Raw genomic sequence first — 452534 nt, forward strand, 5'->3', positions numbered from 1 at the left:
CCCCGAATACTCGACGACCTCAGCAAGTTCCTGAAGGTCGAGCCGCACGCGTTCCGGTTCAGCCGGGCCACGCTCACCGAGTACGGCAACATCGCCAGCGCCGTCGTCCTGGACGCGCTGCGCCGGCTGTTCGACGACGGGGGTGCCGAGCACCGGGCGCGCGGGCTGCTGGCCGGGTTCGGGCCGGGCATCACCGCCGAGATGACCGTCGGCCGCTGGGTCGGCCGGGACCAGGAGGGGCGATGACCGACGAGACGCTCACCGGGACCCCGCCCCCGGTCCGGCAGTGGCCGGCCACCGACCTCGCGGGCACCGACTTCGACCCGGTGCTGACCGAGCTGATGAACGAGGGCCCGGTCACCCGCATCCAACTGCCCAACGGCGAGGGCTGGGCGTGGCTGGTCACCCGGTACGACGACGTACGCATGGTGACCAACGACCCGCGCTTCGGCCGGGAAGCCGTGATGGACAAGCAGGTCACCCGGCTCGCCCCGCACTTCATCCCGGACCGGGGCGCGGTCGGCTTCCTCGACCCGCCCGACCACACCCGGCTGCGCCGCTCGGTGGCCGCCGCGTTCACCGCCAAGGGTGTGGAGCGGGTCCGGGAGCGGTCCCGGGCCATGCTGGAGGAGCTGGTGGACGAACTCCTCCAGGACGGGCCGCCGGCCGACCTCACCGGCGCGGTGCTCAGCCCGTTCCCCATCGCGGTGATCTGCGAGCTGATGGGCGTACCGGCCGCCGACCGGCACTCCATGCACGACTGGACGCAGCTCATCCTGTCCTCCGCGCACGGCAAGGAGGTCAGCGAGCGGGCCAAGCGCGAGATGAGCGCCTACTTCACCGACCTCATCGGGCACGGCGCGCACAGCCCCGAGGGCTCGGTGTGCGCGCTGCTGAGCGAGGCCGTGGACCGGGACGAGATCACGCTTGTGGAGGCGGTCGGCCTCGCCGTGCTGCTGCAGATCGGCGGCGAGGCGGTCACCAACAACAGCGGGCAGATGTTCTATCTGCTGCTGACCCGGCCGGAGTTGATGGAGCGGCTGCGCTCGGACCGGGAGATCCGGCCGAGGGCGATCGACGAGCTGCTGCGGTACATCCCGCACCGCAACGCGGTCGGCCTCTCCCGGATCGCGCTGGAGGACGTGGAGATCAGGGGCGTCCGCATCCGTGCGGGCGACGCGGTCTACAACTCCTACCTGTCCGCCAATCGCGACCCGGAGGTGTTCCCCGACCCGGACACCATCGACGTCGAGCGCAGCCCCAACCCGCACGTGGCGTTCGGCTTCGGCCCGCACTACTGTCCGGGCGGGATGCTCGCCCGGCTGGAGTCCGAGCTGCTGGTGGACGTCCTGCTGGACCAGGTGCCGGGGCTGAAGCTCGCGGTGCCGCCGGAGGAAGTCCCCTTCCGCAAGGGCGCGTTGATCCGGGGGCCCGAGTCCCTGCCGGTGACCTGGTGAACCGGTCATGACGACGACCGAGGGACTGCTCGTGCCGCCGGGACACGGCCGGGTCGTGGCGACGGCCGCCCAGCGGGTCACGTTCAAGGTCACCGGCACCCACTCGCGAACGGCCTCCACCTTCGAGGTGGAGGTCCCGCCGGGCTTCGACGTGGGCGCCCATGTGCACACGCGCAGCGAGGAGTTGTTCTACGTCCTGGACGGAGAACTCGACGTCCTCGCCTTCGAGCCCCGTGTCCGTACGCCCGACAACTGGCAGAAGTGGGAGTCGAGTTCGGGCACCAGAGTGGTACGGGCGACGCCGGGCACGGTCATCGTCGTGCCGCCCGGCTGCCCCCACGCCTTCGCCAACCCCACCGACACCCCGGCCCGCATGTTCTTCCAGGCCGCTCCCCCACCGGACCACGAACGCTACTTCGAGGAGCTGCTGGAGATCCTGGACGCGGGCGGCCCCCCGGACCACAAGGCAATAGAGGAGCTGAGAAGACGCTACGACATAGAGCAACTCACACCGTTGAAACACCGGTGAGAGTCGTGCCTTTCAGGGGCGCGGGGAACTGCGCGACCAGCCACGACGAACCGTGAGCCCGCAAAGCACCCCCGCGCCCCCCGGCGTTACCGAATGGGCACCCCGGCCAAGGTACGAGCAATCACCAGCCGCTGAATCTCGCTGGTCCCCTCAAAGATCGTGTAGATCGCCGCGTCCCGGTGCATCCGCTCCACGGGGTACTCCCGCGTGTACCCGTTCCCCCCGAGGATCTGGATCGCCTGCCCGGTGACCTTCTTCGCCGTCTCGGAGGCGAACAGCTTCGACATGGACCCCTCGGCCGCGGTGAACGGCTTCCCGTTGACCGCCATCCAGGAAGCCCGCCACACGAGCAACCGGGCCGCGTCGATGGAGGTCCGCATGTCGGCTAGCTGGAACGCGACCCCCTGGTTGTCCACGATGGGCCGCCCGAACTGCTCCCGGGTCACGGCGTAGTCGAGGGCGACCTCATAGGCGGCCCGGGCCGTACCCACCGCCATGGCCCCGACGGCAGGCCGGGACGCCTCGAACGTGGCCATCGCCGCGTTCTTGACCCGCTCACCACTGCGGGCACGCTCCCGCGCCCGCGCCAGCCGCTCGTCCAGCTTCTCCTTGCCGCCGAGCAGGCAGGACCCGGGCACCCGCACGTTCTCCAGGACGACCTCGGCGGTGTGCGAGGCGCGGATGCCGTGCTTCTTGAACTTCTGGCCCTGGCTGAGGCCGGGCGTGCCGGGCGGGACGATGAAGGAGGCGTGGCCCTTGGACCCCAGCTCCGGGTCGACCACGGCGACGACGACATGGACGCCCGCGATACCGCCGTTGGTGGCCCAGGTCTTGGTGCCGTTCAGCACCCACTCGTCCTTGGCCTCGTCGTACACCGCACGCGTGCGCATGGAGGCCACGTCGGAGCCGGCGTCGGGCTCGGAGGAGCAGAAGGCGGCGACCTTGACGTCGTTCACATCGCCGTACATCTGGGGGATCCAGGTGCCGATCTGCTCCTCGGTGCCGTTGGCGAGGACGCCCACGGCCGCGAGGCCGGTGCCGACGATGGAGAGGGCGATGCCCGCGTCCCCCCAGAACAGCTCCTCCATGACCATCGGTATGCCGAGGCCGGTGGGGTCGAAGTACTGCTGGGCGTAGAAGTCGAGGGAGTAGACGCCGATCTTGGCGGCCTCCTGGATGACCGGCCAGGGAGTCTCCTCACGCTCGTCCCATTCGGCGGCTGCGGGGCGGATCACATCGGCGGCGAAGCCGTGCAGCCAGTCCCGGACCTCCTGCTGTTCGTCGTTGAGCTCCATGGTGAACTCGGCCATGTCCCCTCCAGCGGCGGCGCGTACGATGTTACTAGCGGTAACCGAAGTATGTTACCGACCGGTAGGTGAAGTCAACTCCGGATGACGGCTCGGCATCCCGTTCGAGGGCAGGCCCGCGGTGAGTGTTAGTTTGCGCAGGCGTCACCGAATCAGCACGGGTGGGGAGACCACATGGACACCACACAGCGGACCGATCAGCAGCGGTCCGCCGACCGACGACGGCGGGAGCTGCTGGAGGCCGCCGACCGGGTGGTGCTGCGCGACGGCCCGCAGGCGTCGATGAACGCCATCGCCGCGGAGGCGGGCATCACCAAGCCCATCCTCTACCGCCACTTCGGCGACAAGGGCGGTCTCTACGCGGCCCTCGCCATGCGGCACACCGACGCCCTGCTCGACTCGCTGCGCGCCGCGCTGGACGCTCCGGCCGACCGCCGGGAGCGGGTGGAGTCCACGCTCGACACCTACCTCGCCGCCATCGAGGCCCGCCCGCAGGTGTACCGGTTCCTGATGCACCCCTCCGAGGGCGGCCAGGGCGGCGACCAGGGCTTCGACGTCGGCAAGCACAGCGCCCCGCTGCTGCGCCGGATGGGCGAGGACCTGGCGCAGGTCATCGAGGAGCGGGTGGACCTCGGTCCGGGCAGCCAGCAGCTGGCCCGGGTCTGGGGGCACGGGATCGTCGGCATGATGCACGCCGCCGGGGACTGGTGGCTGGGCGAGCGCCCCTGCTCGCGGGCCGAACTGGTGCGCTCGCTGGCCGACTTGCTCTGGGGGCGGCTCGCGGCCGCCGGTGACCGCGTGGGCGGTCCGGGCTTCTGACCCGCCCGCCTCACCGGTGCCAGGGAGCCTTGCTCACCTGGCGGTCGAGCTTGCGCCGGCGGCGGCCCGTCACGCGGTCGGCGTAGACCGTGCCGGCCAGATGGTCGCACTCGTGCTGGAGGCAGCGGGCGAAGAACCCGGTGCCGTCGACGGTGACCGGCTCCCCCGTCATCGTGAAGCCCTCGACCACCACGTGGTCGTACCGTTCCGTGCCCGCCTCCAGGCCCGGCAGCGAGAGACAGCCCTCGGGGCCCAGGAACTCCAGCCCGTCGGCGGTCACCAGGCGGGGATTGACCACATGGCCCAGGTGGCGGACCTCGTCGTCGTCCGGGCAGTCGTATACGAACACCCGCAGGTCCACGCCGATCTGGTTGGCGGCCAGGCCCACCCCCTCGTGGGCGTACATGGTGGCGAACAAGTCCGCCACCAGCTCCGCGAGTTCCGGGCCGAAGTCGGTGACGTCCCCGCAGGGTGCGTGCAGCACGGGGTCGCCGAGGAGGGTGAGAGGCCGGACGCGCCCGTGGGCACCCGGTATCGAGCGGTGTCGCATGGCGGCAAGGGTACGGTTCGTTCGGCCCGCGCCGAACGCGCGAGGGCGGGCCGGGCGGACCGGGATTCGGGTGTGCGAACGGTTCTCGATAGGCTGAGGCCCCCACCACGCTGCCGGATGGCCCCAGGCGCGGCGCGTACGCAAGGAGGATCGAGGACTGATGGCAGGCAACTCGGACCCGCTCTCGCCGCGGGCCAAGCTGGCCGTGACCGCGGGCAAGGCGGTCGCGGCGGCATCGCGCGCCGCGGGACGCGGCAGCGGGTCGGTGATCGGCGGAAAGGTCGCCCTGCGGCTCGACCCCGACCTGCTCGCCCGGCTCGCCACCCACCTGGACGTGGTCCTGGTGTCGGCGACCAACGGCAAGACCACCACCACCCGGCTGATCGCGGAGGCCCTGCGCGCCGCCGGTCCGGTGGTGTCCAACGCGCTCGGCGCCAACATGCCGGCCGGCATCACCTCCGCCCTCGCGGGCGGCTCGGACGCCAAGTTCGGCGTCATCGAGGTCGACGAGAAGTACCTGGCCGGTGTGGCACGTGACACCAGCCCCAAGTGCATCGCGCTGCTGAACCTCTCCCGCGACCAGCTGGACCGCGCGGCCGAGACCCGGATGCTCGCGGAGAACTGGCGCGAGGGCCTGTCCGGCTCCAAGGCCGTCGTCGTCGCCAACTGCGACGACCCGCTGGTGGTGTGGGCGGCCTCGTCCTCCCCCAACGTGGTCTGGGTCGCGGCCGGCCAGATGTGGAAGGACGACGCCTGGTCCTGCCCGTCCTGCGGCGGTGTGATGCAGCGGCCCGGCGACGACTGGTTCTGCGGCGAGTGCGGCTTCCGCCGTCCGACGCCGAGCTGGGCGCTCTCCGGCGACCACGTCCTCGACCCGCACGGCTCGGCCTGGCCGATCCACCTCCAGCTGCCGGGCCGCGCCAACAAGGCGAACGCGGCCAGCTCGGCCGCCGTCGCCGCCGTGTTCGGGGTGCCGCCGCAGGTGGCCCTGGAGCGCATGTACCAGGTGCAGGCGGTCGCCGGACGCTACGACGTGGTCCAGTTCCAGAACCGCGACCTGCGTCTGCTGCTGGCGAAGAACCCGGCCGGCTGGCTGGAGACCTTCTCCCTGATCGACCCGCCGCCCACCCCGGTGATCCTCTCCGTGAACGCGCGCGGGGCGGACGGCACCGACACCTCCTGGCTGTGGGACGTGGACTACACCCGGCTCACCGGCCACCCGATCTTCGTCGTCGGTGACCGGAAGCTGGACCTCGCCGTCCGCCTGGAAGTGGCGAACCAGCACTTCCAGGTGTGCGAGAACCTCGACGAGGCCGTGGCCGCGGCCCCGCCGGGCCGTATCGAGGTCATCGCCAACTACACCGCGTTCCAGGACCTGCGCCGCCGCGTCGGCAACTGAGCCAGAAGGGCGAACACCTCCCCATGAGCGACAACCAACTGCGGCTGGTGTGGATCTATCCCGACCTGCTGAGCACCTACGGCGACCAGGGCAACGCCCTCGTCGTGGAGCGCCGGGCGCGTCAGCGCGGCCTCGACGTGGCCCGTCTCGACGTGCGCAGCGACCAGCCGATCCCGACCTCGGGCGACATCTACCTGATCGGCGGCGGTGAGGACCGTCCGCAGCGGCTGGCGGCCGAGCGGCTGCGCCGCGACGGGCACCTCCAGCGTGCGGTGGAGAACGGCGCGATCGTGTTCTCCGTGTGCGCCGGCTACCAGATCCTCGGCCACGAGTTCATCAACGACCTCGGCCAGCGCGAGCCGGGCCTCGGCCTGCTCGACGTGATGTCGACGCGCGGCGAGGGCGAGCGGTGCGTGGGCGATGTGCTCGGCGACATCGACCCGCGCCTCGGTCTGCCTCCGCTGACCGGGTTCGAGAACCACCAGGGCGTCACCCATCTGGGCCCGACCGCCCGCGCCTTCGCCCAGGTGACCATGGGCCGGGGCAACGGCACCGGCGACGGCACCGAAGGCGCGTACAACGGCACCGTGTTCGGCACGTACATGCACGGCCCCGTGCTGGCCCGTAACCCGCAGATCGCGGACCTGCTGCTGAAGCTGGCGCTGGACGTCAACGCCCTGCCGCCGATCGACGACCGCTGGTACGAGGCGCTGCGCGACGAGCGCATCGCGGCGGCGCAGCAGCCGGCCTGATCGGCACATACAACCGCATGTCAGTACACCCGTCAGGCGGGCCCGTGAGCTTTCGCGGGCCCGCCTGACGCGTCGTCCGCTCACCTGTGCGGGTGCGTCCAGCAGGCGGACGCCCGCTGGGTGAGGGGCCCCTGCCGCCGGTAGTCTGGCCGGGAACCCGCCGGACAACGTGGTCCGGCCTCCCGGCCCACGTCGAGAAGGTAATTCGGGCTATGCGCATTGGTGTCCTCACCTCCGGCGGCGACTGCCCCGGCCTGAACGCCGTCATCCGGTCGGTCGTGCACCGAGCCGTCGTCGACCACGGCGACGAGGTCATCGGCTTCCGCGACGGCTGGAAGGGCCTGCTGGAGTGCGACTGGCTGAAGCTCGACCTGGACGCCGTCAGCGGCATCCTGGCGCGCGGCGGCACGATCCTCGGCTCCTCCCGCGTCCGTCCGGAGCACCTGCGCGGCGGGGTGGAGCGGGTCAAGGGCCATGTCGAGGAACTCGGGCTCGACGCGATCATCCCGATCGGCGGTGAGGGCACGCTGAAGGCGGCCCGCCTGCTGTCGGACAGCGGGCTGCCCATCGTGGGCGTGCCCAAGACCATCGACAACGACATCTCGGCGACCGACGTCACCTTCGGTTTCGACACGGCCGTGGGCGTCGCCACCGAGGCGCTTGACCGGCTGAAGACCACCGCCGAGTCCCACCAGCGGGTGCTCATCGTGGAGGTCATGGGCCGCCACACCGGCTGGATAGCGCTGAACTCGGGCACGGCGGCCGGCGCGCACGCCATCGTCGTCCCCGAACGGCCCTTCGACATCGACGAGTTGACCCGCCGCGTCGGTGCCCGGTTCGAGGCGGGCAAGCGGTTCGCCATCGTGGTGGCCGCCGAGGGCGCCAAGCCACGCGCCGGTTCGATGGAGTTCGACGAGGGCGGCCGGGACATCTACGGCCACGAGCGCTTCGCCGGGATCGCCCGCCAGCTCTCCGTCGAGCTGGAGCAGCGCCTCGGCAAGGAGGCCCGGCCGGTGATCCTCGGTCATGTGCAGCGCGGCGGCACCCCGACGGCGTACGACAGGGTGCTGGCGACCCGGTTCGGCTGGCACGCGGTGGAGGCGGTGCACCGCGAGGAGTTCGGCCGGATGACCGCGTTGCACGGCACGGACATCGTGATGGTGCCGCTGGCCGAGGCGGTCAGCACCCTGAAGACGGTCCCGCCGGAGCGGTACGCCGAGGCGGAGTGCGTGCTGTAGGGACGCGCGGGGCCGAGCGGACCCCGCTCACGGGCGGGCGCGTGGGCGCCCGTACCCTGAGTGCGGACAGAAACCGCTCAACCCCCACGAACCAGGAGCCGCCGGATGGACCACAGCGGGCACGGCATGATGCCGGATCTGCCGCCGTTCACGCTGGGACGGGGGCTTCAGTGGTCGGCGGACCCCTTCTTCCTGATCGCCTGCCTGGCCGGGCTCGCCCTGTACGGCTGGGGGGTGCTGCGGCTGCGGCGGCGCGGGGACGCGTGGCCGGTCTCGCGCACCCTGTCGTACGTCGTCGGTGTGCTGACCATCGCCCTGGTGATGTGCACCCGGCTGAACGACTACGGCATGGTCATGTTCAGCGTGCACATGGTGCAGCACATGGTGATCAGCATGCTGTCGCCGATCCTGGTCCTGCTGGGCGCGCCGGTGACGCTGGCCCTGCGGGCGCTGCCGACGGCGGGGCGGGGCCGCAAGGGGCCGCGTGAGCTGCTGCTGGCGCTGCTGCACAGCCGGTACATGCGGTTCATCACGCATCCGGCGTTCACGATCCCGCTGTTCATCGCGAGCCTGTACGCGCTGTACTTCTCGCCGGTCTTCGACTTCCTGATGGGGTCCCGGGCCGGGCACATCGCCATGATGGTGCACTTCCTGGCGGTGGGCGTGGTGTTCTTCTGGCCGATCATCGGCGTCGACCCGGGCCCGCACCGGCCGAACCATCTGATGCGGATGCTGGAGCTGTTCGCGGGCATGCCGTTCCACGCCTTCTTCGGCATCGCGCTGATGATGGCGTCCGAGCCGATGGTGGAGACCTTCAGGAACCCGCCCGCCTCGCTCGGCATCGACGCCCTCTCCGACCAGGGCGCGGCCGGCGGTATCGCGTGGGCGTTCAGCGAGATCCCGTCGGTGCTGGTGCTGATCGCGCTGCTGTTCCAGTGGTACCGCTCCGAGCAGCGGCAGGCCCGGCGCACGGACCGGGCGGCGGACCGCAACGGCGACCAGGAGCTGGAGGCGTACAACGCCTATCTGGCCTCGCTGAGCGCGCGCGAGGGCTGATCGCGCGCGGACCGGCTCGGCCATCGGAGTGCCGGTGGCGGCGGAACCGGGGCACGATGGTGGTGGACGGACCACTAGGAGGGTGCCGCGATGCCGGGTTCCATGCGAGGTTCCAGCAAGGCGGACGGTTCCACCAGGGCGATGGGGGCGCTGACCGTGGGCGGTCTGGTCGTCGTCACCGCGTACACGGTCGCGCTCGGCGGCAACGGCTGGCTGTGGTTCGGCTGGGTGGTGCTGGGGCTGCTGACGGTTGCGCTGGCGGTCACGCAGAGGTGATTACAGTGGCCGGGTGAACAGCAGGGCCGCGTCCTTCGACGACCTCGACCGCAAGATCATCACCGCGCTGATGGCGAACGCCCGCAGCAGCTTCGCCGAGATCGGCGCGGCCGTCGGGCTGTCGGCCACGGCGGTCAAGCGGCGGGTCGACCGGCTGCGGGAGACCGGGGTGATCACCGGGTTCACGGCGACCGTCAAGCCCTCCGCGCTCGGCTGGCGCACCGAGGCGTACGTCGAGGTCTACTGCGAGGGCGCCGCCCCGCCCCGGCGGCTCGCGGAGGTGGTCAGCAACCATCCGGAGATCACGGCGGCGATGACGGTGACCGGGGGCGCGGACGCCCTGCTGCACGTACGGGCACGGGACGTGGAGCACTTCGAGGAGGTGCTGGAGCGCATCCGCGCCGAGCCGTTCATCCGGAAGACGATCAGCGTGATGGTGCTGTCCCACCTCCTCCCGGAGAGCCCCGAGGCGGGCGCCACCCAGGCCGCCCCCGAGTGATCGCCGGTCAAACCCGCCGAACGCGCAGGTCTCGTGCGTTCCCACCGGCGGATGCGCAGCGATCCTGCGCGAGCACGCAGCTTTTGTCGCTTGTCGTGCCTCGGCCGGAGTTTCTACCGTGGTGTCACGCCCCTGAGTAACACACTGGAAAGCGGAGGAAACCCTCTGTGGCCGATACCCGTGTGCAGCGCCCCCGGCGCTTTCTGGTCTGCGAACCCAGGCACTTCACCGTGCAGTACGCGATCAACCCCTGGATGCGTCCCGACGCCCCCGTGGACGCCGCTCTCGCCCGGTCCCAGTGGCAGGCGCTGATCGACGCCTACCGCGCCCACGGGCACACCGTGGACGCCGTCGACCCGGTGCCCGGCCTGCCCGACATGGTCTTCGCGGCCAACGCCGCCTTCGTGGTCGGCGGCCGCGTCTTCGGCTCGCTGTTCCACGCCCCGGAGCGCCGCCCGGAGTCGCTCCACTACGACTCCTGGTTCAAGACGGCGGGGTACGACGTGTACCGCCCGCTGGCGGTGACCGAGGGCGAGGGCGACCTGGTGTGGACCGGCCGGTACGTGCTGGCCGGCACCGGGTTCCGCACCACTCCCGACGCCCACCGCGAGGCGCAGGAGTTCTTCGGCCACCCGGTGATCACGCTGACCCTGGTGGACCCGTACTTCTACCACCTGGACACGGCGCTGTTCGTGCTCGACGACGACAACGTCGCCTACTACCCGGAAGCCTTCTCGGCGGACAGCCGCGAGGTGCTCCGGCGGCTGTACCCGGACGCGGTGCTCGCCACCCGTGACGACGCGCTGGCCTTCGGCCTGAACTCCGTGTCCGACGGACGGCACGTCTTCATCGCCCCCCAGGCCGAGGTGCTCGCCGAGCGCCTGGCGACACACGGCTACGACCCCGTGCCCGTCGATCTGTCGGAGCTGCACAAGGCAGGCGGCGGCATCAAGTGCTGCACTCAGGAGATCCGCTCATGACCGCACCCGCGCACGCGCGCACGTCCGCCGACCTGATCCGGGCGGAGGAGCCGGTGCTCGCGCACAACTACCACCCGCTGCCCGTCGTCGTGGCACGGGCCGAGGGCGCCTGGGTGGAGGACGTCGAGGGCCGCCGGTACCTCGACATGCTGGCGGGCTACTCGGCCCTCAACTTCGGCCACCGCCACCCGGCGCTGATCCAGGCCGCGCACGACCAGCTCGACCGGCTGACCCTGACCTCCCGCGCCTTCCACAACGACCGGCTGGCCGAGTTCGCCGAGCGCCTCGCCGCGCTGGCCGGTCTGGACATGGTGCTGCCCATGAACACCGGCGCGGAGGCGGTGGAGAGCGGCATCAAGGTGGCCCGCAAGTGGGCGTACGACGTGAAGGGCGTCCCCGACGGGCAGGCCACGATCGTGGTCGCGGCGGACAACTTCCACGGCCGGACGACGACCATCGTCAGTTTCTCCACCGACGAGTCGGCGCGGGCGGGCTTCGGCCCCTTCACGCCCGGCTTCCGGATCGTGCCGTACAACGACCTGGCCGCGCTGGAGGAGGCGGTCGACGAGACCACGGCCGCGGTGCTGATCGAGCCCATCCAGGGCGAGGCCGGGGTGATCATCCCGGACGCGGGCTATCTGACCGGGGTGAGGGAGCTGACCCGGCGCAAGGGGTGCCTGTTCATCGCGGACGAGATCCAGTCCGGGCTCGGCCGCACCGGGCGCACCCTGGCCGTCGAGCACGAGTCGGTGGTGCCGGACGTGCTGCTGCTGGGCAAGGCGCTGGGCGGCGGCATCGTGCCGGTCTCGGCGGTGGTGGCCCGGCGCGAGGTGATGGGCGTACTGGGTCCGGGCGAGCACGGCTCCACCTTCGGCGGCAACCCGCTGGCGGCCGCGGTCGGCACGGCGGTGGTGGAGCTGCTGGAGACGGGTGAGTTCCAGCGCCGGGCCGACGAGCTGGGGGTGGTCCTGCGCGAGGGTCTCGACGCACTGCGCGGTCACGGGGTGACCGGCTTCCGGGCGCGTGGCCTGTGGGCGGGCGTGGACGTGGACCCGGCGCTGGGCAGCGGCCGGGAGATCAGCGAGCGGCTGATGCGCGAGGGCATCCTGGTCAAGGACACCCACGGCTCCACGATCCGGCTCGCTCCCCCGCTGACGGTGACGGCCGACGAGCTGCGCTCCGCGCTGGGCACGCTGGAGAAGGTGCTGGGGCAGGCGGGCTGAGGCCCTGCGGGCGGGGCCGGTGTCATCACCGGCCCCGCCCCTTCGCTCACTTGGCGCCGAGCAGGACCTTCATCTGCTTGATCTCGGCGCTCTGCGCGGCGATCACGTCGTCCGCCATCCTGACGGCCCGGCTGTCCCGGCCCTTGGCCCTCTCCGTCTGCGCCATCCGCACGGCGCCCTGGTGGTGGACGACCATCAGGGTCAGGAACTTCCTGTCGAAGTCCGCGCCGGTGCTCTTCTCCAGTGCCGTCATGTCGTCGGCGCTCATCATCCCGGACATGCCCGCCATGCCGCCGTGGCGCGAGTGGTCCATGCCGGCCATCGGGGGCTCCTCGCCCCAGGACTTCAGCCAGCCGGTCATGGTGCGGATCTCCGGGTCCTGTGCCTTCTCGATCCGGGCGGCGAGCGCCTTCACCTCGGCGGAGGCGGCGTGGCCGGGGGCGAGCCGGGCCATCTCCAGGGCCTGCTGGTGGTGCGGGATCATGCCCTGCGCGAAGGTGACGTCCTGGGCGTTGTGGGCGCCGGCCGTGGCCGACGCGGCCGGGGCGCCGTGGGCCACGTGGGTGCCGGAGTGCTGCTCCCCGCCGCAGGCGGCGAGGAGGACGACGGCGGAGAGGGTGGCGGCGCCGAGCGCGGCACGGCGGATCGCGTGGGAGGTGGTCATGGTTGAACTCCTGCTGGCGAAAGGTGATTTGGGCACACGTGGAAACGGCCGCACGCGGTGGGCGGGCGGGCGTGGATGCCTCTAGATCCGCAGGAGTTGGAGTTCGGCCAGGGAAGGCGGTGCGCGGGCGCCGTCGGGGGCGGTGGCGGCACGGGTGCGGGGGTCGCCGCAGGGCTCGGTCACGCCGGCCGGGCCCGCGAGGGGCTCCGGCAGCTCGGGTCCGTCGCTCACGGCGCCGGAGGCGCAGGACGGGTCGGCGTGATGGAGCTGGTGGCCGCCGCAGTGCCCGTCGGGGCAGTCGCCGGGCGCGTCGATGACGGCGCCCGCGTGGACGGTGTGGGTGTGCTCCGGGTGCCCGGTGCCGCCGGCCGGGGCCAGCGCGTGCATGCCGAGCAGCCCGACCAGCACCGCGAGCACGAGCAGCGCGGGCGAGCGCCGGTGGGGCGGTCGCGGGGGGCGCTGGTGTGCGGTGCCGGGCATGCCGGTCATCCTACGAGTGCCTCTCGCGCCCGCCGCGACGGGACTCGCCGCTCAGCTCCTGGCGGGCCCCCGGTGCCGGGGCTCGTGGTTGCGGGCCACGATCGAGGCGTTCAGGCAGGTGGCGTACGCGCACCAGGCCGCGTACGGCAACAGGATGACGGCCGCCTTGCGGTCCGTGCGGGCGACGCGGCTGAGGAGGCGGATGTTGCTCGCGTCCAGCAGGAGGGTGCCCGCGAGACCGGCGAGCGGGCTGCGGAGCCGGAAGAAGAGGTTGCTCCAGCCGGCGTTCAGGGCGAGGTTGGCGGCGAACTCACCGGCCAGCGCCTTGCGTCGGGGCCCGCGAGCCTCGTTCAGGACGCGGCCGCCCGCCACGGCGATCGAGGCGTACAGCGGGGTCCAGACCGCGCCGAAGGCCCAGGGTGGCGGCTGCCAGTCGGGGGTGTTCAGCTCGCGGTACCAGCGGGCGTCCGGCCGCGTGGCCCGCGCGCCCGCGACCGCCGTCGCCGTCACGGCTCCGGCGCAGAGCGCGTAGGGCACCCAGCGGTGGCGGGGCGCGCCCTGGACGGCGGTGGGGTCCAGCGGGACGGCGGGGGCGCGGTCGGCCTTGGCCCCGGCACTCCGGGCGCCCCGGTCACCCTTGGCCCACGCGGCACTCCCGCCACCCTTGGCCGGCGCGGCACTCCCGCCACCGTTGCCTTCACCACTCCGCTCGGCTGTGCCCTCACCCTCGGTCATGTCCTCCCCGCTACCCCGCTCCCCCCGCGCCACGCTGCCCCGAAAGGGCCGGTCGCCCACTCCCACGACACCCCGGCCGCTGAGCCGGAACAGCAGCACCAGGGACGGCACGATCAGCAGGCCGGCCACGATGGCGACGCCGACCACCACGGCCAGGCTGGCGTTCGGTGCGGCGGCCTCGGTGATGGAGAGGTGGGTGCCCAGGAGGTACGGCGTCTGGGCCACGCCCCAGCCGACGATGACCAGCGCGACCGCGCCGGCCGCCGCGACCCGGGTGCCCACCGTCCGCTTGGCCCACAGCAGGGCCAGCCCGACCAGACCGCCGACGGCGGCGAGGACCACCAGGGGCAGCGCCGGTCCGCTCAGGCGGTCGAAGAGGCGCGGCGAGTCGGCCTGGAGGACGAAGATGCCGGCGATGCTGACCGCACCGGTGACCGCGCCGGCGGCGATCGCCCGGTCGCGGTAGTACCGGTAGAGCTTGTCGTCGTCGCGGTGCAGCGCCTCCACGGTCAGATAGGTGGCGGCGACGTAGGAGCAGGCCAGGACGGCGAGGATGCCGCCGAGGATGCTGGAGGGGTTGACCCAGCTGGACACCGCGTCGCCGTTGCCCGCCGTGGGGACGCGGCCGGAGGCCAGGCCGCCCGCGATGGCGCCGAAGCAGTACGGCGTCAGGACCGAGGACACCGCGAAGGCGGCGCCGTACAGGCGCTGCTCCTCGGTGCGGACGGTGGCCTTGCGGAAGGCGAAGCCGGCGCCGCGCAGCACGATGCCGAGCAGGGCGAGGAGCAGCGGGATGTACAGGGTGGTGGTGATGGCGGCGAAGGCGGAGGGGAAGCCGGTCCACAGGACGACGAGGCAGTAGATCAGCCAGGTGTGGTTGGCCTCCCAGACCGGGGCGAGGGAGACGTCGATCAGATGGCGTGGCTCGCGCCCGCGTTTGGCGCCGCCCGCGATCAGGTCCCAGAAGCCCGCGCCGAAGTCCGCACCGCCGAGCACCGCGTAGGCGACGACGCCGATGAAGAGGAATACCGCGACCAGCTCGGCCATTTACAGCACCTTCCCCTCGGAGCGCTCACGCCGGGCGCCGGAGGCGTCGTCGGGACCGTAGGGCACGGGGACGTTCTCGTCGCCCTGTCTGCGCCAGCGGCGTTTCATCGAGAGCAGCACCCAGATGGCTCCGGTGCCGACCGCCAGATAGAGCACGAGCACCGCCGCGAAGGTGGGCCAGAGGTTGCCCTGGGTGGTCACCGCGTCTCTGGTGCGCAGGAGGCCAACGACGATCCACGGCTGGCGGCCGACCTCGGTGACCACCCAGCCGCTCTCCAGGCTGAGGATGGAGACGATGCCGCACAGGGAGGCGGCGCCCAGGAACCAGCGGTTGGTCTGCAGGGTGTTCCGGCGCTTCCACCACACCCAGACGAACCAGGCGGCGACGGCCAGCATCAGCATGGAGGTGCCGACCATGATGTCGAACGCCCAGTGCACGATGTTGACCTGGGCGGTGGTGGGTCTGATGTCGGCCGGGACGGCGTTCAGCCCCTGGATGCGGGTCGAGGGTTTGAATCCGGCCAGGATGGAGGCCACCCAGGGCACCGAGATGCCGTAGCGCACCTCGCCGTCGATGAGCACGCCGCCGAGGGTCTCGGGGACGTGGGTGCCGGTGGTGGGCAGCAGCTCGATGGCGGCGAACTTGGCGGGCTCGCTGTCGAAGACCTGGCGGGCGATGGTGTCGCCTACGAAGATCTGCACCGGCAGCGCGACGGCGGCGGTGATGAAGCTGATCAGGAAGCCCAGTTTCTGGTAGTGGCCGCGCCGGCCCCGGATCATGCCGACCGCGTAGACGCTGGCCACCACGAATCCGGCCACGATGTAGGCGGCGAGCAGCATGTGCCAGAACTGGAGCCAGAAGGCGTTGTTGAAGAAGACCTCGCCGGGCCGGACGTCGACCACCTTGCCGCCCCGCATGGTGATGCCGCCGGGCTGGTTCATCCAGCTGTTGGCGGCGATGACGGCGCCCGCTCCCCCGATGCTGGCCAGCGCCACCGGCACGCCCGACCAGAAGTGGGCCCAGGGGCGCATCCGGTCCCAGCCGTAGATGTAGATGGCCACGAAGATGGCCTCCAGGAAGAAGAACAGGCCCTCGATGGCGAACGGGAACCCGAACGCGGCCCCGTAGGTCCCCATCAGCCCCGGCCAGAGCAGACCCAGCTCGAAGGACAGGACCGTTCCGGTGATGGCGCCGACCGCGAAGAGCACGGCGGCCACCTTGGACCAGCGCCGGGCCAGCACCAGAGCGGCCTCGTCACCCTTGCGCAGCCCCCGGTAGTTGGCGATGAGCATCAGGGAGGTCAGCGCCACTCCGAAGGGCACCAGGATGATGTGGAACCCCAGCGTGAAGGCCATCTGTTCCCGGGCGGGCAGGAGCTGGTCCGGCTCCGCGGCTGCGGCCAGGAGCATGGGGTACCTGGCCAGGTCGACCGTCAGCATGGACGGGCCCTCCTCTTCGCAGGTTCAGCCGCTCTTGGACTGATTTGCCTTTATTTCGCCCAATGTAACGGCTGCGGATGCAGCGTGTTCTCGCCTGTGGACAGAGCCGCTTCCGCGAATTCGCCGCGTGCGGAGCATGAGCCCGGTGTCCGGCGGTAACAGGTGTCTGCACAGTCCGCTGCGAGCGAGGGGGAGCCGTTGTTCTACCACTTGCTGAAGTACGTGCTGCTGGGCCCGGTACTCAGACTGGTCTTCCGTCCCCGCATCGAGGGCTTGGACCATGTACCGGAGTCGGGCGCGGCGATCATCGCCGGGAACCATCTCTCATTCTCCGACCACTTCCTGATGCCCGCCATCCTGAAGCGGCGGATCACCTTCCTCGCCAAGGCGGAGTACTTCACCGGGCCGGGGCTCAAGGGCCGGCTGACGGCGTTCTTCTTCAGAAGCGCGGGACAGATCCCGGTGGACCGCTCGGGCAAGGAGGCCGGGCAGGCGGCCGTCCGCGAGGGCCTGAAGGTCCTGGGCCGGGGCGAGCTGCTGGGGATCTACCCGGAGGGCACCCGCTCGCACGACGGGCGGCTGTACAAGGGGAAGGTCGGCGTCGCGGTGATGGCGCTCAAGGCCGGGGTCCCGGTCGTGCCCTGCGCCATGATCGGCACCTTCGAGGCCCAGCCGCCCGGCCGGAAGATCCCCAAGCTGCGCCCGATCACGATCCGGTTCGGCGAGCCGCTGGAGTTCTCCCGCTACGCGGGGATGGAGGACGAGAAGGCGGTCCTGCGGGCCGTCACCGACGAGATCATGTACGCCGTGCTGGCACTGTCGGGCCAGGAGTACGTGGACCGCTACGCCGCTGAGGTGAAGGCGGAGGCGGAGGCGGCGAAGACCCGCCGGTTCGCCCGGCGGCACTGAGCCGCTGGGCCGCTGTGCCCGCTGGGCCGCGCGGTGACGCCGGAAGGGGCGGCCGGAGATCTCCGGCCGCCCCTTCCTCAGCGCTCCCGGCCGTTACGGCTTGGGCGTGGCGTGCGGTGCGCAGCTGACGTCGGAGCTGTCCAGCTCGCCGGTCAGCAGGTACGCGTCGACGCGCTCGTTGACGCACGGGTTGACCAGGCCGGTGACGCCGTGGGAGCCGGCGCCCTCCTCGGTGATCAGACGCGAGCCCTTGAACCGCTGGTGCAGCGAGACGGCGCCCTCGTAGGGGGTGGCCGCGTCACGGGTGGACTGCACGATCAGGACCGGCGGCAGACCCTTGTGGGTGCCGACCTCGACCGGGTTCTGCTGCTTGGCGGGCCAGGTGGCACACGGCAGGTTCATCCAGGCGTTGGCCCAGGTCATGAACGGGTAGTCCTTGTTGAGCCGGGTGTTGTCCCGGTCCCACTTCTGCCAGCTGGTGGGCCACTTGGCGTCGGCGCACTCGACGGCGGTGTAGACCGCGTTGCCGTTCTCCGCGGAGATGTTGCCCGCGGTGTCCGACAGGTCGGGCGCGGCCGCGTCCACGAGGGCCTGGGTGTCACCGGCGACGTACTTGCTGAACGCCGTGGCGACCGGCACCCACGAGGAGTCGTAGTACGGCGCGCTCTGGAAGAAGGAGATCAGCTCGGCCGGGCCGACGACCCCGCCGAGCGGGCTCTTCGCGGCGGTGGCGCGCAGCTTGAGCCACTGCTCCTGCACGGCGGCGCGAGTGGTGCCGAGGTGGAAGGCGGCGTCGTTGGCGGCGACCCAGTACTGCCAGTCCTTCCAGCGGCGCTCGAAGGCGATGTCCTGGTTCAGGTTGGCCTGGTACCAGATGTTCTCGCGCGCCGGGTCGACGACGCTGTCCACGATCATCCGGCGGATGTGGCCCGGGAAGAGCGTGCCGTAGACGGCGCCGAGGTAGGTGCCGTAGGAGACGCCCAGGTAGTTGAGCTTCTTCTCGCCGAGCGCGGCCCGGATGACGTCCAGGTCGCGGGCGGTGTTCGGCGTGGTCATGTGCGGCAGCATGGCGCCGCTGTGCTCGGCGCAGCCCTCGGCGTACTCGCGGGCGAGCTTGCGCTGGGCGCGCTTGTCGGCCTCGTCGCGGGGCACCGGGTCGGCCTTGGGCGCTTTGACGAACTCCTGCGGGTCGACGCAGGAGATGGGGGCCGAGTGGCCGACGCCGCGCGGGTCGAAGCCCACGAAGTCGTACGCCTTGGCGGTGTTGGTCCACAGCGCGCTCTTGGTGGTGACCCGGCGCGGGAAGCGCAGGCCGGAGCCACCGGGGCCGCCGGGGTTGTAGATGAGGGCGCCCTGGCGCTCCTGCTTGGTGCCGGTGTTGCCGATGCGGTCGACGGCGAGCTTGATCTGCTTGCCGTTCGGCTTGGCGTAGTCCAGCGGCACGGAGACCCAGCCGCACTGGATGGGCTTCTCCAGCCCCCAGTCGGCGGGGCAGTCCTGCCAGTCGATGCCGGCCTTGGTGGCGCGGGCCGCGGCCGCGGCGGCGCCGAGGGCCTCGCGGTCCTGGCCCCGGCTGCTGTCGGCGCTGGCCGCGGGCGCGGTCACCGCGCCGGCTATCAGCGTGGCGGTGACGAGCGCGCCGGCCGAACTGAGCGCCAGCAGACGGCTCTTCGGTTTGTTCTCCCTCAAGGGGTCCCCTCCCCGTGACTTCACTGCGAGTGGTCAGGCGGGGAATCCTCTCGGCTGTGAGCCGTCTGAGAACAGGGTTGGCCGTCCTTCTTTACCAATCCGATAAACGGATGGTCATTTCCGATCGGCGGTCAGTAGCGCCAGCGCCTCGTCCAGGCGGCGACGCAGGGCGAGCGCGTCGGGCGCCACGGCACTGACGAGGACCCCGGGCCCGGCGAGCGGCATCAGGGCGGTGCCCTCTCCCAGCATCCGGGCCTCCGCTGCCCCTTGCTGCAACTCTGGCGCCACGAGGACCAGTTGCCCGACCGCACGATGGCCCCCGAGCACCGCCGGCCCGTCCCAGCCGCCCGGTGCTCCGGGGCCGCAGCTCAGCTCCTGGTCGAGCAGCGTGGTGCCCGCGAGGCGGACGGTGAGCCTGCTGGTGAGCCGGCCCGGCTCCTCCCCGGCCCGCCCGAGCACCTGCTCCTCGCGCAGCAACAGCCGCGCGCCGGAGTCGAGTTCGACGCGGGTGGTGACGTGCAGGTCGCTGCCCCGGGCCGAGATGAGCTGTTCGGGCAGCCAGTGCAGCTCGCCCCCGGCGGCCACGTCGAGCCGTACGTCGTAGCGGGCCTCACCCTTGGCCTGGCCGGGCAGCGCGAGGGTGGCGGCGGCCGAGCCGAGGTGCAGCCGGGCACCCTCCCCCGCGCTCGCCTCGACGGAGAAGCGGTCGCCGCCGAGCGGGCCGCTCATCGCGCCGACCAGCAGGACGCGGGCCTCGGTGCCGTGGGCGCGGGTGCGGCGCGGGGCGAGAGGGCCGTCGCCGTCCAGCACCGGGAGGGCGGTGCCGCCCCGGCCGTCCGCGCGGGCCTCGATCCGGGTGCGGGCGCGGACGCCGGTCGCGGTCACGCCGTCCACGCGGCGAGCCGCTCGCGCACCCAGCCGGCCACCTCGCCGACCCCGTTCTCGACGCGCAACGTCTGGAAGACGACCGGGAGTTCGGCCCGCTGCGCCTTGGCGTCGGCGGCCATCCGGGCGAGGTCGGAGCCGACGTAGGGGGCGAGGTCGGTCTTGTTGACCACGAGCAGGTCGGCGGTGGTGACGCCGGGGCCGCCCTTGCGCGGGATGTCGTCACCGCCGGCCACGTCGATCACGAAGATCTGGGCGTCCACCAGGCCCTTGGAGAAGGTCGCGGTGAGGTTGTCGCCGCCGGACTCCACCAGGATCAGGTCGAGCGGGCCGACGGCGTCCTCCAGGTCCTCCACTGCTTCGAGGTTGGCGGAGATGTCGTCGCGGATCGCGGTGTGCGGGCAGGCGCCGGTCTCCACGGCCGTGATCCGCTCGGGCGGCAACACGGCCTCGCGGAGCAGGAATTCGGCGTCCTCGCGGGTGTAGATGTCGTTGGTGACGACGGCGAGGGAGAGTTGGTCGCGCAGCGCCCGGCACAGCGCGGCGACGGTCGCGGTCTTCCCCGAGCCGACCGGGCCGCCGAGCCCGATGCGCAGGGCACGCCGGCTGCCGTCGGGGCGGCGCGCGTCGGCGCTGACGGCCGCCGGGCCGGTGTGGGTGTGGTCGAGATGCATGTGCGACTCCAAGTGCTTCTGGTGCGGGGCCTCTAGGAGGCGAAGAGGCGGACCGGCCAGGCCGCGTGGGCCTGTGCGCCGATCTCCAGCAGGGGTGCGGACGCGGCGGGCAGGGCGTCCACCCCCTCGGTCCGTGCGCGCCGGGCGGCCTCCACGGCGCGGTCCGCCACCCGGTCCAGCTCGGGTGCCAGCCGGGCGAGGACGCCGGTGGCGTCGAACGGGTCGAGGCTGAGCAGCCGTACGGAGGCGGTCGCGGGGCCGCTCACGCTCTCGTACAGCGCGCAGTACGCGGCGTCCAGGGGTTCGAGACCGGCCGCTCGGGCGGTGAGGCCCAGGACGACGGGCTGATGGGCACCTTTGGGGAACTCCCGCGTCAGCGCGTCCAGTTCGGCTGACGGCCAGGTGGCGCGGGCCGCCCGTACCAGCTGGCGGCCCAGCCGCCGGGCGGCGCTGCGCAGGGCGGGTGACGGGGTGCGGGCGTCGGCGGCCGCGTCCAACTCCCGTGCGGGGATGCCGAGTACGGCCGCGGCCGCGAGGGAGGCGGCGACCAGGCCGGTGGTGTGCAGTCGGCCCTGGCAGAAGTGCTCCAGGGTCGCGGCGTCGGTGATGCGGCCCGCCTTGACCGCGGCCTCCGCCCCGCCGGAGTGGGCGTGCCCTCCGGCGGGGAAGCGGCCGTCGGCCAGGACGAGCAGGGCGGCTCGTGACATCAGCGGCATCAGAAGAGGAAGTAGCGCTGGGCCATGGGCAGTTCGGCCGCCGGTACCGCCTCGACCAGCTCTCCGTCGATGTGCACGGCGAAGCTGTCCGGGTCGATCCGTACGTCCGGCATGGCGTCGTTCTCGCGCAGGTCGGCCTTGGTGACCGCGCGGGTGGACTGGATCGCCACGAACTCCTTGCCCAGAGCCAGCCGTTCGGGCAGACCGTCCTCGATCGCCAACGGGGAGACGAAGTTGACCGAGTTGGCGGCCGGGGCCCGGCCGATCGCGCCGAACATCGGGCGGGGCAGGATCGGTTGCGGGGTGGGGATGGAGGCGTTGGCGTCGCCCATCTGCGCGTAGGCGATCTGGCCGCCCTTGAGCACGAGCAGCGGCTTGACCCCGAAGAACGCCGGTTCCCACAGCACGAGGTCGGCCAGCTTGCCGGTCTCGACCGAGCCGATCTCGGTGGCGAGGCCCTGGGCGAGCGCCGGGTTGATCGTGTACTTGGCGACATAGCGCCGTACCCGGTGGTTGTCGGCGCGTCCGTCTCCCGAGAGGGCGCCCCGGCGGCCCTTCATGACGTGGGCGGTCTGCCAGGTGCGCAGGATGACCTCGCCGACGCGGCCCATGGCCTGGGAGTCGGAGGAGATGATCGAGATCGCGCCGAGGTCGTGGAGGATGTCCTCCGCACCGATCGTGGACGGCCGGATGCGGGACTCGGCGAAGGCGAGGTCCTCGGGGACGGCCGGGTTGAGGTGGTGGCAGACCATCAGCATGTCGAGGTGTTCCTCGGCGGTGTTGACGGTGAACGGCCGGGTCGGATTGGTCGAGCTGGGCAGCACGTTGGGCTGCGAGACCACGGTCATGATGTCCGGCGCGTGCCCGCCCCCGGCGCCCTCGGTGTGGTACGAGTGGATGCCCCGCCCGGCGATGGCGGCGAGGGTGTCGCCGACGAACCCGGCCTCGTTGAGCGTGTCGGTGTGGATGGCCACCTGGATGCCGGTGCGGTCGGCGACGGTGAGGGCCGCGTCGATGACGGCCGGGGTGGAGCCCCAGTCCTCGTGCAGCTTCAGCCCGACGGCGCCGCCCCTGATCTGGGACAGCATCGCCTCCTGCGAGACGGTGTTGCCCTTGCCGAGGAAGCCGACGTTGACCGGGTGCGCCTCCATCGCCTCCAGCATCCGGGCGAGGTGCCAGGGGCCCGGGGTGACGGTGGTGGCCTTGGAGCCCTCGGCCGGGCCGGTGCCGCCGCCGACCAGGGTGGTGACCCCGGAGGACAGCGCCTCTTCGGCGATCTGCGGGCAGATGAAGTGCACATGGGCGTCGATGGCGCCGGCCGTGAGGATGCGGCCGTTGCCCGCGATGACCTCGGTCTCTGGGCCGATGACGAGGTCGGGGTGGACGCCGTCCATGGTGTCGGGGTTGCCGGCCTTGCCGATGCCGGTGATCCGGCCGTCCCGGATGCCGACGTCGGCCTTGATCACGCCCCAGTGGTCCACGACGACCACCCCGGTGATCACGGTGTCCGGGGTGCCCTCGGCGCGGGTGGCGCGGGACTGGCCCATGGACTCGCGGATGACCTTGCCGCCGCCGAACACCGCCTCGTCACCGGAGGCACCGGGGCCGCCGGAGCGGTCCTCCTCGATCTCGATGAGCAGATCGGTGTCGGCGAGCCGGATGCGGTCGCCGGTGGTGGGGCCGAACAGGTCGGCGTAGGCGGCGCGGGAGATCTCAGGCATCGAGGGCACCTCCGGTCTCGCCGCGCAGTCCGGGCACGATCCGGGCGCCGCCGAGGGGGACGAGTTCGACCTCGACGGGGATGCCGGGCTCGAAGCGGACGGCCGTGCCGGCGGCGATGTTCAGCCGCCTGCCGTGCGCGGCGGAGCGGTCGAAGTCCAGGCCGGGGTTGGCCTCGGCGAAGTGGTAGTGGGAGCCGACCTGGACGGGCCGGTCGGCGGCGTTGAGGACGGTGAGCCGGATGGCCTCGCGTCCCTGGTTGTAGACGACCGGGCCGTCCGCGAACAGCACCTCTCCGGGAATCATCGCGGGCCCCCTCAGACGATCGGCTCGTGCACGGTGACCAGCTTGGTGCCGTCCGGGAAGGTGGCCTCCACCTGGACGTCGTGGATCATCTCGGGGATGCCGTCCATCACGTCGTCGCGGGTCAGCACCTTGCGGCCGGAGGACATCAGCTCGGCGACGGTCCGGCCGTCGCGGGCGCCCTCCAGGATGTGCGACGTGATGAGCGCGACCGCCTCCGGGTGATTGAGCTTCACTCCACGGGCCCGGCGCCGTTCGGCCACGTCGGCCGCCACATGGATCAGCAGTCGCTCTTGCTCGTGCGGGGTCAGTTGCACGTCCCACCTCACAGTCCTCGCTCCGGACCGTGCGGGGCCCGGTTGCCGCAGCCACGGCTCGGGGCCGGCTCGTCCGCAAAACCCCTGGTGGCGTGGGAGCGAAGGCTAGTTCGCCGGCGTTTCGGCGACGTTAACCGGCGACCGCCCGGCGCGCCCCGGCCGTCAGCCGGTACCGGGCCGCCGGTGCTCGGCGGCGATCCCGAACCACTGCCGCTCCTGCGGCGGGGAGGCGGAGACCTCGCGGACCCCGGAGACGGAGCTGATCACCTGCTCGTCCCGCTCGGCCTCCTGGGCGTCGAGCGCCTCCAGACGCGCCAGGTCGGCGGCGGAGACCAGCGCGACGAGCGGCTTGCCGTGCCGGGTCACCACGACCCGCTCATTGCCGTAGACCACCCGGTTGATCAGGTCGGCGAGCTCAGCCCTGGCTTGCGTCACCGGAATCTCGTAGGCCATGACCCCATTCTAACGTCACGTACGTCCTGTACATTTTTTACAGAAGCGGGGCCGGCCATGGTCCCGCCGCTCAGGAGGGGTGTGCCATGACCCGACCGAACGCCCGATACGTCCTGCCCGAGTTCACCGAGCGCGACGGAGGCGTCCGCCGCACGCTCGACCCGTACGCCAAGCTGTTCGAGCACCGGATCGTGCTGCTGGGCACGCCGTTGGACGACACGGCGGCCACGGATGTCATCGCGCAGCTCATGCAGCTCGAACACGCCGCCCCGGACCGGGACATCACGCTGTACCTGAACTGCCCCGGCGGCGACTTCCACGCCATGACGGCGGTGTACGACACGATGCGCTACGTCGGCTGCGACGTGGAGACCTACTGCCTGGGCCAGACCGTCTCGGTGGCCGCCGTGCTGCTCGCGGCCGGGACGCCCGGCAAGCGGTTCGCGCTGCCCGGCTCGCGGGTGGTGCTGCGCCAGCCGGAGCTGGCCGAGCCGATTCAGGGGCAGCCGAGCGATCTGGCGATCAAGGCGGCGGAGCTGGTCCGGGCGCGGGAGCTGATGGAGGAGCTGCTCGTCCGGCACACCGGACGGGACGCCGCCACCGTCCACGCCGACCTGGAGCGCGAGCGGGTGCTGGACGCCACCGGCGCCTTGGAGCACGGACTGGTCGACGGGATCGTGGGCGCCCGTGAGAACGTCCCCGGCGCCCGGTGAGCCGGCCGTGCTGCCGGAGGAGCTGCCGCCGCTGCCCGCGCTGACCCGGGCCGAGGGCGAGCTGATCGACCGTTACCTGGAGGCGGCCGACCTGCTGGGCCGCATCAACCCGGCCCGGCACGGCGACACGTACCGGGCACTCAGGGCCGCGCAGGCGCTGGCGCGCACGGCGGCCGCGCTCCGCGACGCGCTCGCACTGATGCACGCACGGGGCGAACGGGAGCTGTACGGGGGCACGCTGGCACACGCCCTGCGGGTGCTGGACGGCGAACGCCGGACCGCGCGCGTCGCGCTCCCGCCCGATGCCGTCGACTGAGCCGGACACCGCCATGGGCCGGACGGGGCCCGGCGTGTCGTCCGCCGAGCCGAAACGGGCCGAACGTGCTACCGCCGACCGGTGTATCTCCGGGCCCGTTTCCGGGCCCGCCGAGTTGCGCGCGACGCGCCCGGCGGGCCACGGCGCGGAGATCGAAGCCCAGGTCCGGGGCTGTGAAGTGGAACTGACGGCGCCTCGGACAGGCCTCTGTCCACCCGAACGGGTGAGTGGTGAGTAACACCACAAACCCCCGGTTCCATTGGGATTTTCGGACAGGAGTGGGCCAAGATCCCTGTCTGACGACAAGACCCCGCCACAACGGCGGGGCGCATCCGGGCGGACGCCGAGTCCTGCCGCCGCCTGGATGACCGGTCGACAGAAGTGCATCGGCAGGAGTGGAGGACCCGAGCAAGACGGGTCGCCGGGACGGATGTCCGCGAGACGCGGACGATCGTGCCGAGCAGCCCTTGGGGTGAAGCCGTGGTGACACGGCCGGGCAACTTCGCCAGCCCGAATCCGACAGGTCATCCTTCACAGGCGGCTGACGAAGGGTTGCGCATGACTGCGCTCAATCGTGTCCCGTCGCTGATGGCCCGCGCCGGTACGGCCTCCGCCCTCACCCTGGCCGCCGTCGGCGGGTCCATCATGGTGCCGGGGCTGGCCACCGACGCCTCCGCCGCCACCACCGCGTCGAAGGCACTGAAGGTCGCGGCGTCCAAGAAGGGCGCCCCCTACCGCTACGGAGCCACCGGGCCGGGCCGGTTCGACTGCTCGGGCCTGACGCTGTACTCGTTCAAGAAGGCCGGCAAGAAGCTGCCACGCACGGCGGCGCAGCAGTACAACAAGACGCACCACATCTCCTCGGGCCACCGCAAGGCCGGTGACCTGGTCTTCTTCCACTCGGGTTCCAGCGTCTACCACGTCGGCATCTACGCCGGTAAGGGCAAGATCTGGCACGCGCCGAAGACCGGGGACGTGGTGCGGCTCCAGAAGATCTGGACCAAGAGCGTGTGGTACGGCCGGGTCAACTAGCCACGGCGGCCGGGAACGGTCTTCACGGGCGTGTACGCGCCCCGGGGGCCGTTCCCGCCACTCAGCGGGCCGGAGAGGGCTCCGGGCGGGCCGTGGCGGGCCTCGGCTGGCTCGGCACGCACCAGGGCAGCTCGACGAAGACCGTCTTGCCGCCCTCGCGGGTCGGCCGGACCCGCAGCTTGCCGCCGCACTCGACGGTGAGACACCGGATGATGGCCATGCCGCGCCCGTTGTCCTGGGCGACGGCGGCCGGGAGTCTCTTCGGCAGCCGGGGATGGCTGTCCGTAACCCCGATGAGCAGCAGCTCGTCCCGGGCCAGTACGACGTCCACGGTGAAGGTGGGCGACTGGCCCAGGGTGTGCTGGACCGCGTTGGTGGCCAGCTCGGAGACGATGAGGCGCACGGTGTCGGTGACCTCGTCGTCCGCCGGGAGCCCCCAGCTCGCCAGCGTGCCCACCACGTACGACCTGGCCGTGCGGACCGAGGCTGGATCGCTCGGCAGCGTGACGGATGCTTCCAGATGGTCTGCCATGGCGAAGTCGTCCCTTTCCCACGGGGCGGCCCGCCGACCTTCCACGGGCCGCGCGACGACGCGGGGCGGAGGCTTCGGGCACGGTCCCGCTCTGGTGCCTGCACGTCAGCCTGCCATCACGGAAGCGGTCCGGTGAACCAACCCCCCAGATACGCGGACATCTGTCGCTCAACGGGGTGAACTCTGCGACGCGAGACCGTATTTGGCGGGGTTTTTCCCACCCTTCAGCAGGGCCGAACGGCGGTGACGACCCTTACCGCCCGTTCGATGTCCGCCTCCGACAGATCCGCGCGGGCGGTCAGCCGGAGCCGGGAGACCCCGTCCGGGACGGACGGCGGGCGGAAGCAGCCGACCGACAGCCCCTCCGCCCGGCAGTCGGCGGCCCAGCGCACGGCCGCGTCGGGGGACGGCGCCCGTACCGAGACCACGGCCGCGTCCGGGCGTACGGCCGCCAGGCCCTCGGCGGTCAGCCGGGCGTGCAGTTCGGCGGCGACCGCGCGGACGCGCGCCGGGCGCTCGGGTTCGCGCCGGAGCAGGCGCAGCGCGGCGAGCGCGGCCCCCGCGGCGGCGGGGGCGAGCCCGGTGTCGAAGATGAACGTCCGCGCGGTGTTGACCAGATGGCCGATCACCCGCGCCGGGCCCAGCACCACCCCGCCCTGGCTGCCCAGCGACTTGGACAGCGTGGCCGTGGCCACCACGTCGCCCGCGCCCGCGAGCCCGGCCGCGTGGACCGCGCCCCGGCCGCCCTCCCCCAGCACACCGAGGCCGTGGGCGTCGTCCACGACCAGTCCGGCCCGGTGTTCCCGGCAGGCGCCGGCCAGCCGAGCGAGGGGCGCCGCGTCGCCGTCGACGGAGAACACCGTGTCCGACAGGGCGATGGCCTCCCCCTGATGGGCCGCCAGTGCCTTGGCCACGGCCTCCGGATCGGCGTGCCCGACGACCTGGGTGGTGCCGCGCGCCAGACGGCAGCCGTCGATCAGGGAGGCGTGGTTGCCCGCGTCGGAGACGATCAGCGAGCCGTGCGGGCCGAGCGCGGTGACGGCGGCGAGGTTGGCCGCGTAGCCGGAGGACAGTACGAGGGCCGCCTCGAAGCCGCAGAAGTCGGCGAGTTCGGTCTCCAGGCGGGCGTGCAGCTCGGTGGTGCCGGTGACCAGCCGGGAGCCGGTGGCGCCGCCGCCCCAGGTCCGGGCGGCCCCGGCCGCGCCCTCCACGACCTCCGGGTGGCGGGCCAGGCCCAGGTAGTCGTTGCTCGCCAGGTCCAGCAGGGGCGAGTCGGCGGGCCGGGGGCGCAGGGTCCTGAGGAGTCCGGCGCGGCGGCGCGCCTCGGCCTGCTCGTCGATCCAGCCGAACGCCATGGCTCCTCCGGGGGCTTGCTCTGCCGGACGCTTGTGCGGACAACAGATTTGTAGACAACAGACAGACACTAGCGGCGCGGAGAGCCGCCCATGGTGTGGCAATACCCACACGGTGAACCTCGGTCGTTGTGCGAAGTCTCCTTGGCCGCGAGCGGTCGGGTAGGACAGGATCAGGCCCCATGGACCTGCTGAACACGCTGGTGGACAAGGGACTGCGGCGCGAGACGCCGACGCGCGAGGAAGCGCTCGCCGTGCTCGCCACCTCCGACGACGACCTGCTCGATGTGGTGGCCGCGGCCGGCAAGGTGCGGCGGCACTGGTTCGGCCGCAGGGTGAAGCTCAACTATCTGGTGAACCTCAAGTCGGGCCTGTGCCCGGAGGACTGCTCCTACTGCTCGCAGCGGCTGGGCTCCACGGCGGGCATCCTCAAGTACACCTGGCTCAAGCCCGACCAGGCGTCCGAGGCGGCCGCCGCCGGGCTGGCCGGGGGCGCCAAGCGGGTGTGCCTGGTGGCGTCCGGGCGCGGGCCCACCGACCGGGACGTGGACCGGGTCTCCGACACGATCAAGGCCATCAAGGACCGACACGAGGACGTCGAGGTGTGCGCCTGCCTCGGCCTGCTCTCCGACGGCCAGGCGGAGCGGCTGCGCGCGGCGGGCGCCGACGCCTACAACCACAACCTCAACACCTCCGAGGCGACCTACGGCGACATCACCACCACCCACACGTACGCCGACCGGGTGGACACGGTGCACAAGGCGCACGCGGCCGGTCTCTCCGCCTGCTCGGGGCTGATCGCGGGCATGGGTGAGCGCGACGAGGACCTGGTGGACGTGGTGTTCGCGCTGCGCGAGCTGGACCCGGACTCCGTTCCGGTGAACTTCCTGATCCCGTTCGAGGGCACCCCGCTGGCCAAGGAGTGGAACCTCACCCCGCAGCGCTGCGTGCGCATCCTGGCGATGGTCCGCTTCGTCTGCCCGGACGTGGAGGTGCGGATCGCGGGCGGCCGTGAGGTGCATCTGCGCTCGCTCCAGCCGCTCGCGCTGCACCTGGCCAACTCGATCTTCCTCGGGGACTACCTGACCAGCGAGGGCCAGGCGGGCAAGGCCGACCTGGAGATGATCGCGGACGCCGGGTTCGAGGTGGAGGGCGCGGACGAGGTGACGCTGCCGGAGCACCGTGCGGCGGCCGGCCCGGGCGGGTGCGGGTCGCACGCGGCGGCGGGCGGGTGCGGGTCGGAGGGGGAACCGGCCGGCGGCGGTGTGTGCGGTACGGCCGAGGCTTCCGCGCCTGCCTCTGCCGAGCCGCGCACCGATCTGGTCGCCGTGCGCCGCCGGGGTGCCGGGACGGACCTCGCGCCCAATGCCTGACCCGGGTACGGCCGAGCTGCTGGAGCTGGACCGGCGGCATGTGTGGCATCCGTACGGTCCGATGCCGGGCCGGAGCGAACCGCTCGTCGTGGAGTCGGCGAGCGGGGTCCGGCTGCGGCTGGCGGACGGCGCGGAGCTGGTGGACGGGATGTCGTCCTGGTGGTCGGCGATCCACGGGTACCGGCACCCGGTGCTCGACGAGGCCGCGCGCGAGCAGTTGGGGCGGATGAGCCATGTGATGTTCGGCGGGCTCACGCACGAGCCCGCCGTACGGCTGGCGAAGCTCCTTGTCGACATGTCGCCCGAGGGTCTTGAGCACGTCTTCCTCGCGGACTCCGGGTCGGTGTCCGTCGAGGTGGCCGTCAAGATGTGCCTCCAGTACTGGCGTTCGCTCGGCCGTCCCGGCAAGCGGCGCCTGCTGACCTGGCGCGGCGGCTACCACGGCGACACCTGGCACCCCATGTCGGTCTGCGACCCGGAGGGCGGCATGCACGGGCTGTGGTCCGGCGCGCTGCCCCGCCAGGTCTTCGTGGACGCGCCGCCAGCCGCCTACGAGGAGGCGTACGCGGAGCATCTGCGGTCCATGATCGAGCGGCACGCGGACGAACTGGCCGCGGTGATCGTGGAGCCGGTGGTGCAGGGCGCGGGCGGGATGCGGTTCCACTCCCCCGCGTATCTGCGGGTGCTCCGGGAGGCGTGCGACGCGCACGACGTGCTGCTGGTGTTCGACGAGATCGCCACCGGCTTCGGGCGCACCGGCGCGCTGTTCGCGGCGGAGCACGCCGCCGTCTCGCCCGATGTGATGTGCGTGGGCAAGGCGCTGACCGGCGGTTACCTCACGCTGGCGGCGACCTTGTGCACCGCGCGGGTGGCCGACGGGATCTCGCGCGGCGAGGTGCCGGTGCTCGCGCACGGGCCGACCTTCATGGGCAACCCGCTGGCCGCGCACGTGGCGTGTGCCTCCCTCGGACTGCTGCTCGGGCAGGACTGGCGGGGCGAGGTCAAGCGGATCGAGGCCGGCCTGCGGGAGGGTCTCGCCGGGGCCTCGGAGCTGCCCGGCGTGCGGGACGTGCGCGTGCTGGGCGCCATCGGGGTGGTCCAGCTCGATCACGAGGTGGACATGGCGGCCGCGACGCGGGCCGCCGTGCGGGAGGGCGTGTGGCTGCGCCCCTTCCGTGATCTGGTCTACACGATGCCGCCGTACGTCACGGACGACGCGGACGTGGCACGGATCGCGCGCGCGGTGTGCGGCGCGGCGCGGGAGGGATGACATGCCGGTACTGGTGATCACGGGCACGGGCACGGAGATCGGCAAGACGATGGTGACGGCCGCCGTGGCGGCCTCCGCCCTCGCGGCCGGCCGCTCGGTGGCCGTCCTGAAGCCCGCGCAGACGGGCGTACGTCCGAACGAGCGCGGTGACGCCGACGAGGTGGGCCGTCTGGCGGGCCCGGTCACGGCCCGCGAACTGGCGCGCTATCCCGACCCGTTGGCCCCGGCGACGGCCGCCCGCCGCTCCGGCCTGCCGCCGGTGCATCCCCAGGACGTGGCGGAAGCGGCCGCGAAGCTCGCCACCGACCACGACCTCGTGCTGGTGGAGGGCGCGGGCGGTCTCCTGGTCCGCTTCGACCCGGCGGGCGGCACCCTGGCCGACGCGGCGGCCCTCCTGAACGCCCCGGTCCTCCTGGTCGCCCCGGCCGGCCTGGGCACCCTGAACGCGACGGAACTGACGGCCCGCGAACTGAAGCGCCGCGCACTGGAGTTGACCGGCGTGGTGATCGGCTCCTGGCCCCCCTCCCCCGACCTCGCCACCCGCTGCAACGTCACCGACCTCCCCGAGGTCGCCGGAGCCCCCCTCCTCGGCGCCCTCCCCCAGGGCACCGGCACCCTGCCCCCCGCGGACTTCCGCACCCAGGCCCCGTCCTGGCTGTCCCCCCGCCTGTGGGGGACGTGGGACGCGGACGGGTTCCGGGCGCGGGAAGGGGTGGGGTAGGCGTGTGAACCAGTCGCCCGACCGGCCCCAGGGTGTTTCAGACGTAGATCAAGGTCGTGCGGTGGGTTCCACGGCGAACCGGTCGGACCAGTCGTTCAGATGATGTTGAAGCCTCGGGCGGCGTCATAGATGTCGGCGTCCACGACGTAGATGACTCGTGTGGTCACGACGAAATGGACCATGGCTCCGTCCAGCCAGCTGGAACGAGTGAGGTCGTCGTTCGAGAAGGCGCGGTGGGTGGAAGCGCCGTAGGGGTCGTCGGTGACCCGATCGACGAGGCGCTTCAGGGTCCGGCGATCATCGGGCGGGAGGTAGTCGCGGAGCCGGGCCGCCCGCTCGGTGAACTCAACACGGCGCTTCATGATGGCCGGAGTGTAGGTCGACGTGCACGATGCGGTCATCGGATTTTCGAAGGAGAGTGTTGAGAGTGGGGACTCGGAGTAGATGATCGACGCGTAGATCGTGCGACGCAGCCGCGACTTCTGGGCCGCCGAGGAATAGGCGTACAGGAAAGGCCACTGCGGTCCGTCGAAGCCGCTGGGCAGCCAGCCCACCTGTCGGGCCAGGCCATTGCCGATACCGAAGACCCCGGCCGCCATGCCCACGGTGTTCAGCGTCTGTCCGGGCGAGAGGATGAGGTCCGTCGAGACGGGCACGGCCCGACTGCTCGCGGAGTTCACGGATGACGAGACCGTCGATGTCACGGCTGGGGTGGTACCGGTACTGCTCGCACACAGCGTTGATCCACGCGACCAGTTCCTTGCGTCCCTCACCCGCGATGAAGGCGTCGAGGCTGCGCGGTCCGGCATTACAGGCCGGAGGGTGGCCGCCCGCTCCTTCGCCGGCAGCCGGGGCGTGCTGGATGAGCCGTATGAATCGTGGGCCGGAGGGACTGAGGAAGAGCGGAAGCGTGGCTCCCGAGAGAGCGAACGCCGCCCCATGGTTGCACCCGGCACGAATAATCCACTTCGCGATCTCGAACCCCCCGCCGTCGGCATGACGCCTGGCGGCTGTCAGCGTGCCCACGGGGTTCCAATAGGCGACCTGACGAGGATTGGCCGTCCGTGACTGGACCGCCGCCGCAGTCACGGAACCTGCGGTCCCGCAACCACTCGTCGCGCGTGATCACACGGATGAAGCCCTGATCGACGCAGCGGATGGACTCCTTGGGAGTGATCCGGCTGAACTGCCTGATCAGGACACTGGACGGCGCCCACAGGTTGAGCGGCTGACTCAGGGCCACGAGATGGCGAAGATCCCGACATCCGCCCTCTCCGTAATCGCTGATGTGGCAGAACGCGGGAAATATGGCGCCCGGGGGCTCAGTCACGCTGCATCCGTGGCTCCACCGATTGCCGAACATCGTTTCAGGTGTGGTTCGGGTCACACTAGGCTCGGGCGTGGCCGAGGAGTCGGGATGTCGAGGCGTTGGGGAGTGCATCTTGTTCACATCTGCTGCTCAGGACGCGCCGGGTGCGGTGCCGGGCCGGGGGACGGTGGCGCGGGCCCGGGGGCTGACCAAGGCGTACGGGACCGGGGAGACGGCCGTGGTCGCGCTGGACTCGGTGGACGTGGACATCGCGCGCGGGCGGTTCACCGCCGTGATGGGACCCTCCGGGTCGGGCAAGTCGACGCTGATGCACTGCCTGGCCGGGCTGGACACGGTCTCGGCCGGGCAGGTGTGGCTCGGGGACACCGAGATCACGGGGCTGAAGGACGGCGAGCTGACCAGGCTGCGCCGGGACCGGATCGGGTTCGTCTTCCAGTCGTTCAATCTGATCCCCACCCTGACGGCGGCGGAGAACATCACCCTGCCGATGGACATCGCGGGCCGTAAGCCCGAGCCCGGCTGGGTGGACCAGGTGATCGACAGTCTGGGGCTGCGGGACCGGCTCGGGCACCGTCCGGCCCAGTTGTCCGGCGGCCAGCAGCAGCGCGTGGCGTGTGCGCGGGCGCTGGCCTCGCGGCCGGAGCTGATCTTCGCGGACGAGCCCACCGGCAACCTGGACTCCCGCTCGGGTCTGGAGGTGCTGGGCTTCCTGCGCAGCGCGGTGGACGACCTCGGGCAGAGCGTGGTCATGGTGACGCACGATCCCGGCGCGGCCGCCCACTCCGACCTGGTGCTCTTCCTGGGCGACGGCCGGATCGTGGACCGGATGGAGCGGCCCACGGCGGACACCGTACTGGAGCGGATGAAGGCGTTCGACGTGGTGCGGGGCCGGCTCGGGGACGACGCCGTGGCGCGGGAGGACTGAACCCCCGTGCTCAAGGCGACCCTGAGAAGTTTTCTCGCGCACAAGGGGCGGCTGGCGCTCTCCGCGCTGGCCGTCGTGCTGTCCGTGGCCTTCGTCTCGGGAAGCCTGATCTTCTCCGACACGGTGACCCGTACCTTCGACCGGCTGTTCGCCTCCACGGCGGCGGACGTGACGGTCGGCCCGAAGCAGGACCTGCGCTCTCCGGTGCCGGGCGGCGCCACGCAGACGGTGCCCGCCGACCTCGCGGGCCGGGTGGCGAAGGCCCCCGGTGTCGCGTCGGCGCACGCGGACGTGTCGGTGCAGAACGTCACGGTGATCGACAGCCGGAACCGGTCCGTCGGCCCGACCACCGGCGCCCCGACGATCGCCACCTCCTGGTATCTGACCGACCGCAGCCCGGTGGAGCTGACCTCGGGTCACGCCCCGCGCGGCGCGGAACAGGCGCTGCTGGACGCGGACACCGCGAGCAAGAAGCACGTGGGCATCGGCGACACCCTGATCGTGCAGGCCCAGCCGGGCACCTTCCGGGTACGGGTCGTCGGCATCGCCACCTTCCGCACCACGAACCCCGGCGCCGCCCTGGTCTTCCTGGACCAGGCCACCGCCGGCGAGCAGCTGCTGGGCTCGGCGAAGAAGGCCACCGCCATCTCGGTGGAGGCCGCGCCGGGCGTCACCGACCCGGAGCTGAAGACCCGGGTCGCCGACGCGATCGGCAGCGGCGGCTACGAGCTGCGGACCGCCGCCGAACAGGCCAAGTCGGCGGCGGCGAACCTCGGCGGCTTCCTCGACGTGATCAAGTACGTGATGCTGGGCTTCGCCGGGATCGCGGTGCTCGTCGGCATCTTCCTGATCGTCAACACCTTCGCCATGCTGATCGCCCAGCGCACCCGTGAACTCGGCCTGCTGCGAGCGCTGGGCGCGGACCGCCGCCAGGTCAGGCGCTCGGTGCTGCTGGAGGCGCTGCTGCTCGGCGTGGTCGGCTCCACGCTGGGCCTCGCGGCCGGGATCGGGATGGCGTACGGGCTGATCCGGCTGATGAGCCTGTTCGGGATGAACCTGAAGGCCACCGAGATGGTGATCGGCTGGGGCACCCCGGTCGCGGCGTACGTGGTCGGGGTGGGCGTCACCTTCGTCGCCGCGTACCTCCCGGCGCGGCGGGCCGCGACGGTGTCGCCGATGGCGGCGCTGTCGGACGCGGAGATCGCCGGGGTGGACAAGCCGCTGACGGGGCGGGCCATCGCGGGCGGGGTCATGGGCGTGGCCGGGGCGGCGGCGCTGGCCGGCTGCGTGGCGGCGACGAAGGCGGCGCCGGCGGCCGCGCTGCTGGGGCTCGGCGTGGTGCTGACGCTGATCGCGATGGTGATCGCCGGGCCACTGCTGGTGCGGCCGGTGATCCGGGTGCTGGGCGGCGCGTTCCCGGCCCTGTTCGGTTCGGTGGGCCGGATGAGCCAGCGCAACGCGCTGCGCAACCCGCGCCGTACGGGGGCCACGGCGGCGGCGCTGATGGTGGGCCTCGCGCTGGTCGGCGGGATGTCGGTGGCGAGCGCCTCGATGTCGGCCTCGTTCGACCGGCAGATCGACCGCACCCTGGGGGCGGACTTCATCGTGCAGAGCGCCAACTTCACCCCGTTCAGCGCCGATGTACGGCGCACGGTGGAGGGCACACGGGGTGTCGGGCTCGTCGTACCGCAGCGGATCACCCCGCTCGCGGTGCGGATGCCGGACGGCAGGCGGGTGCGGACGGCCGCCTCCGCCTACGGCCCGGGGCTGGACGACGTCGTGCACCTCACCTACGCGAGCGGCGGCACCTCGGCCGCGCTGGCGGACGGCAGACTGGCGATGGACGCCAAGTTCGCGCAAGGGCACGGGGCGCGGATGGGCAGCACCCTCCCCGTCGAGTTCCCCGGCGGCAAGGTGGCCCGGCTGACCGTCGGCGCGCTCACCAACCTGGAGTCGCCGGAGGGCTTCGGCACGCAGGGCGGCATCTTCCTGGGCCTCGGCACGGAGGAGAAGTACGTACCCGGCGGCCAGGACTCGGTGCTCTACGTCAACGCCGCGCCCGGCACCGACGCGGCGCGACTGCGGGCCGGACTCACGAAGTCGCTCAAGGCGTACCCGCAGCTCCAGGTCCGCGACCAGGCCGACTACAAGAAGCTGGTGCACGACCAGATCTCGGTGCTGCTGTACCTGGTGTACGCGCTGCTGGGGCTGGCGATCGTGATCGCGGTGCTCGGGGTGGTCAACACCCTGGCGCTGTCGGTGGTGGAGCGCACCCGGGAGATCGGGCTGCTGCGGGCGATCGGGCTGAGCCGGCGGCAGCTGCGCCGGATGATCCGGCTGGAGTCGGTGGTGATCGCGGTGTTCGGCGCGGTTCTCGGGCTGGCGCTGGGGCTGGTGTGGGGCGTGTGCGGTCAGCAGGTGCTGGCGCTGCGCGGGATGAAGGATCTACAGGTGCCCTGGGGCACCATCGTCGCCGTGATGATCGGGTCGGCGGTGGTGGGCGTGGTCGCGGCGCTGCTTCCCGCGCTGCGGGCCTCGCGGATGAACGTCCTGGCGGCCATCGCCCACGAGTGAGGGCCCGGTCGGGTGGCGCGTTTCCCCGTGGCACGGCACGGTATAGATGGTCCGTACCGTGTGAACTGCAAGGGGGCGCGTCCCGGCGCGGACTTCGGGCTCGCTCGCGGGCCCGCGCGTCTTCAAGGCCCGACCCGGCCTGCCACTCAGGTACCGCGTCCCCCAGCCGGAAAAGGGATGCGCCATGACGACCAACACCAGCGAAGGACAGGTCGGCTTCGCCGATCTCGACCTGGCCCCCGAGATCCAGCGGGCGCTGACCGCGCTCGGCTACGAGGAGCCCACCCCGATCCAGCAGGAGGCCATTCCGCCGCTGCTGGCGGGCAACGACCTGCTGGGGCAGGCGGCCACCGGTACGGGCAAGACCGCCGCGTTCGCGCTGCCGGTGATCCAGCGCATCGCCGCCGAGGGCAAGGGCAAGGGGCCCCGGGCGCTGGTGCTGGTGCCGACCCGCGAACTGGCCATCCAGGTCTCGGAGGCCGTGCACCGCTACGGCACCGACCTCGGCGTCCGCGTGCTGCCGGTCTACGGCGGCCAGCCCATCGGGCGCCAGCTGCGCGAACTGCAGCGCGGGGTGGACGTGGTGGTGGCGACGCCGGGCCGGGCGCTGGACCACATCGCGCGCGGCACGCTGCCCCTGGACGGCCTGCGCACGGTCGTGCTGGACGAGGCCGACGAGATGCTCGACATGGGCTTCGCCGAGGACATCGACTCGATCCTGGAGAACGTGCCCTCGGATCGGCAGACGGTGCTGTTCTCGGCGACGATGCCCTCGCGGATCGACTCCATGGCGCGCAAGCACCTGAGCGACCCGGTGCGGGTGCGGATCGAGCGGGAGGCCCCGGCGCCCGGTGAGGCGCCGCGCATCCGGGAGTCGGCGTACATCGTGGGGCGGGCGCAGAAGGCGGCGGCGCTGGGGCGGCTGCTGGACGTGGAGTCGCCGGAGGCGGCGATCGTGTTCTGCCGCACCCGTGACCAGGTCGACCAGCTCTCCGAGACCCTGAACGGCCGCGGCTACCGCGCCGAGGCGCTGCACGGCGGGCTGAGCCAGGAGCAGCGGGACCGGGTGATGGGCCGGCTGCGCGGCGGCACGGCGGACCTGCTGGTCGCTACCGATGTCGCGGCGCGCGGCATCGACGTCGAGCACCTCACGCATGTGATCAATTACGACGTGCCCTCGGCGCCGGAGTCGTACGTGCACCGCATCGGCCGGGTCGGGCGCGCGGGCCGGGAGGGTGTGGCGATCACGCTCGCGGAGCCCCGCGAGTCCCGGATGCTCAAGGCGATCGAGCGGGCGACCGGCCGGAAGGTGCCGCTGGAGAAGGTGCCGTCGGTCGCGGACCTGCGGGCCAGGCGGCTGGAGCTGACGCGGGCCGCGCTGCACGAGAGCCTGCTGGAGGACGAGGACCTGGAGCGGTTCCGGGTGGTGGTGGAGACCCTCGGGGACGAGTTCGACGTGATGGACGTGGCGCTGGCGGCGGTGAAGCTGGCCCACGAGTCGGGCGGCGCGGCCTTCGACGAGGAGGAGATCCCCGAGCTGGCGCCCAGGGACCGCGACCGCGGCGACCGGGGCCGGGGCGGTGACCGCGACCGGGGCCAGCGCGGCCGGCCGCGCGGCCGCACCTCGCCCGGCATGACCCGCCTCTTCGTCGGCGCCGGACGCAGCGCGGGCGTACGGCCGCAGGACCTCGTAGGCGCCATCGCCGGCGAGACCCGGCTCAGCGGCCGCGACATCGGCGCCATCGAGATCGCCGACCGCTTCTCCCTGGTCGAGGTCCCCGAGGAGGCGGCGGACGACGTGGTCCGCGCGATGCGCGGCGCCAACGTCAAGGGCCGCCGCGCCCAGGTACGCCGAGAGCGCGACCAGTCCCGCTGACGGGGGGAGTCCGGCCGGGTCTCACCTGCCGGACAGTCCATGGCCGGGTGGCCGGGCGTTCTGCTTGGCTCCCATCATGAGTGATCCGGGCATCCGTCACGCCGTTCCCGCCGACATCGACGCCGTGCTGGCATTCTGGGCCGAGGCCGCCGAGGGGACGAGCATCAGCGACGACCACGCCGGGGTGGCCCGGCTTATCGAGCGCGACCCGGAGGCCCTGCTCCTGGCGGAGCTGGACGGGATGCTGGTCGGCACGGTCATCGCGGGCTTCGACGGCTGGCGGTGCTCGGCCTACCGGCTCGCGGTGCACCCGGGCCACCGGCGGCGAGGGATCTCGCGGGCGCTGCTGGCGGCTGCCGAGGCCCGGTTCGCGGCGCTGGGCGGGCGCCGGGTGGACGCGATGGTGCTGGTGCGCAACGAGAGCGCGCACCATGCCTGGAACGCGGCGGGATACGGGCCGGAGGAGAAGTGGCGTCGCTGGGTCAAGCCGCTGGACGGATGATCCCTTGGGGGACGCTTTGCTGATCCTTTACCATTGGGGTGGCACCTCGGCACTCGATGAAAGGTTGTGAGCGTCCACCCATGGGCGAGCCTCCCGGTCCGCGTCACCGACATCGCGCGGTCCTCCCCGTCCTGACCGATCCTGGGACGGAGGTGACCCGATGACCGAAGTGCTCCTCCTGTTGGTGGCGATCCTGCTCTCGCTCGCCTGTGGCGCCTTCGTGGCGGCCGAGTTCTCGCTGACCACGGTCGAGCGCGGCGAACTCGAACGGGCCGCCGCACGCGGTGAGACCGGCGCCCCGGGCGCGCTGAAGGCCGTACGCAACCTCACCTTCCAGCTCTCCGGCGCGCAGCTCGGCATCACCGTGACCAACCTGGTCGTCGGCATGCTGGCCGAGCCGTCCATCGCGGCGCTGCTCTCCGGGCCGTTCCGGGCGATGGGCCTGTCCGACGCGACGGCCCGCTCGGCCGCGCTGGTGCTGGGCACCGCCCTGTCGACGGTGTTCCTGATGGTCGTCGGCGAACTGGTGCCGAAGAACTGGGCGATCTCCTCGCCGCTGGCCGTGGCCAAGCGGGTGGGCACCCCGCAGCGCTGGTTCAGCCTGGCCTTCCGCCCCTTCATCACCCACCTCAACAACACCGCCAACCGGGTCGTGCGCCGTTTCGGCCTGGAGCCCGCCGAGGAGCTGGCGTCCGCGCGCGGCCCGCAGGAGCTGGTGGCGCTCGCCCGGCACTCCGCGAAGGCGGGCGCGCTGGAGCCGGACACCGCCGAGCTGTTCGTGCGGACGCTGAACCTGGCGGACCTGACGGCGGAGAACGTGATGACCCCGCGCGTCCAGGTCGTCGCCCTCGACACCCTCGCCACCTGCGAGGACGTGGCGAACGCGACACGGGCCACCGGCCTGTCCCGCTTCCCGGTCTACCGGGGCAGCCTGGACGCGGTCGTCGGCGTCGCCCATATCAAGGACGTACTGGCGCTGCCCGCCGAGGACCGCCCGGTCCGCTCGGTCACCCAGATCATGCGCGACCCTCTGCTGGTCCCGGAGTCCCTGACCGTGGACCGCCTGCTGGACCGGCTGTCCGGCCGGCGCACCATGGCCGTCGTCATAGACGAGTACGGCGGCACGGCGGGCGTGGCCACGCTGGAGGACATCGTCGAGGAGGTCGTCGGCGAGGTCCGCGACGAGCACGACCCGCACGAGACCCCCGACCTGGCCCCGGCCGGCACCGACGACCAGGGCCGCGCCCTGTACTCGGCGGACGGCGCGGCCCGCACCGACCAGCTGGCACGGGTGGGCCTGAGGGTGCCCGACGGCCCGTACGAGACGCTGGCCGGGCTGGTCGCCACCGAGCTGGGCCGCATCCCCGAGGTCGGCGACAGCGTGGACGCCGACGGCTGGCGTCTGGACGTGGTGGACGCCTCCGGGCACCGGGCCGCGCGGGTGCTGCTGCACGCGCCGGCCGGGGGGACGCACGGCAGGCACGCCGACGAGTCGACGGAGAGGGCCCGATGACCGCCGTACAGATCCTGATCGGTCTGGCGACCCTGGTCGTCAACGCCTTCTTCGTGGGAGCGGAGTTCGCGCTGATCTCGGTGCGCCGCTCGCAGGTGGAGCCGCTGGCCATGGAGGGCGACAAGCGGGCCCGGCGGGTGCTGTGGGGGCTGGAGCACGTGTCGGCGCTGCTGGCGGCCGCGCAGCTCGGCATCACGCTGTGCACACTGGTCCTCGGTGTGGTCGCGGAACCGGCCATCGCGCATCTGCTGGAGCCGGTGTTCCACGCGATGGGCGTGCCCTCGGGCGCCGGGCACGCGGTGTCGTTCGTGATCGCGCTGTCCCTGGCCACGTATCTGCACATGCTGCTGGGCGAGATGGTGCCGAAGAACATCGCGCTGGCCGAGCCGGTGCGCACCGCGCTGCTGCTCGGGCCGCCGCTGGTGGCGCTGGCCCGTGCGCTGCGCCCGGCGATCTTCACCATCAACGCCTTCGCCAACGGCCTGCTGAAGCTGCTGCGGGTGGAGGCCAAGGACGAGGTGTCCGCGACCTTCACCGACACCGAGCTGGCCGAGATCGTCAAGGACGCCACCGAGGCGGGCCTGATCGACGACCGGGCGCAGGAGCGCCTGCACGACGCGCTGGAGCTGGGCAGCCGCCCGGTCCGGGACGTGGTGGTGCCGCTGGAGCGGGTGGTCTACACGAGCGTCGGGGTCACCCCGGAGCAGCTGGAGCGGCTGTCGGCGGAGTCCGGGTTCTCCCGGTTCCCGGTGGTGGACGTGGGGCGCCGGATCGTGGGCTATCTGCATGTGAAGGACGCGCTGGACGCCTCCCCGCGCGATGTGCCGTTCCGGCTGCGCGACATGCGGCCGATCGCACGGGTGCGGGAGTCCTCCCCGCTGGACGACGTGCTCACCGCGATGCGCGGCAGCCGTACGCATGTGGCGGCGGTGATCGGCGCGGACGGCAAGCTGGCCGGTCTTGTGACGATGGAGGACGTGCTGCGGGAGCTGTTCGGGCAGCCCGCCTGAGGAGTGCGCGGGGCGGGAACGGGGTGACCGACCGGTGGGTATGGCGCCGGGTTACCATCTCTGTCGCCATGCAGACGAATTCCACACCTCCCGCGTACACCAGCCTCGTCGCCGTGGGCGACTCCTTCACCGAGGGCATGTCGGACCTGCTGCCCGACGGCTCCTACCGGGGCTGGGCGGACCTGCTCGCGGCCCGGATGGCCGCCCGCACGCCCGGCTTCCGGTACGCCAACCTGGCGGTGCGCGGCAAGCTGATCCAGCAGATCGTGGACGAGCAGGTCCCGCTCGCGGCCGCGATGCGCCCCGACGTGATCACGCTGGTCGGCGGGCTCAACGACACCCTGCGCCCCAAGTGCGACATGGTCCGGGTGCGGGACCTGCTGACCGAGGCCGTGGAAGGGCTGGCGCCGCACTGCGAGCGGCTGGTGCTGATGCGCAGCCCCGGCCGCCAGGGCCCGGTGCTGGACCGGTTCCGGCCGCGCATGGAGGAGCTGTTCGCCTGCGTGGACGAGCTGGCCGCCAAGCACGACGCGGTCGTGGTCGACCTGTACGGCGCGCCCTCGCTGGGCGACCCGCGCCTGTGGGACGTGGACCGGCTGCACCTCACCCACGAGGGACACCGCAGGGTGGCGGAGGCGGTCTGGCAGGAGCTGGGCCACGACGCGGAGGACGCCGAGTGGCGCACCCCCATGGCGGCCACCCCGCCGCCCGGCTGGGGAGCGCGCCGGGTCGCCGACGTCCGCTTCACCCGGCAGTACCTGCTCCCCTGGATAGCCCGCCGCCTCACCGGCCGCTCCTCCGGCGACGGCCTCCCGGCCAAGCGCCCGGACCTCCTGCCGTACGAACTGACGCAGGAGGACCGGGCGTAGCACCGGTCACCCCACCGGTGAGTCGGCACCCTCCAGGGGGACGCCCAGCCGGCCGGCGACGGATGTGAGGGCCGGGCCCAGCGGGAGGGCGACCCGGGCGCGGGCGTGGACGTCGCCCCGGGTGGGGGCCAGGTTGACGACGAGCACCGGCTTCCCGGCCTCGGCCGCCTGGCGTACGAAGCGGAGGCCGGACATGACCGTCAGCGAGGAGCCCAGTACCAGCAGGGTGGCCGCCTCGCGGACCAGGGCGCGGCAGTGCGCGACCCGGGCGGGCGGGACGGACTCGCCGAAGAAGACCACGTCCGGCTTGAGAATGCCGCCGCAGACCGTGCAGGGCACCACTCGGAAGTCGCCGACCTGGTCGTCGGTGAGGTCGGCGTCGCCGTCCGGGTTGATGCCGGCGGCCACCGGGTCGAACCCCGGGTTCGCCTCCTCCAGGCGCGCGGCGAGGTCGCGGCGGGCGGAGAGGTCGCCGCAGGAGAGGCAGACGACGCGGTCGAGGCTGCCGTGGAGTTCCACCACGTCCTCGCTGCCGGCCGCCTGGTGCAGCCCGTCGACGTTCTGGGTGATCACGCCGGAGAGCAGGCCGTGCCGCCCGAACGCGGCGACCGCCCGGTGCCCGGCGTTGGGGCGGGCCCGGCCGAAGGTGCGCCAGCCCAGGTGGCTGCGGGCCCAGTACCGGCGCCGGGCCTGCGCCCCGCCGGTGAAGTCCTGGTAGGTCATCGGGGTGTGCCGGCTCAGGCTGCCGCCCTCGCCCCGGTAGTCGGGGATGCCGGACTCGGTGGAGATGCCCGCCCCGCTGAGGACGAGCACCCCGCCCGCGCCCAGCGCCTCGGCGACCGGCTCCGGGTCGGTGATGCCCGGCGGCAGATCTCCGCTCGGGGTCCAGCTCAACGTAGGACGCATGCGCATACTGCAAGAGTAGGGAACGCGCCTTCGATGCCCCGGCCGCGTGCCTTGTAGCTTCCTCCGAGTCACCCCACGGCGCTGGCCTGCACGAATCGCCAGTACACTCCGTACACGTGACTTCAGCGCCCGCCAAGCCCCGCATCCCCAACGTCCTCGCCGGACGGTACGCCTCCGCCGAGCTCGCCACGCTCTGGTCGCCCGAGCAGAAGGTGAGGCTGGAGCGGCAGCTCTGGCTCGCCGTGCTGCGCGCCCAGAAGGACCTGGGCATCGAGGTGCCGGACGAGGCGATCGCCGACTACGAGCGCGTCCTCGACACCGTGGACCTGGCCTCCATCGCCGAGCGCGAGAAGGTCACCCGGCACGACGTGAAGGCGCGGATCGAGGAGTTCAACGACCTCGCCGGGCATGAGCACGTCCACAAGGGCATGACCTCGCGCGACCTCACCGAGAACGTCGAGCAGCTCCAGATCCGGCTCTCCCTGGAGCTGGTCCGCGACCGCACGGTGGCCGTGCTGGCCCGCCTGGGCCGGCTGTCCGGCGAGTACGCCGAGCTGGTCATGGCCGGACGCTCGCACAACGTAGCCGCGCAGGCCACCACCCTGGGCAAGCGCTTCGCCACCGCCGCCGACGAGCTGCTGGTGGCCTACGGCCGGGTCGACGAGCTGCTGGGCCGCTATCCGCTGCGCGGCATCAAGGGCCCGGTCGGCACCGCGCAGGACATGCTGGACCTGCTGGGCGGGGACGCGGCCAAGCTGGCCGAGCTGGAGCAGCGCATCGCCCACCACCTGGGCTTCGGCCAGGCGTTCACCTCGGTCGGCCAGGTCTACCCCCGCTCGCTGGACTACGAGGTCGTCACCGCGCTGGTGCAGCTGGCGGCGGCGCCGTCCTCGCTGGCCAAGACGGTCCGGCTGATGGCCGGGCACGAGCTGGTCACCGAGGGCTTCAAGCCGGGCCAGGTCGGCTCGTCCGCGATGCCGCACAAGATGAACACCCGCTCCTGCGAGCGCGTCAACGGCCTGATGGTGATCCTGCGCGGCTACGCCTCGATGACCGGCGAGCTGGCTGGCGACCAGTGGAACGAGGGCGACGTGTCCTGCTCGGTGGTGCGCCGGGTCGCGCTGCCGGACGCGTTCTTCGCGCTGGACGGCCTGCTGGAGACGTTCCTGACCGTGCTGGACGAGTTCGGCGCCTTCCCGGCCGTCGTCGCCCGCGAGCTGGACCGCTACCTGCCGTTCCTCGCCACCACCAAGGTGCTGATGGGCGCGGTGCGCGCGGGCGTGGGCCGCGAGGTCGCGCACGAGGCGATCAAGGAGAACGCGGTGGCGACCGCGCTCGCCATGCGGGAGCAGGGTGCCGAGCGCAACGACCTGCTGGACAAGCTCGCCGCCGACGACCGCCTGCCGCTGGACCGGGAGCAGCTGGCCGCGCTGATGGCCGACAAGCTGTCCTTCACCGGCGCGGCCGCCGACCAGGTCGGCGTGGTCGTGGGCCGGATCGAGGAGATCGCCAAGCAGCGCCCGGAGGCGGCCGGTTACACCCCCGGAGCGATCCTCTGACCTCCCTCAGCCAGGCGGAACTGGAGGCCGCCCGCGACCGCCTCGTCCCCGACGTGCTCGCGGACGGCCTCCATGTCCTGTTCTGCGGCATCAACCCGGGCCTGATGTCGGCGGCCACCGGCCACCACTTCGCCCGCCCCGGCAACCGCTTCTGGCCGGTGCTGCACCGCTCCGGCTTCACCCCACGCCAACTGAAACCCGCCGAGGAACGCGAGCTGCTCTCCTACGGCCTCGGCATCACCAACGTGGTGTCCAGGGCATCGGCCCGCGCCGATGAGCTGTCGCCCGAGGAGTACGTCGAGGGCGGCCGGGTGCTCGCCGCCAAGGTGGAGCGCTACGCCCCCCGCTGGCTGGCCGTGGTCGGCGTGACCGCGTACCGGGCCGCCTTCGGTGACCGCAAGGCCCAAGTCGGCCCCCAGGAGCGCACGTTCGGCGACACCCGGGTCTGGGCCCTCCCCAACCCGAGCGGCCTGAACGCCCACTGGACGGTGACGAGCATGGCGGAGGAGTACGCGCGGCTGCGCGAGGCGGCGGCCGACTAGGTCGTGTCCGGAAAGTGGCGCCGTCTGCCCGGAGGGCAGGGCTCGCGGCGTCTGGTGCGTGCGCTCGCAAGGCGTCTGGTGCGTGCGCTCGCAAGGCGGAGGGTCGTCCTCGTACTGGGCGTACGAGGACGATCCCGGCAACGCCGCTGGGGGTCCCCCCTGCTCGCAGAGCTTGGGGGAACGTGCCAGGCGTCGCGAGCCAGGCGGGACTTTCCGGACACGGCCTAGGGCGGGGCCGTACGGGTGACCGTGGCCAGGAGGCGTATCGCGTCGGCCTCGTCGCGGTCGGCCACGCCGACGGCGAGCCACACGTCCTCCGCCTGCCACACGTCGAGTTCGTCGGTGCGGAGGCAGAGGGTGGCCCAGGGCTCGGGTATCTCCTCGCCTCGGGCGAGGCGGAGGCGGAGGGTGAGCTGGGCCCAGGGGGGTGACTCGCCCCAGCGGGTGCCGAGGTGCTGGGCCATCGCGTCGCGCAGGGCGTGGAGGTCGTCCGTGGACGGCCTCGGCCCGTGGCCGGGGTCCAGTTCCACGGTGTGGTGAGCGGCCCCGCCCGGCGGGAGGTCCCGCGCGCGGAGCCGGTCGATGGCGGCGAGGTGCCGTGCGACGACGTCCATGTGTTCCAGTAAAGCGCCCGGCACTGACAATTGGCGGCGCGTCAGGCGTCCCGCCGCCGCACGCACCAGGCGCCCGCGCCCAGCGCCGCCGCCGCCCACAGCGCGCTCACCGCGAGCCCGGCCCAGGGGCCGAGCGGGCCCTCGGAGGCGCTGTGCAGGGCGAGTTGGCCCGCCCGGTCGGGCAGGTAGTCGGCGGCGCCCGAGTCGAGGTCTCCGACGACGAAGGACACGGTCAGCAGGAACGGGATCAGCAGCCCGAGCGTGCCGACCCCGCTGCGCAGCACGGCCGCGAGTCCGGCGGCCAGCAGCGCCATCAGCGTCAGGTACAGCGCGCAGCCGGCCACCCCGCGCAGCCCCTCCGCCCAGGTGAGCCCCGCCGGCCCTCTGCCCACCGCCAGCGTCACCAGCCCGGTCGGCAGCGCCACCGCGAGCACCGGCAGCGCGACGGCGACGCTCTTCGCGGCGAACCACCGCGTCCGGTCCGGCACCGAGGCGAGCGTCAGCCGCAGCGCACCGCCCCGGTACTCGCCGGACACCGCCAGCGCGCCGAAGACCACGGCGGCGACCTGGCCGAGGCTGACGCCGAAGAACACCGAGAACAGCGGGTCGGAACGGTCGGCCTGGGCCGCGGTGACCGCCGAGAAGGCCACGGTGACGGCGAACACCGCCGCCAGCGCGCCGAGCAGCGACCGCAGCGTCCGGATCTTGATCCACTCGGCGTGCAGTACGGGAACGAACGACATGGTCAGACCTCCTGTGGCTGTGCGGTGAACTCGGCCTCGCCGGCCGTCAGATCGAGGTACGCCTCCTCCAGGCTCGCGTCCTGGAGCGCGAGTTCGAGCACCGGCAGCCCCTCTTCGGCCAGCAGCCGCCCGGCTTCCTCCACGCGCGCGTGCCGCACGGTCCAGGTGCCGTCCGCCGCGCGGTCCCCCTCGTACCCGTGCCGGGTGAGGAGTGCCCCGAGCGCGTCGGCGTCGGTGCTGCGGACCCGGACCCGGGGGCGCACGCGGGCGTCGATGAAGTCCCGTACCGGGGTGTCGGCGAGGAGGCGGCCCCGGCCGAGGACGACGAGGTGGTCCGCGAAGGCGCCCGTCTCCCCCATCAGATGGCTGGAGACCAGGACCGTACGGCCTTCCGCCGCGAGCCCGCGCAGCAGGGTGCGGACCCAGACGATGCCCTCGGGGTCGAGCCCGTTGGCGGGTTCGTCGAGCAGGATCACCTCGGGGTCGCCGAGCAGGGCCGCGGCGATGCCGAGCCGCTGGCGCATGCCGAGGGAGAAGGTCCGCACCCGGCGCCGGGCCACGGGGGCGAGGCCGGTCCGCTCCAGCACCTCGCCGACGCGGGTGACGGGAAGGCGGTTGCTCACCGCGAGGGCCAGCAGATGGTCGTGGGCGGTGCGGGAGCCGTGGGCGGCACGGGCGTCCAGGAGGGCGCCCACCCGGCGCAGCGGATCGCGGAGCGCGGCGTAGGGGCGGCCGTCGAGGGTGGCGGTGCCGGAGGTGGGGCGGTCCAGGCCGAGGACGAGGCGCATGGTGGTGGACTTGCCCGCGCCGTTGGGGCCGAGGAAGCCGGTCACCCGGCCGGGGCGGACGGTGAGGGTCAGGCGGTCGACGGCGCGTCTGCCGCCGTACTCCTTGGTGAGGTCGCGGAGTTCGATGCTGGTCATGGCACGAGCCTCGCCGGGCGGGCGGGCGCGCGCCTCCCCCGCGAGCGTTGACCCGCTCCCCCGCGCGGGGGAGGCCGTGCACGGGGCACGGCTGCCAGGATGGCCGCATGATCCGGTTCCTGCGCCCGCTGCTGCGCGGGACGACGTACACACGGCTGCTGCATCTGTGGCTGCCCATGCTGAGCGTGGCGTTCTGGATGTTCATCGACCCGCGCACCCCGTGGGCGCCCGCGCTGTTCCTCGTCCCGCTCGCGCTGATCCCGGCCGTGCGGCGGGGCGAGGGCGTGCAGGCGCGGCTGCTGCTGACGCCCGGCGAGCCGGAGCCCGGCATCTCCGAGGAGCCCGCGCGGAGTTGGCGGGACCGGGGGCGCACGCTGCTCTGGCTGGAGCTGCGGATGGTGCTCGGCCTGATCGCCATGTTCGCCTCGGTACGGTTGCCGATCCTCACCGTCGACCTGGCGGAGGGCGCGTGGGGGCAACCGCCCTCCTTCGCCCCGCACCGGGCGTACGCCCTGCTGGCGCCACTTCCCCTCGTCGCGCTGTACGGCGTGGTGCTCGGGCTCGGCGCGTTGGTCACCCGGTGTGCGCGGCGGCTGCTGGGTCCGTCGGCGGCCGAGCGGCTGGCGGCGCTGGAGGAGCGGACCGAGCAGCTTCTCGAACGGACCCGGATCGCACGGGAGTTGCACGACTCGATCGGGCACGCCCTGACCGTGGCCGTGGTGCAGGCGGGGGCCGCGCGGGCGGCCGGGGACCCGGAGTTCACCGGGCGGGCGCTGACCGCCATCGAGGAGACGGGCCGAGCCGCGCTGGAGGACCTGGAGCGGGTGCTCGGGGTGCTGCGCGAGGCGGAACGGCCGGCGAGCGCCCGTCCGACGCTGGCGGACGCGGACCGCCTGCTGGAGTCGGCGCGGGCCTCCGGCGCGGAGGTCGACTTCCGGGCCACCGGCGCGGTGGAGTCCCTCCCCGGCCCGGTGTCGCGCGAGGGCTACCGCATCCTCCAGGAGTCCCTGACGAACGTCCTGCGGCACGCGGGCGCGGTGCCGGTGCGGGTACGGGTGTCGGCCGACGTCCGCCAACTCGTCCTGGAGATAAGCAATCCGCTCCCGACGGAACTCCCCCGGACCGACGGCGGCAGCGGCCTGCGCGGGATACGCGAGCGCGCCGCCCTCCTCGGCGGCACCGCCCGCACCGGACCGGAGGCGGGCACCTGGCTCGTACGGGCCGAGCTTCCCCTGAGCTGATCTACGCTGGCCGGATGCCGGTCACCGTACTGCTCGTCGACGACGAACCCCTGGTCCGTGCCGGTCTGCGGGCCGTGCTGGCGGCGCAGCCCGACATCGAGGTGGCCGGGGAGGCGGCCGACGGCGCCGCCGTCATCCCGCTGGTGCGGAGCCTGCGGCCGGACGTGGTGGCGATGGACGTCCGGATGCCGCTGCTGGACGGCATCGAGGCGACCCGCGCGGTCCTGCGTACGGTCGCTGATCCGCCGAAGATCCTGGTGGTCACCACCTTCGAGGACGACGAGTACGTCTACGAGGCGCTGCGCGCGGGGGCGGACGGGTTCCTGCTGAAGCGGTCCCGCCCGGAGGAGATCGTGCACGCGGTACGGCTGGTCGCGGCGGGCGACTCGCTGCTGTTCCCGGCGTCGGTACGGCAGTTGGCGGCCCGGTACGGGACCGGTCGGGTGGGCGCCGAGCCGCTGGCGGGGGCGCGGCTGACCGGGCGGGAGGCGGAGGTGCTGCGGCTGATGGCACGGGGGCTGACCAACGCGGAGATCGCCGCCGGGCTGGTCGTCGGGGCGGAGACGGTGAAGTCGCATGTGAGCGCCGTACTCGCCAAGTTGGGTGCGCGGGACCGTACCCAGGCGGTGATCGCGGCCTACGAGTCGGGGTTCGTCGCGCCCCGGTGACCGCCCGGCCCTCGCCGGGGTGGTCCGGGCCGAGTACGATCCGCCCCACATACGCCCGCGAGCTGGGAGGACGGACCGTGGGGCAGTTGACCGGTGGTGATCCCTCGCTGCTGCGGAGGATCAATTCCGCGGTGGTGCTGCGCGCGCTGCGCGACACCGACTGCGCGACGCTCACGGAGATCACCCGGGCCACCGGGCTGTCCCGGCCGACCGTCGAGGGGGTCGTGGAGGGCCTGGCCGAGGCGGGTCTGGTGGTGGAGCGGGCGGCCGAGGAGGGCACCGCCCGCCGTCAGGGGCGGCCCGCGCGCCGGTTCCGGTTCCGGGCCGAGGCGGGGCATTTGCTGGGTCTGGAGATCGGCGCGCACCGGGTGGTCGCGGTCGTCGCCGACCTGGACGGCCGGGTGCTGGGCACGCAGACCCGGGACGTCGACGAGAAGGCGCCGGCCGACGAGCGGCTGGAGCGGCTGCGCGGCACGGTCGCCGAGCTGCTGCGCCGTACCGGCGTCCCACGGGGCTCGCTGCGCGCGGTCGGCGTCGGTACGCCGGGCATCGTGGAGGCCGACGGAACGGTTCGCCTGGGCACCGCGCTGCCCCAGTGGACCGGGCTCCACCTGGGCGAGCGGCTGAGCCGCTCCTTCCGGTGCCCGGTGCTGGTGGAGAACGACGCCAACGTGGCCGCCGTGGCCGAGCACTGGCAGGGCGCCGCCAAGGACACCGACGACGTGGTCTTCGTGCTGGCCGGCTTGAGTCCGGGCGCGGGCTCGCTGATCGGTGGCCGGCTGCACCGGGGGCACGGCGGGGCGGCCGGGGAGATCGGCGCGCTGCATCTGCTGGGCCGGGAGGCGACCCCGGAGGCCCTGCTGTCCACCACGGACGAGCCGCTGCCGCCGCTGGACGAGCAGGCGGTGACCGAGGTCTTCGCGCTGGCCCGGGAGGGCGACGGCTCGGCGCTGGCGGCGGTGGAGCGGTTCATCCAGCGGCTGGTGCACGACGTGGCCGCGCTGGTGCTGGCGCTCGACCCGGAGCTGGTGGTGGTCGGCGGCTGGGCGGCCGGCCTGGACGGCGTCCTCGACCCCCTCCGCCGCGAACTGGCCCGCTACTGCCTGCGCCCCCCGGCCGTCGCCCTGTCCCTGCTGGGCGAGGCGGTGGTGGCCACGGGCGCGCTGCGGCTGGCGCTGGACCATGTGGAACGGCAGCTGTTCGCGGTCGAGGGCGCCGTGGGGTCGTAGGGCCCCCACGGCGGGCGCCCACATGCCGAGCGCCCCGGTGGGGTTCCGGGGCGCGGCGGGGGTGCGGTGTTCTCAGGAGGCGCGGCGTTCCGGGTCGTGGTGTATCTCCACGTCCGGGGTGTCGCCGAAGGTGAGGCGGCAGGTGTCGGCGCGGTAGGTGGCCACGCCGAGCGCGGCGGTGCGGCCCCGGACGGTGAACCGGGTGGTGACGACGAGGACGGGCGAGCCGGGCAGCCGGTCGAGTTCCTTCGCGTCCTCCGCGCCGGCCGAGCCCAGCTCCACCGCGCGGTCCTGCCGGTCGAGTTCGAGCCGCTGGAGTTCGCGCAGCACCGCGCGGGCGCGGGCCGGCCCGGAGGGCGCGTCGATCGCGCTCAGGTCGGGCACCGAGGCGGCCGGGATGTACAGCAGCTCGGTGGCGACGCGCCGGCCCTGCGACATCCGGAACCGGCGGACGAGGTGCACCTCGTCGGTGCCGGTGTCCAGGGCGGCCGCGACCGGGGCGGGCGGTACGGCGCGCTCGCAGTCCATCGGCTGCCAGGCGTCGTCACCGGTGCCGGGCCAGGTCTGCCGGCCGGTGCCGAGGGCGACACCGACACGCGGCGGGGCGACGGTCGTGCCGACCCCCCGGCGGCGCTGCAGCCGTCCCTCCAGCTCGAGTTGCTCCAGCGCCTGCCGGAGCGTGGCGCGGGCGACGCCGAAGCGGGCGGCGAGATCGCGTTCGTTCGGCAGGATCTCGCCCACCGAGAACTCGGAGTCCAGTGCCTCGCTCAGTACGGTTTTGAGGTGCAAGTACTTCGGCTCCGGCACCGTTTCCAGTTGCGTGGTCCCCACCCTGTCCTCCGCAAGTGCCGTGCTCCGGCGGTTTTGGCGCCCTTGTTTATTAAAGGTTGTTGCAGTTCTTTGCGACCATAGGGCGGCCCTGATGCTTGGTCAAGACCAATTGTCCCATCCCTGCCCACTCGCCCGGCGCCCTGGTGACCGAGCGTTCACATGGAGTTCGCGAGGACGCGCAGCTTGTCGGGGTTGCGGATGATGTAGACCGCGCTGATCGCGCCGTCGGTGATGCCGAGCTGGAAGAGGGTGTCCGGCCGGCCCTCGGACAGCACGAGCACCGCGACACCGCCGTTCACCTCGATGTACCGCGACGTCATGCCGGGCAGCAGGTTCTTCGTGGACACCCCGGCCAGGAAGCGCGCCACCTTGTCCGCGGTGAACAGCACCCGCACCGGAGCCTTGGCCTTGCCGCCGCTGTCGCCGACCAGCCGCGCGTCGGGCGCGAGCAGCGACATCAGCCCGTCGAGGTCACCCTCCGTGGCCGCCGCGAGGAACCGCTCGGTCAGTCTCCGACGCTGGGCGGGGTCCACGTCGTAGCGCGGCCGGCGCTCCTCCACGTGTCTGCGGGCCCGCCCGGCCAGCTGCCGTACGGCCGGTTCGCTCCGTTCCAGCAGCTCCGCGATCTCGGCGTACGGATAGCCGAACGCCTCCCGCAGCACGAACACCGCGCGCTCCAGCGGGGACAGCGACTCCAGTACGACGAGGACCGCCACGGACACGGAGTCGGCGAGCAGCGCCCGGTCGGCGGTGTCCGGGACGGTGTCGCCGAAATCGGTGGTGTAGGGCTCGGGCAGCCAGGGCCCGACGTACGCCTCGCCGCGCGTCTTGACCTGGCGGAGCCGGTCCAGGGCCAGCCGGGTGGTGACGCGGACCAGATAGGCGCGGGGTTCGCGGACCTCGGCGCGATCGGCGCGGGACCAGCGCAGCCAGGCGTCCTGCACCACGTCCTCGGCGTCGGCGACGCGGCCCAGCATGCGGTAGGCGACGCCGGCCAGCAGCGGCCGGTTCTCTTCGAAGACATCGATCGCGGTCTCGGTCGTCACGGTCTCCATCCCATCCCTTCACACCCGCCGGTGTCCAGACGAATTCGGTCGTTCCTGGCGCGTTGTGGAGCCCGGCGGGGCGGCGCCGGAGAAGGCGGCCCGAGTTCCGCGACACGGCACGAAGGGCTACCCGCCGGTAGCAATTGCTGACAAGCTGTCTACGGCGTCCGTCAGCAGCCGTATCGAGGAGCTTCGTATGTCCGCCACCGTCTCCTTCAAGGTTCCCGCCCCGGCCGGGACGAGGGATGTGACCGTCTCGTACCAGCGGGTGGGGCGGGGTGATCCGCTGGTGCTGCTGCACGGCATCGGGCACCACCGGCAGGCGTGGGACCCGGTGGTCGACATCCTGGCGACCGAGCGTGAGGTGATCGCCGTGGATCTGCCCGGTTTCGGCGCCTCCCCGGACCTGCCCGCCGGCCTCGCCCACGATCTGCCGACGATCAACTCCGTGCTGGCCGCGCTGTTCGAGGCGCTGGACCTGGACCGCCCGCACGTGGCCGGGAACTCCCTCGGCGGGCTGCTCGCGCTGGAGCTGGGCCGGGAGAAGTCCGTACGGTCGGTGACCGCGCTGGCCCCGGCCGGGTTCTGGACCGAGGCCGAGCGGCGGTACGCCTTCGGGGTGCTGCTCACCATGCGCGGGCTGGCCCAGCGGCTGCCGCTGCCGGTGGTGGAGCGGATGTCCCGCAGCGCGGTCGGCCGCACCGCGCTGACCAGCACCATCTACCGGCGTCCCGCTCGCCGGGCCCCGGAGGCGGTGGTCGCGGAGACGCTGGCGCTGGCCGGGGCCTCCGCGTTCGAGGCGACGCTGCACACCGGCACCACGGTGCGGTTCACCGACCCGCTGCCGGGTGTTCCGGTCACCGTGGCCTGGGGCGCGCACGACCGGATTCTGCTGCGCCGCCAGGGGGTGCGCGCCAAGCGGATCATCCCGCACGCCCGGCTGGTACGACTGCCGGGCTGCGGGCACGTCCCGATGAACGACGACCCGGCGCTCGTCGCCCGCGTCATCCTCGACGGCAGCAGCCGCCCGGCCGGTCTCTGACGTCCCGTAACCTGAACGGCGTGTCGCGCACCGGCGTCATCCCCCGGCGCGCGGCACGCCAACTGCCGTGCCCAGCAGCGCCTTTGACGGGTCGTCCGTCGATGGTAGAAAGTGCGACGAACTCGGGCACAACCACGCTTTACCCATCGGTCACAGAGCGTTCGTGATCACGCAACACCACTCCTGCACAGTGGCCGCATGACTGCGGACCTCTCTCGAACGAACCCGAAATCGACCCGGACCCGGCACGGGCGTCCCGTGCACCACTGGCGGCGGGACCTCGTCGAACTCGCGGCCCTGTTCACGGCCGTCGCGGTGGCCGACGCGGTGGCGAACCTGATCGGGCACGGCCCCGACGGTCCCGCCCTGCTGCTGATCTCGGCACTCGCCCTGGCCGCGACGGCCGGGTTCCACACCTGGTGGGCCCGGCGCCATGTGCACGCACCGCCCACCGGTGAGGCAGGCGATACCGGCGCCCGGCCGAGCGCGTCCGCGCACCCGGCCGGGCCGTCCGCGCAAGGGGGACCCGGTGCCCTGTGGCGGATGCGGACGACCGTGCGGGACGAACCCGGCTCGCTGGCCGCGCTGTGCACGGCGCTGGCCACGCACCGGGTCGACATCCTGAGCCTCCAGACCCATCCGCTGGCCGACGGCACGGTGGACGAGTTCCTGCTGCGGGCCCCGGACGCCCTGACGGCGGCCGAACTGACCCGGGTCATCGCGGAGTCGGGCGGCAGCTCCACCTGGACCGAGCGGGCCGACGCCCACGATCTGGTCGACGCCCCCACCCGCGTCCTCGGCCTCGCCACCCGCACCGCGCTGGACGCGGCCGAACTCCCGCTGGCACTGCGACAGTTGCTCGGCCGCTGCACGATCCGTTCGCTGCCCGCCGGCACGGGCGGCGAACCGGTGCCCGCCGAAGGGGTGTTGGAGGACACCGTGCTGCGGCTGCGGGCGCCGGGCGGAGGCGTGCTGAGTGTGGAGCGGCCGTATCTGCCCTTCACTCCGACCGAGTTCGCGCGGGCGCGGGCGCTGGTGGAGCTGGACAGCCGCCTCGGCCCGCGCATCCCGCGCACGCATGACACGCTGACGCTGCCCGAGGGCAACGCGATCACCGTGCGCCGGGTCGACACCGGCGACCTGGACGCGGCGCGGGCGATGCACGAACGCTGCTCGGACCGCACCCTGGACCTGCGCTACCACGGGCCGGTGCGCGACGCCGACCGCTACCTGAACCATCTGCTGAGCCCCCGCTTCGGCCGCACCCTGGCCGCGCAGACCGCCTCGGGCCGCCTGGTCGGCCTCGGCCATCTGCTCTGGGACGGCGAGGAGACCGAGGTCGCCCTGCTGGTCGAGGACGACTGGCAGCGGCGCGGTGTCGGCGCGGAACTGCTGGAGCGGCTGGTGCGGATGGCCGTGGAGGCGGGCTGCGCGAGCGTGTACGCGGTGACCCGGTCCGCCAACACCGGCATGGTCGCGGCGATGCGCGGACTCGGGCTGCCGTTGGACTATCAGGTCGAGGAGGGCACCCTCGTGATCACCGCCCGCCTGGCCCCGGCCCGCTCCCGCACCGCGCGGAAGAGCGACGGCGAGCAGCTCCGGATCTGATCCCCCGGCACGGCGGACGGCCCGGCGGTGACCGGCCGCCGGGCCGTCGTCATGGGAACTACCGCCCTACAGAGTTCAGTTGACGGCCTCGTGCAGCGGAACCGGCACCCGGGCCCGCTCCCCCAGCGCGCCGGACAGGTCGGCCCACAGGTCCTCGCTGTCCTCAAGGCCGACCGAGAGCCGCAGCAGCCGGTCGCCCACCCCGGCGTCGTGCCGGTCGGCGGTGTCCACGATGCGGTGGCTGATGGACGCCGGGTGCTGGATGAGGGTGTCGACGCTGCCCAGGCTGACCGCCGGGGTGATCAGCCGGACCCGGGAGATCACCTCGTGCGGGTCGCCGTGCACCTCGAAGGCGACCATCGCGCCGCCCAGCTTCGGGTAGTGGACGCGGGCCACGCGCGCGTCGCCCGCGAGCCTGCGGGCCAGCTCGCCGGCGGTCGCGGAGGCCGCCCGGACCCGGACCGGCAGCGTGGCGAGGCCGCGCAGCAGCAGATAGCCGGCCAGCGGATGGAGCACCCCGCCGGTGGCGAACCGTATCAGCCGCAGCTGCCCCGCGAACTCCTCGTCGCAGGCCACCACTCCGGCCATCACGTCGCCGTGGCCGCCGAGGTACTTGGTGGCGCTGTGCAGCACCAGCCGGGCACCGTGCTCGGCGGGGCGTTGCAGTACGGGCGTGGCGAAGGTGTTGTCGACGAGCAGCGGCACCGTCCCGCAGGAGTGGGCGACGGCCCGGATGTCGACCTCGGCGAGGGTGGGGTTGGCCGGGGACTCGACCAGCACGAGGCCGGTGTCGGGGCGCAGCGCGTCCGTGATCCCGGCCGGGTCGGTCCAGGTGACCTCGGTGCCCAGCAGCCCGGCGGTCAGCAGGTGGTCGCTGCATCCGTACAGCGGCCGGACGGCGACCACATGGCGCAGGCCGGCGGCCGACCGGGCGAGCAGCACGGCGCTGAGCGCGGCCATGCCGCTGGCGAACGCGACGGCGGACTCGGTGCCTTCGAGGCGGGCGAGGCCGGTCTCGAAGCGGGCCACGGTCGGGTTGCCGAGCCGGGCGTAGACGGGCGGCCCCTCGGGGAGGATGCCCTCGGCCGCGAAGGCGTCGATGCGGGCGGCCTCGTCCCGGCTGTCGTGGGAGGGGTAGGTGGTGGAGAGGTCGATGGGCGGGGTGTGCAGGCCCTGTGCGGTCAGGCCCTCCCGCCCGGCGTGCACGGCCTCGGTGGCCAGTGCCCTGCGTACGGTGTCGGCGGCGCCGTTGCTGCTCGATTCCATGCCCGAAGGGTGAACACCGGACGGGTTCAGGGGGCGGAAGGCCGTGTTACGTTCGGCCGATGGACGCCTCCGTCGTACTGGACCCGGTGGATCTGCAGCTGCTCCGGCTGCTGCAGAACGACGCCCGGACCACGTACCGCGATCTGGCCGCGCGGGTGGGGGTGGCGCCGTCGACCTGTCTGGACCGGGTGGCCCGACTGCGCCGGTCGGGCGTGATCCTCGGCCATCAGCTCCGGCTGGACCCGGCGAAACTGGGCCGGGGATTGCAGGCGCTGCTGTCGGTGCAGGTCAGGCCGCACCGGCGGGAGCTGGTCGGGCCGTTCGTGGAGCGGGTGCGGGCGCTGCCGGAGGCGCGGACGGTGTTCCACCTGACCGGCCCGGACGACTATCTGGTGCATGTGGCGGTCGCCGACATGGCCGACCTCCAGCGGCTGGTGCTGGACGAGTTCACCTCGCGACGTGAAGTGGCGCGGGTCGAGACCCGGTTGATCTTCCAGCAGTGGGAGTGCGGGCCGTTGTTGCCGCCGGGTCATGCCGAGAGCTGAAATCGCCGGTGCACGGGTGACGCGGACGGGCCTCTGGTATCAGGATGGGCGCCATGTCCGACACCAAGAGCTTGCTGCCCCGTCAGGTCGCCGACGCCTATGTGGACGACCTTCTGGCCCTCGACCCGGTCACCGGTACGTACCTCGGCGTGCGGGAGAGTTCCAGCCGGTTGCCCGACTACTCCCCCGCCGGCCAGGAGGCGCTGGCCGCCCTGGCGCGTACGACGCTGGCCCGGCTGGACGAGGCCGAGCGCCTGCCCGGCGCGGACAGTGACGCCGAGCGCCGCTGCGGGCGGCTGCTGCGGGAGCGGCTGACCGCCGAACTGGCCATGCACGACGCGCACGAACACCTGCGCGCGGTCGGCAACATGCACACGCCGGGCCACGCGGTGCGGGACATCTTCTCGGTGACCCCGCAGGAGACCGAGGAGGACTGGGCGGCCCTCGCCGAGCGGCTGCGCGCGGTCCCGGCGGCCTACGAGGGCTACCGCGCCTCCCTCGCCCTGGGCCTGGAGCGCGGCCTGTACGCGGCGCCCCGGCCGACGGCCACGTTCGTCGAGCAGCTCACCGAGTGGGCGGACACCGGCGAGGGACGCGGCTGGTTCGAGGACTTCGCCTCGGCCGGCCCCGAGTCGCTGCGCGCCGAGCTGGACGAGGCGGCGCGCGCGGCGACCGCCTCGGTGGCCTCCCTGCGCGACTGGATGCGGGACGTGTACGCCCCGGCCGTCGCGGACGCCCCGAACACGGTGGGCCGTGAGCGCTACGCCCGTGGCGCCCGTTACTTCAACGGCACCGACCTGGACCTGGACGAGGCGTACGCGTACGGCTGGGCGGAGTTCCACCGGCTGCTCGGCGAGATGGAGAAGGAGGCGCAGAAGGTGCTGCCGGGCGCGGAGACGCCCTGGGTGGCGCTGGCGCACCTGGACCAGCACGGCCGGCACATCGAGGGCGTGGACGAGGTCCGGGAGTGGCTCCAGGGCCTGATGGACCGGGCCATCGCGGACCTGGACGGCACTCACTTCGAACTCGCCGAGCGGGTACGGCGGGTGGAGTCCCGTATCGCCCCGCCGGGCGGCGCGGCGGCCCCGTACTACACGGGTCCCTCGGAGGACTTCTCCCGGCCGGGCCGGACCTGGCTGCCGACGATGGGCGAGACCCGGTTCCCGGTGTACGACCTGGTGTCCACCTGGTACCACGAGGGCGTGCCCGGCCACCACCTCCAGATCGCGCAGTGGGCGCACGTCGCGGAGAACCTGTCCCGCTACCAGGCCACGGTCGGCATGGTCAGCGCCAACGCCGAGGGCTGGGCGCTGTACGCGGAGCGGCTGATGGACGAGCTGGGCTATCTCACGGACGCGGAGGAGCGGCTCGGTTATCTGGACGCGCAGATGATGCGCGCGGTCCGGGTGATCATCGACATCGGCATGCACCTGGAGCTGGAGATCCCTGCGGACTCGCCGTTCCACCCAGGTGAGCGGTGGACGCCGGAGCTGGCGGAGGAGTTCTTCCGGGCGCACAGCAGCCGCCCGGCGGACTTCGTGGTGAGCGAGCTGACCCGCTATCTGACGATGCCGGGCCAGGCGATCGGCTACAAGCTGGGCGAGCGCGCCTGGCTGCTGGGCCGGGAGCGGGCGCGGGAGCGGCACGGCGACTCCTTCGACCCGAAGGCGTGGCACATGGCCGCGCTGTCCCAGGGTTCGCTGGGCCTGGACGACCTGCTGGACGAGCTGTCCCGGCTCTGACTGGGCCGTACGGCCCTGCCCGGGTGGCGTGGCCCCCGTACCGGCTGCTTGCTGGTGCGGGGGCCGTCGCACGGTGGAGGTGGGCCGCTCATGCAGCGCAAGGGGCCGGACCGCAGGGCGCTGGAGACGCCCAGGGCGGCCGGGCTGGCCGGGGTGGTGTTCGCGCTGCTGCTGGCGGCGACCATCGTGCTGATGCGGCTCGGCATCCCCGAGGGCGTCGAGGCGGTCGGCGCCGGCGGGTTCACGGACTCCGCCCGGCGGGACGCGGTACGGGCGGCGCTGGCGCTGATCCCGTTCGCCGGCATCTTCTTCCTGTGGTTCCTGGGCGCGGTGCGCGCGCACGTGGGTGACGTGGAGGACCGGTTCCTGGCGACCGTGCTGCTGGGCAGCGGGCTGGTCTTCACCGCGACCATGTTCGGCGCGGCCGCCGCCGCGACGGCGGTGCTGGCCGTGGCCCACCCCGCGGGCAGCGCGCCCTCGCTCACCGCCTGGGACTTCGGCCGGCATCTCGCGTACACGCTGATGACGGACTACGCGATGCGGATGGCGGCCGTCTTCGTGTCGTCCATGTCGGTGATCGGCAAGCGGATGGGCGTGCTGCCGCGCTGGCTGACGGCGGTGGGCGCGGTGACCGCGCTGCTGCTGCTCTTCGTCTCCTCCAACGTGCCCTGGGCGGAACTGGTCTTCCCCGCCTGGTCGCTGCTGCTGAGCGCGCACATCCTGCTGGTCAGCGGGCGCCGGCGGCGGGTGACCCTGACCTGACCGGCTCACCCGTTCGGCGCGTCCCGGCGCGCGGCCCGGCCACCGGCGCCCCGATGCTTGCGGTCGGGGGACGACCGGAGCGGACCACCGGAAAGGGCGCAGCGTCGATGCGGATCGTCGTCGATCTCAACAAGTGCCAGGGATACGCCCAGTGCGCGTTCCTCGCCCCCGACGTGTTCACCATGCACGGCGAGGAGGCGCTGCTGTACAACCCGCTCGCCGCCGAGGAGCACCGGGACGCGGTGGCCCGCGCGGCCGCCGCCTGCCCGGTGCAGGCGATCACGGTGGAGGGTCTGCACGAGGGCGCGCCCGTCGAGCCCGTGCAGGTCTTCACCGGTGCCCCCTGGGAGCCGCGCGATGGCCGCTGACTACGTGGACTGGCTGCGCCGCGAGGGCCGCATCGTCATCGTCGGCGCCTCGCTGGCCGGGCTCCGGGCGGCCGAGACGCTGCGCGAGGAGGGCTTCACCGGCTCCCTCACCCTGATCGGCGACGAGCCGTACGACCCGTACGACCGGCCGCCGCTGTCCAAGTCGGTGCTGCTGGGCAAGGCGTCCCCGCGCCACACCGAGCTGCCCCGGCGCCGGCATCTGGACGCCGAGTGGCGGCTCGGGGTGCCGGCGGCCGGGCTGGACCTGACGGGCAAGCGGGTGCTGCTCGCCGACGGCGAGGAGGTGGAGTACGACCGGCTGTTGATCGCCACCGGGGTGCGCGCCCGCCCCTGGCCGGTGGCGGAGGAGGCCGAGCTGGACGGCGTCTTCGTGCTGCGCACCCGGGACGACGCGGTCGCCCTCACCGAGCGGCTGCGGGCCGGGGCGAAGCGGGTGGTGGTGATCGGGGCCGGGTTCGCCGGGTCCGAAGTGGCCTCCGCCTGCCGGGAGATGGGCATGGAGGTCACCGTCGCGGAGCGCGCGGGGGCCCCGCTGGTGGGCGCGCTCGGCGGGGTGGTCGGGGCGGTCGCCGCCGACCTCCAGCTGGAGAACGGCGTCGACCTGCGCACCCATGTCACGGTGACCGCGCTGGAGGGCGATCCGATGGGCCGGGTCCGGTCGGTGCACCTGTCCGACGAGAGCGTGGTCGAGGCCGACGTGGTGGTGGTCTCGCTGGGGTCGCTGCGCAACACCGAGTGGCTGACCGGCTCGGGGCTGGGCGCGGGGCCGCGCGGCATCGCGAGCGACGCGGGCTGCCGGGCGTTCGACTTCCGGGGGATCGTCACGGACGACGTGTTCGTCGCCGGTGACGTGGCCCGCTCCCCGCACGCGCTGTTCGGCTACCAGTTCCTGTCGCTGGAGCACTGGGGCAACGCGGTGGCGCAGGCGGAGACGGCCGCGCACAACATGATCTGCCCCGCCTCCGACCGGCGCCCGCACATGTGGATGCCCGCCTTCTGGTCCTCGCAGTTCGGGGTGAACATCAAGTCGGTGGGCGTGCCGCCCATGGGCGACGAGCTGATGATCATCCAGGGGTCCACGGCCGAGCGCCGGTTCGTCGGCGTGTACGGGTACAAGGGCCGCATCGTGGCCGGCGTGACCTTCGACAACGCCCGCTGGCTGGAGTACTGCCAGCGGCAGATCGAGCAGGGGGCGCCCTTCCCGGTGGAGTACCCGACGATGGACCGGCGCCCCGAGGGACGCAAGGCGGTCCCGGCTGACTTCCCCGACCCGGCCCTGCCGACCCACGGCCCGACCGTGACCCTCAGCGGTTACTCACCGGCCGACCGCCGGCTGGTCTTCACCCCCGGCCACCACTGACCGCCGTCCGGCCCCGCCGCCCTGCCGCACCGACGCCCCAAGGACCTGCCATGACCGAACCCTCGCTGGTGGCCCGGATCACCGACTTCGCCAACCGCGCCGACCCCTACCCGCTCTACGCCGAGCTGCGCCGCACCCCGGTGCTGCACGAGGAGGCGGACGCCCCGTACGTCATCTCCTCGTACTGGGACATCGAGAGCCTGCTGCACGACCCCCGGATCAGCTCGGACGCGGCGAACCTGGCGGCGGCGGGCGCGGACGAGCTGAACCAGGCGGAGAACACCGGGCTGCCGCCGTCGTTCATCCGGCTGGACCCGCCGGAGCACGACCGGCTGCGGCGCATCGCCAACAGCGCGTTCGGGCCGCCGCACGAGCCGCGCCGGATCGACGACATGCGGGACGAGCTGCACCGCATCGTCGCCGAGCTGATCGACGGGCTCGCGGGCGAGACCGAGATCGACCTCGTGGACCAGTTCGCCTACCCCTTCCCGGTGACGGTGATCTGCCGGCTGCTCGGGGTGCCCCGCGAGGACGAGCCCCGGTTCCGTTCCTGGGTGGACCCGCTGGTGGCGAGCCTGGACCCGGAGACCCGGCAGGGCGCGGACCCCGAGTTCGTGCGGAAGGCGCAGGAGGCGCGCACCCAGCTCGGCATGTACCTGGCCGGACTGGTGGAGGAGCGCGCCAAGGACCCGCGCGACGACATGCTCTCCGACCTGGCCGCCGGGAAGGGCCCGGACGGCGCGATGACCATGATGGAGGTGCTCAGCACGGCCGTCCTGCTGCTGATCGCCGGTCATGAGACGACGGTCAACCTGATCGCCAACGGCATGCTCACCCTGCTGCGCCACCCCGAGTACCTCCGGCGGCTGCGCGAGGAGCCGGAGCTGGCGGTGAACATCGTGGAGGAGCTGCTGCGTTACGAGCCTCCCGTGCAGCTCGTGCCGCAGCGCACCTGCATCACCGACATCGAGGTGCGCGGGGTGACGATCCCCAAGGGCTCCCGGATCTGGCTGATGCTCGCGGCGGGCAACCGGGACCCGGAGCGCTTCAAGGACCCGGACCGGTTCGACCCCGACCGGGACGATCTCCAGCACCTCGGCTTCGGCAGCGGTATCCACTCCTGCTTCGGCGCGCCCATGGCCCGGCTGGAGGCGCAGATCGCGCTGGCCGAGCTGGCGCGGCGGCTGGAGAACCCCCGGCTGGTGGCGGACCCGCCGCCGTACCGGCCGAACGCGGTGCTGCGCGGGCCGCGCCATCTGCCGCTCGCCATCGACGGCGTGGTGGCCTGACCGCTCAGACCCCGCGCGGCCGCAGGGACGACCCGGTGCGGTCCTTCACCACCTCCAGCTGGGCGTGGATACGGCGGCGCAGGTCGCCGACGTGGCTGACGATGCCGACGCTGCGGTCCCGTTCGCGCAGCGAGTCCAGCACGTCGAGAACCTCGTCGAGGGTCTGGTCGTCCAGGCTGCCGAAGCCCTCGTCGATGAAGAGGGTGTCGAGCCGGACCCCGCCCGCCTCGTCGGTGACCACGTCGGCGAGGCCCAGGGCGAGCGCGAGCGAGGCGAAGAAGGTCTCGCCGCCGGACAGGGTCGCGGTGTCCCGCTCCCGGCCGGTCCACGCGTCCACGACATGCAGCCCGAGCCCGCTGCGTCCGCGTCCGCTGCGGTCGTCGGAGTGGACGAGGGTGTAGCGCCCGGCGGACATCAGCCTCAGGCGCGCGGTCGCGGCGGCGGCGACCTGTTCGAGGCGGGCGGCCAGGACGTACGACTCCAGGCGCATCCGGCGTTCGTTGTCCGCGCTGGTGCCGGCCGCGAGGGCGGCGAGGCGGGCCACCCGGTCGTACTCCTCGCGCAGCGGGGCGAGGCGGCGGGCGCCGTCCTCGGCGCGGGCGGAGAGCCGGTCCAGCTCGGTGGTGCGACGGGCGGCCTCGTCACGGGCGGAAGCCGCTTCCCGCAGCCGCCGCTCGGCCCCGGCGGCACGCTCCCCCGCCCCGGCGAGGTCGGCGGGCGCCTGCCGGGAGGCGGCCACCGTCTCGGGCTCGGCGAGGACGGCGCGCACGGCGGACTCCTCCGACTGCCTTTCGTCCAGGCGGTGTTGGAGAGCGCGATGGGTGGCGGGGTCGAGCAGGGCCTCGGCCGCCGCGCCCGGGGTGTCGAAGCCGGCGCGGTAGGCGGCGTCGGCGAGGCGGGCATCGGCGTCCTTCAGGCGGACGGCCGTCTCCTCGGCCGTGCGGGCGGCGTCGGCGGCCTCGGTGAGCACGGCCGCGAGCCGCTCCAGCTGGCCGGCGCGGGCGGCGACACTCTCGGCGGTTCCGCGCGCCCGCGTCAACTCGGCTTCCAGGGTGGCCTGTTCACGGTCGAGGGTGTCGCGCCGGGTGAGCCGGGCGGCGGCCCGCACGGCGGACTGCTGGCGCGCCTGGAGGCGCTCCTCGCGCTCGCCCTCGGCCCGGCGCAGCTCCTCGTGCGCCGCGTGCAGGGCGGAGGCATCCCTGCGGGCCTGCTCGAACTCCCGCTCCAGTTCGGAGACTTCGGCGGCGATGCGGTCGGCGGGGGTGTCCCCCACCTCGGCGGTGACGGCGTCCAGCGCGGCTTGCAGCTCGGTCGTCCGGCGCTCCAGCGTGCCGTGCTCCCGCTCGGCCTCCTGATGCGCGTCGAAAGCGCGCTGCTCGGCGTCCCGGTCCACGTGTCCGGCGTCCTTGCGGGCCGGGGCGGGGTGCTCGGTGGCCCCGCAGACGGCACAGGGGGCGCCGTCGGTGAGGTGGGCGGCCAGCTCGGCGGCGATGCCGGACAGGCGCTGTTCCTTCAGGTCGAGCCATTCTCCGCGCAGCTTCTGCGCGCGCTGCCCGGCATCCAGCGCCTGGCGTGCGGCTGCCGTGACCTCCGAGGTCAGCCGGTCGCGGCGGCGGGCCGTGTCGAGCCGTCGGCGGGCGGGGTCGCGCCGGGCGGCGAGGGCCTCGGCGCGGGAGGCGGCCTCCTGGGCGGAGTCGATACGGGCCTGGAGGGCGGCGCGGGCGGGCTCCCAGCCGTCGAGCCAGGTGTCGGCCTCGCGCGCGGTGTCCTCGTCGGCGCGCTCCTCGCGGTCGAGCCCGGAGCGCTCGGCGAGCAGTTCGGTGAGCCGGTGCTCGGCGCGGCGGGCGGAGGTGAGGGAGCCCAGTTCCTCGGCGGCCCGGCGGGCGGCGGCCGCGAGACCGGGGGCGCCGGAGTCGGCCTGGTCCTCGGGCAGGGCGCGCCGGGCGTTCTCCTCCTCCAGGGCGGCCCGCCGGTGCGCGTTCTCCGCGTCCTCGCGCAGTTCCAGCGCGGGCGCCACGGTCTCGGCCTTGCGGCCGCGCTCCATGCGGGCCCGCGTCTCCTCGTACTCCTCCGCCCGCTCCGCGAGGCGCGCCGCGCGGGTCTGGGCCTCGGTGAACCGGTGCTGGAGCCGGGCGAGTTCGCGGGACTCGGCCAGTTCGGCCTGGGCGCGGGTGTGGGCGGACTCGGCGGCGGTGAGCCCGCAGTGGGCGACGGTGAGGCGTTCGCGGGCGGTGCTGCGGGCGACGGCCGCCGCCGCGAGGACGGCGCCGGCGAGCCCCGGATCACCGGCCGCGAGGTCGGGCAGCTCCATGGCGTCTCCGGCCACCTGCTGCATGCGGTGGGCGTCGGTGAGCAGGGCCGAGTCGCCCTCGCGCACCCGTGCCTCGGTGGCGCGCCTGCGTTCCGCGAGCCGCTTCTCCACGTCGGCGAAGCGCTGGGTGTCGAAGAGGCGGCCGAGCAGCTTGCCGCGCGCCTCGGCGTCGGCGCGCAGGAAGCGGGCGAAGTCCCCCTGGGGCAGCAGAACGACCTGGCAGAACTGCTCGCGGCTCATGCCGAGGAGCTGGGTGATCTCCTCGCCGATCTCGTTGTGCGAGCGGCTGAGGTCCTTCCAGGCGCCGCGCACGGCGTCGTACTCGCGCAGCCAGGTCTGGGCCTTGTCGACGGTGGTTCCCTGGCGGTTGCCCTTCTTGGGGCGCTCCCACGGGGGCTGCCGGGTGATCTCCAGCCGCCGTCCGGCGACGGTGAGTTCGAGCCGGACCTCGGTGCGGGTGCCCGGTTCGGCGTGGTCGCTGCGCAGGTGGGTGCCCTGGCCGCCCTGGCGGGCGCCGGGGACGGAGCCGTAGAGGGCGTAGCAGACGGCGTCCAGGACGGAGGTCTTCCCGGCGCCGGTCGGGCCGTGCAGCAGGAAGAGTCCGGCGGTGGAGAGCGCGTCGAAGTCGACGCTCTGGGCGGCGCCGAAGGGGCCGAAGGCGGTGATGTCGAGCCGGTGCAGCCTCATCGGGCGACCTCCCGCACCGCGTCGGTCGCGCGTACGGCGTCGAAGGCGTCGCGCAGCACCTCGGTCTCCCGCGCGTCGGGGGCGGCGCCGCGCACATGGGCGACGAAGTCCTCCGCGATCTGCTGGTCGCTGCGTCCGGCGAGGCGCCGGGCGTAGGACACGGCCGGGTCGTCCGGGGCGCGGTCGGGGGCGAAGACCAGGCTGAGGGTGTGCGGGAAGCGGGCGGCGATCCGGGCCATGGGGTCGGCGGGCCGGACGGCGTCGGTGAGGGTGGCCTCGACCCAGGCGTCCTCGTGGCGGCTCAGCGCGGGGTCGGCGAGCAGTTCCTCCAGCGTGCCCCGCAGGCGGGCCAGCGGGCGCGGCACCGGACAGTCGAGGCGCTCGGCGGTGACCGTGCCCCCGGCGTCCAGGTCGACGAGCCACATGCTCTTGCGGTGGCCGGCCTCGGAGAAGGAGTAGGCGAGCGGGGAGCCGGAGTAGCGGACGCGCTCACTGATCCGCTGGCAGCTGTGCAGATGGCCGAGGGCGACGTAGTCGACGCCGGCGAAGACCCCGGCGGGTACGGCGGCCACTCCGCCGACGGTGATGTCCCGTTCGCTGTCGCTGGCCTCGCCGCCGGTGACGAAGGCGTGCGCGAGGACGACGGAGCGGGTGCCGGGGGCGCGGCCGGCGAGGTCGGCGCGCACCCGGTCCATGGCGGCGGCGAGCACGCTCTCGTGTCCGGCCTTCGGTACGGCGAACTCGTCCTTGACCAGGGCGGGTTCGAGGTAGGGAAGCCCGTAGAAGGCGACGTCTCCGTGGTCGTCGGCGAGGACGACCGGGGTGCCGACGGCGGCCGGGTCGGTGCGCAGGTGGATGCCCGCGCGGTCGATGAGTCCGGCGCCTACGCCGAGCCGGCGTGCCGAGTCGTGGTTGCCGGAGATCATCACGGTGGGCACGCCCAGCTCGGCGAGCCGGTGCAGGGCGTCGTCGAACAGCTCGACCGCGGCCAGCGGGGGCACCGCGCGGTCGTACACGTCTCCCGACACCACGACGGCGTCCACGGCCTGCTCGCGCACGGTGGCGACGAGGTGACCGATGAACTCGGTCTGGGCGCCGAGCATGTTCACCCGGTGGAAGGCCCGGCCGAGATGCCAGTCGGAGGTGTGCAGGAGTCTCATGGACCCCGAGACTAACGGCAGGGTCGGACAACGCGCCCCGGTCACTTCGGATTTGGACGTTATGCCCGATTAGCCTGGTTCAGGCGTCTCCGTACGCCTCGCCGCCCAGCTCCAGGCCCGCCGAGCCGGCCGTGGCGTCCGCCAGCCAGCCCCGGAAGGCGTCGACGTCGGCGTCCGGCAGGGCGATGTCGATGGCGACCGCCTCGGCGTAGCGGACGTCGCGGACCTCGCGGCCGGTGGCGCGGAGGTCGTTCTGCACCTTGCCCGCGCGCTGGTGGTCGACGGTGACCGTGGCCAGCCGGTAGCGGCGCCGGGTGCGGGTGCCGACCGCGTCCAGCGCCTCCCCGACCGAGCCGCCGTAGGCGCGGATCAGGCCGCCCGCGCCGAGCTTCACCCCGCCGTAGTACCGGGTGACGACGGCGACCACGTACCGCATGTCGCGGCGCAGCAGCATCTGGAGCATGGGTACTCCGGCGGTGCCGCCGGGTTCGCCGTCGTCACTGGCCTTCTGGGCGGAGGCGTCGGCGCCGATGACGTACGCCCAGCAGTTGTGCGTGGCGTCGGCGTGCTCCTTGCGGACCCCGGCGATGAACTCCTGCGCCTCCCGCTCGGTGGCGGCCGGGGCGAGCGCGCACAGGAAGCGGGAGCGGTTGATCTCGGTCTCGTGCACACCCGCGCGGGCCACTGTGCGGTACTCGTCCTGCATCCCGCCAGCCTATGCGGAGCGCCGCGGGCGCCGGTGCCCGGTGTGCGGGGGAGGATGCGGGGCAGACGCGCTCAGCGATCAGGCGGCCCGCGCGGTGGGCCGCGGGCAAGGAGGCAGCAGCGTATGACCAGCGTCCCCGTGCAGCCCGCGGACCCCGGCGGCCCCGCTCCGGACTCCGTGCGGGCCCGCTGCCGAGGCTGGCTGCTGGAGGGCCTGAGCGAGCGGACCGCCCGCCACCCGGGGCCGCACCGCACCCCGCGCCCGGCCCAGGAGGGCCACCGCTGGTGGCGGGTGATGTGCCTGACCGGCGTCGACTACTTCTCCACGCTCGGCTACCAGCCCGGCATCGCCGCACTCGCGGCCGGCGCCCTCTCCCCGCTGGCCACCCTGGTGCTGATCGCGCTGACCCTGTTCGGCGCGCTCCCGGTGTACCGCAGGGTGGCGCGGGAGAGCCCGCACGGCGAGGGCTCGATCGCCATGCTGGAGCGGCTGCTGTCCTGGTGGTCGGCGAAGATCCTGGTGCTGGTGCTGCTGGGGTTCGCCGCCACCGACTTCATGATCACCATGACGCTGTCCTCGGCGGACGCGGCGGCGCATGTGATGGAGAACCCGTTCGCCCCGCACTGGATCCGGGGCGAGGGTGTCTGGATCACCCTGGTCCTGCTCGGGCTGCTCGGCGCGGTCTTCCTGAAGGGCTTCCAGGAGGCGATCGGGATCGCCGTCGTCCTGGTCGCCGCCTACCTCGCGCTCAATGTGGTGGTCCTCGCCGTCTGCGCCTACCAGATCCTCACCCACCCGGTGCGGATCGAGGACTGGACACATCTGATGACGGTGGAGCACTCCTCCCCGCTCGCCATGGTCGGCGTGGCCCTGCTGGTGTTCCCCAAGCTCGCGCTCGGCATGTCCGGGTTCGAGACCGGCGTGGCGGTGATGCCGCAGATCAAGGGCGGCGCCCAGGACACCTACGAGAACCCGGCGGGCCGTATCCGGGGCGCCCGCAAGCTGCTCACCACGGCCGCGCTGATCATGAGCTGCCTGCTGCTGCTCTCCAGCCTGGCGACGACGATCCTGATCCCGGAGAAGGACTTCAAGACCGGCGGCCCGGCCAACGGACGCGCCCTCGCCTACCTCGCCCACCAGTACCTCGGGGAGATCTTCGGCACGGTCTACGACCTGTCGACCATCACCATCCTGTGGTTCGCGGGCGCCTCCGCGATGGCCGGACTGCTCAATCTGGTCCCGCGCTATCTGCCCCGCTACGGCATGGCCCCGGAGTGGGCGCGCGCGGTGCGGCCGCTGGTGCTGGTGTTCCTGGTGGCGGCCGTGCTGATCACCCTGTGGTTCCACGCCGGCGTGGACGAGCAGAGCGGGGCGTACGCGACCGGCGTGCTGGTGCTGATGCTGTCCGCCGCCTTCGCCTCCACGGTCGCGGTGTACCGGCGCGGGCACCGGGCGGCCACGCTCGGCTTCGGCACGATCACCGCCGTCTTCGCCTACACCCTGGTCGCCAATGTCATCGAGCGGCCCGACGGCATCAAGATCGCGTCCATCTTCATCGTGCTGATCCTGCTGACCTCGTTCAGCTCCCGCGTGCACCGTGCCTTCGAACTCCGCGCCACCGAAGTGGTGTTCGACGAGGCCGCGCTGCGCATCATCGACCAGGCCGCCGAGCACGGCCCGCTCCAGCTCATCGCCAACGAGCCGCAGGAGCACAGCAAACGGGAGTACCGGGAGAAGGAGCGCGAGCAGCGCGAGCACACCCGGCTCCCCAAGGGCGCCTCGGTGGTGTTCCTGGAGGTGTTCGTGCGGGACTCCTCCGACTTCAGCGCCGAGATTGCCGTCCACGGCGACGAGAAGCACGGGGTACGGCGGCTGCGCGCGGACGGGCCGACGGTGCCGAACACCATCGCGGCCGTCCTGCTGGCCCTGCGCGACCGCACCGGCAAGGTTCCGCACGTCTACTTCAGCTGGACCGAGGGCAACCCGATCGGCCACCTGCTCCAGTTCCTGGTCTTCGGCAACGGCGAGGCGGCCCCGGTCACCCGCGAGGTGCTGCGCCGCGCGGAACCGGACCCGGAGCGCAGGCCCTGGGTGCACGTGGGCTGAAGCGTCAGCCGGGGTTCCCCAGCTCCCCCGCCAGGTCCAGGGCGAGGAGGCGGTCGGCGTAGAGGAAGGTCTCGAAGCGGGCGCCGTCGGGGAGGTCCGGGGCGTACGCCACGTCCCGGAGGACCGCGAGGACGCCGGGCAGGTCGAGGTCGTCGTCCCAGGCCGCGCGCAGCCGGGACCGCACCTCGTCCGGCACCGGGCGCGAGGGCTGGTTCGCCCAGCGGGCCACCCCCGTGCGCCACTCGGCGGCGGTCCGCGCGGCCTCCTCCAGCGCGGCCGCGTCCAGTGCGGCGGGCTCGCCGCGCGGGACGGAGAGCAGGGCCAGGCGCAGGGCACCGGGGTCGGCCAGCAGCCCCGGCACGTCCTCCCCGCCCCCGTCCCACCCGGCCGGGGCGACGGCGACCACCACTCCGGCGCCGGGCGGCTCCTCGGTCGCGGCCCGTACATGCACCACCTGGGCCTCCCCCAGGCCGGACGCCACGTCCCGGCTGTCCTCGAAGGGGCGGATGCTCAACGCGGCTGCCGCCGTGCCGAGTTCGGCCTGTTCCCGGGGTGCGGTGAGCATGGTCCAGACGGGGGTGCCGCCCAGCTCCAGCGCGCGGACGAGGAGGTCGGCGGTGAGCAGCACGCGCAGCGCCGTCAGGTCGAGGCCGCCCGCGTGGACCTCCACACGGGTCAGGCCCCGGCGGGCGGGGGTGGCGGGGACGGGCTCTCCGGTCCGGGCGTCGAGGATGCGCAGCACGCAGCGAGCGTAGGCGCGTGAAGGCCCGGACGCAGCACCTTGTGCCGATTCCGGACAGCGTGGCGGGCAAGCGGGGGAATCGGCGGGCCGCACCGGTCGTTGTCCCCACGGCACAGTTCCCGCGCTTGGAGGAGGCCGCCGTGTACGGCGACGAGGCGACGATCCGCACCATCCTGACCGGTCTCGGCGACACCTGGGCGGTGGTCGGCCTCTCGAACAACCGGGACCGCGCCGCCTACGGGGTCGCCGAGGTGCTGCGCCGGTACGGCAAGCGGGTGGTGCCGGTGCACCCGAAGGCGGAGCCGGTCGGGGGCGAGCAGGGGTACGCGAGCCTCGCCGACATCCCGTTCGACGTGGACGTGGTCGACGTGTTCGTCAACAGCGAGCTGGCCGGCGCGGTCGCCGACGAGGCGGTGGCCAAGGGCGCCCGCGCGGTCTGGTTCCAGCTCGGCGTGGTGGACGAGGCGGCGTACGAGCGGACGCGGGCGGCGGGGCTGGAGATGGTGATGGACGCCTGCCCCGCCATCGAGATCCCCCGCCTCGGCTAGATGCCCAGCCCCTCGATCACGACCGCGCCGGGGATCTCCGCGAACGCCTTGCCGGGGACCAGGAGTTTGCCGCGTCGGCGGCCGCTGCCGACCAGGGCATAGGACAGGTCCAGCACGGCCGGGTCGACCAACAGCGGCCAGGCGGCGGGGAGTCCGAGCGGGGTGATGCCGCCGTACTCCATGCCGGTCTCGCCGGTCGCCAGGTCCATCGGGGCGAACGACGCCTTGCGGGCGCCCAGTTGGCGGCGGACCGTGCCGTTGACGTCGACCTTGGTCCGGGACAGCACCAGGCAGGCGGCGAGCGTGGTCTCGCCGCCGCGCTTGCCCGCGACCACCACGCAGTTGGCGCTCAGCTCGGGCAGGTCGGCGCCGTAGTGCTGGACGAACACGGCGGTGTCCGCGAGGTCCGGATCGGTGTCGACGTAGAGGATCTGCTCGGCGGGGACGGACCCCTGCCAGTTCCGTACCGCCTCCGCCACCGGTGCGGTCAGCTCGGCGAGGGCCTCGGGGGCGGGTACGGCGTTGTCGAAGTCTCCGATGGGGGCGCGCATGGCGGCACCGTAACAGCCGTCGTCCGGCGCCCTTCAGCGCACCGGCGGCACGGAGACCGCCATCACCATCCGCGTCGGTACGTCACCCTCGTTGCCGTAGGTGTGCGGGGCGTCGGCCTCGAAGGTGACGCTCGCCCCGGCGGGGACCGCGTGCCGTACCCCGTCGACCTCCAGGGTGAGTTCACCGGCGGTGACGTGGACCAGCTCGACCGTGCCGGAGGGGTGCGGGTCGGCGCTGCTGTGCTCGCCCGGCATCAGGTTCCAGTCCCACAGCTCCAGCGGGCCGGGCGCCTCGGTGCCGGCCAGCAGCCGGTTGTAGCTGCCGCCCTCGGTGTGCCAGAGCCGGACCGCCTGGTCGGCGGGGACGACCCGGACGCGCGGGCCCTGCTCGTAGTCGAGCAGCGTGGTGACGCTGATCCCGAGCGCGTCGCCGATCTTGACGACGGTGCCGATGCTGGGGTTGGTGCGGGCCTGCTCGATCTGGATGAGCATGCCCCGGCTGACCCCGGCGCGGGCGGCCAGCGTGTCCAGCGTGAAGCCGCGCTCGGTGCGCCAGCGGCGGACGTTGCGCGCCAGGGACTGGGTCAGCAGGTCGAGGTCCGCCACATCACGTCCATTGCAGGTCACATCGAGGGTCACAGAGACCACGGGGGCCACAGGGACCTCCGGGGCCACGGGAAGGAATGACCGGATCAGGTGCACGGGACCCCCGCGCGCCGCACCCGGCCGTGCACCGCACTGTACTGCGCGGTCCGCCACGGAGCACGGCCCGCTCAGCCCTCCGCGTCCAGCTTGGCGAGCTGTTCCACCTGCTCCTCGTCGAGCGCGGCCAGCGCGCCCAGTTGCGCGCCGGTGACGCCGGCCGGGGGCGGTACCGGGGCGGGGGTGCGCAGCGGGGGCTGCCAGCCCTCCTCGGGCGTCCAGCGCCGTACGACCCGGGCGGGCGCCCCGGCGACCACCGCGTGGTCGGGGACCGTGCCGCGCACCACCGCGCCGGCCGCGACCACCACGTTCCGGCCGATCCGGGCGCCGGGCAGGATCACCGCGCCGGTGCCGATCCAGCAGCCGGGGCCGATCTCCACGGGCTCCATCCGGGGCCACTGGCGGCCGATGGGCTCGTGCGGGTCGTCGTAGGAGTGGTTGGTGGAGGTGACGTAGACGTACGGGCCGAAGTAGCAGTCGCGGCCGATGGTGACCGTGGTGTCCGCGATGACGTGGCTGCCCCGGCCGAGGACCACGCCGTCGCCGATGCGCAGGATCGGGTCCGGGCCGAGGTCGAGGTCGGGCATGAGACCGGCGGTGAGGGTGACCTGCTCGCCGATGATGCAGTGCGAGCCGAGCGTGATCCAGGGCTCCCCGAAGACCGTGCCGAGCGGGAAGGCGAGCCGGGTGGCCTCGCCGATCGCGCCGAACCGGAACCGGCCGGGCTGCCCGGCGGTGACCGCGCCCCGGCGCTGCGCCCAGCCCCACACGGCATGGACGGCACGCTGGGCGAGCCCCTGCCGCCAGGAGGTGAACGTGTTCTCGGGCTTCGGCACCCGCCCACGTTACTCAGCGGTCACTCACCCCGAGGCGCCGGACGCCTGTGATCTTCACCCCATCCGGCCGGCCCCGCGATGCCCTACCGTGCGCGGGGAGACCGCCCGGCGCGGTCCGGCCCGATTGGGTGAAGAGCACAGCCGCCCGGCAGAGAGACGGTGGACACGGATGACACACACGGCCCTGATCGTGGGGATCGGCGGCAGGGAACCGGCGATCGACCCGGAGGCGTTCGTCGCCCCCAACGCCACGGTGATCGGCGACGTGACCCTGCGGGCGGGGGCGAGCGTCTGGTACGGGGCCGTGGTGCGCGGTGACGTGGAGCGGATCACCGTCGGCGCGGACGCCAACATCCAGGACAACGTCACCCTGCACGCCGACCCCGGCTTCCCGCTGACGGTCGGTGAGCGCGTCTCCGTCGGCCACAACGCGGTGGTGCACGGCGCCACGGTCGAGGACGACTGCCTGATCGGCATGGGCGCGACCGTGCTGAACGGCGCGGTGATCGGCGCCGGTTCCCTGGTCGCCGCCCAGGCCCTCGTCCCGCAGGGCATGGTCGTGCCGCCGGGTTCGCTGGTGGCGGGCGTCCCGGCGAAGGTTCGCCGGGAGCTGTCGGAGGAGGAGCGGCAGGGCGTCACCCTGAACGGCACGCTGTACGCGGACCTGGCGAAGACGCACCGGGCCGTGCACGAGTAGGAGCGGCGCGGAGGCCGGCCCCTAGCGGGTGTCTTGTCGGTCAGGCCGGATGAGGGAGCGGTGTCTGGTGCCGTGCGTCGCAAGGCGGAGGAGGGAGTCGATGCGGAGCATCGGGGACCGACGACAACACGGCGAGGTGCGGTGCCAGCCGCCACGAGCCCGGCGTGATCGACAAGCGCCCCCTACGCCTGGTCGGCGCCGACCGGCTCGGCCTCGGGGGCCTCTTCCGTCGACTCCTCGCGCTGCGAGCGGCGCTTCATGATCACGAAGGAGCCGAGGCCGACGACGATCGCGGCGACCAGCGCCATCCAGGAGAACCGCTTGAGCCAGTCCTCCGCGACCATGCCGACGTAGTAGACGACGGCCGTGGTGCCGCCCGCCCAGACGACACCGCCGAGCACGTTGGCGATGAGGAACTTCCAGTACGGCATGCGCAGGACGCCCGCGAGGGGTCCGGCGAAGATGCGGAGCAGGGCGATGAAGCGGCCGACGAAGACCGCCCACATGCCCCACTTCTCGAAGGACCGCTCGGCGGTGGCGACATGGGCCTCGCCGAAGTGGCGCGGGAACTTCCGCCCCAGCCAGGTCAGCAGCGGGCGCCCGCCCTTGCGGCCGATCGCGTAGCCGATGGAGTCGCCGATCACCGCGCCGGCCGTGGCGCAGGCGCCGAGGACGACGGGGTCGATCCCGGTGTGCTGGGAGGACATGAGCGCGGCCGAGACGAGGACTATCTCGCCGGGCAGCGGGATGCCGAGGCTCTCCAGCCCGATCACCAGGCCCACCAGGGCGTAGACGGCTACGGCGGGCACCGAGTCGAGCCATTCCTGCACGTGCACCGCGGTTCCTCCCGGTCGCTCATCGCACCCTGCCGGGCGCGCCGCAGAGGCACACCCCCTGGGAAGGCTACCCGGTCCCCGCGAACCCCCGACGGCCACGGCCGCGTGGCCGGACCCGGTGCTCGGTGTCCGGCTGCGGCGGATCGTGCCGGCGCACTGGGACGAGGACCACACCGGTGCGGCGGCCGAACCGGCCGCCCGGCACGGAGCCGAGGTCGTCGCGCACCGGCTGGAGGCGCCGGTGATCCGGGGCGAGGCGGCCGGGGCGTCGCCGGTGCCGACGGGGTTCGAGATCCCGATCCGGGCCCGCGTCCCGGCCAACGGCTCCGCCGTGCCGGGTGGGCCGGGAGGCGGCCGGACGGCGCTGGGCTGGAGTTCGGCGGCGGGGCGGTGGTGGTCGCGGTGCCCGGCCACACGGGCGGGCCGGACGCGGTCGCCGACGTCGGCCGGACAACCCTGGGCGTCTTCCACACCGACCGCGCGCGGGCCGTCGCGTCGCTGCACCGGTCGTCCACGGCGCGGCGGCGGCTCTGCGGGCGGCGGCCGCCGCGACACGGTGAGGGGGGTCAGCCGTTGGGCCGCAGGGTCCAGACGACGGTCATCTCGCCGGAGACGGCACCGTCCTCGCGCTGGATGGTGATGGCGACCGGGAACTCGGGGCGGCTGCCCGCGTCCAGCTCCGCGACGACCTCGGCGGCCGGGCGGCCCAGGGTGGCGGTGGCGGTGACCGGGCCGAGGGCGAGCTTCTTGTAGTCGATCTCGGCGCGCACCGCGAGCGGCACCGCCCGTGAGAGCTGCTCGCCGAAGGCGGTCAGCACGATGGCGCCGCTCGCGGACTCGGCCAGCGTGAACATGGCGCCGGCGTGCGGGCCGCCCAGGTGGTTGTGGTAGTCGGACTGGTCCGGCAGCCGGAGCACCGCGCGCTCGGGGGTGACCTCGATGAACTCCAGGTTCAGGGTCCGCACCATCGGCACCGCGGCGGCCAGCATGTCGCCCATGGAGGCGCTCTCAACTGTCATGACCGTGATGTTACCGACGGGTAGCGACCCTGACCAGCCCCGCTCCGTCCCGTTTCGGTACGCCCCTGACGAGGGACGGTGACCGAAACGTGTCCCGTGGCGCATTAGGGTTCAGGCCATGTGGCCAGGAGAGCAGCCGCCAGGGGGCGCGCAGAACCCGCAGGACAACCCGTATCAGCAGCCGGGTTACCAGCAGCCGAATCCGTATCAGCAGCCCGGATTCCAGCAGTACCCGCAGCCGAACCCGTACGGGCAGCAGCCGCAGTGGGGTCCGCCCACGCAGCCGCCGCACAAGCCGGGCGGGAGCAAGCGGGTCAAGGTCGTCGCCATCGTGTCGGCCCTCGCGGTCGTCGTCACGGCCGGGGTGACGGGGTATCTGGTGCTCGGCTCCAAGGACGACGGGCACGACGAGGCCAAGGGCGGGAAGAAGTCCAGCCAGTCGCCGACGCCCGAACCGACGGTGAGTTCCTCGGCGTCTGACGACAACCCGCGGGGCGGGGGCGCGGAGAAGCCGGTCGTCGCGGGCTGGAAGGTCGTCGTCAACCCGAAGTTCGGCACCGCGTTCGACGTGCCGCCGGAGTGGCAGCTCGAGTCCACGGACACGTCCTACTTCATGGAGGACCACGCGGACGACGACAAGCTGATCACCTCGGTGTCCGCGCCCGCCGTCTACAAGTCCAAGTGGTGCACGGACGACAGCGACAAGGACGGCCGCACGGAGGACACCTCGCTCGCCGTCGCCGGCACGCGCGGTGAGAGCGGCGCGAAGAGCCCGGAGCAGGCCGCCGTGATGCGGGTGCCGTGGTACGTGTACGGCGGCTACACCCAGCCGGACAAGAAGAGCCTCACGTACGACAAGAAGGCCAAGCCCTACACCACGTCCTCGGGCGTCAAGGGCGCCTACACGTGGGCGCGTTCGTCGGGCAGCCCCCAGAAGGGCAAGTGCGCGAGCGACGGCAAGGCGATCTCCTTCGCCTTCCGCAACTCCGCCCAGGACATCGTGTCGTTCGACCTCTACGGCGCCAAGGGCGTGAAGGAGGAGGTCGACACGGCGACCATCATGAAGATCCTGTCCTCCGTTCGCCTGCACGGCGACCCCACGGAGAGCTGACGGGCGGCGGTAATCCGGGGTGGCGGTACCGGGGTCACCCTGCCATGGTCGGCGGGTGACCCCGGACTCCTCCTCTTGGGTCTGGTGGCGGCGGCCCGCACCCTGCCGCTGGTGGTGTTCCTGCACATCGGCGACGCGGTCGCGGACCGCTTACCCCGGCACCGGGGCGGGGCCCTGGTGCCGCGACCGGGCCCGGCTGGGTGCTCACGCTGGACGCGGCCTGCTCCGCCCTCACCGGTGCGTGCCGGGCACTCCTCGACATCGGCCATATCCCGCCCCGCGAACCGGGTGCCAGGCACCGGGCTGCCGCCCGATCTCCGCGACGGCTGGGCCCAGTTCATCAGGCGGCCCTGGCTCTGGGGCATCGTGCCGCGCACTCCCACCGGCGCCGAGAGCTTCGTGGAAGGGCAACCGGTCGAAAGTCAATAGCACCTAACGGCTAGTCATTTATGACCAGGGTCGGGATGCTGTGCGGAGCGTCGATCCGGCCGTGCTCGCGCACCCGTCGAAAGGCAGCACGCATGTCTTCCGCACCCTCACCCGAGTCCTCCGATCCACGCCGCGCCCCCGAGCGCAGACCGCCGGCCCCCTGGTGGGTCATCATGCTGTCGCTCACCATCGCGACGGGGGCGTACGTCCTGCTGGTCCTGGTCGGAAAACAGGACGGCGCGGCCACTGCCGGCTCTCTCGCCGCCCTGCTGACGGGTGTCCTGGCCGCGCTGTCGGCCCTCGGACGCGAGAAGTAGCGCGGCGGGCGGCCTCGCGGCGCGTGCCTCAGCCGATGCCGAAGGCGCCGTCCGGGGGTTCGGGGGACGGGACGGCGTCGGCGTCGGAGAGGGGGCGGGCCGTACCGATGAACTTGGCTAGTGCCGGGCCGTGTTCGACCCGTGCCGGGAAGGCGTCGGCTGCTGTCCGGCGGGTCAGGGCCGGGGTGTTCAGGGGAGCCTGGGAGGCGAGGAGGATCGCGTTGCCGAAGCGGCGGCCTCGTAGGACCGCGGGTTCGGCGATCAGGGCCAGGTGCTCGAACAGGGCGGTGAAATTGGCCAGTTGGGAGCGGAGGAAGGTGAAGGGGGCCGCGTCGGCCAGGTTGGCCAGGTAGAGGCCGCCCGGGCGGAGTACGCGTTCCGCTTCTCGGGCGTAGTCGACGGACGTGAGGTGGGCCGGGACGCGGGAGCCGCCGAAGACGTCCGCGACCAGAACGTCGGCGCTGTCGGCGGGGGCCGCCTCCAGCCAGGCCCGTGCGTCGGCGGCGTGGGTGGTGATGCCGGAGGCGGGCGCCAGCGGGAGGTGTTCGGTGATCAGGTCCAGAAGGCCCTGGTCGGCCTCGATCACGTCCTGCCGGGAGCCGGGCCGGGTCGCGGCGACGTACCGGGGCAGGGTGAGCGCTCCCCCGCCCAGGTGGAGCACGTCCAGCGCCCGGCCGGGCTCCGCCGCCATGTCGAGGGCGTGCCCGAGCCGTCGCGCGTACTCGAACTCCAGGTGCTCCGGCTCGTCCAGGTCGACGTAGGACTGCGGAGCCCCGTCGACGGTGAGCAGCCAGGCCCGGTCCCGGTCGACGTCGGGCATCAGCTTGGCGGTGCCGTGGTCGACGGCCCTGCTCACGGGTATCGGTTCGCTCACCGGGCCATTGTCTCCGGTGAGCCGGGGTGCGCGGAGCCACGCCCCGCGCACCCCGTACCGCTCAGCCGACCGAGGTGACCGTCCCCGCGCCCACGGTCCGCCCGCCCTCGCGGATGGCGAACCCGAGCCCCGGCTCCAGCGGTACCTCCCGGTCCAGTTCCACGGTCATCTCCACCGTCTCGCCGGGCCGGGCGATCCCCGCCGCGCCGAGGTCGACGTCCCCGGCCACGTCGGCGGTGCGGAGGTAGAACTGCGGCCGGTACCCCGTGGACAACGGCGTGCTGCGGCCGCCCTCGGCCCCGGCGAGCACGTACACCCGCGCGGTGAACCGCCGGCCCGGCACCACACTCCCCGGCGCCGCGACGACGTGCCCGCGCCGGACCGCGTCACGCGGCACCCCGCGCAGCAGGACCGCCACGTTGTCCCCGGCCTGCGCCTCCGGCATCGGCCTGCCGAAGGTCTCCAGCCCGGTGACCACACTGTGCACGCCCGCCCCGAGCACCTCCACCCGGTCCCCCACGCGCAGCCTGCCCCGCTCGACCGCGCCGGTGACGACGGTCCCGCGCCCGGTGATGGTGAGCACGTTCTCCACCGGGAGCAGGAACGGCGCGTCGAGGTACCGCTCGGGCATCGGCACATAGGTGTCGACCGCGTCGAGCAGCGCCTCCACGGACGCGGTCCAACGCGGTTCGCCCGCCAGCGCCTTGAGCCCGGAGACCCGTACGACGGGTACCGACTCCCCCGGATACCCCTGGGCCGTGAGCAGTTCGCGCACCTCCAGCTCGACCAGGTCGGCCAGCTCCTCGTCCCCCGCGTCGGCCTTGTTGAGCGCGACCACCAGATGGTCGACCCCCACCTGCCGGGCGAGCAGCACGTGTTCGGCGGTCTGCGGCATGATCCCGTCCAGCGCGGAGACGACCAGGATCGCGCCGTCGAGCTGGGCGGCGCCGGTGATCATGTTCTTGACGTAGTCCGCGTGGCCGGGCATGTCGACGTGGGCGTAGTGCCGGGTGTCCGTCTCGTACTCGACGTGCGCGATGTTGATGGTGATGCCGCGCGCCGCCTCCTCCGGGGCCCGGTCGATGCGGTCGAAGGGGACGAACGTGCCGGTGCCGCGCTCGGCGAGCACCTTGGTGATGGCGGCGGTCAGGGTGGTCTTGCCGTGGTCGACGTGGCCCATGGTGCCGATGTTCAGGTGCGGCTTGGTGCGCACGTATGCCGTCTTGGGCATGGCTGTCCCTCGTGGTGTGGGTGCTGCGTGAAGAGCGCTGGGACCCCTGGAACCCGCCGACCCTCCCCTCGCGGGGTCCGCCGGACTTTCCGGAGAGGGTCAGCTTCGGGCGCCGTCGACGGCTGCCACGAGGACGAGGACGGCAGCCTTCGGCGCGTCCGCGAGGGCGGAGGCTGCGAGGAAGGCGTACCGGAACATGACGCAGATCATGGCGGACGCGTCGTCCCACGTCGAACGGTTTTCCGCGCCCTGCGGAGCGTCAACGGCCGTGGACCATACGCCGATCACACCCCCCGGTCGGTTACTGTCGCCGAATGCCCGATGCCACCACCCGCTCTGGGGGCACCGCCACGGCCGTCCCCCCGCTCGTAGTCCTGAGGCCGACCCCAGCCGTGCCCCTCACGCCCGTCACCCCCGCCGGTCCCGCCGTACGCGCGTGGCCGTCCGCGTATCTCCGTCTCGGCCTGCTGCTCACCCTGCTCGCTGCCGCCGCGAGCGCCGTCCTGGTCTTCGACCCGCAGCGCCTGCTCACCGAGGGCTGGCCGCCCCAGCTCGGCGGGTTCGCGGCGGCCGGGGTCTTCGCGCTGGCGTACGGGCTGTGCACGGTGGCGTTCGTCCCGCGCCCCCTGCTCAACCTGGCGGCGGGCGCGCTGTTCGGCTCGGCGCTGGGGCTGACCTCGGCGCTGGCGGGCACGGTGCTGGGCGCCGGGCTGGCGTTCGGGCTCGGGCGGGCGCTGGGGCAGGACGCGCTCCGTCCGCTGCTGCGCGGACGCTGGCTGAAGGCGGCGGACGGGCAGCTGAGCCGGCACGGGTTCCGCTCGATGCTCGCGGCCCGGCTGTTCCCTGGCGTCCCCTTCTGGGCGGCCAACTACTGCGCGGCCGTCTCCCGGATGCGCACACTGCCGTTCCTGCTCGCCACGGCGCTGGGCTCGATCCCGAACACGGCCGCGTACGCCGTCGCCGGGGCCCGCGCCTCCACGCCGACCTCCCCCGCCTTCCTGATCGCGCTGGCCGTGATCGGGCTGCCCGCGCTGGCCGGTACGGTGCTGGCCTGGCGCAAGCGCCACCACCTGCGCGCACGTTGACGCCACCGCCCGGTCCGCCCTGGTACATGCCCCGGCCTCCCGGCGTTCATGACCATCGCATGACCAACCCCCTGTGAAGGCTTTGCCGTCGGCGCCCGCTACGCTGCCCTGCGTCGCATGATCACCCCTACGCTCCCCAGCGCTTGGACGCCACACCTCCATGTCTTGGTTCGAATCCCTCGTCCTCGGACTCGTCCAGGGACTCACCGAGTTCCTGCCCGTCTCCTCCAGCGCGCATCTGCGGCTGACCGCGGCCTTCTCCGGCTGGCAGGACCCCGGCGCGGCCTTCACCGCGATCACGCAGATCGGTACGGAGGCGGCGGTCCTCATCTACTTCCGCAAGGACATCGGGCGGATCGTCTCGTCCTGGTTCCGCTCGCTGTTCGACAAGTCGATGCGAGGCGACCACGACGCGCAGATGGGCTGGCTGGTGATCGTCGGCTCGATCCCGATCGGCGTGCTCGGTGTGACGCTGAAGGACCAGATCGAGGGGCCCTTCCGTGACCTCCGGATCACCGCGACGATGCTGATCGTGGTCGGCGTGATCATAGGCATCGCCGACCGGCTGGCGGCCCGCGACGAGTCCGGCGGCCGGCACCGCAGCCCCAAGCAGCGCAAGACCCTCAAGGACCTCGGCATCCGGGACGGCCTGATCTTCGGCCTCTGCCAGGCGTGCGCCCTGATCCCGGGTGTCTCCCGCTCCGGCGCCACCATCAGCGGCGGCCTCTTCATGGGCTACCGGCGCGAGGACGCCGCCCGCTACTCCTTCCTCCTCGCCATCCCGGCCGTCCTCGCCTCCGGCGTCTTCGAGGTGAAGCACTCCCTGGGCGAGGACAGCGCGGTCGCCTGGGGCCCGACCCTCTTCGCCACGGCCATCGCCTTCGCCTCCGGCTACGCGGTGATCGCCTGGTTCATGAAGTGGATCTCCAACAAGAGCTTCATGCCCTTCGTCTACTACCGCGTCGCCCTCGGCATCATCATCATCGCCCTTGTCACCGCGGGCGTCCTGAGCCCGCACGCGGCGGAGTCGGCGGGCTGAGCCACCTCATGCCGGGCCGGTGAACTCGGCCTGCCTCTACGCGCCCAGGTGAGCCAGCAGCCCCTCCGGCGCCGGGTACGGCGACTCCTGCGGCAGCAACGCGCGCGCCTCCGCCGTCCGCCCGGACCGTACCGCGCCGTGGATCTCCCGGGCCAGCGGGGTCACGTCCCGGATGCCCACGATCCACTCGTCGGCATACCGCGCGGCCGCCTCCCCGGTGAGCCCGAGCTGGAGGGAGCGGTGGGGCAGGGGGTTGAGGCCCAGGTCCCGCTCCGGGTCCCACTGCACCCGCGCCGGTGCCTCGCGGAGGGCGCGCTTGAAGTCGGCCGGGGTGCCGTGCAGCGCGGGGACGTGGTGGGAGAGGCAGGCGTTGCGCAGCGCCCACTCGAAGCCGGCGCGCGTGATGTCGACGGCGAGGACGGTCTCCTGGCCCTCCTTGGTCCCCCACCCACAGCGGTACATCATCCAGAGGAACGACGGCTTGATCCACGTCATCCGGGACCGGCTCCACGCGGCGGGGAAGCGCCCCTCGCGGGCTGCCGGGACGCCGATCCCGGGCCGGTACGCCTGGTACACGGTGAGCGTGGTGGGCGTGTGGGCCGCGCGGACGCGGAACTTCGGTTCGGGGGCGGTGGCTTGGTCGATCATGGGACCAGATTCGGCCACCCGCAGCCCACCCCGCCACCGAATATCCCCCTGTTCCGGAGCGCAGGAGACGCGCACACTGGTGGTGTGGGCCCTGGGGAGGGAGAGTCCGGATGAGGAGTACGAGGTCGCTCGGCCGGCTGCTGGACTCCCCGTGGCCACGCTCCGGCGCCGCCGCTTTCGCGGGCACGCTGCCGGTGCTCGCGTTCCCGGCGCCCGCGCTGTGGTGGTTCGCCTATGTGGCGCTCGTCCCGTGGATCGCGCTGGCCCGCACCGCGCCGACCGCGCGCCGGGCCGCGCTCGACGGCTGGTGCGGCGGGCTCGGGTTCATGGTGGCCGTGCACCACTGGCTGCTGCCGAGCCTGCATGTGTTCATCTTCCTGATAGCCGCCCTGCTGGGCGCGCTCTGGGCCCCCTGGGGCCTGCTGGTACGCCGGCTCCTGGGCGGCACGCCTTCCCCCGCCCGCGCCTTCGCCGCCCTGCTCGTACTGCCCTCAACCTGGCTGGCGGTGGAACTGGTCCGTTCCTGGCAGGGTCTCGGCGGGCCCTGGGGCATGCTCGGCTCCACCCAGTGGCAGGTCGGACCGGCGCTGCGCCTCGCCTCGGTGGGCGGGGTCTGGCTGCTCAGCTTCCTGGTGGTCGCCGTCAACGTGGCGCTTGCGGTGCTGATATCGGTCCCCGCCTCCCGCGTCCCCGCCGTCGCCTCCCTGCTCGCCACCGCCGCCGCGACGAGCGCCGCGTACGCCTGGGCCCCGCGCGCGGACGTGGACGGGCGGACGCGGATCGCGGTCGTCCAGCCGGGCGTGCACAACGGCTCGGAGCAGCGGTTCGCGCGGGAGGAGACGCTGACCCGGCAGTTGGCGGGCCGGGACGTGGACCTGATCGTCTGGGGCGAGAGCAGCGTCGGCCACGACCTGGGCGACCGGCCCGACCTGGCCCGCGCCATCGCCGCCCTGTCCCGGGAGACCGGCGCCGACATCCTGGTGAACGTCGACGCCCGCCGCTCCGACCGCCCCGGCATCTACAAGAGTTCGGTCCTGATCGGCCCCGACGGCCCCACCGGCGACCGGTACGACAAGATGCGGCTTGTTCCGTTCGGGGAGTACATACCGGCCCGCGCGCTGCTCGGCTGGGCCACCTCGGTCGGCAAGGCGGCGGGCGAGGACCGGCACCGGGGCTCGGAGCAGGTCGTGATGCGCGCCGGGCACCTGAGGATCGGCCCGCTGATCTGCTTCGAGACCGCGTTCCCCGACATGGGCCGCCACCTCACCGAGGACGGCGCGGACGTCCTCCTCGGCCAGTCCGCCACCTCGTCCTTCCAGCACAGCTGGGCCCCCGAGCAGCACGCCTCGCTGGCCGCGCTCCGGGCCGCCGAGACCGGCCGCCCGATGGTGCACGCCACCTTGACCGGCGTCTCGGCGGTCTACGGCCCGGACGGCGAGCGCGTCGGCCCCTGGCTCGGCACCGGCGCGAGCGCCGCCCGCGTGTACGACGTCCCGCTGGCGCACGGAGTCACGCCGTACGTGCGATACGGCGACTGGCCGGTGCACGGCGCACTACTGGTGCTGGCGGTGCTCGGGGTGACGGAGGGCGTGCGGGCGCTCAGGCCGCGCCGGACGGGTCCTGAGCCGCTCGTACCACGCGCTCGCACAGCTCGTGGGTCGCCAGCGCGTCCCGTGCGCTGAGCGGTTCGCCCGCGCGGACGGCGTCGAGGAAGGTGAGGACGGCGCCCTCGATGCCGCGCTGCCGGGACACCGGGACCCAGTCGCCCCGGCGGCGCACGGTGGGCTGGCCCCTGTGGTCGATCACCTCGGCGAGGTTGATCACCTGGCGCTTGGTGTCCTGCCCGGAGACCTCCAGGATCTCCTCGGCCGATCCGCTGAGCCGGTTCATCACCCCGAGCGCGGTGAAGCCGTCGCCGGAGAGCTGGAGCACGACATGCTGCAGCAGGCCGCCCTCGGTACGGGCCCGCACCGTGACGTCGTCCACCGGGCCGGGCACCAGGAAGCGCAGGGTGTCCACGACGTGGATGAAGTCGTCCAGGATCATCGGGCGCGGTTCCTCGGGGAGGCCGACCCGGTTCTTCTGGAGCAGGATCAGGTCGCGCGGGTGCTCCAGGAGCTGCGCGTAGCCGGGGGCGTACCGCCGGTTGAAGCCGACGAACAACGGCACGTCCTGGCGTTCGGCCAGCTCCACCAGCTTCTGGGAGTCGGTGAGTTCGTAGGCGAGCGGCTTGTCGACGTAGGTGGGGACGCCCGCTTCCAGGAGCCGGGTGACGATCTCCGGGTGGACGGCGGTGGGCGCGTGCACGAAGGCCGCGTCGAGTCCGGCGTCCAGCAGCGAGTCCAGCGTCTCGTGCCGCTGTCCGGCGGGCAGGTGCAGCGAGTCGCCCACGGCGGTGAGGGTGGCGGGGGTGCGGGTCTGGAGGTGGAGGTCGATTCCGGGCTGGGTGCCGAGGACCGGCAGATACGCCTTCCGCGCGATGTCACCGAGTCCGATGCAGCCGACCTTCACCTGTGTTCTCCCTCGCCCTGTCCCGCGTTCTCGTCCTCGGAAGCATACGGCGGGCCCCGGCCGCGGGAGTTGCTCCGGGGCGGGCCCGGCCGCCGGGCGCGCGTCAGCCTGCGTCCGCGCCACGCCCTCCCCGTGGGGCGAGACATCACTCGTGTGGGGCATCGCGGGCACGTCGGAGGTGGAGGGCGGGCGAAGGGGTGCGCAGAGTGGGCGGGTGGATCGAACTTCGTCTGCCGCGGCGCTGCTGGTGGCCGTCACGACTCTGACCGGGTGTATGACCGTGCACGGGCCGGCGGTGCCCGCCTCGGGGCCGGGCGGCCCGCCCTCGCGGGCGGCGGCGGCCCGGCCGGACGGGAGCGCGCTGCCCCGCATGGACCCGGAGCCGGGCCGGGAGGCGCTGGAGCGGACCGGCCCCTCGCCCAGCCCCGGGACACCGCACCGCTCGGCGCCCGCCGCCGTGCCCGAACCCCGGCGCGCCCCCGTCGTCCCCGCCCCGCGCCGGGCGTACCCGGAGCGGCCCCGCACCGACACCCCGCACGCGCCCCGCGCGGTGCCGCAGATCCCGAACGTGTGCGCACTGGGCAAGAAGTACGGCGGCTGGCCCAAGAACAGCCCCCAGTCGACGATCTGCGAGCGGGCGTACGGGCGTTAGCGCTCCGGCCGCTGTCTCGGTGGTCCCCAGCCGTCGCCCTCCGGGGGGCCGGTGTCGGGGAGGCGGAGTTCCAGGCGGGTGATGGCGGCCCGGACGCCGGTGCCGTAGCCGTCGTCGGACAGGGTGTCGGCGGCGCGGCGGGCGCGGCGCAGATGGGTGCGGGCGGCGTCGGCCCGGTCCAGCTTGAGGTAGTCGGCCGCGAGGCTGAGGTGCAGCGAGGGGTAGAAGCCGCGCACGCTCGCGGGGTCGGCGCCGGGGCGGCCGTCGGTCAGCTCGTCGGCCGCCGACAACGCCCGGAGGTCCCAGGCGAGTTCGTCCGCCGGGTCGTCCTGGGTGTCGGCCAGGTAGTGGGCGAGGGTGCAGCGGTGCAGCGCGTCGCCGGACTCCGCCGCCTCCGCCCACAGCTCCAGCAGCCGGCGCCGGGCCTCCTCGCGGTCGCCGCCCCGGTGCAGCATGACGATCTGCCCGATCCGGGTGAGCAGGGCATCGGGCGCCGTCTGCTCCTGTCGCTCCGCCACCGCGCCCTCCGGAACCCGTCATCCGGCCGCTCGTCGGCCGTCCGCCCACGACGCTAACCGCAGCCGGCGGCGATACCGGGCAGGCGGCCCCGAACGGAACGCTGAGACCGCCTGGCCGGTCCCCGGTCAGCCCAGGTCGGGCACGCGCCAGTCGATCGGCTCGTGGCCCTGGGCGGCGACGGCCTCGTTGATCTGGGTGAAGGGGCGCGAGCCGAAGAACTTCTTCGCGGACAACGGCGAGGGGTGCGCGCCCTTGACCACCACGTGCCGCTTCTCGTCGATCAGCGGCAGCTTCTTCTGGGCGTAGTTGCCCCACAGCACGAACACCGCCGGGTCGGGACGGGAGGCCACCGCGCGGATCACCGCGTCCGTGAACTTCTCCCAGCCCTTGCCCTTGTGCGAGTTGGCCTCGCCGGCGCGGACGGTGAGCACCGCGTTGAGCAGCAGGACGCCCTGTTCGGCCCACGGCATCAGATAGCCGTTGTCCGGGACGGGGAGGTCCAGCTCCTCGCGCATCTCCTTGTAGATGTTCCGCAGCGAGGGCGGGGTCTTCACCCCGGGCCGCACCGAGAAGCACAGGCCGTGCCCCTGCCCCTCGCCGTGGTACGGGTCCTGGCCGAGCACGAGCACCTTGACCTTGTCGTACGGCGTCGCGTCGAGCGCCGCGAAGACCTCCTCGCGCGGCGGGTAGACGGGACCCTTCGCCCGCTCCTCCTCGACGAACTCCGTCAGCTCCTTGAAGTACGGCTGCTGGAGCTCGTCGCCCAGAACGCCCTGCCAGGACTCGGGCAGCATGGCGATGTCGGTCACGTCGGTCCCTCACGGTCGGCGGTCACTTTCCCAGGCTTCAGAACCTACAGGCGACCACTGACAACGCCGACGGCAGGCCGCTCACCAGCTGGTCTTCCGGGTCAGCTCCCACATCATCATGATCGTCGACGGGTCGAGGGCGCGCTCGCCGCCGGAGAGGTCCTCGCTCGCGGCGATGTACTGGCGTCCCTGCCACAGCGGGATCAGCCGGGCGTCGTCCACCATGATCCGCTGAGCGGCCGTCAGGTCCTTCACCACCTCGGCCCGGTTGCCCTGCGCCCGCGACCGGGGCAGCAGCTCACCGGTGATCTTCTTGCTGACGTACGGGGTGCCGAGCGCGTTGTGCTCGCCGACGAACGGCGCGATGAAGTTGTCCGCGTCGGGGAAGTCCGGGAACCAGCCCCGGCCGAACACCGGGTACTCCCCCTTCTGGTAGCCGGTGACATAGGTCTTCCAGGGGCGGGCGCGCAGGGTGATGGTGAACAGCCCGGAGTCCTCAAGCTGCCGCTTCAGTTCCCGGAACATCACGCCGGTCTCGGAGCCGTAGCGGTCGGAGGTGTACCAGAAGGTGAGCGGCACCCGCTGCTTGACGCCCGCCTCGGCGAGGATCGCGCGGGCCTTGCCGGCGCTGGGTTCGCCGAAGGTGTCGAAGTAGGAGGTGGTGTGGCCGGTGAGGCCCTTGGGGACCATCGAGTACAGCGGTTCGACGGTGTCCCGGTACACCTTGTGCACGATGGCACCCCGGTCCACGACCTGGGCGACGGCCTTGCGCACGGCGGGGTTCCCGGCCCAGCGGTCCTTGGGGTTGAACACCAGGTAGCTGATGTCGGTGCCGGTGCCGTCGACCAGTTGCAGCCCGGCCGGGGACTGCTGCTGGAGGGTGAGGATGTCCGCCGCGGCCAGTCCCCGGTAGGTGACGTCGATCCGCTTGTCGCGCAGCGCCTTGACCATCGCGGCGGAGTCCTGGAAGTACCGGATGGTCACCGCCTTGTTCTCCCGCTTGGCGAAGCCCTCGTACCGGTCGTTGCGCACCAGCACGGCCTCCTTGTCCTCCTCGTAGGACTCCAGCCGGTACGGGCCGGAGCCGTGCACGTCCTTGTCGGTGCGCAGGGAGCTCGGGGGGTACTCGCGCGGGTCGACGATGGACATGGCGGGGGTGGCGAGCACGAACGGGAAGGTGGCGTCGGGCTTCTTGAGGTGGAAGACGACCTCCCGGGTGCCCTGGGTCTCCACCCGGTCCAGCCCCTCCAGCAGTCCGGCGGGGCCGCTCGGCGCGTTGATGGTGCGGATGCGGTCGATGGAGTGCCGTACGGCCTCGGCGTCGAGCGGGTGGCCGTCGGCGAACTCCAGCCCGGCGCGCAGCCGGCAGCGGTAGGTGCGGCTGGTGGAGTCGGTGAAGGCGCAGGTCTCGGCGGCGTCCGGCTGGGGCGTGGTCGCGCCGTTCGGGTAGGCCAGGAGGGTCTGGTAGACGTTGCGGAACAGTTCCCAGGAGCCGTCCCAGGCGCCCGCCGGGTCCAGGGTGCTCGGCGCGCTGGTCGTCCCCACCACGATCGGGCTGCTGTCGTCCGGGCCGCCGTCGGAGAGCAGTCCGCAGCCGGGCAGCAGGGTGATGAGGGAGGTCAGGGACACGGCCGCCGCGACCCTGCGCCGGACTCTGTTCCGCTTGAACACGCGCTCGCTCCTCGATCCGCCGTACCAAGGTCGGCAGACCATACCGCAGCAGCGGACCTCTCGAACCTCCCCTGAAACATGGGTTGTTGATCGATTTTCGATGACTACGTTGTCATGTGCCGGGCCCGCCCCGGAACGCGGACGGGCGCCGCTCCCGCGAAGGGGAACGGCGCCCGTGGCGGCGCGGGCCGGGCGGGGTCAGCCCACCCCGGCGTTGAGGAGGATGCCACCGTCCACGACGAGCGTCTGACCGGTGACCCAGTCGGACTGCGCGGAGGTGAGGAAGGCCGCGGCCCCGCCGATGTCGGAGGGGACGCCGAGCCGGCCGAGCGGGTAGGCGGCGGCCGCCTCCTCCTCCCGGCCCTCGAACAGGGCCTCGGCGAACTTGGTCTTCACGACCGCCGGGGCGATCGCGTTGACCCGCACCTTGGGCGCGAACTCGTGCGCGAGCTGCTGGGTCAGGTTGATCATCGCGGCCTTGCTCACGCCGTACGCGCCGATGAACGGCGAGGGCGCGAGGCCGGCGACGGAGGCGATGTTGACGATCGCGCCGCCGTTCTCCCGCTGCCAGGCGTGCCAGGTCTTCTGGGCGAAGCCGAGCGCCGAGATCACGTTGGTCTCGAAGACCTTGCGGGCCACGTCCAGGTCGACGTCGGCGATGGGGCCGAAGACCGGGTTGGTGCCCGCGTTGTTGACCAGGTAGTCGACGCGGCCGAACGCCTCCATGGCGCGTTCGACGGCCTCGGTCTGGTGGGCGAGGTCGTGGGCCTTGCCGGCGACGCCGATGACGCGGTCGGCACCGAGACGCTCGACGGCCTCCTTCAGCGCCTCCTCGTTGCGGCCGGTGATGACCACGCGGTCGCCGCGTGCCAGCAGGGCCTCGGCGACGCCGTAGCCGATACCCCGGCTGGCGCCCGTGACGAGCGCGGCCTTGCCGGAGAGTGCGGGGAGTTCAGTCATGTCCGTGTGCTCCAGGGTTGCTCGGGTCGGACCGGCTAGTCGAGCGGTCCGCCCGCGACGTACAGCACCTGGCCGGAGACGAAGCCGGCCGCCTCGCCGGTGAAGAAGGCGATGGCGTTGGCGATGTCCTCGGGCTCGCCGACGCGCTGGACCGGGATCTGGGTGGCGGCGGCCTTCTTGAAGTCGTCGAAGCCCATGCCCACGCGGTCGGCGGTGGCCTTGGTCATCTCGGTGGCGATGAAGCCCGGGGCGACGGCGTTGGCGGTGATGCCGAACTTGCCCAGCTCGATGGCGAGGGTCTTGGTGAAGCCCTGCAGACCCGCCTTGGCGGCGGAGTAGTTGGCCTGGCCGCGGTTGCCGAGCGCCGAGGAGGAGGACAGGTTGACGACCCGGCCGAAGCCCGCGTCCACCATGTGCTTCTGCACGGCCTTGGTCATCAGGAACGAGCCGCGCAGGTGCACGCCGAGCACGGTGTCCCAGTCGGACACGCTCATCTTGAACAGCAGGTTGTCGCGGAGCACACCGGCGTTGTTGACCAAGATGGTGGGCGCGCCGAGCTCCTCCGCGATCCGCGCGACGGCGGCCTCGACCTGCGCCTCGTCGGAGACGTCGGCGCCGACCGCGAGGGCCTTGCCGCCCGCCGAGGTGATCTTCTCGACGGTGTCCTTGCAGGCGGCCTCGTCCAGGTCGACGACGGCGACGGCGTGACCCTCGGCGGCCAGCCGGACGGCGGTGGCGGCGCCGATACCGCGCGCCGCGCCGGTGACTACCGCGACCCGCTGTTCAGTGGTGGACATTGCTGCTTCTCCTCGCCCTTGAGAGAACCCGGCCGGTCCGGACCGGACCCGCCGTGCGGTGAGCGACCGCTTAGTACCTTCAGCACCCGTGACGCTAGAAGCCCTGGCACCCGGTGTCAACGGGACACCGGGCGGTGTGATCCATTACCTCACCAGGAGGTCCAGCAGACGCTCCGTCTCGGCCACCGGGTCGGCGGTCAGCCCGGTGTGCACCGGTCCGGGGCGCACGACGGTGGAACGGGGCGCGATCAGCCAGCGGAACCGCCGCCCGGCGTCGTCACCGGCCGCCTGCCCGGCCTCCTCACCGCCCGCGCAGATCCGCTCCACCGCGCCGAGCGCGGCCCGCACCCCGGCGACGTCCGCGTCCGGGTCGAGCGCGAGCAGCCGCGCCTCGTCCAGGTGGGTGCGGGCGCCGACGTAACCCCGGGCACGGCAGTAGACGAGCACGCCCGCGTTGATCCGCTCGCCGCGCTCGACGCGGGGGACGACCCGCAGCAGGGCGTACTCGTAGACCTCGCGGTCGCCGCCCTGGCCGCCCCGGATGATGTGGCGCTCGACCACACTTCCGGCCATGTGGATGTGGTGCTCGCTCACTTGCTCTCCTTGAGACCCTCGATGCGTTCATGGACGGTGCCCGCGCGGGCGAGCAGCGGGCGCGCGTAGGCCCGGCGCAGGTCGTCGGGGGTGTCGAAGCCGGGTTCGTCGGCCAGCCAGGCGTCGGGGATCTGGGCGGTGACCTCGGCGAGCAGGTCCTCGGTGACCAGGGGGGCCAGGTCGGCAGCGGCGGCGGTGACGTCGGGGGCGAAGCGGGCGAGGGCGTGGTCGGCCGCGCCGTAGGGCCGGGCGGCGGAGGCGTCCACGGAGGGCCAGTTGTGGTGCCAGATCATGGTGGCGCCGTGGTCGATGAGCCACAGCCCGCCGCCCTGGACCAGGAGGTTGGGGTTGCGCCAGGAGCGGTCCACGTTGTTGACCAGCGCGTCGAACCAGACGATCCGGCCCGCCTCCTGGGCGTCGACCGCGAAGGCGAGCGGGTCGTAGCCGAGGGCGCCGGAGAGGAAGTCCATGCCGAGGTTGGCGCCCCCGCTGGCGCGCAGCAGGTCCTGCACCTGCCGTTCGGGTTCGCCCAGTCCGAGCACGGGGTCGAGGCCGACGGTCACCAGCCGGGGCACCCGGAAACCGAGGCGCCGGGCGAGTTCGCCGCAGACGACCTCGGCGACCAGGGTCTTGCGGCCCTGCCCGGCACCGGTGAACTTCAGGACGTAGAGCCCGAGATCGTCGGCCTCGACGAGCCCCGGCAGCGAGCCGCCCTCACGCAGCGGCGTGACGAACCGGGTGGCGGTGACTTCGGTCAGCATTCGCCCAGGCTATCGCGCGTACGACGGCCTTCCCGGGCCCCTGTTCCGGCCGCGCGGACGGCGTCGGCCGGGTGCCGCCGGGCGCAGGACGGCGCGTTCCGCGACGGTCGCGCCCCCTACCTCGGCCCGGCCCGCCGCCCCTACGATCGGCGACGCCCCCTTCCGGCCGTAAGGAGCACCATGGCGACACCGCCCTTCGAAGCCCCGCACCGGCTGAACCCCTCCGGCGGCTGCCCGCACGCCGACAACGCCCGGCTGCTGGCCCTCGGCGCGGTGGCGCCCGTCGAACTGCCGGGCGGGATCGAGGGGATGGCCGTACTGGGCCACGACGCGCTGCGCGAGTTCCTCCAGCATCCCGAAGTCGCCAAGGACGTACGGCACTTCAAGGCGCTGCACGAGGGACGGATCGCGCCGGGCTGGCCGCTGCTGACGTTCGCCACCGTGCGCGGGATGACCACGGCCGACGGAGCGGATCACCGGCGGCTGCGCTCCCTGGTCAGCCGGGCCTTCACCCCGCGCCGGGTGGACGGACTCCGGCCGCGCGTCGAGGAGTTGACCGACGCGCTGCTGGACGGCCTCGCGGCGGCGGACGGCGTGGTCGACCTCCGGCAGCGCTTCGCCCTCCCGCTGCCGATGGGCGTCATCTGTGAACTCCTCGGCGTGGACGAGCGGTTCCGCGACCGGCTGCACCGGCTCAGCAATCAGGTGGTGGCGACCGACATCGGCCCGGAGGCCGCGCTCGCCGCAAACCGCGAACTCGTCGCCGTGCTGGGTGAGACAGCCATGAGCAGGGCCGCGCACCCCGGCGACGACCTGACCAGTGCCCTCATCGCCGCCCGCGACGAGGGCGGCGACCGGCTCGGACAGGAGGAGCTGATCGGCACGATGGTCCTGCTGATCGTGGCCGGGCACGAGACCACCCTGAACCTGATCACCAACGCCGTGCGGGCCCTGTGCGCCCACCGCGACCAGCTCGCCCTGGTCCGCTCCGGGGCCGCGAGCTGGGCCGACGTGGTGGAGGAGATCCTGCGCTGGGACTCACCGGTGAGCTACTTCCCGTTCCGCTACCCGGTACGGGACCTCGACGTCGACGGTACGACGATCCCGGCGGGCACCCCGGTCCTGGCCGGCTACTCCGCCGCCGGACGCGACAGGGCGGCGCACGGCCCGGACGCCGACCGCTTCGACGTGACCCGCCCGGCCCGCGCCGACGCGGTGCGCCATCTGTCGCTGGGGCATGGCGCCCACTACTGCCTGGGCGCTCCGCTGGCCCGACTGGAGGCGACGGTCGCACTGGAGCGGCTGTTCGCCCGGTTCCCGGACCTCGAACTCGCCTTGCCGGAGCAGGACTTGCCGCGTCACGCCAGCTTCGTGGGCAACAGTGTGCGGGAGTTGCCGGTCCGCCTCAGCGCTCCGGTGCCGCCTGGAGGGACGGCAGGGTGAGGTGCCACCACTCGGCCAGGCGGGCGGTGATGGTGGCGGTGCCCTCCAGCGCCTCGGTCAGCGAGCAGAGGCCGAAGAAGGCGCGCACCAGGGCGCGGGCGGTGGGGGCGGGCCGGATGTGCGGGGCCAGCTGGCCGGTGGCGCGGGCCTGGGCCAGCAGGCGGGTGGTGGCGGCGGTCCAGAGGGCGAACGGGTCCGGCAGCGTGGCGTTGATGACCTCGCGCTCCGCCCACAGCCTGGCGCCCCCGCGCGTCACGGGGTCCTCGGCGAGGGCCTTGGCGATGTCGTAGCTCAGCGCGACGAGCCGGTCCATCGGCGGGACCTTGTCGTTCGTATACCGGTCGGTGAGTTCGGGCCAGGTGGCGAAACGATCCTGGACGACCGCGAGGGCGATGCCCTCCTTGCTCGCGTAGTGGAAGTACACGGCACCGCTCGTCCGCCCCGACCTGCTGCTTATGTCGTTGACGCTGGTGCCCGCGTACCCGCGTTCGGCGAAGAGGGAGGCGGCTGCCTCCAGGAGTGAGCGGCGCGTTGCCCTGGCGCGTTCCTGCAACGTCCCGTCCACCCTCGCTCAACGTTCCCGACGCCGAAGAATCTAGTGCGCCCGCGTGCGCCGGGAGCAAGCGGCAACCACACTCGCGCGGTAATTGCGCTTTTCTTTCGAGGATGAACGCTGGCGAGTGGTAAAGGGTGCGCAACCCCACCGTTTCGGTGCTTCGCCGGCGGAACGGCGGCCTCCGTGCATCGGGGGCGGGCCTGACGTGATTGCTCCTCAACTGTGCTTTCGCACAATGCCGTTGAAGGACCCGGTGACCTCACCCGCCTCTGGCCGCCCTGGGTGCACATACACCCCGAAACCCCCCACCGTCGATAACTCTTTGTAGTCATTTCCTCACTCTGGGCACGCAAATAACGTAGCCGCCACGATGTTTCCGTTTCCCGAGCTATGCCGGGAATGCCCGTTACAGGGAGGTCATTGTGTCCACCACGGGCCATCATCTGCTGGGCTGGTCCCCCAGGGCCGTCGTCTTCGACTGCGACGGCACGCTGATGGACAGCGAACGCCACTGGCAGGAGGCCCGGGTCCGGGCCTTCCGGGGCTTCGGCCTCCAGGCTCCGCCCGGCTTCGCCGACCAGGCCAAGGGGGTGCACTACGCCGACTGCGGGCGGCTGATGGCCGAGGCGGTGCACAAACCGGAGCTGACCCCCGACCTGACGGCGGCCCTCCTGCACCACTTCCTCGACCTCGTCGCGGACGACCCGGTGACGATGCCGGGCGCCGTCGAACTCGTCCGGCTGCTCTCCGGGAGGCTCCCCCTCGCCGTGGCCAGCAACTGCCCCTCGGAGGTGGTGGAGGCGAGCCTCGAACGGGCCGGTCTGCGCGCCCACTTCGAGCACATCGTGGTCCCCTCCGCGACCCCGGCCGGCGACACCGGCACCGTCCGCCCCAAGCCGTGGCCGGACGTGTACGAGACGGCGGCGAAGCTGTGCGGAGTGGGCGCGGAGGAGGCGCTGGCCGTCGAGGACTCGCTGACCGGCGTGGAGTCGGCCCGCCGTGCCCGGCTGCGCGTCCTGGGCGTCGGCCCCCGGCCGGACGGGGACGACGTCCACCGGGCCGACCTGTGGGTAACGGCCCTGCACACACCGGAGTTGCTGGCCTGGGTGCACACCTGGGCACCGCTCGCCGGGAGTTGAGCCGGGCCCGGCGCTTACGCCGTCCTCATGCCCCGGCGGCGAGGATCGGGGCCGTCGGTGAACGTCAGGTGCCACGGGGCCGTACCCCTGGACGGATCAAGAACGTTCACCCCGGCGGAAGGAAACGCCCCATGACCAGCGCAACGCCCCGACCCACCGCCGGACCGGACCGGCGTACCGTGATCGCGGCGGCGGGAGCGGCCGGCCTCACCGTGGCGCTGGCCGCGTGCGGTTCGGGAGACGACGGCGGCTCGGACGCGGCCGGCTCCGGTTCCGCCGGGGACTCCCTCGCCAGGACGGCCGACATCCCCGAGGGCGGCGGCAAGATCTTCAAGGACGCGGGCGTGGTGGTCACCCAGCCCAGCGCGGGCACGTACAAGGCGTTCTCCGCCAAGTGCACGCACCAGGGCTGCGCGGTGGGGAGCGTCGCCGACGGGGTGATCGTCTGCCCGTGTCACAACAGCCACTTCTCGGTGGCGGACGGCAGCGTGAAACAGGGGCCGGCCACGGCTCCGCTGCCGGAGCAGAAGATCAGCGTGTCCGGCGACGAGATCAAGCTGGCCTGACCGGAAAGGGGGGGGGCCGCATGACCGTCACGCAGCAGCGCCGGGGCCGGAAGATCATGATGACCCCGGGTGAGCTGGACGAGTTCCTGACCAGTCAGCGCACCTGCCGGGTGGCGACCGTCTCGGCGGACGGCACCCCGCACGTGAGCGCGCTGTGGTTCGTCTGGGACGGCACCTCGCTGTGGCTCTACTCCGTGGTGCGCAGCAGGCGTTGGACCCAGCTCCGGCACGACGCGCGGGTGGCCGTGGTCGTCGACTCCGGTGAGGAGTACGACCAGTTGCGCGGGGCGGAGCTGTCCGGGCGGGTGGAGTTCGTGGGCGAGGTGCCGCGCACCGGGGAACTGTGCGCCGAACTCGACACGGCGGAGACGCTGTTCGCGCGGAAGAACTTCGGCATGGACGAGATGCCGCACGACGGCCGGCACGCCTGGGCCCGGCTGACCCCGGAGAAGGTCGTGTCCTGGGACTTCCGCAAACTCAGCGGGCGTTGAGGAGTCAGCCGAGCCGCGCGGCCGCCGCGCGCAGGGCGTCCACGGCGGCCCGGATCGAGGGCCGCCGGTCGGCGTCCGCGCGCCACAGCACGTAGACGTGCCGCCGTACCCGCTGCTTGAGCGGGACCAGGGCGACACCGGGCGGGACGGGGTCGCGGCCCAGCAGGGGCGCGATGCAGACCCCGAGTCCGGCGGCGACCAGGGCCAGTTGGGTGTGGGTCTCGCCCGCGCGGTGGCCGACGAGGGGTTCGACGCCCTTGGAGCGCAGGGTGAACAGCAGCCACTCGTGGCAGAACTCCCCCTCGCCCCAGGTGATCCACTCGTCCCCGGCGAACTCCGCGAGGTCGACCTCGTCCCGGCCCGCCAGCGGGTGCCCGGCGGGCAGGGCGACCTCGGCGGGGTCGTCCAGCAGGGGTTCCTTGACCAGGCCGTCCGGCACCGGCATCGGCTTGTTGTACCAGTCGAGGACGACCGCGAGGTCCAGGTCGCCGCGCGCGACCCCGGCGACGCCGAGTTCCGGCTCCAGTTCGCAGGAGCGGAGCCGCAGGGCGGGGTGCCGGGTCCGCAGGTCGGCGAGCGCGGCCGGGAAGAGGCCGCGGGCGGCGGTGGGGAACGCGGACATCCTCAGCTCCCCGGCGACCTGGCCCCGGTGTGCCTCCAGGTCGGACTGGGCCAGCTCGACCTGGGAGAGGATGCGGGCCGCGTGCTCGGACAGCAGGCGTCCGGCGTCGGTGAGGCGTACGCCGCGCCCGTTCTTGGCGAGCAGCCGCTGTCCGGCCTCGCGCTCCAGCTTGCCGAGCTGCTGGGACACCGCGGAGGTGGTCACGTGCAGCGCCTCGGCGGCGGCGCTCACCGAGCCGTGCCGGGCGAAGGCGTGCAGGGTGCGCAGGCGCTCCAGGTTCAACATGTAAGCGATCCTAAACGGTACCGCGCTTACATTCTCGATTGTGCTACGAAGTTGCGTCCAGCATCTTTGACGGCATGAGCACGGTCATCCCGCCCCGGACCCCGTCCCCCGCCGCCACTTCCGCCCCGGCCCCCGCGCGCCCGCCCCGCCTGCTCGACTGGCGGCTGCGCTTCGGTCTGCTGTCCCTGATCTGGGGCTTCAGCTTCCTCCTGATCAAGGTCGGCACCGACGCCTACGCTCCCTTCCAAGTCACCCTGGGCCGCCTGCTGTTCGGCACGCTGGTGCTCGTGGCGGCCATGGCCGTGAAGCGCGAGCGGCTGCCGCGCGGCGCACGCACCTGGGCCCATCTGACGGTCGCCGCGTTCTTCCTGAACGCCCTGCCCTTCTCCCTCTTCGCCTTCGCCGAGCTGACGATCCCCTCCACGCTGGCCGGCATCTGCAACGCCACCTCCCCGCTGTGGGGCATGGCCTTCTCCCTGGTCGCCCTCTCCGAGGACCGCCCCACCCGCATCCGCGTCGCCGGACTCGGCCTCGGCTTCCTCGGCGTGCTGACGGTGCTCGGCGCCTGGCAGGGCTTCCACGGCCTGGACGCCCGGGGCACCGCCCTGGCGCTCCTCGCCTCCCTGAGCTACCCGGTCGGCTGGATCTACGTCCGCCGCACCCTGGCCGGCACGACCGACTCCCACCTCTCGATGACGGGGGCGCAGCTCCTCCTCGCCACCCTGCAACTCGCCCTGGTCACACCGCTGTTCACCTCTGTCCCCATGAGCTTCCCGGTGGTGCCCCTGCTGGCGATCGCCGCGCTGGGCGCCCTCGGCACCGGCGTGGCGATGCTCATCCAGTACGGCCTCGTCGCCGAGGTCGGCCCCACCACGGCCCAGATGGTCACCTACTTCGTCCCGGTCATCGCCACGGTCGCCGGAGTGACCATCCTCGGCGAGTCCCTCCGCTGGACCACCCCGGTGGGCGCGGCGATCGTCATCGCGGGTGCGGCGCTGACGCAGGTCAGGCGCAAGGGCTGACCCCCGTCACCGCGGCGCCTACCCGTACGACCGCGCCAGAGAGGGCCGTACCGCCGCCGCCACCGCGTCGGCCAGCGGGGCGATGTCCGCCTCGGCCAACGGGGAGACTGTGATGCGGATCGCGGGCGGGGAGTCCAGGCGGAAGCGGGCGCCGGGGGCCACGGCCCAGCCGGACTGGAGGAGGCGGGCGACGGCGCCGGTCTCGTCGGGGACCGGGACCCAGACGTTCATGCCGCTGCGGCCGCAGGCCGTGACGCCGCGCTCGGCGAGGGCGTCGAGCAGCCGCCCACGGCGCGTGCTGTAGGACGCGGCCGCCTCGGGGCCCACCGCGCTGTCGGCCCAGAGGCGGGCCACGGCGCGCTGGAGCAGATGGCTCACCCAGCCGGGACCGAGCCGCTGGCGTCCGCGCACCAGGTCGACGGTGCGGGTGTCCCCGGCGAGGACGGCGAGCCGGAGGTCGGGGCCGTAGGTCTTGGAGACGGAGCGGACGAAGGCCCAGTGCGGGGTGGCGCCCGCCAGGGGGTGGGCCGGGAGGTCGACGAAGCCGTGGCCGTGGTCGTCCTCGATCAGCACGGTGCCGGGGTGCTCGCGCAGCACGGCACGCAGTTCACGGGCGCGGCCGGCGCTCACCGAGGCGCCGGTGGGGTTCTGGGCGCGGGTGGTGACGAGCAGCGCGCGGGCACCGGCGCGCAGGGCGGCGTCCAGCTCGGCGGGCAGCGGGCCCTCGTCGTCCACGCCGACGGGGACGGGCCGCAGCCCGAGCGCCGGGATCAGGTCCAGCACGCTCCCCCAGCCGGGGTCCTCCACGGCGACCGCGTCGCCGGGGCGCAGATGCGCGGCGAGGACACGCTCGATGGCGTCGAGCGAGCCCGAGGTGAGGGTGAGCGGCCCGGCGGGGACGCCGTCCGCGTCCAGCGCGGAGCGGGCGGCGCGGACGAGGTCCGGGTCGGCCGGGTCGTCGCCGTAGAGCGCCGGGGCGCGGTCCGCGCGGGCGGCGGCTTCCGCGAACGCCGGGCCGAGGGCGGGGAGCAGCGCCGGGTCGGGGTTGCCGGTGGACAGGTCGCGCGCGCCCTCGGGCACGTCGAGACGCAGTTCGTCGCGGCCGGTGGTGGCGGGCTTGGGGCGGACCCTGCTGCCCCGGCGGCCGGCGGTCTCGATCACCCCGCGCTCGCGCAGGGTGCGGTAGGCGGCCGCGACCGTATTGGGATTGACGTCGAGCCGGGCCGCCAACTCCCGCATGGGCGGCAGCGATTGCCCCGGCAGCAGCTCGCCCGAGCCGACCGCGTGTTCGACGCTGGCCGCGATCTCCGCTGCGCCACGCCCCTGAATCGGATACTCTCCTAGCACAAACATAATTATGCACTAGTGCAATCCAGCAGTCCAGGGAGGGCCGCCATGCAGGGCACCGGACAGGCAGCGCCGCAGGCCGACTACGCACCGACCGACCGCACCGTGCCCACCAGGGCCCCGCAGCGGGCGTCGTACGACCGGGAAACGGTGCACGCGATCCTCGACGAGGGCTACCTCTGCCACCTCGGCTTCGTCCGCGACGGCGCCCCCGTGGTGCTGCCCACGCTGTACGGCCGGGTCGGCGAGCGGCTGTACGTGCACGGGTCGACGGGGTCGCGCCCGCTGCGGATGACCGGCGCCGCCGATCCGGGGCTCCCGGTGTGCCTGACGGTCACCCATGTCGACGGGCTGGTGCTGGCCCGCTCCGCCTTCCACCACTCGATCAACTACCGCTCGGTGGTGGTGCACGGCGTAGCCCACGAGGTCACCGACCCCGAGGAACGCCGGGTCGCGCTGGACGCCATAGTGGATCAGGTGGTGCCGGGCCGCTCGGCCGACTCCCGCCCCGCCAACCGCAAGGAACTGGCGGCGACCGCCGTGATCCGGCTGGACCTGGAGGAGGTCTCGGCCAAGGCCCGCACCGGCGGCGTCGGCGACGAGCCGGAGGACCTCACCCTGCCGTACTGGGCCGGAGTCGTCCCCGTACAGAAGACCTACGCGGCCCCGCTCGCCGACCCCGACCTGGCACCCGGCACCGAACTGCCGGGCTACCTCACCGAGTTGACGAAGTGATCCCCTAGGCCGTGTCCGGAAAGTCCCGCCTGGCTCGCGACGCCTGGCACGTTCCCCCAAGCTCTGCGAGCAGGGGGGACCCCCAGCGGCGTTGTCGGGATCGTCCTCGTACGCCCAGTACGAGGACGACCCTCCGCCTTGCGAGCGCACGCACCAGACGCCGCGAGCCCTGCCCTCCGGGCAAACGGCGCCACTTTCCGGACACGACCTAGGCGGCGGTCCCCCGCGCCGACAGCTCCCGTTCCGCACCGCCCTCCGCGGCCGGGGCGGGGGTACCCCCGGCCGGCGCCGAGGACTGCGCGATGAACGCCCCGAGGAGGACGACCGCGCCGCCGGCCACCTGGGGCAGCGACAGATGCTCGCCGAGCAGTACCCAGGCCAGCACCGTGGCGATGACCGCCTCCAGGCACGCGACGACCCCGGCGACCTGCGGCGACAGCCGCCGTACCGACAGCACCCCGGTGACGTAGGCGGCGACCGTGGCCACGAGCACGATCCAGACGAGCAGCGCGAGCGCGGGCACCGGGGTGCCGTCGAGGTGCGCGGTGCCGGTCAGCACCGAGCGGTCCATGGTCCAGGGCCGCGCGACGAGGGTGAGCACGGCGGCGCCGACCAGCAGGCCGTACGCGATCACGCCGAGCGGATCGGGGGCCCGCTCCCCCGCGTCGCCGCCCGAGTCGGACAGGACGAAGTAGCCGACCTGGCAGCAGGCGGCCCCGAGCGCGAGCAAGAGGCCGAGCGCGTCGAAGCGCAGCCCGGACCACACCTCGACCACGCAGGCGAGCCCGCCGGCCGCGAGGACCACACCGAGCGCGGCCGCCCTGGTCACCGGCCGCCGCTGCACGAACCGCACCCAGCCCAGCACCAGCGCCGGGGCCAGATACTCGATCAGCAGCGCGACCCCGACCGGGATACGGGAGAGCGCGGCGAAGTAGCACGCCTGCACCCCGGCCACCGCGAGCAGCCCGAACCCGGCGAGCAGCGCCGGGCGGTGCCGGAGCAGCGCGCGGTGCCGTACGGCGAGGGGCAGCATCACCAGGGCGGCGCCGGTCGCCCGGAGCCAGACGACGTGCAGCGGGTCCAGGCCCGCCTCGATCAGCGGCTTGGCCGCGACTCCCGACCCGCCGAAGGCCAGGGCCGAGACCAGCGCGAGGCCCAGGCCGGCGCTCCGGCCGCTCCCACTGTTTCCGGACGTACGCACGCGCACATGATGACAGGCGATGACATGAGCTTCACCCCTGTTGACACCTGTCTCAGCAGGTGGACGAGGCTCAGCCGCCCGCTCCGCGCGGCGCCTTCCCGGCGGCCAGGACGCCCGCCGGGATTCCGGCGTGCTCCAGCACCTCGACGGCGCGGGAGCGCGGGTCGGTGGCCAGGGCGGCGAGCAGATCGAGGCCGCCGGCGTGGTGCCCGCCCCGGCGCGTTGCGCGGCGCCGGGCCTCCCGCATGGCCTCGGCCGCGAGGGGCGACCAGCGCTCGGGCCCCTCGAAGGTGCCGTCGCCCCGCACGGGTCTGGGCACGGCACCCGGTGTGCCGCCGCCCTCCGCCACCCGTTGCCAGCCGAGCCCGTAGCCGATACTGCGCTGCACCAAGTAGCCGAGCAGCCGGATCAGTTGGGGGCCGATGGCGGAGCGGGCCTCGGGGTCCGCGTCCAGGAGCGAGTGCAGCAGGTGGGCGGTGTCGATCTGCCGGTCGCCGTCCCGCACGGCGCGGCGGCGCGCACCGGCGACGACCGCGGCGAGCGTCGCGTCGAGTCCGGTGTCGTCCGGAGCGCCGGCGCCGCCCTCGTCGGGTGCGGTCCGACCGGCTGTACGGGGTTCCACGCTCCCACCCCATCAGTCACGGCGGTCCCTTCACATCCGCGAGCAGAACCATTCGCGCGTCCCACGCAGAGTGGAGACCGGCGTACGCCGTCTCCTCCTCACGGATGAGGCCGCGCCTCCCTTCCCGGGGGCGCGCCGGGTCCGTGACGCGCTCCGGCGCAACCACACGGCTCCCCCACACGTCTCACATGAAGTGGAGGAAGGATGCCCGTGCTGGCTGGTCGGCCTGCCGGCGGTCGACGGCAAGCAGTACGTCTACCGGGTGTACGCCCCGGGGGACGCACTGCCCGCCGACCTGTTCTGGGACGCCTGGCACTGCCACGACGAGGGCCCCTTCCCCCGGGCGTGGGACCTGTTCGACGCGGCGGTGATACGCCGGGTGCCGGCGGCCTGAGCCCCGGCACTCGCCGGCCAGGGCTCAGTCCTCGTCGGCGAGGATGAGGTACAGCTTCTTGCGGGCGTCGTTGAGGACGGCCAGCGCCTTCTCCCGCTGCTCCTTGGTGCCGGTCTTCCAGACCTGCCCGAAGGCTTCCATCAGACCGGACCCGGCCTGACGGATCTCGCTGAGCGCCTCCCAGTCGACACCTCGCGTGGCTTCCTCCCAGGGGGCGTCCGGCCCCTCCTCGGCGGCGGTACGGCCGGCCTCGGTGAGCGCGAACAGCTTCTTGCCGCCCTCGCTCGCGCTGGCGATCAGGCTCTCGTCCTCCAGCAGCTGCAGCGTGGGGTAGACCGAGCCGGGGCTCGGCTTCCACGCGCCGCCACTGCGCTCGGCGATCTCCTGGATCATCTCGTAGCCGTGCATCGGGCGGTCCTTGAGCAACGCCAGGATCGAGGCCCGCACGTCACCGCGCCGCGCCCTCCCCCTCGGCCCACCGCGCCCACGACCACCCCCGAACCCGGGCCCGCCGAACATCGGCCCGCCGAACCCAGGTCCCCCCGGCCCGAAGGGCCCGAACGCCCCCCGCTCCCCCTCGAACCCCGGCCGACCATGCCCACCCGGACCGGCACCCCAGTGCCCTCGGTGAAATCCATGACCGTGCATGACGATCACTCCGTTCTGTCGTCGATCCATCACATCCGATCGCGTTCCTTACGCGACACGTCAACGATATATCGCTAACTCACTCACCGACAAGCCCCTCGGCGAAGAAAGGGACCGGTGGCCACCGGCAGGTGGACCGGAGGCGGAGGGCGCGGGCGGCTCCGCCTACGCTGGCGAGGTGACTGACGAACAGGAGCGGGTGCGGCCGTCGGGAGTGTGGGCCACGGCGGTGGGGGTGGCCAAGGTGCGGGCGCTGGAGAGCGAGCGGGAGAACGCCCTGTTCCGCGACCCGCTGGCACGGGCCTTCGCCACCGCCGGTGGCCTGTGGCCCTCCTCGCCGCCGCCGCACGACGACGAGGCCGCGCGCCGCCGCCGGCTGGCCGTGTCGTTCTCCATCGTCATCAGGACCAAGTTCCTCGACGACCTGTTGGAGGAGGCCTCCGCGTCCGGAGTCCGGCAGGTCGTGCTGCTCGGCGCCGGCATGGACAGCCGGGCCTTCCGGATCGACTGGCCCGAGGGCACCCGGCTGTTCGAGGTCGACACCGCCACACCCCTGGACTTCAAGGCTTCGGTGCTGCGCCAGGAGGGCGCCGTCCCACGCTGCGAGCGGATCACCGTCGCGGTGGATCTGCGCGAGGACTGGCCGGAGGCGCTGGCCGCCGCGGGGCACGACCCGGCGGCGCCGACCGTGTGGATCGCCGAGGGACTGCTGATCTATCTGCCCGAGGACGCGGTGGAACTGCTGCTGGCCCGGATCGGCGCGCGGTCGGCGGCAGGCAGCCGGATGGGGCTGACACTGGGCTCGCGTGGCGTGATCGAGCGCTTCGGTGCGGACGCGGTGCCGGGGTCGGCCGCCTCCCTGTGGGTCTCGGAGATGCCCGACGACCCGGTGGGCTGGCTGGCCGGGCACGGCTGGAAGGCCGACAGCCACACCCTGCGCGAGCGCGCTGCCGCCTACGGCCGCCCGATCACCACCCCGCCGCAGCGCGAGGAACGTCCCGGCGGACTCGTCTCGGCCGTCCGCGGGTAGAGCGCCTCACCGAAGCGCCGGCACACGACACCGGGAAACGCGCTGGCCGCCCTTCGCCGCACCGGCATACGATCCCCCGCATGACGACACGTCTGGTGCAGATCTCGATGAAGGCCGCGGACAAGTCGGCGCTCGGGCGGTTCTGGGCGGAGGCGCTCGGGTGGGAGGTCACAGGGGACACGGCCGACGAGACGAATGTCGAGCCCGGGGGCGTCACGTACCCCTCCCCCGAGGCCGTCTGCATCGACGTGCTCACCGTCCCGGTCCCCAAGACGGTGAAGAACCGCGTCCATCTCGACCTCGCCACCACCTCCGAGGCCCACCAGGCGGAACTGGTGTCCCGGCTGCGGGAGTTGGGTGCCACGCCCGTCGACATCGGCCAGGGCGACGTCCCCTGGACCGTCCTCGCAGACCCGGAGGGCAACGAGTTCTGCGTGCTGGAGCCCCGGGAGCTGTACCGGGACACCGGCCCCGTGGCCGCGGTGGTCGTCGACTGCGCGGACCCGCGCGCCATGGCCCGGTTCTGGGGCGAGGCGATGGACTGGAACGTGCACGAGGTCACCGACGACGTCGCCCGCCTCCGCTCCGCCAAGGCCGTCGGCCCCTACCTGGAGTTCATCCGCACCCCGGACGCGAAGACCGGCCTGAACCGCGTCCACTTCGACCTCCGCCCCTACCCCGGCGACGACCAGGCCGCCGAGGCCGCCCGCCTCCGCGCGCTGGGCGCCACCGACCTCGACTTCGGCCAGGGCGACGTCTCCTGGACCGTCCTCACCGACCCGGAGGGCAACGAGTTCTGCCTGCTGGTCCCGCTGTAGTGCGCACCGCCTGACCATCCACCGCCGGGAGACCCCGGCCGACGACCAGCGGGACGGACCCACCCCATGACCACCCTTGATCCCAAGGCCGACCTGCTCCGCTATCTGCGGTCCGCCCGGGAAGCACTGCTCTGGAAGCTCGACGGGCTCTCGGAGTACGACGCCCGGCGCCCCCTCACCCCGACCGGCACCAACCTGCTGGGGCTGGTGAAGCACGCGGCCGGGGTCGAACTGGGGTATCTCGGGGACACCTTCGGACGGCCCTCGGCCGAGCCGTTGCCGTGGCTCGCGGAGGGCGCCGAGGTCAACGCGGACATGTGGGCCGGCGCCGAGGAGTCGCGCGCGGACATCGTGGAGCTGTACCGGCGCGCCTGGGCGCACGCGGACGCGACGATCGAGGCGCTCCCGCTGGACACCGTCGGCCGGGTGCCCTGGTGGCCGAGCGGCCGGGACGAGATGACCCTGCACCACGCCGTCGTACGCGTCCTCGCCGACACCCAGCGGCACGCCGGGCACGCGGACATCGTCCGGGAACTGGTGGACGGCGCGACCGGGATGGACCGGGAGAACACCAGCATGCCGTCGGACGACCCCGTCTGGTGGGTGGTGCACCGGGCACGCGTGGAGCGCGCGGCGCGGGACGCGTGACCCGTCGCGTACCGGCCCGCCCGGCGTTTGCCAGAATGGCAGCGGCCCGCAGGTGAGGGCCGCCGCCGAAGTGTGAGGAACGAGCAGCATGACCGACCTGGCCCCCACGCCGCAGCAGATGGAGATCGCCCGCGAGCTCCAGGTGCCCGAGTCCTTCGACGCGGAGCGGGAGATCGAGCGCCGGACCGCCTTCCTCGCCGAGCGCCTGACCTCCACGGGCCTGCGTTCCCTGGTGCTCGGGATCAGCGGCGGGGTGGACTCGACCACGGCGGGCCGCCTGTGCCAGCTCGCCGTCGAGCGGGCCCGCGCGGCCGGCCACGAGGCGACCTTCTACGCGATGCGGCTGCCGTACGGCGTCCAGGCCGACGAGGCCGACGCCCAGCTCGCGCTCGGCTTCATCCGCCCCGACCGCACCCTGACCGTCGACATCCGCCCCGCGAGCGACGCCGCGCTGGACGCGGTCGTGGCCGGCGGCATCGACTTCCGCGACGCGCACCACCAGGACTTCGTGCAGGGCAACATCAAGGCCCGCCAGCGCATGATCGCCCAGTACGCGGTGGCCGGCGCCCAGGACGGCCTGGTCGTCGGCACCGACCACGCGGCGGAGGCGGTCTCCGGCTTCTTCACCAAGTACGGCGACGGCGCGGCCGACGTCGTCCCCCTCACCGGCCTCACCAAGCGCCGGGTCCGCGCGGTGGCCGAGGCCCTCGGCGCCCCCGCCGAGCTGATCTGGAAGACCCCCACCGCCGACCTCGAGACCCTCGACCCCGGCAAGGCCGACGAGACCGCCCTCGGCGTCACCTACGACGACATCGACGACCTCCTGGAAGGCAAGCCGGTCTCCGACCCCGCCTACACCACGATCGTCACCCGCTACCGGCACACCGAACACAAGCGGCAGCTCCCGCTGGCTCCCTAGGCCGTGTCCGGAAAGTCCCGCCTGGCCAAGGCCACTCCCGCTCAACTGGCCTTGGCCGCAGGGACGTCGGACCGCCTAGGGTCTGCGCATGCGCATCCGAATCGTCGACGCCTTCGCCGACCGCCCCTTCACCGGGAACCCCGCCGGGGTCCTGCTCCTGGACGACCCGTTCCCGGACGACGACTGGCTCCAGCGGGTGGCCGCCGAGGTCAACCACTCCGAGACGGCCTTCGCCCACCGGCTGCCCGAGGGCGGGGAAGCGGACTGGGCGCTGCGGTGGTTCACCCCGGTCACGGAGGTGGCGATGTGCGGGCACGCCACGCTGGCCACCGCGCACGTGCTGTACGCCACCGGCACCCATGAGGGCCTCGTACGGTTCGCCACCCGCAGCGGGGTCGTCATCGCGACGCCGCACGAGGACGGGGAGATCACGCTGGACTTCCCCACCGCCCCGCTGACCGAGGTCGCGGCCCCGGCGGGGCTCGCCGACGCGCTGGGCGCGGAGCCGGTGGCCGTGTTCGACACCGGGCCGGACGTCGGTGACCTGCTGGTGGAACTGGCCGACGAGAAGACCGTGCTGGAGCTGACCCCGGACCACCGGGAACTCGGCGGCTGCTCCAGCCGGGGCGTGATCGTGACCGCCCGCGCCGAGGACCCCACCCTGGGCTCGGACTACGTCTCCCGCTGCTTCTTCCCCAACGTCGGCATCGACGAGGACCCGGTGACCGGCAGCGCCCACACCGCGCTCGCCCCCTACTGGTCCGCCCGCCTGGACCGCGACGACCTCACCGGCCTCCAGGCGTCCCGCCGCACCGGCCTGATCCACACCGGCCTGCGCGGCACCCGAACCCTCCTCCGGGGCCGCGCGGTCACCGTCATCGACGGCGAACTCCTCGCCTAGTTCAGGGAGTCGGCAGCCAGCCCACCTTGCCCGCCAGCAGCGCGTACCCCACGAAGGCGCCGATGTCGAGCAAGGAGTGGGCGACGACCAGCGGGCCGACGCGGCCCCAGCGGCGGTAGAGCCAGACGAAGACCACGCCCATCACCAGGTTGCCGATGAAGCCGCCGATGCCCTGGTAGAGGTGGTACGAGCCCCGCAGGACCGCGCTGGCCACCAGCGCGGTCCCCGGGCTCCAGCCCAACTGGCCCAGCCTGCGCAGCAGATAGCCGACGACGATGACCTCTTCGAGCACCGCGTTCTGCACCGCGGACAGCACCAGCACCGGGTACTTCCACCACACGTCGGGCAGCGCCTCGGGCACCACGGTGAGGTTGAAGCCGAGTCCGCGTGCCGCCAGGTAGAAGGCGATCCCGGTACTGCCGATCACGGCGGCGACGGCGGCACCCCGTGCCAGGTCGGACCAGGGCCGCCCCCGGTCGAAGCCGATCACGCGCAGGCTCTCGCCCTCCCGGCACAGCAGATACGCGACCAGCACCACCGGCACCAGCGCGGACGCGATCCCGAACAGCTGCCAGGCCAGGTCGAGCCAGGGCCGGCCGGGCGCGGCCGAGGCGTTGAGCGTGGCCGCCTGGTCCTTGAGCCCTCCGGGCTTGGTGACCGAGCCGATGAAGCTGATGAGCGCGGACACCCCGCTCGCCCCGAGCGAGAGCGCCAGCACGATCAGCGTCTCGTCCCGCAGCATCCGCCGGGAGGGCTGCTGCCATGCCATGGACTCGGCCACCGGTTCCGCCTCCACCCGCGTTCCGGGCGCCGGGCGGCTCGACCTGCCCCCGCGCGCCTGCGTTCGGGCAAAGGATCGCAGAAGGACCCGGCCCACCCGCGCACCGGGTGGCACACGGCACGGCCGCACGCGGAGACCCGCGTACGGCCGTGCCCGCGAAAGCGTCCTCAGCCCAGCGGCACCGGCTCCGGCAGCCCCACCGGCCAGGTGTGCACCGGTTCCCCGGCGTGCATCAGCTCGGCGTACCGGCGCGTCGTCGCGGCGAGCGCCTCCTGACGGCTGTGTCCCTTCTCCAGCGCCCGGTGGAAGGTGGCCGCCTGCCAAGAGGCGCCGTTGACCCGCTTGCGGCACCGCTCCTCGATGACCCCGAGGTAGAAGTCCCGGTCGGCCGCCTCGATCCCCCACGCGTCCAGCCCCGCGGCGGCCATGGGAAGCAGCTCGTCGCGGACCAGGGTGACCGCGTCGACCTCGGCCGTACCGCCGTAGCGGCCGCGCCGGGGCCAGGTGAAGCGGGCGTCGATGCCGTACCGGCAGGCCGCGTCGAAGTTGGCCTCGGCGGCCTCGAAGGGCAGCCGGGACCATACCGGGCGGGACTCCTCGGCGAGCGCGCGCACCAGCCCGTAGTAGAAGGCCGCGTTGGCGATCACGTCGGTGATGGTGGGCCCGGCGGGCAGCACCCGGTTCTCCACCCGGAGGTGGGGTACGCCGTCGGCGATGTCGTAGACGGGACGGTTCCAGCGGTACACCGTGCCGTTGTGCAGGACCAGTTCGGCCAGCTTGGGCACACCGCCGGCGTCGATGATCTCCAGCGGCTCCTCGTCGTCGCAGATCGGCAGCAGGGGCGCGAAGTAGCGCAGGTTCTCCTCGAACAGGTCGAGGGCGCCAGTGATCCACCGCTCGCCGAACCAGGTGCGCGGCCGCACGCCCTGGGCCTGGAGCTCGGGCGGGCGGGTGTCGGTGGCCTGGAGGAAGAGCGGCGGCCGGGACTCGCGCCACAGCTCGTGCCCGAACAGGAACGGCGAGTTGGCGCCGACCGCGATCTGCGCGGCCGAGGCCGCCTGCGCCGCGTTCCACACGTCGGCGAACCGGTCGGGCGTCACCTGGAGATGGAGCTGCACGGAGGTGCAGGCCGCCTCGGGGACGATGGAGCGCGACGTGCAGCGCAGATGCTCCACGCCCTCGATGTCGAGCCGGAAGTCCTCACCGCGCGCGGCCACGATCTGGTCGTTGAGGAGGGCGTACCGGTCCACCTCGGAGAGGTTGGACGAGACCAGGTCGTCCCGGCCGAGCGTGGGCAGGATGCCGGTCATCACGATTCCGGCGTCCACCTCGCCCGCCTTGCGGTCGGCGTAGGCGAGGGAGGTGCGCAGCTCCTCCGCGAGCCGGTCGAATACCCGGTCGCCCAGCCGATGTGGGGCTATGTTGACCTCCAGATTGAACATGGCGAGCTCGGTCTGGAAATCGCGGCTGGCGATCCGCTCCAGTACCTCGCCGTTCAGCATTCTCGGCATACCGTCGGGGCCGGCGAGATTCAATTCGATCTCCAGTCCCATCAGGTTCTTGGGACGGTCGAACCGTTTCTCGGCCAGCAGCCGCTCCAGTCCCGCCAGGCACTTCTGGAGCTTTTCGCGGTAGCGCTGGCGATCGGACAGGTCGAACGGGCCTGCCACGACCTTCTCCCCCATGGAAGTGTCCCTCCTCGGATGGGCGGCCCGAGGGTCCGGCCGCCGGGGCTCCCGGATCGGTTGGGATGATGCCCAGCGGAAGCGATCGATAACGCCGCATCCGGCCTCGCCGCCCATTATTCTGACGGAAGTGTCCTGCGGCACATTCACGAGGCATGCCGCATCACGCATCTTCGGGTGCCCTGATCGCCTCGTGAAAAACGCCGACGACAATCGGCCGACCGCGTGAGCCGGGTCCGGCGAGGTCAGCGGACACCCGCGGCCGGGAAATCGGGATGTTCAACACGTATCCGCGACCGGATATCGCCTTGCCCCAACCGGTGGAATCGGATAGCCGAAACAACCGGTGAACACGTGTCGTATAAACTTCGCCCACAGGGCCGAAGGATGGTGCCTCGGTACCGGTTTCTGACGCGTTCTTGCCGCATTCCCGGCCGTCGGTCGACGACCGGCTGATCTCCGTCGCACTCGCGTCCGCTCCGGACCTCCGCCGCCCCCGGCCCTCCACCTGTGAGCAGACAGTGCCGTCCGCCCCGCCCCACCCTCCTCGCGCCGCCGCGCCTGTCGAACGAGAGGCGACCCACCATGCCGCTGTACGTGCCCCCCGCGCCCGCGCCCGCACTGCACTCCGTCCTCACGGCCCTCGGTTCCCCCACCGCGGTCCGTGAGGCGCGCACCCCCACCCTGCGTGCCGCGCAGGGTCCGGTCACGCCCGAACTCCCGCTCGCCCTGCACGTGCTGGACCACATCACCCCCGAGGGCCTGTCCGCGACGCGACTGACGGGCTGGCGGTTCGTCATCCGGGCCGGCGACCGTCCGGTGGCGGCGGCCGACACCGTGCTCACCCCGGACGGCTGGGCCTTCTCGCACTTCTTCGAGGGCCCCTACGTCCCGTCCACCGAGCGCGCGCTCCAGCAGGCCGAGGCGCTGCTCCAGCCCTACCAGCCGCGCCTGCTGTCGGTGCCGGGTCTGTACATGCTCACCCTGTGGCTGCACGGCGACCCGACGGCCGACCCGGCCGAGGGCCACCCCGAGGCCACCGACCTCCTGGTGCCGCTCGCCCCGGCTCCGCCCGGCATCCGGGCCCACCGGCCCCACCGGGTCTCGGAGTTGCTGCCGGTGCTGACCCATCGTGCGACTCCCGTGCCCCTTCTCGGCTCACCCGCCTGACCGGACCCCTCGCGTACCCCGCTTCCCGGCGCGGAAGCGGGGTACGGGCTTTTCTCCGGGTACGCCGGATTCCTGCCCGGGACGCGCGCATTCCCGTGAGCCCCACACATTTCGCTCGTGCGAGTAATTGCCCGCTCCTACGAGCGAATAGCCGCTACTCCCCCAAGTGGACTAGCCCTTTCCGGTCACACCGAACCACCCAAAGGGACAGTGCGGTTGGATTGAACCGTCCGCGAGAGTGACGCGTCATGAACGAGTAAGGAGCGGTGCTGCGAAATCCCTGCGGAACGACGCCCAGCGGGCAACACTGGATTCCGACCGATGTTTCACCACGGGGGACGGACATGACCACGACAAAGCGAGAGATCCCGCCCATGTGCCAGCATCAACCGACCTGCCCGCCAGCCGAGTCCGCCGACCGCGAGTCGGCCCGTCTCGTGGCGCACCACCCGGAACAGGGGTGGAGTCTGCTGTGCAACGGCGTTCTGCTCTTCGAGGACACCGGTGAGCTGCTGCCCGACGGCCGGGTCATCGCCCCCCACCGCCCGCTCGGCGCGCTCATGACCGCCGCCTGAGCAGCGCCCGAGGCGGTCCCACGAGGCCGCCCGACGAACAGAGGGGCCGGACGCACACACGGTGCGCACCGGCCCCGACGCGCGTCCGGAGCCGGTGCAGGGGGCGCCGGCTGGTCGAATCGGCCGGACGGGGGTGGGATGGAACCAGGATGCGCGAGCGGTCCCTCCCCGAGGAGCGTGAAGTGATGTCCGGTTACGACGCCCCCTTGGCCAGCCGGGTGGTCGTCGGTGTGAGCGGCTCCCTGGGCAGCGTCACGGTCCTGCGCCGGGCCACCGCGCTCGCCCACCGGCTCGCGGCCGAGCTGTGGCCGGTACTGGCCTGGACGCCGCCCGGCGGCGATCCGACCGGCCGGCGCTCCCCCGTCGCTGACCCGCTGACCGGGGAGTGGCAGCGGCTGGCGGAACACCGGCTGACCTCCCTGCTCGACGACCTCTTCGGCGAGGTGGGCCCCGGCCTCCCGCTGCACGCGGTGATCGTGCGCGGCACCCCGGGCCGGGCGCTGCTGGCGGTCGCGGACCGCGAGGACGACCTGCTGGTGGTCGGCGCGGGCCGCCGGGGGCTGCGCCGGGCCTTCTCCGGCCGGGTCTCCCGGCAGTGCCTCGCCCACGCGCGCTGCCCTGTGCTCGCGGTGCCGCCCTCCCCGCTGGAGTCCGACCTCACGGCCGTGCACCGGCGCAACGCCTGGCACTGGCGCATGGACATCCGCGGCCTCTGACCTCCCGTGCGCCGGCCTCCCGAGCGCTGGGCTGCGGACCGCTCCCGCGCGAGGCAGCATGGACACCGTGCGGACGACCGCCCGACGATCTTCCCCGAGATGACGCTCGGTGTCCGCTCCCGGAGCCCCGACCCCCTCTCCCCCGGCGCCGTCCGCACACCGCGCCCCATGTCCACGCAGGCTCCGGGCCTTCACTTATCGGTGCGTCAGCAGCCTCCGTCGGCCCATTCTTAACGCAGGATTGACGCCTCCCCAGCCGCTAATCAATGGGGTGAGCATCACTCTCCGCATACGCTGGTCCGGCTGTCCGCGCGACCGCGGGCAGTGATCGTCAGGCAGCCGAGCCGCACCACCTGGAGCACGCCGATGGCCACGACCGAGCACCCTCCCAGCCGTCTGCGCGGCTGGATGCTGCAGGGGCTCTCCGACATGGGCAAGCGGGGTGGTCTGACCGGTCCGCACGCCGAGCCGAAACCCCCGCACCAGGGCCAGCGCTGGTGGCGGGTGATGTGCCTGACCGGTGTCGACTACTTCTCCACCCTCGGCTACCAGCCCGGCATCGCGGCCCTGGCGGCCGGTCTGCTCTCCCCGCTGGCGACCATCGTGCTGATCGTCGTCACCCTGGCGGGCGCCCTCCCGGTGTACCGGCGGGTGGCGCAGGAGAGCCCGCACGGGCAGGGCTCGATCGCCATGCTGGAGCGGCTGCTGTCCTTCTGGAAGGGCAAGCTGTTCGTGCTGACCCTGCTGGGGTTCGCGGCCACCGACTTCCTGATCACCATCACCCTCTCCGCCGCCGACGCCTCCACCCACCTGGTGGAGAACCCGCATCTGACCAGCACACTGGGCGGCCACCAGATGCTCATCACGCTGATCCTGGTGGCGCTGCTCGGCGCGGTCTTCCTCAAGGGCTTCCTGGAGGCCATGGGCGTCGCGGTCGCCCTGGTCGGCATCTACCTCGCGCTCAACGTCGTCGTGGTGATCACCGGTCTGTGGCACGTGCTGACCGCCGAGCACGTGGTCACCGACTGGGCCGACGCCCTGACGGTCCAGCACGGCAACGTCTTCGTGATGATCGGCGTGGCCCTGATCGTCTTCCCCAAGCTCGCCCTCGGCCTGTCCGGCTTCGAGACCGGGGTCGCCGTGATGCCGCACGTCCAGGGCGAGGACGGGGACACCGAGGAACGCCCGGCGGGCCGTATCCGGGACACCAAGAAGCTGCTCACCACCGCCGCCGTGATCATGAGCTGCTTCCTGATCACCACCAGCTTCATCACCACGCTGCTCATCCCGGCCGCCGAGTTCAAGCCCGGCGGCCAGGCCAACGGCCGCGCTCTCGCCTTCCTCGCCCACGAATACCTGGGCAACGCCTTCGGCACGGTGTACGACGTCTCGACCATCGCCATCCTGTGGTTCGCGGGCGCCTCCGCCATGGCCGGCCTGCTCAACCTGATGCCCCGCTACCTCCCCCGGTACGGCATGGCCCCGCACTGGGCCCGCGCGGTGCGGCCGATGGTCATCGTCTTCATCCTGATCGCCTTCCTGGTCACCTGGCTGTTCGACGCCAACGTGGACAAGCAGGGCGGTGCCTACGCGACCGGTGTGCTGGTGCTGATCAGCTCGGCCGCCATCGCGGTGACCATCGCCGCCCGCAAGGCCGGCCAGCGCGGCTGGACCATCGGCTTCGGCGTCATCTCCGCCGTGTTCCTGTACACCACGGTCGCCAACGTCATCGAGCGCCCGGACGGCGTGAAGATCGGCGCCTGCTTCATCGCGGGCATCATGCTGGTCTCGCTGCTCTCCCGGCTGGCCCGCTCCTTCGAGCTGCGGGTGACCAGCGTGGCGATGGACCCGATGGCGGAACGGTTCGTCCGGGACATGGCCAGCCGGAAGATCCGGTTCATCGCCAACGAGCCCGACAACCGCGACCGGGCCGAGTACCGCGACAAGATCGAGCAGATCCGTACCGACAACGACATGCCCGAGCAGGAGGACTTCGTCTTCGTCGAGGTCACGGTGGGCGACCCCTCGGAGTTCGAGACGTGTCTGACGGTGCGCGGCGAGGTGCTGCACAACCGCTACCGGGTGCTGACGGTGGAGTCCTCCTCCATCCCCAACGGTCTCGCCGCCCTGCTGCTGCACGTACGGGACCTGACCGGGCGTACGCCGCACATCTTCTTCGAGTGGACCGAGGGCAACCCGTTCGCCAACTTCCTGCGCTTCTTCCTCTTCGGCCAGGGCGAGGTCGCCCCGGTCACCCGCGAGGTGCTGCGCGAGGCGGAGCCGGACCGGGCCCGCCGCCCCCGCGTGCACACCGGTTGACCCGTCCGGAGCCCGCCCCGGTGCCCGGCCGCCGATCTCTCGATTTATGGTGACCAGCATGCAGTCCTACACGATCGGCCAGGCAGCCCGGCTCCTCGGCGTGAGCCCCGACACCGCCCGCCGCTGGGCCGACGCCGGCCGGATGGCCACCCACCGGGACGAGTCCGGGCGGCGGCTGATCGCCGGCCAGGACCTGGCCGCGTTCTCCGTCGAGCTGGCCCAGGGGGGCGGGACGGCAGAGGAGGAGACGTCGGTCACCTCCGTGCGCAACGCGTTCCCCGGCATCGTCACCGCCATCAAGCTCGGCGACGTGGCCGCCCAGGTGGAGATCCAGGCGGGGCCGCACCGGCTGGTCTCGCTGCTGACCCGCGAGGCGGTCGACGAACTCGGCCTTGAGGTCGGCATGGAGGCCACCGCGCGCGTGAAGTCGACCAACGTGCACATCGACCGCTACTGAGCGCGGGCGCCGGCGGCCCGTCAGCTCGCCGCGAGCGTCGCCCGGTCGGACGGGACGGGGGCAGCGGCGCCGAAGTGGTAGTCCCCGTCGACCCGGATACCGGTGATCCCGCTGATGTGCCGGGCGCCGCACCGGTCCTGCGGCAGCACCAGCTGCGGTCCGGCCGCGTCCAGCGGCGTCCCGTCGATCGTGACGGCGAGCAGTACGGGGGCGTCCGCGAAGTCCGGGTCGATCTCCGCCCAGCTCAGCACCGCCCGATGGCCGTCGGTGCCGGTAACGGAAATGAGAAATCTCAGCCGGTCCTTGCGCCGCACCGGATCGAATCCCGGTCCCGCGTCCGTCAGTACGTGATACAGCCGCCCCCCGGGCACCTCTGGACAAACGCATATGCCAGCCTCCGATAACAACTACGCGGCTCATGCGACATGACTCCTGACTTACGTCTGGCAAATGCGGCAGTATCATCGGCCTCGTGGCCGATCCCCGGCCCCCTGGAAGGGCGCGAGCGCGTTGTTCCGCCGAGACGAGGAGTGGAAAACCGTGATGACCCGTTCCGCACGCCGGACCCGCCGGATGCTGCCGCTGGCCGGTGTGGGAGTCGCCGCCCTGCTGGCCCTCAGCGCCTGCTCCAGCTCCGACGGATCGACGCCCGCCAAGGCCGACAGCTCCGGCTCCGCCTCCCCCAAGCTGTCCGGCACGGTCACCGTGTTCGCGGCCGCCTCCCTCAAGGAGAGCTTCACGACGCTGGGCAGGCAGTTCGAGCAGCAGCACCCCGGCACCAAGGTCGCCTTCAACTTCGGTGGCAGTGACACCCTCGCCGCCAGCATCACCAGCGGCGCCCCGGCCGACGTGTTCGCCGCCGCCAGCCCCAAGACCATGGCGATCGTCACCGACAAGAAGGACACGGCGAGCGCCCCGTCGACCTTCGCCCGCAACCAGCTCGAGATCGCCACCCTGCCGGGCAACCCCGACAAGGTCGCCTCGCTGAAGGACCTGACCGACCCCGAGCTCAAGGTCGTCCTCTGCGACAAGACCGTGCCGTGCGGCGCGGCCGCGCAGAAGGTGCTCGACGCCGGCGGCATCAAGGTCACCCCGGTCTCCTACGAGCAGGACGTCAAGGCCGCCCTGAACAAGGTGGAGCTGAAGGAGGCCGACGCGTCCCTCGTCTACAAGACCGACGTGAAGTCCGCCGCCGGCAAGGTCCAGGGCGTGGAGTTCCCCGAGTCCAAGGACGCGATCAACGACTACCCGATCGCCCCGCTGAAGAACTCGAAGAACGCCGACGCGGCCGCCGCCTTCATCGCACTGGTCAAGTCCGCCGACGGCCAGAAGGTGCTGGCCCAGGCCGGCTTCCTCAAGCCGTGACCGAGTTGAAGCAGCCCGCCGCGGCCCGTCCCGGCAAGGGCGGGCCGCGGCGCCCGCGTGTCCGCGCCGCCCGCCGCGGCGTGCCGCTGCCGCTGCTGGTGCCGGGCCTGCTCGCCATGGCGTTCCTGCTGGTGCCGCTGCTCGCCCTGCTGGTCCGCGCCCCCTGGCGCAGCCTGCCGTCCCAGCTGGCCAGCACCGAGGTCTGGCAGGCGCTCCAGCTCTCCCTGATCAGCGCGACCGCGGCCACCGCCGTCGCCCTGGTGCTCGGCGTGCCGCTGGCCTGGCTGCTGGCCCGTACGGAGTTCCCCGGCCGGGGCCTGGTGCGGGCGCTGGTGACCCTGCCGCTGGTGCTGCCCCCGGTCGTCGGCGGTGTCGCGCTGCTGCTGGCCCTGGGCCGCAACGGCATCGTCGGCAAGTCGCTGGACGCCTGGTTCGGGATCACCCTGCCGTTCACCACCGCCGGTGTGGTCGTCGCGGAGGCGTTCGTCGCCATGCCGTTCCTCGTCATCAGCGTCGAGGGCACCCTGCGCGCGGCCGACCCGCGCTACGAGGAGGCGGCCACCACGCTCGGCGCGTCCCGCTTCACCGCGTTCCGCCGGGTGACCCTGCCGCTGATCGCGCCCGGCATCGCCGCCGGCGCCGTGCTGGCGTGGGCCCGCGCGCTCGGTGAGTTCGGGGCCACGATCACCTTCGCGGGCAACTTCCCGGGCCGTACCCAGACCATGCCGCTCGCGGTCTACCTCGCCCTCCAGAACGACCCGGAGGCCGCCATCGCCCTCAGCCTGATCCTTCTGGCCGTGTCCATCGCGGTACTGGCGGGCCTGCGGGACCGGTGGATGACGGGAGCGTGACGGTGCCGCGAGGATGGAAGACACCGACCACGCCGGCGCCGACGGAGGACGACCGCCCCATGACCGACATCGACGCGCCCCCCGCCCTGGCGAAGGCGGCGGACCAACAGGGTCTCGACGCCCGTCTCGTGGTCGACCGGGGCACCTTCCGGCTGGACGTGTCCCTGCGCGCGGCCCCCGGTGACGTCGTCGCGCTGCTCGGCCCGAACGGCGCGGGCAAGACCACCGCGCTGCGCGCCCTCGCGGGCCTCGTCCCGCTCGCCGAGGGTCATCTGCGGCTGGACGGCACCGCGCTGGAGCGCATCCCGCCGGAGAAGCGCCCGGTCGGTGTGGTCTTCCAGGACTATCTCCTCTTCCCGCATCTGACCGCGCTGGACAACGTGGCCTTCGGGCCGCGCTGCCACGGCACCGGCAAGGCCGAGGCCCGCGCCCAGGCCGCCACCTGGCTGGAGCGGATGGGCCTGGCCGACCACGCGGGCGCCAAGCCCCGCCGGCTGTCCGGCGGTCAGGCCCAGCGGGTCGCGCTGGCCAGGGCGCTTGCCACCCGGCCCCGGCTGCTGCTCCTGGACGAGCCGCTCGCCGCGCTGGACGCCCGTACCCGCCTGGAGGTCCGCTCGCAGCTCAGGCGGCATCTCACGGAGTTCGAGGCGGTCGCCGTCCTGGTGACGCACGATCCGCTGGACGCGATGGTGCTCGCGGACCGGCTGGTGGTGGTCGAGCACGGCCAGGTGGTGCAGGAGGGCATGCCCACCGAGATCGCCCGGCATCCCCGTACCGACTACATCGCCCAGCTGGTCGGCCTCAACCTCTACCGCGGCGAGGCGGACGGGCACGCGGTACGGCTGGAGGGCGGGCCGTCGATCACCACCACCGAGGAACTGTCGGGGCCCGTGTTCGTGGCGTTCCCGCCGGTGGCCGTCACCCTGTTCCGGGACCGGCCGACCGGGGCGAGCGCCCGCAATCTGTGGCGCTGCGAGGTGGCCGGTCTGGAGACGCACGGCGACCAGATCCGCGCCGACCTGACCGGGGAGATCCGGCTCGCCGCCGACCTCACCACGGCGGCCGCCGCCGAGCTGGACCTGCACACCGGCGCACCGGTCTGGGCGACCGTCAAGGCGACGCAGACCCACGCATACCCGGCATAGCACCGCTCAGCCACTACGGTGTGGCCCCATGAGCATGAGCATGCGCAACCAGCTTCCCGGCACCGTCACGGCGGTCCATCCCGGCGAGGTCATGGCGACGGTCAAGATCCGGCTGGCCGGCGGTCAGCAGCTGACCGCGGCCATCACCGAGGAGGCCACGAAGGAACTCCGGCTGGCCGAGGGCACCCCCGTGCACGCCCTGGTGAAGGCGACCGAGGTGTCCCTGGCCACCGAGCCGGTCGACCACATCTCGATCCGCAACCAGCTCGCGGGCACGATCAGCGAGATCACCATGGGCACGGCGATGGCCTCGGTGAAGGTCGCGGTGCCGGGCGCGGAGGTCACGTCGGCCATCACCCACGAGTCGGCGGCCGAACTGAAGCTGGCGGAGGGCGACTCCGTGGTGGCGCTGATCAAGTCCACCGAGGTCTCGCTGGCCACGGCCTGAGCGGACACGAGGAAGGCCCCCCGCCCGGACCAGGGCAGGGGGCCTTCTCCCTCATCTCCGCGCTCAGTCCTCGTACGCGTCCAGCGGCGGGCAGGAGCAGACCAGGTTGCGGTCGCCGAACGCCTGGTCGATACGGCGCACCGGCGGCCAGTACTTGTCGGCGGCCGAGACACCGGCCGGGAAGACGGCCTCCTCGCGGCTGTACGCGTGCGTCCAGTCGCCGCCCAGCGCGGCCGCGGTGTGCGGGGCGCCGCGCAGCGGGTTGTCCTCGGCCGGCCAGACACCGGAGGCGACCTTCTCGATCTCCGCGCGGATGGCGATCATCGCGTCGCAGAACCGGTCCAGCTCGCCCAGGTCCTCGGACTCGGTCGGCTCGATCATCAGCGTGCCGGCCACCGGGAAGGACATGGTCGGCGCGTGGAAGCCGTAGTCGATCAGGCGCTTGGCCACGTCGTCCACGCTGACGCCGGTCGCCTTGGTCAGCGGACGCAGGTCGATGATGCACTCGTGCGCGACCAGGCCGCCGGGGCCGGTGTAGAGCACCGGGAAGTGCGGCTCCAGGCGCTTGGCGATGTAGTTGGCGGAGAGCACGGCCACCTGGGTGGCGCGCTTGAGTCCCTCGCCGCCCATCAGGCGGACGTACGCCCAGGAGATGGGCAGGATGCCCGCGCTGCCCCAGGGCGCCGCCGAGATCGGGCCGACGCCCGTCTCCGGACCGGCCGCGGGCTGCATCGGGTGGTTGGGCAGGTACGGCGCCAGGTGGGCGCGCACGCCGACCGGGCCGACGCCGGGGCCGCCGCCGCCGTGCGGGATGCAGAACGTCTTGTGCAGGTTCAGGTGGGAGACGTCGCCGCCGAAGTGGCCCGGCTTGGCGAGGCCCACCAGGGCGTTGAGGTTGGCGCCGTCCACGTAGACCTGGCCGCCCGCGTCGTGCACCTGGGCGCAGATGTCGGCGACGTGCTCCTCGAAGACGCCGTGCGTCGACGGGTAGGTGATCATCAGCACGGACAGCTCGTCCCGGTGCTGCTCGATCTTGGCGCGCAGGTCCTCGACGTCGATCTCGCCGTCCCCGGCGGTCTTCACGACGACGACCTTCATGCCGGCCATGACCGCGCTCGCCGCGTTGGTGCCGTGCGCGGAGGACGGGATGAGGCAGACCGTGCGCTGCGCGTCGCCGTTGGCCCGGTGGTAGGCGCGTACGGCGAGGAGTCCGGCCAGCTCGCCCTGGGACCCGGCGTTGGGCTGGAGGGAGACCTTGTCGTACCCGGTGACCTCGGCGAGCCGGTCCTCCAGCTCGCGGATGAGGGTGAGGTAGCCCTCGGCCTGCTCGGCGGGGGCGAAGGGGTGCAGCGCGCCGAACTCGGGCCAGGTGACCGGCTCCATCTCGGTGGTCGCGTTCAGCTTCATGGTGCAGGAGCCGAGCGGGATCATGCCCCGGTCGAGTGCGTAGTCGCGGTCGGACAGCTTGCGCAGGTAGCGCAGCATGGCCGTCTCGGAGCGGTGCTCGTGGAAGACGGGGTGGGTCAGGTAGTCGTCGGTGCGCAGCAGCGCCTCGGGGAGCGTGTCCTCGGCCGACCCGTCGAGCGCCACGATGTCGCCCTCGACGCCGAAGGCGGCGAAGACGGCCTCGACCTGGGCGCGGTTGGTGGTCTCGTCGCAGGCCAGCGAGACGTGGTCGGCGTCGACGAGGCGCAGGTTGACCCCGCCCTCGCGGGCGGCGGCGACGACATCGGCGGCCCTGCCGGGCACGCGTGCGGTGAGCGTGTCGAAGTAGGCGCCGTGCACGATCTCGACACCGCCGGCGCGCAGGCCCCCGGCGAGGATCGTGGCGTAGCGGTGGGTGCGGCGGGCGATGGTGCGCAGGCCGTCGGGGCCGTGGTAGACGGCGTACATGCCGGCCATGACGGCGAGCAGCACCTGGGCGGTGCAGATGTTGCTGGTGGCCTTCTCGCGGCGGATGTGCTGCTCGCGGGTCTGGAGCGCGAGGCGGTAGGCGCGGTGCCCGTCGGCGTCGACGGACACGCCGACCAGGCGGCCGGGCAGGCTGCGGGCGAACTTCTCGTGCACCGCCATGTAGCCGGCGTGCGGCCCGCCGAAGCCCATGGGGACGCCGAAGCGCTGGGTGGTGCCGATGGCGATGTCCGCGCCCAGCTCGCCGGGCGAGGTGAGCAGGGTGAGCGCGAGCAGGTCGGCGGCGACGGTGACGAGGGCGCCGAGACCGTGCGCCTGCTCGACGACCGGCTTCAGGTCGCGCACGGCACCGGAGGCGCCGGGGTACTGGAGCAGGACGCCGGTGATGTCGCGCTCGGCGATGTCCGCCGGGATGCCGTCGCTCAGGTCGGCGACGACGACCTCGACACCGGCCGGCTCGGCACGGGTCTCGATGACGGCGATGGTCTGCGGCAGGGTGTCCGCGTCGACCAGGAAGAGGCCCTTCTTGTTCTTGCCCATGCGCCGGGACAGCGCCATCGCCTCGGCGGCGGCGGTCCCCTCGTCCAGCAGGGAGGCACCGGAGGTGGGCAGCCCGGTGAGGTCGGCGACCATGGTCTGGAAGTTCAGCAGGGCCTCCAGCCGGCCCTGGGAGATCTCCGGCTGGTACGGCGTGTAGGCCGTGTACCAGGCGGGGTTCTCCATGACGTTGCGCAGGATGACCGGCGGGGTGAAGGTGCCGTGGTAGCCCAGGCCGATCATGGAGCCGAGGACCTGGTTGTGGTCGGCGAGACCGCGCAGCTCGGCGATCACCTCGGCCTCGGTGCGGGCACCGGGCAGGTCGAGCGCGTCGGCGTTCTTGATCACGTCCGGCACCGCGGCGGCGGTCAGCTCGTCCAGGGAGCCGTAGCCGACCTGCGCGAGCATCTTGGCCTGCGCCTCCTGGTCGGGCCCGATGTGGCGCTGCTCGAAGGGGATGCCTGCTTCGAGTTCGGCGAGCGGAATGCGAGGGGCGGTCATGTGCGGAGGCCTCCTGGTCTGACGCGACCTGCGAGGGGCACCACGGCTCGGGTGCCCACCGGCCTCCCCCTCTGTCATCTCGTACCTGAGAGCTTCACCGGGGGTTTCGCGGACCCCGGCTTGCACCGTCGGTGAGGGCGGGAGCCGTGACGCCCGCCCTGCTTTCCAGAGTGACCTCGTCCGTGCGGTACGGGGGCCTGAGAGATTCCGGGGAGGAGTTGCTCCTTCGGCGCCTCCGAATGGCTCGGAGGACTCTCCCGCACGGGGTCAGCAGCCGACTTCAGCCTACCAGCGGGGTCCTGAGCGCGGCGTTCGAGTGGCCGCCCGGCTGATTCTGCTCTTTTGTAGTGCTTACGGATGAGTTGCGACCATGTGGAGGGAGAGGGATCGTGCAGATTGACATCGATCCGCGCAGCCTGATCGGCCGCAAGGCGTTCGACCGCGCCGGCACCAAGATCGGCACCATAGACGAGGTGTACCTCGACGACGCGACCGGAGTCCCGGAGTGGGCGGCGGTGCGCACCGGCCTCTTCTCCCGCGACGCGTTCGTCCCGCTGGAGCCCAGCGAACTGGTCGACGGCGCCCTCCGCGTCCCCTTCGAGCGCGCCCTCATCAGGGACGCCCCCGACTTCGGCGTGGGCCGCCATCTCTCCCCCGAGCAGGAACTCCAGCTCTACCACCACTACGGGCTCGACGTGGGCCCCTCCGCCAGGCCGACCCCGGACCGCGACTTCGGCAAGCTCGCGGGCACCGAGGAGTCCTGAGCCCCCTCTCATCCCCTCATACCCTCAGCCCCTCATCCCGTCCTCCGTCTCCCCTTCCACGGCCGCCTCCACCTGGGCCACCAGCGGGAGCGGGTCGGCCGGTTCCAGCCCGGCCTCGTCGGACCGGAACGTCCGTACCCGGCCCGGCGCGGAGAGCGGGGTCTCGAACCGCACGGTGACCCGCCCGAGTCCGCTGCCCTGCACCCACCCGTGCCCGTACTCCGGGTGCCGCACGTCCTGGCCCGCCCGCCACTCCGGCGCGGCGGGCTCGGGCCTCTCCGGGCCGAAGTCGGGGACGCCCTCCTCCGGTGTCTCCTCGGCCGGCTCCCCCGCCGCCTGGGCGAACAGGTCCTCCTGGGTGTAGTCGGCGAGCCCCGACACGCCGACGCCCAGCAGCCGCACCCCGCCCGTGGTGTCGACGGAGTCCAGCAGCCGCGCGGCCGCCTCCCGGATGACCGTGGGGTCGTCCGTGGGGCCCCGGAGCGTCTCGGAGCGGGTCAGGGTGGAGAAGTCGTACCGCCGCACCTTGAGGACGATGGTGCGCCCGGAGAGCCCGGCGCCGCGCAGCCGCCGTACACACCGGTCGGCGAGTCTGCGGACCTCCAGGCCGATGCGGAGCCGGTCGTGGATGTCGACGGCGTAGGTGTCCTCCACCGACACCGACTTGGCCTCGCGCTCGGCCACCACCGGCCGGTCGTCGCGGGCCAGCGCCATCGCGTACAGCGCGTGTCCGTGGGCCTTGCCGAGCAGCCGGACCAGTTCGTCCTCGCCCGCCTCGGACAGGTCCAGCACGGTGGTGATCCCGGCGCGCCGCAGGTGGTCGCCGGTGGCGGGGCCGACACCGGGCAGGGTGCGCACCGGCATCGGGGACAGCAGGGCGCGCTCGGTGCCGGGTTCGATGAGGACCAGGCCGTCGGGCTTGGCCCGCTCCGAGGCGATCTTGGCCAGCATCTTGGAGGCGGCGAGCCCCACCGAACCGGTCAGCCCCGTGACCGCCCGGATGTCGGCGCGCAGCCGGGCCCCGGCCTCCCGCGCCGACGCCTCGTCCCGGGCGGCGTCGCCGGCCTCCAGGTCCACGAACGCCTCGTCCAGGCTCAGCGGCTCCACCAGCGGGGACAACTGCCGCAGCAGCGCCATCACCTGGTCGCTGATCGACCGGTACAGCGCGAAACGCGGCGTGAGGTACGCGGCGTTCGGCGCGAGCCGCCGGGCCTGCGCGGTGGGCATCGCCGAGTGCACCCCGAACACCCGCGCCTCGTACGACGCGGTGGCCACCACTCCGCGCGGCCCGATCCCGCCCACCACCACGGCCTTGCCGCGCAGGCTCGGCTTGGACGCCTGCTCCACCGAGGCGAAGAAGGCGTCCATGTCGAGATGGAGGATGGTGGGCGCGTTTCTCACAGGTCCGATGCTGCACCACGCCACTGACAACGGCTCCCACGCGGGGACACCCTATGGAAAACGGTGCCGGCGGGTCTCAGACGGCCCGGTTGCGCCGCCGCGCCAGTTCGTCGGCCGGGTTGTGCCCGATCAGCGTCTCGCCGGTGTCGACGCGCTCGCCGTGCAGCTGGGACAGGGCGCTCTCCACGTCCCGCCAGACCACGCCGACGGCGATCCCGAAGATGCCCTGGCCGCCCTGGAGCAGCGCGTGGACCTCGTCCGGGGAGGTGCACTCGTAGACCATGGCGCCGTCGCTCATCAGGGTCATGCGCTCCAGGTCCTGGAACCCGCGCTCCCTGAGGTGCTGCACGGCGGAGCGGATGTTCTGGAGCGAGACCCCGGTGTCCAGGAACCGCTTGACGATCTTCAGCACGACCACGTCGCGGAAGCTGTACAGCCGCTGGGTGCCCGATCCGTGCGCGGGCCGCACACTGGGCTCGACCAGTCCCGTACGGGCCCAGTAGTCGAGCTGCCGGTAGGTGATCCCGGCGGCCGCACAGGCCGTGGGACCGCGGTATCCGATCTCCTCGGACGTCATGGCCGCCGCCCCTTCACCGTCAGGCACCACCGTCGGGCGCTGCGGAGCGTGATCGGCCACGCCGCCGAGCTGTGGGTGTCCCCCGCCCGGCCGAAACCGTGCGCTCGGGGGAAGGTACGGGCCGCTGTCCCCAAAACCGTGTCCGGGGGCACCCCCAGCCGTACCGTCGCCGCTCATCCTCACGCCGACCTCCGTCCTTGACCTGCCTTGTCGACGGTAGGCAGTCACCAGGGGCGCGTCAACGATCGCCACACTCGGCACGCCGAGTGATAATCACCCTGAGAGTGGTTTCTCGTGTCCCACCGCGGGGAAAGGCTAGCCGAATGCGCTCGCGGAGAGGCGTAGGACGCTCTCACGGGACGTTGGCATGTGCCCTCGCGCGGCGTCACTGGCTGCTGGTGCCGAAGTCCTCGGGCGAGATCTGGTCGAGGAACTCGCGGAACTTCTCCACCTCGTCCTCCTGCTCGTCCGGGATGGCGATGCCCGCGTCGTCGAGCACCCCGTCACTGCCGTAGATCGGCGTGCCGGTGCGCAGGGCGAGCGCTATGGCGTCGGACGGCCGCGCGCTCACCTCGACCCCGCTGGCGAACACCAGCTCCGCGTAGAAGACACCCTCTCGCAGATCGGTGATGCGTACTTCGGTCAGCTCCTGGCCGACCGCCTCCAGCACGTCCTTGAACAGGTCGTGCGTCAGCGGACGCGCGGGAGCCATGCCCTGCTGGGCGAAGGCGATCGCGGTCGCCTCCCCCGGCCCGATCCAGATGGGGAGGTAGCGGTCGCCTCCCACTTCGCGCAGGAGCACGATCGGTTGGTTGGAGGGCATTTCGACCCGGACACCTACGACATCGAGCTCGTTCACACAGCAACCCTAGGCCGTGCCCGGGACGTTTGGGTAGTCGGGCCGGGAACAGGTGGGCGATCCGGCGCAAGCCGACCGGGTCGGGGCACTCCGCCCGTCAGGGCAGCCGCACGCCGAGCGCGGCCTTCACGAGCGCCGAGTGCAGCTTCATGGTGAGCGCCGCCAGCTCCTTGGTACGAGTCTCCGCGAGCGTCCTGGTCTGCGGGTTGCGGTGCCGCTTCAGGGGGGCGACGACCTGGTCGACCAGGCCCGCCTCGCGCTCGGCGGCCGCCTTCATCACCCGCAGATGCCGGGGCTCGATGCCGAACCGGCCCAGTTCGGCCACCAGCGCGGCCACGGTGACGGCCTCGGCGTCGTACACGCCGTCCGCCAGGGGGGTCAGGAGCCCGTACGACTCCCACTCGCGAAGTTCGGCCTCGTCGATGTCGGCCGCGGCCAGCAGTTCGCCCCGGCCGATGCGGGCGACCGTGGACCGCTCGGCCTCCTCGGGTCCGGCGTCGCCGCTGCGCTGCCGGCCGACCACGGGCAGGGGGGCGGCCTCGCCCCGTTCCATGGCGTCCAGATGCTCCCGGATCACCTTGAGCGGCAGATAGTGGTCCCGCTGCATCCTGAGGACATGGCCGAGGCGCTCCACGTCACGGGGGCTGAACTTGCGGTACCCCGAGGGGGTCCGCTGCGGCTCGATGAGCCCCTCCGACTCCAGGAAGCGGATCTTGGAGATGGAGACTTCGGGGAACTCGTCGCGCAGCACGTTCAGCACCGTGCCGATGCTCATCAGCCCACTGTCCCTGGCGGCGGTACCGCTTCCGGCACCGCCGCTCGGTGTTTGAAGCATGGACCTTCCCTGGGGTTCCCCCGGACGGGCGCCCGGGGGTGGGTCAGACTCCTTGCCGGCTCGCGTAGAAGACCAGCCGGTACTTGCCGATCTGCACCTCGTCACCGTTGGCCAGCGCCACCTGGTCGATCCGCTCGCGGTTGACGTAGGTGCCGTTGAGGCTGCCGACGTCGGCCACCGTGAAGGAACCGTCGGGCGAGCGGCGGAACTCCACATGGCTGCGGGAGACCGTCACGTCGTCCAGGAAGATGTCGCTCTGCGGGTGACGCCCCGCCGTGGTCAGGTCGCTGTCCAGGAGGAAGCGGCTGCCGGAGTTCGGACCCCGGCGGACCACCAGCAGCGCCGAGCCGACGGGCAGCGCGTCGACCGCCGCCTGCGCCTCGGGCGACAGCATCGGCATCGCCGTCTGACCGGTGACCTCCGAGTCGTACGCCTCGATGCCCGAGATGGAGATCGTGGACGTGGTCTCCGACGGACGCTCCGGCGCCACACCGGGACGCAAGGGCGCGCCGCAGTGGGAGCAGAAACGGGCGTTCTCCGCGTTGCGGTTCCCGCACCTCGTACACACCAGGGCCGACATGGACGGAGCCTCCTGCCGCGACGGTTGCCCGAAACCTATGCCGCCGCCCTGGCCAGGGTCAACGGACGCCGCGCCCTGTCCCCCGGAAGTGCCACCGCCCGGACCAGCCACCTGGTCCCGGAACAGCGGACGCTGCCCTTCCTCGTCGGGCTGTGCGCGATGACGGGCCGTCGCGTTCTCGTTGCCCTCTCGCGCGCTCTTGCCGAACAACTTCCCAAACAACTTCACGGGCGATTCCCCTTGACCGAAACAGACCCGCCCGTGGGGCAGGACGAACCCAGAATGCCTACACCGACCGATCCGGACATCTTCACAACGTCCGTATCCACTCGACAGTTTCCACCACGCACCACCTCTTCGGTGCGGCGACCCCCCGCAACCTCATGCCCCCGCCCGACGCCGCGCATGCACCGCCGGTTCACCGCGAGGACGACCGAGCGTAGTCAGGCAGCTTCGCTTGCCGCAAGGCATCCACGACGATCTTGTCCGAGCGCTCCACACTCACCGTGGCCTGCTCCTTCTCCAAGCTCTGCACCACGCCTCCAGGGATGTTCAACGCCGGTTCGAGGTCCTGCGGCTTGCCGATGACCTTGAAACGATACGGGGCGTTGATCTTGTTCCCGTCGACCGCGACGCTACCGTCGGTGTCCGAGAAGTACGTGTTCGCCACCACGCGCACCCCGTTGACCTCCATCGCCTCGGCACCGGCCGCGCGCAGCTCCTGGATCGCGTCGAGCAGCATGTCGGACTCGACGGCTCCCTTCGGATCCTGGACGGTCATGGTGATGCCGGGACCGGTGGCGCCCACGGTGCCCGCGAGTATGCCGAGTTGGCGCTCCTTCTCGGCGGTCTGCTTGCGCGCCTCCGCTGCCTGGTCCGAGCTGCTCTGCAACTCCTGACGCTGCTTCTCCAGTCCCTGCTTCTCGTCCTCAAGACGCTGAGTACGGTCGTCCAGTTCATCGAGGATGCGGACCAGATCCTCCTGGCGGGCCCCGCGCAGCGCGCTGTCGCCGTCGCTGTTGGAGGCCACCTGCACGGCCAGGCCGAAACCGAGCCCGAACAGCAGCAGGGCCACGATGAGTTGGGCCCGGGTCAGCCGGGGCGGCCAGAGACCGTCGATCAGCCGCTGACGCCCGGTGAGCCGCGGCGGGGCCGGCTGCTCCGACACGGGCTCGTCGGCGGGGGCGGGCGCGGGCTCCGGGGCCGGCCGGGGCGTGGGGGCCTGCGGCGGCAGCTCCGCGGGGAGCTCCTTGCGCAGCCCGTTCTCCGGCCGCTCCTCCTGGTCGCTCTGGTCGCTCATCGCGCTCACGCCCGGAAGACGTGGCGCCGGATCGCCGCCGCGTTGGAGAAGATCCGGATGCCCAGGACCACGACGACACCGGTGGACAACTGCGCGCCCACGCCCAGCTCGTCGCCGAGGAACACGATCAGCGCGGCCACGACCACGTTGGACAGGAACGACACCACGAAGACCTTGTCGTCGAAGATGCCGTCGAGCATCGCCCGCAGCCCGCCGAACACGGCGTCCAGCGCCGCCACGACGGCGATGGGCAGATACGGCTCGACGACCGCCGGAACCTCGGGCCGGACCAATAGTCCGGCCACCACTCCCACGATGAGGCCCAGTACGGCGATCACGATGTGCCCTTCTCAGTCTTCTCGGCCTGCTCGGCGCTCGGCTGTGCTGTTCGTACGATCACACTCGGTGCGGCGGGCAACCGGACGTCGCCCTCCGCGGAGATGGCGGTGCGGATACCGAAGTTGTCCTGGAGCGCGTGCAGATACAGCCCGTCGGCGCTGTTCTGGAACGCCGTGCTCAGCTTCCGCCCGTCCCCCACCGCCAGCACCGTGTACGGCGGTACCAGCGGCCTGTTGTCGACCAGTATCGCGTCACCCGCGGCCCGGATCGCGGACAGGGCGGTCAGCCGCTGCCCGTTGATGGACACCGCCTCCGCGCCGGACGCCCACAGCCCGTTGACCACGCGCTGCATGTCCCGGTCGCGCACCCGCCCGGTGTCGGAGAAGCCGGCGGACTCACGAGGGTTGGTGCCGTCTCCCCCGGTGCTCGCCTCCTTGGCGTCGTTCACCACGAGCTTCACCCCGGGCCCGTGCACCGCGGTGGCGCCCGACAGCAGACTCACCAGGTCCGCCTTGCTGCCCCCGGTCTGCCTGAGCGCGGCCCGCTGCCGTGCGCCGACGTCCTCACGCAGCCGGTCGACGCCGCTCTCCAGCTTGTCGGCGGCGGCGGTCTCCCGGTCGATGCGGTCGATCAGCTCCTGGCGCTCCTTGGCCACCACGGGAGCCGTGACATGCGCCTGCGACGCCCCGACGGTCACCACGAGCGCCGCGAGCACGAGGCCGCCCGCGAGGCCCAGCTTGGCGCGGAGGGTCTTGGGCAGCCCGCCCTCACCCAGGGACTTCCGGCGCGCGGCGGCCTCGGCGTACCCGTCGTCGAGGCTGTGGTCCATCACGTTGGTGATCAACGACATGGAGGCGTCCGGACGCCTCGGCCGCGCGGGGCTGCTCCGAACGGGGGGTTGCTGCGGCATGCCGCACATCGTCGCATGCCGCGAGCGGTGCCTTCGAACGAGCCCCACAGGCCTGCCGGGCAGCACCCCCGGTGGGGACGCTGCCCGGCGGATTCAGAGCCTCGCGGGGATCAGCGGCCGGCGCTGTCCACCACGGCCGACCACTCGTCCAGCAGGGCCTGCGCGGAGGCGTCGTCGGGGCCCTCCGCCCACAGGTGGGTGACCGCCTCGGCCGGGTCGGGCAGGACCATCACCCAGCGGCCGTCGCTCTCCACGACCCGCACGCCGTCCGTGGTGTCCACGGACCGGTCGCCGGCCGCCTCGACCACGCTGCGCATGACCAGACCCTTGACCGCCCACGGCGTCGCCAGGTCCCGCTTGAGCACATGGGCCCGCGGAATCCGGGCGTCGATCTGGCTCAGCGTGAGCTGCGTCCGCGCCACCAGCCCGATCAGCCGCACGAACGCCGCCGTGCCGTCGTAGACGCTGCTGAACTCGGGGACGATGAAGCCGCCCATGCCGTCGCCGCCGAAGATGGTCTCCTCCTCGCCGCCGACCCGCGTGAGGTCGTCGGGCGAGGTGGTCGTCCACTCCACCTGGGTGCCGTGGTACGCGGCCACCTGCTCCGCGATCCGGGTCGTGGTCACCGGCAGCGCCACCCGCCCGCTGCGCCGCTCGGCGGCGACCAGGTCGAGCATCACCAGCAGCGCCCGGTCGTCCTCGATGATGCTGCCCTTCTCGTCCACGAGCGACAGCCGCTCGCCGACGGGGTCGAACCGCACACCGAACGCCGCCCCGGAGGACGCCACGATCTCGCCGAGCCGCTCCAGGCCCTTGCGCCGCATCTCGGGGGTCTCGGTGGGCCGGGACTCGTCCAGACCGGGGTTGATGGTCAGCGAGTCCACGCCGAGCTTGCCGAGCAGGCTGGGCAGCACCAGGCCGGCGCTGCCGTTGGAGGCGTCGACGACGACCTTCAGCCCGGACTCGGCGATCCCGCTCGTGTCCACGTTCCGCAGCAGCGAGCCGGTGTACGAGTCGTAGACGCTCGACGGGAAGTACAGGTCACCGATCTCGCCCGGGAACGCCCGCCGGTACTCCTGGCGCGCGAACACCCGGTCCAGCTTGCGCTGGCTGCCCTGGGAGAGGTCGGCGCCCTTGGCGTCGAAGAACATGATGTCCACGGAGTCCGGCACACCCGGCGAGGTCCGGATCATGATGCCGCCGGAGCTGCCGCGCGCGGTCTGCTGCCGGGCCACGGGCAGCGGCACGTTCTCCAGGTCGCGCACGTCGATCGCGCTCGCCTGGAGCGCCGAGATCACCGCGCGCTTGAGCGCACGGGCGCCTCGGGAGTGGTCACGGGCCGTGGTGACCGTGGTGCCCTTCTTCAGGGTGGTGGCGTACGCGCCGGCCAGCCGTACGGCCAGCTCCGGCGTGATCTCCACGTTCAGGATGCCGGTGACCCCGCGCGCCCCGAAGAGGTGCGCCTGGCCCCGGGACTCCCAGATGACCGACGTGTTGACGAAGGCGCCGGCCTCGACGGTCTTGAACGGGTACACCCGGACGTTGCCCTGGATGATCGACTCCTCGCCGATCAGGCACTCGTCACCGATGACCGCGCCGTCCTCGATCCGCGCGGCCCGCATGATGTCGGTGTTCTTGCCGACCACGCAGCCGCGGAGATTGCTCTGCTGTCCGACGTACACGTTGTCCGCGACGACGGCCTTGTGCAGGAAGGCGCCGCTCTTGACGACCACGTTGGAGCCGATGACGGAGTGCTCGCGGATCTCCGCGCCCGCCTCGACCTTGGCGTAGTCACCGATGTAGAGCGGGCCGCGCAGCACCGCGTCGGGGTGCACCTCGGCACCCTCGGCGACCCAGACGCCGGGCGAGATCTCGAACCCGTCGATGTCGACGTCGACCTTGCCCTCGAGCACGTCGGCCTGGGCCTTCACATAGCTCTCGTGGGTGCCCACGTCCTCCCAGTAGCCCTCGGCGATGTAGCCGTAGATGGGCTTGCCCTCCTTCATCAACTGGGGGAAGACATCTCCGGACCAGTCGACGGGGACATCGGGATCGACGTAGTCGAACACCTCGGGCTCCATCACATAGATGCCCGTGTTCACCGTGTCGGAGAAGACCTGGCCCCAGGTCGGCTTCTCGAGGAAGCGCTCGACCTTGCCCTCCTCGTCCACGATGGTGATGCCGAACTCCAGCGGATTGGGGACCCGGGTCAGGCAGACCGTGACCAGGGCTCCCTTCTCCTTGTGGAAGTTGATCAGCTCGGTGAGGTCGAAGTCGGTCAGAGCGTCACCGGAAATGACGAGGAAGGCGTCGTCCTTGAGCGCGTCCTCGGCGTTCTTGACGCTTCCGGCGGTACCGAGTGGCTTCTCCTCATTGGCATACGTGAGCTCCATGCCGAGTTCCTCGCCGTCACCGAAGTAGTTCTTGACGAGAGACGCCAGGAACTGCACGGTGACCACGGTCTCGTTGAGCCCATGCTTTTTGAGCAACCTGAGCACGTGCTCCATGATCGGGCGGTTCGCCACGGGCAGGAGCGGCTTGGGCATGCTAGAGGTCATGGGGCGCAGGCGCGTGCCTTCGCCTCCGGCCATCACGACGGCCTTCATGTCGGAAGCGTCCTCCTCGAAGAGACGACGGTCTAGCCGACTTCACCCGTCCAGATTGTCCCGCACTTTTACGTCGCGGGCCATCGAAGCGTCACGTCGTGGACGATCGCGGAGTTCCGTCGGCCAACGAGTCCGCGCGCACCAGACGGCGGACCTGGACCATATAAAGCACTCCTGCCCACCAATACAGGGTTGTACCCCATCCGGCGAACGCCCATCCGAAAACAGCGGCGAGTGACGCGATCCAACCGCTTCCGTCGCTGAGCAGCAGCAACGGGAAGGCATACATCAGGTTGAAGGTGGCCGCCTTCCCGAGGAAGTTCACCTGGGGCGGCGGATAGCCGTGCCGGCGGAGGATGCCGACCATCACCAGCAGAACCAGTTCCCGGGCCAGCAGCAGCGCGGTCAGCCACAGCGGCAGGATCTCCCGCCAGGTGAGGCCGAGGAGCGTGGAAAGGACATAGAGCCGGTCGGCGGCCGGATCGAGAAGCCGGCCGAGGCTGCTGACCTGATTCCAGCGCCGGGCGAGCTTGCCGTCCAGATAGTCGCTGACTCCGCTCAGCGCCAGGACCAGGAGAGCCCAGCCATCACTCTTGGGACCCCCGAACTCCGGCCGGAGGATCAGCCACAGGAACAGCGGGACTCCGGCGAGCCGGGCCATGCTGAGGATGTTGGGGATGGTGAGGACCCGGTCCGTCTGGACGCGGGTCTCCTGGACCTCCACCCGGAAGCCTCCTGTACGAAAAGTGGCGACAATGCACCCTGACCCTACCGCAACGCAAAAAAGCTCCGGCTCTCGGGCTGTATGCCCAAGAGCCGGAGCTGTAAAAGGAGTTCGGCGGCGTCCTACTCTCCCACAGGGTCCCCCCTGCAGTACCATCGGCGCTGTGAGGCTTAGCTTCCGGGTTCGGAATGTAACCGGGCGTTTCCCTCACGCTATGACCACCGAAACACTATGAAACTTTAACCGTCATGTGTGGCACATGAGGCTGTTCGTGGTTTCAGAACCAACACAGTGGACGCGAGCAACTGAGGACAAGCCCTCGGCCTATTAGTACCAGTCAACTCCACCCGTTACCAGGCTTCCATATCTGGCCTATCAACCCAGTCGTCTACTGGGAGCCTTACCCTCTCAAGGAGGTGGGAATACTCATCTCGAAGCAGGCTTCCCGCTTAGATGCTTTCAGCGGTTATCCCTCCCGAACGTAGCCAACCAGCCATGCCCTTGGCAGGACAACTGGCACACCAGAGGTTCGTCCGTCCCGGTCCTCTCGTACTAGGGACAGCCCTTCTCAATATTCCTACGCGCACAGCGGATAGGGACCGAACTGTCTCACGACGTTCTAAACCCAGCTCGCGTACCGCTTTAATGGGCGAACAGCCCAACCCTTGGGACCGACTCCAGCCCCAGGATGCGACGAGCCGACATCGAGGTGCCAAACCATCCCGTCGATATGGACTCTTGGGGAAGATCAGCCTGTTATCCCCGGGGTACCTTTTATCCGTTGAGCGACGGCGCTTCCACAAGCCACCGCCGGATCACTAGTCCCGACTTTCGTCCCTGCTCGACCCGTCGGTCTCACAGTCAAGCTCCCTTGTGCACTTACACTCAACACCTGATTGCCAACCAGGCTGAGGGAACCTTTGGGCGCCTCCGTTACTCTTTAGGAGGCAACCGCCCCAGTTAAACTACCCATCAGACACTGTCCCTGATCCGGATCACGGACCCAGGTTAGACATCCAGCACGACCAGACTGGTATTTCAACGACGACTCCACACACACTGGCGTGCATGCTTCAAAGTCTCCCAGCTATCCTACACAAGCCGAACCGAACACCAATATCAAACTGTAGTAAAGGTCCCGGGGTCTTTCCGTCCTGCTGCGCGAAACGAGCATCTTTACTCGTAGTGCAATTTCACCGGGCCTATGGTTGAGACAGTCGAGAAGTCGTTACGCCATTCGTGCAGGTCGGAACTTACCCGACAAGGAATTTCGCTACCTTAGGATGGTTATAGTTACCACCGCCGTTTACTGGCGCTTAAGTTCTCAGCTTCGCCACCCCGAAGAGTGACTAACCGGTCCCCTTAACGTTCCAGCACCGGGCAGGCGTCAGTCCGTATACATCGCCTTACGGCTTCGCACGGACCTGTGTTTTTAGTAAACAGTCGCTTCTCGCTGGTCTCTGCGGCCACCCCCAGCTCACGGAGTAAATCCGATCACCAGTGATGGCCCCCCTTCTCCCGAAGTTACGGGGGCATTTTGCCGAGTTCCTTAACCATAGTTCACCCGAACGCCTCGGTATTCTCTACCTGACCACCTGAGTCGGTTTAGGGTACGGGCCGCCATGAAACTCGCTAGAGGCTTTTCTCGACAGCATAGGATCATCCACTTCACCACAATCGGCTCGGCATCAGGTCTCACCCTTAATGTGTGACGGATTTGCCTATCACACGGGCTACACCCTTACCCCAGGACAACCACCGCCTGGGCTGGACTACCTTCCTGCGTCACCCCATCACTCACCTACTAACCGCTTGGGCCGGCGGCTCCACCACTTTCCATTCCCCGAAGGGTCCGGAACGGCTTCACGGCCTTAGCATCACGATGCTCGATGTTTGACGCTTCACAGCGGGTACCGGAATATCAACCGGTTATCCATCGACTACGCCTGTCGGCCTCGCCTTAGGTCCCGACTTACCCTGGGCAGATCAGCTTGACCCAGGAACCCTTAGTCAATCGGCGCAAACGTTTCTCACGTTTGTATCGCTACTCATGCCTGCATTCTCACTCGTGAACCGTCCACAACTCGCTTCCGCGGCTGCTTCACCCGGCACACGACGCTCCCCTACCCATCCATACAGGCGTTGGCCCTATTGTATGAATGACACGACTTCGGCGGTACGCTTGAGCCCCGCTACATTGTCGGCGCGGAATCACTAGACCAGTGAGCTATTACGCACTCTTTCAAGGGTGGCTGCTTCTAAGCCAACCTCCTGGTTGTCTCTGCGACTCCACATCCTTTCCCACTTAGCGTACGCTTAGGGGCCTTAGTCGATGCTCTGGGCTGTTTCCCTCTCGACCATGGAGCTTATCCCCCACAGTCTCACTGCCGTGCTCTCACTTACCGGCATTCGGAGTTTGGCTAAGGTCAGTAACCCGGTAGGGCCCATCGCCTATCCAGTGCTCTACCTCCGGCAAGAAACACACGACGCTGCACCTAAATGCATTTCGGGGAGAACCAGCTATCACGGAGTTTGATTGGCCTTTCACCCCTAACCACAGGTCATCCCCCAGGTTTTCAACCCTGGTGGGTTCGGTCCTCCACGAAGTCTTACCTCCGCTTCAACCTGCCCATGGCTAGATCACTCCGCTTCGGGTCTTGAGCGCGCTACTGAATCGCCCTATTCGGACTCGCTTTCGCTACGGCTTCCCCACACGGGTTAACCTCGCAACACACCGCAAACTCGCAGGCTCATTCTTCAAAAGGCACGCAGTCACGACGCACTGAGTAAACTCAATGCGCGACGCTCCCACGGCTTGTAGGCACACGGTTTCAGGTACTATTTCACTCCGCTCCCGCGGTACTTTTCACCATTCCCTCACGGTACTATCCGCTATCGGTCACCAGGGAATATTTAGGCTTAGCGGGTGGTCCCGCCAGATTCACACGGGATTTCTCGGGCCCCGTGCTACTTGGGTGTCTCTCAAACGAGCCGCTGATGTTTCGACTACGGGGGTCTTACCCTCTACGCCGGACCTTTCGCATGTCCTTCGCCTACATCAACGGTTTCTGACTCGTCCTGTCGCCGGCAGACGACAGAAGAGAGATCCCACAACCCCGCACACGCAACCCCTGCCGGGTCTCACACGTATACGGTTTGGCCTCATCCGGTTTCGCTCGCCACTACTCCCGGAATCACGGTTGTTTTCTCTTCCTGAGGGTACTGAGATGTTTCACTTCCCCTCGTTCCCTCCACACTGCCTATGTGTTCAGCAGCGGGTGACAGCCCATGACGACTGCCGGGTTTCCCCATTCGGAAACCCCCGGATCAAAGCCTGGTTGACGGCTCCCCGGGGACTATCGTGGCCTCCCACGTCCTTCATCGGTTCCTGGTGCCAAGGCATCCACCGTGCGCCCTTAAAAACTTGGCCACAGATGCTCGCGTCCACTGTGCAGTTCTCAAACAACGACCAGCCACCCATCACCCCACCAGACAAGCTAGTGAGTGCACTGGGGCCGGCGAATGAGGGGATTCATTCCCTCAGACACCCAACAGCGTGCCCGACACCCTTCCCCGCTTCCATCCATTCCACGCCGAAGCAGTACTAGGAGAAAGTCAGTGAAGTGTGCCGAATAGTCAACGTTCCACCCATGAGCAACCAGCATCGAACATTCGCCGATGTACTGGCCTCTGGACCGCTAGGCGGCCTAGAAGTGCTCCTTAGAAAGGAGGTGATCCAGCCGCACCTTCCGGTACGGCTACCTTGTTACGACTTCGTCCCAATCGCCAGTCCCACCTTCGACAGCTCCCTCCCACAAGGGGTTGGGCCACCGGCTTCGGGTGTTACCGACTTTCGTGACGTGACGGGCGGTGTGTACAAGGCCCGGGAACGTATTCACCGCAGCAATGCTGATCTGCGATTACTAGCAACTCCGACTTCATGGGGTCGAGTTGCAGACCCCAATCCGAACTGAGACAGGCTTTTTGAGATTCGCTCCACCTCACGGTTTCGCAGCTCATTGTACCTGCCATTGTAGCACGTGTGCAGCCCAAGACATAAGGGGCATGATGACTTGACGTCGTCCCCACCTTCCTCCGAGTTGACCCCGGCAGTCTCCTGTGAGTCCCCATCACCCCGAAGGGCATGCTGGCAACACAGAACAAGGGTTGCGCTCGTTGCGGGACTTAACCCAACATCTCACGACACGAGCTGACGACAGCCATGCACCACCTGTACACCGACCACAAGGGGGGCACCATCTCTGATGCTTTCCGGTGTATGTCAAGCCTTGGTAAGGTTCTTCGCGTTGCGTCGAATTAAGCCACATGCTCCGCTGCTTGTGCGGGCCCCCGTCAATTCCTTTGAGTTTTAGCCTTGCGGCCGTACTCCCCAGGCGGGGCACTTAATGCGTTAGCTGCGGCACCGACGACGTGGAATGTCGCCAACACCTAGTGCCCACCGTTTACGGCGTGGACTACCAGGGTATCTAATCCTGTTCGCTCCCCACGCTTTCGCTCCTCAGCGTCAGTAATGGCCCAGAGATCCGCCTTCGCCACCGGTGTTCCTCCTGATATCTGCGCATTTCACCGCTACACCAGGAATTCCGATCTCCCCTACCACACTCTAGCTAGCCCGTATCGACTGCAGACCCGAGGTTAAGCCTCGGGCTTTCACAATCGACGTGACAAGCCGCCTACGAGCTCTTTACGCCCAATAATTCCGGACAACGCTTGCGCCCTACGTATTACCGCGGCTGCTGGCACGTAGTTAGCCGGCGCTTCTTCTGCAGGTACCGTCACTTTCGCTTCTTCCCTGCTGAAAGAGGTTTACAACCCGAAGGCCGTCATCCCTCACGCGGCGTCGCTGCATCAGGCTTTCGCCCATTGTGCAATATTCCCCACTGCTGCCTCCCGTAGGAGTCTGGGCCGTGTCTCAGTCCCAGTGTGGCCGGTCGCCCTCTCAGGCCGGCTACCCGTCGTCGCCTTGGTGAGCCATTACCTCACCAACAAGCTGATAGGCCGCGGGCTCATCCTTCACCGCCGGAGCTTTTAACCGCAGACCATGCGATCCGCAGTGTTATCCGGTATTAGACCCCGTTTCCAGGGCTTGTCCCAGAGTGAAGGGCAGATTGCCCACGTGTTACTCACCCGTTCGCCACTAATCCCCACCGAAGTGGTTCATCGTTCGACTTGCATGTGTTAAGCACGCCGCCAGCGTTCGTCCTGAGCCAGGATCAAACTCTCCGTGAATGTTTACTCGGCCAGTAAATTAATACAGCCGGTCGACACACACGAGAGCGGAACCATCGGAGGAATAGTCCGACGGTTCACAGCGTCCTCGCTGTGTTTTTTCAAAGGAACCTCGTCCCAGTCAGTGACTGGAGACGGGGTTATCAACATATCTGGCGTTGACTTTTAGCACGCTGTTGAGTTCTCAAGGAACGGTCGCTTCCTTTGTACTCACCCTCTCGGGCTTTCCTCCGGGCTTCCCTTCGGTGTTTCCGACTCTATCAGATCTTTTTCCGATCCGATTTCCTCGGTGCTTTCCAGGTTTTCACTCCGGCGTTTCCGCTTCGGTGTTTCCCTTTCCGGCGGTCCAAACTCTAGCAGGGTTTTTCCGTGTCCCTGACCAGTCGTTCGCAAGCATGCGAGAACTGATCCCGAGATAGGATCTGACGAGTTTGGGTGCTGCCGAGGGTGAGCGCGCTGTCGCGCAGCCCGGTCTCAGGCAGGACGATGACTGTACACAAGTCCCGGCGACGACGCAAACCCCCGAGGATGGTGGTCTAGACCACTAGCTGCTAACTTCTCTGGGGAACCGCCACCTACCCCACTCATCGGGAGGCCCCCCATGACCAACGTGACGTCCCCCCTCGCCGGACGCGCCATCGGACTGGCCAACGTGCCCGATCCGGTCTTCTCCGGGGCCATGGTGGGCCCCGGTACCGCGATCGACCCGGTACGTGAGCCCTCCGAGGTCGTGTCCCCCGTGGACGGCGTCGTGGTCTCCCTGCACCCGCACGCGTTCGTCGTGGTCGACGAGAGCGGGCACGGTGTGCTCGTGCACCTCGGCATCGACACGGTCCAGCTCAACGGCGAGGGCTTCGAGCTGCTCGTGAACAAGGGGGACACCGTCGCGCGCGGCCAGGCCGTCGTGCGCTGGGACCCGGCCGCGGTCGAGACCGCCGGCAAGTCCCCCATCTGTCCCGTCGTCGCGCTCGAGGCCACGGCCGAGTCCCTCGCCGAGCTGCGCGAGAGCGGTGACGTGAAGACCGGCGACAGCCTCTTCTCCTGGTCCTGATCTCCTTGTCCTGACGGCTCGGCCGTCCTACGGCATGTACGACAACCAACGCGGCGGCGGGGGCCGCCGCATTAGCGGAGACGGTGAGATGGAGACAACGCTGCGAGGCGTCGGTGTGAGCCACGGTGTGGCGATCGGCGAGGTCAGGCACATGGGCACGGCGGTGCTCGAGCCGCCGGCCAAGCAGATCCCGGCGCAGGACGCGGAGCGCGAGCAGGGCCGTGCCCGGCAGGCCGTGGACGCCGTGGCCGCCGATCTGACGGCGCGCGGCAACCTGGCCGGCGGCGAGGCGCAGGCCGTGCTGGAGGCCCAGGCCCTGATGGCCCAGGACCCCGAGCTGATGTCCGACGTGGAGCGGCGGATCGCCGTGGGCAGCACCGCCGAGCGCGCGGTGTACGACGCGTTCGCGGCGTACCGGGAGCTGCTGGCCAACGCCGGTGAGTACCTGGCGGGGCGGGTCGCCGATCTGGACGACGTGCGCAACCGCATCGTGGCGCGGCTGCTCGGTGTGCCGATGCCGGGTGTGCCGGACAGCGACCACCCCTATGTACTGGTGGCCCGTGACCTGGCTCCCGCCGACACCGCGCTGCTGGACCCGGCGCTGGTGCTGGGCTTCGTGACCGAGGAGGGCGGGCCGACCAGCCACAGCGCCATCCTGGCGCGGGCGCTCGGGGTGCCGGCCGTGGTCGCGCTGCCCGGCGCCGGTGAGCTGCCGGAGGGCACGGTCATCGCGGTGGACGGCAGCTCGGGCGACATCTTCGTGAACCCGACGGGTGAGACGACGGCCCGGCTGGAGTCGGCCGCCGCCGAGCGGAAGGCCGCGCTGGCCGCGTCGAGCGGTCCCGGTGTGACGGCGGACGGGCACAAGGTGCCGCTGCTGGCCAACATCGGCGGACCCGCGGACGTGCCGGCCGCGCTGGAGGCCGGGGCCGAGGGTGTGGGTCTGTTCCGTACCGAGTTCCTGTTCCTGGACGACAGCAAGAACGCGCCGTCCGAGGAGAAGCAGGTGACGGCCTACCGGCAGGTGCTGGAGGCGTTCCCCGAGGGCCGGGTCGTGGTGCGGGTGCTCGACGCGGGCGCGGACAAGCCGCTGGAGTTCCTGACGCCGGCGGACGAGCCGAACCCGGCGCTCGGTGTGCGGGGGCTGCGGACGCTGCTGGACCACCCGGAGGTGCTGCGGACGCAGCTGACCGCGCTGGCGAAGGCCGCCGAGGGTCTGCCGGTGCACCTGGAGGTCATGGCCCCCATGGTGGCGGACCGTGCCGACGCCAAGGCGTTCGCGGACGCCTGCCGGGAGGCGGGGCTGCACGCCAAGTACGGCGCGATGGTGGAGATCCCGTCGGCCGCGCTGCGGGCGCGGTCGATCCTGCGGGAGGTCGAGTTCCTGTCGCTGGGCACGAACGACCTGGCGCAGTACACGTTCGCGGCGGACCGCCAGGTGGGTGCGGTGTCGCGGCTCCAGGACCCGTGGCAGCCCGCGCTGCTCGACCTGGTCGCGCTGTCCGCCGAGGCGGCGCGGGCCGAGGGCAAGAGCTGCGGGGTGTGCGGTGAGGCCGCGTCCGACCCGCTGCTGGCGTGTGTGCTGACGGGTCTGGGTGTCACCTCCTTGTCGATGGGTGCGGCGTCGATCCCGTATGTGCGGGCGACGCTGGCGAAGCACACGCTGGCGCAGTGCGAGCGGGCCGCGGCGGCGGCGCGTACGGCGGACAGTGCGGACGAGGCGCGGGCGGCGGCTCAGGCGGTGCTGTCCGGCGAGTAGCCGGTTCCCGCGCGCACGTGAGCGCTTGTGGTCAGGGGCGTCCCATCCTTCGGGTGGGACGCCCCTGGCGCGTTCTCAGTGGTGGTGTCCCCGGTTCTCCTGGTCGCCGTCCGTGAGGTCGGGGGCGGCGCGGTAGTCGACGCCTGATTCGGGGGCGATGAGGTCGCCGGTGTCGATGTCGGTGCAGTAGGCGTCGAAGACCTCGGAGGCGGTGAGTGGCTGGAGGTGTCCGGCGCGCAGGCGCCAGCCGTGGACCCGGTCGGGGCGGTCGGGGGCGCTGACGCGGATGACGAGGCCGCCGGGGCTGCGGGTGGCGAGGCCGAGGGCGAGGACGCTGGTGAATTCGAGGGTTTCGGCCTGGTCGGGTTCGGCGGTGCCGTCCGCGTCCGCGTCGGCGTGGAGGACCGCGACGAGGGTTTCGGGTGGTCCGGCGACGCTGCACACGAGGTGCTGGGCGCCGGGTGGCGCGGTCTCCAGGACGCGGGCGAGGAGGGCGGAGGCGCGGATGAAGGCGGCGCGGCCGATGTCCTCGCCGCAGGTGGCGCAGGGGCCGAGGCGGGTCAGGAGGGTGGTGGCGTACTCCCAGGTGGCCTGGCGGACGGCTTCGCCGACGAGGGCGGGCAGGAGTGCGGTGAGGGGTTCGCCCTCGTAGGGGATGGTGGGGCCGAGGGCGGCGAGTTCGGCGGTGAAGCGGCCTCGGCTGGCGGGGGCTTCGGGGTCGATGCCGGTGGCGGTGCAGAACTCGGCGTACTCGTCGGGGTCGAAGAGGGCGAGCGCGGTGTGACTGCCTTGCGCGGCGCGGGTTTTGAGGACGGCTTCCATCTGGCGCAGGTAGGTGGTGTGGTCGTCGAAGGTGAAGCTGCGGTAGCGCCGCATGGCGTGGAAGTCGTGTTCGTCGGTGAGCAGGCCGACGGTGCCCGCGATCTCGCGGCGCAGGACGCGTCGCATGGTCTGGTGGTCGGTGCGTGCCATGGTGTTCCCCCGTGGTGTGCGCTGTCGATCAGTGCTCACTCACCGTAACCGGGGGCACTGACAACGGGGTCGGGCGGAGCCGGTCGCGGATCAGGCGGTGCTGGATTCCGCAGGTCAGGGCGATGGCGGTGCCGAAGACGGTCCAGCCGAGGGGGCCGAGGGTGAGGGCGGCGGTGACGGCGAGGGGGCCGAGCGAGCGCTGTGCGGCCTGGGCGAGGCCGTGGACGCCGAGGTAGGCGCCCTGGGCGTCGTCGGGGGCGAGGGCGACGGAGAGTTCCCAGGAGACGGTGGCGTGCAGCATCTCGGCGAGGGTGAAGAGGGTCGCGGAGGCGGTGAGCAGGCAGGTCGCGCGGACCGGGTCTCCGGTGGCGGAGAGGGTCATGGTGAGGCCGCCCAGGGCGAAGAGGGCGGAGAGCGGGACGAGGAGCCGGCGGCACGCCTCGGTGGTGGTGCCGAAGCGGGCGAGCGGCACCTGGAAGGCGACGACCAGCACGCTGTTGAGCACGGCCAGCAGGGGTGCGAGGCCGTGCGGGATGCCCGGGGTGTGGGCGATCCAGAGCGGCAGGCCGATCTTGAAGTAGGTGTCGTCGAGGAAGAGCACGGTCTCGGTGCCGACGTAGGCGAGGTAGGTGCGGTCGCGCCAGGGGGTGCGGGGGCGGGTGGCCGGGGCGCCCTCGGCGGTGGCGGCGACGCGGCTCGCGGAGGGGGGTTCGGCGCAGGTGAGGGTGAGGAGGGCGACGAGGACGAAGGAGAGCGCGTCGCCGGTGAGGAGCCAGCGGTAGGCGGTGGTGGTGCCGAGGGTGAGGGCGGCGGCCGCGGCGAGGCCGCCGAGGGCCCAGCCGGCGTTGGCGGCGGTGCGGTTGACGGCCTGGTAGCGGACGCGGTCGGGTCCGGCGACGCGGGTGGCGTAGAGCTTGGTGAGGATGCTGGCGGCGCGGTCGCCGAGGGCGCCGAGCGCGGAGTAGGCGACGAGCAGGCCGTAGTGGTCGGTGGTGAGGAGGGCGAAGGAGGCGACGGCGCGCAGGAGTTGGAGTGCGATCAGGACGTGGGTGAGCCGGAAGCGGTCGGCGAGGCGGCCGCCGAGGGGGGCGCCCGCGATGCCGAGGGCGCCGGCGACGGCGGCGAGGGTGCCGACCTGGGCGGCGGAGAGGTGGGAGACGTAGGTGAAGTACAGGACCGAGACGGAGGCCCACAGGCCGCTGCCGATGCGGTCGAGGAGGGTGACGGCGAGCATCCGGCGTCCGTCGCGGCCTCCCGGGACGCGTGCTCGGTGGTTGGCTGCGCCGGGCTTCGCGGCCACGGTTCCCCCTTGCCTCGATGTATGTACTGATACATAATCAGCTACGTGGCAACACAATATGAGATCAGCGGTACGACCGCCAAGGGGATTACGCGATCCGTCGAACAGGGCGTGTCCGAGGGCGGGTTGGCGCCCGGGGCGGCGCTGCCTCCGGTGCGGCGGCTCGCGGAGGGGCTGGGGGTGAGTCCGGGCACCGTGGCCACGGCGTACAAGGAGCTGCGGCGGCGCGGGATCGTGGTGACCCTCGGCCGGGGCGGGACGGTCGTGGCACAGGCCCCTTCGGTGGCGTCCCGGCGCCCGCCCAAGGTGCCGGAGGGCCTGCGGGACCTGGCCGGCGGGCACCCCGATCCGGCGCTGCTGCCCGCACTGGTGCCCCCCTCGCGCCTCTCCCCCGGGGTCCGCTCGCACCGCTCCAGTCCCCGGCTCGCGCGGCTGGAGGACGCGGTGCGCGAGTGGATGGGCGCGGACGGGGTGCCGGTGGAGCATGTGACGTTCGCGCACGGGGCGCTGGACTTCGTCGGCCGGGTGCTCTCGGCCGAGCTGCGGCCGGGGGACGCGGTGGCGATGGAGGACCCCGGATATCACCATCTGCTGGACCTCGTCGCGGCGTTGGGTCTGCGCGCGGTGCCGGTCGCGGTGGACGGCGAGGGCATGCGCCCGGAGGAGCTGCGGGGCGCCCTGCGCGCCGGGGTGCGCGCGGTGGTGCTCAGTCCACGGGCGCAGAACCCGTTCGGCGGGGCCTTCTCGGCAGCGCGCCGGGACGCGCTGGCCGAGGTGCTGCGGGAGACGCCGGAGGTGCTGGTGGTGGAGAACGACCACGCCTCCGACATCGCCGGCGCACCCCTGTACTCGCTGGCCACGGCGGGTCTGGCCCGCTGGGCGCACGTCCGCACGGTGAGCAAGTTCCTCGGCACCGACCTGCGGTGGGCGGCGGCCGCCTGCGACCCGGTGACGCTGGCCCGGCACGACGGGCGGCTGCTGCTGACCTCGGGCTGGGTCAGTCATCTGCTCCAGGAGACGGTGTACGGCCTGCTCACGGACCCGGACACCGGCGCGCTGGTGGCACGCGCGCGTGCGGAGTACGCGCTGCGCCGGACCGCGCTGGCCCGGGAGCTGGGAGAGCGGGGCGTCCCGGCGCACTGCGGGAGCGGGATGAACCTCTGGGTGCCGGTGCGGGACGAGTCGGCCGTGGTGAACGGGCTGCGGTCGCGCGGCTGGTGGGTCGCGGCCGGGGCCCGGTTCCGGCTGGCGTCGGCGCCGGGGGTGCGGATCACGACGACGGATCTCGACGCGGTGGAGGCGGCGCGGCTGGCCTCGGACTTCGCGGCCGTGCTGGGCGAGTCCGAGGCCACCTACGGGGGCTGAGGCGGGGTCAGGCGCGTTTGCGGGCGAGCTGCTCGTAGAAGCCGAGCAGGGTCAGGTCGTCGATGGAGCCGGGGTTGACCGCCTTCTCCAGCGGGGTGCCCTGGAGGAGGCGTTTGACCGGGACCTCGATGCGCTTGCCGGTGAGGGTGTGCGGGACGCCGGGGACCTCGATGATCTCGTCCGGGACGTGCCGGGGCGAGAGCTGCTCCCGGATGGCCTTCTTGACGCGGTCCCGCAGGGCGTCGTTCAGTTCGGCGCCGGGGGCGAGGTGGACGAAGAGGGGCATCCAGTAGCCGCCGTCGAGCTGTTCGACGCCGATGACCAGGGATTCCTTGATCTCCGGGAGGCGCTCGACGACCTCGTAGATGTCGGCGGAGCCCATGCGGACGCCCTGGCGGTTGAGGGTGGAGTCGGAGCGGCCGTGGATGATCACCGAGCCGCGTGAGGTGACGGTGATCCAGTCGCCGTGCCGCCACACGCCGGGGTAGGTGTCGAAGTAGCTCTCGCGGTACCGGCTGCCGTCGGGGTCGTTCCAGAAGCGGATCGGCATGGACGGCATGGGGTTGGTGACGACCAGCTCGCCCACCTCGTCCACCAGCGGCTCGCCGCCCGGGTCCCAGGACTGGAGGTCGGTGCCGAGGCCGGGGGCCTGGAGTTCGCCGGTGTACACGGGCAGGGTGGGGACGGCTCCGGCGAAGCAGGAGCAGACGTCGGTGCCGCCGCTGACGGAGGCGATCCACAGGTCCTCACGGACCTCGTCGTGCAGCCAGCGGAAGCCGTCCGGGGGCAGCGGGGAGCCGGTGGTGGCGACGCACTGGACGGTGGAGAGGTCGAAGTCGCGGGACGGGTGGACGCCCGCCTTCCGGCAGGCCATGACATAGGCGGCCGAGGTGCCGCAGAGGGTGGTGCCGGTGCGTTCGGCGACGCGCCACTGGGCGCCGGTGTCGGGGTAGCCGGGGCTGCCGTCGTACAGGACGATCGTGGTGCCGGTGAGCAGGCCGGAGACGAGGAAGTTCCACATCATCCAGCCGGTCGAGGTGTACCAGAAGAAACGGTCCTCCGGGCCCAGGTCGCAGTGCAGGCCGAGCTGCTTGAGGTGCTCGACGAGGATGCCGCCCTGGGACTGCACGATCGCCTTGGGCAGGCCGGTGGTGCCGGAGGAGTACAGCACCCACAGCGGGTGTTCGAAGGGGACCTGTTCGAAGACCGGCTCGGTGTCGCCGGCTGTCAGCTCCGCCCAGTCGAGGGCGCCCTCGGGGGTGTCGGTGCCGAGCAGCGGGATGTGCACGACCGCGCGCAGGGTGGGCAGTTCGCGGCGGAGTTCGGCGACGGTCTCGCGGCGGTCGTGCTCCTTGCCGCCGTAGCGGTAGCCGTCGACGGTGAACAGGACGACCGGCTCGACCTGCTGGAAGCGGTCCAGGACGCTGCGGGCGCCGAAGTCCGGGGCGCAGGAGGTCCACACCGCGCCGACGGCGGCGGTGGCGAGCAGGGCGACGACCGCCTCGGGGATGTTGGGCAGGTAGCCGCTGACCCGGTCGCCGGGGCGGACGCCGAGACCGCGCAGGTGGGCGGCGAGCGCGCCGACCTGGCGGCGCAGCTCGGCCCAGGTCACCGGGCGGGGCTCGTGGGTCTCGTCGACGTACAGCAGGGCGGGCTCGTCGGCGCGGTCTGCGGCGGCGCGCAGGGCGTGCTCGGCGTAGTTGAGGGTGGCGCCGGGGAACCATGCGGCGCCGGGCATGGCGCGGTCGCCGAGCACGCGCGCGTAGGGCGTGGCGAAGCGGACGTCGAACCACCGGGTGACGGCCGTCCAGAAGTCCTCCGGCTCGGCGACGGACCACTGGTGCAGCGCCGGGTAGCCGCCCTCGGCGGGGGCGCCGTGGTGCTCGGCGGCCCATGCCTGGAACCGGGTGATGCGGGCACGGGCGATCCGCTCGTCGGTGGGCTGCCAGAGCGGCTGCGGATGCTCGGTGGACATGATGCGGCTCCCGGACTGTACGCGTCGTTGCGTCGTCCGCACACGGCTGAGGAGTGCGCGGGACAGGGCTGACAGGGACGATGCCATGTGATCGACTTCGGCACCAGGGCACGCCCCCACATGGTGCGTGTGTCAACGATGTGGTCCCACCACGGTGAACGGCAGTTGAACGGCACACGCGCGTGGCGCGCACAGTGACAGGGTGAGCAGCATGAACGGTCGTGACCTGGTGCGTTCGTGGGACGGGGTCGGCGCGGGGCGCGCCACGCGGGGGATGCGGGCGGTGCGGGCCGCCTGGCACCGCAGGCGCAGCGACGCCGTGGGGCTGCCGCCCAGGGGCGCGGAGCGGGCGCGGGTGCCGGGTGAGCTGCGGGAGGCGGAGCCGGGGCCCGGCGGCGGGGTCATCCGGTTCGCGCGTTCGGAGCTTCGGATCGTGGTGGCGGTCGGCGGGGCGGTGTTCCTCGGCTGGGACGGGGCGGGTCCGGAGCCGTCGTACGCGCTCGCCGGCGGGACGCCCGAGGCAGATCCCCGGGTGGTGCTGGAGCCGGACAAGGACGGCGGCTGGCAGGTGGTGGCCGAGCGGGTGACCGTCGTGGTGTCCCGGCACGGCGCGGTGGAGATCCGTACGCCCGGTGGTCTCGTGCTGCGCCGGGAGCTGCCGCCGCGCTGGTGGGAGCCGCTGGGCGGGGGTGCGGCGCGCTGGACGCAGCGGGCGGAGGTGGCGGCGGACGCCCGGTTCTTCGGGCTGGGCGGGCGGACCTCGGGGCCTCGGCTGCGCGACGGCGCGTACCGGCTGTGGAACGGGGCGACACCCGTGGCGATACCGGTACAGCTCGTGGTGGCGGACGCCGCGGCGCATCTGGTGTTCCACGACACGCCCTGGGACGGGACGGTCGTCCTGCGGGAGGGCGAGGAGGGCGCCGGTTCCGGGCACGACCGGGCCGGGCGCTGCGAGATACGCATGGACGGGGGTCCGCTGCGCTCCTGGGTGATCGTGGGCATCCCCGCGCGCGTGCTCGGTGCCTGGGCGGCGCTGACCGGCGCGCCCGCGCTGCCGCCCGCCTGGGCGCTGGGGCACCAGCACGCACGGGACTTCACCGGCGAGCAGGAGATACGCGCGATCGTCGCCGGATACCAGGAGCGCGATCTCCCCCTGGACGCCGTGCACCTGGACGCCGGCCACCACGACGTGGGGCGCCCCTTCAGCGTCGACCAGGACCGTTTCCCCAAGCTGCCGGTGCTCGCGGAGGAAATGCGCCGGGACGGGGTGCGGCTGGTGTCGGCCGTGGACGCGGCGGTGCGGGTGATGCCGGGCGACCCGGTGTACGAGGGCGGCTCGGCCGTGGACGCGTTCGTGCGGGACGCGTCGGGGCGGACGGTACGGGGTGAGGGGCGGGCCGGTGAGGCGGTGTTCCCGGACTTCACGCACGCGCGGGCGCGCGCTTGGTGGGGCGGGCTCTACGAGGAGCGGCTGGAGCAGGGGTTCGCCGGGTTCTGGCACGGCGCCCACGAGCCCTCCGCGCGGGACGCGTTCGGCGAGCCGCCCCTGCCCCGCTCGGCCCGGCACGCCCTGGAGGGGGCCGGCGGCGACCATCGGGAGGCGCACAACCTGGACGCCCTGTGCATGGCACGCGCCGCGTACGAGGGGCTGAGCGAACTCGCGCCCGAGGAGCGGCCCTTCGTGCTCTCCCGGTCCGGCTGGGCCGGCACCCAGCGGTACGGCGGCATCTGGCCGGGCGACATGGGGACGGGCTGGCCGGCGCTCCGGGCGTCGCTGTCGCTGGTGCTGGGGCTGGGTCTGTGCGGGGTGCCGTACACGGGGACGGATGTCGGCGGGTCCGGCGGTGATGTGTCGCCGGAGCTGTATCTGCGGTGGTTCCAGCTCGGCTCGTATCTGCCGCTGTTCCGTACGCGCACGAGCGCGCGTGCGGGGCGGGAGCCGTGGGAGTTCGGGGCGGAGGTGCTGGGGCACGCGCGCGTGGCGCTGCTCGAACGGCGGCGCCTGGTGCCGTACTTCGTGACGCTGGCGCACCTGGCCCGGTGGACGGGGGCGCCCGCCGTGCGGCCGCTGTGGTGGGGGGCACCGGAGGACCGGGCGCTGCGGGACTGCGAGGACGCGTTCCTGCTGGGTGACAGCCTGCTGGTGGCGCCCGTACTGGACCCCGGCGCCGAGCGGCGGGCGGTGCGGCTTCCTCGGGGGCGCTGGTACGACACGGTGACGGAGCGGGCGTACGAGGGGCCGGGGCAGGTGCTGGTGGAGGCTCCCCGGGGGCGGATTCCGGTGCTCGCGCGCGCGGGTGCCGTCGTGCCGGTGCGGGGTGCGGACGGCGCGCTGGAGCTGGAGGTGTGGGCGCCCGCGCCGGGGCGGGCCGGGGGCGCTCTGGTGGTGCCCGACACCGGGGGGATCGAGCGGTACGTGACCCGCTGGGACGGGACCCGCGTGGTCGTCACCCGGGAGACGGACGGCGCCCCCGCCGAGCCGTCCCGGCCGGTGCGGGTACGGGGGCTCGGCGGGGCCGCCACCGGTCAGTAGCGGCCCTCGAACCAGGCGCGGACGGCCAGGGTGTGCAGCGGGAAGGCGAGTTCCTCCGGGCCGCGCAGCAGATGCCAGCCCTCGGTCTCGTCGGTGGCGGCGGAGGGCGGGAGCGCGTCGGCGGGGCGTTCGGGGAGGAGTCCGAAGAGGAGCAGATGGCCGTCGGGCGAGCTCATGGCGTCCACCAGCCGCAGGTCGCGGGCGTCGGCCTCGATGCCGGTCTCCTCGCGCAGTTCGCGGACGGCGGCGTGCTTCCAGTCCTCGCGGTCGTCGACGAACCCGCCGGGCAGCGCGACCCCGCCGAGCTGCGGGGCGACGGTCCGGGTGATGACGACCAGGGCGGCGCCGTGGGTGTCGTACACGGGCTGGAGCACGACGGCCACCGGCAGGGGGTTGCGGTAGGCGGTGGTGCCGCAGGCGGGGCAGGTGCGCGGCCAGCCGGTGACGCCGTCCCCGTAGGGGGCCCCGCAGCTCGAACAGTGGGAACCGGGACCGGAGTTGGCGGCCGGCTGCTGAATCTCGGACACGCGCGGACTGTATCCGATGACGGCGGGCGTGTCGCGGGGTGCCGGTGGGACGGGTGGGGCGGGGCGCCCGGTGGGTCAGGTGGCGAGGGCGCGGCGGCGTTCGGCGGCCAAATCCATGGCGTGCTGGACGACGCCGATCAGGACGGCCTTGACCGACTCCCGGTCGCGGGCGTCGGTCAGCAGCACCGGCACGTCCGGGTCGAGGTCGAGCGCCTTGCGGACCGACTCCGCCGGGTAACGGGCGGCCCCCTCGAAGCAGTTGACGCCGACCACGAAGGGGATGGACCGGCGCTCGAAGTAGTCGACGGCGGCGAAGCAGTCCTCCAGGCGCCGGGTGTCGGCGAGGACGACCGCGCCGAGCGCGCCCTCGGACAGCTCGTCCCACATGAACCAGAAGCGCTCCTGGCCGGGCGTGCCGAACAGATAGAGCACGAGGTCGGCGCGGAGGGTGATGCGGCCGAAGTCCATGGCCACGGTGGTGGTGCGCTTGCCCTCGACGCCATCGGTGTCGTCGACGGGGCGTCCGGCCTCGGTCAGCACCTCCTCGGTGCGCAGCGGCCGGATCTCGCTGACCGCGCCGACCATGGTGGTCTTGCCGACGCCGAACCCTCCGGCCACCAGGATCTTGAGCGTGACGGGCTCGACGGGGGGCTTGCCGCGTTCAGCTCGTCGCTCGAAGACCATCGCTCGCTTCTCCTGCTCGGTGGGGATCGGTGGGGATCGGTGGGTCGGGTGTGGGCGTGGATGTCAGTGTCGGGCGGGGTCGTCCGGTGGCGTGCCGTAGCCGCCGCCACCAGGGGTTTCGACGACGAGTACGTCTCCGGGCGCGACCTCGGCCGAGCCGCTGGCGCCCAGGTCGGTGACCGTGCCGTCGGCGTGCTCGACCCGGTTGGCGCCGAGGGCGCCGGGTGCGCCGCCCGCCATACCGTACGGGGGGACGCGGCGGTGCTGGGAGAGGGCGGAGACGGTCATCGGTTCCAGGAAGCGGATGCGGCGCACCGCGCCGTCCCCGCCCCGCTGCCGTCCGGCGCCGCCACTCCCCCGCCGTACCGCGAACTCGTCCAGCCGGACGGGCAGTCGCCACTCCAGCACCTCGGGGTCGGTGAGGCGGGAGTTGGTCATATGGGTCTGCACCACATCGGCGCCCGGAAAGGTGTCGCCCGCACCCGAACCGGAGGCGATCGTCTCGTAGTACTGGTGGTCGTCGTTGCCGAAGGTGACGTTGTTCATCGTGCCGGAGCCCTCGGCCTGGACGCCGAGCGCGGCGTAGAGGGCGCCGGTGATGGCCTGGGAGGTCTCCACATTGCCCGCGACCACGGCGGCGGGCGCCTCGGGGGCGAGCATCGAGCCGGGCGGTACGACGATGTCGAGGGGGCGCAGGCAGCCGTCATTGAGTGGGATGTCGTCGGCGACCAGGGTGCGGAAGACGTACAGCACGGCCGCGTGGACGACGGCTGAGGGGGCGTTGAAGTTGGTGCCGAGCTGGGCGGAGGTGCCGGTGAAGTCGACGGTGGCCCGGCGCGCGGCCCGGTCGACCCGCACCTGGACCCGGATGACGGCGCCCGAGTCGGTCTCGTAGGCGTACTCCCCGTCGTCCAGGGCGTCGATGACGCGCCGGACGGATTCCTCGGCGTTGTCCTGGACGTGCCGCATGTACGCCTGGACCACGTCGAGGCCGAACTCCTCGGTCATGCGGCCCAGTTCGTCGGCGCCCTTGCGGTTGGCGGCGATCTGGGCGCGCAGGTCGGCGAGGTTGGTGGCGGGGTTGCGCGAGGGGTGGGGGGCGTCGGTGAGCAGGCGCCGGGTCTCCTCCTCGCGCAGGCGGCCGTCCTCGGTGAGCAGCCAGTTGTCGAAGAGGACGCCCTCCTCCTCGATGGTGCGACTGCCCGCCGGCATGGAGCCGGGGGCGATGCCGCCGATCTCGGCGTGGTGTCCGCGCGAGGCGACATGGAAGAGGATCTCGGGGTCACCGGGCCCGCCGCCGAACACCGGGGTGATCACGGTGACGTCGGGCAGGTGGGTGCCGCCGTGGTACGGGTCGTTGACGGCGTAGCTGTCGCCGGGCCGCATCCGCGCACCCCGGCGGCGGACGACCTCCTTGACGCTGGTGCCCATGGAACCCAGGTGGACGGGGATGTGCGGGGCGTTGGCCACCAGATTGCCGTCCGGGTCGAACAGGGCGCAGGAGAAGTCCAGGCGTTCCTTGATGTTGACCGACTGGGCGGTGGACTCCAGCTGGGCGCCCATCTGCTCGGCGACGGACATGAAGAGGTTGTTGAAGACCTCCAGCAGGACCGGGTCGACTTCCGTGTCGGGCCGGGAACTCTCCGTGACGACCGTCCGTTCCATCACCAGATGTCCGTGGTCGTTCGCGGTGGCCTGCCAGCCCTCGTCGACGACGGTCGTGGTGCCGGCCTCGGTGACGATCGCGGGGCCGGTGACGGTGTGGCCGGGCGGCAGGGACTCCCGGCGGTGCAGGGGGACGTCGCGCCAGGCGCCGCCGGTGTGCAGGCGGACGGCGTCGGGTGCGGCGGGGGTGCCTTCGTACGGGGCGAGGGCGGAGAGATCGGGGGGCGGGGTGAGGCCGGTGGCTTCCACGGAGAGGGCTTCGACGACGATGTCGCGGTCCAGGGTGAAGGAGTAGGTGGCGCGGTGTCGTTCTTCGAAGGCGCGCCGCATGGCATCGGGTGCGGTGAGGTCGACGGTGAGGGTGGTGTCGGTGCCGTCGTAGCGGAGCTGGGCGCGGCGGGCGGTGCGGACGCGGTTCTCCGGCACGTGCTCGGCGCGGAGTTCGGCGCGGGCGGCGGCCTCCAGCGCGTCGGCGGTGTCGCGGACGCCGGGCATCGCCGCCTCGGTGAGGGGTGCCTCGACGGACTGCTCGCGCATCGCGGTGGTGTCGGCGAGGCCGATGCCGAGCGCGGAGAGGACACCGGCCATGGGCGGCACCAGGACGGTGCGGATGCCGAGGGCGTCGGCGACCTTGCAGGCGTGCTGGCCCCCGGCGCCGCCGAAGGTGGTGAGGGCGTAGCGGGTGACGTCGTGGCCCTGCTGGACGGAGATCCGCTTGATCGCGCCGGCGATGCCGGCGACCGCGATGCGCAGGTATCCCTCGGCCACCTGTTCCGGGGTGCGGTCGTCGCCGGTGGCCGCCCGGATCTCGCGAGCGAGCGCGGCGAAGCCGTCGCGGACGGCGGTGGTGTCCAGCGGCTGGTCGCCACCCGGGCCGAACACGGCCGGGAAGCGGGCGGGCTGGATGCGGCCGAGCATGACGTTGGCGTCGGTGACGGTGAGCGGGCCGCCCGCGCGGTAGCAGGCCGGGCCTGGGTCGGCTCCGGCCGAGTCGGGGCCCACCCGGTAGCGGGAGCCGTCGAAGTGGAGGACGGAGCCGCCGCCCGCGGCGACGGTGTGGATGTCCAGCATGGGGGCGCGCAGCCGGACGCCCGCGATCCGGGTGGTGAAGACGCGCTCGTACTCCCCGGCGAAGTGCGAGACGTCGGTGGAGGTGCCGCCCATGTCGAAGCCGATGACGCGGTGGTGTCCGGCCAGTTCCGACATGCGGGCCATGCCGACGATGCCCCCGGCGGGCCCGGACAGCACGGCGTCCTTGCCGCGGAACTGCCCGGCCTCGGTGAGCCCGCCGTTGGACTGCATGAACATCAGCCGCACGTCCCGCAGTTCGTCGGCGACGTGCCGGACGTAGCGGTGCAGCACGGGCGAGAGGTAGGCGTCGACCACGGCGGTGTCCCCGCGCGGGACCAGCTTCATCAGCGGGCTGACCTCGCTGGACAGGGAGATCTGCGGGAAGCCGATCCGCTCGGCCAGCTCGCCGACGGCCCGCTCGTGGCCGGGGTGGAGGTGGCTGTGCAGACAGACGACGGCGACCGCGCGGATGCCGTCCTCGTGGGCCCGGCGCAGCTCGCCCTCCAGGGCGGCCAGGTCGGGGGCGCGCAGTTCGGTGCCGTCGGCGGCGATCCGCTCGTCCACCTCGATCACGCGCTCGTAGAGCTGCTCGGGCAGTTCGATGTGGCGGGCGAAGATGTCCGGGCGGTTCTGGTACGCGATCCGCAGGGCGTCGCGAAAGCCGCGGGTGATCACCAGCAGGGCGCGCTCGCCCTTGCGCTCCAGCAGCGCGTTGGTGGCGACGGTGGTGCCCATCCTGACCGCCTCGACGGGCTCGCCGGAGCCGTCGAGGAGCGCGCGGACGCCCGCCACGGCCGCGTCGGCGTACCGGGCGGGGTGGTCGGAGAGCAGCTTGCGGGTGAGCAGGGCGCCGTCGGGGCGGCGCGCGACGATGTCCGTGAAGGTGCCGCCCCGGTCGACCCAGAACTCCCAGCCTGTCACGTCACTACCCCACTTCCGCGCTGGTCACAGCGCCCGGAGGCCGTCGATCACGTCGCGCAGAATACTCTCGTCCGGCAGCTCGGCCGGGGGCACCGGGCGCGTCACATGGACGAGTTCGGCGTGCACGAGGTCCCCGATGAGGACGCGTACGACTCCTACGGGCAGATCGAGTCCGGCGGCGAGTTCGGCGACCGACTGCGGTTCGTCCCGGCAGAGGCCGACGATCTCCACATGCTCCGGCGCCAGCGTCGGATCGTCCTCGGGGTCGCCGGCGTCCGGTTCGGTGACGACGACCGCGATCAGGTCGAGGACGTGCTGGCCGGGGCTGCTGGTGCGGCCACGGGTCATGGCGTACGGGCGGACCACAGGACCCGCCTCGTCGTCGAACCAGTGGCCGCCGCTTCTCTGACCCTCTCCGCTCATGTCGTCCGACTACCCGCCTACGGGCGGCTCGCTGCGCGGGGCGCTGCCCAGATGGACGCCGACCCGCTTGACCAGCAGCGTCATCTCGTAGGCGACCTGGCCGACGTCGGAGTCGGCGTCGGAGAACACGGCGAGGCAGCTTCCGTCGCCGGCGGCGGTGACGAAGAGGAAGGCGTCGTCCAGCTCGACCACGGTCTGCCGGACGTTGCCCGCCTCGAAGTGGCGGCCCACCCCCTTGGCGAGGCTGTGGAAGCCCGATGCCACGGCGGCCAGGTGCTCGCTGTCCTCCCTGGTCAGGTCGGTGGACACGCCCATGGCCAGGCCGTCGCCGGACAGGACGACGGCCTTGCGGATGCTGGCGACCCGGTCGACCAGGTCGTCGAGGAGCCAGTTCAGCTCCTTCTTCTTGTTCTTCTTGCTGTCCGTGTGGCCGGTCGCGTTCGGTGCGGTCATCGACCGTCTCCCTCAGTCGTTCCTTGTGCTGTGCCGCTGTGGGCTCGGTCGCCCTCAGCGTTCTCCTCACGGCCGCGCTCCCAGCCGCGCTGGAGCGACGCCATCCGCGAGCGCACCTCGTCGGCGTCGCGTACGGCGGGCTCGAAGGTGTTCTCGGGGCGCCGGTCGGGCTCGCGCCTCAGCTGCGGCGCCAGGTTGGCCTGGCGGACACGCTTGGGCAGCGGGGCGGTGCCGTCGGGCGCCGGGTCGGCGGGGGCGGGGGCCGCGTGGGCGGCCGCCGCGCTGATCGGGTCGGGGGTGTCCGGGCCGGTCCGGGTCCGGCGCGGCAGCTCCGGGGGCAGCGCCTCGGCCTCGGCGGGCGGGGCCTCGGGCCGGTCCGCGGTGGCGGTGCGGGCGGTCCTCGGCGTGGGACGCCGGCCGGAGTCGCCCCGGCGGCGGGTGGGCAGCGGCGGGGGGCCGTCGGCCTCGGCGCCGAAGGGTTCGCCCTGCGCGGCGACGGGCTCGCCGTGCGAGCTGACCAGCTTCGGCGGCTCGCGCCGGGGCGGCGGGACGAGCCCGGCCGGGTCGTGGACGTCGGCGGGGGCGAGGCTGCGGGCGCGGAAGATGCCGCCGAGTTCGCTGTCCTCCTCCGCCAGCACGCTCGGGAACTCCTCGGCGGGAGCGTCCAGGGCCGGGCGGTCCACGCCGGCGCCCGGCTCGGCCGGTTCGTCGCGTTCCACGGGCCGGGCGGTGCCGCGTTCCCTGGTCCGCTGGGTCTCCTTGGAGAGGTCGCCGAGCCGGATGCCGATGCCGTTGGTGTCGGGGGCGTCGTCGGTGAGCAGCGCGTCGGGGATGAGGACGACGGCCGTGGTGCCGCCGTAGGGGGACGGCTGGAGCGAGACGCGTACGTGCTGGCGGCGGGCGAGGCGGCTGACCACGAACAGGCCGAGCCGGTCGGTGTCGGACAGCTCGAACTCGGGGGTCTCGGCGAGCCGCAGGTTGGCGTCGAGCAGCGCCTCGGCGGTCATGCCGAGGCCCCGGTCGTGGATCTCCAGCGCGAAGCCGTTGGCGACCCGTTCCCCCACCACGTGCACATTGGTGTGCGGGGGCGAGAACAGCGTGGCGTTCTCCAGCAGTTCGGCCACGAGGTGGGTGAGGTCGGAGACGGCGGGGCCGATGACGGCGACGCGGGGCAGCCGCCGTACCTCCACGCGCTCGTAGTCCTCCACCTCGGCGACGGAGGCGCGGACGACGTCCATCAGCCGGACCGGGCGGCGCCACTGGCGGGAGGGGGCGGCGCCGGAGAGGATCACCAGGCCCTCGGCGTGGCGGCGCATGCGGGTGGTGAGGTGGTCCAGCCGGAAGAGGTCCGCGAGTTCGTCGGTGTCCTCGGTGCGGCGCTCCATGGTGTCCAGCAGGGTGAGCTGCTTGTGCAGCAGCACCTGGCTGCGGCGGGCGAGGTTGACGAACACCTCGGAGACCCCGGCGCGCAGCTCGGACTGCTTCACGGCGGCCTCGACGGCGGCCCGCTGGAGGGTGTTGAGGGCGCGGCCGACCTCGCCGATCTCGTTCTGGTCGTACTCGGGCCGGGGCACCTCGCTCTCCACGTCGACCGGTTCGCCCGCGGAGAGGCGGCGCATCACGTGGGGCAGCCGGACGGCGGACGCCTCGTGGGCCTCGGTCCGCAGCCGCTTGAGGTCGCGGATGAGGCGGCGGCCGACACGCACGGACAGCACGAGGGACACGAGGAGGGCCGCGAGGCCGAGGACGCCGGCGACGGCGGCCTGGGCGATGACGCCGTAGGTGACGGGCCGTACCCGGTCGCGGAAGCGGGCGCCGGCCTGGTCGTCCATGGTGCCGAGGTCTTCCAGGACGCCTCCGGCGACGGCGTGCCAGCTCGCGGTGGTGACACCGCGCGGGATGCCGGCGCCGGTGTCGATGACCTCGCGCTCGGCCGCCCGCAGGGGCGCGGTCGTGGCGTTGCGCCAGTAGCTCTCGTAGCGGTCGCGTTCCGGCGCGGGCAGCAGCGGGAGGCTGACGTCGTAGAGGAGGGTGCGCTGGGCGACGAGGTCGGAGACCTCGCGGGCCTCCTCTCGGGAGAGGCTGCCGACCACCAGGGCGGAGCCGAGGATGGCGTCCTCGCGGGAGAGGAGTTCCCGGGCGCGGCCGGTGTTGACGAGGGCTCCGGCCTGCTTGTCCATCTCCACGTCGTCGACGCCGTCGACCGCGGCGACCAGCGCGTAGCAGGGGTCGACCAGGCGGTTGTAGAGGTCGAGGGCGCCGTCGCGGGTGAGGGTGCGCTCCTCGACGCTGCGGCGCAGGGACTCCAGGCCGCCGAGGGCGTCGAGGGCGGTGGTGAGGCGTTCGCCGTCCTCGCCGCGCAGCGCGTCGCGGGTCTTGGGGTTCCGGGCGTTGGCGCGGAGGCCGGCCAGGGCGCGGTCGGTGGCGGTGCGGGAGCGGTGCAGCTCGGCGAGGGCGTCGGCGGCGCGCGGGTCGGCGAGGTAGACCAGGCTCTGCCGGCGCTCGTGCTGCAGGTCGCGGACGGTGTCCTCGGTGGGGTGGCCGATTTCCTTCACGGCGCGTGAGACGCGCAGCGACCGGGCGACCTCACTTCCCGTCAGCACGGTGGCGAAGGCCCAGACGACGGTCAGGGCCACCAGCGGCACGAGAAGCAGCGCCACGATCTTCCGGCGGATCGACTTCCCGCGAAACCGCATGGCCTCCCCCAGCTCGACCCCTCACCCGGGGTACGTGTGTCCGACTTGGAACGGCGCGAGCCTACTACCGCCCCGGAGGTGTCTCTAAGACACGTCTGATGCGTGAACTCCCTTGCGTTGGACGGTAGATGGCGAGTTGTCCGGGCATTGGGGGAGATTGCGGCCGTGACGGGAGGGGTCCAGGGGAAGCGGGCCGAAACAGTACGGACACCGGTTGGCTGGAAATTTTCACAAGTCGGGAATCTTCGCGGCGCCCGGTTCGTCGTTCACTTGGGGAGACGGGGAGGGAATCGGCCACACCAGCCGCATCCTTCACCCCGGCCGCGTAAAACAGCGCAAGCCGGGCAGCCACTGGGGAGTCGGGGCCTTCGGGTTCCGGGGCGAGCGGCGGGCCGGCGGTGGGGAGAGTGACACGGTGATGGGCACGGCTGAGCGGCGCGATGCGCCCGAGGCGGGCGCGGCGGAGCGCCCGGCGCGGATTCCGGACCAGGTGGGTCCGGAGCGCGGGACACCGGCGCGTACGCCGGGTGGGGAGAGAGCCGGGCGGCAGCGGGCGGCGTACCGGCCGCTGTGGGTGGAGGAACCGTCGCGGCGGCGCCGGATGGCCGACCCGGTGCGTACGGCGGCGGTGCGGGCCGTGCTGATCATCGCGGTGACGCTGATCCAGGCGATGGTGGCGTTCCTGTGCACGCTCGCCGGCTCCTGGGCGGCGTTCCCGATGGTGATCAGCAGCGTGGCGAGCACGGTGGTGGCGACCTGGGCGGTCGTCGACGTCTGGGTGACCCGCCAGGTCTGGAACCAGCGGTACGGAGTGGTCTCCGAGCCCAGCAGCACGGCCCGGCAGCTCCGCCGGGAGCGCCGGGTGGCCCGGCGGCGGGAGCGCACCGCGCGGCGCGACCAGGAGCGGATAGCCAGGCGGGCCGGCACGAAGCGGCTGTCCCACCCTTAAGATCCCGGGTGCCCCGCGCGGGCTCATGTCGTGGCGGTCTCGACCGCCCTGCCGAGTTCGCGCCGGGCGCGGGTGAAGGGCCGGGGCCGGTCCACCGCGAGTACGGCGACGGTGGTGCCGTCGCGTTCGTAGCGGGCCAGGAAGCCGTCGTCGCCCGGCCCTTCGTCCAGGAGTTCGCCCTCGGTGACGCGGACGGTGTCCCCCGGCCGGTACCGGCCCGCGAACTGGATGCGGGACCCGTACTGGTCGGACCAGAAGTAGGGCACCGGGTGCGGGGTGGCGAGGGTGCGCCCGGCGAGCAGGTTGGTGACGGCGGCGCGGGGCTGCTCGGTGGCCGAGGTCCAGTGCTCGGCGCGTACGCCGCCCACGCGGGCCACATCGCCGACGGCGACCACCTGGGGCGACGCGGTCACGCACCCCTCGTCGCAGAGCACGCCGTCGCCGAGGGCGAGCGTGGAGCCCGCCAGCCAGGCGGTGTTCGGGACGGCGCCGATCCCGGCGATCACGATGTCCGCGCTCAGGGTGTGGCCGTCGGCCAGGTCCACGGCCGTGGCCGGCCCGGTCCGCCGCAGGCCGGTGACCCCGGTCCCGGTGCGGAACCGTACGCCGGCCCGGCGGTGCAGTGTGGCGCACACGGCGGCCATCTGCGGGCCGAGTTGGGGCAGCAGGGGCAGCGGGGCGGCTTCGAGCACGGTGACGTCGTGGCCGAGGGCGGCGCAGGACGCGGCGGTCTCGGCGCCGATGAAGCCCCCTCCGATCACGACGACCTGCTGCGGGCCCTCGGTGAGCCGGGCGCGCAGGGCGCGGGCGTCGTCCAGGGTGCGCAGGGTGTGGGCGCCGGGAAGCGGCCGGGCCTTCGCGCCGGTGGCGATGACCAGGCCGTCCGTGGCCAGGGTGCGGCCGTCCTCCAGCAGGACGGTGCGGGCGGCGGTGTCGAGGCCCCGGGCGCGGACGCCGAGCAGCCATTCGGCGTCGAGGCCGGCCCGCTCCTCGGCGTCCGTCAGGGCGAGCCGGTCCTCGTCCGCGCGGCCGGTCAGGAAGTCCTTGGAGAGCGGCGGGCGGTCGTAGGGCGGGTGCGGTTCGTCGCCGACGACGACCAGCCGGCCGTCGTACCCCTGCGCGCGCAGCTCGCGTGCGGCGTACAGCCCGGCGAGGGAGGCGCCGACGATGGTCACGGTCCTCATGTGCGTGACTCCTTGTCCGCGGGGGCGCGTTCAGGCGGCCGTTCCCTCGCGCACCGTGACATGGACGTGGATCACGCCCTCCTCCACGGTGACGAGGTGGGTGCGCAGGGCGTGCCGGGCCGGGAGGCAGGTCGGGACGCCGGTGCGCAGGTCGAACGCGGCGGCGTGCAGCGGGCATTCGATCAGACAGCCCTCCAGCCAGCCCTCGGAGAGCGAGGCGTCCTGGTGGGTGCAGGTGTCGTCGACGGCGTAGAGCGAGCCGTCGTCGGTGCGGAACACGGCGATCGGCGGGGCGGTGTCGACCCGGACGGATTCGCCCTCGGGGAGGTCTTCCTGACGGCAGACGGGGATCACGGGGGCCTCCTCTCGGTCCGGGACGCTCGGTCCGGACCGGGCAGGTGCAGACGGCGGGATGCGAGGGTGCGAAGGTGCAAGGGGCTGAAGGCACGGCGGACCGGGCAGGTCCAAGTGATCCGCACCCCTTCCGGGATACGAACGCTTCGGTAACATGATGTTCCGCATGGCGCACCAACATGCGCTGTGCGCAACAGAATCCGCGCGGGGAGGCCGTCGCGTCAAGGGCTTCCCGCAGACACGGCCCGAACCGGGCCGGCAGATGGTGGGAGTCGAGCCATGAGCCGTACGCAGAAGCGGTCCGACCGCGGCGACGAGACCAGGGCGGACGACGATTCCCCGGAGCGGAACAGAGGTCGCGGCACGGCCGGTTCCGTGCAGTCGGTGGACCGGGCCGTGAGCGTGCTGGAGATCCTCGCCCGGCACGGCGAGGCGGGCGTCACCGAGATCGCCGACGAACTGGACGTGCACAAGTCCACCGCGTTCCGGCTGCTCGGTGTCCTGGAGAACCGGGGCCTGGTCGGCCAGGCCAGCGACCGCGGCAAGTACTTCCTGGGCGCCGGGGTGCTGCGCCTGGCCGGAGCGGCGGCGGTCCGCCTCGACGTCTCCCAGGAGGGCGTCCCGGTCTGCCGCGAGGCCGCCGACGAACTCGGCGAGACGGTGAACATCGCGGTGCTGGACGACGACGCCGCCGTCAATGTCATGCAGGCCCGCGGCACCGCCTCCGTCACCGCGCAGAACTGGCTCGGCCGGCGCACCCCGCTGCACGCCACCTCCAGCGGCAAGGTGCTGCTCGCGCACATGCCGCCCGCCCTGCGCGAGGGGTTCCTCGCCCGGCCGCTGCACCGGTTCACCGAGCGCACGGTCACCGGCGCGGCCCTGCTGCGGACCGAGCTGGACTCGGTGGTGGAGCGCGGTTACGCCCTGACCACCGACGAGCTGGAGCTGGGACTGGCGGCCGCCGCCGCGCCGATCCGGGCGCACGACGGCAAGGTCATCGCGGCGATCAGCGTCTCCGGGCCGGTGTACCGGCTGGGCCCGGAGCGGCTGCCGGTGGTGGCGAAGCGGATGGCGGCGGCGGGCGAGGAACTGTCCCGGCGGATGGGCTACGGCTTCTGACGGAGGGCCGGGCGGACGTTCGGCGGAGCGTGTGTCCGGGGGGTTTCGACGGCCCCGGCTCGTTTTACCAAGGGTTGACACGTACCTCTTGACGGTGCTGTCACGGCGTTCTCACTATGTTCCTCACCACGCAACCCATCGTGCGATGCGCAACAGCAGAGGCATTGGCCGGAGCCCGGCCTCCCCCATCCCCACCCGTGCAAGGAGGGGCATGTCCGCAACGCCCGAAGACCGTCCGCACCCGTCCCCCGAGACCCCTCCGCGCGTCGTCGTCATCGGCGCGGGGATCGTCGGCTGCTGTCTCGCCGACGAGCTGACCGCACGCGGCTGGACGGACGTCACCGTCCTCGAACAGGGCCCGCTGCCCGCCCCCGGCGGCTCCACCTCGCACGCGCCGGGGCTCGTCTTCCGGACAAGCCCGTCCCGGACGCTGACCGAGTTCGCCCGGTACACCGTGGAGAAGTTCGGCTCGCTCCGCCACGACGGTGTCCCCTGCTTCGAGCCGGTCGGCGGCCTGGAGCTGGCCACCACCCCCGAGCGCCTCGCCGACCTGCACCGCAGGGCCGGGCTCGCCGCCGCCTGGGGCGTGCGCGGCGAGGTGGTGAACGCCGCCCGCTGCAAGGAACTCTGGCCGCTGCTCGACGAGTCGGTGGTGCTGGGCGGCTTCCACACCCCGGAGGACGGCGTGGCCCGCGCGGTGGCCGCCTGCCGTGCCCAGCTCGACCGGGCCACCACGCGCGGCGCCCGCTTCCTCGACCGGCACACCGTCACCGGTATCGAGCGGGCGGACGGCCGGGTCACCGGAGTCGTCACCGACCGGGGCGTCTTCCCGGCCGACCATGTCGTGTCGGCGGCGGGCTTCTGGGGGCCGGTGATCGGCCGGATGGCCGGGGTCGGCGTGCCGTTGCAGCCGCTGGCGCACCAGTACGCGCGCACCGGCCCGCTGCCCGAGCTGAGCGGGGCCGCCGCCGAGGCGACCCTGCCCATCCTGCGCTTCCAGGACGCGGACCTGTACTTCCGGGAGCACCACGACCGGATCGGCATCGGCTCGTACGCGCACCGGCCGCTGCCCGTGGACCCGTTCGGTGTGCCGGGGTACGAGGAGGCGCGGCGACGGGGGATGGAGATGCCGTCCTCGTACCCCTTCACGGAGGAGGACTGGGCGCCCAGCTGGGCGGATGCCCGGCGGCTGGTGCCGGCGTTGCGCGCGGCGGAGGTGGAGAGCGGGTTCAACGGGGTGTTCTCGTTCACCCCGGACGGCATGCCGCTGCTCGGGGAGGCCCGTGAACTGCGCGGTTTCTGGCTGGCCGAGGCGGTGTGGGTCACGCACTCGGCGGGTGTGGCCAGGGCGGTGGCCGAATGGATGGTCGACGGCCGTCCGTCGATCGACGTGCACGACTGCGATGTCGCGCGATTCGAGGAAGCGCAGCGTTCACCCGCGTACGTCCGTGAACGCGGTTCACAGCAGTTCGTCGAGGTGTACGACGTCACGCACCCCCTCCAGCCGATGGAGCAGCCCCGCCCGCTGCGTGTCAGCCCCTTCCACGCCCGGCAGGAGCAGCTCGGCGCCTTCTTCCTGGAGGGCGGCGGCTGGGAGCGCCCCCACTGGTACGAGGCGAACGCCCCGCTGGTGGCCACCCTCGACGACGACCTGCCCGAGCGCGACCCCTGGTCGGCCCGCTACTGGTCCCCCGTCGCCGCCGCCGAGGCCCGTGCCACCCGCGAGCGTGTCGCCCTGTACGACATGACCCCGCTGCGCCGTCTGGAGGTCACCGGCCCCGGCGCCCTGGACTTCCTCGACCGCATGACCACCAACAAGCTCCGCAAGAAGCCCGGCGCGGTCACGTACGCCCTCCTCCTGGACGAGGCCGGCGGCATCCGCTCCGACCTCACCGTGGCCCGCCTCGCCGAGGACCACTTCCAGATCGGCGCCAACTCCCCCGCCGACCTCGACCACCTCCTCCGGCACGCCCCCGCCGAGGTGCACGTCCGGGACATCACCTGCGGTACCTGCTGCGTCGGCGTCTGGGGCCCGCTGGCCCGCGCCCTGGTGCAGCCGCTCACCGGGGACGACTTCTCCCACGAGGGCTTCGGCTACTTCCGGGCCAAGCGCGCCCACATCGGCCATGTCCCCGTCACCGCCCTGCGCCTGAGCTACGTCGGCGAGCTGGGCTGGGAGCTGTACACCACCGCCGACCTGGGCCTCCGGCTCTGGGACACGCTCTGGGAGGCGGGCCGGGAGCTGGGGGTGATCGCGGCCGGGCGCTCCGCCTTCAACTCGCTGAGGCTGGAGAAGGGCTACCGTGCCTGGGGCACCGACATGACCACCGAGCACACCCCGGCCGAGGCCGGCGTCGGCTTCGCCGTCCGGATGGACAAGGGCGACTTCGTGGGCCGCGACGCCCTGCGCGCCCGCCCCGAGCCCACCCGCCGGCTGACCCCGCTGCTGCTGGACGACCCGGCCGCCGTGGTACTCGGCAGCGAACCGGTGTCGGTGGACGGCACGACGGCTGGCTACGTGACCAGCGCGGCCTACGGCTACACGCTGGGCCGGTGCGTCGCCTACGCGTGGCTCCCGGCCGGCCTCGCCCCCGGCACCGGCGTGCACATCGCGTACTTCGGCGAGAAGGTCCCCGCGACCGTATCCGAGGAGCCGCTGTACGACCCGGGGATGACCCGTATCCGCCGCTGACAGCCGGCCCGGAACCACCTCAGGAGGTCCGACAGAAGTGTCCCCCACCTACGACGTGATCGTCATCGGCCTGGGCGGCATGGGCAGCGCCGCCGCCCACCACCTCTCCGCACGCGGGGCCCGCGTGCTCGGGCTGGAGAAGTTCGGCCCGGTGCACAACCGGGGCTCCAGCCACGGCGGTTCCCGTATCACCCGGCAGTCCTACTTCGAGGACCCGGCCTACGTCCCCCTGCTGCTGCGGGCCTACGAGCTGTACGAGGAGCTGGAGCGGGCCACCGGCCGGGAGGTGTCCGTCCTGTGCGGCGGCGCGATGGCCGGCCGGCCCGACTCCCGTACCGTCTCCGGCTCGCTGCGCTCGGCCACCGAGTGGGACCTGCCCCACGAGCTGCTGGACGCCAAGGAGATCCGGCGCCGCTTCCCCACCCTCACCCCGGCCGACGACGAGGTGGCCCTGTTCGAGGCGAAGGCGGGGCTGCTGCGCCCGGAGAACATGGTCGCCGCCCACCTCCAGCTGGCCACCCGGCAGGGCGCGGAGCTGCGCTTCGAGGAGCCGGTGGTGCGCTGGGAGCCGTACCGGGACGGGGTGCGCGTGCACACCGGCGAGAACACGTACACCGCCGGGCAGTTGGTGATCTGCCCCGGCGCCTGGGCACCCCGGCTGCTCGCGGACGTCGGGGTGCCGATCACCGTGGAGCGGCAGGTCATGTACTGGTTCCAGCCGACCGGCGGCACCGGGCCGTTCGAGCCTAAGCGGCACCCGGTGTACATCTGGGAGGACGCGGGCGGCGTCCAGGTGTACGGCTTCCCGGCCATCGACGGGCCGGAGAAGGGCGCCAAGGTCGCGTTCTTCCGCAAGGGGCAGGACACCACGCCGGAGACCATCGACCGGACGGTGCACCCGCACGAGGTCCGGGCCATGGCGGACCACATGGCCGGGCTGATCCCCGACCTGCCCGGCACCTTCCTGAAGGCCGCCACCTGCATGTACTCCACCACCCCGGACGAGCACTTCGTCATCGCCCGGCATCCGGCGCACCCGGAGTCGACCACCGTGGCCTGCGGTTTCTCCGGGCACGGCTTCAAGTTCGTGCCGGTGGTCGGCGAGATCCTGGCCGACCTCGCGCTGACCGGCTCCACCGCGCACCCGACCGGCCTGTTCGACCCCGCCCGCTTCGACCCCGCCCGCCCGACCGCCCCGGCAGCCCGAGGAGCCCAGCCATGACGACGACCCCGGTCTCCCCCAGCCTGATCGCCACTCTCCCCGGCCGCTACTACACCGACCCCGAGGTCTTCCGGCGCGAGCAGGAGGCGCTGCTGGAGTCGATGTGGTTCTGCGCGGTGCGCGGCGCCGACCTGGACCGGCCCGGCGCCTTCCGTACGGTCCAGGTCGGCCGGGAGAGCGTGCTGGTCACCCGCGACCGCACCGGCGCGCTGCGGGCCTTCCTCAACGTCTGCCGGCACCGGGGCGCCCGGCTGTGCACCGAGGAGTCCGGCGAGGTCCGCCGCAGCCTGCAATGCCCGTACCACGCCTGGACGTACGGGCTCGACGGCAAGCTGGTCGCCGCGCCCGACCTGACGAAGATGCCGGACGTGGACCGGGACCGGTACGGGCTGGTCAAGGTGGCCCTGCGGGAGTGGCTGGGCTACGCCTGGGTGTGCCTCGCCGACGAGCCGCCGTCCTTCGAGGAGACCGTCCAGCACGCGGCCGTGGAGCGCCTCGGCGACCCGGCGGCCATCGAGCACTACGGCACCGAGCGCCTGGCCCTCGGCAAGCGGGTCACCTACGACGTGCGGGCCAACTGGAAGCTGATCGTCGAGAACTTCATGGAGTGCTACCACTGCGCCACCATCCACCCCGAACTCACCGAGGTGCTCCCGGAGTTCGCGGACGGCTACGCGGCCCAGTACTACGTCGGCCACGGCGCGGAGTTCGGCGCGGGCGTGGCGGGCTTCACGGTGGACGGCAGCGCGGGCTTCGGCCGGCTCCCGGAGGTGGCCGAGGAGCAGGACCGGCGCTACTACGCCATCACGGTCCGGCCCAACGTGTTCGTCAACCTCGTCCCCGACCACGTCATCCTGCACCGCATGTTCCCGCTGGCCGAGGACCGCACGGTGGTGGAGTGCGACTGGCTGTACGCGCCGGAGGTGGTGGCGTCCGGGGCCGACGTGTCGAAGTCGGCGGAGCTGTTCCACCGGGTCAACGTCCAGGACTTCGCGGCGTGCGAGCGGACCCAGCCCGCGATGTCCTCGCGCGCCTATCGCGGGGGCGGGGTGCTGGTGCCGACCGAGCACCACATCGGGGCGTTCCATGGATGGCTGCTGGAGAAGCTGGGCGAACAGGCTCCGTGAGCGCCGAAGCGGGGTAGGACACGGCCGCTCCCGTTTCCCTCTGCCCCCAGGAGTCACACCGATGACCAAGGCAGTACCGCCGTCCGGCACGCACGGGCACGACGACAGCGAACTCGCGGAGTTCGGGTACCGGCCCGAACTCAAGCGCACGCTGGGCAACTTCCACACCTTCGCCGCCGGGATCAGCTACATCTCGATCCTGACCGGCACCTTCCAGCTGTTCTACTTCGGCTACGGCAGCGGCGGCCCCGCGTACTGGTGGTCGTGGCCGATGGTGTTCGTGGGCCAGTTCGCGGTGGCCCTCTGTTTCGCGGAGCTGGCGGCCCGCCATCCGGTGGCGGGCTCGGTCTACAACTGGTCCAAGCGGATCGGCAATCCGCACCTGGGCTGGCTGGCCGGGTGGATGATGCTGGTCGCGTCCATCGTGTCGATCGCGGCGGTGGCGCTCGCCTACCAGCTCACGCTGCCGCAGATATCGTCCGTCTTCCAGTTCGTCGGCGACGGCACCGGCACCTACGACGTGGCGACCAACGCGGTGGTACTCGCGACCGTGTTGATCCTGTTCACCACGCTGGTCAACGCCTTCGGGGTGAAGCTGATGGCCAGGATCAACACCGCGGGGGTGTTCATCGAGCTGGTCGCCAGTGTGGTGCTGATCGTCATGCTGGCCGTCCACATCACCCGTGGCCCGCGGGTCGTGCTGGAGACCAACGGCACGGGCGCGGGCCACGGCGCGGGTTACCTCGGCGCGTTCCTGGTGGCGTCGCTGGCGTCCGCCTACGTGATGTACGGCTTCGACACCGCCGCCTCGCTGGGCGAGGAGTCGCTCAACCCGTCCCGGAACGCGCCCCGCGCCATCCTGCGGGCGATCATCGCCTCGTTCGTGCTGGGCGGTCTGGTGCTGCTGCTGGCGCTGATGAGCGTCTCCAGCCTCAAGGGCGACAAGCTGTCCACGGACGGGCTCCAGTACGTGGTGCTGGACGTGCTCGGGCCGACGGCCGGCAAGGGGATGCTGTGGTGCGTGCTGATCGCGGTCACGGTGTGCGCGCTGGCCGTGCACACGGCGGCGATCCGGCTGGCGTTCGCCATGGCGCGGGACAACAACCTGCCCGCGTCCTCGGTGCTGGCCCGGGTGAGCCCGCGCTTCAGGACGCCGGTGGTGCCGGCCGTGGTGATCGGGGTGCTGGCGCTGGCGATCCTGGTGGTCAACATCCGCCAGCCGCAGATCTTCACCGTGGTGACCAGCATCGGCATCATCATGATCTACCTGGCCTACCTCGGGGTGACCGCGCCGATGCTGGTGGCGCGGCTGCGCGGCCGGTGGACCCCGGCCGGGGAGGGGCGGTTCTCGCTGGGCCGCTGGGGACTCGTCGTCAACGTGGTCGCGGTGGTGTGGGGCGCGGGGATGACGCTCAACCTGATCTGGCCGCGCCCGGCGGTGTACAACGCGAGCGCGCCCTACCACTGGTATCTGCGGTGGGGCGCGGTGCTGTTCGTCGCGGTGATCGCGGGCGGCGGCTTCGCGTACTACTGGTTCGTCCAGCGGCACCGGACGGGGGTGCTGGCGGAACACCGGCTGGAGGTCCCGGCGGAGACCTCCGAGCCGACGCCGACGTCAGACTGAGGACACCCCCGCCGACGGCCGCTTGTACATCCGGGTCGCGGTGATCTCGCTGCGCACCCCGGCCCCGTCCCCGTCCTGCCGCTGCTGCGGCAGGCCCGGCCGCAGGTGCTCCTCCACGCTGATGTACTTCAGCCCGGCCCGGAGGTCGGCGTCGTTGCGCAGCCGGATGACCAGCGGGAACTCGGCGAGCGCGGTGGTGTCGAACAGGCCGGTGGTGTACAGCAGCTGGACGCCGAGCGCGTCGGAGACGGCCCGTTGCAGCTCCAGCAGGTACGTCGCGTTGGCGCGGCCGATGGGGTTGTCCAGGAACAGCGTGCCGGCGTGCCGGTGCTTGTCGCGGCCCCGGTCGTTGGAGCGCAGCGCGGCCATCGTGCAGTACAGCGCGATGGCGGCGGTGAGCAGCTGGCCGCCGGAGAACACGTCGCCCATCTGGCCGACGGGCACCCGCTCGGCGCGCAGCACCGCGTCCGGCTTGAGGATCTCCACCGCGACGCCCTTGGGCCGGAGCGCGGCGGCGACGCCGCGCAGCAGCAGGGACATGCCGTCCCGGCGAAGGTCGGAGTTCTTCTTGACGGCGGCGCTGGTGGCCTCGTCGATGACCTCGCCGAGCCGCTCGGTGAGGGTGGCCTGGTCGGGCTCCTCGAAGCGGATACGGAGGAATTCCTGCCCGGACCACTCGCCGAGCCCCTCGGGCAGCCGGGAGAGCCGCTGGGCGGAGCGGAGGGTGGCGAGGGAGGACTCGACCAGGCCGCGCAGCCGGTCCACGATCGAGTCGCGGTTGCGCTCCAGCTGGGCCAGCTCGTCGGTGAGGACGCGCAGCCGGGGCGCGAAGGCGTCGGCCCACTTCTGGGCGTGCTCGGGCAGCGCGGCGGCGGGCAGTTCGCGGATCTGCTGCCGGGCCGGGGTGCGGACCTGCTCGTAGCGGGTGGAGTTGGCGTGCCGGACCAGGATGTCGCTGGCCTCGCGGACGGCGGTGTCGGCGGCGGAGAGGTCGGCGGCGCAGCCGCGCAGCGAGCGGCGGGCCTCGGCGGCGGACTGCCGGGCCTCCTCCAGGGTGCCGGGGTAGGGCTCGGGGTCCTCCGCCCGCTCGTCCCCCTCGTCCTGGGCGGACGGTTCGCGCAGCAGGTCGCGGAGCATCGCCGCGATCTCGTCGAAGCCGCCCGCGCCGTCCTCGGCGGTGCGGTGCGCGTGCTGGAGTTCGGCGTGCGCGTCGCGCGCCTCGGTCAACGCCTCGGTGCGGGTGGCGAGTTCGGTGGTGGCGGTGCGCAGCAGGGTCTGGGCGTGCTCGGCGTCGCGCGGCCGGTGGTCCTCGGGCAGCTCGGTGTGCGCGTCGTCGCCGTCCTCGGGGGCGTGCCGCTCGGCCTCGCCGCGCAGCCGGCCGAGCTGTTCGCTCGCCGTGGACAGTCGGGTCTCCAGCAGCTGCACCAGTTCCTCGGCGCGGGCGGCGGCCGCCTGCCGGGAGGGGCCGTCGGAGCCGTCGGGCGACTGGAGGAGCTGTTCGGCGCGGGTGCGGACCTTGTTGCTGAGCCGGTCCAGGTCGGCGCGAGCGGCGCTCTCGTCGCTCTCCGCGCGGGCCTGTTCGGCGCGCAGGTCGGCGCCGACGCCGACCTTCTCGTAGACCTGGGACGCGGCCCGGTACGCCTCGCGCAGTGCGGGCAGGGAAGCCTTCGGGGCGCCGTCCTCCGACTCGGGCACGTCGTCGGGAGCGCCCGCGATCTCGGCGCGCTCGGCGCGCAGGGCGCGGGCGGTGCGGCGGGCGTCGTCGGCGCCGCGCTGGGTGGCGCGCCGGTCCTCGTCGGCGGCGCGGGCGCGTTCCAGGCAGGACTGGGTACGGGCCTCGGACTCGGCGGCGTCGTCGGCGAGTTCGCGGAGCTTGACCTGCCAGGTGGCGCGTTCGCGCAGCCGGTGCGCGAGTCCGGCGAGGGCGTCGGCGACCCGGCTGGCGCGCTGGGCGGCCTCCTGGCGTTCGTCGCGCAGCCGGGTGGCCTCGGCGGCGGTCTCCTCGGCCTCAACGCGGGCGGTGCGGACCTCGGTGAGTTCGGCCTCGGTCTCGTCGGCGAAGGCGCGGGCCTCCTCGGCGCCGGCGGCGAGTTCGACGATCCGGCCGGCCGGGCAGCCGGTGCGCCAGGAGGCGAGCCGGGCGGCGAGTTCGCGGTCCTTGCCGAGGCGGGCGGCGAGCGCCCTGATCTCGTCGTCGCGTTCGGTGGCCCGTGCGCGCAGGGCCTGGCGTTCCTCGTCGGCGGCGTGTTCGTCGTGCATGGCCGGGTTCGGCGGCACGAGAAAGACGTCGGTGGGCTGGGCCTCGGCGGCGGGGGCCGGGGCGAGCAGGGCGGCGGCGGTGCCGACGGCGACGGCGGAGCGGGGCAGCAGGGCGGCCTCGCCGAGGGCCTCGCGGGCGCGGGCGTGGGTGGCGGGGTCGGTGATGATCACACCGTCGACCAGTTCGGGGCGGGTGGCGAGCACGCGCGCGTGGTCGGCGGGGTCGACGGCCTGGGCGAGGTAGCGCCAGCCGGGGAGCGCGGGGATGCCGTGCTCGCCCAGGTACTCCACGGTGGCCAGCACGTCGGGGCCGGGCGGCAGCAGGCCGCCGTCGCCGAGCGCGGAGAGGATGCGGGTGTCGTCGGCGGCAGCGGTGCGCAGGTCGAACAGGGTGCGCTCGGCGGCGGTCACCGCGTCGTCCAGGAGGCCGCGCAGCTCGTCGGCGTAGCGGTCGAGTTCCTCGGCGGTGAGCGGGCCCCCGTCGGCGCTGTCGCGTACCGGCTCACCGGAGTCGGAGCCGTCGCGCGGCGCCGGGATGGCCGAGCGCGCGGCACCGGCGGCGGGCAGGCTGAGCAGTTCCGCGAGGCGCTCTTCGGCGGCCAGGGCCTCCGCGAGGCGGCGCTCGGCCTCGTGGGCGCGTTCGGCGGCGGTGGCCGCGTCGGCCGCGCGGGCGGCGGTGAGTTCGGCGCGGGACTCGGCGGCGGCCGTCTCACGGGCGTGCTCGACGGCCGCGCGGGCCGCCTCGCGGGCGGTGTCCCAGGCGGCGACGGCCGTCTTCTCGGCGTCGCTGGCGGCGAGCGCGGCCCGCGCGGGGTCGGCGTCGGGGGCGGTGTCGTCCAGCCAGCCCGCGCGGACGGCCTCGGCGGTCTCCTGCTCGACCTCGGTGAGGCGCTGGCGCAGATGCCCGATCTCGCTGCGGGCCCGCTGGGCGTCGGTGGCGGCGGCGGTGGAGTCGCGGTACGCGGCGTCGCTGACCTCCTGGAGCGCGGCGGAGCGCTCCTCCTCCTCGTTGGCCAGCGCCTCGGCGTTCCCGGCGGCCGCGTGCAGGGCGCGTACGAGGTCGACGGCGGCCTTGGCGCGGGCGGCGAGCGCGGGCGCGGCGTCCCGCTCGGCCTCCTGGATGGCGGCGGAGACGCGGGCGACCCGGTCGGCGGCGGCGCGGTGGCGCAGCACGGCCTCGGCGGCCTGCCAGGCGGCGTACAGGGTCCGGGCGTCGGCCAGCTCGCGCTTCTGCCCGGCGGCGGCCTTCTCGGCGGCGGCGAGTGCCAACGAGGCGTGCCGGTAGGCGAGTTCGGCCGCGATCAGCGCGCTGCGCTCGCGGGCGCCCTCGGAGTGGGTGACGGTGTCGACGGCGGCCGTGACCCGCTGCGCGAGGTCGGTGGCGCGGACCCGCTCGCGCACGGCCCGCGCGGACAGCCGCCGGGCCAGGGTGCGGGTACGGCGCTCGGCACCGGTGTGCACGTCCCGCGCGCGGGTGCGGGCGTCGGCGGCCTCCACGATGCGGCCGAGCAGGTCGACCGAGCCGGCCGTGAAGTCCCGTTCGGCGATGAGTTCGGCGCGGCGGCCCAGCTTGTTGCCGAAGCCGCCGACGAGGTCGGCCAGCCCGTCGGTGTCGCGGGTGTCGGTGACGGCACGCAGCAGCAGGTCGGTGAAGTCGGAGTCCTTCTTGACCGCGAAGAGGCCGGCCGCCTCGCCCTCGTCGGCGTTCATCTCCCGCTGGTAGCGGAAGAGTTCGGGGTCCAGGCCCAGGTCGCCGAGGTGCTCGGTCCAGCGCTCGTGGGTCTCCTCCCAGTGCGCCTCCAGGTGCGGGTAGTTCTTGCCCGCCTCGGTGAGGGCGTCCCGGAAGCCCTTCATGGTGCGCCGGCGGCCCTGCGCCCCGGAGGCGCCCTCCACCAGCGGCCGTACGGCGGTGGACTCCGCGACCGGCAGGTTGTCCAGGCTCAGCCCCGGGCCGGGCCGGAACGAGTACCAGGCTTCGGCGAACTTGCGCGGGTCGTTGGAGACCTGGCGCCCGCGCCACTCGCTGACCTTGCCGACGACCACGCACTCGCCGGTCTGCACGTGCTGCCACTCCAGCGCGACATGCCCGCAGTCGTCGGCGAGCAGGAACTTGCGCAGCACGCCGGAGCTGGCGCCGCCCAGGGTGTTGCGGTGGCCGGGCAGCATCACCGAGAAGATCAGCTTCAGCAGGACGGACTTGCCGCCGCCGTTCTCCAGGAACAGCACCCCGGCGGGCGCGGGCCGGCGCGGCGGGCCGACCGGCTCCTCCTCGAAGAACTCCGCCTGCGTGGGCGCCGGATCGGGCACGGGGGCGCCCACGCCGCGCATGTCGAGCACGGTGTCGGCGTAGCGCGCGCCGGCGGGCCCGATGGAGTAGAGGCGGACGCGGGACAGCTCGTACATGGCGGACTCTCGTGAGGGCTTCGGAGAAGGTGCGGGCGGGTCAGGAGTGGAAGGGCAGTCCGGCGTCGGCGACCAGGTCGAGGTCGTCGGTGTCCTCGGCGGGCAGCAGGCTGGCGGTGCCGCCGGTCTCGGTCACCACGCCCAGCTCCAGCAGTTCGCTGAGCGCGGCGCCGCCCGCCATGTCCCGCACCTGCAACTGGTAGCGGGCGGTGGTGCGGTAGGTGCCGCCGTGGTCGTCGCCGGTGCGCTGGAGGAACCCGGACTCGGTGAGGAAGCCGAGCGCCTTGGCGACGATGCCGGTGGTGGAGGCGGCCGGGCGCCGGGCGTCCTTGGTGGCGCCGGTGGCGCTGCGCCGGGCCCAGATCCGCCAGGCGGCCTCCAGACCGGGGGCGTCGGTCACCGGGTCGGTGTTCTCCCCGGACTCCTCGGCCCGCTCCTCCAGCCTGCGGCACGCCTGCCGTACGAAGGCGTCCACGCCGTTGACGGTGACGCGCCCGATGTAGGAGTCGTCGGCCAGGTCCTCGGGCCGGGGGAACGCCAGCGCGGCCACGGCCAGATGGGCCAGTCCGTGCAGGAAGCGGTCGGCGGAGTCGGCGGTGGTACGGCGGGCGTAGTCGCCCATCCGCACCGCGAACACCGAGTCCTCGGCGGCCGTCACGGCCATCCCGGCCCGCGCCGACACCTCCAGCACCACGAGCCCGAGCCCGGTCGCCACGGCGTCGGCCAGCCGCGCGAACGCCCCGTCCTCCCGGTACCGCCGCAGCAGCTCGGTGTACTCCTGGTCCCGCGCGGGCTGCAGCTTGGGCTGCAGTCCGAAGGCGACCAGCCGCGCCGCGTCGGCGGCGTCGGCAGGGGTAACGGCCGGCGCCGCAGCCGGCGCTTCGGCGTCACTCCACTCGACGTGCTCGGTCACGACGCAAACTCCTTGAACTCGAACCTTGAAGTCATCCTGCGACCGCCCGGTCGCTGGCCATCCCCACCGCGTCCAACAACGCGGTCCCCACGATCAGATCCGCCCCGCCGAAGTCGGGATCATCCAGCTCAGTACCGTCATCGACAGCGAACAACAGCTTCTCCTCGCCCTGCCGATAAGCGGTCCCCACAGCGGGACTGGCAGCGTGAATAGCCATCAGCGCGACCAGATACGCCAGCTCGAACCCCTCAGCGGCCCGAGCCTCCGCCAGCAGCCCCGACAACCTCCGGGGAGCGTCGGCCGGCAGATCCAGCAAAGCCCGAGCGGCAGCGACCTGCTCCTCCGAGAACCGGCTGTCGTCCGGCGTCGCGATCAGATCCGGCTCCGGCATCTCCGCACCCAGGTGCTCCCGCTCGACCGGCGGCGTCAGCAAGATGTCGACCAGGTCAGCCACCCGCACCGACACCGGCGTACGCAACCCCACCCCGCTGCCGAAGAACGCGTCGGTGACCCGGATCGCCTGCTGGAGGGGCAACGGCAGTGTGGGCGCGACCAGATGCCCGTACAGGTCGAGCCCGGAGGTCCCCGTGGGGGTGGCGAACGCCTGCCGGTCCTGCTCCGCGCGGAACAGCGGGCCCGCCTCCAGCAGCCGGGACTGGAGCTGGGTGTGGCGCCGGATGCAGTCCTTGACGATGTCGACCAGCTCGGCGGCGCGGCGCTTGTGCTCCGGCTCCTCCGTCTCGTCGCGGGCCTTGCGGATGTTGGTGAGGATCGCGTTCTCGTGGCGGTAGCGGTCGGCCACGTGGTCCAGCGCCTCGGCGATCATGTCGGGCACGGAGTTGAGCCAGTCGACCGCGCGGACGTTGCGCCGGGTGGCGTCCAGGGCGCGGCGCAGGGTCTCGGAGTACTGCACGGTGCGGTAGCGGGCCTGCTCGGCGGCGAGCTGGGCGTCGGCCAGCCGGCCCCGGTTGATCAGCACCTCCAGCTTGACCTCGGCGGCGATCTGGGCGCTGGTGACGTCGGTGTCGAGGGCGCCGACGAGGACGTTGACCGCCTCGTCGGTGGTCCGCAGGTACACCGTGCCACCGGGTCCGGGGACCTCTTCGATCAGCTTGAAGTCGTAGTCGCGGCGGACATAGCTGCCGTCGGAGGCGAAGGTTCCGTACACCGCGCGGAAGCCCCGGTCGGCGCTGCCGACGTTGATCAGGTTCTCCAGCACCCAGCGCGCCACCCGCTCGTGCTCGGCGGTGGTGCGGTGGGGGGCCTGGGCGGCGATGCGCGGGACGAGCCGGGCGACGATCTGCTCGTGGTCGGCGCCGGTGTCGAAGTCCATGTTGAGCGTGACGAGGTCGATGGCGGCGAGCGCCACCTCGGCCATGCCGTACGTCGAGTACTCACCGGCCAGGTTGGCCTTGCGGGCGTCCAGGTCGTGCAGCGGGGCCGTGCACGCGAGCGCGCGCAGCCGCCGCGCCAGCCCCTCGTCGGCGGCCGGGCCCGGCGCGGGGCGCGGCGCCGCGCTGAGCTGGGGCGGAACGCGGTCCGTCGGTGCAGGCGAAGTCACGGTGCACAGATTAGGTCCTCGGTCCGACAACCACCCAAACGGTGTGGAAGCGACGGCCGTCACAGCGGCACGAGACGCCCCTGACCGGGGGGCGTCTCACTGCCCGTCGACCCGGTGGCGGTAGACCTCCAGCACCCGTTCGAGGGAGTCGGCGAGATAGGTCGACAGCAGTTCCTCCGCCCCGGTCCGGTCGCCGGCGCGCAGGGCGTCGAGGATCTGGCGGTTGCGGGCGAGGTAGGGCTCGTGGAGGCGGCGCGGGTGGTCCACGTGGTGGAAGGCGAGCCGGAGTTCGGCGAAGACGCTGCGCATCAGCTCGTCGGTGCGCTCACTGCGGGCCAGCGCGACCAGTTCCCGGTGGAAGTGGAAGTTGGCCGTCCCCAGCGATTTCCAGTCACTTTCCCGCGCCGCCGACTCCCCCTCGGCGACGGCTCCGGCGAGCCGGTCGAGGGCGTACGGGGGCTCACCGAGGCCGCGTACGACGGCGCACTCGACCAGGGCGCGGGTGCGGTAGATGTCCTCGACGTCGGCGACACTCAGCACCCGGACGAAGACGCCCCGGTTGAGTTCGTGGACGAGCAGCCTTTCGTGGGTGAGCAGCCGGAACGCCTCGCGCAGGGTGTTGCGTGACACCCCGAGGGCGCCGCCGATGCTGTCCTCCGACAGCCGGGTGCCTGGCGGGAAATAGCCCTCCGCGATCCGGCTCCGGAGGATGTCGGAGACCCGCTCGGCGGTGCTGGTGCGGCCCAGGAGGGCGCGGTCGTCGGCCAGTTGACCCCACTGCTCTGCCATGCCCGGAATTCAACCGCAGTGCCGGGGACGAGACAACGTACCCATTGAAGGATCGTTGAACAATCCTCTACGGTGCTCGGCACAGCTCACCGAACCGCACCCCCCTCACGCTTCTGCGAGGTGCCGCCCATGAGCACGACTCCCCCGCCCTGGCTGACCGCCATCCCGATCCAAAACGCCCGTGAAGAAGGCCCGTCGGGCTGGTTCCGCGCCCTCGGCCCGCGCGGCCGCCGCGCCTTCGCCGGGGCCTTCGGGGGCTATGCCCTCGACTCCTACGACTACTTCACGCTGCCGCTGACCATGGTCGCGCTGGCCGCGTACTTCCACCTCGACAGCGGCCAGACCGGGCTGTTCACCACGGTCACGCTGGTGGTGTCCGCCGTCGGCGGCGCCCTGGCGGGCATGGTCGCGGACCGCATCGGCCGCGTGCGGGCCCTGATGATCACCGTTGTCACCTACGCGGTGTTCACGGTCGCCTGCGGCTTCGCCCCCACCTACGAGACGCTGCTCGTCTTCCGCGCCCTCCAGGGGCTGGGGTTCGGCGGCGAGTGGGCGGTCGGGGCGATCCTGGTCGCCGAGTACGCGAGCGCGCGGCACCGGGGGCGCACCCTCGGCGTGGTGCAGAGTTCCTGGGCGGTCGGCTGGGGTCTGGCCGTGCTCGTCTACACGCTGGTGTTCTCCTTCGTCGGCGAGGACCTGGCCTGGCGGGTGCTGTTCTGGACCGGCGCGCTGCCCGCGCTGCTGGTGGTGTGGCTGCGCCGCCGGGTGCACGACGCGCCGCAGGCCGCGGCGGCCCGCGAACACAGCCCGGAGCGCGGCTCGTTCGCGGCCATCTTCCGGCCGGGCACGGCGCGGGAGCCGGGCCTGCTGCGCATCACGCTCTTCGCCAGCCTGCTCTCCGCCGGGGTCCAGGGCGGCTACTACACGCTGGCCACCTGGGTGCCGACGTATCTGAAGACCGAGCGCGGCCTGTCCGTCGTCGGCACCGGCGGCTATCTGGCGCTGCTGATCTCCGGGGCCTTCCTCGGCTATCTGGCGGGCGGCCACCTCACCGACAAGCTGGGCCGGCGCCGCACCATCTGGCTGTTCGCGCTGCTGTCGGCGGTCTGTGTGCTGGCCTACGCCAACATCCCGCCCGGCGCGGGCACCCTGCTGCTGGTGCTGGGCTTCCCGCTCGGCTTCTGCATGTCGGCCATCTTCAGCGGCTTCGGCTCCTACCTGAGCGAGCTGTACCCGACGCCGGTGCGCGGTACGGGACAGGGCTTCACGTACAACACCGGGCGCGCGGTGGGCGCGGTCTTCCCGACCCTGGTGGGCTTCCTGGCCGACAGCTGGGGCGTCGGCGCCGCGCTGGCCTTCGGCGCGGCGGGCTACGGGCTGGCGGCGCTGGCGCTGTTCGGGCTGCCGGAGACGCGCGGCCGTGACCTGGTGTGACCCGCCCGTGTCGAGTGATCCGCGTACTGAAGGAGGTCCGCACCCGATGACCATGACCGGACCGGTCGATCTCAACGCCGACCTGGGCGAGGGCTTCGGCCGCTGGCAATTGACCGACGACGAGGGGCTGCTGTCCGTCGTCACCAGCGCCAACGTGGCCTGCGGCTTCCACGCCGGGGACGCGGCCACCATGCGCCGGGTGTGCGAACTGGCCGCCGCGCGCGGGGTGGTGGTCGGCGCCCAGGTCTCCTACCGCGACCTCGCCGGTTTCGGCCGGCGCGCGATGGACGTGCCGTCCGCCGAGCTGACGGCAGAAGTCGCCTATCAGATCGGCGCGTTGGAGGTGTTCGCCCGCGCGGCGGGCGCCCGCGTGGCCTACGTCAAGCCGCACGGCGCGCTCTACAACCGGGCCGTACGGGACGAGGAGCAGGCCCGCGCGGTGGTGGACGGGGTGCTCCTGGCCGGGGCCCGGCTGCCGGTGCTGGGGCTGCCCGGCTCGCGGCTGCTGGAGGCGGCGGAGAAGGCGGGCCTGCGCGCGGTGCCGGAGGCGTTCGCGGACCGCGCCTACACCGACGAGGGCACGCTCGTGCCGCGCGACCGGGAGAGTGCCGTGGTCAGCGACCCGGAGACGGTGGTGGAACGCTCGCTGGACCTGGCCCGCTCCGGCGAGGTGACCGCGCTCTCCGGCGCCCGTATCCGGGTGCGGGCCCGCTCCCTGTGCCTGCACGGCGACACCCCCGGCGCGGTCGAGCTGGCCCGGCGGGTGCGTGCCCGGCTGGCCTCGGCGGGCGTGCCGGTGGAGGCGTTCGCATGAGGGCGCTGCCGGTGGGCGCGCACGCCCTGCTGGTGGAGGCCGACTCCGCCGAGCAGGCGCGCGCCCTGCACGCGGAGCTGCTGCGCCGGCGCGCGGCGGGCTCGCTGTCCGCCCGCGAGATCGTCCCGGCGGCCCGCACGGTCCTGCTGGACGGCGTGGACGACCCGGTACGCCGGGCCGCCGAACTCACCGCCACCGAGCCACCGCCCGCCCCCGAGACCACCTCCGCCCCGGTCGAACTCCCGGTGCACTACGACGGACCCGACCTCGCGGAAGTCGCCGCGCACTGGGGCGTGTCCGTACGCGAGGTGGCCGAGATCCACGCCGGTACGGAGTTCACGGTGGCCTTCTGCGGCTTCGCCCCCGGCTTCGGCTACCTCACCGGCCTGCCGGAGCACCGCTACGTGCCGCGCCGCTCCACCCCGCGCACGGCGGTCCCGGCCGGGTCGGTCGCGCTGGCCGGGCCGTACACCGGGGTGTATCCGCGTGCGTCGCCGGGCGGCTGGCAGCTGATCGGCCGTACGGACGCCGTGCTGTGGGACACCGCGCGGGAACCGGCCGCCCTGCTGGCGCCGGGTACGCGGGTGCGCTTCACCCCGGTGGGGGCGGCGTGACGGACCGAGCGCTGGTGGTGGTGCGGGCGGGCGCGCTGACGACCGTGCAGGACCGGGGGCGGCCCGGCCACGCCCACCTGGGCGTCCCCCGCTCCGGCGCCCTCGACCCGCCCGCCGCCGCGCTCGTCAACCGCCTGGTCGGCAACTCCCCGGACGCGGCGGTGCTGGAGACGACGCTCGACGGCTGTGCGGTGCGGGCCCGTTCGGCGGTCACCGTCGCGGTGGGCGGGGCTCCCTGCCCGGTGAGGGTGGGCGGCCGCCCGGCACCTTGGGGCGCACCGGTCCGGGTGGCCTCCGGCGAGGTGCTTCAGGTGGGGACGGCGGTCGCGGGGGTGCGGTCGTACGTGGCGGTCTCGGGCGGGGTCGCGGTGGAGCCGGTGCTCGGCAGCCGGGCCACGGACCTGCTGTCCGGCCTGGGCCCGGCGCCGCTCACCGACGGCACCGTGCTCCCGCTGGGCCCGCCCACCGCCGCCCCGGCCCGCCTGGACATCGCCCCGCAGCCGGCGCCCCCGGCCGGGCTGGTGCTCCGGGTGACGCTGGGGCCGCGCGCGGACTGGTTCACGCCTCGGGCCCTCGGAGAGCTGACGAGCCGTACGTACCGCGTCTCGCCCGCGAGCAACCGCATCGGGCTGCGCACGGAGGGACCCGCGCTGGAGCGGGCGCGGGCGGGCGAACTGCCCAGCGAGGGCATGGTGTGGGGGGCGGTCCAGGTCCCGCCGGACGGCCTGCCCCTGATCTTCCTGGCCGACCATCCCACGACCGGCGGCTACCCGGTCGTGGCGGTGGTCCACCCGGCGGACCTGCCGGGCGCGGCCCAGGCGAGGCCGGGGACACCGCTGCGCTTCGTAGCCGTACGAGGGACCCGCCGGTGAGCCGACGGGCCCCCTCGGCTCACAGCGTCTGCGGGTCCTGTTCGAAGCGGCTGCGGACCGCCGTCTGGACCTCGTCCTCCTCGGCGGGGTCGGCGGCCAGGCGGCGGAGGCGCTCGACGACGCGGGCGTCGCCGGTCTCGGCGTGGCGGGCGGCCAGTTCGCGGGTGGTCTCCTCGCAGTCCCAGAGGCACTCGACGGCGAACCCGGCGGCGAAGGAGGGGTCGGTGGCCGCGAGGGCGCGGGCCGCGCGGCCGCGCAGATGGGAGGAGGCCGTCTCCCGGTAGATGTGGCGCAGTACGGGCGCCGCGCAGGCGATGCCCAGGCGTCCGGCGCCGTCGACCAGGGTCCACAGGGTCGGCGCGTCGGGGCCCTCACCGCGTACGGCCTCGCGCAGGGCGCCGAGGACGAGGTCGCCGTCCTGTGCGCCGCCCCGGCAGGCCAGCACGCGCCCGGCGGCGGCGCCGAGCACGTCGGGCCGCTGGGCCCAGCGGCGGGCCCGCTCCACGGCGGCCGGGGTGCGCATCCGCTCGAAGGCGTCGAGCGCGGCGTCCACCACCACGCCGGGGCCGTCCGCGACGGCGGCCTCGACCAGGTCGAGGGTCTCCGGCGCCCCGCTGTCGGCGAGGTAGCGCAGGGCGGTGCAGCGGGCGCCGTCGGTGCCGGAGCGGGCGGCGGCCAGGATCTCCGGCCGGTCCTCGGGCGCGGCGACGGCGACCAGACAGCGGGCGGCGGGGACATGGAGGGCGGCGCCGCGCTCCAGGCCCTGCTGGGCCCACTCGAAGACGGCGTCCACGCTCCAGCCGGGGCGGGGCCCGGTGGGCCGCATCTGCCGCTGCCAGCGGTCGAAGCTGCCGGCCTCACTGGCGGCGCGCACCCGCGCGGAGACGGATTCACGCGGGTCGTCGGCCCACAGGCGCCAGGGCCGGGGTTCGAAGGCGTCGCGTACGGCGGTGGCGAGTTCGGCCTCGCCGGCCGGGTCGGTGCCGAAGCGGGCCAGCACGGGGGCGGCGAGGGCGCGCAGGCCCGCGTCGTCGTCGCGCAGGGCCAGCTCGTCCAGCGCCCAGGCCCAGTTGGCGCCCTGGGCGGCGTACCGGCGCAGCAGGGCGAGCGCGTCGAGCCTGCCGTAGGAGGCGAGGTGGCCGAGGACGGCGAGGGCGAGCCCGGTGCGGGACTCCTCGGTGTCCAGGGCGTCCTCGGGGTCGAGGAGGTGGGCCTCGATGGCGTCCAGGCCGCCGTTGAGGTCGAGGTAGAGGCGGGCGTAGTAGAGGGAGCGGTTCTCCACCTGCCAGTCGTGGCGGGGGTCGTGGAGGACGCAGTGGTCGAGGGCCTGGAGCGCCTCGGCGCGGGGGGCGGTGAGCGCGTGCAGGGTGCCGTCGCCCCGGCCCCGCTGGAGCAGGCCGAGCAGGGTACCGCTGGGCGCTATGACCGGATCGAACATGGGAAACAGCCTCACATCAAGCGTCGACGCAACCGGGGACCACTCATCACCTGGCCGCGTGACACAACGTCGGAGCGCCCGCCGTCTCTTGCTTGCTGCTGCCCATTTCTCTCTGCCTCTCGTCGGGGCCCCTTGCGGGCCGCTTCACGGCCCGCGTGGCGCGGCATCTCCCGCCCGGCCATCACGTCCGTGAATCACGTCGTCATGATGACCCGCGGTTTGTGCCGCCGCGACCGTATTTACGGCGGTCCCCCTCCGCCTCCCCCCGTCGATCTCCGCCCCTGAAGGGGACGGCTGCCGAAGTGTCAGTGCGCGCCGAACAGTTCCAGCAGTTCGGCCTTGCCGAACATGCGGGCGGTGTCGATCGCCGAGGGCGTGCCCGCGGCCGGGTCGGCGCCGCCGTCGAGCAGCGCCTGGATGACCGCCGCCTCGCCCTTGAACACGGCTCCGGCGAGCGGGGACTGCCCCCGGTCGTTGATCCGGTCCGGGTCGGCGCCGCGCTGGAGCAGCGCCCGTACGGCGTCGGCGTGCCCGTGGTACGCGGCGAGCATCAGCAGGCAGTCGCCGCGGTCGTTGGTGAGCCCGACCGGGACGCCCGCGTCGACGTAGGCGACCAGTTCCTCGGTCCGGCCCTGCCTGGCCAGGTCGAAGATCTTGGTCGCCAGCTCCACGACCTGCGGGTCGGGGGCTTCGCTCATCGGCCGGACCGCCTCTCATGACTTCCGTTCGGGTGAATCGCCAGCGTACTGGCTCGCGCACCGGCGCGGGCGCTCTGCCCGGCCGGGTGACCGACGGCTCCACCACTCGTGGGAAAAACGGCGAATTTCACCCACTTGCACCTTTTATCGTATGGATACATTCTGTGATCCTGGAAGTACTCATGGTGACTGTCCCCCCTTCGACACCAGGAGGTCCCAAATGATCCTCTCCATGTCCGGCGTGGTCCTGCTCGGCATCATCGTCTTCCTGTTCTTCCGCAAGGACGGGCTCAAGGGGTCGCACGCCGTCGTGTCGGCGCTGTTCGGCTTCTACCTGGCGAGCACGGCCATCGCGCCCAGCATCAAGGCCGGCGGCGAGAGCCTGGCGAGCCTCCTCGGCGGCATCAAGTTCTGACCGCGCCCCTCCCCCGAGGCCACGCGGACCGGCGGGTCCCGTCCGAGGGGGAGTCTCCCCACGCCCGTACCCACCTCCAGGAGACAGCAGTGGCCCGGCGCCCACTCCCCCGCATTCTGAGCAAGGACAGCGCGCAGCTCGCCCGCACCCAGCTCGCCCGGAGCCGGGAGCTGGCCCGGACGGCGGCCGACAGCGCCACGGACGTCCTCCACCCGCTGATCACCATCTCGCGCGGCCTGCGCCGGCTGGCCCTGGCCGGCCGGGCAAAGGTGGTGGCCACCCCCAAGGACAAGCGGGGCCCGCTGCTGTTCCTGGCGGCCGCCGTGGTCATGGCCGTCGCGCTCATGCCGTACGGCCCGCTGCTGGCCGCCGTGTCCCTGATGGTCGCGGCGGCCTGGTACGGCCGCGACCACGCCCCGGCCGCGCCCGAGGGCCCCGACACGGCACGGGCCGAACGGCTCCAGTCGCTCTACGAGGCGCTGGTGCCGTCCTTCTCCACCGCCGACGACCCGGCACCGCTGTACGCGCACGGCGGCGCCTGGGACGCGGTCCTCACGGAGCACGAGTTCGACGAGAGCGGCCGGCTGGAGCACGTCGTCATCCGCTACCCGGCGTACTTCCCGGACGGCGACCCGGAGTCCCGCGCGCGGGTCGAGCGGCTGCTGACCGCGAAGGCGGGGCGCGGCCGGGAGTACCGCTTCGCCTGGGAGGAGGAGGGCAACCGGCTCACGCTGAGCGTCCTGGCCGCCCTGCCCACCGGCATCACCGCCCAGCACTTCGTCACCGCGCCCGGTGAGACGGTGCTCGGCTTCACCGACCCCGACGAGGTCCAGCGCACTCTCCCGCTCTCCTACGGCGAGGAGACGTGCGACGTGCCTCCGGTGGTCTGGCGCACCGGGAGCCGCTCGCCGGAGCCGCATCTGCTGGTCATGGGCCAGCCGGGCAGCGGCTCGTCCACGCTGCTGCGCTCCATCGCCCTCCAGGCGCTGCGGCACGGCGACGTGATGATCGTGGACGGCGGCGGCACCGGCGAGTACTCCTGCCTGATCGGCCGGGAGGGCGTGCTCGCCGTGGAGTGCGCGCCGGCCGGGGCGGTGTCGGGTCTGGAGTGGGCCGCGCAGGAGACCGAGCGGCGGCTCCTCGCGGTCAACCAGGCCCGGCAGGCGGGCGGTCCGCCGCCGGAGGACACCACACGTCCCCTGTGGGTCCTCCTGGACCGCCCGACCGTCTTCACCCACCTCGCGGAGGCGGAGCACCGCACCGACCCCCAGGCCCTGCTCCAGGTCCCGCTGCGGCACGGGCGGGCGGCCGGGGTGACGGTGGTGGTCGCCGAGCAGTTCGACAGCGCGGACACCCTCAGCGAGGCGATCGGCCAGCACACCCGCGCCCGGGTGGTCCTCGGCCCGGCCTCCCCGCAGCAGGTCACCGCCTTCCTGGGCGCCCCGCCGCCCACCACCCCGCCGGACCGGACCCCGCCCGGCCGCGGCTACGCCCGCCTGGGCTCCGGCCCGGTCCACCGTCTCCAGGTCCCGGCCACCCCGGACCCCTACGACGAGGCGACCCCGGAACCGGAGCGCAAGGCGGTGCTGTCCCTCCTGCCCGAGCGCACCACCCCGGCGGAATCGGAGCCGACCCGCTCGCTGGAGGTCGTCTCCCCGGCGGACGCCGTCCCGGCGGACCGAGCCTGAACCCCCACACACGCCGGACCCCGCCCACGCGAAGGTGCCCGCTCCGACCCCTCGGAGCGGGCACCTTCTTGTGGGCGAACTCGAGCACGAACCCGCAGGTTCACGCCACGAACGCCCCCGACGCCTCCCCGCCCCCGGTGACCCCCGACTCCACCAGCCGCGCGGCCGACGCCAGCCGGGACGCCGCCTCGTCGGCCACCGCGCCGCCCACGGTGAACGGCAGCCGCAGGTATCCCTCGAAGGCGCCGTCCACGCCGAAGCGCGGGCCGGAGGGGACGCGGACGCCGACCCGCTCGCCCACCTCGGCGAGGCGGGAGCCGGAGAGGCCGCCGGCCCGGACCCAGAGGGTGAGGCCGCCGGAGGGCACGTCGTACTCCCAGTCGGGCAGCTCGCGGCGGAGCGCGGCGAGCAGGTCGTCGCGGTTGTCGCGGGCCTGGGAACGGCGGAGCGCCACCGCCTGCTCCCAGCCGCCGCTGGTGAACAGCCAGTGCACGGCGAGCTGTTCGAGCACCGGGGTGCCGAGGTCGGCGTAGGCGCGCGCGGCGACCAGGCTGCGGATGACGTCCGGGGCGGCCCGCACCCAGCCGATGCGCATCCCGGCCCAGAACGCCTTGCTCGCCGAGCCGACGGTGATGACGGTCGAACCGGCCGGGTCGAAGCCGCACATCGGGCGGGGCATGTTCCGGCCCAGCTCCTCCTCGAACCACAGCTCGCTCATCGTCTCGTCGGCGACCAGCACGGTCCCGGCCGCGCGGGCGGCATCCACCAGCCGGCGCCGCTGGTCCTCGTCGGCCAGCGCGCCCGTGGGGTTGTGGAAGTCGGCGACGACGTAGGCGAGCCGGGGCGCGGCCTCCCGGAAGACCTGGCGCCAGCGGTCGAGGTCCCAGCCGCCGAGCCCCTCGGCCATGGCGACCGGGACGAGCCGGGCGCCCGCCTCCCGCATGAGCTGGAGGATGTTGGCGTAGGACGGCGACTCGACGGCGATCCGCTCGCCCCGGCCCGCGAAGAGGTGGCAGATGGCGTCGATGGCGCCCATCGCACCGGTGGTCACCATGATCTGCTCGGGCATGGTCGGGATGCCCTGCGCGGTGTACCGCTCGGCGATCGTCGCGCGCAGCGCGGGCAGCCCGGCCGGGTAGTCGCCGTGGGTGTGGGCGTAGGGCGGGAGGTCCTCCAGCGCGCCGGAGACGGCACGGGTGAGCCAGGGCTCGGGCGCCGGGAGGGCCGCGCAGCCCAGGTCGATCATGGAGCCGAGCGCCTCGGGCGGCAGGGGTTCCAGCCCGCGCGCGGGCAGCGGGTTGCCCGCCGGTACGGCGGTCCAGCTCCCCGCCCCGCGCCGGGACTCCAGGAACCCCTCGGTGCGCAGGGCCTCGTACGCGGCGGCGACGGTGGTACGGCTGACGGAGAGGGCGAGGGCCAGTTCGCGTTCGGCGGGCAGCCGGGCGGCGACGGGGACGCGGCCCTCCAGGACGAGCAGCCGGATGCCGTCGGCCAGCGCGCGGTAGGCGGGCGGGCGGCGCGTGCCGGGGCCACCCGGCCGTTCCTGCTGGGAGTTGAGGAGCCGGGCAAGCTGAGCGGCACCCACCGCAGAGGTCCAATGTGCCATGAAGATCAGTCCACCTTCCCCGGATTGGCCATGGATGGCGCTCCGTCCCAAGCCACAGAGTGACATGAGCAAGGCCACTGTCACCACCCCAGGGGGGTATTCCATGTCCGCTCCGGGCCGCCTCGCCCGCCGACTCCTCCAGCTCTACGCCGGACTCGCGCTGTACGGGGCGAGTTCCGCGCTGCTCGTCCGCTCGGGCCTCGGCCTGGAGCCGTGGAACGTGCTGCACCAGGGGCTGGCCGCCCGCACCGGCCTGAGCATGGGCGTGGTGCTGACGCTGCTCGGAGCGGCCCTCCTGCTGCTCTGGATTCCGCTGCGCCAGCGTCCCGGCCTGGGCACGGTCTCCAACGTGCTGGTGATCGGCTTCGCCATGGACGCCACCCTGTCCGTACTGCCTCCGGCGCACGGCCCGGCCGCGCGGATCGCGCTGATGGCCTCCGGCATCGTGCTCAACGGCGCGGCAACCGGCCTCTACATCGCGGCGAACTTCGGCCCCGGCCCGCGCGACGGTCTGATGACCGGGCTGCACCGGCGCACCGGCCGCTCCATCCGGCTGATCCGCACCTGTGTGGAGGTCACCGTGGTGGCGACCGGCTTCGCCCTCGGCGGCACGGTCGGCGTCGGCACCGTGCTGTACGCGCTGGCGATCGGCCCGCTGGCCCAGTTCTTCCTGCGCGTCTTCGCCCTGCGCCCGGCGCCAGCACCGAGCAGGGTGGTTGCCGCCCACGCGCCGGAGCGCGCGATACTGCGCCGGTGACCGAGCCGATACGCCATCCGTACCTGGACCACCCCGGCCCCATCCCCTTCGCCCACCGGGGCGGGGCGGCCGACGGGGTGGAGAACACCGTGGCCCAGTTCCGCCGGGCGGTGGAGCTGGGCTACCGCTACATCGAGACCGACGTCCACCTCACCAAGGACGGCACACTGGTCGCCTTCCACGACGACTCCCTGGACCGGGTCACCGACGGCACCGGCCGCGTCGCCGACCTGCCGTGGACGGAGGTCGGCCGGGCCCGCGTGGGCGGCCGGGAGCCCGTACCGCTGTTCGCGGAGCTGCTGGAGACGTTCCCCGAGGTCCGCTGGAACGTGGACGTGAAGGCGGAGGCGGCCCTGCTGCCCTTCCTGGAGCTGGTCGGGCGGACGAATGCCTGGGACCGCGTCTGTCTGGGCTCCTTCTCCGAGGCGCGGGTGCGCCGGGCGCAGCGGCTGGCGGGGCCGAGGCTGGCCACCTCGTTCGGCACCCTGGGCGTGCTGGGACTGCGGCTGCGCTCCTGGGGATTGCCCGCCCCGGTGCGCGGCTCGGCCGTGGCGGCGCAGGTGCCGGAGGTGCAGTCGGGCGTCCCGGTGGCCGACCGGCGCTTCGTGCGGGCGGCGCACGCGCGCGGGCTGAAGGTGCACGTGTGGACGGTCAACGATCCCGAGCGGATGCACCGGCTCCTGGATCTGGGGGTCGATGGCATCATGACCGATCACATCGACACGTTGCGCGAGGTCATGGAGGACCGCGGCGTCTGGGTCTGACCCGGGCCCGCCACGCCTGCCCCGCCTTGGCACGGCACTGCGGCGGGGAAGCGAGGGCGCGGGGTGGGGATCGACACCGTGCGGGCGGGGGCGTCCGAGGAGACGGCGGGTTCACGGCGGGAGCAACGCGGCTGGTACTGGTACGACTGGGCGTGCTCGGTCTACTCCACCAGCGTCCTGACGGTGTTCCTCGGCCCGTATCTGACCTCCGTGGCCCGGCACGCGGCCGACGCGAACGGCTATGTGCACCCGCTCGGGCTGCCGGTGCGCGCGGGCTCGTTCTTCGCCTACACGGTCTCCCTGTCGGTGATCGTCGCGGTGCTGGTGATGCCCCTGGTGGGCAGCCTGGCCGACCGCACGGGCCGCAAGAAGCCGCTGCTGGCGGCGGCCGCGTACACCGGGGCGGCCGCGACCACGGGCATGTTCTTCCTGGACGGCGACCGGTATCTGCTCGGCGGGCTCCTGCTGGTGGTGGCCAACGCGGCGCAGTCGGTCGGGACGATGCTCTACAACTCCTACCTGCCGCAGATCGCACCGCCCGCCGACCGCGACCGGGTCTCCTCGCGCGGCTGGGCCTTCGGCTACGCGGCCGGCTCCCTGATGCTGGTCGTGAACCTGGTGCTCTACCTGGCGCACGACTCCTTCGGGCTCTCGGAGACCGAGGCCGTGCGGGTGTGCCTGGCCTCGGCCGGGCTGTGGTGGGGCGCCTTCGCCCTGATCCCGCTGCGCCGACTGCGCGACCGCCACGCGCGCGTGGCGGCCTCCGCCCCGACCGGGCTGCGCCAATTGGCGGCCACGGTGCGGGACATGCGCCGCCACCCCCGCACCCTCGCCTTCCTGCTGGCCTACCTCGTCTACAACGACGGCATCCAGACGGTGATCACCCAGGCGTCGGTGTACGGCTCCGAGGAGCTGGGTCTGGAGCAGTCCACGCTGATCGGCGCGGTGCTGCTGGTGCAGATCCTCGCGGTCGCGGGAGCCCTGGCGATGGGCAGGCTGGCGCGGACCTACGGCGCCCAGCGCACGATCCTCGGCTCCCTGGTGGCCTGGACGCTCACCCTGGCCGCCGGGTACTTCCTGCCCGCCGGGGCGCCGGTGTACTTCTATGTGCTGGCGGCCGCGATCGGCATGGTGCTCGGCGGCAGCCAGGCGCTCTCCCGCTCGCTGTTCTCCCACCTGATCCCGCCGGGCAAGGAGGCGGAGTACTTCTCCGCGTACGAGATGAGCGACCGGGGCATGAGCTGGCTCGGCCCGCTGCTGTTCGGGGTGACCTACCAGCTCACCGGAAGCTACCGCTCCGCGATCGTCTCCCTGGTGGCCTTCTTCGTGATCGGCTTCGTCCTGCTCGCGCGGGTACCGGTCCGGCGTGCGATCGGCGAGGCGGGGAACCCGGTACCCGAGAGGATTTAGCGTTCAACACGAAAGGGCGGTAGTGTACGCGTTTGGCCTGCCAGGCGTACCGTTACTGCGCGTCAAAGACAGCGAAACGCTGGGTCATTTCTGCGTGCAGATGTGACAAACCGGGCGTGTGTGGGTACAACAAGGGGCGGCTACGACGGCGACGCACGACCCGGAACGGGACTCGGAACGGGAATCTTTACCGCCGACCGGACGTTGACCGGATGACGACGACAGCGACACCTGTCCTGTGGGCGACAAGCCCGGGAGGCACGATTCATGAGTGAGCGAGCTCTTCGCGGTACGCGCCTCGTGGTGACCAGCTACGAGACGGACCGCGGCATCGACCTGGCCCCGCGCCAGGCCGTGGAGTACGCATGCGAGAAGGGGCATCGTTTCGAGATGCCCTTCTCGGTCGAGGCGGAGATTCCGCCGGAGTGGGAGTGCAAGGTCTGCGGGGCCCAGGCACTCCTGGTCGACGGCGACGGCCCTGAGGAGAAGAAGGCCAAGCCCGCGCGTACCCATTGGGACATGCTGATGGAACGACGCACCCGCGAGGAACTCGAAGAGGTCCTCGAGGAGCGTCTGGCGGTCCTGCGGTCGGGCGCGATGAACATCGCGGTACACCCGCGCGACAGCCGCAAGTCCGCGTAGCCCCCAGGGGCCGCGCCGGACCGAGCGCACAGAGAAACCGCGGGCGCCGTACATCGTCACGATGTACGGCGCCCGCGGTTTCGTGCTGTCCGGACCCGCTCAGCGGTCCAGCGGCGGCCGGGGTTCGCCGGTGGAGTCGTCGCGGCGCTCGCGGACGACCTCGCCCTGCACCACCTTGCCGTCCGGGCGGTGGATACGGGCCTGCTGGAAGGCGTCGCCGAAGGAGCCCGGGGTGGCCCCGCGCAGCTTGCGGCTCACCACGTGCTCGGTGCGCCGGCGCACCAGATTCTGCACCGGGGGGAGCAGCAGGAGCAGTCCGGCCACGTCGGAGAGCATGCCGGGGAGCATCAGCAGGAGCCCGGCGAGCATCAGCAGGCCGTTGCTGCCGCCGCCCGGGGAGGGCGCGGCACCGCGCCGCAGGGCCTCGTCCAGGCTGCGGAAGGCGCGGCGGCCGGCCCGCTTCACCACGACCGCGCCCGCGACGAAGCTCGCGGCCAGGATCAGGAACACGGCGAGGCCCCCGGCCGCGTCCGCGACCAGGGTGAACAGCCAGATCTCCAGCACCAGCCACGCGGCCGGCGCGAGCGGCAGATACCTGCGCGGCGCCGAACGCCTGGGCCGCCCGGCCTGTCCGGCTTGTCCTGGCTGCCCGGTCTGCGGAGGGGTGGATGCGCCAGTCGTCATGCTTCCAGTGTGCCTGGGCCCCGCCCGGTACCCCTACTTGCCCTTGGCCTTGATCTTGCCGACGCGGTCGCCCACGCCCCACGCGGTGACCCGCCACAGGGCCTCCACGAGGATGTCCCGGCTCATCTTGGAGTCGCCGAACTCGCGCTCCACGAAGGTGATCGGGACCTCCACCACGTGGTACCCGGCCTTGACCGCGCGGCGGGCCAGGTCGACCTGGAAGCAGTAGCCCTGGGAGGCGACCTCCTCCAGACCGAGCCCCTGGAGCGTCTCGGCGCGGAAGGCGCGGTAGCCGCCGGTGATGTCGCGCAGCGGCAGGTCGAGGGCGATCCGGGAGTACAGGCTGCCGCCCCGGGAGATGACCTCACGGGACCGGGGCCAGTTCACCACCCGGCCGCCGGGCACCCAGCGCGAGCCGAGGACCAGGTCGGCGCCCTTGAGGGCGGTCAGCAGGCGGGGCAGTTCCTCGGGCTGGTGGGAGCCGTCGGCGTCCATCTCGACCAGCACGCCGTAGCCGTGCTCCATGCCCCAGCGGAAGCCCGCCAGGTAGGCGGCGCCCAGGCCCTCCTTGCCCTTGCGGTGCAGCACCTGGACGTGGTCGTCCGCGGCGGCCAGCTCGTCGGCCAGCTTGCCGGTGCCGTCCGGGCTGTTGTCGTCCGCCACGAGGACGTGCGCCTCGGGGACGGCCTTGCGTACCCGGCCCACGATGGCCTTGATGTTCTCCGCCTCGTTGTAGGTCGGAATGATCACCAAGGCCGTGCCGAGCGGACCGAACTGCCGCCCTCTGGCCTTGGCCGAGAGGGTCCCGTCGCCGTCGTTCACTGCTGCCCCTTCATGTCGTGCGCAGGCGTCCACCATAGTGGTCACGGCCTGCGATGACGCGGCGGCACGGGCCTCGGGCGGTGTCGGAAGCCGGTGAGCGGGGTAGGAGCGCGCTTTTCGGCGGATTTCGCGCCGCCGTGCCGCGGGTTTCACGCGGCGGATGGGGGCCCGCGCCGCCCTTCGGGCCGACCTGGGACCCGCTGGCTGCGGATCGACCGAGAGCCGTTGTCTACTGAGCGCGCGGGCCCCATCCGGGTCACACCTTGCCGACCGGCCGGAGCGCTCCCTCGTCGGCGCGAGCACTGCGCCTGGCTGCCGTCGACGGTGCCCCGGTACGGCACACCGCCCTGACCCAGTGGCGCCGCGACGAGTGTGTGAACACTCCCCGGTCGAACGTCCGTTGGTGGACTCGGCCGAACCTACCGGCCCCCCGCCGTCGGCTGTCAACAGCCCCCTGGCCAGCGCCTACGCCGGACAGGGCGCGGAAATGGCGAGGATGCGCAGGTCGGGCGACCGGGCGGCGCCACCCGTTCGGCTCCCCGGGCGGCCCGGGAGATCACTCGCCCGGCCGTACGAACACCGTCCGTCCCCCGACCACCGTCCGCAGGCAGACCGGGAGCCCGGTGCCGGGGGTCAGGTCGGGCAGGCCGGGGGTGCCGGATCGGGGGTCGGTGGACCAGCGGGCCACCCGGTCGTCGGGGGCCTGCACCACGAGGTCACCGGTGTGCCAGACCGCGTAGTCGGCGGGCGCGCCCGGCACCAGGACGCCCGCGTCGTCCCGGCCGATGGCACGCCAGCCGCCGCGCGTGTGCGCGGTGAACGCGGCCCGCACCGACACCCGGTGCTCCGGCGTGCGGTGGAAGGCGGCGGCGCGCACGGTGCCCCAGGGGTCGAGCGGGGTGACCGGGCTGTCGGAGCCGAAGGCGAGCGGCACCCCGGCGCGCAGCAGGGCCGCGTACGGGTTGAGGGTGCGGGCCCGCCCGGCGCCCAGCCGGCGGGCGTACATGCCGTCCTCGCCGCCCCACACGCCGTCGAAGGCGGGCTGGACGGAGGCGATCAGGCCCAGCTCGGCGAAGGCGGCGACGGTGTCGGGGGTGAGCATCTCGGCGTGCTCGACCCGGTGCCGGGCGGCCCGTACACGGGCGAGGCCGACCTTCTCGGCGGCCGCGCGCACGCCCTCGGCCACGGCGGCGACGGCGGCGTCGCCGATGGCGTGGAAGCCCGCCTGGAGCCCGGCCTCGGTGCAGGCGACGACATGCTCGGCGACCGCGTCGGCGTCCAGGTAGGCGGTGCCGGTGTGCGGGGCGTCGGCGTACGGCTGGTGCAGGCAGGCGGTGTGGGAGCCCAGCGCCCCGTCCACGAAGAGGTCCCCGGCCGCACCCGCCGCACCGAGTTCGCGGGCCTTGTCCACGTCCCGTTCGGCCCAGTAGCCGACGACGCGGGGGCCGGGCAGTTCCCCGGCGAGCTTCAGCAGGGCGGTGAAGTCGTCCTCGGAGGAGATCTGCGGGCCGCCGCACTCGTGCACCGAGCCGATGCCGAGGGAGGCCGCCTGCGCGAGCGCGGTGCGCTGGGCCTCGGCGCGCTGGGCCGGGGCGAGCGCGCCGAGGGCGGCCTCGCGGACGGCGTGGTGGTCGTCGGCGGTGAGCGGGGCGTCGACGCGGCTCACGGCGGCCGGGACGAGGTCCAGCAGGGCGGTGCTGACGACGGCCGAGTGGACGTCGGCGCGGGACAGGTACAGCGGACGGCCTCCGGTGGCCGCGTCCAGCTCCGCGCGCGTCGGCGGGCGTCCACCGGGCCAGCGGGCGGCGTCCCAGCCGTGGCCCAGCAGGACCCGGTCGGCGGGGCGCGCGGCGGCGAACTCCCGGACCAGGGCGAGGGCCGCCTCCAGGGTGGGCGCGGCGGAGAGGTCGAGGCCGGTCAGGGCGAGGCCGGTGGCGGTGGTGTGCACATGGGCGTCGGTGAAGGCGGGGGTGACCAGGGCGCCGTCGAGGTCGACCACCTCGTCCACGCCGTCGGCGAAGGCGTCGGCGGCGCCCTCCGAGCCCACCCAGGCGACCTGGCCGCGCTCCACCACCATGGCGGTGGCGAAGGGGTCGGCGGGGCTGTGGACCTCGCCCCGGCGCAGGAGGACGGTCTGGGGGCCGGCGGGCTGCTCACTCATGCCCACCAGTCTCCCCCGTACCTCCGGCGCGCCCGGAACCGGGGCGCGCGAAAGGGGGGCTCAGGAGATCTTCGGCGGGCGTGCCTCGTACGGCGTGGAGAGCACGACCGTGGTGCGGGTGGAGACGCCGGCCAGGGAGCGGAGCCGGGCGAGGAGTTCCTCCAGTTCGTGCGGGGTGGCCACCCGCACCTTGAGGATGTAGTTCTCGTCGCCGGCGACGCTGTGGCACGCCTCGATCTCGGGGACGCCCGCGAGCCGCTCGGCGATGTCGTCGGGGGCGCTGGGGTCGAACGGTTTGACGGAGATGAACGCGGTCATTGGCAGCCCGACGGCCTCGGGGTCGACGACCGCGGCGTAGCCGCGGATGACACCCCGCTGTTCGAGCCGGCGCACGCGCTGGTGCACGGCCGATGTGGACAGGCCCGTGGCCTTGCCCAGGTCCGTGTAGCTCATCCGCCCGTCCTTGACGAGCAACTGCACGATCTGACGGTCCAGCTCCTCCATGCGCCAGAACCTACCGTGCGGCCCCGCGCGCGTGCGCGCGGGAGAACGTCGGGACAACTTCGCGGGGCTCCGATGGCGCGGCACGCGGCATCTGGGGGGATATCCACCGTTAGCCTGTGACGAACGCCACACCATGTGAGCGCGCTGCGTGAGGTTCTCACGGTTACCGCCGAGAACCTGCGGGAAGTGCTTGCTGTGGTCGAGGCCGCAGCGCCTTCACGGCCCAGCCTTTTCAGGGGGAGAATCCCATGCAGAGTGTCAAGCGCCCCGTTCGTGCCGCCGCCAAGCGGCAGCGACTCGTGGTCGAACCCGAGCCGGAGGGTGTCGAACCGGACTCCGGTGACGCCTACGGCCTCGACGCCGACTACGACACCTTCGAGATGTACCGGGTGATCTGCCCGGACTGCGCGCAGGCCATCGCGCTGCTGGCGGACGAGGAGTCCCTGCCGGAGCACGCGCTGTGCGCCTCGCCGTGGAACCCCTTCGGCCTGACGGCCTGTGCCGGTACGGGCCGCGCGGCGGCGGACGCCCGCCCCGCCGACGCCTCCTTCACCCCGCAGGAGCAGGACACCGCCCTGCTGCTGACGCTCCCCCAGGGCCTGGACTGGCGTACCCAGCCGTTCTCGCACGTGGGCGGACCGGGCTCGCGCCCCTTCCAGGTGCCGTTCATGCGCGGCAAGGCCGCCGCCTGAGCGGTGCGGACGACGCTGAACTGACGCTCGATTCCGCCCGCCGGTGACCTGCCCGGCCACGCTCGCGTTGGCCGGGCATGACTCCCACCCAGACGGCCACCGGGCGTCAGCGCCGCGTCTACGTGCCCCGGCCGGCGGACGCGGCCGCGCCGCCGCACCCGGACCCGCCCATCTACACCGAGCTGATGCGGGTCTGGGCGGACCGGGGCCGCACCCTGCCGGGGCGCCACGACCCGGAGTGGACCGAGCTGGCGGCCCCGACGGTGCGCAGGGGGCAGTTCAGCGACTCTCCGGCCCCGCCAGATGACGGGCGATGACCATCCGCTGGATCTGGTTGGTGCCCTCGACGATCTGGAGCACCTTGGCCTCGCGCATGTAGCGCTCGGCCGGGAAGTCGGCGGTGTAGCCGTACCCGCCGAGCACCTGCACGGCGTCGACGGTGACCCGCATCGCGGTGTCGGTGCAGTGCAGCTTGGCCATGGCGGCCTGCTTGGCGAACGGCCGGCCCGCGTCCTTCAGCCGGGCCGCCGCCAGGTACAGCGCCCGGCCCGCCTCGATCTGGGTGGCCATGTCGGCCAGCAGGAAGCGCAGCCCCTGGAAGTCCGCGATGGGGTGCCCGAACTGCCGGCGCTCGGTCGCGTACGCCACCGCCTGGTCCAGGGCCGCCTGGGCGACGCCGATGGCGCAGGCCGCTATGCCGAGCCGGCCCGAGTCGAGCGCCGACAGGGCGATACCGAAGCCCTGCCCCTCCTCGCCGATGCGCCGCTCGTCCGGGACGCGTACGCCGTCCAGGTGAATCTGGGCGGTGGGGCTGCCCTTGAGGCCCATCTTCTTCTCCGGCACGGCCGCGCTCAGGCCCTCCGCGTCGCCGGGCACCAGGAACGCGGTGATGCCGCGCGGGCCGTCGGCGCCGGTGCGGGCCATCACGGTGTAGAAATCGGCGATGCCGCCGTGGGTGATCCACGCCTTGGTGCCGTCGAGCACCCAGTCGTCGCCGTCCCGGACGGCCCGGGTGCGCAGGGAGGCCGCGTCGGAGCCCGAGGAGGGCTCGGAGAGGCAGTAGGCGCCGAGCAGACCGCCGCCGAGCATGGCGGGCAGATGCTCGACCTGCTGCTGCTTGGTGCCGTGGGTGGCGAGCGCGTACGAGGCGAGAGTGTGGACGCTGACGCCGAGGCCGACGGTGAGCCGGGCCGCGGCCAGTTCCTCCAGCACCTGGAGGTAGACCTCGTAGGGCTGCTCGCCGCCGCCGTGCTCGGGGTCGTACGGCAGGCCCAGCAGGCCCGCTTCCGACAGGAGGGTGAAGACCTCGCGGGGGAAGCGTCCGGCGTCCTCCTCCTCGGCCGCCTTCGGCGCGATCTCGCGCTGTGCGATGTCCCGGACCAGGGCGAGCAGATCCCTCGCCTCGTCCGTGGGCAGTTGACGCTCCACCGGCTGCGTTTCGCGGTCGGACATGGCGTCGGACTCCTCCCTGTGCGGGCACATCGGCGGATGTGCGCCTTGGGTGGGGCGGCTCCGCGCGATCGCTCCGGTGGCGCCGAGGGCCCCGCTTCCGGGTCTCGGAGGCGGCTGACCAGCGGCTTGTGCCGTGAGTATGCCCGATCGGGAACCTCCCGTCACCAGTTAACGACCGCTTACTTGAAGAATCCAGCCGGGGCCCTTCCGGGGGGTCGTCTCAGCCGTCGCGGCGGGCCGGCGGCGGGGCCGGGCAGGAGGGGTCCAGCTCCTCGATGGCGCGCAGGGTGCCGCCGAGCGTCTTGACCAGCAGCTCGCCGAGAACGGCGCGGGTCAGCTCCGGGCGGCCGATCCAGTCGAGGGTGGTGCCCTCGACGCTGCACACCCAGGAGAACAGGCCGGTACGGGCCAGCGCGCCGATGTCGGTCCTGCCGTACGCACCGTCGGCGATGGTGGCGACGATCGCCTCGCGCACGCCGTCCCGGATGGCGTGCACCTCGGCGTCGAAGCCGACGCCCCCGCTGACGATGGTGCGGTACGCGGCCTGGTGGTGCTCGGCGAAGCGGAGGTAGCCGTCGATGGTGCGCTGGAGGCGGTCCTTGGCCGGGAGTTCGGCGCCGCTTGCGGCGAAGGCGACCAGCTCGGCGACGGAGTCCTGGACGATCGCCAGGTAGTAGCCGCGCTTGGAGCGGAAGTAGTAGTAGATCAGGCCCTTGGCGACATGGGCCTGGCGGGCGATGTCGTCCATGGACAGCGCGTCGTAGGAGGTGTCCGCGAACAGCGTGCGCCCGATGGCGAGGAGTTCGGCACGGCGGGCCGCGGAGCGGTCGGTGCCGCGCGCCCGGTCGGGCACGGGCGCTGGTTGCTGACGCACACTCACAGTCTGCCCTGGTCTCGGCGTTCGGCGGGACCCGCGCAGTATGGCAGAGGGGGCGGGCGGACCGGCGCCCGGCCGCCCCCTCCACCGGGTCAGCGCACGCCCACCGCCGCGAGCGCGCGCAGCTGGCGCGAGGTCGGGCGGGCCGGGAAGTACAGGTAGCAGACACCGCCCGTACCGCTCTTGACCTGGCCGTTCGCGTCGTAGCGCTTGGTGCGCAACCAGATGTTCTCCCACTCGCGGCGGGCGTAGACCCGGCGCACCTCGGGGTCGCTGGGCGAGGCCGGGTCGTTGGCGATGACGTCACCGTCGGCGGTGAAGCCGATGACCGTCATCAGGTGGCCGGAGGTGCCGTAACCGGCGCCGGTCAGCTCGGTCTTGAGGAAGGACTGGGAGGTGATGGCCGGGATGCCCGCCGCGATCAGGGTCTCCAGGTCGGTGAGCGAGTTCAGCCGGGTCACCACGCCCTGGATGCCGGGGAAGGTGGCCGCGTAGGCCGCGTTGAACGGCCAGTTGCCGCAGCCGGTGTACTGGTGGTCGTAGGTGTACCGGGCCGCGTGGTCCACCTGCGGGTCGGCGTAGGAGGGGTCGACCCAGGCGAGCTGTTTCGGGGTGAGCCGGCCGCCCCAGTACTCGACGATCATCTGCGAGGAGGTCGGGCTGCACCACGCCTCGCCGCCGTTGTCGTACTCGGGGTACTGGCCCTTGTGGATCTCCTGCGAGTAGCGCGGTACGACCAGTTCGCGGGCGAGGCCGGGCGTGGAGGCCGGGACGGTGAAGCGGTCGGGGACGTCGGAGCCCATCGCGCCGGCGCGCCACACGGTCGGGGTCCGGCGGGTGCCCGGCGTCCGGTACAGGGTGAGGCGCAGCCGGTACGCGACCGCGCGCAGGCCGGTGCTCGCGTCGTCGATGGCGAAGGTGTCGGTCCACACCGAGCTCTTGCCGTCGCTCTGGTCGTCCACCGAGGTCCGCTTGATGTCCTCGTCGCCCGCGGCCCAGCGGCCCATCACGTACCAGGGGGCGGTGGTGCTGTCGGAGTAGGTGGCCTGGAGTTCGGTCTGGAGCCAGGTGCCGGCCGGGGTGTCGGCGTTCCAGGACGCGATCAGCTCGGTGGCGGGCACCCGGAGCCGGTGCAGCGGGGAGGTCCAGGTGGCGTACTCCCAGGCGGCGGTGGTGCCGGTGTGCGGGTCGGTGTAGTCGGTGCGGCCCTCGGGCACGGCGATGACGATGCCGGGGCGGCGGCCGGCCACGGTCCGGGTGCCGCGTCCGGTGCCGCCGCGCCAGTCGAAGTACGTGGTCCAGGCGCGGTTGTCGACGGGACGGGCGGGCGCGCGGCCCGCGTCACCGGCGCCGGCGGCCGCCGGTGACGTGGCGGCGGCCGCGGGTACCGTCCCGGCGGCCGCCGCGACGGCGACGGCTGCGGCGAGGACGGTACGGCGGGACGGCTGCTGGGCTCTGCTCATGGGCGCGACTACCCCCAGGTGTCCGGATCGGGACGGTTCAGGTGAACGGGCGTGCGCCAACTATGGAGCAGCCGCCATGCCCCTGCCAGCACTTCGGCTCATGCCACGCCCACCAATATTGGTCTTGGCCAATGGCGGGAAACCGCCGCACCGGCAGGAGCTCCCGCAAGCTCAGACCAGGTCCATCGCCGCGACCTCGTCGGGGCGGCCGTAGCTGACCGGGCCCTGGAAGCGGCGGCGGGCGGTGGTGAACCACCACACCGTGGCGATGAGCAGCACGGCCGCGAGCGCGATCGGCGCGTAGTTGAAGGAGTCCACGGTGATCGGGGACGCCTGCGGCAGCATGAACAGGACGCTGCTCAGCAGAATCCAGGTCACCGCGACCCAGCCGATCGGGCGGCCCCAGCGGCCCAGGTGCCAGGGGCCGGCCTGGAACTCGTCGCCGAGCCGCAGCCGGAGGAAGATCGGCACCGCGTAGGCGAGGAACAGTCCGACCACGTTGACGCTGACGATCGCCGTGAACGCCGTGTGGGACCACCAGCCGGGCACCACCAGGGCGAGCGAGCAGGCCACCGCGAGCCAGACCGCCTTGACGGGCGTCCGGGTGCGCGGCGAGACCGAGTGCCACCAGCGGGAGCCGGGCATGGCGCCGTCGCGCGAGAAGGCGAAGATCTGCCGGGTGTTGCTGGTGAGGTTGGCCAGGCCGCAGAAGAGCATGGCGCCGATGACGATCAGCAGCATGGCCTTGGCGGTGCCGAGGCCGAGCCCGTCGATGAGAATCTGGACGGGAGGCGCGTCCGAGCCGGCCACCTTGGTGTAGTCGCTAATGCTGTAGACCAGCGCGAGCATCAGGATCAGGCCGGTGATCGCCGAATAGCCGATGGCCCGGGTGATGCCCTTGGGCGCGTTGACGGTCGCCTGGACCGTTTCCTCCGACATGTGGAAGCTGCCGTCGAAGCCGGTGAAGGTCCAGCTAGTGACCAGCAGGCCCAGCATGCCGCCGTAAAGCCCGTTGGTGAAGCCGGTGTTGTTCTCGAAATGCGTGACGAAGGACGCCGACTGGTGGTGATCCGGAATCACGATGAGTGCCCCCACGATCACGACGAGTCCGATCAGCAGCCACCAGACGGAAATCCGGTTCAGCAGCGCGACCAGCTGGACGGTGTAGGTGTTGGCGAGACCCTGGAGCACGATGATCAGCGCGGTGATCAGCACCGTCTGGTGGGCGGTGGGCTCGTAGGAGGGCCACTGGAGGGCGACGAACGCCTGGATGAAGGTGGCGGCCGCGTATCCGGTGGCGGCGGTGCCGCCGATCTGTCCGACGAAGTTCAGCCAGCCGGTGAACCAGGACCAGGCGCCCTTGTGCCGCTTGGCGAGTTTACCGGCGGAGAAATACAGCGCCCCGCTCGTCGGATAGGCGGAGGCGACCTCCGCCATGGCGGCTCCGATGAAGAGGACCATCACGGATACGCCGATCCAGCCGAACACGAGAATGCGGGGACCGCCCGCACTCAGACCGAATCCGAAGGACGAGAAAATACCCGACAGGATATTGATGATGGTGAAGGAGATCGCGAAATTGTCGAACGCTTTGAAACGGCGGGTGAGTTTGCGCGGATAACCCATCGCGTGCAGGGTCGCGTCGTCGTCGAGCACGACCGGTCCCTCGGCCGCCGGAGCCTCGGCCCCGGGCGGCGATATCCGTTCCGACACTGATCTGCCTTTCTGTTGGGGGGTGGACGCGTGAAGTGCGGTCTCAGGCGGGTCCGGGCACGGGCAGCCCGCAGGCCCGCCGGGCGCGGGAGAGCTGCTCGGCGGGGTCGCCGAAGGCGCTCCAGGGCATGCGCGAGGCGTACGGGCCCATCGCCGCGAAGACCGCCCGTGCCTCGAACTCGCTCTGGCCCATGACCAGCGCGTGCGCGAGGTAGGCCAGGTCGAGCACCGGGGTGAAGCGTGAACCGGCCACCGTGGGCAGCCAGTTGCGGTAGGCGGCCAGCGCGGTGGAGCGCCACTGCGGCTGCTCCCAGACCCGGTCGGCGAGCAGCTGGGTCGGGTTGTAGCTCTCCACCAGCGCGACCAGCGGCAGCAGCCGGAGGGCGGAGTCGGCGGGGGCGCGCTGGCTGAGGAAGGCGGCCACGTCCCAGGCGGCGTTGACCGTGCCGCCGTGCCGGGTGAAGAAGAAGGAGAGGAAGCGGTGATGGGCCTCGCGGTGCCAGGGGTCCAGGGACAGGATGTGGGCGAACAGCCGCCAGGGGCCGGGCGGCGCGGTGAGCAGGCCCTGCGGCGCGGGTTCGCGCAGCTGGTGCAGCCGGGCCATGGTCAGTTTGGCGACCCAGGGTGTGGGGTCGTCCGGGGCGAGGGCGGCGGCGCGTTCGCAGGCGGCCAGCGCTATCCGTTCCAGCGCCTCGGCGCGTTCGTCGCGCGCGTCGGCGGCCCGCATCGCGCGCTGCACGGCCACCCGGGCCCACATCAGCGCGGCCTCGGGCGACGGCTCCTCGGCCAGCCAGCGCTCCACCAGGTCGGTGCCGGCCGCCTCCGAGGCCAGCACCAGCGAGCGGTGGGCGCGCAGGGCGAAGTCGGACCGGGTCTCGGCGAGAGCCTCGCAGGCGTAGCGGTGACGCCCCGCCCGTACGTCGACGCATACGCTCGCCAGGACGCGGTCGTCGGCCGCCGGGTGCCAGACGTACTGCCCCTCGAATAACTCCGCGGCCATGCTCCCCTGTCCGTCCCGATACGACGCGTCGCAGTTGTGCAGGACGCACCTTACTCATCGGGCGACACACCTGGAACGCCGAATTTCACATATCGGTCGGCGGATTCCGGGGGAAAATCTCCACCGATTGACCTTGAGTCAGCGGGAGCCTCGGGAAGTCGCGCTTTTCGGGCCGTCGGACACCTCGCCTTCACCCCCTACTAGACTGTTTCCGGCAGAACTCCCCCACACCGCACCACACCTCAGGAAACGCCATTCACGACCTCGCCCGCCGGCTGCGCGCCCTCCCCCCGTCCCTCGGGCCGGTCCGGCTGATCGGTGTCGACGGGCACGCGGGCTCCGGGAAGTCCACCTTCGCCGGACACCTGGCCGCCGCCCTCGGCGGGGCGCCGGTGCTGCACCTGGACGACATCGCCACCCACGACGAGCTGTTCGCCTGGACCGGCCGCCTGACCGCCCAGGTCATCGAGCCGCTCGGCCGGGGCGAGAGCGCGCGGTACGCCCCCTACGACTGGACCCTGCGCGCCTTCGGCCCGCCCCGCGTCCTGCCGCCCGCCCCCGTGGTCCTGGTCGAGGGCGTCGGCGCCGGGCGCCGGGCGCTGCGCCCGCGTCTGGCGGCCCTGATCTGGATGGAGCTGTCCGCACCGGAGTCCTGGGCGCGGGGCCGTCGCCGGGACGGCGAGGCCCAGCGGGAGTTCTGGGACGGCTGGACGGAGGCGGAGCGCGCGCACTTCGCCGACGACCCCTCGCGCCCCCACGCGGACCTCGTGGTGCGCGCGGCACCCGAGGGATATCAGGTGCTGCCAGGGCCCGCGAGCCCCCTCCGGCGGGAGTCGCGGGGCCCGGATTCTCACTCAGGGTGATGAGCCGTCCGCTGTGTGCTCAACGTGTGAAGACGGCCGTTCCGGAAGTTCGTTCAGGACCCCAACTTGGCTTGACCCGGCGCCCGTACAGGTCATACGTTCTCCACACACGGCCTTCACGGGTCGTTCCAGAGACACGAAGCCCCCGATTGTTCCCCCGTGATCGGGGGCTTCGTTCTGCCCGGAGTCGGCTCCCGGCCCGCGAAACGCACCGATTCGATCACCCTCGGTGACCGCGCCCCGTGCGCCCCGCATGCTCCCACCTCGTCAAACGCCGTCTGCGGCACCCTTCGGCAGCCGGTGGTCCCACGGGTACGATGCCCTCGGTGCGACCTTCGGGCAGCAGCCTCGCGCACCGGCAACTCCGGTCCGCGGTACAGCGGTTCGACCGCGGCGACCGCCGAGCGCCTGCCCGGCGGGCAACCAACGGGGAGCACGGTTCGTGGGGGACGTGATGGACTTCGGCACGCGGGGCCCCGAGGCCCCGGCCGACCTCGCCTGGGTGCGAGGCGTGGACGCCTACACGATGGGCGCCTACCCGCAGGCCGAGGAGGAGTTCCGCGCCGCGACGCGGATGGACCCGGGGATGGCCGACGCCTGGCTCGGGCTGCACGCGCTCAGGGTCGACACGACCACCGCGCTGCTGCGGATGTTCCGGCACCGCGAGCGCTTCGGCGAACAGCGCGCCCGGCACCGCCGCTCCCTCAACTCCTGGTACTGGCTGGGCTGGTGGGTGCAGCCGGTGCTGGAGAGCCCCCGCGACCTGCTGCTGGCGCACGCCTCGCACTGGCTGGACGGCCGCCACGTGCCGGAGCTGGACCGGGCGCTGGCCGGGCTGCCGCCCGTGGACACCGACCCGCAGGTGCGCTTCCTGCACGCCTGCCGCGCCTATCTGGTCAAGGACTGGGACCAGCTGGTCCGGCACACCGACCCGCTGCTGGACGACCCGCTGCTCGGCATAGAGGCGGGCCTGTTCGGCGGCATGGCCCGGGTCCGGCTGGAGACGTACGGGCAGGCCGAGCCGCTGCTGTCGGCCGCGCTGATGCTCTGCCGCAGCGAGCAGCCGCAGCGCAAGGAGCTGCGCTACTGGCTGGCCCGCGCCCACGAGGGCACCGGCCGCAGTGCCGCCGCGCTCCCGCTGTACCGGGCGGTGCACCGGGTCGACCCGGCCTTCATGGACACCTCCGCCCGGCTCGCCGCCATCGCCGAGGGCGACGGGTACGAGGACGCCGGCGACTTCGCGGCGGTCACCCTGTCCGGCGCCGGCCAGGACCAGATGGACGGCCCCGACACCCTCGACCCGCTGTTCGGTGCCGAGGGCCGCGACCTGAGGTTCGCCGAGCCCGACCTGCCGGCCGGTCCGCTGCCCTCGGCGGGGGACCGCGCGGTCCGCGTCAAGAGCGGGCTGTCCTCCCCGAACCTGCCGGCCGGGCCGACCGATCCGGGCTTACTGGAGGAGGCGCTGGAGGAACTGGAGCGCATGGTGGGCCTGGAGCCCGTCAAGCGCCAGGTGAAGGCGCTCTCGGCGCAGCTGAACATGGCCCGGCTGCGCGCCGGGCAGGGCCTCCCGGTCCAGCCGCCGAAACGGCACTTCGTCTTCTCCGGCCCCTCCGGCACCGGCAAGACCACGGTGGCCCGCATCCTGGGCCGGGTCTTCTACGCCCTGGGCCTGCTCGGCGGCGACCATCTGGTGGAGGCCCAGCGGGCCGATCTGGTCGGCGAGTACCTGGGCCAGACCGCGGTGAAGGCCAACGAGCTGATCGACTCGGCCATCGGCGGCGTGCTCTTCGTGGACGAGGCGTACGCGCTCTCCAACTCCGGGTACGGCAAGGGCGACGCGTACGGCGACGAGGCGCTCCAGGTGCTGCTGAAGCGGGCCGAGGACAACCGCGACCATCTGGTGGTGATCCTCGCCGGGTACCCCGAGGGCATGGACCGGCTGCTGGCCGCCAACCCCGGACTGTCGTCCCGCTTCACCACCCGGGTGGACTTCCCCTCGTACCGCCCCACGGAACTGACCGAGATCGGGCGGGTGCTGGCGGCGGAGAACGGGGACGCGTGGGACGAGGAGGCGGTGGAGGAGCTGCGCTCCATCGCCGGGCACGTGGTCGACCAGGGCTGGATCGACGAGCTGGGCAACGGCCGGTTCCTGCGCACGCTGTACGAGAAGAGCTGCGCGTACCGGGATCTGCGGCTGTCCACCTGTCCGGGCGTCCTCTCCCGCGAGGACCTGGCCACCCTGCGGCTGCCGGACCTGATGCAGGCGTACGGCGAGGTGCTGTCGGGGCGGGCGCCGCAGGACCCGTCGGCGATGTGACGGGCCCCGCGGCCGGTCCGGCCTAGGTGGCCAGTGCCTGCTCCGGGTCCCCGCTCTTGCGCGGCCGGGCCGGGGCCGGGCGCACCGGCACCGGTTCCGTCCTCGGCGCGGGCTCCGGGGTGTCCGGGTGGGCCGGGTCGTGCACCTCGCCCACCAGCAGCTCCAGCGCGTCCTCCAGCGCGACCAGGCCCAGCACCCGGCCGGAGGCGTCCGCCACCTGGGCCAGATGCGTGGCGGCCCGGCGCATGACGGTCAGCGCGTCGTCCAGCGGGAGTTCCGCCCGCATCGTGGCCATCGGACGCCACACGTGCTGCGGCACGGCGCGGTCGGAGTCCTCCAGGTCGAGGACGTCCTTCACATGCACGTACCCCATGAACGCGCCGGTCCCGGCGGCCACCGGGAAGCGGGAGTAGCCGGTGCGCGCGGTCAGCTCGACGATCTCGCCCGGGGTCACCGAGGGCGGCACCGTGACGAGGGTCTCGCGCTTGAGCAGGACGTCGGTGACCGGGCGGGAGCCCAGCTCCAGCGCGTCCTCCAGGCGCTCCTGCGCCTCCGGGTCGAGCAGCCCGGCCTGGCCGGAGTCCTCCAGCAGGCGGTTGAGCTGCTCGCTGGTGACGACGGCCTCGACCTCGTCCTTGGGCTCGACCCGGAACAGCCGCAGGATGCCCTGCGCACAGGCGCCGAGCGCCACGGTGACGGGCTTGCAGATCCGGGCGAAGTACACCAGGCCGGGGCCCAGCCACAGCGCGGCCTTCTCCGGCGCGGCCATGGCCAGGTTCTTCGGCACCATCTCACCGATGACCAGGTGGAAGAAGACCACCGCGGCCAGCGCGATCACATAGCCCAGCGGGTGGATCACACCCTCGGGGACATGGACGGCCTCGAACACCGGCTCCAGCAGATGGGCCACGGTCGGCTCGGCCACCGCGCCCAGGGTCAGCGAGCAGACGGTGATGCCGAACTGGGCGGCCGCCATCATCTGCGGCAGCCGCTCCAGACCGTGCAGCACCTGGCGGGCGCGCGCGGTGCCGACCGGCTCGATCTGGCTGCGCCGGACGGAGACGAGCGCGAACTCGGCGCCGACGAAGAATCCGTTGGCGAGCACGAGCAGCGCGGCGAAGAGGAGTTGGACGACGCTCATCGGGCGGCCTCCGTCTGCTGGGCGGCGGGCGCCGTCCGGACCAGGCGGACGCGCTCGGCGCGGTAGTGGCGGACCTGGCGCACGGAGAGCCGCCAGCCGGGCAGTTCGGCCCGGTCGCCGGGGGCCGGGATACGGCCGAGCAGGTCGGCCACGAGCCCGGCGACGGTCTCGTAGGGGCCCTCGGGGGCGTCCAGGCCGATGCGGGTGAGGACGTCGACTCGGCAGCCGCCGTCCACGTCCCACGCGGGTCGGCCGTCCTCGGGCGGGGCGGGCGCGACCTCGGGCACCACCTGGCGGTCGTGCTCGTCGCGGACCTCGCCGACCAGTTCCTCGACGATGTCCTCCAGCGTGACCACGCCCGCGGTGCCGCCGTACTCGTCGACGACGACCGCGATGGGCTGCTCGCTGCGCAGCCGGGTCAGCAGGGGGCGCACCGGCAGGGTCTCGGGGACCAGCAGTGCCTTGCCGGCGATCCGGGCGACCGGGGTGCGCAGGCGTTCGGCGGCCGGGACGGCGAGGGCGTCCTTGAGGTGGACCATGCCGACGATCTCGTCGATCTTGTCCCGGTAGACGGGGAAGCGGGACAGGCCGGTGGCCCGGGTGAGGTTGACGACGTCCTCGGCGGTGGCCGAGTCCTGGAGCGCGCTGACCTTCACCCGCGGGGTCATGACGTGCTGCGCGGTCAGGTCGCCGAGGGACAGGGTGCGGACGAACAGGTCGGCCGTGTCCTGCTCCAGGGCCCCGGCCCGCGCGGAGTGCCGGGCCAGGGAGACCAGTTCGCCGGGGGTGCGGGCGGAGGCCAGCTCGTCGGCGGGCTCGACGCCCAGGGCGCGCACCAGCCGGTTGGCGACCGTGTTGAGCACGGAGATCACCGGCCGGAACAGCCGGGAGAACACGCGCTGCGGACCCGCGACGAACCCCGCGACCTGGAGCGGCTTGGAGACCGCCCAGTTCTTGGGGACCAGCTCACCGACGACCATCTGGATCGCGGAGGCCAGCAGCATGCCGACCACCACCGCGATGCCGGATGCCGCGCCCTCGGGGATGCCGAGCGCGCCGAGCGGGCCGCCGAGCAGGTCCGCGAGGGCCGGTTCGGCGAGCATGCCGACGACGAGCGAGGTGATGGTGATGCCGAGCTGGGTGCCGGAGAGCTGGAAGGAGAGTTCCTTCAGCGACTCCACGACCGTACGGGCGCGCTTGTCGCCCTCGGCCGCGGCCTGCTCGGCGTCCTGGCGCTCGACGGTGACGAGGCCGAACTCGGCGGCCACGAAGAACCCGTTGGCCAGGATCAGCAGGAAGGCCGCTCCGAGGAGCAGCAGGGGGATGCTCATGATGCCGCCGCCTCCGCGTGCCCGTGGACCGGGTGGTCCGCGGTATGTCGGCTGGGGGCGGCGCAGGTACTACAGGACGATCCGTCCATCGCCGGAGAGGGTCACTCCTCGGATAGCAGGGAAAACCTCCGCGCGCCGGGCGTGGCACGACGGAGGCGGAGGCATGTGGAAAAACGCCTCCGCCAACAGATTAGTCAAGACCGGGGCAGGTGCGGCAAGGGTGACCGCCCCTGAATGGCCCCCGATCCGGGACCCCGGGGGGTCCCGGAGGCCGCTTCGGGCCTCAGCTCCGGGGGAACTCGGGATCGCGCGGCGCCTGCTGCTCCACCAGAGTGCGCAGGCTGCGCGCGTCGGCGATGGCGCGCTGCTTGGCGACGCCGGGCTGGATGCCGAGCGCGGCCAGGCTGGTGCCGTCGCTGAGGTCGAGGAACACCCAGGGGTCCCCCACGCGCAGGTTGACCCCGACGATCTCGGCCCAGGCCAGCTTGCGGCTGCCCGCGATGTTGACGACCGTGACGCCGGACTCCTCGGCGACCACCTTCACCCGGCCCAGCCGGGCCAGCACCCAGGCCATCAGGGCCCCGGTGACGATGAAGGTGAGGCGCTCCCCCGGCCCCAGGTCGAGCAGCAGGGCGACGGCGGCGACGACCAGGAAGATCGCCAGCCCGGCGGTGAGCAGGATCACCCGGGTGCGTTCCGGCCGGAAGGTGACCGGGAGGGCGGGCGGGGCGGGGGGCTGGGACGGCTCGGACATCTGACTCGCGGTTCCTCAGAGACGGCAGGCGTGGATGGCCGTGGTCAGGATGGCCCGCGCGCCGATGGCGTAGAGGTCGTCCATGATCCGCTGGGCATCCTTGGTGGGGACCATGGCGCGCACGGCGACCCAGCCCTCGTTGTGCAGCGGGGAGACGGTCGGGGACTCCAGGCCCGGCGTGAGCGCGACGGCCTTCTCCAGCTGCTCCACGCGGCAGTCGTAGTCCATCATCACGTAGGTCCGCGCGACCAGGACGCCCTGGAGGCGGCGGAGGAACTGCTGGACCTTGGGCTCGTCGGTGTCGGCGCCGGTGCGGCGGATGACGACGGCCTCGGACTTCATGATGGGCTCGCCGAACACCTCGAGCCCGGCGTTGCGCAGCGAGGTGCCGGTCTCCACCACGTCGGCGATGATCTCGGCCACGCCCAGCTCGATCGCGGTCTCCACCGCGCCGTCGAGGTGGACCACGGAGGCGTCGATGGCGTTGTCCGCGAGGTGGCGGGCGACGATGCCCTCGTAGGAGGTGGCGACCGTGCGGCCCTTGAGGTCGGCGGTGCCCGCGAAGGTGCCGGGGCGGGCGGCGAAGTGGAAGGTGGAGCGGGCGAAGCCGAGCGGGAGGATCTCCTCGGCGCCGGCGCCGGAGTCGATCAGCAGGTCCCGGCCGGTGATGCCGATGTCGAGCTGTCCGGAGGAGACGTAGATCGCGATGTCCCGGGGGCGGAGGTAGAAGAACTCGACCTCGTTCACCGGGTCCACGGTGCGCAGTTCCTTGGACTCCCGCCGCTGCCGGTAGCCGGCCTCATGCAGCATGTCCCCCGCAGGTCCGGACAGGGAACCCTTGTTGGGGACGGCGATGCGCAGCATGAGGTCGGCTTCCTTCGTGTGACGGGGGTGGTGCGGTGGGCGGGGTGACGGGGCGACGGATCACAGATGGGCGTAGACGTCGTCCAGCGAGATTCCGCGGGCGACCATCATCACCTGGACGTGGTAGAGCAGCTGCGAGATCTCCTCGGCGGCGGCTTCCTTGCCCTCGTACTCGGCGGCCATCCAGACCTCGGCGGCCTCCTCGACGACCTTCTTGCCGATGGCATGGACGCCCTTGCCCACCAGTTCGGCGGTGCGGGAGGTGGCGGGGTCGCCGGTGGCTGCCTTGTGCTGGAGCTCGGTGAAGAGCTCCTCGAACGTCTTATTGGACATGGTGGTCCTCAGCCTACGCGGTCCGGGCGGGGTCTCAGTGCCAGGGTTCGGAGACCGAACGGAGCGTGGCGGCCGTGGCCACGGCCGCGGTGACCGCCTCGTGGCCCTTGTCCTCGCTGGAGCCCTCGATGCCGGCCCGGTCCAGGGCCTGCTCCTCGGTGTCGCAGGTGAGGACGCCGAAGCCGACGGGGACGCCGGTCTGCACCGAGACCTGGGTGAGGCCCTGGGTGACGCCCTGGCACACATAGTCGAAGTGGGGGGTGCCGCCGCGGATGACGACACCGAGGGCGACCACGGCGTGGTAGCCGCGGTCGGCCAGGACCTTGGCGGCGACGGGGAGTTCGAAGCTGCCCGGGACCCTGATCAGGGTCGGCTCGTCGATCCCCAGGTCGTGCAGGGCGCGCAGGGCGCCGTTCACCAGACCGTCCATCACCTTGTCGTGCCACTGCGCCGCGATGACGGCGACCCTGAGGTCGCTGACGTTGCTGCGTACGGAGATCTCCGGTGCACCCTTGCCGCTCACGTTGCTCCTTCGCGCTGTTCGCTCTGTGTCGCTTGCTGGATCGCTTACTGGTTGCCGCAGGTGGACACGGCGGGGGTGTCCAGCCAGGGCAGGTCGTGGCCCATCCGGTCGCGCTTGGTGCGCAGGTACCGGACGTTGTGCTCGTCGGCGTGGACCGGCATCGGCTCGCGGCCGCTGACCTGGATGCCGTGCCGGGTGAGCGCCTCGGTCTTGTCGGGGTTGTTGGTCATCAGGCGTACGTCGCGCACGCCGAGGTCGGCCAGGATCTGGGCGCCGGCCGCGTAGTCGCGGGCGTCGGCGGGCAGACCGAGCTCCAGGTTGGCGTCGAGGGTGTCCCGGCCGCGCTCCTGGAGTTCGTAGGCGCGCAGCTTGGACAGCAGGCCGATGCCGCGTCCCTCGTGGCCGCGCAGGTAGACGACGACGCCCCGGCCCTCGGCGTGGATGCGGTCGAGGGCGGCGTCGAGCTGGGGGCCGCAGTCGCAGCGCAGGGAGGCGAAGACGTCGCCGGTGAGGCACTCGGAGTGGACGCGGGCGAGTACGCCGGTGCCGTCGCCGAGGTCGCCGTGGACGAGGGCGACGTGTTCGACGCCGTCGGGGGCCCGGTAGCCGTAGGCGGTGAAGGTGCCGTGCCGGGTGGGCAGGCTGGTCTCGGCCTCGCGGCGGACGGTGGGCGCGACGGCTGCCACGGCCTGTTCACCGGCGGTCTCCGGGGTGCGGAGATGGGCGACGAGGTCGGCGATGGAGATGATCGTCAGCCCGTGCTTGCGGGCGAACGGGATCAGCTCGGGCAGCCGCAGCATGCGGCCGTCCTCGCCGGCGATCTCCACGATGGCTCCGGCGGGGCGGAGTCCGGCGAGGCGGGCGAGGTCGACGGCGGCCTCGGTGTGGCCGTCGCGGACCAGGACGCCGCCCTCGCGGGCGCGCAGCGGGAAGATGTGGCCGGGGCGGACCAGGTCGGCCGGCCGGGCGGTGCCGCTCGCCAGCAGCTTCAGGGTGGTGGCGCGGTCGGTGGCGGAGATGCCGGTGGTCACGCCGTGCGCGGGCGAGGCGTCCACGGAGACGGTGAAGGCGGTCTTCATCGACTCGGTGTTGTCCTCGACCATCTGCGGCAGGTTCAGCCGGTCGAGTTCGGCGCCCTCCATGGGGGCGCAGATCAGGCCCCGGCACTCGCTCATCATGAAGGCGACGATCTCGGGGGTGACCTTCTCGGCGGCAATGACGAGGTCGCCCTCGTTCTCGCGGTCCTCGTCGTCCACGACCACCACGGGGCGGCCCGCGGCGATGTCGGCGACGGCCTGCTCGACGGGGTCGAGGCGGAGGTCTTCGATGCTGTCACCGGGGTGCAGCGGGGGTGCCGAGGTCATGCGGGCGTTCCTTCCAGGACGGGCCGCGCGTTCTCGCGGGAGCGCAGCCACCAGTCGCGCATGCCCCACAGGACGAGCGCGCCGTAGATCACGTAGACGAAGCCGGAGAAGGCGTAGCCGCCTGCGAAGTTGAGCGGGACGCCGACCACGTCGACGAGCAGCCAGGCGATCCAGAACTCGACCATGCCCTTGGCCTGGGCGTACATGGCGACGATGGTGCCGACGAAGATGTAGGCGTCCGGCCAGGGGTCCCAGGACAGCGACGGGTACGCGGTGAAGAGCAGCGCGACGGCGACGGTGCCGGCGGCGGCCGCCGCGATCATGACGGCGCGTTCGCGCCAGGTGGCGAAGCGGGGGGCGATGTGGCCGTCGGCGGCCTTGCCGCGGTTGCGGCTCCACTGCCAGAAGCCGTAGACGGCGACGGCCATGACGACGACCTGCTTGCCCGCGCTGCCGGCGAGGTGGCCGTAGAAGGCGGCGAAGAGGATCAGGCCGGAGACGAGCTGAACCGGCCAGGTCAGGAGGGACCGGCGCCAGCCGAGGGCGAGGGCGGCCAGGCCGAAGAGGTTGCCGGTCATGTCCGACCAGAGGATGTGCTGGCCGAACAGGGTGAACGCCTCGGTGTTGAGCGAGTTCACGCGCCTGCCTCCTGTCCGGCGGCGAGCAGCCGCTCGACGTACTTGGCGATGACGTCGACCTCGAGGTTGACCGGGTCGCCGGGCTGCTTGTGGCCGAGCGTGGTCAGCGCGAGCGTGGTGGGGATGAGGCTGACGGTGAAGAAGTCGGGTCCCGCCTCGACCACGGTGAGGCTGATGCCGTCGACCGTGATGGAGCCCTTCTCCACGACGTAGCGGGAGAGGGTGGCGGGCAGCGAGATCTTCACGATCTCCCAGTGCTCGGACGGGGTACGGGCGAGCACCTCGCCGGAGCCGTCGACGTGGCCCTGCACGATGTGGCCGCCGAGGCGGGCGCCGACGGCGGTGGGGCGTTCGAGGTTGACGCGGGAGCCGACGGCGAGGGCGCCGAGGCTGGAGCGCTTGAGGGTCTCGGCCATGACGTCGGCGGTGAACTCGTCACCCTCGTGGTCGACCACGGTGAGACAGACGCCGTTGACGGCGATGGAGTCCCCGTGCCGCGCGCCTTCGGTGACGACGGGGCCACGGAGCCGGAAACGGGAGGCGTCGCCGAGGTTCTCGACGGCGGTGACCTCGCCCAGCTCTTCCACGATTCCGGTGAACACGTCCCCGGTCCTCCTGCCTCTTCGGGCACGGACTCCGGGGGCCGGTCGATGACGACGGCATGGACGAGGGGAATGCACCTGAGTCACGACGCCGAGAGGGACCCGTCCCGAGGGACGAGACCTGAATACGGCGGCGCGCATGGTGATGCCCGCCCGCCGCGCACTGCCTCCCATCCGGACTTTAACCGTCGGTCCAGGAATTTCACCTGGTCAACCGGCCGCTGGAAGCGACCGGGTCGCGGACTGTAACCGCCGGTTCGGACTTTCACCGACCCCGGAGTGCGCTGCTTCTGGTACACCGCAAGTCTGCCACGCCCGCCGGTCGGCCATACAGGGGACCGGTGTGGGCTGCCTCACAGGCGCACCAGCCGGGTGGACACCCGGCACAACACCCGCACATCACAAGGGAATTCAGCTTGGTCCGGACCTATTGACCGGAGTGGTCTAGTCCTTTTATGGTGCGACCGGACCCGGCGGCGGTGACGAAGGCCCTTGCCCGCCGCCGGGTCACCCCAAGCCGCATGTCACATCCGCCGGGGCCCGCGCCGTCCTGGTTCACGGGGCGTGCCGAACGGGCCGCCCCGGACCTTCGGGAAGGCGAGCGGCATGACCACGACCCTGGTGACGGGCGGTACCGGCACACTCGGCCGGCCGGTGACGGACAAGCTCCGGGCGGACGGCCGCGAGGTACGGGTGCTCAGCCGGCACAGCGAGCCGTACGCGGCCGATCTCCGCCGGGGCGGACCCGCGCTGGACGCGGCGCTGGCCGGAGTGGACACCGTGGTGCACTGCGCCAGTTCCCCCAACGGCGGCGACGAGAAGGCCGCGGCCCAGCTGATCGCGGCCGCGCGGCGGGCCGGGGTGGCCCACCTGGTGTACATCTCCATCGTCGGCGTGCACCGGGTGCCGCTGCAGTACTACCGGGCCAAGCTCGCGGTGGAGCGGCGGATCGAGGAGTCCGGACTCGGCTGGACGGTGCTGCGCGCGACCCAGTTCCACGACCTGATGGTCACCTTCCTCAGCAGACTCACCGCACCCCCGCTGGCCCTCCTCCCGGCCGCGCTGTCCGACCAGCCGGTGGAGGTCTCCGAAGTGGCCGCCCGGCTCGCGGAGTTGGCCCTCGCCTCCCCCGCGGGCCGCGTCCCCGACCTGGGCGGCCCCGAGATCCGCTCCGTCCCCTCCCTGGCCCGCGCCTACCTGAACGCCACGGGCAGACACCGCCGCCTGCTGGAGGTCCCCCTCTTCGGCCGCACCTACGACGCCTTCCGCACGGGCGGCCACCTGACCCCGGAACAGGCGGTGGGCAAGGGCACGTTCGAGGAGTACCTGGCGCGGCGGTTCGGCTGAACCTACGGCGCGAACAGTTCGTCCTGCGCCCGGTCGCGGGCCGTCAGGAGGGCACCGCGCAGGACGGCCGCGCCGCCGAGGGTGCCGGGGCGGACCTCGGTGGGGAGGGGGGACATGCGGTTCAGGCGGGCGCCGACCCGGGCCGCGAGGGACTCGCCGCCGGCCTGGCCGACCTCGCCGCCGAGGACCACGCAGCCGGGGTCGAGGATGGCGGTGACGGCGGCGGTGCCGATGGCGATGCGGTCGGCCAGGGTGTCGAGGAAGCGGACGGCGGGGCCCTCCCCTGCGGTCACCGCCCGCGCGACCAGCCGCGCCGCGCCCGGACCGTCCGGCGGGCCCTCGACCCGGAGGCCGTGCTCGCGGGCGAGGGCGCCGATCGCGGCGGCGCCCGCGAGGGCGTGGAAGCCGCCGTCGCAGTCGGTCGCCGAGGGCAGCGAGCCGGTGCCGGGGACGGGCAGGAAGCCGATCTCGCCGGTGCCGCCGGAGGCGCCCCGGCGCAGACGGCCGTCGAGGACGACGGCGGCGCCGACCCCGTGCCCGAGCCACAGCAGCACGAAGGTGTCCCGGTCCCGGGCGGCACCCTCGCGCTGCTCGGCGACGGCCGCGAGGTTGGTCTCGTTCTCGACGGTGACCCGCGCCTTCGGCAGCCGCCACTGAAGTGCGGCGACCAGGCTGCGGTGCCAGGCGGGCAGCCCGCTGGAGTCGCGCAGGTCACCGGTGGCGGGGTCGACCAGACCGGGCGCGCCGATACCGACGGTGTGCAGCCCCGCCCACGCGTCCGGCCCCGCCTTCCGCGCCGCCTCCTCCACGGCCGCGACCGCCTGCTCGACGGCGGGTCCGGTGCCGCTCCCCGCGTCGATGGGCACCGCCACCTCCGCCAGCACCCGCCCGACCAGGTCGGAGACGAGCACCAGCACGCCCCCGGTGCGCACGTCGAGGGCGGCCAGATGGGCGCGGTCGGCGGCGATGCCGTACAGCCGGGCGTTGGGGCCCCGGCGCTGCTCGCCCGACTCCCCCACCACCCGGATCAGGCCGGAGACGGTGAGGCGCTCGACGAGGTCGCTCACGGTGGGCCGGGACAAGCCGGTGAGCTGCTTGAGCTGTCCCGCCGTCAGCGGGCCCTCCTGCTGCAACAGCCGCAGGGCGAGCCGGTCGTTGATGGCCCGTGCGGTGCTCGGTGATGCGGGCATGACGGGAATCCTCCCAGAGACGGGCCACTGGACGCACTCTATCTATCAGGCAGGGTCCCTGATAGTTTGCGCGGGTGCCGAGGACGGTACAGCGAGCGACTCCCTGGGGAGGGACGTGACAATGGGTGACGTGAGCCGGCCGGCCGGGGAGGTCAGGCGCGCCCGGTACGCCGTGGCCGCCGTGTTCGCCGTGCACGGCGCGGTGACGGGATCGTTCGCCACCCGCGTGCCGTGGATCCAGGAGCACGCGGGGCTCAGCGCGGGACAGCTGGGCTTCGCGCTCGCCTTCACGGCGCTCGGGGCCTCCGTCGCGATGCCGCTGGCGGGCCGGATCAGCCACCGCTTCGGCAGCCGTACGGCCCTGCGCGGGCTGCTCGCGCTGTGGACGCTCTCGCTGGTACTGCCCTCGCTGGCGCCGAACCTGCTCACGCTGTGCCTGGGGATGTTCGCCTACGGCGCCGCCTCCGGCATGGCGGACGTGGTGATGAACGCGCTCGGGGTGGAGGTCGAGCGGCTGCTCGGGAAGTCGATCATGTCGGGACTGCACGGCATGTGGAGCACGGGCGCGCTGATCGGCTCGGCGGCGGGCACGCTGGCCGCGCATCTCGGCTCGGACGCCCGGCTGCACCATCTGCTGGCCGCCGCCGTGCTCACCCTGCTCGGCCAGCTGGCCTGCGCCTGGGTGCTGGACGTACAGCCCGCCGAGGACGAGGAGCCGCCGCCGAGGTTCGCGCTGCCGCCCCGCTCGGCCCTGCTGATCGGCGCGGTCGGCTTCTGCGCGGTGTTCGCCGAGGGGGCGAGCCTGGACTGGTCGGCGGTGTTCCTGCGGGACCGGCTGGACGGCTCGCCGGGCCTGGCGGCGGCCACCACGACCGGGTTCATGCTGACCATGGCCGTCGCCCGGATCGCCGGGGACGCGGTGGTGAACCGCTTCGGCGCGGTCCGTACGGTCCGGTCGGGCGGGCTGCTCGCCGGGGTGGGCGGGCTGCTGGTGGTCCTCGCGGACCGGCCACCGCTGGCCATGACCGGCTTCGCGCTGATGGGGCTCGGCATCGCGGTGGTCGTCCCGCTGTGCTTCGCGGCGGCCGGGCACTCCGGACCCAACCCGAGCCAGGCCATCGCGGGCGTGGCGACCATCACCTACACCTCGGGACTGGTCGCGCCGAGCCTGATCGGCGGGGTGGCCGAGGCGACCAGCCTGACCGTGTCGTTCGTCGTGGTCACCGTGCTGGCCTGCGCGCTGGCCGGGTTCGCGGGCGTACTGCGCACCGCCGAGCGCGGGGGCGGCGAGGTCAGCCGGCAGGCCGCAGCAGTTCCCGGCCCGCCTGCCTGAACCCCTCGCTCCAGGGCGCGGGCCGCAGCGTGTCCGCGTCCAGCCGGACCAGGACGCGGGTGCCGCGCGCGTAGGTCGTGGCGCCGTCGGCCGAGCAGAGCCGGAAGCCGTAGGTGAGGCCGGTGGTGCCGAGCCGGTCCAGCCAGAGGTGGACTGCGTAGACGCCGGGGCGGGTGACGGGCGCCTCATAGCCGATGACGAGTTCGCGGACCGCGTTGCAGGCGTCGCCGGCCGCCGCCCAGTCGCCGTCGAAGCGGACCCCGCGCGCGCTCCACAGCTCGGTCCAGGCCCGCTCGACCAGCAGCGGGTAGCGGGCGTTGTGCAGCAGCCCGAGTGCGTCCAGGTCGTCGAAGTGCACGGCGACGGGGACGAGTTGGCCGTACGGGACGGTGGGAGCGGTCGGGGCTTCGGCGGTCACGGGCGGGGCTCCTGGGCACGGTGGGCGGGGCGGCGCACGCCCCCGGACCTCACCATACTAAGCGACCGCTCAGGACCTCTGAGGGGGAACTCCCCTGGTCAGGACGGGGTCCCCGGACACCCGTTCCCGGCGCGCGAGGGGCACCGCGGGCGCGAAGCGCACCTTCGTACCCCTGACAATGGTGCGGACCCTCTTCAGTACAGAGAAAGCGAAACCCCACCATGGACCTCGGCGTGCGCTGGAAGCTGCACGGTGACGGGAAGAGTCCCGCACCCGGAGCGGTGGTACGCCCCGACGAACGGCTGACCTGGCCGCGCACGGTGGGCCTGGGCGCCCAGCACGTCGTGGCGATGTTCGGCGCCTCCTTCGTCGCCCCCGTGCTCATGGGCCTGGACCCCAACCTGGCGATCATGATGTCGGGTGTGGCGACGGTGATCTTCCTGCTCGCCACGCGCGGCCGGGTCCCCAGCTACCTGGGCTGCTCGCTGTCCTTCGTGGGCGTGGCGGCGGTGATCCGCGCGGACGGCGGCAGCAGCGCCACCGTGACCGGCGCGATCCTCGTGGTCGGCGTGGTGCTGTTCCTGGTGGGTCTCGCGGTGCAGAAGTTCGGCGCGCGGATCATCCACGCCGCGATGCCGCCGATCGTCACGGGCGCCGTGGTCATGCTGATCGGCTTCAACCTGGCGCCGGTCACCGCGACGACGTACTGGCCGCAGGACCAGTGGACGGCGCTGCTGGTGATGCTGTTCACCGGTCTGGCCGTGGTCTGCCTGCGCGGTTTCTGGTCGCGCATCGCCATCTTCCTGGGCCTGGTGTTCGGCTACCTGATCTCCTGGATCTTCGACCTGACCCTCGGCAAGATCCACTCGGCGGACGCGAGCGGCAAGGTCACCGACCACTGGCGCCTGGACCTCTCCGGCGTCTCCAAGGCGGACTGGATCGGCCTGCCCACCTTCCACGGGCCCACCTTCCAGTGGTCGGCGATCCTGGTCGCGCTGCCCGTGGTGATCGCGCTGGTCGCGGAGAACGCGGGCCACGTCAAGGCGGTCGGCGAGATGACCGGCGACTCGCTGGACGACAAGCTCGGTACCGCGATCTCGGCGGACGGCATCGCCTCGGTGCTCTCCACCGCCGTGGGCGGCCCGCCGAACACCACCTACTCCGAGAACATCGGCGTGATGGCCGCGACCCGCGTCTACTCCACGGCCGCCTACTGGGCCGCCGCCTGCTTCGCCCTGCTGTTCGGCGTCTGCCCCAAGTTCGGCGCCGTGGTGGCCGCGATCCCCGGCGGTGTCCTCGGCGGCATCACGGTCATCCTGTACGGCATGATCGGCCTGCTCGGCGCGCAGATCTGGCTGCACGGCAAGGTGGACCTGCGCAATCCGCTGAACCTGGTCCCGGCGGCCGCGGGCATCATCATCGGCGTCGGCAACGTCACCATGAAGTTCACCGACACCTTCTCGCTGAGCGGGATCGCGCTGGGCACCCTGGTCGTCATCACCGGCTACCACGCCCTGCGCGCCTTCGCCCCGGCCCACCTCAAGACGCAGCAGCCGCTGCTGGACGAGGGCACCTCGTCGTACGACAAGCCGGCGGACGGTCCCGGCACGCCGTAGCGGCGCGCGTACCGGCCCGGCGTTCGCTCGTTCCGGCGAAGCACCGGGCCGGTCGGCCCACCGGCCGGTGCGCGGCTGCCACCCTTCCCCCATGGTGCTGCCGCGATACTCCACCACCCCCGTCGACGCCGTCCTGAACCGGATGCGCGCGCTCGACGCGGCACTTCCCGGGCAGGACGGGGTCGCCGTCTTCAACCGGGTCTACCTCACCGTCACCGAGGAGGTGGACCGGCGGCTGGACGCCGGGGAGTTCCCGGACCCGTGCGCGGCGGCCGCACTGGACGTCCGGTTCGCGGAGCGCTACCTCGCCGCCGTGGACGCGGTCGAGGACGACCGCAGGCCGCCCGCCTGCTGGCGCCCGCTGTTCCAGCTCCGCCGCCACCCCGGCGTACGGCCCCTGCAGTTCGCGCTGGCCGGCATCAACGCCCATATCGGGCACGATCTGGCGCTCGCCGTGGTCGACACCTGCCGGGTGCTGGGGTGCGCGCCGGCCGAGCTGGAGGACGAGTTCGACCGGGTCGGCGAGCTGCTGGCCGAGCTGGAGGAGCGCATCCGCGAGGATCTGATGCCGGGTCCCGACCTGCTCCAGATCGCCGACCCGATCACACATCTGCTGGGCGCGTGGAGCCTGGAGCGGGCCCGCGACGCCACCTGGTCGGCGGCCCGGGTGCTGTGGGCGCTGCGCCGCTGCGGCGACATGGCCGAGGAGTTCACCACCCGGCTGGACGCGGCGGTCGGCTTCGCGGGGCGGATGCTGCTGACACCGCTGGGTGACTGCGGGGACTGACGTGGCCTGAAGTCACTCCATCGGGTGACTTACGGAACACCCGGGCGAGGCCCGCGCGTTGAAGGGACATCCCGACGCGAAGGAGCACCGGTATGACGACCAGGCTCGGCCTCGGCCTTCCCCAGATGCGCCAGTACGACCTCGGCAGGGACGTGCCCGACGTGGCACGCGCCGCCGAGGAGATCGGTTACGACAGCCTGTGGGTCTTCGAGCGGGCCCTGGTCCCCGAGCCCGCCACCCAGGGGCTGTACGGCATACCGGGTGTGCCCTGGCCGGACTACTACCGGGGCGTGGCCGACCCGCTGGTCACCCTCACCCTGGCCGCCACCGCGACCTCGCGGGCGGAGCTGGGCTCCAGCGTGCTGGTCGCCCCGCTGCACCTCCCCTTCCAGCTCGCCAAGTCGCTGGCCACCCTTGACGCGGTGAGCGGCGGGCGGGTGATAGCGGGCTTCGGCACGGGCTGGTCCCTGGACGAGTACGCGGCCGCGGGGGTGCTCCCCTTCGAGGAGCGCGGCACGGCACTGGACGAGGTGATCGCGGTGTGCCGGGCGGTGTGGGGTCCCGATCCGGTCGTCCATCACGGCAAGACCACCGACATCGCCTCCGCGATCGTGGGCCCGAAGCCGGTGCGGCCGATCCCGGTCCTGCTGGCGGCGGCCAACCGGCGGGCGATGCGACGGCTGGTGGAGCGGGCCGACGGCTGGCTGCCCGGCGCCTACGGTCCCGAGCAGCTCGCCGCCCAGTGGCGCGACCTGCGGGAGCTGGCCGAGGAAGCCGGGCGCACCGAGCCCGTCCGTACCGTCATCCGGGTCAACGCGCGTGTGGCCGCCAAGCCGAAACCCGGCCCGGACCGTGCGCTGTTCGAGGGTGACACCGACCAGATCGCGGCCGACATCGCCGCGCACACCGGCATCGTTCCGGACGCGGAGATACTCCTCGACGTCCAGAGCGAGGCGCGGGACGCGGCCGAGCTGAAGGACACCGCCGCCGAGCTGTACGAGAAGGCGCGGGCGGCCGGGGTCTGAACCCCGGCCGGCCGCGCCCGGTCGAGCCGGCCGGCTCAGTCCTCGGGCAGCTCGACGGGCGCGATCTCGTCGTACACGTCGCCGGGGCCCGGGTTGGTCGGGTCGGTCTCGCCGCCGAAGTGCCGCATGACGCCCCAGACCGCGTTCAGCGCGGTCTGGACCGCGCCCTCGGCCCAGCCTGCCGTCCAGGAGATGTCGTCACCGGCGAGGAAGACGCCCCGCTTGTCCTCGGGCAGCCGGTCCTGCATGAAGTGCGTGAACAGGCGGCGCTGGTAGCGGTAGTGGCCGGGCAGGTTGGCCTTGAACGCGCCCATGAAGTAGGGCTCGTTCTCCCAGGAGACGGTCACCGGGTTGCCGATGATGTGCTTCCGGATGTCGACCTTCGGGTAGATCTCGCCGAGCGACTTCAGCATGACCTCCATCCGCTCGTTCGCGGACAGCGGCAGCCACTTCAGGCTGTCGTCGCACCAGGTGTAGGAGAGGCAGATGACGGCGGGCTTGTCCGGGCCCTCGTCCAGCAGGTAGGTGCCGCGCGTCATGCGGTCGGTGAGCGTCATCGACATGACGTCCCGGCCCGTCGGATTTCCCCTGTCGTCGACGGCCTTGTCCAGCCAGAACGGCCGGTCCACGGGTACGAACAGCTTGCTGGACTCCATGTAGTGGGTGCGCTCGATCGCGGTCCAGTGGTCGATCGGGAAGAGCGAGTCGTCACAGGCGATCTTGGAGAGCAGCATCCAGGACTGCGCGGTGAAGATGGCCGCCCGGTAGGTCCGGATGTCCCCGTTCGCGTCAGTGACCGTGATCCGGTTGCCGGAGGTGCGGTTCAGCCGGGTCACGGCCGGGCGGGGCTCGCCGCCGACGTGCAGGGACGCCAGCGAGGTGCCGTAGGGCCAGTGGACGATCTTCTCCGGCTCGCGCTCCCACATCCGCAGCGGCAGCTGCTGGGAGCCGCCGACGATGCCCTGGTGGTGGTCGTCGGCCTCGGTGTAGACGACGCGCAGGATCTCCAGGATGGAGTTGGGGAAGTCGGTGTCCCAGCCGCCGGTGCCGAAGCCGACCTGGCCGAAGATCTCGCGGTGCCGGAAGGACTTGAACGCCTCGGACTCGCAGAGGAAGCCGTAGAAGGTCTGGTTGTCGAGCTTCTCGACCAGCTTCGCCCAGATCTCGCGGATGCGCGGCACGTCACGCTCGCGCAGGGCGCGGTTCATGTCGGAGAAGTCGGCGCCCTCCTCCAGGCACCGGCCCCAGGCGGCGGCGACGTCCCGGTAGACCTGGGGCAGGTCCTCGACGGTCTCCGCGTAGTGCGACTCGCCCTTGAGGTCCACCACGGTCGACGGCGTGCCCTCGGCCAGCGGGTTGGGGAAGGGCCGGGTGCGCAGGCCGACGAGGTCGATGTAGTGCTGGAGCGCCGTGGAGGACGGCGGGAAGCGCATCGCGCCCATCTCGGCGGTCAGCGACTCGTCGCAGCCCTCGAACCCGACGGTACGCAGCCGCCCGCCGAGCTGGTCGGCCTCGTAGACGACGGGCTTGAGGCCCATCTTCATCAGCTCGTACGCGGCGACGATGCCGGACAGGCCGCCGCCGATGACGGCGACCTCGGTGCCGTGCTCCGTCGCCGGTATCTGGCCGAGCCCCGCCGGGTGGGCGAGGAAGTCGTCGTAGGCGTAGGGGAAGTCCGGGCCGAACATGGTGATCGGCGGCTGCTGCTCGTCGGCGTGCTCGACGGCGTTGGGCACCGTGGACGTCATGGGGTACGGACTCCTTGCGCGGAAGTACTGCGAGGAACTGTGGGGGGAGGTTCAGGCGGTGAGCGAGCCGTACAGACCGGGGCGGCGGTCGGCGAGGTACGGGTTGGCCGCGCGGGAGGCGGCCAGGAAGGCGGGATCCGCGTCGGCGAACACCAGGTCGGCCGAGGCGCGCCCGGCGCGGACGCGGGCCACCCCGTCGGGCCCGGCCAGCGTGGTGAGCCCGACGAACTCGAACTCCCCTTCCTGGCCGACCCGGTTGACGTAGGCCACGTACATCTGGTTCTCGAAGGCCCGCACCGGGATCATCGACTCCGGCACGAACTGGTACGGGTGCATCTGCGCGGTCGGCACGATCAGCAGGTCGGTGCCGGCCAGCGCGTGGGCGCGGACGTTCTCCGGGAACTCGACGTCGTAGCAGATCAGCAGGCCCACGGTGAGGCCGTTCAGCTCGGTCTGGACGACCTGGCGCCCGCCCGGTGTGAAGTGGTCGCGCTCGAAGCAGCCGAAGAGGTGGGTCTTGCGGTAGTTGGCGAGCCGGGCGCCCTCGGCCGAGATGATCTGGGCGGAGTTGTACACCGTGTCGCCGTCGCGCTCGGGGTAGCCGTAGGCGACGGCCAGGCCGTGCCGGGTGGCGATGTCGGCGACCGCGTCGGCCGAGTCGCCGTCGGCGGGCTCGGCGAGGTGCGGGATCTCGCCGCCGATCGCGTACCCGGTCAGGAACATCTCCGGTGCCGCCAGCAGCCCGGCGCCCGCCTCGGCGGCGCGGCCCGCGGCCTCGTCGAGGACCTTGAGGTTCTCGGCGACGGAACCGGGGCGGCCGGAGCTCTGGAGCAGGGCGGTGCGCATGGGTGTTCCTCACCGGGAAAAAGGGGGATTCGGGGGGCATCGGGAAGCCAGTAAGACGGTACGGTCGGCGCGCTCACCCGGACAAGAAGCACCCGTTGCGCGCCGGTGCGCGGTTCGTTGCGTCGAGGGCCCCCGCGACGGCGATTCGTTGCGCGTGCCCCTAGGGTGCACGCGCGTAGACAACGGCTACAGCTCGCGCAGCCGGCGCACGATCTCCCGCAGCAGCTCGGGGTCGGCCGCGTCGTCGTGGACCGGGTGGCGGCGGGGGGCGTCGATGCGGATCAGCCCCTGTTCGGCCAGGTCACCGAGGAGTACGCGGACGACGGTGAGCGGCAGGTCGGCGTCGGCCGCCAGCTCGACGACGGGGCGCGGACCGCGCCGGACATGACCGAGCAGCGCCGCGCGGGGGTGGTCGACGCCGGGGGCGTCCGGGCCGGGCTCCAGGGCCGTGACCCGGGACATCAGGTCGATGGCGTGCCGCCCCGAGGGCCGGGTGCGGCCACGGGTGACGGTGTAGGGGCGGACCAGCGCGCCGGTGTCCTCCTCGTACCAGATCTCCTCGTCCACCGCCGGTCACGGCGCCGAGCGGGCCGCGGCGTCCAGGTGACGGCCGAGGCGGCGGACGAGGAGGGCCATCTCGTGGGCGAGCTGCCCCACGTCGGTGCGGGCCTCGCACAGCACGGTGAGCCGGCTGCCGTGTCCGGCGGGGGTGATGAAGAGGTAGGCGTCCTCCAGCATGACCATGGTCTGCCGGACCTCACCGGCCGCGAACCGCTCCCCCGCCGAGCCGGCGAGCCCCTGGAGGCCCGAGCAGACGGCGGAGAGGTGCTCGATGTCGCGGCGGCGCATGCCGTCGGAACTGCTGAGCGGCAGTCCGTCGGCGGTCAGGAGCACGGCCTGGCGGACGTGTTCGGTGCGCGCGACGAGATCGTCGAGCAGCCAGCCCAGGTCGGTACCGGGCGCGCCCTCGGGCACGGCCGGGTTCTCCGGGTTCAGATCGTCACCGTACATCGTCGGTGTCCGTCCCTTCGTGGGCGTTGTCGTCGGCGGGAAGGCCCTTGCGGCCGTCGCTCAGGCCCCGCTGGAAGGCGGCGAACAGCGCCCGCATCTCCTCGGGGTCGGCCGCGCCGAGCGGGGTGTCGTCGGCGGGCGGCGGGTCGGCGCGGAGTTCCGGGGCGAGGGACGCCTGCCGGGTGCGGGTGGGCAGCGCGGTGGTGCCGGGAGACGCCGGGGCCGGGGCGCGCACCGGCCTGCGGGGGCTTGGCGGTGCGGGGGGCGGGCGGCGCCGAGCGGGTTCGACGGCCGCCAGGACCCCGGCCGGGATCAGCACCGTGGCGGTCGTGCCTCCGTACGGGGACTCCCCGAGGCTCACCTCGATGCCGTGCCGGGCGGCGAGACGGCCGACCACGTACAGGCCGAGCCGGTCGTGCCGGGTGGGGTCGAAGGCGTCGGGGTCGCGCAGGGTGCGCACGGCCTCCTCGCGCTGTGCGGCGTCCAGGCCGAGACCCCGGTCGTCGACGCGCAGGACGAGGTGGCCGTCCTCGTGCCCGGTGCGCAGGGTGACCTCGGTGTGCGGGGGCGAGAACAGGGTGGCGTTCTCCAGGAGTTCGGCCAGCAGGTGCACCACGTCGGCGACCGCGTCCGCCGCGATCCCGTCGTCCGGCATCGGCGGCACGACCACGCGGGCGTACGCCTCGATCTCGCCCACCGCCGAGGCGACCACGTCCGCCACCGGTACGGGCCCGCGCCAGCGGCGGCCGGGTGCGGCGCCGGAGAGGATGATCAGGCTCTCCGCGTGGCGGCGCATCCGGGTGGTGAGGTGGTCGATCCGGAACAGCTCGCGCAGCACGTCGGGGTCGTCGGTGCGCCGCTCCAGGGTGTCGACGAGCTTCAACTGCCGGTGGACCAGCGCCTGGTTGCGGCGGGCGATGTTGAGCAGGACCGCCGACAGGCCCCGGCGCAGGGCCGCTTGATGGACGGCGGCCTCGACGGCGGCCAGCCGGGCGGTGTTGAAGGAGCGGCCGACCTGGCCGATCTCGTCGTCGCACACCTCGTCCTCGGTGAGCGGCGGAGCCTCGGCCAGCGCGTCCACCCGCTCCCCCGCGCTCAGCCGGCGCATCACGTCCGGGAGTTGGCGGCTGCTGAGCAGGTCGGCCGCGTCGCGCAGGTTCTCCAGCCGCCGGGAGACGCGCCGGGCACCGCGTACCGCGAGCCACAGGGAGAGCCCCGCGACGGCCAGCCCGGCCGCGCCGACCACGGCCGCCTTGGTCAACTCCCGGTAGGCGAAGGCCCGTCCGCGTGCGGCGGAGTGCTCGGCGGCGCTGGAGCACAGCCGCATGTAGCTGTGCACGGCCCGGTCGGCGACCGACCGCCAGGTGTCGGCGGCGACGGCCTGGTCCGCGCCGTCCGCCCCGGCGGCGAGCAGCGCGTCCTCGGCGTCCTCCAGCGCCCGGTGCGGAGCGCCGTCGCGGAACTTCCCGTACAGGGCACGGGAGTCGGCGGGCAGGTCGGGCGCGTAGGTCCGCTCGAAGAGGCGGCGGTCCTCGATGGTGGCGGTGAGCGACCGGTACTCGGCCGGGGTGAGGCGGCCCGCGGCCCGTGCCCCGGCGACCAGGGCGTCCTCGCGGGAGACGAACTCGCGGACCCGGACCAGTTCGATGACGGTCTGGGACTCCCGGGCGAGCTGTCCGGCCTGGAGGGCGGTGAGCGCGGACTCGACGGCGAAGCCGGGTTCGACGAGGGCGCTGTACTCGGTGACGGCCCGGTCCCAGCCGATCCGGCGGGACAGCACGTCCCGGCGCAGCGCCTCCAGTTTCCCGGTGGCGGTGACCATGGCGTCCAGGGCCCGGCGCTGACGGGCGGTGAGCCGGTCGCGGTCGCCGCTCGTGAGGGCCCGGCGCATCGCGGTGACCGCGCGGTCGGTGCGGCGCTGCTGGGCGAGGAGGGCGGCCCCCGGCGCGCCGGCGCGCGGGTCGCCGAGGTGGGCGGCGGACAGACGGCGCTCGATCTGGATCTGCCCGATCGCGGTGTCCACAGGGGTTCCGTAGTCCTCGTAGACCCCCTGGAGCCGGAGCAGGGCCCGTAACTCCCCGGTGACGGAGACCATCGCGAAGCTCCACAGCGCGGTCAGCGCGAGGGCCGGGGCCAGGGCGAGGGCGATGATGCGGGCGCGGACGGTGCGGGGAGGGCAGACGGGCCAGCGCATGGATCACCTGTCGGTTACCAGTCGGTAGAAAGTGCCGGACAACCTACGGGACCGCTCCGGGGAGCGCAATGGTCACCGTGGGTGGCCCGGCGTCACGGCAGGCCCGGGGAATCAGCCCGGCGCGCCCGAGGAGAAGCGGCGCAGCAGCGGCGAGAGCACCAGCACCGACTTGGTCCGCTCCACGAAGGGCTCCCCGGCGATCCGCTCCAGGACCCGCTCGAAGTGCCGCATGTCGGAGGCGAAGACCTGGGCGATGGCGTCCGCGTCCCCGGTGACGGTGGACGCGGCCACCACCTCCTGGTAGCGCTCCAGACCGCGCAGGATGGTCTCCGGCGAGGTGTTGCTGCGGCAGTAGATCTCGATGTACCCCTCGGTCTCCCAGCCCAGGGCCGCCGGGTCCACCCGGACGGTGAACCCGGTGATGGCTCCGGTGGCTCTCAGCCGGTCCACGCGCCGCTTCACGGCGGGCGCGGAGAGACCGACCAGCTGCCCGATGTCCGCGTAGGAGCGGCGGGCGTCCTCGGCGAGGGCGTGCACGATGCGTTCGTCGAGATCGTTCAGCACAGGGGGTGGTTCACTTCGTCGGTACGGTCACTTCTCCTACGAAGTAGAACACGAACCGCACCCACCCCCGTACCCGGGAAGCTCCCAGGTCGGAGGCGTGCGGAGGGTCAGCTCCAGCTGGCGTGCAGGGGCATGCCCTCGGCGTACCCGGCCGCGCTCTGGATGCCAACGATGGCCTTCTCGGCGAACTCCTCCAGCGAACCGGCGCCCGCGTAGGTGCAGGAGGAGCGGACGCCCGCGATGATCGAGTCGACCAGGTCCTCCACGCCCGGCCGGGCCGGGTCGAGGAACATGCGGGAGGTGGAGATGCCCTCCTCGAAGAGGCCCTTGCGGGCGCGGTCGTACGACGACTCCTCGGAGGTGCGGTTGTGCACCGCGCGGGCGGACGCCATGCCGAACGATTCCTTGTAGAGGCGGCCGTCGGCGTCCTGCTGGAGGTCGCCGGGCGACTCGTAGGTGCCGGCGAACCAGGAGCCCACCATGACGTTGGAGGCACCTGCCGCGAGCGCCATGGCGACGTCGCGCGGGTGGCGGACACCGCCGTCGGCCCACACGTGCTTGCCGTGCTTCTTCGCCTCGGCGGCGCACTCCAGCACGGCGGAGAACTGGGGGCGGCCCACGCCGGTCATCATCCGGGTGGTGCACATGGCGCCCGGTCCGACGCCGACCTTGATGATGTCGGCGCCCGCCTCGATCAGGTCGCGGACGCCCTCGGCGGACACGATGTTGCCCGCGACGATCGGCACCCGCGGGTCGAGCGCGCGCACGGTGCGGACCGCGTTGATCATCGACTCCTGGTGACCGTGCGCGGTGTCGATGACGAGGGTGTCCACGCCCGCGTCGAGGAGCTGCTTGGCCTTGCTCGCCACGTCGCCGTTGATGCCCACGGCCGCCGCGATGCGCAGCTTGCCGTCGGCGTCCACGGCCGGGGTGTACAGGGTGGCGCGCAGGGCGCCCTTGCGGGTGAGGATGCCGGCGAGGCGGCCCTCGGCGTCGACGGCGGGCGCGTAGCGGCGGTTGGCCGCGTCCAGGATGTTGAACGCCTCGCGCGGGTCGATGCCGGCGTCGAGCAGCAGCAGGTCGCGGGACATGACCACTTCGAGCTGGGTGAAGCGGTCGACCCCGCTGAGGTCCTGGTCGGTGACGACACCGACGGGACGGTAGTCGGCGTCCACGACGACACCGGCGTTGTGCGACCGCTTGGGCAGCAGGGCCAGCGCGTCGGCCACCGTCTGGTGGGGGGACAGCACGATCGGGGTGTCCAGCACGAGATGGCGGCTCTTGACCCAGGAGACGACCTCGGCGACGACGTCGTCGGGGATGTCCTGCGGGATGACCACCAGGCCGCCGCGCCGGGCCATCGTCTCCGCCATCCGGCGTCCCGCGATGGCGGTCATGTTGGCGACGACCAGCGGGATGGTGGTACCGGTGCCGTCGGGAGAGCCGAGGTCCACCGCCTGCCGGGAGCCGACCGCCGATCGGCTCGGCACCATGAAGACGTCGTCGTACGTCAGGTCGTAGGCGGGCTGGATGTCATTGAGGAAACGCACGTGCCGCACATCCCAGTCGTTCAGAGGTGACCCCCTGACGGGTGCGCCAGGGGGAAAGAGCACGTACTTCATTCTCCCATGCCAGACCCCTGATCATGCCCTCACCGAACCTCCAGGGACCCGCGGTCACAGCTCGGAGGTTCCTCCAAGGGCGAGCATCACGTCGAGGAACGAGGTGCGGTCCACCGCCTCGGAGAACACGTCCCGCGCGATGCGCCACTCCTGCCCGTTCAGCTCGGCGAACGGCTCCCAGTTCCGTACGACGACCAGCAGCCCGCGCTCGATGGCGGCCGGGGGCCAGACGGTCGTGTCGGAGAGGGAGTCCAGCAGGGCGTCCCAGTTGCGGCCGAACCAGTCGGGCAGGTTCAGCGCGGTCACCACCTGGTCCATCAGCCCGGCCTTGTCGCGGACCCCCTTGAGGTCGAGGGTGACCGCGACCCGGTCGACAAGGTCTTCACTCATCTCAGCACCGCCCGGAACGAGTTGTAATGATCATCGGTGTAGTAGAACTCCCCGCCGTCCCCGGTGACGATGCGCCGGGCGCCCCGGCTGCTGGACGAGGGGGTCGGCACGGTGTACTCGTGGTAGTAGCCACGCTGGTGCCCCGGGAGATGGCCCTCGAAGTTCCCGAAGACGATCCCGTCCCGCGTGTACGGGTAGGGGCCGCCCTTGTCGATCAGGGCGAGGGTCCGCCGCGCCTCGGCGGGCAGCCGGGACTCGGGAACGGTGGCCATGCCCTTGGCCCAGGCCGGGGCCGAGGCGGCGGGACCGGACTTCTGGGAGGCGGCCGGGGAGTCGGCGGCCGTGTCCGTACCGGCGCAGCCGGCCAGCAGGACGCCGAGGACGGCCAGCACGCCGGCGAGCAGCCAGGACCGGCCGGTACTCCTCTTCGGGATCTGAGGATTGAGGATCTGGGGGACGAACCGCGACAGCATGCCGCCGATGCTGTCACGGCCCGCCCGCCGAGGCGGTGTTCCGCCGGATTCCGTCTTGCCCGGCCCCTCAGACCCCGTCGGGGTCGGCGCGGCTGAGCGCGGGCTTCGGCGCGGCGCCCGCGGTGAGCAGGTAGTCCGCGGCCGAGGTGTCCGTCACCAGGCTGGTGACCAGCCCGGAGCGCAGCACCGCGTCGATCGCGGGGGCCTTGCGCTGCCCGCCCGCGATGGCCACCACCTCGGGGATCCGGCGCAGCTGGTCGGTCTTGACCGTGATGCAGCGCTCCCCCAGGTCCCGCCCGATCCGGCGCCCGTCCGCGTCGAAGAGGTGCGCGGACATCTCGGCGGCGACACCGAGCGAGGCGTAGTGCGCGCGCTCCTCGTCGCTGAGCATGTCGTGCACCGTGGAGATGCCCGGCTCCCAGGAGCCGATGGAGACGCAGGCGACCGTGACCTTGTCGAAGTACTCGAAGGCGCGGGCGATCCCGGTCTGGTTGCGCAGGGCGGCGGCCGTGGCCTCGTCCGGCAGCAGCATCGGCGCGTAGATGGGGTGGGCGTCCCCGCCGGACACCTGGGCGGCGCGGCGGACGGCCTCCACGGAGCCGCGCTCCGCGGTCCCGGCGTCGTACACGCCCGTCAGCTGCACCACTGTGCACGGCGGCAGCCGGTCGAGCGCGGCCGCCATGTGGATGGTGGAGCGGCCCCAGGCCAGGCCGAGGACGTCGCCCTCGTCGACGAGTTCGCCGAGCAGGTCGGCGGCGACCTCGCCCAGGTTCTCCGGGTCGGGGGTCTCCTCGGCGTCGGCCGGGGACTCGACCACGACGGCGTGTCTGAGGCCGTACCGGGCGCGGAGCGCGTCCGAGCGCTCGGCGTCCAGTTCGGCCGGGACGCGGATCTCGATACGGACGAGATCCCGTTCGAGGGCGGTCTCCAGGACCCGGGCCACCTTGAAGCGGCTGACGCCGAACTCCTCGGCGATCTGGATCTTGGACTTGCCCTCCAGGTAGAAGCGGCGGGCCATGGCCGCCGCCTGCACCAGCTCAGCGGGTCCCATCCGCATGGCTGACCGGCCCGCCGACATACCCGACACGGCGCTCTCCTCACTGCTGTTCACACTCTGGATTCGCCGTTCATCCTCGCAGATCCGGCGCCGTGAATCCGCCCTGATGGCGGGCCTTCTCTCAACCGTTCACCTACGTGTGGCTCAGTGGCCGCACGCCCAGGGCGAATCGGCGATCGCCCGGTCCGCCTGCGCGCGCAGCACACGGACCGCCTCGGCGGGGTCCTTCGCCCCGTAGACGGCCGATCCGGCGACGAACACGTCCGCCCCCGCCTCGGCGCAGCGCTCGATCGTCTCGGCCGAGACGCCCCCGTCGACCTGGAGCCACATCTCCAGGCCGTGCCGGGCGATCAGCTCGCGGGTGCGGCGGATCTTGGGCAGCGTGATGTCGAGGAACGCCTGCCCGCCGAAGCCCGGCTCGACCGTCATGATCAGCAGCATGTCCAGCTCGGGGAGGATGTCCTCGTAGGACTCGATCGGCGTCGCGGGCTTGAGGGCCATGGCGGCGCGGGCACCCTTGGCGCGGATCTCGCGGGCGAGCCGGATGGGGGCGTGCGCCGCCTCGACGTGGAAGGTCACCGAGGAGGCGCCGGCCTCGACGTACTGCGGGGCCCAGCGGTCGGGGTCCTCCATCATCAGGTGGCAGTCCAGCGGGATGTCCGTGGCGCGGGCCAGGGACTCCACGACGGGGGTGCCGAGCGTGAGGTTCGGGACGAAGTGGTTGTCCATGACGTCGACATGGAGCCAGTCGGCGCCCTCGACCGCCTTCGCCTCCTCGGCGAGGCGGGCGAAGTCTGCGGACAGGATGCTGGGGTTGATCTGCGCGGCCATGGGCCAAGCCTGCCATGCCCCTCCGGGGGGTGCGGCGTCGGCCCGGCGGAGGTGCGGTTGTTCTTCGGGTGCCGGGCCGGTGGGGGTTGGTCGCGCAGTTCCCCGCGCCCCTGGGGTGGCCGCCCTCGGACTTCTCAGGCCGTGCGGCGGATCAGGGCCAGGTACATCGCGTCCGTGCCGTGTTTGTGGGGCCAGAGCTGGATGTCGGGGCCCTCGCCGAGGTCGGGGACGCCCGGGAGGAGGGGGCGGGCGTCGATCAGTTCGGTGTCGGGGTGCTGCTTGAGGAGGTCGGCCACCACTGCTCGGGTCTCCGCGAGGTGCGGGGAGCAGGTGGCGTACCCGACGACCCCGCCCACGCGGACGGAGTCCAGGGCGGTACGGAGGAGGGCCCGCTGGACCGGGGCGAAGTTCTCGAGATCCTCGGGGCGGCGGCGCCAGCGGGCCTCGGGACGGCGGCGCAGGGCGCCGAGGCCGGTGCAGGGGACGTCCATGAGGACGCGGTCGAAGGTGCCGGAACGCCACGGCGGACGGGTGCCGTCGGCGGTGATCACCTGGTACGGGCCGGGGTTCCCGGCCAGCGCCTTGGCGACCAGGCCCGCGCGGTGCGGCTGCTTCTCGGAGGCGACCAGGGTGGCACCGCGCTGGGCGGCCAGGGCGGCCAGCAGCGCGGCCTTGCCGCCGGGACCCGCGCAGCCGTCGAGCCACTTCTCGTCGGGGCCGTCCAGAGGCGCGTTGGCCAGGGCGAGGGCGACCAGCTGGCTGCCCTCGTCCTGCACACCGGCCCGCCCCTCGCGCACGGCCTCCACCGCGCCGGGCTCGCCGCCCTCGGTGAGCCGTACCGCGTACGGGGACCAGTCGCCGGCCACGGCCGCGTCCTCGGTCAGCAGTTCCTGGGTGGTGGACCGGCCGGGGCGGGCGACGAGGGTGACCTCGGGACGCTCGTTGTCGGCCGCGAGGAGTTCCTCGATGTCGGCGCGGCCGCCGCCGAGGGAGTCCCACAGCGCCGAGACGACCCAGCGGGGGTGGGAGTGGACGACGGCGAGGTGGTCCTCGGGGTCCTCGTCGTAGGGCGGCGCGACCCGCTCCAGCCAGCCGTCCAGGTCGTGCTGGGCGATCTTGCGCAGCACGGCGTTGACGAACTTGGCCCGCCCGTCGCCGAGCACCACCCGCGCCAGCTCGACCGAGGCCGAGACGGCGGCGTGGGTGGGGATGCGCGTCCCGAGCAACTGGTGGGCGCCCAGGCTCAGTACGTCGAGCACCGGCGGGTCCACCTCGCGCAGCGGGCGGTCCACGCAGGCGGCGATGATCGCGTCGTAGGTGCCCTGGCGGCGCAGGGTGCCGTAGACCAGCTCGGTGGCGAGGGCGGCGTCCCGGGCGTCGAAGTCGCCGTTCTCCCGCGCCTTGCGCAGCAGCGGGGGCAGCACGAGGTTGGCGTAGGCGTCCCGCTCGTCCACCGCGCGCAGCGCGTCGAAGGCGAGGACGCGGACGGGGTCCTTCTGGGGGCGCCGGTAGGGCTTGGCGGGCCGGTGCGGCCGACGGGACTGCTCGCTCACGGGAAAGGTGCTCCGGATGTGGTCAGGGGGTGCGGTCACCAGCGTACGTCGGCGGACCGTCACCCCCCACTCGCGGGGTGTCAGCCGCCGAGCGACTCGCCCTCGGCGATCCGCGCCCCGCGCGCCCAGTCCGCGGCCCGCATCGGCTTCTTGCCCTGCGCCTGCACCCAGAGCAGCTCGACGGCGTACGAGCCGGTGCCCACGTGCACGCTGTTCTTGCCGACGGCGAGCCCGCCCGGCGCGAGGTCGGTCCGCTCCGGCACCGGCTTGACCTGCACGAGCTTGAGCCGCTCGCCCCGGAACACGGTCCACGCGCCGGGGGCGGGCGTGCAGCCGCGCACCACCCGGTCGACGCGGAGCGCGGGCGCGGCCCAGTCGACCTTGGCGTCCTCGACGGTGATCTTCGGCGCGAGCGTGATGCCCTCGGCGGGCTGCGGTACGGCCTTCAGGGTGCCGTCCGCGATGCCGTCCATGGTGGCCGCGAGCAGCCCGGAACCGGCGAAGGCGAGGCGGGTGAGCAGGTCGCCGCTGGTGTCGGTGGGGCGGATCTCCTCGGTGACGGTGCCGTAGACCGGGCCGGAGTCGAGGCCCTCCTCGATGAGGAAGGTGGAGGCGCCGGTGATCTCGTCGCCCGACATGATCGAGTGCTGCACGGGCGCGGCTCCGCGCCAGGCGGGCAGCAGCGAGAAGTGCAGGTTGACCCAGCCGTGGGCGGGGATGTCCAGGGCGACGCGGGGCAGCAGGGCGCCGTACGCGACGACCGGGCAGCAGTCCGGGCCGATCTCCTTCAGCCGCTCCAGGAAGGCGGGGTCGCGCGGGCTCGCCGGCTTCAGCACCTCGATCCCGGCCTCCTCCGCCCGCTCGGCCACGGGCGACGCGACCAGCCTGCGGCCCCGCCCGGCGGGCGCGTCGGGCCGCGTGACGACGGCGGCCACCTCGTGCCGCCCGGAGGCGATCAGAGCGTCCAGAGCGGGAACGGCGACCTCGGGGGTACCGGCGAAGACAAGCTTCATGGGCGGGATCGAGCCTCTCGAACGACAGCGGACGGCAGCGGACCAGTCTATGACCGCGTGCGGTCATCAGGTGGCCGAGGCCAGATGCGCGGGTGGGAGACCCCGGCGTACAGACACACTCCGCACGCCCCCACCCCGTGACCAGCGGAGCGCCCACGCGTTGGTCAAGAGAGAGTTGACCACTTCGGGCCGCTTCGGCCGCCCACTTCCTTTCAACGCCGGTTCGAGAGGCTTGTTCATGGCCGACCACGCAACCCACGACGCCCAGGCCCGTGCCAGCCTGCACTTGCTGGTGCGGGACATCGAGCGGGTCCGCCGGCAGGTGGACGCGCTGCGCACCCTCACCGCCCAGCTCGGCAACGTCTACCGCCCCCGCCGCTCCGGCCCGTCCACCGGCTTCGTCGTGTACGGACGCGCCCCCGCCCCCACGGTCCGCCTCGCCCAGGAACTCCGGGACAGCGTCGAGACCCTGGTGACCGCGGCCGTGGACTTCGACCGTTCGCTCGGCTTCTCGTGGGACGCGGTGGGCTCCGCGCTCGGCGTCACCAAGCAGGCCGTGCACCGCCGTTACGGCGCCCGCCGGGCCGCCGCCCAGGCCGCGGCCGAGGCCGAGCGGGCCGGCGAGCCCTCGGGCACCCGCACGCTCAACACCGGTATGCCGACCGTCCCCGCGGCCCGCTCCATGCCGACCCAGCCGACCTCGGGCAGCCCCACCCTGCGCGACGACCCGAGGCCCCCGGCCTTCCCGGGCCCCCGCAGCGGCTGACCGCGCCCGGCCCGCGCCCTCCCGGCAACCGACCGGGAGGGCGTTCCTGTGCCGGGAAGAACCCTCAGCCGATGTCCGGCGGATCGATCCGCACCCGTACCGGCTCCCCGCTCCCCCGCGCCATCCGCGCCGCCTGCGCCGTCTTCAGCGCGGCGGCCAGGGCGGAGCCGCTGCCGGGCGGTACCCGGATCAGCGCCCGTTCCCACTGCTCCCCCGGCGGAGGCGCGCCGGGTCTGCGCGGGCGGCCGGGCAGGGTCGGGGGCAGCGGCACCGGGCCCAGCACCTCCGCGTCCGGGGGCGACTCCACGGCGGCGAGGAACTCGGCGACCGCTTCGGGCGTCCCGGACACCGCGGCCATCCGCGACACCGGCGGGAAGCCCAGTTCGGCCCGCTCGGCCAGCTCCCGGACCGCGAACCCGACGGGGTCCCAGCGGACCAGCGCCTGCACCGGCCGCAGGGTCGGCTCGGCGACGACGACCACGGTCCCGCCGTCGCCCTGCGGCCGGACCAGGGCGGCCGCGCCGATCCAGCGGCGCAGCGCGTCCTCGCCGGAGCGCAGGTCCGGCCGGCCGAGCATGGCCCAGCCGTCGAGCAGCAGCGCGGCCGCGTAGCCGCCCTCGGCGACGGGTTCGGCGCCCGGGGTGCTGACGACCAGCGCGGGCGCGTCCGGCACGGTGTCGAGGACGTGCTCGCGCCCGGAGGTGCGGACCGGCACGGCGGGGAAGGCGCGCCCCAGTTCCTCGGCGGTACGGCGGGCGCCGACGACCTGGGCGCGCAGCCGGAAGCCGCCGCACTCGGGGCAGTGCCAGGAGTGCTCCTCGCGCCCGCACCACTCGCAGCGCAGCGCCCCGGCGTCCTGTGCCTGGAGCGGCCCGGCGCAGTGCGCGCACCGCGCGGGGGCGCGGCACTGGGCGCAGGCCAGACGGGGCACGTAGCCGCGCCGGGGCACCTGCACCAGCACCGGGCCGGTCTTGAGCCCCTCGCGGACGGCCTGCCAGGCGAGGCTGGGGAGCCGGGCGGCGCGGGCGGCCTCGTCGCGGGCGAGGTCGGTGTCCCCGACGGTGCGTACCAGCGGGGCGGTGCGGCGGACCTGGTCGCGTCCGGCGGTCAGGGGCCGCGCCCAGCCGCTCTCGACGAGCTGCGCGGCTTCCACGGTGCAGCTCCAACCGCCCACCAGGAAGGCGCACTTGTCGAGCGAGGCGCGCAGCAGCAGGACGTCGCGGGCGTGCGGCTGGGGGGCGTGCTGTTCGCTGTGGCTGTCGTCGCCGTCGTCCCAGATCGCCACCAGCCCGAGGTCGCGCACGGGGGCGAACATGGCGGCGCGGGTGCCGACGACCGCCCGTACCGAGCCGCGCCGGACCGCGAGCCACTGCGCGTACCGCTTCTCGGGGCCGGCGTCGGCGGTGAGCAGCGCGTGGTGGCCCTTGCCGAGGAGGCCGGTGAGCCCGGCGTCGACCCGCGCGGCGGTCCGGCCGTCGGGGACGACGACCAGGGCGCCGCGTCCCGAGGCGAGGGTGGCGGCGACGGCGCGGGCGATCTCCTCGCTCCATTCGGGTCCCGGCAGCGCGTTCCACACCGCGCGGGGCGCGGCGCCGGACGCCAGGGCGGCGAGGAAGGCGGGACCGTGCTCGTAACGGGCCCAGGTGCCCGCGTCCGGGGCGGGGGGCGCGGGCAGGGGCTCGGGGGAGGCGCGCTTCTCCGCGCGGGCGCTGCGCGGCGGTACGGCCAGTTGCAGCACGTCGGCGAGGCTGCCCGCGTACCGGTCGGCGACGGCGCGGGCGAGTCCGAGGAGTTCCTCGCCGAGCACCGGTTCCGGGGAGACGACCTGGGCGAGGGCGGCGAGCGGTCCTGAGTAGTCGGACTCGTCCCGCCGCTCGATCAGGTAGCCGTCGATCAGGCCGCCGCCCTCGCGCCGCCCGTCCCGCACCCGGTGCCGCCCGGCGCCGAACCGCACCCGGACCCGTACGCCGGGCTGGGCGTCGGCGTCGAGCTCCTCGGGCACGGCGTAGTCGAAGTACCGGTCGAGGTGGAGGACGCCCTTGTCGACGAGCACCCGGGCGACCGGCCGGTCCTTGGCGAGCGCGGCCCCCCGCCAGGTGCGCGGCTTGGCGCGCGGCACGTCGGCGCCGCGCACGCTCTCCCGGATGAGCGCGAGCTGCTCCGGCGGTGGCCCCTCGGCCCCGCCGTCCCCCGGCCCGTTGTCGCTGCTCACGCTCGCATTCTCCCAAAGACCACTGACAGCGCCGTCCGCCGAGGCGCCCGGAACGTGCCGGGGCCCGGCGTCCCCGAAGGGAGGCCGGGCCCCGGTTCACACGGTGCGGATCAGACGCCGGCGGCCTTGCGCAGGGCGTCGACGCGGTCGGTGCGCTCCCAGGTGAAGTCGGGGATCTCCCGGCCGAAGTGGCCGTAGGCCGCCGTCTGGGCGTAGATCGGGCGCAGCAGGTCGAGGTCGCGGATGATCGCGGCCGGACGGAGGTCGAAGACCTCGTCGATGGCCTTCTCGATCTTCTCGGGCTCGATCTTGGCGGTGCCGAAGGTCTCCACGAAGAGACCGACCGGCTCGGCCTTGCCGATCGCGTAGGCGACCTGGACCTCGCAGCGCGAGGCGAGACCCGCGGCCACCACGTTCTTGGCGACCCAGCGCATCGCGTACGCGGCCGAGCGGTCCACCTTGGACGGGTCCTTGCCCGAGAAGGCGCCGCCACCGTGGCGGGCGAAGCCGCCGTAGGTGTCGATGATGATCTTGCGGCCGGTGAGGCCGGCGTCACCCATCGGGCCGCCGATCTCGAAGCGGCCGGTCGGGTTCACCAGCAGGCGGTAGCCCTCGGTGTCGATCTTGATGCCCTCGTCCAGCAGGGCCTTCAGCTCGGGCTCGACCACGAACTCGCGGATGTCGGGCGCGAGCAGCGACTCGAGGTCGATGTCGGAGGCGTGCTGGGAGGAGACCACGACGGTGTCGAGACGGACGGCCTTGTCGCCGTCGTACTCGATGGTGACCTGGGTCTTGCCGTCGGGACGCAGGTAGGGGATGGTGCCGTTCTTGCGGACCTCGGAGAGGCGCTTGGACAGGCGGTGCGCCAGGAAGATCGGCAGCGGCATCAGCGTCGGCGTCTCGTCCGAGGCGTAGCCGAACATCAGGCCCTGGTCGCCCGCGCCCTGCTTGTCGAGCTCGTCCTCATCGCCCTCGACGCGGTTCTCGTACGCCGTGTCGACGCCCTGCGCGATGTCCGGGGACTGCGCGCCGATGGACACCGAGACGCCACAGGAGGCGCCGTCGAAGCCCTTCTTGGAGGAGTCGTAGCCGATCTCGAGGATCTTCTCGCGCACCAACTGGGCGATGGGCGCGTAAGCCTTGGTCGTGACCTCGCCGGCCACGTGCACCAGGCCGGTGGTGATCAGCGTCTCGACGGCGACGCGGGACGAGGGGTCCTCGCGGAGCAGCGCGTCGAGAATGGTGTCGCTGATCTGGTCAGCGATCTTGTCGGGGTGACCTTCGGTCACGGACTCCGAGGTGAACAGGCGACGGGACACAACGCTCCCTGGGGTTGCAGCGGCTGCTGGCTGATCATTGAAGGACCACGTCGGGAGCTGCGCCCAACGTCGTCCGCGAACAGTTTATCGGTCGCACCTGGCCGCAGGGCCACCTGTTCTCGCCCAGCGAGAACGCTGTGACCTGCGGCACAGGCATTCTGCACGCTGGAGCGTGGCCTTGAACAGATCCGCCACGCGCCATCGCGGTATGAAAAAAAGACTCCGGGTGGCCGAAAACCGGCCGCCCCGAACGGCCCAGCCCGCTCAGCCCGCTCAGCCCAGCCGGGCCGCGACCAGATCCCAGACGGTGTCCGCGAGGGCCCCCTTCGGCCCGTGCGGTACGGCCGTCTCGGTGCCGTCGGCGCCGAGGACCACCGCCTCGTTCTCCTCCGAGCCGAAGGTCCGGCGCTCTCCCACCTCGTTCACCACCAGCAGGTCGCAGCCCTTGCGGGCCAGCTTGGCGCGGCCGTTGGCGAGCACGTCGTCGGTCTCGGCGGCGAAGCCGACGACGACCTGTCCGGGGCGGGCGCGTTCGGCGGCGACCTCGGCGAGCACATCGGGGTTGCGGACCAGGGCGACCGGCTCGGGCTCCTGGCCGTCCTTCTTCTTGATCTTCCCGCTCGCGTAGACCGCCGGGCGGAAGTCGGCGACGGCGGCGGCCATGACCACGGCGTCCGCGTCGGCGGCGGCCTTGAGCACCGCCTCACGGAGCTGGACGGCGGTGCCGACGTGCACGAGGTCCACCCCGGCCGGGTCGGGCAACCCCGCGTTGGCCGAGACCAACGTCACGCGGGCCCCGCGCGCGGCGGCGGTCCGGGCGAGGGCGTACCCCTGCTTGCCGGAGGAGCGGTTGCCGAGGAAGCGCACCGGGTCCAGCGGCTCACGGGTGCCGCCCGCCGAGACCACCACATGGCGCCCGGCGAGGTCCGGCCCCGCCACGCCCCGCGCCAGCACCCGGCGGCACACCTCGAAGATCTCCGCCGGGTCGGGCAGCCGCCCCTTGCCGGTGTCGACGCCCGTGAGGCGGCCCACGGCGGGCTCGATGACGACCGCGCCCCGGCGGCGCAGGGTGGCCACGTTCTCCTGGGTGGCCGGGTGCTCCCACATCTCGGTGTGCATCGCGGGCGCGAAGACCACCGGGCAGCGGGCGGTGAGCAGGGTGTTGGTGAGCAGGTCGTCGGCGAGACCGTGCGCGGCCTTGGCGAGCATGTCGGCGGTGGCGGGCGCGACCACCACGAGGTCGGCGTGCTGCCCGATGCGGACGTGCGGCACCTCGTGGACGCTGTCCCAGACCTCGGTGGAGACCGGGTTGCCGGACAGCGCGGACCAGGTGGCGGCGCCGACGAAGTGCAGCGCGGAGGCGGTCGGCACCACCCGCACGTCGTGCCCCGACTCGGTGAGCCGTCTCAGCAGCTCACAGGACTTGTACGCGGCGATGCCACCGCTGACGCCCAGCACGACCTTCGGCTTGTCCACCGTCTCCACCGTCTCCCCGGATTCCCCGGACTCTCGAGAACCTTCGACACCCATGAACACCCATGACACACCACAGGCCCGGCAGCATGACTGCCGGGCCTGTGGATAAGTCGACCGCGATCTGAAAGTACGACCGCGAACGGCGGGAACTACTGGACCGGGCCCTCGATGGCCTCGGAGGTCAGCAGACCGGCGTTGATCTCGCGCAGCGCGATCGAGAGCGGCTTCTCGTGGACGTGGGTGTCGACGAGCGGACCGACGTACTCGAGGAGGCCCTCACCGAGCTGCGAGTAGTACGCGTTGATCTGACGGGCACGCTTGGCCGCGTAGATCACGAGGCTGTACTTCGAGTCGGTGGCCTCGAGGAGCTCGTCGATCGGAGGGTTGATGATGCCCTCGGGCGCGGTGATGGAAGAGGACACGCTCTGCCTTCCGATGGGTGGGAAAGAATCAGTCGGTGTGGAGCACCGTGACCGGTGAGTCCTGTCGATGGACGGCGGTCACGATCACACAACGTCCATCAAGGCTAGCAGCTCCCCGGCCACGTCCTCGACGGAGGTGTTGACCAGGGTCACGTCGAACTCGGGCTCGGCGGCCAGTTCCGTCCGGGCCGCCTCCAGCCGGCGCTCGATGACCTCCGGCGGCTCGGTGCCCCGGCCGGTGAGCCTGCGCACCAGCTCATCCCAGGAGGGCGGGGCGAGGAAGACCAGTTGGGCGTCGGACATCGACTCGCGGACCTGCCGGGCGCCCTGGAGGTCGATCTCCAGCAGCACCGGCTCGCCCTTCTCCAGCCGCTCCAGCACGGCCGTGCGCGGCGTGCCGTAGCGGTTGCCGGCGAACTCGGCCCACTCCAGCAGCTCGCCGTTGGCGATCAGCTTGTCCATCTCCTCGTCGCTGACGAAGAAGTAGTGGACGCCGTGCTGCTCGCCGGGGCGCGGCTTGCGGGTCGTCGCGGACACCGACAGCCAGACGTCGGGGTGTTCTTTGCGCATGTGGGCGACGACCGTGCTCTTGCCGACCCCGGAGGGGCCGGAGAGCACGGTCAGCCGCGGACGTGCGTCCGGGGGTACGGGGGACGTCCCCCGGAATGTTCCAGCCATGCAGCGATTATTCCAGCAATCCCGGAGTGTCCGGGACTCCGGTCCGGGCAGTGCCCGGACTCAGGAGCCGGTGCTGCCGAACTCACGCTCCAGGGAAGCGATCTGGTTGGAACCGAGGCCGCGGACACGACGGCTCTCGGAGATACCCAGACGCTCCATGATCTGCTTGGCGCGGACCTTGCCCACGCCCGGCAGGGACTCCAGCAGAGCCGAGACCTTCATCTTGCCGATGACCTCGTTCTCCTGGCCCTGCTTGATGACCTCGTGCAGCGAGGCGCCGGAGTGCTTGAGTCGATTCTTGACCTCGGCCCGCTCCCGGCGAGCCGCGGCGGCCTTTTCGAGCGCGGCTGCGCGCTGTTCAGGGGTAAGGGGCGGAAGAGCCACGCCTACGTCACCTCGGATGTCGAACTGTCGGATACGGACCGGTGAGGAACCTAGTCGCCCCACACCTGGGGAGGGACGAGCAACACGCTCGCCCGCTCTCACTGCTCGGAGACTAGCGGGCATGTCCGCCGGAGTCAGCGAGAACAGCGGAAAAGTCCTGGTCAGCCTCCGTGAGGTCGGACTTTTCGGGCATACTGCCCACGATTCGTGGATGTATTCGCCTCCCGGACCCCCGGTCGAGCCCGTCCGCCGTGCTCAGGAGCCCGCGACGGCGGCCCTGATCTCGCCCGCGAAGGCCGCCGTGGCCGCCCGCAGCGCCGCGATGTCGGGACCGTGCCGCAGCACGCCCCGGCTGACGTTCGGCACCACGTTGCCCACCGCGCTGCCGAACACCGCCGGGAGGTCCGCCGGGGTGGCGCCCTGGGCACCGACGCCGGGGGCGAGCAGCGGCCCGTTGATGGCGAGGTCGTAGGACGACAGGTCGCCCACCGTGGCGCCCACGACCGCGCCGAAGGAGCCCAGCGGCTCGGCGCCCGTGTTCTCGGCGGCGAGGTGGGCCAGCACGGTCGCGGCCACACTGCGCCCGTCCGCGCGGACCGCGTGCTGCACCTCGGGCCCCTCCGGATTGGAGGTCAGCGCGAGCACGAACAGCCCGGTGCCGCTCTCCCGGGCCAGCTCGACCGCCGGGGCGAGCGAGCCGTAGCCGAGGTACGGGGAGACGGTGAGCGCGTCCGAGAACAGCGGGGCGTCCTTGCGCAGGAACGCCTCCGCGTACCCGGCCATGGTGGAGCCGATGTCGCCGCGCTTGGCGTCCATCACCACCAGGGCGCCCGCCGCGCGGGTCTCCTCGACGACACGCTCCAGGACGGCGACTCCGCGCGAGCCGAACCGCTCGAAGAACGCGCTCTGCGGCTTGATCACGGCGACCCGGTCGGCGACGGCCTCCACGACCGTGCGGCTGAACCGCTCCAGGCCGGCCACGTCGTCGCCCAGGCCCCAGTCGGCGAGCAGCGAGGCGTGCGGGTCGATGCCGACGCACAGCGGGCCGCGCTCGTCCATGGCACGGCGCAGACGGGTACCGAAGGGCTCGCTCATGCGGGGTTCCTGACGTCGGCGCCGACCGCGTCGGCGAGGGTGGCGTACGGGCTGGCCTTCAGCCGGGCGGCGAGGCCCTTGTGGACGGCACGGGTCCAGAAGGGGCCCTCGTAGACGAAGGCGCTGTAGCCCTGGACCAGGGTGGCGCCGGCCAGGATGCGCTGCCAGGCGTCCTCCGCGGTCTCGACGCCGCCGACGCCCACCAGGGTGATGCGGTCGCCCGCGCGCGCGTACAGGCGGCGCAGGACTTCCAGCGAGCGTCCCTTGAGCGGGGCGCCGGACAGCCCGCCGGTCTCCTTGACCACCGAGGGCGCGGAGCGCAGGCCGAGGCCCTCGCGGGCGATGGTGGTGTTGGTGGCGATGATGCCGTCCAGGCCGAGTTCCACGGCGAGGTCGGCGACGGCGTCGACGTCCTCGTCCGCGAGGTCGGGGGCGATCTTCACCAGGAGCGGCACGCGGCGGTCGCCGGTGGCGCGGTCGGCGGCCTCGCGCACGGCGCCGAGCAGCGGGCGCAGCGCCTCGGTGGCCTGGAGGTCGCGCAGCCCGGGGGTGTTCGGGGAGGAGACGTTCACCACGAGGTAGTCGGCGTGCGGGGCGAGCCGCTCGGCGGACTTCACGTAGTCCGCGACGGCGTCCGCCTCGGCGACGGCCTTGGTCTTGCCGATGTTGACGCCGACGACCGTACGGAACACCGGGCGCCGGGAGGCGAGGCGGGCGGCGACGGCGAGGGAGCCCTCGTTGTTGAAGCCCATGCGGTTGATCAGGGCGCGGTCGGCGACCAGCCGGAACAGCCGCTTCTTCGGGTTGCCGGGCTGGGCCTCGCCGGTGACGGTGCCGATCTCGACATGGTCGAAGCCGAGCATGGAGAGCCCGTCGATGCCGACGGCGTTCTTGTCGAAGCCGGCGGCGAGCCCGAAGGGGCCGTGCATGCGCAGGCCGAGGGCCTCGGTGCGCAGTTCCGGGTGCCGGGGGGCGAGCGCGGCGGCGGCGAAGGTGCGCAGGACCGGAATGCGCGCGAGCAGGCGGATCCAGCGGAAGGCCAGGTGGTGGGCCTGTTCCGGGTCCATCCGTGTGAAGACGAGGTCGAAGAAGAACTTGTACATGGCTGTCCTCATGAAGAGGGGGACACCGTTTCCGGTGTCCCCCTCGGGTGGCTAGTCGCGGGCGGCGTTCAGGTGTTCCGCGTGTTCCTGGAGCGACCGGACGCCCACGTCCCCGCGGCCGAGGGCGTCGATGCCCTGGACGGCGGCGGCGAGCGCCTGGACGGTGGTCAGGCAGGGCACCGAGCGGGCCACGGCCGCCGTACGGATGTCGTAGCCGTCGAGGCGGCCGCCGGTGCCGTACGGCGTGTTGACGATGAGGTCGACCTCGCCGTCGTGGATGAGCTGGACGATGGTCCGCTCGCCGTTCGGGCCGGTGCCCTCGGACTGCTTGCGCACCACGGTGGCGTTGATGCCGTTGCGCTTGAGGACCTCGGCGGTGCCGGAGGTGGCCAGCAGCTCGAAGCCGTGGGCGACCAGCTCGCGGGCCGGGAAGATCATCGAGCGCTTGTCGCGGTTGGCGACCGAGATGAACGCGCGGCCCTTGGTGGGCAGCGGGCCGTACGCGCCCGCCTGCGACTTGGCGTACGCCGTGCCGAAGACGGAGTCGATGCCCATGACCTCGCCGGTGGAGCGCATCTCCGGACCGAGCACGGTGTCCACGCCGCGGCCCTGGATGTCCCGGAAGCGGGACCAGGGCATCACGGCCTCCTTGACGGAGATCGGCGCGTCCAGCGGGAGTTCGCCCCCGTCGCCGGTGGCGGGCAGCAGGCCCTCGGCGCGCAGCTCGGCGATGGTCGTGCCCAGCGAGATGCGGGCGGCGGCCTTGGCGAGCGGGACGGCGGTCGCCTTGGAGGTGAAGGGGACCGTGCGGGAGGCGCGCGGGTTGGCCTCCAGGACGTAGAGGATGTCGCCCGACATGGCGAACTGGATGTTGATCAGTCCGCGGACGCCGACGCCCTTGGCGATGGCCTCGGTGGAGGCGCGCAGCCGCTTGATGTCGAAGCCGCCGAGGGTGATCGGGGGCAGGGCGCACGCCGAGTCGCCGGAGTGGATGCCGGCCTCCTCGATGTGCTCCATGACGCCGCCGAGGTACAGCTCCTCGCCGTCGTAGAGGGCGTCGACGTCGATCTCGATGGCGTCGTCCAGGAAGCGGTCCACCAGGACCGGCCGGGACGGGCTGATCTCGGTGGACTCCTCGATGTACGCGGAGAGGCGCTCCTCCTCGTACACGATCTCCATGCCGCGTCCGCCGAGGACGTAGGAGGGGCGGACGAGGACCGGGTAGCCGATCTCGTCCGCGATGGCCTTGGCCTCGGCGAAGGTGGTGGCGGTGCCGTGCTTGGGCGCGGGCAGGCCGGCCTCGGCGAGCACGCGGCCGAAGGCGCCCCGGTCCTCGGCGGCGTGGATGGCCTCGGGCGGGGTGCCGACGACCGGCACGCCGTTGTCCTTGAGCGCCTGCGCGAGGCCCAGCGGGGTCTGGCCGCCGAGCTGCACGACCACACCGGCGATCGGGCCGGCGAGGGACTCCGCGTGCACGATCTCCAGCACGTCCTCCAGGGTGAGCGGCTCGAAGTAGAGCCGGTCGGAGGTGTCGTAGTCGGTGGAGACGGTCTCCGGGTTGCAGTTGACCATCACGGTCTCGTACCCGGCGTCGGAGAGCGCGAAGGAGGCGTGGACGCAGGAGTAGTCGAACTCGATGCCCTGGCCGATGCGGTTGGGTCCGGAGCCCAGGATGATGACGGCGGGCTTCTCGCGCGGCGCGACCTCGCTCTCCTCGTCGTAGGAGGAGTAGAAGTACGGCGTCTGCGCGGCGAACTCGGCGGCGCAGGTGTCGACCGTCTTGTAGACCGGGCGGATGCCGAGCACGTGCCGGACCTCGCGGACGACGTCCTCGCGCAGGCCCCGGATCTCGCCGATCTGGAGGTCGGAGAAGCCGTGCCGCTTGGCCTCGGCGAGCAGTTCGGCGGTCAGCTCGGGGGCCTCGGCCAGCTCGTCGGCGGTCTCCTTGATCAGGAAGAGCTGGTCGACGAACCACGGGTCGATCTTCGTGTACTCGAAGATCTCCTCCGGCGTGGCGCCCGCGCGGATGGCCTGCATGACGGTGTTGATCCGGCCGTCGGTGGGGCGCACCGCCTCTTCGAGGAGGGCGGTCTTGTCGCCGGGCTCGCCCACGAAGGTGAACTGGCTGCCCTTCTTCTCCAGCGAGCGCAGTGCCTTCTGGAACGCCTCGGTGAAGTTGCGGCCGATGGCCATGGCCTCGCCGACCGACTTCATGGTGGTGGTCAGCGTGGAGTCGGCCTGCGGGAACTTCTCGAAGGCGAACCGGGGGGCCTTGACGACGACGTAGTCGAGCGTGGGCTCGAAGGAGGCCGGGGTCTCCTTCGTGATGTCGTTCGGGATCTCGTCCAGGGTGTAGCCGACGGCCAGCTTGGCGGCGATCTTGGCGATCGGGAAGCCGGTGGCCTTGGAGGCGAGCGCGGAGGACCGGGAGACGCGCGGGTTCATCTCGATGACGATGACCCGGCCGTCCTCGGGGTTCACCGCGAACTGGATGTTGCAGCCGCCGGTGTCCACGCCGACCTCGCGGATGATCGCGATGCCGACGTCGCGCAGGAGCTGGTACTCGCGGTCGGTGAGCGTCATCGAGGGCGCGACGGTGATGGAGTCGCCGGTGTGCACGCCCATCGGGTCGAAGTTCTCGATGGAGCAGACGACCACGACGTTGTCGTTCTTGTCGCGCATCAGCTCCAGCTCGTACTCCTTCCAGCCGAGGATGGACTCCTCCAGGAGCACCTCGGTGGTCGGGGAGAGCGTGAGGCCCTGGCCGGCGATGCGGCGCAGCTCCTTCTCGTCGCGGGCGAAGCCGGAGCCGGCGCCGCCCATGGTGAAGGAGGGACGGACGACGACGGGGTAGCCGCCGAGCGTGTCGACGCCCGCGAGGACGTCGTCCATGGTGTGGCAGATGACCGAGCGGGCGGACTCGCCGTGGCCGGTCTTCTTGCGGACCTCCTCCACGACGCCCTTGAAGAGGTCGCGGTCCTCGCCCTTGTGGATCGCCTCGGGCCGGGCGCCGATCAGTTCGACGCCGTACTTCTCCAGCACCCCGCTGTCGTGCAGCGAGATGGCGGTGTTCAGGGCGGTCTGGCCGCCCAGGGTGGGCAGGAGGGCGTCGGGGCGCTCCTTGGCGATGATCTTCTCGACGAACTCGGGGGTGATCGGCTCGACGTAGGTGGCGTCGGCGATCTCCGGGTCGGTCATGATCGTCGCCGGGTTGGAGTTGACGAGGATCACGCGCAGGCCCTCGGCCTTGAGCACGCGGCACGCCTGGGTGCCGGAGTAGTCGAACTCGGCGGCCTGACCGATGACGATCGGACCCGAGCCGATGACCAGGACGGACTGGATGTCGGAGCGCTTAGGCACGCTGGCCCTCCCGGACGGTGCTCATCAAAGACGTGAAGCGGTCGAACAGATAGGCGGCGTCGTGCGGACCGGCCGCCGCCTCGGGGTGGTACTGGACCGAGAAGGCCGGCTGGTCGAGCAGCTGGAGGCCCTCCACCACGTCGTCGTTCAGGCAGACGTGGGAGACCTCGGCGCGGCCGAACCTGGTGTCGCTGACCTGGTCCAGCGGCGCGTCCACGGCGAAGCCGTGGTTGTGCGCGGTGACCTCCACCTTGCCGGTGGTGCGGTCCTGGACAGGCTGGTTGATGCCCCGGTGGCCGTACTTCAGCTTGTACGTGCCGAAGCCGAGGGCGCGGCCGAGGATCTGGTTGCCGAAGCAGATGCCGAACAGCGGGGTCTTCCGCTCCAGCACGGCGGTCATCAGGGCCACCGGGCCCTCGGCCGTGGCCGGGTCGCCGGGGCCGTTGGAGAAGAACACTCCGTCGGGCTCGACGGCGTAGACGTCCTCGGCGGTGGCGGTCGCCGGGAGCACGTGGACCTCTATGCCGCGCTCGGCCATCCGCTGCGGGGTCATGCCCTTGATGCCGAGGTCGATCGCGGCGACGGTGAACTTCTTCTCGCCGACCGCGGGGACGACGTACGCCTCCTTGGTGGCGACCTCCTCGTAGAGGCTCGCGCCCTTCATGTGCGGCTGGGCCTGGACCCGGGTCACCAGCTCGGCGTCGGGGGCCAGCGTCTCGCCGGAGAAGATCCCGGCGCGCATCGAGCCGCGCTCGCGCAGATGGCGGGTGAGGGCGCGGGTGTCGATGCCGCTGATGCCGACGACGCCCTGGGCGGTCAGCTCGTCGTCCAGGGAGCGCCGGGAGCGCCAGTTGGACGGCACGCGCGCGGGGTCGCGGACCACGTAGCCGGAGACCCAGATGCGGCCGGACTCGTCGTCCTCGTCGTTCCAGCCGGTGTTGCCGATCTGGGGGGCGGTGGCGACGACGATCTGGCGGTCGTAGGAGGGGTCGGTCAGGGTCTCCTGGTAGCCGGTCATGCCGGTGGAGAACACGGCCTCGCCGAAGGTCTCCCCCACGGCCCCGTAGGCGCGGCCGCGGAAGATGCGGCCGTCCTCCAGGACGAGTACGGCGGGAGTCTTCGCGGCTCCCCTGGTGGAGGTCGTCATCGTGCGCCTTCCGTGTGGTTGGTCATCTGGTTCAGGGTGTCGGCCCAGGTGGTGTGCTCGGCCGCGTGGTCGGAGCGGAAGCCGGAGTCGATCGGCTTCCCGCCGTGCTCCCAGGTCACCACGAGCAGTCCGCCCTCGGTGAGGACCTTGCCCGCGATGCCCTTGTCGAGCCGGGCGCCGCGCAGCGCGGCCACGGGGATGAAGAAGTCGGTGGCGCCGGGGCGCTCGACGGCCAGCCCTTCGTCGGTGAGGGTCAGCTCGGCCCGGCTGCGGGAGCCCAGGCCGTGGGCCACGATCCGGTCCAGCCACTGCCCGGCGGTGGTGGAGCCGTGGTAGCGGCCGCTGAGGGTCAGTTTCACGGGGCCGAGGTCGTCCGGCACCTCGGGGAGTGCGGGCAGGTCGCTCTGGAGGGTGCCGCGCCACTTCCAGCCCTCGCGCATCAGCCAGTAGACGAGGGCGACGAAGAGGGCCAGGCCGACGAGCCAGCCCAGCCGGGCGGCCCAGTCGGTCACCGCGGCCGACTTCTTCTCGTCGGCCAGCCCGGCGGCGAGCGATACGGCGAGCTGAGTTGCAGGTGTCACGTGAGCTTCCCGTCCATGAGCGTGGCCTTGCCCCGCAGCCAGGTGTGGGTGACACGGCCCGGCAGCTCGCGGCCCTCGTAGGGGGTGTTGCGGCTGCGCGAGGCGAAGCGCGCGGGGTCCACCTGTCCACGGTAGGCCGTGTCCACGAGGGTGAGGTTGGCGGGCTCGCCCGCGGCGACGGGGCGGCCGTGGCCGGCGGCGCCGCCGATCCGGGCCGGGGTGAAGGACATCCGGTCGGCGACCGCGGCCCAGTCCAGCAGGCCGGTCTCCACCATGGTCTCCTGCACCACGGACAGCGCGGTCTCCAGGCCGACCATGCCCATGGCGGCCGCGGCCCACTCGCAGTCCTTGTCCTCGTGCGGGTGCGGGGCGTGGTCGGTGGCGACGATGTCGATCGTGCCGTCCGCCAGCGCCTCCCGCAGGGCGCGGACATCGCGCTCGGTGCGCAGCGGCGGGTTCACCTTGTAGGCGGGGTTGTAGGTGCGCACCATCTCCTCGGTGAGGAGCAGGTGGTGCGGGCACACCTCGGCGGTGACGTCGATGCCCCGGGACTTGGCCCAGCGGATGATCTCCACCGAGCCGGCCGTGGAGAGGTGGCAGATGTGCAGCCGGGAGCCGACGTGCTCGGCGAGCAGCACGTCCCGCGCGATGATCGACTCCTCGGCGACGGCCGGCCAGCCGCCCAGGCCCAGCTCGGCGGAGACGACGCCCTCGTTCATCTGGGCGCCCTCGGTGAGCCGGGGCTCCTGGGCGTGCTGGGCGACGACCCCGCCGAACGCCTTCACGTACTCCAGGGCGCGGCGCATGATGACCGCGTCGTCCACGCACTTGCCGTCGTCGGAGAAGACGCTGACCTCGGCGGCCGAGTCGTGCATGGCGCCCAGCTCGGCCAGCTTCTTGCCCTCCAGGCCCACGGTGACGGCGCCGATGGGGCGTACGTCGCAGTAGCCGGACTCCTTGCCGAGCCGCCAGACCTGCTCGACCACGCCGGCGGTGTCGGCGACCGGGAAGGTGTTGGCCATGGCGAAGACGGCGGTGAAGCCGCCGGAGGCGGCGGCGCGGGTGCCGGTGAGCACGGTCTCGGAGTCCTCGCGGCCCGGCTCGCGCAGATGGGTGTGCAGGTCGACCAGGCCCGGCAGCAGCACCTTGCCATCGGCCTCGATCACCTCAGCGCCCTCGGCGCTCAGCCCGGTGCCGACCGCCGCGATCAGCTCGCCGTCGATCAGGACGTCCTGCGGCTCGCCCCCGAGGACCTTCGCACCACGGATCAGGATCTTGCTCATGGGTCTTACTTCTCCTCGGTACGAAGGTGGGAGGTGGCGGGCTGGGCGCCGGCGGGCTCGTTGCCGCCGAGCAGCAGGTACAGGACGGCCATGCGGATGGAGACGCCGTTGGCGACCTGCTCCACGACCGTGCAGCGGTCGGAGTCGGCGACCTCGGCGGTGATCTCCATGCCCCGGACCATGGGGCCGGGGTGCATCACGATGGCGTGCTCCGGCAGCCTGGCCATCCGGTCGCCGTCGAGGCCGTAGCGGCGGGAGTACTCGCGCTCGGTGGGGAAGAACGCGGCGTTCATCCGCTCGCGCTGGACGCGGAGCATCATCACCGCGTCGGACTTGGGCAGCGTGGAGTCGAGGTCGTAGGAGACCTCGCAGGGCCAGGTCTCCACGCCGACCGGGAGCAGGGTGGGCGGGGCGACCAGGGTGACCTCGGCGCCCAGGGTGTGCAGCAGGTCCACGTTGGAGCGGGCGACCCGGCTGTGCAGGACGTCGCCGACGAGGGTGACGCGCTTGCCGTCGAGGTCCCGGCCGAGCCCGGCGTCGGCGCCGATCAGGCGGCGGCGCATGGTGAAGGCGTCCAGCAGGGCCTGGGTGGGGTGCTGGTGGGTGCCGTCGCCGGCGTTGATGACCGGGGCGTCGATCCAGCCGGAGTTGGCGAGGCGGTAGGGGGCGCCGGAGGCGCTGTGCCGGATGACGACGGCGTCCACGCCCATCGCCTCCAGCGTCTGGACGGTGTCCTTCAGCGACTCGCCCTTGGAGACGCTGGAGCCCTTGGCCGCGAAGTTGATGACATCGGCGGAGAGGCGCTTCTCGGCGGCCTCGAACGAGATCCGGGTGCGGGTCGAGTCCTCGAAGAAGAGGTTGCAGACCGTGCGGCCGCGCAGGGTCGGCAGTTTCTTGATCGGCCGGTCCGCGACCCGGGCCATCTCCTCGGCGGTGTCGAGGATCAGGACGGCGTCGTCGCGGGTGAGGTCGGCGGCCGAGATGAGATGACGCTGCATCTGTCAGGCTCCGTAAGGCAGTTAATACGGGAGGTTTCGGGCGGACCTGGGTGCGCCGGGGCACGCCTGAGCGGCCGGGCACCCGGAAGCGCTACTGGTCGGCAGACTTGGCACCGAGCAGCACGGTGTCCCGTCCGTCCTCCTCGGCGAGCTGGACCTTGACCGTCTCCCGCAGCGACGTGGGGAGGTTCTTGCCGACGTAGTCGGCGCGGATCGGGAGTTCCCGGTGCCCTCGGTCGACGAGGACGGCGAGCTGCACCGCGCGGGGGCGCCCGATGTCGTTCAGGGCGTCGAGGGCGGCGCGGATGGTGCGGCCGGAGAAGAGCACGTCGTCGACGAGGACGACCAGGCGGCCGTCGACACCCTCACCGGGGATCTCGGTGCGGGCGAGGGCGCGCGGGGGGTGCATGCGCAGGTCGTCGCGGTACATCGTGATGTCGAGCGAACCGACGGGGATCTTCCGGCCGGTGACCTGCTCCAGCTTGACGGCGAGCCGCTGGGCGAGGAAGACGCCTCGCGTGGGGATGCCGAGGAGCACCACGTCGTCGGCGCCCTTGGCGCGTTCGACGATCTCGTGGGCGATGCGGGTCAGGACCCGGGCGATGTCCGGGCCTTCGAGCACGGGCCGGGCATCGGAGTTGAGCGGATTGGCGTGCGTGTCCATACGAAACGGACCCCCTTCTCCGCCTCACGGGACGGACTTTAAAGGACGTCGGATTTGCGCCAACCAGCCTAGCAGGTCGCCGGAGGGCCTTGTTCACCCGCTTGGCCCAACGGGCGGCCACTACCACGGAAGAGTCGGTGTGGACCATTCGGCTTGACGCAGGAGAATCACGCTGCGTAACCTCACAGTGAGTTACCAGCCGCGCGGTGGGATCACCTGCCGCCCGCGTCTACACAGTGTCCGGGGAGCTATATGTCCAGCGAATACGCCAAACAGCTCGGGGCCAAGCTCCGGGCCATCCGCACCCAGCAGGGCCTTTCCCTCCACGGTGTCGAGGAGAAGTCCCAGGGGCGCTGGAAGGCCGTGGTGGTCGGTTCCTACGAGCGCGGCGACCGTGCCGTGACCGTGCAGCGCCTGGCCGAGCTGGCCGATTTCTACGGCGTTCCGGTGCAGGAGCTGCTGCCGGGCACCACGCCGGGCGGGGCCGCCGAGCCGCCGCCGAAGCTGGTCCTGGACCTGGAGCGGCTGGCCACCGTGCCGGCCGAGAAGGCGGGCCCCCTCCAGCGGTACGCGGCGACGATCCAGTCCCAGCGCGGCGACTACAACGGCAAGGTGCTGTCGATCCGCCAGGACGACCTGCGCACCCTCGCCGTCATCTACGACCAGTCCCCCTCGGTCCTCACCGAGCAGCTCATCAGCTGGGGCGTCCTGGACGCGGACGCGCGCCGCGCGGTCGCCCACGAGGACAACTAGCCCTCGGGCTCAGCAGCAGAAACGTGCCGCCGGGGTGGCGGGGAGACGATCTCTGCCACCCCGGCGGTTTCCTTGTATGCCCCCGAGAACGCCGGAGGGCCCGCAGCAGGCGTGCTGCGGGCCCTCCGGCGTCTTGTCGTACCGGTTACGCCTCGTCCCGGCGCAGGCCGGGCTTCAGCTCCTTGAAGCGGCCCAGGAGGCCGTTCACGAAGGCCGGCGACTCGTCCGTGGAGAACTCCTTCGCGAGCTGCACCATCTCGTCGAGGACGACCGCGTCCGGGGTCTCGTCCTCCCAGATCAGCTCGTACGCGCCGAGGCGCAGGAGGTTGCGGTCGACGACCGGCATCCGGTCGAGCGTCCAGCCCACCGCGTACTGGGCGATCAGGTCGTCGATACGGCGGGCGCGCTCGGCGTACCCCTCGACGAGCTGCATGGTGTACTCGCTGACGGGCGGCTGCCGGGTGTCGCTCCGGGAGAGCCGGACCCAGTCGGCGAGGACCGTGATGACATCGGTGCCGCGCTGGTCACCCTCGAAGAGGATCTGGAAGGCGCGCTTGCGGGCCGTGTTGCGGGCGGCCACGGTTAGCTGTTCACCCGGCCGAGGTAGTCGCTCGTGCGGGTGTCGACCTTGATCTTCTCGCCCGTGGTGATGAAGAGCGGGACCTGGATCTGGTGGCCGGTCTCCAGGATGGCGGGCTTGGTGCCACCGGTGGAGCGGTCGCCCTGGACGCCCGGCTCGGTCTCCTGGATGACCAGCTCGACGGCGGCCGGCAGCTCCACGAAGAGCACCTCGCCCTCGTGCTGGGCGACGACGGCGGTGAAGCCCTCGATCAGGAAGTTCGCGGCGTCGCCGACGGCCTTCGGGTCGATGTGGAGCTGGTCGTACGTCTCCATGTCCATGAAGACGAAGTACTCGCCGTCCTTGTACGAGTACTGCATGTCGCGCTTGTCGACGGTGGCCGTCTCGACCTTGACACCGGCGTTGAAGGTCTTGTCGACCACCTTGCCGGAGAGGACGTTCTTGAGCTTGGTGCGCACGAAGGCCGGGCCCTTACCGGGCTTGACGTGCTGGAACTCGACGACGGACCAAAGCTGGCCCCCGTCGAGCTTGAGCACCATGCCGTTCTTGAGGTCGTTCGTGGAAGCCACGGTTGCGGAATCTCCTGGACTGACGTACGACCCCGGCGCACGCTCCTGTCTACAGGGCGAGCAGTTCCTTGGTCGTGATGGTGAGTAGCTCGGGTCCGCCGTCCGCCTCGGGGCGGACGACGAGCGTGTCATCGATCCGGACTCCGCCCCGGCCCGGAAGGTGGACCCCCGGCTCGACGGTGACCGGCACGCAAGCGTCAAGTTTACCCATGGCCGCGGGGGCGAGCTGCGGGTCCTCGTCGATTTCGAGCCCGACGCCGTGTCCGGTGGCCGCCTGGAGGGCCGCGCCGTGTCCGGCGGAGTCCAGCACCTGGCGCGCGGCCCGGTCCACGTCACGGCAGGCCGCGCCCGGTACGAGGGCCTCGCGGCCCGCCCGTTGGGCGGCGAAGACCAGGTCGTACAGCTCGACCTGCCAGTCGGCCGGCGAGGTGCCGATGACGAAGGTCCGGCCGATCTCGCACCGGTAACCGCGGTAGGCGGCGCCCAGGCAGACGGAGAGGAAGTCGCCCTCCTCCACCCGCCGGTCGGTGGGGCGGTGGCCCGGACGGCCGGAGTTGGGGCCGGTGGCGACCGAGGTCGGGAAGGCCGGGCCCTCGGCGCCGTGGTCGACCAGCCGCCGCTCCAGCTCCAGCGCGAGGTGCCGCTCGGTGCGGCCGACCAGGATCGACTCCAGCAGCTCGCCGAGGGCCTGGTCGGCGATCTCGGCGCCGATGCGCAGGCAGGAGATCTCCTCCTCGTCCTTGATCAGCCTGAGCTGCTCCACGGCCGTGCCGAGCCCGGCGAGCCGCAGCTTCGGCGCGACGGCGTCCAGGGCGCGGTAGCGGGCCACGGTGAGGTGGTGCTCCTCCACGGCGAGGGCCTCGCTGCCCTGGTTCCCGGCCAGGTCGGCGGCGGCCACGGCCGGGTCGCGTCCGGGCGTGGACAGGATGTGCAGGACCAGGGACTCGTCGGGGCGCCCGTCCGCCGGCCGGTCCTCCGGCGGGACGGGGCACACCAACTGGTCGCGCTGGTCCTGGTCTCTGCCGAGCAGCAGGACGGCGCCCTGGGGCGCGGCGCCCGCCAGGTAGCGCACATTGGCGGGGCGGGAGATGAGCGCTGCCGCGGTACCGGCCGCGTTGCAGCGTTCCCTCAGCCGGGATCGGCGGGTCGCGTACACCTCTGACATGAGACGAGCGTAGAAGTTGTGTCCGGTTTGTGCCGGTCGGCGAGGGCCGAGTGGGGTGCGGGCGGTGTCCCTACCAGTTCGGCGGGCTGGTGATCGCGCGCCCCAGCACCTCGTCCAGCACCCGCGCGGTGCCCGGGACGTCCAACTGGGAGTTGTCGATGATGGGCAGCCCGGAGCCGTACCAGCCGGCCATGCGGCCGTGGATGCGGGCCACCTCCTCGTCGGTGAGGCGGCGGTTGCCCGAGCGCTCGGCGTTGCGCTCCAGGACGATGTCCAGCCCCGGCAGCAGCACCACCGGGAGCAGGCCGGGGCCCACATGGCGCTTCCAGCCGCCGAGCCCCACCACCGGGCGGTCGGGGAAGACGGCGTCGTCGAGGATGCAGGAGATCCCGTTGGCCAGGAAGTTGCGGGCGGCGAAGCCGCAGGTGCGGCGGGCCAGGCGGTACTGGGCCTCGGAGTGGTCGTTCCACCCGGTCTGCGGGTCGGCGAAGCCGGAGCGGACCCACTCGCGGACGTCGTCGAGGCTGATGTGGGCGGTGGGCACCCGGCGGTGGTCGGCCCAGTACTTGGCCACGCTGGTCTTGCCCGCGCCCGCCGGGCCGATCAGCAGCACGGCGAGCGTGGTGGCCGAGGGGTCGGGCGCGGTCAGGTGGGGCGGCGCGGCGGGCACGCCCACGGGACCGCCGGGCGGCAGCCTCACATGCCCGGAGGCGTCGGGCGCGGGCGGCGGGGCCACCGGGTGCTGCGGAGCGGGCTGGTGGGGAGCGGGCTGCTGCGGGACCGGGACCTGCGCGGGCGGAGCCGGCGGCGCGGGCGGTACGGGTCCCGAGAAGCCGGGCGGTGGCACGCCGGGCCCCTGTGGCGCCCCCGCGGCCCAGGTGGTGTGCGGCCCGTGCCCCGGCTGGTGGGGCGGCGGCAGCGGAGATCCCACTGCGTGCTGCATCCGTTGCCACTCCATCTCGTACACGCACTCGGCGCCGGAAGGCGGGTACGGAGCCCGCACCCTACCGAACGGTACCGCCCCCGGCCGTCATTCGGTGAAACGGCCGGGGGCGGTGCGAAGTGCCCGCCCCGGGTGGGGAATCGGGGCACACCGGGCGGTACGGGACCTACTGGCCGACCTCGCCGTAGGCGGCGAGGAGCACGGCCGGGTCGGGGCCCTCCAGCACGGTCGGCCGGGCGAGGCCGTCCAGCACGATGAAGCGGAGCAGGTCGCCACGGGACTTCTTGTCGACCTTCATCGCCTCCACCAGCTTGGGCCACTGGTCGTAGCGGTAGTGCAGGGGCAGGCCCACGGACTCCAGGACCGCGCGGTGCCGGTCGGCGGTCGCGTCGTCCAGCCGGCCCGCCAGACGGCCGAGTTCGGCGGCGAAGTGCATGCCGACGGCGACGGCCGCGCCGTGCCGCCACTTGTACCGCTCGTTCTTCTCGATGGCGTGGCCGAGCGTGTGGCCGTAGTTGAGGATCTCCCGGCGGCCGTTCTCCTTCAGGTCGGAGGAGACCACGTCGGCCTTGACCCGGATCGAGCGCTCGATTAGCTCGGAGGTGTGCGGTCCGGCCGGGGTGCGAGCGGCCTGGGGGTCGGACTCGATTCTGTCCAGGATCACCGGGTCGGCGATGAAGCCGGCCTTGATGACCTCCGCGAGCCCCGAGACGTAGTCGTGCACCGGGAGGGAGTCCAGGGCGGCCAGGTCGCACAGGACGCCGGCCGGGGGGTGGAAGGCGCCGACGAGGTTCTTGCCCTCGGCGGTGTTGATGCCGGTCTTGCCGCCGACGGCCGCGTCCACCATGGCCAGCACGGTGGTGGGGACGGCGATCCAGCGCACCCCGCGCAGCCAGGTGGCCGCGACGAACCCGGCGAGGTCGGTGGTGGCGCCGCCGCCGACGCCCACGACCACGTCGGTGCGGGTGAAGCCGGACTGGCCGAGCGCCTTCCAGCAGTAGGCGGCGACCTCGGCGGTCTTCGCCTCCTCGGCGTTGGGCACCTGGATGGCGACCGCCTCGTACCCCTGCTCCGCCAGGTCGGCGCGGAGCGCGTCGCCGGTGTCGGCGAGCGCCTCGGGGTGGATGACGGCGACCCGCTTGGCCCTCGGGCCGATCAGTCCGGCCAGCTCGCCCAGCAACTGGCGGCCGACCAGGACCTCGTAGGGGTCGGTGCCCGCGGTCCCGGCGATCTGGATGCGGGTGACTGCCTCGCTCATGCTTCCTTCAACTCCAGTGCGTCCAGGACGGCTCGGGCGACGTCCTCCGGACCGCGTCCGTCGGTCGGCACGACGGCGGTGGCGACCTCTTCGTACAGATGGCGGCGGGCCTCCATCAGCGCGCGCCACTGCTGGCGCGGGTTGACGGCGAGCAGCGGACGGGCGGCGTTCAGCCCGGTGCGGCGCACGGCCTCCTCGACGTCCATCGAGAGGTAGACCACCCGCTGCGCCGTCAGCAGCGCCCGGGTGTCCGCGTCCAGGACGGCGCCGCCGCCCAGCGCGAGGACACCCGCGTGCCCGGCGACCGCCTCGGCCACCGCGCGCTTCTCCAGGGCGCGGAAGGCGTCCTCGCCGTCGTCCACGAAGATCTCGGCGATGGTGCGGCCCTGGGCGGCCACGATGTCGTCGTCGGTGTCCCGGAACGCGGCGCCCAGCCGGCCGGCCAGCAGCCGTCCGACGGTGGACTTGCCCACGCCCATCGGTCCCACCAGGACGACCACGGGCACGGCGCTCATCCGATGGCCAGGTTGTCGAGGTAGGAGCGGACGTTGCGCCGGGTCTCGGCCACGCTGTCGCCGCCGAACTTCTCCGCGACCGCGTCCGCGAGGACCAGGGCCACCATCGCCTCGGCCACGATGCCGGCGGCCGGGACCGCGCACACGTCGGAGCGCTGGTGGTGGGCCTGCGCGGCCTCGCCGGTGGCCACGTCGACCGTGGCCAGCGCGCGCGGCACGGTGGCGATCGGCTTCATCGCCGCCCGCACCCGCAGCAGCTCACCGGTGGTCAGACCGCCCTCGGTGCCGCCGGAACGGCCGGTGGCGCGCTTGATGCCCTCGGGGGTGGTGAGGATCTCGTCGTGCGCCTTGGAGCCGGGCACGCGGGCCAGGTCGAAGCCGTCGCCGACCTCGACGCCCTTGATCGCCTGGATGCCCATCAGGGCGGCCGCGAGCCGGGCGTCCAGCCTGCGGTCCCAGTGCACGTGCGAGCCGAGGCCGACCGGGACGCCGTAGGCCAGCACCTCGACCACACCACCGAGGGTGTCGCCGTCCTTGTGGGCCTGGTCGATCTCCGCGACCATCGCCTTGGAGGCGTCCGTGTCCAGGCAGCGCACCGGGTCCTCATCCAGCCGCTCGACATCGGCCGGGGTCGGGTACACGCCGTACGGCGCCTTCGCGGCGGCCAGTTCCACGACGTGGCTGACGATCTCGATCCCGGCGGTCTCCTTCAGGTACGACCGCGCCACCGCGCCGAGCGCGACCCGCGCCGCCGTCTCCCGCGCGGAGGCCCGCTCCAGGATCGGCCGGGCCTCGTCGAAGCCGTACTTCTGCATGCCGGCGAGGTCCGCGTGACCGGGGCGCGGGCGGGTCAGCTTGGCATTGCGCGCCAAGCCGGCCAGCACCTCCTCGTCCACCGGGTCGGCCGCCATGACCTGCTCCCACTTCGGCCACTCGGTGTTGCCCACCATGACCGCCACCGGGGAGCCCAGGGTGAGCCCGTGCCGCACACCGCCGAGGAACGTGACCTCGTCACGCTCGAACTTCATCCGCGCGCCGCGCCCATAGCCGAGCCGCCGCCGCGCCAGATGATCCGCCACCATCTCCGTGGTGATCGGCACGCCGGCGGGAAGTCCCTCCAGCGTCGCGACGAGTGCGGGACCGTGGGACTCCCCCGCGGTCAGCCAACGCAGCCTGCTCAACGTTGCTCCTCAGATTTCGCGCCCGGTACTGCCCCGCTTACGCGTGTCCGCGCGTACGGCGGCGGCCCGACCGGGTGCGCGATCCCGGCCCGCCACCTCCGATCCTCCCACGCCGGGCCCGGTATCCGGGCCTCGGTCCGGATTTCGGGACCCCGGCACGGGGCGGACGCGGCGGGTCAGCGGGCGGCGAGGGCGCGTTCGCCCGCCCGGCGCATGGCCTCCAGCGGGGCGGGGGTGCGGCCGGTCATCCGTTCCACCTGGAGCACGGCCTGGTGGACCAGCAGGTCCAGGCCGCCGACCACGGCACCGCCGAACATCGACCAGCGGGCCGCCAGCTCGGTGGGCCAGGGGTCGTAGAGCACGTCGAAGAGGGTCGCCGGGCGCTCGGGTACGGAGCCGGCGAGGGCGTCGGCGGTGCCTGCGGGGGTGGTGGCGATCACCAGAGGGGCGCGCAGGGCCTCGGCCGCGTCCGCCCAGTCGGCGGTGCGGACGTCCACGTCGAGGCGCTCGCCCCACTCCCGCATCTCCGCGGCGCGGGCGGCGCTGCGGACGTACACCACGACCTCACCGGGGCAGATCCGGGCGAGGGCGGCGAGCGCGGAGGAGGCGGTGGCGCCGGCGCCGAGGATGGCGGCGGACTCCACCTCCTCGATGCCGTGCTCGCGCAGGGCGGCGACCATGCCGGGGATGTCGGTGTTGTCCCCGACCTTGCGGCCGTCCTCCGTGAACACCACGGTGTTCACCGCGTCCACGGAGGCCGCCGTCTCACTGACCTCGTCCAGCAACGGCATCACCGCCCGCTTGAGCGGCATCGTCAACGACAACCCGGCCCACTCGGGCCCGATCCCCGCGAGAAACCCGTCCAGCCCGGCCTCATCGACCTCGAACCGGTCGTACGACCAGCCGTCGAGGCCGAGTTCGGCGTAGGCCGCCCGGTGCAGCACCGGGGAGAGCGAGTGGGCGATGGGTTTGCCCAGCACGGCGGCCCGGCGGCCGCCGGTGGCTCCTGACGTCATCAGTTGCCCGCCTGCTTCCGGGCCTCCTGGTACTTCTCCACGTTCCGGTTGTGCTCCTCGTTGGTGACGGCGAACACCGTCTCGTTCTCGTTGATCGAGACGAAGTAGTACCAGGGACCGGGGGTGGGCTTCAGCGCGGACTCGATGGCCTCGCTGCCGGGGTTGCTGATGGGGCCCGGCGGGAGTCCCTTGATGTCGTAGGTGTTGTACGGGTCGGCGATCTTCCGCAGATCGGCGACCGAACCGACGTCGAGGGTGCTCTGGCCCTTCAGGTAGTTGACCGTGGAGTCGAACTCCAGCCGGCCCGCCGTCTCGACGTTGTCCGGCTTGAGGCGGTTGTAGACGACGCGGGCGACCTTGCCGAAGTCGTGCTTGTACTTGCCCTCGACCTGCACGAGGCTCGCCACCGTGAGCACCTGGAGCGGGCTGCTCAGACCCAGGTCCTGCGCCTTGCCCGCGAGGTCGTACTGCTTGTACTGCTCGTTGGAGCGCTCGACCATGCTCTTCAGGACGTCCTCGGGCTTCATGCCCTTGGCCACCGCGTAGCTGGACGGGTAGAGGAAGCCCTCGAGCGGGTCCTTGATCTGCTTGTTGCTGTTCGCCCAGGAGGGCAGCCCGAGGTCCTTCCAGTCCTTCTTGGCGACCTTCGCCGTCGTGCCCTTGGCGAGCTTCAGGCGGGTGTCGATCGCCTCGTACACCCAGATGTTGCGCTTCCCCTCGGGGATGACGAGGTTGTCACGGCTCTTCGGGCTGAGCATCAGATCCACCGCGCTGGCGGCGGACATGTGCTTCTGGAGGGTGTAGATGCCGTCCTGGAGGGCCTTCGCCTTCGGGTTCGCCGCCTGGGCGGAGACGAAGGCGTCGACGCTCTGGACGACGCCCGCCTCCTTGAGCTTGCGGCCGATGTCATAGCCGCCGGCGCCCTTGGGGATGTCGACCGTCACCGTCTCGCCATTGCCGCTGCCCGCATAGTCCGGGGCCGGGGCGAAACGATTTTTGTAGAACTGGTAGCCGAAGTAGGCGACGCCGCCGAGGCCGCCGCCGAAGACGAGGACGACGACCATCAGGGCGCAGCCGGTGCGGCCCTTCTTGCTCTTGACGGGCTTGCGGCCCTTGCCGCGCCGCTCGGAGCGCTCCGGCGGGACCTCGTCGTCCTCCGGAGGCAGCAGCGGGGGCTCGTCGTCGCCCTGGGGGTCCCGGTGGCCGGGGGGCTGGGGCGGCGGGTAGGCGTCCTCGGTGCCGTAGAGGTCGGGCTGCTCGGCGCCGTAGGCGGCGGGGTGCTGCCCGTAGGGGTCGCCCGGATCGGCCGCGTAGGGCACATGGCCGTGCGTGCCCGTGGCGTCCCAGCCGCCCTGGTGCGGCTGGGGATGCGGGTGCTGACCGGTCTGCTGGGGATCGAAGTGCTGCTGGCCCTGGCCGTCGTACTGCGGGTACTGCTGACCCCCGTAGTGCGGCTGCTGGTCCTGGGACCAGCCGTCGTACTGCGGGTGCTGCGGCTGGCCGCCGTAGGGGTACTGCTGACCCGCGTGGGCCTGCTGCGCTCCCCACCCGGCGTCCCCGTACAGCGGGTCCTCCGGATGCCACGGTTCGGTGCCTGGGCCCCGGCCATACTCAGTCATCGATCCCCTAGAGCCGGGAGGCCGACGGTCGCCCGGCTCCAGGACCGGCTTCCGTTCCGCCTCTTGCTGTGCGGCGGCTGTTCGAACACCGCCGCATCGCGCGGAACGTTACCGCACCGCGATCAGATGACCACTTCGACGCCCTCACCGGGTGGTGCACCTGACACCCGTTCGGATTCCAGCGCCTGCTGGAGAATGATCACCGCGGCCGCCTGGTCGATCACGGAGCGGCCCTTTTTGGACTTCACGCCCGAGGCGCGCAGTCCCTGACTGGCCGTCACCGTGGTCATCCGCTCGTCCACCAGCCTGACCGGCACCGGCTTGATGCCCCGCGCCAGCTCCTGGGTGAACGCGCGCACCTTGACCGCCGCCGGGCCCTCGCCCCCCTTGAGGGAGCGAGGGAGCCCGACGACGACCTCGATCGGCTCGTACTCCTCGACCAGCTGCCGCAGCCTGCGGTGCGCGGCCGGGACGTCCCGGCCGGGCACCGTCTCCACCGGGGTGGCGAGGATCCCGTCGGGGTCGCACGAGGCGACCCCGATCCGGGCGTCCCCGACGTCGATCGCGAGCCGGCGTCCTCTGCGCATGACGGGCGGCCTACTTCGCGGTGTCGGCGACGAGGCGCTCGACGGCGTCGACGGCGTCGACGACGGCGGCCGGGTTCTGGCCGCCGCCCTGGGCCACGTCCGGCTTGCCGCCACCGCCGCCACCGAGGGTCTTGGCGGCGGTACGGACCAGCTCACCGGCCTTGAGGCCGCGCTCGCGGGCCGCGTCGTTGGTGGCGATCACGGTGAGCGGCTTGCCGTTGTTCACCGTGAACAGGGCGACCACGGCGGCCCGGCCGCCCTGGATGCGCCCGCGCACGTCCAGCACCAGCCGGCGCAGGTCGTCCGGGGTGGTGCCGTCCGGGACCTGGCCGGCGACCAGGGCGACACCGCGCACGTCCTTGGCGGACTCGGCGAGCCCGGCGGCGGCCTGGAGCACCTTCTCGGCGCGGAACTTCTCGATCTCCTTCTCGGCGTCCTTCAGCTTGCCGAGCATCGCGGAGACCTTCTCCGGCAGCTCCTCGGAGCGTCCCTTGATCAGCTCGCTGAGCTGGTTGACGACCGTGTGCTCCCGGGCGAGGAAGTTGTAGGCGTCCATGCCGACCAGCGCCTCGATCCGGCGTACGCCGGAGCCGATGGAGGACTCGCCGAGCAGCTTCACCAGGCCCAGCTGGGCGGTGTTGTGCACGTGGGTGCCGCCGCACAGCTCCTTGGAGAAGTCGCCGATGGTGACCACGCGGACCCGCTCGCCGTACTTCTCGCCGAACTCGGCGATGGCGCCCTGCTTCTTGGCGTCGTCGATGCCCATGACCTCGGCGTGCACGTCCAGGTCGCGGGAGAGCACCTCGTTGATCTTCTGCTCGACGTCGGTCATCACGGCCGTCGGGACGGCGGCCGGGGAGCCGAAGTCGAAGCGGAAGCGGCCGGGCTGGTTCTCCGAACCGGCCTGGGCGGCAGTCGGGCCGAGGGCGTCGCGCAGCGCCTGGTGGGTCAGGTGGGTGGCCGAGTGGGCGCGGGCGATGGCCTTGCGGCGGCGGGCGTCGATGGACGCCTGGGCCTTGGCCCCGACCGTGACCTCGCCGACCTGGACGACGCCCTTGTGGACGTAGACGCCCGGCACCGGCTTCTGGGTGTCGCGGATCTCGATGACGGCACCGGTGTCGACCTTGATGCGGCCGGTGTCACCGATCTGGCCGCCGCCCTCGGCGTAGAACGGGGTGCGGTCGAGCACGATCTCGACCTCGTCGCCCTCGGTGGCGGCCGGCGAGGAGACGCCGTCGACGAGGATGCCGACGATCGTGGTCTCGCTCTCGGTGTCGCTGTAGCCGATGAAGTCGGTGGCGCCGGAGGCGTCCGCGATCTCCCGGTAGGCGCCGAGGTCGGCGTGGCCGGTCTTCTTGGCGCGGGCGTCGGCCTTGGCGCGCTCCCGCTGCTCCGTCATCAGGCGGCGGAAGCCGGTCTCGTCCACGGAGAGGCCCTGCTCGGCGGCCATCTCCAGGGTGAGGTCGATCGGGAAGCCCCAGGTGTCGTGGAGCAGGAACGCCTTGTCGCCGGAGAGCATGCTTCCGCCGGACTGCTTGGTCTCGGTGACGGCGGTGTCGAGGATGTTGGTGCCGGCCTTGAGCGTCTTGAGGAAGGCGTTCTCCTCGGCGACGGCGACCTTCTCGATGCGCTCGCGGTCGGTGATCAGCTCGGGGTACTGCTGCCCCATCATGGCGATCACGACGTCGATCAGCGGCTTGACGACCGGGCCCTCGGCGCCCAGCAGGCGCATGTTGCGGATGGCGCGGCGCATGATGCGGCGCAGCACGTAGCCGCGGCCCTCGTTGCCGGGGGTGACGCCATCGCCGATCAGCATGACGGCGGTGCGCATGTGGTCGGTGACCACGCGCAGCGAGACGTCGGAGGCCTGGGCGTCGCCGTAGGCGACACCGGTCAGCTCGGTGGCCTTCTCGATGACGGCCATCGAGGTGTCGATCTCGTACATGTTCTGCACGCCCTGCAGAATCATGGCGAGGCGCTCCAGGCCGAGGCCCGTGTCGATGTTCTGGCTCGGCAGGTCCCCAAGGATCTCGAAGTCGTCCTTGCCGATGCCCTCGCCCCGCTCGTACTGCATGAAGACGAGGTTCCAGATCTCGACGTACCGCTCGTCGTTGACGGCGGGGCCGCCCTCGACGCCGAACTCGGGGCCGCGGTCGTAGTTGATCTCGGAGCAGGGGCCGCAGGGGCCGGGGACGCCCATGGACCAGTAGTTGTCCTTCATGCCCAGGCGCTGGATGCGCTCCTTGGGCACGCCCACGACGTCGTGCCAGATGCGCTCGGCCTCGTCGTCGTCCTTGTAGACGGTGATCCACAGACGCTCGGGGTCGAGGCCGTAACCGCCCTTGTCCTGGGGGCTGGTGAGCAGCTCCCAGGCGAACTTGATGGCGCCTTCCTTGAAGTAGTCGCCGAAGGAGAAGTTGCCGCACATCTGGAAGAACGTGCCGTGGCGGGTGGTCTTGCCGACCTCTTCGATGTCGGGCGTGCGCACGCACTTCTGCACGCTGGTGGCGCGCTGGAAGGGCGGCTTGACCTCACCCAGGAAGTAGGGCTTGAAGGGCACCATGCCGGCGGGGACGAGGAGCAGAGTCGGGTCGTCCGCGATGAGCGACGCCGAAGGGACGACGGTGTGCCCGCGCTCCTCGAAGAAGCTCAGCCAGCGGCGGCGAATCTCGGCCGACTCCATCAGTGGTCCTCATTCCGGTTGTACGAGTACGTCGTGTTCTCGATGTACTTCACTGTGCTGCTGTTGTTCTCGATGGCGGTGATCCGCCGGGGCTCCGGCAGGGCGGGGCTCTCGTGGATGCCGAGCGCCTCCTCCAGCTCCGCCTCGCGCTGGACCATGTTGTCGCGGACGTCGAGTGCGAAGCCGACCGCCGCGTCCTTGAGCCGGTGCCCGGTCTCCAGTGCCTTGTTGGCCGCGGTGACGGCGAGGCTCTCGGGGGTGAGCTGCTTCAGCTTGCGGTTGACCTTGGTGGTGGCCCACACACCGGCTGCGACGCCGGTGCCGAACCAGAACGTACGGCGGAACATCGCGGTCCTCAGTCCTTCTTTCGCTTGCCCCGCCGTGCGGCCGGGACCGTCCGGCCCACGATCACCGTACGGCGCGGCGTCTTCGCGGGCTTGGCCTCGTCGCGGCCGCCGAGCGCGCGGCGGACGCCGTAGCCGAAGGCGGCGACCTTGACCAGGGGGCCGCCGAAGGTGGAGGCGACGGTGGAGGAGAGCGCGGAGGCGTTCGACGTCACCTCCTGCACGTCGGAGGCGATGGCGTCGACGCGCTCGATCTGGGTCTGCGCCGAGCGCACCGCCGTGGACGCGTCCGCCAGCAGCGGGACGGCCTGATCGGTCACGTCCGCCACGAGCTTGGTGGTCGCCTTGAGCGTCTGGGCCAGCCTCGCCAGCGCTACGGCGAGGAAGGAGACCAGGATCGCCCAGAAGACGGCCACCAGGATCCCGGCAACCTCTCCACCGGACACTGTGCGCACCAGCTCCCTGAAACGTGCTTGAGCATCGATAAAGTCGTGCACCGAGCCTATCGCGCCACCGGCGGGGCTCCGTACCGGATTACCGGGCGCCGGCGGGGAGGCCGGGAACGCGCGAGCCCGCCGTCCCGCCCGCCGGAAGGGCGGGGGGACGGCGGGCCGTGGTGCTGCGCCGGGGCTGGGATCAGCGGGCGTAGTACTCGACGACGAGCTGCTCGTCGCAGATCACCGGGATCTCCTTGCGGTTCGGCTCGCGGTCCAGGCGGAACGCCAGGGCCTTGAGGTTCACCTGGAGGTAACGCGGGGTCTCACCGTCGGCGGCGAAGCCACCCTCGCGCGAGACCTGGAAGAGCGTCTTGTCCTTGGAGCGGTCGCGGACCTGCACGACGTCGTCCGGACGGACACGGAAGGACGGCTTGTCGACCTTCTGGCCGTTGACCTGGATGTGGCCGTGGACGACCATCTGGCGGGCCTGGTAGATCGTGCGGGCGATGCCCGAACGCAGGACCAGCGCGTCGAGGCGGCGCTCGAGCTCGATGATCAGGGCCTCACCGGTCTTGCCCTGGACCTTGGAGGCACGCTCGTAGGCGCGGACGAGCTGACGCTCGGACACGTCGTACTGCGCGCGCAGACGCTGCTTCTCGAGCAGACGGACCTTGTAGTCCGAGTTCTGCTTGCGGCCGCGGCCGTGCTCGCCCGGCGGGTAGGGGCGGGCCTCGAAGTACTTGACGGCCTTCGGGGTCAGCGCGATGCCGAGGGCACGCGACTTCTTGACCTTGGGGCGGGACTGGTTCGCCATGGAACCGACACCTCGTGTTTCTTATGCGAATACGGCTTCACCAGGGTTAGGGGAGGTCGCATCCGCAGCCGGGGAGACCCTGCCTGTCCTTGGCGGACGGGCCGGGCAGCCGTTCCCCGAACTGGGCACATACGTGCAGCACGCGAGTGGCCCACCGACCGGTTCCGGCGCTCGGCCGGAGGGTGGTGGGCTGCCCGCGACACCTTCGACGGTGCGCGACGCTCCTGGAGAACCCTGCCCCGGGGGGCGGACTCTCCGGCTGGATGTCCCGCTCTGGTGAGCCGTTCCCCTTTGTCGGGGGCCCGGACACGGGACTCAGCACTTCGAGGCAGTCTACAGGGCGCTCAGGACCGCTTTCGACCCAGGTGCTTCCTGGTCCATTCCACCGCGTCCGCGTACCGCGCCTCGGCGCCGTGCCGGGTCGGGGTGTAGTACTCGCGGTCCTTCAGGGCGTCCGGGGCGTACTGCTGGGCGGCGATGCCGTCGGCCTGGTTGTGGGGGTAGACGTAGCCCTTGGCATGGCCCAGCTTCTTGGCGCCCTGGTAGTGCCCGTCCCGCAGGTGGGCCGGGACCGGGCCCGCGAGGCCCTTGCGCACGTCGGCCATGGCCTCGCCGATCGCGGTGGTCGCGGAGTTGGACTTGGGGGCCAGCGCGAGCGCGATGGTGGCGTGGCTGAGGGTGAGGGACGCCTCGGGGAAGCCGATCATGGCGACGGCCTGCGCTGCCGCGACGGCTATGGGCAGCGCGTTGGGGTCGGCGACGCCGATGTCCTCGCTGGCGGAGATCATCAGGCGGCGGGCGATGAAGCGGGGGTCCTCGCCGGCCTCGATCATCCGGGCCAGGTAGTGCAGGGCGGCGTCCACGTCGGACCCCCGGATGGACTTGATCAGGGCGCTGGCCACGTCGTAGTGCTGGTCGCCGTCGCGGTCGTACTTCACCGCCGCGCGGTCGACCGTCTCCTCCAGCGTGGTCAGGGCGATCTCGCCGTCGCCCTTGTCGAGGGAGGCGCCGGCGGCGGCCTCCAGGACGGTGAGGGCGCGGCGGGCGTCGCCGCCGGCCACCCGCAGGATGTGCTCCTCGGACTCCTCGGGGAGGGTGAGCGTCCCGCCGAGGCCACGCTCGTCGGCGAGGGCGCGGCGCACGAGGTCGCGTACGTCGTCGTCGGTGAGGGGTTCGAGGGTGAGGAGCAGGGAGCGGGAGAGCAGCGGGGAGATGACCGAGAAGTACGGGTTCTCGGTGGTGGCCGCGATCAGGGTGACCCAGCGGTTCTCCACGGCCGGGAGCAGGGAGTCCTGCTGGGCCTTGCTGAAGCGGTGGATCTCGTCGAGGAAGAGGACGGTCTCCTTGCCGAAGCCGCCGGTGGCGCGGCGGGCGCCGTCGATGACCGCGCGGACCTCCTTGACGCCGGCGCTGATGGCGCTCAGCTCCACGAAGCGCTGGTCGGTGGCGCGGGAGACGACATGGGCGAGGGTGGTCTTGCCGGTGCCGGGCGGGCCCCAGAGGATCACCGAGGAGGGCCCGGCGGGACCCCTCCCGCCCTCGCCGACCAGTCTGCGCAGCGGTGAGCCGGGCTTGAGCAGATGGCGCTGGCCCACCACCTCGTCGAGGGTGCGCGGGCGCATGCGTGCCGCCAGGGGGCTGCCCGCGGGCTCCTTCTCCTGGCGTTCTTCGGCTGCGGCGGTGAACAGGTCGGCTTCCACGCTGAAAACCCTAAATCACCCCACTGACAAGGGCCCCGGCCGCGGGGGCGCGGCCCGGTCGGTCAGCTCGTCCAGAAGCTCCACCAGCGGGTCAGGATCAGCATGGCGATGATGCCGATGTGCAGCACGGGCAGGACCCAGGTGAACTCGCCGAAGAAGGAGCGCAGCGGGCGCGGGGCGGGCAGGAAGCCCTGGCGCACGTTGAAGGAGGTGACGTACCAGAACATGATGATCGTGGCGACCCAGGCCAGCGAGCACCACAGGCACAGGGCGTTGATCCGGTACAGGGACTGGAACTGGAGCCAGGTGCAGAAGCCGACGCCGAACAGCGTGCCGGCGTTGAAGGTGAGCCAGTACCAGCGGGGGAAGCGGGCGCGGGCGAGCAGGCTCACTCCGACGCAGATCACGATGCCGTAGGCGACCAGGCCCAGCATGGGGTTGGGGAAGCCGAAGGCGGCGGCCTGCTTGCTCTCCATGACGCTGCCGCAGGAGACCACGGGGTTCAGGCTGCAGCCGGGGACGAAGGTCTTGCCCTCGACCTTCGCTTCCAGCAGCTTGAACTTGTCGAGCGTGATGACCCAGGCGGCGAGCAGTCCGGCCGCGCCGGTGATCACCAGCATCAGGGCGAAGGCGCGGCTGCCGCCCTCGACGCGGGCCGTGCCGCGAGTGTGGTCGGGCTCCGTGGAGACGTCGTTGACTGTCGTCTTGCTCATCACGCCGGTTTCCGTCACTCGGTAGATCGGGCCTGCTTCGGGCATCGGTCATTGTGCCGCACAGGCGCCCCCGCGCACCGTTCGCTGGGGATAAGTTCGAAGCGGGCCAGGCGCCGTGACTCTATTTTCGGCCGTTTCCGTTCGCACGGCAGCACAGGCGATCGAACGGTGACGGGCCGGACGACTGTACGTCCGGCCCGCCGCCCGCTCGATGCCCGGGGATCAGAGCCGGGACTCCAGCTCCGCGACGACCTCGTCGATGCCGACCGCGGTCTGCTCGCCGGACTCCATGTCCTTGACCTGGACCAGGCCCTCGGCGAGGTCACGCTCGCCGAGCACCAGCGCGTAGCGGGCGCCGGAGCGGTTGGCGGCCTTCATCGCGGCCTTCAGACCCTTGCCGCCGTAGGAGAAGTCGGCCGCGACGCCGACCTTGCGCAACTCGGTGACCTTGGCGAACAGCACCCGGCGGGCCTCCTCGCCGAGCGGGACGGCGAAGACGCTGGTGGTGGACGGCAGGTCCAGCTCCACGCCCTCTGCCTCCAGGGCGAGGACGGTGCGGTCCACGCCGAGCGCCCAGCCGACCGAGGGCAGCGCGGGGCCGCCGATCATCTCGGAGAGGCCGTCGTAGCGACCGCCGCCGCCGACGGCGGACTGGGAGCCGAGGCCGTCGTGGACGAACTCGAAGGTGGTGCGGGTGTAGTAGTCCAGGCCCCGGACCAGCTTGGGGTCGTCCTCGAAGGCGACGCCCGCGGCGGTGATCAGCTCGCGGACCTCCTCGTGGTACGCCTTGCAGGCGTCGCACAGGTAGTCGCGCAGCAGGGGGGCGCCGGTGAGCTGCTTCTGCACCGACTCGCGCTTGTCGTCCAGGACGCGCAGCGGGTTGATCTCGGCGCGGCGCAGGGTGTCCTCGTCGAGGTCGAGTCCGCGCAGGAAGTCCTGGAGCGCGGCCCGGTACACCGGACGGCACTCGGCGTCGCCCAGGCTGTTGAGCAGGATGCGGAACTCGCGCAGGCCCAGCGAGCGGTACGCCTGGTCGGCCAGGATGATCAGCTCGGCGTCGAGCGCGGGGTCCTCGGCACCGATCGCCTCGGCGCCGACCTGGGAGAAGTGGCGGTAACGGCCCTTCTGCGGACGCTCGTAGCGGTAGTAGGAGCCGGAGTACCAGAGCTTGACCGGGAGGTTGCCCGCCTTGTGCAGGTTGGCCTCCAGGGCGGCGCGCAGCACGGAGGCGGTGCCTTCGGGGCGCAGGGCGAGGCGGTCGCCGCCCTTGGTCTCGAAGGCGTACATCTCCTTGGTGACGATGTCGGTGGACTCGCCGACGCCGCGCGCGAACAGCTCGACGTTCTCGAAGCCCGGGGTCTCGATGTAGCCGTACCCGGAGTTGCGCAGCGGGGCGGCGATGGCCTCGCGGACGGCGAGGTACTGGGCGGACTGCGGCGGGATCAGGTCGTACGTGCCCTTGGGGGCCTTGAAGGTGCTCACGGAAGCTCTCTCGTCACATTCCTCGTCGGGGAGCCGGGTCGGTTCCCTGGCCGGTGGCCACCTGCCGCAGATAGGGGTTGGTGGCGCGTTCCTGGCCGATGGTGGTCTGGGGTCCGTGGCCGGACAGGACCACGGTGGAGTCGTCGAGCGGCAGGCACACGCGTGCCAGCGACCCGAGCATGTCCTCCATCGATCCGCCCGGCAGGTCGGTGCGTCCCACGGAGCCGGCGAACAGCAGATCCCCGGAGAAGAAGACCGACGGGACGTCGGCGCTCTCGGGCATCCGGAAGGTCACCGACCCCTTGGTATGGCCCGGCGCGTGGGCGACGGAGAACTCCATCCCGGCGAGGTCCAGCTTCGCGCCGTCGGTCAGCTCCCGGACGTCGTCCGGCTCCCCCACGGTCAGTTCGCCCATGAGCGGCATCCCGATGGACCGGCCGAGCGCCTTCTCCGGGTCGCTCAACATGTACCGGTCGTCGGGATGGATCCACGCGGGCACGTCGTGCGCGCCGCACACGGGGACGACGGAGGCGACATGGTCGATGTGGCCGTGGGTGAGGACGACGGCGGTCGGCTTGAGGCGATGCTTCTTCAGCGCTTCCTCGACGCCGGGGGCGGCCTGATGGCCGGGGTCGATGATCACGCACTCCTCACCGGCGGCGGGGGCGACGAGATAACAGTTCGTCCCCCAGGCCCCGGCGGGGAACCCGGCAATGAGCACGATCGTCCTTCGTTGTGTCGGTACGGGAGGGCTCGCGCGCGGGCGGCCCTCGGAGGGAAGAAGCCCCTAGAGCCTACCGGCGCTGCCGTTTCCTCAGCGAACCCATATACGGTACGGGGCTACACGCGCCTGTCGGATCACAGGACGCACACGTACCGGTCGGCATACGACACGCATGAGGGAGAAACCCGGTGGTCAGCCAGGAGCAGCGACGGCGTCAGCTCGCACGGGAGAAGTTCTTGCGGCAGCAGCAGCGGCGCACGGACTCGCGACGCAAGGCGCGCATGCGCAACTCGGTGATCGCGTCGGTGCTCGGCGTGATCGTGATCGGCAGTGTGGCGCTGTACACGACGGGCGTGATGAAGGACGACGGCGACAAGAAGGTGGACGCCGCCGGGTCCTCGCCGAGCGCGCCCGCGAGCCCCAGCAAGGTCCCGGACCCCTGCGAGAAGCCGGCCAAGGGCTCGGTGAAGAAGCAGTCCTGGAAGAAGGAGCCGGCGATGTCGATCGACACGTCGGCCGACTACACGATGAAGCTGGCCACCACCTGCGGCGACATCGGCATCGCGCTGAAGGCGTCGGCGGCCCCGCACACGGTGAACTCCTTCTCCTACCTCGCGGACAAGGGCTTCTTCGACCACACCAAGTGCCACCGGCTGACCACGAAGGGGATCTTCGTCCTGCAGTGCGGTGACCCGACGGCCGCCGGCACCGGCGGTCCGGGCTACACGATCCCGGACGAGAACCTGAAGGACCCGAGCCTCAAGAAGAACACCTACCCGGCCGGCACGGTCGCGATGGCCAACACCGGGCAGCCGCACACCGGTGGCAGCCAGTTCTTCCTGGTCTTCAAGGACAGCCCGCTGCCGCCCTCGTACACCCCCTTCGGCACGATCGACAAGGGCGGGATGAAGGTGCTGGACAAGATCGCCAAGGCGGGCGAGAACACCGGCCAGGGCGACGGCGCCCCGAACGCGACGGTCGTGATCGACAAGGCGACGGTCACGAAGTCCTGACCCCGCCGGGGTGTTCCGGTCCGCCTCCGCGGGCCGGTCGCCTGCGTAATTGGGTGCCGCCGGATGCGGACAGGCCACCCGCCGGTCGCCTATGTTGGCGATGACGAAACTGTGGACGATGCCAGGGGGCCGGGAGGCTCCCCGCAGGCATCATGTGGAGGAGGCGCTGTGAGCAGCGACCCGTGGGGCCGCGTCGACGAGACGGGGACCGTGTACGTGCGTACGGCCGACGGCGAGCAGGTCGTCGGATCGTGGGCGGCCGGCTCCCCCGAGGAGGCGCTTGCCTACTTCGAGCGCAAGTACGAGGGCCTGGTGGTCGAGATCGGCCTCCTCGAAAAGCGCGTGCAGACCACCGATCTGTCCGCCAAGGACGCCCAGACCGCGATCGGCCACATCCGCGAGCAGGTGGACGCCCACCACGCGGTGGGCGATCTGGAGGCGCTGCGGACCCGGCTGGACAAGCTCGTCGAGAAGGTCGAGTCGCGGCGCGAGGAGCGCAAGGCGCAGCGGGCCAAGCAGTCCGACGAGGCCCGCAAGGCCAAGGAGGACCTGGTCGCGGAGGCGGAGCAGCTCGCGGCGTCCGACCAGTGGCGAGTGGCCGGTGAGCGGCTGCGGGCCCTGGTGGACACCTGGAAGGGCCTGCCGCGTCTGGACCGCAAGTCCGACGACGAGCTGTGGCACCGCTTCTCGCACGCCCGGTCGGCATTCTCCAAGCGCCGCAAGGCGCACTTCGCGCAGCTCGACTCGCAGCGCGAGGACGCCCGGCGGGTGAAGGAGCGGCTGGTCGCGGAGGCCGAGGCGCTGTCGGGCTCGACGGACTGGGGTGTCACGGCGGCCCGGTACCGCGAGCTGATGGCGGACTGGAAGGCCGCGGGCCGCGCCCAGCGCGAGCACGAGGACGACCTGTGGAACCGCTTCCGGGGCGCGCAGGACGTGTTCTTCGCCGCCCGCAGCTCGGTGTTCGCCGAGCGGGACGCGGAGCAGGGCGAGAACCTGAAGCTGAAGGAGGCGCTGGCCGAGGAGGCCGAGCAGATCCTCCCGGTGCGCGACCTGAAGGCCGCGCGTGCCGCCTTCCGTTCGGTGAACGAGCGGTGGGAGGCCATCGGTCATGTGCCGCGCGACGCGCGGGGCAAGGTCGAGGGCCGGATGCACGCGGTGGAGCGGGCGATCCAGGAGGCCGAGGAGGCCGAGTGGCGCCGCACCAACCCGGAGGCGCGCGCCCGTGCCGCGGGCCTGACCGGTCAGCTCCAGGCCGCCGTGGACAAGCTCCGTGGCCAGGCCGAGCAGGCTCGCGCCCAGGGCAACACCCCCCGCGCCGACAAGCTGGAGCGTGAGCTGGAGGGCCGCCAGGCGCTGCTGGACCAGGCGCTGAAGGGTCTTGAGGAGTTCGGGGGCTGACACTCCCCCGGCCGGCTCCCGCCGCCGCACACGCCGAGGGGCTCCGTACACACCGTACGGAGCCCCTCGGCGTTTTGTGTCCCTAGCCCCGGTTGCGGGCCGAGGTGACGCGGTAGACGTCGTAGACGCCCTCCACGCCCCGCACGGCCTTCAGGACGTGGCCCAGGTGCTTGGGGTCGCCCATCTCGAAGGTGAAGCGGGAGGTGGCGACCCGGTCGCGGGAGGTCTGCACGGCCGCCGACAGGATGTTGACGTGCTGGTCGGACAGGACGCGGGTGACGTCCGAGAGCAGCCGGGAGCGGTCCAGCGCCTCGACCTGGATGGCGACCAGGAAGACCGAGGACTGGGTGGGCGCCCACTCGACGTCGAGGATGCGCTCGGGCTCGCGGGAGAGCGAGTCCACGTTGACGCAGTCGCTGCGGTGCACCGAGACCCCGCTGCCCCGGGTGACGAACCCGATGATCGGATCGCCGGGGACCGGGGTGCAGCAGCGGGCCAGCTTCACCCACACGTCGTCGACGCCCTTGACGACGACACCGGGGTCGGCGCTGGAGCGGCGCTTGCGGCTGCGCCGGGTCGGCGGGACCGGCTCCTCGATCTCCTCGGTGGCCGCCTCCTCGCCGCCGAGCGCCTGGACGAGCTTCTGCACGATGTTCTGCGCGGAGACATGGCCCTCGCCGATCGCCGCGTACAGCGCGGAGATGTCGGAGTACCGCATCTCGTGCGCCAGCGTGACCAGGGAGTCGCCGGTCAGGATGCGCTGGATCGGCAGGTTCTGCTTGCGCATCGCGCGGACGATCGCGTCCTTGCCCTGTTCGATCGCCTCGTCCCGGCGCTCCTTGGAGAACCAGGCGCGGATCTTGTTGCGGGCGCGGGGCGACTTGACGAAGCCCAGCCAGTCGCGGGAGGGCCCGGCGCCGGGCGCCTTGGAGGTGAAGACCTCCACCAGGTCGCCGTTGTCCAGGGTGGACTCCAGCGGGACCAGGCGTCCGTTGACGCGTGCCCCTATGGTCCGGTGGCCGACCTCGGTGTGCACCGCGTAGGCGAAGTCGACCGGGGTTGCCCCGGCCGGGAGCGCTATCACGTCGCCCTTGGGCGTGAAGACGAAGACCTCGTTGCGGGACAGGTCGAAGCGCAGGGACTCCAGGAACTCGCCCGGGTCCTCGGTCTCCTTCTGCCAGTCCAGCAGTTGGCGCAGCCACGCCATGTCGTTGAGGTGGTCGTCCTTGCCCTTGCCGGACGACTTCGGCGCGTCGGTGCGCACCTTGGAGGCGCCGGCCACGGCCTCCTGCTTGTACTTCCAGTGCGCGGCGATGCCGTACTCGGCGCGGCGGTGCATGTCGAAGGTGCGGATCTGCAGCTCGACCGGCTTGCCGTTGGGTCCGATGACCGTCGTGTGCAGCGACTGGTACATGTTGAACTTCGGCATCGCGATGTAGTCCTTGAACCGGCCGGGGACCGGGTTCCATCGCGCGTGGATCGTGCCGAGCGCCGCGTAGCAGTCCCGGACGGTCTCCACCAGGACGCGGATGCCGACCAGGTCGTAGATCTCCGCGAAGTCCCGGCCGCGGACGATCATCTTCTGGTAGACGCTGTAGTAGTGCTTGGGCCGGCCGGTGACGGTCGCCTTGATCCGGGCGGCGCGCAGGTCGGCCTGCACCTCGTCGGTGACTATGGCCAGGTACTCGTCGCGCTTGGGGGCGCGCTCGGCCACCAGCCGCACGATCTCGTCGTACATCTTGGGGTAGAGGATGGCGAAGGCCAGGTCCTCCAGCTCCCACTTGATGGTGTTCATGCCCAGGCGGTGGGCGAGCGGCGCGTAGATCTCCAGGGTCTCGCGCGCCTTCTTCTCCTGCTTCTCGCGCTTGAGGTAGCGCATGGTGCGCATGTTGTGCAGGCGGTCGGCGAGCTTGATGACCAGGACGCGGGGGTCCTTGGCCATGGCGACGACCATCTTGCGCACGGTCTCGGCCTGCGCGGCCTCACCGAACTTGACCTTGTCCAGCTTGGTGACGCCGTCCACCAGCAGCGCGACCACGTCACCGAAGTCCCGGCGCAGGTCGTCCAGGCCGTACTCGGTGTCCTCGACGGTGTCGTGCAGCAGGCCGGCCATCAGGGTCGCCGGGTCCATGCCCAGCTCGGCCAGGATGGTGGTGACGGCCAGCGGGTGCGTGATGTACGGGTCGCCGCTCTTGCGCTTCTGGCCCCGGTGCCAGCGCTCGGCCACCTGGTAGGCGCTCTCGATCTGGCGGAGCGTGGCGTTCTCGATCTTGGGGTCGTTGCTGCGCACTATCCGCAGCAGCGGCTCCAGCACCGGGTTGTACGGGTTGGCGCGCTGCACGCCGAGACGGGCCAGGCGGGCGCGGACGCGGTTGGAGGAGCCGGAGCGGGGCGCGGGCTGACCGGCCGCGGGGCGCACGGGGGCGGGCTTGGGGCGCGCGGTGTCGGCGGTCTTCTCCACCGGCGCCGACTGGGCGTGCTCGACCGAGCCGCGCCGGTCGTTCTTCGCGTCGGACGCGTTCGGCGCGGGCTTCACCGCGGGCGCCGAGGCGGACTCCGGCTTGGCGGCGGTCAGTGGCTGGGCCTCGTCGGGCAAGAGGACTCCTAGTGCGCGATCCGGGTCCCCCGGTCAGGCTCCGGATACCCCATGGTAGCGATCCCGTGCCCCGCCATCGCCTTCAGGCGGTGGGGAGAGCGGTCCACCAGGGGAACACGGGAGACGTGTGGTGGATTCCGGGGGCCCGGCGCCGGAAGCGGAACGGCCGCGAGCGCGGGCCGGGGAAGGCCCGGTGCGCTCGCGGCCGCTCAGGGTCCGCCCGGTCGGTTCAGACCTGGAGCAGCGCCTCCAGGGGCGCGCCGTCCAGGGCGGGCTCCAGGCGGGCACGGCCCTGCAGGAAGCCCAGCTCCATGAGGACGGCGACGCCCGAGACGCGTGCGCCGGCGCGCTCGATCAGCTTGATCGCGGCCTCGGCGGTACCGCCGGTGGCGAGCACGTCGTCCACGATGAACACACGGTCACCCTCGGACAGGTCCTCGGCGTGCACCTCGATCTCGGCGGAGCCGTACTCCAGGTCGTACGCCTGGCGCAGCGTGGCCCCGGGGAGCTTGCCGGCCTTGCGGACGGGGATGAAGCCGAGGCCCGAGCGGACGGCGACCGGCGCGCCCAGGATGAAGCCCCGCGCCTCCAGGCCGACGATCTTGGTGGCCCCGGTGGCCGTGGCGAGCTCGGCCAGCGTGTCGGTGAGGGCCGTGAACGCGGCGGGGTCGGCCAGGAGCGGGGTGATGTCCTTGAACATCACGCCCGGCTCCGGGTAGTCGGCCACGTCGCGGATACGGCTGAGCAGCAGCTCCTGGATGGAGGTCATCGGCGCTTTCCAGAGGGTCGGCCGCGGCCCCGGTTGCGGGGCGCGGACTGGTCGCGCGGGCCCACCACAGCGGGCGCCGCGCCGTCGGACGGTTCTCCGGTGGCGGACCGGGACTCCTCCTGGGCCTCTCCGGCGGCGGCCTGGGCACGCTTGGCCAGGACCCGCTTCTTGAGGGCCTTCATCGCCGGCTCGCGCTCCTTGAGGTCGGCGACGAGCGGCGTGGCGATGAAGATCGAGGAGTACGCGCCGGCCGCGAGGCCGACGAACAGCGACAGGGAGATGTCGTTGAGGGTGCCCGCTCCGAGGAAACCGCCGCCGATGAACAGCAGGCCCGCCACCGGGAGGAGTGCGACCACCGTGGTGTTGATGGAGCGCACCAGGGTGCTGTTGATCGAGTGGTTGGCGATGTCACTGTAGGTGAAGCGGGTCTGCTTGGTGATGTCCTTGGTCTGCTCCTTGAGGCTGTCGAAGACGACGACCGTGTCGTAGAGCGAGTAACCGAGGATGGTCAGCAGACCGATGACCGTGCCGGGCGTGACCTCGAAGCCGACGAGGGCGTAGATGCCGACGGTGATGGTGATGTCGTGGATCAGCGCGACGAGGGCCGCGATGGCCATGCGCCACTCGAAGGCGATCGCCAGGTAGATCACCACGAGCACCATGAAGATCGCCAGGCCCTGCCACGCCTTGTTGGCGATCTGCTCACCCCAGCTCGGGCCGACCAGGTCGGCGTTGAGCTTCTCGGGGTTGAGCTTCAGGTCCTTGGCGAGGGTCTGCTTGACCTCGTCGGACTTGCCGGTGTCGAGGCCGGCGATCTGGATGCGCAGGCTGCCGTTGCCGAGCTTCTGCACGACGGCCTCGTGGCCGGAGGCGTCATGGGCGTACTCCTCGACCTGGGCGACCGAGGCGCTCATCTTGGTCGGGGTGGTGAAGACGGCGCCGCCCTGGAAGTCGATGCCCATGTTCAGGCCGCGCACCGCCAGGCCGAGGATGGCCGTGATGGTGATCAGGATGGAGACGCCGTACCAGATCTTGCGCTTGCCGATGAAGTCGTAGCTGACTTCGCCGCGGTGCAGCCGCGCGCCGAGGTTACCGAGTTTCGACATCGCTCACGCCCCCTTGGGGTCGACGGGGCCCGTGGTGGGACCGGAGGGACGGCGGGTGCGGCGCAGCGGGGGCTTGGCGCCCAGGCTCCGCGGGTCGAGGCCGGACCACTTGTGGCCGTCGGCGAAGAACCTGCGGCGGGCCAGCAGCGTCATGAGCGGCTTGGTGAAGAGGAAGACCACCACGACGTCGAGCACGGTGGTCAGACCGAGCGTGAACGCGAAGCCCTGGACCTTGCCGACGGTCACGATGAACAGCACGGCGGCGGCGAGGAACGAAACGAAGTCGGAGACCAGGATGGTGCGCCGGGCGCGCGGCCAGGCCCGCTCGACGGCGGGACGCAGGGTGCGGCCCTCGCGGATCTCGTCCCGGATGCGTTCGAAGTACACGATGAACGAGTCCGCGGTGATACCGATGGCGACGATGGCACCGCAGACGGCGGGCAGGTTCAGCGCGAAGCCGATGGCAGGGCCGAGCAGCGACATGATCACGTAGGTGAGGATCGCGGAGACCAGCAGGGAGGCCATGGCCACCAGCGACAGTCCGCGGTAGTAGGCCACCAGGTAGATCACGACCAGGACGAGGCCGATGGCGCCCGCGAGGAGGCCGGCCTTGAGCTGCTCGCCGCCGAGGGCCGCGGTGACCGTGGTGACGGTCTCCTCCTGGAAGGACAGCGGGAGCGCGCCGTAGGACAGCATGTTGGAGAGGCTCTGGGCCTCCTCCTGCGTGAACCGGCCGGAGATCTCGGCCTGGCCGCCGGTGATGGCCTGCTGCACGTACGGGCTGGAGACCACGTCGCCGTCGAGGACGATGCCGAACTCGTTCTGCGGCTGCTGGTTCTTGGCCAGTTCGCCGGTGATGTCGGCGAACTTCTTGGCGCCGGAGGAGGTGAAGGTCATCTGCACCTGCCAGCCGGAGGCGCCCTGGGTGTCGAAGATCGCCTGGGCCTTCTTCACCTCGGTGCCGTCCACGGCGGCGGGGCCGAGCACGTACTTGTACCAGACCTTGTTGACCTCGCCGCAGGCCACGGTGGGCTCACCGGGCTTGCCGGCCTTGCCGACCTTGGCGCGCTCGGCGGGCTTGGTGCAGTCCAGGGCCTGGTACTGGGCCTGGAGCTTCGCGGCGTCCGCGTTGGCACCGGGCGTCGGCGAGGGGCTGGCCGGGGCGCCGGAGGACTTGGCGCTCGGGGAGCCGGTGGGCGACGGGGTGGCGTCGGCCTTCAGCGCGTCGCTGACGGCGCGGCCCTGCGAGGTGGCCGAGGCGTTCGGCGAGGGGGCGTTGGAGGGCGAGGTCGCCTTCTGGTCGCCGGAGGGGCTGGCGGCCGGGCTCGGGGAGCCGCTGGCGCCGGAGGAGGTGCTCGGCGACGGCTTGGGGGCCGCGCCGCCGCTGGGCTCGCTGGCCAGGACCGGGCGGAAGTACAGCTTGGCGGTGGTGCCGACCTGCTGCTGGGCCTCCTTGGAGTTGGTGCCCTTGGGGATGTTGACGATGATGTGATCGTCGCCCTGGGTCTGCACCTCGGCCTCGGAGACACCAAGGCCGTTGACACGGCGGTTCATGATGTCGACCGCGGTGTCCATGTTGGCCTTGTTGATCGCCGACCCCTGGTCGGCCTTCGCCTTGAGCGTGATGCTCGTACCGCCGGCAAGGTCGATGCCGAGACGCGGGGTGGTGTGCCCGGCGAGGAACATTCCGCCGGTCATCGCCACGATGGCGATCAGGATGAGGACCAGCGAGCGCCCTGGCTTGCTCTGGGCACTCGCGCCCCGGCCCTTCTTAGGTGCTGCCACCTTCTCGTACTCCCTCTCGGGCCTCCCGGTGCGCCGTGGGCGCCGGTGGCCATGACATGGTGTCGGGATTCCGTGCGGGAAACAGAAGCGTCCGGGGCGTGCCGTGCGCCCGGTGCGGGGCGCCGGGACGCCCCGGGGACGTGACTACTTCGCGTCGGTGTCGCCGTCGGTCTTCTTCGGCGCCTCGGCCGGCTCGGCCGCCTCCGCCTTGTTCACGACGGTGTCGTCCTTGGCGGCCTCGACGGTCCCGGCCTTGTCGGCGGGCGTCTTGTCCTCGGCGACCGGGGTCTCCTCGGCGGCGTCCTTCTTGCCGAAGTCGACGGCCTTGTGCTCGGCGTCGGCGGCGGTGAGGGAGGAGGCGTCGTCCGGGACGATCTCGGAGTCCGACTTCAGGTCGTGCTCGATGCCGTGGATGATGCGGTTGTACTCGTCGTCGGAGAGGACGGCGCCGATCGCGTTCTTGGCGAAGATCAGCTCGACGCCCGGCCCGGCGTCGAGGAGGACGGTGTCCTCCGTGACCTCCTTGACCGTCGCGTACATCCCCCCGATCGTGCGCACACCCGAACCGGGCTGCATCTCGTTCCGCATGTTGGCGGCCTGCTGCTGCTTCTTCTTGGCCGAGCGCGTCATCAGGAACATGACCGCGATGAGCACGATGAAGGGGAGAAGGGTGTAGACATTCACGAGGCGGAATTTCCTTCGCGTGACCGCGCGGTGAGCGGCCTGTTGGAGGGGGCTGGTCGGCGTCGCCCGCAAGGGCGGCATCGGCGGAGTCTAAGCGAGTCCGCGCGCATGGAACAACGCTCAGCATGGCACCTGGGTTCCTCCTGGGGCCAATGCGCCGGTCTCACGCCCCGAACAGGTCCTGTTGTCCGTTTCCGGTGACCGGCCGCTGCGGCGGGGTGAGGCCGAGGTGCGCCCAGGCCGCCGGGGTCGCCACGCGCCCGCGCGGGGTGCGGGCGAGCAGACCCTCGCGCACCAGGAACGGTTCGGCGACCTCCTCCACCGTCTCCCGCTCCTCCCCCACCGCGACGGCCAGCGTGGACAGGCCGACCGGGCCGCCGCCGAACAGCTTCAGCAGCGCCTCCAGCACGCCCCGGTCGAGCCGGTCGAGGCCGCGCTCGTCCACCTCGTACACGGCGAGGGCGGCGGCGGCGATGTCCTCGGTGATCAGGCCGTCCGCCTTGACCTGGGCGTAGTCCCGCACCCGGCGCAGCAGCCGGTTGGCGATCCGGGGCGTGCCGCGCGAGCGGCCGGCGATCTCGGCGGCGCCTGACGGGTCGATCTCGACGTCCAGCAGGGCGGCCGAGCGGTGCACGACCCGCTGGAGTTCGCGGGGCTCGTAGAACTCCATGTGCGCGGTGAAGCCGAAGCGGTCGCGCAGCGGGGGCGGCAGCAGGCCCGCGCGGGTGGTGGCGCCGACCAGGGTGAAGGGGGGCAGTTCCAGCGGGATGGCGGTGGCGCCGGGGCCCTTGCCGACGATGACGTCGACCCGGAAGTCCTCCATCGCCATGTACAGCATCTCCTCGGCGGGCCGGGACATGCGGTGGATCTCGTCCAGGAAGAGGACCTCGCCCTCCTGGAGGGAGGAGAGGATCGCGGCGAGGTCGCCGGCGTGCTGGATGGCGGGGCCGGAGGTGATGCGGATGGGGGCGCCCATCTCGGCCGCGATGATCATCGACAGGGTGGTCTTGCCGAGGCCGGGGGCGCCGGAGAGCAGCACGTGGTCGGCGGTGGCTCCGCGCGCGCGGGCGGCGCGCAGCACGAGGTCGAGCTGTTCGCGCACCTTCTCCTGGCCGATGAACTCGCCGAGGTCCTTGGGGCGCAGGGCGGCTTCGACGGCTTGGTCCTCCCGGTCGGCGGCGGTGTCCACCAGCCGTTCCGCGGCGGCGCCGTCCGTCGTGTCGTCCCAGTTCACTTCAGGTGCTCCTAGCGGGATGCGCGCGGGTCAGCGGGCGCGGTTCAGGGTCTGGAGGGCGGCCTTGAGCAGCTGGCCGACCTGGGGGGTACCGCCCGCCGCCTCGGCCTGGGGGGTCACGGCGGTGACGGCCTCGTCGGCCTCGCGGGTGGCGTACCCCAGGCCGATGAGGGCCGCGTGCAGCTGGTCGCGCCAGCCCTGACTCACCGAGGCGCCGACTGCGGGGGCGCCGATGGGGGCGCCGAGCCGGTCCTTCAGCTCCAGCAGCAGCTTCTGGGCGCCCTTCTTGCCGATGCCGGGCACGGCGGTGAGGGCCTTCTCGTCGGCGGTGGCGACGGCGCGGCGCAGCGTGTCCGGGCGGTGGGTGGCGAGCATGGCCTGGGCGAGGCGGGGGCCGACGCCGCTGGCGGTCTGGAGCAGCTCGAAGACCTGGCGCTCGTCGTCGTCGGCGAAGCCGTACAGGGTGAGCGAGTCCTCGCGGACGACGAGGGAGGTGTGCAGCCGGGCGGCCTGGCCGACGCGGAGTTTCGCCAGGGTGTCGGGGGTGCACTGGACGGCCATGCCGACCCCGCCGACCTCGACGACCGCCGAGTCGGGGGCGAGGGCGGCGACGGTGCCGCTGACGAAGGCGATCATGCCGTTCGGCCTTTCGTTGCCTGTGGGGTGCGGCGGGCCGTGTGCTCGGCGACCGCCTGCTGGAGCCGGTTCTGGGCGGGGGCGCGCCAGATGTGGCAGATGGCGAGCGCGAGGGCGTCGGCGGCGTCGGCCGGCTTGGGGGGTGCGCTGAGCCGGAGCAGCCGGGTGACCATGGCGCCGACCTGGGCCTTGTCGGCGCGGCCGGTGCCGGTGACGGCGGCCTTGACCTCGCTGGGGGTGTGCAGGGCGACCGGGATGCCGCGCCGGGCCGCGCACAGCATGGCGACGGCGCTGGCCTGGGCGGTGCCCATGACGGTGCTGACGTTGTGCTGGCTGAAGACCCGCTCCACGGCGACGAATTCCGGCCGGTGCTCGTCGAGCCACTGTTCGAGGCCCTGCTCGACGGCGAGCAACCGGTGGCTCAGCTCGGCGTCGGGGGGCGTACGGACGACACCGACGCCGACCATGGTGAGCGGCCGCCCCGCGACCCCCTCGACCACGCCGACCCCGCACCGCGTCAGTCCGGGGTCCACCCCGAGTACCCGCACGCCGCCCCCAACCCTTCGATCACCTGTTTGTGCAGGCTATCGGGTGACACCGACAACGCCCCGCAACCGGGCCCCGGCAACGCGACGGGCCGACGGGAAAACCCGTCGGCCCGTCCGCACTGCCAAGCTCGCGGCGGCGTTACGCGTCGACCTTCTCCATGACGTCGTCGCTCACGTCGAAGTTGGCGAAGACGTTCTGCACGTCGTCGCTGTCCTCAAGGGCGTCGATCAGCTTGAAGATCTTCCGGGCGCCGTCCTCGTCCAGCTCGACCTGCATGGTCGGGACGAAGTTGGAGTCGGCGGAGTCGTAGTCGATGCCGGCCTCCTGGAGGGCGGTGCGGACCGCGACCAGGTCGGTGGCCTCGCTGAGCACCTCGAAGGACTCACCCAGGTCGTTGACCTCCTCGGCACCGGCGTCCAGGACCGCGCCGAGCACGTCGTCCTCGGTCAGTTCGCCCTTGGGGACGATGATGACGCCCTTGCGATTGAAGAGGTACGACACCGAGCCGGGGTCGGCCATGTTGCCGCCGTTGCGGGTCATGGCGACGCGGACGTCGGAGGCGGCGCGGTTGCGGTTGTCGGTGAGGCACTCGATGAGCACCGCGACACCGTTGGGGCCGTAACCCTCGTACATGATCGTCTCGTAGTCGGCGCCGCCGGCCTCAAGGCCGCCGCCGCGCTTGACCGCGGAGTCGATGTTCTTGTTGGGGACCGACTGCTTCTTCGCCTTCTGGATGGCGTCGTAGAGCGTCGGGTTGCCCTCGATGTCGACGCCGCCCATGCGGGCCGCGACCTCGATGTTCTTGATGAGCTTCGCGAAGAGCTTGCCGCGCTTGGCGTCGATCACGGCCTTCTTGTGCTTCGTCGTAGCCCATTTAGAGTGGCCGGACATCTGCCTGTCTCCTTCGCGTAACCCGATCCGATACGGACTCCCCGGCGCTGGGAGAGCCTGGGGGGTACCGCCGCAGATCCTACAAGGACTCCGGTGTCCGGTTCGCGCGGACCATGTCGACGAAGAGCGCGTGCACACGGTGGTCGCCGGTCAGTTCCGGGTGGAACGAGGTGGCGAGCACGTTGTCCTGGCGTACGGCGACGATGTGGCCGTCGTGCTCGGCGAGCACCTCGGCGGCCGCGCCCACGGACTCCACCCAGGGGGCGCGGATGAAGACGCCCTCCACGGGAGCGCCCTCGACGCCCCTGACGTCGACCGCCGCCTCGAAGGACTCGTTCTGGCGGCCGAAGGCGTTGCGGCGGACGATCATGTCGATGCCGCCGATGGTCTCCTGGCCCGAGCGCGGGTCGAGGATCTTGTCGGCGAGCAGGATCAGCCCGGCGCAGGTGCCGTAGACGGGCATGCCGGCACGCACGCGGGCGCGCAGGGGCTCCATCAGGCCGAAGAGGACGGCCAGTTTGGAGATGGTGGTGGACTCACCGCCGGGCAGGACGAGGGCGTCCACCTCGGCGAGTTCCTCGGGGCGCCTGACCGGCCTGGCCACGGCGTCCGCCGCGGCCAGGGCGATGAGGTGCTCCCGTACGTCGCCCTGGAGTGCCAGGACGCCGATGACGGGCGTGTTCATGGTGTGCAGGTCCTACCAGCCGCGGTTGGCGTAGCGCTCGGTCTCGGGGAGGGTGTCGCAGTTGATGCCGACCATGGCCTCGCCGAGGTTGCGGGAGGCGTCCGCGACGATCTTCGGGTCGTCGTAGAAGGTGGTGGCCTTCACGATGGCGGCGGCGCGCTTGGCCGGGTCGCCGGACTTGAAGATGCCGGAGCCCACGAAGACGCCCTCGGCGCCGAGCTGGCGCATCAGCGCGGCGTCGGCCGGGGTGGCGACACCGCCGGCGGAGAACAGCACGACGGGGAGCTTGCCCAGCTCGGCGACCTCCTTGACCAGCTCGTAGGGGGCGCGCAGCTCCTTGGCGGCGGCGAACAGCTCGTTGTGGTCGCAGCCGCGCAGCTTGGCGATCTCGCCCTTGATCTGGCGCAGGTGGCGCACGGCCTCCACGACGTTGCCGGTGCCGGCCTCGCCCTTGGAGCGGATCATGGCCGCGCCCTCGGCGATGCGGCGCAGGGCCTCGCCCAGGTTGGTGGCACCGCAGACGAAGGGGGTGGTGAACGCCCACTTGTCGGAGTGGTTGACCTCGTCGGCCGGGGTGAGCACCTCGGACTCGTCGATGTAGTCGACACCGAGGGACTGGAGCACCTGGGCCTCGACGAAGTGGCCGATGCGGGACTTGGCCATGACCGGGATCGAGACGGCGTCGATGATGCCCTCGATCATGTCCGGGTCGGACATCCGGGCCACGCCGCCGTCCTTGCGGATGTCGGCCGGGACCCGCTCCAGGGCCATGACGGCCACGGCGCCGGCGTCCTCGGCGATCTTCGCCTGCTCGGCGTTGACCACGTCCATGATGACGCCGCCCTTGAGCTGCTCGGCCATGCCGCGCTTCACACGGGCGGTGCCGGTCTCGGGACCCTGGTTGTCGATGATGGACACGCGTGACCTCACTGGTGGGTAAGACGGCTTCTGCACCGCCGAGGAAACGCGACCGGACCGGGCCACAGCAAGGGCCAATGGGAAGCCGGTGGATCATTTTGTCCCGGCGTGCCCCCGTGGGACCGCCGTGGACTCGGCTCAGGCGACCCGTTCGACCAGCGCGGCGGGCGGTTCGTCGTCCATCTCGAAGGCCAGCGGGAACGGCGCGTGCCCGGCGAGGCGGAACCAGCGGACCTTGCGGTGCCCGCGCAGCCGGCGGGCGGCGCCCACCGCGTCGTTGTGGAAGCGGCGGGCCATCGGCACCCGGCGCACCGCCTCGGCCAGCTCGTGCGCCGCGTCCTCGCCACCGGGGGCCGCCCGTACGCCCTCGACCTGGCGGGCGTCCTCGAACACGGCGCGCAGCGCCTGGCTCAGCTCGCTCTCGGCGACCTCGCGCTGCTCCTCCTCGGCCTGCCGGGCGGCGTGCGCGGCCTCGTAGAGCACGATGGAGGCGGCCGGGTCCAGGACGCCGGAGGTGGCGAGTTCCTGGGCCACGGACGCCCGGCGCAGCAACTGCGCGTCCAGCGCGGCGCGGGCGGCGTCCATGCGCACATGCAGCCGGTCCAGCCGTCCGGCGGTCCAGCTCAGGTAGACGCCGACCGCCAGCAGCGCGACGAGAATCCAGATGAGGGTGGGGATCACGCGCGAAGGTTATCGGTGGAGTGCGGGGCGTCCGCCTCCGCGTCCCGCTCACGGGCCAGCCCGAAGCGTGACCAGAGGCCGGGGCGCTCGTCGGTGGCGACCGCCGCGGTGCCGGTGGTGACCGTCTCGTACACCGAGAGGATGTCCGCGCCGACCGTGGACCAGTCGAAGCGGCGTACGTGGGCGCTGCCCCGCTCCCGCAGCTCCGCCCGGCGCCCGGGGTCGGCGAGCAGGGCCACGGCCTTCTCCGCGAGCGCGTCGGCGTCCTCGTTGGCGAAGACCTCCCCCGCCCGGCCCTGGTCGAGGACCTGGACGAAGGCGTCCAGGTCGGAGGCGAGCACCGGGGCGCCCGCCGACATGGCCTCGACGAGGATGATGCCGAAGCTCTCGCCCCCGGTGTTGGGCGCCACGTACAGGTCGACGCTGCGCAGGAAGCGGGCCTTGTCCTCGTCGCTGACCATGCCGAGGAACTCCACGCGGGAGCGCAGCTCCTCGGGCAGCTCCTCGACGGCGGCCTCCTCGTCACCCCGGCCCGCGACCAGCAGCCGGGCCCCGGGATGCGCGGCGACGATCTTCGGCAGCGCCCGCATCAGCACCGGCAGGCCCTTGCGGGGCTCGTCGATGCGCCCTATGAAGCCGATCGTGCCGCCCTGCCACTCCGCCTTGGGCTCGGCGTCGGCGAAGAAGTCCACGTCGACCCCGTTGGGGATCACCACCGCGTCCCCGCCCAGGTGCTCGACCAGGGTCCGGCGGGCGTACTCGCTCACCGCGATCCGGGCGCTGATCTTCTCCAGCGCGGCCTGGAGGATCGCGTAGGCGGCGATCATCGCGCGGGAGCGCGGGTTGGAGGTGTGGAAGGTGGCCACGATGGGCCCCTGCGCCGCCCAGCAGGTGAGCAGGCCGAGCGAGGGCGACGTCGGCTCGTGGATGTGCACCACGTCGAACGAGCCGTCGTGCAGCCACCGCCGCACCCGCGCCGCCGACAGGAACCCGAAGTTCAGCCGGGCCACCGAGCCGTTGTACGGCACCGGCACCGCACGGCCCGCCGAGACCACGTAGGGCGGCAGCGGGGTGTCGTCGTCGGCCGGGGCCAGCACGGAGACCTCGTGGCCGAGCCGGATGAAGTACTCGGCGAGGTCCCGGATGTGGAACTGGACGCCACCGGGCACGTCCCAGGAGTACGGGCAGACGATCCCGATTCTCACGCGGGTCCCTTCGCCGGATCGAGGTCGGCGAGCCACAGCCGCTGGAGCATGTGCCAGTCCTCCGGGTGCTCGGCGATCCCGGAGGCGAAGGTGTCGGCCAGCGCCTGGGTCATCACGGCCGTCTTCTCGATCCGCGTACCCCCCTCGGGCACCTCGACCGGCGGATGGACGCGGCCCTGCATCACGGGCGAGTCGTCGTACCAGAGGGTGACCGGGAGCAGTTGGGCGCCGGTCTGCTGGGCGAGCAGGGCGGGCCCGGCGGGCATCCGGGCGCGCTCGCCGAAGAAGTCGACCTCGACACCGGCGGCCGACAGGTCCCGGTCCGCGACCAGGCAGACCAGGCCGCCGTCGCGCAGCCGCCGGGCCAGGGTGCCGAAGGCGGAGGCCCCGCTGTGCGCCAGCACCTCCATGCCCAGGCCCTCGCGGTAGGCGACGAACCGGTCGTACAGCGTCTCCGGCTTCAGGCGCTCGGCGACGGTGGTGAAGGGGATGCCGAGGGTGGTGGTGACCCAGGCGCCGGCCAGGTCCCAGTTGGCCAGGTGCGGCAGGGCCAGTATCACGCCCTTGCCCGCGGCCAGGCCGTCCGTCAGATGGTGGGCGCCCTTGGGGTCGAAGCCGGTGCGCACCCGCTCCGCGCTCCAGGCGGGCAGCCGGAAGGACTCCATCCAGTACCGCAGATAGGAGCGCATCCCCGCCCGGGACAGCTCCGCGAGCCGCTGCGGGGAGGCGTCCGGCACCACGCGCGCGTAGTTGGCCTCCAGCCGCTGGACACCCTTGCCGCGCCGCTTCCAGGCGGCGTCCGCGACGGTACGGCCCAGCTGGGCGGCGACCGGTTCGGGGAGCTTCTTGACGGTGCTCCAGCCGAGCGCGTACAGCCCGTCGGTCAGGCGGTCGGCGGCGTTCACTGGGCCGCCTCGCTCCCTGCGTCGAGCCGCCGGGCCGCCTCTTCCGCCTCGGCGGACTCCCGGCGCACGGTGACGACCCGCTGGACCAGCGTGACCAGGCTGCCGACCGCGACGATCCACAGGGCGACCGGCAGCAGGTACTGGATGCCCGGCACCCCGAACTTGTGCAGGCCCGCGAACCCGGCCGCGACCAGCGAGATCACCAGCCGCTCGGCCCGCTCCACCAGCCCGTTGACCGCCACCGGCAGCCCGATCGCCTCGCCGCGCGCCTTGGTGTACGACACCACCTGGCCGCTGGCCAGACAGAAGAGGGAGACCGCGCACAGCGCGTTGTCGTCGCCGTTGCCCGCGTACCAGAGGGCGAAGCCGCCGAAGATCGCGCCGTCCGCGACCCGGTCCAGGGTGGAGTCCAGGAAGGCGCCCCAGCGGCTGGAGCGGCCGAGCTGGCGGGCCATGTTCCCGTCGACGAGGTCGGAGAAGACGAAGAGCGTGATCACGATCGTGCCCCAGAAGAACTCTCCCCGGGGGTAGAAGACCAGCGCACCCGCGACCACACCGGCGGTGCCGATGAGCGTCACCGTGTCGGGGCTCACCCCCCGCCGGATGAGAAACGCGGCGAACGGCGTGAGGACACGCGTGAAGAATGCACGCGCGTACTTGTTCAGCATGGCCTTCCCGACGGTCGGTGTCGCCGTGGCCCCTGGTGGCCGTCGGCTGGCCCATCGTAGTCACGCGCGCCCGCGCACGGGGGCGCGCACCCTCCGTCACGGCACGATCCGTGACCATCCCCACGGTCCCCGACGACCGCACCGGGTTCCCGGGGGGCCGTCGTATGGACGCGGCATGACGGGAGTGGAAAGCTCGAAGGACCGCGGGCGCCGCCGGAGCCGCCGCACCCACGCGGGACCCCGCCGCGTTCGCGTCCCCGATGACCTCACCGTGCACGGGAGGCAGAACCATGGGCGACAAGACGCACACACACCCCGGAGCCGCCGGCAGAGCAGTGACGGCCGACCACCCCGCGTCCGTACGGAACGTGGTGCTGGTCGGCCCCTCCGGATCGGGCAAGACCACCCTGGTGGAGGCCCTCGCACTCACCGCGGGGGCGGTGAACCGGGCGGGCCGCGTCGAGGACGGCGGCACCGTCTCCGACCACGACGACATCGAGCACCGCCAGCACCGCTCCGTACAGCTCTCGCTGGTCCCCGTCGAATGGGACGGGATCAAGGTCAACCTCCTCGACACCCCCGGATACGCCGACTTCGTCGGGGAGCTGAGGGCCGGTCTGCGCGCGGCGGACGCGGCCCTCTTCGTCGTCTCCGCCGCCGACGGCGTGGACGGCGCGACCCGGATGGTGTGGGAGGAGTGCCAGGCCGTCGGCATGCCCCGCGCCATCGTCGTCACGCACCTGGAGTCCGCCCGCGCCGACTTCGAGGAGATGACCCGGGTGTGCGCCGAGGCGTTCGGCGCCGACGACCCCGACGCCGTCCTCCCCCTCTACCTCCCGCTGCGCGGCCCCGCCGGACCCGACGGACACGCCCCGGTGACCGGCCTGGTCGGCCTGCTCTCGCAGAAGCTCTTCGACTACTCGGCCGGCGAACGCAAGGAGTCCGAACCCGGCGAGGACCAGCTCCCCACCCTGGAGGGCGCCCGGGACCGGCTCATCGAGGGGATCATCGCCGAGAGCGAGGACGAGACCCTCATGGACCGCTACCTCGGCGGCGAACAGGTCGACGTCAAGACGCTCGTCGAGGACCTCGAACGCGCCGTCGCCCGCGGCACTTTCCACCCCGTCCTCGCCGCCGCGCCCGCCGCCGAGGGCGCCCGCCAGGGCCTCGGCACCGTGGAACTCCTGGAACTGATCACCCGGGGCTTCCCCACCCCCTTCGAGCACCCCCTGCCCGAGGTCACCGGCATCGACGGCACCCCCCGCGAGCTGGCCCCCTGCGACACCGAGGGCCCCCTGGTCGCCGAGGTCGTCAAGACCTCCTCCGACCCCTACGTCGGCCGCCTCTCCCTGGTCCGCGTCTTCTCCGGCACCCTGCGCCCCGACGACACCGTGCACGTCTCCGGACACGGCCTCGCCGACCGGGGCCACGAGGACCACGACGTCGACGAGAAGGTCGGCGCCCTCTCCATGGCCTTCGGCAGACAGCAGCGCCCGGTCGACCGGGCCGTCGCCGGCGACCTCGTCTGCGTCGCCAAGCTCGGCCGCGCCGAGACCGGCGACACCCTCTCCGCCAAGGACGACCCGCTGCTGATGCGGCCCTGGCGGATGCCCGACCCGCTGCTCCCCCTCGCCATCCAGGCCCACAGCAAGCCCGACGAGGACAAACTCTCCCTCGGCCTCTCCCGGCTCGTCGCCGAGGACCCCACCATGCGCCTGGAACAGAACCAGGACACCCACCAGGTCGTCCTGTGGTGTCTCGGCGAGGCCCACGCCGACGTCGCCCTGGAACGGCTCCGCAGCCGCTACGGCGTCCAGGTCGACGTGGTCCCGCACAAGGTGCCGCTGCGCGAGACCTTCGCCGGCAAGGCCGCCGGACGCGGCCGGCACGTCAAACAGTCCGGCGGGCACGGCCAGTTCGCCATCTGCGAGATCGAGGTCGAGCCGCTGCCCGGCGGCTCCGGCATCGAGTTCGTGGACAAGGTCGTCGGCGGCGCCGTACCCCGCCAGTTCATCCCCTCCGTAGAGAAGGGCGTCCGCGCCCAGGCCGCCAAGGGCGTCGCCGCCGGCCACCCCCTGGTCGACGTGCGCGTCACCCTGCTCGACGGCAAGTCCCACTCCGTCGACTCCTCCGACGCCGCCTTCCAGACCGCCGGCGCCCTCGCCCTGCGCGAAGCCGCCGCCGAGACCCGCATCCACCTGCTGGAACCGGTCGCCGAGGTCTCCGTCCTCATCCCCGACGACTACGTCGGCGCCGTCATGAGCGACCTCTCCACCCGGCGCGGCCGCGTCCTCGGCACCGAACAGACCGGCGCCGGACGCACCCTGATCCGCGCCGAGGTACCCGAGTTCGAGATCGGCCGGTACGCCATCGACCTGCGCTCCCTCTCCCACGGCACGGCCTCCTTCAGCCGTGCCTACGCCCGCCACGAACCGATGCCGCCCCAAGTCGCGGAGAAACTGCGCGAACAGGACGGCGAGACCTCGTAACTCCCCGCGCCGGCGGGCGGCTTCGGCCGTCCGCCGACGCGCGGGGTACGGCTGCCGATACCCTGGCCACCGGGTCCCGGCCCGGCCGAACCGGCACCGTGGCCACGGGACATCGCAACGATGTCCGGTTCGGCAGGTGTGCGCGGCGGGGAAGCCGGGAAGGCCGCAGAAGCGACTCGGCGGCGATGGGGGCGGGAATGTCGGTAGGGACGGAGTGGGACGGGCCACAGGTGCCCGTCTCCGGGGACGAGGGCCAGGCGGCGACCCTCGCACTGGCCTCGGCGGCCTACCGGGACAACCCCATCGTGGAGATCAAGAAGGCCGACAACGAGTGGCACGAGTCCACCGTCAAGGCCGGCCGCATCCCGCTGTTCCGCCCCAACCTGGGCGAAGCCTTCTCCCGTGCCGTAGCCGACCGCCTCCTGGCCCCCGGCCGCAAGCCCCTGATCCAGTCCTTCGGCGCCGACCCCCAGGTCGTCGTCGAACACTGCCTCGCCGCCAACCACATCCGCCGCGACCGCGACGACAAGCTGACCCTCGTGATGGTCGTCTGCGGGCTGATCTTCCTGCCCGGCCTCATCGCCTGGCTCCTGGTCTTCCTGCTCCGGTCGTTCCTGGCCAAGCGCGAGGGCCGGGCCGGCGCCCTCGGCACCGCGCTGCTCGCCGGGGTCGGCGTGCTCGCCGTCCTCTTCCTGCTCAAGCTGCCCTTCCACGGCCTCCTGGGCTGGTACATCCGCGCCGCCGTCGTCGTCCCCGTCCTCGGCTGGTTCTGGGCCCGCCGCGTCTGCGAGCGCACCGCCGCCGACCTGCGCGAACGCTGGGCCGGACTGCTCTCCGGCAGCAGCGTCGGCGCCAAGGTCCCCGAGGCCGTACCCCGCAGCCCCGGCGAGACCGCCGCCGAACAGCTCCGCCAGTCCCTGGCCCGCCTCGGCGCCGAACAGCGCTCCAACTCCGTCTTCTACGCCGGCCCCAAGGGCATCCTCGGCATGGGCACCCGCTGGGGCTCCTGGCAGCTCGCCGAGGAACTCGTCTCCGCCGAACCCCCGCGCGAGATCCACCCCTTCCGCAGCTGGGACGTCATACGCGCCATCCACGACCAGCTCAGCCTGCTGGAGCGCGGCCCGCTGAACACCGGCGGCTTCCCGCGCCCGTCCGTACGGCACTGGATCGTCACCCCGATCGGCGAGAAGGCCGACGCGGTCTCCCGGCCCGACGGCACCGACGTCGAGGCGTTCCAGGTCAAGCCGCACGCCATACAGGAGATCTGCAACAAGCAGCAGTTCGGCAGCGGCGACCGGCACTACCTGGGCGTCCAGTGGACCCTGTGGGACGGCCAGCTCGTCCTCACCATGATGATCACGGTGACCGTCCTCCACGAGACGCTGCGCATCGAGGTCACCGGCCACGCGCTCGGCCCGGTCAACCCGCTCTTCCACGCCAAGCCGGCCGCCCCCACCAAGGACGTCGCCAAGACCCTGAAGCCGTGGGAGAACCGCACCGTCAAGCTCCCACTGGTCCCCACCGACGAGGTCGTACGCCTCGCCGTGCGTGCCCCGCTGACCCGGTTCACGCCGACCCTGAACTGGCTCGGCGGCTCCATCGGCCTCCCCGAGCCCTTCGGCCTGCGGCACTCCTGGGCCGACCAGCCCTGGCGCCACCGCTTCATGGCCGACGACGCCCTGCGCGCCGCCACCCCGGTCCTGCGGGTGGTGCACTCGGCCGCGATCAAGGTGCTCAAGGAGAACGGCGTGGACACCGAGAAGTTCGGCGCCCGCTCCGCCTTCCTCAGCGGCCTGGTCCAGGACCCGTCCCCGAGGAAGGCCGACCTGTACGACGCGTAGGCGTACTCAGCTCTCCGGCCAGGCGTCCGCCAGCATCTTGCGGGTGTCGCCGAGCAGCTGCGGCAGGACCTTCGTCTGGCCCACCACCGGCATGAAGTTCGTGTCCCCGCCCCAGCGCGGCACGATGTGCTGGTGCAGGTGGGCCGCGATGCCCGCGCCCGCGACCGCGCCCTGGTTCATCCCGATGTTGAACCCGTGCGCCCCGGACGCCGTACGCAGCGCCGTCATCGCCTGCTTCGTCAGCTCCGCCAGCTCGGCCGTCTCCGGCACCGTCAGATCCGTGTAGTCCGCCACATGCCGGTACGGCACCGTCATCAGATGACCGCCGTTGTACGGGTACAGGTTGAGCACCGCGTACACATGCTCACCCCGGCGCACGATCAGGCCGTCCTCGTCGGACTTCGCCGGGATCGAGCAGAACGGGCAGCCGTCGTCCGCGCCCGGACCGCTCGGCTTGTTCTCGCCCTGGATGTAGGCCATCCGGTGGGGCGTCCACAGGCGCTGGAACGCGTCCTGCGTCCCCACTCCGATCTGCTGCTCCGGCTCACTCGTCATGCAAGGCAGCATATGGCTTCGCCCGTTCGCGGCGTGTCGCCGGGGCCGCGCGAAGACTCCCGGCGGCGAAGCTGGGCCGGTGCACCACGACAGAACCAAGACCCGCTGGGAGCGCCGGGCCGAGATGCCGCTCACCGTGGCGTCCCTGACGTTCCTCGGTTCCTACGCGGCCCTGGTGCTCGCGCCCAGCCTGGGCACCGCCTGGGACGGCATCTGGCTGGTGCTGCTGGTCGCCTGCTGGGCCCTGTTCGCCGTGGACTACGCGATGCGCTGGCGGCTGAGCGGGCAGGGCCCGCGCTTCGTGCGCACCCACTGGCTCGACACGCTCGTCCTGCTGCTGCCCCTGCTGCGGCCGTTGCGGGTGGTCCGGGTCTACGAGTCCATGGAGCACCGGCGCGGCCTGCCCCGGCTCCCGCTGTACGCGCGGGTCATCGCCTACTCGGGGATCACCACCCTGCTGATGGGCTTCACGGGCGCGCTCGCGGTCTACCAGCAGGAGAAGGGCGCCCCGGCCTCGCACATGCGGACCTTCGGCGACGCGGTCTGGTGGGCCTGCTCCACGCTGTCGACGGTGGGCTACGGCGATGTCGTCCCGGTCACCGCCGGCGGCCGGATCATCGCGGTGGCGATGATGGCGGGCGGCCTGGCCCTGCTGGGCGCGGTGACGGGCTCGTTCTCGTCGTGGCTGCTACAGGTGTTCGCGCGGGAGGAGGACGACGAACCCCCGGGGCGGCGGTGACGCCCCGGGGTTCGTACGGATCTGGCCGGGTCAGACCTGGACCCGCTCCGCCACGACCTTCTCGATCTTGGCGATGGCGTCCTCGAACGGGATGCCGTTCTCCTGCGAGCCGTCGCGGTAGCGGAAGGAGACGGTGTCCGCGTTCATGTCCTCGTCACCGACGATGATCATGAACGGCACCTTCTGCCGCTGGGCGTTGCGGATCTTCTTCTGCATCCGGTCCGAGGAGGAGTCCACCTCGACCCGCAGCCCCTTCCGCTTGGCCTCGGCCGCGAACTTCTCCAGGTACTCGACGTGCGCGTCCCCGATCGGGATGCCCACCGCCTGCACCGGGGCGAGCCACGCCGGGAAGGCGCCCGCGTAGTGCTCCAGCAGCACCGCGAAGAACCGCTCGATGGAGCCGAACAGGGCGCGGTGGATCATCACCGGACGCTGCTTGGAGCCGTCGGGGCCGGTGTACTCCAGGTCGAACCGCTCGGGCAGGTTGAAGTCGAGCTGGATGGTCGACATCTGCCAGGTACGGCCGATCGCGTCCTTGGCCTGGACGGAGATCTTGGGGCCGTAGAACGCGGCGCCACCGGGGTCGGGCACCAGCGGCAGACCCTGCTTCTCGGCGACCTGGCGCAGGGTCTCCGTGGCCTCTTCCCAGGCGTCGTCCGAGCCGACGAACTTCTCCGGGTCCTTGGTGGACAGCTCCAGGTAGAAGTCGGTCAGACCGTAGTCCCGCAGCAGGCCGAGGACGAAGGTGAGCGTCTTGTCGAGCTCCTCCGCCATCTGCTCACGGGTGCAGTAGATGTGCGCGTCGTCCTGGGTGAAGCCCCGGGCCCGGGTGAGGCCGTGCACGACGCCCGACTTCTCGTACCGGTACACGGTCCCGAACTCGAAGAGGCGCAGCGGCAGTTCACGGTACGAGCGGCCGCGCGCGTCGAAGATCAGGTTGTGCATCGGGCAGTTCATGGGCTTGAGGTAGTAGTCCACGCCCTCGTCGAGCTGCATGGGCGGGTACATGCCGTCGGCGTACCAGTCCAGGTGGCCCGAGGTCTCGAAGAGCTTCCCCTTGGTCGCGTGCGGGGTGTAGACGAACTCGTAGCCCTCCTCCTCGTGGCGGCGCCGCGAGTAGTCCTCCATGACCCGGCGGATGATGCCGCCCTTGGGGTGGAAGACGGCGAGGCCGGAGCCGATCTGCTCCGGGATGGAGAAGAGGTCCAGCTCGTTGCCGAGCTTGCGGTGGTCGCGCTTCTCGGCCTCGGCGAGGAACTCCAGGTGCGCCTTCAGCTCGTCCCTGGACGGCCAGGCGGTGCCGTAGATGCGCTGGAGCATCGGGTTCTTCTCGCTGCCGCGCCAGTAGGCGGCCGCGTTGCGCATCAGCTTGAACGCCGGGATGTTGCGGGTGGAGGGCAGGTGGGGACCCCGGCAGAGGTCCTTCCAGCACAGCTCGCCGGTCTTGGCGTCGAGGTTGTCGTAGATGGTCAGCTCGCCGGCGCCGACCTCGACGTCCGCGCCGTCGTCGGAGGAGGCCGAGCCCTTGAGGCCGATCAGCTCCAGCTTGTACGGCTCGTCGGCCAGCTCGGCGCGGGCGTCCTCGTCGGAGACCACGCGGCGGGAGAACTTCTGGCCCCGCTTCTGGATCTCCTGCATCTTCTTCTCGATGGCCTTGAGGTCATCGGGGTGGAAGGGCTTCTCCACGTCGAAGTCGTAGTAGAAGCCGTCCTTGACCGGCGGGCCGATGCCCAGCTTGGCCTCGGGGAACAGCTCCTGCACGGCCTGCGCCATGACGTGCGCGGTGGAGTGGCGCAGGATGCCGAGGCCGTCCTCGGAGGAGATCTCGACGCCCTCGACCTCGTCGCCGTCGGACAGCTGGTAGGCGAGGTCCTTCAGCTCGCCCGCCACGCGCGCGGCGATGATGGAGCGCTCGCCCGCGAAGAGGTCGGCGGCGGTAGTGCCCGTCGTCACCACGCGCTCTTCCCGCTCGGAATCGCGTTGGATGATCACACGGACGTCTGACACCGGTCTCTCCTGACTGAAGGCTTGAGTGCGGCGCCGTACCAGGAGCGCGCGCACAAGGGATCGTACCGACCCGCCCCCTCCGACCGCGAAACGGTTACTTTCCGTCGCCGTCCCCGTACGCCTCTCCGCATGCCTCCTCGAAGAAGTCGAGGTTCTCCTGGAGGGACTTCATCAGCCGGTCACGCTCGGTCTCGTCGACCCGCACGGGGACGACCCCGGTGGCGCCGGTGAGCCTGCGGAAGCCGCCCCGGCGCTCCAGCCGGCCGTGCACGCGCACGGGGAGGCCGACGAGGTGGGCGTGGCCCGCTATCCGGTAGTCCTCCTCGCCGAGGGTGAGCCGCAGGTGCGGGACCTCGGCGCCCGCGAGCACCCGCAGCCGTACGGTGCCCGCGCCGCGCGGTCCGGAGCGGCGCAGCCGGACGACGACTCCGGTGACGCTGACGGTGACGGAGGGTTCGGCGCTCAGGTAGCGGGCTCCGGCCGCGCGCAGGGCGGGGAGGTCGCCGGGTGAGAACTCGACGGGCCCGGCGGAGGCGGCGCAGCCGTCGGGGACGCCGGCGGCGGGTGCCCAGGCGATGGCGACGCGGGCGCCCTCGGTGCCCCGGACCAGGGCGGTGAGGGCCTCGGTGAGTTCGCGGCTGACGCCGGCTGCCACCGCGCCGTCGAAGGCGTCCATGGCGCCCGTGGCCCGCTGGTAGTCGATGGCCTCGCGGGTGGCGTGCAGGGCGTGGTGGAGGCGGACGGTCAGGGGGCGGCCGGTGGGTGCGGGGGCGAAGGCGGTGAGGGTGCGGCCTTCGGTGGCGGGTCCGAGGAGGACGCCGTCGAGGAGCGTTGCGGCCGGGCCGCGGTGCCGGGCGCCGTGGTAGCCGGTGCGGGCGCGGGTGGCGAGGGCGGCGGCGAGGAGGGTCTGGCGGGCGGCGGTGCGCAGGCGCTCGTCGACGGTCCAGGGGGTGGCGCCGTCGACGGGTCCGGCGGGGGTGTCGCGGTGCCAGCGGATCTCGTCGCTGGGGACGGCGAGGGCGATGAGGATCTCGCGGGCGGAGGGGGCGGCGCTGCGGTGCAGGGCGTCAAGAGCCTCGCCGAGGAGGTCGTCGGCGTCGGGGAAGGCGCGGCTCTCGGGGACGAGGAGGCTGGTGGGGCCTTCGGCGGGGGTGGGCGGGGTCCAGCGGCCGTAGCGTCCGGGGACTCCGCCACGCCTGAGCCAGCCGTGGCGGCGGAGCAGGGCGGTGAGGTCGGCGGGGTCGACGCGGGCCGGGTCGGGGGGCCGGTGCCAGGCGGAGTCGTCGGGGTGGGGGCGGAGCATGCGCAGGGGTTCGTCGGGGCTTGTCATGGCCTGCCTCCGGTGCCGACGCGCGTCATGATCTCGCAGAGGGCGCGGTCGTCGAAGATGCGCGCGGTGGGGACGCGGACGGTGGTGCGGGTGCGTCCGGTGACGGGGTGTCCGGCGAGGTTGACCCAGTAGCAGCAGTGTCTGAGGTCGAGCCGGTCGTGTCCGGCGCGCAGCCAGTCGTCCGGGGAGCGCGGGACGATCATGACGACGAGGATCTTGTGCACCGAGACGGGGGTGCGGGCGAGTTTGCGCAGGTGGTCGTTGTCCAGCGTGAACGAGAAGGTCGGGCCGGGGGGCCTGGGGGCGAGCTGGTAGGTGCATTTGAGCTGCACCTTGATGGTGACCTCGTCGTCCACGGTGTGGCCGGGGGCGCTGTGGCTGACGTGCCAGTCGATGCCGTTGTCGGGGAACGGCTGGGACAGCGAGCAGCCGGCCGCCGCGGCGACCGCGTGCAGATAGCCGACCTGCAGGGTCTCCATGCAGGCGGTGGTGGCGAGGGTGCCGCGAAGGTGACCCGTGCGGTCGGGCAGCAGCCCGCCCCGCTCGGGCTGCGCCATGGCCATGGGACAACAGCCTTCCGAACCGGGGGTTTCCCCACTGCGGGCCGCTGAACTGCAAAGACCCGTACTCCTGTTGTCTCCTTCCGGCGTACGGCGCAAACGGGCCGGGTATCACCAAACGGGCAGAAGACGGAACGTCAGCCGCCATGTGCGGGCGAGGAGTTGGGTTGGGATGACGTGCTGGTACGAAGGGGCGCTGGCCGCCTTCGACACGGAGACGACGGGCGTGGACGTCGAGGCCGACCGGATCGTGTCGGCCGCCGTCGTCGTCCAGGACGCGCCGGGGACGCGGCCGCGGGTGAGCCGCTGGCTGGTCAGCCCGGGGGTGCCGGTGCCCGAGGGGGCGACGGCGGTGCACGGGCTGACGGAGGAGCACCTCCAGCGCAACGGCCGCTGGCCGGCGCCGGTGGTGTACGAGATAGCCCAGCAGCTGGCGGAGCACACGGCGATGGGGCGGCCGCTGGTGGTGATGAACGCGCCCTTCGATCTGACGCTGCTGGACCGGGAGTTGCGCCGGCACCGGGCGTCGTCGCTGGACCGCTGGTTCGAGTCGGCGCCGCTCAGGGTGCTGGACCCGAGGGTGATGGACAAGCAGCTGGACCGCTATCGCAAGGGCCGCCGCACGCTGGGCGATCTGTGCGAGCAGTACGGGGTGGAGCTGCGGGGCGCGCACGACGCGGCGGCGGACGCGATGGCGGCGCTGGACGTGGTGCGGGCGATGGGGCGCCGGTTCGCGGCGCGGCTGGAGCGGTTGTCCCCGGCGGAGTTGCACGCGTTGCAGGTGGGCTGGCACGCGGCGCAGGCGCGGGGCCTTCAGGCGTGGTTCGCGCGCAGCGGGTCGCCGGAGCTGGTGAGTACGGAGTGGCCGCTGCGGCAGGAGTTGTCGGCGGCGGCGTAGTCGCGGCGGGGCGCAGGGCTTCCGACAGGCCCCGGACAGCGGAAGAGCCGGCCCGCTGTGTGCGGACCGGCTCTCGTGCCGGTGGGCGATACTGGGTTCGAACCAGTGACCTCTTCGGTGTGAACGAAGCGCTCTCCCACTGAGCTAATCGCCCGGCAACGCACTGAACCATACAGGTCCGGGCGGGGTGAGTCCAAACCGCCGTGGCCCGCCCGGGGGCCCCGAGTGCCGTGCGTGCGGTGCCGGATGGAGATGACCGGGAATCAGAAGAGTGTACGCAAAGGGGACTTGGCGGCGCGCGGAATTCGCAGGTTGTCGCACTTGTGGGAAATCCGGACGCTTTCCCTCGGGATATCGCCGGCATACCGTCCGTATTTCCCCGCCGCTTTTTACGTGCACACGCCGAAGGCCCGCCTGCTGTTCGCAGACGGGCCTTCGGACCAGGGTGGGCGATACTGGGTTCGAACCAGTGACCTCTTCGGTGTGAACGAAGCGCTCTCCCACTGAGCTAATCGCCCTGGGCGCAGGAAGAACATTACCCCATGTCAGCGGGTGCCCGTGACCACCTGCGGCCCCGGCTCACTGGTCCTTGATGCTCCACGGCGCGACGAAGCCGAACTTCCAGAGGTAGATCCCGGCCAGCACCCCGATGATCACCAGCCCGATCACGGTCAGGGTGATGTTGCGGCGCCGCACCTTGGGGTCGAGGGCCTTCTGCGCGGCCTCGGTGACCTTGCGCTTGGTCCAGCGCAGCACCAGCTGGGCCCAGACGAACTCGGTCGCCCAGATCGCCATGCCGCCGAAGATCACGACCCAGCCGGGTCCGGGCAGCGGGAGCATGATGACGCCCGCCACCACCACGGCGAGACCGAGCACGAAGACGCCGACCTGCCAGCTCAGGTGCAGGGCCCTGCGCTGCTTGACGAACTCCGGCGCCCGCGAACCCAGGCCGTCGTCGGCCCGGCCCTCACCAGTCTCCGTCTCGTCCGTCACCACGGCGACCTCACCCGGCTCGCCACTCCCCGTATTCATACGGTCAAACCCTACCGGAGCGAATGAGTCACTGGAATGGTGGCAGATCTCGTATCACTTCTCGGCCGTAAGAGGTACCTAAAGCCACGCAAAACCCTCGAAGGGGTTTACAACGGCACCGTAGGTGGCATGTCGATTTCGCCGACGTGCGAATCCCCGAGCGCACACTGAGCGAAAGGCCCTGGCGCTTATGAACACCACGGTCAGCTGCGAGCTGCACCTGCGCCTCGTTGTGTCGAGCGAGTCCTCCCTGCCTGTCCCCGCAGGCCTGCGGTACGACACGGCCGACCCCTACGCCGTGCACGCCACCTTCCACACCGGAGCCGAGGAGACCGTCGAGTGGGTGTTCGCCCGCGACCTCCTCGCCGAGGGGCTGCACCGCCCCACCGGCACCGGCGACGTCCGCGTCTGGCCATCGCGCAGTCATGGTCAGGGCGTCGTCTGCATCGCCCTCAGCTCTCCGGAGGGCGAAGCACTGCTGGAGGCCCCCGCACGGGCCCTGGAGTCCTTCCTGAAGCGAACCGACGCCGCCGTGCCGCCCGGCACGGAACACCGGCACTTCGATCTCGACCAGGAGCTGTCGCACATCCTGGCGGAGAACTAGGCCACGACACCCCACCGAGCCGCCCGGCGCCGTCCACTCGGGGAGACGGCGCGGGCCGAGACAACCGCATAGGGCACCCAGCGGCGTCGTCACCGTGAGCGTTCACGGAGGCGGCGCCGCTGTGCGCGTGTGCGGTTGTCGCTACCATCTGCCCCCATCGGCGGGCGCCTGCCCACCCTCAGGCCAGGGAGCGAAACGTGCTGATCACCCACGACACCCGGTGCGCGCTCGACACCGTGGTGGATCTGGTGAACACCGCGCCGGAGGACGACACGGCGGCGGACGGACTGCCGGACGTGGCGGCGCTGGCGGAGTTCACCCGCGGCCACGCCGTCAGCGACATCGGCACGCTGACCGAGCCGGACCTGGGGGCGGTGCGGGAGATCCGCAGCCGGTTCGCGGGGATCTTCGCCGCGCCGGACGCCCGCACGGCGGCCGGGATGATCAACGATCTGGTCGCGGCCGCGGGCACCACCCCGCGTCTGACGGACCACGACGGCTACGACTGGCATGTGCACTACTTCGCCCCCGGCGCCTCGCTGGCGGACCATCTCGCGGCCGACTGCGGGATGGCGCTGGCCTTCTTCGTGGTGGCCGGCGAGGAGGAGCGGCTGAGGCGCTGCGAGGCACCGGACTGCCGCCGCGCCTTCGTGGACCTGTCCCGCAATCGTTCGCGCCGCTACTGCGACAGCCGGACCTGCGGGAACCGGCTGCATGTGGCGGCCTACCGGGCGCGCCGCAAGGAGGCGGCCGGCTGAGCCGGGCCGGTACGGGGTGCGCCGAGGTGACGCGTCGGGTGCGGTTTCGACGCCGGCCCCGGCGGGTGACGCCGGGACGGGCGCGTACGGCTCACAGCAACAGCAGATCGTGCAGCGCAGCCATGAGGATCAGACACCCGATCACCGCCAGGAAGATCATCAGCGGTGGCTGGGAAAGGGCGAAGAGGCACCCGCGCGGCTCGTCCTTCTGCGGCGCGGCCTCGCTCTGTGTCGTGTCGACCATCTCGCGGTGATGATGGCCCAGGTCAGGCCCTGTACGCGATCAACACACTCGTAAAGTGCGGGACTGCGCCGAATTCGCACCGTAGCTTTCACGTCGCTCCGCGTGGTGAACGGTTTCGCGCACGGGGTGACGGTATGTGGCGACAGGTCCGTCATGTACAGGTCATCGGTGCCTGGCATATGCCAGTGGCTCATATGCCGTGCTTCTTGAGGATGGCCTCGATGTCGCTGAAGTCGTCCGAGGAGGCCCTGGAGGGCACGGCGGGAGCGGAGGGCGCGGCGGGGGCCCCGCTTCGCCGGTCCGGTTTCCGGCCGAGGGCGGGCGCCGAGGCGGACGGGCTCACCGGGACGGCCGAACCGTCACCTGTGGCCGCCCGCGCGGTCCGGGCCCCCCGGCGGTGCTCGACGGCGCGGACGAGCGCGAAGAGCGCCCAGGACGCGCCGAGCACCCCGAAGCCGGCCCAGGCCAGCGGGCTGAAGGCGGTACTGGCCAGCCAGCCGACGGCACCCGTCATCACCAGGCCGACCGGGATCAGGGAGTAGGCGGTGATGCGCAGGGCGGTCAGGAAACGCTTGCGGTAGGCGGTGACCGCGGCGATGCCCAGGCCCGCCGCGGACACGGCGGAGCAGACGGTCTCGGCGAGCATCCGGTCCTCCTGGCGGGGTAGGTCGGTCCCCCGGTCCGGTGCTCCGGACCGGGCGGCGAGGGCACCGGCGGTGCGCTTCGTCCCTTCCATCCTGCACCGTCCGCCCCCGGCGGGGCCATGGTCCGGTCCGGAGATCAGGGACTTCTCAGGGATGCCCCCGGCCTTCCTCGGGGTCCCCACCAGGCAGGGTGCCGTCGCCGGGATTGGGCCGGGCCGGACCCGCCTGGAAGACTGGGCCGCATGAGCGACACCTCCCCCGCGCACCCCGAGCCGGTCGTGCTCGACATCTGGTGCGAACTCCAGTGCCCCGACTGCCGCAGCGCCCTGGACGACGTACGCGCCCTGCGTGCCCGTTACGGCGACCGGCTGGAGATCCGGCTGCGGCACTTCCCGCTGGAGAAGCACAAGCACTCCTTCGCCGCCGCCCAGGCCGCCGAGGAGGCGGTGGACCAGGGGCAGGGCTGGCCGTACATCGAGGCGGTGCTGGCGCGGACCGAGGAGCTGGACCGGCGCGGCGAGGCCGTGCTGGTGGACACCGCCCGTGAACTCGGGCTGGACGCCGAGGAGTTCGAGGTCGCCCTGATCGACGGGCGGCACATCCTGATCGTGGACGCCGACCAGGCCGAGGGCAAGGCGATCGGCGTCACCGGCACCCCGACCTATGTCATCGGCGGCGAGCGCCTGGACGGCGGCAAGAGCCAGGAGGGTCTGCGCGAGCGGATCGAGGAGATCGCCGACCGGCTGCTGGCCGGCGCGGGGGCCTGAGCCGCTACAGCAGCGCCTTGGTCAGCGTGCGGTAGGTCGTCCCGTAGCCGAGCGACTCGTACAGCCGCTCGGCCGGGGTGTTGCCCGCGAAGACGTTGAGGCCGAGGGCGCGGCCTCCCTCGGTGATCGTGCGGGCCTCCGCGAGGAGCATCAGGGCGCGGCCGTGCCCCTGGCCGCGCCGGGCCTCGTCGGTCTGGATGTCGTAGATCCAGCGTTCGTCCTCGCGGTGGCCCAGCCAGACGTGGCCGACCGGAGTCCCCTCGTGCTCCAGGACGCCGAACCAGACCCCCTCGGTGGCGAGGCCGTCCGGGAGGATGGTGACGTGGTCGCGCCGGGCCTTGGCGTGGGCGTCGGCCTCGGGGACGCCGCGCTCGATCCACTCCTGCGCGTACCGCACGCGTTCCGCCTCCTGCCAGGCAGTGAACTCCGCGCCGGTCATCGGGCGGGCGGTGCTGCCGGCCGGGAGCGGTGGAGGCTCCTCCCCTAGCAGTTTGCGCATGCCCCGGTTGCGGAGGACGTAGCCGAGGGCGTCGGCCAGGCGGGACGCGGCCTCGTTCGCCGCCGGGACGCTCAGCTCGACCTGGCGGCAGCCCCAGCTCCGCGCGACCTCCTCGGCGGCGAGCATCGCCACCGTGGCCCGGCCGCGCCGCCGGTCGGGTTCGTCGATGCGCAGCTCGGTGACGCGGGCCACCGAGGGGCCGAGGAACGGCGAGGTGTCGAGGTGGATCTCACCGGCCGGGCGGCTGTTCACACACACCTGGAAGCGGCGCGAACGGGTGCCGTCCGTGTGCTGCTGAAGCGGCTCGGTCGGCCGCAGTGTCGTCGTCATCACGGGAGTTGTACCCGCTCGGCGGCGCCGGGGCAGCTCAATTACCCGCTGGCTGTCACGGGTTCAGGTCGGCGCGCGAGCGCTCCTCGAAGATCCGCATCGCCTTGGCGGTCACCGGGCCCGGCGCGCCCGGCAGTTCACGGCCGTCGACCCGGTGCACGCCCTGGACGTCGCGCAGCGAGGAGGTCAGGAAGATCTCGTCGGCGTGCTCCAGCACGTCCAGCGGGAGGTCGGTCTCCTTGGCGCCGGTCCACTCGACGGTCAGCGCGCGGGTGATGCCGGCCAGGCAGCCGGAGGGGACCGGCGGGGTGTGGATCTCGCCGTCGAGGACGACGAACACGTTGGAGCCGGTGCCCTCGCAGAGCTGCCCGACGGAGTTGGCGAACAGCGCCTCGGACGCGCCCTGTTCGTGCGCGCGGGCCAGCGCGACCACGTTCTCGGCGTACGACGTCGTCTTCAGGCCGGTGAGGGCGCCGCGTTCGTTGCGGATCCAGGGGACGGTGACGACCGCCGTGGAGTCGGGGCGGCGGGTGGTCTCGCTCACCGCGACGACCAGGGTGGTGCCGTGCTCGCCGCGTTCGGAGCCGAGGGGGGCCTGGCCGCCGGTGTAGGTGACCCGGAGCCGCCCGAGCGCCATGGGGTTGGCCTCCAGCACGGCCGCGCAGGCGCGGGCGACCTCGTCGTGGTCGGGGTCGGGCAGGCCGAGGCCACGGGCGGAGCGGGTCAGCCGGTCGAGGTGCCGGGTGAGCGCGAACGGCTTGCCGTCGGCCGCCTTCAGCGTCTCGAAGACGCCGTCGCCCACGGTCAGCCCGTGGTCGAAGACGGAGACGCTCGCGGTGGTGGCGTCCCGCAGGGCGCCGTCCAGCCAGATGCTCATGTGCGGGCCTTTCCACTTTCCTGGTACTGGCCCGACGCTACCGCGAGCAGCCGGGCCCTCTTGAGTTCGGTCTCGCGCCACTCCGCGAGCGGGTCGGAGCCCCAGGTGATCCCGGCCCCGGTACCGAAGCGGAGGACAGCCGTGCCGTCGGAGGAACGGTCGATCCAGAACGTACGGATGCCCACGGCCAGCTCGGCCGTGCCCCGGTCGGCGTCGACCCAGCCGATGCCGCCGCAGTAGGGGCCGCGCGGGGCGGTCTCCAGGGCGGCGATGATGTCGAGGGCGCTCGGTTTGGGGGCGCCGGTGACCGAGCCGGGCGGGAAGGTGGCCGCGAGCAGCTCGGGCCAGCCGGTCCCCTCGTCCAGTTCGCCGCGCACGGTGGAGACGAGGTGGACGAGTCCGGGGTGCTTCTCGGTGGCGCACAGGTCGGGGACGGTGACGCTGCCGGTGGCGCAGACGCGGCCGAGGTCGTTGCGGACCAGGTCCACGATCATCACGTTCTCGGCGTAATCCTTCTCCAGCAGGTCGGCCTCGGTGCGCCCGGTCCCCTTGATGGGCCCGGACTCGATGGTGCGGCCGGTCCGGCGCAGGTACAGCTCGGGCGAGGCGGTGGCGATCTCCACCCCGTGCTGCGGCAGCCGTACGGTGCCCGCGTAGGGGGCGGGGTTGCCGCGGGCCAGCAGGGCGGTGAGGGCGTCGACGTCGGCTTCGGGGCCGACCGGGGCGCTCAGCACCCGGCAGAGGTTGGCCTGGTAGACGTCGCCGGCCGCGATGTGTTCCCGGATGCGCCGGACGGCGTCCATGTAGGCGGCGCGGTCCAGTGAGGTGGTCCAGTCCTCGGGGGCCGGTCCCCGCCAGGCGCCCGGGACGGGGGCGGGGACCGGCGCGTGCCGTACGTCGGCGAAGCGTGCGCAGGTCAGCGCGCCCTCGAAGTCGGCGACGACGGCCCAGAAGCCGGTGGAGTCCAGGGCGGCGGGGTCGCTGGTGACGTCGAGGAGGCCGGTGGCGAGACGGTCGCCGAAGCGGGCCAGGGGAGTCCGGGAGGAGGCGGCGGCCGGGAGGTGGAACACGTGGCCGAGTCTAGGCCGGGTGTACACAAGCCGGGCCGGACGGGCGGCCCGCCGGGCCCTCGACCATGGTGTCCGCCGAGTGCAGCGCAGCACGCTGCGCAAACGCGTTTTTGTGCTGGCTCAGGAATCCGCTAGAGTTCAACACGTCGCCGGGACGCGCAAGCCGACCGAAACGACAAGCGGACGTAGCTCAGTTGGTAGAGCGCAACCTTGCCAAGGTTGAGGTCGCGAGTTCGAGCCTCGTCGTCCGCTCGCAGGAAGTAGGGTGTCTTCCCGATCCCTACACTCCTGGTGGAGTGGCCGAGAGGCGAGGCAACGGCCTGCAAAGCCGTCTACACGGGTTCAAATCCCGTCTCCACCTCCAAGGACGATTAGCTCAGCGGGAGAGCGCTTCCCTGACACGGAAGAGGTCACTGGTTCAATCCCAGTATCGTCCACTGGATCTTCTCGAAGGTCCCATCCCGCGCGATTAGCTCAGCGGGAGAGCGCTTCCCTGACACGGAAGAGGTCACTGGTTCAATCCCAGTATCGCGCACGCAGTGCCCATGATCCGCTCCATGGAGCGACACGGTCGTGGTCCCGAGGACGATTAGCTCAGCGGGAGAGCGCTTCCCTGACACGGAAGAGGTCACTGGTTCAATCCCAGTATCGTCCACACACCGGAGAAGCCCCCGGCCGTCTCGTACGGCCGGGGGCTTCTTCGTGCCTCAGCTCTCAGCTTGAGAAGAGCATGTGGCCGAAGCTCTTGTGGCGGTGGTGGCCGCCGTAGTGGCCGCCTCCGTGGTGGCCGCCGTGCTGCGGGGCGCCCCAGGCGGGCGCGGGCGCGGCCGGGTAGCCCTGCGGGGCGGGCGGCGGCGGGCCGGGCTGGGACCACTGCGACTCCAGGCGGGTCAGCGCCTCCAGCTCGCCGTAGTCGAGGAAGATGCCGCGGCAGCCGTTGCACTGCTCTATCTGGATGCCGTTGCGGTTGTAGGTGTGCATCGGCGCATGGCACTTCGGACACTGCATGGGTCGGCTCAACTCCTCGCCTAGGGGTCCTGCTTGGTGTTTCCCCAGGACAGACTCCGTCCTGCCCCGGCCGGTTGCAGCCTATTTGAGGAAAACCCGGGTGAACTAGGCGGGGGTGCCGGTCATTCGGGCGCAGGCTTCCACGACGGCCCGTTCCACCTCGTCCAGGGGGCGCCCGGTGGTGAGTGCCTTGGTGAGGGCGAGGGCGGCGGTCTGGACGGTGAGCGCGCGGGCCGGGATGTCCAGTGCGGGCCAGGGGTCGGCCCCCTGGGGAACGGCCGGGCCGCCGGCCGCCTGGTAGGCGGTCAGGAAGCGGAGCCATTCGTCGGGCGGGAGGAGGCCGCAGGCGTACCAGGCGGCGGGGCGGGCGAGGTCCCAGGCGGGGTCGCCGAGTCCGAGGTCGTCGACGTCGATGAGGTGCCAGGGTCCGTCGGGCGCGGGGTGGCGGACGAGCTGGCCGAGGTGCAGGTCGCCGTGGCAGAGGAACGGGGTGCCGGGGGCCGGGGCTTCGGCGCGGGCCCAGGGCGGGAGGGCGGCCCAGGCGGCCAGGACGGGCGGGGCCTCGGTGGAGGGGTGGTCGCACAGGGCGCGGTGGAGGCGGGATATCGCCAGGGCCGCCTTCGCGGGGCCGCGCATCGGGGGTAGTCCAGTGGGTGGAGGGGTGCGGTGGAGGCGGGCGAGGAGGGTGGCCGTGGCTTCCCAGGGGGCGGCGTCGGGGTCGTCCCGGTCGACGGGGGCGCCGTAGGGCCAGTGGGTGACGAGGCGGCCGTCCAGGCGGGCCGGGGCCGGGGTGAGCGGGGGCAGCAGGACGCCGGGGAGCCGGGCGGCGACGGCCAGGCGGCGGGCCAGCTCACGCGGGTCGGTGTCGGGGGCATGGGCCTTGGCGACGGTCGCGCCGTGCCGGACGACCGTGGCGTCCGGGCGGTCGGCGAGCGCACCCCGGACGCAGGCGCACGGCCCGGCGCCGGGATGTACGGCCGCCTGGAGCCGGGCCGTCAGGGCCGGGACTGTTTCCGCTGACACGGGGGTGAGCGTACGGGAACCGGCGGAAACGCAATGCCGGCGCAGCTCCCCAGCTGCGCCGGCATTGCGTGCCGTCCGTCGCACCCCCGTCCCCACGGGGTTTCCTGGATGTCAGGGAGAGATCCCGCCCGGACCGCTCTTCCGGGCCTGCACCGCTTCTCAGCGGCCCAGCACCGCACCCACGGACGACGCCTGTGTGGCCACCGTCTCCCAGCCGTCGAAGACGATCAGGAGCAGGGCCGCCAGGGGAAGGGCCATGAGCGTCGCCACCACGGGGTGGCGGCGGCCCGTGCGGCGTCGGCGGATGGTCTCGCGCCTGGGTGCCGTGGGGGCCATGGTTCCTTCTCCCGGCCGATTCGGTTGTTGGCAGCGGCGGGCGTACGGCCTCGGGGGGCGAGCGCCTGGCCCGCCGCTTGACCTCAAATCTAGGTTCGTGGCGCGGGGCGGGCGTCATGCCCTCGTACCGAATGGCGGGCCTCCCGGAGGATGAGCCTCCTGTCCGCGCGTACTCCCCTGGTTGGAGACGTGCGGAGGAGTCTCAGGGTCTTCCCGGAGGGGTAGCGGGCGGCGGCCCCCGCGTTTCCTCCCTGGGGTGGATTGGCGTGACTTCGGTCACTTTGGCCGTTCGGGGACACGGCGGGCGGGAGGGGTGGCGCGGCCGGGCGTCACGGGGGTGGCGGGGTGCTCCTCCCCCGGCCCAGGGGGCAGTGGCGACCACTGCCCGTTGACCAAAAGTCAATATGCTTGGCTGGTCAGAGGGTTGACGACGTCCTTACATCAACCACACAGCAAGATCCGTGTCGCTGACCGCGTTTCACCTCCCGCGTGGGGTAGGCGCAATCCATCGGCCCGAGAGGGCGCGGCCTCTGCGCGTGGGCGGCCGTGGAAACGTAAGCTGGGCACGTCACAGGGACCGGGCAGCGGGGATGAACATGGCGATGATGCGCCTGAGGCGCGAGGACCCGCGCGTCGTCGGCTCCTTCAGGCTTCACCGACGGCTCGGCGCGGGCGGGATGGGCGTGGTCTATCTCGGCTCGGACAAGAAGGGCCAGCGGGTCGCGCTGAAGGTGATCCGGCCCGATCTCGCGGAGGACCAGGAGTTCCGGTCGCGGTTCGCGCGCGAGGTGTCGGCGGCCCGGCGCATCCGGGGCGGCTGTACGGCGCGGCTGGTGGCGGCGGACCTGGAGGCCGAGCGGCCCTGGTTCGCCACGCAGTACGTGCCCGGCCCCTCCCTGCACGACAAGGTCGCCGAGGAGGGCCCGCTGTACGCGGCCGACACGGCGGCGATCGGCGCGGCCCTGTCCGAGGGGCTGGTGGCGGTGCACGAGGCCGGTGTGGTGCACCGGGACCTCAAGCCCTCCAACATCCTGCTCTCCCCCAAGGGCCCGAGGATCATCGACTTCGGCATCGCCTGGGCCACGGGTGCCTCCACGCTCACCCATGTCGGTACGGCGGTGGGCTCCCCCGGCTTCCTGGCGCCGGAGCAGGTGCGCGGGGCGGCGGTCACCCCGGCCACCGACGTGTTCTCGCTGGGCGCGACCCTGGCGTACGCCTCGACCGGTGACTCCCCCTTCGGGCACGGCAGTTCCGAGGTCATGCTGTACCGGGTGGTGCACGAGGAACCGCATCTGCACGGGGTGCCGGACGCGCTGGCGCCGCTGGTGCGGGCCTGCCTGGCGAAGGACCCGGCGGACCGGCCGAGCACGCTCCAGCTGTCGCTGCGACTCAAGGAGATCGCGGCCCGTGAGGCACAGGGGCTCGGTGAGGTACGGCCGCCCGGACCCCGGGCGCCGGTGTCGGACCGGGCCTCGGTGCGGCTCGCGGACACCTCGCCCGACCAGCAGCGCACCACGCAGCGCCGGGCCGCTCCCGGTACCCCGCCGCCGCGCGGTACCGCGCCCTCCCGGGGCGGGGCTCCCTCGCGCGGCGGTGTCGCGTCCCGGCCCGGTACCCGGCCGAACCCCGCCGGGCGGGGTACCGGCAACCGGCCCGCTCCGCGCAGTGGCGCGGGCCGTCCGGCGCCGCGCACCACGGGGACCAAGCTCCGCCCGGCCAACCCCCGGCTGCTGCGGCAGCGGCTGACCGTGTTCGTGGTGGTGACGCTGCTGGTCGCCCTGGGCATCGCGGTGGCGCAGGGCTGTTCCGGTCCGGCGCGCGGCCTGGGCGGGGACGGCGGCGAGCAACGAACGGGCGTGCGGCAGGCGTCCGTACCCGGGGACGGTCAGGGGCGGGTGGCGTAGAAGGCGACCGCCGAGGCCGCCGCCACGTTCAGGGAGTCGACGCCGGCTTCCATCGGGATGCGCACATGGACGTCGGCCGCCGCGAGCGCGGCCGGGGAGAGTCCGTCGCCCTCGGTGCCCAGCATCAGCGCGAGTTTCTCCGGGCGGCGGGCGGCGAGTTCGTCCAGGTCGACGGAGTCGTCCGAGAGGCACAGCGCGGCCAGGGTGAAGCCGTGCGCGCGCAGGGTGCCCGCGTCGTGCGGCCAGGACTCCAGGCGGGCGTACGGCACCGCGAAGACCGTGCCCATGGAGACCTTCACCGAGCGCCGGTACAGCGGGTCGGCGCAGCGCGGGGTGAGGAGTACGGCGTCCACCCCGAGGGCGGCGGCGTTGCGGAAGGCGGCGCCCAGGTTGGCGTGGTCGACCATGTCCTCGAAGAGCGCGACCCGGCGCGGGGTGCCGTGGGGGCCCGCGGACTCCAGCAGTTCGGCCGGGGTGGGCAGCGGGTTGCGGGCCATCGAGGCGAGGGCGCCCCGGTGGACGTGGTACCCGGTGACGCTCTCGGCCAGCTCGGGGCTCACCACGTAGACCGGGCAGGTCAGTTCGTCGATGAGGTCGGCCATGGTGTCGACCCACTTGGGGGTGAGCATCATCGAGCGCATGCCGTAACCGGCGTTCCCCGCGCGGCGGATGACCTTCTCGCCCTCGGCGATGAACAGTCCCTCGGCGGGTTCGCGCCTGCGGCGCAGGGCCACGTCGGTGAGGTTCGTGTAGTCGGCGAGGCGCGGGTCGGCGGGGTCGTCGACGGTGATGAGCTGGGCCACGGGGTGCTGGTGCCTTGTTCTTCCGGAGGGGTCAGGGCTGTTCGGTGGCCGGGGTCGCGTCCACCACGGCGCCGATGACGATGACGGCCGGGGGCTTCACGGCCTCGGTCCGCACGGTCTCCGCCACGGTGGCCAGGGTCGCGTCCACCCGGCGCTGGGCGGCGGTGGTGCCCTCCTGGACGAGGGCGACGGGAGTCTCGGGGGCCTTGCCGTGGGCGATCAGGGTCTCGGCGATCTTCCCGATCTTGTCGACGCCCATCAGGACGACGAGGGTGCCCGTCAGGCGGGCCATCGCGGGCCAGTCGACCAGGGAGCGGGCGTCGTCGGGGGCCACATGGCCGCTGACCACGGTGAACTCATGGGCGACCCCGCGATGGGTCACGGGTATCCCGGCGGCGGCCGGCACCGATATCGAGCTGGAGATGCCGGGGACCACGGTGCAGGGGATGCCGGCCTCGGCGAGCGCCTGCACCTCCTCCATGCCCCGGCCGAAGACGAACGGGTCGCCGCCCTTGAGCCGCACCACGGACTTGCCCTGCTTGGCGTGCTCGATCAGGGCGTTGTTGATGGCCTCCTGGGCCATGTACCGCCCATAGGGGATCTTGGCCGCGTCGATGACCTCGACGTGCGGCGGGAGTTCGGCGAGCAGGTCGCGCGGGCCGAGCCGGTCGGCGATCACCACGTCGGCCTCGGCGAGCAGCCGACGGCCCCGGACGGTGATCAGGTCGGGGTCGCCGGGGCCGCCGCCGACCAGGGCGACACCGGGCGTACGGGTGCGGTGGTGGGGGGCGACCAGGGTGCCGTCGCTCAGGCCCGCCACGACCGCGTCGCGGATGGCGGCGGTGTGCCGGGGGTCGCGGCCGCGCGCGCTGGTGGTGAGGACGGCGACGGTCACGCCCTCGCTGGTGCCGGTGGCGGGCGTCCAGGCGGTGGCCTGGTCGGCGTCGTCGGAGCGGACGCACCAGACGCGGTGCGCCTCCGCCTCGGCGGAGGCCGTGGCGTTGGCGACGGGGTCGCTGGTGGCGATCAGCGCGTACCAGGCGCCGGAGAGGTCGCCCTCGGCGTACGGGCGGCGCAGCCAGGTGATCTCGCCGGCGTCGGCCATCGCCTCGACGGAGGGGGTGGCCTCCGGGGAGACGAGAACGAGGTCGGCGCCCGCCGCGATCAGCGCCGGGAGACGGCGCTGGGCGACCTGGCCGCCACCGAGGACGACCACGCGGCGACCGGTCAGGCGGAGGCCCACGGGGTAGGCGGGGTGTTCGGCCATGAGGTGCGGCTCCTCGTGCGGTGTGCGGTGGGCGCGCCGCGCCTTCGGAGCGGCCCTGACGTGCGGATCTTAATGTCCGGTGCCCCGGTGGGGCACGGGTGGTCCGGCTGGTGAACTCCGGGCCGGACCGCCCGTGGCCGTCGGCTGCTTCTCGGTGACGCTACTTCTCGGTGACGCCCGCCGAGTCGAACGTCGCCACCTCGTGCATCGCGCGGGCCGTGCTCTGCACCAGCGGCAGCGCCAGCAGCGCGCCGGTGCCCTCGCCCAGGCGCAGGTCGAGGTCGACCAGCGGACGCAGCCCCAGCTTGTTCAGCGCGGCCACATGGCCGGGCTCGGCGCTGCGGTGACCGGCGATGCAGGCCGCCAGCACCTCGGGGGCGATGGCGCGGGCGACCAGCGCGGCGGCACCCGCGCTCACCCCGTCCAGGATCACCGGGGTGCGCAGCGACGCGCCACCCAGCAGCAGGCCGACCATGGCCGCGTGCTCGAAGCCACCGAGGGCCGCGAGGACACCGATCGGGTCGGCCGGGTCGGGCTGGTGGAGTTCCAGCGCCCGGCGGACGACCTCGGTCTTGCGGGCCAGGGTCTCGTCGTTGATGCCGGTGCCCCGGCCCGTGACCTCGGCCGGGTCGGCGCCGGTGAAGGCGGAGATCAGCGCGGCGGAGGAGGTGGTGTTGGCGATGCCCATCTCGCCGGTGAGCAGCGCCTTGTTCCCGGCGGCGACCAGATCGCGGGCGGTCTCGATGCCGACCTCGATGGCGGCTCTGGCCTCCTCGCGGGTCATCGCGGGCCCGGTGGTCATGTCGGAGGTGCCGCCACGGATCTTGCGGGGCAGCAGACCGGGGGTGGCGGGCAGGTCGGCGGCGACGCCGACGTCCACCACGCACACCTCGGCGCCGACCTGGTTGGCGAAGGCGTTGCACACCGCGCCGCCGCCCAGGAAGTTGGCGACCATCTGCCCGGTGACCTCCTGCGGCCACGGGGTGACGCCCTGGGCGTGCACACCGTGGTCACCGGCGAAGACGGCCACGGCGGCGGGCTCCGGGATCGGCGGCGGGCACTGCCGGGACAGGCCGGAGAGCTGCGCGGAGATGATCTCCAGCATGCCGAGCGCGCCGGCCGGCTTGGTCATGCGCTTCTGCCGCTCCCACGCCTCCCCGAGCGCCTTGGCGTCGAGCGGGCGGATCTGTGCGACGGTCTCGGCAAGCAGGTCGTGGGGGTCCTCTCCGGGCAGGGCGCGGCGGCCGTACGTCTCCTCGTGCACCACCCAGGACAGCGGGCGGCGCTTGGACCAGCCGGCCTGCATCAGCTCGGGCTCGTCCGGGAACTCGTCGACGTACCCGACGCACAGGTAGGCGACGACCTCCAGGTGCTCGGGCAGGCCGAGCGCGCGGACCATCTCCCGCTCGTCGAAGAAGCTGACCCAGCCGACGCCGAGGCCCTCGGCCCGCGCGGCGAGCCAGAGGTTCTCCACCGCGAGCGCGGAGGAGTACGGCGCCATCTGCGGCTGGGTGTGCCGGCCGAGGGTGTGACGGCCGCCCCGGGTGGGGTCGGCGGTGACGACGATGTTCACCGGGGTGTCGAGGATGGCCTCGATCTTCATTTCCTTGAACTGCTTCGCCCGGCCCTTGGGCAGCGACTTGGCGTACGCCTCGCGCTGGCTCATGGCGAGGTCGTGCATCGCGCGCCGGGTGTCGGCGGAGCGGATGACGACGAAGTCCCAGGGCTGGGAGTGGCCGACCGAGGGGGCGGTGTGGGCCGCCTCCAGGACGCGCAGCAGCACGTCGTGCGGGATCGGGTCGCTGCGGAAGCCGTTGCGGATGTCGCGGCGCTCGCGGATCACCTTCAGGACGGCTTCGCGCTCGGCGTCGTTGTACGCGGGCGCGGCGGGGCCGGGCGGGAGGGCCGGCTCGGGCTCCTCGTCGTGGTCCGCCTCGGTGGTGGCGAGGTCCTCGGCGCGCTGGACGAGGTCCGCCTCCGGCTCCCCGGCCGCACGGGGCTCGGGCACGGCGGCGACGGGGCCCTGCGGGGCGACGGTGTCCAGGTCGGGGAGGATCAGCGGCTGCGGCGGGGTGGGCGCCAGGTGCGGGGTGGTGGGCACCTGTCCGTCCACGGCCACGAACCGGCCGAGCGGCTGCTCGGGGTGCGGCGCGTGCGGCAGACCCGAGGGCAAGGGCTCCGCCGGGGGCTGGAGCTGGGGGCCGGACGGGGCTTCGTACGCGGCTGCGGGCGCCGGGGGTACGGGTGCCTCGAAGACGGGGGGCTGCGGGATGTCCTCGGGCTCGGGGAGCGGGAACTCCTGGGCGGGGAGGGGGGCTTCGGGCTCGGCGGCGGCTACGGGAGCCTCCTCGGCGTCCGCCGCGGGGGCGGCCGGGACCTCGGGCTCGGGGACCTGCGGGGCCTCCTCGACGGGGGCGGCCACTTCCTCGGGAGCCTCCTCCGCGGCGACCTCCGCCTCGGTGGCCTCGACCAGGGCCTCCTGGAGGGGGGCCTCGGCCTCGTGGCCGGGAGCCGCGTCGGGCACGGCCTCCAGCACCGGCCCGGCCACCTCGGGCTCCGGGACCTCGGACACGAGGGGAGCCTCCGGGGCCTCCTCCACGGCGACCTCGGCCTGGGCGGTCAGCCGGTCCACGGCGGCCTGCGCGGCCTCGGCGGGCTCGACCGGCGCGCTCTCGGCGACGGGCAGGGCGGCCTCCGGCAGGACCGCTTCCGGGGCAGCCTGCTCCGGGACGACTTCCTCCGGAACAACTTCCTCCGGGGCAGCCTCGTCCGGCACGACCGCCTCCGGAACAACTTCCTCCGGGGCAGCCTCGTCCGGCACGAAAGCCTCAGGGGCGACGGAGTCCGGCACCACTGCCTCCGGAACCGCCGGCTCCGGCGCGAAGGCCTCAGGGGCGACCGCGTCGGGCACGACTGCCTCAGGCGCAACCACCTCCGGGGCAGCAGCCTCCGGGGCGACAGCCTCCGGCAAGACCGCCTCGGGAACGGCCTGCTCCGGCGCCACGGCCTCCGGAACAACCGTTTCGGCGGCCGGTGCCACGGTCTCCGCCGGACCCGCGCCCCACGGCGCGGCGCCCTGCGGGACCGGGTCGGGGAGCGCCTGCACGTCGAGGTACTCCGGGCCGGCGAGCGGCCGTACCGGCGCGCCGGCGGGCCCCCGGTCGGCGAGGGAGCGGACCGGGCTCGCGGAGGCGTCCGGGATCGGCGGGCCGAGGTGCAGCGGGCGGCGCGGCGGCTGCACCGGGCCGGGACCCTGCTCGGGCAGCCGTACGCCGCCGAGGTCGACGGAGCCGGTGTCCCGGCCCGCCGTCTCATGGGCGTCGGGCTGGTGGACGGCCTCGACGATCGGTGCCGGGGCGGGGGGCGGCAGCTCGTTGCCCCACGCGCCCTGAGCGCCCGGCAGCAGCAGGTCCTCGTCCTCGGCGGGCGCCTCGGCGAGGTAGGTGTACGCGCCGTGCCCGAGGCCCGGCTGCTCCACCATGCCTGCGCTCTCCGGCTGTCCCTCGGCCGGGACCTGGCCGGTGTCGGTCATGCGTACCCCTCGCCCATCGGTTTAGTGCTCCTACGACCAGCTCACCCGGAACGGCGCACCGACCGCCCCGTAGTGAGAACGAGCGTCCGTGCGCATCGGCACGAACGACCCGCCAGAAATGGCGACAAAGCCATTCGGTGGCATTCTCGCGGCCGTTCGGCCGTCGTGACAGCGAGATCACGCGACAGCCCGTTGTGGACTGCGCCACGTTGCGCGTCCTCCGGTTTTGCCGTACCTCACCCACCGCCCCAAAGCGGGCGAGCTTTCCGGACATTGACGAACGAACTTCCGGACCGCCGGTGCGGTACAACGATCGGCCAGCCTACCGCGCGCGGTACGACAAACCGATCACGGGGCGAATCCGCCGGAAGAGGCGGCGGGGGTTCAGCGCGCGGTCTCGCGCGGGGGCAGTTCGCCGCCGAGCAGGAAGACGACGCTCCGCTCGTTCTCCGTCCAGGACTTGGTGTCCAGTCCGACGGCCTGGAGCAGGGCGCACTCGACGCGGTAGCCGTGCTCGGTGAGGTCGCGGCCGATGAGTTCGGCGGCGTCCCGGGTGGCCGCGTGCGCGACGATCCGCTGCGGGCGCCGGTCGGCGACGGCCGCGACGACGGCCGCTCCCCCGCCCCCGACGCGTACGACGTCCGGCTCGGGCAGGTTCTCCAGGATGTGCGGGGCCTCGCCGCGCACGATCTGCAGCTGGACCCCGAACTCACGGGCGACGGCGTCGGTGCGGGCGCAGGACTCGGGGTCGGCGTCGACCGCGAGCACGGCGGCACCGGCGCGGGCGGCCTCCACGGCGAAGGCTCCGGAGCCGCAGCCGATGTCCCACACGAGGTCACCGGTGCGCGGGCCGAGCCGGGCAAGCTGGGCGGCGCGCAGCAGTTCGTTCTCGCCCTCGCCGAGCACGCCCCCGTACACCTCGTCGGGCTGGGTCCAGCCGCGCGGGCCGGTGCCGGGGTCGCGGCCGGCGATCCAGCCGTCGGCCACCAGCGCGGTCTGGGAGCCGCCGATGACGATGACCACATTGGGGTCGCGCCAGGTGTGGTCGGCGGCCTTGTCCGAGGTGAGGACGCTGACGCGCTCGTTCTCGGTGCCCATCTCCTCGCACACGACGAAGGTGCGGATCACTCCGTCCAGGAGCAGACCGAGTTCGGCGGGTCCCGCGCCGGGGGCGGTGAGGACGGCGACCTTGCTGTGGGCGCGGCACACATTGACCGCGCGGCGCAGGGTGCGGGGGTGTGCGACGACCACATGGGCGTCGTCCCAGGGCATGCCCGCGCGGGCGAAGGCGGCGGCCACGGAGGAGACGCCGGGCACGACCTCGACCTCCAGGCCGAACTCCGGGGCGCGCAGGGTGCGCACGACACCGAAGAAGCCGGGGTCGCCGTCGGCGAGCACGACGGCGGTGCCGCGGTGGCCGGCGATCCGGCGGGCGGCCAGGCCGACACTGCCCAGGCGGACGCGTTCGGCGGCGGCCGGGATCTCATCGAGCGCCAAGTGGTGGGGGGCGCCCGCGACGAGCGTGGCGGCGCCGAGGGCGCCGCGTGCCGCTTCGGTCAGCGGCGAACCGTCCCATCCGATCACCGTGACCCGGTCGGCCATCGTCGTCAGTCTCCAGGTGTCGGTGTGTCGTCAGGGGCCCTACCTACGGGCTTGGTGAGGTTACCCGGTGGTCCGGCGCGGTGCGGCGGCGGGGCGGGGTCAGTTCCACTGGGCGTAGGAGCCGAAGCCCCGGCTGTCGGCGAGCTGTTCGTCGCTGCCCTCCAGGTCCTCGGGCAGCAGGCTCCACACGATGAAGTCGGTGCGCATGTCGGTCCAGGTGCCGTCCTCGGTGCGCACATGGACTATGCAGGCGTTGCGGAGCACGCCCTCGCTGATGCAGCCGATCTTCTGGGCGACCTGCTGGGAGGCGGTGTTGTCGGCGGCGGTGCGCAGTTCGACGCGTTCGAAGCGCTGGTCGCCGAAGAGCCACTTGGCGGTGGCGAGCGCGGCCTCGGAGGCGTAGCCCTCGCCGCGCGCCCAGGGGGCGATGATGTACGACAGCTCGGTGGAGCGGACGCGCCAGTTGGTCTTGCCGAGCTGGACGACGCCGACCAGGCGCTGGGTGAGGAACTCGGTGACGGCGAGGTCGATGCCGCGTCCGGCGGCGCGTTCGGCGGGCGCGTACTGGGTGATCCAGCGGCGGGCGCCCTCCTCGGTGAAGGGCTGGGGCACGTCGGTCCAGGCGGCGACCTGCTCGTCGTTCATCATCTCGGCCAGGGCGGGCAGGTCGTCCTCGTCGAGGGGACGCAGGCCCAACCGCTCCGTCGAGATGGAGATGTTGGGGAAGGTGCTAGTCATGCGCCGCTCCGTAACCTTCGATGACTCGTGAGGGTCCGTCAGGGCCCCGCTGAACTGCCCAGCATGCAGCATGACAGCCCCCGTGCGCACGTACGGGCCCGCCCCCTGCCGCCCGTCGGGAGGGGAGGCGGGGGGCGGGCCCGTGCGCGGGGGTCAGTTGCCGCTGACGGGCAGGACCGACCCCTTGTACTTGTCCTCGATGAACTTCTTCACCTCGGGCGAGGTGAGCAGCTTCGCCAGCTTCTTGACCCGGGGGTCGTTCTCGTTGCCCTTCTTGACCGCGAGGAGGTTGGCGTAGGGGTTGTTCTTCGCGGACTCCAGGTAGACGGCGTCCTTGGTGGGGCTGAGGCCCGCGTCCTGGGCGAAGTTGTTGTTGATGACGGCGGCGTCCATGTCGTCCAGGGAGCGCGGAAGCTGGGCGGCCTCCATCTCCTGGAACTTCAGGTGCCGGGGGTTGCCGGTGACGTCGGCCGGGGAGGCGTCGGCGCCCGCGCCGGGCTTCAGCTCGATGACGCCGGCCGAGGCGAGCAGCTTCAGCGCGCGGGCCTCGTTGGTGAGGTCGTTGGGCACGCCGACGGTGGCGCCGTCGCGGAGCCGGCGGACGTCCTTGACCTTGTGGGAGTAGACCCCCATGGGCGGCAGGTACGCCTTCACCACCGAGACCAGGTCCGTGCCCTTGGACTTGTTGAAGTCGTCGAGGAACGGCTGGTTCTGGTAGAGGTTCGCGTCGAGCGTGCCCTCCTGGAGCGCGGTGTTCGGCAGGACGTAGTCCGTGAACTCCTTGATCTCCAGCTTGAGTCCGGCCTTGGCGGCGAGCTTGTCGTCGATGTGGTGCAGCACTTCACCGGCGGGGACGGGGGTGACGCCGACGACGAGCGGGCCGTCGTCACCTCCCTTGCCGGTGGCCGTGCCTGAGCCGCAGGCGGTCAGGCCGAGCGGGAGGGCCGCGGCGGTGGCCGCCGCGAGCCATACGGTCTTGCGCATGTGTCGGTCCCCTTGAGAGCGGTCGGGGTCTGGCTGCCGGGTGCGGTCAGAGCGATCGGATCGGTCAGAAGGAGGGGATGACGGAGCCCTGGTACTTGTCCTGGATGAACTTCTTCACCTCGGGCGAGGTGAGCAGCTTCGCCAGCTTCTTGACCCGGGGGTCGTTCTCGTTGCCCTTCTTGACCGCGAGGAAGTTGCCGTAGGGGCTGTTCTTCGCGGACTCCAGGACGATGGCGTCCTTGGCGGGCTTGAGGCCGGAGGATATGGCGTAGTTGCCGTTGACGACCGCCGCGTCCACGTCGTCCAGGGAGCGCGGGGTCTGGGCCGCCTCGACCTCCTTGAACTTCAGGTTCTTGGGGTTCTTGGTGATGTCGGCGGGGGTGGCCTCGGAGCCGACGCCGTCCTTCAGGGTGATCAGCTTGTTGGCGGCCAGCAGCTTCAGCGCGCGGGCCTCGTTCACGGCGTCGTTGGGGACGGCGACGGTCGCACCGCTCTTGAGCTCGTCGGCCTTCTTGACCTTGTGGGAGTAGAGGCCGAGCGGTTCCAGGTGCACCGTGACGACGGGCACGATGTCGGTGCCGCGCTTCTTGTTGAAGTCGTCGAGGTACGGCTGGTTCTGGAAGTAGTTGGCCCCGACCGAGCCGTCCTGGGTGGCCGTGTTCGGCGTGATGTAGTCGGTGAACTCCTTGACCTGGAGGTCGAGTCCGGCCTTCTTCGCCAGGTTCTTCTGGACGAAGTTCAGGATCTCGGCGTGCGGGGTCGGGCTCGCGGCGACGATCAGCGGTCCGCTGGTGTCGGTGGAGCCGGAGTCCTTTCCGGAGCCGCAGGCGGAGAGCCCGAGGGTGAGGGCTCCGGCGGCGAGGACGGCGGTGGTGAGCTTGGCGGTGTTACGCACGAAAAGTGCCTTTCCTGAAGGGTGGTGCGACCCCGGACTCGGGTGGCCGGGAAGTCTTTGAGGGGGTACGGGCGCTCAGGCGACCTCGCCGATGTCGGCGGCGGCCGGCTCCTTGGTCTTGAGCAGACGCAGCTTCGGCACCGGTCCGGAGCCGCCGCGGCCGTGCAGGGAGCGGGCGGCGAGGTCACCGGCGAACTGGATGAGGGAGATGACGACGGCGAGGATGCCGACGGTGATCCACATCAGTCCGGTCTCGAAGCGCTGGTAGCCGTAGCGAACGGCGAGGTCGCCGAGTCCGCCGCCGCCGACCGTGCCGGCCATGGCCGAGTAACCGATGAGCGCGATGATCGTCGTGGTGGTGCTGGCGATCAGCGAGGGCAGCGACTCGGGGATGAGCACCTTGCGGACGATGGTCCAGCTGTTGCCGCCCATGGCCTGCACGGCCTCGACAAGTCCGCCGTCCACCTCGCGGACGGCCGTCTCGACCAGCCGGGCGAAGAACGGGATGCCGCCGATGGCCAGCGGCACGATCGCGGCGGTGGTGCCGATGGTGGTGCCGGTCACCCAGCGGGTGAAGCTCATCAGCGCGACCATCAGGATGATGAACGGCATCGAGCGGCCGACGTTCACGATCTGGCCGATCACCTTGTTGGCGACGACGTTCTGGAGCAGTCCGCCGCGTTCGGTGAGGACGAGGAGGATACCCAGCGGCAGACCGAGGGCGATGGCGATCAGGGTGGACCAGAGCACCATCGAGAACGTCTCGGAACATGCCTGGGACAGCAGCGGCTGTATCTCGGACCAGGTCACTTCGCACCCTCCTTCACCAGCACGGACTCGCCCTCGGTGCCGACCACGTCGACCTGGAGGCCCTGCTCGCGCAGGAAGCCGACCGGCACCACGTTGTCCTCGTAGCGGCCGGGCAGTTCGATGCGCATCCGGCCGATCTGGAGGCCGCCGACGGTGTCGATGGCCGCGCCCAGGATCGAGATCTCGATGTTGTAGGTGCGGGCCAGCTGGGAGACGACCGGCTGGGTGGCCGCCTCGCCGTGGAAGGTGATGTCGAGGACGGTGCGGTCCTCGGCACTGGCCTCGCCGCCGACCGGGAACAGGGCGGAGGCCAGCTGCGAGCCGGGGGTGGCCAGCAGTTCGCTGACGGTGCCGGATTCCACGATGCGTCCCTTCTCCATGAGCGCGGCGGAGTCGCAGATCGACTTCACCACGTCCATCTCGTGGGTGATCAGCAGGACGGTCAGGCCCAGCTGCCGGTTCAGGTCGCGCAGCAGCTGGAGGATGGAGCGGGTGGTCTCCGGGTCGAGGGCGCTGGTGGCCTCGTCGGAGAGCAGCACCTTGGGATCGCCGGCCAGGGCGCGGGCGATGCCGACGCGCTGCTTCTGGCCGCCGGAGAGCTGGGCCGGGTAGGACTTCGCCTTGTCGGCGAGGCCGACGAGGTCGAGGAGTTCCAGCGCCTTGCGGGAGCGCTCCTTGCCGGACTTGCCGAGGATCTCCAGCGGCAGCTCGATGTTGTCCTGCACGGTGCGCGAGGACAGCAGGTTGAAGTGCTGGAAGACCATGCCGATGTGGCTGCGGGCCCGGCGCAGTTCCCTCCCCGCGCGCGGGGAGCGGCCGGCGAGGGCGGTGAGGTCCTGTCCGGCGACGGTCACGGTGCCGGCGGTGGGGCGCTCCAGCAGGTTGACGCAGCGGATCAGGGAGGACTTACCGGCGCCGGACTGGCCGATGACGCCGTAGACCTCTCCTTCGCGGACATGGAGGTCGACGCCGTCGAGGGCGGTGACCTCGCGGCCGCGCGAGCGGTAGACCTTGGTCAGGCCCGAGGTGGTGATCACAGGGGTTTCCGTCACTGTCGAGTGCCGGGCGCGGGTGTGCCCGGCACAGGTGCATGGGATTGCATTTCAGGGACGCGGCACGGTTCTCGCGGTGGCGAGTGAACCGGGGAGAACAGCGTGTGCGCGAACGGCACGGGGTCCGGTACGCCGGTGTTCCGGAGCCGGGCCGGGCCATGGCTCTCGCTTCGGGGCGCGAGGCTCTTCGGTGGTGCGGGGGCCCTCTAGAAGGCGCGCATTCGGCACGTCATGCGACACATACAACGAGCACCGGGCGTCAGGGTCGCCTCGGTCGCAAGGGTGCGGCTGCTCGTCGTGGTCATGCGGTCAGTAAACCAGACCGGTCGTGCGGACCGGAGAGACCTGTCCACATGCTGGACACGCGTGGATGGTGCCGGTGAGACACACCGGCCCAGTTCAGCGCCGTGTCGCCCGCGTCAGCAGGGGGCAGCGGCGCATCGGGGAGGCCGGCTGTCCGGGCTCGCCGGCCGGACGGCTGTGGCCAATGCCACGGCCGCCGCACGCACGCCGCCCGCACGCCGGGGGCGGCGACGGGCGTCCGATTCGGCCGTAATAAGGTCTCCGCATGCTCAACGCCCTGACGCTGGTGACCGGGATCGCCGCGCTGCTGCTGGCGGCCTGGTGCGGCTGGGCCGCACACCGGGACCAGCCGACCAAGGACTGGCACTTCATCGGCATGGCCGTGGTGTCGCTGCTGGCCGTCGTCCAGCTGGTCGTCGGCATCGTGCTGCTGGCGCGGGGCGAGAAGCCGGACCAGGGTACGACGATCTTCGTGGCGTATCTGCTGGGCGCGCTGGCGTGCGTCCCGGCGGCGGGCTTCATGTCGCTGGCCGAGCGCACGCGCTGGGGTTCGGTGACGGTCGCGGCGGGCGGCGTGGTGCTGGCCGTCCTCGAAGTACGGCTCTTTGACATCTGGGGAGGCTGACATGACGGCGCTGGAGGAGAAGCCGGCCCGGCTGATCAGCGGGCCGGGCATGCTGCTGGTCTGGTTCTACGGCGTGATGGTGGTCGGGGCCGTGTCGCGCTCGGTCTACCAGATCGCCACGGAGTTCGACCGGGCACCGCTCGCGTACGCGCTGTCGGCGCTCGCGGGCGTGGTGTACGGGTTCATCACCTACACCCTGGTCCGGGGCGGCGAGAAGGCCCGCCGGGCGGCGGTGGTCTGCTGCGCCGCCGAGCTGGCCGGGGTGCTGATCGTGGGCACCTGGACACTGGTCGAGCCGTCCGCGTTCCCGGACGCGACCGTGTGGTCGGACTACGGCATGGGGTACGTCTTCATCCCCGTGCTGCTGCCCCTGACCGCGCTGTACTGGCTGCGCGCGGCGAAGCGGCGGCAGGCGGCCTGAGACCGCCTGCCCCGCCCTTCTACGCGGTGGCCGCGTAGGCGGCAGCCGGCTTCTCCAGCACGATCATCTCGACGCCGTCGGCGCCCTGCGAGCGGCCCACCGCCCGGTAGCCCAGCTTCCGGCAGAGCCGCAGCCCGCTCTCGCTGCGGTGCCCGGTGCGCATCCGGTACGTGGTCGCGCCGCGCTGTTCGGCGAGCGCCTTCTCGGCCGCGCCCAGCAGCCGGGCGCCGATGCCGTGGCCCTGGAGGCGGGGGTGGACGCAGAGCATGCCGATGGCGGCCGCGCCGTCCTCGGTGAGCCGGCCGCGCACCGAGCCGACCACCTCGTCACCGAGCCGGGCGACGAAGACGCAGTCGTCGGCGACCTCCTCGCGGACCTGGTCCAGGCTCTGCACCAGCGGGTCGATGCGGTAGTTCCCGTAGCGCGCGGCCTCGCTCTGGAAGCAGAGGTACTGGAGCCGGAAGATCTGCTCCGCGTCCGGCTCGGCCGCCGCCGCGATGGTCACGCTCATGCCCATGTGCGCATGCCTCCCGCTCACCTGATCACTGTTGTCCCCCACCTCTATCCCCGTGCTTCGGCACTGGCAACCTCCGCCGTCAGCATTCGTCGCAGACATCCCAGACATCTGGAGCGTTCCGGTCCGAGGCTGCCCTGTGAGATGCCCAACTCCCCCGCGATCTCGCGGTAGGTGAGGTCGCGCGGGGAGAGCAGGGCCGCCATGAGGCGCGGGCAGCGGCCGGGCAGTCTGCGGACCGCGTCCCGCACCACCCGGTGCCGGGCGGCGCTGAGCGCGAGCTGTTCGGGGCCGGGCCGGGTGTCGTCGGCGGGTTCCCCGTCGTAGGGCCGCTCCACGCCGTGGGTACGGCGGCTGAGGCGGCCCTCGTCGCGTACCGCCTCGCGCAGCCAGCCGGAGGGGTCCGGCGGCGGGCCCTGACTCTCCAGCCGCTCCAGCAGCCGGAGCCAGACGGCCTGCTCCAGGTCGCCGGGTTCACTCCCGGAGGCATATGCCTCGGCGGACGCCTCCGCGCTGAGGAGCGGGCGCAGATCGGTCAGCAGGTCGTGGGTCATATGCGTCGAGACGCGCCGTCCCGGCCGGCGGGTTTCCGGGACGGCGCGCTGTCACCCGGATCAGCGGGTGCGGGGCGCCGGTGTTGACGCCCCGGCCTGACTCAGCGGCCCAGGAAGTCGGCGCGGGCCAGCACGCCGGTGTCGGCGTTGTCGGTGAAGACGCCGTCGATCCCGGTGGCGAAGTAGGTGCGGTACGCGCCGAACACGTCCCCGTAGCCGTCCGGGTCGCCGCCCTTGCGGAACTCGGCCGGGAGGAAGGGGTTCTCGTTGCGCATGGTGTACGGGTGCAGGATCAGCCCGACCTTGTGCGCGTCGGCGACCAGCCGGGTGGGCTCGCCCAGGGTGCCGTCGGACTTCTTCGGGATGACCAGGTCCAGGGTGGGCCCGATGCCCTGCGCGTACCCCGCGATCTCCCGCAGCCCCTTGGGCGTGACGAGGTCGGCCACCGTACGGGGGTCGCCGGTGGCGACGAAGTCGTACGGGCGGGTGCCGGCGGCGTCGAGGAGGACGACCAGCGGATTGTCGACGATCCGGTTGAGCCGCTGGATGCTGGTCGGCTCGAAGGACTGGAGCACGACCGGCGAATTCCGCTTGTCCTTGCCGTACTTGCGCAGCAGCTTCGCCACCCGCTGCTCGGGGTCCAGGCCGAGACGGCGGAAGTAGGTGGGGTGCTTCAGCTCGGGGTAGATCCACGCCTGGCGGCCGCGCTCACGGGTACGGGCGTCCTGCCACTTCAGCACCTCCTCGAAGGTGGGGATCTCCCAGCGGCCGTTGTAGAGGGTGTTGTGCGGGCGGTTGGCCGGGATGCGCTCGACGGCGCGCAGCGTCTTCAGCTCGGCGAGGGTGAAGTCCTCGGTGAACCAGCCGGTGACGGAGACCCCGTCGAGGACCTTGGTGGTCTTCCGGCCGGCGAACTCGGGGTGCGAGGAGACATCCGTGGTGCCGCCGATCTCGGGTTCGTGGCGGCAGACCAGATGCCCGTCCTTGGTGGGGACCAGGTCACCGGCCTCCACGATGTCGGCGCCGAGCTCCAGCGCGAGGTCGTACGAGCCGAAGGTGTGCTCGGGGCGGTAGCCGCTGGCGCCCCGGTGGCCGATGATCGTCGGCACCGGCAGGCCCTTCAGGCCGCGTCCGCCGGACCCTGCCGTCCGGGTGTCCGCCGCACGGGCGGCGGAGGGCAGTCCGAGGACCGCGCCGCCCGCCCCGAGCACCGCCGCACCGAGGACCGCGCGCCGTCCGGTCGCGCGCGAGGGCTGGTTGGTCCGGTCGCTTTCCATACGCGTCTCCCGCTGTCGTTGCGAAGGTCTTCTTGGGTCTGACCTGGCTGTGTCTCTTGGGGTGCGCGCCGATCGTAGGGGTGTGGACATGACGGAGGGGAGACCTCGGCGGGAACACACGGGTGCGGGCCGATGGCACGCCGGGGTGTTCGGCGGGAGATGAGCGCGTGTCAACAACACGTAAGACCTCGGTGAATCGCGCGGCCCGATGTGCGCTTTCCCCGTAGCCGCGAGTAATGTCCTCACCTGCACAGACTCATATCGTCCGCTCGGCCTGGAGGACCCGTTGTCCCGCTTCGCGCTCATCAAGGCAGTGCTCGCGCCGGCCATGCGCCTGATGTTCCGCCCCCAGGTGGAGGGCCTTGAGCGCATCCCCGGCGAGGGCCCGGTGATCCTGGCGGGCAACCACCTGACGTTCATCGACTCGATCGTGCTGCCGGTGGTGTCCAAGCGGCAGGTGCAGTTCATCGGCAAGGACGAGTACGTCACCGGCAAGGGGATCAAGGGCCGGGCCATGGCCTGGTTCTTCACCGGCGTCGGCATGATCCCGGTGGACCGGGACGGCGCGAACGGCGGCGTGGCCGCGCTGATGACCGGGCGCCGGGTGCTGGAGGAGGGGCGGGTCTTCGGGATCTACCCCGAGGGGACCCGCTCCCCCGACGGACGGCTCTACCGGGGGCGTACGGGCATCGCCCGGCTGACCCTCATGACGGGGGCGCCGGTGGTGCCGTTCGCCATGATCGGCACGGACAAGCTTCAGCCTGGTGGCAAGGGGTTCCCCCGGCCGGGCAAGGTCACTGTCCGCTTCGGTGAGCCGATGGAGTTCTCCCGGTACGAGGGGATGGACCGCGACCGGTATGTGCTGCGGGCTGTGACGGATTCCGTGATGGCCGAGGTCATGCGGCTCTCCGGGCAGGAGTACGTGGACATGTACGCCACGAAGGCCAAGGCCGCTTGAGCCTTCGGCGATTCGGCCGTTTCCAAGGTGCGGGTGCGCTGTGGCTTGTCGCGCGGTTCCCCGCGCCCCTGAAAGCTAAAAGCCTCTGTCCAGTCGTTGGTTCCTCAGCAGGAACCATGCCGCTGCCGAGGCCGCCAGCAGCACCACCGCTCCCGCTCCTGACGCCAGGTGCAGGCCGTGTACGAAGGACTCTGTCGCCGCGTCGAGCAGTGCCTGGGACGTCGGGGCGGGCAGGCCCGCTGACGCTTCCACCGCCGCGCCCAGGGACTCGTGGGCCGATTCCGGGGTGCCCGGCGGGGCTGTGAAGTCGCGGTAGGCGGCCGTCACGATCGAGCCCAGCAGGGCGATGCCCAGGGCCGCGCCCAGTTCGTAGGCCGTCTCCGAGACCGCCGAGGCCGCGCCCGCGCGGTTCTTGTCGACGCTGGAGAGGATCACGTCGGAGGTGACGGTGAAGGAGAAGCCCGCGCCGATGCCGACGATCAGCAGGGCGGCGCCGAGCAGCGGGTAGCCGGTGGACGCGTCGAGCGTGGTGAGGACGGCGAGGGAGACGCCGATCGCGGCGAGGCCGCCGGTGACCACCACGCGCACCGAGAAGCGGCGGGCCGCGCGGCCCGCGATCAGGCCGGCCACCACCGCGCCGACGGCGGCGGGCAGTTCGGCGAGGCCCGCCTCGAACGGGTGCCTGCCCTGGACCAGTTGCAGGAACTGGGACAGGAAGAACACCAGGCCCGACATCCCGAGCACGGTCAGCAGATCCGCGAGCACCGCCCCGCTGAAGCCCCGGTGCTGGAACAGCCGCATGTCCAGCAGCGGGGTCGGCAGGGTGAGCTGGCGGCGGACGAAGCCGTACAGCGCGGCGGCGCCCAGCAGGCCGGCGGCCAGGGTGAGCGGGTCGAAGCCGTGGGTGGCGGCCTCCTTGACCGCGTAGACCAGCGCGAGCATGCCGACCAGGGACAGCAGCACGCTCGCCAGGTCCCACGGGCCGGGGTTCGGGTCGCGGGACTCGGGCAGGGTGCGGACGCCGACCAGGACCAGGACCGCCATCACCGGCAGGTTGATCAGGAACACCGAGCCCCACCAGAAGTGCTCCAGCAGGAGGCCGCCCACGATCGGGCCGACGGCCGTGCCGGCGGAGGCGGTGGCGCCCCAGATGCCGATGGCGAGGCTGCGCTCGCGCGGGTCGTGGAAGAGGTTGCGGATCAGGGCCAAGGTCGCGGGCATCAGGGTGGCGCCCGCGACGCCGAGCAGGGCCCGCGCCAGGATCATCAGGCCGGGTGTGCTCGCGTACGCGTTCAGCACCGAGATCGCGCCGAACGCGGCCGCGCCGCAGAGCAGGACGCGCTTGCGGCCGACGCGGTCGCCGAGGCTGCCCATCGAGACGAGCAGTCCGGCGATGACGAACGAGTAGACGTCCCCGATCCACAGCAGCTGGGTGCCGGAGGGGTGCAGGTCCTCGCTGATGTAGGGGGTGGCGAGGCCGAGGACGGTGGCGTCGACGGCGACGAGCAGGACGGCGAGGACCAGTACCGAGAGCGCCAGCCAGCGGCCGGGGCGCCGCTCGGTCTCGACGTGGACGGGTCGCAGGGTGCTGGTCATGACTCCGCCCTGCGCAGCGCGCCGCCGAGCAGCAGTTCGGAGACCATCGTGGAGAAGTCCCGGGAGGCCACCCGGCCGTCCACCGCGGCCCAGGCGCACGAGGTGATCAGCCCGTAGAAGGCTTCGGTGAGCCAGCCGGGGGTGAGGTCGATACGGAGGTCGCCGTCGCGCTGGCCGCGCTGGAACAGGGCGCTGATCCGGGTGTCCAGGTTCAGCCAGCCGGTGTTCTGCGCCTCGCCCTCCCAGAGCTGGTTCTCGCCGTAGAGGAAGGCGAGCAGCCCCGCGGCCGGCTGGATCTCGCGGACCAGCCGGCGTACGGCGTCGGCGGCGGGGCCCTCGTCCAGCCGGGCGCGGCCGAGCGCCGCCTCGCACTCCGCGATGCCGAGCGCCTCCAGCGCGCGGACCAGCGCGTCGCGGCCTGCGAAGTGGCGGTGCAGGGTGGCCCGGCTGATCCCGGCGGCCCGCGCGACCTCGTCCATCGTCGCGGTGGACTTGCGGGTCAGCAGGGCGGCGGCGGAGCGCAGCACGTGGTCACGATCGAGAGCCATGAGACAAGGGTACCTCGCGTGAGACATTCATGTCTCATCACGGGCATGCGGGTCTCACTGCCAGGGCAGCTCGCCGCGCCGGGTCCAGTAGGCGTGGGGGGCCTCCGCGAGGGTGTCGAGGCGGGTTCGCTGGTCGTCGGTGAGGTCCACGGCGGCGGCGTGCAGGTTGGAGCCGAGCTGGGCGACGGTCGCGGCGCCGGACAGGACGACACCGGCCCAGGGACGGCAGAGGATCAGCGCGAGGGCTACGGCGTCGGGGCCGAGGCCGGTCTCGTCGGCGATGTCCCGCAGGACCTCGGGCGCGTGCCCCGGGGCGAGGCGGCCGTTGGCCATGCCCTCCTTGACGATCACGGTGAGCCCGGCGTCGTGCGCCTCCGCCAGCGCGGGCCCGGCCGAGGTCTCCAGCGCGTTGTACGTGGACTGCACGGTGCGGAAGAGGGGCGCGCCGTCGACGGTGATCTCCAGGGCGGCCCGGATGGTGTCGGCCTGGGCGGGGCCGCTGGTGGAGAACCCGAGGGTGAGGCCGCCCGCCGCCGCTTCGGCGAGCCTCCGGTGCAGCTCGCGGTCGGTGAGGGCGGGGCTGTCGCGGGTGAGGGAGTGGATCTGGTAGAGGTCCAGCCGGTCTCCGAGCAGCTCGGCCGTCTCCGCGCGCTGGCGCTCGTACGTGGCGAGGGTGTGGTCCTTGACCTCGTGCCGGTCGGCCTCGGTGGACCAGTCGGCGGTGTAGGTGTAGCCCCACTTGCTGCCGACCACCACGTCGTCGGCGTCCGGGCGGGCCTTCAGCCAGTCCGCGAGGAACTCCTCGCTGCGGCCGTAGGAGCGGGCGGCGTCGAAGTAGCGGACGCCTTGGGCGTAGGCGGCGTCGAGGAGTTCATGGGTACGGGTGCGCAGTGTGTCGGGGCTGCGGTCCTCGCCGAGGTCTTCGGCCCGGTCCAGGTTGATGTAGCCGGGGCGGCCCACCGCGGCCAGGCCCAGGCCGAGGTGGCAGGTGGGGGTGGTCGCGGAGGAGAGGCGGGCGAAAGGCATCGTGGGGTCCGTTCGGTCGGCTCCAGGGGGCGCGCGACCAACGTAACCGGCCACCCAGGAGCTCGGGGGCTTCGGCTCCTGGGCGACTGCGGGCAGTTTGTGGCTAGGCGCGCGGTTCCCCGCGCCCCTGGGCGGCGCTGTCCTTGGCCTCGGCCCATGCGTGCTGGTCGGCCAAGTCCTGCTTCACCTCGGCCAGTTGTGCCGCCACCGCGCTCGGGGCCGTGCCGCCCCTGCCGTTGCGGGACGCCAGCGCGCCCTTGACGTTCAGGACGGTGCGGACCTCTGGGGTGAGGTGGGGGGAGATCTTGGCGAACTGGTCGTCGGTGAGGTCGTCCAGTTCCTTGTTCTCGGACTCGGCGACCTTGACGCACTCCCCCGCGACCTCGTGCGCGACGCGGAAGGGGACGCCCTGGCGGACCAGCCACTCGGCGATGTCGGTGGCGAGGGAGAAGCCGGCCGGGGCCAGCTCCTCCATGCGCTCGCGGTGGACGGTGAGGGTGGCGATCATGCCGGTGAAGGCGGGGAGCAGCACCTCCAGCTGGTCGCAGGAGTCGAAGACGGGTTCCTTGTCCTCCTGGAGGTCGCGGTTGTACGCGAGCGGCAGCGCCTTCAGCGTGGCCAGGAGGCCCGTCAGGTTGCCGATCAGGCGGCCGGACTTGCCCCGGGCCAGCTCCGCGATGTCCGGGTTCTTCTTCTGCGGCATGATCGAGGAGCCGGTGGAGAACGCGTCGTGCAGGGTGACGAAGGAGAACTCCTTCGTGTTCCAGACGATGATCTCCTCCGCGATCCGCGAGAGGTCGATCCCGATCATCGCGGTGATGAAGGCGAACTCCGCCGCGAAGTCCCGCGAGGCCGTGCCGTCGATGGAGTTGGCCGCGCTCCCCCGCTCGAAGCCGAGGTCACGCGCGACCGCCTCGGGGTCCAGGCCGAGGGAGGAACCGGCGAGCGCGCCGGAGCCGTACGGGGAGACGGCCGTGCGCTCGTCCCACTGGCGCAGCCGCTCGGCGTCCCGGCCGAGGGACTGGACGTGGGCCAGCACATGGTGGGCGAGGAGCACCGGCTGGGCGTGCTGGAGGTGGGTGCGGCCGGGCATCGCCACGTCCGGGTGGGCCTCGGCGAGGCCGACCAGGGCGCCCTGGAGGTCCGCGATCAGACCGCCGATGATCCGGGCGTGGTCGCGCAGGTACATCCGGAAGAGCGTGGCGACCTGGTCGTTGCGGGACCGGCCGGCGCGGAGCTTGCCGCCGAGGTCGGGGCCGAGCCGCTCCAGCAGGCCGCGCTCCAGGGCGGTGTGCACGTCCTCGTCGGCGATGGTGCCCACGAACTCCCCGGAGGCCACGTCGGCTTCCAGCTGGTCGAGCCCGGCCAGCATCCGGGTCAGCTCGTCCTGGTCGAGCAGGCCCGCGGTGTGCAGCACGCGCGCGTGGGCGCGGGACCCGGCGATGTCGTAGGGGGCGAGCCGCCAGTCGAAGTGGACGGACGCGGACAGCTTCGCCAGGGCCTCGGCGGGACCGTCGGCGAAACGGCCGCCCCAGAGCCGTACGTCACCGCTGTTGCTGCTCACTGCGTTGCTCCTCAAGCTCGTGGTGTGCCACCGCCTCCCCACCCTGGCAGGTGAGGAGGCGGTCGGGCTGCTTAACGACGTCGCCTACGCCAGGTCCCGCTTGGCCGCGATCTTCGACGACAGGCTGTAGATGTCGATGAAGCCCTTGGCCGCGGCCTGGTCGAAGGTGTCGCCGGTGTCGTAGGTGGCGAGGTTGAAGTCGTACAGCGACGACTGGGACCGGCGCCCGGTGACGACCGCGCGGCCGCCGTGCAGGGTCATCCGGATCTCGCCGGAGACGTGCTCGTTGGCCTCGGTGATGAAGCCGTCCAGCGCCCGCTTGAGCGGGGAGAACCACTGGCCGTCATAGACCAGTTCGCCCCAGCGCTGCTCGACCTGCCGCTTGTAGCGGGCGAGTTCGCGCTCGACGGTGACGCTCTCCAGCTCCTGGTGGGCGGTGATCAGGGCGATGGCGCCCGGAGCCTCGTACACCTCGCGGGACTTGATGCCGACGAGGCGGTCCTCGACCATGTCGATCCGGCCGATGCCCTGCGCGCCCGCGCGCTCGTTGAGCTGCTGGATGGCCTGGAGGACGGTGACCGGGCGGCCGTCGATGGCGACGGGTACGCCGCGCTCGAAGGTGATCACGACCTCGTCGGCCTCGCGGGCCTCCGCCGGGTTCGAGGTGTACTCGTAGATGTCCTCGATCGGGGCGTTCCAGATGTCCTCCAGGAAGCCCGTCTCGACGGCGCGTCCGAAGACGTTCTGATCGATGGAGTACGGGGACTTCTTGGTGGTGGCGATCGGCAGGTTCTTCGCCTCGCAGAAGGCGATCGCCTTGTCCCGGGTCATCGCGTAGTCGCGGACCGGGGCGATGCACTTCAGGTCGGGGGCGAGGGCGACGATGCCGGCCTCGAAGCGGACCTGGTCGTTGCCCTTGCCGGTGCAGCCGTGGGCGACCGTGGTGGCGCCGTGCTTCTGCGCGGCGGCGACGAGGTGCTTGACGATCGTCGGCCGGGAGAGGGCGGAGACCAGCGGGTAGCGGTCCATGTACAGGGCGTTCGCCTTGATCGCCGGGAGGCAGTACTCCTCGGCGAACTCGTCCTTGGCGTCGGCCACTTCGGCCTCGACGGCACCGCACGCGAGGGCGCGCTTGCGGATGACGTCCAGGTCCTCGCCGCCCTGGCCGACGTCCACCGCAACGGCGATGACCTCGGCGCCCGTCTCCTCGGCGATCCAGCCGATGGCGACGGAGGTGTCCAGTCCGCCTGAGTAGGCGAGTACGACGCGCTCGGTCACGGGTTCTCTCCTCACGTGCATTCGCTGATATGCATGAGTATGCAGAACTCCGCATGATTCGTCAATCGCGGGGGCGGGGTAGGCAGCGGGCATGGGAAAGACATATGAGCGCATCGACGGCGGACTCCGGCGATTCATCGAGGAGCAGCCCCTCTTCTTCACGGCGACCGCGCCCCTGGCCGGCGATGGCACCGTGAACCTCTCCCCCAAGGGGCTCAAGGGCTCGTTCGTCGTGCTGGACGAGCTGACGGTGGCGTACCTCGACTTCGCGGGCTCCAACGCGGAGACCGTGGCCCACCTGCGGGAGAACGGCCGGATCACCCTGATGTGGTGCGCCTTCCAGGGGCCGCCGAACATCGTGCGCGTGCACGGCCGGGGTGAGCCGGTCTTCCGCGACGACCCGCGCTTCGGCGGGCTGCTGGCCGCCTTCCCCGGCATCGACCCGGCCCCGCACGGCCTGCGGGCGATCATCGTGGTCCACGCCGAGCTGGTACGGGACTCCTGCGGGTACGCCGTGCCCCGCATGGTCTACGAGGAGGACCGGGATTCGCACCGGCGGCGGTTCGTGCGGGAGGACGACGCGTCGCTCAGCGCGTACTTCACCGGTAAGGAGCACATCGCGACCAGCATCGACGGGCTGCCCGGCCTGCCGTTGCCGCTGCCGCCCTCTACGGTCTGAGCCATGCGCCGTCGCCTGGTCACCGCCCTCGTCTCCGCCTCCTTCTGCGCGCTCGGCCTCGCGCCCGCCGACCCCCCGCTGCCCGCGCGCCTCGCGGACACCGGCGGGGGCAGTCAGCTCATCACCGCCGAGGCGCCGGACGCCGGCTCCACCACCGGCACGCTCACCTGGTGGGACCTGCGGCACGGTCGGTGGACGGCGGCCGGGACGGCGCCCGCCCGGTTCGGGTCGGGCGGGCTGGTGGAGGGCAGCGAGCGCGAGCAGGGCACCAGCACCACACCGGCCGGGCTGTACGACCTGCCCTTCGGCTTCGGCATCGAGGCCGCCCCGGCCGGGACACGTGTCAAGTACCGCCCGGTGAAGGAGAGTTCCTGGTGGTGCCAGGACAACGACTCCCGCGCCTACAACCGCTGGACGGACCCCCTCCCCGCCGACTGCCGCGCCTCGGAGTCCGAGCACCTGGTCGCGTACCGCACCCAGTACGCCCACGCCCTCGTCATCGGCTTCAACTACCGCCACCCGGTCCGGGGTCGCGGCGCGGGCATCTTCCTGCACGTCAACGGCAAGGCGGCGACGGCCGGTTGCGTCTCCGTACCCCCCGACGCGATGGCCGAGATCCTCCGCTGGGCCGCCCCCTCCCGGCACCCGCACATCGCCATCGGGACGGCAGGCGGGGCCACCGCGCTCGTCCGCCGCTGAACCCCGCCAGGTCACCCGCCGGGACGCTGAACACTCCGCCCGCACCGCACGTATGAGTGGGCCAAGGGTCAAGTCCCCGGAGGAACCGTGACCACCACGCTCGCAGGCGGACGTGCCGCCCGCCGCCAGACGATGCGCCGCATCCGTCCGCGCCGCTCGCCGGCCGTCCCGCTCCTGCTCGTGGTGTGGGCGGGCGCGGCGGCCGTGCTGTGGCTCTGGTGGCACAACACCCCCTCGATCGCCGACAACGCCGGCCGGGTCCTGAACGCCGGGCGCATCACCGGGCTGCTGGCCGGGTACCTGATGGCGCTGGTCGTGCTCCAGATGGCGCGCGTACCGGCGCTGGAACGGAGGGTCGGCTCGGACCGGGTGGCCCGCTGGCACGCGATGAGCGGCCGCTACACGCTCAGCCTGGTCCTGGCGCACGTCTTCCTGATCATGTGGGGGTACGCCCTCCAGGCGGGCAAGTCGCTCGGCGACATCGTGCGGCAGACCGTCGACTCGGTGAACCAGCTCCCCGACATGGGCAAGGCGGCCATCGGCACCGGCCTGTTCGTGGTGATCGGGCTCTCCTCGATCGGCCCGGTCCGGCGCAGGCTGCCGTACGACACCTGGTACCACGTGCATCTGCTGACGTACGCGGCGGTGTTCCTGACCTTCTGGCACCAGATCACCACCGGCAACGACTTCGCGGTCGAGCCGATGGCGAAGACCTTCTGGTACGTGCTGTACGGCGTGGTGACCGCGCTGGTGCTCTGGTACCGGGTCATCGTGCCGGTCCGGCTGAACCTGCGGCACCGGATGCGGGTGGAGGCGGTGATCGAGGAGTCGCCGGGCATCGTGTCGGTGCTGATCTCCGGGCGGAAGCTGCACCGGATGGGCGCGGAGGCGGGCCAGTTCTTCCGCTGGCGGTTCCTGGCGCCCGGGATGCGGTTCAGCTCGCACCCGTACTCCCTGTCGGCGGCGCCCCGGCCGGGGATGCTGCGGATCACGGTGAAGGCGATCGGCGACCACAGCGCGCGGCTGCGCGAGCTGGAGCCGGGCACGCGGGTGTGGGCGGAGGGCCCGTACGGGGCGCTCACCGCGCAGCGGCGCAGCCGGGGCAAGGTGCTGCTGGTGGCGGGCGGGGTCGGGATCACGCCGATGCGCGCGCTGTTCGAGACCCTGCCGGGCGCCTCCGGTGACATCACCCTGCTGTACCGGGCGAACACCACGCAGGACCTCGCCCTGTGGGACGAGCTGGCCGCGATCGCCGAGGAGCGGGGCGCCCGGCTGATGTACGCGGTGAACAGCCCGGACGGCGAGCGGCCGGACATCTCGGCGGAGAACCTCCGGCGCAAGATGCCCGACATCGACCGCCACGACGTCTTCATGTGCGGGCCGCCCGGCTTCGCGCAGTCGGTGTACGAGGCACTGCGCGGCGCGGGGGTCCCCGCCCGGCGCATCCATCACGAGTCGTTCGAGATGTGAGCGGAGCTCCAGAAGCCATGAGGAAGAGCCACCCCATCCGGCGTGTGATGCTGGCCACCGCCGCCACCGTGTCAGGTGTCGTGCTGCTGCTGTCGCTGAAGCCCTCGTCCGGCCCGGCGTCGGCCTCGGCGGCCGCCCCGCCGGCGTCGGCGGCCGCGCAGGAGTCGCCGCAGGGCGGCTCCGGCGGCGGTGCCCAGGCGTCCGACCGGGCCGGCACGGTCACCGGGGACGCGGCGCAGACGCCGTACGGTGCCGTGCGGGTCCGGCTGACGGTCAGCGGCGGGAAGATCACCAAGGCGGAGGCCGTCGAGGCGCCGAAGGGCCCGACGAGCGACGAGAAGACCGCGCTCGCGGTGCCCCGGCTGAACCAGGCGGTCCTCGCGACGCAGAACGCGCAGATCGACTCGGTGTCGGGGGCGACCTACACCAGCACCGGGTACAAGAAGTCGCTCCAGTCCGCACTGGACCGGATCAAGAAGGCTCCCACGGGCGGGAGTTCGGGTGCGGCGCAGGCCCGTACGGTCACGGGAAGCGCGGAGCAGACCCCCTACGGGGCCGTCCAGGTGCGGGTCACGCTCAGCGGGAAGAAGATCACCAAGGCGGAGGCGGTCCAGGCGCCCAAGGGCGGGACGAGCGACGAGAAGACCGCGCTCGCGGTGCCCCGGCTGAACCAGGCCGCGGTCGCCGCGGGCAGCGCGCGGATCGACTCGGTGTCCGGGGCGACCTACACCAGCACCGGGTACAAGAAGTCGCTCCAGTCCGCGCTGGACCAGGCCGGTGACTGACACGGTGGCCGAGCGGGCGGGGACACCGCATGTGCTGCGGCACGCGGAGGAGGTCATGGGCACCGTCTTCTCCTTCGACGTGCGCGGCGGCGACCCCGGCGAGGTGCGCGCGGCGCTGGAGTCGGCGGTCGCGGGACTGCACCGGGCCGACGCGGTGTTCAGCACCTACCGCGAGGACAGCGAGGTGTCCCGGCTGGCCCGCGAGGAGCTGACGCCCGAGGAGTGCGCCCCCGAGGTGCGCGAGGTGCTGGCGCTGGCGGCCGAGGCGGAGCGGGTGAGCGACGGCTGGTTCAGCACCCGGTACCGGGGGACGTTCGACCCGACCGGGATCGTCAAGGGCTGGTCCGCCGAGCGGGCCGCGCGCACCCTGGCCGCCGTCCCCGGCGTGTGCGGGGTCAGTGTGAACGGCGGGGGTGACGTCCAGATGGTGGGCGCGCCCGAGCCGCACCGGGCGTGGCGGGTGGGTGTGGCCGATCCGCTCCGGCCGGGCGGGCTGGCGGCTGTGGTGTCGGCGGCCGGGGCGGACGAGCTGGCGGTGGCGACCTCGGGCACGGCGGAGCGGGGCGCGCACATCGTGGACCCGCGCACCGGCCGCTCCGCGGTGACCGACCTGGTCGCGGTGACGGTGGTGACCCCCCGGCTGACCTGGGCGGACTGCTGGGCCACCGCCGCCTTCGCGATGGGCTCCCGCGCGGGGCTTGCCTGGCTGGAGTCCCTCCCGGACGTGGAGGGCCTGCTGATCACGGCGGGCGACGAGGTCCGCTGCACGGGGGGTCTGGCGACCCGGCTGGGCTGAGCCGGACGCCCTGACGCCTACGGCCCGTTCTGGGCGAGCCGGAGCAGGTGGTCCGCGAGGGCCTGGCCGCCGGTGGCGTCGCGGCTGATCAGCATCAGCGTGTCGTCGCCGGCGATGGTGCCGAGGACGTCGTGGAGTTCGGCCTGGTCGATGGCCGAGGCGAGGAACTGGGCGGCGCCGGGCGGGGTGCGCAGCACGACGAGGTTGGCGGACGCCTCGGCGGAGATCAGCAGCTCCTGGGAGAGCCGCCGCATCCGCTCCTCCTTGGCGGAGCCGCCCAGCGGGGCGCGCGGGGTGCGGAAGCCGCCCTCGCTGGGCACCGCGTAGATCAGGTCGCCGTCGGTGTTGCGGATCTTGACCGCGTTCAGCTCGTCCAGGTCGCGGGAGAGCGTGGCCTGGGTGACGGTCAGCCCGTCGTCGGCGAGCAGCTTGGCGAGCTGGCTCTGCGAGCGCACCGGCTGCCGGTTGAGGATGTCCACGATCCGGCGGTGTCGGGCCGTCCGGGTCTGCGGTACGGCGGGTCCGCCCGCCGCCTGATCGTGGTCCTGCGCCTGGCTCATCGTCGTCTCATTCTCGGGGTCGTCCGTCCTCGGTGCTTCGGTCGAGGATGCCGGGCAGCGCCTGGAGGAAGGCGTCCACCTCGTCGTCGCGCAGGTTCAGCGGGGGCATGAGCCGTACGACGTCGGGGGCGGGCGCGTTCACCAGGAACCCGGCCTCCTGGGCCGCCGTCTGCGCCTCGTCGGCGTGCGGCCCGGTGAGCACGATACCCAGCAGCAGGCCCGCGCCCCGGACATGGTCGACCAGCGGGTGCTCCAGCGCCTCGATCCCGGCGCGCAGGGCCTCGCTCTGCCGCTTGGTGTTGGCGAGCAGGTCCTCGTCCTCGATGGTGTCCAGGACGGCGAGTCCGGCGGCGCAGGCGACCGGGTTCCCGCCGAAGGTGGTGCCGTGCTGGCCGGGCCGGAGCAGGTCGGCGGCGCGGCCGAAGGCGAGGGTGGCGCCGAGCGGCAGTCCGCCGCCGAGCCCCTTGGCGAGGGTGACGACGTCGGGCAGTACGCCCTCGTGGGCCTGGTAGGCGAACCAGTCGCCGGTGCGGCCGACGCCGGTCTGCACCTCGTCCAGCACGAGCAGCGCGCCGGTCGCGGCGGTGATGGCGCGGGCGGCCTTGAGGTAGCCGGGCGGCGGCACCACGACCCCGTTCTCGCCCTGGATCGGCTCGATGATCACCATGGCGGTGTCCGGGGTGACGGCGGCCGCGAGCGCCTGCGGGTCGCCGTACGGGACGTGTGTGACGTCGCCGGGCAGCGGGCGGAAGGGCTCCTGCTTGCCGGGCTGGCCGGTGAGGGCGAGGGCGCCCATGGTGCGGCCGTGGAAGCCGCCCTCGGTCGCCACCATGTGGGTGCGCCCGGTGAGCCGGCCGATCTTCAGCGCGCCTTCGTTGGCCTCGGCGCCGGAGTTGCAGAAGAACACCTTGCCGTCCCGGCCGAACAGCCGCAGCAGGCGCTCGGCGAGGGCGACGGGCGGCTCGGCGACGAACAGGTTGGAGACATGGCCGAGGGTGCCGATCTGCTCGGTCACCGCGTGGACGACGGCCGGGTGGGCGTGCCCGAGGGCGTTGACCGCGATTCCGCCGACGAAGTCGAGGTAGCGCTTGCCGTCGGCGTCCCAGAGGGCGGTGCCCTCGCCCCGGACGAGGGGCAGGCGCGGGGTGCCGTAGTTGTTCATGAGCGCGCCCTGCCAGCGCGCGGTCAGTTCCTCGTTGCTCATGACTCCCCCGGGGTGTCCGGCTCGTCGGGCACGACCATGGTGCCGATGCCCTCGTCGGTGAAGATCTCCAGCAGGATCGAGTGCTGGACGCGGCCGTCGATGACGCGGGCGGTGCGCACGCCGTTGCGTACGGCGTGCAGGCAGCCCTCCATCTTGGGCACCATGCCCGAGGAGAGTTCGGGCAGCAGCTTCTCCAGCTCGGTGGCGGTGAGGCGGCTGATCACCTCGTCGGAGTGCGGCCAGTCCTCGTAGAGTCCCTCGACGTCGGTGAGGACCATGAGGGTTTCGGCGCCCAGCGCAGCAGCGAGTGCCGCAGCCGCCGTATCAGCATTGACGTTGTAGACATGTCCGTCGTCCTGGGAGCGGGCGATAGAGGAGACGACCGGGATGCGGTCGTCGGCGAGCAGGGTCTCGATGGCGCCGGTGTCGATCTCGGTGATCTCGCCGACGCGTCCGATATCGATCAGTTCGCCGTCGACCCTGGGCCGGTGCCGGGTCGCGGTGATGGTGTGGGCGTCCTCGCCGGTGAGTCCGACGGCGAGCGGCCCGTGCTGGTTGAGCAGCCCGACCAGCTCGCGCTGCACCTGCCCGGCGAGCACCATCCGTACGACGTCCATGGCGTCCTCGGTGGTGACGCGCAGGCCGGCCTTGAACTCGCTGACGATGCCGTGCCGGTCGAGCGCGGCGCTGATCTGGGGTCCGCCGCCGTGCACGACGACGGGGCGCAGACCGGCGTGGCGCAGGAAGACGACGTCCTGGGCGAACGCGGCCTTGAGGCTCTCGTCGACCATGGCGTTGCCGCCGAACTTGATGACGACGGTGCGGCCGTGGTGGCGGGTGAGCCAGGGCAGCGCCTCGACGAGGGTCTGCGCCTTGGGCAGGGCGGTGTGCTTCCGCGTGGAGGTGCTCATGAGCTGTACGCGCTGTTCTCGTGGACGTAGTCCGCGGTCAGGTCGTTGGTCCAGATGGTGGCGGTCTCGGTGCCGGCGGCGAGGTCGGCGACGATGTGCACCTCGCGGTAGCGCATGTCGACCAGGTCGCGGTCCTCGCCGACCGAGCCGCCCTTGCAGACCCAGACGCCGTTGATGGCGACGTTTAGCCGGTCGGGCTCGAAGACGGCCTGGGTGGTGCCGATGGCGGAGAGCACACGGCCCCAGTTGGGGTCCTCGCCGTGCAGGGCGCACTTGAGGAGGTTGTTGCGGGCGATGGACCGGCCGACCTCGACGGCGTCCTCCTCGGTGGCCGCGTTGATCACCTCGACCTTGATGTCCTTGCTGGCGCCCTCGGCGTCGCCGATGAGCTGGCGGCCGAGGTCGGCGCAGACCTCGCGGACGGCGTCGGCGAAGTCGTCGTAGCCGGGGGTGTTGCCGGAGGCGCCGGAGGAGAGCAGCAGGACGGTGTCGTTGGTGGACATGCAGCCGTCGGAGTCGACCCGGTCGAAGGTGACCTTGGTGGCGTCGCGCAGCGCCTTGTCCAGCTCGGCGTCGGTGAGGACGGCGTCGGTGGTGAGGACGACCAGCATGGTGGCGAGGCCGGGGGCGAGCATGCCGGCGCCCTTGGCCATGCCGCCGACCGTCCAGCCGTCCCGGCTCACCACGGCGGTCTTGTGGTGGGTGTCGGTGGTCTTGATGGCGAGGGCGGCCTTCTCGCCGCCGTGCTCGCTCAGGGCTGCGGCGGCCTTCTCGACGCCGGGCAGCAGCTTGTCCATGGGCAGGGTCACGCCGATGAGGCCGGTGGAGCAGACGGCGACCTCGATGGGGGCGCGGTCGAGGACCTCGGCCACCTTCTCGGCGGTGGCGTGGGTGTCCTGGAAGCCCTGGGGGCCCGTACAGGCGTTGGCGCCGCCGGAGTTGAGGACGACCGCGCTGATCTGCCCGCCCTTGAGGACCTGCTCGGACCACAGCACCGGGGCGGCCTTCACGCGGTTGGCGGTGAAGACGCCGGCGGCGGCGCGGCGGGGGCCGGTGTTGACCACGAGGGCCAGGTCGGGGTTGCCGTTCTGCTTGATCCCGGCGGCGATGCCCGCCGCGGTGAATCCCTTGGCCGCTGTGACGCTCAAGGCGCGACTCCGATCGTGGAAAGCCCGGTGGTCTCGTCGAGCCCGAGGGCGATGTTCATGCTCTGTACGGCACCGCCCGCGGTGCCCTTGGTCAGGTTGTCGATGGCGCTGATCACGATGACGCGGTGGGTCTCGGTGTCCAGGGCGACCTGCGCCTGGACCGCGTTGGAGCCGGTCACGGCGCCGGTGGCCGGCCATTGTCCCTCGGGGAGCAGCCGCAGATACGGCTCGTCGGCGTACGCCTTCTCGTAGACCGCGCGGACCGTCTCCGCGGTGACCCCGGCACGCGCCCTGGCGCTGCACGTGGCGAGGATGCCCCGGGGCATGGGCGCGAGGGTCGGGGTGAACGAGACGCTCACCCGCTCCCCGGCGGCCGCGCTGAGGTTCTGGATCATCTCGGGGGTGTGCCGGTGTCCGCCGCCGACGCCGTACGGGGTCATGGAGCCCATGACCTCAGCTCCGAGCAGATGCGCCTTGGGCGCCTTGCCGGCCCCGGAGGTGCCGGAGGCGGCGACGATCACGGCCTCGGGCTCGGTGATCCCGGCCTCGTAGGCGGGGAAGAGGGCGAGGGAGACGGCGGTGGGGTAGCAGCCGGGTACGGCGATGCGCTTGGTCCCCTCCAACACGGCCCGGGCGCCGGGGAGTTCGGGCAGGCCGTAGGGCCAGGTGCCGGCGTGCGGGGAGCCGTAGAAGCGCTCCCAGTCGGCGGGGTCCGCGAGCCGGAAGTCGGCGCCCAGGTCGATCACCAGCACGTCCGGGCCGAGCTGCTCGGCGACGGCGGCGGACTGTCCGTGGGGCAGCGCCAGGAAGACCACGTCGTGCCCGGCGAGCGCCTCGGCGGTCGTCTCCGCCAGCACCCGGTCGGCCAGTGGCGCGAGCTGCGGCTGCAGCTCCCCCAGCCGCCGGCCCGCGCTGGAGTGCCCGGTGAGCGTCCCGACCTCGACCCCGGCATGCCCGAGCAGCAGCCGCAGCAACTCCCCACCCGCATACCCACTGGCCCCGGCCACCGCCGCGCGCACCACCATGTCAGCCTCCTTCAACTGGCATGACTATACGTAGTGCCGCAGTTTTATGCAATCAGGTGTGCGAAGGGGACCGCCTGATGGGGCCGGCTCAGGACCGCGTCGCCCTCCCGCACTCGTCCCCGGCGGACCCGGCGGACCCGGCGGACCCGCCCTGGCCGAACGGCGTGCCGCGGTCGTACGGGTCGACCTCCCGGCCGGACTCGTCCGCGTCGTGGTCCGGGCCGAAGGGTGGGACGAAGTAGCCCGTGGGGGTGCCGCAGCCGCCGTTGGTCATGTCGTAGTTGTAGGAGACGACCGAGAAGGTGCCCGGCTCGGTGTGGACCTTGTCGGGGTCGTCCCAGCTCAGGACCAGTTCGCGGCGGACGATCGTCCGCAGGATCTCGTCGCCGCCCGGACGGGCGACCGGGTAGACGAAGGTGACGTCGGCGGTCGCCCTCAGGGCGCCGCGTTCGCCCTCGCGGTAGGTGAGCGCGCCGCGTGTCTTCACGATGTCGCCGACCAGGTGGGCGCGGGAGGGCTGGAAGCGGCTGAAGAGGAGGAGGGGGTCGTTCTTCTCGCCCGGGGCCTGGAAGGCGGTCTTCAGAAGGTGCTGAACGTCCTTCTGGTGCGGGTTGATCAGTGCGATCGCCTTCTCCGGGCGCTCGCCCCGCAACACCGCCCGGTCCAGGCTGGACGCGGCCAGGAAGTCCCGGCTGCGGTTCAGGGCCCGCCCGACCTCGGCCGCGCTCATCCCGCCGACCGCCTTGGTCTCCTTCGGCATGGTGATCCCCGCCGTCCCGCTCGCCCAGGCCGTCGCCGGCGAACCGCGGAACGGGTCCTGAGCGGTGGCGCGCCGGGCATCCGGGCGCGACACGTCGGAACCGGTGACGAGGTCCACCACCCGTCCGGGGGCGAGCGCCACGAAGAGCAGGGCCAGGACGGCCAGCAGCCCGACCACGTACCGGCCCACCGGCCTTCTGGACCGGGCGGGTCGGTGGTCGCGCCGGCCGTCCAGGCCCCTGCGGGGCTCCGTGCGCAGCCGTCCCGCCACCTCGCGGGCTCGCGCCGAGGGCTCCTTGGGGGCGTCGGCGCTACCCGCCACCGACTCGCGCAGAAACCGCTCCCACTCCTCGTCGGATCTGGACGAACCGTCCGGCTCCGTGCCCGCACCCATCCCGCACCCCCTGGTGATCAGTGAACCGCGCCCCTCTCCCCCGGGACGCGTCCGCATGATGGCACAGGGTGCCGACAAGGGGGGCCGCCCCAACCGGTCGGATCAAGAACCCACTTCACGCATACGGCTCGCCGCATAGGATCACTCCATGGGACTGCGACCTGTGCACGTCAATATCAAGGCCGTTGACGCTCCGAAGGTCGGGCGGTTCTGGGCGGAGGCGCTGGGATGGACCGCCTACAGTCCCGGTGTGACGACCTATGTCGGGCCGGCCGGGGGGCCGGTGTGGCCGGACCCCGTGGTGGTCGGGGTGGATGTCGTGCCGGTGCCGGAGGGCAGGGGGGCGGCGAAGAACCGTACACATCTTGATCTTGCCACTGCCTCGCCGGCGCATCAGGCGGAGCTGGTGGCGCGGCTGGAGGGGCACGGGGCCACGCGTCTCGACATCGGGCAGGGGGACGTGCCGTGGGTGGTGCTCGCCGATCCCGAAGGGAACGAGTTCTGTGTGCTGGAGCCCCGGGAGCGGTACCGGGACACCGGGCCGATCGCGGCGGTGGTCGTGGACTGCGTGGAGCCGCGGGCGATGGCCCGGTTCTGGGGTGCGGCGACGGGGTGGACCGTGCGGCGGGAGAGCGACGACCTCGTGTTGCTGCGGTCGGCCGACGGGACGGGTCCGTACCTGGAGTTGTTCCGCTCACCCACCGCGCACACCGCGCCCGACCGCGTCCACCTCGACCTTCTCCCCCACCCCGGCGGTGACCGGGCGGCGGAGGTCGCCCGGCTGAAGGCGCTCGGTGCCGTCGATCTCGACCTCGGCCAGGGTGACGTCCCGTGGACCTGCCTCACCGACCCCGAGGGAAACGCGTTCTGCGTACTGGCGCGGGACTGAGCTCTACTCCTTCGCCGCCTCGACCAGCACGTCCGCCGACAGCAGCCCCAGCGCGTTGGAGGCGAGCGGGCTGTCTCCGGTGAGGAGTCTGCGGTCCTGGTGGGTCTGGCCGGTGATCTCGGAGTTCAGCACCTCGACGCCCTGCTTCTCCAGCAGATCGGCGACCAGCCACCGCAGCCGGCCGGGCAGGTAGCCCATCTCCAGGTTGGCGCCCGTGTCGAGCGCGTCGGGGAAGACGCACAGGGAGTAGCCGTCGAAGGGCGACTTGTCCTTGCCCCGGGCGGCGGCGAGCAGCGCGGCCGGGCCGTGGCAGAGGGTGATGACGTACTTGTCGTTGGCGAGCGCCCAGTCCAGCGTCTCGGTCACGTCCTCACTCTCCGCGAGCCCGATCACCGCTCCGTGCCCGCCGGGGATGAAGACGGCGATGTAGTCCGACTCGGGCCCCAGCTTGTCCGCGACCACCTCGGAGAGCTTCATCGGCTGCTTCAGCTGGGGTTTGAGCGCCTCGTACGTCTCCATGACGGCCTTGTCCTCCTCCGGCATGGCCCACAGCTCCAGCTTCACGGGGTTGCCGCTGAGGGTGGCCACGTCGACGTCGACGCCCGCCTCCATCATGTGGTGCAGCGGGAGCAGCATCTCGACGGGATGGTTGCCGGTGGAGAAGAACTTGCCGTCCTCGGTGAGCAGATACCGCTCGTCCGTGCCGATCATCAGCACCTTCCACCGCCCGCCGGTGTACGCGCCCTTGTGCTGGACGCCGTCGAAATCGGTCTTCGGCGCGGTGTACTTGCTCAGTGAGTACGGGGACGGGAAGAACGCGTTGTCCTCGGCCGGATCGGGAGCCGGATCCTTGCTCAACTCGGTCGCGTCGGACATGGGAAACCTCCTGCCGGCCGGGGAAACGTCTTTCTCTCCAACGTAGACACCGTGCCGGGCACCCGCACGATGTGGCGGGCGTGGCGCCAGGGGTGCAGAGTGGCCGGGGGGAGCGCGTGGAGGAGACGGGATGCCTCAGCAGCCACCGGAGACCGCTCAGGAATTCGACTTCGTCGTCGTCGGCTCGGGCGCCGGCGGCGGCCCCCTGGCCGCCAACCTCGCCCTCGCCGGGCACCGGGTCCTGGTGCTGGAGGCGGGCGACGAACACGACTGCCCGTACTACTCGATCCCGATCATGCAGGGTTTCGCCAGCGAGGACCCCGACATGGCGTGGAGCTTCTTCGTACGCCACTGGGACGACCCGGCGACCCAGCACGCTGACCGCAAGTTCACCGGCGCCGAGGACGGCGTGCTGTACCCGCGCGGCAGCTCGCTCGGCGGGAGTACGACGGTCAACGCGCTGATCATGCTGTTCCCGCAGGGCAAGGAGTGGCAGCGGCTGGTCGAGCTGACCGGCGACTCGGGGTGGAGCGAGGAGGCGATGCGGGAACGCTTCCGGCGCCTGGAAAACTGGCAGGGCCAGGACGCCGAGCCGCTCCCCGGCGAGACCCCGGCCGAGCGGGACGCCAAGTCCCGCCACGGCACGGAGGGTTGGCTCGGTACGACCCGCGCCGCGCCCTCCCTCGCGCCCCGCGAGCCCCGGTTCCTCGACATCATCGGCGCCGTCGAGCGCACCGCCCGCGACCGCTTCGGCATCCCCGACGACGTGCCGCTCCCCCGCGACCCGAACGCGGCGGACACCCCGCCGGACTTCCAGGGCATGGGCTTCATCCCGGTCTCCGTCGACGGCGGCACCCGCAACGGCACCCGCGAGCGCCTGCTGGAGGTCCGCCACCGGGTCGGGGACCTGCTGACGATCCGGACCAACACCCTCGTCACCCGGGTGCTGTTCGACGGCGACCGCGCGGTGGGCGTCGCCTACCGCGAGCAACACCGCGCGTACGGCGCCTCGTCGGACCGTACGTGCCGGCTGCGGCCGGACGCGGCGGACCGGGACGAGGGCGAGACGGCCGAGGGGACCGCGTACGCCCGGAACGAGGTCATCCTGGCCGGGGGCACCTACAACACCCCGCAGTTGCTCATGCTGTCCGGCGTCGGACCGCGCGAGGAGCTGGAGCGGCTCGGCATCCCGGTACGGGTGGACGCGCCCGGCGTGGGCAGCAACTTGCACGACCGGTACGAGGCGTCGGTGGTGGCCGAACTCGACCAGGACTACCCGCTGTTCGAGGGCTCCTCGCTGGACGTCCCGCTTCCCGGCGAGAAACAGGACGAGTTGATCGGCGAGTGGTACGCGGACCGGGGCGGCCCCTACGGCACCAACGGCCAACTCGCGGCCCTCATCGGCAGGTCGAGCGTCTCCGACGGGGACTCGGACCTGATGCTGCTGGCGATGCCCCTCGACTTCCACGGCTACTACCCCGGTTACGCCGAGGACGGCACCCACGGCCGGAACCGGCTGGGCGTGGTCGTGCTCAAGGGCCACACTAAGAACCGGGGCGGGTCGGTGAGTCTGCGCTCGACCGATCCCACCGAGCCGCCCGAGATCCGGTTCCGCTACTTCTCCGAGGGCACGCCCGGCTGGGAGGAGGATCTGGACGGGCTGGTGGACGGGTTGCGGATCGCCCGCGAGGTGATCGGCAACGCCTCGGACGCGGGCGTGCAGGGCGAGTTGGTGCCGGGGCCCGAGGTGCGGACCGACGACCAGCTCAAGGAGTGGGCGCGGACCCAGTCCTGGGGGCATCACGCGTGCGGCACCGCCAGGATCGGCACACAGGACGATCGACTGGCGGTGCTGGACGGTGACTTCCGGGTGCGCGGGGTGGAGGGGCTGCGGGTGGTGGACGCGTCGGTGTTCCCCGACATCCCCGGCCTGTTCATCGCCTCCGCGGTCTATCTGGTCAGCGAGAAGGCGAGTGAGGCGCTGCTGGCGGAGTATCCGGCGCCCCGAACCACTTGAGCAGCTGGGCGAGCAGTTCCTCCTGACTCTCCCCCGCCCAGGCGACATGACCGTCCGGGCGCAACAGCACGGCGGGTACGTCGAGTTCGTCGCTGACGTCGACGACATGGTCCACGCGGTCCGCCCAGCCCCCGACCGAGAGCCGGCCGGTCTGGTCGAGCAGCAGGCCGCGCGCGCCGTGGGTGTGCTCGTAGAGGCGTCCCTGCTTGAGCTTGACGTCCCGGAGCCGCCGGCCGACCAGTTCGTGGCCCTCGCCCAGGTCGTAGCGGATGTCGACGGCGGTGATCATGCCGGTGATGTGGCGGTTGACCTCCTCGAAGTCCATGAGCCGCGCGAAGAGTTCGCGCAGTGCGGTGGCGCCGGGGTCGGTGCCGAGGAGGGTCATCGCGGCGCGGGTGGTCGCGAGGACGCGGGCGCCGACCGGGTGGCGTTCGGCGTGGTAGGTGTCGAGCAGGCCGTCCGGGGCCCGGCCGTGCACCTCGGCGGCGAGCTTCCAGCCGAGGTTGAAGGCGTCCTGCACGCCGAGGTTGAGCCCCTGGCCGCCGGCCGGGGGGTGGATGTGCGCCGCGTCGCCGGCCAGCAGGACCCGGCCGGCACGGTAGCGCTCGGCCTGCCGGGTGGCGTCGCCGAAGCGGGACAGCCAGCGGGGCGAGTGCACGCCGAAGTCGGTGCCGGCGACGGTCCGGAGCTGCTGCCGGAACTCCTCGATGGTGGGGGCCGCGCGGTCCTCCGAGACGCCGTCGGCGGGCACGATCACGCGGTACACCCCCTTCTGGCCGTCCACGTCGGGCGAGAGGCCGAAGCGCAGCTGCGTCTTGCGGACCTCCGCCACGACGGCCTCGATGGTCGCCGGGTCCTCCGTGGCCTCCATGTCGCCGAGCAGCGTCTCGACCGAGGCGGGTTCGCCGGGGAAGCCGACGCCGAGCAGCTTGCGTACGGTGCTGCGGCCGCCGTCGCAGCCGACCACGTACCGGGCGCGGAGTTCGGTGCCGTCGGCCAGGCCCACGGTGACCTCGTCGGCGTCCTGGCTCAGCGCGACCACCTCCTGGCCGCGCCGGACCTCGGCGCCGAGTTCGCGGACCCAGTCGCCGAGCAGCCGCTCGGTGACCGCCTGCGGGGTGGCGAGGCCGTACGGGTGGGCCGTGTCCAGCCGGTCCGGCCACGGCTTCATGATGCCGCCGAACAGGCCGCCGACCTGGAACTTCTCGCTCTCCGCGAGGAACCTGTCCAGCAGGCCCCGCTGGTCCATCACCTCGACACTGCGCGCGTGCAGGCCGCGCCCTCGGGACTGGAGGCTCGGCTCGGCCAGCCTCTCCAGCACGACCACACCCACTCCGGCCAGCCGCAGCTCCCCGGCCAGCATCAGCCCGGTCGGCCCGCCGCCGACCACGATCACATCGAACATCAACCCGCCCCATCAACGAATTCACCCACCGGCCGACAGAAAGGTGCAAACTCCGCGAGCACCCCATTCCCGTCACTCCCGACCGCGGCCGCCCATTCTGCGCCACCTGGGGGGCCTTGCCGCAAGGGCCCCTGTGCGCTATATCTTGAAAGTGGCAGGAGGTGTCGAACCTCTTGCCTTCGTGCTTTCCGGGGGAAAGTGTTTTTCGGGGGGCGAGCAGAGCCGGAGTGGCGTTGCGCGAGTTCATCTACCTGTCCGACGCCAAGCTGCGGCAATTCATCCCGCACCCGCGCCGGCTCCGACGCCCCGGCGCCCTCCGCCTGACCACACCCGTCGGCGGGATCGACCTCGACGCCCCGACGGACGACGCGGGGAGCGCACGCGGGCGGCAACTGGACCAGGTGGTCGGGCACCTGGCGGAATCGGCGCGCTGGTTCGGTGAGCCGGATCTCCGGCCCGGCGAATGGGTGTGGTTCGAGGCCCCGTTGCTGTACGTCACGCTCCGGCGGGCCAACCGCGACCTGGTCCTCTTCACCGATCCCATCCCCGGCGCCGACCCGCAGTACCCGTCGGCCGACTGCCGCCTGCTCATGCACGGTTCGGCCCGCCATCTGCTGGGCATGACCCCGGTCTCGGTCGAGGGCCCGGCCCTGACGGCCACCGATGAGGGCTCCAGTGCGTGCACCACCTTCGTCACGGACGCAGGCGAAGTCGTGCGCACCCTCACCGGAGCCGGCCACCCGGCGCCTCCGGGCGCCCGGGGCGTACGCGACCTCCTCGCCGCTCTCGACGCGGCCCAGCCCGACATCCCCACCGCGGCCTGGACCCAGGGCTACGCCCGCGTCACCGCGGCCCTGCCCGCGACCGCCACCGCACCCCGGTGCCTGGTGGCAAGCCCCCTGACGGTGGAATACGCGCTATAGGTACCCGACGGAATCGGGCACGGAATGTCGGGTGCGGGGTCCTTCCGCACGCCTAGCGTTACCGGTGCCAGAGGGAAGGGAACGGGGCGTGCTGGAGCGGCTGAATCAGGCCATGGAGCGGATCGAGCTGCGGCTCGGTGCGGGTGTCGAGGTGGAGGAGCTGGCGCAGATCGCCGGGACCTCGGTGTACCACCTGCGGCGGATGTTCTCCGCGCTGGCCGGGATGCCGTTGTCGGAGTACGTGCGGCGCAGGCGGCTGACGCTCGCGGCGGCCGAAGTGGTCGCGGGGCGGGAGACGCTGCTCGACATCGCGGTACGGCACGGATACGGGTCGGGCGAGGCGTTCGCCAGGGCCTTCCGGGCGATGCACGGCGTCGGTCCGAGCCAGGCCCGGCGGGCCGGTGTCACGCTCAGCTCGCAGCCCCGGATGTCCTTCCGCCTCGTCGTCGAAGGGAACAGTGACATGCGGCACCGGATCGAGCGGAAGCAGGCGTTCGGCGTGGTCGGGTACAAGACGCGGGTGCCGTTGGTGCACGCCGGGCCGAACCAGGCGATCATCGACTTCGTCCGGGGGATCGGGCGGGAGGACCTGGAGCGGCTGGCGAAGCTGTCGGACCAGCAGCCGGAAGGGGTCGTCGCGGTCTGCGACGATCTGGACCCGAGCCGGGCCGAGGGCACGGAACTCGACTACTACCAGGGTGCGGTCACCTCCTCCCCGGCACCGGAGGGTCTGGCCGAGCTGGCCGTCCCGGCCGGCACCTGGGCGGTGTTCACGGTCTCCGGGCCGATGCCGCTCGCGGTCCAGACGCTGTGGCGGGACGTGTTCATGCAGTGGTTCCCGTCGAACCCGTACGTGAGCCGCCCCGGCCCGGAGATCCTGCGCGTACGGCCGACCGGGGCCGGGAGCGAGGCGTTCGCGGAGCTGTGGCTGCCCGTGGAGGGGGCCGTGGGCGGCTGAGGGGTGGACCGTAAGCTCGGGGCATGGATGTGTGGGTGCCGTACCTGATGCTGTGCGGTGGGCTGGCAGTGGTGCTCGGGGCGCTGACCTGGCTGGCGCTCTACGTGCGGCGGCGGGGTGGCGGCGGGGGTGTGCTGGCCGCGTACGAGGAGGCGTTCCGGGTGACCGGTCATGCCGCGCATCAGGAGATCCGGGCGGAGGCCGAGCGGAAGACGCCTGCGGACTCGCCCGACGGGCCCTTCCGGAGGACACGGTGACGGGCGGTGAGTGGTGGCCGGTGGCCGATACGCTCGGGTTCCTCGCCGGGCGTTGGCGGGTCACCCGTACCGTGCGGGATCTGGCGGGCGCGGACGAGGGGTACTTCGCCGGGCACACCGACTTCGGGCCGTTGGACGGCGGACTGCTGCACGAGGAGGCCGGGGAGTTCACCTGGCAGGGCGTGACGCGGCCCGCGACGCGGACGCTGCGGTTCCTGGCGGGCGCCGAGCCGGGCACGGCGGACGTGCGGTTCGCGGACGGGCGCCCCTTCCACGACCTGGACCTGCGTAGCGGGCGGCACATCGCCGGGCACCCCTGCGCGGCCGACTTCTACCGGGGCGAGTTCACCGTGACCGACGCGGACCACTGGCGTTCGGTGTGGCGGGTCGCCGGCCCGAAGAAGGACCTCGTGCTCACCACGGACTACGTGCGCGAGGGCTGAGGCGACACCGCGTCCAGCCGCAGCGTCCAGCGGCCCGCACGCCCGGCCACCGTGATCGTGGAGAGCGGGCGTACGTCGATGCTCCAGAAGGCGGACGGCGGCGCCTGAAGGGCGTAGACCAGGGCCGCGCGGATCACGGCGGGCTCGGCCACGGCGACGATACGGGCCCAGTCGTCGCCGGGCCGGGTGTCGAGCCAGCCGCCCACGCGGGAGATGAAGGCGAGCATCGACTCGCCGCCGTGCGGGCTGGCCCTCGGGTCGGCGAGCCAGGCGTCCACCGCCTGCGGTTCGCGGGCCATCGCCTCGGCCAGGGTCAGCCCCCGCCAGCGCCCCATGTCACAGTCACGCAGGGCGAGTTGGGAGAGCGGCGCATAGCCGAGCGCATCGCCGGTGGCGCGGCTGCGCGGGGTCGGGGAGCAGTAGCGCAACTCGGCGGCCGCGAGCGGCAGCAGATACCCGACGACGCGCTGCACCTCGTCCCAGCCCGCCTGGTCCAGCGGCCGGTCGTCCTGGAACCGCTCCGCGTGCGACGGGGAACCGTGCGCTGCGGCCACGAACGTCACCCGAAGTGGCATGCGGTGATGGTGATCCCCGGACGGGGGCCGGTCAAGAGCCCTCACGCGGGCCGCTGAGAGGGTGACCGGAAATCACCACTCTTTGCGCCTCAACACCCTTGATAAAGAAGTTACTTGAGGAACTCACCGCACTTCGTCCCACGCCGACCGCAACCGCCGCACCCCCTCCGCGATGTCCCCGGTACTCGCCACGGCGGCGAAGCTCAGCCGGATGTGCGCGGCCGGGGGTTCGGCGCTGAAGTAGGGCCGCCCGGGGGTGAGGGAGATGCCCGCGCGCAGTGCGGCGGCGGTCAGCGCGGACTCCGTGACGCCCTCGGGCAGCCGCGCCCAGAGGTGGTAGCCGCCGAACGGGATGTGCGGCAGGGCGAGTTCGGGCAGGTGCAGCGCGAGCGCCCCGGTCATCGCCTCCCGGCGTACCGCCAACTCGGCCGACAGCGACCGCAGATGGCGCGGCCAGGCCGGGGAGCCGACGAGTTCGAGCGCCGCCTCCTGGAGCGGCCGGGGCACGAAGAAGCTGTCCACGACCTGGATGGCGCGCAGGCGTTCCAGCACCGGCCCGCGCGCGGCGAGGGCGGCCACCCGGAAGCTGGGCGAGGTCGCCTTGGTGAGCGAGCCGACGTGCACCACGACACCGTCCGGGTCGTCCGCCGCCAGCGGCCGGGGCAGTTCGGGCGCGTCGGCGTGCGCGAGACGGCGTACGAAGTCGTCCTCGATGACGAAGGCGCCCGAGGCGCGGGCGATGCGCAGCACCTCGCCCCGGCGGCCGGGGGCGAGCACGGCGCCGGTCGGGTTCTGGAACAGGGGCTGGCAGACGAACACCCGGGCGCCGGTGGCGCGGAAGGCGTCGGCCAGCAGGTCGGGCCGTACGCCGTCGGGGTCGACCGGCACCGGTACGGGCCGCAGGCCGGCGGCGCGGGCGAGGTCCAGCATGCCGGGGTAGGTGGGCGACTCCACCAGGACGGGCGCGCCGGGCGGGGCGAGCGCGCGCAGCGCGGTGGCCAGCGCGGACTGGCCGCCGGCCGCGACGAGCACCTCGGCCGCGGTGACGGAGCCGCCGATGCCGCGCGCGAACCACTCCCGCAGTTCGGGCAGCCCCTCCAGGGGCGGCCTCCCCCAGGCGCCGGGCCGCCGTCCGGCGCGGGCGAGGGCGGCGGCCATGGCCTGCTCGGGCTGGAGGCCGGGGTGCGGGTAGCCGCCGCTCAGCTCCAGCACCCCGGGCGGCGGCGCCGGCAGCGAGACCATGACTCCGGAGGCGTCCACGGTGCGGGGTACGACGTCCCCGGCGGCGTCGGCGCTCAGCGCGACCTCCTGCCAGGAGGTGTCCCCGGCGGGCGGGGTCGCGGCGCGCGGCCCGGCCCGGAAGGCGCCCGCGCCGGGCCGGGTGACGACCAGCCCCTCGGCGGCGAGCCGGGCCAGCGCCCGGGAGACGGTCACCGGACTGACCCGGAACCGCTCGACCAGGGCACGGCTGGACGGGAGCTTTCCACCAAGTGAGTAGCGGTCCAGTTCCCTGCGCAGGCATTCCGCCAGCTCCAGCACACTGCTACGCTCGTTCATGAGAGCACAGAGTAGCGCTACCGATACGAGCGCGATAGCGGTCACCGCGCCCCGCGAGCCCCTGTTCATGGGCACCGGCCAGGCGGCCGTCGGTGTCGTCGCCTTCTCCCTCACCTTCCCCGCGACCGCCTGGGGTCTGGAGAGCTTCGGACCCTGGTCGCTGGTGGCGGTCCGGGGTGTCCTCGCCGCCCTGGTCGCGGGAGCCTGTCTGCTGCTCCTGCGGGTGCCGCTGCCCGAGGCCCGCCATCTGCCGGGGCTCGCCATGGTCGGGATCGGCACGGTGCTCGGCTTCCCGCTGCTGACCACGCTCGCGCTCCAGACCTCGACCACCGCGCACGCGGCCGTCGTCGTGGGTCTGCTGCCCCTGACCACGGCCGCGGTGTCCGCCCTGCGCACCGGCGTACGCCCCTCTCGCCGCTTCTGGACGGCGGCCCTGGCCGGCGCCGCGGCCGTGGCCGTCTTCACGGTCACCCAGAGCGGGGGCGCCCTGACCAGGGCGGACGTCTATCTCTTCGGCGCCCTGCTGGTCTGCGCGGCCGGATACACCGAGGGCGGCCGGCTGGCCCGGGTGATGCCGGGCTGGCAGGTCATCGGCTGGGCGCTGGTGCTGTGCCTGCCGCTGAGCGTCCTCGGCACCGCGCTGGCGCTGGGACACGAGCCGGTACGGCTCACCGCGCACGGGATCGCCGGGGTGCTGTGGGTCGCGGTGGGCTCGCAGTTCCTCGGGCTGCTCCTCTGGTACCGGGGCATGGCGGCCGTCGGCATCCCGCGCGCCAGCCAGTTGCAGTTGGCTCAGCCGCTGCTCACACTGGTGTGGTCGGCACTGCTACTGGGCGAGCACGTCCCCGCGGCGGCACCGCTGACCGCGGTCGCCGTGCTCGTGTGCATCGCCGTCACCCAACGGTCGTGACCGTGAGGAGGGCCTGACAATGCATGCGTCCAAGGGCGACCGCCTTGTCCAGCACGGACGAGTGGTCGGCCAACACGATCAGGTCACCGAAGTGGTCGAAGTGATCGGCGAGGAGGGCGAACCGCCCTACCGCGTCCGCTTCGAGGACGGGCACGAGGCCATCATGTCGCCCGGCCCGGACTGCCAGGTCCGCCACCACGAGGACGAAGCTAGCTAGCGGGACAACGGGGGTCGGCGCGGGGGTCTCGCCGGCCGGCGGTAGTGGTCGGCGACCACCCGTGCCATCGCGCCCAGCGGATCGCGGGCCACGTCCTGGGCGGCGAAGAACACATGCCCGCGCACCTGCGGATATCCATCGGCCAGGGTGAGATGCCGGGACAGTTCGGCGGGATCCTGCCAGGCGGGCGGCTGCCCCGCCGCGCCCGCCTTGTACAGCGCCTCCCCCACGTACAGCCGGGTCCGGGTGCCCGCCGCCTGCGCGGCCCACCAGTCGAGGAGCTTCGCGTAGTCGGCCGCCGGGAAGCCGATGTTCCAGTAGATCTGCGGGACGATGTAGTCGATCCAGTGCTCGCGGACCCACGTCCGGGTGTCCGCGTACAGGTCGTCGTACGTCTGCACGCCCGCCTGGGTGTCGGAGCCGCGCGGGTCGGTGCCCGCGTTGCGCCAGACGCCGAAGGGGCTGATCCCGAACCGGGTACCGGGCCGCACCCGCCGGATGCCCGCCGCGACCTCCCGTACCAGCCGGTCGATGTTGTCGCGCCGCCAGGCGGCCCGGTCGCCGAAGGCGCCCCCATACGCGTCGTAGGCCGCGTCGTCGTCGAAGGTCTGCCCGGCGACCGGGTACGGGTAGAAGTAGTCGTCGAAGTGGACCGCGTCCACGGGGTACTTGGCGACCGCGTCCAGCATGGCCAGCCGGACGAAGCGCCGGACCTCGGGCAGGCCCGGGTTGTAGTACAGCTTGCCGCCGTAGGGCACCACCCACTCCGGGTGCAGCCGCGCCGGGTGGTCCGGGGTCAGCCGGGAGGGGTCGGTGTGGTTGGCGATGCGGTACGGGTTGAACCAGGCGTGCAGCTCAAGGCCACGCGCATGGGCTTCGCGCACGGCGGTGCCCAGCGGGTCCCAGCCGGGGTCGCGGCCCTGGGTGCCGGTGAGGTACTCCGACCAGGGCTCGTACGGGGAGGGCCACAGGGCGTCGGCGGTCGGCCGGACCTGGAAGATCACGGTGTTGAGCCGGTCCGCCACCGCCCGGTCGAGGTGGGCGGTCAGCTCGGCCCGCTGCTCCTCGGGCGGGAGCCCCGGCCGCGAGGGCCAGTCCCGGTTGGCGACGGTGGCGAGCCACACCCCGCGCATCTCCCGGTGATGCCGGCCGGAGGCGTACGCCGGGGTGCCCGGACCCGTCGCCAGAGCCGCCAGCGCCCCCAGGGCGAGCGTCCGCCGCGAGACGGTAGCCCTACGTGTGGCCATTCCTGCCTCCCCCACGCTCCGAGTCCGCCCCGTGACGGATCGTCCCGGAGGCACGGCTTGTCCCTACCCCGTCGATCGATCATCGATACTTGGCGGTAACGTGCACGATCGGAGCAGGCACCGAAACCGGACGCCCTGCACGAGCCGGAGAACCAGCGAAGGGGACGATGTGACGGACTTCCGAGCCGGAGACATCTCGCGCGTCGGAGTCGTGGGCTGCGGCCAGATGGGCGCGGGCATCGCCGAGGTGTGCGCACGCGCGGGACTGGACGTGATGGTCGCCGAGACCACCGGCGACGCCCTGGAGTACGGCCGTACCCGGCTGCACAACTCCCTGGGCAAGGCGGCCGAGCGCGGCAAGATCAGCGAGGAGGAGCGCGACGCGGCCCTCTCCCGGCTGAGCTTCACCACCGACCTGGGAGAGTTCGCCGACCGCGATCTGGTGATCGAGGCCGTGGTGGAGAACGAGCAGGTGAAGACGGAGATCTTCCAGGTGCTCGACCAGGTGGTGACCCGCCCGGACGCGATCCTGGCCTCCAACACCTCCTCCATCCCCCTGGTCAAGCTGGCGGTCGCCACCTCGCGCCCCGACCACGTGATCGGCATCCACTTCTTCAACCCGGCCCCGGTGCAGAACCTGGTCGAGCTGATCCCGGCCCTCACCACGTCCGAGGGCACGCTCAGCCGGGCGCAGATCTTCGCCGAGAAGACGCTGGGCAAGCACGCCATCCGCGCGCAGGACCGCTCCGGCTTCGTCGTCAACGCGCTGCTGGTGCCGTACCTGCTCTCCGCGATCCGCATGTTCGAGTCCGGTATCGCCAGCCGCGAGGACATCGACAACGGCATGGAGATGGGCTGCGCCCACCCGATGGGCCCGCTCAAGCTCTCCGACCTCATCGGCCTGGACACGATCGTGTCGATCGCCAACTCCATGTACACCGAGTACAAGGAGCCCCTGTACGCCGCTCCCCCGCTGCTCCAGCGCATGGTCGAGGCGGGCCGGCTGGGCCGGAAGTCGGGCTCGGGCTTCTACTCGTACTGAGCGGGCCGCACCGAACAAGCGGAACGCGGATGGACCCGGTACTCGGATGAGTGCCGGGTCCATGTGTTTCACACTCCGTGTGCGCCGAGGGCTCGCATATGCCTTTCGCACACGCTCCCCACGGGCCCACCAGGGCGGTTGACTCTGCATGCGCATGCAAGGGATGCGGAGTCGTCCCGTCCGACCACAGAGAGGAGTGGGTCCGTGACCGTCGAACCGGAGCAGGCCGTGGTGCACGGAGAACTGGCCGAGTTACGCCGCCGCCTCGACGTCGCCTACGCGCGCGTCGAAGGCGGGCTGGCACTGCTCAGTCACCGTACCGAGGAGACCGCCAAGGAGCTGGACGAGCTGAACTCCCGGGTGAAGACCCTCGAACACGCCCGTTGGCCACTGACCTCGGTCGCCGCGCTCACCGCCCTGGGAGCGCTCGCCGTCGCCGTCTGGCAGGCGCTGGCTCACTGACCGTCGGCGAGCCGGAGATGGTGCAGCAGGAGTAACGCGGCCGCCATGTTGGCGGCCGGGACCTCCCCACGGGCGATCATGTCGGGGACGAGCTTGAGCGGGACCCACTCACGGCGGTCCGACTCGAAGTCGTCCACGGGATGGCCGGTGTACTCACCCTGGTCGGACCAGTAGACGTGGTGCCGGGCGTCGGTGAGGCCGTTGGACGGCTCCACACTCATCAGGTGGTGCAGAGGCCCCGGCCGCCAGCCGGTCTCCTCCTCCAGTTCCCGCGCGGCCGCGGCCACGATGTCCTCGCCGTCCTCCACGACCCCCGCGGCCAGTTCCCAGCCCCAGCTGTCGGTGATGAAGCGGTGCCGCCACAGCAGCAGGACCTCGTTGGCCTCGTTGACCACCGTGGCGACGGCGACCGGACGGAGCCGGATCAGGAAGTGGTCCAGATGTGAGCCGTCGGGCAGCTCCACATCCGCCAGGTTGACGCTGAACCAGCGGTTCGCGTACACAGTTTGTTCGTTTTGTTTCGTCCACTGCACGGTTCTGCCACCTTCCGCCGAGTAAGTGGCAATATCGCAGCAGGGACTATTCCCGGCCTACAGGGCGCTCGCTTCGGCGGCGCGCGCCCCCCGCCCGCTAGAGCGGGACGCGCAGCGCGCCGTCGATCAGTTCCGCCGCGTCCGCCGTGCCGGCCGAGCCGCAGCGCACCAGGTACTCGCGCACCGCACGGAGCCGGTCGCGCAGCCGCTGGGACTCCATGCCGCGCGCCTGCTCGGCCATCTGAACGGCCGTCGCCACCGCCTTGTCGGCGTTGCCCTGCCGCAGCTCGATCGTGCTCAGCATCGCCAGCCGGTGCACCCGGCCCCGGTCGTGCGCCGGGGTGTCCACGGCCGCCGCCGCGTGCTCCCGCGCGGCCGACAGCTCCCCGAGACTCAGCAGCGCCTCGGCCACCTGGACGTTCACCAGCCCCGGCTGCACGTATCCCGTCTCGTCGGGCTCGGTGCCCGGCCGGATCTGCCCGGCGGCCGACTCCGCCCGCCGGATGCAGGACAGCGCGCCGCCCCCGTCGCCGAGGTGCGCGTACGCCTTGGCCTGCATCGCGTACAGGTCGGAGGCGAGCGCCGGGGTGATGTGACGGCCCGCCGTGCGCAGCGCGGCCTCGGCGAAGGCGACCGCCTGCCGGTACTCCCGCATGAACAGCGACTGGTTGACCAGCAGCGCTATCACGTACGCGCCGAGCCCCCGGTCCCCGCTCGCCTTGGCCAGCCGCAGTGCCTGGTGGAAGTAGCGCTGGGCCAGGCCGTGCGCGTCGGAGTCGTAGGCGCAGATGCCCGCGATGGCCACCAACCCGCCGGTGGCGCGGTGCAGTTGGCGTCCGGTGTCGTCGGGGTAGCTGCCGCGCAGCAGGGGCGCGGCCTCGGCGTTGAGGAAGCCGACGATACGAGTGCGGGTCGCCACCCCGCCCGTCTTGCGGTACATCTGTTCGTAGTGGGCGCGGGCCGCCCGCAGGGTGCCGATGTCGGCCTCGGTGACCCGCAGTTGGCCCCCGCGCGAGACGTCGACGTCCTCCGGCGGGTTCTCCCACTCCCACACCGGCATCACCGCGGGCGTCCCGGTGACGGCGGGGGCGCCCAGGACGTGCGGGCGCTGCTGTTCGTCGGAGCGCCACAGCGCGGTGGCCCGCTCCACGAACCCGGAGAGCGAGCCGGCGTGCGCGGTGGCGGGTTGACCCGGTACGCCGAGACCGATGTCGTCCAGCGTGACCGGGCGCCGTAACCGTCCCGCGAGCACCTCGCAGATCAGGTCCGGCACCTGGCCTCTCGGCCGCTGGCCCTTCAACCACCGCGCCACGGCGGTGTGTTCGTATCTGAGGGCGAGTCCCCGGCGGCGGCCCGCCTGGTTGACGTGGGCGGCGAGCCCGGCGTGCGAGATGCCCGCCTCGTCCAGGATCGCGTCGAGCAGAGTGTTGGGCTGCATGGTGGCCCCCCGAGTGACGTGGTGCCGTAAGCGTAGTGCGAACGGTTTCACACGGGGTGTGAACGGAGTGCGCGCATCCGCGCCCCGCGCGCACTGTCCGGCGCGCGGGCCGGACCGCTTCACTTGGGTCCCCGCCTCACCAGAGGCGGGCCGGGCCGCCCGCTCCCCCTCACAAGGCGGCGGTCCGGCCGAGCGCCCCCGGGCGTCGGGCGGAGCCCCGCACTTCGCCGCCGCGCGGAACCGGTACCGCGTCGCCGGTACGGCCCCTGGGCCACCGGCTCCGCGTTCGCGCGGCGGCGGCCGGGCACCCGGCCCGGCGGGCGCCGGGAACGGCGCCGGCCGGCCACGGATCGAGTCCGTGACCGGCCGGTGCCTTCAGGCTCGCGCGGGGGTCAGCCGCGCAGCTCCGCGCCCGTGCGCTCGCCCGCGAGGGCGATCGCGGCGTCCCGCGCGGCCGACGCCTCGTCCACGGTCAGCGTGCGGTCGCCGGCCCGGAAACGCAGCGCGTACGCCAGGGACTTGCGGCCCTCGCCGAGCTGCTCCGGGTTCTCGTAGACGTCGAACAGCCGGATGGACTCCAGCAGTTCGCCCGCGCCCTCGCGCAGCGCGGCCTCGACGTCGGCGGCGGGCACCGGCTTGTCGACGACCAGCGCGACGTCCTGCGTGGCGATCGGGAAGGTGGAGATGCCGGGCGCCTGCGGGGTGTCGTCGCCGGCCTCCTCCAGGGCGTCCAGGTCGATCTCCATCGCCGAGGTGCGCTCGGGCAGGCCGAGGGCCTTGAGCACGCGCGGGTGGAGTTCGCCCGCGTGACCGACGACGCGCTCGGCGCCGTCCACCACGACCGACAGCTCGGCGCAGCGGCCGGGGTGCCAGGGGCCGTACTGGGCCTTGCGCACGATCAGCTCGGCACCCGCCTCACGGGCGACGGTCCGGGCGGCCTCGACGGCGTCCGCCCAGTCGGCCGGGCGGCCCGCGCCCCACCAGCCGGAGCGCTCGCGGGCCCCGGTGAGGACGACGGCCGCGTGGCGCGGCTGCTCGGGCAGCGCGGCGTCCAGCCGGGCGATCTCCTCGTCGGTGGGCCGGCGGTCGACGGGCAGGTGCCCGGCGACGGCGGCGGCCTCACGCGGCAGGAAGACCAGGCCGGTCTCGAACAGCGCCAGGTCGTGCGCGCCCCGGCCGACGTTGCGGCGCAGGGCGCCCAGCAAGCCGGGCAGCAGCATGGTGCGGAGCGCGGGCTCCTCGTCGCTGAGCGGGTTGGCCAGCTTGACCACGCGGCGGGCCGGGTCACCGGCGTCCAGACCGAGCTGGTCGAAGACCTGCTCGGCGACGAACGGGTAGTTCGGCGCCTCGACGTAGCCCGCACCGGCCAGCGCGCGGCCGATCCGGCGGTGCAGCCGCTGCCGGCGGGTCAGGCCGCGCCCGGAGGGGGGCTTGGGCAGCGTGGAGGGCAGGTTCTCGTAGCCCTCCAGCCGGATGACCTCCTCCGCGAGGTCGTTCGGCTCGGTGAGGTCGGGCCGCCAGGACGGGACGGTGACGATCAGCTCGTCCTTCCCGCCCGTCGCCCGACCACCACCCCCCGACGACGCGTTCCACGCGGCAGGATTTCCATAAACGTCGCAGCCGATCTCCTGGAGCCGCCGGACGACGGTCTCGCGGCCGTAGGCGACGCCCGCGACCTTGTCCGGGTGGTCGGCCGGGAGGGCGATGGTGTGCGGCGCGGACGGCGCGATGATCTCGGTGACGCCGGCCTCGGCGGTGCCGCCCGCGAGCAGCACCAGCAGGTCCACGGTGCGCTGCGCGGCAGCGGCGGCGGCCTGGGGGTCGACACCGCGCTCGTAGCGGCGGGACGCCTCCGAGGACAGCTTGTGCCGTCGCGCGGTCCGCGCGACGGAGACGGCGTTGAAGTGGGCCGCCTCCACCACGACGTCCGAGGTGGAGCGCTCGGTGTCGTCGTGGTCGGCGATCTCCGTGTTCGCGCCGCCCATGACACCGGCCAGGCCGATCGGGCCGCGCTCGTCGGTGATGACGAGGTCCTCGGCGTGCAGCGTGCGCTCGACCCCGTCGAGGGTGCGCAGCTTCTCGCCCTCCTCGGCGCGGCGGACCCCGATGGCGCCCTGGACCGAGGCGCGGTCGTAGGCGTGCAGGGGCTGGCCCAGCTCCATCATCACGTAGTTGGTGACGTCCACGGCCAGCGAGACCGGGCGCATGCCGACCTTCTGCAGGCGGCGGCGCAGCCAGATCGGGGACCGCGCCTCGGGGCTGAGCCCGGTGACGGTGCGGGCGGTGAAGCGGTCGCAGCCCATCGGGTCGGAGACCTTCACCGGGTAGCCGAAGGCGTTCGGCGCGGGCACGTCGATGAGCGCCGGGTCGCGCAGCGGCAGGCCGTAGGCGATGGCGGTCTCGCGGGCCACGCCCCGGATGGACAGGCAGTCGCCGCGGTTGGCGGTGACGGCGATGTCCAGGACCTCGTCGACCAGCTGGAGCAGCTCGATGGCGTCCTTGCCGGTCTCGGTCTCCGGCGGCAGCACGATGATGCCGTGCGTGCCGTCGTCGCCCATGCCCAGCTCGTCCGTGGAGCAGATCATGCCGTGCGAGGTCTTGCCGTACGTCTTGCGGGCGGCGATGGCGAAGTCGCCGGGCAGCACCGCGCCGGGCAGGACCACGACGACCTTGTCGCCGACGGCGAAGTTGCGGGCGCCGCAGACGATCTCCTGCGGCTCACCGGTGCCGTTGGCGGTGCCGACGTCGACCGTGCAGAAGCGGATGGGCTTCTTGAAGCCCTCCAGTTCCTCGATCGTCAGCACCTGGCCGACGACGAGGGGGCCCTTGAGGCCGGCGCCGAGCTGCTCGACGGTCTCGACCTCCAGGCCGGAGTCGATGAGCTTGGCCTGTACGTCACGGCCGGTCTCGGACTCCGGCAGGTCGACGTACTCCCGCAGCCAGGAAAGCGGGACACGCATCAGATCTCCATCCCGAACGGCCGGGTGAACCGGACGTCACCCTCGACCATGTCTCGCATGTCTTCGACGTTGTGGCGGAACATCAGCATCCGCTCGATGCCGAACCCGAAGGCGAACCCGCTGTACTTCTCCGGGTCGACGCCGCAGGCGGTCAGCACCTTGGGGTTGACCATGCCGCAGCCGCCCAGCTCGATCCAGCCCTCGCTGGAGCAGGTGCGGCAGGGCCGGTCGGGGTTGCCGACGGAGGCGCCGCGGCAGACGTAGCACACCATGTCCATCTCGGCGGACGGCTCGGTGAACGGGAAGAAGTTCGGCCGCAGCCGGGTCTTCATGTCCGGGCCGAACAGCGACTGGACCATGTGGTCCAGGGTGCCCTTGAGGTCGGCCATGGTCAGGCCCTCGTCCACGGCGAGCAGCTCGACCTGGTGGAAGACCGGGGTGTGCGTGGCGTCCAGCTCGTCGGTGCGGTACACGCGGCCGGGGCAGATCACGTAGACCGGCGCCTCGCGCTCCAGCAGGGAGCGGATCTGCACGGGCGAGGTGTGGGTGCGCAGCACGACGCCGGAGTCGGAGCCGCCCTTCGCGTCGCGCACGAAGAAGGTGTCGGCCTCGCCGCGCGCGGGGTGGTCGGGGCCGATGTTGAGGGCGTCGAAGTTGAACCACTCGGCCTCGGCCTCGGGACCCTCGGCGACCTCGTAGCCCATGGCCACGAAGACGTCCTCGATGCGCTCGGAGAGCGTGGTCAGCGGGTGCCGGGCACCGGCGGCGACACGGTCGTACGGCAGAGTGACGTCGACGTCCTCCTCGACCAGCACCCGGGCGTCACGCTCGGCCTCCAGCTCCACCTGCCGGGCCGCCAGCGCCTTGTTCACCGCGCCACGGGCCATGCCGACCCGCTTGCCGGCGTCGGCCTTGGCGTGCGGGGGCAGGGCGCCGATCTCGCGGTTGGCGAGGGACAGCGGGGAGGCCGGGCCGGTGTGGGCGACCTTGGCCTCGTGGAGCGCGTCGAGGGAGTCCGCGGCACCGAAGGCGGCGAGCGCCTCGTCCCGCATCCGCTCGATCTCTTCCGGTTTCAACGCCTCGACCTCGACAGGGTCGTACGACTTATTCGGTGCCGACATCTCTTCCCGTGCTTCCGATTGGGTGGCTGGTGGTCCCGTCACCGCCCGAAGGGGTCCCGGCGGGCCGCGTGCGGACACAAAGGTGCCAGGGGCCGAGTCTAACGGGGACGGGCTGGGCGAATGGCCCGCGGGCGGCTCAGGCCAGGTAGGCCGGGGCGCTCACGGGCAACGTAAATCGGAACCGCGCGCCGCCGCCGGGGGCGCGGCCGACCGTGATGGTGCCGCCGTGGGCCTCGACGATGCCCTTGACGATGTAGAGCCCGAGGCCGGTGCCACCGCGCTTGCTGCCCCGCCAGAAGCGGGTGAAGACGCGGTTCATGGACTCCTCCGGGATGCCGGGCCCCTCGTCGCTCACCGTGACCGACGTGGCCGTCTCCTCGCCCTCGCGCGGGGACGGGGCGGGCGTGACGTCGATTGTGACGGTTCCGGCGCCGTGGCGCACCGCGTTTTCCAGCAGGTTGCTGAGCACCTGGTCGACCTTGTCGGGGTCGGCCCACAGGGCGGGCAGCGGGTGCTCGACGCGGAGCAGGAAGCGGTCGGCGGGCTGGCCGGCGGCGACATGGGCCTGGATGTGCCGGCCGACGGCGGCCGCTATGTCGACGGGCTGGCGGCGCACCTCCAGCCGGCCGCTGTCGATGCGGGAGATGTCGAGGAGTTCGGCGATGAGCCGGGTGACCCGGTCGGCGTCGGCGTCCACGGTCTCCAGCATCAGCCGCTTCTGCTCGTCGGTGAACCGCTCCCACTTGGCCAGCAGGGTGGCGGTGAAGCCCTTGACGGAGGTCAGCGGGGAACGCAGTTCGTGCGCGACGGTGGCGATCAGCTCGGCGTGGCTGCGCTCGGTGCGGCGCCGGGCGTCGGTGTCCCGCAGGGTGACGACCAGGCGGCGCAGCGGGCCGAGCGGCTCGTCGCGTACGTAGCGGGCGGCGACCAGGACCTCGCGGCCGCCGGGCAGCAGCAGGTTCCGCTCGGGCTGGCGGACCCGGATGGCGAGGCCGCCGTAGGGGTCGGTCAGCTGCCACCAGCGGCGGCCTTCGAGGTCCTCCAGCGGCAGCGCCTTCTCCAGCGGCCGGCCGAGGGCGTCGGCGGGGCTGACGGCGGTGATCCGGGCGGCGGCGGCGTTGAACCGTACGATCCGCCCGTGCTCGTCGGCGACGACGAGCCCGTCGGGGAGCTGGTCGGGGTCGATCGCGTCGGCGGGAAACGCGCGCACGTCCCGCCCGTCCGGCGCCGCACTCGTGCCGACCACACTCATCCCCGTACCCCACCTCTCAGCCTGCGCAGGGCCCCCGAGTGGGTCACCCTACTAGTTCGTGGTGACGGAACGGCAGCCTCCGGGAGCGCGCTGGGCGCGCGCCGACGCGTACAGGCATACGGCCGCGGCGGTGGCGAGGTTCAGGCTCTCGGCCTTGCCGTGGATGGGGACGCTGACGACGGCGTCGGCGAGGGCGCGGGTCTCCTCGGGAAGTCCCCACGCCTCGTTGCCGAACACCCAGGCGGTGGGGTCGCCCATGGCGCCCTTGTCCAGCTCCTCGTCGAGGTCCCGGTCCCCGGCGCCGTCGGCGGCGAGGATGCGCACCCCGGCGTCCTTGAGCCCACGCACGGCCTGCTCCACGGGGACGCCCATGGCGACCGGCAGGTGGAACAGGGAGCCGACGGAGGCGCGTACGGCCTTGGGGTTGTACAGGTCCACGGAGGCGTCGGTGAGGATCACCGCGTCGGCCCCGGCGGCGTCCGCGCAGCGCAGTACGGTGCCCGCGTTGCCGGGGTCGCGGACGTGCGCGAGGACGGCGACCAGCTTCGGGCGGGCGGCGAGGATGTCCGCGAAGGGGGTGTCCAGGAACCGGCAGACGCCGACGACACCCTGCGGGGTGACGGTGGTGGAGATGTCGGCGACGACCTCCTCGTCGGCGAGGTGCACCCGGGCGCCGGCGGCGCGCGCCTCGGCGATGATGTCGGCGTAGCGCTCCGCGGCCTCCACGGTGGAGAACAGCTCCACCAGGGTGGACTCGCCGTCCACCCGGTGCCCGGCGGCCTCCCGTACGGCCTGCGGCCCCTCCGCGAGGAACAGCCGCTCCTTCCCCCGGAAATTCCGCCTCCCGAGCCGCCGCGCGGCACTCACCCGCGCGGACCGGGGAGAGATCAACTCAGGGTTGCCGGAGCCCATGTTCCACATCACCTTCGACCGAGATCCCAACAGCAAGCGGTGTTGTTCAGGGGCGCGGGGAACTGCGCGACCAGCCACGACGGAGCCGCACCCGACGACACACACCGCCCGCTCCAACAGCAGGACCCGCAAGCAAAATAGCCTGCGGGTCCTGAAATGACCGGCTCAAAGCCAGCGCGGCGTCACGCGGCCTTGGGCGCGTTCACGTCCGCCGGGAGCGCCTTCTGGGCGACCTCGACGAGCGCCGCGAAGGCGGTGCCGTCGTTGACGGCCAGCTCGGCCAGGATCTTGCGGTCGACCTCGATGTTCGCGGCCTTCAGACCCTGGATGAAGCGGTTGTAGGTGATGCCGTTGGCGCGGGCAGCGGCGTTGATCCGCTGGATCCACAGCTGACGGAAGTCGCCCTTGCGCTTCTTGCGGTCGTTGTAGTTGTAGACCAGGGAGTGGGTGACCTGCTCCTTGGCCTTGCGGTACAGGCGCGAGCGCTGACCACGGTAGCCGGAGGCCTGCTCGAGGATCGCCCGGCGCTTCTTGTGGGCGTTGACTGCCCGCTTGACGCGTGCCACTTGTTAACTCCTTGTAGCGGGGCCGGTGAGTGGACTCGGACTCACACGACCCGAAAACGATGGGGTCCCGGTGTAGACGTACGGCGCGCTAGAGGCGCCGCGACGTCACTTGCCGAGAAGCTTCTTGATCTTCGCGGCGTCGCCCGGAGCCATCTCGGCGGTGCCGGTGAGGCGGCGCGTCACGCGGGACGACTTGTGCTCGAGCAGGTGGCGCTTGCCGGCGCGCTCGCGGAGCACCTTGCCGGAGCCGGTGACCTTGAAGCGCTTGCTGGCACCGCTGTGCGACTTGTTCTTCGGCATAGCGCCGTTATCTCCTCGTCGGTGGCGCTCCGGTGCCCGGTCGTGAAACCGGGCACGGTGGAGCGTCGCTCTCTTATCGGTTGGTTCCGTCGGGACCTGTGGTCCCTCGGGATCACGCCTCGGCGGGAGCCTCGGCAGGGGCCTCGACGTCGACGTCCACGTTCTCGACGTCCGCGTCCTCGGCGTCCGCGGCGTTCTGCGAGCGGCCGGGGTTGGCCTTCGCGTCGGCCTTGCGGGCCTCCTGCGCCTGACGGGCCTCGGCCATCGCCTCGGTCTTCTTCTTGTGCGGACCGAGAACCATGATCATGTTTCGGCCGTCCTGCTTCGGGTTCGACTCGACGAACCCGAGGTCCTGGACGTCCTCCGCGAGGCGCTGCAGCAGTCGGTAGCCCAGCTCGGGGCGGGACTGCTCACGGCCACGGAACATGATCGTGATCTTGACCTTGTCGCCCTGCTTGAGGAACCGGACGACGTGACCCTTCTTGGTGTCGTAGTCGTGCGGGTCGATCTTCGGCCGGAGCTTCATCTCCTTGATGACCGTGTGCGCCTGGTTCTTGCGCGCCTCACGGGCCTTCATGGCCGACTCGTACTTGAACTTCCCGTAGTCCATGAGCTTGCACACGGGCGGACGGGCGTTCGCCGCGACCTCGACCAGGTCCAGGTCGTACTCCTGCGCAAGCTCCAGTGCCTTGGCCAGGGGGACGATGCCCACCTGCTCGCCACTGGGACCGACAAGTCGCACCTCGGGAACGCGAATCCGGTCGTTGATGCGGGGCTCGGCGCTGATGGATCCTCCTCGGTAGCACCACACGGCGGTCTGGCGGACAGCCGCGTAACGTCTGTATCAGTAAGACCTAACCGCGCCGAAGCACAAAAAATGCCCCGGACGATCACATGCGGGGCTCCTCGAACTACCGGAACACCGCCGCGATGCCGCGGGGCGCGCTCTCGGACGGTGTCCGCCGCCTGGGCGACGAATCCGTCTGACCGGTGACCCGCCGCCCGTGAGGGTGGTCGGGTGGGAGCTCGAAGCCTCCACTTGTGGCCGGAGTGCTCGCCGCAAGGCGTACTCGTCCGGCCGGTCGTCACACCAGGTTAGCAGGAGCGGCACGCCACCGCTAATCTCGTGTCTCCCGACCGTCGGGCCAGGGTCCGGTCGGGATGCACCGGTGACCGGCGCCTATCGTGTGGGGTATGAGTGAGACCTCCCCTGAGACGCCCGACTTCGACGCCATGACCCGCGACATCGCCGAGGTCCCCGCAGTCGAGGTGATCGTGACGGTCGCCGTCAACCTGATGAGCGCCGCCGCCGTGAAGCTCGGGCTGAGCGAGGAGGGCGAGAAGTACAAGGACCTGGACGAGGCCCGCAAGCTGATCAGCGCCCTCGCCGGCCTGATGGACGCGAGCACCACCGAGATCAGCTCCTTCCACGCCGCCCCGCTGCGCGACGGCCTGAAGTCGCTCCAGCTCGCCTTCCGCGAGGCGTCCCTCGTCCCGGACGAGCCGGGCCACGGCCCCGGCGAGAAGTACACCGGGGCGATCTACGGCTAGTCGTCAGCCTCGTACGTACAAGGGCTCGCCCGGAGGGGTGGTCCCGGCCGGCAGGAGTGCCAGGTCGAGGCCGCGCACCAGGCGGGCCCTCAGCGTTTCGTCGGCGGCCAGCCGCTCGGCGACCGCGCGGGCGGCCCGCGCGGGCGGTACGGCGGGGTCGAGCACGAGCGCCAGAGTGCCGTCGGCCTCGCCGGGGCCCAGGTGCGCGGAGCGCACGGCGGGCTCGGCGGCGACGGCCGCGCGGACGGCGGCCACCACGGCCGGGTCGGTCAGCGGGTCCACGCTGGTACGGCCCTCGGCCAGCGCCAGCAGCGCCGGACCGGTCAGCTCGAACGGCACCGGCCCGGCCAGGTCCAGTACGACCGTGTCGGCCTTCTCGTGCGCGGCGGCCTGGAGCGCCTGGTGCAGCGGTACGGCGACCGGCCGGGCGGCGGGGTCCCAGCGGGCCAGCGAGGCGGTGGAGGTGAAGGCGGGCAGCGCGGTGCGCCCGGCCGCCTTCAGCGTGGGAACGGCCATGTCACTGGTCTTCTCCCGGCGCAGCCCGTTCTCGTCCACCTCGACCTCCCCGAGCACGGCGACGACGGGCACGAGCAGCCGGGCACCCTTGAGCGCCTCCAGCACGGGCGCGAGCGCCGTACGGTCCTCGGCCCAGGCCGCGAGCGCGGCGGTCAGCCGGGGGTCGGCGGAGCCGTCGTCGTCGGAGAACCCGGAGTCGGGAATGTTCTTGTTCACCACGCTCCCGACCCTATCGGGGGCGGCACGGGGCGAAGCCGACGGGAGGCGTCGATGGAGCCGCTGAGGGTGCCGGTGCCCGAAGGGGCCCGGCTGTCGGTGGGGGTGCTCGACCCGGACTCCGGGCGGAGCGCGGTGTACGGCGACGGCTCCTACGACGCGGCGAGCGTGGTCAAGGTCGGCGTCCTGGCCGCGCTGCTGCTCGGCGCCCAGGACGCGGACCGGGATCTGACGGCGGCGGAGCGGGACCGGGCGGCGCGGATGATCGGCCGGAGCGACAACGCTTCCGCGACCGCGCTGTGGGACGCGATCGGGGGCGCCCCCGGCCTGGACGCGGCCCATCGCCGCCTGGGTCTCACCGCGACGGTGGGCGGCGCGGACGGCTACTGGGGGCTCACCCGCACCACGGCACAGGACCAGCTGATCCTGCTCCGGCACGTGTTCGCCCCCTCCCCCGTACTGGCCCCGGCCTCGCGCGCGTACCTGGCCGGGCTGATGGCGTCGGTGGTGCCGGGCCAGCGGTGGGGGGTCTCGGTGGTGGGTCCGGGGGCGCTGAAGAACGGCTGGTTCCCCCGCGACGCGACCGGCCGCTGGGTCGTGCACAGCGTCGGCCGGGCGTCCGGGGCCGGTGGCGACCGTCTGCTGGCGGTCCTCACCGAGGGCACGGCGAGCCACGCGGATGGCATCGCGCTGGTGGAGTCGGCCGCGCGGGCGGCGGTGGGGGCGTTCGCCGGCCCGGCGTGATCAGTCGAAGGTGCCCGGCCTGCGGTTGCGCCGGATCACGACGGCTGCCGCGATCAGGAGCGCGGTGCCGGTGCCGCCCGCGAGCCAGGCCGCCCAGCCGGTGCCGGACGAGGCGGAGCCGGGGGTGTCAGGGCCGGGGCCGAAGTACTTCTTGACGTAGGCGGCGGGGTGCGGGGTGTCCGGCTTGAGGTCCGCCGCGGCCTTGAGGGCGGCGGCGGGGTCGATCATGCCGAAGCCGCGGGAGTCGTCGCGGCCGCCCGTGGGGGCGTCCCGCGCGGTGTCCTCCAGCACCTTCTTGACCTGGGCCGGGGTCAGCTTCGGACGGTCGGCCTTGAGCAGGGCCGCCGCGCCGGAGACGAAGGCGGAGGCGGCCGAGGTGCCCCAGCCCTCGTAGTAGCGGTGGTCGGGGTCGGCGATGACGACGTCCACACCGGGCGCGCTGACTGCGGCGTACCAGCGGCGGGTGGAGAAGGAGGCGCGGGTGCCGTAGCGGTCGACTGCGGTGACGGCGATGACGCCGGGGTAGGCGGCCGGGTAGGAGACGTGGTCGCCCTTGTCGCCGCCGTTGCCCGCCGAGGCGACCACGACGACGCCCTTGCCGAGGGCGTACTGCACGGCCTCGTCCTCGCTGGGCTCCGGGTGCGCGGAGTCGGAGTCGTCGCCGAGGGAGAGGTTGATGACGTCGGCGCCGTGGTCGGCGGCCCAGCGGATGCCGTCCGCGAGGGCGTTGCCCCGGGTGACGCGGGCCTTGGCGCGGGCGGGGTCCTTGTCCTCCAGGATGACCCGGACGGGGAGGACCTTCGCCCTCGGCGCGACACCCATGATCCCGGCACCGTCGCCGGGGCCGTGCCCGTGACCGGCGATGATCCCGGCCATGGCGGTGCCGTGCCGGGCCCAGGCGCGGTCACCGGGTCCGGCGCCGAAGCCGACCATGTCCTTGCCGGGCAGCACGTTGCCCTCGAGGTCGGGGTGGTCGTCCTCCACGCCGGTGTCGAGCACGGCGACGGTGACGCCCTGCCCCTGGGTGGTGCGCCACGCCTCGTCGAGGTGGAGCGCGGACAGCCCCCACTGCTGGGCGCGGATGGAGTCGGCGTGGGCGGCGGTGGCGGGGAGCAGGGCGAGGCCGGCCGCGAGGAGCAGGCTCGACGCGGTGCGGGTACGGCGCCTCATGACGGTTTCTCCGTGGCCGGGCTGACGGTCTGGCGGAGCCTGCGCTGGATGCGGTCGGCGAGCCCCTGGGCCTCGTTGCCGAGTCCGGCCTGCGCGGGTGCGGAGGTGGCGCCGGAGCGTACGGCGTCCGGGGCGGCCTGCGGGGTGTCGACGGTGCGGCCGTCGGCCCAGCCGGAGACGGCGAAGGCGACGACGGGGGCGTCGGTGAGGACGCTGACCGTCCAGCTCGCCCGCTGCTTCGCGCCGAACCCGGCGGCCGGGGTGCCCTTGGCCGCGTACGGCAGGGGCAGCAGGTCGGTGCGCCGGTCCAGCCGCTCGGTGCGGAAGCGGGCGGCGAGCCCGGCCATCGCTGCCGGGTCGGCCTTGGTGAACAGCAGCCCCACGGTGGTGACATGGCTCTGGGTGGCGTCGGTGTAGGTGGCGCGCAGCAGGCGGGCGCAGCCGACGGGGGCGAGGGCGCGCGCCAGCAGCGGGTCGAAGGCTCCCGCGCAGCCGGTGTCGGGGGCCACCGCGATCCGGGTCCAGCTGCGGTCGGCCCCGCCGGGCCCGGCGCCGGTGCCCCGGACGGTGGGCGGGAAGAGCTGGTCGACGGGCACGTTGTGCCAGAGCGATCCGGCGGCGGCGAAGCCGCTGTCTGCGGTGCGGTCGCCGTCGTCGCCGGTGAGCCAGCTCCCGGCCAGCGCGCCGCCCATGAGGCCGAGCCCGAGGACGACGCAGACGGCGGCGACGCCGGTACGGCCGCGCAGCCGGGCCAGCGGGCCGGGGCCGCGCACGGGCTCCTCGTACGGCTCGGGCTGCCCGAACGCGCCGACCGGCCAGGGGGCGTTCCAGGAGAGCGCGGGGTCGGGCGCGGGGCTCCAGGCGGGCGGGGGCGGGACCGGTACGGCGGGCGCCGGGTGTGCGGCGGGCTCGGGGGCGGCCGGTACCGGGCGCAGCCGGGTGGTGGTCTCCGCCGGGGTCGGCGCGGGCGGGGCGTCGGGGAAGCGGGCGGAGGCCGGCGGGGGCGGCGGCGCGGTGATCCGGGCCTCGGGGACCGGGGGCCGGGTCTCGCGGGGGCGCTCCAGGGGGCGGCGCGGGACGAACACCGAGGGCTCGTCCTCGACTTGGGCTTCCGGCTCGGCGGGTGCGGGATCGTGGGCGGGGCGCGGAGGGAACGGGGCGCGGCGCGCTTCCGTGCTCATGCACCCCCCGTTTCCTGGCGACCGGGCCGACTGCTCGTACGCGGGCCGCCCCGGTGGCGGCGGCCGTGGCCCGTCGGACGAGTTCCGTCCGGGCACGCATACCCGTACGGCTGTACCGGCATCCCGGTTCAGCGCTGCGGCCGGGTGTTTTCCGCCGTACGTGCGCGTCACTTTACGGGCTCGGGGCGGCCGGGACGGAACGGGCCGACGCCCTCGGGGCATCTGCCCGGAACATCCCCCTACCCTCGGGTAATCGCGTCTGGCAGGCTGCCGTCATGACTGCGCGTGCCGCCGACCGGGCCCGGTACGACCGGGCCACCGCCGCCTACGAAGCCCCGCTCGCCCTCGTGGACCTGGCCGCCTTCGACGCGAACGCCGCCGATCTGGTGCGCCGGGCGAACGGCAAACCGATCCGGGTCGCCTCCAAGTCGGTCCGCTGCCGGGCCCTGCTGGAACGGGTGCTGGCGCGGGAGGGGTTCGCCGGGATCATGTCGTTCACGCTGGCCGAGTCGCTGTGGCTGGCCCGCTCGGGCTTCGACGACGTGCTGCTGGCCTACCCGTCCGCCGACCGCGCCGGGTACGCGGAGCTGGCCGCCGATCCCAAGCTGGCCGCCTCGGTCACCGTGATGGTGGACGACGTGGCCCAGCTCGACCTGATCGACGCCGCCCGCGCGGGTGGGCGTGAAGTGGTGCGGGTCTGCCTGGAGTTGGACACCTCGCTGCGCATGTTCGGCGGCCGGGTGCGGGTGGGCGCCCGCCGCTCCCCGCTGCACTCCCCCGCCCAACTGGCCGAGCTGGCCCGCTCGGTGGCCCGGCGTCCGGGGTTCCGGCTGGTGGGGATCATGGGGTACGAGGGTCATGTGGCCGGGGTCGGGGACGCGGTGGCCGGGCATCCGGTGCGCTCGCGGGCGGTCCGGCTGATGCAGACGGCGGCCCGCAAGGAGCTGGCGGAGCGGCGCGGGACGGCCGTACGGGCGGTGCGGGCGGTGGCGCCGGAGCTGGAGTTCGTCAACGGCGGCGGCACGGGCAGTGTGCAGCACACGGCGGCCGAGGACGCGGTGACGGAGATCGCGGCCGGATCGGGGCTGTACGTGCCCCGGCTGTTCGACAACTACACCTCGTTCACCGGCCGTCCGGCCGCCCTGTTCGCGCTGCCGGTGGTCCGGCGTCCGGGCGTGGGCGCGGTGACGGTGCTGGGCGGCGGCTATCCGGCGTCCGGGGCGGCGGGCCCGGACCGGCTGCCGGTGCCGTACCTCCCGGAGGGGCTGCGCTTCGACCCGCAGGAGGGTGCCGGGGAGGTGCAGACCCCGCTGCTGGGCTCGCCCGCCGACGATCTGCTGATCGGCGACAAGGTGTGGTTCCGCCATGCCAAGGCGGGCGAGCTGTGCGAGCGGTTCGACGTGCTGCACCTGGTGGAGGGGGACACGGTCACCGCGACCGTGCCCACCTACCGGGGTGAGGGGCACACGTTCCTGTGACGGCCGCTCAGTGGACGGTGTCCGCCTGGTCCGGCACGACCGAGCCGTCCGGGCGGAGCAGCGGGGTGTGGCCACCGTCGGGGGCGTTGTAGGCGGTGGTGGAGCAGGGGTACGGGTCGGTCTTGCGGGGCAGCGGCTCGATGAACATCGGGTTGATCACCCAGCGGCCGTCCGTGTCGTCGTAGGCCCGGCACATCAGCTCGGCCTTGTTGCGGTTGAGGACCAGATGGGCGCCGGTGGCGTCGGAGACGAAGGTGACGTCGGTGTCCGCGTCGCCGCCGCCGACGGCGATCCGGTTCTTCCACGCCTGCTTCTGCCAGGCGGCGGGCCCGCGGATTCCGTAGATGTCCTGGTTGATCCAGCACCGCTTGCCGTCGATGTACGGGATGACCTCGCCCTTGTTCACCCCGATCCCGCCGCACCCCTCGTTGCGGGTGGTGATGCGGCCCCGGTGGTCGAGGACGGAGCGGATGGCGATGGTGTGCGCGGCGTCGACGCCGACCCCGCGCGACCAGACCTCGGTGACCGGTTCGGAGCCGGCCGAGACGATGTACACCCGGAACCCGGCCCGCTTCAGGGTGCGGATGAGGTCGCGCTGCTGGTCGTAGTAGCGGACGTAGGCCGGGACGGTGTGGGTGCCCAGGGTGCGGGTGGCGCCGATCGGCGCGGCCAGCGCCTCGGTGCGGGCGGCGGCCGCGTACGAGGAGAGCTGGGCCGGGGTGCGGCCCGCGAAGAGCTGGGGCACCCAGGCGTACTGCGGGACGGTGCGCCGGTGGTTCCAGGTGCCCGCGAAGGCGGCGGCGCCGCTCATCGTGGTGCCCTTCTCCCGGATCTCCACGATCTCGTCGGTGCACTTCGGCCGGTCGGAGGTGCGCAGGGAGCCGCCCGCGCCGGTGCCGCAGGCGGCGGTGAGGGCCCGGTCACCGGCGTCGGTCATCCAGGCGCTGGTGTCCTTCCAGCGGGCGGGGCGGGGCAGCGCACTGTGCCGCAGGGCCCAGGAGAGGGTGGCGTCGGTGACGTCGTTCTTGGTGATCGTGTTGTCCCAGTCGAACGCGGCGACCGCGCCTCGGTGTCCGGAACAGGTGCCGTAGGTGTCGATGACGTGTTGCAGATGGGCGCGGTTGTCGCCGTACCAACTGGTTCTCAACTTAGGGCACTTGGCGTCGGCTGCCGCCGCGGTGGGGGCGAGGGCGGGGGCGGCCGCGAGGGCGGCGGCCGCGGCGAGGGACCAGGCGAGTAGCTGTCGCATGGGACGGGGACCGTACACCTTTCGTCGGGAGCGGGGGTGGGATACGCGCCGACTACAGCGGGGTGACGTAGGCGCCGGAGATGCCGCCGTCCACGAGGAAGTCGGTGGCGTTGACGAAGGAGGCGTCGTCGCTGGCGAGGAAGGCGACGGCGGCGGCGATCTCGTCGGCCCGCGCGAACCGGCCGAGCGGGATGTGCACCAGGCGGCGGGCGGCCCGCTCGGGGTCGGTGGCGAACAGCTCCTGGAGCAGCGGGGTGTCGACCGGGCCGGGGCACAGGGCGTTGACCCGGATGCCCTCGCGGGCGAACTGCACCCCGAGTTCGCGGGACATGGCGAGCACCCCGCCCTTGGACGCGGTGTAGGAGATCTGGGAGGTGGCCGCGCCCATCCGGGCCACGAAGGACGCGGTGTTGATGATGGACCCCCGGCCCTGGCGCCGCATGTAGGGCAGCGCGGCCTTGCAGCACAGGTAGACGGAGGTCAGGTTGACCTCCTGCACCCGCTTCCACGCCTCCAGACCGGTGTCCAGGATGGAGTCGTCGTCGGGCGGGGAGATGCCGGCGTTGTTGAAGGCGATGTCGACGCTGCCGTAGGTGTCGTGGGCGGCCTGGAACAGCGCCTCGACCTGGCCGGGGTCGGTGACGTCGGTCTTCACGAACAGCCCGCCCACCTCCTCGGCGGCGGCCTTCCCGCTGGTCTCGTCGATGTCGGCGCAGACCACGCGGGCGCCCTCGGCGGCCAGCCTGCGGACGGTGGCCAGCCCGATGCCGCTGCCGGCTCCGGTGACGACGGCGGTACGGCCGACCAGGCGGCGGCAGACGGGAGCTTCGGTCTCGGTCACTTAGGCGGGCCCTTCGGTGCTGAGGAAGACGTTCTTGGTCTCGGTGAAGGCGGTCAGGGCGTCCGGGCCGAGTTCGCGGCCGAGCCCGGACTGCTTGAAGCCGCCGAACGGGGTCCAGTAGCGGACGCTGGAGTGCGAGTTGACGGACAGGTTGCCCGCGCGGACGGCGCCGGAGACGCGCAGGGCGCGGCCGAGGTCGCGGGTCCAGATGGAGCCGGAGAGCCCGTAGGGGGTGTCGTTGGCGAGCCGGATCGCGTCCCGCTCGTCGTCGAAGGGCAGCAGGACGGCGACGGGCCCGAAGATCTCCTCGCGGGCGGCCGGGCTGTCGGGGGCCGCGTCGGTGAGCACGGTCGGCGGGAACCAGAAGCCGGGGCCGTCCGGGGCGGTGCCGCGCAGGGCGGGCGCGCCGTCGGGGACGTAGGAGCGGACGCGGTCGAGCTGGGCGCGGGAGATCAGCGGGCCCATCTGCGTCTTCTCGTCGGCCGGGTCGCCGACGACCACGGCGGCGAGGGCGTCGGCGAGGTGGGCGCGGGCCTCGTCGTAGACCTCGCGCTGGACGAGGACGCGGGTGCGGGCGCAGCAGTCCTGGCCGGCGTTGTCGAGGAAGGAGAAGGGGTCGAGGGCGGCCTTGAGGTCGGCGTCGGCGAAGACGATGTTGGGGCTCTTGCCGCCGAGTTCGAGGGTGACCGGCTTGAGCAGACGGGCGCAGCGCTCGGCGACCTCGTGTCCGGTGCGGGTGGAGCCGGTGAACACGATCTTGGCGATGTCCGGGTGGTCGACCAGGGCGCGTCCGGCGGTGTGGCCGTGGCCGGGCAGCACCTGGAAGAGGTGCTCGGGCAGGCCCGCCTCCAGGGCGAGTCCGGCCAGGCGGAGCGCGGTGAGGGGGGTGGTCTCGGCGGGCTTGAGGACGACGGCGTTGCCCGCGGCGAGCGCCGGGAAGGAGCCCCAGGCGGCGATGGGCATGGGGAAGTTCCAGGGGGCAATGACGCCGACCACGCCGAGGGGTTCGTGGAAGGTGACGTTCCAGCCGCCGGGTGCCGGGATCTGGCTGCCGGTCAGGCGTTCGGCGCCGCCCGCCGCGTAGAGCAGCAGGTCGCGGGCGTTGCCGGCCTCCCAGCGGGCGTTGCCCAGGGTGTGGCCGGCCTCGCGGACCTCCAGCAGGGCGAGTTCCTCGGTGTGCGCGTCTACGGTGTCGGCGAAGCGGCGCAGCAGCCGGGCGCGGTCGGCGGGGGCGAGGGCGGCCCAGGCGCGCTGCGCGGGGACGGCGCGGGCGACGGCGGTGTTCACCTCCTCGGCGCTCGCGGCGGGGACGGTGGCGATGATCTCCTCGGTGGCGGGGTTGACCACCTGAAGCTGGTGCGGGTCCGTCAAGGAGGTGTCACCTTTCGGGGGTGTTCACAGGGGTGCACAGGTGCGCGCGGGTTCACGGGTGTGCGCGGCCGGCCGCCGGTTCACAGCCGACCGGCGGTTCACAGGCGTTCGAAGGAGCGGCGCAGTTCCCAGTCGGTGACGGCGGCGTCGAAGGCGGCCAGCTCCACGCGGGCCATGTTGGCGTAGTGGGCGACCACGTCCTCGCCGAAGGCGGCCTTGGCGATCGGGCTGGTCTCCCAGAGCTGGGCGGCCTCGCGCAGGGTGGTGGGCACATGGTCGTACTCGGCGGTGTAGGCGTTGCCCGTGCACGGCTCGGGCAGTTCGAGCCGCTGCTCGACCCCGTACAGCCCGGCCGCCACGAGTCCGGCGACGGCGAGGTAGGGGTTGACGTCACCGCCGGGCAGCCGGTTCTCGAAGCGCAGGGAGGGGCCGTGGCCGACGACGCGCAGCGCGCAGGTCCGGTTGTCGTGGCCCCAGGCGACGGCGGTGGGCGCGAAGGAGCCGGGCTGGAACCGCTTGTAGGAGTTGATGTTCGGCGCGTACAGCAGCGAGAAGTCGCGCAGCGCGGCCAGCTGTCCGGCCAGGAAGTACCGCATCACCTCGGACATGCCGTCGCCCCCGGCCATCGCGCTGCGGCCGTCCTCGTCGGCGAGCGAGAGGTGGATGTGGCAGGAGTTGCCCTCCTTCTCGTTGAACTTCGCCATGAAGGTGAGCGCCATCCCCTCCTGGCCGGCGATCTCCTTGGCCCCCGTCTTGTACACCGCGTGCTGGTCGCAGGTGCGCAGGGCCTCGGTGTAGCGGAAGGCGATCTCGTGCTGGCCGGGGTTGCACTCCCCCTTGGCGGACTCGACGGTGAGGCCCGCGCCCGCCATCTCGTTGCGCAGCCGCCGCAGCAGGGGCTCGACGCGGCCGGTGCCGAGGATGGAGTAGTCGATGTTGTACTGGTTGGCCGGGGTCAGCCCCCGGTACCCGGTGTCCCAGGCGTGCTCGTAGCTGTCCTTGAAGACGATGAACTCCAGCTCGGTGCCGGCCTGGGCGGTGTATCCCAGCCCGGCGAGCCGCTCCAGCTGGCGGCGCAGGATCTGGCGCGGGGCGGCGGTGACCGGGGTGCCGTCCTCCCAGGCGAGGTCGGCCATGATCAGCGCGCTGCCGGGGTGCCAGGGCAGACGGCGCAGGGTGGCGGGGTCGGGGCGCATGGCGAAGTCGCCGTAGCCCCGGTCCCAGGAGGACATCTCGTAGCCGTCGACGGTGTTCATCTCGGTGTCGACCGCGAGGAGGTAGTTGCACCCCTCGGTGCCGTGGTCGAGCACCTCGTCGAGGAAGAAGGAGGCGGCGAACCGCTTGCCCTGGAGCCGCCCCTGCATGTCGGGGAAGGCCAGCACGACGGTGTCGATCTCACCGCCGGCGACCAGCGCCCGCAGTTCCTCGATGCTCAGCGGGGGTGTGCGCTCTGCCACGGGGGAGCCTCCTGGGGACGTGCTGCGCGCGGTCCTGCGGGGAGCCATAAGGTATGGCGGGGAACCATTGCTTGGGAAGGGGGCGCGACCGGATGGCAGGAAGGACGGGGGCGCACGCGGCCGGCGAGGGGGGCGACCGGCTGGGCGCGGTGCTGCGGCCGGTGCGGGCGGGCAACGGCTTCGAGGAGGCGCTGGAGCAGATCCTCCAGGTGGTCCGGCTCGGTCTTGTCCCGGACGGTGAACGGCTGCCCGCCGAGCGGGAGTTGGCCGAACGGCTGGGCATCAGCCGGGTGACGCTGCGCGAGGTGCTGCGGGTGCTGCACGACCAGGGTCTGGTGGAGTCGCGGCGCGGCCGGTACGGCGGCACGTTCGTGCTGCGCCGCCCGGACGGGGTCGGCGAGGACGAGCTGCGGCGCCGCACCGCCGAGGTCGACATCGAGGACGTACTGCGCTTCCGCGAGGTGCTGGAGGTGGGCGCGGCCGGGCTGTGCGCGGCGCACGGGCTGACCGGGGAGGGGGTCGTCCGGCTGCGGCGGGCGCTGGACCACACCCGGGACGCGCCGCTCGCGGACTACCGGCGCCGGGACACCCTGCTGCACCTCACCCTGGCCGGGCTGTGCGGCTCGCCGTCGCTGGCGGCGCAGTACGCGGGGGTCCGGGCGGGCGTGAACGGCCTGCTGGACTGCATCCCGTTGCTGGTACGGAACCTGGAGCACTCGCAGCGGCAGCATGCCGCGCTGGTGGAGGCGGTGCTGGAGCGGGACGCGGACGCGGCGCGGGAGATCGCGCGGGAGCACTGCGCGGGCACGGCGGCACTCCTGCGGGGCTTCCTGGCCTGACCCCGGCTCTGCAAAGGTATGCGTGAGCACCTTTGGAGGGCACATGGGCGGACGGCCGCTGATCGGCGTGAGTACGTATCTGGAGGCGGGCGCCCGCTGGGGCGTCTGGGAGCTGGAGGCGGCGCTCCTCCCCGCCGCCTACCCCCGCCTGGTGAGCCGTTCCGGCGGCCTGCCCGTGCTGCTCCCGCCGGACGACCCGGCGCTGGCCCCGGAGGTGGTGGCCCGCCTGGACGGCGTGGTCGTCGCGGGCGGCCCCGACGTCGACCCGGCCCGCTACGGCGCCGAGCGCGATCCCCGCTGCGGCCCGCCCGCCCCGGAGCGCGACGCCTGGGAACTGGCCCTGATCGAGGCCGCGTTGGCCGCCCACGTCCCCCTCCTCGGGATCTGCCGGGGCATGCAGCTGCTCAACGTCGCGCTCGGCGGCACCCTCGTCCAGCATCTGGAGGGCCACACGGAAGCGGTCGGCGTCTTCGGCGCCCACCCGGTCCACCCGGTACCGGGCACCCTGTACGCCTCCATCCAGCCCGACGGCACCAGCGTCCCCACCTATCACCACCAGGCCGTCGCCCACCTGGCCCCCGCCCTCACCCCGTCCGCCCACGCGGCCGACGGCACGATCGAGGCCGTCGAACTCCCCTCCGCCGGGGGCTGGGTGCTGGGCGTGCAGTGGCACCCGGAGATGGGCACGGACGACCGGGTGATGCGGGCGCTGGTCGCCGCGGCGGGCGCGGCCTAGCTCCGTGTCAGCGACAGCAGCTCCCGCGCCGGTCCCGTCGGCCGGTGGCCCGTCGGCCATACCGCGCGCAGGTCCCGGCGCAGGGGGACGCCCTCCACCGGGACCGCGATCAGGCGGCGGGTGCTGAGTTCCTCGCCGACGGCGAGTTCGCTGAGGACGGCGGGGCCGGCGCCGCTGATCACGGCCGCCTTCACGGCGGTGGTGGAGGAGAGTTCGATCAGGGGGCGGGCGGGGGCGCCGAGGGCGGCGTCGAGGACCTGGCGGGTGCCGGAGCCGCGTTCGCGCAGGATGAGGGGGGTGGCGGCGAGTTCCGCCGTGGTCAGCGGGCGGGGGCGGCGGGCCCAGGGGTGGGCGGGGGCGGTGACGACGGTGAGCCGGTCGTGGGCGATGACGGCCGAGTCCAGGCCGGTGGGGACGGTCAGCCCCTCCACGAAGCCGAGGTCGGCCTCCCCCGAGAGCAGCAGCTCGGCGACCTTGGCCGAGTTGCCCGCGAGCAACGACACCGCCGTGTCCGGGCGTCCGGCGCGCAGCGCGAGCAGCCAGCCGGGCAGCAGGTACTCGGCGATGGTCATGCTGGCCGCGACCCGCAGCCGGGAGTCCCGCGTCGCCCGGAGCGCCTGCGCGCCCGCGTCGAAGACCTCGGCCGCCGCCACGACCTGCCGGGCCCAGTCGGTGACCAGCGCGCCCGCGTCGGTGAGCCGCGAGCCGCGCGGGGAGCGGTCGACCAGGGCGACGCCGAGCTGCCGTTCCATGGAGCGCAGCCGGCTGCTGGCGGCGGGCTGGGTGATGCCCAGCTCACGCGCGGCCGCGCCCAGACTGCCCAGCCGGGCCACGGCCAGCAGCAGCTCCAGCGCACCCAGATCGGGCACCCGGTGCGCCAGCGAACCGCTCCTCGCCTGCTCTTCGCTCATAAGACCACCTTATGCCCCCATAGAAACGAACTCCCTGGTCAGCGCCGACCCGGGCCGCGAAACTGGCTCCATGGTCACCGCAGCCCGCCTCCGCCACCTCGGCCCGAACTGGTACGCCGCCGTCATGGGCACGGCGATCGTCGGCTCGGCGGGCGCCGCCCTCCCCTCCCACGTGCCCTGGCTCTGCGCCGCCCTGTGGGCCCTCTCCCTGCTCCTGCTGCTCGCCCTGCTCGCGGCCCGCGCCCTGCACTGGACCCACCACCGCGACCAGGCCCGCGCGCACCTCCTCGACCCGGCGACCGCTCCCTTCCACGGCTGCGTCGCCATGGCCCTCCTCGCGGTCGGCGGCGGCGCCCTCTCGGCCGGCCGCTACTGGATCGGCGTACACGCGGCCGTGGCCCTGGACGCCGTGCTGTTCACCGCCGGTACGGCACTGGGCCTGGCGGCGGCCGTCGCGGTGCCGTACCTGATGGTGACCCGGCACCGGCCCGGCCTCGCCGACGCCACCCCCGTGTGGCTGCTGCCGCTGGTCGCGCCGATGGTGTCGGCCGCGCTGGGCCCCGCCCTGGTGCCGTATCTGCCGCCGGGCCAGCCCCGCGAGACCCTGCTGCTGGGCTGTCTGGCGCTGTTCGGGCTGAGCCTGCTGGCGACGCTGCTGATGCTGCCGCTGCTCCTCGCCCGGCTGCTGCTCCACGGCCCGCTGCCGCTCGCGCTGACCCCGGCCCTGTTCCTGGTCCTCGGCCCGCTGGGCCAGTCCACCACCGCCACCGGCGCGATCGCGGACCTGGCGCCGGGGGTGGTCCCGGCGCCGTACGACCGGGGGCTCACGGTGTTCGCCGTGCTGTACGGGGTGCCGGTCATGGGCTTCGCCCTGCTGTGGCTGGCGCTCGCCGCCGCGCAGCTGGTGCGGGCGCGCCGCCGGGGCATGCGGTTCGCACTGACGTGGTGGGGGCTCACCTTCCCGGTCGGCACCTGCGTGACCGGCGCGGCCTCCCTGGCCCGGCACACCGGCCTGGCGGTGTACGCGGGTCTCGCGGTCGGCCTGTACGCCCTGCTGCTCATCACCTGGGCCGCGGCGGCCACCGGTACCGTGCGCGGCCTGCTCAGCGGCGCGCTGCTGCCAGCGCCCGGGCCAGCACGCGGGGCGCTTCGAGCAGCGAGGGTCCGTACCAGGTCAGGTGCCGTCCGCTGACGAGGGCGCACGGCACGCCGGGGAACGCCTCGGGGCCGTCGTCGGCGGTGAAGCGGTACGGCTCGTCGGGCAGCACGACCAGTTCGGGGCCCGCCGCGTTCAGCTCGTCCAGCGGGATGCGGGGGTAGCGCTCGGCGTGGCCGTCGTACAGGTGACGTACGCCGAGGCGGGTCAGGACGTCGCCCGCGAAGGTGTCCCGGCCGAGCACCATCCAGGGGCGGCGCCAGACGGGCACCACGGCACTGACCGGCCGCTGCGACTCGGGCAGCGCGGCCCAGGCCGCCTCGGCGCGGTCCAGCCAGCCGGGCCGGCCCGTGGCACCGCATGCCGAGAGCACCCGCTCCAGCTCGGTGAACGCCTGCGGCACGGTCCGTACCTCGGTGACCAGCACCGGGACGCCCGCCGCGCGCAGGGCGTCGAGGTCGGGGGCGCGGTTCTCCTCCTCGTTGGCGATCACGAGGTCGGGTTCGAGGGCGGTGATCCGCGCGGTGTCGGGGTTCTTGGTGCCCCCGATCCGCTCCACGTCGCGGTCAGAGGGGCGTTCGCACCAGTCGGTGGCCCCGACGAGCACACCGGGGACCGTCACCGCGATGGCCTCGGTCAGCGACGGCACCAGGGAGACGACCCGCACTAGCGGGCCCGGTCCTGGACCGCCTCGATGTGCTCGGCGACGGCCACCACGATCACCCGGGTGTCCGGCACGGTGGCCCGCCAGCGGTGGCGGACGCCGCCGGTCAGATACAGGGTGTCGCCCCGGCCGAGCCGGTAGGCGCGGCCCTCGGCCTCGATCTCGACCGCGCCGTCGGCGACGTACATCAGCTCGTCGTTGCGGTGCTGGAACTCGCGGCCGGCGTCGTGGTCGCCGGTGAACTCGGAGGCGTGCAACTGGTGGTGGCCGCGCACCAGGGCGCGGGTCCGGGCGGTGAAGTCGCCCTCGGCGACCGGCTCACCGCGTACGACGTCCACGCTGCACGCGGGGTCGGCGGCGGCGAGGAGTTCCACCGCCGTGGTGCGCAGCGCGTCGGCGAGCTTCTCCAGGGAGGTGCGGCTCGGGCGGGCCCGGTCGTTCTCCACCTGGCTGAGGAAGGGCACCGAGAGGCCGCTGCGCTCGGCCACGACCGCGAGGGTGAGTTCGAGCGTGCGGCGGCGCCGCCGGACGGCCGCGCCGACCCGCACGGGCTGTCGCTCCTTGTGGTCGCCCATCGCTGCGGCTCCCTCCTTCACGCGTGGCGCGGCTGCCCGGACGCCCCGTGCCGGGCGCCCCTGTCCTTAAGCTGTCTGCACCCTACGCACGTTCGGCAAACCGTTTCACGCGCCTCTCACATCCCGCGCCGCCGCCGGGCCGTTACCCCACGGTTCGCGCCAGGGCCGCGGTCCGCCGGACGCCTGGTCCTGCCCCGGCGTTCCGCGGTGTTCACCTGCTTCAAGTCTCGGGCTTCCCCAGGTGTTCCCGCGAGGCGGGGTCCATGGCGCTCCGTGGTTGGCCGGATCTCTACGGTGGTGAGACCGGCCCCGGGGCGGACGCGGGCCGGCGTCCGCCCCCTCCGGCTCAGCCGGCCGCTTCCTTCTTGGCCTTGCCGGCCGGTGCCCAGGTGTCGGCCAGCTTCGGGTTCTCGTCGAGCCAGGTGCGCACGGCGTCCTGCTCCTTGCCCTTGCCGGCCTTCTGGATGCGGGCCTCCAGGCCGGTGAGCTGCTTCTCGGTCATCGAGAAGTCCTTCAGCCACTTGGCGACCTCGGGGTTGTCGTCGCCGAACCCCTTGCGGGCGAGGGTGTGCACCTTGTCGCCCTTGCCCCAGGCGCCGGCCGGGTCCTTGAGCTTCTTCAGCCGGTAGTCGCTGTAGGCCCAGTGCGGGGACCACAGGGTGACGACCACGGGCTGCCGCTTGGCGTAGGCCCGCTTCAGCTCGGTCAGCATGGCCGGGGTGGAGCCGTCGACGACCTGGTACTTGCCCTTGAGCCCGTACTGGTCGAGCACCTTGTCCTTGAGCAGGCCCATCATGCCCGCGCTGGGCTCGATGCCGATGATCCGGCCGTCGAACTCGGCGGCGTGGTCCTTCAGGTCGGCCAGCGAGTTCACGTCCTTCACATAGGACGGCACGGTCAGCTCCAGGGAGGTGGAGCCGTACCAGTTGCCCAGGTCCTCCATCCGGTCGCCGTACTTCTTCCAGTACTCGGCGTGCGTGGTGGGCAGCCAGGAGTCGGTCTCGAAGTCCAGGCGCCCGGTGGCGAGGCCGGTGTAGAGGGGGCCGGCCGCGTACTGGGTGACGCTGACCTTGAAGCCGCGCCGCTCCAGCAGCTCCTTCCAGAGGAAGGTGGAGGCGATGCCCTCGTCCCACGGGATGTACCCGAGCTTGATCTCCTTGCCCTGGCCGATGTCCGTACCGGAAGCGGTGGACTTCGTGGCGCCGGGTCCGAAGACGCCGAGCCCGCCCGCGACCAGCGCGAGCACGACCACCGCGACGACGGCGACGGCCGGGCGCGGCCGGTACGACCAGGCGGTGGGCCGGGCCTTGGCGGCGGCGCGGCGGCCCAGCGGGGAGAGGTGGGTGCCGAGCGCGCCGGTGACCCGGTCGAGGTAGATGGCGAGGACGACGATGCCGACGCCCGCCTCGAAGCCGTAGCCGATGTCGAGCTGGCCGATGGCCTCGTTGACCGCGCCGCCGAGGCCGCCGGTGCCGACCATGCCCGCGATGACGACCATGGACAGGCCGAGCATGATGACCTGGTTGACGCCCGCCATGATGGTGGGCAGGGCGAGCGGGAGCTGCACCCGCCACAGGGTGTCGCGGGGTGTGGTGCCGAACGCCTCGGCGGCCTCGACCAGTTCGGCGTCGACCTGGCGGATGCCCAGCTCGGTCATGCGGACGCCGGGGGCGAGCGCGAAGATCAGCGTGGCGACGACGCCGGCCGCGGTGCCGAGCCCGAAGAAGAGCATGGCCGGGATCAGCAGCACCATCGACGGCATGGTCTGGAGCAGGTCCAGCGCGGGGCGCAGGGTGGCGCTCACCGCGCGGGAGCGGGCGGCCCAGATGCCGAGCGGGATGGATATGACCAGCGCGATGATGGTGGCGACCAGCACCAGCGAGAGCGTGGACATGGCCCGTTCCCACAGGTCCAGGGAGTCCACCAGGGCGAATCCGGCGAAGGCGAGGACGCCGGCGAGCACTCCGCGCAGCCACCAGGCGAGGACGGCGAGGATGCCGGCGAGCAGCAGGGGCTGCGGGGCGGTGAGGACGGCGTCGATGCCGTCGTACATGCCCTCCAGGACGGCGCGGATGGCGTCGAACAGCCAGGAGAGGTGGCCGACCAGCCAGTCGACACCGGAGTCGACCCAGTCGCCGAGCGGAAGCCTAGGCACGGGCGGTCACCTTCCTCTCGTCGCGGGGGTGGTCGCAGGCGATCGGGTCTCCCTGCTCGTCGCCGAGGAAGCCGACCAGACGGCTCTCGGGCACGACGCCGACCACGGTGCGGCCGGCGTCGACGACGGCGACCGGGTGGCTCAGGCGGGCGCTGAGCGCGCACAGTTCGGTGAACGGCGTGCCGGGCGCGGCGGTCTCGCAGCCGCAGTCGGCCTCGTCGCCGCGCACCTCGGTGTCCATGACGGCGGACGCGGTGAGCACGCGGGAGCGGTCGACGTCCTGGATGAAGGAGGCGACGTAGTCGTCCGCGGGGCGCAGCAGGATGTCCTCGGCGGTGCCGGTCTGCACGATGCGGCCGTCCCGCATGACGGCGATGCGGTCGCCCAGGCGCATGGCCTCGTTGAGGTCGTGGGTGATGAAGACGATGGTCTTGTGCAGCGTCTTCTGCAGTTCGAGGAGCTGGTCCTGCATGTCGCGGCGGATCAGCGGGTCCAGCGCGCTGAAGGACTCGTCCATCAGCAGCAGGTCGGCGTCGGTGGCGAGCGCGCGGGCGAGGCCGACGCGCTGCTGCATGCCGCCGGAGAGTTCGTCCGGCCAGAAGTCCTCCCAGCCGGCCAGTCCGCACAGGGCGAGCGCCTCGTCGGCGCGGCGTTCGCGCTCGGCGCGGGGCACGCCCTGCACGGCCAGGCCGTAGGCGGCGTTGTCACGGACGCTGCGGTGCGGGAAGAGCGCGAAGTGCTGGAACACCATGCTGATCTTGTTCGCCCGGACCTCGCGCAGCTCGCGGTCGCCGAGCGCGGTGAGGTCCTGTCCGTCGAAGCGGACCCGGCCCGCGGTGGGGGTGAGCAGGCCGTTGAGCGTGCGCAGCAGGGTGGACTTGCCCGAGCCGGACAGGCCCATGACAACAAAGATCTCCCCCGGCGCGACGGCGAAGGAGGCGTCGATGACGGCGGCGGTGCTGCCCTCCGCGCGCAGCTCGTCGCGGTCAGCGCCCTGTTCGAGCCGTTCCACTGCCTGGTCCGGTCGTCTGCCGAACACCTTGTAGAGATGTTCCGCTTCGATTCTCGCGGTCGTCATGCATGTCCCTCGGCTAGGCGGCAAGGAGCAGGAGACGAGGGATAGTTGTCGCTTGATAAGCAATTGCCTCGTTCCGGCGCGCGGCGCCTGCCCGGTCATATTTGAGCCAAACACAGAAGTGTCCCAGGTCACACCCGGGTGCCCGGCGCGCGGGCCCGCTGTCGGTGCGGTGCGGCATGATGCGAGCGTGACCGGACGACTGATGCTTCTCGACACCGCCTCGCTCTACTTCCGCGCCTACTTCGGCGTGCCGGACTCGGTCAGGGCACCGGACGGCACCCCGGTGAACGCGGTGCGCGGACTGCTGGACTTCATCGACCGCCTGGTCAAGGACCACCGCCCGGAGAAGCTGGTGGCCTGCATGGACGCCGACTGGCGCCCCCAGTGGCGGGTCGACCTGATCCCCTCCTACAAGGCGCACCGGGTGGCCGAGGAGCACGAGGGCGCGCCGGACGCCGAGGAGGTCCCGGACACCCTCTCCCCGCAGGTCCCGGTGATCGAGGAGGTGCTGGACGCGCTCGGCATCGCCCGCGTGGGCGTGGCCGGATACGAGGCGGACGACGTGATCGGCACGTTCACCGCCCGCGCGGACGGCCCGGTCGACATCGTCACCGGCGACCGCGACCTGTACCAGCTGGTCGACGACGCCCGTGGCATCCGTGTCCTGTATCCGCTCAAGGGCGTCGGCACCCTCCAGCTCACCGACGAGGCGTGGCTGCGCGAGAAGTACGGCGTGGACGGCCGGGGTTACGCGGACCTGGCACTGCTGCGCGGCGACCCGAGCGACGGTCTGCCGGGGGTGCCCGGTGTCGGGGAGAAGACGGCGGCCAAGCTGCTGGCCGAATTCGGGGACCTGGCCGGGATCGTCGCGGCCGTGGACGACCCGAAGGCGAAGCTCACCCCCACCCAGCGCAAGCGCCTGACCGAGGCGGCGCCCTATCTCGCGGTCGCCCCGAAGGTCGTCCGGGTCGCCGGCGACGTCCCGCTGCCCGCCGTGGACACCACCCTGCCGCACACCCCGCGCGATCCCGCCGCCCTGGACGCGCTCGCGGCCCGCTGGGGCCTGGGCAGCTCGCTCCAGCGGCTGCTGACCACCCTGGAGGCGTGAGTACGACACCCTCCGCGAGGGAAATTCTGAGACGAAGAAAACCCCGGTGCCGAAGGGATTCCGGCGCGAGGTGCTAGCTTAGGTAAACCTAACCAAGGCAGCAGGAGGCCGTCATGGCAGAGCGTCCGGGGCGAAAGCCGCGCAAGCTCCATTCCGCCCAGGTGGTACGCACCGAGCGGCTGACCCCGCACGTCCAGCGGATCGTGCTCGGCGGCGCCGGACTGGCCGACTTCTCGGCCGACACCTGGACCGACCACTATGTGAAGCTGCTCTTCGCCCCGGTGGACGGGATGACCTACCCGGAGCCGTTCGACCTGGAGCGGATCCGCGAGGAACTCCCCCGCGAACAGTGGCCGGTGACCCGTACGTACACCGTGCGCGCGTGGGACGCCGGGCGCCGGGAGATGACCCTGGACTTCGTCATCCACGGTGACGAGGGCCTCGCCGGGCCCTGGGCCACCCGCGTCCAGCCGGGCGAGACCCTGCGCTTCTTCGGCCCCGGCGGCGCCTACACCCCCGATGTGACGGCCGACTGGCAGCTGTTCGTCGGGGACGAGAGCGCGCTGCCCGCCATCGCCCGCTCCCTGGAGACCCTGCCGCCGGGCACGCCAGCGCACGCCTTCGTGGAGGTGGCCGGGCCCGAGGAGGAGCAGAAGATCGACTCCGATGTGGAGGTCGTCTGGCTGCACCGGGGGAACCGCCCGGTCGGCGAGGCCCTGCTGGAGGCCGTACGGGCGCTGGAGTTCCCCGAGGGCCGTCCGCACGCCTTCGTGCACGGCGAGGCGTCCTTCGTGAAGGAGCTGCGCCGGATGCTGCGGGTCGAGGCGCAGATCCCCCGCGAGGACCTGTCCATCTCCGGCTACTGGCGCCTGGGCCACAACGAGGACGGCTGGCAGGCCAGCAAGCCGGAGTGGAACGCGCGCATCGAGGCCGAGCAGGAGGACGCGGCCGCGTGAACGGCCGGGGGCGGCCGGTCAGTCGCCCTTGAGCCGGGCGTGCAGATGCATGTCGTGCCAGCCGTCGGGGTGCAGCAGCGCCCGGCGCCGGGTGCCCTCCACCGCGAACCCGGCCTTGGTGGCGACCCGGCAGGACGCCGTGTTGGCGGTGGCGTGCATCAGCTCCAGCCGGTTGAAGCCGATCTCGTCGAACGACCAGCGCACCAGCGCGTCCGTGGCGTGCCGGGCCACACCCTGCCCGCGCGCCGACGCCACCGTCCAGTACGCGACCTCGGCCACGCCGTCCCGCAGCCGGATCTGCCGCAGCGCGGCCCGGCCGCGCAGTTCGCCGGTGTCCGCGTGCACCACGGCCCACTGGGCGTCGCACTCGCGCGCCCACTGTCCGTGCCAGCTCTCGATCCAGCCGGCGGCCTCCTCGGGGGAGTCGCAGGACTTGGCGTGCCACTGGTTGAGCGTGGGGTCCTGGAAGGCGGCGTGGACGGCGGGCGCGTCCTCGGTCCGCCAGGGGCGCAGGCGCAGCCCGGCACCGGCCGGGATCTCGGGCTGCGGCCGGCCGGACAGGGTTCCTTCGGGCAGCACCAGGCTGATCAGATAGGGCATGCCCGGCATCCTGCCAAGCGCCGGGCGGCGGGCCAACCGGATCGGGGCCACCGCCGTAACCTGGGACACCTGATGAGACGTCGTACGCAGCCCCCGCCCGCCCCGCTCCCCCAGCGCCGGGGCGTCGACCCCGTGCGGGTGCGGCTGCCCGTGAACAGGGAGGACGCGGGGGACGGGGCCTGGGCCACGGTGCGCGAGCATCTGGTGGCGCGGATGACGGGCGCCGGTCCGGGCGTGGTGGAGGCGATGTTCCACGCCGGGGCGGTGGTGGGCGCCGACGGGCTGCCGGTGGCGCCGGACGCGCCGTACCGGCCGGGGATGTTCGTGTGGTTCCACCGCGAGCTGCCGCCGGAGGTGCCGGTGCCGTTCCCGGTCGAGGTGGTGTACCGGGACGAGCACATCGTCGTCGCCGACAAGCCGCACTTCCTGGCCACCACCCCGCGCGGCTCCCACGTCTCCGAGACCCTGCTCGCCCGCCTCCGCCACGACCTCGGCCTGCCCGAACTCGGCGCCGCGCACCGCCTGGACCGGCTCACGGCCGGACTGGTCCTCTTCACCGTCCGCCCCGGCGAACGCGGCGCCTACCAGGGCCTGTTCCGCGACCGCCGGGTGCGCAAGGAGTACGAGGCCGTCGCCCCGTACGCCTCGGAGCTGGAGCTGCCCCGGACCGTACGCAGCCGGATTCTGAAGGAGCGCGGGGTGCTGGCCGCGCGGGAGATCGAGGGCGAGCCCAACGCGGTGACCCGGGTGGAGATCGACGGGCACCGCGAGCGGGACGGCCTGGCCCGGTACCGTCTGCTGCCCGCCACCGGCCAGACCCATCAGCTCCGGGTGCATCTGAACGCGCTCGGCGTCCCCATCCTCGGCGACCCCCTCTACCCGGAGGTGACCCCGGCCACCGCGCCCGGCGACTTCCGCCGCCCCCTCCAACTCCTCGCCCGCAGGCTGGAGTTCACCGACCCGCTGACCGGCGCCCGGCACAGCTTCGTCAGCGGGCGCACGCTCCAGGCGTGGACCGCGCCCGAGGAGTGGGCGGGCGCCTGACCGCCGGGGCTACTCCCCCAGCAGCCACCGCCACATCCGCTGCCAGCGGCTCGGCGGCGGCGCGCTCCACTCCGGCGCGGGGGCGGACACGGGCGGCTCGGCGGGCGGCGCCGCCACCGGGGCAGGCTTCTCCTCCTCGGTCCACCCGCGCGGCTGCGGCACCGGCTCCTGCAACCGGTGCGGATGGAGGGAGGACATGCTGGGCGCCCGGTTGACGTCCTGCTTCGGCTTGGGCTCGAACAGCACCGGCAAGGACACCAGATGCCGGGACGCGATCGAGGACCGCCAGCGCAGGTCCTCCTCGGCGCACTCCAGCCGGACGTCCGGCAGCCGGGTCAGCAGGGCGTCCACCCCGATGTCGGCGATGGCCCGCCCGATGTCCTGGCCGGGGCACTCGTGCGGGCCGCCGCCGAAGGCGAGATGGGACCGGTTGCCCTTCATGTGCGCGGTCGGGTCGGGCCGCACCCGAGGGTCGAGGTTGCCCGGGGCGGGCGCGAACAGCAGCCCGTCGCCGCGCCGGATGCGCTGGCCGCCCAGCTCGGTGTCCTGCTTGGCGTAGTAGCCGAGGACCGTGCTGAACGGCGGCTCGTCCCACAGCGACTGCTCGATCGCCTCCGGCACCGTCATCTGGCCGCCGTTGAGCCGGGCGCGGAACCCCGGCTCGGTGAGCACCATGCGCAGCGCGTTGGCCAGCAGGTTGGCGGTCGTCTCGTACGCGGCGAACAGCAGCAGCCGCAGATGCTCGCGGACCTCGTCGTCGCTGAGCCCCGCCGGGTGCGTGACGAGGTGGCTGGTGACGTCGTCCTCGGGGCGGGCCCGGCGCCGGGCGGTGAGCCCTTGAAGCGCCTCCATCACGTAGGTGTGGCTCTGGATGGCGGTGTCGGTGCCCTTGAGCGCGTCCCGGGCGGCCTGCACCATCCGGTCGTCGAACTCCTCGGGCATGCCGAGGATCTCGCACATCACGGCCATGGGCAGATGCTCGGCGAACTGCGAGACCAGATCGGCCCGGCCGCGCCCGCAGAAGCGGTTGACGAGTTCCTGGGTGGAGCTGTTGATGGAGCGGCGCAGGCCCCGGTGGTCGATGGTGCCCATCGCGGCGGTGACGGCCGCGCGCAGCCGCTGGTGCTCGTCGCCCTCGGCGTGCGCGCAGATCGGCTGCCGGGCGATGTGCGGCATCAGCGGATGGTCGGGCTTGACCATGCCTTCCAGCAGCGGGGTCCAGCCCCGGCTGTCGCGGGTGTACTGCGAGGGGCTGCGCACCATGTGCAGGTTCTCGGCGTGCCCGAGGACCACCCACATGGGCACGTCGTCGTGGAGGAGTACGGGGGCCACGGGGCCGTGCTTCTCGCGCAGCCGCTCGTAGAGGTCGTCCAGGTCGGGCGCGTCCGGGCCGTACAGCCGGTGCAGGCCGCCGGGACCGGTGCCGTGCGCGGGGCAGCCCGGCGGCGGGCCGGGCGCGGTGTCGGGGGTGCCTGTCGGGGTCTGGGGTTCAGGCGTCACAGTGATCGCTTTCGGGAAACGGCTGGTGGGGTTCGCGCGCCCGCTCAGGTCAGGGCGCCGGACCGGGCGAGGGAGTGCAGGAAGTGCATCAGCGTCAGCAGGGTGTCCCGGCTGGAGGCGCGGCGGCGTACGTCGCACTCGACGATCGGGATCTCCGGCGCCAGGTCGAGCGCGCCGCGCAGTTCCTCGATGGGGTGCCGGGGAGCGTCCGGGAAGGAGTTGACGGCGACGATGAAGGGCACGCCGCGTTCCTCCAGCCGGCCCATGACGTCGAAACTGACGTCCAGCCGGCGGGTGTCGACCAGGACGACCGCGCCGAGCGCGCCCTCGAAGAGGCGGTTCCACAGGAACCAGAAGCGTTCCTGGCCGGGGGTGCCGAAGAGGTAGAGCACCAGTTTCCCGGTGATGCTGATACGGCCGAAGTCCATGGCCACGGTGGTGGCGGTCTTGGTCTCGGAGCCGTAGTCGTCGTCGATGCCGATACCGGCCTGGGTCATGGTCTCCTCGGTGGTCAGCGGTCTGATCTCGCTGACCGAGCCGACCATGGTGGTCTTGCCGACGCCGAAGCCGCCCACGATCACGATCTTCACCGCGGCCTGCGCGGTCTGCGGGAGCCGTTCCCCGGTGCGCGGGCCGGGGATCGCGGGGACGGCGTCAGAGGCGTTGGAGTCCATGCATCACCGCTTCGAGGAGGGTCCGGTCGGGGAGCGCCTGGCGGACGATCGGGGCGCGGGCCTGCACCAGGTCGGCGCCGATCAGCTCGGTGAGCAGCGCGGTCGTCGCGCTGAACGGCAGGTCGAGGTAGGCCGAGAGTTCGGCCACGGACAGGGGCGAGGAGCAGAGCCGGAGCACGGCCGCCTGTTCGGGGGCGCTGGTCGGCGGGGGCGCCGAGCGCGCCACGATCAGGGTGACCAGATCGAGCTGCGCCCGGCCGCCCTCGTGCAGTCCGGTGACGGCGTACAGCCGCTCGGGGCTGCCCTCCTCCGCCTCCTCGCCCGCGTCCGGGGCTACGGGCGGCGGGGAGGGCGCCTCCTGCGGCAGGCGCCGTTTGCGGCGCGGGGTCATACGGCCTGCCCGCCGCGCCGGGGCGGGGAGGTGAGATGGGCGCCGATCCGGACGACGAGGTCGCGCATCATGCCGCCCATCCGGCCGGGCTCGCACACCACGTCGGCGAGGACGGCGAGGTAGGCGTTGTCCCCGGCGGCCATCAGATAGAAGTAGCCGCCGTCGATCTCGATGACGACGAGCTTCATCTCGCCGCTGCTGCCCGGGAGTTCCTGGGCGACCGCAGCCGCCAGGCTCTGTACGCCGGCGCAGGCGGCGGCCACCCGGTCGGCGGCGTCGGGGTCGCCGCCGTAGCGGGCGATGCGCAGACCGTCCGAGGAGAGCACCACGATCATCTCGATGCCGGGTACGCCGTCGTGCAGTTGCTTGAGCATCCAGTCGAAGTTGGCACGCTGCTGGATCACTTGGGCTCCCCCTCGTCGCCGGCTCCGGTGTCGGCCGAGTCGTCGATCAGATGCAGGTAGGCGGTCGGATTCCGGGTGAAGTCGGTGGGGTGGGCGCCTTCGTTGCCCTTCTTCATGCCCTCCCAGAAGGCGTCGACCCACATGCCCGGTTCGCGGTCGAGAAGCTTCTGCCGCTCCGGGTCGGCCGGGGGCCGGGGCTCGGGTTCGGGCTGGGACCAGATGCTGGGCCGCCCCTCGCGCTCGGCCTGCTCGATGGCGGCCTGTTCGGCGTAGCGCTGGCTGAGCGGTACGGTCACCCGGCTGCGGCGCTGCGGCAGCCCGTTCGGCGTCCACTCGGTGACCTCGGGGGCGTCGTCCTCCATCGAGGTGGGTGCCGGGACGCGCGGTGCGGTGGGGCGGCGGCGCTTGGGCGGCCGCTTGGGACCCTCCAGCGCGCCGAGTTCGGGCATCGGTACGGCGGTGGCGCCGATGCCGTGCGCGGCGCCGACGCCGGGTTCGGTGGTGAGCATGTCGCGGGGGACGACGAGGATGGCGCGGACGCCGCCGTACGCGGAGGCGCGCAGCGAGACGTCCATGTCGAAGGCGTTGCAGAGCCGGCCGACCACGGCGAGGCCGAGCCGGGGGCTGTCGCCGAGGTTGTGCGCGTCGTCGTCGGCGCGGGCGTCCAGGATCATCTGCTCGATCCGGGCCCGGCCCTCCTCGCTGAGGCTGACGCCGGCGTCCTCGATCTCGATGGCGAGGCCGCTCTGCACCTCGAAGGCGGTGACATGCACCTTGGTCGAGGGCGGCGAGTAGCGGGTGGCGTTGTCGAACAGCTCGGCGGCCGCGTGGATGACCGGCTCGACCGAGGTGCCCTTGATGTTGATGTTGACGATCGAGGCGAGGTTGATCCGGGGGAACTCCAGGATGCGGGACATCGCGCCCCGCAGCACGCTGTAGAGCGAGACGGGCACCGGCCACTGGCGCCCCGGCCGGCCGCCGCCGAGGACCGAGATGGAGTCGGCGAGGCGGCCGATCAGCGCGGTGCCGTGGTCGACGCGCAGCAGGTCGTCGAAGACCTCGGCGTTGCGGCCGTGGTCCTCCTCCATCTCCCGCAGTTCCTTGGCCTGTTGGTGGACGATGGCCTGCACGCGCCGGGCGGTGGTGACGAAGGCCCGCTGAGTGGCGTCCCTCATGTTGATCTCGTGCTCGGCACCGCGCAGCGCGACCCGGAGCAACTCGCGCTGGGACGGCGGGAGATGACGCAGCTCGGGGTCCTCGTCGACGACGGTGCGCAGCACGTCCCGCAGTCGCTCGCCACCGCGCAGCCGCCCGAGCGCCAGCGGCAGCACCTCGGAGCCGAGGCGGACGATCTCCGCGTCATGCGCGGCGATGCGCTGCTCCAGATACGCGGTGTGCCGGGCGTTCTCGGCTTCCACGGACCGGAGTTGACGCCCGCGCCGCACCACCTCGCTCGCGGTGGCGAGCAGCAGCGCGGTGGCCACCAGCCCACAGCAGGCGACGGCGATCCGGGCGGGGCCCGGCACCAGGAACACGGCGGCCGCGGTGATCGCGGCCATCACCAGGGCGGGCGGCAACAACACCTGTGCGTACGGTCGTTCACGGACACCGGGAGGTTTCTGAACACTCACCATGGATGCCTTCTGGGAAGAACGGTATATAGGGGAACAGGCGCCCGAATCCATCTCAACCGGGTCCGCCGCGGGCGAGCCTAATCCGACCGGGACACCCCCGTGTCATATTCGGCAAGCACCTGAAATCCCCCGAGCAACAGGAGTACCGTCACCCTATTTACACAGCGAGCACCCAATCGAACACGTTGAGTAATACCGTTCGCGCATACGAAAAGGGCCGACCGAAGCCGGCCCTTCCCGAGGTCCCTCATCCCACGGACGAGTAGGCCACCACTCCCCGCAGCAGCTGATCAACAGCCTTGCGCGCGTTCTTGGCGACCGTCGAGCCCTCCGCAGGAGCAGCCGCCGCGACCTGACCGAGAACGTCGATCACCTGCTTCGTCCACCGCACGAAGTCCCCCGCGGGCATCTCCGCCTCGCGCAGCACCTCGTCGAGCCCCTTGCCGGAAGCCCACTGGTGGACGATCCAGGCGAACCCGAGATCCGGCTCCCGCTGCCCGACCCCCTCGGTCTGGCTGATCCGGAAGTCCTCCTCCAGCGCGTCCAGCCGCCCCCAGATCCGCACCATCTCGCCGAGCGCGGACTGGGCCGGCCCGGAGGGCAGCTTGGGGGTCATGGCGTCGTCGCTGACCCGCGACTCGTACACCAACGCCGAGACGCAGGCGGCGAGTTCGGCGGGGCCGAGCCCCTCCCACACGCCCTCGCGCAGGCATTCGCTGGCCAGCAGGTCCAACTCGCCGTAGAGCCGGGCGAGCCGCTTGCCGTTGGCGGTGACCTCGTCGCCCCGGAGGTAGTCCAGTTCGGTCAGCAGGGCCACGATCCGGTCGAAGGTCCGCGCGATGGTGTTGGTGCGGCCCTCGATGCGCCGCTCCAGCTGCGAGGTGTCGCGCTGGAGCCGGTGGTAGCGCTCGGCCCAGCGGGCGTGGTCCTCGCGGTCGTCGCAGCCGTGGCAGGGGTGCGCGCGGATGGCGGTGCGCAGCCGGGCGATCTCCCGGTCGTCGGCGGCCTGCGCACGCTTCTTGCGGGCCCGCTCCGGCGGGATGTGCCCGGCCTTGGTGCGCAGCGCGGAGGCGAGGTCCCGACGGGACTGCGGGGAGCGGGCGTTGAACGTCTTCGGGATGCGCATCCGGTCCAGCGCCTCCACCGGGACCGGGAAGTCCATCGACGCCAGCCGCTTGACCTGCCGTTCGGCGGTGAGCACCAGCGGGCGGGGCCCGTCGTGGTGGTCGAAGCCCCGCTGGCCGCCGGTCCGCCCGGCGGGCACGCCCGGGTCGAGCACGAGGGCGAGGCCCGCGTACTTGCCGGTGGGCACGTGGATGATGTCGCCCGGCTTGAGCTTCTCCAGGGCGACTGCGGCCTCGGCGCGCCGCTGGTTGGCGCCCTGCCGGGCCAGCTCGGTCTCCCGGTCCTTGAGTTCGCGGCGCAGCCGCGCGTACTCGTCGAAGTCGCCGAGGTGGCAGGTCATGGAGTCCTTGTAGCCCTCCAGGCCCTCCTCGTTGCGCTGCACCTGCCGGGAGATCCCGACGACCGACTTGTCGGCCTGGAACTGCGCGAACGACGTCTCCAGCAGCTCCCGCGAGCGGTGCCGCCCGAACTGCTCGACCAGGTTGACCGCCATGTTGTACGACGGCTTGAAGCTGGAGCGCAGCGGATAGGTGCGGGTGCCCGCGAGCCCGGCGAGGTGCTCGGGGCTCATCCCCCGCTGCCACAGCACCACGGCGTGGCCCTCGACGTCGATGCCCCGGCGGCCGGCCCGGCCGGTGAGCTGGGTGTACTCGCCGGGGGTGATGTCGGCGTGCTGTTCGCCGTTCCACTTGACGAGCTTCTCCAGCACCACCGAGCGGGCTGGCATGTTGATGCCGAGCGCGAGGGTCTCGGTGGCGAACACGGCCTTGACCAGGCCGCGTACGAACAGCTCCTCCACGACCTCCTTGAAGGTCGGCAGCATGCCGGCGTGGTGGGCGGCGATGCCGCGCTCCAGGCCCTCCAGCCATTCGTAGTAGCCGAGGACGTGCAGGTCCTCGGGCGGGATGTTCGCGGTGCGCTCCTCGACCAGGGCGCGGACCTGCTCCCGCTCCTCCTCGTCGTTGAGCCTGAGCCCCGCGTACATGCACTGCTGGACGGCGGCCTCGCAGGCGGCGCGGCTGAAGATGAAGGTGATGGCGGGCAGCAGGCCCTCGGCGTCCAGGCGCTCGATGACCTCGGGGCGGCCCGGTGTCCAGGCGCGCTGGCGCTGCCGGCGCTCCCGCTCCCGGTCGGCCTCGCGCATGGCGCGGCCGCGCCTGCGGTCCTGGTAGGAGGGCCGGGTGGCCTCCATCCGGGCGAGCCGGGCGAGGTCGGGGTTGACGGCCTTCTTGGCTCCCTCGCCCTCCTCGAACAGGTCGTACATCCGCCGCCCGGCGAGCACGTGCTGGAACAGCGGTACGGGGCGGTGCTCGGAGACGATCACCTCGGTGTCGCCGCGCACGGTGTCCAGCCAGTCGCCGAACTCCTCGGCGTTGGACACGGTGGCCGACAGCGACACCAGGGTCACCGACTCGGGCAGGTGGATGATCACCTCTTCCCAGACGGCGCCCCGGAAGCGGTCGGAGAGGTAGTGCACCTCGTCCATGACCACGTAGCCGAGGCCCAGAAGGGTCTGGGAGCCCGCGTACAGCATGTTGCGCAGCACCTCGGTCGTCATGACGACGATCGGGGCGTCGGAGTTGACGCTGTTGTCACCGGTGAGGAGGCCGACCTTGTCGGCTCCGTAGCGGCGGCACAGGTCGGCGTACTTCTGGTTCGACAGGGCCTTGATGGGCGTCGTGTAGAAGCATTTCTTGCCCTGCTCCAGGGCGAGCTGGACGGCGAACTCGCCCACGATCGTCTTGCCCGAGCCGGTGGGGGCGGCCACCAGCACGCCCTTGCCGTCCTCGAGTGCGGTGCAGGCTTCCACCTGGAAGTCGTCGAGGCCGAAGTCGTACATCTCGCGGAAGCCCGCGAGCGCGGTGGCCTGCTCGGCGGCCCGCACTCGGGATGCCGCGTACCGCTCGGCCGGTGAGAGGTCCTCTGTCATCGTGCTTTCGAGCGTACCGGCCCGCACCGACAACAGGACGATCATTATCGCTTCCCACGCCCACCTAAACGGAACGACCACCTCCGCCCGGCCCGCGCGGGCGGCCGGTCACGTGGAGGAGGGGCCGGACGGAAGATCCGTCCGGCCCCTCGCTCGCGGGTACTGGTCCGCTCAGGTGACGTCGTCGTAGCCCTCGTGGCGGCCCGGCGGCAGCGCCTCGGTCTGGCGGCCCTGCTCGGGGACGGCGGCGGTCAGCCGCTCCGGGCCGGTGATCGGCTCCGGCCGGTGATCGAGCGGCGAGGCTTCGTCGTCGTCCAGTTCGGCCGCCTCGTCGGCGCGCTCGCGGCGGCGGTCGTTGAGCAGCGCGATGCCGACGGCGATGAAGTACAGCACCACGATGGGGCCGGCCAGCGCGATCATGCCGAAGGGGTCCGTGGTGGGGGTGGCGACGGCGCCGAAGACGAAGACGCCCATGACCACACCGCGCCACCAGCCGGCCATGCGGCGCCCGGTCACCACACCGGCGAAGTTCAGCATGACCAGCAGCAGCGGCAGCTCGAAGGCGCCGCCGAAGATGAGGATCATCCGGACGATGAAGTCCAGGACCTTGTCCATCGGCAGGATGTTCGCCGAGCCGTCGGGGGTGATGCCCAGCAGCACCCGCATGCTGATCGGCAGGATCGTGTAGGCGAGCCAGGCGCCCGCCAGGAACAGCGGCACGGCCGCGGCCACGAACCCGTAGGTGTACTTGCGCTCGTTGCGGTGCAGGCCCGGCGCGATGAACGCCCAGAGCTGGTAGAGCCACACGGGGCTGGAGAGGACCACGCCCGCCATGAAGCAGACCTTCACCGTGGTGGTGAAGGGCGACAGCAGGTCGGTGTAGGCGATGACCGCGCAGGAGCCTCCGGTGGACTCACCCAGGCCACCGGTGCAGCGCGGGACCGGATGCGAGAGGAAGGACATCAGGTTCTGGCTGTAGAAGGCGACCACCACGGAGACGACCGTGATCGCCAACATGCCCTTGGCGAGCCGGTTGCGCAGCTCGCGCAGGTGCTCCACGAGGGGCATCCGCCCCTCGGGGTCCTTCTCTTTCTTGCGGGCAGACTTGAGCAACCCACGTCCTCATCTCGTGCGGCAGGCCGGTGATGCGGCCGCGGGTCAGCGCTGGGTGGTGTCCGTGGGCTCGTTGACCGGGCGGGCGCTGTGCACGTCGCCGGGGGCCGACTGGATGGTGCGCTGGGCGGGCGGCTGCTCGCCGGGGGCGGGCGTGGTGGAGGTGCTGCCCTCCTCCTTCATCGCCTTCGCCTCGCTCTTGAGGATGCGCGCGGACTTGCCCAGCGAGCGGGCCATGTCCGGAAGCTTCTTCGCGCCGAAGAGCAGGAAGACGACGACGAGAATGAGAATGATCTCGGTAGGACCGAGCCTTCCGATCATGAGTTAGTACCTTCTCACCGAGGCGGGGGTGGGGGTGCTGTCCGACCGCTCGGACAAGCGTCCGGATGGTCGTGCCGGCAGCGATCGTAACGCTCCGGGGTAAACGAGAGGCAATCCCCGTGCGTACTCCCGGTCCGCGGCACGCGCCTCGTTCGCCGCACCGCGACCAGCAGCGTACCCGTACGTCCGTCCCGCATGACAGGGCGAAGTGACGCAAACCGCTTGTGGCGTTTCCGTGGCTGTGGAAGGCGCGCAGGTCAGAGTGTGTCGGCGGCGCGGGCGGTGTGCACCGCGGCCCGCTCCAGGTCCTCGGCGGCGCGGCTGATGCGCCGCCCGGAGTCGGCGACCTGGAGGCCGAGTTGCCGCGCGGCAACGAAGACGCGGACGGCGAGCACCCCCAGCACGGCGAGGCCCAGAAATCCCATGGCTACCGCGAACATCGGCCAGAACATGAGCACGAGCCTAGACCGTCCCGGAGCCGGCTTCAGACGGTGGAGTGCAGCCGCAGGGTCCGCACGCCGGCCCCGCTGAGCAGTTGCACGATCCGGTCCCCGGCGGGTTTGCGCACCGCCGTGCCGCACCCGGGGCAGGTGAAGGAGTAGAACGTGGTCCGGCTGGAGCCGCCGATGGCCAGCCGCAGCGCGTTCGCGAGGAGTTCGAACCGGCCTCGGCAGTCGGGGCAGGCCGCCTTGAACACCACGGGGACGGCGCGCCGCATCCCGGCGAAGGCGGCGGCCGCCGTCACCTCGCGCGCCGGCCCGGACACCGGGGTCTCGTTCACGGCGTGTGCTCCCGCTCGTCGTGCACCTCGTGCTCCTCGTATGCGGCCAGCGCCTCGCGGGCGGCCCGGCGGGCGCGGTCGGCCAGGTCCGACGGCGACACGATCCGGCCGTCCGGACCGAGCCGCAGGGCGAGCCGGCGCAGCGAGGCCGGGTCGGGGGTGCGCAGCGTGATGCGCAGGCCGCCGTCGGGCAGTTCCTCGGCCGTGTCGTGCGGGTAGTACTCGGCGACCCAGCGCCCGCCGGGGCCGACCTCGACCACCACCTCGGGGTCCTCGGCGGCGGGCTGCACCAGCCCCTCGGACAGATCGCGCGGCTCTATCTCGGGCGGCGCGGCCGGCTCGTCGAGAATCCGGATCTCCGCGACCCGGTCCAGCCGGAAGGTACGGCGCGCCTCCGAGCGGCGGCACCACGCCTCGACGTAGGTGTGCCCCATGGTGACCAGGCGGATCGGGTCGATCTCCCGCTCGGTCAGCTCGTCGCGGGCCGGGGAGTAGTAGCGCACCCACAGCCGGCGGCGCTCGGAGATCGCCCGGTCGACGTCGGCGAAGACCCCGCCCTCGGACTCGAAGGTCACCGACAGCCGGGAACTGGCCCCGGCCACCTCGCCGGCGGCGGTCTCCACCTTGGCGGTGGCCCGGACCAGTGCCTGCCGGTCGCTCTCGCGCAGGCCGGGCAGGGTGGCCACCGCGCGGGCGGCCACCAGCAGCGCGGTCGCCTCGTCGGCGGCGAGCCGGAGCGGCTCGGCCGCGTCCTCGCCGAGGGCGGCCGGGTTGTGCCACCAGATCCGCTCGCCGTCGGTGTCGATGTCCAGCAGGTCCCCGCCCCGGAAAGAGGTGCCGCACATGGGCAGCACGTCCAGGTCGGAGACGAGTTCGTCCTCGGTGATGCCGAAGGCGCGGGCCACGTCCGCGATCCGGGCGCCGGGGCGCTCACGCAGATACGTGACCAGCGACAGCATCCGCCGGGTCTGGTCGATGGCGTTCACGGGCCGCGCCGGTTTGCCTGCCATGGTGTTCTCGCTCCGCTCTCAGCCCTTGGCCACGGCACGCAGCCGGTCCACCACGTCCGCCCGCAGTTCGGCCGGTTCCAGCACCACCACGTCCGGCCCGAACTCCACCAGCCAGGCGTCCAGCCCGTGCCCGTACGGGATCTCCAGCTCGTCCCAGCCGTCGCCCGCCTCGCGCACCTTGGTGGCCTTGGCGCGCAGGGGGTAGCCGGCACCCGTACGCAGCCGGATCAGCGCGGAGCGGTCGGCGGTCTCCCCCGCCCAGCCCCGTACCGTCTCCCGCACGGTCACCACGTCCGGGACCGGCGCGGTGAAGCCCGTACCGCGGGCGCGGACCTTGCCGGTGATCCTCGACAGCCGGAAGACCCGCTCCGCGCCGCGCTCGCAATCGAAGCCGGCCAGGTACCAGTGGCCGCGCCAGCACTCCAGCGCCCACGGCTCGACATGCCGGGTCTCGGGACGCGCGGCGGACGCCTTGCGGTAGTCGAAGACCACCGGGCGGCGGTCCCGGCAGGCCAGCATCAGCGGCTCGAACGCGGCCTCGTGCACCGGGATCCGGGGCTCCAGCGCGCCGTGCGAGCCGTAGGGGTCGACGTCCTCGGGCAGCCCGGCCGCGCGCAGCTTCTGCAGGGCGCCGCTGGCCGCGCCGGCCAGCCGGGCCTGCTGCCAGACCTTGGCGGCCAGGCCCAGGGCGGCGGCCTCCTCGGCGTCCAGGGTGATCGCGGGCAGCCGGTTGCTGTCACGGCGGGCGAGATAGCCGACCTCGCCCTCCAGGTTCTCCACGGTCTCGATGACCAGGCCCAGCTCGCGCAGGTCGTCCTTGTCCCGCTCGAACATGCGGTTGAAGGAGTCGTCCGACCCCGCTTCCAGGTACGCCTCGATGGACCCGCGCAGCTCGCGCTTGCTGAGCGGCCGCCGTGCGCCGAGCAGGCACAGCGCGAGGTTCATCAACCGCTCGGCCTTGGCAATGGCCATCGACGCCCTACGCCTTCCCTCATGTGCTTCCGACCGTCGACCGTACCGCCCCCGGGTGGCGCGGCAAAAGCCGAAGCAAAGAACGAGGGCCGTCGCGGACGAGAGCGGTCACAGAAGAGGGGCCCGCGCACCAGGCGCGGGCCCCTCTTCGATCAGAACCGATCAGACCGGCTCGGGTCAGCGCTTGCCGACGCCCACGAGGTCGCAGACGAAGATCAGCGTCTCGCCGGGCGCGATCCGGCCACCGGCACCGCGGTCGCCGTACGCGAGGTGCGCGGGGATCACGAGCTGGCGGCGGCCGCCGACCTTCATGCCCTGCACGCCCTTGTCCCAGCCCTGGATGACCTGGCCGACACCGAGCTGGAAGTCCAGCGGCGTACCGCGGTTCCAGGACGCGTCGAACTCCTCACCCGTGGAGAACGCGACGCCCACGTAGTGCACCTTGACGACGTCACCGGCCTCGGCGACCTCGCCGTCGCCCTCCCAGATGTCCTTGATCTCAAGGTCCTTCGGCGGCTCGCCGCCCGGAAAGTCGACCTCGGGCTTGTCGATGCTCACGTCAAAAGCTCCTGCGTGTGTACGAAACGAAACATGGACAGTCTGTCATCCCCGCAGCTCGGGTGCCCCGGGCACTACATCGCCGCGAGGATGTCCACCGTGAAGACCAGCGTGGCGCCCTTCTTGATACCGCTCCCGCTCGGCGGGTTGTCGCCGTAGCCCAGGTCCGGCGGCACCACGATCAGCACCCGGCTGCCGACCTTCTTCCCCGTGACCCCCTGCGCCAGACCCTTGACGACCTGCTCCATCTGCTCCACCGAGAACTGGCTCAGCCGCCCGGAGCCGTACGTCTTCTGGAACGTCCGGCCGCCCTGCCACTCCAGGCCCTGGAACTGGCACAGGATCGCCTGCTTCTTGGTGACCTCGTCCCCGTCACCCTCCAGGACGTAGTTCGACACCAGCTTCTTCGGCGGGTCCGACTTCGGCAGCGTCACCTTCGGCAGGCTGCCGTCGGTGTTCGTGGCCACCTTGGGCAGGGCCGCGTCCGTCTGCGGGACCTCCTTGCCCTTCGCCGAGCTCTTGGTGTTGAAGGAGTCCAGCAGATCGATCACGAACACCAGCGTGTCGGTGCCCTTGATCCCCGCCTGCTCGTTGCCCGACGGCCCGTACCCCCAGGTCGGCGGCACCGCGATCTCCACCCGGCTGCCGATCTTCTTCCCCGTCAGCGCGTACCGCCAGCCGTCGATGATGCTGCCCTGCGCCAGCTGGAGGACCAGCGGGCTGCGGTCGTAGGAACTGTCGAAGACCTTCCCCGAGCTCCAGATCTGGCCCACGTAGTTGGCCTTGATGAAGTCGTTCTCCGCCACCGTGCGGCCGTTGCCCGCGATCACCGTCTTGACCGCCAGGTCCTTCGACGGGTCCCCCGACCCCTTGGCGACCGTCGGCTTCTCCCCGAACTTCGTCCCCGCCGTGATCGCCGGCAGCGGACCCTCCACGATCTTCGGCGGCGGAGGCGACGACGCCGACGGCGAGGGCGACGCGCTCGCCTTGCTCGACTTCGAATCGCCGTCGCCGCAACCGGCGAGCGTGACCAGTCCAGCGGGAACGGCGGCCATGAGGAGTGAGCGTCGGCGCACGGGAGATGCCTCGTAATCGGTCGATCTTGCGGATTGGTGCGCGCAACTCTACGGCGTGACAAGGGCGCCGTACGGGAAACGTACGGCGCCCGTGTGGCGCTCGAAGGCAATACGGCGCCAAAAGCCGCGACCCGAGGGGCCGCTCCTACATTCCGGCGATCAGTTTCTCCACCCGGTCGTCAACCGAGCGGAACGGGTCCTTGCACAACACCGTGCGCTGCGCCTGGTCGTTGAGCTTCAGATGCACCCAGTCGACCGTGAAGTCCCGGCGCTGTTCCTGCGCCCGCCGGATGAAGTCACCGCGCAGCCGCGCCCGAGTCGTCTGCGGCGGCACCGACTTGCCCTCGAAGATCTTCAGGTCATTGCAGATCCGCGCCGCCTGACCCTTCTTCTCCAGCAGGTAGTACAGCCCACGACGCCGGTGGATGTCGTGATACGCGAGGTCTATCTGCGCGACCCGCGGATGCGACATCGTCATGTTGTGCTTCTCGCGGTACCGCTCGATGAGCTTGTACTTCATCACCCAGTCGATCTCGGTACCGATCCGGTCCAGGTCCTCCGTCTCGATCGCGTCCAGCGTCCGGCCCCACAGCTCCAGCACCTGCGCGACCGTGCCCGTACGGATACCCCGGCGGTCGCAGAAGTCCACCGCCTTGTCGAAGTACTCGCGCTGCACCTCCAGCGCCGACGCCTCCCGGCCACTGGCCAGACGCACCTTGCGCCGGCCGGTGATGTCGTGACTGACCTCGCGGATCGCCCGGATCGGGTTCTCCAGCGTCAGATCCCGCATCACCGTGCCCGCCTCGATCATGCGCAGCACCAGATCGGTGGCGCCGACCTTCAGCAGCATCGTCGTCTCAGACATGTTCGAGTCGCCCACGATGACATGCAGCCGCCGGTAGCGCTCGGCGTCCGCGTGCGGCTCGTCGCGGGTGTTGATGATCGGCCTCGAACGTGTCGTCGCCGACGACACGCCCTCCCAGATGTGCTCCGCCCGCTGGCTCACGCAGTACACCGCACCACGCGGTGTCTGGAGCACCTTGCCCGCCCCGCACAACAGCTGCCGGGTCACCAGGAACGGGATGAGGATGTCCGCGAGCCGGGAGAACTCCCCGTGCCGCGCCACCAGATAGTTCTCGTGGCAACCATAAGAGTTGCCCGCCGAGTCGGTGTTGTTCTTGAAGAGGTAGACGTCGCCCGCGATTCCCTCCTCGTGCAGGCGTCGTTCCGCGTCCACCAGGAGTCCCTCGAGAATGCGCTCGCCGGCCTTGTCGTGAGTGACCAGCTCGGTCACATTGTCACACTCGGGTGTCGCGTATTCCGGATGTGAGCCCACGTCGAGATACAGCCGGGCGCCGTTCCGCAGAAAGACATTGCTGCTGCGGCCCCATGACACGACACGGCGGAAGAGGTACCGCGCCACCTCGTCAGGAGACAGACGCCGCTGTCCCCTGAACGTGCACGTGACGCCGTACTCGTTCTCCAGCCCGAAAATGCGGCGGTCCATGACTGAACATTACGCCCGATCCCCTGAACTGAAACGGGGTTCGGCAGCACGATCTGGATCATTTTCCGATGAAGCCGCAACCACACCGCCCCCAGCGGGAGCCGACAGCACCCGTCCCGTGGCCAGCAGCACCAGCAAGGACACACCCCCCGCCACCCCCGGCAGCGCGAACCCCCACGACGCACCACCCGACTGGACCACCGGCCCCGCGAGCCCCGTCCCCACCGACGCGCCCACCATGAACGTCGTCACCAGCCACGAGAACGCCTCCGTCACCGTCCCCGCCGGAGCGTGCCGGTCCACGATGATGAACGCGCACGCGATGCACGGCGCCAGGAACACCCCCGCCACCACCGACAGCAGCACCATCGCCACCGGCCCCGGCATCGACAGCAACGGCAGGTAACACACCGCCAGCAGCGCCACCAGCGCCCTGAGCCGCCGCTCCGGCGCCCCGGACCACCGCCGCGCCCCGTACACCGTCCCACCCGCCAGCGCGCCCAGGCCCAGCCCCGCCATCATCCAGCCGTACACCGCGTCACCGCCGTGCCCGTCCGCGTACGACACCGACGCCACCGTGATCGACCCCATCGCGATCCCCACGAACAGGAACGCCCCCAGCAGCGCCAGCAGCCCCCGCGACCTGAGCGCGCCCAGCCAGTGCGCCTCCCGCGGCTCCGAACGCCACGCCCGCGACGGCGCCGACACCACCACCCACAGCGCACCCAGCACCCCCAGCGCGTTCAGCACCAGCAGCGCGGCCCGCTCCGACCACACCGACACGCACAGCGTCACCAGCAGCGGCCCGACCGTGAACATCACCTCCTGCGCCACCGCGTCCAGCGCGTACGCCGTGTGCACCTGGTCCCCCCGGCGCAGCACCGACGGCCACAGCGCCCGCAGCCCGCCCTCCAGCGGCGGCGTGCACAGACCCGACAGCGCCACGAGCGCGTACGCCAGGCCCAGCGGACCGATCCCGCAGAACGCGAACCCCGCCATCGCCAGCGCCGACGCCACCGCCGCCGGCAACTGCACCCGCGGCTGCCCGTACAGGTCCACCAGCCGGCCCAGCAGCGGCTGGCCCACCGCGTTCGCCACCCCGTACACCGCCGCCAGCGCGCCCGCCAGGCTGTACGTACCGCCCTCCGCGCGCACGAACAGCACCATGGCGATCGGCGCCACCGCGTTGGGCAGCCGCCCCACCAGCGTGCCCGTCAGCAGGCGCAGCGCGTGCCGCGCCCGCAGGATCTCCAGATAACCCGTCGCCATGTCCCGCCCCTTCAGCGGCCGCTCCGGCACCCCCGACCGCCGTCGCGCGATGTCCCCGAAGTGTTACGTATAACTAGCGCTTTCATACGTACCATGTGCGCTGTCCGACCGTCCACACAGCACCCCAGCACCCCAGCACCCCAGCACCCAGAGGAGCACGACCGCGGTGGCACGCAGCAGCACGCGCCCGACCAGCCGTGACGTCGCCCGCGCGGCCGGAGTCAGCCAGGCCGCCGTCTCACTCGTCCTCGGCGACAAATGGCGCGGCCGCGTCTCCGAGACCACCGCCCAGCGCGTCCGCCAGGCCGCCACCGACCTCGGCTACCGCCCCAACCTCGCCGCCCGCAACCTCCGGCTCGGCCACACCCGCACCGTCCTCCTCGTCGTCCCCGCCCTCACCACCGAGTTCTTCGCCGGCGTCTACACCGGAGCCGCCCGCGTCGCCGCCGAACACGGCTTCGGCGTCGTCCTCTACCCCTCCCCCGAAGGCGTCGGCCCCGCCCGCGACCCCTTCGCCAGCGCCCAGGCCGCCCTCGACGGCGTCATCGCCTCCTCCATGGCCGCCGACGCCCTCACCGCCATCAGCGGCGACCAGCTCCCCCTCGTCATGCTCGACAGCGACCCCGCCGGCAGCCTCGGCGCCGCCACCGTCAACCTCGACATCACCGACGGCGTCCGCCAGGTCACCGAGCACCTCCTCGGCCTCGGCCACCGCCACCTCCTGCACCTCGCCGCCGACGTCCCCTCCTGGACCTTCGAGATCCGCGCCCGCGAACTCGCCGCCCGCCTCGCCGCCGCCCCCGGCACCCGCCTCACCACCGCCCACGCGCCCATCACCATCGACGCCGCCCGAGCCGCCACCGAGGCCGCCCTCACCACCCCGGGACCCCGCCCCACCGCCATCGTCTGCGACGACGACAAACTCGCCGCCGGCGCCTACAAGGCCGCCCGCCGCATCGGCCTGCGCATCCCCGACGACCTCTCCGTCACCGGCCTCGACGACCTCGCCCTCGCCACCGCCCTCGACCCCGAGCTGACCACCGTCCGCCTCGACGCCGAACTCTTCGGCGAACGCGGCATGCAGGCCCTCCTCGCCGTCCTGGACGGCCGGGAACCCCCACGCGGGGACATCCCCGTACAGCTCATCCCTCGCGCCTCCACGGCCCCGCCACGGCCCTCCTAGGGGCCATGTGGCGCCACCGACACAAAGCGCCCCCGGCCGGAGACCGGCCGAGGGCACCTGGACAACACCGCGCGGGGGCGCCGGCCTCACTCCTCCGGGTCGTCCGCGCTCTCCGCCTCGGTCGTCGCGCCGTTCGCCGCGAGCAGCCGCGAGAGCTGACCGCCCACGATCCGCTTGAACTTCCGCTTCTGCGGCCGCGTCCGGTCCAGCACCGCCACCTCCAGACGCTCCGCGGGAATCTCCCGCTCGCCGCCGTTGGTGTCCCGCGACAACGCCTGCACCGCCAGCTTCAGCGCCTCCGCCAGGCTCATCCCGTCCCGGTGCCGCTGGTCCAGGAACGTGCTGATCTGCTCGGAGTTGCCGCCGACCGCCACCGAACCGTGCTCGTCCACGATGGAACCGTCGTGCGGCAGCCGGTAGATCTGGTCGCCCTCCGGCGTCTCACCGACCTCCGCCACCACCAGCTCCACCTCGTACGGCTTCTCGGCCGCCGAGGAGAAGATCGTGCCCAGCGTCTGCGCGTACACGTTCGCCAGACCGCGCGCGGTCACGTCGTCCCGGTCGTAGGTGTAACCGCGCAGGTCCGCGTACCGGACACCGCCGATGCGCAGGTTCTCGTACTCGTTGTACTTGCCGGCGGCCGCGAAGCCGATCCGGTCGTAGATCTCGCTGAACTTGTGCAGCGCACGGGACGGGTTCTCACCGACGAACACGATCCCGTCGGCGTACTGCATGACCGCCAGACTGCGGCCGCGTGCGATGCCCTTGCGGGCGTACTCGGCGCGGTCCGCCATGGCCTGCTGGGGTGAGACATAGAACGGCGTCGACACCGGTTATCCGTCCCTTTCTGTCATGGTCACTGGGATCACCTCACTGCGAAGACCGAGAACGCCCGCTCAGAGCAGGGCGGCCCGCGGGCCGTCCGGCTCCTCCAGCCGCCGCTGGAGCACCGCGCGCGACAGCTCGGACGCCTCCTGCTCGGTCAGCCTGCGGAAACCGTCGTCGGTGATCACCGTGATGATCGGATAGATCCGGCGCGCGACATCGGGACCACCGGTCGCCGAATCGTCGTCGGCCGCGTCGTACAGCGCCTGCACCACCAAGGTGGTGGCCTCTTCCTCGGTCAGGTCGTCGCGGAACAGCTTCTTCATCGCACCGCGCGCGAACACCGAGCCCGAGCCGGTCGCCGCGAAGTTGTGCTCCTCACTGCGGCCGCCGGTCACGTCGTACGAGAAGATGCGGCCCCTCTCGCGGTCCAGGTCGTACCCCGCGAACAGGGGGACCACGGCCAGGCCCTGCATGGCCATGCCGAGGTTGGAGCGGATCATCGTCGACAGGCGGTTCGCCTTGCCCTCCAGGGAGAGCTGCGCGCCTTCGACCTTCTCGAAGTGCTCCAGCTCCAGCTGGAAGAGCTTGACCATCTCCACGGCCAGGCCCGCGGTGCCGGCGATGCCGACCGCGGAGTGCTCGTCCGCCGGGAACACCTTCTCGATGTCCCGCTGGGCGATGACGTTGCCCATGGTGGCGCGGCGGTCACCGGCGAGGACGACGCCTCCGGGGAACGTCACGGCCACGATCGTCGTCCCGTGCGGGGCCTCGATGACGCCCTGCACCGGAGGGAGCGTCCGCTTGCCCGGCAGCAGCTCCGGCTGGTGGTCCGACAGGAAGTCCATGAAGGAGGACGACCCAGGCGTCAGGAAGGCAGCTGGTAGACGCCCGGTGCCACGAGTATTGGCTTCCACGAGTTTCCTTCCAGATAGGCGGCGGCCCGGCGTACGGCCTCGGGGTCGTCCCCCAGCTTGCCAATGGCCGAATTGCAGTTGAAGCACAGTACGCCACGGACCCTACCCGTCTTGTGGCAGTGATCCACATGTGCGGCCGGAGCATTCAGACAGATCACACAGAGCCCCCGCTGCGAAGCGACCATGGCGTCACGCTCCGCTTCGGTCAGGCCGTAATTGCGCTTCAGGTGATGGGCACGGCCCTTGGCAGCCCGACAAGCCTTACAGCTCGTGGACAGGCCGTCAGAGGCCGAGGCGTTGCGATGCCACTCGCTCCACGGCTTGACCGCATTACAGCTCCGGCAGAACTTGAATCCTTCGGGCGTCTCCACCCGCGGCCTCACGTTCTTCCCATTCGCCAGTTGGCGAGCCTGGTGGTACGCCGACCAGCATTCCCGGCAGTAGGCCTGCAATCCGTCACGAGCCGACTTGTTACTGGCGAACGCCGCCCGCGGCTTTGTCGCATTGCACCGCGAGCAGCGCTTCACCTCCGCACTCCTCACTTACACCCCCGCACCTTCGATTCGAAGGCCAAATCGGCTTACTGCCCGCCCTTCTGAACGAAGCTTCGTACGAAGTCCTCGGCATTTTCCTCGAGTACGTCGTCGATTTCGTCCAGGACCGAGTCCACGTCGTCGGTCAGTTTTTCCTGTCGGTCCTTGAGGTCTTCGGAGCCCTGTGCTTCCTGGGTCTGCTCCTCGACCTCTTCGGTGGAGCGTGTGGCCTTCTGCTGGCCGCCGCCGGTGTCCTTGGTCGCCATAACCCTCACCCCGCTCAGTTCGCCGTTCGCTGATGATCAGACCCTACAAGCCGGGTCCGACATCGGCCCCGTAGTTCCAGGAACGTACGGGGGCCATCTCGATGATTCCCTGACGCCGGGATTTCCACCCTGCGAAGGGAGCCGAATCAATGCCCCGGACCGGGGTTTCAATTGCCGGAAAGCACCCTGACCAGCTCATCAGCGGTCCGGCACCGGTCCAGCAGCTCCTTGACGTGATTTCGCGTTCCGCGAAGAGGTTCCAGGGTTGGCACCCGCTGGAGCGAATCGCGGCCGGGAAGGTCGAAGATGACCGAGTCCCAGGAGGCCGCGGCGACGTCGTCCGCGTACTGCTCCAGGCACCGCCCGCGGAAGTACGCCCGGGTGTCCTCCGGCGGCTTCGTCCGCGCCCGCTCGACCTCCGCGTCGTCCAGCAGCCGCTTCATGCGGCCCTTGGCGACCAGGCGGTTGTAGAGCCCCTTGTCGGGCCGCACGTCGGCGTACTGGAGGTCGACCAGGTGCAGCCGGGGCGCGTCCCAGTCGAGGTCGTCGCGGCGGCGGTAGCCCTCCATGAGCTGCCGCTTGGCGACCCAGTCGAGTTCCGCGGCCAGGCTCATCGGGTCGTTCTCCAGCCGGGTGAGGGTGTCCTCCCAGCGGACGAGGACGTCCTTGGTCTGGTCGTCGGCGTCGGCCCCGTAGCGCTCCTCGACGTACTTGCGGGCCAGCTCGAAGTACTCCATCTGCAGCTGCACGGCGGTGAGCGTGCGTCCGCTGCGCAGGGTGACGAGGTGCTGGAGGGTGGGGTCGTGCGAGACCTGGTGGAGGGTGCGCACGGGCTGATCGACCGCGAGGTCCACCGCGATGAAGTCGTCCTCGATCATGGAGAGGACCAGTGCGGTGGTGCCCAGCTTGAGGTAGGTGGAGATCTCCGAGAGGTTGGCGTCGCCGATGATCACATGGAGGCGGCGGTACTTCTCGGCGTCCGCGTGGGGTTCGTCGCGGGTGTTGATGATGGGCCGCTTGAGGGTGGTCTCCAGACCGACCTCGACCTCGAAGTAGTCGGCGCGCTGGCTGAGCTGGAAGCCGTGTTCGTGGCCGTCCTGCCCGATGCCGACGCGGCCGGCGCCCGCGAAGACCTGGCGGGAGACGAAGAAGGGCGTCAGGTGGCGCACGATGTCCGAGAAGGCGGTCTCCCGCTTCATCAGGTAGTTCTCGTGCGTGCCGTAGGAGGCGCCCTTGTTGTCGGTGTTGTTCTTGTAGAGGTGGATGGGCTGGGCGCCGGGGAGCGCGGCGGCGCGTTCGGCGGCCTCGGCCATGATGCGTTCGCCGGCCTTGTCCCAGAGGACGGCGTCGCGCGGGTTGGTGACCTCGGGGGCGCTGTATTCGGGGTGGGCGTGGTCGACGTAGAGCCGGGCGCCGTTGGTCAGGATGACGTTGGCGAGGCCGATGTCCTCGTCGGTGAGCTGGCTGGAGTCGGCGGTCTCCCGGGCGAGGTCGAAGCCTCGCGCGTCGCGCAGCGGGTTCTCCTCCTCGAAGTCCCAGCGGGCCCGGCGGGCCCGGTGCATCGCGGCCGCGTAGGCGTTGACGATCTGGGACGAGGTGAGCATGGCATTGGCATTGGGGTGGCCGGGGACGGAGATGCCGTACTCCGTCTCGATGCCCATTACTCGCCGTACGGTCATGCGGCCCTCCTTGCCCGGCGGCACCCTCTGTCTTGGGTGTCGCTCGCGTACCGCTGGCGCTCCGGTGCGTGTGCGGTGCCCGTCCCCGCACTGCGCGACTCGGCGGTAGGAAAGAGCCTAGAACGCCTTTGCACTGGTGGGGAGATCATTTGCGTCATTGACTGCTCCGGTCGTGGCCTGAAAAGCGAGCGGCTGCGGATGCCCGTGGCGGGCATCCGCAGCCGCTCCGCCTTTTACAGGTACTGACCGGTGTTCGCCACCGTGTCGATGGACCGTCCGGTGTCCGCGCCCTGCTTTCCGGTGATGAGGGTGCGGATGTAGACGATCCGTTCGCCCTTCTTTCCGGAGATGCGGGCCCAGTCGTCGGGGTTGGTGGTGTTGGGCAGGTCCTCGTTCTCCTTGAACTCGTCCACGCATGCCTGGAGGAGGTGGGAGACGCGGAGGCCCTTCTGGCTCTTGTCGAGGAAGTCCTTGATCGCCATCTTCTTGGCGCGGCCGACGATGTTCTCGATCATGGCGCCGGAGTTGAAGTCCTTGAAGTAGAGGACTTCCTTGTCTCCGTTGGCGTAGGTGACTTCCAGGAAGCGGTTTTCCTCGGATTCGGCGTACATCTGCTCGACCGCCGTCTGGATCATGCTCTGGACGGTGATCTCCTTGTCGCCGCCGTGCTCGCCGAGGTCGTCGGAGTGCAGCGGGAGGCGCTCGGTGAGGTACTTGCCGAAGATGTCCTTGGCGGCTTCGGCGTCCGGGCGCTCGATCTTGATCTTCACGTCGAGCCGGCCGGGCCGGAGGATGGCGGGGTCGATCATGTCCTCGCGGTTGGAGGCGCCGATCACGACCACGTTCTGGAGGCCCTCGACACCGTCGATCTCCGCGAGGAGCTGCGGGACGATGGTGTTCTCGACGTCGGAGCTGACGCCGGAGCCTCGGGTGCGGAAGAGGGATTCCATCTCGTCGAAGAAGACGATGACGGGGGTGCCCTCGCTGGCCTTCTCACGGGCACGCTGGAAGACGAGGCGGATCTGCCGCTCGGTCTCGCCGACGTACTTGTTGAGCAGCTCGGGGCCCTTGATGTTGAGGAAGAAGCTCTTGCCCGCGGCGACTCCGGTCACTTCCGCGACCTTCTTGGCGAGCGAGTTGGCGACGGCCTTGGCGATCAGGGTCTTACCGCATCCGGGGGGGCCGTAGAGGAGGACGCCCTTGGGCGGCCGCAGCTCGTGCTCCTTGAAGAGGTCGGGGTAGAGGTAAGGGAGTTCGACGGCGTCGCGGATGGCCTCGATCTGGCCGCCGAGTCCGCCGATCTGTTCGTAGCCGATGTCGGGGACTTCTTCGAGGACGAGTTCCTCGACCTCGCTCTTGGGCACGACCTCGTAGACGTAGCCGGAGCGGGGTTCGAGGAGGAGTGCGTCGCCGGGGCGGATGGTGATGCCCCTCAGCGGTTCGGCGAGCCGGACCACGCGTTCCTCGTCGGTGTGTCCCAGTACCAGGGCGCGTTCGCCGTCCTCGAGGATCTCCTTGAGGGTGACGATGTCGCCGACGCTCTCGTACTCCATGGCCTCGACCACGTTGAGCGCCTCGTTGAGCATGACTTCCTGGCCGCGCCTGAGGCTGTCGAGTTCGACGCTCGGGCTGACGTTGACGCGGAGCTTGCGGCCGCCGGTGAAGATGTCGGCGGTGCCGTCCTCGTTGGCCTGAAGGAATGCTCCGAAGCCGGCCGGCGGCTGGGCGAGCCGGTCGACTTCCTCCTTGAGGGCCACGATCTGGTCGCGGGCCTCGCGGAGTGTGCTGGCCAGGCGCTCGTTCTGTGCGGAGACGCCGGCCAGGTTGGTCTGAAGCTCGACGATCCGCTCCTCGAGAATCCTCGTGTGCCGCGGAGAGTCGGCGAGCTTGCGGCGCAGGACGGCGATCTCCTGCTCAAGATAGGCAATCTGCCCGGCGGGGTCGTCGGACCCTCGTCCCGAGCGGATGCCGCGGTTGATGTCGTCGTCGTGGGCTGCCACGGTCCTCACCTCCTCCAAGGGGAGCTGGACGCTTCCAGACCCTACCTGGGTGGGTGTCGATTGAAACCCCTAGATCAAAAAGACTGTCAAGGTGTGTCGTCGGTCACCCGGTGCGCTCCCTCTCGCACGGAGGGGATACCCACTGAACGTGATGCGGAAGCCGCTTGTTCCGGGTGATCCGGTGGGAGGCGGGTGGCGGAGGTAGGGTCGGGGTGTTCGACAGCCGCCGGCCGCGGTGGTCCGGTGATGTGAGGTCAGGAGAGATGAGCGTGCAGCAGGTGGCCCCGGACGGCGAGGCGCTGGAGGTCTGGATCGACCAGGACCTGTGTACCGGTGACGGGATCTGCGCCCAGTACGCGCCGGAGGTGTTCGAGCTGGACATCGACGGGCTGGCCTATGTGAAGGACGGCGACGACGAGCTGTTGCAGGCGGTGGGGGCGACGGCGCGGGTGCCGCTGCCGTTGCTCACGGATGTGGTGGACTCGGCGAAGGAGTGTCCGGGGGCGTGCATCCATGTGCGCCGGGTCTCGGACAAGGTCGAGGTGTTCGGGCCGGAGGCGGACTGAGGCCGGAGCCTTCCGAGACCGGGGTCTTCTGAGGCCGGGGTCTTCTCGGCGGAACGTTTTCGAGGACGCGCGCGTGCGATGGCATGCGCGCGTCTCGTGCGTCCGGGGTCAGACGCCTCGGGTGTCGGCCGGGGTGGAGCGCAGGAAGGCGTGGCCGTTCCAGCGCCAGGCGGCGGCCTTCTTCACGTCGGGGCAGCAGCTGGGTACGTCGTCGGTGGAGTAGCCGAGCAGGGTGGCCGTCACGGTGCGGTCCCCGATGGCGAGGTCGGTGGCGGTGAGGCGGTCGGCGGGCTGGACGAGGGTGGCGACGACGCGGGGTGTGCCGTCGGTGGCGTTGCGGGTGAGGACGTAGACGGCGTCGGGCGGGGTGCCCATGGCGGCGTCGCAGTGGACGACGGCGACCGTTTCGGGTTTGCCGTCGCCGTCGAGGTCGCCGCTGGTCCTGCGGGCGACGACGGCTTTGACGGGGCCGCAGTCGAGCGGGAAGGCGACGCCGGTGGTGCCGGGCGGGGTGGTGGCGGTGGGCGCGGGGGCGGGCCTGGCCTCGGTGGCGGTGGTCGGCTGGGCCGCGGTGGCCGGGCCGGGCTGGACGAGGGAGGTCAGTGCGATCACGCCGGCGACCGCGGTGGCCGTGGCGACCCAGTGGATGGGCCGGGTGTCCGTGCGGGCGAGCTCCGGGACGGCGGATTGCTGCACTAGGAGGGTCTCCTGTGGGGCTGTGCCGGTGAAGGGGTGGCCAGCATGGTGTCACACGTCACGGTGGGTGGGAACGGCGGGGGCGGGTGCGGATTCGGCGGGGTGCGGGGCGTCTTTCGCGAGGGGGGAACGCGAGGGCGCCGTGCCCCTGGTTCCCGTGGTGGGAGGGGGGCGCGGCGCCCTGGTGTGGTGCGGGGTGGGTGCGGGTCAGCGTCCCGCGCCGCCGTCGGCGTTGGGACCGGCGTAGTCGTCGCCGTAGGCGCCCTTGGCGGGGCGGCGGCGGCGCATGGGCGGCTCGACGCCGTCGGCGAGGCGGCGGGCGGTGAGCAGGAAGCCGGTGTGGCCGATCATGCGGTGGTCGGGGCGGACGGCCAGGCCCTCGATGTGCCAGTTGCGGATCATCGTCTCCCAGGCGGTCGGCTCGTTGAAGCAGCCGATCTCGCGGATGGACTCGACGGTCCGGGCGAGCTGGGTGGTGGTGGCGACGTAGGCGCAGAGGATGCCGCCGGGGACGAGGGCCTTGGAGACGGCCTCGAGGCATTCCCAGGGGGCGAGCATGTCGAGGATGACGCGGTCGACGTCGGTGTCGGACAGGTTGTCCTGGAGGTCGCCGACGGTGAGCTGCCAGGCGGGGTGTTCGCCGCCGAAGTAGCGTTCGACGTTCTGCTTGGCGATCTCGGCGAAGTCCTCGCGGCGCTCGTAGGAGTGCAGCATGCCCTGGTCGCCGATGGCGCGCAGCAGGAAGCTGCTCAGCGAGCCGGAGCCGACGCCGGCTTCGACGACGCGGGCGCCGGGGAAGATGTCGGCGAAGGCCAGGATCTGCCCCGCGTCCTTGGGGTAGACCACGGCGGCGCCGCGGGGCATGGACAGGACGTAGTCGGGGAGCAGGGGGCGCAGCGCGAGGTAGGCGACGTTGCCGGTGGTGCGGACAACGCTGCCCTCGGGGGCGCCGATCAGTTCGTCGTGCGGGAAGGAGCCCTTGTGGGTGTGGAAGTTCTTCCCGGCTTCGAGCGTGAACGTGTAGTGGCGGCCCTTGGGGTCCGTCAGCTGAACCTGGTCCCCGACCTTGAAGGGCCCGCGCCTGCGGGCGGCACCGGTCGGTTCGGACATGTGACCAGCTTACCGGCAGCCGCAGAGGGTGAAGACCATGATCCCGGGTGGGTTCAGGAGGGGCGGGCCATGGCCTTCACGAAGGCGCGCTCGACGTCCGCCGCGGAGAGGACGCCGTAGATCTCGCCGGTGTTCTCGACGACGAGGTATTCGGTGGCGGGGGTGGCGCGGAGGGTGTCGAGGAGTTCCTCGCCGGTGAGTTCGGCGGAGACGCGCATGCCGTCGGTGAGGTCCTGGGCGAGTTCGCTGACGGGGACCCAGGGGCGGCGGTGTTCGGGGATGCCGACGATGGCGGCTTCGCGGACGAGGGAGAGGGGGGTGCCGTCGGCGTCGACGACGACGAGGGCGCGGGCGCCGGCGGCGTTGGCGCGGCGCAGGCCCTCGGAGAGGGGGGTGTCGCTCTGGACGGGGACGGCGCGGCGGGTGAGGGTGCGGGCGCGGAGGTCGGGGAGGTGTTCGCGCAGCCGGGCCATGCGGAGGCTGTTGCCGGCGCCGGTCCAGATGATGGCGGCGAGGATGGCGGCGAGCAGGGCGTCGGTGACGGTGTCCATGCCGCTGACGTCGCGGTCGCCGCCGAGGGCGCCGGACTGGTTGAGCAGGGGCAGTCCGATGAGGACGGAGACGGCGAGGGCGCGGCCGACCCAGGCGGCGGCGACGGTGCCGGTCATGGGGCGGCCGGTGATCTTCCAGACGACGGCGCGGAGCATGCGGCCGCCGTCGAGGGGGAGGCCGGGCAGCAGGTTGAAGATCGCGACGATCAGGTTGGAGATCATCAGTCCGGCGAGGAGGACGCCGGGGACGGTGCCGGGCTCGACGGGTTTGAGGGCGAGGTAGAAGAGTCCGGCGAGGACGAGGGAGAGCAGGGGTCCGACGAAGGCGAGGACGAATTCGCGGCCGGGGGTCTCGGCTTCCTTCTCGATCTCGGAGACGCCGCCGAAGAACTGGAGCTGGATGCGGCGGACGGGGAGTTTGAAGCGGAGGGCGGCGATGACGTGCGCGAGTTCGTGGACGAGCACGGAGGCGTAGAAGACGACCGCGAAGAAGAGGGAGACGAGGTAGCGCAGGGCGCCGAGTTCGGGCAGGACGCGGTCGAGCTGGCCGCCGAAGACCCAGGTGATGAGGGCGGCGACGAGGAACCAGCTGGGGGCGACGTAGACGGGTACGCCGAAGGGGCGGCCCATGAGGATGCCGCCGCCGGGTTCCTTGGGGCGCTCGGGGGGCGGGTCGGTGCGGGAGATGCCGGCGTGGGCGAGGGAGCGGTCGTGCTCGGTGCGCTCGTCGGTGTCGTCGGCTCCGGGCCGGTCGGGACGGCCCTGGTCGTGCGGGGACTCGCGCTGCGACTCGTGTTCGGACTTGCGTTCGGGGTCGTGTTCCGGGTTCGGGGTCTCAGGCGCTGGGGGGTGCTCGGCCGGGTGGTTCTCGTCCGGCCGCGGCTGCCCGTTCCCGCCGGTCACGTCCACGGTGTCCCCTCGTTCGAAGCGTCTTCCGCGCGTGGCCGGGCGGAAGGGTCTCGGGTCGATGGTATGCGGCGCGGGTGGCGCGGTCCGCTCCGGCACCCTGGTGTTCCCGGGGCCAAGGGTGCGCGGCTGGGTCGCTGTCGGTGCCGGACCGTATGGTCTTACGTCATGGAGAGCAGTGGTGTGGACAGTGCCCCCGAGGGCGTTTCGGGCGGCGGGGGCGGCGCGGAGGGTGTCGCGCGGGCCGTCGTGGCGCCGTCGTCGCTGTCTCCGTCGCGGGCGAGCGATTTCATGCGGTGTCCGTTGCTGTACCGCTTCCGGGTGATCGACCGGCTGCCGGAGAAGCCGAGCGAGGCGGCGACGCGGGGCACGCTGGTGCACGCGGTGCTGGAGCGGCTGTTCGACGTGCCGGCGGCGGAGCGTACGGCGCCGGCGGCGAAGTCGCTGATCCCGGCGCAGTGGGACCGGTTGCGGGAGAGCCGGCCGGAGGTCTCGGAGCTGTTCGAGGGTGATCCGGAGGGCGAGCGGCTGGCGCGCTGGCTGGGTGAGGCGGAGCGGCTGGTGGAGCGCTGGTTCTCGCTGGAGGACCCGACGCGGCTGGAGCCGGCCGAGCGTGAGCTGTTCGTGGAGACGGAGCTGGAGTCGGGGCTGCGGCTGCGCGGGATCATCGACCGGGTGGACGTGGCGCCGACGGGCGAGGTGCGCATCGTCGACTACAAGACGGGGAAGGCGCCGCGCCCGGAGTACGCGGAAGAGGCGCTGTTCCAGATGAAGTTCTACGCGCTGGTGGTGTGGCGGCTGAAGCGGGTGGTGCCGCGCCGGCTTCAGCTGGTGTATCTCGGCAGCGGTGATGTGCTGACATACGACCCGGTGCCGGCGGATCTGGAGCGGGTGGAGCGGAAGCTGCTGGCGCTGTGGGCGGCGATCCGGGAGGCGACGGAGTCGGGGGTGTGGCGGCCGCGGCCGACGAAGCTGTGCGGCTGGTGCGACCACCAGGCGGTGTGCCCGGAGTTCGGGGGTACTCCCCCGCCGTATCCGCTCCCGGTGAGGGCGGCGGAGTCGGAGGCGGAGGACGCGGGCAGAATGGGGCCGGTCTAACGAAGGAGTTCTCAGGTGGCCATCCGCGTCCTTCTGGTCGATGACCAGCCGCTGTTGCGTACCGGTTTCCGGATGATCCTGGAGGCGGAGCCGGATCTCGCGGTCGTCGGTGAGGCCGGTGACGGTCTTCAGGCGCTCGATCAGGTGCGTGCGCTGCAGCCGGATGTCGTGCTGATGGACATCCGGATGCCCCGGATGGACGGGGTGGAGGCGACCCGGCAGATCACCGGTCCGGAGCGGGACGGTCCGGCGAAGGTACTGGTGCTGACCACGTTCGATCTGGACGAGTACGTGGTGGAGGCGCTCCGGGCGGGGGCGAGCGGGTTCCTGCTGAAGGACGCTCCGGCGGACGAGCTGGTGCAGGCGATCCGGGTGGTGGCGCAGGGCGAGGCGATGCTGGCGCCGAGCATCACGCGGCGGCTGCTGGACAAGTACGCGACGCATCTGCCGTCGGGCGAGGAGCCCGCGCCGAGCACGCTGCACACGCTGACGGACCGTGAGGTGGAGGTGCTGAAGCTGGTGGCGCGGGGTCTGTCGAACGCGGAGATCGCGGCGGATCTGTTCGTGAGCGAGACGACGGTGAAGACCCATGTGGGGCACGTGCTGACGAAGCTGGGCCTCAGGGACCGGGTGCAGGCGGCGGTGTACGCGTACGAGAGCGGTCTGGTGCGGCCGGGCGCGCAGTAGGCGTTCTCCGGGGGTTCAGCTCTTGCTGAGTTCCCAGAAGCGGAAGACGGTGGAGGCGTCGAGGCAGTACTCGAGGCCGTAGACGCCGTCCCGGACGACGGCGTACTGCTTGGCCTGCCAGACGGGCAGGATGGGCAGTTCGTCGGCGACGATGTCCTGGACCTGGGCGAAGTCCTTGTCGGTGGCGGCGCGGTCGCTCTGGGCGGCGGTGGCCGGGAGCAGGGTGCCGATGAGGCGCTTGTTGTCGTAGTGGTTGGCGAGCACGTTGCCCTTGCCGAAGAAGGGCGCGGTGAAGTTGTCGGCGTCCGGGTAGTCGGGCACCCAGCCCTTGACGTAGACGCCGTACTTGCCGGCCGCGATGTCCTTCTCGTACTGCCCGAAGGGGACGGACCTGACGTCGGCCGCGAAGAGGCCGCTGGCGTTGAGCTGGGCGGCCACGGCGCGCAGTTCGGCGTCGGTGGCGGGGCCGTAGCGGGCCGGGGTGGACCAGAGGGTCAGTTTCACCTTGCCGGTGATGCCGTCGGCGCGCAGGGCCTGGGCGGCCCTGGCCTTGGAGGGGCGGGCGCCGTAGGTGTCGAAGAAGGCGGTGTTGTGGCCGACGATGCCGGCCGGGATGATCGAGTACAGCGGGGTGGCGGTGCCCTGGTAGACGTCGTGGATGAGGGCGTCGCGGTCGAGCAGGTGGGCGATGGCCTTGCGTACGCCGGGCTTTCCCGCGACGGGGTCCTTCATGTTGAAGACGAGGTGCTGGACCTCGGCGCTGCTGCCCTCGATGACGTCGATGCCCTTGGTTCCTTCCTGGGCGTCGATGCCGGTGATGTCGTGGGCGCTCAGGCCGCGGTAGGCGATGTCGATGCCGCCGCCGAGGAGGGCCTTCTTCAGGGCCTGCTGGTCGCCGTGGAAGAACCGGAGGGTGACGCCGGAGTTCTTGATGTCGGCGGTGCCCCGGTAGTGGGGGTTGACCGAGAAGACGGCCTTGCCCTTGTCGAAGGAGTCGAGCTTGTAGGGCCCGGAGCCGACGGCCTTGCTGTCGGTGCGCAGGGCGCCGGCGTCGTACTGGCGGTGGTCGACGATGGAGCCGGCGCCGGAGGCGATCTTGCTGGGGAAGGTCGCGTCGGAGGCGTTGAGGCGGAAGACGACCGTCTTGGCGTCCGGGGTCTCGACCCGCTCCAGCGTGGGGAACATGACGGCGGGGCCGGCGGGGTCGTTGATCTTCAGCAGACGGTCGAAGGAGAACTTGACGTCCTCGGAGGTGAGGGGGTCGCCGTTGCTGAACTTCAGACCGGGCTTCAGCTCGCATCGGAAGAGGGTGGCCCGGGTGTCACCGAAGGCGCAGGACTTGGCGAGTTCGGGTTCGGGCTGGGTGCCGCCGTTGGGGAAGCTGAGCAGCGACTGGAAGACGTTGTCGAACAGCAGCCAGGAACCGGGGTCGTAGCCGGAGGCCGGGTCGGTCGCCAGGACGTCGTCGGACATCCCCATCACGACGGCCCGGCCGGTGCCCTCGGCATCGTCGGTCCCGGACCCGCAGCCGGTCAAAAGGCCGCAGGCCAGCCCCGCCACCACGGGCAGGACCGGCCACTGGACGCTCGTCTTCACAGCAGTCCCTTGTCGTCGGTCGTGGCCCGGAGCCGCCGTCGCGGCTCCGGGTACGGGAGACGTCAGCCGCTCACACCACGGCCGAGCTCCCACAGCTGAAGCGTCGACGACGAGTTCAGGGCGTACGAGGTGCCCGTGATGTCGTCCCGTGCGGCGACGTACTGCTTGCCCTGCCAGAGCGGCAGCACGGGGACGTCCTCGGCGACGGTGTCCTGGATGTCGGTGAGGTCCTTGGCGGCGTCGAGGCGGTCGGCCACGCGGCGGGACTCGGGGATCAGCGTCCGCTGGATCGCCGTGTTGGAGTACGGCGAGCCGAGGAAGTTGTCCTTGTCGAGGAACGGCGCCAGGAAGTTGTCGGCGTCGGGGAAGTCGGGGAACCAGCCCATGCCGTAGACGTCGTACTGGCCCTTCTGCTCCGCGGGGCGGAACTGGGCCCAGGGGTGGCCCTGGATGGTGACGTCGAACAGGCCGCTGTCGTTGAGCTGCTTCTGCAGGACCTCGAACTCCTGCTTGGTGGCGGAGCCGTAGTGGTCGGTGGTGTAGTGCAGGGTCAGCTTGACCGGGCCGGTGACGCCGGCCTTGGCGAGCAGCAGCTTGGCCTTGGCGGCGCTGGGGTCGCCGTACTTGTTGAAGAACGAGTTGGAGTGGCCGGTCAGGGTGGCGGGCACCAGGGAGTACAGCGGCTCGGCCTGGGTGCCGTAGACCTTGGAGACCAGTTCGCCGCGGTTGATGAGCTGGGCCATGGCCTGGCGGACGGCCTTGTCCTTGACCGTCTGGGCGTTGGTGTTGAAGGCGAGGTAGCGGATCTCGAGACCCGGCATGTCGACGAGGTCGGCGTTGGCGTCGGAGCCGCCGTCGAGCTTCTGGATCTGGCTCGGCGACATGGTGCGGCTCATCACGTCGATGTCGCCGCGGTCCAGGGCGGCGCCCATCGCGTCGGCGTCGTCGAAGGAGCGGATCTCCACCTTGTCGTTGTTCAGTTCCGAACTGCCCTTGTACGAGGGGTTCTTGGTGAACGTGGCGCTGACCATGGCGTCGCCCTTGACCTGGGCCTTGAAGGTGTACGGGCCGGAGCCGTCGACCTCGAAGCCGTCACGCAGCTTGCCCTTGGAGTAGATCTTGGGGTTGACGATGCCCGCGACCGGGGTGGACAGCTTGAAGGGGAACGTGGCGTCGGCCGTCTTCAGGTGGAAGATGACCTCGCGGTCGCCCTGCGTCTCGACGGTGTCGACGGTGTTGAGCAGGGCGGCGACACCGCTGTCGGCCTGGAGCTTGATGGCGCGGTCGATGGAGAACTTCACATCGGCGGCGGTGACCGGGTCGCCGGAGGCGAACTTCAGGCCGCTGCGCAGCTTGCAGGCGTAGCGCTCGTTGCCGGTGTCGGTGAACCCGCAGCTCTCGGCGGCCTCCGGGACGGGGCTGCCCTCGCCCTTGGGCTGGGTCATCAGCGTCTGCACGGTCTGACGCAGGATGTTCCAGGTGCCGACGTCGTAGGCGTAGGCGGGGTCGAGGGGCGCGGGGGCGTCGCTCGTGGCCGTGAACCGGTCCGTGGTGCCGACGACGATGGGGTCGCCGTTCTTGGCCCCACTGTCGGTTCCGCCGCACGCGGCGAGAACCGGCGTGAGCAGGCCGGCCACTGCCGGCAGCACCAGAGTCTTGCGGTTCATGCGGGACGTTCTCCAGAGCTGTTCGATTCCGTGAACCCGGCGAGCTTCGGATGGGCGCGGTGGATCACGGGGGTTGCTGCGATGTTGTCGCGATGACATTAGTCCGCACCCGCAGGGCGCTTCGCGGTCCCTTGAGTTGAGGGCTCATCACGCAGTGAAACCGGGTGTGGACGCACCGAAAAACCGACAGCGGCAGGATTCGTACAACGGTCCATCAATCGGGACACATGGGCGCGTGGACGGGCTGTTCGGCGCCGTTTTCTGCACACGCGGGCAGCGTTGTCGAGACCGGTTCGAGTGGCGAACGTCACAGTGTCAACTGCGGTCCGGGATACCGGAATTCAGCCGGTTCGGCGGCCGGGGAATTTCCGCCGGGGCGCAACTCCGTTGAATTGCGCCCCTGGTCAGCATTGTTTTCGCACGCTGGGTGAACGCCTAGTGCGCGAGCGTCATCAGCCCGCGCAGAAAAGACAGGTCGACCTGTTCCAGCGAGGGTACGACGGTGCGCCGTTCGGCCGGGACGATGGGGGCGATGGAGGGGACGGCGACCACATGGCAGCCGGCGGCCTCGGCGGCGGCGACCCCGGTGGCGGTGTCCTCGATGACGGCGCAGCGGGCCGGGTCGGCGCCGAGTCCGGCGGCGGCCAGCAGATAGGGGTCGGGGTGGGGCTTGGTGCGGGAGACCTCGTCGCCGCCGATGGAGAGGTTGAAGTGGTGCGGGCCGAGCGCGGTCAGCACCCGGTCGATGATGCGCCGGTGGGAGGCGGAGACCAGGGCGGTCGGGATGTCGTGCTCGTGGAGTTCGGCGAGCAGCCGGGCGGCGCCGGGCATCAGCGGGAGGTGGCTGCCGATGCGGGCCTCGAAGCCGTCGTTGAGCAGGACGGAGAGTTCGGCGAGGGTGATGGCGGCGCCGGTGGCCTCGATGAGGAAGCCGGCGCTGCGGGTCATGGGGCCGCCGACGACGACGTGCCGCCAGGAGTCGTCGAGGGTGTGGCCGAGGGCGGCGAAGACCTCGACCTCGACGTCCCACCAGAATCCCTCGGTGTCCACCAGGGTGCCGTCCATGTCGAGGAGGACCGCTTGAAGGGCTGAGCCTTCGGCCGTACGGGTTCCGAGCGCGGGGACCGTGCTGGTCATCCGGGCGCACCTCCTTGAGGGACGATCAGGCCGGTTCCCGTCACGGGAACCGGCCTGCGGTGGACCGACCAGCATACGTCGCTGGCGCGCGAAACGCCTGTTGTGTGCGCGTGTCCCCCGACCGGCCCGGTCGACGCGGTCAGCGGGCGTTGAAGTACTTGGCCTCGGGGTGGTGGATGACGATGGCGTCGGTGGACTGCTCGGGGTGGAGCTGGAACTCCTCGGAGAGGTGGACACCGATCCGCTCCGGCTGGAGCAGGTCCGCGATCTTGGCGCGGTCCTCCAGGTCGGGGCAGGCGCCGTAGCCGAGGGAGAAGCGGGCGCCCCGGTACTTCAGGGCGAACATGTCCTCGATGTCGGCGGGGTCCTCCCCGGCGAAGCCGAGTTCGACGCGGACCCGGGCGTGCCAGTACTCGGCCAGCGCCTCGGCCAACTGGACGGAGAGGCCGTGCAGTTCGAGGTAGTCCCGGTAGGCGTTGGCCTCGAAGAGCTTGGCGGTCTCCTCGCCGATGCGGGAGCCGACGGTGACGACCTGGAGGCCGACCACGTCCCGCTCGCCGGACTCCTCCGGGCGGAAGTAGTCCGCGAGGCAGAGCCGGCGGCCCCGGCGCTGGCGGGGGAAGGTGAAGCGGGTGCGTTCGTTGCCGTCCTCGTCGAGGATGATCAGGTCGTCGTCCTTGGAGACGCAGGGGAAGTAGCCGTGCACGACGGCGGCCTCCAGCAGGTTCTCCGTCTGGAGCCGGTCGAGCAGCCCGCGCAGCCGGGGGCGGCCCTCGGTCTCGGCCAGTTCCTCGTAGGAGGGGCCGTCGCCGGTGCGGGCCTGCTTCAGGCCCCACTGGCCCTTGAAGAGGGCGCCCTCGTCCAGCCAGGACGCGTACTCCTTGAGCTGGATGCCCTTGACGACGCGGGTGCCCCAGAACGGCGGGGCGGGCACCGGGTTGTCGGTGCGCACGTCGGAGCGGACGTGGCCCTCCTCCGGCTTCTCCTCGGGGAGGTCGGCGGCGGGGGTGGCGCGGACCCGGCGCTGCTTCAGCTCGGGGAGCTGGGCGCCGGGCAGGCCGCGCTTGACGCCGATGAGGGCGTCCATCAGGCGCAGGCCCTCGAAGGCGTCGCGGGCGTAGCGGACCTCGCCCTCGTAGATCTCGTGGAGGTCCTGCTCGACGTAGGCGCGGGTGAGGGCGGCGCCGCCCAGGATCACCGGGTAGTCGGCGGCCAGGCCGCGCTGGTTCAGCTCCTCCAGGTTCTCCTTCATGATCACCGTGGACTTGACCAGGAGGCCGGACATGCCGATGACGTCGGCGCGGTGCTCCTCGGCGGCTTCCAGGATCGCGGAGACGGGCTGCTTGATGCCGAGGTTGACGACGTTGTAGCCGTTGTTGGACAGGATGATGTCGACGAGGTTCTTGCCGATGTCGTGGACGTCGCCGCGCACGGTGGCCAGCACGATGGTGCCCTTGCCGTCGGCGTCGGACTTCTCCATGTGCGGTTCCAGGTGCGCGACGGCCGTCTTCATGACCTCGGCGGACTGGAGCACGAAGGGAAGCTGCATCTGGCCGGAGCCGAAGAGTTCACCGACGGTCTTCATGCCGTCGAGCAGGGTGTCGTTGACGATGTCGAGGGCGGGACGGTCCTGGAGGGCCTCGTCCAGGTCGGCCTCCAGGCCGTTGCGCTCGCCGTCGATGATGCGGCGCTTGAGGCGCTCGTCGAGGGGCAGCGCGGCCAGTTCCTCGGCCTTGCCGGCCCGCAGGGACTTGGCGGTGGCGCCCTCGAAGAGCGCCATCAGCTTCTGCAGCGGGTCGTAGCCCTCGGCGCGGCGGTCGTGGATGAGGTCGAGGGCGGTCTGCACCTCCTCCTCGCTGAAGCGGGCGATGGGCAGGATCTTGGAGGCGTGCACGATGGCCGAGTCCAGGCCCGCCTTGACGCATTCGTCGAGGAAGACGGAGTTCAGCAGGATGCGGGCGGCCGGGTTGAGGCCGAAGGAGATGTTGGACAGGCCGAGTGTGGTCTGGACGTCCGGGTGGCGCCGCTTGAGTTCGCGGATGGCCTCGATGGTGGCGATGCCGTCCCCGCGGGACTCCTCCTGACCGGTGCAGATGGTGAAGGTCAGGGTGTCGATGAGGATGTCCTCCTCGCGGATGCCCCAGTTCCCGGTGAGGTCGTCGATGAGCCGTTCGGCGATCTCGACCTTCTTCTCGGGAGTGCGGGCCTGGCCCTCCTCGTCGATGGTGAGCGCGATAAGGGCGGCGCCGTGCTCGCGGGCGAGCCGGGTGACCTTGGCGAAGCGGGAGTCGGGGCCGTCGCCGTCCTCGTAGTTCACCGAGTTGATCACCGCGCGGCCGCCGAGCTTCTCCAGGCCGGCCTGGATGACGTCGACCTCGGTGGAGTCGAGCACGATCGGCAGGGTGGAGGCGGTGGCGAGGCGGCCGGCGAGTTCGGCCATGTCGGTGACGCCGTCGCGGCCGACGTAGTCCACGCACAGGTCGAGCATGTGCGCGCCCTCGCGGATCTGCTCGCGGGCCAGCTCCACGCAGTCGTCCCAGCGGGCCTCGAGCATGGCCTCGCGGAACTTCTTGGAGCCGTTGGCGTTGGTGCGCTCGCCGATGGCGAGGTAGGCGGTGTCCTGGCGGAACGGCACCGACTGGTAGAGCGAGGCGGCGCCCGCCTCGGGCCGGGGCCGGCGCTCGGAGGGGGTGAGGTCGCGGACCCGCTCGACGACCTGGCGCAGGTGCTCGGGGGTGGTGCCGCAGCAGCCGCCGACCAGCGAGAGGCCGTACTCGTGGACGAAGGTCTCCTGAGCGTCGGCCAGCTCGGGGGCGGTGAGCGGGTAGTGCGCGCCGTCCTTGCCGAGGACGGGGAGGCCGGCGTTGGGCATGCAGGCCAGCGGGATGCGGGCGTTGCGGGCGAGGTGGCGCAGGTGCTCGCTCATCTCGGCCGGGCCGGTGGCGCAGTTCAGGCCGATCATGTCGATGCCGAGGGGTTCCAGCGCGGTGAGCGCGGCGCCGATCTCGGAGCCGAGCAGCATGGTGCCGGTGGTCTCGACGGTCACCGAGACGATGACCGGCAGGTCGATGCCGAGGGCGTCCAGGCCCCGCCGGGCGCCGAGGACGGCGGCCTTGGTCTGGAGGAGGTCCTGGGTCGTCTCGATCAGCAGCGCGTCGGCGCCGCCGGCGACCAGTCCCTCGGCGTTGCGCTGATAGGCGTCGCGCAGGGTGGTGTACGGGGCGTGGCCGAGGGTGGGCAGCTTGGTGCCGGGGCCCATGGAGCCGAGCACCCAGCGGGGGCGGCCGTCGCGGGCGGTGAACTCGTCGGCGACCTCGCGGGCGACGCGGGCGCCCGCCTCGGAGAGTTCGTGGACGCGCTCGGGGATGTCGTACTCGCCGAGCGCGGAGTGGTTGGCGCCGAAGGTGTTGGTCTCGACGCAGTCGACGCCGACCGCGAAGTACTCCTCGTGCACGGAGCGCACGATGTCGGGCCGGGTGAGGTTGAGGATCTCGTTGCAGCCCTCGAGCTGCTGGAAGTCGTCGAGCGTGGGTTCCTGGGCCTGGAGCATGGTGCCCATGGCTCCGTCGGCGACCACCACACGGGTGGCGAGTGCCTCACGGAGCGCGGACGCACGGGTCCGGCTGTCGGCGGAAGGGGACGTCGGCGACGAGGCCATGAAAGGGGCTCCCTTGAGTGCGACGGCTGTCGGCTATGCGCCCGCTCCGGCCGGGACCGGGCGTGGGGCACGGCGCCAGGGTAACCGCCCGTGGGCTTGGATGGGCACAGGCGTCCACGACACGGACGCGGATGGCGGAGTCCGGCCGGTGGGTGCGGTGGCCGGAACCCGACGGGTGTCCTGGCGCGGCCCCGCTCGTTGGCGGGAGATCGGCATGGAACGGTAGTGTTCGGCAATGCCGAACGCGTGTGGGATGGCTCGGCGGTGGCCGATGCGGACGGAGGCAGGACGGCGATGGCACGGAACATCCAGTCGCTCGAACGGGCGGCCGCGATGCTGCGCCTGCTCGCGGGCGGCGAGCGGCGGCTCGGTCTCTCCGACATCGCCTCGTCGCTCGACCTGGCCAAGGGCACCGCGCACGGCATCCTGCGCACCCTCCAGCACGAGGGCTTCGTGGAGCAGGACGAGGCGTCGGGCCGCTACCAGCTGGGCGCGGAGCTGCTGCGCCTGGGCACCACCTACCTGGACGTGCACGAGCTGCGGGCGCGGGCCCTTGTGTGGACCGACGACCTGGCCCGCTCCAGCGGGGAGAGCGTCTACCTGGGCGTGCTGCACCAGCAGGGCGTGCTGATCGTGCACCACGTCTTCCGCCCGGACGACAGCCGTCAGGTGCTGGAGATCGGGGCGATGCAGCCCCTGCACTCCACCGCGCTCGGCAAGGTCCTCTCGGCCTACGACCCGGTCGCCCACAGCGAGGCGCTGGACTCCTCCCGCAAGGCGTTCACCGACCGTACGGTGTGCGCGCCGGAGGAGTTCGAGCACGTCCTGGACCTCACCCGGGCACGCGGGTACGCGGCCGACCTGGAGGAGACCTGGGAGGGCGTGGCGTCGATCGCCGCGCCGATCCACGACCGGCGCCGGATGCCGGTGGGCGCGGTGGGGATCGCCGGCGCGGTGGAGCGGCTGTGCCGGGACGGCGAGCCGCGTCCGGAGCTGGTCGCGGCGGTGCGGGACTGCGCCCGAGCGGTCTCCCGCGACCTGGGCGCCGCCCGCTTCTGAGCACACCCCTGCCCACTCCTGCCCTGTGGCCGGGTCTGCTGTGCCCCCGTCCGTAACGATCCTGCCTTCTGTGCTTTTTTTCGCCCCCGGAACCCTTGACGCCTGCGCGGGCCGAAAGCAAGACTCCCGTCCATCGGTCGGCATTGTCGAACACCTATCGGTATTACGCGTTAGGGTGGGACAGCGCCAAGGGCCGGGTTTCCCTGGACCAATGACAAAGGAGTCGCGGGTGTCCAGCTCCGACATCTTCATCGGCGAGACCATAGGTACCGCCGTACTCATCCTGCTCGGCGGTGGTGTGTGTGCCGCCGTGACACTGAAGGCCTCCAAGGCGCGCGGCGCCGGATGGCTGGCCATCGCCTTCGGGTGGGGCTTCGCCGTCCTGACGGCCGTCTACACCTCGGCGCCCCTCTCCGGCGCGCACCTCAATCCGGCCGTCACCCTCGCGCTGGCGATCAAGGACCACGACTACGGCACGCTGCCCGTCTACTGGGGCGGCCAGTTGCTGGGCGCGATGATCGGCGCAACGCTGGTCTGGGTGGCCTACATGGGCCAGTTCCGCGCCCACGTGACCGACCGGGAGATCGTCGGCGGGCCCGGCGCGCAGGACACGGTCAAGGCGGTCGAGGCAGAGGAGGCGGCCGCGGGCCCGGTACTGGGCATCTTCTCCACCGGTCCGGAGATCCGGAACGCGGTGCAGAACCTTCTGACGGAGATCATCGGCACGATCGTGCTGGTGCTGGCGATCCTCACGCAGGGTCTGAACAACGAGGGCAACGGCCTGGGCCCGGTGGGCGCGCTGATCACGGCCCTGGTGGTCGTGGCGATCGGTCTGTCGCTCGGCGGTCCGACGGGGTACGCGATCAACCCGGCGCGCGACCTGGGACCGCGCATCGTGCACGCGCTGCTGCCGCTGCCCAACAAGGGCGGCTCCGACTGGTCCTACGCCTGGGTGCCGGTGGTCGGTCCACTGATCGGCGGCGCGATCGCTGCGGGCATCTACAACGTCGCTTTTGCTTGATGAGTAACGATTTGCGCGAAAAGCACCGATCATTCGAGTAAGCGCCGTACACACCGCCACCCTCACCTCGGATCTCCCAGGAGCACACAGTGACCGACGCCCACACCGCAGGCCCCTTCATCGCGGCGATCGACCAGGGCACGACCTCCTCGCGCTGCATCGTCTTCGACAAGGACGGCCGCATCGTCTCCGTCGACCAGAAGGAGCACGAGCAGATCTTCCCCAAGCCGGGCTGGGTCGAACACGACGCCAACGAGATCTGGACGAATGTCCAGGAGGTCGTCGCCTCCGCGATCGCCAAGGCGAACATCACGCGGGACGACATCAAGGCCATCGGCATCACCAACCAGCGCGAGACGACCGTGCTGTGGGACAAGAACACCGGTGAGCCGGTCCACAACGCCATCGTCTGGCAGGACACCCGTACCGACGCGCTCTGCCGCGAGCTGGGCCGCAACGTCGGGCAGGACCGCTTCCGCCGCGAGACCGGTCTGCCGCTGGCGTCCTACTTCGCCGGACCCAAGGCCCGCTGGCTGCTGGACAACGTGGAGGGCCTGCGCGAGCGCGCCGAGAACGGGGACATCCTCTTCGGCACCATGGACAGCTGGGTCATCTGGAACCTGACCGGCGGTGTCGACGGCGGCAAGCACGTCACCGACGTCACCAACGCCTCGCGCACCATGCTGATGAACCTGCACACCATGCAGTGGGACCCGAAGATCTGCGAGTCCATCGGCGTGCCGGAGCAGATGCTCCCCGAGATCCGCTCCTCCGCCGAGGTCTACGGCGACGTCACCGGCGGCACCCTCGGCGAGCTGCTCGGCGGCATCCCCGTCGCCTCCGCGCTCGGCGACCAGCAGGCGGCCCTGTTCGGCCAGACCTGCTTCTCCGAGGGCGAGACCAAGTCGACCTACGGCACCGGCACCTTCATGGTGATGAACACCGGCGAGAAGATCATCAACTCCTACGCCGGCCTGCTCACCACCGTCGGCTACAAGATCGGCGACAAGCCGACGGTGTACGCCCTGGAAGGTTCCATCGCCGTCACCGGCTCGCTGGTGCAGTGGATGCGCGACCAGATGGGCCTCATCTCCACCGCCGCCGAGATCGAGACCCTCGCCCTCTCGGTCGAGGACAACGGCGGCGCCTACTTCGTACCGGCCTTCTCCGGCCTGTTCGCCCCGCACTGGCGTTCCGACGCGCGCGGTGTGATCGCCGGACTGACCCGGTACGTGACCAAGGCGCACCTCGCGCGCGCCGTCCTGGAGGCCACCGCCTGGCAGACGCGGGAGATCGCGGACGCCATGACGAAGGACTCCGGGGTCGAGCTGACCACGCTCAAGGTGGACGGCGGCATGACCGCGAACAACCTGCTGATGCAGCAGCTCGCGGACGTGCTCGACGCCCCCGTGGTCCGCCCGATGGTCGCCGAGACCACCTGTCTCGGCGCCGCCTACGCCGCCGGTCTCGCCGTCGGCTTCTGGACCGGCACCGACGAACTGCGCGCCAACTGGCGCCGGGCCGCCGAGTGGACCCCCCGCATGGACGCGGAGACCCGCGACCGTGAGTACAAGAGCTGGCTCAAGGCCGTCGAGCGGACCATGGGCTGGCTCGAGGACGAGAGCTGACCCGCCAGGTCGAGCTCCGACGAGGAGTGAAGTACCCGACATGACCAGTCCCACCACCCTGCAGTCCGTACCTGCCCTGGGCACGCACCCGGCCTCCGGCTCCAACCCGAGCCGCGCCGAGACCCGGGAGCAGCTCGCACGGGCGTCGTACGACCTCCTAGTGATCGGCGGCGGCATCCTGGGCATCTCCACCGCCTGGCACGCCGCGCAGTCCGGGCTCAGGGTGGCGCTGGTCGACGCCGGCGACTTCGCCGGCGCCACCTCCTCCGCCTCCTCCAAGCTGCTGCACGGCGGCCTGCGCTACCTCCAGACCGGCGCGGTGAAGCTGGTCGCGGAGAACCACTTCGAACGGCGCGCGGTCTCCCGCCAGGTGGCCCCCCACCTGGCGAACCCGCTCACCTTCTACCTCCCGGTGTACAAGGGCGGTCCGCACAGCGCGGCCAAGCTCGGCGCGGGCGTCTTCGCCTACTCCGCGCTCTCCGCCTTCGGCGACGGCGTGGGACATCTGCTCTCCCCCGCCAAGGCCGCGCAGGACGTGCCCGAGCTGCGCACCGACAACCTCAAGGCCGTGGCCGTGTACGGCGACGACCAGATGAACGACGCCCGCATGGCGCTGATGACAGTCCGCGCGGCCGTCGACGCGGGCGCGGTCGTGCTGAACCACGCCGCGGTCACCGGGCTGCGCACCACGCGCGGCCGGGTCACCGGCGCCGAGCTGAAGGACCGGCTCACCGGAGAGGAGTTCGGCGTCGACGCCCGCCTGGTGCTGAACGCGACCGGCCCCTGGGTGGACCACCTGCGCCGGATGGAGGACCCGCACGCGGCGCCCTCGATCCGTCTGTCCAAGGGCGCGCACCTGGTCCTGAAGCGCACCGCCCCCTGGAAGGCGGCGCTGGCCACCCCGATCGACAAGTACCGCATCACGTTCGCCCTGCCCTGGGAGGACATGCTGCTGCTCGGCACCACCGACGAGGTGTACGAGGGCGACCCGGCGGACGTGTCCGTCACCGAGTCGGACATATCCCAGATCCTGGACGAGGCCGCGTTCTCCGTCCGGGACCAGCAGCTCCAGCGGGACCTGATCACCTACTCGTTCGCCGGGCTGCGGGTGCTGCCGGGCGGGCCCGGTGACACCGCGAAGGCCAAGCGGGAGACCGTGGTCACCGAGGGTCCGGGCGGGATGCTCTCGGTGGCGGGCGGCAAGTGGACCACCTTCCGGCACATCGGCCGGACCGTGCTGAAGAAGCTGGAGGAGCTGCCGGGCCGGCCGCTCGGCGACGACTTCGAGCCGGTGTCGGAGCTGCCCAAGCGGCTGCCGCTGCCCGGTGTCGCCAACCCGCGCGCGGTCGAGCACCGGCTGCTGGTGGACCACCCGGCGCCCGGCCCCCGCATGGGCGCCGACACCGCCCGCCACCTGGCGACCCACTACGGCTCGCTGGCCTTCGACATCGCCCGCCTGGCCAACGAGCACCCGGAGCTGGCCGAGCGGGTCCACCCCGACGCGCCGGAGATCTGGGCGCAGGTCGTCTGGGCCCGCGACCACGAGTGGGCCGAGACGGAGGACGACGTGCTGCGCCGCCGTACCACCCTCACCATCCGCGGCCTGGCCACGGACGAGGTACGCGCGCAGGTGCGTGAGGTGCTCGACAAGAAGCGGTGACGGCAGGCCGCGACAGGCGTGCTCAGGGGCGGTTCCGCGGTGGCGGGACCGCCCCTCGCGCGTGTCCGCGCCTCCATCCGCCCCCGAATACTTCCGCGCGCTCCCTCGAACGTGTTTCAAAGTGGGCGTTTACCACCCTGTCTACGGCTAAAACGGATCTTTCCGACAGCAGGAGCGGGGCGAGGCCCAGGTGCGGGGAGCGGTCATATGCGAGGCGGTTGGCACACGGCACGGGCGCGGCGGCGGCTCGGCCTCGGCGCGTGCGGTGTCGCGCTCGTCGCGCTCACGGCGGTTCTGCGGTTCTGGTGGCTGGACGCGGCGGTCGCGGGCGTCCTGATCTCGGCGATCGGCGCGTTCGTGTCGGTGGTGGCCCTGGTGGCGGACATCCTGCGCGGCGACGCCGACCCGCCGCTGCGCTCGGCGGCCGAGGACCGGTGCCGGGCGGCGGACGCGCTGGCCGAGGTGGTCCGGGACCAGTGGGCGGCGGAGGCACGGTTCCGGCGGCTGCGGGACCCGATGCCGATCGAGGTGCGCTGGGCCCCGGCCGACCGGCGGCTGGCGGACCATCCGGAGAACGTCCGCCGCGACCGGCCGCTGCCCGCCCCGCGCGACGCGGCGGTGGAGCACGCCCCCGACGACTTCCCGGTGCCGCCCGGCCGCCGGGTGGTGGTGCTGGGCGGTCCGGGCTCCGGCAAGAGCGTGCTGGCGCTGCGCTTCGTCCTCGGCCGGCTCGCCGTACGGGCGCCGGGCGGGCCGGTGCCGGTGATCGTCCCGCTGGCCGGCTGGGACCCCTGGCGCACCCCGCTGCGCGACTGGCTCGCCGGGCGGCTGGCCGCCGACTATCCCCCGCTGGCCGCCCCCGACGGCCGGCGCACGCTCGCCCGCGCCCTGCTGGACTCGGGGCTGGTCATGCCGGTGCTGGACGGCTTCGACGAGCTGGCCCGCCCCGGCCGCGCGGAGGCCGTACGGCGGGTCAACGCCGAGCTGGACGACGACCTGCCGCTGCTGCTGACCAGCCGGAAGGAGGCGTGGGCGACGGCGGTGGCCGAGGGGGACGTGCTCACCGCCGCCGAGGTGGTCGAGCTGCTCCCGCTGGACCTGGAGCAGGCCGCCGCCCACCTGGAACGCACCGCCCGGCCGCTGGCGACGGAGGACGGGGAGCGGGCCACGGTGTGGACGCCGGTCCTGCGGGAGCTGCGCGAGCGGCCCGGGTCGGCCCCGGCGCGGGCGCTCACCACTCCCCTGATGGTCTCGCTGGCCCGCGCGGTCTACGGCGACACCTCCGGCGACCCCTCGGAGCTGCTGGACGTCAAGCGCTTCCCGACGGTGGCCTCGGTCGAGGAGCATCTGCTCGGGGCGTTCGTACCGGCCGCGTTCGCCGGTTCCGGGCCCGGTGCCGCCTCGGACGCGGAGCGCAGGCTCACCGTGCTGGCGCGGGCGTTGCAGCACCGCGACACCGGGCGGCTGGCCTGGTGGGAGCTGGAGTCGATGCTGCCGGCCGCGCTCCGGGTGTACACGCCGGGGCTGCTGGCGCTGGCGGTGCAGGCCCTGCTGGTGCTGCCGGTGATGGTGGCGCGGGTGGTGAGCGGGCTGGCCGGGACGGAGGACGTGGTCTCGGTGGGTGCCACGCTGTTCGGCCAGACCCTCGGGTTCGCCTTCGGCGCCGCCTGTCTGCTGCCGCGTGACGGGGGCCTGCCGGGCAGACGGTTCATCCTGCGGCAGACGCTGCTGACCGCGCTGGTGAGCGGGCTGCTGTGGGCGGCGTTCGCCTGCACCGACGACCTCCGGTTCGGCTTCCGGTACGGCACGCTGACCGACGGCTGGATGCCGGACCTGCTCGGCGGGTGTCTGTTCTCGCTGCTGTTCACCCTGTTCTTCGGCATCGCGGGCCTCCCCCGGCGCCCGGCGCCGCTGAGCCTGCCGTGGAGCGGTGCGGCGGGCCGGGCGGTCGCCCGGGTGCTGGGCGCGGCCCTGCTGCTGGGCGGCGCGGGTTCGGCGGGCTCGGTGCTGCTGGACTCCTCGCGCGACCCCTGGACCGCGCTGATCGGCACCACCTGCATGGCGGCGGGCACGGCGCTGCTGGTGAGCGGCACCCACCGGCAGGACGGCCCCCATCCGGGCCGCGCGGGCCGGGTCGGCCAGCGATTCGCGGCGGGCGCCGTACGCGGCACCGCGGCCGCCCTGCTGATCGGCATCACCGCCTGCACGACCGCCGGACTGGCCGCGGTCGGGGTGACCGTGCTGAAGTCGGCCGGCGTGGAGGACCTCGCGGGCCGGCGCATCGACGGCTGGCGGTTCGCGTCGCGGGACGGGGTCCGTACGGCGGTCACCACGCGCCCGGTGCGCGGCAGGATGCTGATCCCGGGCGAAGGCGCCCGCCCCATCGCCTACCCCGGCGACGCGGAGCCGCCCGACTGCACGATCCCGCTGCTGAAGGACCGTAGGTGCCGCCCCTTCATCTCCCGGCGGACGGCGTTCGAGTCGCGGGACGGGGTCGTGGTGGTGCGGCTGGCCCTCGCCGGGGGCGCGGCCGAGGCGTACCCGGCGAATCTGCGCTCGGTGCTGCCCGAGGAAGCCCGTGGCTGGCTCACCCAGGGCCCGGCCACCGGGCTGCTGGTCCGCTGTCTGCCGCCGTTCGTGGCGAGCGGGGTGCTGATCGGGCTGGTGGGCGGCTGCGTGTGCGGGGTGTACCGGGCGCTGAGCGTGCCGTCGGACATCATGCGGGCGACCGGCCCCGGTTCGTCGCTGCGTACGGACCGGACGGCGTCGTTCACCCGGGCCGGGGTGGTGGCTCTGCTGGTGGCGCTGGTGTGTGTGCCGGTGATGGTGCTGCCCGGCGACTGGGGCGGGCTGGCGCATGTCGGGACCCGGCTGTGGCTGCCGCTGGGGGCCGCGGCGCTGGCGCTGAGCGCGTGGGGGCGGTTCGCGGTGGCGCGGGTGTGGCTGGCGGCGACCGGACGGCTGCCGTGGCGGCTGATGGCGTTCCTGGAGGACGCCCACCGGCGGGGTGTGCTGCGCAGGTCGGGCGCGTGCTTCGAGTTCCGGCACCTGCGGCTCCAGTCCCATCTGGCGGGCGGCGGGGCGGAGGTGCGGGGACAGGGCGGTCCGGTGGACGGCGCCTGGGAGCAGGCTCCGCTGCGGGGTGTTCCGGGCCGGGGTTCGGGGCAGTGATCCGTTCAGCCCCTTGTGAGGGGGCTGCTGAGGCTCCTGTCGGACGCCGTAAGGTTGGGTGGTCAGGCGAGAGCACGTCGGAAGGAGGCACTGGGTGATCGAGCTGGAGGGTGTTCCCGAGCTGATCGACCCAGTCATGGTGGCCGCGTTCGAGGGCTGGAACGATGCCGGTGACGCCGCCTCCACGGCGGTCGCGCATCTGGAACGCGAGTGGAAGGGCGAGGTGTTCGCGGCGCTGGACGCCGAGGACTACTACGACTTCCAGGTGAACCGCCCCACGGTCTTCATGGAAGGCGGCGTACGCAAGATCACCTGGCCGACGACCCGGCTGTCGGTGGTCCGCGTCGGCGGGGACAAGCCCCGTGACCTGGTGCTGGTGCGCGGCATCGAGCCGTCGATGCGCTGGCGCTCGTTCTGCAACGAACTGCTGGGCTTCGCCCATGAGCTGGGCGTGGAGCTGGTGGTGATCCTGGGCGCGCTGCTCGGCGACACCCCGCACACGCGTCCGGTCCCGGTCAGCGGGGTCACCTCGGACGGTGACCTGGCGCGCCGGATGAACCTGGAGGAGACCAAGTACGAGGGCCCGACGGGCATCGTCGGGGTGCTCCAGGAGGCGTGCACGCACGCCGGGGTGCCCGCGGTGTCGCTGTGGGCCGCGGTGCCTCACTACGTCTCCCAGCCGCCCAACCCCAAGGCCACGCTGGCGCTGCTGAACCGGCTGGAGGACCTGCTGGACCTGCGGCTGCCGCAGGGCGAGCTGCCCGAGGACGCGCGTGCCTGGCAGACGGGCGTGGACCAGCTGGCGGCTGAGGACAGCGAGGTCGCGGAGTACGTGCAGACGCTGGAGGAGGCCCGCGACACCGCCGAACTGCCCGAGGCGTCCGGCGAGGCCATCGCGCGGGAGTTCGAGCGGTATCTGCGGCGCCGGGACGTCGGCGGGCCGGGCGGCCACGCCACGGCGGACGGCTCGGACGGCGGGCCGTACCGGCGGGACGCGCCGAGCGGCCGTACCCGCCCGCCCAAGCCCCCGAAGCCGGAGGCGCCGGGCGCGGCGGAGGGCGACGAGCCGGAGGGCTCGGAGGACTGAACGAAGTGGGGCGGTACCCGGCCGGATACCGCCCCACTTTCTTGGGTCAGCCCTTGTGTCAGCTCAGAGGGCCACGCCGAGCAGCGCGTCCACGGTGCGGCTGACCAGGCCGGGGGCGCCGATGTCGGTGCCGCCCTCGGCCTCCTGGCGGGCCGCCCAGCGGTCCACGGCCGCGAGCGCGGCGGGCGCGTCGAGGTCGTTCGCCAGGGCCTCGCGGACCTCCTCCACCAGCGCGTCGGCCGACGGGCCGTCCGGGCGGGAGACGGCGGCGCGCCAGCGGCCGAGGCGGTCCACGGCGTCCTGGAGCACCTGGTCGGTCCACTCCCAGTCGGAGCGGTAGTGGTGGGAGTGCAGGGCGAGCCGGATGGCGGCCGGGTCGACGCCGTCGCGGCGCAGCGCGGAGACGAAGACGAGGTTGCCCTTCGACTTGGACATCTTCTCGCCGTCGAGGCCGACCATGCCGGCATGTACGTACGCCTTGGCCATGGGGAACTCGCCGGTGAGCACCTGGGCGTGGGAGGCGCCCATCTCGTGGTGCGGGAAGGCGAGGTCGGAGCCGCCGCCCTGGACGTCGAAGGTCATGCCCAGGTGGTCCAGGGCGATGGCGACGCACTCGATGTGCCAGCCGGGGCGGCCCCGGCCGAGCGTGCCGCCGTCCCAGCTCGGCTCGCCCTCGCGGGCCGCGAGCCACAGCATCGGGTCGAGCGGGTTCTTCTTGCCGGGCCGGTCCGGGTCGCCGCCGCGTTCGGCGGAGAGCACGCGCATGGCGGCGGCGTCCAGGCGGGAGACCTGGCCGAAGTGCGGGTCGGCGTCGACGGAGAAGTAGACGTCCCCGTCCAGGTCGTAGGCCGCGCCCAGTTCCCGCAGGCGCTCCACGAGCGGGACGATGCCGGGTATGGCCTCGACGGCGCCTATGTAGTGCTGCGGCGGGAGCATCCGCAGGGCGGTCATGTCCTCGCGGAACAGGGTGGTCTCCTGCACCGCGAGGTCGGCCCAGTCGACGCCGTCGCGGGTCGCGCGCTCCAGCAGCGGGTCGTCGACGTCGGTGACGTTCTGGACGTAGTGGACCTGCCGCTTGGTGTCGAGCCACACGCGCTGGACGAGGTCGAACGCGTTGTAGGTCGCCGCGTGACCCATGTGGGTCGCGTCGTACGGCGTGATGCCGCAGACGTAGATCCGGGCGACGGGACCGGGGGCGAGGGTGACCGGACCGTCGGTCGCGGTGTCGTGAATCCTCAGGTCGCGGCCCTGACCAGGCAGGGCGGGGACCTCGGAAGCGGGCCAGGCATGCATGTACATGAGCGTAACCGGCCATGAGCTGGGGCTACGAACCGGATCACGCCCAAGGCGGCCGGATGGCCGGATGGGCGCCCTTGCGCGGGGCGCCCGGCTGTGCCCGCCGGGTCAGACCGGGGGCCAGGGGATGGCGGGCCATTCGCCGGTGGGTTCGGGATGGCGGCCGGTGGCGAGGAGGTCCGCGACGCGGGCGCGGGTGGCGTCGATCTCGGCCGGGGTGAGCAGCGGGGCCAGCGTCGCGGCCAGGGCGCCGCCCTCGGCGAGGGTGTCGCGCAGGGAGGCGAGGACCGTCAGGGCGTCCTCGGTGAGGGTTTCGCCGGCCCAGCCCCACAGCAGGGTGCGCAGCTTGTTCTCGGCGTTGAAGGAGACTCCGTGGTCGATGCCGTAGAGGTGGCCCGCGACGGTGGGCAGGAGGTGGCCGCCCTTGCGGTCGGCGTTGTTGATCACCGCGTCCAGGACGGCGAGGCGGCGCAGCCGGTCGTCGTCGGCGTGCACCAGGAGCGCGGTCTGCCCCTCGCCGACCTCGGCGAGGCCGATGGCCTTCCAGCCGTCTCCGGCCTCCTCGCCCTCGGCGAGCGCGAGGAGTTCGGCGTCGGTGCTGACCTCGATCCAGAGCTGGCACATGCCCTCGCCGTACGGCCCGTCGCGCAGCACGGTCGGCGGGATCAGGTCCCAGCCGGTGGCCTTGGACACCTCGTAGGCGGCGACCTCGCGGCCGGCCAGGGTGCCGTCGGGGAAGTCCCACAGCGGGCGCTCCCCGGCGACCGGCTTGTAGACGCAGGTCGCCTCCCGGCCGTCGAGGGCGACGGTGCAGAACAGGGCGGCGTTGGAGGCGTCCCGGATGCGGCCGCGTACGGTCAGCTCGCCGTGGGCGAGCAGTTCGGCGGCGTCCGCGTCGGTTCCCGTGTCCGCGGCGCTCACGCTCCCCGGCGGTATCCGTTCTGGCGCGGACATACGTGTCCTTCCGGGTCGAGCGGGAGGCTGCACAGCGGGCACGGCGGCCGCCCGGCGTTGACGACGTCCAGGGCGCGCTTGGCGAAGGCCCTGGCCTGCGCGCCGGTGAGCCGGACCCGCAGCATCGGGGGCCCGTTCTCCTCGTCCTGGAGGAGGCGTTCCTCGGCCTCGGCGAGGTCCTCGGCGGTCTCGGCGTCCAGCTCCACCAGGGCCTGCGCCTCGACGACCATGCGCTGTTCCTCGCCGTCCCAGGCGAGCGCCATGGTGCCGACGCGGAACTCCTCCTCGACGGGGCTGTCCAGCGGGCCGGTGTCGGAGATCTCGACGGGGGCCACGGCGGGCACCGCCGCGTTGCCGCCGCTGCGCCGCACGACCTCGTCGAGGAGTTCGTCCATGCGTTCGGCGAGCGCGGCGACCTGGGCCTTCTCCAGGGCCACGCTGGTCACCCGCGGGCCCGCGGTGGCCTGGAGGAAGAACGTACGGCGTCCGGGCAGTCCGACCGTGCCGGCCACGAAGCGGTCCGGCGGGTCGTAGAGGAACACCTGACGGGACACGTCCTGTCTCCATTGGGTTCGGGATCGTTCGAGCGGTTCAAGCGGTCGGTACGGGCGTGCGGGCACACCGTGCGGCCGACCGCCTCACCCTACTGCGGGCGGCGATCACGGTGCGCCCGCACCACCCCCGACCGGTGCGTCGTCGTCGGGGGGCGTCTCGCGGGGGGCCAGTGAGGCGAGGTCGCCGGTCTCGCCGAGCCGGACGAGGTAGGGCCGCAGCCGGGTGTAGCGGATCGCGGTGACCGAGCAGGGCTCCACCGAGACGCGCTGGAACAGGTCGAGGTGGAGTCCGAGGGCGTCGGCCACGATCGACTTGATGATGTCGCCGTGCGAGCACATCAGGTACACGGCGTCGGGGCCGTGCTCGGCCTCCACGCGCGCGTTCCACTCGCGTACGGCGGCGACCGCGCGGGTCTGCATCTCGCGCAGGGACTCGCCGCCGGGGAAGGCGGCGGCGGACGGGTGCGTCTGGACGACCTCCATGAGGGGTTCGTCCTTCAGCTCGGCCAGTTTGCGGCCCGACCAGTCGCCGTAGTGGCACTCCCCGATCCGGTCGTCGGTGCGGGGGGTGAGGCCGGGGCGGGCGTCCAGCAGCGGCCGCATGGTCTCCTGGCAGCGCTGGAGGGGGCTGACGACGATCTCGGCCAGCGGCAGGCCGTCGAGACGGCCGGGCAGGGCGGCGGCCTGCTCGGTGCCGCGTTCGTCGAGGGCGACGCCGGGGGTCCAGCCGGCGAGGAGTCCCGCGGTGTTGGCGGTGGAACGGCCGTGCCTAACGAGGATCAGGGTGGGCATGCGGCCCAGCGTAGACCGGCGCCGCCGGGTGGTGATCCGGGGCGCACAATGATGGGGCCCCGGGTGCGTCCGGGGCGGGAGGACGGGAGAATGCACTCCGTGATCTTCGACTGTGCCATCTACCGCGACGGGCATCGCACCGATTCGTCCGACGATCCGGCGAAGGCCCTGCGGGAGGCGCGTGCGGCCGACGACGCGTTCGTGTGGATCGCGCTGCACGATCCGACGGCGGAGGAGTTCGACGAGGTGCGCAAGGTCTTCGGGCTGCACCCGCTGGCGGTCGAGGACGCCCTGAAGGCCCACCAGCGCCCGAAGCTGGAGACGTACGACGACTCGCTGTTCGTGGTGCTGAAGCCGGTGTTCTACGAGTCGGCGCGCGACACCGTGACCACGGGCGAGGTCATGCTCTTCCTCGGCGACTCCTTCGTGGTGACGGTCCGGCACGGCGAGTCCTCCCCGCTGCCGGAGACCCGGCGGCGGCTGGAGGCCGACCCCGACAAGCTGCGGCACGGTCCGACCTCGGTGCTGTACGCGGTGGCCGACGCCACGGTGGACCACTATCTGGAGGTAGCGACCGAGCTGGGCACGGACCTGGACGAGCTGGAGGCGGAGGTGTTCTCCCCGTCCGACGCCGGGTCGCGGGACACCGCGTCCAGGATCTACCTGTTCAAGCGGCAGGTGCTGGAGTTCCGCCGGGCGACGGAGCCGCTGACGGTGCCGATGACCCGGCTCGCGGGGATGGGACAGTCCGCCGGCCAGGTGCCCTTCGTGGACGCCTCGGCGCGGCCGTTCTTCCGGGACGTCAACGACCATCTGACCCGCGTCAACGAGTCGGTGGAGGGCCTGGACCGGCTGGTCTCCGACATCCTCTCCGCGCACCTGGCGCAGATGGGTGTCCGGCAGAACGACGACATGCGCAAGATCTCGTCCTGGGCGGCGATGGCCGCGATCCCGACGCTGATAGCGGGCGTCTACGGCATGAACTTCGAGCACATGCCGGAGCTGCGCTGGGTGTGGGGCTACCCCACGGTGGTCGCGGTGATGGTGGTGCTGGAGCTGCTGCTGTACCGGAACTTCAAGCGGCGCGGCTGGCTGTAGGGCTCACGCGAACTCGGTGGCCCGGGGCGCGGGTCCGCCGAGGGCGTCGCGCCGCTCGGGCATCTCCAGGGTGACCATGCGCCGCCAGCCGACGGCCCGCTCCCACGCGTACACGGCGTGGATGCCGGCCGCCAGGAGCGTGTTCCGCGCGGCGGACCAGCCGAGGACCCGGCCCATGTGCGCCATGACGGCGAGGCTGACGTCCCGGTAGATCCGGATCTCCGCGAGCGCGCTCTCGCGCAGGACCCGCTGGATGGTCCGGCCGTGGCCGGAGTACGCCAGGCGCAGGAGCTCCTCGTGGCAGTAGGCGAGGTGGTTGTCCTCGTCGTGGGAGATCATGCGCACCGCGCGGCCGACGTCCGGGTGGCCGCCGAAGTGCTTGAGGAGCATCCGCATCTGCTCGGAGGCCCGCTGCTCGGTGACCCGGCTGTGCGCGAGGTAGGTGACGATGTCGTCCTCGGTCAGCGGCCGGTCGGCCCGGAGCTTGTCGTGGGCGAGGCCGATGCCGTGCCGTTCGAGGAGCATCGTGTAGTCGGTGTCGGGCGGGACCTCGACGGGCTTCAGGCCGCGCTTGCGCAGCAGGGCCTCGAAGATGCGGCCGTGCTTGTCCTCGTCGGCGCCGTGGCGGGCGATCCGGGGGGCCAGCCCGCGCGCGCTCGCGGGGACCAGGGCGGCGATCCTGCCGTTCTCCCAGCCTCCCTGGGACTCGCCGGCGGCGGCGATGGAGCAGAAGAGCCGGAAGGACGCGTCGTCGTCGAGGATCTCCTGGAACAGGCTCTTGGCCGAAAGCATCGCGGGCCCCTCTCTGCACACGACTCCGACAGAGAAGCAGTCAAATGCGGGTCAAGGGGGCGCGCAACAGGAGGCCGTCCGCGCTGGGCCGAAGGAGGGACGGCCGGGGGCGTAACCCCGTCCGGTCCGGCGCGTTGTTCCCCGTGACGGCCGTGGCGGGGAAGACCCCCGAGCCCCCACCACGGCCGCGAATCCCTTCCCGGCCCGTCAGGCGAGGCCGGCGCGCTCCAGGGCCTCGGCGCCGCCGCGCAGGGCCGCGAGCCGCTCCTCCAGGGTGAAGCCGGCCGGGGCGAGCGTGAGGGTGGTGACCCCGACCGCCGCGTAGGCCGCCATCCGGTCGGCGATGCGGTCGACCGAGCCGAGCAGGGTGGTCTTGTCGATGAGGTCGTGCGGGATGGCGGCCGCGGCGCCGGCCTTGTCACCGGCCAGGTACTTGTCCTGGATCTCGGCGGCCTCCTTCTCGTACCCCATGCGCTGGGCGAGCCGGTTGTAGAAGTTCTGCTTCCGGCTGCCCATGCCGCCCACGTAGAGCGCGGTGTACGGGCGGAAGGTGTCCGCGAGCCGGGCCACGTCCGCGTCCTCGCCGAGCGCGAGCGGCACGGTGGGGCAGATGTCGAAGCCGTCCAGCGTCTTGCCCGCCTTCTCCCGGCCCGCGCGCAGGGAGGAGACGGCGGTGTCCTCCAGGTGCTCGGCGGAGGGGAAGATCAGCAGGGCGCCGTCGGCGATCTCGCCGGTCTGCTCCAGGTTCTTCGGGCCGATGGCGGCGATGTAGAGCGGGATGTGCTCGCGCTGCGGGTGCACGGTCAGCTTGAGCGGCTTGCCGGGGCCGCCGGGCAGCGGCAGCGTCCAGTGCTCGCCCTCGTAGGAGAGGCGGTCGCGGGTCATCGCCTTGCGGACGATGTCCACGTACTCACGGGTGCGGGCCAGCGGCTTGTCGAACTTGACGCCGTACCAGCCCTCGGAGACCTGCGGTCCGGAGACGCCGAGGCCGAGGCGGAAGCGGCCGCCGGACAGGGAGTCCAGGGTCGCCGCGGTCATCGCCGTCATGGCGGGCTGGCGGGCCGGGATCTGGAAGATCGCCGAGCCCACGTCGATCCGCTCCGTCTGCGCGGCGACCCAGCTGAGCACCGTGGCGGCGTCCGAGCCGTACGCCTCGGCGGCCCAGCAGACGCTGTAGCCGAGCCGGTCGGCCTCCTGCGCCACGGCGAGGTTGTCCCCGTCCATCCCGGCGCCCCAGTAGCCGAGGTTGATCCCGAGCTGCATGCCGATCCCCTTACTCGCAAGTAACGTATCTGCGGCCGACCTTAGCGACCCATTCCCGCGCGGCCCACCCCGCCCGGGGTGTTCCGGGGGGTGTCGTGGCGGGTGCGGCGGCCGGGTCCCGTTGTCCACAGGCAACCCACGGCAGCAGCTCTGGCCAGTAATCTCGCGGGCATGGAGCAGAGGCATCTCGGCCGTACCGGCCTGCGCGTGTCCCGGATCGGGCTCGGCACCCTCACCTGGGGCCGGGACACCGAGGAGCACGACGCCGCGGACATGCTCAAGGCGTTCTGGGAGGCGGGCGGCACCCTCGTCGACACCGCGGACGTGTACGGCGACGGGGCGGCCGAGTATCTGCTCGGGCGGCTGACGGACTCCCTGGTGCCCCGCGAGGACCTGGTGATCTCCACCAAGGCGGGCAGCGTGCCGGACCCCGACCGCCCGGCCGACGGCTCCCGCGGGCATCTGCTCGCCGCGCTCGACGCCTCGCTGGAGCGGCTGGGCACCGACCATGTCGACCTGTGGCACATCCACTGCCACGACCCCGCCACGCCGCTGGAGGAGACGCTCCAGGCACTCGACCTCGCGGTGAGCAGCGGGCGTGCGCGGTACGCGGGGGTGTCCAACTTCTGTGGCTGGCAGCTCGCCAAGGCCGCCACCTGGCAGCTCGCGGCGCCCGGCGTGCGCACCCGGCTGGCCGGGACCCAGCTCGAGTACTCCCTGCTCCAGCGGGGCGTGGAGCGCGAGGTGCTCCCCGCCGCGCTGGACCTCGGCGTCGGCCTGCTGCCCTCCTCGCCGCTGGGCCGGGGTGTGCTGACGGGGAAGTACCGGGGCGGTGTGCCGTCCGACTCGCGCGGGGCCTCCGAGCACATGGCGCCCTTCGTCGAGCCGTATCTCGACGACACCGCGAGCCGGATCGTGGACGCGGTCACCACGGCCGCCGACGGGCTCGCCGTCACCCCGCTCCAAGTGGCCCTCGCCTGGGTGCGCGACAGACCCGGCGTCACGGCCCCGGTCGTCGGCGCGCGCAACGCACGGCAGCTCGCGGCGGCTTTGTCGGTGGAGGCGCTTAGTCTTCCTGACGAGATCTGCCGGGCGCTGGACGACGTGTCGGCCCCGGTGCACCGCTACCCCGATCACGACTGGAGCACCCTGTGACCACGGAGCAGACGCCTGCCGGCGACCCGGAGGAGGCCCCCTCCGGCGGAACGACGGCAGCGGAGTCCGGGGCCGGTGCCGACCGGGCGCCCTCCGCTGAGGCTGCCGAGGGCGCGGAGGCCGGGGACGGCGGGACCGAGGTGCCGGTGGGCGGCGAACCCGATGGCCGCACGGCCGGGGCGGCCGAAGACGTCCGGGATGACGCCGGTGCGTCGGCGGCCGAAGGCGCGGAGGCCGGGGACGGCGGGACCGAGGTGCCGGTGGGCGGCGAACCCGATGGCCGCACGGCCGGGGCGGCCGAAGACGTCCGGGATGGCCCCGGTGCGTCGGCGGCCGAAGGCGCGGAGGCGGTGCGCGAGACCGGGGACGGTGGCGCGGGGGTGGACGCCGGTGATGCCGCGAGCGGTGGCCGAACGGACAGCGACGGTGCGGCGGCCCAGCTGCCGCCCGCCGAGGCCACCGAAGGCACGCCCGCGCTCTCCGAGGCCGAGGCCGAGCTGGCGGCTCAGCGGGTGGAGCGGGAGCGGATCGCCCGGCGCAAGGCCGAGCGGCAGGGGCCCGTGGAGAGCGGGGGGAAGCTGAGCGGCAGGGCGGCTGACCTGCTGGCCGCCGTGCGGGCCGTGGAGAGCGGGGAGAAGGGGGGCGCGCCCGCCTTCGTGGAGCCCGCCCCCGCGCCCCGGCGCCCCGCGCCCGAGCCCGTAAGGCGGCCGGAGCCGGTGCCTGCGGTGGCCGCGCCGGACGCGGAGGCCGTCGGAGCCGTGCGCGCGGTGCTCGCCGAGGGCGGCGCGCCGGAGGCGTTGGCGCCGCGGGTGGCGGCCGCGCTCGGGGACGGCGCCGAGGACACGCTGCGCGCCGACCCCTGGCAGTTGCTGCGGGTCGCCGGGGTGCGGCCGGAGCAGGCGGACGGTTTCGCGCGGGCCCTGCTGGGCGCGGAGTGCCGTCCGGACGACGAGCGGCGCGGGCGCGCGCTGACGGTGTGGCTGCTGGAGCAGGCCGCCGTCGCCGGGCACACCGCGCTGGACCTCCCCGCGCTCACCGAGGCCCTCGTCAAGCGGGCGGTGCCGGACCCGGACGAGGCCGTACAGAGCGCGCTCGCGGAGGGCGACGCCCTGGTCTTCCAGGACGCCCTGGAGGAGCCCGGAGCCCAGCCCGTCGCGGCCGGCGAGGACGCCGAGGACGCGCAGGAGGTCCCGGTCCGGGTCCTCGCCGGTCTGGAGCGGTACGCCCTCGCCGAGGAGAGCCTCGCGGACGCGCTGGCCCGGCTGGTGAACTCGGTGCCCAAGGAGACCGAGGAGCCCTGGGAGACGGCCGTGGCCGCGCTGTCCCGGGGCGCGGCCGACCTGGCCCGCCAGGTCGCCGGGCACGGCCTGGTGCTGCACACCGGCGGCGAGGCGGCCCGCGCCGAACCCGCCGCACTGCTCGGCGCCGCCCGTGCGGCGGGCCTGCGCGCGTTCGCCGTCTGCCACACCCCGGACGGCGCCCGGCGCTTCGCCGCGCACCTGGACGAGGAGCCCGGCGGCGCCGTGGGCACGGTGGCGGGCCTGCTGTCCGGCGCGTCGGGCCCCGGCCGGGACGCGGAGGGCGCGCTCGCCCTGGACCTGCTGGTCGTGCTGGACGCGCCCCAGCTGGACGTCGAGGCCGCCGCGATGCTGGCCGAGTCGCTCCCCGACGGCGCCCGCCTCGTGCTCAGCGGTGACCCGGCGGTGCTGTGGTCGGCCGGTCCGGGCCGGGTCTTCGCGGACCTGCTCGCCGTCCCCGCCTGCCCGCAGGTCGCCTCGCGTGTCCCCGACCCCGGTCCGCTCGGCGAACTGGTCTCGGGCATCGGGGTGGGTGAGCTGGTCCAGGTCGAGGCGCCCGGCAAGGAGATCGTGATCGTCCCGGTCCGGGACCCGGGCGAGGCGGTGCACCGCACGGTGCAGCTGGTCGCGGACTCGGTGCCGCGCGCATTCGGGGTCCCGCCCGAGGAGACGGTGGTGATCACCCCGGGCCACGGCGGCGCCGCCGGCACCCGCGCGCTCAACACCGTTCTGAAGGAGCGGCTCAACCCCGGTCCCGGCCGCTTCGGCGGCTTCGACCCCGGCGACCGGATCGTGCACTCCCCCGCGCCGGGCCGTACGGTGCCGGGCCGCGTGGTCCGCGCGGACGCGGAGGGGCTGCACCTGGAGTGCGCGGGCGCGCCCGTGGTCGTCCCCAGGGAGCTGGTGGAGAGCCGGGTCCGGCACGGCTGGGCACTGACCGCGCACCAGGCGGTCGGCGGCCGCTGGCCCGCGGCCGTGGTGGTCCTGCCCGGTGACGCGGCGGACGTGCTGACCAGGCCGTGGGTGTACACCGCGTTCGGCCGGGCGGAACGGCACCTGTCCGTGGTGCACGGCGTGGAGCAGGCGCTGCCGAAGGCGGTCGCGGAGAGCGTGGCCAAGCCGCGTACGACCCGGCTGCGGACGCTGCTGCGGGTGCAGCTCCCTCCGGTGGGCTGAGCCGGGGACACGGCGATGCCCGTACCGGATCGGTCCGGTACGGGCGTCGCCGCGGGGTTCACCGGTCGCGGTCGAGCGGCTCCAGGTCGTCGTCGGCCAGCTCGTCCAGGACGGTGCCCGGCGTGTCGTCGTCGCTGTCGTCCCGGTCGAAGACCGCGCTGACGTCGAAGCGGCAGATCACATGCTGCGGGTCGGCCTCCTCGAACGGGGCCTCCAGCCATTCGCCGGGCTCGGCCGCCTCCTCCGCCGCGCTGACCCAGAGCGTGGAGTCGCCCTCAGCGAGACCGAACTCGCGGTGCCGGGAGGCGATCTCGTCCGGCTCGAACTCGCCGAACAGGATGCCCAGCGCGCCGGGGACCGTGTTCGCGGTGTCGTCCTCGGTGAGGGCGTCCTCGAACTCGGCGGCCTCCACCCGCTGGGCCTGGGCCAGCAGCCGCTGGGGCTCGGCCACCGTGTAGTCGCGGCGGATCAGGACGCTGACGGCGTGGGGCTCCTCGGGGCCCGTGTACGGCGGCAGCGAGTCGTCGGCTCCGGGGATCTCGAAGGGGGTGACCTCGTCGTAGCGGTCGTAGAGCAGCTCGTCGTACACCTCGCCGGCCGCCGCAAGCTGATTGAACGCCTCGTGGACGGCCGGGTCGTCGTCACCCGTCCTGCGTTCGACGGCCGCCAGGTGGCGGTCGAGCGCGGTCTTGACCGCCTCGGCGGCGGCGCGTACCTCGGCAGCGGTGGGCTGCGCAGCATCAGACATAGTGCAGACGCTATCCGTACCGGGCACCAGCCCGCACAATAGATGCGATGCCGGAATACGAATTCATCGACGTGTACGTCCCCCGCGGGGTGTCCCGCAACGAGGCGACGCGTCTCCTCACGGACCATGCCGAGTACGGACACTGGGAGTTGGACCGACTGAGCCTCATGCGCGACGGCAGCCGCAGGGTGCGGCTGCGCCGGCGGATCATCCGCCAGGTGCGGGCCACGTGGTGAGAGGGAGAACCTGACCGGAGCGGGCCCCGCCGTCTTCTCGGCAGGGGCCCGCTCCGTCTTCCGGGTGGTCCGGTCGGATCAGGCCGCGTTCCGCGCCTTGCGGTACAGGACCGCACCCGCGAGGACCGCGCCCGCGCCGGCCGACAGCGCGAGGCCGAGGGGCAGGTTGTCACCGGTGTGCGCGAGCTGACCGCCTGCGGCGTGGCTGTAGCCGACCTGCGAGGTCCCCTGCGGGGTGCTTCCGCCGCCGGTGGAGGGGGTCGCGGGGGTGCTCGGCCGGCCCGGTGTGCTGGGGGTGCCGGGGGTACTGGGCTGACCCGGGTTGCCCGGAGTGCCGGGGTTTCCGGGTGTACCGGGGTTTCCGGGTGTACCGGGGTTGCCGGGCTGACCCGGGTTACCGGGAGTGCCAGGGTTGCCAGGCTGTCCAGGGGTGCCGGGGTTACCGGGGTGCCCAGGTGTGCCGGGGGTACCGGGCCGACCAGGAGTGCCGGGATTCCCAGGCTGGCCCGGATGGGCCGGCTGGCCCGGGTGGTGTCCATGGTGGTCGGGCGGGCAGTCGCCGGGGTGGCCCGGCGTACCGGGCCGGCCGGGGTGGGCCGGATGTCCCGGTGTTCCCGGGTTGCCGGGTCGGCCCGGCGTGCGCGGCGGAGTCCCGTGCTCCTCGTTCCCGCACCGGTTGCCCCCGGCCGGGTTCCCCACGCCGATCACGTCGACGCTGTTCCCGCACAGGTTGACCGGTACGTCCACCGGTGCCTGGACGGTGTTCCCGGAGCCGACGCCCGGGGAGTCGCCGCTGTGCGCGCCCGCGTGCGCGCCCCCCGACGCACCACGCGCCCCGTTGGCGCAGGCGTTGCCGACGGCCGGGTTGAGCAGTCCCACCACGTCGACGGTGTTTCCGCAGGCGTTCACCGGTACGTGCACCGGGACCTGCACGGTGTTGCCGGACAGTACGCCGGGCGAGCGGGCTGCGGAGCCGGCCGCGCCCGCGTCGGCGTGTGCGTATCCACTGGCCGCCGCGATCACTCCGGTCGCGGCCGCCATCGTCATCAGGCCCTTACGGGTGCCCTGTCGCATGTTCTGATCCCCCCTGGGATGTCCCTGCTACGGCTGGGTGCGGAACCGGTCGGCCCCGGAGCGCGGGGATCGCGCTTCCGGGGCCGACGGTTCGCTGAAGAAGCCTTGTGAACGGCTGACGTCAGTCGTTGACGCAGGTGTTGCCGAAGGCGGGGTTCAGGAGCCCGATCACGTTGACCGTGTTGCCGCAGACGTTCACCGGAACGTGCACCGGCACCTGGACGACGTTGCCGGACAGGACGCCCGGCGAACCCACGGCGGCACCGCTGGCACCGGCGTCGGCGGCGGCCATGCCCGCGCCCGCGAGAACCAGTCCACCGGTGGCGACCGCGGCAGCGACGACCTTCTTGATCATTATTCCTCCTAGTTGGAAACGCGGCCCCAAGGTGCGGGGTCACATCACGAGTAACGAGGGGGAAGTAATCGGGCTACGAGCTTATCGTCGCATTCACTCTTCTCAGTCGATCTCGTACGCCTGCCTGATTACCCGTGAGGGGGCGTGTCAGGAGGCGTCGATGAACCGGTCGAGCACCCGCACGCCGAACTGGAGCCCGTCCACCGGGACCCGCTCGTCCACGCCGTGGAACATCCCGGCGAAGTCCAGCTCCGGCGGCAGCTTGAGCGGCGCGAAGCCGAAGCCTCGGATACCGAGGTCGTCGAACGACTTGGCGTCCGTACCGCCGGAGAGCATGTACGGCACCGCACGCGCGATCGGGTCCTCGGCCAGCAGTGCGGACTGCATGGCCTCCACGAGGGCACCGTCGAAGCTGGTCTCGACGGCCTTGTCCGCGTGGACGTCCGAGCGGCGCACGTTCGGGCCCAGCAACCGGTCGAGGTCGGTGAGGAACTCCTCCTCGTGGCCCGGCAGGAAGCGGCCGTCGATGTGCGCGGTGGCCTCGCCCGGGATGACGTTGACCTTGTAACCGGCGTTCAGCTGCGTCGGGTTGGCGGTGTTGCTGAGGGTGGCGCCGATGAGCTTGGCGATCCCGCCGAGCTTGGCGAGGGTCGACTCCATGTCCTCGGGGTCGAGTTCGGTGCCGAGCGCGTCGCCGAGTTCGTCCAGGAAGGCGCGGGTGGTCTTGGTGACCCGTACCGGGAACTTGTGGCGGCCGACGCGGGCGACCGCCTCGGACAGCTCGGTGATGGCGTTGTCGCGGTGGATCATCGAGCCGTGCCCGGCGGTGCCGGCCACGGTCAGCTTCATCCAGTGCATGCCCTTCTCGGCCGTCTGGATCAGATAGAGCCGGCGCTGGTCGTTGACCGTGAAGGAGAAGCCGCCGACCTCGCTGATCGCCTCGGTGACGCCCTCGAAGAGTCCGGGGTGGTTGTCGACGAGGTACCGGGCGCCGTAGGTGCCGCCGGCCTCCTCGTCGGCGAGGAAGGCGACGACGATGTCGCGCGGGGGCTTGCGCCCGCTGCGCAGCCGGTCGCGGACGACCGCGAGGGTCATCGCGTCCATGTCCTTCATGTCGACGGCCCCGCGCCCCCACACGCACCCGTCGGCGACCTCGCCGGAGAAGGGGTCGTGGGTCCAGTCGGCCGCGTTGGCCGGTACGACGTCCAGGTGGCCGTGGATCAGCAGGGCCGGCCGGGACGGGTCCTCGCCCTCGATACGGGCGACGGTGGACGCGCGCCCCGGATGCGACTCGAAGATCTCCGGCTCCAGGCCGACCTCGGCGAGCTTCCCGGCGACGTACTCGGCGGCGGCGCGCTCGCCGGGTCCCGAGTGGTCGCCGTAGTTGCTGGTGTCGAACCGGATCAGCTCGCGGCAGAGGTCCACGACCTCGTCCTCACTGGTGACGCCCTTGGCCGTGTCCGTCTCGCTCACGCTGCTTCCTCCCGCTGTCACTGCTGGTGGGTCACCCCCATCCTCCCCCTCCCGGCCCCGTTCCCGTCCACCCCGCCACAGGGCGTTCGCACGGCGGGGGCCCGGTCAGGGGGGTGATCGGACACCCTCGAAAGCCTGGTAATGTTTCCTTCGTCGCCGCGGGGAACACCCCGCACGACAGACACCTTGTCCGGGTGGCGGAATGGCAGACGCGCTAGCTTGAGGTGCTAGTGCCCTTTATCGGGCGTGGGGGTTCAAGTCCCCCCTCGGACACCACTGAAGGACCCTTGCGGACGCAGGGGTCCTTCTGCTTTTCCCGCCTTTTCGGGGTCCGGTCGCGGTCCGGCACAATGGCGCGCATGGCTCGTCGCACCTCTCGTACGCCTTCCCGTACCGCCGTTCCCGCCACCTGCCCGTGCGGGCTGTCGGCGGACTATGCCGACTGTTGCGGGCGGTTCCATTCGGGAAGTGCTGCCGCGCCGAGCGCCGAGGCGCTCATGCGGTCGCGGTACAGCGCGTTCGTCGTGGGGGACGTGGCGTATCTGGTGCGGACCTGGCATCCGCGGACGCGGCCCGAGGGGCTCGACCTCGATCCGGGTATGCGGTGGACGGGGCTGGAGATCCTGGAGACCGAGGGCGGGTCGGCCTTCCACTCCACCGGGACCGTGACGTTCCGGGCGTCGTACCGGGGCGGTTCGCTGCACGAGCGGAGCCGGTTCGAACGGGTGGACGGGGCGTGGGTGTACGTCGACGGGGAGTTCCTCGACTGACCTCCGCCTCACGGCACCAGGATGTCGAGTTCCTGGAGCGCGCCCACCGTGATCTCCCGGGTCAGTTCCTCCGCGCGGACGCTGTCGCCGGCGCGGACTGCCTCGGCGACCCGGACGTGCAGGGTGACGGCCGGCGGGTCGGGGTCGGCGAACATCACGTCGTGATGGGTGCGGCCCGCGAGGACCTCGGCGACCACGTCCCCGAGCCGGGCGAACATCTCGTTGCCGGACGCCGTGAGGATGATCCGGTGGAAGGCGATGTCGTGGATCAGGTACTGGTCCAGCTTGTGGCCGCGTGAGTTGGCGACCATCCCGAGGGCGCACTCGGTGAGTTCGGCGCACTGCTCGGCGGTGGCGTTGCGGGCGGTGAGGCCGGCCGCGACGGGCTCGATCGCGGAGCGCAGCACGGTGAGCGAGCGCAGCTGGTGCGGGCGGTCGGCGCCCGCCAGGCGCCAGCGGATGACCTGCGGGTCGTAGACGTTCCACTCGTGCTTGGGGCGGACCGTGACGCCGACGCGGCGGCGGGAGGCGACCAGGTGCATGGACTCCAGGACGCGGACGGCCTCGCGCATCACGGAGCGGGAGACGTCGAACCGCTGGGCGAGTTCGTCGGTGCGCAGCACGCTGCCCGGCGGGTACTCCCCCGCCGTGATCGCGGGGCCGAGGGTGTCCAGTACGCGGCCGTGCAGCCCCCGGCCCGGTGTGCTCATGCACTCAGCGTACGGCCTGGATCACAGCCATAAAAAGTCAGACTTATATGTCACAGCCACTTGAATTTGTCGTACCTAATGGGTTTCAGTACATCGACGCCGGAGTACGGCGTCGATGTCGAAGAAGACAGCGAGGCAGTCATGCGCACCCCCCAGGTCGTCGTCGTGATGGGCGTCGCCGGGACGGGCAAGACCACGATCGGTCCTTTGCTCGCCGCCCGGCTGGGCGTCCCGTACGCCGAGGGCGACGACTTCCACCCGCAGGCCAACATCGACAAGATGACGGCGGGCACCCCCCTGGAAGACGCCGACCGGTGGCCGTGGCTCGATGCCATCGGGCGCTGGGCGCACGGCCGGGCGGGGCTCGGCGGGGTGGTCAGCAGCTCGGCGCTGAAGCGGTCCTACCGCGACCGGCTGCGGGCCGAGGCCCCCGGTGCGGTGTTCGTGCACCTGACCGGCAGCCGTGAGCTGATCGAGAGCCGGATGTCCCAGCGCCAGGGCCACTTCATGCCGACCGCGCTGCTGGACTCGCAGTTCGCCACGCTCCAGCCGCTCCAGGCGGACGAGGCGGGTGTCGCCGTCGACGTCAGCGGGTCCCCCGAGGAGATCACCGAGCGGGCGGCCGAGGCTCTGGCCGCGTTCGCCGCCGCCTCCGCGTAGCCCCACTCCGCAGTACCCGTACCGCGATACCGCGGTACCCCCTTTTTCTCCACCCCTCATGTCCCCCGAATCCCCGTAACCGCAAGGGAATCCCGTGACCAGACTCAGCGTCGAGATGCTGGCAGCGGACACCGTCCAGCCGATCACCTCGGCCGGCCACGCCCAGTTGGGCATAGCCGTCCTGGCGGGCATCGCCGTCATCGTTTTTCTCATCACCAAGTTCAAGCTCCACGCCTTCCTGGCCCTGACCATCGGTTCGCTGGTGCTCGGAGCGGTGGCCGGTGCCCCGCTCGACAAGGCGATCGTGAGCTTCACGACCGGCCTGGGCAGCACGGTCGCCGGTGTCGGCGTGCTGATCGCGCTGGGCGCGATCCTCGGCAAGCTGCTCGCCGACTCCGGCGGCGCGGACCAGATCGTCGACACGATCCTCGCCAAGGCGGGCGGCCGTGCGATGCCGTGGGCCATGGTGCTCATCGCGTCCGTGATCGGTCTGCCGCTGTTCTTCGAGGTCGGCATCGTGCTGCTGATCCCGGTCGTCCTGATGGTCGCCCGGCGCGGCAACTACTCCCTGATGCGCATCGGCATCCCGGCGCTCGCCGGTCTGTCCGTGATGCACGGCCTGATCCCGCCGCACCCCGGCCCGCTGGTCGCGATCGACGCGGTCAAGGCCAACCTGGGTGTCACGCTGGCGCTCGGCATCGTGGTCGCCATCCCGACCGTGATCATCGCCGGTCCGCTGTTCTCCAAGGTCGCCGCCCGCTGGGTGGACGTCCAGGCGCCGGAACGGATGATCCCGGAGCGCGCCTCGGAGAGCCTTGAGCGTCGTCCGGGCTTCGGCGCCACGCTGGGCACGGTGCTGCTGCCGGTGGTGCTGATGCTGGCGAAGGCCCTGGTGGACATCGTCATCGACGACCCCGCCGACATGACCCAGCGGGTCTTCGACGTGGTCGGCTCCCCGCTGATCGCACTGCTCGCCGCGGTGCTCGTCGGCTTCGTCACGCTGGGCCGCCCCGCCGGTTTCACCAAGGGCCGGCTCCAGCAGACCGTCGAGAAGGGCCTGATGCCGATCGCCGGCATCCTGCTGATCGTCGGCGCGGGCGGTGGCTTCAAGCAGACGCTGATCGACTGCGGTGTGGGCCAGATGATCCTGGAGATCTCCAAGGACTGGTCCATCCCGGCGCTGCTGCTGGCCTGGCTGATCGCGGTGGCGATCCGGCTCGCGACCGGCTCCGCCACGGTGGCGACGGTCTCGGCGGCCGGTCTGGTCGCGCCGCTCGCGGCCGACATGTCGACCACGCACACGGCCCTGCTGGTGCTGGCCATCGGCGCCGGTTCGCTCTTCTTCAGCCATGTCAACGACGCCGGCTTCTGGCTGGTGAAGGAGTACTTCGGCCTGAGCGTCGGCCAGACGGTGAAGACCTGGTCGGTGATGGAGACCATCATCTCGGTGGTCGCCGGCGGCCTGGTCCTCCTGCTGTCACTCGTGATCTAGGAGCGGTACGGCGATGACGGCTCACCCTCTCTTCGACATCAGCGGCCGTACGGCCCTGGTCACCGGTTCCAGCCGGGGCATCGGACTCGCCCTGGCCCGTGGTCTCGCCGAGGCGGGCTGCACCGTGGTCCTCAACGGACGCGACGGTGACCGCATCGCGCGGGCGGCGGCGGAACTCCCCGGCGACCTGGTGCACACGGCGGTGTTCGACGTGACCGACGGCCCCTCGGTGGCCGCCGGGATCGCCGAGGTCGAGGAGCGGGTGGGCCCGCTGGACATCCTGGTCAACAACGCGGGGATGCAACTGCGGGCGCCACTGCTGGAGTTCACCGACTCCGACTGGCACCGCGTCCTCGACACCAATCTCACCAGCGCGTTCCTCACCGGCCGCGAGGCCGCCCGGCGGATGACCGGGCGCGGCCACGGCAAGATCGTGAACGTGTGCTCGCTGCAGAGCGAGGTGGTCCGCCCCGGCATCGCGCCGTACGCGGCGGCCAAGGGCGCGCTGAAGATGCTCACCAAGGGCATGTGCGCGGACTGGGGTCCGTACGGCGTGCAGGTCAACGGGCTGGGGCCCGGTTACATCGAGACCGAGCTGACCCGGCCGCTGGTCGAGGACGCCGAGTTCAGCGCGTGGGTGCGGGGGCGGACCCCGGCCGGGCGCTGGGGGCGTACCGAGGATCTGGTCGGCGCACTGCTGTTCCTGGCCTCCCCCGCCGCCGACTTCGTCACCGGCCAGGTGCTCTACGTCGACGGCGGCATGACGAGCGTGCTCTGACGCTTGGTGCTCAGGGCCGCCAGAGCGGGTGTTCCCGCTCCGCCCACTCCCGGCTCACCGTGCCGGTGCGCAGTCCCCGCCGGGCCTCCGGGTCGCCGAGGGCCTTGCCGATGTGTCCCGCGAGGACCACGCCGACGGTGAGGGCCAGCCAGTCGTGCACGAAGGTGGCCGAAGTGCGCCACAGCAGCGGGGTGAGGTGGGTGAACCACATCATCAGGCCGGTGCCGAGCATCACCAGGACGGCCCCGGCGATCCAGGCCGTGTAGACCTTCTGCCCCGCGTTGAACTTGCCCGCGGGGCGCTCCGCGTACCGCCGGTCCCGGCGCAGGGCGGCGCGCAGCCAGCGCCGGTCGTGCGGGCCGAACCGGTTGAGCGCGCCCAGGTCGGCGCGGAACGCGCGCGAGAGAAGACCCAGCAGCACCGGCACGGGCAGGGCGAGCCCGGCCCATTCGTGGACGCGTACGACGAGTTCGCGGCGGCCGACCAGCACGGCGAGCTGGGGCACGTAGAGGCAGGCGGCGGTGGCCACGCAGACGGCCATGAGGGCGGCGCCGGTGCGGTGGACCCAGCGTTCGGCGGGGGTGAAGCGGTGGACGCGGGCGCCGGCGGGCGCCGGGGCGTCAGCTCGTAGGGTCATCGGTCCGTCCGTTCGAGCGGCCGACCCAGGCGTCGACGTCGTAGCCGAGTCTCTCCCAGTAGCCGGGCTCGACGTGGTCGCTGACGGTGATGCCGGAGAGCCATTTGGCGGACTTGTAGAAGTAC

General features: G+C 72.3%; 421 protein-coding genes, 8 tRNA genes, 3 rRNA genes, 3 pseudogenes and 3 riboswitches (2 of these 438 only partly in view). Of the genes and pseudogenes, 163 read left to right on the forward strand and 272 right to left on the reverse strand.

Annotated features, from left to right (window positions below):
* The 3 genes in view from D0Z67_RS03120 to D0Z67_RS03130 are tightly spaced (at most 7 nt apart) and all read left to right on the forward strand, a layout consistent with a single transcriptional unit that may run on beyond the window.
* On the forward strand, positions 1–246 hold the end of the coding sequence (locus tag D0Z67_RS03120) for a type III polyketide synthase (RefSeq protein WP_031181874.1). Its footprint begins 819 nt before the window's first position; 246 of the gene's 1065 nt are visible here — the last part of the coding sequence; its start codon lies beyond the left edge, outside the window; it ends in the stop codon at positions 244–246.
* The gene (locus tag D0Z67_RS03125; RefSeq protein ID WP_031181875.1) at positions 243–1457 is read left to right on the forward strand and encodes a cytochrome P450; all 1215 of its coding nucleotides are present in this window, start codon (positions 243–245) and stop codon (positions 1455–1457) included. Before D0Z67_RS03120 ends, D0Z67_RS03125 begins: the two co-directional genes overlap by 4 nt.
* A 7-nt stretch (positions 1458–1464) precedes the next feature.
* On the forward strand, positions 1465–1986 hold the full coding sequence (locus D0Z67_RS03130; protein WP_031181876.1) for a cupin domain-containing protein: 522 nt from the start codon (positions 1465–1467) through the stop codon (positions 1984–1986).
* 86 nt (positions 1987–2072) lie between these two features.
* On the opposite strand, the gene D0Z67_RS03135 is transcribed toward D0Z67_RS03130, so the two are convergent.
* Positions 2073–3296 (reverse strand): acyl-CoA dehydrogenase family protein, encoded by a 1224-nt coding sequence (locus D0Z67_RS03135; RefSeq protein WP_031181877.1) that lies wholly within the window; start codon positions 3294–3296, stop codon positions 2073–2075.
* Positions 3297–3467: 171 nt separating this feature from the next.
* Here D0Z67_RS03135 and D0Z67_RS03140 point away from each other — a divergent pair, with 171 nt between their 5' ends.
* Entirely contained in the window at positions 3468–4112 is a 645-nt protein-coding gene (locus D0Z67_RS03140) for a TetR/AcrR family transcriptional regulator (protein ID WP_031181878.1), read from the forward strand.
* Positions 4113–4122: 10 nt separating this feature from the next.
* Here the strand turns inward: D0Z67_RS03140 and def are convergent, their stop codons facing one another.
* Positions 4123–4662 (reverse strand): peptide deformylase, encoded by a 540-nt coding sequence (def, locus tag D0Z67_RS03145; RefSeq protein WP_031181879.1) that lies wholly within the window; start codon positions 4660–4662, stop codon positions 4123–4125.
* Between the two features lie 160 nt (positions 4663–4822).
* Here def and D0Z67_RS03150 point away from each other — a divergent pair, with 160 nt between their 5' ends.
* The 8 genes from D0Z67_RS03150 (at position 4823) to rocD (ending at position 12085) form a co-directional block, all read left to right on the forward strand.
* On the forward strand, positions 4823–6061 hold the full coding sequence (locus D0Z67_RS03150) for a MurT ligase domain-containing protein (RefSeq protein WP_031181880.1): 1239 nt from the start codon (positions 4823–4825) through the stop codon (positions 6059–6061).
* A 23-nt stretch (positions 6062–6084) separates the two neighbouring features.
* Positions 6085–6813, forward strand: a complete 729-nt coding sequence (locus D0Z67_RS03155) for a type 1 glutamine amidotransferase (RefSeq protein WP_030809066.1) — start codon at positions 6085–6087, stop codon at positions 6811–6813.
* Between the two features lie 212 nt (positions 6814–7025).
* Entirely contained in the window at positions 7026–8051 is a 1026-nt protein-coding gene (locus tag D0Z67_RS03160; RefSeq protein WP_031181881.1) for a 6-phosphofructokinase, read from the forward strand.
* A 105-nt stretch (positions 8052–8156) separates the two neighbouring features.
* On the forward strand, positions 8157–9107 hold the full coding sequence (locus D0Z67_RS03165) for a cytochrome c oxidase assembly protein (RefSeq protein ID WP_031181882.1): 951 nt from the start codon (positions 8157–8159) through the stop codon (positions 9105–9107).
* Positions 9108–9197: 90 nt separating this feature from the next.
* Positions 9198–9383, forward strand: coding sequence for a hypothetical protein (locus D0Z67_RS29605; protein ID WP_031181883.1), 186 nt, complete (start codon positions 9198–9200; stop codon positions 9381–9383).
* 13 nt (positions 9384–9396) lie between these two features.
* Positions 9397–9882, forward strand: coding sequence for an Lrp/AsnC family transcriptional regulator (locus D0Z67_RS03170; protein WP_030809053.1), 486 nt, complete (start codon positions 9397–9399; stop codon positions 9880–9882).
* A gap of 167 nt (positions 9883–10049) precedes the next feature.
* On the forward strand, positions 10050–10862 hold the full coding sequence (gene ddaH, locus D0Z67_RS03175) for a dimethylargininase (protein ID WP_031181884.1): 813 nt from the start codon (positions 10050–10052) through the stop codon (positions 10860–10862).
* Positions 10859–12085, forward strand: a complete 1227-nt coding sequence (rocD, locus tag D0Z67_RS03180) for an ornithine--oxo-acid transaminase (RefSeq protein ID WP_031181885.1) — start codon at positions 10859–10861, stop codon at positions 12083–12085. The genes ddaH and rocD overlap by 4 nt, the downstream gene beginning before the upstream one ends.
* 46 nt (positions 12086–12131) lie before the next feature.
* Here rocD and D0Z67_RS03185 read toward each other — a convergent pair whose 3' ends face one another.
* From D0Z67_RS03185 to D0Z67_RS03200, 4 genes are all read right to left on the reverse strand, one after another.
* Positions 12132–12749 carry a DUF305 domain-containing protein gene (locus tag D0Z67_RS03185; protein ID WP_031181886.1) on the reverse strand — a complete coding sequence of 206 codons (618 nt, stop codon included), beginning with the start codon at positions 12747–12749 and terminating at the stop codon, positions 12132–12134.
* 81 nt (positions 12750–12830) lie between these two features.
* Positions 12831–13229, reverse strand: a complete 399-nt coding sequence (locus D0Z67_RS03190) for a DUF6153 family protein (RefSeq protein WP_199812199.1) — start codon at positions 13227–13229, stop codon at positions 12831–12833.
* A 51-nt stretch (positions 13230–13280) separates the two neighbouring features.
* Entirely contained in the window at positions 13281–15011 is a 1731-nt protein-coding gene (locus tag D0Z67_RS30080; RefSeq protein WP_078873400.1) for a cytochrome d ubiquinol oxidase subunit II, read from the reverse strand.
* The gene (locus D0Z67_RS03200) at positions 15012–16451 is read right to left on the reverse strand and encodes a cytochrome ubiquinol oxidase subunit I (protein WP_031181889.1); all 1440 of its coding nucleotides are present in this window, start codon (positions 16449–16451) and stop codon (positions 15012–15014) included.
* 198 nt (positions 16452–16649) lie between these two features.
* Between D0Z67_RS03200 and D0Z67_RS03205 the strand changes: the two genes are divergently transcribed.
* Complete coding sequence (locus tag D0Z67_RS03205) at positions 16650–17360, forward strand: lysophospholipid acyltransferase family protein (protein ID WP_031181890.1); 711 nt, start codon at positions 16650–16652, stop codon at positions 17358–17360.
* A gap of 93 nt (positions 17361–17453) precedes the next feature.
* Here the strand turns inward: D0Z67_RS03205 and D0Z67_RS03210 are convergent, their stop codons facing one another.
* The 8 genes from D0Z67_RS03210 to D0Z67_RS03245 form a co-directional block, all read right to left on the reverse strand.
* Positions 17454–19049 carry an alpha/beta hydrolase gene (locus D0Z67_RS03210; RefSeq protein ID WP_031181891.1) on the reverse strand — a complete coding sequence of 532 codons (1596 nt, stop codon included), beginning with the start codon at positions 19047–19049 and terminating at the stop codon, positions 17454–17456.
* Positions 19050–19163: 114 nt separating this feature from the next.
* A complete protein-coding gene (locus tag D0Z67_RS03215; protein ID WP_031181892.1) occupies positions 19164–19934 on the reverse strand; it encodes an urease accessory protein UreD in 771 nt (256 codons plus the stop codon).
* On the reverse strand, positions 19931–20608 hold the full coding sequence (gene ureG, locus D0Z67_RS03220) for an urease accessory protein UreG (protein ID WP_031181893.1): 678 nt from the start codon (positions 20606–20608) through the stop codon (positions 19931–19933). Before ureG ends, D0Z67_RS03215 begins: the two co-directional genes overlap by 4 nt.
* Before the next feature lie 32 nt (positions 20609–20640).
* Positions 20641–21315: an urease accessory protein UreF gene (locus D0Z67_RS03225; protein ID WP_031181894.1), complete on the reverse strand. Its 675-nt coding sequence runs from the start codon at positions 21313–21315 to the stop codon at positions 20641–20643.
* 8 nt (positions 21316–21323) lie between these two features.
* Positions 21324–23045: an urease subunit alpha gene (locus D0Z67_RS03230; RefSeq protein ID WP_031181895.1), complete on the reverse strand. Its 1722-nt coding sequence runs from the start codon at positions 23043–23045 to the stop codon at positions 21324–21326.
* Entirely contained in the window at positions 23038–23349 is a 312-nt protein-coding gene (locus tag D0Z67_RS03235; RefSeq protein ID WP_031181896.1) for an urease subunit beta, read from the reverse strand. Before D0Z67_RS03235 ends, D0Z67_RS03230 begins: the two co-directional genes overlap by 8 nt.
* Before the next feature lie 11 nt (positions 23350–23360).
* A complete protein-coding gene (locus tag D0Z67_RS03240) occupies positions 23361–23663 on the reverse strand; it encodes an urease subunit gamma (RefSeq protein WP_031181897.1) in 303 nt (100 codons plus the stop codon).
* A gap of 162 nt (positions 23664–23825) precedes the next feature.
* The gene (locus D0Z67_RS03245; protein WP_031181898.1) at positions 23826–24116 is read right to left on the reverse strand and encodes a type II toxin-antitoxin system Phd/YefM family antitoxin; all 291 of its coding nucleotides are present in this window, start codon (positions 24114–24116) and stop codon (positions 23826–23828) included.
* Positions 24117–24202: 86 nt separating this feature from the next.
* On the opposite strand from D0Z67_RS03245, the gene D0Z67_RS03250 reads away from it, so the two are divergent.
* The 3 genes from D0Z67_RS03250 to D0Z67_RS03260 all read left to right on the forward strand — a co-directional run bounded on the left by D0Z67_RS03250 (position 24203) and on the right by D0Z67_RS03260 (position 26177).
* The gene (locus tag D0Z67_RS03250; RefSeq protein ID WP_031181899.1) at positions 24203–24829 is read left to right on the forward strand and encodes an ATP-dependent Clp protease proteolytic subunit; all 627 of its coding nucleotides are present in this window, start codon (positions 24203–24205) and stop codon (positions 24827–24829) included.
* A gap of 7 nt (positions 24830–24836) precedes the next feature.
* Positions 24837–25145, forward strand: coding sequence for a hypothetical protein (locus tag D0Z67_RS03255; RefSeq protein ID WP_031181900.1), 309 nt, complete (start codon positions 24837–24839; stop codon positions 25143–25145).
* A 372-nt stretch (positions 25146–25517) separates the two neighbouring features.
* Positions 25518–25700: riboswitch (cyclic di-AMP (ydaO/yuaA leader) on the forward strand.
* A 3-nt stretch (positions 25701–25703) separates the two neighbouring features.
* The gene (locus D0Z67_RS03260; protein WP_030808998.1) at positions 25704–26177 is read left to right on the forward strand and encodes a C40 family peptidase; all 474 of its coding nucleotides are present in this window, start codon (positions 25704–25706) and stop codon (positions 26175–26177) included.
* Positions 26178–26238: 61 nt separating this feature from the next.
* Here the strand turns inward: D0Z67_RS03260 and D0Z67_RS03265 are convergent, their stop codons facing one another.
* Positions 26239–26709: an ATP-binding protein gene (locus D0Z67_RS03265; protein ID WP_031181901.1), complete on the reverse strand. Its 471-nt coding sequence runs from the start codon at positions 26707–26709 to the stop codon at positions 26239–26241.
* Between the two features lie 224 nt (positions 26710–26933).
* The gene (locus tag D0Z67_RS03270) at positions 26934–28064 is read right to left on the reverse strand and encodes an 8-amino-7-oxononanoate synthase (RefSeq protein WP_031181902.1); all 1131 of its coding nucleotides are present in this window, start codon (positions 28062–28064) and stop codon (positions 26934–26936) included.
* A gap of 179 nt (positions 28065–28243) precedes the next feature.
* Here D0Z67_RS03270 and bioB point away from each other — a divergent pair, with 179 nt between their 5' ends.
* From bioB to bioD, 3 genes are read left to right on the forward strand one after another with little or no spacing between them, the layout of a single operon-like run.
* Complete coding sequence (gene bioB, locus D0Z67_RS03275; protein ID WP_031181903.1) at positions 28244–29434, forward strand: biotin synthase BioB; 1191 nt, start codon at positions 28244–28246, stop codon at positions 29432–29434.
* Entirely contained in the window at positions 29427–30704 is a 1278-nt protein-coding gene (locus D0Z67_RS03280; protein WP_031181904.1) for an adenosylmethionine--8-amino-7-oxononanoate transaminase, read from the forward strand. The genes bioB and D0Z67_RS03280 overlap by 8 nt, the downstream gene beginning before the upstream one ends.
* Position 30705: 1 nt before the next feature.
* On the forward strand, positions 30706–31425 hold the full coding sequence (gene bioD, locus D0Z67_RS03285) for a dethiobiotin synthase (RefSeq protein ID WP_031181905.1): 720 nt from the start codon (positions 30706–30708) through the stop codon (positions 31423–31425).
* Positions 31426–31520: 95 nt separating this feature from the next.
* On the opposite strand, the gene D0Z67_RS30085 is transcribed toward bioD, so the two are convergent.
* Positions 31521–32081 (reverse strand): hypothetical protein, encoded by a 561-nt coding sequence (locus D0Z67_RS30085; RefSeq protein ID WP_234312808.1) that lies wholly within the window; start codon positions 32079–32081, stop codon positions 31521–31523.
* A gap of 786 nt (positions 32082–32867) precedes the next feature.
* Here D0Z67_RS30085 and D0Z67_RS03295 point away from each other — a divergent pair.
* From D0Z67_RS03295 to D0Z67_RS03325, 7 genes are all read left to right on the forward strand, one after another.
* Positions 32868–33680 (forward strand): ABC transporter ATP-binding protein, encoded by an 813-nt coding sequence (locus D0Z67_RS03295; protein WP_031181907.1) that lies wholly within the window; start codon positions 32868–32870, stop codon positions 33678–33680.
* Between the two features lie 6 nt (positions 33681–33686).
* A complete protein-coding gene (locus D0Z67_RS03300; RefSeq protein WP_031181908.1) occupies positions 33687–36254 on the forward strand; it encodes an ABC transporter permease in 2568 nt (855 codons plus the stop codon).
* A 184-nt stretch (positions 36255–36438) separates the two neighbouring features.
* The gene (locus tag D0Z67_RS03305) at positions 36439–38130 is read left to right on the forward strand and encodes a DEAD/DEAH box helicase (protein WP_031181909.1); all 1692 of its coding nucleotides are present in this window, start codon (positions 36439–36441) and stop codon (positions 38128–38130) included.
* Between the two features lie 76 nt (positions 38131–38206).
* Complete coding sequence (locus D0Z67_RS03310; protein WP_031181910.1) at positions 38207–38632, forward strand: GNAT family N-acetyltransferase; 426 nt, start codon at positions 38207–38209, stop codon at positions 38630–38632.
* Positions 38633–38792: 160 nt separating this feature from the next.
* Positions 38793–40145 carry a hemolysin family protein gene (locus D0Z67_RS03315; protein ID WP_031181911.1) on the forward strand — a complete coding sequence of 451 codons (1353 nt, stop codon included), beginning with the start codon at positions 38793–38795 and terminating at the stop codon, positions 40143–40145.
* Positions 40142–41155 carry a hemolysin family protein gene (locus tag D0Z67_RS03320; RefSeq protein WP_031181912.1) on the forward strand — a complete coding sequence of 338 codons (1014 nt, stop codon included), beginning with the start codon at positions 40142–40144 and terminating at the stop codon, positions 41153–41155. Before D0Z67_RS03315 ends, D0Z67_RS03320 begins: the two co-directional genes overlap by 4 nt.
* 68 nt (positions 41156–41223) lie before the next feature.
* A complete protein-coding gene (locus tag D0Z67_RS03325) occupies positions 41224–42024 on the forward strand; it encodes an SGNH/GDSL hydrolase family protein (protein WP_031181913.1) in 801 nt (266 codons plus the stop codon).
* 6 nt (positions 42025–42030) lie between these two features.
* Here the strand turns inward: D0Z67_RS03325 and D0Z67_RS03330 are convergent, their stop codons facing one another.
* Positions 42031–42936, reverse strand: a complete 906-nt coding sequence (locus tag D0Z67_RS03330; protein WP_031181914.1) for an NAD-dependent protein deacetylase — start codon at positions 42934–42936, stop codon at positions 42031–42033.
* A 110-nt stretch (positions 42937–43046) separates the two neighbouring features.
* On the opposite strand from D0Z67_RS03330, the gene purB reads away from it, so the two are divergent.
* Together purB and mug are read left to right on the forward strand one after the other, a co-directional pair.
* Positions 43047–44489: an adenylosuccinate lyase gene (gene purB / locus D0Z67_RS03335; protein WP_031181915.1), complete on the forward strand. Its 1443-nt coding sequence runs from the start codon at positions 43047–43049 to the stop codon at positions 44487–44489.
* A gap of 53 nt (positions 44490–44542) precedes the next feature.
* Positions 44543–45031 (forward strand): G/U mismatch-specific DNA glycosylase, encoded by a 489-nt coding sequence (gene mug, locus D0Z67_RS03340; RefSeq protein WP_031181916.1) that lies wholly within the window; start codon positions 44543–44545, stop codon positions 45029–45031.
* 224 nt (positions 45032–45255) lie between these two features.
* Here mug and D0Z67_RS03345 read toward each other — a convergent pair whose 3' ends face one another.
* Genes D0Z67_RS03345 through D0Z67_RS03355 form a run of 3 tightly spaced genes read right to left on the reverse strand, consistent with a single transcriptional unit; the run spans position 45256 to position 47311 of the window.
* Entirely contained in the window at positions 45256–45645 is a 390-nt protein-coding gene (locus tag D0Z67_RS03345; RefSeq protein WP_031181917.1) for a hypothetical protein, read from the reverse strand.
* A gap of 41 nt (positions 45646–45686) precedes the next feature.
* On the reverse strand, positions 45687–46388 hold the full coding sequence (locus D0Z67_RS03350) for an ABC transporter permease (RefSeq protein WP_031181918.1): 702 nt from the start codon (positions 46386–46388) through the stop codon (positions 45687–45689).
* A gap of 2 nt (positions 46389–46390) precedes the next feature.
* Complete coding sequence (locus D0Z67_RS03355; RefSeq protein ID WP_031181919.1) at positions 46391–47311, reverse strand: ATP-binding cassette domain-containing protein; 921 nt, start codon at positions 47309–47311, stop codon at positions 46391–46393.
* Between the two features lie 107 nt (positions 47312–47418).
* Here D0Z67_RS03355 and D0Z67_RS03360 point away from each other — a divergent pair, with 107 nt between their 5' ends.
* The 3 genes from D0Z67_RS03360 to D0Z67_RS03370 all read left to right on the forward strand — a co-directional run bounded on the left by D0Z67_RS03360 (position 47419) and on the right by D0Z67_RS03370 (position 50449).
* A complete protein-coding gene (locus D0Z67_RS03360; protein ID WP_031181920.1) occupies positions 47419–48552 on the forward strand; it encodes a sensor histidine kinase in 1134 nt (377 codons plus the stop codon).
* A gap of 14 nt (positions 48553–48566) precedes the next feature.
* Positions 48567–49220, forward strand: a complete 654-nt coding sequence (locus D0Z67_RS03365) for a response regulator transcription factor (RefSeq protein WP_031181921.1) — start codon at positions 48567–48569, stop codon at positions 49218–49220.
* A 77-nt stretch (positions 49221–49297) separates the two neighbouring features.
* Entirely contained in the window at positions 49298–50449 is a 1152-nt protein-coding gene (locus D0Z67_RS03370; protein ID WP_031181922.1) for an ROK family transcriptional regulator, read from the forward strand.
* A gap of 72 nt (positions 50450–50521) precedes the next feature.
* On the opposite strand, the gene D0Z67_RS03375 is transcribed toward D0Z67_RS03370, so the two are convergent.
* A complete protein-coding gene (locus D0Z67_RS03375) occupies positions 50522–51280 on the reverse strand; it encodes a GntR family transcriptional regulator (RefSeq protein WP_031181923.1) in 759 nt (252 codons plus the stop codon).
* A gap of 155 nt (positions 51281–51435) precedes the next feature.
* Positions 51436–52326 (reverse strand): RNA polymerase sigma-70 factor, encoded by an 891-nt coding sequence (locus tag D0Z67_RS03380; RefSeq protein ID WP_031181924.1) that lies wholly within the window; start codon positions 52324–52326, stop codon positions 51436–51438.
* Between the two features lie 196 nt (positions 52327–52522).
* On the opposite strand from D0Z67_RS03380, the gene D0Z67_RS03385 reads away from it, so the two are divergent.
* Together D0Z67_RS03385 and D0Z67_RS03390 are read left to right on the forward strand one after the other, a co-directional pair.
* Entirely contained in the window at positions 52523–53368 is an 846-nt protein-coding gene (locus D0Z67_RS03385) for an alpha/beta fold hydrolase (protein ID WP_031181925.1), read from the forward strand.
* Positions 53369–53566: 198 nt separating this feature from the next.
* A complete protein-coding gene (locus D0Z67_RS03390; RefSeq protein ID WP_199812200.1) occupies positions 53567–54976 on the forward strand; it encodes a GNAT family N-acetyltransferase in 1410 nt (469 codons plus the stop codon).
* A gap of 75 nt (positions 54977–55051) precedes the next feature.
* Here D0Z67_RS03390 and D0Z67_RS03395 read toward each other — a convergent pair whose 3' ends face one another.
* Positions 55052–56242: a trans-sulfuration enzyme family protein gene (locus D0Z67_RS03395; protein ID WP_031181927.1), complete on the reverse strand. Its 1191-nt coding sequence runs from the start codon at positions 56240–56242 to the stop codon at positions 55052–55054.
* A gap of 59 nt (positions 56243–56301) precedes the next feature.
* Here D0Z67_RS03395 and D0Z67_RS03400 point away from each other — a divergent pair, with 59 nt between their 5' ends.
* From D0Z67_RS03400 to D0Z67_RS03425, 6 genes are all read left to right on the forward strand, one after another.
* Positions 56302–56787 (forward strand): Lrp/AsnC family transcriptional regulator, encoded by a 486-nt coding sequence (locus tag D0Z67_RS03400; protein ID WP_031181928.1) that lies wholly within the window; start codon positions 56302–56304, stop codon positions 56785–56787.
* Positions 56788–56840: 53 nt separating this feature from the next.
* Positions 56841–58529 (forward strand): DUF885 domain-containing protein, encoded by a 1689-nt coding sequence (locus D0Z67_RS03405; protein WP_031181929.1) that lies wholly within the window; start codon positions 56841–56843, stop codon positions 58527–58529.
* 90 nt (positions 58530–58619) lie between these two features.
* On the forward strand, positions 58620–59291 hold the full coding sequence (locus tag D0Z67_RS03410; RefSeq protein ID WP_031181930.1) for a hypothetical protein: 672 nt from the start codon (positions 58620–58622) through the stop codon (positions 59289–59291).
* Positions 59292–59398: 107 nt separating this feature from the next.
* Positions 59399–59659, forward strand: a complete 261-nt coding sequence (locus D0Z67_RS03415; protein WP_031181931.1) for a ferredoxin — start codon at positions 59399–59401, stop codon at positions 59657–59659.
* A complete protein-coding gene (locus D0Z67_RS03420) occupies positions 59649–61040 on the forward strand; it encodes an NAD(P)/FAD-dependent oxidoreductase (protein WP_031181932.1) in 1392 nt (463 codons plus the stop codon). Before D0Z67_RS03415 ends, D0Z67_RS03420 begins: the two co-directional genes overlap by 11 nt.
* A gap of 50 nt (positions 61041–61090) precedes the next feature.
* Entirely contained in the window at positions 61091–62329 is a 1239-nt protein-coding gene (locus tag D0Z67_RS03425; RefSeq protein ID WP_031181933.1) for a cytochrome P450, read from the forward strand.
* A 4-nt stretch (positions 62330–62333) separates the two neighbouring features.
* On the opposite strand, the gene D0Z67_RS03430 is transcribed toward D0Z67_RS03425, so the two are convergent.
* The 3 genes from D0Z67_RS03430 to D0Z67_RS03440 all read right to left on the reverse strand — a co-directional run bounded on the left by D0Z67_RS03430 (position 62334) and on the right by D0Z67_RS03440 (position 67193).
* The gene (locus D0Z67_RS03430; RefSeq protein ID WP_031181934.1) at positions 62334–65327 is read right to left on the reverse strand and encodes an AAA family ATPase; all 2994 of its coding nucleotides are present in this window, start codon (positions 65325–65327) and stop codon (positions 62334–62336) included.
* Positions 65324–66487: an exonuclease SbcCD subunit D gene (locus D0Z67_RS03435; protein WP_031181935.1), complete on the reverse strand. Its 1164-nt coding sequence runs from the start codon at positions 66485–66487 to the stop codon at positions 65324–65326. The genes D0Z67_RS03430 and D0Z67_RS03435 overlap by 4 nt, the downstream gene beginning before the upstream one ends.
* Positions 66488–66566: 79 nt before the next feature.
* Entirely contained in the window at positions 66567–67193 is a 627-nt protein-coding gene (locus tag D0Z67_RS03440) for a YigZ family protein (protein WP_031181936.1), read from the reverse strand.
* A gap of 123 nt (positions 67194–67316) precedes the next feature.
* Between D0Z67_RS03440 and D0Z67_RS03445 the strand changes: the two genes are divergently transcribed.
* Positions 67317–69299 (forward strand): APC family permease, encoded by a 1983-nt coding sequence (locus tag D0Z67_RS03445; RefSeq protein WP_031181937.1) that lies wholly within the window; start codon positions 67317–67319, stop codon positions 69297–69299.
* Positions 69300–69303: 4 nt separating this feature from the next.
* Here D0Z67_RS03445 and D0Z67_RS03450 read toward each other — a convergent pair whose 3' ends face one another.
* Positions 69304–70041 (reverse strand): hypothetical protein, encoded by a 738-nt coding sequence (locus tag D0Z67_RS03450; protein ID WP_031181938.1) that lies wholly within the window; start codon positions 70039–70041, stop codon positions 69304–69306.
* Between the two features lie 140 nt (positions 70042–70181).
* On the opposite strand from D0Z67_RS03450, the gene D0Z67_RS03455 reads away from it, so the two are divergent.
* Positions 70182–70589 carry a CoA-binding protein gene (locus D0Z67_RS03455; RefSeq protein ID WP_031181939.1) on the forward strand — a complete coding sequence of 136 codons (408 nt, stop codon included), beginning with the start codon at positions 70182–70184 and terminating at the stop codon, positions 70587–70589.
* On the opposite strand, the gene D0Z67_RS03460 is transcribed toward D0Z67_RS03455, so the two are convergent.
* From D0Z67_RS03460 to D0Z67_RS03470, 3 genes are all read right to left on the reverse strand, one after another.
* On the reverse strand, positions 70586–71140 hold the full coding sequence (locus D0Z67_RS03460; protein ID WP_031181940.1) for a YbaK/EbsC family protein: 555 nt from the start codon (positions 71138–71140) through the stop codon (positions 70586–70588). The genes D0Z67_RS03455 and D0Z67_RS03460 overlap by 4 nt on opposite strands.
* Before the next feature lie 33 nt (positions 71141–71173).
* Positions 71174–71746, reverse strand: a complete 573-nt coding sequence (locus D0Z67_RS03465; protein WP_031181941.1) for a helix-turn-helix domain-containing protein — start codon at positions 71744–71746, stop codon at positions 71174–71176.
* A 167-nt stretch (positions 71747–71913) separates the two neighbouring features.
* The gene (locus tag D0Z67_RS03470; protein ID WP_031181942.1) at positions 71914–72678 is read right to left on the reverse strand and encodes an acyltransferase; all 765 of its coding nucleotides are present in this window, start codon (positions 72676–72678) and stop codon (positions 71914–71916) included.
* A 169-nt stretch (positions 72679–72847) separates the two neighbouring features.
* On the opposite strand from D0Z67_RS03470, the gene D0Z67_RS03475 reads away from it, so the two are divergent.
* Complete coding sequence (locus D0Z67_RS03475) at positions 72848–73375, forward strand: gamma carbonic anhydrase family protein (protein ID WP_031181943.1); 528 nt, start codon at positions 72848–72850, stop codon at positions 73373–73375.
* A gap of 182 nt (positions 73376–73557) precedes the next feature.
* Here the strand turns inward: D0Z67_RS03475 and D0Z67_RS03485 are convergent, their stop codons facing one another.
* On the reverse strand, positions 73558–74211 hold the full coding sequence (locus D0Z67_RS03485; protein ID WP_031181944.1) for a DedA family protein: 654 nt from the start codon (positions 74209–74211) through the stop codon (positions 73558–73560).
* A gap of 566 nt (positions 74212–74777) precedes the next feature.
* Positions 74778–75230, reverse strand: coding sequence for a DUF4442 domain-containing protein (locus D0Z67_RS03495; RefSeq protein WP_031181945.1), 453 nt, complete (start codon positions 75228–75230; stop codon positions 74778–74780).
* A 118-nt stretch (positions 75231–75348) separates the two neighbouring features.
* Between D0Z67_RS03495 and D0Z67_RS03500 the strand changes: the two genes are divergently transcribed.
* The 3 genes and pseudogenes from D0Z67_RS03500 (at position 75349) to D0Z67_RS03510 (ending at position 77087) form a co-directional block, all read left to right on the forward strand.
* Positions 75349–76341, forward strand: coding sequence for a DUF8017 domain-containing protein (locus D0Z67_RS03500; RefSeq protein WP_031181946.1), 993 nt, complete (start codon positions 75349–75351; stop codon positions 76339–76341).
* A 6-nt stretch (positions 76342–76347) separates the two neighbouring features.
* Positions 76348–76710 (forward strand): annotated as a pseudogene (locus D0Z67_RS30090) (MFS transporter); the annotation flags it as partial.
* Between the two features lie 152 nt (positions 76711–76862).
* Positions 76863–77087, forward strand: coding sequence for a hypothetical protein (locus tag D0Z67_RS03510; protein WP_131589614.1), 225 nt, complete (start codon positions 76863–76865; stop codon positions 77085–77087).
* A 28-nt stretch (positions 77088–77115) separates the two neighbouring features.
* On the opposite strand, the gene D0Z67_RS03515 is transcribed toward D0Z67_RS03510, so the two are convergent.
* Positions 77116–77961, reverse strand: coding sequence for a spermidine synthase (locus D0Z67_RS03515; protein WP_031181947.1), 846 nt, complete (start codon positions 77959–77961; stop codon positions 77116–77118).
* Positions 77962–78022: 61 nt separating this feature from the next.
* Positions 78023–79192, reverse strand: coding sequence for an elongation factor Tu (gene tuf, locus D0Z67_RS03520; RefSeq protein WP_031181948.1), 1170 nt, complete (start codon positions 79190–79192; stop codon positions 78023–78025).
* 314 nt (positions 79193–79506) lie between these two features.
* Here tuf and D0Z67_RS03525 point away from each other — a divergent pair, with 314 nt between their 5' ends.
* Positions 79507–80277, forward strand: coding sequence for a TVP38/TMEM64 family protein (locus tag D0Z67_RS03525; RefSeq protein ID WP_031181949.1), 771 nt, complete (start codon positions 79507–79509; stop codon positions 80275–80277).
* Positions 80278–80437: 160 nt separating this feature from the next.
* Positions 80438–81316, forward strand: coding sequence for an undecaprenyl-diphosphate phosphatase (locus tag D0Z67_RS03530; protein ID WP_031181950.1), 879 nt, complete (start codon positions 80438–80440; stop codon positions 81314–81316).
* A gap of 36 nt (positions 81317–81352) precedes the next feature.
* Here D0Z67_RS03530 and D0Z67_RS03535 read toward each other — a convergent pair whose 3' ends face one another.
* Positions 81353–81964 carry a DUF4291 domain-containing protein gene (locus tag D0Z67_RS03535; RefSeq protein ID WP_031181951.1) on the reverse strand — a complete coding sequence of 204 codons (612 nt, stop codon included), beginning with the start codon at positions 81962–81964 and terminating at the stop codon, positions 81353–81355.
* 110 nt (positions 81965–82074) lie between these two features.
* On the opposite strand from D0Z67_RS03535, the gene lnt reads away from it, so the two are divergent.
* On the forward strand, positions 82075–83646 hold the full coding sequence (gene lnt / locus D0Z67_RS03540) for an apolipoprotein N-acyltransferase (protein ID WP_031181952.1): 1572 nt from the start codon (positions 82075–82077) through the stop codon (positions 83644–83646).
* Here the strand turns inward: lnt and D0Z67_RS03545 are convergent.
* Positions 83564–84475 carry a Gfo/Idh/MocA family protein gene (locus tag D0Z67_RS03545; protein WP_031181953.1) on the reverse strand — a complete coding sequence of 304 codons (912 nt, stop codon included), beginning with the start codon at positions 84473–84475 and terminating at the stop codon, positions 83564–83566. The genes lnt and D0Z67_RS03545 overlap by 83 nt on opposite strands.
* Positions 84476–84749: 274 nt before the next feature.
* On the opposite strand from D0Z67_RS03545, the gene D0Z67_RS03550 reads away from it, so the two are divergent.
* Entirely contained in the window at positions 84750–85127 is a 378-nt protein-coding gene (locus D0Z67_RS03550) for a hypothetical protein (RefSeq protein ID WP_051887823.1), read from the forward strand.
* On the opposite strand, the gene D0Z67_RS03555 is transcribed toward D0Z67_RS03550, so the two are convergent.
* From D0Z67_RS03555 to D0Z67_RS03585, 7 genes are all read right to left on the reverse strand, one after another.
* The gene (locus D0Z67_RS03555) at positions 85124–85645 is read right to left on the reverse strand and encodes a hypothetical protein (protein ID WP_031181955.1); all 522 of its coding nucleotides are present in this window, start codon (positions 85643–85645) and stop codon (positions 85124–85126) included. The two genes, D0Z67_RS03550 and D0Z67_RS03555, sit on opposite strands and share 4 nt — an antisense overlap.
* Positions 85646–85771: 126 nt before the next feature.
* The gene (ung, locus tag D0Z67_RS03560; protein WP_031181956.1) at positions 85772–86455 is read right to left on the reverse strand and encodes a uracil-DNA glycosylase; all 684 of its coding nucleotides are present in this window, start codon (positions 86453–86455) and stop codon (positions 85772–85774) included.
* An 81-nt stretch (positions 86456–86536) separates the two neighbouring features.
* On the reverse strand, positions 86537–88126 hold the full coding sequence (locus tag D0Z67_RS03565; protein WP_031181957.1) for an ABC transporter substrate-binding protein: 1590 nt from the start codon (positions 88124–88126) through the stop codon (positions 86537–86539).
* Between the two features lie 198 nt (positions 88127–88324).
* On the reverse strand, positions 88325–89086 hold the full coding sequence (locus D0Z67_RS03570) for an SDR family oxidoreductase (protein ID WP_031181958.1): 762 nt from the start codon (positions 89084–89086) through the stop codon (positions 88325–88327).
* Positions 89087–89121: 35 nt separating this feature from the next.
* Complete coding sequence (gene fabG, locus D0Z67_RS03575) at positions 89122–89883, reverse strand: 3-oxoacyl-ACP reductase FabG (protein WP_030808836.1); 762 nt, start codon at positions 89881–89883, stop codon at positions 89122–89124.
* Between the two features lie 144 nt (positions 89884–90027).
* Positions 90028–90477: a DUF3037 domain-containing protein gene (locus D0Z67_RS03580; protein WP_031181959.1), complete on the reverse strand. Its 450-nt coding sequence runs from the start codon at positions 90475–90477 to the stop codon at positions 90028–90030.
* Positions 90474–91238: a HipA family kinase gene (locus tag D0Z67_RS03585; protein ID WP_031181960.1), complete on the reverse strand. Its 765-nt coding sequence runs from the start codon at positions 91236–91238 to the stop codon at positions 90474–90476. The genes D0Z67_RS03580 and D0Z67_RS03585 overlap by 4 nt, the downstream gene beginning before the upstream one ends.
* Before the next feature lie 180 nt (positions 91239–91418).
* Here D0Z67_RS03585 and D0Z67_RS03590 point away from each other — a divergent pair, with 180 nt between their 5' ends.
* A complete protein-coding gene (locus D0Z67_RS03590) occupies positions 91419–92681 on the forward strand; it encodes a cytochrome P450 family protein (protein ID WP_031181961.1) in 1263 nt (420 codons plus the stop codon).
* Here D0Z67_RS03590 and D0Z67_RS03595 read toward each other — a convergent pair.
* Positions 92644–93246, reverse strand: a complete 603-nt coding sequence (locus tag D0Z67_RS03595; RefSeq protein ID WP_199812202.1) for a ScbR family autoregulator-binding transcription factor — start codon at positions 93244–93246, stop codon at positions 92644–92646. The genes D0Z67_RS03590 and D0Z67_RS03595 overlap by 38 nt on opposite strands.
* 413 nt (positions 93247–93659) lie before the next feature.
* Between D0Z67_RS03595 and D0Z67_RS03600 the strand changes: the two genes are divergently transcribed.
* The 3 genes from D0Z67_RS03600 (at position 93660) to D0Z67_RS03610 (ending at position 95433) form a co-directional block, all read left to right on the forward strand.
* Positions 93660–94376 (forward strand): HAD family hydrolase, encoded by a 717-nt coding sequence (locus D0Z67_RS03600; RefSeq protein WP_031181963.1) that lies wholly within the window; start codon positions 93660–93662, stop codon positions 94374–94376.
* 131 nt (positions 94377–94507) lie between these two features.
* On the forward strand, positions 94508–94942 hold the full coding sequence (locus tag D0Z67_RS03605; protein ID WP_031181964.1) for a Rieske (2Fe-2S) protein: 435 nt from the start codon (positions 94508–94510) through the stop codon (positions 94940–94942).
* 20 nt (positions 94943–94962) lie between these two features.
* On the forward strand, positions 94963–95433 hold the full coding sequence (locus D0Z67_RS03610; RefSeq protein ID WP_031181965.1) for a pyridoxamine 5'-phosphate oxidase family protein: 471 nt from the start codon (positions 94963–94965) through the stop codon (positions 95431–95433).
* A 4-nt stretch (positions 95434–95437) separates the two neighbouring features.
* Here the strand turns inward: D0Z67_RS03610 and D0Z67_RS03615 are convergent, their stop codons facing one another.
* Positions 95438–96340, reverse strand: coding sequence for a LysR family transcriptional regulator (locus tag D0Z67_RS03615; RefSeq protein WP_031181966.1), 903 nt, complete (start codon positions 96338–96340; stop codon positions 95438–95440).
* Between the two features lie 74 nt (positions 96341–96414).
* Here D0Z67_RS03615 and D0Z67_RS03620 point away from each other — a divergent pair, with 74 nt between their 5' ends.
* Positions 96415–97362, forward strand: a complete 948-nt coding sequence (locus D0Z67_RS03620) for a DMT family transporter (protein ID WP_199812203.1) — start codon at positions 96415–96417, stop codon at positions 97360–97362.
* A gap of 18 nt (positions 97363–97380) precedes the next feature.
* Here the strand turns inward: D0Z67_RS03620 and D0Z67_RS03625 are convergent, their stop codons facing one another.
* Complete coding sequence (locus tag D0Z67_RS03625) at positions 97381–98709, reverse strand: aminotransferase class I/II-fold pyridoxal phosphate-dependent enzyme (protein ID WP_107059598.1); 1329 nt, start codon at positions 98707–98709, stop codon at positions 97381–97383.
* A gap of 48 nt (positions 98710–98757) precedes the next feature.
* On the opposite strand from D0Z67_RS03625, the gene D0Z67_RS03630 reads away from it, so the two are divergent.
* Positions 98758–99444 (forward strand): pyridoxamine 5'-phosphate oxidase family protein, encoded by a 687-nt coding sequence (locus tag D0Z67_RS03630; protein ID WP_031181969.1) that lies wholly within the window; start codon positions 98758–98760, stop codon positions 99442–99444.
* A gap of 208 nt (positions 99445–99652) precedes the next feature.
* Here D0Z67_RS03630 and D0Z67_RS03640 read toward each other — a convergent pair whose 3' ends face one another.
* Together D0Z67_RS03640 and D0Z67_RS03645 are read right to left on the reverse strand one after the other, a co-directional pair.
* Positions 99653–100645: an EamA family transporter gene (locus D0Z67_RS03640; protein WP_382847025.1), complete on the reverse strand. Its 993-nt coding sequence runs from the start codon at positions 100643–100645 to the stop codon at positions 99653–99655.
* A gap of 70 nt (positions 100646–100715) precedes the next feature.
* Positions 100716–101267 (reverse strand): Clp protease N-terminal domain-containing protein, encoded by a 552-nt coding sequence (locus tag D0Z67_RS03645; RefSeq protein WP_031181971.1) that lies wholly within the window; start codon positions 101265–101267, stop codon positions 100716–100718.
* A gap of 193 nt (positions 101268–101460) precedes the next feature.
* On the opposite strand from D0Z67_RS03645, the gene D0Z67_RS03650 reads away from it, so the two are divergent.
* Entirely contained in the window at positions 101461–101661 is a 201-nt protein-coding gene (locus tag D0Z67_RS03650; protein ID WP_037775339.1) for a hypothetical protein, read from the forward strand.
* A gap of 24 nt (positions 101662–101685) precedes the next feature.
* Here the strand turns inward: D0Z67_RS03650 and D0Z67_RS03655 are convergent, their stop codons facing one another.
* Positions 101686–102309: a PadR family transcriptional regulator gene (locus tag D0Z67_RS03655; RefSeq protein ID WP_031181972.1), complete on the reverse strand. Its 624-nt coding sequence runs from the start codon at positions 102307–102309 to the stop codon at positions 101686–101688.
* 214 nt (positions 102310–102523) lie between these two features.
* On the opposite strand from D0Z67_RS03655, the gene D0Z67_RS03660 reads away from it, so the two are divergent.
* The 5 genes from D0Z67_RS03660 (at position 102524) to D0Z67_RS03680 (ending at position 106625) form a co-directional block, all read left to right on the forward strand.
* On the forward strand, positions 102524–103339 hold the full coding sequence (locus D0Z67_RS03660) for a class I SAM-dependent methyltransferase (protein ID WP_037775343.1): 816 nt from the start codon (positions 102524–102526) through the stop codon (positions 103337–103339).
* Between the two features lie 80 nt (positions 103340–103419).
* A complete protein-coding gene (locus D0Z67_RS03665; protein ID WP_031181974.1) occupies positions 103420–104157 on the forward strand; it encodes a VOC family protein in 738 nt (245 codons plus the stop codon).
* 66 nt (positions 104158–104223) lie between these two features.
* Positions 104224–104805, forward strand: coding sequence for a DinB family protein (locus D0Z67_RS03670; RefSeq protein WP_031181975.1), 582 nt, complete (start codon positions 104224–104226; stop codon positions 104803–104805).
* A gap of 88 nt (positions 104806–104893) precedes the next feature.
* On the forward strand, positions 104894–105724 hold the full coding sequence (gene nadE, locus D0Z67_RS03675) for an ammonia-dependent NAD(+) synthetase (protein WP_031181976.1): 831 nt from the start codon (positions 104894–104896) through the stop codon (positions 105722–105724).
* 88 nt (positions 105725–105812) lie between these two features.
* The gene (locus D0Z67_RS03680) at positions 105813–106625 is read left to right on the forward strand and encodes a PhzF family phenazine biosynthesis protein (protein ID WP_031181977.1); all 813 of its coding nucleotides are present in this window, start codon (positions 105813–105815) and stop codon (positions 106623–106625) included.
* A gap of 1 nt (position 106626) precedes the next feature.
* Here D0Z67_RS03680 and D0Z67_RS03685 read toward each other — a convergent pair whose 3' ends face one another.
* On the reverse strand, positions 106627–107394 hold the full coding sequence (locus tag D0Z67_RS03685) for a CPBP family intramembrane glutamic endopeptidase (RefSeq protein WP_031181978.1): 768 nt from the start codon (positions 107392–107394) through the stop codon (positions 106627–106629).
* 179 nt (positions 107395–107573) lie between these two features.
* On the reverse strand, positions 107574–109091 hold the full coding sequence (locus D0Z67_RS03690; RefSeq protein ID WP_031181979.1) for a glutamate-cysteine ligase family protein: 1518 nt from the start codon (positions 109089–109091) through the stop codon (positions 107574–107576).
* A 585-nt stretch (positions 109092–109676) separates the two neighbouring features.
* Here D0Z67_RS03690 and D0Z67_RS03695 point away from each other — a divergent pair.
* The 5 genes from D0Z67_RS03695 (at position 109677) to D0Z67_RS03715 (ending at position 114328) form a co-directional block, all read left to right on the forward strand.
* Positions 109677–110261, forward strand: coding sequence for a hypothetical protein (locus D0Z67_RS03695; RefSeq protein WP_031181980.1), 585 nt, complete (start codon positions 109677–109679; stop codon positions 110259–110261).
* Between the two features lie 374 nt (positions 110262–110635).
* The gene (locus tag D0Z67_RS03700; RefSeq protein ID WP_030808771.1) at positions 110636–110836 is read left to right on the forward strand and encodes a DUF5999 family protein; all 201 of its coding nucleotides are present in this window, start codon (positions 110636–110638) and stop codon (positions 110834–110836) included.
* A 185-nt stretch (positions 110837–111021) separates the two neighbouring features.
* Positions 111022–111552 carry a universal stress protein gene (locus D0Z67_RS03705; protein WP_031181981.1) on the forward strand — a complete coding sequence of 177 codons (531 nt, stop codon included), beginning with the start codon at positions 111022–111024 and terminating at the stop codon, positions 111550–111552.
* A gap of 366 nt (positions 111553–111918) precedes the next feature.
* Positions 111919–113871, forward strand: coding sequence for an APC family permease (locus tag D0Z67_RS03710; RefSeq protein WP_031181982.1), 1953 nt, complete (start codon positions 111919–111921; stop codon positions 113869–113871).
* Positions 113872–113929: 58 nt separating this feature from the next.
* The gene (locus D0Z67_RS03715; protein WP_031181983.1) at positions 113930–114328 is read left to right on the forward strand and encodes a TOBE domain-containing protein; all 399 of its coding nucleotides are present in this window, start codon (positions 113930–113932) and stop codon (positions 114326–114328) included.
* A gap of 20 nt (positions 114329–114348) precedes the next feature.
* Here the strand turns inward: D0Z67_RS03715 and D0Z67_RS03720 are convergent.
* A pseudogene (locus D0Z67_RS03720) lies at positions 114349–114693 on the reverse strand (hypothetical protein); the annotation flags it as partial.
* Positions 114694–114871: 178 nt separating this feature from the next.
* On the opposite strand from D0Z67_RS03720, the gene modA reads away from it, so the two are divergent.
* Genes modA through D0Z67_RS03740 form a run of 4 tightly spaced genes read left to right on the forward strand, consistent with a single transcriptional unit; the run spans position 114872 to position 118137 of the window.
* Positions 114872–115693 carry a molybdate ABC transporter substrate-binding protein gene (modA, locus tag D0Z67_RS03725; RefSeq protein ID WP_031181985.1) on the forward strand — a complete coding sequence of 274 codons (822 nt, stop codon included), beginning with the start codon at positions 114872–114874 and terminating at the stop codon, positions 115691–115693.
* Positions 115690–116544, forward strand: a complete 855-nt coding sequence (modB, locus tag D0Z67_RS03730; protein WP_031181986.1) for a molybdate ABC transporter permease subunit — start codon at positions 115690–115692, stop codon at positions 116542–116544. Before modA ends, modB begins: the two co-directional genes overlap by 4 nt.
* A gap of 59 nt (positions 116545–116603) precedes the next feature.
* Positions 116604–117689 carry an ABC transporter ATP-binding protein gene (locus D0Z67_RS03735; protein ID WP_031181987.1) on the forward strand — a complete coding sequence of 362 codons (1086 nt, stop codon included), beginning with the start codon at positions 116604–116606 and terminating at the stop codon, positions 117687–117689.
* 28 nt (positions 117690–117717) lie between these two features.
* On the forward strand, positions 117718–118137 hold the full coding sequence (locus D0Z67_RS03740; RefSeq protein WP_031181988.1) for a TOBE domain-containing protein: 420 nt from the start codon (positions 117718–117720) through the stop codon (positions 118135–118137).
* Positions 118138–118200: 63 nt separating this feature from the next.
* Here the strand turns inward: D0Z67_RS03740 and gcvP are convergent, their stop codons facing one another.
* Positions 118201–121086: an aminomethyl-transferring glycine dehydrogenase gene (gene gcvP, locus D0Z67_RS03745; RefSeq protein ID WP_031181989.1), complete on the reverse strand. Its 2886-nt coding sequence runs from the start codon at positions 121084–121086 to the stop codon at positions 118201–118203.
* Positions 121087–121261: 175 nt separating this feature from the next.
* Positions 121262–121356: riboswitch (glycine riboswitch) on the reverse strand.
* Between the two features lie 119 nt (positions 121357–121475).
* Here gcvP and D0Z67_RS03750 point away from each other — a divergent pair.
* Positions 121476–121850, forward strand: coding sequence for a PRC-barrel domain-containing protein (locus tag D0Z67_RS03750; protein ID WP_031181990.1), 375 nt, complete (start codon positions 121476–121478; stop codon positions 121848–121850).
* Positions 121851–121874: 24 nt separating this feature from the next.
* On the opposite strand, the gene D0Z67_RS03755 is transcribed toward D0Z67_RS03750, so the two are convergent.
* The 13 genes from D0Z67_RS03755 to D0Z67_RS03815 form a co-directional block, all read right to left on the reverse strand.
* Positions 121875–123251: a DNA polymerase IV gene (locus tag D0Z67_RS03755; protein WP_031181991.1), complete on the reverse strand. Its 1377-nt coding sequence runs from the start codon at positions 123249–123251 to the stop codon at positions 121875–121877.
* 76 nt (positions 123252–123327) lie between these two features.
* A complete protein-coding gene (locus tag D0Z67_RS03760) occupies positions 123328–124011 on the reverse strand; it encodes a MerR family transcriptional regulator (protein WP_107059599.1) in 684 nt (227 codons plus the stop codon).
* 202 nt (positions 124012–124213) lie between these two features.
* Positions 124214–124687, reverse strand: coding sequence for a bifunctional nuclease family protein (locus D0Z67_RS03765; protein ID WP_004002801.1), 474 nt, complete (start codon positions 124685–124687; stop codon positions 124214–124216).
* A gap of 97 nt (positions 124688–124784) precedes the next feature.
* Positions 124785–125522 carry a transcriptional regulator FtsR gene (gene ftsR / locus D0Z67_RS03770; protein WP_031181993.1) on the reverse strand — a complete coding sequence of 246 codons (738 nt, stop codon included), beginning with the start codon at positions 125520–125522 and terminating at the stop codon, positions 124785–124787.
* 43 nt (positions 125523–125565) lie between these two features.
* Positions 125566–126438 (reverse strand): FHA domain-containing protein, encoded by an 873-nt coding sequence (locus D0Z67_RS03775; protein ID WP_078873408.1) that lies wholly within the window; start codon positions 126436–126438, stop codon positions 125566–125568.
* An 82-nt stretch (positions 126439–126520) separates the two neighbouring features.
* Positions 126521–127402 carry a DUF881 domain-containing protein gene (locus D0Z67_RS03780; RefSeq protein ID WP_031181995.1) on the reverse strand — a complete coding sequence of 294 codons (882 nt, stop codon included), beginning with the start codon at positions 127400–127402 and terminating at the stop codon, positions 126521–126523.
* A gap of 5 nt (positions 127403–127407) precedes the next feature.
* Positions 127408–127740 carry a small basic family protein gene (locus D0Z67_RS03785; protein ID WP_031181996.1) on the reverse strand — a complete coding sequence of 111 codons (333 nt, stop codon included), beginning with the start codon at positions 127738–127740 and terminating at the stop codon, positions 127408–127410.
* On the reverse strand, positions 127737–128660 hold the full coding sequence (locus D0Z67_RS03790) for a DUF881 domain-containing protein (protein WP_107059600.1): 924 nt from the start codon (positions 128658–128660) through the stop codon (positions 127737–127739). The genes D0Z67_RS03785 and D0Z67_RS03790 overlap by 4 nt, the downstream gene beginning before the upstream one ends.
* Positions 128661–128761: 101 nt before the next feature.
* The gene (locus D0Z67_RS03795) at positions 128762–131257 is read right to left on the reverse strand and encodes a mannose-1-phosphate guanyltransferase (protein ID WP_031181998.1); all 2496 of its coding nucleotides are present in this window, start codon (positions 131255–131257) and stop codon (positions 128762–128764) included.
* Positions 131258–131348: 91 nt separating this feature from the next.
* Positions 131349–131981 (reverse strand): cardiolipin synthase ClsA, encoded by a 633-nt coding sequence (clsA, locus tag D0Z67_RS03800; RefSeq protein ID WP_031181999.1) that lies wholly within the window; start codon positions 131979–131981, stop codon positions 131349–131351.
* Between the two features lie 109 nt (positions 131982–132090).
* A 5S ribosomal RNA gene (gene rrf / locus D0Z67_RS03805) occupies positions 132091–132207 on the reverse strand.
* 81 nt (positions 132208–132288) lie between these two features.
* A 23S ribosomal RNA gene (locus D0Z67_RS03810) occupies positions 132289–135411 on the reverse strand.
* 294 nt (positions 135412–135705) lie between these two features.
* Positions 135706–137231: ribosomal RNA gene (locus D0Z67_RS03815) — 16S ribosomal RNA — on the reverse strand.
* The 16S, 23S and 5S rRNA genes sit together here, the layout of an rRNA operon.
* A gap of 601 nt (positions 137232–137832) precedes the next feature.
* Between D0Z67_RS03815 and D0Z67_RS03825 the strand changes: the two genes are divergently transcribed.
* Positions 137833–138282: a PTS sugar transporter subunit IIA gene (locus D0Z67_RS03825; RefSeq protein ID WP_031180261.1), complete on the forward strand. Its 450-nt coding sequence runs from the start codon at positions 137833–137835 to the stop codon at positions 138280–138282.
* Between the two features lie 88 nt (positions 138283–138370).
* A complete protein-coding gene (ptsP, locus tag D0Z67_RS03830) occupies positions 138371–140041 on the forward strand; it encodes a phosphoenolpyruvate--protein phosphotransferase (RefSeq protein ID WP_031180260.1) in 1671 nt (556 codons plus the stop codon).
* A gap of 75 nt (positions 140042–140116) precedes the next feature.
* Here the strand turns inward: ptsP and D0Z67_RS03835 are convergent, their stop codons facing one another.
* A complete protein-coding gene (locus D0Z67_RS03835; RefSeq protein ID WP_031180259.1) occupies positions 140117–141013 on the reverse strand; it encodes a hypothetical protein in 897 nt (298 codons plus the stop codon).
* 28 nt (positions 141014–141041) lie between these two features.
* Positions 141042–142313: an MFS transporter gene (locus D0Z67_RS03840; RefSeq protein WP_275935445.1), complete on the reverse strand. Its 1272-nt coding sequence runs from the start codon at positions 142311–142313 to the stop codon at positions 141042–141044.
* Positions 142314–142358: 45 nt separating this feature from the next.
* On the opposite strand from D0Z67_RS03840, the gene D0Z67_RS03845 reads away from it, so the two are divergent.
* Positions 142359–143678 (forward strand): aminotransferase class I/II-fold pyridoxal phosphate-dependent enzyme, encoded by a 1320-nt coding sequence (locus D0Z67_RS03845; protein WP_037774567.1) that lies wholly within the window; start codon positions 142359–142361, stop codon positions 143676–143678.
* Between the two features lie 7 nt (positions 143679–143685).
* Here D0Z67_RS03845 and D0Z67_RS03850 read toward each other — a convergent pair whose 3' ends face one another.
* A complete protein-coding gene (locus D0Z67_RS03850) occupies positions 143686–145653 on the reverse strand; it encodes an acetoacetate--CoA ligase (RefSeq protein ID WP_031180256.1) in 1968 nt (655 codons plus the stop codon).
* 211 nt (positions 145654–145864) lie between these two features.
* Between D0Z67_RS03850 and D0Z67_RS03855 the strand changes: the two genes are divergently transcribed.
* On the forward strand, positions 145865–148186 hold the full coding sequence (locus tag D0Z67_RS03855) for a glycoside hydrolase family 31 protein (protein ID WP_031180255.1): 2322 nt from the start codon (positions 145865–145867) through the stop codon (positions 148184–148186).
* Here the strand turns inward: D0Z67_RS03855 and D0Z67_RS03860 are convergent.
* From D0Z67_RS03860 to D0Z67_RS03885, 6 genes are all read right to left on the reverse strand, one after another.
* Positions 148180–148713 carry an NUDIX domain-containing protein gene (locus D0Z67_RS03860; protein WP_031180254.1) on the reverse strand — a complete coding sequence of 178 codons (534 nt, stop codon included), beginning with the start codon at positions 148711–148713 and terminating at the stop codon, positions 148180–148182. The two genes, D0Z67_RS03855 and D0Z67_RS03860, sit on opposite strands and share 7 nt — an antisense overlap.
* 75 nt (positions 148714–148788) lie before the next feature.
* The gene (locus tag D0Z67_RS03865; RefSeq protein WP_031180253.1) at positions 148789–149397 is read right to left on the reverse strand and encodes a GTP-binding protein; all 609 of its coding nucleotides are present in this window, start codon (positions 149395–149397) and stop codon (positions 148789–148791) included.
* A gap of 63 nt (positions 149398–149460) precedes the next feature.
* Positions 149461–153054, reverse strand: a complete 3594-nt coding sequence (locus D0Z67_RS03870; protein WP_031180252.1) for a hydantoinase B/oxoprolinase family protein — start codon at positions 153052–153054, stop codon at positions 149461–149463.
* 24 nt (positions 153055–153078) lie between these two features.
* Complete coding sequence (locus D0Z67_RS03875) at positions 153079–153477, reverse strand: DUF742 domain-containing protein (RefSeq protein WP_031180251.1); 399 nt, start codon at positions 153475–153477, stop codon at positions 153079–153081.
* Between the two features lie 9 nt (positions 153478–153486).
* Positions 153487–153930: a roadblock/LC7 domain-containing protein gene (locus D0Z67_RS03880; RefSeq protein ID WP_031180250.1), complete on the reverse strand. Its 444-nt coding sequence runs from the start codon at positions 153928–153930 to the stop codon at positions 153487–153489.
* Positions 153927–156626 (reverse strand): sensor histidine kinase, encoded by a 2700-nt coding sequence (locus D0Z67_RS03885; protein WP_031180249.1) that lies wholly within the window; start codon positions 156624–156626, stop codon positions 153927–153929. Before D0Z67_RS03885 ends, D0Z67_RS03880 begins: the two co-directional genes overlap by 4 nt.
* Before the next feature lie 418 nt (positions 156627–157044).
* Between D0Z67_RS03885 and D0Z67_RS03890 the strand changes: the two genes are divergently transcribed.
* The gene (locus D0Z67_RS03890; protein WP_031180248.1) at positions 157045–157575 is read left to right on the forward strand and encodes a hypothetical protein; all 531 of its coding nucleotides are present in this window, start codon (positions 157045–157047) and stop codon (positions 157573–157575) included.
* A gap of 23 nt (positions 157576–157598) precedes the next feature.
* Here D0Z67_RS03890 and D0Z67_RS03895 read toward each other — a convergent pair whose 3' ends face one another.
* Positions 157599–158759: an NAD(P)/FAD-dependent oxidoreductase gene (locus D0Z67_RS03895; protein WP_031180247.1), complete on the reverse strand. Its 1161-nt coding sequence runs from the start codon at positions 158757–158759 to the stop codon at positions 157599–157601.
* 30 nt (positions 158760–158789) lie between these two features.
* A complete protein-coding gene (locus tag D0Z67_RS03900; RefSeq protein WP_031180246.1) occupies positions 158790–159113 on the reverse strand; it encodes a bifunctional 3-phenylpropionate/cinnamic acid dioxygenase ferredoxin subunit in 324 nt (107 codons plus the stop codon).
* Positions 159114–159488: 375 nt separating this feature from the next.
* Between D0Z67_RS03900 and D0Z67_RS03905 the strand changes: the two genes are divergently transcribed.
* The 5 genes from D0Z67_RS03905 (at position 159489) to D0Z67_RS03925 (ending at position 166897) form a co-directional block, all read left to right on the forward strand.
* Positions 159489–160232 (forward strand): IclR family transcriptional regulator, encoded by a 744-nt coding sequence (locus tag D0Z67_RS03905; protein ID WP_031180245.1) that lies wholly within the window; start codon positions 159489–159491, stop codon positions 160230–160232.
* Positions 160233–160443: 211 nt separating this feature from the next.
* Entirely contained in the window at positions 160444–162924 is a 2481-nt protein-coding gene (locus D0Z67_RS03910; RefSeq protein WP_031180244.1) for a GcvT family protein, read from the forward strand.
* Positions 162925–162961: 37 nt separating this feature from the next.
* The gene (solA, locus tag D0Z67_RS03915; RefSeq protein ID WP_031180243.1) at positions 162962–164146 is read left to right on the forward strand and encodes an N-methyl-L-tryptophan oxidase; all 1185 of its coding nucleotides are present in this window, start codon (positions 162962–162964) and stop codon (positions 164144–164146) included.
* Entirely contained in the window at positions 164143–165273 is a 1131-nt protein-coding gene (locus D0Z67_RS03920) for an aromatic ring-hydroxylating oxygenase subunit alpha (protein WP_031180242.1), read from the forward strand. Before solA ends, D0Z67_RS03920 begins: the two co-directional genes overlap by 4 nt.
* Positions 165274–165334: 61 nt before the next feature.
* The gene (locus D0Z67_RS03925) at positions 165335–166897 is read left to right on the forward strand and encodes an APC family permease (RefSeq protein WP_031180241.1); all 1563 of its coding nucleotides are present in this window, start codon (positions 165335–165337) and stop codon (positions 166895–166897) included.
* Here D0Z67_RS03925 and D0Z67_RS03930 read toward each other — a convergent pair.
* The 4 genes from D0Z67_RS03930 to D0Z67_RS03945 all read right to left on the reverse strand — a co-directional run bounded on the left by D0Z67_RS03930 (position 166889) and on the right by D0Z67_RS03945 (position 174822).
* A complete protein-coding gene (locus tag D0Z67_RS03930) occupies positions 166889–171559 on the reverse strand; it encodes a hypothetical protein (protein WP_031180240.1) in 4671 nt (1556 codons plus the stop codon). The genes D0Z67_RS03925 and D0Z67_RS03930 overlap by 9 nt on opposite strands.
* 40 nt (positions 171560–171599) lie before the next feature.
* On the reverse strand, positions 171600–172472 hold the full coding sequence (locus D0Z67_RS03935) for a hypothetical protein (protein WP_031180239.1): 873 nt from the start codon (positions 172470–172472) through the stop codon (positions 171600–171602).
* Positions 172473–172503: 31 nt separating this feature from the next.
* Positions 172504–174033, reverse strand: a complete 1530-nt coding sequence (locus D0Z67_RS03940; protein ID WP_031180238.1) for a hypothetical protein — start codon at positions 174031–174033, stop codon at positions 172504–172506.
* 96 nt (positions 174034–174129) lie between these two features.
* Positions 174130–174822 carry a GntR family transcriptional regulator gene (locus D0Z67_RS03945; RefSeq protein WP_031180237.1) on the reverse strand — a complete coding sequence of 231 codons (693 nt, stop codon included), beginning with the start codon at positions 174820–174822 and terminating at the stop codon, positions 174130–174132.
* A 129-nt stretch (positions 174823–174951) separates the two neighbouring features.
* Between D0Z67_RS03945 and D0Z67_RS03950 the strand changes: the two genes are divergently transcribed.
* From D0Z67_RS03950 to D0Z67_RS03965, 4 genes are read left to right on the forward strand one after another with little or no spacing between them, the layout of a single operon-like run.
* A complete protein-coding gene (locus tag D0Z67_RS03950) occupies positions 174952–176256 on the forward strand; it encodes an MFS transporter (RefSeq protein WP_031180236.1) in 1305 nt (434 codons plus the stop codon).
* A 46-nt stretch (positions 176257–176302) separates the two neighbouring features.
* Positions 176303–177070, forward strand: coding sequence for a LamB/YcsF family protein (locus D0Z67_RS03955; protein WP_420824424.1), 768 nt, complete (start codon positions 176303–176305; stop codon positions 177068–177070).
* Positions 177067–177684 carry a 5-oxoprolinase subunit PxpB gene (pxpB, locus tag D0Z67_RS03960; protein WP_031180234.1) on the forward strand — a complete coding sequence of 206 codons (618 nt, stop codon included), beginning with the start codon at positions 177067–177069 and terminating at the stop codon, positions 177682–177684. The genes D0Z67_RS03955 and pxpB overlap by 4 nt, the downstream gene beginning before the upstream one ends.
* A complete protein-coding gene (locus tag D0Z67_RS03965; RefSeq protein WP_031180233.1) occupies positions 177681–178556 on the forward strand; it encodes a 5-oxoprolinase subunit C family protein in 876 nt (291 codons plus the stop codon). The genes pxpB and D0Z67_RS03965 overlap by 4 nt, the downstream gene beginning before the upstream one ends.
* A 19-nt stretch (positions 178557–178575) precedes the next feature.
* Here the strand turns inward: D0Z67_RS03965 and D0Z67_RS03970 are convergent, their stop codons facing one another.
* Both D0Z67_RS03970 and D0Z67_RS03980 read right to left on the reverse strand, forming a co-directional pair.
* On the reverse strand, positions 178576–179994 hold the full coding sequence (locus D0Z67_RS03970) for a hypothetical protein (RefSeq protein ID WP_031180232.1): 1419 nt from the start codon (positions 179992–179994) through the stop codon (positions 178576–178578).
* Between the two features lie 305 nt (positions 179995–180299).
* The gene (locus tag D0Z67_RS03980; protein ID WP_031180231.1) at positions 180300–180692 is read right to left on the reverse strand and encodes an ankyrin repeat domain-containing protein; all 393 of its coding nucleotides are present in this window, start codon (positions 180690–180692) and stop codon (positions 180300–180302) included.
* 220 nt (positions 180693–180912) lie between these two features.
* Between D0Z67_RS03980 and D0Z67_RS03985 the strand changes: the two genes are divergently transcribed.
* Both D0Z67_RS03985 and D0Z67_RS03990 read left to right on the forward strand, forming a co-directional pair.
* Positions 180913–181107 (forward strand): hypothetical protein, encoded by a 195-nt coding sequence (locus D0Z67_RS03985; RefSeq protein ID WP_030810431.1) that lies wholly within the window; start codon positions 180913–180915, stop codon positions 181105–181107.
* 89 nt (positions 181108–181196) lie between these two features.
* Positions 181197–182795: a membrane protein gene (locus tag D0Z67_RS03990; protein WP_031180230.1), complete on the forward strand. Its 1599-nt coding sequence runs from the start codon at positions 181197–181199 to the stop codon at positions 182793–182795.
* A gap of 100 nt (positions 182796–182895) precedes the next feature.
* Here D0Z67_RS03990 and D0Z67_RS03995 read toward each other — a convergent pair whose 3' ends face one another.
* Positions 182896–184401 carry an SCO1417 family PLP biosynthesis transcription factor gene (locus D0Z67_RS03995; protein WP_031180229.1) on the reverse strand — a complete coding sequence of 502 codons (1506 nt, stop codon included), beginning with the start codon at positions 184399–184401 and terminating at the stop codon, positions 182896–182898.
* Positions 184402–184465: 64 nt separating this feature from the next.
* Here D0Z67_RS03995 and yczE point away from each other — a divergent pair, with 64 nt between their 5' ends.
* The 4 genes from yczE to D0Z67_RS04015 all read left to right on the forward strand — a co-directional run bounded on the left by yczE (position 184466) and on the right by D0Z67_RS04015 (position 187974).
* Complete coding sequence (gene yczE / locus D0Z67_RS04000) at positions 184466–185158, forward strand: membrane protein YczE (protein ID WP_051887529.1); 693 nt, start codon at positions 184466–184468, stop codon at positions 185156–185158.
* On the forward strand, positions 185155–185922 hold the full coding sequence (locus tag D0Z67_RS04005; RefSeq protein ID WP_031180227.1) for a glycerophosphodiester phosphodiesterase family protein: 768 nt from the start codon (positions 185155–185157) through the stop codon (positions 185920–185922). Before yczE ends, D0Z67_RS04005 begins: the two co-directional genes overlap by 4 nt.
* A gap of 63 nt (positions 185923–185985) precedes the next feature.
* The gene (locus D0Z67_RS04010; protein WP_031180226.1) at positions 185986–187332 is read left to right on the forward strand and encodes an MFS transporter; all 1347 of its coding nucleotides are present in this window, start codon (positions 185986–185988) and stop codon (positions 187330–187332) included.
* 267 nt (positions 187333–187599) lie between these two features.
* Positions 187600–187974, forward strand: a complete 375-nt coding sequence (locus D0Z67_RS04015; protein ID WP_003977404.1) for an RNA polymerase-binding protein RbpA — start codon at positions 187600–187602, stop codon at positions 187972–187974.
* A gap of 99 nt (positions 187975–188073) precedes the next feature.
* On the opposite strand, the gene fxsA is transcribed toward D0Z67_RS04015, so the two are convergent.
* The 4 genes from fxsA to D0Z67_RS04035 form a co-directional block, all read right to left on the reverse strand.
* Positions 188074–188658: an FxsA family membrane protein gene (fxsA, locus tag D0Z67_RS04020; protein ID WP_031180225.1), complete on the reverse strand. Its 585-nt coding sequence runs from the start codon at positions 188656–188658 to the stop codon at positions 188074–188076.
* A gap of 33 nt (positions 188659–188691) precedes the next feature.
* On the reverse strand, positions 188692–189480 hold the full coding sequence (locus D0Z67_RS04025) for a polyprenol monophosphomannose synthase (RefSeq protein WP_031180224.1): 789 nt from the start codon (positions 189478–189480) through the stop codon (positions 188692–188694).
* Between the two features lie 556 nt (positions 189481–190036).
* A complete protein-coding gene (locus D0Z67_RS04030; protein ID WP_031180223.1) occupies positions 190037–191641 on the reverse strand; it encodes an amidohydrolase in 1605 nt (534 codons plus the stop codon).
* A gap of 60 nt (positions 191642–191701) precedes the next feature.
* Positions 191702–192145 (reverse strand): Lrp/AsnC family transcriptional regulator, encoded by a 444-nt coding sequence (locus D0Z67_RS04035; RefSeq protein ID WP_030810457.1) that lies wholly within the window; start codon positions 192143–192145, stop codon positions 191702–191704.
* Positions 192146–192393: 248 nt separating this feature from the next.
* Here D0Z67_RS04035 and D0Z67_RS04040 point away from each other — a divergent pair, with 248 nt between their 5' ends.
* Both D0Z67_RS04040 and D0Z67_RS04045 read left to right on the forward strand, forming a co-directional pair.
* The gene (locus tag D0Z67_RS04040) at positions 192394–192837 is read left to right on the forward strand and encodes a hypothetical protein (RefSeq protein ID WP_031180222.1); all 444 of its coding nucleotides are present in this window, start codon (positions 192394–192396) and stop codon (positions 192835–192837) included.
* Between the two features lie 77 nt (positions 192838–192914).
* Positions 192915–193154, forward strand: coding sequence for a hypothetical protein (locus D0Z67_RS04045; protein ID WP_031180221.1), 240 nt, complete (start codon positions 192915–192917; stop codon positions 193152–193154).
* Here the strand turns inward: D0Z67_RS04045 and D0Z67_RS04050 are convergent.
* The 5 genes from D0Z67_RS04050 to D0Z67_RS04070 form a co-directional block, all read right to left on the reverse strand.
* Positions 193117–194289, reverse strand: coding sequence for an acyl-CoA dehydrogenase (locus D0Z67_RS04050; protein ID WP_031180220.1), 1173 nt, complete (start codon positions 194287–194289; stop codon positions 193117–193119). The genes D0Z67_RS04045 and D0Z67_RS04050 overlap by 38 nt on opposite strands.
* Before the next feature lie 220 nt (positions 194290–194509).
* Complete coding sequence (locus D0Z67_RS04055; protein ID WP_031180219.1) at positions 194510–195169, reverse strand: TetR/AcrR family transcriptional regulator; 660 nt, start codon at positions 195167–195169, stop codon at positions 194510–194512.
* Positions 195170–195258: 89 nt separating this feature from the next.
* Positions 195259–196629 (reverse strand): peptidase C39 family protein, encoded by a 1371-nt coding sequence (locus D0Z67_RS04060; protein ID WP_031180218.1) that lies wholly within the window; start codon positions 196627–196629, stop codon positions 195259–195261.
* A gap of 171 nt (positions 196630–196800) precedes the next feature.
* Positions 196801–198342, reverse strand: a complete 1542-nt coding sequence (locus D0Z67_RS04065) for an amino acid permease (RefSeq protein WP_031180217.1) — start codon at positions 198340–198342, stop codon at positions 196801–196803.
* A 43-nt stretch (positions 198343–198385) separates the two neighbouring features.
* Positions 198386–199342: a hypothetical protein gene (locus tag D0Z67_RS04070; protein WP_031180216.1), complete on the reverse strand. Its 957-nt coding sequence runs from the start codon at positions 199340–199342 to the stop codon at positions 198386–198388.
* A gap of 392 nt (positions 199343–199734) precedes the next feature.
* Between D0Z67_RS04070 and D0Z67_RS04075 the strand changes: the two genes are divergently transcribed.
* Both D0Z67_RS04075 and D0Z67_RS04080 read left to right on the forward strand, forming a co-directional pair.
* The gene (locus D0Z67_RS04075; protein ID WP_051887528.1) at positions 199735–200205 is read left to right on the forward strand and encodes a uridine kinase family protein; all 471 of its coding nucleotides are present in this window, start codon (positions 199735–199737) and stop codon (positions 200203–200205) included.
* Positions 200206–200659: 454 nt separating this feature from the next.
* Positions 200660–202522, forward strand: a complete 1863-nt coding sequence (locus D0Z67_RS04080; protein ID WP_031180214.1) for an AAA family ATPase — start codon at positions 200660–200662, stop codon at positions 202520–202522.
* Between the two features lie 22 nt (positions 202523–202544).
* Here the strand turns inward: D0Z67_RS04080 and D0Z67_RS04085 are convergent, their stop codons facing one another.
* From D0Z67_RS04085 to D0Z67_RS04125, 9 genes are all read right to left on the reverse strand, one after another.
* Positions 202545–203663, reverse strand: a complete 1119-nt coding sequence (locus D0Z67_RS04085) for a hemolysin family protein (RefSeq protein WP_031180213.1) — start codon at positions 203661–203663, stop codon at positions 202545–202547.
* The gene (locus tag D0Z67_RS04090) at positions 203660–204994 is read right to left on the reverse strand and encodes a hemolysin family protein (RefSeq protein WP_031180212.1); all 1335 of its coding nucleotides are present in this window, start codon (positions 204992–204994) and stop codon (positions 203660–203662) included. Before D0Z67_RS04090 ends, D0Z67_RS04085 begins: the two co-directional genes overlap by 4 nt.
* A 283-nt stretch (positions 204995–205277) precedes the next feature.
* A complete protein-coding gene (locus D0Z67_RS04095; RefSeq protein ID WP_031180211.1) occupies positions 205278–205748 on the reverse strand; it encodes a PH domain-containing protein in 471 nt (156 codons plus the stop codon).
* A 15-nt stretch (positions 205749–205763) separates the two neighbouring features.
* Positions 205764–206612 (reverse strand): ATP phosphoribosyltransferase, encoded by an 849-nt coding sequence (hisG, locus tag D0Z67_RS04100; protein ID WP_031180210.1) that lies wholly within the window; start codon positions 206610–206612, stop codon positions 205764–205766.
* A gap of 60 nt (positions 206613–206672) precedes the next feature.
* Positions 206673–206945, reverse strand: coding sequence for a phosphoribosyl-ATP diphosphatase (locus D0Z67_RS04105; protein ID WP_006378313.1), 273 nt, complete (start codon positions 206943–206945; stop codon positions 206673–206675).
* A 34-nt stretch (positions 206946–206979) separates the two neighbouring features.
* Positions 206980–207468, reverse strand: a complete 489-nt coding sequence (gene ribH, locus D0Z67_RS04110; RefSeq protein WP_031180209.1) for a 6,7-dimethyl-8-ribityllumazine synthase — start codon at positions 207466–207468, stop codon at positions 206980–206982.
* A 44-nt stretch (positions 207469–207512) separates the two neighbouring features.
* Positions 207513–208832 (reverse strand): bifunctional 3,4-dihydroxy-2-butanone-4-phosphate synthase/GTP cyclohydrolase II, encoded by a 1320-nt coding sequence (locus tag D0Z67_RS04115; RefSeq protein WP_031180208.1) that lies wholly within the window; start codon positions 208830–208832, stop codon positions 207513–207515.
* Positions 208829–209470 (reverse strand): nicotinamide mononucleotide transporter family protein, encoded by a 642-nt coding sequence (locus D0Z67_RS04120; RefSeq protein ID WP_031180207.1) that lies wholly within the window; start codon positions 209468–209470, stop codon positions 208829–208831. Before D0Z67_RS04120 ends, D0Z67_RS04115 begins: the two co-directional genes overlap by 4 nt.
* Complete coding sequence (locus D0Z67_RS04125; RefSeq protein WP_031180206.1) at positions 209467–210072, reverse strand: riboflavin synthase; 606 nt, start codon at positions 210070–210072, stop codon at positions 209467–209469. Before D0Z67_RS04125 ends, D0Z67_RS04120 begins: the two co-directional genes overlap by 4 nt.
* 156 nt (positions 210073–210228) lie before the next feature.
* Positions 210229–210359, reverse strand: a riboswitch (FMN riboswitch).
* 319 nt (positions 210360–210678) lie between these two features.
* Between D0Z67_RS04125 and D0Z67_RS04130 the strand changes: the two genes are divergently transcribed.
* Entirely contained in the window at positions 210679–211419 is a 741-nt protein-coding gene (locus D0Z67_RS04130) for an SDR family oxidoreductase (protein WP_031180205.1), read from the forward strand.
* A gap of 2 nt (positions 211420–211421) precedes the next feature.
* Here D0Z67_RS04130 and D0Z67_RS04135 read toward each other — a convergent pair whose 3' ends face one another.
* Positions 211422–212609: an ROK family transcriptional regulator gene (locus tag D0Z67_RS04135; protein WP_031180204.1), complete on the reverse strand. Its 1188-nt coding sequence runs from the start codon at positions 212607–212609 to the stop codon at positions 211422–211424.
* A gap of 121 nt (positions 212610–212730) precedes the next feature.
* Between D0Z67_RS04135 and D0Z67_RS04140 the strand changes: the two genes are divergently transcribed.
* The gene (locus tag D0Z67_RS04140; protein ID WP_031180203.1) at positions 212731–213942 is read left to right on the forward strand and encodes an MFS transporter; all 1212 of its coding nucleotides are present in this window, start codon (positions 212731–212733) and stop codon (positions 213940–213942) included.
* Here D0Z67_RS04140 and D0Z67_RS04145 read toward each other — a convergent pair.
* Positions 213902–214360, reverse strand: coding sequence for an acyl-CoA thioesterase (locus tag D0Z67_RS04145; protein WP_031180202.1), 459 nt, complete (start codon positions 214358–214360; stop codon positions 213902–213904). The genes D0Z67_RS04140 and D0Z67_RS04145 overlap by 41 nt on opposite strands.
* Positions 214361–214581: 221 nt before the next feature.
* Between D0Z67_RS04145 and D0Z67_RS04150 the strand changes: the two genes are divergently transcribed.
* From D0Z67_RS04150 to D0Z67_RS04160, 3 genes are all read left to right on the forward strand, one after another.
* Positions 214582–215976: a uracil-xanthine permease family protein gene (locus tag D0Z67_RS04150; protein ID WP_031180201.1), complete on the forward strand. Its 1395-nt coding sequence runs from the start codon at positions 214582–214584 to the stop codon at positions 215974–215976.
* Positions 215977–216067: 91 nt separating this feature from the next.
* Positions 216068–216763 carry a DUF5995 family protein gene (locus D0Z67_RS04155; protein ID WP_031180200.1) on the forward strand — a complete coding sequence of 232 codons (696 nt, stop codon included), beginning with the start codon at positions 216068–216070 and terminating at the stop codon, positions 216761–216763.
* Positions 216764–216855: 92 nt separating this feature from the next.
* Positions 216856–217788, forward strand: coding sequence for a TIGR03619 family F420-dependent LLM class oxidoreductase (locus tag D0Z67_RS04160; protein WP_031180199.1), 933 nt, complete (start codon positions 216856–216858; stop codon positions 217786–217788).
* Between the two features lie 35 nt (positions 217789–217823).
* Here D0Z67_RS04160 and D0Z67_RS04165 read toward each other — a convergent pair whose 3' ends face one another.
* The 13 genes from D0Z67_RS04165 to fmt all read right to left on the reverse strand — a co-directional run bounded on the left by D0Z67_RS04165 (position 217824) and on the right by fmt (position 231090).
* Positions 217824–219536 carry a flavin monoamine oxidase family protein gene (locus tag D0Z67_RS04165; protein ID WP_031180198.1) on the reverse strand — a complete coding sequence of 571 codons (1713 nt, stop codon included), beginning with the start codon at positions 219534–219536 and terminating at the stop codon, positions 217824–217826.
* Between the two features lie 51 nt (positions 219537–219587).
* Positions 219588–220382, reverse strand: a complete 795-nt coding sequence (locus D0Z67_RS04170) for a carbon-nitrogen hydrolase family protein (protein WP_031180197.1) — start codon at positions 220380–220382, stop codon at positions 219588–219590.
* 186 nt (positions 220383–220568) lie between these two features.
* Positions 220569–220949: a DUF742 domain-containing protein gene (locus tag D0Z67_RS04175; RefSeq protein WP_031180196.1), complete on the reverse strand. Its 381-nt coding sequence runs from the start codon at positions 220947–220949 to the stop codon at positions 220569–220571.
* Positions 220950–220955: 6 nt separating this feature from the next.
* Positions 220956–221393 (reverse strand): roadblock/LC7 domain-containing protein, encoded by a 438-nt coding sequence (locus D0Z67_RS04180; protein WP_078873132.1) that lies wholly within the window; start codon positions 221391–221393, stop codon positions 220956–220958.
* The gene (locus D0Z67_RS04185) at positions 221383–223587 is read right to left on the reverse strand and encodes a sensor histidine kinase (RefSeq protein WP_051887527.1); all 2205 of its coding nucleotides are present in this window, start codon (positions 223585–223587) and stop codon (positions 221383–221385) included. Before D0Z67_RS04185 ends, D0Z67_RS04180 begins: the two co-directional genes overlap by 11 nt.
* A gap of 111 nt (positions 223588–223698) precedes the next feature.
* On the reverse strand, positions 223699–224151 hold the full coding sequence (locus D0Z67_RS04190) for an Lrp/AsnC family transcriptional regulator (protein ID WP_030810550.1): 453 nt from the start codon (positions 224149–224151) through the stop codon (positions 223699–223701).
* A gap of 107 nt (positions 224152–224258) precedes the next feature.
* Positions 224259–225701, reverse strand: coding sequence for a GuaB1 family IMP dehydrogenase-related protein (locus D0Z67_RS04195; protein ID WP_031180193.1), 1443 nt, complete (start codon positions 225699–225701; stop codon positions 224259–224261).
* A 126-nt stretch (positions 225702–225827) separates the two neighbouring features.
* Positions 225828–226163, reverse strand: coding sequence for a barstar family protein (locus tag D0Z67_RS04200; protein ID WP_031180192.1), 336 nt, complete (start codon positions 226161–226163; stop codon positions 225828–225830).
* The gene (locus tag D0Z67_RS04205; RefSeq protein WP_031180191.1) at positions 226160–226636 is read right to left on the reverse strand and encodes a guanyl-specific ribonuclease; all 477 of its coding nucleotides are present in this window, start codon (positions 226634–226636) and stop codon (positions 226160–226162) included. The genes D0Z67_RS04200 and D0Z67_RS04205 overlap by 4 nt, the downstream gene beginning before the upstream one ends.
* Positions 226637–226703: 67 nt before the next feature.
* The gene (locus D0Z67_RS04210; protein WP_030810559.1) at positions 226704–227747 is read right to left on the reverse strand and encodes a sugar-binding transcriptional regulator; all 1044 of its coding nucleotides are present in this window, start codon (positions 227745–227747) and stop codon (positions 226704–226706) included.
* A 90-nt stretch (positions 227748–227837) separates the two neighbouring features.
* Positions 227838–228524, reverse strand: a complete 687-nt coding sequence (rpe, locus tag D0Z67_RS04215) for a ribulose-phosphate 3-epimerase (protein ID WP_031180190.1) — start codon at positions 228522–228524, stop codon at positions 227838–227840.
* A 134-nt stretch (positions 228525–228658) separates the two neighbouring features.
* Positions 228659–230077 carry an RsmB/NOP family class I SAM-dependent RNA methyltransferase gene (locus D0Z67_RS04220; protein WP_031180189.1) on the reverse strand — a complete coding sequence of 473 codons (1419 nt, stop codon included), beginning with the start codon at positions 230075–230077 and terminating at the stop codon, positions 228659–228661.
* An 80-nt stretch (positions 230078–230157) separates the two neighbouring features.
* Entirely contained in the window at positions 230158–231090 is a 933-nt protein-coding gene (fmt, locus tag D0Z67_RS04225) for a methionyl-tRNA formyltransferase (protein ID WP_031180188.1), read from the reverse strand.
* A gap of 238 nt (positions 231091–231328) precedes the next feature.
* On the opposite strand from fmt, the gene D0Z67_RS04230 reads away from it, so the two are divergent.
* Complete coding sequence (locus D0Z67_RS04230; RefSeq protein WP_031180187.1) at positions 231329–231856, forward strand: hypothetical protein; 528 nt, start codon at positions 231329–231331, stop codon at positions 231854–231856.
* A 64-nt stretch (positions 231857–231920) separates the two neighbouring features.
* Here D0Z67_RS04230 and D0Z67_RS04235 read toward each other — a convergent pair whose 3' ends face one another.
* The 14 genes from D0Z67_RS04235 to pyrR all read right to left on the reverse strand — a co-directional run bounded on the left by D0Z67_RS04235 (position 231921) and on the right by pyrR (position 248578).
* Positions 231921–234068 carry a primosomal protein N' gene (locus D0Z67_RS04235; protein ID WP_031180186.1) on the reverse strand — a complete coding sequence of 716 codons (2148 nt, stop codon included), beginning with the start codon at positions 234066–234068 and terminating at the stop codon, positions 231921–231923.
* A gap of 110 nt (positions 234069–234178) precedes the next feature.
* Entirely contained in the window at positions 234179–235387 is a 1209-nt protein-coding gene (gene metK / locus D0Z67_RS04240; RefSeq protein ID WP_031180185.1) for a methionine adenosyltransferase, read from the reverse strand.
* Between the two features lie 273 nt (positions 235388–235660).
* A complete protein-coding gene (coaBC, locus tag D0Z67_RS04245; RefSeq protein WP_031180184.1) occupies positions 235661–236863 on the reverse strand; it encodes a bifunctional phosphopantothenoylcysteine decarboxylase/phosphopantothenate--cysteine ligase CoaBC in 1203 nt (400 codons plus the stop codon).
* 149 nt (positions 236864–237012) lie between these two features.
* Positions 237013–237285, reverse strand: a complete 273-nt coding sequence (gene rpoZ / locus D0Z67_RS04250; RefSeq protein WP_030810584.1) for a DNA-directed RNA polymerase subunit omega — start codon at positions 237283–237285, stop codon at positions 237013–237015.
* 84 nt (positions 237286–237369) lie between these two features.
* Entirely contained in the window at positions 237370–237963 is a 594-nt protein-coding gene (gene gmk / locus D0Z67_RS04255; protein ID WP_051887526.1) for a guanylate kinase, read from the reverse strand.
* Positions 237964–238023: 60 nt separating this feature from the next.
* Positions 238024–238347 (reverse strand): integration host factor, encoded by a 324-nt coding sequence (locus D0Z67_RS04260; protein ID WP_030810589.1) that lies wholly within the window; start codon positions 238345–238347, stop codon positions 238024–238026.
* Between the two features lie 255 nt (positions 238348–238602).
* Entirely contained in the window at positions 238603–239442 is an 840-nt protein-coding gene (gene pyrF, locus D0Z67_RS04265; protein WP_031180182.1) for an orotidine-5'-phosphate decarboxylase, read from the reverse strand.
* Positions 239439–240545, reverse strand: coding sequence for a quinone-dependent dihydroorotate dehydrogenase (locus tag D0Z67_RS04270; protein WP_031180181.1), 1107 nt, complete (start codon positions 240543–240545; stop codon positions 239439–239441). Before D0Z67_RS04270 ends, pyrF begins: the two co-directional genes overlap by 4 nt.
* 51 nt (positions 240546–240596) lie before the next feature.
* On the reverse strand, positions 240597–243905 hold the full coding sequence (carB, locus tag D0Z67_RS04275) for a carbamoyl-phosphate synthase large subunit (protein WP_031180180.1): 3309 nt from the start codon (positions 243903–243905) through the stop codon (positions 240597–240599).
* Positions 243898–245052 (reverse strand): glutamine-hydrolyzing carbamoyl-phosphate synthase small subunit, encoded by a 1155-nt coding sequence (gene carA, locus D0Z67_RS04280; protein WP_031180179.1) that lies wholly within the window; start codon positions 245050–245052, stop codon positions 243898–243900. The genes carB and carA overlap by 8 nt, the downstream gene beginning before the upstream one ends.
* Positions 245049–245633, reverse strand: coding sequence for a PH-like domain-containing protein (locus D0Z67_RS04285; protein WP_031180178.1), 585 nt, complete (start codon positions 245631–245633; stop codon positions 245049–245051). The genes carA and D0Z67_RS04285 overlap by 4 nt, the downstream gene beginning before the upstream one ends.
* Complete coding sequence (locus tag D0Z67_RS04290; RefSeq protein ID WP_031180177.1) at positions 245630–246916, reverse strand: dihydroorotase; 1287 nt, start codon at positions 246914–246916, stop codon at positions 245630–245632. Before D0Z67_RS04290 ends, D0Z67_RS04285 begins: the two co-directional genes overlap by 4 nt.
* 5 nt (positions 246917–246921) lie before the next feature.
* Positions 246922–247914: an aspartate carbamoyltransferase catalytic subunit gene (locus tag D0Z67_RS04295; protein WP_031180176.1), complete on the reverse strand. Its 993-nt coding sequence runs from the start codon at positions 247912–247914 to the stop codon at positions 246922–246924.
* 91 nt (positions 247915–248005) lie between these two features.
* Positions 248006–248578, reverse strand: a complete 573-nt coding sequence (gene pyrR, locus D0Z67_RS04300) for a bifunctional pyr operon transcriptional regulator/uracil phosphoribosyltransferase PyrR (protein WP_031180175.1) — start codon at positions 248576–248578, stop codon at positions 248006–248008.
* A 252-nt stretch (positions 248579–248830) separates the two neighbouring features.
* On the opposite strand from pyrR, the gene bldD reads away from it, so the two are divergent.
* Positions 248831–249331 (forward strand): transcriptional regulator BldD, encoded by a 501-nt coding sequence (gene bldD / locus D0Z67_RS04305; RefSeq protein WP_031180174.1) that lies wholly within the window; start codon positions 248831–248833, stop codon positions 249329–249331.
* Positions 249332–249476: 145 nt separating this feature from the next.
* Here the strand turns inward: bldD and nusB are convergent, their stop codons facing one another.
* From nusB to D0Z67_RS04395, 18 genes are all read right to left on the reverse strand, one after another.
* On the reverse strand, positions 249477–249911 hold the full coding sequence (nusB, locus tag D0Z67_RS04310; protein ID WP_031180173.1) for a transcription antitermination factor NusB: 435 nt from the start codon (positions 249909–249911) through the stop codon (positions 249477–249479).
* A gap of 2 nt (positions 249912–249913) precedes the next feature.
* Positions 249914–250480 (reverse strand): elongation factor P, encoded by a 567-nt coding sequence (gene efp / locus D0Z67_RS04315; protein ID WP_030810617.1) that lies wholly within the window; start codon positions 250478–250480, stop codon positions 249914–249916.
* Between the two features lie 49 nt (positions 250481–250529).
* A complete protein-coding gene (locus D0Z67_RS04320; RefSeq protein WP_031180172.1) occupies positions 250530–251645 on the reverse strand; it encodes an aminopeptidase P family protein in 1116 nt (371 codons plus the stop codon).
* A 70-nt stretch (positions 251646–251715) separates the two neighbouring features.
* Positions 251716–252588 (reverse strand): Pro-rich N-terminal domain-containing protein, encoded by an 873-nt coding sequence (locus D0Z67_RS04325; RefSeq protein WP_078873130.1) that lies wholly within the window; start codon positions 252586–252588, stop codon positions 251716–251718.
* 166 nt (positions 252589–252754) lie between these two features.
* Positions 252755–253846 (reverse strand): 3-dehydroquinate synthase, encoded by a 1092-nt coding sequence (gene aroB, locus D0Z67_RS04330; protein ID WP_031180170.1) that lies wholly within the window; start codon positions 253844–253846, stop codon positions 252755–252757.
* On the reverse strand, positions 253843–254361 hold the full coding sequence (locus D0Z67_RS04335) for a shikimate kinase (RefSeq protein ID WP_031180169.1): 519 nt from the start codon (positions 254359–254361) through the stop codon (positions 253843–253845). Before D0Z67_RS04335 ends, aroB begins: the two co-directional genes overlap by 4 nt.
* Complete coding sequence (aroC, locus tag D0Z67_RS04340; RefSeq protein WP_031180168.1) at positions 254358–255542, reverse strand: chorismate synthase; 1185 nt, start codon at positions 255540–255542, stop codon at positions 254358–254360. Before aroC ends, D0Z67_RS04335 begins: the two co-directional genes overlap by 4 nt.
* Before the next feature lie 176 nt (positions 255543–255718).
* A complete protein-coding gene (locus tag D0Z67_RS04345; RefSeq protein ID WP_031180167.1) occupies positions 255719–256558 on the reverse strand; it encodes a shikimate dehydrogenase in 840 nt (279 codons plus the stop codon).
* A complete protein-coding gene (gene mltG, locus D0Z67_RS04350; RefSeq protein WP_199812149.1) occupies positions 256558–258177 on the reverse strand; it encodes an endolytic transglycosylase MltG in 1620 nt (539 codons plus the stop codon). The genes D0Z67_RS04345 and mltG overlap by 1 nt, the downstream gene beginning before the upstream one ends.
* 122 nt (positions 258178–258299) lie before the next feature.
* Positions 258300–258764 (reverse strand): Holliday junction resolvase RuvX, encoded by a 465-nt coding sequence (ruvX, locus tag D0Z67_RS04355; protein WP_031180165.1) that lies wholly within the window; start codon positions 258762–258764, stop codon positions 258300–258302.
* A gap of 10 nt (positions 258765–258774) precedes the next feature.
* The gene (alaS, locus tag D0Z67_RS04360; protein ID WP_031180164.1) at positions 258775–261447 is read right to left on the reverse strand and encodes an alanine--tRNA ligase; all 2673 of its coding nucleotides are present in this window, start codon (positions 261445–261447) and stop codon (positions 258775–258777) included.
* Complete coding sequence (locus D0Z67_RS04365) at positions 261447–261794, reverse strand: hypothetical protein (RefSeq protein WP_030810645.1); 348 nt, start codon at positions 261792–261794, stop codon at positions 261447–261449. The genes alaS and D0Z67_RS04365 overlap by 1 nt, the downstream gene beginning before the upstream one ends.
* Before the next feature lie 8 nt (positions 261795–261802).
* Entirely contained in the window at positions 261803–262246 is a 444-nt protein-coding gene (locus D0Z67_RS04370; protein WP_031180163.1) for a DUF948 domain-containing protein, read from the reverse strand.
* A gap of 181 nt (positions 262247–262427) precedes the next feature.
* On the reverse strand, positions 262428–263042 hold the full coding sequence (rpsD, locus tag D0Z67_RS04375; protein ID WP_031180162.1) for a 30S ribosomal protein S4: 615 nt from the start codon (positions 263040–263042) through the stop codon (positions 262428–262430).
* A gap of 344 nt (positions 263043–263386) precedes the next feature.
* Positions 263387–264742: a replication-associated recombination protein A gene (locus D0Z67_RS04380; protein WP_031180161.1), complete on the reverse strand. Its 1356-nt coding sequence runs from the start codon at positions 264740–264742 to the stop codon at positions 263387–263389.
* A 62-nt stretch (positions 264743–264804) separates the two neighbouring features.
* Positions 264805–265455, reverse strand: a complete 651-nt coding sequence (locus D0Z67_RS04385) for a vitamin K epoxide reductase family protein (RefSeq protein WP_031180160.1) — start codon at positions 265453–265455, stop codon at positions 264805–264807.
* A gap of 222 nt (positions 265456–265677) precedes the next feature.
* Positions 265678–266937, reverse strand: coding sequence for a histidine--tRNA ligase (gene hisS / locus D0Z67_RS04390; RefSeq protein WP_031180159.1), 1260 nt, complete (start codon positions 266935–266937; stop codon positions 265678–265680).
* A gap of 13 nt (positions 266938–266950) precedes the next feature.
* Positions 266951–267658: an MBL fold metallo-hydrolase gene (locus tag D0Z67_RS04395; protein WP_031180158.1), complete on the reverse strand. Its 708-nt coding sequence runs from the start codon at positions 267656–267658 to the stop codon at positions 266951–266953.
* A gap of 191 nt (positions 267659–267849) precedes the next feature.
* Here D0Z67_RS04395 and D0Z67_RS04400 point away from each other — a divergent pair, with 191 nt between their 5' ends.
* Together D0Z67_RS04400 and D0Z67_RS04405 are read left to right on the forward strand one after the other, a co-directional pair.
* Positions 267850–268674: a peptidylprolyl isomerase gene (locus D0Z67_RS04400; RefSeq protein WP_031180157.1), complete on the forward strand. Its 825-nt coding sequence runs from the start codon at positions 267850–267852 to the stop codon at positions 268672–268674.
* A 168-nt stretch (positions 268675–268842) separates the two neighbouring features.
* Positions 268843–270072, forward strand: a complete 1230-nt coding sequence (locus tag D0Z67_RS04405) for a DUF349 domain-containing protein (protein ID WP_031180156.1) — start codon at positions 268843–268845, stop codon at positions 270070–270072.
* Between the two features lie 82 nt (positions 270073–270154).
* Here the strand turns inward: D0Z67_RS04405 and D0Z67_RS04410 are convergent, their stop codons facing one another.
* From D0Z67_RS04410 to pgsA, 15 genes and pseudogenes are all read right to left on the reverse strand, one after another.
* Positions 270155–272668: a RelA/SpoT family protein gene (locus D0Z67_RS04410; protein WP_031180155.1), complete on the reverse strand. Its 2514-nt coding sequence runs from the start codon at positions 272666–272668 to the stop codon at positions 270155–270157.
* A gap of 229 nt (positions 272669–272897) precedes the next feature.
* Positions 272898–273437: an adenine phosphoribosyltransferase gene (locus D0Z67_RS04420; protein ID WP_031180154.1), complete on the reverse strand. Its 540-nt coding sequence runs from the start codon at positions 273435–273437 to the stop codon at positions 272898–272900.
* Positions 273434–274543, reverse strand: coding sequence for a protein translocase subunit SecF (gene secF / locus D0Z67_RS04425; RefSeq protein WP_031180153.1), 1110 nt, complete (start codon positions 274541–274543; stop codon positions 273434–273436). The genes D0Z67_RS04420 and secF overlap by 4 nt, the downstream gene beginning before the upstream one ends.
* Before the next feature lie 3 nt (positions 274544–274546).
* On the reverse strand, positions 274547–276328 hold the full coding sequence (secD, locus tag D0Z67_RS04430) for a protein translocase subunit SecD (protein WP_199812148.1): 1782 nt from the start codon (positions 276326–276328) through the stop codon (positions 274547–274549).
* 144 nt (positions 276329–276472) lie between these two features.
* Positions 276473–277012, reverse strand: coding sequence for a preprotein translocase subunit YajC (gene yajC / locus D0Z67_RS04440; protein ID WP_031180151.1), 540 nt, complete (start codon positions 277010–277012; stop codon positions 276473–276475).
* A gap of 163 nt (positions 277013–277175) precedes the next feature.
* Complete coding sequence (gene ruvB / locus D0Z67_RS04445; RefSeq protein ID WP_031180150.1) at positions 277176–278246, reverse strand: Holliday junction branch migration DNA helicase RuvB; 1071 nt, start codon at positions 278244–278246, stop codon at positions 277176–277178.
* A 30-nt stretch (positions 278247–278276) separates the two neighbouring features.
* The gene (ruvA, locus tag D0Z67_RS04450; protein ID WP_031180149.1) at positions 278277–278882 is read right to left on the reverse strand and encodes a Holliday junction branch migration protein RuvA; all 606 of its coding nucleotides are present in this window, start codon (positions 278880–278882) and stop codon (positions 278277–278279) included.
* Entirely contained in the window at positions 278879–279430 is a 552-nt protein-coding gene (gene ruvC, locus D0Z67_RS04455) for a crossover junction endodeoxyribonuclease RuvC (protein ID WP_031180148.1), read from the reverse strand. Before ruvC ends, ruvA begins: the two co-directional genes overlap by 4 nt.
* Before the next feature lie 139 nt (positions 279431–279569).
* Positions 279570–280322 carry a YebC/PmpR family DNA-binding transcriptional regulator gene (locus D0Z67_RS04460; protein WP_031180147.1) on the reverse strand — a complete coding sequence of 251 codons (753 nt, stop codon included), beginning with the start codon at positions 280320–280322 and terminating at the stop codon, positions 279570–279572.
* A 79-nt stretch (positions 280323–280401) separates the two neighbouring features.
* The gene (gene pdxT / locus D0Z67_RS04465; protein WP_031180146.1) at positions 280402–281007 is read right to left on the reverse strand and encodes a pyridoxal 5'-phosphate synthase glutaminase subunit PdxT; all 606 of its coding nucleotides are present in this window, start codon (positions 281005–281007) and stop codon (positions 280402–280404) included.
* A gap of 12 nt (positions 281008–281019) precedes the next feature.
* A complete protein-coding gene (gene pdxS, locus D0Z67_RS04470) occupies positions 281020–281925 on the reverse strand; it encodes a pyridoxal 5'-phosphate synthase lyase subunit PdxS (RefSeq protein WP_030810697.1) in 906 nt (301 codons plus the stop codon).
* A 138-nt stretch (positions 281926–282063) separates the two neighbouring features.
* The gene (locus D0Z67_RS04475) at positions 282064–282606 is read right to left on the reverse strand and encodes a LemA family protein (RefSeq protein ID WP_031180145.1); all 543 of its coding nucleotides are present in this window, start codon (positions 282604–282606) and stop codon (positions 282064–282066) included.
* A complete protein-coding gene (locus D0Z67_RS04480; RefSeq protein WP_051887525.1) occupies positions 282603–283811 on the reverse strand; it encodes a glycosyltransferase family 4 protein in 1209 nt (402 codons plus the stop codon). Before D0Z67_RS04480 ends, D0Z67_RS04475 begins: the two co-directional genes overlap by 4 nt.
* Positions 283808–284716 (reverse strand): phosphatidylinositol mannoside acyltransferase, encoded by a 909-nt coding sequence (locus D0Z67_RS04485; RefSeq protein ID WP_031180143.1) that lies wholly within the window; start codon positions 284714–284716, stop codon positions 283808–283810. Before D0Z67_RS04485 ends, D0Z67_RS04480 begins: the two co-directional genes overlap by 4 nt.
* A pseudogene (pgsA, locus tag D0Z67_RS04490) lies at positions 284713–285439 on the reverse strand (phosphatidylinositol phosphate synthase). The gene D0Z67_RS04485 and the pseudogene pgsA overlap by 4 nt, the downstream one beginning before the upstream one ends.
* Before the next feature lie 235 nt (positions 285440–285674).
* Between pgsA and D0Z67_RS04495 the strand changes: the two are divergent.
* Positions 285675–287873 carry an elongation factor G-like protein EF-G2 gene (locus tag D0Z67_RS04495; protein WP_031180141.1) on the forward strand — a complete coding sequence of 733 codons (2199 nt, stop codon included), beginning with the start codon at positions 285675–285677 and terminating at the stop codon, positions 287871–287873.
* Between the two features lie 197 nt (positions 287874–288070).
* Positions 288071–289714 (forward strand): membrane protein, encoded by a 1644-nt coding sequence (locus D0Z67_RS04500; protein WP_031180140.1) that lies wholly within the window; start codon positions 288071–288073, stop codon positions 289712–289714.
* Positions 289715–289720: 6 nt separating this feature from the next.
* On the opposite strand, the gene D0Z67_RS04505 is transcribed toward D0Z67_RS04500, so the two are convergent.
* Positions 289721–290281 carry an HIT family protein gene (locus D0Z67_RS04505; RefSeq protein WP_078873140.1) on the reverse strand — a complete coding sequence of 187 codons (561 nt, stop codon included), beginning with the start codon at positions 290279–290281 and terminating at the stop codon, positions 289721–289723.
* A gap of 112 nt (positions 290282–290393) precedes the next feature.
* Here D0Z67_RS04505 and D0Z67_RS04510 point away from each other — a divergent pair, with 112 nt between their 5' ends.
* Positions 290394–291008 (forward strand): potassium channel family protein, encoded by a 615-nt coding sequence (locus D0Z67_RS04510; protein ID WP_051887533.1) that lies wholly within the window; start codon positions 290394–290396, stop codon positions 291006–291008.
* Between the two features lie 30 nt (positions 291009–291038).
* Here the strand turns inward: D0Z67_RS04510 and thrS are convergent, their stop codons facing one another.
* From thrS to D0Z67_RS04525, 3 genes are all read right to left on the reverse strand, one after another.
* Positions 291039–293015 carry a threonine--tRNA ligase gene (thrS, locus tag D0Z67_RS04515; protein WP_031180137.1) on the reverse strand — a complete coding sequence of 659 codons (1977 nt, stop codon included), beginning with the start codon at positions 293013–293015 and terminating at the stop codon, positions 291039–291041.
* A gap of 94 nt (positions 293016–293109) precedes the next feature.
* On the reverse strand, positions 293110–294345 hold the full coding sequence (locus D0Z67_RS04520; RefSeq protein WP_031180136.1) for a hypothetical protein: 1236 nt from the start codon (positions 294343–294345) through the stop codon (positions 293110–293112).
* Positions 294342–294908, reverse strand: coding sequence for a DUF4365 domain-containing protein (locus tag D0Z67_RS04525; RefSeq protein WP_031180135.1), 567 nt, complete (start codon positions 294906–294908; stop codon positions 294342–294344). The genes D0Z67_RS04520 and D0Z67_RS04525 overlap by 4 nt, the downstream gene beginning before the upstream one ends.
* 169 nt (positions 294909–295077) lie before the next feature.
* Between D0Z67_RS04525 and D0Z67_RS04530 the strand changes: the two genes are divergently transcribed.
* Positions 295078–295803 carry a 3'-5' exonuclease gene (locus D0Z67_RS04530; protein WP_031180134.1) on the forward strand — a complete coding sequence of 242 codons (726 nt, stop codon included), beginning with the start codon at positions 295078–295080 and terminating at the stop codon, positions 295801–295803.
* Between the two features lie 82 nt (positions 295804–295885).
* Here the strand turns inward: D0Z67_RS04530 and D0Z67_RS04535 are convergent.
* The 3 genes from D0Z67_RS04535 to D0Z67_RS04545 all read right to left on the reverse strand — a co-directional run bounded on the left by D0Z67_RS04535 (position 295886) and on the right by D0Z67_RS04545 (position 296835).
* Positions 295886–295957, reverse strand: a tRNA-Val gene (locus tag D0Z67_RS04535).
* Positions 295958–296249: 292 nt separating this feature from the next.
* Positions 296250–296321: transfer RNA gene (locus tag D0Z67_RS04540), tRNA-Val, on the reverse strand.
* 61 nt (positions 296322–296382) lie between these two features.
* The gene (locus tag D0Z67_RS04545) at positions 296383–296835 is read right to left on the reverse strand and encodes a TIGR02611 family protein (protein WP_031180133.1); all 453 of its coding nucleotides are present in this window, start codon (positions 296833–296835) and stop codon (positions 296383–296385) included.
* A 190-nt stretch (positions 296836–297025) separates the two neighbouring features.
* On the opposite strand from D0Z67_RS04545, the gene D0Z67_RS04550 reads away from it, so the two are divergent.
* Together D0Z67_RS04550 and D0Z67_RS04555 are read left to right on the forward strand one after the other, a co-directional pair.
* Positions 297026–297439, forward strand: a complete 414-nt coding sequence (locus D0Z67_RS04550; protein ID WP_010351314.1) for an SsgA family sporulation/cell division regulator — start codon at positions 297026–297028, stop codon at positions 297437–297439.
* Between the two features lie 197 nt (positions 297440–297636).
* Positions 297637–298197 carry a CGNR zinc finger domain-containing protein gene (locus D0Z67_RS04555; protein ID WP_031180132.1) on the forward strand — a complete coding sequence of 187 codons (561 nt, stop codon included), beginning with the start codon at positions 297637–297639 and terminating at the stop codon, positions 298195–298197.
* 91 nt (positions 298198–298288) lie between these two features.
* Here D0Z67_RS04555 and D0Z67_RS29620 read toward each other — a convergent pair whose 3' ends face one another.
* Complete coding sequence (locus D0Z67_RS29620) at positions 298289–298441, reverse strand: hypothetical protein (RefSeq protein WP_165425682.1); 153 nt, start codon at positions 298439–298441, stop codon at positions 298289–298291.
* Positions 298442–298631: 190 nt separating this feature from the next.
* Positions 298632–299087: a hypothetical protein gene (locus tag D0Z67_RS04560; protein WP_031180131.1), complete on the reverse strand. Its 456-nt coding sequence runs from the start codon at positions 299085–299087 to the stop codon at positions 298632–298634.
* A gap of 240 nt (positions 299088–299327) precedes the next feature.
* Between D0Z67_RS04560 and D0Z67_RS04565 the strand changes: the two genes are divergently transcribed.
* Positions 299328–299852: a DsbA family protein gene (locus D0Z67_RS04565; RefSeq protein ID WP_031180130.1), complete on the forward strand. Its 525-nt coding sequence runs from the start codon at positions 299328–299330 to the stop codon at positions 299850–299852.
* 4 nt (positions 299853–299856) lie between these two features.
* On the opposite strand, the gene D0Z67_RS04570 is transcribed toward D0Z67_RS04565, so the two are convergent.
* From D0Z67_RS04570 to D0Z67_RS04580, 3 genes are read right to left on the reverse strand one after another with little or no spacing between them, the layout of a single operon-like run.
* Entirely contained in the window at positions 299857–300681 is an 825-nt protein-coding gene (locus tag D0Z67_RS04570) for a GNAT family N-acetyltransferase (protein WP_031180129.1), read from the reverse strand.
* A gap of 55 nt (positions 300682–300736) precedes the next feature.
* Complete coding sequence (locus D0Z67_RS04575) at positions 300737–301558, reverse strand: aminotransferase class IV (protein ID WP_031180128.1); 822 nt, start codon at positions 301556–301558, stop codon at positions 300737–300739.
* Positions 301555–302628, reverse strand: a complete 1074-nt coding sequence (locus D0Z67_RS04580) for a chorismate-binding protein (protein WP_051887524.1) — start codon at positions 302626–302628, stop codon at positions 301555–301557. Before D0Z67_RS04580 ends, D0Z67_RS04575 begins: the two co-directional genes overlap by 4 nt.
* Positions 302629–302807: 179 nt before the next feature.
* On the opposite strand from D0Z67_RS04580, the gene D0Z67_RS04585 reads away from it, so the two are divergent.
* From D0Z67_RS04585 to D0Z67_RS04605, 5 genes are all read left to right on the forward strand, one after another.
* Positions 302808–302880: transfer RNA gene (locus D0Z67_RS04585), tRNA-Gly, on the forward strand.
* Between the two features lie 38 nt (positions 302881–302918).
* Positions 302919–302992, forward strand: a tRNA-Cys gene (locus D0Z67_RS04590).
* Between the two features lies 1 nt (position 302993).
* Positions 302994–303065 (forward strand) — tRNA-Val (locus D0Z67_RS04595).
* Positions 303066–303091: 26 nt separating this feature from the next.
* Positions 303092–303163 (forward strand) — tRNA-Val (locus D0Z67_RS04600).
* A 48-nt stretch (positions 303164–303211) separates the two neighbouring features.
* Positions 303212–303283, forward strand: a tRNA-Val gene (locus D0Z67_RS04605).
* 59 nt (positions 303284–303342) lie between these two features.
* Here the strand turns inward: D0Z67_RS04605 and D0Z67_RS04610 are convergent.
* The 3 genes from D0Z67_RS04610 to D0Z67_RS04620 form a co-directional block, all read right to left on the reverse strand.
* Positions 303343–303636 (reverse strand): TFIIB-type zinc ribbon-containing protein, encoded by a 294-nt coding sequence (locus D0Z67_RS04610; RefSeq protein ID WP_078873126.1) that lies wholly within the window; start codon positions 303634–303636, stop codon positions 303343–303345.
* Positions 303637–303741: 105 nt separating this feature from the next.
* The gene (locus tag D0Z67_RS04615) at positions 303742–304659 is read right to left on the reverse strand and encodes a phosphotransferase family protein (protein WP_031180125.1); all 918 of its coding nucleotides are present in this window, start codon (positions 304657–304659) and stop codon (positions 303742–303744) included.
* Positions 304660–304818: 159 nt separating this feature from the next.
* Complete coding sequence (locus D0Z67_RS04620; RefSeq protein ID WP_031180124.1) at positions 304819–304995, reverse strand: hypothetical protein; 177 nt, start codon at positions 304993–304995, stop codon at positions 304819–304821.
* Between the two features lie 590 nt (positions 304996–305585).
* On the opposite strand from D0Z67_RS04620, the gene D0Z67_RS04625 reads away from it, so the two are divergent.
* Complete coding sequence (locus D0Z67_RS04625) at positions 305586–306899, forward strand: serine/threonine-protein kinase (protein WP_031180123.1); 1314 nt, start codon at positions 305586–305588, stop codon at positions 306897–306899.
* On the opposite strand, the gene D0Z67_RS04630 is transcribed toward D0Z67_RS04625, so the two are convergent.
* The 9 genes from D0Z67_RS04630 to D0Z67_RS04670 form a co-directional block, all read right to left on the reverse strand.
* The gene (locus D0Z67_RS04630) at positions 306881–307702 is read right to left on the reverse strand and encodes a TrmH family RNA methyltransferase (protein ID WP_031180122.1); all 822 of its coding nucleotides are present in this window, start codon (positions 307700–307702) and stop codon (positions 306881–306883) included. The two genes, D0Z67_RS04625 and D0Z67_RS04630, sit on opposite strands and share 19 nt — an antisense overlap.
* Before the next feature lie 31 nt (positions 307703–307733).
* Positions 307734–308969, reverse strand: coding sequence for a uroporphyrinogen-III C-methyltransferase (cobA, locus tag D0Z67_RS04635; protein ID WP_031180121.1), 1236 nt, complete (start codon positions 308967–308969; stop codon positions 307734–307736).
* A gap of 160 nt (positions 308970–309129) precedes the next feature.
* Positions 309130–312501 (reverse strand): nicotinate-nucleotide--dimethylbenzimidazole phosphoribosyltransferase, encoded by a 3372-nt coding sequence (cobT, locus tag D0Z67_RS04640; protein ID WP_031180120.1) that lies wholly within the window; start codon positions 312499–312501, stop codon positions 309130–309132.
* Positions 312502–312885: 384 nt separating this feature from the next.
* A complete protein-coding gene (cbiE, locus tag D0Z67_RS04645; RefSeq protein ID WP_031180119.1) occupies positions 312886–314103 on the reverse strand; it encodes a precorrin-6y C5,15-methyltransferase (decarboxylating) subunit CbiE in 1218 nt (405 codons plus the stop codon).
* A 99-nt stretch (positions 314104–314202) separates the two neighbouring features.
* Positions 314203–314841 (reverse strand): GNAT family N-acetyltransferase, encoded by a 639-nt coding sequence (locus tag D0Z67_RS04650; protein WP_031180118.1) that lies wholly within the window; start codon positions 314839–314841, stop codon positions 314203–314205.
* Positions 314842–314994: 153 nt separating this feature from the next.
* Complete coding sequence (locus D0Z67_RS04655) at positions 314995–315825, reverse strand: MetQ/NlpA family ABC transporter substrate-binding protein (protein WP_031180117.1); 831 nt, start codon at positions 315823–315825, stop codon at positions 314995–314997.
* 64 nt (positions 315826–315889) lie between these two features.
* Positions 315890–316720: a MetQ/NlpA family ABC transporter substrate-binding protein gene (locus D0Z67_RS04660; protein ID WP_031180116.1), complete on the reverse strand. Its 831-nt coding sequence runs from the start codon at positions 316718–316720 to the stop codon at positions 315890–315892.
* 75 nt (positions 316721–316795) lie between these two features.
* Entirely contained in the window at positions 316796–317530 is a 735-nt protein-coding gene (locus D0Z67_RS04665) for a methionine ABC transporter permease (RefSeq protein ID WP_031180115.1), read from the reverse strand.
* Entirely contained in the window at positions 317527–318567 is a 1041-nt protein-coding gene (locus tag D0Z67_RS04670) for a methionine ABC transporter ATP-binding protein (protein WP_031180114.1), read from the reverse strand. The genes D0Z67_RS04665 and D0Z67_RS04670 overlap by 4 nt, the downstream gene beginning before the upstream one ends.
* 583 nt (positions 318568–319150) lie before the next feature.
* On the opposite strand from D0Z67_RS04670, the gene D0Z67_RS04675 reads away from it, so the two are divergent.
* On the forward strand, positions 319151–319510 hold the full coding sequence (locus tag D0Z67_RS04675) for a hypothetical protein (RefSeq protein ID WP_031180113.1): 360 nt from the start codon (positions 319151–319153) through the stop codon (positions 319508–319510).
* 1 nt (position 319511) lies between these two features.
* Entirely contained in the window at positions 319512–319931 is a 420-nt protein-coding gene (locus tag D0Z67_RS04680; protein ID WP_031180112.1) for a hypothetical protein, read from the forward strand.
* 19 nt (positions 319932–319950) lie between these two features.
* On the opposite strand, the gene D0Z67_RS04685 is transcribed toward D0Z67_RS04680, so the two are convergent.
* The 3 genes from D0Z67_RS04685 to D0Z67_RS04695 form a co-directional block, all read right to left on the reverse strand.
* On the reverse strand, positions 319951–320448 hold the full coding sequence (locus D0Z67_RS04685) for a GNAT family N-acetyltransferase (protein ID WP_031180111.1): 498 nt from the start codon (positions 320446–320448) through the stop codon (positions 319951–319953).
* Between the two features lie 44 nt (positions 320449–320492).
* Positions 320493–320999, reverse strand: a complete 507-nt coding sequence (locus D0Z67_RS04690; RefSeq protein ID WP_031180110.1) for a sigma-70 family RNA polymerase sigma factor — start codon at positions 320997–320999, stop codon at positions 320493–320495.
* Positions 321000–321100: 101 nt separating this feature from the next.
* Positions 321101–322276 carry a glycerophosphodiester phosphodiesterase gene (locus D0Z67_RS04695; RefSeq protein WP_031180109.1) on the reverse strand — a complete coding sequence of 392 codons (1176 nt, stop codon included), beginning with the start codon at positions 322274–322276 and terminating at the stop codon, positions 321101–321103.
* Between the two features lie 328 nt (positions 322277–322604).
* Here D0Z67_RS04695 and D0Z67_RS04700 point away from each other — a divergent pair, with 328 nt between their 5' ends.
* Positions 322605–323234 carry a lysophospholipid acyltransferase family protein gene (locus tag D0Z67_RS04700; protein WP_374201406.1) on the forward strand — a complete coding sequence of 210 codons (630 nt, stop codon included), beginning with the start codon at positions 322605–322607 and terminating at the stop codon, positions 323232–323234.
* A gap of 75 nt (positions 323235–323309) precedes the next feature.
* Here the strand turns inward: D0Z67_RS04700 and D0Z67_RS04705 are convergent, their stop codons facing one another.
* The 5 genes from D0Z67_RS04705 to D0Z67_RS04725 form a co-directional block, all read right to left on the reverse strand.
* The gene (locus tag D0Z67_RS04705; RefSeq protein WP_031180107.1) at positions 323310–324830 is read right to left on the reverse strand and encodes an MFS transporter; all 1521 of its coding nucleotides are present in this window, start codon (positions 324828–324830) and stop codon (positions 323310–323312) included.
* On the reverse strand, positions 324827–325378 hold the full coding sequence (locus D0Z67_RS04710; protein ID WP_031180106.1) for a TetR/AcrR family transcriptional regulator: 552 nt from the start codon (positions 325376–325378) through the stop codon (positions 324827–324829). Before D0Z67_RS04710 ends, D0Z67_RS04705 begins: the two co-directional genes overlap by 4 nt.
* A gap of 54 nt (positions 325379–325432) precedes the next feature.
* On the reverse strand, positions 325433–326404 hold the full coding sequence (locus D0Z67_RS04715) for an aldo/keto reductase (RefSeq protein WP_031180105.1): 972 nt from the start codon (positions 326402–326404) through the stop codon (positions 325433–325435).
* Positions 326405–326507: 103 nt separating this feature from the next.
* Complete coding sequence (gene argH, locus D0Z67_RS04720) at positions 326508–327968, reverse strand: argininosuccinate lyase (RefSeq protein ID WP_031180104.1); 1461 nt, start codon at positions 327966–327968, stop codon at positions 326508–326510.
* Positions 327969–328052: 84 nt separating this feature from the next.
* Positions 328053–329246 (reverse strand): argininosuccinate synthase, encoded by a 1194-nt coding sequence (locus D0Z67_RS04725; RefSeq protein ID WP_031180103.1) that lies wholly within the window; start codon positions 329244–329246, stop codon positions 328053–328055.
* Positions 329247–329337: 91 nt separating this feature from the next.
* On the opposite strand from D0Z67_RS04725, the gene D0Z67_RS04730 reads away from it, so the two are divergent.
* From D0Z67_RS04730 to D0Z67_RS04750, 5 genes are all read left to right on the forward strand, one after another.
* A complete protein-coding gene (locus tag D0Z67_RS04730; RefSeq protein WP_031180102.1) occupies positions 329338–329925 on the forward strand; it encodes a pyridoxamine 5'-phosphate oxidase family protein in 588 nt (195 codons plus the stop codon).
* A gap of 3 nt (positions 329926–329928) precedes the next feature.
* A complete protein-coding gene (locus D0Z67_RS04735) occupies positions 329929–330624 on the forward strand; it encodes a L,D-transpeptidase family protein (protein ID WP_031180101.1) in 696 nt (231 codons plus the stop codon).
* Positions 330625–330711: 87 nt separating this feature from the next.
* Positions 330712–332094 carry a ferredoxin reductase family protein gene (locus D0Z67_RS04740; protein ID WP_031180100.1) on the forward strand — a complete coding sequence of 461 codons (1383 nt, stop codon included), beginning with the start codon at positions 330712–330714 and terminating at the stop codon, positions 332092–332094.
* 17 nt (positions 332095–332111) lie between these two features.
* A complete protein-coding gene (locus D0Z67_RS04745; RefSeq protein WP_031180099.1) occupies positions 332112–332879 on the forward strand; it encodes an FMN-binding protein in 768 nt (255 codons plus the stop codon).
* Positions 332872–333675 carry an FAD:protein FMN transferase gene (locus D0Z67_RS04750; protein WP_234312655.1) on the forward strand — a complete coding sequence of 268 codons (804 nt, stop codon included), beginning with the start codon at positions 332872–332874 and terminating at the stop codon, positions 333673–333675. The genes D0Z67_RS04745 and D0Z67_RS04750 overlap by 8 nt, the downstream gene beginning before the upstream one ends.
* 17 nt (positions 333676–333692) lie before the next feature.
* Here the strand turns inward: D0Z67_RS04750 and D0Z67_RS04755 are convergent, their stop codons facing one another.
* From D0Z67_RS04755 to D0Z67_RS04780, 6 genes are all read right to left on the reverse strand, one after another.
* Positions 333693–334235: an arginine repressor gene (locus tag D0Z67_RS04755; RefSeq protein ID WP_031180097.1), complete on the reverse strand. Its 543-nt coding sequence runs from the start codon at positions 334233–334235 to the stop codon at positions 333693–333695.
* Positions 334236–334242: 7 nt separating this feature from the next.
* The gene (locus D0Z67_RS04760) at positions 334243–335439 is read right to left on the reverse strand and encodes an acetylornithine transaminase (protein WP_031180096.1); all 1197 of its coding nucleotides are present in this window, start codon (positions 335437–335439) and stop codon (positions 334243–334245) included.
* Positions 335436–336350, reverse strand: a complete 915-nt coding sequence (gene argB / locus D0Z67_RS04765) for an acetylglutamate kinase (RefSeq protein ID WP_031180095.1) — start codon at positions 336348–336350, stop codon at positions 335436–335438. The genes D0Z67_RS04760 and argB overlap by 4 nt, the downstream gene beginning before the upstream one ends.
* Positions 336347–337498: a bifunctional glutamate N-acetyltransferase/amino-acid acetyltransferase ArgJ gene (argJ, locus tag D0Z67_RS04770; RefSeq protein WP_031180094.1), complete on the reverse strand. Its 1152-nt coding sequence runs from the start codon at positions 337496–337498 to the stop codon at positions 336347–336349. The genes argB and argJ overlap by 4 nt, the downstream gene beginning before the upstream one ends.
* Positions 337495–338523 (reverse strand): N-acetyl-gamma-glutamyl-phosphate reductase, encoded by a 1029-nt coding sequence (argC, locus tag D0Z67_RS04775; RefSeq protein ID WP_031180093.1) that lies wholly within the window; start codon positions 338521–338523, stop codon positions 337495–337497. The genes argJ and argC overlap by 4 nt, the downstream gene beginning before the upstream one ends.
* 88 nt (positions 338524–338611) lie before the next feature.
* Positions 338612–339676, reverse strand: a complete 1065-nt coding sequence (locus D0Z67_RS04780) for a hypothetical protein (RefSeq protein ID WP_031180092.1) — start codon at positions 339674–339676, stop codon at positions 338612–338614.
* Between the two features lie 148 nt (positions 339677–339824).
* On the opposite strand from D0Z67_RS04780, the gene D0Z67_RS04785 reads away from it, so the two are divergent.
* A complete protein-coding gene (locus tag D0Z67_RS04785; RefSeq protein WP_031180091.1) occupies positions 339825–340565 on the forward strand; it encodes a VOC family protein in 741 nt (246 codons plus the stop codon).
* Between the two features lie 3 nt (positions 340566–340568).
* Here D0Z67_RS04785 and hchA read toward each other — a convergent pair whose 3' ends face one another.
* Entirely contained in the window at positions 340569–341441 is an 873-nt protein-coding gene (gene hchA / locus D0Z67_RS04790) for a glyoxalase III HchA (RefSeq protein ID WP_031180090.1), read from the reverse strand.
* A gap of 130 nt (positions 341442–341571) precedes the next feature.
* Here hchA and D0Z67_RS04795 point away from each other — a divergent pair, with 130 nt between their 5' ends.
* Entirely contained in the window at positions 341572–343458 is a 1887-nt protein-coding gene (locus D0Z67_RS04795; RefSeq protein WP_031180089.1) for a GMC family oxidoreductase, read from the forward strand.
* Here D0Z67_RS04795 and rox read toward each other — a convergent pair.
* Entirely contained in the window at positions 343400–344863 is a 1464-nt protein-coding gene (rox, locus tag D0Z67_RS04800) for a rifampin monooxygenase (RefSeq protein ID WP_051887523.1), read from the reverse strand. The two genes, D0Z67_RS04795 and rox, sit on opposite strands and share 59 nt — an antisense overlap.
* A 233-nt stretch (positions 344864–345096) precedes the next feature.
* Between rox and D0Z67_RS04805 the strand changes: the two genes are divergently transcribed.
* The 4 genes from D0Z67_RS04805 to D0Z67_RS04820 all read left to right on the forward strand — a co-directional run bounded on the left by D0Z67_RS04805 (position 345097) and on the right by D0Z67_RS04820 (position 347444).
* Positions 345097–345786 carry an SAVMC3_10250 family protein gene (locus D0Z67_RS04805; RefSeq protein WP_031180087.1) on the forward strand — a complete coding sequence of 230 codons (690 nt, stop codon included), beginning with the start codon at positions 345097–345099 and terminating at the stop codon, positions 345784–345786.
* A gap of 88 nt (positions 345787–345874) precedes the next feature.
* A complete protein-coding gene (locus tag D0Z67_RS04810) occupies positions 345875–346744 on the forward strand; it encodes an AraC family transcriptional regulator (protein ID WP_031180086.1) in 870 nt (289 codons plus the stop codon).
* Between the two features lie 23 nt (positions 346745–346767).
* Positions 346768–347001 carry a hypothetical protein gene (locus tag D0Z67_RS04815; RefSeq protein WP_031180085.1) on the forward strand — a complete coding sequence of 78 codons (234 nt, stop codon included), beginning with the start codon at positions 346768–346770 and terminating at the stop codon, positions 346999–347001.
* 20 nt (positions 347002–347021) lie between these two features.
* A complete protein-coding gene (locus D0Z67_RS04820; protein ID WP_244942365.1) occupies positions 347022–347444 on the forward strand; it encodes a DUF6314 family protein in 423 nt (140 codons plus the stop codon).
* On the opposite strand, the gene D0Z67_RS04825 is transcribed toward D0Z67_RS04820, so the two are convergent.
* Positions 347426–348019 (reverse strand): histidine phosphatase family protein, encoded by a 594-nt coding sequence (locus tag D0Z67_RS04825; protein ID WP_031180083.1) that lies wholly within the window; start codon positions 348017–348019, stop codon positions 347426–347428. The genes D0Z67_RS04820 and D0Z67_RS04825 overlap by 19 nt on opposite strands.
* Before the next feature lie 123 nt (positions 348020–348142).
* Complete coding sequence (locus tag D0Z67_RS04830) at positions 348143–349576, reverse strand: aminotransferase-like domain-containing protein (RefSeq protein ID WP_031180082.1); 1434 nt, start codon at positions 349574–349576, stop codon at positions 348143–348145.
* Here D0Z67_RS04830 and D0Z67_RS04835 point away from each other — a divergent pair.
* On the forward strand, positions 349575–350486 hold the full coding sequence (locus tag D0Z67_RS04835; RefSeq protein WP_031180081.1) for a DMT family transporter: 912 nt from the start codon (positions 349575–349577) through the stop codon (positions 350484–350486). The two genes, D0Z67_RS04830 and D0Z67_RS04835, sit on opposite strands and share 2 nt — an antisense overlap.
* Before the next feature lie 19 nt (positions 350487–350505).
* Positions 350506–350703, forward strand: a complete 198-nt coding sequence (locus tag D0Z67_RS04840; protein WP_031180080.1) for a DUF1918 domain-containing protein — start codon at positions 350506–350508, stop codon at positions 350701–350703.
* Here D0Z67_RS04840 and D0Z67_RS04845 read toward each other — a convergent pair.
* Positions 350700–351950, reverse strand: a complete 1251-nt coding sequence (locus D0Z67_RS04845) for a glycoside hydrolase family 10-like protein (protein WP_031180079.1) — start codon at positions 351948–351950, stop codon at positions 350700–350702. The genes D0Z67_RS04840 and D0Z67_RS04845 overlap by 4 nt on opposite strands.
* Positions 351951–352119: 169 nt before the next feature.
* On the opposite strand from D0Z67_RS04845, the gene D0Z67_RS04850 reads away from it, so the two are divergent.
* Together D0Z67_RS04850 and D0Z67_RS04855 are read left to right on the forward strand one after the other, a co-directional pair.
* Positions 352120–352992 carry a 3-hydroxybutyryl-CoA dehydrogenase gene (locus tag D0Z67_RS04850; protein WP_031180078.1) on the forward strand — a complete coding sequence of 291 codons (873 nt, stop codon included), beginning with the start codon at positions 352120–352122 and terminating at the stop codon, positions 352990–352992.
* 204 nt (positions 352993–353196) lie between these two features.
* Complete coding sequence (locus tag D0Z67_RS04855) at positions 353197–353454, forward strand: hypothetical protein (protein ID WP_031180077.1); 258 nt, start codon at positions 353197–353199, stop codon at positions 353452–353454.
* Here the strand turns inward: D0Z67_RS04855 and D0Z67_RS04860 are convergent.
* From D0Z67_RS04860 to infC, 9 genes are all read right to left on the reverse strand, one after another.
* Positions 353448–353987, reverse strand: coding sequence for an NUDIX domain-containing protein (locus tag D0Z67_RS04860; protein WP_078873120.1), 540 nt, complete (start codon positions 353985–353987; stop codon positions 353448–353450). The two genes, D0Z67_RS04855 and D0Z67_RS04860, sit on opposite strands and share 7 nt — an antisense overlap.
* Positions 353988–354084: 97 nt before the next feature.
* The gene (locus D0Z67_RS04865) at positions 354085–355425 is read right to left on the reverse strand and encodes an NsdA family TPR-like regulatory protein (protein ID WP_031180075.1); all 1341 of its coding nucleotides are present in this window, start codon (positions 355423–355425) and stop codon (positions 354085–354087) included.
* A gap of 392 nt (positions 355426–355817) precedes the next feature.
* Complete coding sequence (gene pheT / locus D0Z67_RS04870) at positions 355818–358385, reverse strand: phenylalanine--tRNA ligase subunit beta (RefSeq protein WP_031180074.1); 2568 nt, start codon at positions 358383–358385, stop codon at positions 355818–355820.
* Positions 358385–359506: a phenylalanine--tRNA ligase subunit alpha gene (gene pheS, locus D0Z67_RS04875; protein ID WP_031180073.1), complete on the reverse strand. Its 1122-nt coding sequence runs from the start codon at positions 359504–359506 to the stop codon at positions 358385–358387. The genes pheT and pheS overlap by 1 nt, the downstream gene beginning before the upstream one ends.
* A gap of 136 nt (positions 359507–359642) precedes the next feature.
* On the reverse strand, positions 359643–360758 hold the full coding sequence (locus tag D0Z67_RS04880; RefSeq protein ID WP_031180072.1) for a sensor histidine kinase: 1116 nt from the start codon (positions 360756–360758) through the stop codon (positions 359643–359645).
* Positions 360759–360809: 51 nt separating this feature from the next.
* Positions 360810–361670 carry a TrmH family RNA methyltransferase gene (locus D0Z67_RS04885; RefSeq protein WP_031180071.1) on the reverse strand — a complete coding sequence of 287 codons (861 nt, stop codon included), beginning with the start codon at positions 361668–361670 and terminating at the stop codon, positions 360810–360812.
* Positions 361671–361852: 182 nt separating this feature from the next.
* On the reverse strand, positions 361853–362236 hold the full coding sequence (gene rplT, locus D0Z67_RS04890; protein ID WP_030812835.1) for a 50S ribosomal protein L20: 384 nt from the start codon (positions 362234–362236) through the stop codon (positions 361853–361855).
* Between the two features lie 105 nt (positions 362237–362341).
* Entirely contained in the window at positions 362342–362536 is a 195-nt protein-coding gene (rpmI, locus tag D0Z67_RS04895; protein ID WP_018549118.1) for a 50S ribosomal protein L35, read from the reverse strand.
* 112 nt (positions 362537–362648) lie between these two features.
* Positions 362649–363347, reverse strand: coding sequence for a translation initiation factor IF-3 (infC, locus tag D0Z67_RS04900; RefSeq protein WP_078873118.1), 699 nt, complete (start codon positions 363345–363347; stop codon positions 362649–362651).
* 383 nt (positions 363348–363730) lie between these two features.
* On the opposite strand from infC, the gene D0Z67_RS04905 reads away from it, so the two are divergent.
* A complete protein-coding gene (locus D0Z67_RS04905) occupies positions 363731–364087 on the forward strand; it encodes a DUF1844 domain-containing protein (RefSeq protein WP_031180069.1) in 357 nt (118 codons plus the stop codon).
* 3 nt (positions 364088–364090) lie between these two features.
* Here the strand turns inward: D0Z67_RS04905 and D0Z67_RS04910 are convergent, their stop codons facing one another.
* Positions 364091–364822, reverse strand: coding sequence for an SseB family protein (locus D0Z67_RS04910; protein WP_031180068.1), 732 nt, complete (start codon positions 364820–364822; stop codon positions 364091–364093).
* Between the two features lie 51 nt (positions 364823–364873).
* On the opposite strand from D0Z67_RS04910, the gene D0Z67_RS04915 reads away from it, so the two are divergent.
* Entirely contained in the window at positions 364874–365563 is a 690-nt protein-coding gene (locus D0Z67_RS04915) for a serine hydrolase (protein ID WP_037774550.1), read from the forward strand.
* Here the strand turns inward: D0Z67_RS04915 and mycP are convergent, their stop codons facing one another.
* Positions 365564–366733 (reverse strand): type VII secretion-associated serine protease mycosin, encoded by a 1170-nt coding sequence (gene mycP / locus D0Z67_RS04920; protein ID WP_031180066.1) that lies wholly within the window; start codon positions 366731–366733, stop codon positions 365564–365566.
* Positions 366730–367914: a hypothetical protein gene (locus tag D0Z67_RS04925; RefSeq protein ID WP_338058794.1), complete on the reverse strand. Its 1185-nt coding sequence runs from the start codon at positions 367912–367914 to the stop codon at positions 366730–366732. The genes mycP and D0Z67_RS04925 overlap by 4 nt, the downstream gene beginning before the upstream one ends.
* 275 nt (positions 367915–368189) lie before the next feature.
* Here D0Z67_RS04925 and D0Z67_RS04935 point away from each other — a divergent pair, with 275 nt between their 5' ends.
* Positions 368190–369392 (forward strand): amino acid deaminase/aldolase, encoded by a 1203-nt coding sequence (locus D0Z67_RS04935; protein WP_031180064.1) that lies wholly within the window; start codon positions 368190–368192, stop codon positions 369390–369392.
* A gap of 7 nt (positions 369393–369399) precedes the next feature.
* On the opposite strand, the gene D0Z67_RS04940 is transcribed toward D0Z67_RS04935, so the two are convergent.
* From D0Z67_RS04940 to D0Z67_RS04955, 4 genes are all read right to left on the reverse strand, one after another.
* Positions 369400–370641 carry an HAD family hydrolase gene (locus D0Z67_RS04940; RefSeq protein ID WP_031180063.1) on the reverse strand — a complete coding sequence of 414 codons (1242 nt, stop codon included), beginning with the start codon at positions 370639–370641 and terminating at the stop codon, positions 369400–369402.
* 52 nt (positions 370642–370693) lie between these two features.
* Entirely contained in the window at positions 370694–371482 is a 789-nt protein-coding gene (locus tag D0Z67_RS04945; RefSeq protein ID WP_031180062.1) for a 3-oxoacyl-ACP reductase, read from the reverse strand.
* Positions 371483–372853 carry an aldehyde dehydrogenase family protein gene (locus D0Z67_RS04950; RefSeq protein ID WP_031180061.1) on the reverse strand — a complete coding sequence of 457 codons (1371 nt, stop codon included), beginning with the start codon at positions 372851–372853 and terminating at the stop codon, positions 371483–371485.
* Between the two features lie 98 nt (positions 372854–372951).
* Positions 372952–374310, reverse strand: coding sequence for a glutamine synthetase family protein (locus D0Z67_RS04955; RefSeq protein WP_031180060.1), 1359 nt, complete (start codon positions 374308–374310; stop codon positions 372952–372954).
* Between the two features lie 92 nt (positions 374311–374402).
* Here D0Z67_RS04955 and D0Z67_RS04960 point away from each other — a divergent pair, with 92 nt between their 5' ends.
* Together D0Z67_RS04960 and D0Z67_RS04965 are read left to right on the forward strand one after the other, a co-directional pair.
* Complete coding sequence (locus D0Z67_RS04960; protein WP_051887522.1) at positions 374403–375149, forward strand: FadR/GntR family transcriptional regulator; 747 nt, start codon at positions 374403–374405, stop codon at positions 375147–375149.
* 43 nt (positions 375150–375192) lie between these two features.
* On the forward strand, positions 375193–375885 hold the full coding sequence (locus D0Z67_RS04965) for a gamma-glutamyl-gamma-aminobutyrate hydrolase family protein (protein ID WP_031180058.1): 693 nt from the start codon (positions 375193–375195) through the stop codon (positions 375883–375885).
* Here the strand turns inward: D0Z67_RS04965 and D0Z67_RS04970 are convergent.
* Positions 375882–376796 (reverse strand): LysR family transcriptional regulator, encoded by a 915-nt coding sequence (locus D0Z67_RS04970; protein ID WP_031180057.1) that lies wholly within the window; start codon positions 376794–376796, stop codon positions 375882–375884. The two genes, D0Z67_RS04965 and D0Z67_RS04970, sit on opposite strands and share 4 nt — an antisense overlap.
* 70 nt (positions 376797–376866) lie before the next feature.
* On the opposite strand from D0Z67_RS04970, the gene D0Z67_RS04975 reads away from it, so the two are divergent.
* Entirely contained in the window at positions 376867–377988 is a 1122-nt protein-coding gene (locus D0Z67_RS04975) for a TDT family transporter (protein WP_031180056.1), read from the forward strand.
* On the opposite strand, the gene D0Z67_RS04980 is transcribed toward D0Z67_RS04975, so the two are convergent.
* From D0Z67_RS04980 to D0Z67_RS04995, 4 genes are all read right to left on the reverse strand, one after another.
* Positions 377900–378619 carry a helical backbone metal receptor gene (locus tag D0Z67_RS04980; RefSeq protein WP_031180055.1) on the reverse strand — a complete coding sequence of 240 codons (720 nt, stop codon included), beginning with the start codon at positions 378617–378619 and terminating at the stop codon, positions 377900–377902. The two genes, D0Z67_RS04975 and D0Z67_RS04980, sit on opposite strands and share 89 nt — an antisense overlap.
* On the reverse strand, positions 378619–379191 hold the full coding sequence (locus D0Z67_RS04985; protein WP_031180054.1) for a helix-turn-helix domain-containing protein: 573 nt from the start codon (positions 379189–379191) through the stop codon (positions 378619–378621). Before D0Z67_RS04985 ends, D0Z67_RS04980 begins: the two co-directional genes overlap by 1 nt.
* 346 nt (positions 379192–379537) lie before the next feature.
* Positions 379538–381346: an ABC transporter permease/substrate binding protein gene (locus tag D0Z67_RS04990; RefSeq protein WP_031180053.1), complete on the reverse strand. Its 1809-nt coding sequence runs from the start codon at positions 381344–381346 to the stop codon at positions 379538–379540.
* Entirely contained in the window at positions 381339–382424 is a 1086-nt protein-coding gene (locus D0Z67_RS04995) for a quaternary amine ABC transporter ATP-binding protein (protein ID WP_031180052.1), read from the reverse strand. The genes D0Z67_RS04990 and D0Z67_RS04995 overlap by 8 nt, the downstream gene beginning before the upstream one ends.
* 187 nt (positions 382425–382611) lie before the next feature.
* On the opposite strand from D0Z67_RS04995, the gene D0Z67_RS05000 reads away from it, so the two are divergent.
* Together D0Z67_RS05000 and D0Z67_RS05005 are read left to right on the forward strand one after the other, a co-directional pair.
* Positions 382612–383532 carry a 5'-3' exonuclease gene (locus D0Z67_RS05000; protein WP_031180051.1) on the forward strand — a complete coding sequence of 307 codons (921 nt, stop codon included), beginning with the start codon at positions 382612–382614 and terminating at the stop codon, positions 383530–383532.
* A gap of 113 nt (positions 383533–383645) precedes the next feature.
* Positions 383646–384488 (forward strand): siderophore-interacting protein, encoded by an 843-nt coding sequence (locus D0Z67_RS05005; RefSeq protein WP_031180050.1) that lies wholly within the window; start codon positions 383646–383648, stop codon positions 384486–384488.
* 18 nt (positions 384489–384506) lie between these two features.
* Here the strand turns inward: D0Z67_RS05005 and D0Z67_RS05010 are convergent, their stop codons facing one another.
* Complete coding sequence (locus D0Z67_RS05010) at positions 384507–385088, reverse strand: GNAT family N-acetyltransferase (protein ID WP_031180049.1); 582 nt, start codon at positions 385086–385088, stop codon at positions 384507–384509.
* A gap of 72 nt (positions 385089–385160) precedes the next feature.
* Between D0Z67_RS05010 and D0Z67_RS05015 the strand changes: the two genes are divergently transcribed.
* Positions 385161–386132 carry a pseudouridine synthase gene (locus tag D0Z67_RS05015; RefSeq protein ID WP_031180048.1) on the forward strand — a complete coding sequence of 324 codons (972 nt, stop codon included), beginning with the start codon at positions 385161–385163 and terminating at the stop codon, positions 386130–386132.
* 9 nt (positions 386133–386141) lie between these two features.
* Here D0Z67_RS05015 and D0Z67_RS05020 read toward each other — a convergent pair whose 3' ends face one another.
* The 16 genes from D0Z67_RS05020 to D0Z67_RS05095 form a co-directional block, all read right to left on the reverse strand.
* A complete protein-coding gene (locus D0Z67_RS05020) occupies positions 386142–387632 on the reverse strand; it encodes a cytochrome P450 (protein WP_031180047.1) in 1491 nt (496 codons plus the stop codon).
* A 44-nt stretch (positions 387633–387676) separates the two neighbouring features.
* Positions 387677–388306 (reverse strand): GTP-binding protein, encoded by a 630-nt coding sequence (locus D0Z67_RS05025; RefSeq protein WP_031180046.1) that lies wholly within the window; start codon positions 388304–388306, stop codon positions 387677–387679.
* Positions 388287–388697: a DUF742 domain-containing protein gene (locus tag D0Z67_RS05030; protein ID WP_031180045.1), complete on the reverse strand. Its 411-nt coding sequence runs from the start codon at positions 388695–388697 to the stop codon at positions 388287–388289. The genes D0Z67_RS05025 and D0Z67_RS05030 overlap by 20 nt, the downstream gene beginning before the upstream one ends.
* Positions 388694–389101 (reverse strand): roadblock/LC7 domain-containing protein, encoded by a 408-nt coding sequence (locus D0Z67_RS05035; protein ID WP_031180044.1) that lies wholly within the window; start codon positions 389099–389101, stop codon positions 388694–388696. The genes D0Z67_RS05030 and D0Z67_RS05035 overlap by 4 nt, the downstream gene beginning before the upstream one ends.
* Complete coding sequence (locus D0Z67_RS05040; protein ID WP_234312653.1) at positions 389098–390735, reverse strand: ATP-binding protein; 1638 nt, start codon at positions 390733–390735, stop codon at positions 389098–389100. The genes D0Z67_RS05035 and D0Z67_RS05040 overlap by 4 nt, the downstream gene beginning before the upstream one ends.
* Positions 390736–390982: 247 nt before the next feature.
* Positions 390983–393835 (reverse strand): DEAD/DEAH box helicase, encoded by a 2853-nt coding sequence (locus tag D0Z67_RS05045; RefSeq protein WP_031180042.1) that lies wholly within the window; start codon positions 393833–393835, stop codon positions 390983–390985.
* 126 nt (positions 393836–393961) lie between these two features.
* Positions 393962–394858 (reverse strand): twin-arginine translocase subunit TatC, encoded by an 897-nt coding sequence (gene tatC / locus D0Z67_RS05050; RefSeq protein WP_051887521.1) that lies wholly within the window; start codon positions 394856–394858, stop codon positions 393962–393964.
* 90 nt (positions 394859–394948) lie between these two features.
* Complete coding sequence (tatA, locus tag D0Z67_RS05055; RefSeq protein ID WP_031180040.1) at positions 394949–395224, reverse strand: Sec-independent protein translocase subunit TatA; 276 nt, start codon at positions 395222–395224, stop codon at positions 394949–394951.
* A 257-nt stretch (positions 395225–395481) separates the two neighbouring features.
* Positions 395482–395676 (reverse strand): hypothetical protein, encoded by a 195-nt coding sequence (locus D0Z67_RS05060; RefSeq protein ID WP_031180039.1) that lies wholly within the window; start codon positions 395674–395676, stop codon positions 395482–395484.
* A gap of 32 nt (positions 395677–395708) precedes the next feature.
* Positions 395709–395942, reverse strand: a complete 234-nt coding sequence (locus D0Z67_RS05065; RefSeq protein WP_338058812.1) for a hypothetical protein — start codon at positions 395940–395942, stop codon at positions 395709–395711.
* Between the two features lie 59 nt (positions 395943–396001).
* The gene (locus tag D0Z67_RS05070) at positions 396002–397015 is read right to left on the reverse strand and encodes a helix-turn-helix transcriptional regulator (protein WP_078873116.1); all 1014 of its coding nucleotides are present in this window, start codon (positions 397013–397015) and stop codon (positions 396002–396004) included.
* An 18-nt stretch (positions 397016–397033) separates the two neighbouring features.
* The gene (locus D0Z67_RS05075) at positions 397034–397987 is read right to left on the reverse strand and encodes a helix-turn-helix transcriptional regulator (protein WP_031180036.1); all 954 of its coding nucleotides are present in this window, start codon (positions 397985–397987) and stop codon (positions 397034–397036) included.
* A gap of 177 nt (positions 397988–398164) precedes the next feature.
* Positions 398165–398545, reverse strand: coding sequence for an FKBP-type peptidyl-prolyl cis-trans isomerase (locus tag D0Z67_RS05080; RefSeq protein WP_031180035.1), 381 nt, complete (start codon positions 398543–398545; stop codon positions 398165–398167).
* 74 nt (positions 398546–398619) lie between these two features.
* Positions 398620–399621, reverse strand: a complete 1002-nt coding sequence (locus D0Z67_RS05085; protein WP_031180034.1) for an FKBP-type peptidyl-prolyl cis-trans isomerase — start codon at positions 399619–399621, stop codon at positions 398620–398622.
* Between the two features lie 145 nt (positions 399622–399766).
* Positions 399767–401128 carry a Pup--protein ligase gene (gene pafA / locus D0Z67_RS05090; protein ID WP_030812727.1) on the reverse strand — a complete coding sequence of 454 codons (1362 nt, stop codon included), beginning with the start codon at positions 401126–401128 and terminating at the stop codon, positions 399767–399769.
* A gap of 9 nt (positions 401129–401137) precedes the next feature.
* Entirely contained in the window at positions 401138–402295 is a 1158-nt protein-coding gene (locus D0Z67_RS05095; RefSeq protein ID WP_382849466.1) for an MFS transporter, read from the reverse strand.
* A 268-nt stretch (positions 402296–402563) separates the two neighbouring features.
* Here D0Z67_RS05095 and D0Z67_RS05100 point away from each other — a divergent pair, with 268 nt between their 5' ends.
* Positions 402564–403580 carry a LacI family DNA-binding transcriptional regulator gene (locus tag D0Z67_RS05100; RefSeq protein WP_031180032.1) on the forward strand — a complete coding sequence of 339 codons (1017 nt, stop codon included), beginning with the start codon at positions 402564–402566 and terminating at the stop codon, positions 403578–403580.
* A gap of 86 nt (positions 403581–403666) precedes the next feature.
* On the opposite strand, the gene prcA is transcribed toward D0Z67_RS05100, so the two are convergent.
* The 6 genes from prcA to arc all read right to left on the reverse strand — a co-directional run bounded on the left by prcA (position 403667) and on the right by arc (position 409800).
* A complete protein-coding gene (gene prcA, locus D0Z67_RS05105; RefSeq protein WP_031180031.1) occupies positions 403667–404410 on the reverse strand; it encodes a proteasome subunit alpha in 744 nt (247 codons plus the stop codon).
* Positions 404411–404476: 66 nt separating this feature from the next.
* Entirely contained in the window at positions 404477–405322 is an 846-nt protein-coding gene (gene prcB / locus D0Z67_RS05110; protein WP_037774546.1) for a proteasome subunit beta, read from the reverse strand.
* Positions 405274–405849 (reverse strand): endonuclease VII domain-containing protein, encoded by a 576-nt coding sequence (locus tag D0Z67_RS05115; RefSeq protein ID WP_031180029.1) that lies wholly within the window; start codon positions 405847–405849, stop codon positions 405274–405276. Before D0Z67_RS05115 ends, prcB begins: the two co-directional genes overlap by 49 nt.
* 53 nt (positions 405850–405902) lie before the next feature.
* Positions 405903–406121 (reverse strand): ubiquitin-like protein Pup, encoded by a 219-nt coding sequence (locus D0Z67_RS05120; protein WP_031180028.1) that lies wholly within the window; start codon positions 406119–406121, stop codon positions 405903–405905.
* 167 nt (positions 406122–406288) lie between these two features.
* A complete protein-coding gene (dop, locus tag D0Z67_RS05125; RefSeq protein WP_338058796.1) occupies positions 406289–407800 on the reverse strand; it encodes a depupylase/deamidase Dop in 1512 nt (503 codons plus the stop codon).
* 233 nt (positions 407801–408033) lie between these two features.
* A complete protein-coding gene (arc, locus tag D0Z67_RS05130; protein ID WP_031180026.1) occupies positions 408034–409800 on the reverse strand; it encodes a proteasome ATPase in 1767 nt (588 codons plus the stop codon).
* Between the two features lie 263 nt (positions 409801–410063).
* Here arc and D0Z67_RS05140 point away from each other — a divergent pair, with 263 nt between their 5' ends.
* Positions 410064–410366, forward strand: coding sequence for a ferredoxin (locus D0Z67_RS05140; protein ID WP_031180025.1), 303 nt, complete (start codon positions 410064–410066; stop codon positions 410364–410366).
* Between the two features lie 108 nt (positions 410367–410474).
* On the opposite strand, the gene D0Z67_RS05145 is transcribed toward D0Z67_RS05140, so the two are convergent.
* The 3 genes from D0Z67_RS05145 to D0Z67_RS05155 form a co-directional block, all read right to left on the reverse strand.
* Positions 410475–411062, reverse strand: coding sequence for a hypothetical protein (locus D0Z67_RS05145; RefSeq protein WP_031180024.1), 588 nt, complete (start codon positions 411060–411062; stop codon positions 410475–410477).
* Positions 411063–411269: 207 nt separating this feature from the next.
* The gene (locus D0Z67_RS05150) at positions 411270–412172 is read right to left on the reverse strand and encodes a tRNA (adenine-N1)-methyltransferase (RefSeq protein WP_031180023.1); all 903 of its coding nucleotides are present in this window, start codon (positions 412170–412172) and stop codon (positions 411270–411272) included.
* A gap of 53 nt (positions 412173–412225) precedes the next feature.
* Complete coding sequence (locus tag D0Z67_RS05155; protein ID WP_031180022.1) at positions 412226–413632, reverse strand: site-2 protease family protein; 1407 nt, start codon at positions 413630–413632, stop codon at positions 412226–412228.
* 165 nt (positions 413633–413797) lie between these two features.
* Here D0Z67_RS05155 and D0Z67_RS05160 point away from each other — a divergent pair, with 165 nt between their 5' ends.
* Both D0Z67_RS05160 and D0Z67_RS05165 read left to right on the forward strand, forming a co-directional pair.
* Positions 413798–414727, forward strand: a complete 930-nt coding sequence (locus tag D0Z67_RS05160; protein ID WP_031180021.1) for a RecB family exonuclease — start codon at positions 413798–413800, stop codon at positions 414725–414727.
* Between the two features lie 15 nt (positions 414728–414742).
* Complete coding sequence (locus D0Z67_RS05165) at positions 414743–415414, forward strand: response regulator (protein WP_031180020.1); 672 nt, start codon at positions 414743–414745, stop codon at positions 415412–415414.
* A gap of 15 nt (positions 415415–415429) precedes the next feature.
* Here the strand turns inward: D0Z67_RS05165 and D0Z67_RS05170 are convergent, their stop codons facing one another.
* The 4 genes from D0Z67_RS05170 to metH all read right to left on the reverse strand — a co-directional run bounded on the left by D0Z67_RS05170 (position 415430) and on the right by metH (position 423472).
* Entirely contained in the window at positions 415430–417010 is a 1581-nt protein-coding gene (locus tag D0Z67_RS05170) for an ABC transporter substrate-binding protein (protein ID WP_031180019.1), read from the reverse strand.
* 62 nt (positions 417011–417072) lie between these two features.
* Entirely contained in the window at positions 417073–418677 is a 1605-nt protein-coding gene (locus D0Z67_RS05175; RefSeq protein WP_031180018.1) for an ABC transporter substrate-binding protein, read from the reverse strand.
* A 435-nt stretch (positions 418678–419112) separates the two neighbouring features.
* Positions 419113–419814 (reverse strand): HAD family hydrolase, encoded by a 702-nt coding sequence (locus D0Z67_RS05185; protein ID WP_031180017.1) that lies wholly within the window; start codon positions 419812–419814, stop codon positions 419113–419115.
* A gap of 139 nt (positions 419815–419953) precedes the next feature.
* On the reverse strand, positions 419954–423472 hold the full coding sequence (gene metH / locus D0Z67_RS05190; RefSeq protein WP_031180016.1) for a methionine synthase: 3519 nt from the start codon (positions 423470–423472) through the stop codon (positions 419954–419956).
* Positions 423473–423766: 294 nt separating this feature from the next.
* Here metH and D0Z67_RS05195 point away from each other — a divergent pair, with 294 nt between their 5' ends.
* From D0Z67_RS05195 to D0Z67_RS05220, 6 genes are all read left to right on the forward strand, one after another.
* Entirely contained in the window at positions 423767–424531 is a 765-nt protein-coding gene (locus tag D0Z67_RS05195; RefSeq protein WP_031180015.1) for an IclR family transcriptional regulator, read from the forward strand.
* A gap of 229 nt (positions 424532–424760) precedes the next feature.
* On the forward strand, positions 424761–425552 hold the full coding sequence (locus D0Z67_RS05200) for an MIP/aquaporin family protein (RefSeq protein ID WP_031180014.1): 792 nt from the start codon (positions 424761–424763) through the stop codon (positions 425550–425552).
* Between the two features lie 89 nt (positions 425553–425641).
* Complete coding sequence (glpK, locus tag D0Z67_RS05205; RefSeq protein WP_031180013.1) at positions 425642–427180, forward strand: glycerol kinase GlpK; 1539 nt, start codon at positions 425642–425644, stop codon at positions 427178–427180.
* A gap of 40 nt (positions 427181–427220) precedes the next feature.
* Positions 427221–428840, forward strand: a complete 1620-nt coding sequence (locus tag D0Z67_RS05210) for a glycerol-3-phosphate dehydrogenase/oxidase (RefSeq protein WP_031180012.1) — start codon at positions 427221–427223, stop codon at positions 428838–428840.
* Between the two features lie 207 nt (positions 428841–429047).
* Positions 429048–432011, forward strand: a complete 2964-nt coding sequence (locus tag D0Z67_RS05215; RefSeq protein WP_078873108.1) for an NACHT domain-containing protein — start codon at positions 429048–429050, stop codon at positions 432009–432011.
* 94 nt (positions 432012–432105) lie between these two features.
* Complete coding sequence (locus D0Z67_RS05220) at positions 432106–433098, forward strand: PAC2 family protein (protein WP_031180010.1); 993 nt, start codon at positions 432106–432108, stop codon at positions 433096–433098.
* Between the two features lie 63 nt (positions 433099–433161).
* On the opposite strand, the gene mshC is transcribed toward D0Z67_RS05220, so the two are convergent.
* The 4 genes from mshC to D0Z67_RS05240 form a co-directional block, all read right to left on the reverse strand.
* Positions 433162–434391 carry a cysteine--1-D-myo-inosityl 2-amino-2-deoxy-alpha-D-glucopyranoside ligase gene (gene mshC, locus D0Z67_RS05225; RefSeq protein WP_031180009.1) on the reverse strand — a complete coding sequence of 410 codons (1230 nt, stop codon included), beginning with the start codon at positions 434389–434391 and terminating at the stop codon, positions 433162–433164.
* A 111-nt stretch (positions 434392–434502) separates the two neighbouring features.
* The gene (locus D0Z67_RS05230; RefSeq protein WP_078873106.1) at positions 434503–435348 is read right to left on the reverse strand and encodes an SCO1664 family protein; all 846 of its coding nucleotides are present in this window, start codon (positions 435346–435348) and stop codon (positions 434503–434505) included.
* The gene (locus tag D0Z67_RS05235) at positions 435312–435902 is read right to left on the reverse strand and encodes a DUF3090 domain-containing protein (RefSeq protein ID WP_031180007.1); all 591 of its coding nucleotides are present in this window, start codon (positions 435900–435902) and stop codon (positions 435312–435314) included. The genes D0Z67_RS05230 and D0Z67_RS05235 overlap by 37 nt, the downstream gene beginning before the upstream one ends.
* A gap of 105 nt (positions 435903–436007) precedes the next feature.
* The gene (locus D0Z67_RS05240) at positions 436008–436694 is read right to left on the reverse strand and encodes a histidine phosphatase family protein (RefSeq protein ID WP_031180006.1); all 687 of its coding nucleotides are present in this window, start codon (positions 436692–436694) and stop codon (positions 436008–436010) included.
* Between the two features lie 99 nt (positions 436695–436793).
* Here D0Z67_RS05240 and corA point away from each other — a divergent pair, with 99 nt between their 5' ends.
* Complete coding sequence (gene corA / locus D0Z67_RS05245) at positions 436794–437792, forward strand: magnesium/cobalt transporter CorA (RefSeq protein ID WP_037774575.1); 999 nt, start codon at positions 436794–436796, stop codon at positions 437790–437792.
* A 3-nt stretch (positions 437793–437795) separates the two neighbouring features.
* Here the strand turns inward: corA and D0Z67_RS05250 are convergent, their stop codons facing one another.
* Together D0Z67_RS05250 and D0Z67_RS05255 are read right to left on the reverse strand one after the other, a co-directional pair.
* Positions 437796–438584, reverse strand: coding sequence for a ferritin-like domain-containing protein (locus D0Z67_RS05250; protein WP_031180004.1), 789 nt, complete (start codon positions 438582–438584; stop codon positions 437796–437798).
* A gap of 207 nt (positions 438585–438791) precedes the next feature.
* A complete protein-coding gene (locus tag D0Z67_RS05255; protein ID WP_031180003.1) occupies positions 438792–439847 on the reverse strand; it encodes an LLM class F420-dependent oxidoreductase in 1056 nt (351 codons plus the stop codon).
* Positions 439848–440018: 171 nt separating this feature from the next.
* Here D0Z67_RS05255 and D0Z67_RS05260 point away from each other — a divergent pair, with 171 nt between their 5' ends.
* A complete protein-coding gene (locus tag D0Z67_RS05260; protein WP_031180002.1) occupies positions 440019–441002 on the forward strand; it encodes an aldo/keto reductase in 984 nt (327 codons plus the stop codon).
* Positions 440999–443476 (forward strand): helix-hairpin-helix domain-containing protein, encoded by a 2478-nt coding sequence (locus D0Z67_RS05265; protein WP_420824425.1) that lies wholly within the window; start codon positions 440999–441001, stop codon positions 443474–443476. Before D0Z67_RS05260 ends, D0Z67_RS05265 begins: the two co-directional genes overlap by 4 nt.
* Positions 443477–443534: 58 nt before the next feature.
* Here D0Z67_RS05265 and D0Z67_RS05270 read toward each other — a convergent pair whose 3' ends face one another.
* The gene (locus D0Z67_RS05270; RefSeq protein WP_031180000.1) at positions 443535–444224 is read right to left on the reverse strand and encodes a hypothetical protein; all 690 of its coding nucleotides are present in this window, start codon (positions 444222–444224) and stop codon (positions 443535–443537) included.
* Between the two features lie 47 nt (positions 444225–444271).
* Between D0Z67_RS05270 and D0Z67_RS05275 the strand changes: the two genes are divergently transcribed.
* Positions 444272–444460, forward strand: a complete 189-nt coding sequence (locus tag D0Z67_RS05275; protein ID WP_031179999.1) for a DUF5703 family protein — start codon at positions 444272–444274, stop codon at positions 444458–444460.
* Positions 444461–444538: 78 nt separating this feature from the next.
* Here the strand turns inward: D0Z67_RS05275 and D0Z67_RS29895 are convergent, their stop codons facing one another.
* The 3 genes from D0Z67_RS29895 to D0Z67_RS05290 form a co-directional block, all read right to left on the reverse strand.
* Positions 444539–445534, reverse strand: coding sequence for a chaplin (locus D0Z67_RS29895; RefSeq protein WP_078873104.1), 996 nt, complete (start codon positions 445532–445534; stop codon positions 444539–444541).
* 121 nt (positions 445535–445655) lie between these two features.
* The gene (chpH, locus tag D0Z67_RS05285; RefSeq protein WP_030812634.1) at positions 445656–445889 is read right to left on the reverse strand and encodes a chaplin ChpH; all 234 of its coding nucleotides are present in this window, start codon (positions 445887–445889) and stop codon (positions 445656–445658) included.
* Positions 445890–446036: 147 nt separating this feature from the next.
* Positions 446037–447362 (reverse strand): M20/M25/M40 family metallo-hydrolase, encoded by a 1326-nt coding sequence (locus D0Z67_RS05290; protein WP_031179997.1) that lies wholly within the window; start codon positions 447360–447362, stop codon positions 446037–446039.
* A 188-nt stretch (positions 447363–447550) separates the two neighbouring features.
* Between D0Z67_RS05290 and D0Z67_RS05295 the strand changes: the two genes are divergently transcribed.
* A tRNA-Leu gene (locus D0Z67_RS05295) sits at positions 447551–447638 on the forward strand.
* An 83-nt stretch (positions 447639–447721) separates the two neighbouring features.
* Positions 447722–448132 (forward strand): YchJ family protein, encoded by a 411-nt coding sequence (locus D0Z67_RS05300; protein ID WP_051887531.1) that lies wholly within the window; start codon positions 447722–447724, stop codon positions 448130–448132.
* Between the two features lie 8 nt (positions 448133–448140).
* Here D0Z67_RS05300 and D0Z67_RS05305 read toward each other — a convergent pair whose 3' ends face one another.
* On the reverse strand, positions 448141–448842 hold the full coding sequence (locus tag D0Z67_RS05305) for a FadR/GntR family transcriptional regulator (protein ID WP_031179995.1): 702 nt from the start codon (positions 448840–448842) through the stop codon (positions 448141–448143).
* Between the two features lie 141 nt (positions 448843–448983).
* On the opposite strand from D0Z67_RS05305, the gene D0Z67_RS05310 reads away from it, so the two are divergent.
* The 3 genes from D0Z67_RS05310 to D0Z67_RS05320 all read left to right on the forward strand — a co-directional run bounded on the left by D0Z67_RS05310 (position 448984) and on the right by D0Z67_RS05320 (position 451772).
* A complete protein-coding gene (locus D0Z67_RS05310; protein WP_031179994.1) occupies positions 448984–449502 on the forward strand; it encodes a gluconokinase in 519 nt (172 codons plus the stop codon).
* A gap of 94 nt (positions 449503–449596) precedes the next feature.
* Complete coding sequence (locus tag D0Z67_RS05315; protein WP_031179993.1) at positions 449597–450994, forward strand: GntP family permease; 1398 nt, start codon at positions 449597–449599, stop codon at positions 450992–450994.
* Between the two features lie 13 nt (positions 450995–451007).
* Positions 451008–451772: an SDR family oxidoreductase gene (locus D0Z67_RS05320; RefSeq protein ID WP_031179992.1), complete on the forward strand. Its 765-nt coding sequence runs from the start codon at positions 451008–451010 to the stop codon at positions 451770–451772.
* A 10-nt stretch (positions 451773–451782) separates the two neighbouring features.
* Here D0Z67_RS05320 and D0Z67_RS05325 read toward each other — a convergent pair whose 3' ends face one another.
* Together D0Z67_RS05325 and D0Z67_RS05330 are read right to left on the reverse strand one after the other, a co-directional pair.
* Entirely contained in the window at positions 451783–452409 is a 627-nt protein-coding gene (locus D0Z67_RS05325) for a cytochrome b/b6 domain-containing protein (RefSeq protein WP_031179991.1), read from the reverse strand.
* Positions 452393–452534 carry the final stretch of a molybdopterin-dependent oxidoreductase gene (locus D0Z67_RS05330; protein WP_078873102.1) on the reverse strand. Its footprint extends 683 nt past the window's final position, so only the last 142 of its 825 coding nucleotides appear in the window; its start codon lies beyond the right edge, outside the window; its stop codon occupies positions 452393–452395. Before D0Z67_RS05330 ends, D0Z67_RS05325 begins: the two co-directional genes overlap by 17 nt.

The sequence above is a fragment of the Streptomyces seoulensis genome (genome assembly GCF_004328625.1).
In the GTDB taxonomy this organism is placed as follows: domain Bacteria; phylum Actinomycetota; class Actinomycetes; order Streptomycetales; family Streptomycetaceae; genus Streptomyces; species Streptomyces seoulensis.

Coding starts and splice junctions, on each gene's coding strand:
- D0Z67_RS03125 (WP_031181875.1), top strand. CDS start 243: ATGACCGACGAGACGCTCACCGGGACCCCGCCCCCGGTCCGGCAGTGG.
- D0Z67_RS03130 (WP_031181876.1), top strand. CDS start 1,465: ATGACGACGACCGAGGGACTGCTCGTGCCGCCGGGACACGGCCGGGTC.
- D0Z67_RS03135 (WP_031181877.1), bottom strand. CDS start 3,296: ATGGCCGAGTTCACCATGGAGCTCAACGACGAACAGCAGGAGGTCCGG.
- D0Z67_RS03140 (WP_031181878.1), top strand. CDS start 3,468: ATGGACACCACACAGCGGACCGATCAGCAGCGGTCCGCCGACCGACGA.
- def (WP_031181879.1), bottom strand. CDS start 4,662: ATGCGACACCGCTCGATACCGGGTGCCCACGGGCGCGTCCGGCCTCTC.
- D0Z67_RS03150 (WP_031181880.1), top strand. CDS start 4,823: ATGGCAGGCAACTCGGACCCGCTCTCGCCGCGGGCCAAGCTGGCCGTG.
- D0Z67_RS03155 (WP_030809066.1), top strand. CDS start 6,085: ATGAGCGACAACCAACTGCGGCTGGTGTGGATCTATCCCGACCTGCTG.
- D0Z67_RS03160 (WP_031181881.1), top strand. CDS start 7,026: ATGCGCATTGGTGTCCTCACCTCCGGCGGCGACTGCCCCGGCCTGAAC.
- D0Z67_RS03165 (WP_031181882.1), top strand. CDS start 8,157: ATGGACCACAGCGGGCACGGCATGATGCCGGATCTGCCGCCGTTCACG.
- D0Z67_RS29605 (WP_031181883.1), top strand. CDS start 9,198: ATGCCGGGTTCCATGCGAGGTTCCAGCAAGGCGGACGGTTCCACCAGG.
- rocD (WP_031181885.1), top strand. CDS start 10,859: ATGACCGCACCCGCGCACGCGCGCACGTCCGCCGACCTGATCCGGGCG.
- D0Z67_RS03185 (WP_031181886.1), bottom strand. CDS start 12,749: ATGACCACCTCCCACGCGATCCGCCGTGCCGCGCTCGGCGCCGCCACC.
- D0Z67_RS03190 (WP_199812199.1), bottom strand. CDS start 13,229: ATGCCCGGCACCGCACACCAGCGCCCCCCGCGACCGCCCCACCGGCGC.
- D0Z67_RS30080 (WP_078873400.1), bottom strand. CDS start 15,011: ATGGCCGAGCTGGTCGCGGTATTCCTCTTCATCGGCGTCGTCGCCTAC.
- D0Z67_RS03200 (WP_031181889.1), bottom strand. CDS start 16,451: ATGCTGACGGTCGACCTGGCCAGGTACCCCATGCTCCTGGCCGCAGCC.
- ureG (WP_031181893.1), bottom strand. CDS start 20,608: ATGCATCTCGACCACACCCACACCGGCCCGGCGGCCGTCAGCGCCGAC.
- D0Z67_RS03225 (WP_031181894.1), bottom strand. CDS start 21,315: ATGTCACGAGCCGCCCTGCTCGTCCTGGCCGACGGCCGCTTCCCCGCC.
- D0Z67_RS03230 (WP_031181895.1), bottom strand. CDS start 23,045: ATGCCTGAGATCTCCCGCGCCGCCTACGCCGACCTGTTCGGCCCCACC.
- D0Z67_RS03235 (WP_031181896.1), bottom strand. CDS start 23,349: ATGATTCCCGGAGAGGTGCTGTTCGCGGACGGCCCGGTCGTCTACAAC.
- D0Z67_RS03245 (WP_031181898.1), bottom strand. CDS start 24,116: ATGGCCTACGAGATTCCGGTGACGCAAGCCAGGGCTGAGCTCGCCGAC.
- D0Z67_RS03250 (WP_031181899.1), top strand. CDS start 24,203: ATGACCCGACCGAACGCCCGATACGTCCTGCCCGAGTTCACCGAGCGC.
- D0Z67_RS03260 (WP_030808998.1), top strand. CDS start 25,704: ATGACTGCGCTCAATCGTGTCCCGTCGCTGATGGCCCGCGCCGGTACG.
- D0Z67_RS03265 (WP_031181901.1), bottom strand. CDS start 26,709: ATGGCAGACCATCTGGAAGCATCCGTCACGCTGCCGAGCGATCCAGCC.
- D0Z67_RS03270 (WP_031181902.1), bottom strand. CDS start 28,064: ATGGCGTTCGGCTGGATCGACGAGCAGGCCGAGGCGCGCCGCCGCGCC.
- bioB (WP_031181903.1), top strand. CDS start 28,244: ATGGACCTGCTGAACACGCTGGTGGACAAGGGACTGCGGCGCGAGACG.
- D0Z67_RS03280 (WP_031181904.1), top strand. CDS start 29,427: ATGCCTGACCCGGGTACGGCCGAGCTGCTGGAGCTGGACCGGCGGCAT.
- bioD (WP_031181905.1), top strand. CDS start 30,706: ATGCCGGTACTGGTGATCACGGGCACGGGCACGGAGATCGGCAAGACG.
- D0Z67_RS03305 (WP_031181909.1), top strand. CDS start 36,439: ATGACGACCAACACCAGCGAAGGACAGGTCGGCTTCGCCGATCTCGAC.
- D0Z67_RS03310 (WP_031181910.1), top strand. CDS start 38,207: ATGAGTGATCCGGGCATCCGTCACGCCGTTCCCGCCGACATCGACGCC.
- D0Z67_RS03315 (WP_031181911.1), top strand. CDS start 38,793: ATGACCGAAGTGCTCCTCCTGTTGGTGGCGATCCTGCTCTCGCTCGCC.
- D0Z67_RS03320 (WP_031181912.1), top strand. CDS start 40,142: ATGACCGCCGTACAGATCCTGATCGGTCTGGCGACCCTGGTCGTCAAC.
- D0Z67_RS03325 (WP_031181913.1), top strand. CDS start 41,224: ATGCAGACGAATTCCACACCTCCCGCGTACACCAGCCTCGTCGCCGTG.
- D0Z67_RS03330 (WP_031181914.1), bottom strand. CDS start 42,936: ATGCGCATGCGTCCTACGTTGAGCTGGACCCCGAGCGGAGATCTGCCG.
- D0Z67_RS03345 (WP_031181917.1), bottom strand. CDS start 45,645: ATGGACGTCGTCGCACGGCACCTCGCCGCCATCGACCGGCTCCGCGCG.
- D0Z67_RS03350 (WP_031181918.1), bottom strand. CDS start 46,388: ATGTCGTTCGTTCCCGTACTGCACGCCGAGTGGATCAAGATCCGGACG.
- D0Z67_RS03355 (WP_031181919.1), bottom strand. CDS start 47,311: ATGACCAGCATCGAACTCCGCGACCTCACCAAGGAGTACGGCGGCAGA.
- D0Z67_RS03360 (WP_031181920.1), top strand. CDS start 47,419: ATGATCCGGTTCCTGCGCCCGCTGCTGCGCGGGACGACGTACACACGG.
- D0Z67_RS03365 (WP_031181921.1), top strand. CDS start 48,567: ATGCCGGTCACCGTACTGCTCGTCGACGACGAACCCCTGGTCCGTGCC.
- D0Z67_RS03385 (WP_031181925.1), top strand. CDS start 52,523: ATGTCCGCCACCGTCTCCTTCAAGGTTCCCGCCCCGGCCGGGACGAGG.
- D0Z67_RS03390 (WP_199812200.1), top strand. CDS start 53,567: ATGACTGCGGACCTCTCTCGAACGAACCCGAAATCGACCCGGACCCGG.
- D0Z67_RS03395 (WP_031181927.1), bottom strand. CDS start 56,242: ATGGAATCGAGCAGCAACGGCGCCGCCGACACCGTACGCAGGGCACTG.
- D0Z67_RS03400 (WP_031181928.1), top strand. CDS start 56,302: ATGGACGCCTCCGTCGTACTGGACCCGGTGGATCTGCAGCTGCTCCGG.
- D0Z67_RS03405 (WP_031181929.1), top strand. CDS start 56,841: ATGTCCGACACCAAGAGCTTGCTGCCCCGTCAGGTCGCCGACGCCTAT.
- D0Z67_RS03410 (WP_031181930.1), top strand. CDS start 58,620: ATGCAGCGCAAGGGGCCGGACCGCAGGGCGCTGGAGACGCCCAGGGCG.
- D0Z67_RS03415 (WP_031181931.1), top strand. CDS start 59,399: ATGCGGATCGTCGTCGATCTCAACAAGTGCCAGGGATACGCCCAGTGC.
- D0Z67_RS03420 (WP_031181932.1), top strand. CDS start 59,649: ATGGCCGCTGACTACGTGGACTGGCTGCGCCGCGAGGGCCGCATCGTC.
- D0Z67_RS03425 (WP_031181933.1), top strand. CDS start 61,091: ATGACCGAACCCTCGCTGGTGGCCCGGATCACCGACTTCGCCAACCGC.
- D0Z67_RS03430 (WP_031181934.1), bottom strand. CDS start 65,327: ATGAGGCTGCACCGGCTCGACATCACCGCCTTCGGCCCCTTCGGCGCC.
- D0Z67_RS03435 (WP_031181935.1), bottom strand. CDS start 66,487: ATGAGACTCCTGCACACCTCCGACTGGCATCTCGGCCGGGCCTTCCAC.
- D0Z67_RS03440 (WP_031181936.1), bottom strand. CDS start 67,193: ATGCAGGACGAGTACCGCACAGTGGCCCGCGCGGGTGTGCACGAGACC.
- D0Z67_RS03445 (WP_031181937.1), top strand. CDS start 67,317: ATGACCAGCGTCCCCGTGCAGCCCGCGGACCCCGGCGGCCCCGCTCCG.
- D0Z67_RS03460 (WP_031181940.1), bottom strand. CDS start 71,140: ATGCGCGCCCCCATCGGAGACTTCGACAACGCCGTACCCGCCCCCGAG.
- D0Z67_RS03475 (WP_031181943.1), top strand. CDS start 72,848: ATGACACACACGGCCCTGATCGTGGGGATCGGCGGCAGGGAACCGGCG.
- D0Z67_RS03495 (WP_031181945.1), bottom strand. CDS start 75,230: ATGACAGTTGAGAGCGCCTCCATGGGCGACATGCTGGCCGCCGCGGTG.
- D0Z67_RS03500 (WP_031181946.1), top strand. CDS start 75,349: ATGTGGCCAGGAGAGCAGCCGCCAGGGGGCGCGCAGAACCCGCAGGAC.
- D0Z67_RS03510 (WP_131589614.1), top strand. CDS start 76,863: ATGTCTTCCGCACCCTCACCCGAGTCCTCCGATCCACGCCGCGCCCCC.
- tuf (WP_031181948.1), bottom strand. CDS start 79,192: ATGCCCAAGACGGCATACGTGCGCACCAAGCCGCACCTGAACATCGGC.
- D0Z67_RS03525 (WP_031181949.1), top strand. CDS start 79,507: ATGCCCGATGCCACCACCCGCTCTGGGGGCACCGCCACGGCCGTCCCC.
- D0Z67_RS03530 (WP_031181950.1), top strand. CDS start 80,438: ATGTCTTGGTTCGAATCCCTCGTCCTCGGACTCGTCCAGGGACTCACC.
- D0Z67_RS03535 (WP_031181951.1), bottom strand. CDS start 81,964: ATGATCGACCAAGCCACCGCCCCCGAACCGAAGTTCCGCGTCCGCGCG.
- lnt (WP_031181952.1), top strand. CDS start 82,075: ATGAGGAGTACGAGGTCGCTCGGCCGGCTGCTGGACTCCCCGTGGCCA.
- D0Z67_RS03550 (WP_051887823.1), top strand. CDS start 84,750: ATGACCGTGCACGGGCCGGCGGTGCCCGCCTCGGGGCCGGGCGGCCCG.
- D0Z67_RS03570 (WP_031181958.1), bottom strand. CDS start 89,086: ATGACTGAACTCCCCGCACTCTCCGGCAAGGCCGCGCTCGTCACGGGC.
- fabG (WP_030808836.1), bottom strand. CDS start 89,883: ATGTCCACCACTGAACAGCGGGTCGCGGTAGTCACCGGCGCGGCGCGC.
- D0Z67_RS03585 (WP_031181960.1), bottom strand. CDS start 91,238: ATGCTGACCGAAGTCACCGCCACCCGGTTCGTCACGCCGCTGCGTGAG.
- D0Z67_RS03590 (WP_031181961.1), top strand. CDS start 91,419: ATGGCGACACCGCCCTTCGAAGCCCCGCACCGGCTGAACCCCTCCGGC.
- D0Z67_RS03605 (WP_031181964.1), top strand. CDS start 94,508: ATGACCAGCGCAACGCCCCGACCCACCGCCGGACCGGACCGGCGTACC.
- D0Z67_RS03610 (WP_031181965.1), top strand. CDS start 94,963: ATGACCGTCACGCAGCAGCGCCGGGGCCGGAAGATCATGATGACCCCG.
- D0Z67_RS03615 (WP_031181966.1), bottom strand. CDS start 96,340: ATGTTGAACCTGGAGCGCCTGCGCACCCTGCACGCCTTCGCCCGGCAC.
- D0Z67_RS03620 (WP_199812203.1), top strand. CDS start 96,415: ATGAGCACGGTCATCCCGCCCCGGACCCCGTCCCCCGCCGCCACTTCC.
- D0Z67_RS03630 (WP_031181969.1), top strand. CDS start 98,758: ATGCAGGGCACCGGACAGGCAGCGCCGCAGGCCGACTACGCACCGACC.
- D0Z67_RS03655 (WP_031181972.1), bottom strand. CDS start 102,309: ATGCACGGTCATGGATTTCACCGAGGGCACTGGGGTGCCGGTCCGGGT.
- D0Z67_RS03665 (WP_031181974.1), top strand. CDS start 103,420: ATGACGACACGTCTGGTGCAGATCTCGATGAAGGCCGCGGACAAGTCG.
- D0Z67_RS03670 (WP_031181975.1), top strand. CDS start 104,224: ATGACCACCCTTGATCCCAAGGCCGACCTGCTCCGCTATCTGCGGTCC.
- nadE (WP_031181976.1), top strand. CDS start 104,894: ATGACCGACCTGGCCCCCACGCCGCAGCAGATGGAGATCGCCCGCGAG.
- D0Z67_RS03680 (WP_031181977.1), top strand. CDS start 105,813: ATGCGCATCCGAATCGTCGACGCCTTCGCCGACCGCCCCTTCACCGGG.
- D0Z67_RS03685 (WP_031181978.1), bottom strand. CDS start 107,394: ATGGCATGGCAGCAGCCCTCCCGGCGGATGCTGCGGGACGAGACGCTG.
- D0Z67_RS03690 (WP_031181979.1), bottom strand. CDS start 109,091: ATGGGGGAGAAGGTCGTGGCAGGCCCGTTCGACCTGTCCGATCGCCAG.
- D0Z67_RS03695 (WP_031181980.1), top strand. CDS start 109,677: ATGCCGCTGTACGTGCCCCCCGCGCCCGCGCCCGCACTGCACTCCGTC.
- D0Z67_RS03700 (WP_030808771.1), top strand. CDS start 110,636: ATGTGCCAGCATCAACCGACCTGCCCGCCAGCCGAGTCCGCCGACCGC.
- D0Z67_RS03705 (WP_031181981.1), top strand. CDS start 111,022: ATGTCCGGTTACGACGCCCCCTTGGCCAGCCGGGTGGTCGTCGGTGTG.
- D0Z67_RS03710 (WP_031181982.1), top strand. CDS start 111,919: ATGGCCACGACCGAGCACCCTCCCAGCCGTCTGCGCGGCTGGATGCTG.
- D0Z67_RS03715 (WP_031181983.1), top strand. CDS start 113,930: ATGCAGTCCTACACGATCGGCCAGGCAGCCCGGCTCCTCGGCGTGAGC.
- modA (WP_031181985.1), top strand. CDS start 114,872: ATGACCCGTTCCGCACGCCGGACCCGCCGGATGCTGCCGCTGGCCGGT.
- D0Z67_RS03735 (WP_031181987.1), top strand. CDS start 116,604: ATGACCGACATCGACGCGCCCCCCGCCCTGGCGAAGGCGGCGGACCAA.
- D0Z67_RS03740 (WP_031181988.1), top strand. CDS start 117,718: ATGAGCATGAGCATGCGCAACCAGCTTCCCGGCACCGTCACGGCGGTC.
- gcvP (WP_031181989.1), bottom strand. CDS start 121,086: ATGACCGCCCCTCGCATTCCGCTCGCCGAACTCGAAGCAGGCATCCCC.
- ftsR (WP_031181993.1), bottom strand. CDS start 125,522: ATGCTTCAAACACCGAGCGGCGGTGCCGGAAGCGGTACCGCCGCCAGG.
- D0Z67_RS03780 (WP_031181995.1), bottom strand. CDS start 127,402: ATGAGCGACCAGAGCGACCAGGAGGAGCGGCCGGAGAACGGGCTGCGC.
- D0Z67_RS03790 (WP_107059600.1), bottom strand. CDS start 128,660: ATGTGCGGCATGCCGCAGCAACCCCCCGTTCGGAGCAGCCCCGCGCGG.
- D0Z67_RS03795 (WP_031181998.1), bottom strand. CDS start 131,257: ATGAAGGCCGTCGTGATGGCCGGAGGCGAAGGCACGCGCCTGCGCCCC.
- D0Z67_RS03825 (WP_031180261.1), top strand. CDS start 137,833: ATGACCAACGTGACGTCCCCCCTCGCCGGACGCGCCATCGGACTGGCC.
- ptsP (WP_031180260.1), top strand. CDS start 138,371: ATGGAGACAACGCTGCGAGGCGTCGGTGTGAGCCACGGTGTGGCGATC.
- D0Z67_RS03835 (WP_031180259.1), bottom strand. CDS start 141,013: ATGGCACGCACCGACCACCAGACCATGCGACGCGTCCTGCGCCGCGAG.
- D0Z67_RS03850 (WP_031180256.1), bottom strand. CDS start 145,653: ATGTCCACCGAGCATCCGCAGCCGCTCTGGCAGCCCACCGACGAGCGG.
- D0Z67_RS03855 (WP_031180255.1), top strand. CDS start 145,865: ATGAACGGTCGTGACCTGGTGCGTTCGTGGGACGGGGTCGGCGCGGGG.
- D0Z67_RS03865 (WP_031180253.1), bottom strand. CDS start 149,397: ATGGTCTTCGAGCGACGAGCTGAACGCGGCAAGCCCCCCGTCGAGCCC.
- D0Z67_RS03875 (WP_031180251.1), bottom strand. CDS start 153,477: ATGAGCGGAGAGGGTCAGAGAAGCGGCGGCCACTGGTTCGACGACGAG.
- D0Z67_RS03880 (WP_031180250.1), bottom strand. CDS start 153,930: ATGACCGCACCGAACGCGACCGGCCACACGGACAGCAAGAAGAACAAG.
- D0Z67_RS03885 (WP_031180249.1), bottom strand. CDS start 156,626: ATGCGGTTTCGCGGGAAGTCGATCCGCCGGAAGATCGTGGCGCTGCTT.
- D0Z67_RS03890 (WP_031180248.1), top strand. CDS start 157,045: ATGGGCACGGCTGAGCGGCGCGATGCGCCCGAGGCGGGCGCGGCGGAG.
- D0Z67_RS03895 (WP_031180247.1), bottom strand. CDS start 158,759: ATGAGGACCGTGACCATCGTCGGCGCCTCCCTCGCCGGGCTGTACGCC.
- D0Z67_RS03910 (WP_031180244.1), top strand. CDS start 160,444: ATGTCCGCAACGCCCGAAGACCGTCCGCACCCGTCCCCCGAGACCCCT.
- D0Z67_RS03920 (WP_031180242.1), top strand. CDS start 164,143: ATGACGACGACCCCGGTCTCCCCCAGCCTGATCGCCACTCTCCCCGGC.
- D0Z67_RS03925 (WP_031180241.1), top strand. CDS start 165,335: ATGACCAAGGCAGTACCGCCGTCCGGCACGCACGGGCACGACGACAGC.
- D0Z67_RS03930 (WP_031180240.1), bottom strand. CDS start 171,559: ATGTACGAGCTGTCCCGCGTCCGCCTCTACTCCATCGGGCCCGCCGGC.
- D0Z67_RS03945 (WP_031180237.1), bottom strand. CDS start 174,822: ATGGCAGAGCAGTGGGGTCAACTGGCCGACGACCGCGCCCTCCTGGGC.
- D0Z67_RS03950 (WP_031180236.1), top strand. CDS start 174,952: ATGAGCACGACTCCCCCGCCCTGGCTGACCGCCATCCCGATCCAAAAC.
- D0Z67_RS03955 (WP_420824424.1), top strand. CDS start 176,303: ATGACCATGACCGGACCGGTCGATCTCAACGCCGACCTGGGCGAGGGC.
- pxpB (WP_031180234.1), top strand. CDS start 177,067: ATGAGGGCGCTGCCGGTGGGCGCGCACGCCCTGCTGGTGGAGGCCGAC.
- D0Z67_RS03970 (WP_031180232.1), bottom strand. CDS start 179,994: ATGTTCGATCCGGTCATAGCGCCCAGCGGTACCCTGCTCGGCCTGCTC.
- D0Z67_RS03980 (WP_031180231.1), bottom strand. CDS start 180,692: ATGAGCGAAGCCCCCGACCCGCAGGTCGTGGAGCTGGCGACCAAGATC.
- D0Z67_RS03985 (WP_030810431.1), top strand. CDS start 180,913: ATGATCCTCTCCATGTCCGGCGTGGTCCTGCTCGGCATCATCGTCTTC.
- D0Z67_RS03995 (WP_031180229.1), bottom strand. CDS start 184,401: ATGGCACATTGGACCTCTGCGGTGGGTGCCGCTCAGCTTGCCCGGCTC.
- yczE (WP_051887529.1), top strand. CDS start 184,466: ATGAGCAAGGCCACTGTCACCACCCCAGGGGGGTATTCCATGTCCGCT.
- D0Z67_RS04015 (WP_003977404.1), top strand. CDS start 187,600: ATGAGTGAGCGAGCTCTTCGCGGTACGCGCCTCGTGGTGACCAGCTAC.
- fxsA (WP_031180225.1), bottom strand. CDS start 188,658: ATGACGACTGGCGCATCCACCCCTCCGCAGACCGGGCAGCCAGGACAA.
- D0Z67_RS04030 (WP_031180223.1), bottom strand. CDS start 191,641: ATGAGTGAGCAGCCCGCCGGCCCCCAGACCGTCCTCCTGCGCCGGGGC.
- D0Z67_RS04035 (WP_030810457.1), bottom strand. CDS start 192,145: ATGGAGGAGCTGGACCGTCAGATCGTGCAGTTGCTCGTCAAGGACGGG.
- D0Z67_RS04040 (WP_031180222.1), top strand. CDS start 192,394: ATGCAGAGTGTCAAGCGCCCCGTTCGTGCCGCCGCCAAGCGGCAGCGA.
- D0Z67_RS04045 (WP_031180221.1), top strand. CDS start 192,915: ATGACTCCCACCCAGACGGCCACCGGGCGTCAGCGCCGCGTCTACGTG.
- D0Z67_RS04050 (WP_031180220.1), bottom strand. CDS start 194,289: ATGTCCGACCGCGAAACGCAGCCGGTGGAGCGTCAACTGCCCACGGAC.
- D0Z67_RS04060 (WP_031180218.1), bottom strand. CDS start 196,629: ATGAGCAGAGCCCAGCAGCCGTCCCGCCGTACCGTCCTCGCCGCAGCC.
- D0Z67_RS04070 (WP_031180216.1), bottom strand. CDS start 199,342: ATGGCCGCGGAGTTATTCGAGGGGCAGTACGTCTGGCACCCGGCGGCC.
- D0Z67_RS04080 (WP_031180214.1), top strand. CDS start 200,660: ATGGACTTCGGCACGCGGGGCCCCGAGGCCCCGGCCGACCTCGCCTGG.
- D0Z67_RS04085 (WP_031180213.1), bottom strand. CDS start 203,663: ATGAGCGTCGTCCAACTCCTCTTCGCCGCGCTGCTCGTGCTCGCCAAC.
- D0Z67_RS04090 (WP_031180212.1), bottom strand. CDS start 204,994: ATGAGCATCCCCCTGCTGCTCCTCGGAGCGGCCTTCCTGCTGATCCTG.
- D0Z67_RS04095 (WP_031180211.1), bottom strand. CDS start 205,748: ATGTCCGAGCCGTCCCAGCCCCCCGCCCCGCCCGCCCTCCCGGTCACC.
- hisG (WP_031180210.1), bottom strand. CDS start 206,612: ATGCTGCGCATCGCCGTCCCCAACAAGGGTTCCCTGTCCGGACCTGCG.
- D0Z67_RS04105 (WP_006378313.1), bottom strand. CDS start 206,945: ATGTCCAATAAGACGTTCGAGGAGCTCTTCACCGAGCTCCAGCACAAG.
- D0Z67_RS04115 (WP_031180208.1), bottom strand. CDS start 208,832: ATGACCTCGGCACCCCCGCTGCACCCCGGTGACAGCATCGAAGACCTC.
- D0Z67_RS04130 (WP_031180205.1), top strand. CDS start 210,679: ATGACCACGACCCTGGTGACGGGCGGTACCGGCACACTCGGCCGGCCG.
- D0Z67_RS04135 (WP_031180204.1), bottom strand. CDS start 212,609: ATGCCCGCATCACCGAGCACCGCACGGGCCATCAACGACCGGCTCGCC.
- D0Z67_RS04140 (WP_031180203.1), top strand. CDS start 212,731: ATGGGTGACGTGAGCCGGCCGGCCGGGGAGGTCAGGCGCGCCCGGTAC.
- D0Z67_RS04150 (WP_031180201.1), top strand. CDS start 214,582: ATGGACCTCGGCGTGCGCTGGAAGCTGCACGGTGACGGGAAGAGTCCC.
- D0Z67_RS04155 (WP_031180200.1), top strand. CDS start 216,068: ATGGTGCTGCCGCGATACTCCACCACCCCCGTCGACGCCGTCCTGAAC.
- D0Z67_RS04160 (WP_031180199.1), top strand. CDS start 216,856: ATGACGACCAGGCTCGGCCTCGGCCTTCCCCAGATGCGCCAGTACGAC.
- D0Z67_RS04165 (WP_031180198.1), bottom strand. CDS start 219,536: ATGACGTCCACGGTGCCCAACGCCGTCGAGCACGCCGACGAGCAGCAG.
- D0Z67_RS04170 (WP_031180197.1), bottom strand. CDS start 220,382: ATGCGCACCGCCCTGCTCCAGAGCTCCGGCCGCCCCGGTTCCGTCGCC.
- D0Z67_RS04180 (WP_078873132.1), bottom strand. CDS start 221,393: ATGTACGGTGACGATCTGAACCCGGAGAACCCGGCCGTGCCCGAGGGC.
- D0Z67_RS04185 (WP_051887527.1), bottom strand. CDS start 223,587: ATGCGCTGGCCCGTCTGCCCTCCCCGCACCGTCCGCGCCCGCATCATC.
- D0Z67_RS04200 (WP_031180192.1), bottom strand. CDS start 226,163: ATGAGTGAAGACCTTGTCGACCGGGTCGCGGTCACCCTCGACCTCAAG.
- D0Z67_RS04205 (WP_031180191.1), bottom strand. CDS start 226,636: ATGCTGTCGCGGTTCGTCCCCCAGATCCTCAATCCTCAGATCCCGAAG.
- rpe (WP_031180190.1), bottom strand. CDS start 228,524: ATGGCCGCGCAGATCAACCCCAGCATCCTGTCCGCAGACTTCGCCCGC.
- fmt (WP_031180188.1), bottom strand. CDS start 231,090: ATGAAGCTTGTCTTCGCCGGTACCCCCGAGGTCGCCGTTCCCGCTCTG.
- D0Z67_RS04230 (WP_031180187.1), top strand. CDS start 231,329: ATGGCCGACCACGCAACCCACGACGCCCAGGCCCGTGCCAGCCTGCAC.
- gmk (WP_051887526.1), bottom strand. CDS start 237,963: ATGGCTGGAACATTCCGGGGGACGTCCCCCGTACCCCCGGACGCACGT.
- pyrF (WP_031180182.1), bottom strand. CDS start 239,442: ATGAGCGAGCCCTTCGGTACCCGTCTGCGCCGTGCCATGGACGAGCGC.
- D0Z67_RS04270 (WP_031180181.1), bottom strand. CDS start 240,545: ATGTACAAGTTCTTCTTCGACCTCGTCTTCACACGGATGGACCCGGAA.
- carA (WP_031180179.1), bottom strand. CDS start 245,052: ATGACGACCTCCACCAGGGGAGCCGCGAAGACTCCCGCCGTACTCGTC.
- D0Z67_RS04290 (WP_031180177.1), bottom strand. CDS start 246,916: ATGAGCAAGATCCTGATCCGTGGTGCGAAGGTCCTCGGGGGCGAGCCG.
- D0Z67_RS04295 (WP_031180176.1), bottom strand. CDS start 247,914: ATGCAGCGTCATCTCATCTCGGCCGCCGACCTCACCCGCGACGACGCC.
- pyrR (WP_031180175.1), bottom strand. CDS start 248,578: ATGGACACGCACGCCAATCCGCTCAACTCCGATGCCCGGCCCGTGCTC.
- bldD (WP_031180174.1), top strand. CDS start 248,831: ATGTCCAGCGAATACGCCAAACAGCTCGGGGCCAAGCTCCGGGCCATC.
- D0Z67_RS04320 (WP_031180172.1), bottom strand. CDS start 251,645: ATGTCAGAGGTGTACGCGACCCGCCGATCCCGGCTGAGGGAACGCTGC.
- D0Z67_RS04325 (WP_078873130.1), bottom strand. CDS start 252,588: ATGCAGCACGCAGTGGGATCTCCGCTGCCGCCGCCCCACCAGCCGGGG.
- aroB (WP_031180170.1), bottom strand. CDS start 253,846: ATGAGCGAGGCAGTCACCCGCATCCAGATCGCCGGGACCGCGGGCACC.
- D0Z67_RS04335 (WP_031180169.1), bottom strand. CDS start 254,361: ATGAGCGCCGTGCCCGTGGTCGTCCTGGTGGGACCGATGGGCGTGGGC.
- D0Z67_RS04345 (WP_031180167.1), bottom strand. CDS start 256,558: ATGACGTCAGGAGCCACCGGCGGCCGCCGGGCCGCCGTGCTGGGCAAA.
- mltG (WP_199812149.1), bottom strand. CDS start 258,177: ATGACTGAGTATGGCCGGGGCCCAGGCACCGAACCGTGGCATCCGGAG.
- ruvX (WP_031180165.1), bottom strand. CDS start 258,764: ATGCGCAGAGGACGCCGGCTCGCGATCGACGTCGGGGACGCCCGGATC.
- alaS (WP_031180164.1), bottom strand. CDS start 261,447: ATGGAGTCGGCCGAGATTCGCCGCCGCTGGCTGAGCTTCTTCGAGGAG.
- D0Z67_RS04365 (WP_030810645.1), bottom strand. CDS start 261,794: ATGTTCCGCCGTACGTTCTGGTTCGGCACCGGCGTCGCAGCCGGTGTG.
- rpsD (WP_031180162.1), bottom strand. CDS start 263,042: ATGGCGAACCAGTCCCGCCCCAAGGTCAAGAAGTCGCGTGCCCTCGGC.
- D0Z67_RS04385 (WP_031180160.1), bottom strand. CDS start 265,455: ATGAGCAAGACGACAGTCAACGACGTCTCCACGGAGCCCGACCACACT.
- D0Z67_RS04420 (WP_031180154.1), bottom strand. CDS start 273,437: ATGACCTCCATCCAGGAGCTGCTGCTCAGCCGTATCCGCGACGTGGCC.
- secF (WP_031180153.1), bottom strand. CDS start 274,543: ATGTCGAAACTCGGTAACCTCGGCGCGCGGCTGCACCGCGGCGAAGTC.
- ruvA (WP_031180149.1), bottom strand. CDS start 278,882: ATGATCGCCTTCGTCAGCGGCACCGTCGCCGCCCTCGCCCCCGACTCG.
- D0Z67_RS04460 (WP_031180147.1), bottom strand. CDS start 280,322: ATGTCCGGCCACTCTAAATGGGCTACGACGAAGCACAAGAAGGCCGTG.
- pdxT (WP_031180146.1), bottom strand. CDS start 281,007: ATGAACACGCCCGTCATCGGCGTCCTGGCACTCCAGGGCGACGTACGG.
- D0Z67_RS04495 (WP_031180141.1), top strand. CDS start 285,675: ATGGGCGACAAGACGCACACACACCCCGGAGCCGCCGGCAGAGCAGTG.
- D0Z67_RS04500 (WP_031180140.1), top strand. CDS start 288,071: ATGTCGGTAGGGACGGAGTGGGACGGGCCACAGGTGCCCGTCTCCGGG.
- D0Z67_RS04505 (WP_078873140.1), bottom strand. CDS start 290,281: ATGCTGCCTTGCATGACGAGTGAGCCGGAGCAGCAGATCGGAGTGGGG.
- D0Z67_RS04510 (WP_051887533.1), top strand. CDS start 290,394: ATGCCGCTCACCGTGGCGTCCCTGACGTTCCTCGGTTCCTACGCGGCC.
- D0Z67_RS04520 (WP_031180136.1), bottom strand. CDS start 294,345: ATGACAAGCCCCGACGAACCCCTGCGCATGCTCCGCCCCCACCCCGAC.
- D0Z67_RS04525 (WP_031180135.1), bottom strand. CDS start 294,908: ATGGCCATGGCGCAGCCCGAGCGGGGCGGGCTGCTGCCCGACCGCACG.
- D0Z67_RS04530 (WP_031180134.1), top strand. CDS start 295,078: ATGACGTGCTGGTACGAAGGGGCGCTGGCCGCCTTCGACACGGAGACG.
- D0Z67_RS04545 (WP_031180133.1), bottom strand. CDS start 296,835: ATGAATACGGGGAGTGGCGAGCCGGGTGAGGTCGCCGTGGTGACGGAC.
- D0Z67_RS04550 (WP_010351314.1), top strand. CDS start 297,026: ATGAACACCACGGTCAGCTGCGAGCTGCACCTGCGCCTCGTTGTGTCG.
- D0Z67_RS29620 (WP_165425682.1), bottom strand. CDS start 298,441: ATGGTCGACACGACACAGAGCGAGGCCGCGCCGCAGAAGGACGAGCCG.
- D0Z67_RS04560 (WP_031180131.1), bottom strand. CDS start 299,087: ATGCTCGCCGAGACCGTCTGCTCCGCCGTGTCCGCGGCGGGCCTGGGC.
- D0Z67_RS04565 (WP_031180130.1), top strand. CDS start 299,328: ATGAGCGACACCTCCCCCGCGCACCCCGAGCCGGTCGTGCTCGACATC.
- D0Z67_RS04570 (WP_031180129.1), bottom strand. CDS start 300,681: ATGACGACGACACTGCGGCCGACCGAGCCGCTTCAGCAGCACACGGAC.
- D0Z67_RS04575 (WP_031180128.1), bottom strand. CDS start 301,558: ATGAGCATCTGGCTGGACGGCGCCCTGCGGGACGCCACCACCGCGAGC.
- D0Z67_RS04610 (WP_078873126.1), bottom strand. CDS start 303,636: ATGCAGTGTCCGAAGTGCCATGCGCCGATGCACACCTACAACCGCAAC.
- D0Z67_RS04620 (WP_031180124.1), bottom strand. CDS start 304,995: ATGGCCCCCACGGCACCCAGGCGCGAGACCATCCGCCGACGCCGCACG.
- D0Z67_RS04625 (WP_031180123.1), top strand. CDS start 305,586: ATGAACATGGCGATGATGCGCCTGAGGCGCGAGGACCCGCGCGTCGTC.
- cobA (WP_031180121.1), bottom strand. CDS start 308,969: ATGGCCGAACACCCCGCCTACCCCGTGGGCCTCCGCCTGACCGGTCGC.
- cobT (WP_031180120.1), bottom strand. CDS start 312,501: ATGACCGACACCGGCCAGGTCCCGGCCGAGGGACAGCCGGAGAGCGCA.
- cbiE (WP_031180119.1), bottom strand. CDS start 314,103: ATGGCCGACCGGGTCACGGTGATCGGATGGGACGGTTCGCCGCTGACC.
- D0Z67_RS04650 (WP_031180118.1), bottom strand. CDS start 314,841: ATGACTAGCACCTTCCCCAACATCTCCATCTCGACGGAGCGGTTGGGC.
- D0Z67_RS04655 (WP_031180117.1), bottom strand. CDS start 315,825: ATGCGCAAGACCGTATGGCTCGCGGCGGCCACCGCCGCGGCCCTCCCG.
- D0Z67_RS04675 (WP_031180113.1), top strand. CDS start 319,151: ATGCTCAACGCCCTGACGCTGGTGACCGGGATCGCCGCGCTGCTGCTG.
- D0Z67_RS04680 (WP_031180112.1), top strand. CDS start 319,512: ATGACGGCGCTGGAGGAGAAGCCGGCCCGGCTGATCAGCGGGCCGGGC.
- D0Z67_RS04685 (WP_031180111.1), bottom strand. CDS start 320,448: ATGGGCATGAGCGTGACCATCGCGGCGGCGGCCGAGCCGGACGCGGAG.
- D0Z67_RS04690 (WP_031180110.1), bottom strand. CDS start 320,999: ATGACCCACGACCTGCTGACCGATCTGCGCCCGCTCCTCAGCGCGGAG.
- D0Z67_RS04695 (WP_031180109.1), bottom strand. CDS start 322,276: ATGGAAAGCGACCGGACCAACCAGCCCTCGCGCGCGACCGGACGGCGC.
- D0Z67_RS04700 (WP_374201406.1), top strand. CDS start 322,605: ATGCGCCTGATGTTCCGCCCCCAGGTGGAGGGCCTTGAGCGCATCCCC.
- D0Z67_RS04705 (WP_031180107.1), bottom strand. CDS start 324,830: ATGACCAGCACCCTGCGACCCGTCCACGTCGAGACCGAGCGGCGCCCC.
- D0Z67_RS04710 (WP_031180106.1), bottom strand. CDS start 325,378: ATGGCTCTCGATCGTGACCACGTGCTGCGCTCCGCCGCCGCCCTGCTG.
- D0Z67_RS04715 (WP_031180105.1), bottom strand. CDS start 326,404: ATGCCTTTCGCCCGCCTCTCCTCCGCGACCACCCCCACCTGCCACCTC.
- D0Z67_RS04730 (WP_031180102.1), top strand. CDS start 329,338: ATGGGAAAGACATATGAGCGCATCGACGGCGGACTCCGGCGATTCATC.
- D0Z67_RS04735 (WP_031180101.1), top strand. CDS start 329,929: ATGCGCCGTCGCCTGGTCACCGCCCTCGTCTCCGCCTCCTTCTGCGCG.
- D0Z67_RS04745 (WP_031180099.1), top strand. CDS start 332,112: ATGAGGAAGAGCCACCCCATCCGGCGTGTGATGCTGGCCACCGCCGCC.
- D0Z67_RS04755 (WP_031180097.1), bottom strand. CDS start 334,235: ATGAGCCAGGCGCAGGACCACGATCAGGCGGCGGGCGGACCCGCCGTA.
- D0Z67_RS04760 (WP_031180096.1), bottom strand. CDS start 335,439: ATGAGCAACGAGGAACTGACCGCGCGCTGGCAGGGCGCGCTCATGAAC.
- argB (WP_031180095.1), bottom strand. CDS start 336,350: ATGAGCACCTCCACGCGGAAGCACACCGCCCTGCCCAAGGCGCAGACC.
- argC (WP_031180093.1), bottom strand. CDS start 338,523: ATGGTGGTGCGCGCGGCGGTGGCCGGGGCCAGTGGGTATGCGGGTGGG.
- D0Z67_RS04780 (WP_031180092.1), bottom strand. CDS start 339,676: ATGGGTGCGGGCACGGAGCCGGACGGTTCGTCCAGATCCGACGAGGAG.
- D0Z67_RS04785 (WP_031180091.1), top strand. CDS start 339,825: ATGGGACTGCGACCTGTGCACGTCAATATCAAGGCCGTTGACGCTCCG.
- hchA (WP_031180090.1), bottom strand. CDS start 341,441: ATGTCCGACGCGACCGAGTTGAGCAAGGATCCGGCTCCCGATCCGGCC.
- D0Z67_RS04795 (WP_031180089.1), top strand. CDS start 341,572: ATGCCTCAGCAGCCACCGGAGACCGCTCAGGAATTCGACTTCGTCGTC.
- rox (WP_051887523.1), bottom strand. CDS start 344,863: ATGTTCGATGTGATCGTGGTCGGCGGCGGGCCGACCGGGCTGATGCTG.
- D0Z67_RS04815 (WP_031180085.1), top strand. CDS start 346,768: ATGGATGTGTGGGTGCCGTACCTGATGCTGTGCGGTGGGCTGGCAGTG.
- D0Z67_RS04825 (WP_031180083.1), bottom strand. CDS start 348,019: ATGCCACTTCGGGTGACGTTCGTGGCCGCAGCGCACGGTTCCCCGTCG.
- D0Z67_RS04835 (WP_031180081.1), top strand. CDS start 349,575: ATGAGAGCACAGAGTAGCGCTACCGATACGAGCGCGATAGCGGTCACC.
- D0Z67_RS04830 (WP_031180082.1), bottom strand. CDS start 349,576: ATGAACGAGCGTAGCAGTGTGCTGGAGCTGGCGGAATGCCTGCGCAGG.
- D0Z67_RS04840 (WP_031180080.1), top strand. CDS start 350,506: ATGCATGCGTCCAAGGGCGACCGCCTTGTCCAGCACGGACGAGTGGTC.
- D0Z67_RS04845 (WP_031180079.1), bottom strand. CDS start 351,950: ATGGCCACACGTAGGGCTACCGTCTCGCGGCGGACGCTCGCCCTGGGG.
- D0Z67_RS04865 (WP_031180075.1), bottom strand. CDS start 355,425: ATGCAGCCCAACACTCTGCTCGACGCGATCCTGGACGAGGCGGGCATC.
- pheT (WP_031180074.1), bottom strand. CDS start 358,385: ATGCGTGTCCCGCTTTCCTGGCTGCGGGAGTACGTCGACCTGCCGGAG.
- pheS (WP_031180073.1), bottom strand. CDS start 359,506: ATGTCGGCACCGAATAAGTCGTACGACCCTGTCGAGGTCGAGGCGTTG.
- D0Z67_RS04880 (WP_031180072.1), bottom strand. CDS start 360,758: ATGAGTGTGGTCGGCACGAGTGCGGCGCCGGACGGGCGGGACGTGCGC.
- D0Z67_RS04885 (WP_031180071.1), bottom strand. CDS start 361,670: ATGGGCTCCGGCAACCCTGAGTTGATCTCTCCCCGGTCCGCGCGGGTG.
- rpmI (WP_018549118.1), bottom strand. CDS start 362,536: ATGCCGAAGAACAAGTCGCACAGCGGTGCCAGCAAGCGCTTCAAGGTC.
- D0Z67_RS04905 (WP_031180069.1), top strand. CDS start 363,731: ATGAGTGAGACCTCCCCTGAGACGCCCGACTTCGACGCCATGACCCGC.
- D0Z67_RS04915 (WP_037774550.1), top strand. CDS start 364,874: ATGGAGCCGCTGAGGGTGCCGGTGCCCGAAGGGGCCCGGCTGTCGGTG.
- mycP (WP_031180066.1), bottom strand. CDS start 366,733: ATGAGGCGCCGTACCCGCACCGCGTCGAGCCTGCTCCTCGCGGCCGGC.
- D0Z67_RS04925 (WP_338058794.1), bottom strand. CDS start 367,914: ATGAGCACGGAAGCGCGCCGCGCCCCGTTCCCTCCGCGCCCCGCCCAC.
- D0Z67_RS04935 (WP_031180064.1), top strand. CDS start 368,190: ATGACTGCGCGTGCCGCCGACCGGGCCCGGTACGACCGGGCCACCGCC.
- D0Z67_RS04940 (WP_031180063.1), bottom strand. CDS start 370,641: ATGCGACAGCTACTCGCCTGGTCCCTCGCCGCGGCCGCCGCCCTCGCG.
- D0Z67_RS04960 (WP_051887522.1), top strand. CDS start 374,403: ATGGCAGGAAGGACGGGGGCGCACGCGGCCGGCGAGGGGGGCGACCGG.
- D0Z67_RS04965 (WP_031180058.1), top strand. CDS start 375,193: ATGGGCGGACGGCCGCTGATCGGCGTGAGTACGTATCTGGAGGCGGGC.
- D0Z67_RS04970 (WP_031180057.1), bottom strand. CDS start 376,796: ATGAGCGAAGAGCAGGCGAGGAGCGGTTCGCTGGCGCACCGGGTGCCC.
- D0Z67_RS04975 (WP_031180056.1), top strand. CDS start 376,867: ATGGTCACCGCAGCCCGCCTCCGCCACCTCGGCCCGAACTGGTACGCC.
- D0Z67_RS04985 (WP_031180054.1), bottom strand. CDS start 379,191: ATGGGCGACCACAAGGAGCGACAGCCCGTGCGGGTCGGCGCGGCCGTC.
- D0Z67_RS04995 (WP_031180052.1), bottom strand. CDS start 382,424: ATGACGACCGCGAGAATCGAAGCGGAACATCTCTACAAGGTGTTCGGC.
- D0Z67_RS05005 (WP_031180050.1), top strand. CDS start 383,646: ATGGCAGAGCGTCCGGGGCGAAAGCCGCGCAAGCTCCATTCCGCCCAG.
- D0Z67_RS05010 (WP_031180049.1), bottom strand. CDS start 385,088: ATGCCCTATCTGATCAGCCTGGTGCTGCCCGAAGGAACCCTGTCCGGC.
- D0Z67_RS05015 (WP_031180048.1), top strand. CDS start 385,161: ATGAGACGTCGTACGCAGCCCCCGCCCGCCCCGCTCCCCCAGCGCCGG.
- D0Z67_RS05025 (WP_031180046.1), bottom strand. CDS start 388,306: ATGGACTCCAACGCCTCTGACGCCGTCCCCGCGATCCCCGGCCCGCGC.
- D0Z67_RS05030 (WP_031180045.1), bottom strand. CDS start 388,697: ATGACCCCGCGCCGCAAACGGCGCCTGCCGCAGGAGGCGCCCTCCCCG.
- D0Z67_RS05040 (WP_234312653.1), bottom strand. CDS start 390,735: ATGGTGAGTGTTCAGAAACCTCCCGGTGTCCGTGAACGACCGTACGCA.
- D0Z67_RS05045 (WP_031180042.1), bottom strand. CDS start 393,835: ATGATCGTCCTGTTGTCGGTGCGGGCCGGTACGCTCGAAAGCACGATG.
- tatC (WP_051887521.1), bottom strand. CDS start 394,858: ATGCCCCTCGTGGAGCACCTGCGCGAGCTGCGCAACCGGCTCGCCAAG.
- tatA (WP_031180040.1), bottom strand. CDS start 395,224: ATGATCGGAAGGCTCGGTCCTACCGAGATCATTCTCATTCTCGTCGTC.
- D0Z67_RS05060 (WP_031180039.1), bottom strand. CDS start 395,676: ATGTTCTGGCCGATGTTCGCGGTAGCCATGGGATTTCTGGGCCTCGCC.
- D0Z67_RS05065 (WP_338058812.1), bottom strand. CDS start 395,942: ATGCGGCGCGCCGTCCCCGTGGTGTTCAAGGCGGCCTGCCCCGACTGC.
- D0Z67_RS05070 (WP_078873116.1), bottom strand. CDS start 397,015: ATGGCAGGCAAACCGGCGCGGCCCGTGAACGCCATCGACCAGACCCGG.
- D0Z67_RS05075 (WP_031180036.1), bottom strand. CDS start 397,987: ATGGCCATTGCCAAGGCCGAGCGGTTGATGAACCTCGCGCTGTGCCTG.
- pafA (WP_030812727.1), bottom strand. CDS start 401,128: ATGGACCGCCGCATTTTCGGGCTGGAGAACGAGTACGGCGTCACGTGC.
- D0Z67_RS05095 (WP_382849466.1), bottom strand. CDS start 402,295: ATGGTGCTGTTCGTGCGCGCGGAGGGCGGTACGTACAGCCTGGCGGGC.
- D0Z67_RS05120 (WP_031180028.1), bottom strand. CDS start 406,121: ATGGCGACCAAGGACACCGGCGGCGGCCAGCAGAAGGCCACACGCTCC.
- dop (WP_338058796.1), bottom strand. CDS start 407,800: ATGACCGTACGGCGAGTAATGGGCATCGAGACGGAGTACGGCATCTCC.
- D0Z67_RS05140 (WP_031180025.1), top strand. CDS start 410,064: ATGAGCGTGCAGCAGGTGGCCCCGGACGGCGAGGCGCTGGAGGTCTGG.
- D0Z67_RS05150 (WP_031180023.1), bottom strand. CDS start 412,172: ATGTCCGAACCGACCGGTGCCGCCCGCAGGCGCGGGCCCTTCAAGGTC.
- D0Z67_RS05160 (WP_031180021.1), top strand. CDS start 413,798: ATGGAGAGCAGTGGTGTGGACAGTGCCCCCGAGGGCGTTTCGGGCGGC.
- D0Z67_RS05175 (WP_031180018.1), bottom strand. CDS start 418,677: ATGAACCGCAAGACTCTGGTGCTGCCGGCAGTGGCCGGCCTGCTCACG.
- D0Z67_RS05185 (WP_031180017.1), bottom strand. CDS start 419,814: ATGACCAGCACGGTCCCCGCGCTCGGAACCCGTACGGCCGAAGGCTCA.
- metH (WP_031180016.1), bottom strand. CDS start 423,472: ATGGCCTCGTCGCCGACGTCCCCTTCCGCCGACAGCCGGACCCGTGCG.
- D0Z67_RS05195 (WP_031180015.1), top strand. CDS start 423,767: ATGGCACGGAACATCCAGTCGCTCGAACGGGCGGCCGCGATGCTGCGC.
- D0Z67_RS05210 (WP_031180012.1), top strand. CDS start 427,221: ATGACCAGTCCCACCACCCTGCAGTCCGTACCTGCCCTGGGCACGCAC.
- D0Z67_RS05215 (WP_078873108.1), top strand. CDS start 429,048: ATGCGAGGCGGTTGGCACACGGCACGGGCGCGGCGGCGGCTCGGCCTC.
- mshC (WP_031180009.1), bottom strand. CDS start 434,391: ATGCATGCCTGGCCCGCTTCCGAGGTCCCCGCCCTGCCTGGTCAGGGC.
- D0Z67_RS05230 (WP_078873106.1), bottom strand. CDS start 435,348: ATGTCCGCGCCAGAACGGATACCGCCGGGGAGCGTGAGCGCCGCGGAC.
- D0Z67_RS05240 (WP_031180006.1), bottom strand. CDS start 436,694: ATGCCCACCCTGATCCTCGTTAGGCACGGCCGTTCCACCGCCAACACC.
- D0Z67_RS05250 (WP_031180004.1), bottom strand. CDS start 438,584: ATGCTTTCGGCCAAGAGCCTGTTCCAGGAGATCCTCGACGACGACGCG.
- D0Z67_RS05255 (WP_031180003.1), bottom strand. CDS start 439,847: ATGCAGCTCGGGATCAACCTCGGCTACTGGGGCGCCGGGATGGACGGG.
- D0Z67_RS05260 (WP_031180002.1), top strand. CDS start 440,019: ATGGAGCAGAGGCATCTCGGCCGTACCGGCCTGCGCGTGTCCCGGATC.
- D0Z67_RS05270 (WP_031180000.1), bottom strand. CDS start 444,224: ATGTCTGATGCTGCGCAGCCCACCGCTGCCGAGGTACGCGCCGCCGCC.
- D0Z67_RS05275 (WP_031179999.1), top strand. CDS start 444,272: ATGCCGGAATACGAATTCATCGACGTGTACGTCCCCCGCGGGGTGTCC.
- D0Z67_RS29895 (WP_078873104.1), bottom strand. CDS start 445,534: ATGCGACAGGGCACCCGTAAGGGCCTGATGACGATGGCGGCCGCGACC.
- chpH (WP_030812634.1), bottom strand. CDS start 445,889: ATGATCAAGAAGGTCGTCGCTGCCGCGGTCGCCACCGGTGGACTGGTT.
- D0Z67_RS05300 (WP_051887531.1), top strand. CDS start 447,722: ATGGCTCGTCGCACCTCTCGTACGCCTTCCCGTACCGCCGTTCCCGCC.
- D0Z67_RS05305 (WP_031179995.1), bottom strand. CDS start 448,842: ATGAGCACACCGGGCCGGGGGCTGCACGGCCGCGTACTGGACACCCTC.
- D0Z67_RS05310 (WP_031179994.1), top strand. CDS start 448,984: ATGCGCACCCCCCAGGTCGTCGTCGTGATGGGCGTCGCCGGGACGGGC.
- D0Z67_RS05320 (WP_031179992.1), top strand. CDS start 451,008: ATGACGGCTCACCCTCTCTTCGACATCAGCGGCCGTACGGCCCTGGTC.
- D0Z67_RS05325 (WP_031179991.1), bottom strand. CDS start 452,409: ATGACCCTACGAGCTGACGCCCCGGCGCCCGCCGGCGCCCGCGTCCAC.